Genomic DNA, 334,321 nt, shown 5'->3' on the forward strand with positions numbered 1-334,321 from the left:
GCGCGGTGGACGTGTGCGGCGGGTGGCTGAGTGCCGCGGGCTCCAGGCGGAGGTAGCCGAGCACGAGCGCGCACAGCTCCTCCGGGAACGCTTCGTTCGTGAGGTAGTCGGGGCGGTCCATGCCCGCGGAATGGCAGAGCGCCTCCAGCGTGTGGACGATGATGAAGACGGCCATGTCCAGCTCACGCGGACGGATGTCCTCCAGTCGCGCCGCGAGGAAGGTTCTCACGAGACGGGAGAGCTGTTGCTCGAAGGTGTCCACGTAGCCCAGCGGACGCAGCACCGGCAGCAGGACATGCCGGAGCGGATCAAGCTGGGAGCGCAGCCGCTTGCTGGAGAGGATCTGCTGGATGATGGCGCGGACCGCGATGTTCAGCGGCGCCGAGGCGAAGTCGCGCAGCGCCGTCTCGAGCTCCGCGAGCCACCGCGTGCCGTGGTGCTCCAGCACGGCGAACACCAGCCCCTCCTTGTTCGGGTAGTACTGGTAGAGCGAGCCGATGCTGACGCCGGCCTCCTGCGCGATGTGGTTGGTGGTCGTGGCCTCGTAGCCGTCACGGATGAGGAGGCGGGCGGTGGCGGTGAGGATGGCATCGCACGTGGCCTGGGCCCGCTGCTGGCGAGGGTGCTTCCGACGAGAAGAGGGGGTGCGCGGCATCACGGCTCCTTGAGCTGTCCCCAAGCATTTCAAGGAGCGGTGCTCACGGTCCAATCGGGATTTCCAGCGCCTTGTCAGACTACCGGGGGCACTTTCGTAAGTGTCCAGCGATTTTCGCCCCGTGGGGTTCGCTCCAATGTTCGTCAGGTTTTGGTGGCAGGAACCCACGCTTTCGATAGAGGAAGGGGCGCGCTGATGGCTGGCGCCCTGTTCCCATCCCCGCTCCCGAGGTTTTCATGTGGTCTCGCTCGCGCTCGCTCCGGCTGGCGCTCGTTGGAATGTCGTCCTGCGCCGCGCTGCTGGCCGCCTGTCAGAAGGCAGCCCCGCCGCAGGAGTCCTATGGGCCTTCCCAGGTCACCGTCGTCACCCTGAAGGCGGAGTCCGTACTCCTGACCCGGGAGCTGCCGGGTCGTACCAATGCCTTCCTCGTCGCCGAGGTGCGGCCCCAGGTCAACGGGCTGGTCCAGCGCCGGCTGTTCACCGAAGGGGGCGTGGTCAAGGCAGGCCAGCCGCTCTACGAGCTTGAGGACGCGACCTACCGCGCGGACTACGGCAGCGCCAGGGCCGCGCTCGAGCGTGCCCAGGCGACCTTGACGTCAGCTGCCCTGACCGCCAAGAGGTCGGCCGAGCTGACCCGGCTGGAGGCCGTCACCGCGGCGGACAACGAGAAGGCGATTGCCGCCCTGGGCCAGGCGGAGGCGGACGTGAAGGCCGCCCAGGCCGCGTTGCAGCGAGCGAGCGTGACGCTGAACTACGCCCGCATCACCTCACCCATCGCCGGGCGCATCGGCAAGTCGTCGGTCACCCAGGGCGCGCTCGTCACGGCCAATCAGCCGACGGCGCTCGCGGTGGTGCAGCAGTTGGATCCTCTCTACGTCGATGTGAGCCAGTCCAGCGGCGAACTGCTGCGGCTGCGCAAGGAGCTGAGCGCTGGGACGCTCAAGAGCACCGACAGCACGCCGGTGACCATCCTCCTCGAGGACGGCAGCCGCTACGAACACCCGGGCTCTCTGACGTTCTCCGACGTGACGGTGGACCCGGGCACGGGCAGCTTCGCGCTGCGCGTGACGGTGCCCAACCCCGACCAGTCCCTGTTGCCCGGCATGTACGTCCGCGCCCTCGTGGGCAACGGGCTGCGCCAGCAGGGGCTCCTCGTGCCTCAGCAGGGCATCGCCAGGGACCCGAAGGGAAACGCCACCGCCCTGGTGGTGGGCAAGGACGGCAAGGTCGAGCCGCGCGTCGTCCAGGCCAATCGGACGGTGGGCGACCGGTGGTTGGTCGACAGCGGCCTGGTCGAGGGTGACCGGGTCATCATCGAAGGCCTCCAGAAAATCCAACCGGGGATGCCGGTCCAGGCGACCGAAGCCCCCTCGACTGTCGCGAAGCCAGGGGAAGCCGAACCCCTGGTCCCCGCGAAGTCCCAAGAGTGACCGGACCTTCACATGGCACGATTCTTCATTGATCGACCGATCTTCGCCTGGGTTCTGGCGATCATCATCATGATGGCCGGCGCGCTGTCCATCACCCAGCTTTCCATCGCGCAGTACCCGGCCATCGCGCCCCCCACGGTGACGGTGAACGCCGTCTATCCCGGTGCCTCCGCGAAGGCCATCGAGGACTCCGTCACGCAGGTCATCGAGCAGAGCATGAAGGGGCTCGATGGGTTGCTCTACATGTCGGCGACGAGCGAGTCGAACGGCTCGGCCAACATCATCCTGACGTTCCGCAACGGCACCGACCCGGACATCGCGCAGGTGCAGGTGCAGAACAAGCTGCAGCTGGCGACGCCGTTGTTGCCGCAGACCGTGCAGCAGCAGGGCATCTCCGTGAGCAAGGCGAGCACGGGCTTCCTGCAGGTGATTGGCTTCGTCTCCGAGGACGGCAGCATGTCGGGCGACGACATCCAGGACTTCGTCGCCACGAACATGGTGGACCCCATCTCCCGCGTTCCCGGAGTGGGCGCCACCCAGGTGTTCGGCACGAAGTACGCGATGCGCATCTGGCTGGACCCGAACAAGCTGGACACCTACACGCTGACGCCGACCGACGTCATCGGCGCCATCCGGGCCCAGAACCAGCAAGTGGTGGTGGGGCAGCTGGGTGGAACGCCCGCGGTGCAGGGCCAGCAGCTCAACGCGACGGTGACGGCGCAGGACCGCCTCCAGACGGCGGAGCAGTTCCGGAACATCATCGTGCGCGGCAATTCGGAAGGCTCCCTGCTGCGGCTCGGGGATGTGGCCCGGGTGGAGCTGGGCTCCGAGGACTACAGCGTCATCAGCCGCTACAACGGCAAGCCCGCCACCGGCGTGGCCGTGTCGCTGGCCACGGGCGCCAACGCGCTGGAGACGGCGCAGGGCATCACCGCCGCGCTGGAGGAACTCAAGCCGCTGCTGCCGAAGGGAATGAAGGCGGTGGTGCCGTTCGACACGACTCCGTTCGTGCGAGTGGCCATCATGGGCGTCGTCTCGACGCTGCTCGAGGCCATCCTCCTGGTGTTCCTGGTGATGTACCTGTTCCTCCAGAACTTCCGCGCGACGCTGATTCCGACCATCGCGGTGCCCGTGGTGCTGCTGGGGACGCTGGGGGTGCTCACCGCGTTGGGGTACTCGGCGAACATGCTGACGATGTTCGCGATGGTGCTCGCCATCGGTCTGCTCGTCGATGACGCCATCGTCGTCGTCGAGAACGTCGAGCGACTGATGAGTGAGGAGGGCCTGTCTCCCCTGGAGGCCACCCGCAAGTCGATGGATCAGATCACCAGCGCGCTGGTGGGCATTGGCGTCGTGCTGTCCGCGGTGTTCGTGCCGATGGCGTTCCTCGCGGGCTCCACGGGGGTCATCTACCGGCAGTTCTCGGTGACCATCGTGACGTCCATGGCGCTCTCGGTGCTGGTCGCCATCGTGCTCACGCCGGCGCTCTGCGCGACGCTGCTCAAGCCGATTGCGAAGGGACACCACGCGAAGGAGACGGGGTTCTTCGGGGCGTTCAATCGCGGGTTCGACAAGAGCAATGCGCAGTACCAGCGGGCGGTGCGCGGAATCCTGTCGCGGAGCAAGCGCTTCATGCTCGCCTTCGTCGCGATGGTGGCGGTGATGGTGGTGTTGTTCCTGCGCCTGCCGAGCTCTTTCCTTCCTTCCGAGGACCAGGGCTTCCTGTTCGCGATGGTGCAGACGCCCGTGGGTGCGACGCAGGAGCGCACCATGAAGGTGATTGAGCGGGTGGAGCGGCACTTCCTCGAGAGCGAGAAGGACACCGTCAACGCGATGTTCAGCGTGCAGGGCTTCAGCTTCGGTGGCAGCGGCCAGAACGCTGGCGTCGCCTTCATCAGCCTCAAGGACTGGGCCGAGCGGAAGGCGCCCAATCTCGGCGTCAACGCCGTGGCGGGCCGGGCCATGGGGGAGCTGGCGCAGATTCAAGATGCGCTCGCCTTCGCCTTCCCGCCTCCCGCGGTGGCGGAGTTGAGCACCTCCGCGGGCTTCTCCTTCTTCCTGAAGGACAACGTCGGTCTGGGCCACGAGGCGCTGACCGCCGCGCGCAACCAGTTCCTCGGCGCGGCGTCGCAGAGCAGCCTGCTCGCGAACGTGCGCCCGAACGGACAGGAGGACACGCCCCAGTTCCGCGTCGACGTCGATGTCGCGAAGGCCTCCGCGCTGGGGCTCGCGACCGCGGAGATCAACAACACGCTCTCCGTGGCGTGGGGTGGGCAGTACATCGACGACTTCATCGACCGGGGTCGCGTCAAGCGGGTGTTCATCCAGGCCGATGCGCCTTTCCGGATGGCCCCCGAGGACTTCAACCGCTGGTCGGTGCGCAACATGAAGGGTGAGATGGTTCCGTTCTCGGCCTTCGCGAGTCCGCGCTGGGGTTCGGGTTCGCCTCGGCTCGAGCGCTTCAACGGCGTGTCGGCGATGGAGATGAACGGCGAGGCCGCTCCGGGCGTCAGCTCCGGCGTGGCGATGGCCGAAGTGGAGCGGCTGGTCTCCCAGCTTCCGCCCGGCGTGGGCCTGGAGTGGACGGGGCAGTCGTACCAGGAGCGCGCGGCGGGCGCGCAGACCCCGTTGCTCTACACGCTCTCGCTGCTGCTGGTCTTCCTCTGCCTGGCGGCGATGTACGAGAGCTGGACGATTCCCACCGCCGTGCTGCTCGTGGCGCCGCTGGGAATTCTCGGGACGGTGCTGGGAAGCACGCTGCGGGGCATGGACCGCGACGTCTACTTCCAGGTCGCGATGCTGACGACCGTGGGACTCTCCAGCAAGAACGCCATCCTCATCGTCGAGTTCGCGAAGGAGAACCTCGACAAGGGCATGGAGTTGATTGAGGCGACGTTGAGCGCGGTGCGCTCGCGTCTGCGGCCCATCCTGATGACGTCGCTGGCGTTCGGCTTCGGCGTGACGCCGTTGGCGATTGCGTCCGGCGCGGGCTCGGGTGCGCAGCGGGCCATTGGCACCGGCGTGCTCGGTGGCATGATTGTCGGCACGCTGCTGGGTATCTTCTTCGTGCCGCTGTTCTTCGTCGTCGTGCAGCGGTTGTTCAACCGACGCAAGCCCGTGTTGGACACGCCTCCCGAGGCCTGAGTCGAAAGGCTTCCAGGCTGGAGTCCGCCTTCGTGGCGGGCTCCGGCCGGGGGCGGGTTTTTGTGGAAAGACTCACGTCAGGGCATTCTGGCGATGACGTCGATAACACCCTCAGGGGCCGGACTGAGCACGTAGAGGAGCAGTATGACTCCCTTTCGTTACTCGCCACTCCTGGCCACCGGTTTGTTCCTGCTCTCCACCGCCGCGCCTGCCTCGACGAATGAGGCGGGGAAGGCGACGGTTGGTATTCGCGGGCATCGGCATTTCATTCACCACACGTCCGAAGGCAAGCAGAAGGTCCCCGTGGACCTCTCCTCGGTTCCCATCGAGGCCTGGGCTCAAGGCGCCGATGGGAGCTTCTTCCATTACCCTGGCACGGGCGCTTCTGATGGAACCTTCGTCGTTCCAGGCATCCCTCCAGGCGCCACGTATACCCTTCGTATCGGGGATGAGCTGCCCTGGTTCTCCAGTGTCGAGCGCCGACTCGACCTGAGCGAGCACAAGCTCGGGCGCGTGGGCCAGCGGACTCCTGACTCCTCCACGCACCTGGTGTTCGACGTAGGGGCCATGCGCCCGTGGCTTCCTGGTGACCTGCTCCAGCTCATCTCCGCCAACGCGGGGATGGTCGTCATCGACTTGCATGGGGGGTTCGACGAGGGCGCGCCGACGGCAGGCGACACCGAGTTGGCCCAGGCCTCATTCAACCTCGCCTGGTCTTCGGAGAACCGGCTGGTGGATTCAGCCCAGGGTGATTCCGCGATGCTGACCCACCTGGCGACCTCCGCCACGGGCGACTCCCGGTCGCTGACGGAGGTCTTCATTCCGGCTCCCTTCACCACGCCGGAGGGGCAGAGCACCCTCTTGCAGGGAGGTTTCACGGAGGTTGCCCAGACGGAGCAGCTCTCCTACGAGTTCCACGAGGCGGCCTTCACGCCCGCTATCGCGGATGTGCATCCCCGGGCCGAGAGGACTCCAGGCCGCCAGCCGGAGCTCGGTGTGAGTGTCCTGCCCGCCGGCAAGGGCCCTGGCTTCTTCTCCAGCATCCCAGACCTGCTCGAGGCGGACCTCCACGAGGGCTCGCCCGCGCTCCCGCTCCGTTATGGCAATCCCTTCCCGCGGGAGTGGCCGGCGGTCGTGAGTGTCGTCTATCCCGTCAGTGTCACCTTCGCGCTGGCAGGGACGCAGCCCACCCGGCAGAGCGCGGGCGTGTCGTATACGAACCTCCTGTGGAAGGTCGAGGGCCAGCCCCTGGCTCCGCTCCTCACGCCCGTGCGGAGCCTGAGCATCGATGGTGCCGTGGCCACGGTGGACCAGACGATGACATCACTCACGCCGACGCTGAGCTGGTCCGCTCCCGCTGCCGGAACTCCGTCCGCGCATGAAGTCTCCATCCGGCGGCTCTTCGTGTCGGGTACGCGCACCGTCGCGGCACTCGGCGTCAGGATTCGTACCGCCCAGTCTCACGTCACGCTGCCTCCAGGCGTGCTCGTCCCCGGCGCGTCCTACATCATGAGCGTGCGGGCCTTCCGTCAGGGCGACCTGGACCTCTCGCGCCATCCCCTGCGCACCGCCTTCCCGGTCGCCAACGCCACGGCCTTCACGGGAATCCTCACGACGCCGTAATGAGATGACCGCTCCTGGGGGACGCGTGATTCGGCGCGTCTCCCAGCCCGGTGCCACGGGCCAGTCCGCGGGTTCTCTCATTGAGAATCGAAACAGGACCTCCGCAACTCTCTGGAGTGTCGTGGGTTGAGAGGGAATGCGCTCCCTCCTCCTGCTGCTCCCCGTCGTCCTGACCTGTGCCGCCTGTGGTGGGGCGGAACCTCGCCATGCGCCCCTCTCCGAGGAGGGCACCACGGGCCCAGCGCTCGAAGCCGTGGCGACGGCGTGTGTGCCTGGAACCTCGGTATCCTGCTCCTCGCTTGCGTCCGCCTGGTCCGGGGGAACGGCCACCTGTCGGCCCTCGGGCAATGGCTACAACGTGACCGCGTGTACTCGCGCCGGCAATCCCATGCGCCGGTTGACGGAGACGGTGCGCCCGGCGCTTCGGGACGTCCGCTGGACGGATGCCCGGTGCAACCTGGGCGACGAGTTCGTCCTGGAGGTCACCTTCCCCCCAGTTCCTCCGGGAGGGGCTCTTCCGACGCAGTGGGTGCTGCGCCTCGAAGGCGGTGGCTTCTGCGCGTTCGACAGCGAGAGTCCGCTGGGGGGCTGCGGCAATCGAGCCATCGACCTGGTGTCGTCGGTGAACCTGCCGGCGGACCGGGCGCTGCGTGAGCGCGAGCCCGCGAGCCCCGACGACTTCAGTGGCGCCATCGATGTGCTTGGCCATTACTGCTCGAGTGACTTGTGGACGGGTACGGCACTGGATGCGCCCGACATCACCTACAAGGGGACGCAGCGGGATTGGCGCTTCATGGGGGCCTACAACGTGGAGGCGATGCTCGCCGTGCTCGTCGAGCGGTATGGCCTGGACGACAACAAGCCGCTGCGCGTGTTGTGGCGGGGCGGCTCGGCGGGAGGCTTTGGCGCCTTCAACAACACGCATCGCGTCGTGAAGCGACTCCCCAAGGCCGCGAAGGCGGGACGGCTGCTTGTCTTTCCGGGCGCCGGGTACCTGCCGCTCGACTGGAATCATCCAGACTATCCCGTGCTGGGGATTGGCTCGGGGCTGGAGGCCTTCGAGCAGTTGACGAGCATCTGGAAGTCTTCGCTTACTCCGTCCTGTGTGGCCGCGCGGACGCCGGGGGACCCCGTACATCCTCCGCACGAGTGCATCAGTGGTCCGGTGCTCTACGACATCATCACCGCACCCGTGTCGGAAGGGGGCTTCGACCTGCCCACGCTTGTCTGGCAGAACCGCCAGGACCAGCTCTACATGTCGAACACCGGGCTGCCGTTCCAATCGACGACCAACACCCCGGCGGAGCGCGCGGCCCGTGCCACCTGGGTGGAGTCCATGAACCGGGCCATGGGCATCACCGGAGACAACACATCGTCGCGCATGAAGTGGCTCTTCGCGCCGAGCGACCCCGTCGTGCTCCGTGCCAACGGCACCACCGAGCCGAACGTGCATGCGGCACTGCTCTACAACAGCGACCCGCCGACGGGGCCCGCCAACTCGCTCACCTCGGTACTCTCGCGGTTCTGGAACACGATGCTCGACTCGGCTCCAGGGCGCGGTCGCGCCACTGGCGAGGTGCACACCTTCGATTGCAACTGGGTGCCCTCTCGCGACGCCACGGGCTGCGACTGACGCCGGTGAGCGTCACGGGCTGAGAGGAGAGGCATTGGCACGAGCCAGTGCCAGTGCCTCGCGAATCTCCCACTCGTAGACGCTGAATCCCTCGCGCTGCAGGCCGGGCAGCAGGTCGCCGAAGGCGTTCGCCTCCACCACTCGGTGCCCGGTGAAGTGCTCCTCGAACATCAGGTCGATGCCCACGTGAAGGCAGTCATGGGCCCGCGCCACCACGCGGCAGCTCTCCATCGCGGCCTTCCATTCGTTGCGCGGAACCGCTGCTTCCAGCTCCTCCGGCTCTCCACGCCAGCCGCCCAGGTGCAGGTTGGTGATGGGGCCTCGGCTCTGGCGCACCACCGTGAAGGCGGGCTCCCCACCCACGGTGAGCACCCGACAGTCGAAGGTGTCGCCGCCCAGTCGCGCCTTGGGAATCGAGCGCTCCACCTGTGAGCCCTCGCGCAGCAGGAAGCCCAGCACGTCCTCCACGCGCTCCGGCTCCGTGATTCGACGCACCTTGAGCGAGTTGTACCAACCCGTCGGTGCCTGCTCGATGGTGGTGACCAGCGACTCCCGCTCGCGGTGTCTGCGGAAGATGGCCAGACACGACGCCGACGAGCCGCAGGACACCTTCACGAAGACCTCGCGCCAGTCCTCGTCGTCCATCCGCTCGCGCAGCGAGGCCACGTCCGTCACTCCGTCCAAGGGCTCCGGCACGGGCACACCCAACGCCGCGTACCTCCGCGAGGTGATGCGCTTGTCGAACAGGTCGGCGATGCTCGCGGGCGACTGGAGCACCCTCCAGCGAGGCCGCTCCCGGAACACCGCCTCCAGCTCGGAGAGGACTCGCAGAAAGCCCAGGTGTCCCTGGCGTGGAGCCAGGATGCGCCCGTGGTCCTCGACGAGCGCGTCCACGTCCTCCGGCGCGAGCACCTGACAGCCATGCTCCAGCGCGTCTTCATGGCCGCGCTTGAGCAGCGCCTTCTCCACCTCCCAGCTCTCCCCCGCGGCGTCGATGCGGACGAAGGCGTCCGTGTCGGGCAGCCGCGCGAGGAGGGCGGGGTGCTTCACCAGCTCCCGCCAGGGCACCACCCTCGCGGGAGGAAGGCCCTGGCGGGCCAGCGCGTCCTGGAACAACGTGACGCGCCGGTTCTCGGCGTTGCCGATGAGGATGAAGTCAGGCACCGCCGTCATGGAGTGCTACTCGCCCACCGCCGCGTAACGGTATTCCTCGTCGTAGTCACGCTGGCTGCCCGCCGCCACCGTCGCGGCCAGCTTCGCCACCAGCTTCTCGCCGGCCTTGGTGAGCGTGTTCTCCGTCACGTCCAGGTGCTTGAGGTGCTTGAAGGCCGCGGCGTTGTCCGCGAGCGTCTGCGCGCCCGTGTCCGACAGACAGCCCATGGACAGGTCCAGCTTCTCGAGCTGGGGGAGGATCTTCGCGGTGGGCAGCGCCTTCGCCAGCTCGTCCGTGAACTCCGAGTTGCGCAGGCCCAGCACCTTGACGTTCGACAGGCCCCTGCCGTCGAGGATGGGCTGGATGTCCTCCACGCCGCCCTCCGCGCCGTAGTTCTCCGAGCCGAACCAGACCTCCAGCTTCTCCAGCTTCGGCCAGTTCGCGCTGGCGATGGACTTCACCGCGCCCAAGGGCAGGCCGCCCGTCTCCATCGAGAACTCACGCAGCTCCGGCAGGTCAATCTTGCCCAGGTCCGCGTCCGCGCCGCGCAGCCGCAGCGAGCGCAGGTTGGGCAGCACCTTGTAGAGCCCCGTGACGTCGTTGATGTACGACCAGGAGATCTCCGTCTCGTCCGGGTACTCGAAGTCGCCGAGGAACAGGCTGCGCAGCGTCGGCATGCCCTTCGTCTTGACGATGGCCTCGACGACGCCGGCGTAATAGTTCTCGCCCTCCATATCCACCATGCCGATGGTGAGCGACTGGAGGAACTTCGCCGAAGGGTGCGCGAGCAGCTTCACCAGCGTCTCGGGGACCTCCAGCTCGGAGTCGTAGTCCTTCTTGCCCAGCCGCGCGTCGCGGATGAAGCCCAGGTGCCACTCCACCTTGAGCTCCTCTTCGGACCAGGCCTTGGCCAGTCCACCGAGCAGCAGCGCCTTGTGCTTCTTGATGTGCGCGGTGATCTGCCGCTTGAGGGTGGAGGCCTCCGTGCCCTCGGCCTTCGACACCGCGTGCTGCAGCGCGACCAGCTCGCCGCGCGGGTCGCCCTGGCTCTGGAGCCAGTCGCCGTAGACCAGGTACGCGTCCACGTTGGCCGGGTCCTTCTGGATGGCGGCCTCCAGCTCCGGGTTGGACTTGCCCTCGACGCTCGGCGACTCGTCGTCCCCGTCGTCGCCCCCTTCACCGTCGCCCACCAGCTCGTAGCCCTTCTTCTCCTTCTCGCGGACGAGCTTGTCGTACTCCTTCTGCGCCGCCTCGGGAGAGTCGAAGGACTGCGTCTTCTCCTGGCCGTCGGTATCGATGCGGCCCCATCGCGTCGTGAAGGACTTTCCTTCGAACGTGATCTCCCAGAACTTGTTGGAGCTGCCTTCCTTGAACTCGTACCGCGGCATGGCCCGTCCTCTCCTGCGCCAAGCGTGGCGCTTCCCGGACCGGACGCTAGAGAAGCCCTCGCGCAAGCTCAAGCGTCGTTCCGGTCCAGGCCTCCCATGGCGTCTCGGGAGGGCCTCCCTCGGCGCCAACTTCCGGGATTTCACGCGCGGGTGAAGAAGTTCCCCGGCCCGGCACATGGAGCCTCGGGCTCGGCTCGCTCAAGTCCAGGTGATGCACCCCCACGCGGGCGGGCACCTTCGTCGTGTCGAGCCGCGTTTGACGGGTCGCGTCGAGCAACAGCACGTCCACCCGGGCCCGCTTCGCCTGCACTGCCGCGTTCGCCAGCACCTCGTCGGAGTCTCGTGGGGTGAGAATCTCCGCGGTCCCCCGGGCTCGCCACTCGCGCAGCAGCAGCTCGCACAGGCCGCGCTCCGCCTCCAGCGGGTGGGGCCCGTCGCCACCCCAGGGGAAGGCGACCTGGAAGCGCAGGTCCTGGTCTCCCAGCCACACGGACAGCCGGCGCACCAGGCACAACACCAGTCCCATGGCCACCACTGCGCGCTGCCACCGCACGCCGGTGTCCTTCACCCGCGCGTCCGCGAGGCTCGGCGGGAGGACGAAGGTCACCACGCGGCGACGACGCACGGCGAGGCTTTCGTCGCGGGTGTAGTAGAGCAGCTCGCCCTCGACGTAGCGCACGTCGAACAAGTCCAGCGTGGGCTCATCCTCCATGTAGACGAGCTCGGAGGTGACCAGGTTCTCCAGGCTGCCCACGTTGGAGACGGAGGAGAACCCGCCCTGCGGAAACGCGGCGTCATCCTCCATCGCGGTGGGCGCGGGGCCGGTGGACACGGGGCGTGCGCGGAGGCGGGGCGGAAGGGCGCGCGAGAGGGCCTCGGCGGCTTCCACCGCCTGCTCCAGCGCCAGCCGCTGCGCCTTGCCCTGGAGGTGCTCCAGGTTCTCCAGCGTGAAGGCTTCCGCGTCACCCAGCAGGGCACTCGCGCGCCGGGCCCCGGTGCTGAGGGACTCGTAGCCCTGGGCCAGTTGCTCCAACGCGGGGCCGGGCTCGCGCAGGGAGATGTATCCGGATGACAACAGTTCCCCAGGTGGACGTTCCAGGACGCGCCGCGCGAGGGCGGGGCTCACGGAGGTGCCGGCGGTGAAGCCCATGCGGGAGAGGAGGCGGGCCACGAGGAAGGCCACGCCTCGGGGCCGCAGCGGCTCCGGCAGGCGGGCGAGCGCGGCGGACACGGCCTCCAGGTGAGGCTCGGCGGCGAGCCTCGCGAGGACATGGTCGTCGTAAGCGCGCACCGCGGCGCGAAGGCGGGGCAGGGTGTCGGGGATGGGCAGGGATGGGGCCAGGGGATGGCCGGCGACGAGCCTTCCCAGGTCCGCGACCAGCGCGGGTGGCGGAAGCGTGGGTGTCTCCGCGAGCGTGGCCAGGAGCCAGGGCACGCTCGTGGCGAGGGACTCCGCGTCGAGGCCTTCTTGTCGCGCGAGGGTGAGCCCGGCGCACAACCAGCGTTCCGTGTCCTGGGGGCCTCGCGACTCCACTGCTGCCATGCGTCCTTTCTGTATCACTTCCGAAGGTGCCCGATGGAGGGGCGTGTCGGCGCGCGGAGGTGATTCTGGGGACTTTCGGCAGGGGGCCCAGGGGCCGAGCCCTGTCTTGCGATGGACAGCCTGCTCGGACCGAGGGGCAGTTGCTCCGTGCTTCCCTGGTTCCCACCGTCGCAGCCCGTGCTCCGAGGGGGAGGAGACACCATGCGCGCGAAGTATGGCCTGGCCGTGTTCTGTCTGGGTGGATGGGGGTGTGGGGGTGCTCCGGAACTGGAGCCCTCTCCGCTGGAGTCGCAGCCGTCCCAGGTGGCCACCCTGGCCTGTTCACCCGAGGGGGCGCGGCGAGTGAAGGTGGTCGTGCCGCCCGGGACGCCCCAGTCGCCGACCTTCACTCCCATGCCCACGGGCATCCGGGACGTGCAGGGCACGGCCTACTTCTCCGTGAACCTTCGCGATGGAAGCGCCACGCTGTGGAAGAGCCAGGGGACGGAGGCCAGCACCGCGCCGGTGAAGGCGTTCTCCGCGACGTCGCCTGGGAGGAACATCTCTTCGCTCTCGTCCCTGGACAGTCGCTTCCTGTTCCAGGTCTACACCGAGGAGTACGGTCGGGAGCCGTGGATCACCGACGGGACAGAGGCGGGCACGCAGGTGTTGAAGGACCTGACGCCCGGGTCCGCGGGCTCGGCTCTCTCCCAGTTCGCCTCCTACGGTACGTTCGTCACGTTCTTCCGCACCTGGCAGGTGATGGACCCGCCGAGGCTCCAGGTGGAGCTGTGGCGCACGGATGGCTCGGCCGAGGGGACGACGCAGCTCGTGAACCTCGGCGTCCTGAGCACCCTGTCGCCGAGCTACGTGCGGACCTCCCATGGTCATCTGTTCTTCCTGTCCAGCCCGGAGCACGGCACCGCGCTGTGGCGCACGAATGGGACGTCCGGCGGTACGGTCTTCGTCAAGCGACTGGATGCCAACGTGGTACCCGTGGTCGATGCCGGAATCACCGAGGACGGGAGCACGGGACTCTTCACGCTCCGGGACGGGGTGAACACGGAGGTGTGGAAGTCGGACGGCACGGCCTCGGGCACGGTGCGGCTGGAGTCTTTCGGTCGTGAGATGCGGATGCTCGGCTCGCTGGGCGCGCACGTGTACCTGACGAACGCGGACCCGGTGACGCAGCGGATGGGGCTGTATCGCGTCGCGCTGGCGGGCGGAGGGAAGGCCACCGTCACCGTCCTGGAGAATCCCTACGCGGACCAGGAAGCTGCGTTCCCGTCTCTCCAGTCGTTCACCCGCTCGGGAGGAAAGCTGTACTTCGCCGTGGCCATCAGCACTCCGGGGCCCGCATATCGCGTGGTGAAGCTGTGGGTGACGGACGGCACGGCCGCGCAGACGCGAGCGATGCCTGGCTCGCTGAGCGTCTCCGACGAGTTCTCTTCGTCCGTCCATCCCATCGACGGCGGCGGGGTCATCTTCGCGGGAGCGGATTCGGCGGGCTCCTACACGAACCCCTGGGTGAGCTACGGCACCAACGCCACCACGGCGGAGGTGACGGCGACTCCGTCATTGGTGACGTCGTCGCCAGAGGGCTTCGCTCGCGTCGGCGGCAGCATCTACTTCACCGCGATGGATGACACGGGCTGGTACCAGCTCTGGGCCGCGCCCGCCAACGTGTCCTGTACTCCGTAGCGACTGCTCGTGACACGGGGACCTGGAGGTGTCGCTCCAGGTCCTCGTTGCGTTCAGAGGATGCGCATCACGTCAGGCCGAGAAGTCGAGGCACCTTCTCTTCGAGCAGGTCGATCTCCTCCCGCGTCTCTCCCAGATAGGAGAGGAGCTGGAGGTCCTGACGCTCCACCGCGCCACCGTGGAAGATCCACGCACGAGTGCGCAGCAGCCGGTAGAGCTTCACCAGCTTTCGGTCGCTGATGAACACGCCGTCCTCGCGCGTCAGCGTCTGCACCACGCGGCGGAACTCGCGCAGCAGCTCGTCGCGGAAGAACAAGTCACGGTCCTTCAGCTCGCGCCCGTCCGGCCCCATCTCCTTGCGCCCCATCATCAGCGTCAGGTAGCGGTGCGCCTTCAGGAGGTCTTCCAGCGTCGCGTGTCCTTCCGCCCACGGCTTCTGGTTCAGCTCGCGGTGTGTCTGGGACTCCAGGCCGGAGTCGAGCAGCTCCAGGAAGTAGCGGTCCTGCACCGGGCGACACGCGGCCTTCAGGCAGAAGCGGTCCTTGAGCGCGCCCAGCTCCGCGTGCTCGGGCAGCTCGTTCGTCGCCGCGAAGAGCACCTTGAGCTTCACCGGCTGCGGCGCGCCGTCCTGGTAGAACTTGCGCTCGTTGATGACTGTCAGCAGCGCGTTGAGGATGGCCGAGCTCGCCTTGAACACCTCGTCCAGGAACACCAGCTTCGCGGTGGGCAGCTTGCCTCCCTCGCGCCGGATGTAGCGGCCCTGGCGCAGGAGGTTGATGTCGATGGGGCCCAGGACTTCGGATGGCTCGGTGAAGCGCGTCAGCAGGTATTCGAAGTAGTCCTCGTTGGGGATGCGCAGCGCTTCGCGGAATTTGAGGACCAGGTCCGACTTCGCCGTGCCCGGTGGGCCCACCAGGAGCAGCGGCTCCTGCGCCACCGCCGCCACGGTCATCAGGTCCACCAGCGTCTGCTTGCCCACGAAGTGTCGCCCCAGTCCCTGTCGGAACCGGTTGAGCCGCTCGCGCAGCCCCTGCGCCTCGCGTGACAGCGCGTCGAACGTCAGCGCGGAGATGGGGTCGGCGACGGGCTCCTCCCGTCGGGGAACACTGCTCATGTACGGTCCTCCAACTCCTGATGGATGCGTCGCCGCACCAAGAACTCATCCTCGTCCAACCAGCTTCGTGCCCGCTCGCTCGCGCCCTGCGCCACTTCCACATGACCCAGCACCAGCGCGTCCGCCAGCTCCACCACGGACAGACAGAAGTGGCTGTTGGTATTGAAGCTGTCCGTCACCGTGGCGAGCCCCTCCGACAGTCTCGCCAGTCCCGGCAGCGCGACGTTCGTCGGCGTATGCGCCAGTGCTCCCGCCAGACTTCGCGTCAGGGCCATCCGCTCAGGGGGGGAGCCCTTCGCGGCGGCCAGCGCATCGAATGCCATGTTGAACACCGGCAGCGCTTCGTCCACATGCCCGAGCATCGCCATTCCCGACGCGACACCCAGTCGCGCCGCCACGGGCGCCTTGGCCCGGGTGAGCAGACCTCGCGTCGCCGCCACCATCTCGCCCGTCTCGCGAGACAGGCCGACGCGACGCAGGCCGCGCAGGCTGGCCTCCAGGATGCCCGCGCCCCACGCGGGGGACTCCGGCGCAAGTCCGGCCAACACCAGCCGCAGCCGCCCCGCCAGTGACGTCGCGCGGTCCGCCCGGCCGAACAGCGCCGCCAGGGTAAGCGCGTCACCCAGGAGTTGGGCCTGGGACTCTCCCGGGAGCCCCTCCATCGCTGAGACGAGTTCATCCAGCAGCGGCAGCGCCCGCGCAGGGGCCAGCCGAGGCAACGTCTCCAGCAAGCCGCCGATGAGGCGCAGTCGCTCGGGCGCGGGCAGGCGGGCTCCCGTGGCGCGCCTCACCAACTGGACCACCTCGTGCGTCACCGTGGCCGCGTCGCGGATGTCTCGCAGCGCCGCGAACTCCTCGCCTCGCAGGTCGCGTGTCCCGCGTCCAAAGGCCCGGGCCGGGTCCAACCGCTCGCTGGGCTCCAGCAGCGCGGAGGCCTGACGCAGCCGGTCCACCTTGTAGCGCTGGAAGGTGGCCAGCGCGTTGAGCTCCGCGGAGATGTCCGCGGGCAGCGGAGTCTCCAGCGGCTCGCCCTCCAGCGCTTGCGCCACGCGTGCGCCATAGGCCCGCGACAGGAACCCATGGATGGGCTCCTTCGTGTCGAGCGCCGCCGTGGCCGAGGCCACCAGCGCCCGCGCGCGGTCCGCTTGTCCCAGCCTCGCGAGGCCACAGGCGAAGACGAGGCGGACATAGGCCTGGGTCAATTCGGCGGGCGCCTCCACGGAGGAGCGCCGACGCGCGGTGCGCTCGAAGCGGTCCAGCAGCGCGTCAAGCTGTGCCGCGAGCCGAGGAAGGGCCGACGCATCCGTGCCGCCCCGCAGGAAGCGCGGGACATCGCGCGAGAGGGAGAGCCCGCGCTGGAGCATCTCCAGCAGCCGGTCCCCCGTCCTCGCGAGGCTCAGCGGGTCGCCCCCCGCGAGCGTGTCCAGCGCGGCGCGCGAGAGCCACAGCGTGCGCACGTCGAGCGCGGTGTCGTGGCGATCCAACCAGCGCTGCAGCGCGGGCATATCCCCCGGTGGCGTCCGTGGAGACGTCAGCGCACCCAGGACGAGCCCGCTGGCGAAGCTGCGCACGTCGTCCTCGGAGGGCGTGGCGCGGGTCAGCAGTTCGGCCCGCGAGGCACCCGCGCGGGACTCCGCCTCCGCCCAGCGCACGGCCAGTTCCGTGGCAGCCGGGCCCGAGGCGTTCCAGAGCGCGCGCGTCCAGCACAGCGCCGCATCGCGCCCTCGGCCGAGCTGACCATTCAGCTCCGCCATGTGAACCCAGAGCGCCTGTCGCTCGGGGGCATCGGCGGGAACCTCCAGTTCGAGGAAGGACTTCTCCGCGACCGCGAGGGCTTCCTCGGCGGCACCGAGCTGCGCGGGTGTGAGTGGCTCTAGGAGGGTCCCCGAGCCTCGGGACGACGAGCGCTTCGTCGTCGCTGGCTGCGCCGGCTCAACGGGCTCCGGCACGGGCGCCTGCCCTCGTCGCGTGCGGCGGGTGCTTCGTGTCGACGTGTTCGGGTCCTCGCTCTCCCCGGTGGGAGCGGGGCCCTCCGCACCGGGCATCCACTCGCCGTCCGCGGATTCGATGGCGCCGAAATCGAACGTGGCCCCCTTCACCCACGGCTCCAGGGCCGCGGCGGCGGTGTCCACCACGTAGTCCACCCAGGACTCGAGTGGCTGGAAGGCCTGCTCGGGGATTCGCTCCGCGCGGAAGCCGCCGGCGCCCGTGGGGTGCAACCAGGTGACGGTGTCCGGCACGGGTGCGAGGAGCGCACGCAGACGGTCTCTGCGCACGGGAGGCTCCAGCAGGCCGTCACAGGGCAGGTAGAGGTCCGCGAGCTGGGGCAGCGGCGAATAGGCCATGGCGGACAGGCCCAGCTCCGGTGGCCGCTCACGGCCATGCCGTGCTCGCAGGATGATGCACGGCGCGTCGGCGGGCCCGGTCACCGCGAAGCGAAGCTGCGCGAGCAGGGCTTCCGGCAGCGTGTGGACCAGTGACTCGACCTGCGCCACGGCGTTCTCGCGCAGCACCCAGAGACTCGCGGCCTCCGTGCGCGCGGCCCGGGTGAGCCTCATGTGGACGGAGAGCCGGCCCGGCGCGGCCGAGGGCGTCCAGTCCTCCGCGGGCTCGGGGAGCCGCAGGTCCGTGAGCTGATACAGGTCCGTCCACGGCCCGTCCGGCGCCGTCAGCCACGGGCCTTCGCCGGGAATGAGCAGCACGGTGCCAGGCGCGGGCAGGAGCGTGCGCGCGAGCGGATGCACGTGGCCCAACTCCACCCAGACGGAAGTCTGCCCTGGCACCGCGGGCACGAAGGCTCGCAGGCCCCCCGCGCGGTCCATCGCGCCGGTGAGCGTGAAGTAGGGCGGGGCGGAGGCGCGAAGCAGGGCGCGCTGGCCCTTCTTCTCCTCGGCGAAGCAGACCTCCTGGCGGTCACAGCCCAGGCGCAGCAGCTCGCCCGCGAGCGACAACAGCCCGTTGCCATCCACGGGCAGGAACAACACCGCGCCCAGGGGCGCGCTCTCGACGGGGACCCGACGCGGGGCCAGCAGCTCCGCCCAGCACAGCACGGAGTCCTCCGCGCGAGGTGCCTTCGCGTCGGCCTTGATGCCGAAAGTCGCCAGCTCCGCGAGCACGGCCTTGGACAAGGGCGCCTGGGACGTGACGTGGAGCACACCCTCGGCGGACCGACGGTAGCGGGCCGGCGTGGCCTGGACTTCGGGAGGGACGAGGCGGGAGGTCAGCGCGAGGTGGAGCGCTTCCTCGGTCGGAAACACGAGCGTGGACATCAGGCCTTCTGGCTCACCTTTTCGGCGGTGCTCTCGGACGTGGACTCGGGCTGGGCGGCCTGTCCGGACGGGGTGTCTCGCTGGACGATGATGCGTCCCACCTCAGAGGCCTTGAGCGCGCCCCCGGCGATGAGCTGGTCCACGAGGCGACGGTGCTCCTCCTCGTGCTCCATGGGAAGCGCGTCGGAGTCGCTCTCGTACTGGATGACGATGTCCTTGCGACCCGTCTGGGGATTCACCAGGAGACGGAGGATGAGACTAGCCATGGGCCGGCTCCTTCTGCGACGCCAGCGTGGGCGCCAGGTGGACGAATGCCTCGCGGTCCAGCACCTTGCGCTCGAGCAACAAGTCCCGAAGCGCGACGAGGCGAGTCTTCTCCCGGTGGAGGATGTCGCGGGCCCGGGCGCGCTGCACCTCCAGCACCTCCTGCACCGCGGCCTCCAGCGTGCCGCGCGTCGCATCGGAGAGCGCATGCCGCTCCGCGTCCCGTCCCGGGGCGTCGAACCGGCGCACGGGGATTCCGTCGCCACCCATGCCGAGCATCTCCACCAGCTCGCGGGCAATCTCGGTGGCGCGCTCCAGGTCATGGGCACTGCCGATGGACAGGTCCTCCAGGAGCAACGCCTCCGCCTCGCGTCCGCCAAAGAGCATGCAGATGCTGTCCAGCAACTGGCTGCGCGTGACGACGTAGCGATGCGCGGGGTCCGCGTACTGCACGAAGCCGAGCATGCCGGCCAGGTCTCCGCGAATGCTGATGCGGTCGATGGCGGGAGCGCTGGGACAGAACAGCGCGCACACGGCGTGGCCGGCCTCGTGAGTGGCCACGACCTTCTCCTCGGCGGACGTGAGCTCCGGCCGGTCCAGGAAGTCCGTGAGGGCCTTCTCCACGTCCACAGGCTCGGTGGGGGTCTGCGTTGCATCCCTCAGCCGACGCCGGGCCAGGGCCCGACACAGCGCCTGGATGTGGTCACCGGAGAAGCGCGTGCCCGTGCCCTCGACGCGGTCTCCGGTGCGCTTCACCGCGTAGTCGAGCGCCCGCTCCGTCATGCCCAGGGCCAGCTTCTTGTCGTAGATGGACAGGATGGCCCGGCGGTCCGTGCTGTTGGGGTAGGGGATGCAGAGCTGGAACTCGAAGCGGCCCGGACGCAGCAGCGCGGGGTCCAGCGACTCCACGAAGTTGGTGGTGCCCACCACGAAGACGAGCTCCTCCTTGCGGAAGCCGTCCATCTCCGTGAGGAGCTGGTTCACCATGGAGTGCTCCACGCCGGAGCCCGTGTACGTCCCTCGCGCCGCCGCGAAGGAGTCCAGCTCGTCGAAGATGATGATGCTGGGCGCGGCCTGACGTGCGCGGACGAAGATCTGCCGGAGGTTCTCCTCGCTCTCGCCCACCCAGCGGCTCTTCAGCTCCGGGCCGCTCACCACCAGCACCGCGGCGCCCAGCGACGAGGCCATCGCCTTGGCGAAGAGCGTCTTGCCGGTGCCCGGCGGGCCCCAGAAAATCATCCCCCGGGGCAGCAGGCCCTCCACGCGCTTCACCGCCTCCGGGTCCGACAGCGTCTCCTTGTGCGCGAGCACGTCGAGAATCTCTCGCTGGAGTCGCTCCTTGACCTTCGCGTAGCCGCCAATCTCCGTGTGCAGGTCAATCTCCGGCACGTTGAGCGAGCCGCTCAGCGTGGCCGAGCGGAGCTGCGCGAAGGCAGGCCTCGCGTCGCTGGGATAGTCCTCGCCGGTGATGGCCCCGAGCAGCCGCCGCAGTCGCACGGCATTCACGCCGGACACGTGTTTGTAGAGCGAGTAGGGCTGGAGGCCCCGGCCGAACTTGCGACACTCGCGCTGAGTGACAAGGTAGCGCAGCCGCTCGCGACTCACGCCGAGGATGCTCTCCTTGTGGGGGAACAGGTTCTCGATGACCCGTGGCAGCGGGAACGACGGGTCCTTGAAGCCCACCCAGAGCATCTCCGGGTTTTCATACAGCAGCGGAATCACCTCGCGCGCCTCGGACGTGAGGCCGCCGCTGCTGGTGGTGAGCAGGTCGAGATGGGGCAGCACGACGATGCGCTCGCGCACCGCGCCTCGCACCGCGTCGCGCAGTTGGCCGATGAGCGTGGCCATCATGCTGGGCGCGGGCATTCCGGGCGGTGGCTCCGTGGCGGCGCGGCCATCCAGGTAGAGGAACTGCTTGCCGTCCTTCTTCAACCTGTCCCGCAGGCACTTGTAGAAGTACGGCGTCAGCTCCTTGTCCGCCTCCACCATCACCGGGAGGCCTCGCAGCAGCGCCTCGCACAGGCGGCCCAGCTCGGCGGGATACGCGGCCTCCACCGCGGCGAAGGGTGTCAGCTCCGTGGGGAGGGACTCCTCGGGGATGCGCTGACTCATACGCGAACCTTGATGGTGAGCGAGCCCGTGGCCGCGTCCTCGTGAATCTCCTCCACCGTGCCCAGCTGCGACGCGCGCACCTTGAGGGCCTCGCCCGTCACCTTGTTGGCGATGGAGTCCAGCTCCGACTTGAGGTCCCGGAGCCGTCCTTCGAGCCGCCGGGTGATGTCCTCGCGCAGCGACTCGGTGGCGTCCTGGGTCTGGTCCTCCAGCTTCGCCCGCGCCTTCTCACGCGCGAGCTTCTTCGTCGCCTCGGATCCGTCCGGGGTGTGGGAGAGGACCTCGCCCGTCGCCCTCAGCTCCACCGACGCTTCGTCCGACAACGTGACGCTCACCTCGCCGGTGGTGACGTCCACGGCCACGCGTACGCCGTCGGCCTCGACGCGCACCGCCACGTCGCCCTCTTGCGTGAAGCCCCGGTTCGCCAGCTCCGAGGCAAGCAGGCCCGCCGTCTCCTCGCGAGACAGCAAGGGCAACAGCTCCAGCTTGGAGCACACGCCGTCCTCGGCCTGGACGATGCGGTTGAGGGATTCGGAGACGGAGATTCGATAGGCGCGGCTCATGGGGCGCTCTCGGAGGAAGGGAGGGGAAGGGTATCCGGAATCGTTTCGACGGGAGCCGCCAGGTCCGTGGTCAGCTCACGCTCCCGGTCCGAGGCGAGGCGGAAGCCGGGCTCACCGAAGGACGCCCAGGCGGAGAGCAGCAACTGCGCGCCCTCGTAGCCGTCGTCGAAGAAGCGCACCGCGCGGTGCTCGGCATCCCAGCGCGCCATCCGTCCGAGTGCGCGCAGGCTCGCTCCCGCCGCCCGGCGTGCCTGGGCCTTCACGCTCAGCGATGCGCGAGGAGACAGGTTGGACACCCATCGCGACGCGGGCTGGTCGACCAGGGGCCGCAGCGCCTCCAGCACGAAGCCGGCCAGGTCCCGGCGGCCCGCGCGGTCCACCGCGTCGAGAAACCCGTCCAGCACCTGCTCCTGCACGGTGCCCAGGTCGACCAGTTGCTTGGGCTCGATGAGCCGCGCTTTGCTCTCTTCCAGTCGGCGCCAGCGAAGGGCGAGCTCGTCCTGGAGCGCCTCCAGCAGCCAGCCTCCCTCCGCGAGCAGCGGCGCGAAGCCTTCCGCGTCCACGCGTCCGAGCGAGGCGCCGAACAGGTCCGGAAACCCGAGCCGACAGAGGATGGAGCGCTGGAACTGGGGCTGCAGGGCGATCGACAGAGCGCAGGGGGTGCCCGCCACCAGTCGACAGGACAGGTAGAGGAACAGCTCGTCGGCGAGCGTCGGAGGCGCGTCCACATCCAGGGGCCTGTGGCCGAAAATCGCGAGCGGCTGTTCCACGAGCCAGCGCAGGGTGTGGAAGCAGAGGACGGAGAAGCGCAGCGCGGGAGGACCGTGTCGTTCCCACAGGCGCGAGGGGCCTGACTCGGAGGACAGGTGACGTCGCTGGCGTGCCCCACCGCAGCGGGCCAGCGCGAGGACGGTGCCCTTGGCCAACGTGTCACGCAGCGAGCGCAGGGCGCCGGGACTCAGTCGCGCGGGCGTGGTGTGGCGCGCACGAAGCAGGTCCTCGACGGGCGCGTACTGCCCCAGGCCCATGATGGCGCGCGCGAGCGTGAGCAGCGAATGCTCGGAAGGCGAGACGCGGGTCATGGACGGAGGCGGTCCGCGAGGTCTGGCCAGCCGTTGATGATGAGCCGGCCTTCGACGAGGTGCAGCTCCGCCGTGTTGGGCGCGGTGAACGTCGGGTCTTCCGGCGAGTAGCGCGGGGTGAGGAAGTGCATGACCTGGTTGCTGGAGCCAATCCACCGCCGGCGCGTCTCCGGCTGGTCCTTCTCGTAGCGCCCATCCACCAGCAGGTCCAGGCTGGCGAGCAACCGCTCGACGTCCGGGTTCGTCTGGGCCTTCAGCTCCGCGAGCGTGTAGCCGCTGAAGACCATGGTGCTGAGACCGCCCGCGCGCAGCCGCTCACAGAGGTCCGCGGCGGGGCCGGGCTGCGCGAAGGGCTCGCCCCCGAGCAGCGAGAAGCCCTCGATGCCGGGCGTCGCGAGCACCCGGGCCGCGAGCGACTCCACCGTCACGACGGTGCCACGCTCCATCGCGAACATCTCCGGGTTGCAGCACCCGGGGCAGCGCAGCGGACACCCCTGGATCCAGAGTGCGAAGCGGCGCCCGGGGCCCTCCGCCTCGGTGCGGGGAACCTGCTGTGCGACCCGGAGCACCGGGCCAGGAGAAGACGCGTCCGCGGTCGAAGACATGGGAGCCGTCCGCAGCATGCCAGGAACGGCGGGGACCGCCCATCATCCCAGCCGGGAAGGGGCCTTGCCGCCGTCGCGCTGGATGCCTGGTTCCATGCGCGGAGCGCTGGAGGTCCCGGACCCGAGCGCCCCGCGAAGCGCGTCCCGCATCCGCCCCCCGAGCCGCAGGTCCACGGCCTTGGCCACGGGCACGTCCGCGCGGCACCTGGGGCAGCGCGAGGCCTCCTCGCGAATCTTCGCCCCACACCCGGTGGGACACGCGCGGCGCGAGCGCGCTTCCAGTCGATAGGCGACCAGTCCCGCCGCGCCGCAGGCCAGGGTGAACAGGAGCACGAGCGCCAGCGACAGCGGCGCCCAGAGGATGGCCACCGCCGCCAGCCCCAGGCCGAAGACGTCCTCGGTGCGCAGGAGCCACCGCCGGGGATGCAGAACCTCCGTCTCGAGCTGGTCCACGCGCGTATGCACCCACTGGCGCACCGACAGCGTCGCGACGGCGACGAAGGCGCCCACCGCGCCCACGGCCCAGGGAGGAAGCTGCTCCGTCCCCACGCCCATTGATGCGAGCGCCACCGTGGCGCCGCTGCCCGCGCTCAACGCGAACTGCGCCAGGCCCAGCACCATGCGCAAGTCACTGTCGCGCTGCGTGTACATCTCGAACGCGAGCAGCGCGACGAAGGCCCCGAGCGCTTGCGGCGTCGCGAGCCACCCGAGCTCCGGCGGCAGCGACAGGTATTGGTAGTGCGCGGCGAGCGCGAGCAGCAGCAGGCTGCCGCCCGCGCGCGTTCCCGAGGCTCCACTCAGGCCGATGACCTGGGAGGCGAGGGCGAAGGAGAGCATGGCTCAGCTCCCTCCCATCGGCGCGGCGAGGAAGCCCTGCACGAGCCCCAGTGACTGGAGCACGTACAACACCAGCAGCACCGACGCGGCGGTGAAGGCCAGCAGCATCAACATCCAGCCCACCAGCAGGCCCATCTCCCAGAAGGCGACGGCGACACCGCGTGCCTCGCGCTCGGTCTGCCATGCGAGGTAGCGGCGCGCGAAGAGGCCGGCGAGCGCGACTTCGCCGGCGCTCAGCGCGACCTTGACCAGCGCGCCGAAGCCGGGAATCAGCGTGAGGAGTTCGAGCACGAGGATGGACAGCGCCACGAAGCAGCCGGCCGCGAGGCGCAGCGTCCACCGGGAGACCAGCCGACGCTGGGGCGTGAGCAGTTGGAGCGCGGGAGTCACCAGCGTCACGCGCAGCCACACCAGCGCGGCGACCAGCAGCAGGGACGTGAGCAGGGGCACCCAGCTGGCGACCAGCGCGGCGAGCGCCACCACCGCGACGGCGATGCCCAGCCGCACCGTGGCTCGCTCGGAGGCGAGTCGGTGGAGGACCTCTCGGTCCGTGGCGCTGGGCAGCGTCTGTTCGTCGCACCGGGGACAGGGGCGACCGCGCAGCGCCGTCCCTCCTGGAATCCGCTCGGCACACCTGCGACAGCGTCCGCTCAACAGCAGCGCGAGCTCATGCTCCTCGCTCCGAGCGCTCCGAGCATTCGCGGTCATCGTCAAAGGCATCGTCCCCCTCATCGAAGTGGCCACATCATGCCCCGAGCGTGCGGGCGAGTCAGGTACCGTCAGGCCCTGCGTCACGGGCTCCCCCTCGTCGTTCGCGAAGGACCTTCTCATGCGATTCCAGCCGGTCCAGTTGATGCTACGTGACGGTCGCCCCGGCCTCGTCCGGGAGGCGGTGCGAGAGGATGGGCCGGCGCTGTTCGAGCTGGAGCGCGCGATTGTCCAGGCCCGTCAAGGCATCGTGAAGCACCCGGAGGAGCTGCCCGTGGACGCGGCCACCTTCACGGCCCAACGCGATGGCGCGGGGCTGCACCGGCAGGATGGCACCGCGTTCCCCCTGGTCGTGACGGACTCGCACGGAGCGCTGCTGGGGGAAGCCTCCATCCTGCGCCTCTCCTATCGGATGCTGCGTCACGTGGGCGTGCTGGGCATCGGCGTGCATCCTTCGGCACAGGGGCTGGGCGTCGGCCGGGCCTTGATGGACCACCTGCTCGCCTGGGTCCGCGCCCACCGCGACCCGGACGGTGGCGCCGTCACCCGAGTGGAACTCTGCGCTCGGGCCGACAACCCGAGGGCCCTCGCGCTCTATCTCTCCCAGGGCTTCGTCCTTGAGGGCACCCGTCGCGCCTTCCTCCGCCTCGATGACGGCTCCTACGTCGATGATGTCCTCATGGGCCTGTTGCTCCACGTCCCAGGGCCCTGAGTCGACTCAAACCCGCTGGTTTGCCCGTAGACATATTTCGCCAGGGCCAAGGGGAGTGGACGGTGAAGGATCTTCTGGCGCCGCAATTTCCCAGCAAGGCTTCATTGGTGCAGTAGACTGCGAGGGTCATGACGCGGCCTGTGTCCGCCTACGCCCCTCGAAGCGAACGCAAGCCGTTGTACGTGAAGGTGGTGACGCAGCCCGCCCTTCCGGGGTGCTGGGCCGTCAACATCAGCGAGACGGGCATCGGCCTCATCGCCACGCCGCGAGGGCCCCAGGAGGGGCCGCGCGAGGGCGAGTCCGTGGAGCTGTCATTCTCCCTGCCGGACTCGAACGAGCACATCCGCGCGAGAGGCGACGTGCGCTGGCGGCACGAGTCGGGTGGCGCGGTGACGGCGCTCGGCGTCTTCTTCCACTCCTTCGAGGGCTCCGACGGGGTGAAGCTGGCGCGCTACCTGACGACGGCGCGGCTCCAGGTGGTGGTGGTGTTCGCGAGCGAAGAGGAGGCGCGGGATATCCGCGCGGCGCTGGAGGGGCAGGCCGTGCCGCACTTCGCCGCCAGCGCGGAGGAGGCGCATGCGCTGCTGGCGCGCGGTGACGCGGCGGCGCTGCTCGTCTGTGGCCAGGAGGAGGCGCGGGCCCTGACGCTGGTGGAGGGCCTGGCGACGGTGAGCACGGACGTGGAGCTGTCGGGCGCCGTGCCTCCTTCGGACCTGGCCTCGCGCATCATTTACTGCGCGCCCGCCGCGCCGGAGCGACTGGTGGCGCTGTTCAACGCGGGCCTCGTCTTCCGGGCGCTCGGGGAGTCACCCTCGCGCGAGGCCGTGAGGCAGGCGGTGCTCCAGGCCGGACGCGAGCGCGGCGTGCGCACCGAGCAGTGGCGGATGACGCTGGAGTTGGAGCGCAACCTGCTGCGCGAGCGGGCGCTGTCCCAGGCGCGGCCAGCGGAGCCGGGCGGGCGGGGCGAGGAGGAAGTGGGCCTGCGCAGCGCGGCCATGCAGCGGGTGATGGAGATGGTGCGCCAGGTGGCGCCCCACCGCGTGGCGGTGCTGCTCCAGGGCGAGACGGGCACGGGCAAGGAGGTGCTGGCGCGCATCGTCCACCGCCTCAGTGGCCGGGGAGAGCTGCCGCTGGTGGTGCAGGACTGCGGCGCGCTCACGGAGACGCTGCTGGAGAGCGAGCTGTTCGGCCACGTGAAGGGCGCCTTCACCAACGCGGTGGCGGACCATCCGGGGCTGTTCGTCCTGGCCAACGGCGGCACCATCTTCCTGGACGAAATCGAGAACACGACGCCCAACCTCCAGGCGAAGCTCCTGCGCGTGCTGGAGACGGGCGACGTCCGTCCGGTGGGTGGCACCCAGGTGCGGCACGTGGACGTGCGCGTCCTGGCCGCAAGCAACAAGGACCTGGGAGAGGAGGTTCGCGCCGGACGCTTCCGCTCGGACCTCTTCTATCGCCTCAACAGCTTCACCATCGACATCCCCCCGCTGCGCGAGCGGCCCGAGGACGTGCCGGAGCTGGCGCGCTACTTCCTGCACGTGTTCAACCGGGTCTTGCGCCGCTCGGCCAGCGGCATGTCCCAGGACGTGGAGGACATGCTGCGCTCCTACCCGTGGCCGGGCAACGTGCGCGAACTGCGCAACGTGCTGGAGCGCGCCGTGCTGCTGTCGCGTCCGGGGGAGGTGGTGTCGCGCCGGCTGCTGCCGCCCTCGCTCGTGACGGTGTCCCCGGCGCGCAACGAGCTGACGGGAGATGGCTCGCTGCGCGCGCGGCTTGAGCGGGTGGAGCGCGAGCTCATACGCGAGGCCCTGGAGCGCCACGGAGGGGTGCTGCGGCGCGCGGCCGTGGCGCTGGGCATGGACCCCGTGACGCTGGGCCGCAGGGCCCGGCGCCACGGTCTCTGGAAGTCGGACTGAGTCCGGCTGTCGCTAGTGGGCGCGCACCCACTGGAGGATGGGCTGCCACACGCGCTGCGGAGCGGTGTCCGCGAGGAACAGGTCCGCGTGCCCGAAGTCGAGCGCGCGCGCGGCCGTCGGCAGGTCGCGAACGACGAGTGACGAGACGTCCTGGCTGCCGAGCAGCGTCGTGGAGTGAACGCCGTACTCACCCACGCCGCCGCCCGCGCCCACGTAGAGCACCGGCACCGTCACGCGCTGGAGGTGGTCGTCGTAGGGCACGTCCAGGCCACACGTCCACGCGTCCGACTCCACGACTTCGTTGAGGCTCTGGTAGGGCGCCGCGCGCTGGGCGTACTCGTAGAGGTAGGGCTCGGAGGTGTACGTCATGCTGCCCGGCAGGCCCGTCGCGTCGGGGATGCCCGCCATCAGGTGGTAGCCCGGGGTGAGGGCCGGCAGCGGCGCCAGCAGCGCGCCCGTGGCCGCCGCGGAGACGATGGCCGCACGGCGGTTGGTGGGCCGGCCGGTGCCGGGGCCGAAGACGTCATCCGGCAGCAGCGGGGAGGGCGCGTCCGGGGCCGTGGCCGCCAACAGTCCGATGTACTGGAGGGTGATGCCGGGCGCGGGGCCCAGGAGGCCACCCTCCGTGACGCCCGCGTCGCGCCGGACCTTCAGCGCCGTGTGACGCTCACACGCCCATGCCTGCTGCTGCGCGAACTGGGGCGCGTGGCGCACCGCCATGTCCACGGGGATGAAGCCGTCCACCTGTCGCTGCAGCCGGGGCAGCCGCGCCTCCGAGTTGAGATAGGCGAAGGCGACCATCGCGCCCCGGCTCCACGCGAGCAGGTGCATCGAACCCACGTTGCCGCCCGCGAGCCGCAGCGTCCGCGCCAGCAGCAGGCCCGTGCCCACGTCCTTCGCGTGCGTGCCCAGGTTCCACCCCGCCATGAAGCCGAAGTCCTGCGTCCCCGCGGGCACCCCGACCCAGCGCATGTCGATGCCCCACACGTCCACGTTCTCCTGGGCCAGATAGGCCGCGATGGAGTGGTTCGCCGGCACATGCGCGGACCCCACGCTGGAGAGGAAGGCCGCGTCGAAACCCCACGCATCGCCATGCACCAGGAACACCGCCCGGTTCGCCCTGGCGGGCACCCACGGCGCGCGCTCCTTCACCACACGGTGCACGGTGACGGTGTCATGCGCTCCGGGACCCACCTGGAGCTCGAACCGGTAGTGCGCGACGTCGCCGAACACCGGCTCGCGCGAAGCCCACCGGGTGGAGGCGCTGCTGGCGACACCTTCCAGCGAGGAGACCCCGGAGACCAGCGCCTCCGTCGCGCTGTCGCGTAAGTCTTCTGGGGTTGAGGGCGTCTCGGAAATTCCACAGCCCAACGACAGGAATGTCAGACAAACAGAAAGGCTGAACCACGAACGCATAGAAACCTCGAGTCGAAGAAGAAGGGTTCGGGGGACGCTGCGTGTTGACGGGTCGAAGCTCCCCCGTGCCGTGTCACCCGCAGAGCAGAATTCAAGCCAGGCAATGAACACGCGAAAGCCTTGGAGTGCCTTCTATCTCTGGACTTCACGCTTGTTGTCCACTGTGAAGCAACCGTCTGACATGCCCTGGTGGGTGTGGTTCCGGTGACCCGCTTCACGACTGAAGCAGGTGCATCACGGGTGTGGCTTCCGAGGGGCACGCGGCGGTGCGGGCTTGCCGGACCGAATCACGCGATGGAAGACGTCTGGAGTGCCCTGCGGCGGACAACGTCCTTCGGGGAGGGGGAGTGCTGAACACCTGGGTGTTCGCCACCCTCCCGGGTCCGAAAATCGAGGACCACATCCACATCTCCCGGCGGGGCGGAGGACGGCGCGCGCGACGAGCACCTCGGCGCCTCGTGGGGAGAAAGTGGAGGCGTCATGGTGGAGCCCCGTTTCGAGCGCAACCTGGGCGTCATCGGTCCGGAGGTGATGGAGCGGCTGGCCCGCACGCACGTCCTGGTCGCGGGAGTGGGAGGCGCCGGAGGCCAGTGCGCGGTGGACCTGGCGCGGCTGGGGCTGGGGTGCCTGACGTTGGCGGACTTCGACACCTACGAGCGGCACAACATGAACCGCCAGGCGGGCTGCTTCGAGAGCACACTCGGCCAGTCCAAGGTGGAGGTGGTGGGGCGCATGTGCCTGGACATCCACCCGGAGCTGCGGCTGCGACGCGTGGGGGCGGGCATCACCGAGGCCAACGTGGAGGACGTGCTGTCGGGGGGCGAGGGCCTGCCGCCAGTGGACTACGTGGTGGAGGTCATCGACATCGCGGGCGCGGGGGCGAAGCAGGCGCTGCACCGCGCCTGTCGTGAGCGCGGCGTGCCGGCGATGACGGGGCTGATGCTGGGGTTTGGCGCCGCGTTGCATGTCTTCCAACCGGATGCGCCGCTGTACGAGCAGCTCTACATCCTCCCGGATGGCCGCGTGGACCTGCCGGCCATCATTCCCCACCTGGGGAGCTACCTGTCACAGGACGCGATGGACGCGTGCTTCGAGGGCCGAGGCCCTGCCCCCACGTGTGTCGTCGGAGCGACGACGGCCGCGGGGATGATGGTGAGCGAGCTGATGCGCGGGGTGATGCTCGGCGCGCGCGCGATGGTGTCGTGGCCGGAGTACCTCTACGTGGACCTGTTCGACCACCACTACGTGCGGGCCGCCGTCAGGCCCACGAAGCTGCCGGCGCGTCAGCCCATGTCGTGAGAATGGCGGGCCGACGCGCCCTCGCCCGTCTCACACCACGCCGCGCTTGCGGGCCTCCTCGATGACCTTCGAGCCATCCACGCCCAGACTGTCGGAGAGCAGCGGGGCCACCTGCTCGGCGCGCTGGTGGACGCGCTGGAGCGTCTCGTCGTGGGTGCGCGTGACGATGTTGATGCCGGCGATGATGACGCGCTGAAGGTTGTACTGGAGGTCGTTGCCCTCGACGATGGCGTGAATCTGGGTGAAGAGCGGTCGCGCGTCGGACTGGAAGGCGGAGAGGTTGTTGCGCTGCTCGCTGTTGGGCACCGCGGACCTGGATGACAGGCTCGCCACCAGGACGAGGGGCGGCTTGAGCCGCTCATGCGTTTCGCGCATCTGCTGGAACACCGCTTGGATGTCCTCCCGGTTGGGGGGCGCCTCCCAGCGCAGGAAGAAGACCCTGTCGATGATGGCTGTCTTGTAGACGGGTGTCGTCATGGCGAACCGCCGCTCCTTCGCAGAACCGTTGCCCCCGGGGCCGTTTCACCGCGTGACGCCATGCGGTGCCGGGCGGTCTGCCAGGGCATCCTGGGTTCGCATCGCCGGAGCGGTAGCCTCCCGACAGGGCGGGCATCGCCGGGCGGACAGAGGACTTCCCTTCCGGGGCCCCAAGTGTCCGCGCGAAAGCAAAAAGCCCCCGCCGGAGCAGGGGCTTGGGACTGCTCGGGGCTCCCCTTCGTGAGAAGGGGAGCCCCGGAGGACGTCAGTTGCCGGAGATCTTCTTCTCCTCCACCTTGGTGGCGGCGATGGCCTCCTCGGTGAAGACGATGGGCCGCCACTGCTTGTTGGAGAACAGCTCCGTCTGGTCGGAGAAGTACGGCGAGTTCTTGTCGCTGGACTCGCTGTAGGTCAGCACCGCGCGGCCATTCACGCCCGTGTCGGTGAACTCCATGGCCATGATGAAGCTGCTGCCGTTGTTGATGACGTAGCCGGTGTTCGTGAGGTTGGTGCGGGAGTTGAGCAGCTGCGCGCCGCGCACCGCGCTGAAGTCGGAGTCGGGCGTGGTGGACTTGAGCGTGCCCCACGAGACGACGTTCGCCGTGCCGTCGTAGGAGCCGCCGCCGTGGATGGGGATCTTCTTGCCGTCCACGCGGGTGGTGTACTGCGAGTCACCCAGCGGCGCGTCCACGGGGATGCCGGCGACCTGGAGGCGGTACACCGCCGCGGCCAGGGCGAGCATCGTCGGGTCGGTGCCCGCCGCCGGCTCGGCGGCCAGCGTGTTCGGCGTGGCGATGGGCTGGGCCACGTTGAACGGGTTGGCGAACAGCGTGCCCGTGCCGCCGTTGGACAGGGCGCCCATGCTGAAGTGGCCGCTGAACTCGCGCCACAGGGCCGCGCCCCTGCTGCCCACGTCGTAGCGCAGGTCCCACGCGGCCAACGCCGCGCAGCCCTGGCGGATGTCCACGAGCGTGGTGTTGTACTGCACCGTCGTCTTGCCCGTGCAGCGCGCGACGAGCTGATCCCTCAGCAGCTCCGCCGTCATGCCGCGGTTGCCGAGGATGGCGTTCTCCAGCTCCGCCACGGTGAACTTGTAGTCGGAGCCGGACGCGCCGTTCTCCTCCGTGAGCAGGACGGCGTTCATGCGCGTGCGCGGCGTCTGGCCCACGCCTTCCAGGCCGTGCAGGGGCGAGAAGCCCGTGAGGGGCTGGCTCGGGTTGGCCAGCCAGTAGCTGTCGTTCGCGTTGAAGACGAAGTCGCGGCGGGCCAGCTTCGGAACCCCGCTGAAGGGCACGAGGCCCGGCCCGCGGGCGCCCGCGGCGTCACGCCACTCGTTCTCCGGGTTGCTGCCGTCGAGGAGCACCAGGCCCATGCTCTGCCAGATGGCGGTGGTCGCCGGGTCCAGGCCGCTGGAGGCCGCGCGCCACGTGCCGATGGCCGTGGCCGTGAGGTTGGGGGTGGGCGTCGCGTCCGTGTACCAGACGTTGCCGGCCCGGTCCGCCGCCATGGTGTTGACCCAGGGGATGCCCTGGACGTTGGCGTAGACGTTCTGGAACTCCTCCAGGCTCTTGGCCCGGTTCATTCCGACGAACTGGGTGACGAGCTGGGTGTTGTCCAGGTTGGTGTCGCGGAAGCTGAGCACCGACTGCGTGGTCCACGGGGCGGTGCCGGGGATGACGATGACCGGGCCGTAGTGGCTGCTGTAGAAGCGCTGGGTGATGTTGGTCAGCGAGCCCTCCGGCAGCCGCACCAGGATGGTGATGTCGCGGGCGGTCATGTCCCGCTCCTCGGTGCCGTACTTGTAGCGGGTGGGCTTGCCCGGCACGAGCTGGAGCCCGTAGAGCGTCATGCGCTGGCCCGAGGAGAACGTGTGCGTCCAGGCCACGTTGTCGTTGAAGCCGATGAGCACCGCGGGCACGCCCAGCAGGCCCACGCCGTACACGTTGAGCTGGCCGGGCACGGTGAGCTGGCTCTCCCAGAGCTTCAGCTCGCCTTCCCAGGGGAAGTGCGGGTTGGCCACCACCATGCCGTGGCCGGACGCGGAGCGGTCCGCGCCAATGGCCCAGCCGTTGCTGCCGACCTGGCTGAAGTCCGGACGCTCCACCTTGAAGCTGCCCGGCACCGGACGGCCCTCGGAGCCCGCGCCCGGGATGGGGGGCGAGGCCGCGGCGATGGCGAGGATGAGCTGGTAGGCGCTGCCCGCGAGGCCCACGCTGATGTCATAGGCCAGGAGGTCCACGCCCTGGATGGGCTTGACCCAGGGGGCGTTGGTGCAGGGCGCGGGGAGCTCCGCCGCCGGCGTCTCCGACAGGTACTTGTTGAAGCCCGCCGCGTAGCCGTTGAACATCTCCTGGATGTCCGCCGGCAGGGTGGGGAAGGCCGCCTGGGCCTTCTCCTGGAGCTGGAGGACGCGGTAGCCGAAGTCGCTGCCCGCGTAGGTGTTGCCGGGGCCCGCCCCCAGGTAGCGCGCGCGCTCACCGCGGACCTTGAGGATCTGGTCCGACAGGATGCAGACATGGTCCTTGGCGAACGCGTAGCCCTGTCCGTAGGACAGGCTGCCCATGTCATTGGCGATGATGTGAGGGATTCCGTGCGCCGTGCGCCGGATGGTGGCCTCGTACTTCGGAGGGCCTTCCACGGGTGGCGTCACCGGGCCTCCGTCATCATCCTCACCACATGCGGTGGCGAAGGCGAGACTCAGGCCGGCGAGAAGGGGGAGGTGCCAGCGGGAGCGCCCGGACTTCCAGGTCGCCCCCCGCGAAGAGGACACGGATTGGTTTGGAGGCATGGATGGGCGCGAGCGTAGGAAGGGGCTGATCCACACGTCAAAAGTTTTCTGAGGTTTGACTTTTCCTGGGAGCCTGGAGTCAGACGCACTGCGGCAAGAAACGCGGCAGTGAGGGACGGGCAGTGAGGATTCACTGTGCTAGGAGAACGCGGATATGACGACCGAGCAGCCGCGTGCCCGCCGCCCACGCCGCCACTTCTCGATGATTCGCACCTTCGTGCTCGCCGACTTCGTGACGCTCGGCAACGGCTTCGCGGGCGCGGGGACCATCCTCGCCGCGATGCAGTACCTGGCCACGTGGCGCGTGGGCTTCCTGTGGGTGGCCTTCGCGTTGATGCCGGTGGCGCTGGTGATGGACGTCCTGGATGGGCGCATCGCCCGGTGGCGCTACAAGAAGTCGCCGCTGGGGGCGGACCTGGACTCCCTGGCGGACGTCATCTCCTTCGGCATGGCGCCCGCCGCGCTGGCCTTCGCGGTGGGGATGCGGGGGGCGCTGGACGTGGCGGTGCTCCTGTACTTCGTGGCGTGTGGCATCAGCCGGCTGGCGCGCTTCAACGTCACGTCGGCGGAGCTGGCGGACGCGACGGGGAAGGTGAAGTACTTCGAGGGCACGCCCATCCCCACCAGCCTCGCGCTGGTGATGGTGCTGGCGGCGGCCACGTGGATGGGCCGCATTGGCGACACGCTGCTGGGGGGCGCGTGGGACGTGGGGCCGGTGGTGTTGCATCCGCTGGTGCTGCTGTATGCGGCCAGCGGCAGCGCGATGATCAGCAAGACGCTGCGAATCCCGAAGATTTGAAAGTGAACGGGGCGGGGCCCCCTGACACCGGGATTGTCCTTCGTGGGTGGTTGCCCGCCCATGGGTGGGTGCCTAGTTTCGCCAACTGATCCGCTCCAGCGCCTCGTTTGAGGCTGTGGGCGGACCTGGGCGATGGGCGTGGGGAAGGGGTGGAGGCCATGACGGGGCGCTGGGGCATTTGGGCCCTCGCGGTGTTGGGGCTGGTGGCTGCGGGGTGTGCGGATCGCGAACGGTCGTCCCTCGCGGACGGGCGTCTGACGGCGACCCCGGGTGGGATGGACTTCGAGAAGGTCGCCCTTTTCGATGCACGCGAGACGGAAATCTCGCTGCGCAACGTGGGGCGGGCCCCCGTCGATGTGAACGAGGTCTGGGTGGAGGGTCCTGAAGGGGCCTACCGGGCGGAGTTCACCCATGAGGGGCCCCACAGCCTGGCGCCAGGCAGTGCGTGTGCCCTGCGCGTGCGCTTCGCGCCCATGATGGCGGGCGGCCAGGGGGCGATGCTGGTGGTGCGCTCGGACACACGCATCGAACCGCTGTTGCGCATCCCCCTGACGGGCCTGGGCATCGACGCGTGGGCGCGGGTGTCGCCCCGGGTGCTGGACTTCGGGCGCATCGAAGCGGACTCGACGAAGACGCTGGCGCTGACGTTGGAGAACCCCACGGAGCTGCCCGTGGAGGTGACACCCCGCCTGGTCGGCGCGGACCGCGACGAGTTCGTGGCGGGGCCCATGGTCGTCGCCCCGGGCGGCCGCGCGGAGCTGTCCTTGACGTTCAACCCCGTGCGCGTGGGCCGCAAGCAGGTGGTGCTGGCGGTGACGCCGTGCCGGGGGTGCGCGGACGTGCCGGTGCAACTGATGGCGGAGGCGCTGGAGCAGGCGGTGGTGGCGGAGCCTCCGGTGCTGGACTTCGCGGCGGTGCCGGTGGACCGCGACGCCATCCGCGAGTCGCGCATCCGCAACATCAGCACCGAGCCGATGACCGTGACTTCGCTGACGCTCGACGGGCTGGACGCTTCCTACTCGCAGGCGAACGCGGGCTTCCCGCTGGTGCTCCAGCCGGGCGAGGTGCGCGGCTTCAACATTCGCTACAGCCCCGGCCACATGGGCCCCGCGGAGGATATGGCCCGCTATCACGTGGTGAGCAAGCGGCACCCCACCACGGACGTGAAGCTCAAGGGCTTCGGCGGCGCGGCGGAGCTGTGCGTGTCCCCGGTGACGTACGACTTCGGCAAGCAGCCGCTGGGCTCGAAGACGCGCGTCATCGTCAACGTGAAGAACTGCGGCTCCTCCAACGCGGGCGCGCTCACGCTGGAGACGCTGGCGTGGCAGCCGGACCCTTCCGGCGCGCCCCAGTTCAACCACACCCCGCTGGCCATGCCGTACACGCTGCAGCCGGGGCAGGAGGTCAACATCCCCGTCTTCTACGAGCCCACGCGTCCAGGCTCGTCCGCGGGCGTGCTGGTGATGACGACGAACGCGTACTCGGCGGCGACCGTGGAGCTGGACTTCCAGGGCGAGGCGGAGGAGCACGCGCCCTGCGACCTCACGGTGACGCCGCTCGCGGTGGACTTCGGCACGGTGCCTCCGGGCCGGGGCGCGGTGCTGGGCGTGAAGCTGGAGAACAAGGGCACGGACCTGTGCCCGGTGAAGAACATCCGGCTGCGCGACAATGGCGGCGGCAGCTTCCGCATGCCGGGTGGGGACCTCTTCGGCGTCATCATCTATCCGGGTGACTGGTTCAGCTTCCAGGTGGCCTTCCAGGCACCCCATGCGGGCGGAGACTTCACGGGCATGCTCCAGGTGGAGCAGATGGACCCGGCGAATCCCGTCATCCTCGTGCCGCTGCTGGCCCACTCGCAGGCGACGTGTCTGATGGCGTCGCCCTGGTACGTGGACTGGGGCGTGGCGCGGCGCGACTGTCCTCCCGAGCCGCGCGAGGTGAACTACCTCAACGCGTGCACCATGCCCGTGTCGGTTTCCAACGTGTGGATTGGCCCTGGCACCACGGATGGCGAGTTCACCGTGGGCGGCGTGCCCGCGCCCTTGCCCTTCACGCTGCAGCCGGGCGAGGCCTTCACGGTGGACCTGGACTACGCCGCGCAGGTGTACGGCATGAACCTGTCGCCGCTCTTCGTGAGCTCGTCCGATTTGCCGGCGCCGCTGCTGGTGCCGCTCATCGGCGAGTCCTCCAAGCGCGTGGACAAGACGGACACCTTCACCCAGCAGGACGTGAGCAAGGTGGACGTCCTCTTCGTCGTGGACAACACCGCGTCCATGGTGGAGGAGCACCCGCGTCTGGTGTCCGCCATCCCCTCGTTCGTGGACGCGGCGCTCGCCAAAAAGGTGGACATGCACGTGGCCGTCACCACGACGGGTATCACGGCGGTGTCGGGGACGTGCCCCGGCGGCGCGCAGGGCGGCGAGGCGGGGCGCTTCTTCCCGGTCAACAACGCCCGGCCCCGCATCCTCACCAACGGCATGGCGAACCTGACGGCGCTGCTCCAGCAGAACGTGCAGGTGGGGCAGTGCGCCCAGGTGGAGCAGGGCTTCGAGGCGATGCGCCGCGCGCTGTCTCCGCCGCTGGTGAACACCGCGGATGACCCGCGCACGCCCGTGCCGCAGGACGGCAACCTGGGCTTCCTGCGCGACTCGGCGGCGCTGGTCGTCGTCTTCGTGGGTGACGAGGACGACCACTCGCCGGACGCGGTGGACACCTACGTGCAGTGGGCGCAGCAGCGAAAGGGGCAGAACCAGCCGCAGCGCGCGACGTTCTACGCCATTGCCCCCACGGCGACGGCGTGTGGCACCGCGGGCGGCTCCGGCACGCGCTACGCGGAGGCGACGGCGCGCACCGGCGGCGAGGTGATGAACGTGTGCGCGGCCAACTACGGGCCCCTCCTGGCCGCCGTGGCCAACAAGGCCTTCTCCGCGCAGGACCGCTTCCCGCTCAGCGACGCGCCGGAGCCGGGCAGCGTCACGGTGACGGTGGACGGCGCCCCGGTGACGACGGGCTGGCGCTACGACGCCCCCACCAACAGCGTCATCTTCGCCAACGTGCCGGCGCCGGGCGCCAAGGTGGCCATCTCCTACCGCCGCTCCTGCGACGCGGGCTGAAGCGGGGCAGCAGGCTCGATGTGTGAGCCAGTCGAAGGGCCGGTCATCCGGCCCTCGACGTTCATGTCGGTCCCGGGTGCTACAGGTCTGCTTCCGCCTGTGCGGATGACCAGAAAATTGGAGGGCTCCTCACGGTGTGTACCCTGAGGTCGTACCCGCGCCCGCCGAGGAGGCACCCGGTGATGTCCCCAGACTCCGAAAACACGAAGACGACGAGCGCGGGTCGCGCTTCCCCGGCGCGCGCCCCGGGCCTGCGGGTCATCCAGGGTGAGGGCCGCCGACAGCAAGAGCCGCTCGCTTCCCGGGACGCCGTGGCCCGCGCGCTGATGGAGGCCGGCGCGGACATGCTGCTCCGCCGGATTACTCCGGCTCGAGCCCAGGAAATCGAGCGTAAGGTGGACCGGGTCCTGGACCTGTTCGACCGGGTGGACGCGGCGCCGGTGCTGATGCCGGTGCTCAAGCGGCACCTGGACGAGTTGGAGGCGCTGATGCGGGAGTCGCGCGAGGTCCGTGCCGCTCGGAGGTAATCGCGGCGCCGTCGGTTCCGCCGTGCCTACAAGGGTTTGACCCCCCTGTCCTGTGCGCTTACGCTCCGGGCTTCGCCGCGCCCGGATCCCGGAAGGCCACGGGCCGTGGGTTTTCCCCGTGGGGTGCGGTCAGGTCGCCGTGACCATTGAAACGTATGGCAGGTACCAGCTCCTGAAGCGACTCGCCATGGGCGGGATGGCGCAGCTGTATCTGGCGCGCCAGCCAGGTCCGGAGGGCTTCGAGAAGCTGGTGGTGGTGAAGCGAATTCTTCCGCACCTCGCGGAGAACGACGACTTCGTCAAGATGTTCCTGGACGAGGCGCGAATCGCCGCGCGGCTCAATCACGCCAACGTCGTGCAGATCTTCGACCTGGGCGCGCAGGACGACTCGTTCTTCATCGCCATGGAGTACATCCATGGCGAGGACATGCGGCGGGTGTGGAAGCAGTCGGAGGCCGTGGGGCAGCCGATACCCGTGCCGCTGGTGTGCCGCATCCTCATCGAGGCGTGCTCGGGCCTGGACTACGCGCACAAGCGCACGGACCCGACGTCGGGCCGGCCGCTGGACATCGTCCACCGCGACGTGTCCCCGCAGAACATCCTCGTCACGTTCGAAGGCGGCGTGAAGGTGGTGGACTTCGGCATCGCCAAGGCGGCGGACCAGGCCACCGTCACGCGCTCGGGCGTGCTGAAGGGGAAGTATTCGTACATGTCGCCGGAGCAGGCGGCGGGGCAGCGCGTGGATTGTCGCTCGGACATCTTCGCGCTGGGCGTGGTGCTGTACGAGTTGCTCACGAGCACGCGCCTGTTCAAGCGCCCCAGCGACATCCAGACGCTGGCCGCCGTGGCCGAGTGCAAGGTGGCGCCGCCGTCGCAGGTGACGCCGCGCGTGCCGCAAGATCTGGACGCCATCGTCCTCAAGGCGCTCGCGAAGGACCCGGCGGAGCGCTACCAGGAAGCGGTCCACCTGCAGCTGGCGCTGGAGGACTGGCTGACGGAGCGTCGGTTGCCGTCGTCGACGGCCCATGTCGGCGCGTACATGAAGGAGATCTACGCGGAGCGGCTGGCGTCGGAGGCGCGCTCGGGCGAGCTGTTGATGGAGGACTCGGATCCGGCGTCGGGCTCCGGGCGGCAGGACGCGAGCTCGCGGCGTTCGGGGCTGCGGCCCGCGCTGTCTCGCGCCAGTGTGGCGCCGGAAGGGGAGACGGCGGCGCTGCGCCCTCGTGGCACGGGGAGGACGGGGCGCATCGAGCTGGAGTCGCCCAGCTCCCGGATGACCGGGCAGCGCCGCGCGGTGGAGTCCGCCCCCCCGGACAGGACCTCGCGTTCGGGCCTGGGCGCGGTGCCGGCGGTCCATCGGGTGGAAGAGGACGCGCCGACGATGGATGGCCGTGCCGCCGCGCGCGCGACGCTGACGGATGTGAAGGCCGCCACCGAGCCGAAGCCCGTCGAGGGGCGTGCCGCTTCGCGCGTGTCGAACCCGCAGGCGCGGGAGCAGGAGTCGCACGGGGCGGAGGGGCGCGCCGTCACGCGGCCGATGCCCGCCGTCGTGCATCACGTGGAGGAGGACGCGCCGACGCTGGCCATGCCGGAGATGGCGGGACCGCTGCCCAGGCCGTCACGACTGGCGCTGCCGCTGCCTCGGGGCGCCGCGGCCCTGGACGCGCTGGAGGAGCAGGAGGAGGACGCGCCTACGCTGTCGCTGGGGATGTCTCGGCCCGGGCGCAAGAAGACCGCGGCGGGGCGTCAGGCGGAGACGCCGCCCCCGGCCTCGCGGCTGGGGTGGTGGATTCCCACGGTGGGGTTGGGGCTGGTGGTCCTGGTGCTGCTGTGGGGCTGGCTGAAGCCGGGGCCCGCCGCGCAGGCGCCCGCGCGCGTCGAGTCCGTGCCCACGGGGGCGCGGGTCATGTTCGATGGGCAGGAGCTGGCGGAGCGCACGCCGGTGACGCTGCCCGCGATGCCCGAGGGGCGTTATTCGCTCGTGCTGTCGCGCGAGGGCTACCAGGAGCTGCGGACGGAGCTGGAGGTCCAGGCCACGGGGCCGGTGCCGCTGGGCGTGCTGCGGCTGGTTCCGGTGGTGCAGCAGGCGCATGTGCCGGAGACGCCGCCCGTGGCCGTGGAGAACGCACCGCCGGCCCAGGAGCCCGCGGCCGTGGCGAAGGTGCGGCTGCGGGTGGAGGCGCAGCCCGCGCAGGCCGTCGTCATCGTGGATGGGCGGCCGCAGGGCGCGGCGCCGGTGATGCTGGAGGCCGCGCCGGGGGTGGCGCTGGCAGTCCGGGTCGAGGCCGCGAAGCATCAGCCGAGTGAGCGCACGGTGACGGTGGGCTCGGGGCCGGAGCAGGTGGAGCGCTTCACGTTGCATCCGGAGGCTCGGGTGGCGCCTCCCGTGACGCCGCCGCGTCCTCCGAGGCAGGAGTCGCGGGCGGAGACGCGCACGGCCAAGGTCCGCTTCGCGGTGCGGCCGTGGGCGGAGGTGACGTGCGGAGGGAAGAAGCTGGGGGAGACGCCGTTCGAGGCGGTGGAGCTGCGCGTCGGCACCTATGACTGCAAATTCTTCAACCCCGACCTCAAGAAGACGCTCAGTCGACGTATCGAGGTGAAGGCCATCGACCTCAACGTGGTGAGTGTGAAGTTCGAATAGCGCATGTTCCGGAAGCCCTCTTGACGCTCGTCGCCGGCATGCAGATCGGCAAGTACGTCGTCCGCCGCAAGCTCGCGGAGGGCGGGATGGCGGAGATCTACCTGTGCACCGCGCGGGGCGCGGAGGGTTTCGAGAAGGAAGTCGTCATCAAGCGGGTGCGTGCCTTCCTCGCCAGCGACCCGGAGTTCGTGGGGATGTTCATCGCGGAGGCCCGGCTGGCCTCGCGGCTGAACCACGAGAACGTGGTGCAGATCTTCGACTTCGACAAGCACGAGGACACGTACTACCTGGCCATGGAGTACGTGCGTGGCTGCTCGTTGTGGGAGCTGCGGCGGCGGTCCAAGGAGATGATGGACCCGGTGCCTCCCATGCTGGTGGCACACATTGGCGCGGAGGTGGCCCGGGGGCTGCACTACGCGCATCGGCTGAAGGTGAACGGGCAGCCGCTCGACCTGGTGCACCGGGACGTCACGCCGCACAACGTGCTGCTGTCGTACGACGGCGCGGTGAAGCTGACGGACTTCGGCATCGCGAAGGCCGGCAAGAAGCTGACGCAGCCCGGAGTGCTCAAGGGCAAGTTCGCGTACATGTCCCCGGAGCAGGCGCGAGGGGAGGCGGTGGACTCCCGCACGGACCTCTTCGCGCTGGGCGTGGTGCTGTGGGAGATGCTGACGGGCGGGCGGTTGTTCGACGGGGACTCGGAGCTGGCGGTGCTGCGCGCGGTGCAGCACAGCGCCATTGCTCCGCCGGCCCGGCTCAACCCGGAGGTGCCCCCGGAGCTGGACGCGGTGGTGATGCGCGCGCTGGAGCGCGACCCGTCCGCGCGCTTCCAGACGGCGGGTGAGCTGGAGCGGGCCCTGGCCCAGTGCGTGTTGAAGCACGCGACGTCGGTGGACGACACGGACCTGGGAGCCTTCCTGCGGCGCCTGTTCCCCGGGAGCCTCACGCAGGCGATGCCCACGGTGCAGGAGCGCACGCACGTGGTCCAGGGGACGCCGGTTCCCGACGACGATGATGACGATGTGCCAGCGCCGCGCAGGGAACCCACGGCGGTGATGGCGGCGGGACGCGTGGGGGTGGCGGTGCCGTCCTCGCCCGATGAGGACGTGGATGCGTCCACGTTCGTGCTTCCCCGTCGGAGTGAGGACGTGGAGGCGCTGTCCGTGCCGCTGCCACCCATGGCCACGCCGATGATGCCGCTGCCCGCGGTGGCTTCGTCACCCGTGCCTCGCGCGAACGCGCCGCTGCCGCCGTTGGCCGCGCCCATCGCCACGGTGCGCCCGAGCCGTCCCGAGGGGACGCCCGCCGTGGCTTCGTCGGAGGAGGGGGGCGGTGGAGGTCCGCGCTCCGACGTCACGCCGGTGCCCACGAAGACGCCGAGCCGTTCGGGTGGGCTGTCGCCCGTGGCGAGTGGTTCTCAGGGGGAAGGGCTTCACCCCGACAACACATCGGCACCCACGAAGGCGCCGAGCCGTTCGGGCGAGCCGGCGTCCGTGGCGATGAACTCATCGGGCACTGGCGATGGGCTTCGCGCCGAGAGCACGTCGGTGCCCACGAAGACACCGAGCCGTTCGGGTGGGCTGGCGCCGGTCGCCACGCAGGCACCCGCCGATGCGTCTCCGCGAGGCGCCGAGTCGGAGCGCTCCTCGCTGCGTGGCGACGAGGAGGCGCGCGGCGACGTCGAGCCCTCCGGACAAAACTCCGAGTCGGGGCAGGCCGTGCGGCCCTCACGTGATGCCGACCCGATGAGCCCGGCGAAGCAGGGGAGTATCGGGGCTTCGTGGGAAGACTCCGAGGAAGACGGCGCCTGGGAGGAGGATCTCCCGGTGAATCCTCGCGAGCGGGACTCCTCCGATGCGCTGACGCCCGCCTCGGAGATGGCCCTCCCGTCGAACTCCGGGCGTGCCGATGTCGTGTCTGCGTCCGTGGCTCCTGAGCTGTCGACCGCCTCTCACGAACAGCGTGACTCCAAGGAGCGCGGTGCTGGGGCAACCTCCAGTGGGCACGCGTCGAGCGCACCTTCGACCCGAGCGCCCGCGCTGGATGCGCGAGAGGGGGGGCCTCAGTCCCTCTCCGGCAGCGAGGTCCCCACTGTCACCGATACCTCGCCGGGAAGGCCGAAGCCCTCGGTGTGGCTCCGGCCTCGTCGCATGTTGGGTCTCACCATGAGCCTGGGGTTGCTGCTCATCGTGGGGGCCGGGGTGATGAATGGTCTCCGAGGAGACCCGTCGACGGAGACGGCCACCACTGGCAACGGCCCCTTGGCCGCCGCTCCGAAGGACGGCACGCCCATCGGAGCCACCCCACCCGCGCCCACCGATAGCGCGCCTCCCGGGGGCGAGCCTGGCGGAAGTGTCGTGAAGGAGACGAACGGCCCGGTGCCCGCCGTGACGCCGTCCCAGGCCGAGCCGGGCTCCGTCGCATCAGGCACTACTCCGTCCGCCGCGAGCCCCGAGCCGGTGCCCTCCGAGTCGGATGTGGAAGTGGAAGGCCTGAAGCGAGAGGCCGTTCTTGGTACCGGCTCGAAGGCCGTCGACCCGGAGGTCCGCTCGGAATCCACGCCGCGAGCCGCGCCCAACGCGACGGGCCTGCTCCAACTCCGGGCAACCCCGTACGCGACGGTGTTCCTGGATGGGCGACGCCTGGGCGAAGTCTCGGGACGCGCCTCCTACAAGCTGGCTCCCGGCACGTACACGCTGCTGTTCAAGCACCCCTTGGGCGAGAAGCGCTTCGACGTCACCATCACCGCCGGCGCCACGGTGACGCGCGAGTTCCGCGCGCCGCGCGGCCGCTGAGCCCGCGCCACCTCGGCGCATCCCGCATCCCCCTGTCGACCCCGCGCTGACGCGTGCGTGCCCAACGGGCGCCGTCGTCTCGCCCGCGGTTCGTGCTGTTCGAAGCGCTCCGGGTCTCCATCTACCCCCGTCGTGACTCCGCGCCGTGACGCACGGACGCGTCCTCGCGCGCTCTTTCTCGAAACGTGAACCGGCCGACACTGCAACGGACCTGTAGCGGTCTGCCTTGACACCGAAGGCCTGTTTCTGGCACTCAGTGTCCTCCTCTGAGTAGCTTATATTCAATGGAACCGATGGACCTGCTGGCTCCCGACGAGATTGCTCGGATTGAGCGCGACAACGCGGGAGGACTTCCCGCGAGCGCGATTCTGGAAATCTTTCGTCCGAGGGGCGTGCGTCTGTCGGAAGCGACCTTCCGCAAGTACGTCCAGGCGGGGTTGCTACCGAGGAGCCGTCGGGTGGGGCGGAAGGGCAAGCACCAGGGGAGCCTGGGGCTCTATCCGGTGGAAGCGGTGCGCCGCATCAACGTCATCAAGAAGATGATGGCGGAGGGGCACACCCTCGAGGACATCAAGAAGTCCTTCGTGTTCCACAGCAACCACATCGACCAGGTGGAGCGGGACCTCGGCGGTCTATTGGATGGGCTGCGGGACGAGTTGGGAGAGCGAGCCTTCGGGGGAGAGCACCGACGTTCGCTCGAGGCGGAGTTGGCAACGCTGCGGCAAAGAGCGCAGGATCTGGTCCGGGACGTGGCCCGGCTGGGCAGCGCAGTCACCGCACGCGAAGACGAAACGATGAGTTCGCAATAAGATGCCGGCCCTGGAGCCGGTGGACCCGGTTAGACTGGCCTCACGTGGAGGGGACATGTCGGAAGTGAAGCAAGTGGAGGAGGGCGGAGACCAGGCGCAAGAGGACCTGGCGCAGGAGCGCCGACGGTCCAAGACGATGTCGCGCAAGGAGATGGCGCGTGATTTGCGCCGTCGACGGCTCACGGGTCAGGTGGACCCGGAAGAAGCGGACCTGCTCAAGCAGATGGACGACACGCGTCCGCGCACCCGCGCCGACTGCGTCAACGGTCCGCGCCCGTGCATGTTCGTTTCCTGCAAGCACAACCTCTATCTGGATGTGAATCCGGAGACGGGGTCCATCAAGCTCAACTTCCCGGACAAGGAAATCTGGGAGCTGGAGCACACCTGCGCCCTGGACGTGGCGGAGAAGGGCGGCATCACGCTCGAGGAGGTGGGGGAAATCATGAACCTCACCCGTGAGCGCATCCGCCAGGTGGAGACGCGCGGGCTGATGAAGCTGCGCGAGGCCACCGAGGCCGAGCCTCCTGTCTCGGCCCGCAAGCCTTGAAGTGACCGGCGGCTTGCTGCCGCCGACGTAGCGCCGACGTGTTGCGTTGACACCCCAGGGGGTGGTTGCTACTACCGCCGCTCCCCGCACACCGAGGCGCACACGTGCTGGCTCTCCTCAGCGTTTCCGATAAGCGAGGTCTGGTTCCCTTCGCCCAGGGGCTGGTTGGCCTGGGCTACCGTCTGCTGTCGACGGGTGGCACGTTGGAGGCGCTCAAGGGCGCCGGTATCGCCGCCACGCAGGTGTCCGAGCACACACACAGTCCGGAGATTCTCGGCGGACGAGTGAAGACGCTCCACCCGCGCATCCACGGCGGCATCCTCGGTCGGCTGGAGCTGGAGGCGGACCGCGAGGAGATGAAGGCTCACGGCATCGAGCCCATCTCCCTGGTCGCGGTGAACCTCTATCCGTTCCGCCAGACGGTGGCGTCGGGCGCGGCCGAAGCGGAGGTCATCGAGCAGATTGATATCGGCGGGCCCGCGATGGTGCGCGCCTCCGCGAAGAACTTCCGTCACGTGGCCATCGTCGTGGACCCGGACGACTACCCCGCCGTGCTCGCGGAGCTGGAGCAGCAGAAGTCGGTGGGCGAGGCGACGCGCCGCAAGCTGATGCGCAAGGCGTTCGCGCACACGGCGGCGTACGACGCCTCCATCTCCGCGTGGTTGTCCGCCGAGGCGGGCGAGCCGTTCCCCGGAGAGCTGTCGCTGTCGTTCCGCAAGGCGCAGGACCTGCGCTACGGGGAGAACCCGCACCAGCGCGGCGCCTTCTACCGAGAGCACTCGGCGCCCTCGGAGCCGACGGTGGGCTTCGCCCGGGTGCTGCAGGGCAAGGAGCTTTCGTACAACAACATCCTGGACCTGGATGCCGCGCTGGGACTGGTGCTCGAGTTCCCCGAGCACCCCACCGCCGTCATCATCAAGCACAACACGCCGTGTGGCGTGGCGGTGGATGACTCGCTGGTGAAGGCGTACCGCACGGCGCGGGCGGTGGATGAGATCTCCGCCTTCGGTGGCATCGTCGCGTTCAACCGCGAGGTGGACGAGGCCACGGCCCAGGCCATGGCGGAGACGTTCCTGGAGGCGGTCATCGCGCCCTCCTACTCGCAGGCGGCGCTCCAGGTGCTCGCGGCGAAGAAGAACCTGCGGCTCCTGGAGGCGGGGGCGGCGCTGGCTTCGCCGACCGCCCGGCCGAGGGCTCAGCTCGATGGCCGGAGCGTGTCCGGAGGGCTGCTCCTCATGGACCGGGACGCGGTGGAGCCGGAATTGAGCTGGAAGGTGGTGTCCAAGCGGGCACCCACACCGGACGAGGAGCGGGCCCTTCGGTTCGCCTGGAAGGTGTGCAAGCACGTCAAGAGCAACGCCATCGTCTTCGCCTCTGGCAGCCAGCTGCTGGCCCAGGGCGGCGGACAGACGAATCGAGTGGATTCGGTCCGAATCGCGATGCAGCGCGGCGGACAGGCCCTCCAGGGGGCCGCCGTGGCCTCGGATGCCTTCTTCCCCTTTCGGGACGGCCTGGACGAGGCGGCCAGGGCAGGGGCGACGTGCGTCATCCAGCCAGGCGGCTCTGTTCGGGATGCGGAGGTCATTTCGGCCGCCGACGAACATGGGATGGCCATGGTGGTGACCGGAGTGCGACACTTCCGGCACTGACTCATGCGCATCGTCTGCCAGAAATGCGCGGCTGCCTATGCCATCGATGATCGACTGATCACGGCGAAGGGTGTCCGCGCGCAGTGTCCCCGTTGCCGGAACTTGCAGCTCGTCCGGCGCGATCCTTCGGCCGTGCCCTCAGGGGACGTGCCGGCCGCACCGCCGCGTCCCTCGGCGCCCACCCCTGCGTCGTCCGCGCCACCTCCGGCGGATGACCTGTTTGGCGACTTCGGCAATCCGCCCGCCGCCGTGGAGCCGCCCGCCCCACCGGCCCGGCCCGCGAAAGCCGCGGCGCCGGAAGCGGACCTGTTCGCGGACTTCGGCGCGCTGCCTGCGCCGTCTCCCGCGACGGCGCCCCCCGTGGATCCCTTCGCGGCCTTGGGGCCGGCTCCCGAGTCGTCCAGCGGAGGGGATCCGCTGCTCGACTTCCTCGGGCCCGCACCCACGGCTCCACCCGCGCCCGTCGCGCGCATCTCGTCGGAGCCCGGCGCGGTGCCGGTCTCCGTGGCACCGCCGGCAGCCGCGGCGCCGCAGCGCACGGCGTCGGCTCCGGTCGCGGCCGCCGCGCCCAAGCCCGCGACCATGGGCTGCCGCACGTGCAACAAGCCGCTGCTGGATCCATTCGACCAGGCGCTCGGCATCTGCGACGACTGTCGACAGCGTGAGCCCGCGGGAGGGGCGCCCAAGGCGGCGGCCCCGGTGCCCGTCGCCGCGCCAGGGACGGCGGACTTCCTGCCTCCGCTCACCGCGCCGGAGGAGGGTGGAGCCGATTCGCTGGAGCTGATGCCCCGGGAGGGTTCGCGTGCTGCGTCCGGTGTGCCTTCGCTGGGCTCCGAGCCCCGCAGCAATCCCCGCGCGGCGTCGGGTGCGGCCCGGAGTCAGTCCAACGTTCGCTCCGGCTCCGCGGAAATGCCGGGCTCGCGCGGCTCCTCCGGGGGAGGACGCTGGGCGCTCGTCGGTGGACTGACGCTGCTCGTCGTCGGCACGGGCGTGGGCGGCTACTTCTTCGTGCAGCACCAGGAGCAGGAGCGTCGTCGGACGGAGTCTCCTCCCGTGGCGGTGATTCCCGAGGCCGTGAAGGCGGTGCTGCCCCGGTGGAAGCTGAAGTACCTGATGTTGGAAGGCACGAGCGCGGAGCGGCTCGCGGAGGGGCAGCAGCAACTCGCCCGCGACGAGCGCTCCTCCTACTCGGAGGCCGAGGAGTCCTTCCAGCAGGCCCTGCTCCTGGATCCTCGCAGCGACGCGGCCATCGCGGGCTACGTCCAGGCGCTGGCGCTGGGGCGAGGCGCCGGGCTGGATGAGTCCACCTTCTCGGAGGCGAGCGCGCTCATCGAGGCGTCGGAGTCGCGCGCGGGGCGCACCCCGCTGCTGCTGCTGGCGCACGCCAACCTGCTCCTGACGCGCTCTCGACAGTCCGAGCCGCTCGATAGGGCGAAGGCCCTGGCGAACGAGTTGCTGGTGCAGGCGCAGGCGACGAACGAGCAGAAGGCCGAAGCCAATCTGGTGCTGGGTCGGGCGTACCTGTCGACGTCGGGCGGGCTGGCACGCAAGCACTTCGACTCCGCGCAGCAACTGGCGCCGGAGTTCAAGCGCATCCAGTACTACCGCGCGCTCGCGCACGAGTCGGACGGTGAGTATTCGCTCGCGCTGGAGACGCTGCGCAAGCGCCTGACGGTGGACCCGAGGGACTGGGACAGCCTGGCGGCGACCTCGCGCATCTATCAAGAGGTGGGCGAGGTGGGCGAGGCGCGCCGGCTGTACGAAGCGCGCGTGAAGGCGGACCCCGGTGAGCTGCGCGCCCTGCTGCCGCTCGCGGTGCTGCGCTACCAGATGGAAGGCAATCCCGCGACGGGTGTGCGCGAGTTGCGCGCGCTGCTGAAGAGCCGCGACAGCCATGGTGGCCGCGATGTGGCGGAGGTGCTCGTCCATCTGGCCGCCGCGGAGCGCGCGGCGGGCAACAGCGAGGCGGGAGTGAAGTCCGCCGAGGAGGCGCTCGGGTTGGTGAAGGATCTGCCCGAGGCGCACCTGCAGGTCTTCCTCGTCGCCCTGGAACAGCGCGACGCGGCGAGGGCTCGCAAGCACCTGGACGGCATCAAGGGGCGGCTGGAAGACCGCGCGCTGGAGTTGGTGCTGGAAGGCCGGCTGTTGCTGCTGGAGAAGAAGCCCGCGGAGGCGCTGGAGCGCTTTCAGGATGCACTGACTCGGGATGAGCGTCGGCTGGACGCGCAGCTGCTGGCGGGCGTGGCGGCGGCGGGCGCGAAGCGGCGCGAGGACGCGTTCCGGGCGCTGAACCTGGCGCTGCGCGCGGACCCGCTGCGGCTGGAGCCCAGGCCCGTGGCGACGCGCTTCTGGATGCGGCCCTCGGAGACGGTGAGGGGCGTGGAGGACGTCATCCTCTCGCTGGCGGAGAACGCCGAGGACCCGGGGCCGTATCTCTACGAGGGCCTGCTGCGCTTCCACCAGGGAGACCTGGACGCGGCGGACCGGCACTTCCGCGACGTGCTGGAGTCGGACGCGAACAACGCGGGCGCGCTGTCGTACCGGGCGCTCATCGCGCTGCGGCGGGGGAACCTGGCGGAGGCGCGAGCGCTGTCGACGCGCGCGGTGTCCGCGGGGCGGCAGCTGCCAGTGGCGCATCTGGCGCAGGGGCTGGTGCTGGCGGAGAGCCGTCAGGTGGAACCGGCGAAGCGCTCGTTGCGCGAGGCGTTGGGGCTGTCTCCCACGTTGCTGTCGGCCAAGGCGCGGCTCGCGGAGCTGGAAGCGGCGCAGCGGCGTGACGACGCGCGAACTCAGTTGGTGAAGGTGGTGGGGTTGGACCCCGCGTACCTCCCGGCCAAGCGGATGCTCTACCTGTTGGAACGGTGAGGTGGATGTGAAGGTCCTGTTGCTGGGTTCCGGAGGCCGTGAGCACGCGCTGGCGTGGAAGCTCTCCCAGAGTCCTCGGCTCACGCGGTTGTGGTGTGCCCCCGGCAACCCGGGCACGGCGAAGCTTGCGACCAACGTGCCCGTGAAGGCGGATGCGCCGGACGAGGTGGTCGCGCTCGCCCGCCGGGAGTCGGTGGACCTGGTGGTCGTGGGACCAGAGGCGCCGCTGGTGGCCGGCGTGGCGGACGCGCTGGCGAAGGCGGGCATCCCCTGCTTCGGGCCCGTGGCGGGCGCGGCGCTCATCGAGGGCTCCAAGGCCTTCGCCAAGGAAATCATGGCCGAGGCGGGAGTCCCCACTGCGGCCTTCCGCACCTTCACGGACGCCGTCGAGGCGGAGGCCTACGCGGTGGCGCAAGGCCGCATCGTCGTGAAGGCGGATGGGCTGGCGGCGGGCAAGGGGGTCATCGTCGCGCACGACGTGGACTCCGCGCGAGAGGCGGTGCGCGCGGTGGCGGCCCTGGGCACATCGGGGCAGCGCATGGTGCTGGAGGAACTGCTGGAGGGCGAGGAGGTCTCCGCCATGGCGCTGTGTGACGGCGAGCGCTACGTCATGCTGCCCCTGTCGCAGGACCACAAGCGCGTGGGCGATGGCGACACCGGCCCCAACACCGGCGGCATGGGGGCCTACAGCCCGGCGCCGTTCCTCGACGCGGAGCAACTGGCCGACGTCGGGGAGAGCGTCATCGCTCCGACGCTGGCGGTGCTGCGCGGGCGCGGGCTGCCCTTCAAGGGGGTGCTGTACGCGGGGCTGATGCTGACGCGCAACGGACCCAAGGTGCTGGAGTTCAACGCGCGCTTCGGGGACCCGGAGACGCAGGTGTTGATGATGCAATTGGGTGAAGACCTGCTGCCGCTGGTGGACGCGTGCGCACGTGGACAGTTGCAGGCGCGCCCGCTGGTGGCGGCGCCTGGCGCGTCGGTGGGCGTGGTGCTGGCGGCGGAGGGCTACCCGGAGGCGCCTCGCAAGGGGCAGCGCATCGACGGGCTGGATGCGGTCCCCGAGGACGCCACGGTGTTCGTCGCGAGCGCGGAGATGCGGGACGGGGTGCTGGTGACGAGCGGCGGACGGGTGCTGACGGTGTGCGCGCGGGGCGATGACCTGGCGCGAGCGCGAGAGCGAGCCTACGCGGCGGTGGCGGCGGTGCGCTTCGAGGGCATGCACTTTCGTCATGACATCGGCGTGAAGGGGCTGAAGGCGGCACCGTGACGCGCATCTCCCGCTATCTCCTTCAGGAGCTGTTGGTCCCGCTCGGCGTGTGGGTGGCCTTCATGTTCCTGCTGCTGTTCGTGATGCAGTTCCTGCGGGGCACGGACGTGCTGCTGGGCTCGTCGGTGACGATTACGGACCTGGGCCGGCTGGTGGCCTATCTCACGCCGCACTTCCTGATGATGGCGCTGCCCATCGCCTTCCTGCTGGCCATCCTGCTGGGGCTGGGGCGACTGGGAGAAGACCGCGAGCTGACGGCGCTCCAGGCGCTGGGGGTGGGGCCCACGCGCCTGCTGTTCGCGCCCATGGGCGTGGCGGTGGCGCTCAGCGCGCTGATGCTGCTCATCACCTCCACCGCGCAGCCCTGGGGCCTTACGGGAGTGAAGGAGCTGGTGAGCGAGGTCATCCGGAAGAACGTCGTGGGCGACGTGAAGTCCGGCACCTTCTACGAGGACCTGAGCGACCTGACGCTGTACGCGGAGCAGGTGTCCCCGGATGGGAAGTGGACCAACGTGCTGCTGCACGACGACCGCGAGGCGAGCTCGCCGCTGTTGGTGCTCGCGCACCGGGGGCAGGTGGGGACGTCCAGTGGTGGCGAGGTGCTGCGCTTCGCCCTGGAGGATGGAGAGGTACACCGCTCCGGCCGAGCCTCCGAGGACTACAGCGTCATCCACTTCGACCGGGCGGAGATCAGCGTGGGCGTGGGCGCGTCCATGGGCAAGCGGGGTCGCTTCACCTCCGCGAAGGAAGAGCTGACGCCATCGGAGTTGCTCCAGGCCGCGAGCGAGGCGGAGGCGAGCGGTGGGGATGCGCGCGGCTTCAGGATGGCGCTGCACAGCCGACTCGGTGGCGCGCTGGCTCCCATCGCCTTCGCGCTGCTGGGCACGCCGCTGGCCATCGGCCGGCGACAGGCGGGCCGGGCGTGGGGCTATCTGCTGACACTGGGCGGTTACGTCCTGTACTACCTGCTGAGCCGCGCCTTCGAGCAGTTGGGGCAGCAGGGCAAGCTGCCGGCACCCCTGGCGGGACAGCTGGCCAACGTCGTCTTCATGCTGGTGGGTGCGGTGGCCCTGTATCGGGTGAGCCGCTCTGGGACGGTCCGGTGAGACTGACGCTCTTCGGGTACGTGCTGCGGACCTACGTTCGTTACGCGCTGGGAATCCTCGGTGGGTTGGTGCTCGTCTTCGTGGTGGTGGACTTCGTGGACCGCGCGAAGACGTACACCGGGCCGGGCTGGGTGACGGACGCGGCGAAGCTCTACGGGTACAAGGCGCTGATGGCGGTGCAGCAGCTCGGACCGGCGGCGTTGTTGCTGGCCGCGGGCACGACGGTGTCCGCGTTGCGCAAGCAAGGCGAAGTGACGGCCATCCGGGCGCTGACCTTCGGGCCCACGGCGCTGTACGCGCCGGTGCTGGCCTTCGGGTTGATGGCGTGCACGGGGCTCATCGCCTTCGATGAAGTCGTCGCGACGCATGCCGGGCGCCGCGTCGATGAAATCACCACGCAGCGCTTCAACCGCTGGGGTGACTGGCGCTTCTACTACACGCCGAAGCAGTGGTTCCGACGAGGCGACCACATCTTCTTCCTCCGCGCGGGCAGCGCGCAGGAGGGCTTCCAGGACGTGTCCATCTTCACGCTGTCGCGGGAGTTCAAGCTGCAGCGGCGGCTGGACGCGGCGCGGATGGAGTGGGTGGACGGGACGCGCTGGCGGCTGATGGGCGTGGTGGAGCGCGCCTTCACCGGGGAGAAGCACACCTCCGTGAAGAGCCTGGAGAGCGCCGAATACGAGCTGGGCATCGCCGCCTCTGCCTTTCGCATCCGGCCGGGACGTCCGGAGCAGATGCGGGTGCGGGAGCTGCGCGAGCAGATTGTCGCGCGCCGGGAGGTGGGGCTCGCGACGAAGCAGTTCGAGCTCGCGCTGCACAACCGCTTCGCCTATCCGCTGGCGGCACTTCCCGCGGCGCTGCTGGGGGTGGGGCTGGCGCTGCGCACGAATCGCCGAGGGCACCTCACCGCCGCCATCGTCGAGGGCCTGCTCGTCGCGGTGGCGATGTGGGGCTTGATGATGGTGTGCCGCACGCTGGTGCTCACCGAGCGGTTGACGCCGCTGGTGGCCGCGTGGACCCCCCCCGTCCTGCTCGTGCTGGCGGCCGGGGCGCTGTGGCTGCGACGCGAGGGCTTTCTTCACATGCCCCGCCGTTGGCTCGCGGTGAGGTAGCGTGAGTCCATCCATGGACCTTCTCGCCCAGCCCCGGCTGGACACATTCCTTCGTCGCGCCGTGGCTGGAGTGCTGCTCGCCTGGGCGGTGGGCCTGGTGCTGGCGGAGGTCGTTCTTCAAGTGGCCGCGTCCGCGGCGGTGCTACTGGCGCTGGTGCTGGCCGCGCGGCGCCACCTGAAGCTCGCCCCCGACGTGCGCGCCTATGTGCTGGCCAGCGTGGCGCTGTGCGCGTGGCAGGTGGTGTCTCCCGGGCTGGCGCTGCTGACGGGCGCTGCGAGTGGGTGGCCGCGAAGCTCGCGCTATGGACAGGTGCTGGACTCGGTGGCGGGCGCGGCCGTGGCGTGCGTGGGCACGGTGGGTGTGCCGTGGCTGGCGCTTGCGGGCACGGTGGCGGCGGGGTGGTTGTTCGCCGCGGCGCTGGGCATGTTCCAGAACCGGGTGCGCTGGCCCTGGGAGCCCTTCGCGTTCCTCAAGCTGAACCCGGGCCGGCTTCACGAGAACTTCGGCACGGAGACGTCTCCGCGCTACGCGGCCGGGGGCATCTTCTTCCACCGGCTGCGCTTCGCCCATGGCGCGATTGCCGCGATGGGCCCCGCGCTGGCGATTCTGGGCGGCTCCGAGGTAGCGCGGCGGCGGGTGCTGGCGGGCGCGGTGGTGCTCGGCATGCTGGTGTCCATCTACAACGCCTTCGCTCGCGCGGCGCTGGGCGCGGCGTTGCTGGTCAGCGTGGTGGCGCTGCTGCTGCTGGTCAGTGGAGTCGCACGCAAGGCGGGGCTGGGGCTCATCGCGGTGCTGGTGGTGGTCGTCCTGGCCTCACCCGCCTGGCGCGCCCGCATGGAGAAGGCCGTGGGCAACATCTACGGCGGTGAGCGTGAGCTGGCCATGACGGTGGGCTGGGGCCTCGTGCGCGAGCACCCGCTGGTGGGCGTGGGCTTCGGCAACCACAAGGCCGCGGTGCTCGCGCGGCAGGGGGAGTCGGGAATCACCGACCTGCTGGCCACCGACTCGCACAACCTCTGGCTGACGGTGTGGGCCGAGACGGGGCTGGTGGGCCTCCTGCTGACGCTGGCCATGCATGGCTTGCTGGGGCTGGCGCTCATCCGTCGCTATCGCGCGGGCTCGCTGGCCGCCACCGGCGCGCTCCTGTCCTTCGTGGGTTTCCACATCCTCGCGCTGGTGCACTACCTGCCATTCCACTCCAGCGTGCACCTCTCCTTCGCCCTCATCTGGGGCCTGGGGCTGTGCGAGGGCAGTGACGTGCTGCGCGCGCGTCCGGCGTCCCGCTAGCTGTCGCGGGCTCGGACCCCGCCTCCGTCAACGAGGAGAAGGCGGGTGGCTTTCGAGCACGCGCCGGTACACGGCGACCGTCTTGCGCGCGCACTCGTCCCAGGTGAAGCGCGCGGCGCGCTCGCGGCCCAGGTCCGTCAACTCCGTGCGCAGGGCCTCGTCCCGAAGCACGCGCAGCGTCGCCTCGCGCCAGGCCACCGGGTCCTCGGGGGAGAGCCGCAGCGCGGCGCCGCCCACGACTTCCGGGAGCGCCGTCGCGTCGGAGGCGAGCACCGGACAGCCCGTCGCCATCGCCTCCAGCGCGGGAAGGCCGAAGCCCTCGTACTTCGAAGGCAGCAGCAGCGCCGCCGCCGCCCCGTAGAAGAGCGGCATCTCGGACTCGGGCAGCTCCTCCAGGTCAATCACGTTCTCGTACAGCCCCAGTTCGTGCGCCACCGCGCCCTTGCCCGCGAGCAGGACGATGGGCACCGGCAGGTCCGCCGCGAAGTGCTTCAAGAGCGCCAGGTTCTTGAAGGGCTTCGCGTTGCCCACCGCCGCCACGTAGCGCGCGGGCAGCTCGTTGCGCTCCCTGAACTCGCGGGCCTCCGCCGCGGAGGGCGGCTGGAAGCGCGCGTCCACGCCATTGGGAATCACCTGCAACCGGTAGGGCGACAGCTTGAGGTGCCGCGCCAGCTCCTCGCGCGAGAACTCGGACACCGTCACCAGGGCTGCGGCCCGCTTCGCGCGAGGCCCCACCACCACGCGGTAGTACAGGCTCTGCGCTGGCGAATACTGATGGGCCAGCGCCACGTGATTTGCGTCGTGCAGCGTGGCCACCAGCGGGCCGCTCCAGAACAGGGGCAGGGCGAACGACGTGGCGTGGAAGACGTCGGGCGACAGGCGCGCCAGGTCCGCCGCCAGCGCGGGCTGCTCCACCGGGGACAGGAACCCCGCGAACGAGCGATGCATGGGCACGCGCGGCGCGAGCGCTCCCAGGTCCGAGGGCAGGCCCTCGGGGGGCACCAGCGCGGTGAAGCGCAGGTCCGGGGCAAGCGAGGGGACGCGCCGCGCCAGCTCGAGCGCATAGCGGGCAATCCCGTGCAGCCGGCCGCGCACCATGCGCAGGTCGAGGAGGACATGAGCCACGTGCTTGGCGTACCACACGCGCGGCCCTCATGGGGGGCGGGCAGGCGCCCGCTTCGCGTTGCTGTCGGCACGCGGCACGCCCGGTGCTAGAAGGCCCGCATCGTGAAGGTCGCCCTGGTCCACGACTGGCTCGTCACCCACCGCGGGGGGGAGCGTGTGCTTGATGCGCTCTGCGAAGTGCTGCCCGACGCGGATATCTACACCCTCATCCACCGGCCCGGCAGCCAGTCCCCGGCCATTGAAGGCCGCCGCATCTTCACGTCCTTCCTTCAGCGGATTCCCGGCATCCACGAGCGCTACCGGCACTTCCTGCCCCTGATGCCCCGGGCCATCGAATCGCTGCGCCTCCAGGACGACTACGACGTCGTCCTCTCCTCCAGCCACTGCGTCGCCAAGGGGCTGCGCGTGCCGGCGGGGCTGCCGCACCTGAGCTACGTGCACGCGCCCATGCGGTACATGTGGGACTTGTTCGACGACTACTTTGGCCCGGGGCGCACCCGCCTGCCGGTGCGCGTCGCGGCCCATGCCGTGCGTCCCTGGCTCCAGCGGTGGGACCGGGCCTCGGCCGAGCGCGTGGACCACTTCGTCGCCAACAGCCACCACGTCGCCGGCAAGCTCCAGCGCTTCTGGGGCCGCGGCGCCACCGTGGTCCATCCTCCCGTGGATCTGGAGCGCTTCACCCGGCTTCCCCTGGAGGGGGGCGGCCAGGGTGGCTACTTCCTGTGGCTCGGCGCCTTCGCGCCCTACAAGCGGCTGGACATCGCGCTGGAGGCCTTCCGCGCGCTGGGCGCTCCGCTGTGGGTGGTGGGCACCGGGCAGGAGGCCTCGCGCCTGGGGTCGACGGCGTCGTCGCCGCACATCCGCTTCCTCGGCAACGTCTCCGACGACGCGCTGCCGTCTCTGTACCGGGATGCTCGCGCGCTCATCTTCACGCCCGAGGAGGACTTCGGCATCACCCCGCTGGAGGCCCAGGCCACCGGTCGCCCCGTCATCGCTTTCGGCAAGGGCGGGGCGCTGGAGACGGTAAACAGCCGCACGGGACTCTTCTTCTCCGAGCAGACACCCGCCTCGCTCGCGGACGCCGTGCGGCGCTTCGAGACGTGGGAGGTCGGCTTCCGAGCGGAGGATGCCCGCTCACAGGCCGAGCGCTTTGGGCGCGCTGTCTTCCAGCGCGCCATGTTGTCCGAGGTGGAGTCCGTCCTCAGGGTGTCGAGGAAATCCCCACGTCGCGTGGCGGCGGTGTGACGCCGCTGTCATCCCAGGCTCCGTCTTTCATCAGCGAGTCGTGTCCGCCTCTTGTCACTGTCCACCCGGGGCAGGGGTAACTCGTTGGTTTCACGGGATTTTCCGTGCTACGACGCCAGCCTGTCAGAGGGAGTCGGGCAGGGCACGTGCTCGTTGTACCGGGGTGCGAGTCTTGCAAAGGGGTGGCGCCCCGTTGACCAGGTTACAGGAGTCCAGGCGTGTTCAGTCGTCTCCAGCGCTTCTACACGTCCATCAAGGTTGTCGCGGACATGGTGATGCTCGCGGTGGCGTTCGCCTTGGCGTACGCCACGCGGTTCTCCGGCATCGTCCCCGTCACGGAAGGAATCCCACCCTGGGAGGATTCGCTCGTCTCGCTGCTGATGGTGCTCGTCATCTTCCCGGCGGCCTTCAAGCAGTCGAGGCTCTACGCGACGAACCGCTCCCGGACGAACACGGGTGAGGTGTTCGAGGTCTTCAAGTCCACCATCACCGCGACGCTCATCCTGGTGGCCGCGACGTACTTCGCGCGAGAGCGTTACTCGCGCCTGACGCTGGTCATCTTCGTCGTCTACGCCTTCGTGCTGGTGACGTGCATCCGGCTGGCGTTCCGCTACGTGTTGAGCGAGGTGCGGCGCCGGGGCCACAACCTCAAGTCCATCCTCGTCATCGGCGCGGGGGAGCTGGGCCAGCGTGTCGTGGAGACGGTGGAGGGCCACCGCGAGCTGGGCTTCCGCGTGACGGGCCTTTTGTCGCTGCGGCCGGAGAAGGTGGGCCAATACGTCAACGGGGTGCGCATCATCGGCCACGTGGACGACGTGGAGCGCGTGCTGGATGCGCAGCCGGTGGACCAGGTCATCCTCGCGCTGCCGCTGGAGGACCAGGCGCACGTGAAGCGGCTGATGGAGCAACTGGCGCTGCGCACCGTGGACGTCAGGGTGGTGCCGGACCTCTACCAGTACATCACCCTGTACGGCGGGCTGGAGGAGTTCGGCGGCCTGCCCATCATCCGGCTCCAGGGTGACCCGATGGAGGGCTGGAGCCGCGTCTCCAAGCGCGCTTTCGACATCCTCTTCTCGCTGCTGGCCATCCTCGTCACCGCGCCGCTCATGGCGGCCACCGCGCTGGCGGTGCGGCTGACGAGCCGCGGTCCCATGCTCTACCGACAGGAGCGCATGGGGATGGATGGCCGCACCTTCCACATCCTCAAGTTCCGCACCATGCGCGTGGACGCCGAGCATTCCGGGGCGATGATGGCGGCCAAGGACGACCCGCGCCGCACCGTCATCGGCACCGTCCTGCGCAAGTACTCCCTGGATGAGCTGCCACAGTTCTTCAACGTGCTGACGGGGGACATGAGCCTGGTCGGCCCGCGCCCCGAGCGCCCCGTCTTCATCGAGGAGTTCAAGCGGCAGATTCCGCGCTACCACCTGCGGCACAAGGTGAAGGCGGGCATCACCGGCTGGGCGCAGATCAACGGCCTGCGCGGTCAGACGTGCATCGAGAAGCGCATCGAGTACGACCTGTACTACATCGAGAACTGGTCGCTCTTGATGGACCTGAAGATTCTCGTGCGCACCGCGCTGGGCGGCTTCCTCTCGAAGAACGCCTACTGAGGAGGCAGGCGTGCCCAGGCCACGGAAATCCGTGGCCCGGGCCCCGCGTCGGACACGGATTTCCGTGAGCGCGACGCGCGGTGGACCGCGGTCGCTACTGGATGTTCCAGACCACGGTGCCGCTGCACGTCGTATTGCTGTAGCAGCCGGCGCGAATCTGGAGCGTGCCGGACGTGGTGGCGGTGAAGCTCAAGCTGGAGCCTCGGCCGCCGCACGCGTCGTCATTGGCCGCGGACTGGGTGGCGCCGCTGAAGAGGCGCAGGTACGTGTCCCCGGTGAAGGACGCGCCCGTCGCTCCGCAGGTGGCCACGGTGAGGACCTGGCCGGCGGTGACGGCGAGGTCGCGGTTGGTGGTCGCCTGCTGGGCGCTGTTGGTGTTGCTCCCGCTGAAGGCGAACGAGCCGGACGTGGCCGGCGGGGGATTGCCCCCGGAGATTTCCCAGACGACGGTGCCGCCACAGCTTCCGGTGGAATAGCAGCCGGCGCGCACCTCGTACTCGCCCGCGGTGGTGGCGGTGAAGGTGATGCTGGAGCCCCGGCCGCCGCACGCGTCGTCGTTGGTGGCGACGGAAGTACCCGCGGGGTTGAAGAGCCGCATGTACGTGTCACCCGTGGTCTTCGCGCCCGTCAGCCCACAGGTGGCCACGGTGAGCTGCTGGCCGGCGGTGAGGGCCAGCTTCTTGTTGGTGGTGTTCTGCTGCGCGTTGTTGGTGTTGGTGGCCGTGTACGTGAAGGAGTTGGCCGGCGGAGGCGGCTCCTCCGGGGGCGGCTCGCCGTTGCCGTTGGGGTCCGGGCAGCCGGCGGTGGGCAGCGCGCACTGGGGCAGGTTGGCTCCCAGGTGGCTGACGACGGCCTGGATGGGCACGCCCCGGTTGGGGCAGTTCGCGCAGTGGTGCAGGGAGACGACCAGGTGGTCCGAGTAGCCCACCACGGGCGAGCCGGACGAGCCTCCCTGCGTGTCCGCGAAGTAGCCCACGTCATTGGGGCCGCCGGATTGGCAGGACGCCTCGTTCAGGCTGTAGACCTCCGCGAAGCCAGACTCGTCGGTGGAGTCCGTGGAGGTGACGGCGATCTTCTTGCCGTACCCCGCGGGGTGCTGGGGAATGTAGATGCGCTCGTTCACCACCGCGCCCGCGCCGCGCATCTGGAGGTAGCCGAAGCTGTTGGTGGGATTCACCGCGAGCCGCACCAGCGCGTAGTCGCGAGGCGCGTCCGCCTGCACCAGCGTGCCGCCGGAGATGACGTGGCCCGGACAGCCGAACCAGCTCCCGCAGCTCGTCGCACAGGTGGCGCCCTCGGCCATGAACTCGAAGTCGGTGTTCTGCGCATCGCTGGCGGTGCCGATGCAGTGCTGGTTCGTGAGGATGTGGCCCTGGCTGCCCACGAGCCAGCCGGTGCAGGCGCTGGAGCCACCGATGAGCAGGCGCGCCACGGGACGGGCGCGGCCATAGAGGGTCGGCTCGCTGGTGGCGTAGCAGGGGGCCCAGCCGGAGTCGTCCACGCCGCACAGGGCCTTGTTCAGCTCGGACGTGAAGCCCTGCTCCGCGTTGGTGTAGCCGCGCGCGAAGCGGTCGATGGAGTAGCCGTGCTGGTTGAGGATGCCTCGGCGCCCAGGGGAGTCGGTGCCGTGCAGCTCGACGATGGCGGTGTCGCCGGGGATGTGCATGGCCCAGAAGCCGTCGCGCGCCCCCGGGTGCGAGCCGTCATACCGCCGCGAGCGCGTGCCGTCCGGCGAACGCACCACGACGAAGTCTCCCTCCTCCAGCTCCAGCCGCTCGAAGTGCGCGGCGATGTACGCGGCCCCCGGGTGGGTGATGACGTCGGTGTGCAGCGGACCGCTCTGCCTGCGCAGCTCCGTGGTGGCGTAGGGATGTGCCGACTCGAAGCGTCGGTACACGTCCTCGCCGACCTTCGTGGCGCGCTGGGAAGCGGGGGAGGCCGCCGCCTTGCACACGGGGGCCGAGGCCAGCGCGGCCGGCGCGCTGAGTGTCAGCGCGGCGACGAGACCTGCGAGCTGGATTCGTTTCATCTGCTCTCCTGTGGGGATGGGACTTCGCAGCTTAGGCTGCACAGCCGGTTATAGCGGTTATCACTGACAGAGCCGCCTCGCTGTTGATGATTGAGTTGCAAGAGCAGGAGGATGTGTGGGGCCGGTGGCGTTTGTGCGGGGGAAGGGTTCTGGATGCAGAAAGGACACCGCCTCGCGGGGAGGGCGGTCGGTGGAGCCCCGTCTGATTTCACACGGAGCGCGATTGTTGCGGCCGGGTTGTGTGCGAGGTGCCGGGGTGGCGGGTCGAAATGACGCGGGGAGGGGCGGGGAGCCGGCCCCGAGGGGAGGCGAAGCCGTCTAGACTCCGAAGGGCATGGCGGAAAAGCTCGGAGCGATCCTGGTCCGTAAGGGCCTCCTCACGCAGGCGCAGCTCGACGAGGCCCTGAAGGCCCAGCTCATCTACGGTGGGCGGTTGGGGTCCATCCTCATCGAGCTGGACTTGCTGGACATCGACACGGTGGCGATGGTCCTGGGGGAGCAGACGCGCTACCCGGTGGCCCAGGAGGCCGACTTCGAGGTCGTCACCGACGCGACGCTGAGGTTGCTGCCGGCGGCGCTGGCGGAGAAGCACCTGGCCTTCCCGCTGGCCCAGGAGGGGCGCCGGTTGAAGGTGGCGATGGCGAGCCCCTTTGAAATCCAGCACACGGACGCGCTCGGGTTCATCACGGGCCTGCGCATCCTTCCGCACATCACTCCGGAACTGCGGCTGTTCCACTACCAGGCGCAGCGTTACGGCATCCGTCGCGAGTCGCGCTCCATGAGCATGGCCACGGCGCGGCGCGCGGTGCAGCCTCGGGGCGCGGTGGCACCGGGGCGCGGGGTGATGGTTCCCCTGCCCGAGGTGGCTCCGCCTCCAGCGCCCGTGCGTGCGGAGCCGGGCACGGAGGGGATATTCGGGGGGCTGGCGCCCGGACAGTTCCTGAGCGACGACGCCGAGGACGTGGCGGCGGAGGACGTGGAGTGGAGTGCGTCGAGCGCTTCCGGGGCCGGGATTTCCGGCGACGCGATGGAGCTTCGAGGAAGCGCTCGGGCCGAGGCAGGGCCTCCGATGCTGGCACCCTCGGGTCCACCGCAACTTGCTCCCGTGGCGGTGGCTCAAGGGGGGAACCGGATGGATGGGCCGCCCCGACTCTCGCCCGCTGCGCCGCCGCGGCTGTCTCCGCCCGTGGCTCCGCTGGAGCTGGAGGTGGCGGAGGAAATCGAGCCGGAGGAAGAGTTCGAGGCGGCGGAGGAGATCGACCCCACCGAGGAACTGGAGCTCGTGGACACCGAGGAGGTGCTCGAGGGCGTCATGGAGGAGGTCGTGGAGCCTCCCGCGCCGAGACCGCCGGTGTTCGCGGGGCAGGGCGAGCGAGGTGTCGTGGGGGAGGGGCAGGGAGGGATTGCCGCGCAGCCGCCCGGCATGGTCTCGCGACACTCGGGAGGGCAGTGGTCTCCGCATCAGCCGCCTGGGTTGAACCGGGCGCCGGGTGCTGGCGCCCCAGGAGGCGCGGGGGCGAGGCCGCCCGCGTCCGTGGTGGGACCGCCGGCCGCGCCTGGAGCCGTGGCGGTTCGGCCGGGCGCGAGTGAGGCGTCGACGATGGGGCCGCCGGCTGCGCCTGGAGGCGCGGTGGTTCGGGGCGCGAGTGAAGCGTCGTCGATGGGGCCACAGGCAGTATCGATGCGGCCGAGCGTGAGTGACGCGTCGTCGGTAGGGCCGCAGAGCGGACCTGGAGTTCAGTCTCTGGTGCCGGCGGGTGGAGTGCCTCCTTCGGGTGCTCCCGGGAATGCGGGTGCCGCGCGGCCAGCGGGGCCTGGACCATTCGCCGAACTGGCGGTGCCTCCTGGGATGGTCGCTCCGGGTGGACGGCCCCCTTCGGGGACGGGCCTGCCCTCGATTCCGCAAGGCGCGGGGCAGGTTGTCGCGGGAGCGCCGGGCGCGAGGCCCTCTCCGGGAGCGGGAATGGCTCCGGTTCCCGGAGGACAGGGAATGGGGCCTCTGGGCGTGCGCCCGCCTTCGTCCACGGGGACTCCTGCTGTCGCGGGACCGGTGCCTGCCGGAGTGGCGAGCACGAGGCCCTCGACTGCCGGTGTTCCCTCGGTGCCAGGGCCGCAAGGCGCGGTTCCGCCGGGGATGACGGGGGCACGGCCTCCATCGAGCGCGGGGGTTGTCACTTCGGTGCCTGGCGCGGTTCCGCCGGGGATGATGGGGGCACGGCCTCCGTCGGGCACGGGCCTGCCGTCGGTGCAGGGCCCGCCGGGCGTTGTTGTCGCGAGCAGCCCCATGGGGGCGGGACCTCAAGGCCCTGTTCCCCCTGGGATGACGGGGACACGGCCTCCATCGAATACGGGGATGCCATCAGCGCAGGGACCGCAGGGCGTTGTGGGCCCGAATGCCCCTCTGGCGCCGGGAGCACAAGGAGCGGTTCCGCCAGGGATGGCGGGAGCACGGCCTCCGTCGAGCACGGGCACGCCATCGATACAGGGGCCGCAAGGTCCTGGTGGTTCGAGTGCTGGACCCCAAGGAGCGGTTCCGCCAGGGATGGCGGGAGCACGGCCGCCACCGGGGGCGAATGTTCCCGCGGGCTCGCAAGGCGCGCCGATTCCGCCGGGGATGATGGGGGCACGGCCTCTGTCGAATACGGGCATGCCGTCAGCGCAGGGACCGCAGAGCGCTGGCCCGAATGCCCCCCCGCCGCCAGGATCACAAGGCACCGTCCCTCCTGGGATGATGGGAGCACGACCCCCATCGAGGACGGGAATGTCTACGGTGCCCGGAGCGCAGGGGGCTGTTCCCCCAGGGATGGGTGGCGTGGGTGCGCGGCCCGTCTCAGGGCCGCCGGGCGCGGTGCCGCCGGGCATGGCAGCGGGCGCGGTGCCGCCGGGGGCGGTGCCGCTGGGCATGGCATCAGGAGCAGCGCTGCCGGGTGTGGTGCCGCCGAGCATGGCAGCGGGAGCAGCGCCGCCGGGTGCGGTGCCACTGGGCCAGACAGCGGGATCAGTGCCGCCGAGTGCGGTGTCACCGGGCATGGCAGCAGGAGCCGCGTCGCAGGGCGCGATTCCGCAGGGCCTGGCCGCGGGAGCAGTGCCGCAGGGCATGCCAGCAGGAGCGCAGGGCGCGATTCCGCCGGGCATGTCAGCGAGTTCAGGGCCGTATGGTGCGGTGCTGCCGGGCATGCCAGCGGGAGCAGGAGCGCCGCCGGGCGGTATTCCGCCGGGTATGGCAGCAGGCACACGGCCTTCGAGCGCAGGGATGCCCGCCGTATCGGGTCCTCCGGGCACCGTGCCTCCTGGAATGGCAGGCGCGAGGCCGCCATCAGGGACGGGCCTTCCGTCGGCCCCTGGTCCACAGGGAGTGGTTCCTCCGGGCCTGAATGTGGCCGCTGGAGGACGACCGGCTTCGGTGGCGAGTGGCCCCGTGGGCCCGCCTCCTCCAGGAATGGCGCGTCCGCCGCAGCCTGGAGTTCCACCTCACGCGCACGTCGCGACCCCGTCGGGGGTCGTGCAGCCTTCGTTGGCGGAGTCGCCACAATCGCCCGGGCAACTGCGGTCCGCACCGCCCGGAACCACAGGGCCACAGCCGCCGGGTATGGCACCGAAGGGAATGGCGCCCTTCGTGGGAGGTGGCTCAGCACAGTTGGATCAGCCGAGCGAGACGCCAACATCTCCGCATGGAGTCGACGGCGTCATTCGGGTGTCTCCCGGTGAGCCGGCTCCGCTCGAAGTTGAGTGGGAAGGAACAACGCGTCCGGCGACGGAGTCTGTTCCCTCGATGTCGGACACAGCACCGGGAATCACCCCTCTCGCGAGCGATGGATTGGTCGGGCTGCCAGCACCTGCTTTCGCGAACGCAGGGGGCGCTGACGCGCGCGAAGTGCCTGCATCGGAGTCGCTGTCAGATGTGCCCGAGTCGTGGGGGCAACCGAGCGAGGACCGTGCATTCGCTCTCTCTGCATCGGTAGATAGCGCGCACGAAGGAAGTGATCCTGGTGCGGTGACGGAGCGACCCACGTCGTGGAGCATCGCGAGCGAAGGTTCCGCATTCGAAGTCGCTGCGCCCGTGAATGCCGCGCACGAAGGGAGCGCGTCTGGTGCAGTGACGGACGCGCCCACGTCGTGGAGCATCGCGAGCGAAGGTTCCACATTCGAAGTCGCTGCACCCGTGCATGCCACGCACGAAGGGAGCGCGTCTGGTGCAGTGACGGACGCGCCCGCGTCGTGGAGCATCACGAGGGAAGGTTTCACATTCGATGACACTGCATCGGTGAATGCCGCTCGCGAAGGAAGCGCGTTCGGTGCGGTGACGGAGTTGCCCACGTCGTGGAGCATCACGAGGGAGGGTTTCAAATTCGAAGTTGCTGCACCCGTGAATGCCGCGCGCGAATGGAACGTGTCTGGTGCAGTGCCGGATGCGCCCACGTCAGGGAGCATCGCGAGCGAAGAAGCTGCGGGCGATACCACTGCGCCAGTGTTTGCCGCACGTGAAGGCACTGCTGCCAGGGCCTCGGCTGATGTGCCTGCGTCGGCGAGCGTGCACGATGGCATCGCACCGGAGTCGACGGGGACGCTGCACGGAGGCATTGCGTTCGCGACGGAAGGCTCGACCACATCCGCGCCGACAGGCCTTTCGTCCGAGCCAGGTGCATCGACAGCGGTGGTGCACGGAGCCATTGCATCCGAGCCGACCGGTCCGAACGCAGACCTTCAAGCAGGGCTTGAACTCGAGCCGAGCGCGCTGACGGTGGGGGCGCTCGAAGTCATGGTGCCAGAGTTCGCGCCTGTCCCGGATGCATCCGCGCTTGTCACAAGCGAAGCCCTCGTGCTGGACCGCTCAGTGGCGCTGCACATGCCTGCGGTCTCTCAGGAAGAAGCCCACGGCGTTGAATCATCTGCTGAGGTCGGACAGGGCGAACATGGGCCGTCGAGCGTGCTCGAAGAGGTCCACTCGCTTGCTGTCCCAGCACGGGCCACTCCCGCGACCGAGGAGACCTCAACCGAAGTCGTGACGTCCGAGTCACAGACATCGAGTGGCCTCGATCTGGTCGAGGACGCAAGGTCCTCGTTCGCAACCCGGGATGATGATGTCCCCGAAGTCGGAACGGTTGCCGCCAGCACGTCGACTGGGGGCGCACTCGAAGAGGCTGCGCCCAAGTCGGCGGAGTCCGTGTCCAGCACGCCAGGGGGAGCTTCGAGCAAAGAGACTCCAGTCCATGCCGTGACGACGGTCGAGTTCCGCTCGGCCATGGGGGAGTCCAGCGAGCACGTTTCATTCGAGACGTCGCTGGCCCAAGCGTCCGGCGTCGCCGCATCCGAGGTTCCGTCCTCGAGCACCTCTACCGACCCGACGCCAGTCCACTCAACGCCAGGAAGCGAAGAGGTCGCGGAGGCCACTTCACAAACCTTGGAGGACCCAGGCGATGGGTCGCCCCAAACAGGGCTTCGAATCTCGGCATCCGCCGACCTGCCAAGTGACGCGTCGAGCGAGCCGGCCTCATCCAGCACGGAGCCATCCACGCTGTTCGTGCCGCCCACCGGCGCCTCGGAGTCGACGTCCGTCGCCTATCTGGACGCCAGCGAAGAGGCGGCTCATACCGGAATCGCGTCAACGCAGAGCGCACGTCCCGCCAGTTCAGCGGATTCCACGGCGGAGTCGCAAGGCACAGGGCACACGAGCGAAGGCGAGCCCTGGAAGCTCGTGAGGTCGCGACCGAGTGACGCAGACCCGCGCGGGCCCGCCACCTCGGATGACTCCATTCAGCCGAAAAGCCTCGCAGGTGATGAGGATGCCGGCGAGTCGCTCGAACTGGAGGCCGCCGGTGCCTTGCTCGCGTCGCACGGCGAGCAGTCCACACGCGTCGAGCCCACGACTCAGCGCGATGTCATCGGGACAAGTGATTCCGCGAGCGAACTCCCGGCTGGCAACGTCTCTCCACAGCGTGCGGTCACGGAGCCTGCGGCAGCGGCCTCGAACCTCCCTGATTCCAGCACCGCCACCGAGTCCAAGCAGGCGTCAGGCGAACCCGCCCCGGCTGCGGCTGTCACGTTCGACGCCCCGGAACCACTCTCGTCAGTGGGCGACTTCAAGTCCGCACGAGCCGCCACGGGAGAGTCCCACGATGCGGCCTCGGGAGAGGCCAGTCCGTCCCCCGAGGGCACCGTGGTCTCGCTGGACGCGGTCCGCGCGGCGAACGCGGAGCCCGCAGCCCTGGAGCCCCCCAAGCCCGCGGTGACGCGGCGCGCGCCCATCGAACTCGATGACCTGCCCGCCACGGATGACGCACCCATGCAGCTCGCCTCGACCTGGGAGTTCGTGGGGTGGCAGGGCTCCGAGGGCAACGGCACCATCGGTCATGTCGCGGAGCACACATGGGAGGACCGCGCGGTGGACCTCGACGGCACGGTGCAGCGAGCTGCGCCCGCGAGTGAGCTGCCTCTCGCCTCCGCCTGGGACTTCATTCAGCAGCCCTGGCAGCCCCAGGCGCGTGAACAGTCGGAAGCGTTGAGGGCGCTCCTGGCCGCGACCGATGCCCCCGTGGCTCCTGGGAGCGAGGGGCCCGCGGTGTCGGCGGAGCAGGTGCTCACGGCGCTGGAGGACGTGGGGACGCAGGGAGTGCTCGGCAAGGTGCTGCTCGCGTACTGCGCCGGACGTTTCCAGCGGGCCTTCCTGCTGGGGGAGAGCTTCGGGCTCGTGCGCGTCGGACATGCGTGGGGGCCCGGATGCGACAGTCCTCAAGTCTCCGCGCTCAAGGTGGACCTGGAAGCGCCGTCGCTCCTGATGTCCGCGCTGGAGCAGCTCGGGCCCAGCAGCTTCGACACTCCCACCTGTCCTCAAGACGAGGCCATCTTCTCCGCGCTCGGCGGCCCGTCGTCGCGTCTGCTCGTCGTGCCGATTCGCGCCCGTGGCCGTCCCGTGGCCTTCGTCATCGCGGACTCGGGTGGAACGCCCGTAGCATCCACGACGCTCGATGAGCTGTCGCGCGTGTCCGCCAAGGCGTCGGAGGTCTACGACCGTCTCCCCGCGTCCCGCGCGGACTGAGCCACGCCGCGGTGCAGCGCGAGGTCCGTCGTCCACGGGCCTCGCGCTCCCTCGATGCTCCACACCTGACGAAGCGTTCATCCGTGCGCCGAGGCGTGGTCGCCATGGCCTGTCTGTCCGTCTGTCTGTGGTTGGATGCGCCGGCCGGGTCGGTGGGCTTGTGTTCCCCCGGCACGGATGTCCTGAACGCATCGAGACGAACCAGAGAGGCGGAGACGCACGATGAGTCGCGAGCAGCCCTGGGAGTGGTCGTCGTTGCACCGAGCCGTATGGATCCTTGCCTGGATGTACACGGGCGCCGCCGGAGCCGTGACTCCGACAGGCGTGACGAAGGTCTCCCGGGTGACGGGGGCCACTCCCGCCGGTGAATTCCTCCCCAATCCCAATCAGACCCACGCGAATCACGAGGTGTATGGGACGGACCTCGGCATTGTCTGGGACAAGGGTGGGGGAGAGGTCTTCGTCCTCTTCGGTGACACGTTTGGCGCGGGGTGGTGTGGCAATGGCGGGTGTGGGACGGGCTGGCGGAGCAATGTCCTCGCGCGCTCGTCCGATACGAATCTCGCGGATGGGCTCACCTTCTCCTCGATGGTCCAGGACTACGCCCGGCACGCGAAGGAGGTCCTCTCCTCGAAGAAGATCAACAACGACGAAATCACAGTCATCCCCACGGCGGGCGTCACGGCGGGCTCGCGCCACTTCATCCACTACATGTCCATCCACCACTGGGGCGAAGCGGGCCGGTGGTACACGAACTACTCGGGCCTCGCGTACTCGGACGACAACGGACAGACGTGGGTGAAGCACGCGAACGCGCGCTGGTGGAACAACGCCTCCTGGACGAACAACTTCCAGATGGCCGCGCTCGTCAAGAATGGTGGGTTCGTCTACCTGTACGGAACGCCGAACGGACGCTACGGCAACGTCCACCTCGCCCGAGTGCCCGAGGGCGCGCTCCTGGATATCAACGCCTACCGTTACTGGGACGGCAACGGCTGGGCTGTGTCCCAGGCCGCATCCCAACCCGTGGCCATCGGCATCGCGGGAGAGCTGTCTGTCTCGTACAACGCGGCGCTCGGCCGCTTCCTCATGACGTACCTGAACGAGCACCGTCAGGCAGCCGTCATGCGGGACGCGGGAACGCCGGTGGGGCCGTGGAGCGGTGAGAAGATCCTCGCCCTCGGCAGCCAGTTCCCGGGCCTCTACAACGCGTTCATCCACCCGTGGGGCAGCACGGCGACGAGCCTCTACTTCGTCATGTCCCAGTGGACGCCGTACAACACGTTCCTGATGCGAGCGACGCTCGTGGCGGACGCGGACGGAGACAACCTCCTCTCCGAGCCCGGCTTCGAGTCCCAGTCCGCCACACCCGTGACGGCGCCCTGGTACCCGGTGGGCAATGCCGGCGTGGACCGCAACGTCGGTCAGGCGCGCACCGGGCAGGACAACGGCTTCGTGCGCTACGACTCCGGTTGGAACGCGCTGAAGCAGAGCGTCGTCGTTCAGCCGCACACCGACTACACGCTTCGGGGTTGGGTCCGCACGTCCGCGAACAACACGACGGGCTACTTCGGAGCACGCGGCCCCGGCAATGGCCCCATCCTCGGTGAGCGCGCCTTCGCCTCTCTGCCGGCGTACACGGAGCAGGTCGTCACCTTCAACTCCGGCCCAAACGCCATCGTCGAGGTGTACGGAGGCCTCTGGGCGACCGAAGACACCTGGCTGCAACTCGATGACGTGAGCCTCAAGCGGGGCACCAACCTGGTGGCGCACGCGGGCTTCGAGCAGCAGGCGTCCACGAGCGCGACGTCGCCCTGGTACGCGGACGGCAACGCCGGAATCGACCGGGGCGCGGGCTTCGCGCGGACGGGCGCCAACAACGCCTGGGCCCGGGGCACGCAGGGCTGGCACGCCATCAAGCAGGAAGCCGCCGTGACGCCCCACACGCGCTACACGCTGAAGGGCTGGGTGCGCACATCCGGCGCACACAACGACGGCTATTTCGGTGCCCGCCTGCCGAGGGGCGGCCCCATCCTCTCCGAGGTCCACTACACCCAACCGTTGTCGGGCTACACGCAGCTCTCGGTGAGCTTCGACTCGGGCGCCAACCACTCGGTGGAGCTGTTCGCGGGCCTGTGGGCGTCCGGCACGGACACCTATATCCAGGTGGACGATGTCACGCTGACCCGGGACTGACGCCCGCGCGGTACACCGCACATGGCAAGGGCCCCGGAACGCATGGTCCCGGAGCCCTTGTCGTCCTTCACGGAAGTCCGCGTCCGACGGCTTCAGCTGCAGCCGCTGGTGGCTCCGCAGTTGCCGCACTTATAGCAAGCGCCGCTGCGCACCATGATGGCGCCGCAGGTGTGGCAGGGCGGGGCGTCCGCCTGGTTGAGCCACGTCGCGCGAGTGTTCTGCGCGGGGAGCGACAGCGACGTCACTTGCGCGGGCAGGGCGGGCTGCGTCGCCGGCGCGTCCGCTGGGGCGAGGATGGCGTCCTCGACCGCGTCCTCGTTCGGCAGGAACTTCAGCTCCAGCCACCGGAAGATGTAGTCGGTGATGGACTTGGCGATGGGGATTGCGGGGTTGCCCGTGAAGCCGCTCGGCTCGAAGCGCGTGTGGCTCAGCTTGTCCACCATCACCTTCAGCGGGACGCCGTACTGGAGCGCCAGGGAGATGCTGGTCGCGAAGCTGTCCATCAGCCCGCTGACCACCGAGCCCTCCTTCGCCATGACGATGAACAGCTCACCCGGCGTTCCGTCCTCGTACATGCCCACCGTGAGGTAACCCTCATGGCCGCCGATGGAGAACTTGTGGGTGATGGAGCGCCGCTCGTCCGGCAGCCGGCGCCGCACCGCGCGAGGCTCGGGCTTCACCGCGGGCTCGACGACGGCGGCCACCGGGGCCTTGCGCGTGTCCTTCACCGTCTCCTTCGACGTGTTCAACGGCTGCGTGCGCTTGCACCCGTCGCGGTAGACGGCCACCGCCTTCAGGCCGCGCTTCCACGACTCCATGTAGGCCTTCTCGATGTCCTCCACCGTCGAGTCCGACGGCATGTTCACCGTCTTGGAGATGGCTCCGGAGAGGAACGGCTGGCACGCCTCCATCATCTGGATGTGGCCCATCCAGTGGATGCTGCGTGAGCCCTTCGCCGGCTTGAACGCGCAGTCGAACACCGCCAGGTGCTCGGACTTCAGATGCGGTGCGCCTTCAATCGTGTCCGCCTTGTCCAGGGCGCTGATGATGTCCTGGGCCTGCGTCTGCGGATAACCCAGCTTCTCCAGCGCCTGCGGCACCGTCTGGTTGACGATCTTCAGCATCCCGCCGCCCACCAGCTTCTTGTACTTGATGAGCGCGATGTCGGGCTCGATGCCCGTGGTGTCGCAGTCCATCATGAAGCCGATGGTCCCCGTGGGAGCCAGCACTGTCACCTGGCTGTTGCGGAAGCCGTGCACCTCGCCGAGCGCCAGCGCCACGTCCCACGCGGCCTTCTGCGCCGCGTGCAGCTCCGCCGTCACGCCTTGCGCCGGGACGTTGTACGCCGCCTTGCGGTGCTTGCGGATGACGCCCAGCATCGGCTCCGCGTTCGTCGCGTAGCCGGCGAACGGCCCCTGCTTCTCCGCCATGCGCGCGCTCATCGCGTACGCCTCGCCGCACATCAGCGAGGTGATGGCGGACGCGTAGTTGCGGCCCGCGTCGGAGTCATACGGCAGGCCCGACGCCATCAGCAGCGCGCCCAGGTTCGCGAAGCCCAGCCCCAGCGGCCGGTAGTCGTGGCTGTTCTTGCCGATGCGCTCGGTGGGGTAGCGCGAGAAGCCGACGATGATTTCCTGCGCCAGGAGGAGCACGTCCACCGCGTGCTTGAAGGCCGGCACGTCGAAGTCGCCGGCGATGTCGCGGAAGTGCATCAGGTTCAGCGACGCCAGGTTGCACGCCGAATCGTCCAGGAACATGTACTCCGAGCACGGGTTGGACGCGTTGATTCGCGCCGTGCCCGCGCACGTGTGCCAGTGGTTCACCGTCGTGTCGAACTGCATCCCCGGGTCGCCGCACAGGTGCGCGGCCTCGGCGATTTCGCGGAACAGGTCCCTTGCCCGGAAGGTCTCCAGCGGCTGGCCCTCGCGCACCGTGCGCGTCTGCCACGGCCCGTCCGCCACCACGGCCTTCATGAAGTCGTCGGTGACGCGCACCGAGTTGTTCGAGTTCTGGAAGAACACCGACGCGTACGCCTCGCCGTTGAACGACGGGTCATACCCGGCCTCGATGAGCGCCCAGGCCTTCTTCTCCTCGTTCGACTTGCACCGGATGAACTCGAGCACGTCCGGATGGTCCGCGTTGAGGATGACCATCTTCGCCGCGCGCCGCGTCTTGCCGCCGCTCTTGATGACGCCGGCGAAGGCGTCGAAGCCGCGCATGAACGACACCGGCCCGGACGCGGTGCCGCCGCCCGCCAGGAGCTCCTTGCTGCCCCGGATGGTGGACAGGTTGCTGCCCGTGCCACTGCCGTACTTGAAGAGCATGCCCTCCGTGCGCGCCAGCGTGAGGATGGACTCCATGGAGTCATCCACGCTGTTGATGAAACACGCCGAGCACTGCGGCTGCGCCTCCACGCCCACGTTGAACCAGACCGGCGAGTTGAACGAGGCCTTCTGCCGCAAGAGCAGGTGCGTCAGCTCCGCGTGGAACGTCTCGCGGTCCGTCTCGGCGGAGAAGTAACCCCCCTCCACGCCCCAGCGGGACAGGGTGTCCACCACGCGCGCCACCAGCTTGCGCACGCTCGTCTCACGCTCATCCGTCCCCGGCGTGCCCCGGAAATACTTCGACGCCACCACGTTCGTCGCCAGCATCGACCAGGAGCGGGGGACCTCGATGTTCTTCTGCTCGAAGACCGCCTTGCCGTCCTCCCCGGTGATGCTCGCGCCGCGGTACTCCCACGCCAGCTCGTCCGCCGGGTCCACTCCAGGCGTCGTGAAGTAGCGCTCCACGCTCAGCCCCGTCGCGGCGACCTTCGCCTTGCCGCGACTCGCCCGCCGCTCCTTCCCGCTCACCAGGGGCTTCGCACTCAGCTCCTTCTCCATGTCGCCACCCTCCAAAATACACTCTGGGTTGTGATGCAAAATTTTGCGAAACGCTAAGGGCGCGAGATTCCGAAGGTTCCAGGGACGTCACGCGGACAGCCGTGGACGACTCCGGAGTGGACTCGCGAAGTGTTTCGTGGCGGGGCTCGAGCCCCGGACCGCAGATGGGGAGATTGCCTGGCCGCTGGCCAGGCGGCCGGATCAATACGCGTTTGGGGGCGGCTGATCAAGAACAGCACTGACCCCACTAGTAGTGCTGGGAAGTGTCGCACACACTACTAAATGTGGCTCCGCCGGCGAGCCTCGGTGCGGGGGAAAGGCGTAGCGGCCTGTAGCACGACCAGCCAGGAGGGGCAGATTCGGGGCCTTTTCCGCGCCAAGTCAAGGGGGACTCTACGTTTGCTGATAACACTTGGCGAGGCATGTAGCGTCACTCCGATGCAAACGAGCGTGATCACTGGGGGACGTTTGCTGAAAGTCTGTGCATCATCCCTGTAGCTGGCCAGGGGCGACGTCCCGATTCGTCATCTGCCCGCCTGTTCGGTCCGTTGTCCGGCGGACAGGTGGGGGTCGATTTCGGGGAACCAGCGCGTTAGGAGGCGCTCATGCCTCCTCCGTTCCAGAGCCACGTCTTCGTCTGCACCAACCGCCGCCCGGATGGGAATCCCAAGGGCTGTTGCGCCTCCAAGGGCGCGGAGGAGGTGCGCGCGGCCTTCAAGGCGGAGCTCGACAAGCGCGGGGTGAAGGGACGGATGCGCGCCAACGCGGCCGGGTGCCTCGACACCTGCTCCTTTGGCGTCTCCGTGGTCGTCTACCCGGAGGGCACCTGGTACGGCGGAGTGAAGGTGGAGGACGTGCCCGAAATCGTCGAGGAGCACCTGATGCAGGGCCGCCCCGTGGCGCGGCTGGTGATGCCCTTCGCGCGCAAGGAGAAGGCGGAGAGCTGACGACTGTCGGCTCCCCGCCCTCGGGTGTGTAGCGGCCCGCGTGCGGGCTCACGTCGTGACAGCGGACGTCCGCTTCAGCGCACGAACTCCCACGCGTCGCCCCAGTGGCTGCCGGTGCCCGGGGCGTAGTACGGCGCCGAGCCCTGGCACCAGCCGGAGTAGGGGAAGGGCTTGCAGCGGTAGATGCTCCCGTTCGTGCCCTGGACGAGCGTTCCCGCCACGTAGTTGGAGATGCCATTCGGGTACGTGTACTGCGCGGGGTCTCCGCCACCGCCCGTGGGCTTCTCGATATCGAGCTGGAAGGTGTCGCTCGCCTCGCGCGAGTAGACGCGGTTTCCGGTGGCGCTGTTGACGGGGTTGACGACGCCCGTGGATTGCAGCTCGCCCACCTGCACGCGGCTGGAGCTGGCGTTCACCCGCTGGGCCAGCAGGTACATCCACGTGGCCGCGGGCGTGGCCGAGTCGAGCTGGAGCGGGTGCGTCTCCGCGTCACCCCCGCCGCTGTTGAACAGGCGCAGCGTCACCTTGCTCCGGGCCGGCAGGTCCTCGCGGGCCTGCACCGCGCCCAGCTCCTTCCACGACGTGGGCGGCGGCGGCGTGTTGCTGAACTTCACGTCGCTGCAGGAGTAGAAGGCCTCCGGGCTGTCGGAGCGCTGCCAGATGGCATAGATGACGTGCTGCCCCGTGCGGCCCTGCGGGAAGGGGCACGTGAAGCGGTAGCGGTTGTTCGACTGCAGGGCGTTCCCCGTCAGCGTGCAGAAGGGGGTGGCTTCCAGGTCGGACCACTTCAGCGGCAGCGCCGGGTTGTAACCCTCCTTCGTGACGTAGAGATGGAAGTAGGACGTCGCGTGCAGCGCCGTCGCGTGGAAGACGAACTCGAAGCGGTTGCTGGAGTCCGGGGCGATGAGCGTCGCGGGCCAGTCCGTGCGCGCCAGGTCCAGGCCCTTGTGGCTCTCGTTGGCGGCGCTGCACAGCTTGCCGTCCGCGATGAGCTCGCGGTGCCGGCCGTTGGCCGCGCCCTGTCGCACGCCGTTCCAGTCGTAGAGCGCCTGCGTGCCACCGGCCTGGATGGCGGCCTTGCAGGCCGCGGACTTGGGCGACTCCGGACCTTCCTTGAAGCAGCTGTAGACGCGACTGAGGGGGACCTCCATGGAGCCGTGCGCTGACGCCAGACTGGCGGACAGCAGGGACAGCACGACGAGTGATGACGCGAGGGGCCTGAACATTGCGGGTTTCCTCCTGTGCCCATGGATGGAGGAAAGAAGGCCGGAAATCGGGTCAACGCTCGAAAACGAAAAGCGGCGACGCGACCCGGGTGGGAGCGCGCCGCCGCTTCGTAAGGCCGGAACTGTTGACTGGTCGACTATCGACGGCGACCGAGCAGCCGGAGGATGGCGAGGAACAGGTTGATGAAGTCCAGGTACAGCGTCAGCGCGCCGACGATGCTCACCGTGGCGGCGCTGCTGTAGCCGGTGTTGGCGTGCATCTCCCGCAGCTTCTGGGTGTCGTATGCCGTCAGGCCGGAGAAGACGAGCACGGCCGCGCAGGCGCCGACGAAGGACACCATGTCACTGCGGACGAAGATGTTGACGACGCCGGCCAGCACCACGCCGATGAGGCCCATGAAGAGGAAGGTGCCCCACGCGCTCAGGTCCTTCTTCGTGACGGTGCCGTAGATGGCCATGGCGCCGTAGACGCCCGCTGTCAGGAAGAACGCCTGGGCGATGCTGCCCGCCGTGTAGATGAGGAAGATGACGGAGAGGGTCATCCCCGTGAGCGCGGAGTAGCCGAGGAACAGCGCCGCGGCGACCGGGCCCGACAGGCGCGGCGCGAGGAACGACAGCCCGAGCACCGCGACAAGCTGCACGCCGAACAATCCCAGGCGCCAGTTGATGACCGTGCGCAAAAGCGCCTCGTTGCTCAGCGTCGCCATGGCCATCACGCCGGTGACGAGCAGCCCCGCGAACATCCACCCATGCACGCGCGTCATGAACGCGCGCTTCGACTCCTGCACCAGCACGGAGTTGACCGAGTCGCTCTCGGCCGTCTGCCATCCGGAAGTTTCCCAGGCCATGAACCGTATCCTTTCGCGCCGGAGCTTCAGCCCGGCGGCGCCACTGCTTATAGCGTCTTCACCCGGGGCGTGCGCGGACCCCGTAGGACGCTTCCCTTAAATCGCCTTCCACGCGAGCAAAAGCTTCGAGGCGACCTCGGTGGTGATGAGTGGCAGCACGCCGCCGCCGCCCACGATATTCACGATTTCCGCCAGGGAGCCCCGACACACGCCCCCCCAGGCAGGCTGCTTCTCCAGCCCCACGGAGGCGTACGCCGAGTAGTCCACGAAGAACGATGCGGGGAACACCGTACCGTTCGGCTCGCAGAGCAGGTGGTCCTCCGGGGGAGAGTCCACGATTTCCTGCACCACGAAGCCGCCGCCCGTCGGGTCCGCCGCGGCGCGGGCGCACAGCTCCGGCCAGCCCAGCAGCTCGCCATACGCGGCCGTCACGCGCTCCGTGTAGGGCACCGTGCCCACCGAGCGACCGATGAAGACGGCCTTGCCGCCATAGTCCCAGGCCCGCTTGAGCACGAAGCGAGCGGGCGTCCTCGCCACCTCGGTGACCAGGTCGTCCAGTCGCCCTCCGTCCGGGCCCGAGGCGGGGCCGGCCTTGAAGATGCGCGTCCAGGGAACCGAGGTGCGCACGGCCTCCAGCTCCTCGGCGGTGAGGCCCGCGGCCTCGGCGAGCGCGGGCTCCGCGAGCGCCTGGGACAGCCGCGCGAAGGTGGACTTCACCTCCACCTGCGAGGCGGGAGGGTTGAGGAACACGGCCTTCTTGCCGGGCACCGTGCCCAGGAAGTCCTCCACCCACGGGGACGGCGTCTGCTCCAGCCGCCGCACGAAGAGGTGGCGATAGACGAGGTCGTACTTCTTGCCGCGCACCTCGAAGGCGTCGTCGCCGGAGACCTCGTCCGGATGCACCAGGTCCGCGTCCGCGCCCATCTCGCGGAAGCGCTCACACAGCCAGCGCAGCTCGGAGATCTGCGCGTCGTTGCGGCGACACAGCAGGGCCACCGTGTCCGGGAACTTCCCGGGGCGCTCGGCCGCGTAGCCGTCCAGCAGGGCTCGGTACAGCGCCAGCGCGTTGCTGCCGTTGAGGGCCAGCAGCGAGGCGAGGGCCTTCTCCGGATAGCGGAAGTGCCGGGCCACCACCTCGATGAACGAGCGGGCCGCGATGTCCGAATAGCCCTGCATGGCTGGGATGGTCGCGTTGACCTCCAGCGCCCAGGGTTTCCCGCCCGACACGAAGTAGTCCACGCGGGTGGTGGCCAGGCGCGCGGACTGTCGCCACGTGCGCTCGGCGAGCGTTCGCTCGAGCGGGGACAGGGCGCCCAGCAGCTCCTGGGCGTCGGGCCCCTCGAGCGTGGCGCGTGCCATCTTCACCGTGGCGGAGGACAGGCGCGCGGACAGCTCCGCGCGACGGCGGATCTCCGCGGCGTCGAGGATGACGGGCGTCGCGGTGATGGGGATGGGGCGGGTGGTGCCGTCCAGCTGCGTCACCGCCAGACCCCGCTTGTATGCGAGCTGTGACAGCTCGGGCGCGAAGTGGCGTGCCTGGTGTCGCAGCACGTCGATGAGCTCTTGCACGGGTATTTCTGTCCCTCGGCTTGCCCGGGACGAGCCCGGGAGCTGGCGAACCTATTCTCCGAGGGGCCCACCGTCCATCGGCGCGAGTCTCCTGGACGCGGTGGTGCCCCGACTCAGCGGCCCGCCCGTTCGCCGGCCGGAGGCTCCACGCCCTCGTGTGACGTCGGTGGAGACACGCGCCGCGTGCGGGGGCACGGAGTGATGTGTGTGATTCCGTATGACTTGCACGCGCGCTTCGTCTGGCTTACAACCGCATTGCGTTTACCGCCGGAAATCCCTTCACGTGAGCCGCTCTCTTCGCCCAACGCCGTCGTGTCTCGCCCGGTCGCGCCTGCTGGCGCTGCCGCTCGTGGCCGTGTGTGCGCTGGCGTACATGGGGAACGTGCTGCACTTCGCGCTGGTCCAGCACGCGACGTGTCTGGAGCATGGGGAAGTGGTCCACGTGGAGGAGGGCGGCTCGCACCTGGCGCCTGTCGTCGAGGAGTCCTTCGACGACGTCCGGCTCGCCTCCCGTGAGGATGCTCCTCCGGGCCATGGCGCCGAGGCGCACTGTCTTCACACGTTGATCCGCCGGGAGGCCCCGCCTCCGGTGGAGGGCGGCCCCGTCCTCACCCGGGTGCCCACCCGTTCGGCACCGGCGCTGGCGGTGTTCCGCTTCCATGCGGAGCCTGTCGCCCGGCTGCATCTGGCCCCCAAGGCCTCTCCGCCTCGCGCCTGAGCCATCACCCAGGGTACGCGTCCCTCGCTCCCGGCACAGTCACGCCGTGAGAAGGCCGCGGTCCGTGGCCACTGACTGACGTCCGGTTCCAGGAAATGGAGCCGTGCGTCAGCGGTCGCGCGACGCGCCGCCGGATGGCCCGTTTCCCCTGCGTGCACGCTCTCGCCCCCCGTGTCGCGCGTGTTCCGCGCGATTCCCACCCCGCCTCCGGTGTCCGTTCTGGCTCCGCCTTCACCGGTGGGGTCCGTGGCGGCGTTGGTGGCTGGGGACCTGCTGTCCATCCACGTGGAGCTACACACATGAACAAGAAGCTTCTGGCCGCCCTCCTGATGTCCACCGCGCTCCTGTCCGCCGCCTGCGGCGACGACGAGGAGCCCGAGGAGTCCGTTGACGTCGAGGGGTGCGAGCACCTGCGCGAGGGTCCCGCCGTCCCCATCCTCGCCACCACCACGGGCACGCCTCCGCTGGTGGCCAACGACCACCGCCGCTACGACATCACCCTGGTGGATGGCTCGGGCGGCCGCACGGGCTCCGTCACGTTCGCCGCGTCGGAAGCCACGGACTACGTCCTCTACACCAGCGCGGACGTCCCCGTTTCCATCACCAACGGCAGCGGCGCGGCGGTGGAGATCGAGGAGAGCACCAAGAGCTCCGAGACGTGCACCGAAATCAAGGGACGGCACGTCGTCCCGCTGACGGTCGGCACGCACACCTTCACCTTCGGCCCCACGTCCGCGGCGTCCGTCAACCTCGTCATCGAGGAGGCGTCGCACGAGGGCCACGAGCACTAGCCGCGAGCCCGGGGCGGGTGCCCCGGCGCTTCACCCTGAATCCGGGGCCGGCTTCGTGCCGGCCCCTCCTGGAGACGAAGACCATGGGATCCTTTCAGCAGTTCCTGACCGAGAAGCAGATTGCCTCCGACACGCTGCTGCGCCTGTCGCGCCAGCTGGAGGCCCAGGCCGAAACGGACCGCACGCTCAAGCGCAAGCGCTCCGACAAGCGGCGCAACAAGGACACGCAGGGCAAGAGCTACACGGAGCTGTCGCTCGCCAAGCCGAAGAGTGGCAGGGGCGTGAGCGGGCAGCAGCTCCATGCGGCGCTCGCGGACCAGCCGCTGCCGCGTCGGGTGCGCGGCAAGCTGGTGCGGGCCATCAACGCGGTGCTCTCGAAGAAGGGGAGCGGCGCGGTGGACCCCAAGGCCCTGTTCGGCGAGGTCGCCGTTCGCTCCGGCCCCGCGAAGAAGTCCGCGAGCTGAGTCGAAAGGCCCGCATGTCCATCGCCGAAGCCCTACCGATTCTTCCTCACGACGTCCTTCGGGACGCGGACCGGTTGTTCGACGTCACCTTGTGGTGTCTCGGGCAGGACGTGCTCTGCCCGGAGGGCAACCTCCTCATGCGTCGTGGCCTCGTCCGCCACGCGCGGCCCGAAGGGGTGGAAGGTCAAAGCGCGTACTCCGTCGCGTTGCCGGACGGAGGTCGTCTGTCGCTGTGGGGCTTCGGCGCGTTGTGCGAGTGCGGTCAGGCCGTCTTCGTCCCACGGGACGGCTTCACCCCTCGCTGGCTGGAGCGTGCCCCGTCGGGTCCGACGTACCGGGCCTGTGAGCTGGGCACGTGGCGCGCTCCCGCCACCGTGGAGGAGCGACGCGAGGTCCGTCGGAGTCTGGCGGGGCTCGCCGAGTGGTTCGCCGGGCACGAAGACTGGGTGACCCGGGAAGTGGGACTCGAATGGAGGCGCGTCTGTGTGGCGGCTCGGCGCAAGGCGCCCGCTGTTCCACCGGAGACGCTGGCCGCCGCGTGGTGGCGGCTCGGCACGCGCATCCGCTCACTGGATTTGGGTTTCAACGCCTGTGGCGCCTCGGCTTCCGGGGCACTGGGAGGACATCATGCTGTCGCGACTGCTTCGCAACGATGAGCCATCCGTCTACGTCCAGGCCGCCTGGGAGGACGTCGGGGATGAGGCGCTTCCTCGACCGCCGCTTCGCGAGGGGCTGGGCACATCTCACCTGAAGGTGAGCACGCGCGTGCCGCTGGCGCAGGCCTACTTCGACCAGGGCTTGAGCCTGCTGCACCTGGGCTGGGGCCCGGAGGCGCGTCGCTCCTTCGCGGAGGCGGCCCGGCTGGACCCGGAGCTGGCCATGGCGTGGTGGGGCCTGGCGCTGACGCGGGGGGCTGGAGCGCGCTTCGCCGCTGCTCGGGCCGACGCGATGGCCCGAGCGCTCGCGTTGAGCGAGGGGCTGCCGGATGTCGAACAGCGCTACATCGTCGCGGCCAGCCTGCTCGCGGAGAAGGGACCGTCGAACGGGCGCCACGCCTTCGTGCGGGAGATGGAGAGCCTGGTCGACCGCTATCCGGAGGACTCTGAGGCGCGGCTGTTGCTGGCCGGCTTCCTGGCGGATGGCTACGAGCCGGATGGGCGTCCCGGCCAGGGGCAGCCCTATGCGCAGGTGATGCTGCGCGAGCTGCTGCGCACGAACCCCGACCACTCCGGCGTCCACTTCGCCTGGGTCTGCACCATGCTCCCGAGCGCCCGGCCCGAAGCGGCGCGGGAGAGCGCACTGCGGCTGCCGAAGCTCGCGCCCGGAGCCAGCTTCGCGCTGCTGGCCTCGGGACGACTGCTGGGCCGGCTGGGCGAGACGGATGCCGCCTACCGCGTGCTGGAGGCCGCGGTGGAGGCGGATGACGTGTACCTCGCGAGGGAGTCGCTGCCCGCTGTCTTCGCGCCTTGCGCGGAGCTGGCCATGCGGCTGCTGAGCCAGGGCTGCGCGGAAGCAGGGCAGTACAGTGACGCGCAGACATGGGCGCGGCGGCTGCGTCAGCGCGTGGAGTCGGCCGGAGGCGAGCCGCAGGCGCTGCTGTTCGCGGCGACCACGCTGGTGGCCACGCACCTGCGCTTCGGATTCTGTCGAGCGGCGGCGGATGTGCAGCTGGAGTTCGCCCGCGAGCTCACCACCGCCGAGCGTGTCCTTCGCGACGGTGTCCGACTGTATACGCGGGGCATCAACGCGCTGGATGGGGGACGGCTGTCGGACGTGGAGCGTGCATGCGTGGCGCTCGAGCAGTTGCAGCCATCGCTGTCCGAGGTGCGGCGCTCGGAGGGACGCGCGCTGTGCCCTCGCGATGTCGCGCGGGTGCTGGAGGTGGCGGAGAACGAGCTGCGTGGCTCGCTGGAGGCACGGCGGGGAGATGGAGGCCGCGCGGAGGCCACGTTGATTCGAGCGTGGCGCATGGAGCGCCGGCTTCGCGCGTCGGGACCCGCGCCGTTCTCCCGCCCCGCGCGAGAGACGCTGGCGAGAGCCCGGCTGCGCGGTGAGCGCGAGGAGAAGGCGCTGGAGCTGGCCCGGGCCCTGGTGGTTGAGCGACCGGGTTGCGGTCACTTCCGTCTGCTCCTGGCCGAGGCGCGGGCGGCCCTGGGAGACAGGGTCCTGGCGGTGCAGGACTTCAATTCCTTCCTCGACCGGTGGCGTGACGCGGACGCGCACCTGCCGGAGCTGCGGCGCGCGCGGACGTATGTCGACGGGCGTGGCCGCATCCTGCGACTGGTCCACACGACCGAGGCTCCGCTCCCGGTGCCTCCTGATTTCCGCCCGTTGGAGAAGGTGTCCTGTTGAGCTCTCTGGAACGAAGTCTCGCCGCGCCCTCTCGTTGGGATGGGGTGGGGCAGCTGCTCTCCGCGCTGTGTGTCGTCCACTGCGTGGTGCTCCCCGCCGTGCTCGGGCTCTTGCCCGCGGCGGCGGCGCGGTGGTTGGGCGGGGAGGGGACGCATCGATGGTTGTTCGCGCTGGTGTTGCTGGGCGCGCTCGCGGCCTTCATCCCGGGATGGAGGCTGCATCGGCGTGGGGTGGTGCCCGTGCTCGCCGGAGGTGGGCTGGCCCTGCTGGGCGCGGGGGCGTTCCTGGTCCCCGAGGGCGCGGGCGAGCGGTGGGAGATGGGGCTCACCCTGGGAGGCGGGTTGTTGATGGCCGTGGCGCATGGGCGCAACCGGGCCCTGTGTCGCGAGTGTTGCCCGCCCGAAGCCGGCTGAGCGAAAGCGTCGAGCCAAGGGCGTCCGATGCGCCCGCCGCTTGACGGGCCGGAGTCGTTCGCGCGAGGAGAGGGGGCATGCCCACCTTCCGTCTCACGCAGGACCAGGCCGCGTTGCTCGTCGTGGACATCCAGGAGCGCCTGTGCGCGGCCATGGACCGCGACGCGCTGGACCGGATGCTCGCGCGCACCAGCGCCGCCGTCGAAGGCGCCCGGGCGCTCGGCCTCCCCGTCATCATCACCGAGCAGTATCCCCAGGGCCTGGGGCCCACGCACTCGCTGCTGCGGCTGAAGCTGGGGAGCTTCAAGGCGGTGGAGAAGCTGGAGTTCAGCGCCGCCGTGCCGGACGTGCTCGCGCAGCTGGGGACGCGCAAGCAGGTGCTGGTGGCCGGCATGGAGACGCACATCTGCGTCTTCCAGACGGTGCGCGATTTCGCGGAGCGTGGCTTCACGCCGGTGTTGCTGGCGGACGCGGTGCTGTCGCGCTCGACGGAGGACCGGCGCGTGGGCCTGGACCTGTGCCGCGATGCGGGAGCGACGGTGGCCACGGTGGAGGCCGCGCTGTTCGACTTGCTCGGGCGCGCGGGCACGCCCGAGTTCAAGAAGGTCTCCACCGCGGTCCGTTGACGCCTAGAACATCGGAGGCTTGTCTCCATCCCGCAGCGGCGGCAGCGGGGGGCGAATGGGAAGCGGCGCCTCCTGCTGCTTGGAGATGGCGGGGAGGGACGGCGTCAGCGCTCCGACATAGAGCATGCCGTGGGTACCCTCGGGCGTCGGCGTGGCGAAGGACGTGATGAACGGCGACATGCCGGGGTGTGCCGCAACCCTGCCCGACGGTGTCGAGCCGATGAGCCCGCACTGAAGCTTCCCTTCGCGGTCCAGGTCGCAACCCCAGCGCGTCCCCTGGGCGTAGCTCATCTCCAGAACGACGAGGCGTGGGGACTTCAAGAGATGCGCCATGGGCGTGAAGTCCTGGTCCCAGGGGGTGCCGGTGACGGTGCGCGTATGCGTGTTGCCGGCGAGGATGACCTGGACTTCGAACTGTTGTGTCTCGCGGCGCTGGTTCCAGAAGGCGGCCTGCTGAGCGTCGCGTTTGCTTCCGCCAGCCAGGTCCGTGTCATACGCCAGGAGCGTCACGCTCAAGCCCGTCATGCGCAGAGCGCGGACGCGGTCGATGAGGTCCATGATGGCGCGGCTGCTGCGTCCATCCTGGTAGGGCCGCTGCCAGAAGCGCCCCTCTAGCAGCGCATCCTGGTCCGCGGGAGCGCCCGGGCTCGCGAGGTAGCGGTCCACTCGTTCCTGCTCGGAGCGGGGAATGGACAACCCCAGTGCGACGGGCAGCCCTGCCTCGGCGACCTGACACACCAGCTCTCCCACCACCGAGGGGGCTTCACGAGAGCCGAGCTGTTCTCCCACCAGCAGCGTCAGTCCGAGGTCCAGCACCTCCGGAAGCCCACGCATGGCCTCGCCACAGGGGCCTGCTTCGGCGGCCTCCTGCTTCCACCTCGTGAGGTAGAAGTCCGAGTCGCGCACGGCCTTGGGGCGCGGCTCCTCTCGCACGTTGCCGCTCACCACCTCCAACGACGGGGTCGACTCCAGTCTCAGCGTCAACTCCCGCTCGAGGTCCAGGTCTCGCGTGCCATTCGTCAGCGTGCGCAACTCGATGCGTTCGCTCCGCGCATTTCGGAGCGGTGGCCCCTGGTCGTTGAAGGGGCTCGAGTCGTGGACATAGTAGTTGTACTCGATCCGCCACCAGTTGGCCTTGTGGTTGACGTCGTTGCCCATGGCGTTGAAGTTCATCCGGAAGATGCGGACGACGGATTGTCGCGGGGCCACGGAGAGGCCCGTCACCACGAAGCGCGTGTAGCGGTCATTCCCCGTGTCGCCCCTGTCCTGGGTCTTCCACTTCGTGACGAACTGGGTCGGATCCGTCGTCTCCTCGATGGCGTAGCCTCGGGAGGCGAGCAACTGCCGGGTGGCGGCCAGCGCTTCCTCCAGGGGCTTCTGGAAGACGTGCTCGAACTTCGGCGTCTCGGGCTCCGTGGTGCGTGGGCGATGCACGCAACCCATGCTCGCCATCCAGAGCAGACACAGCCACCAGCCTCGCTGCCTCATGCGCACCCCCTCGGGAAATCCATCGTCGAGATGAAGGGGGAACGGATGTCACTCAGGCACATATCTGCGCGCCGGGGAATGTCGCTCACCCGGCGCGGTTGCTGCTCACTTCGCTCCGCGCTGGGCCAGTTGGATGAGTGCGCGCGCACCCATGGCCAGGCCCACCAGCATCGCCGCGACCACCGTCTGCGAGCCACCCACCGGGAAGTCGAAGAAGTAGGCGAACATGTAGCCGCCCACGCCGGAGACGATGCCCGCGAGCGTGGCCACGAAGAACGTCCAGGGCAGCCGCAAATCCAACATCAGCGCGGCGATGGCGGACAGCGTGGAGAAGGCGAACACCGGCAGCGCGCCGAGGGCTCGGGCACACACGCCGACCATGACGCCGATGGACACCATCAGCACGCCGTCCAACAGGCGGACGGGCAGGCCCTGCACCAGCGCGCCGATGCGGTCGAAGCTCGCGAAGGTGATGCCCCGGTACCACCAGAGGTGGATGACCATGACGAGGATGCTGGCGATGGCCACGGTGCGCAGTTGCTCGGGTGTCACCAGCACGGCGGTGCCGAAGAGGATGCCCTGGATGTCGTGGGACTCCTGGGCGATGCGGTCACCCACCAGCACGGCCGCGCCGCCGGACAGCGCGTAGGCGAGGCCCAGCAGGCTCTCCCGAGTCAGCCGCAGCTTCGTGGGGTCCATCATCAAGAGCAGCGTCGCCAGGAGCGCGAGCGCGGTGGCGCCGATGACGGGCTCCACCTCGAAGCCCAGGTGGATGCCCATGTAGAACGCCAGCGCCACGCCCAGGCCGGCGGACTGGGCCACCGCGGCGCTGACGAACACCATGCGCCGCAGCACCACGTAGACGCTCAGGAAGCCCAGCACGCCGCCGGCGAGGAGGGCGCACAGCAGCGGGTCCCGGAACAGCTCGAACCCCTCGACGAACTGCTGCCACTGGGACGGTTCAGCGAGCATCGGATCCACGGTGGGGTCCCTCGGGGGCGCGGTGGCAGTACTCGTCGCCGTACTGACGACGGAAGGCGGGGTGGCAGAACACGGTGCGCGCGTCGCCCACGACGAAGGCGGAGGTCTCCCGGTCCACGAAGAGCAGCACGTCCGCGTGCTCGGCGGCGACCTCCAGGTCGTGGCACACCACCACCACGCCCAGTCCTCGCTGCCGCGCGAGCATGCACAGCCGCTGCATCGTCTCGCGCTCGGCCACCGCGTCCATCGCGGCGGTCGGCTCGTCGAGCAGCACCATGTCCGCCTCGGTGGCGATGAGTCGGGCCAGGAGCGTGCGTTGCTTCTGTCCCTCGGAGAGTTCGCGATAGGGCCTGTTCGCGATGGCCTTGGCGCCGGCCGTCTCCAGCGCGACCTCCACGGCGGCCCGGTCCGCCTTGCGCGCGAAGGGCCACAGGAAGCTCCAGTTGCGCAGCCGGCCCCAGGCGGTCAGCTCCCAGGCCCGTAGCGGCAGCAGCGAGTCGATGCTGGATGTCTGTGGCACGTAGGCGCTGCGCATCTCCGGATGGCCCCGGGTAATGGCGCCCGACACCGGGTCGATCATCCCCAGCAGCGTCTTGAACCACGTGCTCTTGCCTGAGCCGTTGCGGCCCACCACCGCGACGAACTGGCCCCGGCGGATGACCATGTTGATGGGCGGCAGCATGGCCTTATCGTTGTAGCCGATGACCAGCTCGGTGCAGGTGAGCAGCGGCTCGCCGAGCGTGAAGCTCGGTGGCACCGCGTGGGTTGCGGCCTCGGGACTCACGGGCTCATCGGTCTTCACGTCGCACCTCCGCTTCGGGCTTCAGGGCCGCGAGCTCTTCCAGCAGGGCCTTGCGCGCCGCCTCGTTGGCGACGGTGCCCAGGTCCAGCACGCCATCCGCGCCGGGAGTCAATGTGGCCCAATCCAGTCCGTCGAACACGGTGGGCGGAACCTCGAGCGCCAGCGCCAGCTTCACGCGCGGCTCGTGCTCCCGGTCCGACGGCACGTCCACCTCGCCCGTCAGCGTGAAGAGCGGCGTGGCCTCCTCGCCCTCCGCGACGTCCTCGGACACCACGGTCATCCGGAAGGCCGTTTCCTGAAGCCTCGGCGTGGCGCGCGAGTCGCGCACCGTGCCCGTCAGCGTCACCGACGTCACTTCCCAGACACCTCGGGACACGGTGGTGCGGGGCAGCTCGCAGTCCGGCTCACACTCCACCGGAGTGGCCGCGGGGGTCAGCAGGTTCAGCTCGCCATCCACATGGAGCGCGGCGACGAGCGTGGTGGAGGAGCCGCCTCCACCGAGTTCCGCCTCGATGTCCTCGTAGTCCACGAGCCCGCCGCTGTCGCTGTGGCAGTGCCCGTTGTGGCACAGGCTGTAACCCGGTGGCGGATTGGCGGGGTCGAACGTCGTTGGCCCTCCGCCTCCCGCGCCCCCCACCAGCTCCACGTGGGAGATGCCCAGCGCGGCCGAGCCCAGGCTCACCTGATAGTCCGACGCGAGGCGCTGGAAGCCATTGCCCGCGTCACGCGACGCCACGGGGACGTAGCTCGCGGTGACGGTGGGCTCCAGCACCGCGAAGCCCTCGCCCGAGTCCAGCGCGCAGCCGGACAGGAGCAACACGGGGAGCAGCAGTCGAGTCCTCATGACTCAACCTCCCTTTCCGGGGGTGAGCGCCTTCTCCAGGTTGCCCACCAGCTCGTTGATGTGCTGGACGTAGGTCTCGCCCGAGCGGAAGTCCGTGCCGCCGTGGAGGACGACGACTGGCGCCGGAATCATGCCCGCGACCATCTTCGCCTCCCGGTCGTTGTAGTAGCTCTCGATGAGCACCATGCGGGCCTTGCGCTGCCGAGCCAGCACGAGGACGCCGGCCACGTGGGACGGGTTGGGAGGGATGCCCGGCTTGGGCTCGAGGAACGCGATGGGCTCGAAGCCCAGCCAGTCCGCGAGGTACGGCGTCGTCCGGTGGAACGCGACGATGGGCGCACCGCGAAGGCCCGCGAGGCGCTTCTCCCAGCCGACGCGCGCGGCATCCAGCTCGGCGGTCAGCTTCGCGGCGTTGGCGCGGTACGTCGCCGCGTTCTTCGCGTCGAGCTGCGCGAGTCGCTCGGCGATACCGCGAGCCACCGCCGCGCCCTGTCGCGGGTCATAGAGATAGTGGGGGTTGCCTCCAGGGTGGACGTCGCCCTCGCTGCGGTCCACCTTGGTGGCGGGGACCTCCAGCAACCGGACGAACTGCGAGGCATTGAGGAAGCCGGGGTTGCCCACCTGGATGCGCGGGTTGCGCGAGCCGGTCTGGAGATTGGGCAACCAGCCGATCTCCAGGTCGAGCCCCACGGAGATGAGCAGGTCCGCGTTGCGCAGCGCGAGCGCGAGGCTGGGCTTCGCGTCCACGCGGTGCGGGTCCTGGCTTCCCAGCGCCATGGACTGCACCTGGACCAGGTCTCCGCCCACCGCCTTGGTCAGCGCGGCGAGGTCCGGAAGGGTGGTGACGACATTGACGGCCGCGCGAGCGGGCGCGGCGGCGAAGAGGCAGAGGGCGGCGCACAGGGCCGCGACGAAACGAAAGTGGCGCATGGGGCAGGGCTCCCGTGAAAGAGGTTTAGAACGCATGAGCGCCGTGGGCGCCCGTCACCAGCTCGAGCGCGAGGAAGACGGAGTAGTCCGCCTCGTCGCGCCAACGTGCCCGGTCTCTGGCGGCCTGCACCCGCAGGCGGGAGAACTCGGTGGGCCAGAAGGTGAGGTTGGCGGAGATCCGGTCCCGGTTCTTGGTCCACTCCGGGTCCAGCGGATCCAACGCCACCGCGCCGCCTTCACCCTTCGCCGGTGTGCCGAACTCATAGCGCGCGGCGGCGGCCCAGCGCTGCGAGAAGCGCCATGCGAGCTGGGCGTAGGTGTTGATGTCCGTCAGCACGTCGTCGGGCACCTGGCGTCGGCGGTAGAGGGCCTCCACCTGGAGGGTGACGAGCGTGTTGCTGGCCTCGGTGATGGGGCGGTAGCGCAGGTACACGTCGGTGCCGAAGACATCCGTGCGGTTGCGATAGCCGGTGGGATTGGGGCCCGTGGCGCCGGACAGTCCCCACATCAGGGACAGGTCGTCCGACAGCGCGAAGAACTGCTTCAGGACGCCCGTGGCCTGGAGGTCAAGCGGTGAGAGGACGCGGTCATTCGATGCGCCCAGGAAGCTGCGCGCGGTGGCCTCGCCCGTGGCATCGGTGAGGCTGCCGGTCAGCTCCACGTACCAGGGCAGGGGCGTCAGCCAGGACAGCTCCACGCCCAGGCCCCGGTTGCCCTCCGCGCCGAAGACGCGGCTCATGGCGAACGGTTGATCCACGAAGTCCCACGCGTGCGGGTGCGTGGCATTCAGGCGGCCAAAGCGCGTGAGGAACTGGCCCGCACGCACCTGGAGGCTGCCGGGAAGGGCCAGCGTGGTGCCGTAGGCCTCTTCGATTTCGACGCCGAACTGGCTGTAGACGATGTTCGCGTCGAAGCGGAAGTACGGGTCCACCACCGAGCCGATGGACAGCTCCAACTGCTGGAGGTTGAAGCCGTTGCGCGTGGGGTCATGCGCGCCGCCCTGGAGCGGCTCCTTGGACGTGAAGGCCGCCGCGGCGAGATCCAGGATGAAGCTCATGTCCAGGAAGTTGGTGCCGCTCGTCCCTCCGGGAATCGACAGCGGCAGGCCGCCTCCGGGCGTGGGGTCCGGCGCGGAGGACGTGCCGGCGGGCACACCTTGCTGGGTGTCGCCACCGAAGGCCTTCTCGATTTCGGCCATCTCCTCGGGCGTGAGGCCCGCGGGGACTTCATCGGGCGTTCCCGCGTCGGGCTCGGGCACACCCGCATCGGGCGAGAGAGGGGGTTGGTTTTCCTGGGCCGCGGCGGTGGCCGTGGACAACAGGGCTGCGATGGACACGGCGATGAACGCGCCGTGCGGACGACGTGAGACGGATGACACCGGGAATGCTCCTCGAAACTGGACGCGCGCGTGCGCACACGCCCCACTCCATGACCTGACCACTCCTGCTGGACGCGACTCAGGCGTGCGCGGGTGGTGAGGACTTGGGCGCGGTATCGAGGACGGAGAGCGGGGGAGCGACGTGGGGTGGCGCGGTGGCGGGACGGCTGACCGCGAGCCGGGCCAGGGCCCAGGAGGACGGCGAGGAGAAGAACAGCTCGTCGCGCGAGCCCGACGTCAGGAGCGGGCAGGTCTCATGGGTGAGCCGTGTCGAGTCGGTGTTCGACGAGGGGAGGGCGGACAACTGCGCCAGCTTCTCGGGAGCCAGCCGAGCCTGAATCGAGCCCGTGCCCCGGGCGGTCTCCTCGAAGGTCTGGTGCTCGGGGCAGAAGCGGTGGGCGTGCTCGTCCCGGACGTGGAGCAGGGCCCCCAGCGGCTGCAACGCCCACAGCGCGACGAGCAACGTCGCGATGCCACGGGCGAAGGTATGGGCGCGCTGGATCATCGGAATGAAGGAGGCACAGGTGCTCTACTGACGGCACCAGGGCGAGTCAAGGCAGGCTAGCACGGCGGTGGGACGTACACCTCTGTCACCGCATTCACCGGGATGGACAACGGCTCGCGGGGCGTTGGAGACACCTGTATGGACGAAGGACAACCGGACGGACGATACATTCCGGTGGCTCGGCTCACCGCGTTGGACGCACGGGGTCGCGCGGTGGTCCAGGTGGGAGACACCCGGGTGGCGCTCGTCCGTGTGGACGGGCGGCTCCACGCGCTGGCCGACACCTGTCCTCATCGTGGCGGCTCGCTGGCCGAGGGGGACCTGGACGGCCACCTGCTGCATTGTCCGCTGCATGCCTGGCCCTTCGATGTGCGGACGGGGCGCTGCCCCTGGCGTCCCGACGCGAGCGTCCGCATCTACGAAGTCCGTGTGCGAGGTGACGAGATCCTCATCGCGGCATCGGATAGCGTCGGCTTTCCCTGAACGCCCCTTGTAGGAGCCCCTTCCCCCGTGACTTCGTCCAAAGCTCGCACTCGCAAGGCCCCCGTCCCGAGTCCCCTGGTCAGCCTGCCGGACCCCGCCGCCATGGCTCGCGCGGTGGAGGCCTTCCTGCACGCCGCCGGACTGCCCCTGGGGGATGCGAACCTGGTGGACACTCCGCAGCGCGTGGCTGACGCCTGGAGCCGTGAGTTCCTGGATGGCTACGCCAAGACGCCCGAGGAGGTGCTGGGCAAGACGTTCCCCACGCCGAAGGGTTCGTCGCGCGAGCTCGTGGTCGTGACGAACCTGCGCTTCGTCTCCATGTGTCCGCACCATCTGTTGCCGGTGACGGGCCGCGTGCATGTCGCGTATGTGCCGGGCAAGCGGATGGCCGGCTTCGGCAGGCTGTCCGCGCTGGTGGACTGCTTCGCGCACCGGCTCATCCTCCAGGAAGACCTGGCCCGCGAGGTGTCCAGCGCCCTGGCCCGCGTGCTGGGCAGCCCCGCCACCGCCTGCATCATCGAAGCAGAGCAGGCGTGCTTGCGCATGCGAGGCGCCCAGCAGCACGACGCCATCACCCACGCGGAGGCGTACGAGGGCGAGCTGCGGCGAGATGGCTCGCTTCGTCGTGAGCTGTGGGCCCGGCTGGGGGCTCGGCGATGAGTGGCCCGTCCGCGCGGACAGACCGCGTGGATGCCGAGCGCGTGGAGCGGGTGTGTGCAGCCCTGGCGAGCGTCCTCGCGCAAGGGCAGCTGCGGCGCGACGCGGACACGCTCGCGGCCTACGGGCGGGATGAGTCCGACAGCGGCGTGTTCCCTCCGGATGTCGTGGTGTTTCCGGAGACCACCGCGCAGGTGTCGGCCGTCTTCAAGGCCTGCGTGGCGCACGGCGTGCCCTTCACGCCCTGTGGCGCGCGCAGTGGCAAGAGCGGTGGCTCGCTGCCCCTGAATGGTGGCGTGGCGGTGAGCCTGGAGCGGATGAACCGCATCCACTCCATCTCCGTGGAGGACCTCACGGCCGTGGTGGGGCCCGGCGTGGTGACGGGCGACTTGATGAAGGCCGTGGAAGCGCAGGGCCTCTTCTATCCACCGGATCCGAACTCCTGGGAGTTCTGCACGCTGGGCGGCAACGTCGCGGAGAACGCGGGGGGACCTCGCGCGCTCAAGTACGGCGTCACGCGCGACTACGTCATCGGCCTGGAGTGGGTGCTTCCGGACGGAGAAGTCCTGCGGGTTGGCCGCCGCACCATCAAGGGCGTCGCGGGTTATGACCTCGTGGGCCTCTTCGTGGGTTCCGAAGGCACCTTGGGCGTGGCGACCGAAATCACCCTGCAGCTCATTCCGCTGCCACGAAAAGTCCTGACCGCCCTCGTCGTCTTTCCGTCCGTGCTGGACGCCGCGCGCGGAGTCTCCGCCGTGCTCGCCGCGGGCATCCTCCCGCGCTGCCTGGAGCTCATCGACGACGTGGCCCTGCGCGCCGTGGACGGCCGAGGCTTCCAGTTTCCCGCGGGCGCCGGCTCGGTCGTCATCGCGGAGGTCGACGGCCACGGTGAAGAAGGTCTGTTGGAGGAACTGTCACGGCTCGGCGACATCTGCGCACAGCAGGGCGCCACCCAGACGCTCGTCGCGCGGGATGAGGGGCAGCGAGAGAAGCTGTGGGCCGTGCGGCGGGCCATTTCGCCGGCGCTGCGCGCGCTGAAGCCTCACAAGATTTCGGAGGACATCGTCGTCCCGCGCTCAAAAATTCCCGAAATCATCCAGCGACTGAAAATCATGGGCGCCGAGCTGGGACTCACCGTGGCCACCTATGGCCACGCGGGCGACGGAAACCTCCACGCCAACATCCTCTATGAGGGGCCGCACCAGCGTGGCCTGGTGGACGAAGCCCTGCGCCGCATGTTGGTGATGACGGTGGAACTGGGCGGCACGATCACAGGCGAGCATGGTGTGGGCCTCGCGAAGCGGGAATTTCTCGCGCTCGAACAAGGACCCGCGCTGCTCGACCTCCAGCGGCGGCTCAAGTCCTTCTTTGACCCATCAGGGTTGCTCAATCCGCAGAAAATCTTCCCCGCGCTCAAGCGTTCTACGTGAGTAGCCGGAGCGTGACCATCGCCGAGGGATAACCGCGCTCCTCAACCTTGCAAGTCAGCGGAAGCGCGAGCCTCTCGTCCGCCACGGGACGACGGTCGACAGTCGAAACGACTTTCGGCGATGGAATGAGAAACCCTTTCGCTCGTTGGGCGTCCTAGATGCAGGTGGACGCGAGTCGGCGGGGACAGCGCGTCCGGCATCGAACGGAGGACGGGAAATCATGGCCAACTCGACGAAGTTTGCGGCGGAGGGCCTGTCGCAATACCTGCGTCACCTGGGGGGACATCACCAACTGACGCGCGAGCAGGAGTACGAGCTCGCACGTCGTGCTCGCAAGGGCGACGAGTCCGCGCGACAGACGCTCGCGACCTCCAATCTGGCCTTCGTTGTCGCCGTGGCGAAGAAGTTCGCCAATCGCGGCGCGCGCCTGGATGACCTCATCCAGGAAGGCAACGTGGGCTTGATGAAGGCGATTGAGCACTTCGACCCGAAGAAGAACGTGCGCTTCGCGACGTATGCGGTGTGGTGGATTCGCGCCTACATCACCCGCTACCTGAAGGACAACCGCAGCCAGGTCCGTGGCGGAGAAGCCGAGCGGGGCAGCATGGTGGACTTCTCGCTCGACGCCTCCATCGACGAGGAAGGGGAGACCACCTTCCTGGACCGCCTGGAGGACAACGGGCCGTCGCCCCAGGACGTGTTCCTCTCGAATGAGCAGGACACCGAAATCCACGACGCGCTCACCAAGGTCCGCAAGCGCATTGGCGACCTGGGCTGGGACATCCTCACGGAGCGGCTGACGCAGGACAAGCCGCTGACGCTGGAGGAACTGGGACAGCGGTGGGGCGTATCGCGCGAGCGCGTGCGCCAGGTGGAGCTCAAGACGAAGACGTTCCTGGAGCGCTACCTGTCCGCCTTCAACGAGAACGAGGAGCAGGCCGCGGCCGACGCTGCCTGAGCCGACCTTCTCCCCACCTGGGGAGATACGCGGACTGAGCGGGACTGGCGGGGTCTTCCACCCTTGCCGGCCCCGCTCTTGTTTTTTGCCGGAAAGGCTGCCTGCGTGGTTTGCGTGCGGCCGAGCGTGCGTGCTAAGCCCACCGGCCATGCGCCTGATTTTACTTGCCTTGTGCCTGCTCGTTGCCGGTTCGGCACGGGCGGCCGACGCCGAGGTGTGGGCCCGCCTGGATGCTCTGCACGCCAGTCGCGCGGACGCCGCGGCGGTGAAGGAGCTGGAGGCGGAGCTCAAGAAGGCGTTGACGGCGACGCCGGACGACTTCGAGCTGGTGTGGCGTCAGGCCCGGCTCCTCCAGTGGCAGGCGGACGGGGCGGGCAACGAGAAGCTCAAGAAGGTGCTCGGGCGGCAGACGTGGGACGTCTCCGAGAAGGCCATCAAGCTGGCCCCCGCCCGCGTGGAGGGCCACTACTACGCGGCGACGGGTATCGGCGCCTACTCTCAAGCAGTAGGCGTCATGAAGGCGCTGGGTGAGGGGCTGGAGGGCAAGTTCAACGAGCGCGTGGACACGGCCATCAAGATTGATCCGACCTTCAACTGGAGCGCGCCGCTCCTCGTGAAGGGTCGCTACTTCTACGAGCTGCCCTGGCCGAAGCGGGATCTGAAGAAGTCGGCGGAGTATTACGAGAAGGCCATCAAGAAACACCCGGAGATGCTGCGCGCGCATTACTTCCTCGCCGAGACGCTCCTCAAGGACGACAAGGCCAAGGAGGCGCGTGACGCCATCCAGAAGGTGAAGCAGGGAAGCGTCGCGTATGACCCTCCGGAGGGTCAGCGCATCCAGGAGTGGGCGAAGAAGGTCGAAGCCGACATCGAGGAGGAGCTCAAGTGAGAGCAGAGAATCAGGTAGCACCTTCGGCTTCGGCGGCCGGAGCGCAAGAGGGAAACCTGGTCCAGTTGCTGATCCAGCGTGCGCAGAACGCCTCCAAGGCGGGTGTGACGCACAAGAAGGACGGCCGCTGGCAGGACGTGACGTTCGGACAGGTGCTGGACGACGTGAAGGCGTTGTCCGCGGGCCTGGTGGCCCAGGGCGTGAAGCCCGGAGACCGGGTGGCGCTGTTCGCCAACACCAGCCTCCAGTGGATCGTCGCGGACCTGGCCATCACCGCGGCGCAGGCCATCACCGTGCCCATCTACTCGTCCAACCTTCCGGACGAGTTCCGCTATGTCATCAAGCACTCGGAGACGTCGTTCGTCCTCGTGGACAACGACGAGAAGGATGCGAAGCAGGCGGGGCGGCTGACGCGCGTCCGGCAGAAGCTGGCCGAGTGTCCCACCGTCACCAAGGTCATCGTCTTCGACGGTCCCGTGGCGGGCGGCCAGGAAGTCGCCCTGGCGGAGGTCATGGCGCAGGGCCGCGAGGCGCACCAGGCCAACCCTGGCGCCTTCGAGGAGCGGGTGGCGTCCGTGAAGTCCGAGGACACCAACTGCCTCATCTACACCTCCGGCACCACGGGTGATCCGAAGGGCGCCATCCTCACCCACGGCAACTGGACGTACCAGGCGCACGCGGTGCAGGCCATCGGCATGATGGAGCCGTCGGACGCCGTCATGCTGTTCCTGCCGCTGGCGCACGTCTTCGCCCAGGTGGTGAAGGCGGCGTGGCTGAGCATGGGCTTCCGCCTCATCATCGCGGAGTCGGTGGACAAGCTGATGGCGAACATCGTGGAGACGCGTCCCACGGTGCTGCCGTCGGTGCCCCGCGTCTTCGAGAAGGTCTACAACACGGTGGTGTCCAACGGCACGTCGGCTCCGGGCCTCAAGGGCCGGCTGACGCGCTGGGCCTTCAAGCTCTTCGACGAGTACGTCGATGCGATGCAGCAGGGCCGGCCGTACGACACGCTCGGCTTCACGCTGGCGAAGAAGCTGGTGTTCACCAAGGTGCGGGCCACGCTGGACGAGAAGCTGGGCGGCAACATGCGCCTGTTCGTCTCCGGTGGCGCGCCGCTGTCGCGCAAGATTGGCTACTTCTTCGACCTGCTGGGCTTCAAGGTCGTGGAGGGCTACGGCCTGACGGAGACGGCGGCTCCCACCAACGCCAACCGTCCGAACAAGATCAAGATTGGCACCGTCGGTCCCGCGCTGCCGGGCACCGAGGCGAAGATCGCCGCGGATGGCGAGGTGCTCGTGCGTGGCCCCTGCATCATGAAGGGCTACTACAAGAACGACACGGCCACGGCCGAGGTGCTGGAGAAGGACGGCTGGTTCCACACCGGTGACATCGGTGAGCTGGATGCCGACGGCTACCTGCGCATCACCGACCGCAAGAAGGACATCATCGTCACGGCGGGCGGCAAGAACGTGGCGCCTCAGAACATCGAGAACACGCTGAAGACGTTCCCGCTGCTGAGCCAGGCCATGGTGTACGGCGACAAGCGCCCGTACCTCGTGGCGCTCATCACCGTGGCGGAAGACTCCGCGCGCAAGCTGCTCGAGGAGAAGGGCGCCCCGGTGGGCAGCTACGCGGACAACGCGAAGCGGCCGGAGATCCACGCCGCCGTGAAGGCGGTGCTGGACAAGATGAACGCGGATTCGCCGCCGTACGCCACCATCAAGCGCTTCACGGTGATGCCCGCGGACTTCACCCAGGAGTCCGGCGAGCTGACGCCCACCCTGAAGGTCAAGCGCAAGGTCTGCAGCACGAAGTACAAGGCGCAGATCGACGCCATGTACGACAACGTGGCCGTCATCGACTGAGCATTCGGCCGCTCGCCCCCAGTGCTGTCGACTGGGGGCGTGTCGCCCCGCTGGGACAGGGGGCGGACAGGCCAGGTGGCTGAAACGTCAACGCCCGCTCGGCCCCAAGAAGACGGGGTGGAGCGGGCGTCGTGCTTTCCGGGAGGTGCCCGGAGCGGATTACGCGTGGCTGCTGGGCGTGGTGGACTTCACGTCCTTGTCCACGTTGCCGCCGCCGGCGAGCGTGCCGGTACCCTTCTTGTCGGCGCCCGGCGTACCCGTCTCTTCTTCACCGCCAAAGCCGCGCTTGAAGTTGCGAATCGCGCTGCCCAGGGACGAGCCGAGCTGCGGCAGCCGCGTGGCCCCGAAGAGGAGCAGCAGCACAAACAGGATGAGAAGAAGTTCCATCGGCTTCAGCCCCAGCATCACGGCTCCTTCGCGAAATCGGCCGGAGCATAGCGGGGGGCGCCGTGGACCGCCAGCAAGAGCGGAGGCCTCATGCCTGGAGGGCCGCTGGAGTGCCGAGCATGGCCCCCGGAAGCGCGGTGAGGGTGATGAAGAGGGAGCTACCGGACGCATCCGTCTCCACGCCGACGCTTCCGCCGTGCGCCTCCACCTCCTGGCGGGCCAGGTAGATGCGCAGCGGGTCCTCCAGCTTCTTCTCGCGAAAGGCCCGCTCCTCGCGCCGGAACACGACGGAGGCGTCCTCGTCGGACAGGGGGACACCCTCCCGTCGCACCTCCACCCGCACCCTTGGGGCACCCGGGTGCACCCTCAGGTAGATGACCTCGCCGGGCTGGGAGCGGGAGAGCTGGTACAGGATGAAGGCCTCCACGGCGTGCTGGATTCGGGCTCCGTCCACGGCCACGTCGGGCGGAGCCACGCGGGGATCCAGGTCCAGTACGAGCGCCACATTGGCGGCGGTGGCCGCCGCGCGCTGGCGCTCCACGGCCGCGTCCAGCAGGGGGATGAGCGACTGGCGCTCCGGCTCGCAGGCGAGCGAGCCCAGGTCGGCCCTGCTCGAGTCGAAGAAGTCCTGCGAGAAGGACAGCGAGCGGTCCGCGTTGCGCAGGATGGTCTCCAGCCCGCGTTGCACCTTGGGCTCCAGCGGGACGCGGCCATTGAGCAGCAGCGCGGCATAGGAGCGGATGTTGGCCAGGGAGCCGCGCAGGTCATGCGAGGCCATGCCCAGGTAGCGCACCCTGCGACGCGCATCCGACTCGTTCCAGCCCACGGGGAAGGTCCACAGGAGCCGCCCTCCGTCGCCCAGGGGCTCTTCTCCGGCGAGGACCACCTCATCTCCCCGCTCCCACACGCGCATGTCTCCCGCGCGACGCTGGAAGCCCGCCGCGCCCAGGAGCGCCTCCACGGAGGTGGCGCCCGGGGGCAGCTCCTGGAGGCCCAGATGCTCGAGCAGCAACCCGCCCAGCAGGCGAGGGGGCCCCTGTGTGGGGACGAGGACGAGGCCAGGCGCTTCCGCCGTGCTGCCAGCTCCCATCTCCCCAGGGCTCCTCACGTTTTCCACCTCCTGTCCAGCAGGTCACGGAAAGGGTGGGGCGGCACTGTCGGTTTTGCAACGTGCATCCCCATCGTGTGCGGGGAGCGCACTTTCTTGCGCCGCTGGATGGGAGGATGGTGGAAGAATCCCCAGCGTCGCACCGAGGGAGACTGCCCTGACTCCGCCTAACACACAGCCTGATGGTGCTCCCGTCGTCCTCGTCGTGGATGACGACCCGGATATCCTCGAAGCCCTCTCCGAGATTCTGGAGGCCGAAGGCTTCGTCATTCGTCGTGCCCGCAACGGGAAGGAGGCGCTGGAGCGCCTCGAGCCGGAGCCTCCCCACCTCATCTTGTTGGACTTGATGATGCCGGTGATGGATGGCTGGGAGTTCGCCCAACGCATGCGACAGAAGCCGCCCGCCGTGGCGGGTATCCCGCTCATCGTCCTCAGCGCGGACCGCAACGTGGGCAGCAAGGCACAGGACATTGGCGCCGTGGGTCACCTGGCCAAGCCCTTCGAGCTGAACGACTTGCTGGACATGGTGCGCCGCTCGCTGAACCCGTCCACCGCGAGCAGCACCAGCGCGTGATGAACACCGCGCGTCGCGCTGCTTGACCTGTCAGGGGGGCGCCATTACGGTCCCTCCACCCGTCTTGATTCTTCAATCAACGACCAGGCCAAGGAGCGCGTCATGACCGCGAAGGACATCATCGAGACCCAGATTCCGGAAGTTCTCCAGGCGAAGCCGGAGCTGGCGAAGGACATCAACGCCATCATCCACTTCGACATCTCCGGCGAGGGCGGCGGGAAGTGGACGCTGGACCTGACCAAGGCCGAGGGCTGGGTCTCCCCGGGCATCGAGGGCGCGTCCAAGATGACCATCCTGGTGAGCAACGAGGACTTCGTGAAGATCCGCGAGAAGAAGCTCAACGCCCAGATGGCGGCCATGCAGGGAAAGCTGAAGTTCAAGCCCATGGACATGGGCCTCGCGATGAAGCTCGCGAAGCTGCTGTCGTAGTTCCCTCGGAGCGTGAGGGTGGGCCCTGGTGCCGACCTTCGCTCCGACCCGCGCGGCGCGTTCCCACTCCGGGGGCGCGCCGCACGTCGTTTCAGGCCCCTCTCGTCTCGTTCGACTCCTGGAGAACCGCCATGTCATCGCTGCCACTCACGGGTCTGCGCGTGCTGGACCTGTCGCGCCTGTTGCCCGGCCCCTATGCCACGTTGGTGCTCGCGGACCTGGGCGCCACGGTGGTGAAGGTGGAGGAGCCGGAGGGCGGCGACTATGTCCGGGCGATGCCGCCCTCGCGCGATGATGTGGGGGCGCTGTTCTACGGCCTCAATCGGAACAAGCGGTCGCTCACCCTGAACCTCAAGACGCCCGAGGGGCGTGACGCGCTCAAGCGGCTGGCGCGCACGCATGACGTGCTGGTGGAGAGCTTCCGGCCGGGTGTGATGGACAAGCTGGGCGTGGGCGAGTCGGTGCTGCGGGCGGAGAACCCCCGGCTCATCTACTGCGCCATCTCCGGCTATGGGCAGACGGGGCCGGACCGGCTCAAGGCGGGGCACGATTTGAACTACGTGGCCCGCGCGGGCCTGCTGGGTTACGGCGGTGAGGCGGGTGGGGCACCGGCTTTTCCCGGCGTGCAGATGGGGGACATCGGCGGTGGGAGTCTCTTCGCGCTGGTGGGCATCCTGGCGGCGCTGCACGAACGCGAGCGCACGGGGAAGGGCCGCTTCGTTGACGTGTCCATGACGGATGGGGCCACCGCCTTTCTGCACATGCACCTGGCGGCCAGGCTCTTCATGGGCGAGCAGGGCGCGCCGCTCGAGCGCGGACGCGAGGCGCTCAATGGCGGGTACGCGTGCTACGGCCTGTACCGCACGGCGGATGACCGGTGGCTGGCGGTGGGCGCGCTGGAGCCCAAGTTCTTCGCGGGGGTGTGCCAGCGGCTGGGGCGCCCAGAGCTGCTCGACGACGCGTACACGCCGGGAGAGGACGGGGCGCGGGTGAAGGCGGAGCTGACGCGCTTGTTCGCGGAGCAGCCGTTGTCGTACTGGGCGGAGAAGTTCGCTGGCTCGGACCTGTGCGTGGAGCCGGTGGCGGAAGGGGACGAGGTGCTGGCCGATGCGCAGCTTCGTGCTCGTGGCCTCTTCGTCGAGGCGGAGGATGCTCGACTGGGTCGCAAGGTGACGCATCTGCTGACGCCGCTGCGCATGGGGCCAACGCCGCTGCGCGAGCCTCCCGCGTTGGGCCAGCACTCTCGAGAGGTGCTCGCGGAAGCGGGCTTCACGGAGGAGGAGATGGCGCGCCTGGGCGTGTGACGCGGCGGACGCCTCGCGCGGCCTTGAGGTGCTGGTGCTGCGGGCGCCTCGTGTCCGCTCGAGGAGCAGGCGCGCCTGGGCGTGCGACGCGGCGGACGTCCCGTGCGGCCTTGATGCGCTGGTGCGGCGGGCGCCTCGTGCGGCCTTGAGGTGTTGCGGGCGCCTCGTGTCCGCTCGAGGAGCAGGCGCGCCTGGGCGTGTGACGCGGCGGACGCCTTGTGCCCACTCGAGGAACAGGCGCGCCTGGGCGTGTGACGCGGCGGGCGCCTCGTGCCCGCTCGAGGAACAGGCGCGCCCGGGCGTGTGACGCGGCGGACGCCTCGCGCGGACTACGGAGTTCGTCCGGCGGAAGGGCGGCTCCAGAGCGCTTCGCCCCGCGCCGCGTGGCAGGTGTCGCCCACCAGGTCCAGCGCGAGCTGTCGATTCCGTGTGGCCACGGACGCGGGGGCCGCGAGCAGGCCCGTCTCGTCCATCCTGCGCACCGTGTTCTCCAGATACCTGCGCGCGCGCTCCACGATGTCTTGTTGGCGCGCCGTGGGGCGCCAGCCGGTGTCGTCGCGGAATCGCCCGAGCGTCTCCAGCAAGTGCCCCTGGAACTTCAGCATCTGCGCCAGCACCTGCTCGCGTTGCGAGGGCGCCGAAGCCCAGGCCGTCTCGTACTGCCGAGTCTCCGAGTCGAGCCGGTACAGCAATACGTCCACCTGCGCCGCCAGTCGTGGCCTCCACGCCGCGCGCACGGATGGATGTCGTGCCCAGCCCGCCACGGCCTGGAAGTAATGCAACCCACCGCATGGATGCGCGTAGATGCCCTGACCTCGCTTGGGCACTTCGGGTCGCCCGGCCTTCATGCCCGAGGCGAGCGCGGCCTGCTCCGCTTCCAGCGTGGCGAGCGCGCGCTCCATCACCGCATCCACGCTCACCTTGCGTCCCGTGCCGTCGCGGAACGTGTCGCCAGGACGAGCGCTCAGCGAGAGGATATCGAGCTTCCAGGCGCTCTCGGGCGAGGCCACCTGTTCCATCCGGAAGTCGCGCTTCACGTCCTCCACCAACTCGCGCAGCGTCACCGTGCCCCATGCCATCGTGAAGCGCTGGGACAGCGGCTGGCCAGCGGCCAGCAACGTCTTCACGAGGAGGGCAGGGTGCGGCTCAACGGGAGTTCCGTCGGGAGTGGAGGACTCGAAGAAGAGGTCCGCCTGCTTCGAGGGACTGTCTTCGGACGCGGGAGTCCGGCGTAGGAAGTCGGACACCATCACGTCGGAGGCGAGCCGGCCGTCACTCGCGCGGAAGGCCTGGCCCTCCAGCACGACGCCGTGCGCGAGCGCCCAGGGGTTGCGCGCATCCGCGGCCCAGGCGCGGCACCGTCCGGCCAGCTCCTGGCCCAGCGGGGTGGCACCCGACGCCGGGATAACGAGCACGAGAAAGAAGAGGGAGAACAACTTCGGGAAACAACGGAGCGCGCGCCGGGCGGAGGTCGCCACCGGCGCGCGCTCGTGCATCCTAGAGGGCCTGCTCGGAGGCGGGGCCCCCGAGCCGCTTCAGCACCCGCTCCAGCAGGCCGAAGAGGGCCTCCTGGTCGTCGGCGGGGAGCAGGTCCAGCATGCGTCGCAGGCCCTGGTCCACGCTGCGACTGATGAGGTTGAAGAGCTTGACGCCCTCCGTGGTGAGCTGCGCGACGACGGCGCGCCGGTCCTCGGCGTCCCTCGTGCGCTCCACCAGCTTCATGTCCTCCAGCCGGTCCACCACACCGGTGATGGTCTTCTTGGTGATGCCGACACGCTGGGCCAGGACGCACACGTGCGTGGGGCCGTCATTGCCCAGCCACATCAGCGCGTGGATCTGCGTGGGGGTGAGCTGGTTGCTCTCGCAGATGCCATGCAGCGGGTCCCGCAGGGAGCGGTACCGCCCCAACTGGATGATGAGCTCGTGCAGCCGCCGTGACGCGGGCGTGGGGGAGTCCTGCTCGGCCTCGGGCAGGGCGTCGTCCGTGACGCCGCCCTCCTCGGTGAGCTCGAGCTCCTCCTCGCCTGCGCCGGACGGCTGCACGCGGAGGGCCGGTCTGTTCGCCGGCACTCGCATCAGGCCGTCTCCACTCGCGCGGCCGCGGCCACCGCGGCCTTCTCGCCGTGCGGACCCACCGCGTGCGGCGTGCCATGGTCCGGGGCGGTGCCCGGGCCCTTGCGCCGCTTGAACTTCTCGGTGAGCTGGTCCAGCAGCGAGTACACCACCGGCACCACGCCCAGCGTCAGCACCGTGGAGGTGATGAGGCCGCCGATGATGGTGATGGCCATGGGCGCGCGCGTCTCCGCGCCGTCGCCCCGGGCAATCGCCACCGGAATCATGCCGGCGATCATCGCGATGGTCGTCATGAGAATCGGACGCAGACGGACCGGAGCGGCGCCCAGCAGGGCCTCCGTGGCGCTCTTGCCTTCCTCACGCAGCTGCAGCGTGAAGTCGACCAGGAGGATGCCGTTCTTCACCACCAGACCCATGAGCATGATGACGCCGATGAGGGCGAACATGGACATGGCCTGGCCGGTGATGAGCAGCGCGCCAATGGCGCCGATGAAGGCGAAGGGCAGCGACAACATGATGGTGAACGGGTGGACGAGGCTTTCGAACTGCGCCGCCAGAATCATGTACACGAGGATGATGCCGAGCAGCAGCGCGGCGCCGAACGCGGACACCGCCTTGCCCATCTCCTTCGCGTTGCCCTCGAAGTCGTAGATGATCCCCTTGGGCACTTCCTTCTCCGCGGTCGTGTTCATGAAGGCCACGGCGTCACCCAGCTGGTAGCCGGAGGCCAGGTTGGCGAGCAGGGTGATCTGCCGCTTCTGGGACTCACGGTCGATCTGCACCGGGCCATCCGCCGGAGTGACGGAGGCCAGGTTGCGCAGCTCCACGAGCTGCCCGCTGGGGGCACGCACCGTGAGCTTTCCGAGTGCATCGGCGGACGCCAGGGTCTCCGGCGGCAGCCGCAGCTTCACCTCGTACGTCTCGCCGCCCTCTCGGTAGTCCGCGAACTTGTCGCGGCCGAGGAAGGCGCGCAGCGTGGTGCCCAGCGACGCGGCCGGGACACCGAGGCTGGCGGCGCGCTCGCGGTCCACCACCACGTCGTACTGGGGCTTGCCGGAGCGGTACGTGGAGTCGATGTCCACCAGGCCCTTGTTGGTCCTCATCGCCACCTTCATCTTCTCCGACGTGGCGATGAGCTCCTGCCAGTTGTCGCCGCGCAGGTTGAACTGCACCTGCTGCGAGCGCGAACCACCACCGGCGATGCCAGTGACGTCCTGCACCGTCACCGACACGCCCGGACGGGGCTTGATGGCGCCGCGCAGATACGTCTTCAGCTCGCCCTGCGGATAGCTGCGCTCCTTGATGGGCACCAGGTTGATGAGCAGCTCGCCCTTGTGGACTTCCTCCTGCACGCCGCCACCGACAGTGGCGAAGGTGGAGGCAATGCCCGGCAGCGCACGCACCTGGGCGTCGAGCTGGTCGATCTCCGCCTGCGTCTCGTAGAGCGTCGAGCCGATGGGGAGCTCCACCGCCAGCTTGATGTTCCCGTTGTCCGACTCCGGGATGAACGTGAACTTGAGGAAGCGGGCCAGGCCGAAGGTCGCGAAGAGCACCACCACCGCCACCGCCATCGTCACCAGGCGGCGACGGAGGATGGCGGCCAGCATCTTGCGGTAGCCGTTCTCCATGCCCACCAGCACCTTCTCCACCGCCGCGGACACGCCCGTGGGCTGACCGTGGTGGCGCAGCATGCGCGAGGACAGCATGGGCGTGAGCGTCATGGACACGGCGTAGGAGATGAGCGTCGCCACCGCCACCGTGACACCGAACTGGTAGAAGAACATGCCCATGATGCCGTCCATGAACGCCACGGGGATGAACACCGCGACGATGGCCAGCGTCACCGCGAGCACGGCGAGGGCAATCTGCCCGGCGCCATCCAGCGCGGCCTGCATGGGCGTCTTTCCCTCTTCCATGTGACGGACGATGTTCTCGATGACCACGATGGCGTCGTCGATGAGCAGACCGATGGAGAGCGTCAGCGCCAGCATCGTGATCATGTTGAAGGTGAAGCCCAGCGCCGCCATCACCGCGAACGTGCCAACCACGGACACCGGCAGGGCGACGGCCGCGACGATGGTGGAGTTCAGGTTGCGCAGGAACAGCAGCACGATGACCACGGCGAGGATGCCGCCGAGCACCATGTCGAACTGCACCGAGGCGATCGACGAGCGGATGAAGCGCGCGTTGTCCGACACCATGTCCACGGTGATGCCCTCGGGCAGGCGGCTGTTGATCTCTCCCAGGGACTCCTTGACGAGCGAGGCCACCTGCACCGTGTTGGAGCCGGACTGCTTGCGCACCACCAGCGCCACCGCGCTGCGGTCGCCGTTCTTCGCGGCGCCACGCGCTTCCTCGGGGCCGTCCACCACATCTGCGATGTCTCGCACGCGCACCGGCGCGCCGTTGGGGCTGGCGATGATGATGTTGCGGATCTCATCCACGCTCTTCGCCTCGGACGTGAGGCGCAGCACGCGCTCGCGACCGCCGTCCATGGTGCGGCCACCCGGGACGTCCAGGCTTTGCGCGCGCACCGCCTGGCTCACGTCGCTGATGGCCAGCCCGAAGCCGCGCAGGCGGTCCGGGTCGACGACGAGCTGGATCTCCCGCTCGCGACCGCCGATGACGTCGATGCTGCCCACGCCCTTCTGACGCTGCAGCGCGGGCTTGATGATGTCCTCCGCCGTGCGCGTCAGCTCTTCAATCGGGAGCGCGCCAGACAGCGACAGGGTGATGATGGGGGCGGCGCCGATGTCGAACTTCTCGACGACGGGCGTCTCGATTTCGTCCGGCAGCTTGCTCAGCGTGGCCTGGACGCGATCACGCACGTCCTGCGCGGCCACGTCCACCTTGCTGGCCAGGGTGAAGCGAACGACGATCTGCGACACGCTCTCCATGTTGATGGAGCGAAGCTGCTCCACGCCGTTGAGCGTGTTGAGCGCCTCTTCCAGCGGGTCACTGACGTTCTTCTCGATGGTCTCCGGGTCCGCGCCAGGAAGCACCGTCGTCACGGTGACGACGGGGAAGTCGACGTCGGGGAACTGGTCGACGCCGATGCGCGGGTAAGCGTTGATGCCGAACACGACCACCGCCATCATCAACATGGCGGTGAAGATGGGCCGTGAAATAAATGTCTTGAGCGGGCTCATTCAGGAGCTCCAAAAGGTAAGGGGGAGGGCAGGCGTCACTGCACCACGCGGACGGCCGTGCCCTCCTTCACGTCCAGGGAAGAGTCGGCGAGCACGCGCTCGTCGGCGGCCAGGCCCTGGAGAATGCGCACGTAGCCGGGGAGCACTCGCTCCACGCGCACGTCGCGCTTGCGCACGGTTCCGTCCTGCACCACCCACACGAAGCCGGTCTGCCCCCGCGCGCTGACGGCCTGCGTCGGCAGGAAGAGGCCCTTGTCATCGGACTGGCCCGCCACGTTGGAGAAGTCCAGGTCCACCAGCGCGCCCGGGCGCAGCGGCGACGCCGTCTCACCCACCACGTCCGCCAGCACCTCCACCGTGCGGTTGGTGATGTCGACGGTGGCGCCCACGTTGGCGACCGTCACCTCGAAGCGCATCCCGCTGGGGCTCACCGTGCCCTGCGTCTTGGAGCCGGGCTTGATCTTGTCCACCACGGACTCCGGCACCAGCGCGCGCACTTCCAGGCCGGTGATGTCCACCAGCGTGAAGACGGGCGTGGGCGGCATCATCGCCACCGTGTCGCCGATGTTCTTCATGCGCGCGGTGATGACGCCGTCGAAGGGCGCGATGATGGCCATGTCGCGCAGGTTCTCCTCCGCCATGCGCAGCGTGGCGCCCGCCTGGGCGGCCTGGGCGGCGGCCTGCTTCGTGCCGATCTCCGCCTGATCCAACCCCGCCGCGGCGATGCCACCCGACTCCGCCACCTTGCGGGTGCGCTCCAGGTTGTTCGTCGCCAGCTGCAGCGCCGCGTCCGCGGCCGCCTTCACCGCCCGGGCCTGCTCCACGCCAATGACGACGTTGGAGGTATCCAGCACCGCCAGCGGCTGGCCCTTCTTCACCTTGTCGCCGACCTTCACCAGCATCTTCGCGATGGTGCCGGTGGCCTGCGCGCTCAGCGTCGCCTCCTGCTTGGAGCGGACCTGACCCGTCACGCGGGTCATGCTGGCCTCCAGCTCCGTCGCGGGCGCGATGGCCTTCACACCCATCGCCGCCGGGCCCTGCTGCTCGGGCAGGGCAGGCTTGGCGCCGCCCTTGCCGCAGCCCGTCATCATCACCGCCGCCAGCACCGCGGCCACCCACATGCGTCGAATCACGGTCGTCCTGCTCCTGCCAGCTCGCGGTCCCCGGACCCCTCCAGGACTCCACGCCGGCTCAAACCTTTGGAAATTCTGCGGCCCGGAAACTACAGTTCCTGAACTGTCTGTCAAGGAGATACTCCGCGATGCGGACTATCTCCCACCGGGCCTACCTAACGCCCGCCTGCCGGGCGAGCAGGACTTTCTTCAGGGGTTGCCCCGGAGTACGGGGCTGATGGCCGGTCCTTGTTGCTTCCCCGGGACGCCTGCTATTGATTCGAAAATCAATCTTGTTGTCCCCCCGCCAATGAGGAGTGTGCATGCCGAACCCCTTCACCGAGGAGCACGAGGCCTTCCGCAAGACGGTGCGCGCGTTTGTCGAAAAGGAAATGGCGCCGTACGGGCTGGAGTGGGACCGGGCGGGCATCTTTCCTCGCGAGCTGTTCAAGAAGTGCGCGGACCTGGGCTTCCTCGGCATCAACCATGATCCGAAGTTCGGCGGCAGTGGGCTGGACTACTGGTACGTGACGGCGTTCTGCGAAGAGCTGAGCTACAGCCGCAACGCGGGCGTGAACATGGCGCTGCTGGTGCAGAGCCAGATGGCCACGCCCATCATCAACGAGATTGGCACCGACGAGCAGAAGCGGGAGTTCCTGGAGCCCGCGCTCAAGGGCGAGCGCATCGCCGCGCTGGGCGTGAGCGAGCCGGGGTGCGGCTCGGACGTGGCGAGCATCAAGACGACGGCGCGGCGCGACGGCGACGACTACGTCATCAACGGCTCGAAGATGTGGATCACCAACGGCACGCGCGCGGACTTCATCACCCTGGCGGTGCGCACGGGTGGCGAGGGCTACGGCGGCATCTCCCTGGTGACATTCCCCACGGACGTGAAGGGCTTCGGCGTCTCCAAGAAGCTGGACAAGATTGGCAACCTGTCCTCGGACACGGCCATCCTCTACTTCGAGGACTGTCGCATCCCCGCCCGCTACGTGCTGGGCGAGGAGAACGAGGGCTTCTACCACATCATGACGAACTTCCAGGGCGAGCGCCTGGTCGGCGCCATCACCACCGTGTCCGGCATGGAGCGGATGATGGAGGACGCCATCCAGTACGGCAACGAGCGCGAGGCGTTCGGCCGTCCGCTGATGAAGTTCCAGGTGTGGCGCCACAAGTTCGTGGAGCACCTGACGGCCATCGAAGCGGCGAAGCGGCTGACGTACCACGCGGTGGACCTCTTCGACCGGAAGGAGAACCCGGTGAAGGAGGTCTCCATGGCGAAGTTGTTCGCGGGAGACCTGGCCCAGCGCGTCGCCTACGACACGCAGCAGTTCTTCGGCGGCATGGGCTACATCGAGGAGACGCCCATCGCCCGCATGTGGCGAGACGTGCGCCTCATCACCATCGGCGGTGGAACGTCCGAGGTGATGAAGGAGATCATCTCGAAGCTCTACGGCTTCTGAGCCGTGTGGACGGGGCGGGTCCGTCAGTCAGGGCCCGCCCGTCGCCTTCGAACACCCGCCTGGACCCGCGACGCGCCGGGGCCTACCGGGTGCTCTGATGCTGCTGCGCGTAGGTGCCGCTGTTCTGCTCCTCCTCGATGACCTGGATGGCCGCGCTGCCCGCCGCCGCCGCGCCGGCGCCCGTGGGCGAGCCCTCCGCGGGACGCGGCTGACACACGCACCCGGCCGAGCTGCGGATGACGACCACCGCGCCCAACTCCATGTCCAGGTCGGTGCAGATCTGCTTGCACTCGGTGGCCCGCTCCTTGGGGACGGCGTAGTTGGTGGCGCCGATGGTGGTGCAGCCCGTCAGGCACAGCAGCGTGGACACGGCGAGGAGGTTGCGGATCATGTCCCGCCGTTTAGCACGGGCCGCGCGTCGGTTAGGGTGTCGCCGTGGAGGTGGTGATGGCACCTGTGATTCCGGCGAGCGTGGCGTGGTACGTGACGGGCCGTTTCTATCTGGCGTCGAAGGACTCGATGCTCCAGGACCTGGGCTACTTCATCCACCTGGAGGGGTTGCACGGGCCGCTGTTCGAGGACCCCAGCGGGAAGGTGGCCGAGTCCACCGCGCGCCTCACCTTCCGCTCCACGCCGTTCAAGTCCGTGACGCTCGACAACGGCGGCCTGTCGCTGAGCGTGGACCCGGTGGGGGACTTCACCGTCTACCTCAACGAGCAAGGCGCTAAGCGGCCCCACTTCGACGACCCGGAGTCGTTCTCCGCCGGGCGTCCCATCGCCACGTTCCGCCGGGCAAGTGTCGTGGTGGGCGGCGCCTTCGACGGGCCGGCGAGCTCCGGACGCTCGTTGTCCCTCAACGTCTTCACGGCGCGCATCGTGTGGAGCACCGCGTTCGAGCTGAACGGCGCGCGCTACGACTTGAAGGACCTCCTGCCCCACGGAATCACGCAGTGGGGCGAGTGTGGACCCTCCGCGCTCGCGAACCCACCCCAGGGCTTCTCCAAGGTCGTCCCGTTCGTGGGCTCGGCCGTGGCGGTGGCGCCGGGGCTTTCGCGCTGAGCCGTCGCCCTCGTCAGCGCTTCCTGAACAGGGCCTCCGCGGCGTTCAGCATCGCGTCGCGGCTGGCCTTCGCGTGCAGGCCGCCTTCGCCCACCTGGAACAGCTCGCAGAAGTTGGCGCCGTCCTTGTCGGCGGGCACCTCCGCGAAGGGCTCCTTGCACTCCTTGGCCACGCTCGCGTCGTAGTGTCGACAGTTGCGGCACGAGCGCACGTCTTCGTCACAGTTCGGACACGTGTCGCTGCGTCCCACCTGATTGGCGATGATGTCGAGCGAGTGTCCACAGTGCGCACAGCCGGGCATGGCCACCTCCGCGAGAGCAGGGTCGCCATTGTGCCAGCGCGCCAAGGCGCCTGGGAGTCCTACCGTTGGAGGCTGGACATGAGTGCTCCCGTGGGCTCCGAGGGAGCAACCGACGGGGGCGAGGACGGGCGCAGGTCGCCCATGGCATCCAGGAGCTGGTCATCCAGGCGCTTGAGCAGGAACAGCACATACGCACCCACCAGGGCCATGGCGGCCGCCAGGATGCCGAGCATCATGCCCCGCTCCCACAGGTGGGCCTTCTCCATCACCCCGCGCCGCTCGGCGAAGGTCTTCAGCTGGGCGTCCGCGGCCTTGCCGTCCAGCCGCAGCGCATAATCCTCGGCCTGGGCGGTGCCTCGCTCCATCAGCCACTGGCCCTGGACCTGGAGTGCGTCCGCCCGGGTGTAGCAGTAGACCGCTCCACCCGACGAAAACAGGGTGAGGCACAGCGCTGCCGTCAAGCTCCGGGTGCCCATCTCAACGTCCTCCGGATCCGCCATTGCGCGGGCCTCGACACCCACGACCGCTCCGGCTTCCCGAAGACAGTAGCGGATGGTAGGGAGCCCCTCTGACATGGGCAAGCCCTACCGTCCTAAAGACCACTATTTCCAGAAAGCCAAGCAGGAGGGCCTTCGCGCTCGCTCCGCCTTCAAGGTGGACGAGCTCATCAAGCGCTTCCCCATGGTGAAGAAGGGCCATGTGGTGCTCGACCTGGGGGCCGCGCCTGGAGGGTTCCTCCAGATTCTCGCGGAGGCCGTGGGCGCTTCGGGGCAGGTGATTGGCGTGGATATCGTCGCCATCCGTCCCTTCACGCAGCGGCACGTGCGCACGGCGGTGCTGGACGTGCTCGCGGACGACTTCGACGCGAAGCTGACCGCGATGCATGACGGTCTGTTCGACGCGGTCATCTCCGACATGGCGCCGAAGACGAGCGGCATCAAGGCCACCGACGAGGCGCGCAGCCTGCGGCTGGCGGGCAAGGCGCTGGAGCTCGCGGTGGCGCGGGGCCGGCCGGGCTCGTCCTTCGTGGCGAAGGTGTTCATGGGCGGCGACTTCGAGGACTTCCGCAACCAGGTGCGCGCCCTCTTCGAGGAAGTGAAGGTGGTTCGCCCCGAGGCAACGCGCGGCGCCAGCATGGAGGTCTATCTGGTGGGGCTGCGTCGCAAGGCCCCCTCGGGCGAGGCGACTCCGACTTCCTGAGCCGTAATGTGGAACGCCTGGGCGGCCTCCTGTGTCTAGAGTGCCGACCATGCACCACACCCTCCGGACCTGGACATCCGCTGTCGCGCTGTCGCTGTTGTCCCTGTTGCTGCTCGCCACGCCCGTGGCCCGGGCGGCGCAGGCCAAGGCGCTCTCTTCCTGGAAGGACATCGACGCGCTGGTGTCGAACCAGAAGGTGGAGGCCGCCGCGCAGGCCGCGGAGGCCCGCCTCGCCCAGGCGCGCAACGGCGCGGACGAGTCCGAGTGGGCGCGCGCGCTGATTCGCACCGTACAGCTCCGCTCGGCGTTGCACGGCTATGAGACGGCGGTGCGCTTCCTGCGCGAACAACCCTGGCCCAAGGGTGCGCTGGCTCGCGCGACGCTGAACCTCTACTACGCCAACGCGCTCGTCACCTATGCGCAGGCGTACGGCTGGGAGGTGCGGCAGCGCGAGCAGGTGGCGTCATCGGGGCCGGTGGACCTGAAGGCGTGGACGTACGACCAGATTCTCACCGAGGCCCAGCGCGCCTACGAGGACGTCTGGAAGCAGCGGCAGTCGTTGGGCGCCGAGCCGGTGAAGGTGCTGTCCGAGTACGTCGAGCCCAACACCTATCCCGCGGGCATCCGCTCCACGCTGCGCGACGCCGTCTCGTACCTGCGCGTGGAGCTGCTGGCGGACAGCTCGCACTGGCGGCCCGAGCAGGCCAACGAGGTGTTCCGGTTGGACCTGGGCTCGCTGCTGGAGGGCGCGCCGACGGTGGAGCTGACGGATGCCAACATCCACCCGCTGGTGAAGGTGGCCGCGGTGCTGGGGGACCTGGAGGCGTGGCACCGGACGGGCGGGCGGCGTGAGGCGGCGCTGGAGGCCCGGCTTCGTCGCTACGAGGTGCTGCACCAGCACTTCTCCGAGGCGGAGGACCGCGCGCGCATCCGTCAACACCTGGCCGCGCACCTGAACGCGTTCCGGGACGTGCCCTGGTGGTCCATGGGGCAGGGCCTGCTCGCGGAGCAGGAGAACGCCGCGGGCCACGCGGTGCGCGCGCATGCGCTGGCGAAGGAGGGAATGCAGGCCCACCCGAAGTCGCTGGGGGCCACGCGCTGCCGCACGCTGGTGGAGACGCTGGAGGCGCCTGATTTCCGCGTCGCCTCCATGCAGTCGGACGGCGCGGACCGCCGCTCCATCGAGGTGACCCACCGCAACGTGCCGGTGGTCTACTTCCGGGCGTTCCTGCTCGACGTCGAGGCGCGGCTGAAGAAGGTGGACGACTACAACGTCCTGCCCTCCGGCGACGAGCTGATGCGCTACAACCGGGGACGCAAGCCCACGACGACGTGGTCTACCCAGCTCCCCGCGACGCCCGACTTCCAGTTGCACCGCACCTTCGTCACGCCTCCGCTGAAGGAGACGGGCACGTACCTCATCCTCTCCTCCGCGCGCGAGGACTTCCAGGAGAAGGGCAACCGCATCCAGGCCACCTTCCTGGCCGTGACGCCGTGGGTGGCCCTCACCCGGAACGTGGAGGGCAACTCGATGGAGGCGCGCATCCTGAAGGGCGACTCCGGCAAGCCCGCCTCGGAAGTGTTGGTGCGGCTCATCCAGATGGACTACCGCACCGGCTTCCGCGAGGCGGCCCGCGCTCGGACGAATCCTCAGGGTGACGTGTCCTTCCCCGCGCCGCCGGGACAGGGCTACCGCTCGTACCTGATGGTGGTGGGCGAGGGACGCGGGGCCTTGCTCTTGCCCAATGGCCTGGCCTTCTACAACCGCTCGCCGCCGAGGGAGGCGACGTCGTCCCTGGTCTTCACGGACCGGAGCGTCTACCGGCCCTTGCAGAAGGTGCAGTGGAAGGTGGTGGCCTTCTCAGGACGTGGAGACCAGGCGCGGTACAAGACCTTGGAGCAGCACAGCCTGGTGGTGAGGTTGATCGACCCGAACCACCAGGAGGTGGAGCGACTCAACGTTCGCACCAATGACTTCGGCTCGGTGGCGGGCGAGTTCACCGTTCCCACGGGGCGGCTACTGGGCGTGTGGACGGTGCAGGTGGAGTCCGGGGGCTTGTCCACGATTCGCGTGGAGGAGTACAAGCGGCCCACCTTCGAGGTGACGCTGAAGGACGCGGACGCGCCGCTGCGCCTGAACCGTCCGGCCACCTTCAAGGGCGAGGCGCGCTACTACTTCGGCCTGCCCGTGGCGTCGGGCACGGTGCGCTGGCGTGCCTACCGTGAGCCGGTGCTGCCCTGGTGGTGGTGGTACGACTCCGGCTTCATCTCTCGGCAGCGGCAGCTCGTGGCCGCGGGCTCGTCGTCGGTGGAGGAGGACGGCGGCTTCAAGGTGACCTTCACCCCGGAGGCCGATGAGCGCTCCGCGCGCACGCCGGGCCTCACGTGGCGCTATCGCGTGGAGGCCGATGCCACGGACGAGGGCGGCGAGACGCGCTCGGCCAGTCGGGCCTTCCGCCTGGGCTTCGTCGCGGTGGAGGGGCGCGTGGACACGGACACGGGTTTCCTGCGCGAAGGCTCGCAGGCCGAGGTCCGACTGGTGCGCTCCACCCTGGACGGTGCGCCGCAGCCGGGCGCGGGACGCTGGCGCCTGGTCGCGTTGAAGCAGCCCACGCAGCCGCTGATGCCCGCGGACGAGCCGCAGCCCGCGCTCCCGCTCCTGGAGGTGGACCCGGACGCGGTGAAGAAGCCCACGCCGGGTGATGCGCTCCAGGCGCGGTGGATGCAGACGTACAAGCCGCAGTCCGTGATGGCACGCTGGGAGGACGGCGCGGAGCAGACGAAGGGCACCGTGCAGCACGGCGCGGACGGTGTCGCGCGCGTGAAGCTGCCCTCGCTGAAGGCGGGCGCCTATCGGCTGCACTACGAGACGACGGATGCCTTCGGGCAGAAGTTCACGGTGGCGCGCGAGCTGCTGGTCGCGGGTGCGCGCGCGCCCGTCGCACTGGCGGCGGCGCTGACGGTGGAGAACTCGAGCGTGCGCGTCGGAGAGGTGGCTCGGTTGTTGGCCATCTCCGGCTTCGAGGGCCAGCCGTTGATGTTGGACCTCTACCAGGGCGACCAGCGTGTCCTGCGCAAGTCGCTGGTGGGCGGCCAGACGCCGGCGGTGGTGGAGGTGCCGGTGACGGAGGCGCTGCGTGGAGGCTTCACCGCGGTGCTGACGCTCGTGCGCGACTGGCAGCTCGTCCAGTTCTCCGAGCACGTGTTCGTCCCGTGGGACAACAAGGAGCTGAGCCTGGAGTTCGCCACGTTCCGCGACAAGCTCCGCCCGGGCGCGAAGGAGACCTTCCGCGTGACGGTGAAGGGCCCCAAGGGCGCGAAGGTGGAGGCGGGCGCGGCCGAGCTGCTCGCGTATATGTACGACCAGTCGTTGGACCTGTTCGCGCCGCACTCGCCGCCGAGTGTCTCCTCGCTCTATCCGCCGCGCATGTCGTCGGTGTCCCTGCTGTCGTCCCTGTCGATGGGGCAGTCGCAGTGGCTCGTCTCCCAGGGCTATGGCGAGGCCTTCCAGTGGGAGCCTCCGACCTCGGATCGGCTGAAGTTCGAGGACAACTACGGCCTGGGAGGGCCAGGGCGCAGACGCTACCGGAATGGCAACTCGCGGTCCTTCGAGTCCTTTGGAGGTGTCTCCGCGCCGCGCCCGGCGCCGGTGGCTCGCTCCGAGTCGAAGGAGAAGTCGATGCGGGAAGAGCCCGAGGCTCCACCTCCGCCGCCCGGCATGCCCCCGATGGAGGAGATGAACGCCGCGGCGGACAAGCTGCAAGGCGCTCCCGCCCAGGCCGAGGCGGCCGCACCAGCCGCGCTGCGCTCCAACTTCGCCGAGACGGCGTTCTGGGTGCCGCAGCTCCTCACGGGCGCTGACGGGTCCGCGACGCTGGAGTTCACCGTGCCGGACTCGGTGACGGCGTGGAGCGTGTGGGTCCACGGCCTGACGAGGGACCTGGAGGGCGGCTCGGTGCAGCGCACCACCCGCAGCGTGAAGGAGCTGATGGTGCGGCCCTACGTGCCGCGCTTCCTGCGTGAGGGAGACCGCGCGGTGCTGGAGGTGGTGGTGAACAACGCGTCGGAAGAGGCGCGCCAGGGCACGCTCACGCTGGACATCGTGGACCCGGAGACGCGCAAGAGCCTGCTGTCGGAGTTCGGGGTGAAGGGCGCGTCGCAGAACTTCACGGTGGCGCCGGGGAAGGGGACGAACCTGCGCTTCCCGCTCACCACGCCCGCGCGCGTCGGGACGGTGGCCTTCCGTGTGGAGGCTCGCGCGGGGAACCTGAGCGACGGCGAGCTGCGGCCGTTGCCCGTGCTGCCCGGCCGCGTCCACCTGGCGCAGTCGCGCTTCGTCACGTTGAAGGGGCCGGGCTCCAAGACGATGCGCTTCGACGACTTGAAGAAGGGGGGCGACGCGACGCGGGTGAACGAGCAGCTCGTCGTCACCGTGGACACGCAGTTGTTCTACGCGGCGCTCCAGTCCCTGCCGTACCTGGTGAACTATCCCTATGAGTGCTCGGAGCAGACGCTCAATCGCTTCGTGTCCTCCGGCATCCTCGCCAGCCTCTACGCGAAGTATCCGGCCGTGGCGAAGATGGCGAAGGAGATGAGCCAGCGTCCCACGCGCTTCGAGACCTGGGACTCGGTGGACCCCAATCGGAAGATGACGCTGGAGGAGACGCCCTGGCTGGAGATGGCGAAGGGCGGCCCGGATTCGGACCAGGACCTGGTGAAGGTGCTGGACCCCAAGATTGCGCGCGCCGAGCGCGACGCGGCCATGGGGAAGCTGCGCAAGGCACAGACGTCCAGCGGTGGTTTCCCCTGGTGGCCGGGCGGCCCGCCGTCGCCGTACATGACGCTCTACATCGTCCACGGCCTGTCGCGCGCCATGGAGTACGGCGTCGAGGTGCCGCAGGACATGACGCGCAACGCGTGGGGCTATCTGGCCCGGCACTTCCGTGAGGAGTACGCGGAGAAGCTGACGAAGAAGGGGCAGAGCTGGGAGTTCATCACCTTCCTCAACTACGTGGCCTCCGCGTACCCGGATGCCAGCTACACCGGCGAGGCGCTGACCGCGGATGAGCGCAAGGCGATGCTCGCCTTCAGCTTCACGCACTGGAAGAAGCACTCGCCCTACCTGAAGGGCTACCTGTCGCTGACGTTGAAGCGCGCGGGACGTCAGGCGGACGCGCTGAAGGTCTGGGACAGCGTGATGGACTCGTCGAAGACGACGGAGGACCTGGGCACCTACTGGGCGCCCGAGGACCGAAGCTGGCTCTGGTACAACGACACCACGGAGACGCAGGCCTTCGCCCTGCGCGTGCTGACGGAGCTCAAGCCGAAGGACGAGCGGCGCGAGGGACTGGTGCAGTGGTTGTTGCTCGACAAGAAGCTCAACCACTGGAAGTCCACGCGCGCCACGGCCGAGGCGCTCTATGCCCTGGTGAAGTACCTGGAGGCGGAAGGCGCCCTGGGCATCCGCGAGGACGCGAAGGTGACGGTGGGTCCGCGCGTGGTGCAGATGGAGTTCGCGCCGGACGTGTACACGGGGAAGAAGAACCAGGTGGTGGTGCCGGGGCCGGAGCTTCGGCCGGAGACGATGAGCTCCGTGGTGGTGGAGAAGACGACGAAGGGCTTCGCCTTCGCCTCGGCCACATGGCACTTCTCCACGGAGAAGCTGCCGGACGAGGACCGAGGGGACTTCTTCCAGGTGTCGCGCCGCTACTTCCGCCGCGAGCGTGAGGGCCGCGAGGCCGTGCTCCAGCCGCTCGCCGAGGGGGCGCTGCTCAACCCCGGTGACGAGGTGGAGGTGCAGCTGTCACTGCGCACGAAACACGCCGCGGAGTACGTCCACCTGAGAGATCCGCGTGCCGCGGGCCTGGAGCCGGAGAACGCGCAGTCCCGCCACAAGTGGGACCTGGGCATCGTCTGGTACGAGGAGACGCGCGACTCGGGCACCAACTTCTTCTTCGAGTGGCTGCCCGCGGGTGAATACACCTTCAAGTACCGGCTGCGCGCGAACATGGCGGGCACCTTCCGCGTGGGTCCCGCCACCGTGCAGTCCATGTATGCGCCGGAGTTCACCGCGTACTCGACGGGCGCGGTGCTCACCGTGGGGCCGGCGAAGTAGCGCGGGCTTCACGGCGGTCCTCCTGGTTTCGACTCAGGGCCCGACTCGGAGACACGAGCGGGCCCTGGGTGTTTTCAGGTGACCGGGCTACGGGCCTCGCACGTCCGTCTCGCCGCAGGCGTCATGCGTGGACCTCTCGGGGCTCGCCTTCGCGCCAAGACTGGCGCTTTCGCGGCCGAGGTGGGCCGGGCTCACTCGCCGCAGGTGGCGGCGTCGTCCGTGGGGTAGAGCGTGGCGATGCCGTAGGTGCCGTTGCGTGTGCCGCACCAGATCTGCCAGCGCGTGTCTCCCAGGTCCTTCGCTCCGTAGATGCCGCCTTCCTTCTTCGCGCCGTCGCGGGCGCAGCACCGCGCGAAGGCCCGTGTGCCAATCGACAGGATGCCCACCGCGTCCGGGGCCTCGGAGAAGCCGCCCATCCGCTTCTCCCCACAGGACCAGGGCGCGACGCCCTGGTAGCGGATGAGGTACTTGTCCTTGTTCTTGGCCACGCCCCCGCGCGCCGGGCCGCCGTAGCAGAGCTTTCCCTCGGACTCGAGCTGCGCATAGCGCGGCAGGAAGTGCAGTCCGCCGATGGGGCCCCTATCCCAGTCGTCTCCGCAGAACACGTGTGTGAAGGCGTTGCGCGGACCCGTGCTCACCCACAGGCTGGTCAGCCAGTCGATGTTCGGCTGACGCGTGCCCGGGCGTCCCGCCGCGGACAGGGCCTGCTGGATGCGCGGGTCGTCGTAGTAGCGGGTGACGAAGCGCCGCACGTCGTTCGCGCTCACGCTCACATCCGGGCGCGCGGGGCACAGCGCCAGCACTTCCTTGTCCATCGCCGACAGCGTGGGGCGCTTGTCGAAGAGCGGCTTGCGGGAGCACGTCGTCGCGCAGCCCGTGGCGGCCTTCCACGTCACCGCCACCGTCGAGGGGGGAGCGCTCGCGGCCGGGGCGGCTCCTTCGTAGCGCGGGGCCGCGCCACTGGGCGCCGAGACGACGACGGCCACGGCTTGCTCCTCGTCCGACTCATCCGAGCGGGCCGCGAACAGCTGCTGCCGAGCCTGGGCGCGCTGGGCTGAGTCCGCACGGTCCGCAGCCGCCAGCACCGCGGCGCTCGGAGCCGCTTGCACCGCGGACTCCTGGGCGCCTTCGCACAGCACCCAGCCCTCGGTGGAGACGCCCCGCAGCTTGCACCAGGCCCGCCCGGGTCCGCCCTTCTTGAGCAGGGGGTACGTCGTCCCGGCCTCCACGGTGAAGACGACCTTGGATGACTCCGGCTGCTCCACAGCGTCCACGGAGACGTCGGACACGAACGCGCCGGGGCCCGCCAGGGCGGGGAGGGCGGTCAGCAGCAGGCCGAGGCTCAGGGCGGGAAAACGCATGGTGCGTGACTCTATCCCAATCCCACCCCGCCCCTCGACATGGGGGCGGGTGGGGTGGCTCCTCGGGCACCTGGGACGTCGGGGTGCCCCAGGGAATTCACACCAGCTTGACGCGCGCCGCCTTCAGCCTGCCGACCTGCACCGTGTACTCGCCGGCCCCCAGTTCCGCCTTGGCGTCCATCACCTTCTCGCCGTTCACCCGCGCGCCGCCCTGGGAAATCATCTTCCGCCCCTCGGTCGAGGAGGCCACCAGCTTCGCCTCGACCAGGATCTTCGTCACGGGCATCGTCGCCGCGCCGGCCAGGGAGACCTCCACCTGCGGGAGGTCCTCCGCCGTCAGCTCCTTCTTCGCGAAGCGCTTCTCGAAGTCCTCCTCCGCCTTGCGCCCCGCCTCGGCGCCGTGGAAGCGCGCCGTCATCTCCCGCGCGAAGCCCAGCTTGGCGACCTTCGGATGCACCTCGCCGCTGGCGACCTTGGCCTGCAACTCGCCCAGCTCCTTGAGCGTCAGCGACGACAGGAGCTGGTAGTAGCGCCACATGAGGTCGTCGGTGATGCTCATCAGCTTGCCGAACATGGTGTCCGCCGGCTCGCTGACGCCCACGTAGTTGTCCAGGCTCTTGGACATCTTGTCGCCGACGATCTTCCCCTCGACGAGCTTCGCGCTGAGGCCCTCCAGGATGGGGCCCGTCATGATGACCTGCGGCGCCAGGTTCTCCTCGCGCATGAGCTGCCGGCCCACCAGGAGGTTGAAGAGCTGGTCCGTCGCGCCCAGCTCCACGTCCGACTTCAGCGCCACGGAGTCGAACCCCTGCAAGAGCGGGTAGAGCATCTCGTGGATGGCGATGGAGACGTTCTCCCGGAAGCGCTTCTTGAAGTCGTCCCGCTCCAGCATGCGCTGCAGCGAGTAGCGCGACGCCAGGCGAATCATCCCCTCGGTGCCGAGCTGGTCCAACCACTCGGAGTTGAAGCGCACCGTCGTCTTGGCCGCGTCCAGCACCTTGAAGACCTGCTGCTTGTACGTCTCCGCGTTGGCCTTCACCTCGTCGCGGGTGAGCGCGGGGCGCGTGGCGTTGCGGCCCGTGGGGTCGCCAATCAGCGCGGTGAAGTCACCGATGAGGAACACCACCGTGTGCCCGAAGTCCTGGAAGCGGCGCATGCGCGTGAGCAGCAGCGAGTGCCCCAGGTGCAGGTCCGGCCGGCTCGGGTCGAACCCCGCCTTGATGACCAGGGGCTTGCCCGAGTCATACGCGTACTTGAGCTTCTTCTTCAGGTCCTCGGGCGAGTGGAGATCCACCGTGCCTCGGGTGACTTCTTCGAACTGCTCCTCGGGGGTCGCCTTGCGCAGCGCGTCCGGATTCATGGGCGGCGGACCTTAGCCGAAAGTGGCGCCGCGCGAGCGGCCCTTCCACTGCGACTTTCAGGTGCCCGGAAGGTGGACTCGGACACGCTCGATGCTCTTGCCGCGTCCGGAGGCATCGTCGATGTCCACCACCACACCCTGGAGATAGACGAGCCGCTCGGCCACTTCATAGGGCGCGTTCTTCTGCCCCAGGAAGCGCGCCAGGGACTGCTCCTTCTTCATCCCGATGACCGAATCCAGTGGGCCACACATGCCCACGTCGGTGATGAAGGCCGTGCCGCCGGGGAGGATGCGCTCATCCGCCGTCTGCACATGGGTATGCGTCCCCACCACGACGGACACCCGCCCATCCAGGTGTGCGCCCATGGCGTTCTTCTCGCTGGAGGCCTCGCAGTGCATGTCCACGAGGATGCATGGCGTGCGCGCGCGCAGCTCCTCCACCAACCCCTGCACCACTTCGAAGGGGTTGTCGTGCGCGCGCATGAAGACGCGGCCCTCCAGGTTGATGACGCCCAGCGCGCGCCCGTCCTTGAGCGTCACCACGCCGTGCCCTCGTCCTGGAGTGTCCTTGGGGTAGTTCGCCGGCCGCAGCAGCTTGTCCGGATGGGCCGTCACCCAGGGGATGATGGCCTTCTTGGACCAGAAGTGATTGCCGCTGGTCAGCAGGTCAACGCCAGCGGCGAGCAGGGTGTCGGCCGTCTCCGGAGAGATGCCGGCACCCTGATCGCTGTTCTCCGCGTTGGCGATCGTCACGTCCACGCCATGGGTGGCCTTCAGACGTGGCAGGAGCGCTCGGACGGCTTGAAGCCCCGGACGACCCACCACGTCTCCCATGAAGAGGACTTTCACGTATCCAGGAAGTCCGGCTCGCGGAACAGGCCGCGGCAGGTCTCGGATTCCGTCACCACGAGGTCCATGTCCACGTCGTCCCCTGTCGTGGGCAGGATTTCGACGAGCTGATCAGTGAAGGCAAGTCCCACCCGCCGACTGCGGGCACTGGCCGCGCGCAGGGTGGCGTCGTAGTAGCCGCCTCCGCGTCCCAGTCGCTTGCCATCCCGCGTGAAACCCAGACCCGGAACAACGAACAGGTCGATCTGGTCCACCGCGATCAGGTCCGAGGAGTTCGTCGGCTCCCGGACGCCCAGCCGGCCCGGTTCCAACTCCGCCTCCGACTTGATGGCCCGGAACGAGAGAATCCGCCCGTGCACATGGGACAGCGGGTAGCAGACGATCTTCTCGTCCTGCAACGCCGCGATGAGAATGTCCCGTGTCGGCACCTCGCCCCGGATGGGGGCGTACAACGCCACAGTCCTCGCTTTATGATAGTACTGCGTCGCCAGGAATCGAGACTGCACCTTGAGACCCCGCGTATCGATGAGGTCGGGCGTCATCGCCTTTCGGCGCGCCGTCAACTCATCCCGCAGCGTCTGCTTCCTCGCCGCCGCCGCCTCTTCCACCACCGTCTCGCTCACCGCCGCCGCTCCGCAGAAAAAGTCCCCCGCCGCATGGCCGTGTGCCCAGCGTCCATTGAACCCTAAAAGCCAGGTGGGGACCGAAATCATGCCTCCGCAGGCTTCCCTCATCCCTCGTGAGAGGGGAGGGCTTGCACATGGAAGCCGAAACGGACCCCGGAACGGACGTATCGGTTCGAATTTCCGCTGGGCATCACGCGCCCCGCAGGGGACAGCCCTTGAAACAAAGCTACAGTGCCACCAAGGCCCCGAAATAACTGAGAAATCTCGCGACCACCTTTTGAAATGATAAGGATGGGAAGCGGCGGGGTCAAGGCATCCTCGCGCGTTTACAAGCCAGCCACGGCCCCCCTATGATGGGAGCCCCCCACACCCCGCACATGCCGCCCTCGCTTCTAAACAAGGGACTCGTGACGGCTCTTTCCGTCACCTCCGGCCTCGCCTGGGCGGGCCCGAAGCTCGCAGGCCCCTATATGGGGGATACCTACGGGCAGGTGGACCTGCACATGGTGGGCGAGCGCCTGGTCGGCACGTCCGCCGGGTCCGGGGGCGGCTGCAAGTTCCCCGCGGGCACGGAGGTCCTCACCGGTGAGTTCCAGGGCAACGTCCTGGTGGCCACGGTGCAGGTGTGCCTGTCCGGGGTACCCGAGTGCGTGGGTGCCCGGAGCTTCCCGGTGCTGGCCGTCTACAACCCCCAGTCGTCGGTCATCACCGCGCGTTTCCGGCTGCCCGAGGGGTGCCACTCTCCGGGGCTGAAGGACTCGCAGCTGCTGCTGCGTGGCCTGGGCGGCGCGCCGGTGGAGGAGGGCGAGGAGGAGGGCGCCGCTTCTGGAGCGCAGGGGAGCGCGCCGGATGCCGCCACCGACGAGCCCGAGGAAGCCGTCGCCGCGGCGCCGAAGAGCCCCGAGGCGAAGGTCGCCGAGGCCCGCCCCCCCGTGGTGGCGACAAGTCCCGTGAGCATGGGCCTTCAGTTGCTCGCGGTGGGCAAGTGGGAGGTCGCCCGCTCGCGTTTCGAGGCAGCGCTCCTGGAGGATGCTCGCAACCTGGACGCGCTCGTGGGCATGGCCGGCTGCCATCTGGGGACGGGCAACTCATCCAAGGCGCTGGAGTCGCTGAACCGGATCTCCTCGGTGCCCGCCGGGCGGCCGGATGTCTACGCGTGGCAGGCGTACGCGCACGACATGGCCGGCAACAAGAGCCGGGTTCCGTATCTGCTGCGCCGGGCGCTGGACCTGGGCTGGAAGCCCGAGGAGCCCAAGCCCTGGGAGGCCGCGCTGGTGAAGGCGCTGGCCGGTGACATCGAGCAGGCCAGGCAGGCGAAGAATCGAAAGCGCGCGCCGGGCCGCGAGTCGGCGGGAGCCGGAAGCACCAGCCCGTGAGTCAGACGCCCTCGCCCCCCAGGACCCAGCGGGTCTTCGGCCACTACGAGATTCTCTCCGTGCTGGGCAAGGGCGGCATGGCGGAGGTGTATCGCGCGCGGGTGTTGTCCGGCCCGCGTGAGGGCTGGACGGTGGCCCTCAAGCGGCTCCTGCCGGCGCTGACGGCGGATCCGGAGTCGGTGTCGCTGTTCTCGCGCGAGGCGCAGCTGTCCAAGCAGCTGCACCACCCCAACATCGTCACGGTGCTGGATGCCGGCGAGCTGGAGGGCATCTACTTCATCGTCATGGAGCTGGTGGATGGCCGGGACCTCGGTCAGATCCTCCGCCGCTGCAAGGTGCGCGGCATCCCCCTGCCGCTGGACTTCGCGGTGTACCTGGGCAAGGTGCTGTTGGAGGCGCTCGCGTACGCGCACGGCGCCACCGGGCCGCAGGGCGAGCCGCTGGGCATCGTCCACTGTGACGTGTCCCCGTCCAACCTCTTCATCTCCCGCGTGGGCGAAATCAAGCTGGGCGACTTCGGCGTCTCCCGCGTGCTCGTCGACGGCAAGCTCCAGGAGGGCGAGGTGCTGGGCAAACCCTACTACCTGTCCCCGGAGTCGCTGCTCGGCGAGGTGAGCCCGGAGGCGGACCTGTGGGCGGCGACGGTGGTGTTGTACGAACTGCTGACGCTGGAGCGTCCCTTCACCGGCGCCACGCCGGACGAGGTGTTCCACGCCATCCGCTCGCGGAGCTACCGGCCGCTGCGGGAGCTGCGCCCGGACGTGCCGGAGGCGCTCGAGGACGTGGTGCGGCGCGCCTTCTCCGAGCGTCCCGAGGACCGCTTCCCCTCGGCCGAGTCCTTCGCCCAGGCGCTCGCGCCGCACTACGACGAGCGGGTGGGCACGCCGCTGGCCATCGCCGCCGTGGTGCGTGGCCTGTTCGGCGCCAGTGACGACGCAGCCGCGAGTACGCCGGTGCCCCCTTCCGGCACGTCGCGCGCGGAGTAGGGGAGCAGGCGCGCGCTCGCGCCGAGGCTCGCGGCCCCAGTCCCCTCTGGCCGAGGGGATGGAGATGCTTCCTTCCGAGCGTGCATGTCCGCACCCCGAGGATCGCCATGGCCACCCAGCCCCAGCCTCCGAAGCCCCAGCCCGAAGAGCCCGCCCCCGAGCGCAAGACACGCGAGGACCTTCCCCAGCGGCTTCCGCCCAAGCCCGATGAGCCGCGCGAGGACGGGATGCCGGGCTATGGCCAACCGGACGAAGACGTGCGTGAGAAGTCACTCCCCGAGCAGAACTGGTAGGGCGGTGGGGATGAACATGGGGAGCGGGAGGTCATCGGGGTCTCCCGGTGTGACTCGCACGGAGTGCTGTTCGAGTCCGTAGGGTGTGAGCCTGCCGTGCCAGGCCGCGAAGTCACCTTCGGACAGGAGTCCAAAGGCGCTGAAGATGCCGCTCGCTCCCTCGTAGCGGTTGCGGTCCAACCGCAGGCCGGGGCGGGACGTGTCGCGGCCCAGCTTCACGAAGCTGCGCATGTCCCTCAGGGTGTTGTCGAAGACGGTCAGGTCCGAGACGACGAAGGGCTCGTCCGCGGCCAGTCGCAGGCCCGAGTCCGCCGTGCGTTCGATGAGGTTGCCGAGCACACGCACTCCCTGCGCCCTCACGACGCGGATGCCCTGGCCGTTGTGCCGGTTCGCGAAGTTGTAGATGTCCGTCACCCTGTTGCCCTGCACCAGCACGTTGACGGGGTTGTCCACCGGGGACGTCCCGCCGATGGAGATGCCGCGGCCCGCCTGGAAGACGAGGTTGCCGACAATCTGGATGTTCGTCGCGTCCTCGTGGATCAACACCGCCTCGGCGGCGGAGGTCTTCTCCTGCCACGGGTAGCGCTCCAGGTTGGGGAAGCGGAAGAGGACGTTCTCGTAGATGGCGATGTCGTCGCACGCCTTGACGTCGATGCCATTCTCGCCGCAGTCGTACATCTGGTTGCGCTCGATGAAGAGGGTGGACGGCCTGGCCTCACTGGGCTGGCACTGCACGCCGTCGCCCGACGCGTCGTGGATGGTGTTCTCCAGGATGAAGACCTCGCGCGAGGAGCCCTTCACCGCCACCCCATGGGAGTCAAAGCCCGTCCTGGAGAAGTCGTGGATGGCGTTGCTGTCGACGAGCACGCGAGTCGCATCGCTGACGACGACCCCTCCGCCGGCCCGGCCGCCATGGAGCACGGAGTCGGTCAGCTGCGAGCAGGTGGTGCTGTCCTCGAAGAGCGCGGCGAACGAGGGGCGCTCGAGCACGTCCACCTCCACGGACTGGACGATCCAATAGGGCTGGCTCAGCACCAGCAGGCTGCCCACGTCGGTCGTTGAAGGGACGATGCGAGGTCGGCGCGACGGCTCCCCCCTCAGGACGATGGGCGACGTGGCCGTTCCGGCGCGCGCCTTCAGTGGATTGATGGCGACCTGCTCGGGATACGTCCCTTCGCGAACCTGGATGACGTCGCCCGGCTGCGCCACCTTCACCGCCGCCATGATGGTGGGGAAGGGATTGTCCGAGGAGCCCAGCGGAGCCTCTGCATCCCGGGGCCCCGTGTTCGCGACGTACAGCGTGGGGCCCTGCGCGTCGGCCACCGAGGGGCACTGGCTCCGGAACAACTCCTTCGCGTTGAGCGGTGTCATCTGCTCTTCCCACAGCGACGGGTCGTCGCCAGTGGCGCTCGTGTCACCCCGAAGCGCGGTCACCCGAGTCGCACCCGTCTCCGTTCCAGGGCGCTGTGTGTCACCGGCCCCCAGCTCCGCCGAGCCCGGGCCACATGCGAGCGCGAGCCCGTACACGAGCACCGCGAACCGATTCCTCAGAAACCCCAGCCCCTTCGAACCCTGACCCATGTGCAGCCCCCCTGATTTGTCGGCAGTGGGGATGATGCTTTCCACCGGAGTCGCCTTCATCAAGCGCCCATGCCCCCAAGGGGGACGCGGCATTCACAGGAGGATGCTCGTGGTTCGGCGGGGATGGATATGCGTCAAGTGCGCCTGACGTACGTGGCGGCGTGCAAGGACGCGGGGCCACGCGCGTGCGTCGGGCGCGAAGAGGACCTAGCCCGCGAGGGCGCGAACCTGGGGCACGTGACGACGGAGTGCGTCGACGACTCGGCGCACATCGTCCTCGCGGGTGTCGGGCCCCAGGCTGAAGCGGAGGCTTCCGCGTGCCTGGACCGCTGACAGTCCCATGGCCCGGAGCACGTGCGAGGGCGTCAACGTCCCGGACGCACAGGCCGCGCCCATCGACACGCAGATGCCATCCAGGTCGAGCGCGATGAGCAGCGCCTCGCCCTCCACGCCGTCGAAGCGCAGGTTGCTCGTGTTGGGCACGCGGGTCACACCCGCGCCGTTCACCGTCACGCCCGCCACCGACTCCAGCACCGCGCGCTCGAAGTCGTCGCGCAGCGCGCCGAGCCGTGCCGCCAGCGTCGCCTGCTCACTCGCCGCGAGCTCCAGCGCGAGCGCCAGGGCCTCCGCATACGGGATGTTCTGCGTCCCTCCGCGACGGCCCCCTTCCTGGTGTCCGGGGGTGAGGGCGCGCACGTCCACGCCCTTGCGCACCACCAGCACGCCCACTCCCGAGGGCCCGCCGAACTTGTGCGCAGACAGCGACAGCAGATCCGCGTCCACCTCGCGCAGCGACAGCGGGAGCTTGCCCGCCGCCTGCACCGCGTCCGTGTGGAAGAGCACGCCCTGCTTGCGGCACGCGCGGGCGACTTCCGCCACGGGCTGCACCACGCCCGTCTCGTTGTTGGCCCACATCAGCGAGCACAGCGCGGTGTCAGGCGTCAGCGCCGCGAGCAGGTCCTCCTCGCGCCCGCGCCCATCCGGGCCTGGGGCGACTCGCACCACCTGCGCGCCTTCACGCTCAAGCTGCGCCACCGCGCTCAGCAAGGCGGGGTGCTCCACCGCCGACGTCACCAGCCGACGTCGCTCTGGCGAGGGACGCGCATGCCACGCGCCCACCAGGGCCAGGGCATCCGCCTCGCTTCCCGAGGCCGTGAAGCAGACTTCCTTCGGCTCGCAGCCCAGCACGCGCGCCACCCGGGCTCTCGCGGCGTCCAGCCTGGCGCGGGCCTCGCGGCCGGCGGCGTGCACGCTGGAGGCATTGCCATGGCCACCGTGAACGAGGGCGTGCGCGAGCCCCGTCGCGACTTCCGGCCGGACAGGCGCGGCGGCGTTGTAGTCCCAGTAGATCACGAGTCCTGCGCGGAGAGCAGCGACACGGGACGTTCGTCCGAGACGCCGAAGGCCTCCAGGAAGCGACTCACCAGCTCACGCTTGAGCGCCTTGCGCTGCGCCGCCTTGCCCGACAGCGGCAGTCGCGCGCCGGCCATGCTGCCGTGGCCGCCGGAGGAGCCGCCGTAGTCCTCGAAGATTTCGCGGATGAGCCGGCCCGCGTTCATCCGCCGGTCCTTCACGCGCAGGCTGAAGTAGAGCTGGTTGCGGTACGTGCCGAAGGCCAGCGACCACTTCGTGCCCTCGAGGAACATCAGCCGCTCGGCGACCTCCGCCACCATGTCCGGGGAGTAGACCTCCTCCAGGTCGGTGACGATGGCGGTGCCGTAGACCTTCGCCCGCTCGAAAGCCGTGTGGTACAGCTGGAAGTAGCGCGCCGGCAGCTCGGGGTGTTCGATCTGCGCGAGCATCGACTTGTCCATGCGCGGGAACAGCCACAGGTAGCTGTCGATGTCCGTCTGCGTCGTCTCGCGGCCCAGGTCCCTCGTGTCCGCCTTGATGCCGTAGAACAGCGCGGTGGCCACTTCGACGGAGGGCTCCACGCGCGCGGCGCGCAGGTACTCCACCAGCATGGTGGACGTCGCGCCGAAGTCCCCGCCCACGTCCGCGAAGGGCGACGCCAGGCTCTCCTCGCGCAGCGGGTGATGGTCCACCACGAGGTGGGCCTCCAACCGCACGGGCAGCGAGTGGTTGCCCACCTTGGGCTGCGTGTCCACCAACCCGAAGAGGTCGTACTCGTCGAAGTCGATCTGCGACACGTGGGAGATGGGCAGCCGCAGCACCTTCACGAAGGCGATGTTCTCCGCCCGGCCGATGATACCCCCGTAGCCCACGTGGGCCTCCACGTCCGCTCGGCGCTCCAGCAGGTGGGCGAGCGCCACCGCGGCGGCCAGCGAGTCCGGGTCCGGGTTGTCGTGCGTGAGGATGAGCGCCTTGCGGTGCCCCTTGGCTACCTGGAGCAGCCGGTCCAGCTTGTCCCGGGCCGACAGCATGGCCAGTCGCGGTGGCGGAGGCTCCGTCAGCTCGCCCCCGATGGCTCCCTGGGCACGGCGGCTGTTGAAGGACTGGGTCACGGGCATGGATGGTCTTCTTTACTTCCTCCGGCCTCGGGTTTCGAGATGCCGGATGTTGTCTCCTCGACATTGAGGGCGCGGTGTCACCCGCACATCAATGGTGCAAACGCCCCCTCCGACGTTCACGGAGGGGCGGAAGGCCGTGTGCCCGGACGCCTTCCTGCCCCCTTGAGGAGGTCCAACTAGTTGTTGATGGCCTTGTACTTGCGCCCGAGGTCCCTGAAGTACTTCACCCCGTTGTCGAGCGAGTTCTCCATGGCGTCCATCAGCACCGTGCGGAACTGCGCCACCGGGCCCCGGAAGCACTCGTAATAGCGCTGCCGGTCAATGGAGTGGATGACGGCGGGCATGTAGCCATTGCGCAGCAGGATGAGGTTGCTGCACATGCGCCCCACCTTCCCGCTGTGCTCGGTGAACGGGAAGATCTGCAGGAAGCTGTGCTGCACCGTGGCGGCCTGTTTGATGGGATGGAACTCGCGGAACTCGGCGCTGGCCGTGTAGTCCACGAGCTTCTCCAGCGCCGGTTGGATCTTCGCGGGCTGGTGGATGTCGTGGAAGTACGTGCGGTGCAGCGGCATGTCCTTGCGCAGCCCCGAGCGCTCGCGCTCCTTGGCGAGCTCCTTCTCCGTGCGCTCCCGTCGCTCCATGCGCGCGCGCTCGGCCAATGCCTCCGGGGTGTTCCCGAGGAAGAGGTCGTGCATCCGCTTGATGGTGGTGAGGGTGATTTGCGCCTGCTTCTTGGCGCCCGCGGCTTCCTCGCGAATGAAGTCGCAGACGGCCTTGTGATTGCGAATCTCGAGCACCACCGGAATCATGGAGGCCTCGGCGCTCGCGCGACTTGGGAACAGCGCGGCCTTCAGTTCCTGGTGGGTGTAGACCACGCCTTCCAGTGCGGCGTCGTGGTAGATCCACGACATCTCGAACTGTTCGAGGAAGTCACGCGCTGGCTGCTTGTCCTTGTAGATGTCGAGGTACTCGCGCAGCGCCTCGTTCTTCTCGTCGATGTCCTGGTAGCGTTCCTTCACGGACTGCGGCTCCTTCTTGCGTCGTATCCCCGCGGGGCGGAGACCGAAGCGTGCGGCCGAGCGATACAACGGCATGCGGATTCTAGAAATTCCGCACGGTTGTAACAACGAAATCCACTAGAGATTGACGAGGAAGACCTCGCACGCCTGGTCGAGCAGGTCCTTGGACAGGGCCGGCGGTATCTGCCGGTACCGGGCCGCGTCCTTGATGAGCCCCACCAAATCGCGGGGATGGCACGCGCGAAGCTGCATCGTCCTGGGCTTGTAATAGTGCTCGACGAGGTACGTGACGGCCTGGTCCACATAGGGAATTCCCGCCGCCTCGCACACCCGGCGGAAGATCTCCCGATAGGACTCCTCGTCGGGATTGGTGACCTCGATTTTGTACTTGATGCGGCGCAGGAACGCCTCGTCCACCAACTCCTTGGGGTCCAAATTCGTGGAAAAGACGAGAAGCTGATCAAATGGGATTTCGAACTTCTTGCCGGTATGGAGGGTGAGGAAGTCCACCCGCTTTTCCAGGGGAACGATCCACCGGTTGAGAAGGTCTGTGGGGTGGACTTTCTGGCGGCCGAAGTCGTCGATGAGGAGCATGCCGCCGTTGGCCTTCACCTGGAACGGGGCTTCGTAGAAGCGGGTGCTCTCCGAGTAGATGAGGTCCAGGGTCTCCAGCGTGAGTTCGCCACCGACGACGACGGCGGGCCGGCGGCAGAGCATCCACCGGTTGTCCATCTCGAAGCTCTGACGGCGGCCGGACGCATCGCCGCCCATCTCCAGCGAGACGGGCGTGTGGATGAGGTGGTCATGCACCTGGATGATCTGATTGCCGATCTCCAGGCAGTGCGGCACGTAGACCTCGCCGCCGAACATGTGGGAGACGGCCTCCGCGAGGCTCGTCTTGCCGTTGCCCGGGGGGCCGTAGAGGAAGAGCGAGCGCCCGGAGTTCACCGCGGGGCCCAGCTTGTCCATCAGCTCGGCGGGGACGGTGAGGTGGCTGAGCGCCATCACCAGCTCCTCCTGGCTGACGACGGGCGTCTCCTCCGTCTGGCTGGTGATGAGCGCGTTGTACTGCTCAATGGGCACGGGGGCGGGGCCCACGTACGTGGTGCGGGTGAGCGCGTCGCGGGCGTACTCGCGGCCCTTCTCCGTGAGGATGAACTCCACGGACGCGCGGCCGAAGCCCTTGCCGCCGCGCAGGTCCACCAGCTTCTCCGTGGCGAGGAAGTCCACCACGTGCTCGATGACGCCCGACCATGGAAGGCGCATCTCGGCCGCGATGACCATGCCGGTGCCGGTGCCGGTGTAATAGAGGAACTTCAGCGCGATGTCCGCGAGCAGTCCCATCTTGAGCCCCGTCTCCTCCACCGACTTCGGCTCCGCGGGAGCGATGTCGAGGATGGAAGGGTTCTCAAGCTTGAACGGATTGTCGTCGTAGGCGTGTCCGGCGGGTGCCATCGGGCCCCTTTCTAGCCCAAACCCGCGTTGGGAGGGCAGAAGGGATGATTCCCGGGGTCTGGGGGCAGGGAGGCAGGCTCCCTACCCCGGACGGCGCCGGAGGCCTGGCGCCGGGGGTCAGACGTAGGTGAGCCACTCGGCGTAGCGCGGCTCCATGCCCCGGACCGTGCGGAAGTACATGTCCTGCACGAAGGTACCGATGGGGCCGGGCTTGCCGGTGCCGACGGTGCGGTCGTCCACCTCGCGCACGGGGGTGATTTCCGCGGCGGTGCCGGTGAAGAAGATCTCGTTGCAGATGTAGAGCGCGTCGCGGGTGAAGGTCACCTCATCCACGGTGCGACCGCTGTCGCGGAGAATCTTGAGGACGGTGTCGCGGGTGATGCCGTCGAGGATGGGCGAGGACAAGGGTGGGGTCTTGATGACGCCCTTTTTGTTCACCATGAAGATGTTCTCCCCGGACGCCTCGGCCACGAAGCCGCTGATGTCCAGGAGGATGGCCTCGTCGTAGCCCGCCAGCACCACCTCGCGCTTGGCGAGGATGGAGTTGACGTACTGGCCGGAAATCTTGCCGCGCACCATGTTCACGTTGACGTGCAGGCGAGTGAAGGAGCTGACCTTGGCGCGGATGCCCTCGCGGATGCCCTTGTCGCCCAGGTACGCGCCCCAATCCCACGCCGTCACGGCCACGCGGGTGGGGTTCACCGCGCCCAGGCCCATGGCGCCATCGCCCATGAAGGCCACCGGCCGCAGGTACGCGCCGTTGGCGAACAGGTCCTTCTGCTTGCGCAGCAGGTCCAGGCACGCCTCGACGAGCTCGTCCTCGGTGTACGGCATCTTCAACATGCAGATGTGCGCCGAGTCGAGCAGCCGCTGGATGTGCTCGCGCAGGCGGAACACCGCCAGCCGGCCATCATGCGTCTTGTACGCGCGGATGCCCTCGAAGACGCCGAGCCCGTAGTGCAGCGCATGCGTCATCACATGCACGTGGCCCTCGTCCCATTTCACCAATTTGCCGTCGAGCCATATCTGGTCGGCACGCAAAACACTGGTCGAGGTCGAGCTCATGCGGGGGTTCCTTCGGCCTGTAAGAAGTGGGACTGCCCGGCCCTTCTAGCCACTGGACCCTATGAGGTCAAAGCGTGAAAGCCGTTTCAGGGAAATCAGAGCACGTGTGGCAGTGGGGCCAGCATGCGTCGCAAGAAGGGCAGGTCCTCGGCGAGCGCCTTTCGGCCGTAGTGGAGCGCCTTGGACGCGAGTTCCACGGAGGGCACGACATCCAGCGGTGACAGCGTGCGGGAGAAGCGCTTGATGTGATGGGCGTAGGGCAGGTTGGGGGCCACCGTCATCGCGGCCAGGCGCTGGAGGGGGAGCCAGAAGGGCGTGGCGAGTCGGGGCGCGAAGCCGTCCAGCGCGAGGATGAGGGTGTTGCGCGTGCCGATGCGTCCTCGCGCGACGGCCTTCCACGCGGCCTTCGCGGGGAGGTTGTCGACGAGGCCCCCGTCGATGAGTCTCGCCACGCCGTGGTGCGCGAGCAGGTCATCGAGCAGCGAGTGCATGCGAGGGTCCTCGCGCAGCACGTCGTAGTGGATGACGCCGGGCAGCGCGGAGGAGAAGCCCGCGGCGTCGAGCGCGTCGAATTCGCCGGTGGAGTCGTCCGAGCCCAGGTGCAGGCGCACGGTGATTTCGGGGCGGGTGAACAGCTCCGCCATGGCGCCCATGGCGGCCTGGATGCGGCGCGCCACGCCCGCGGGGTTGAGCAGGCCCAGGGGACTGGTGCCCATCAGGCGCTCGTAATACTCGAGCGGGCGGGGAAGCATGCCTCGGCGGATGCCGCCCACGGAGATGAGCGTGGGCACTGGCAGGTCCTTGAGGCGCAGGCCGCTGCCCTCGGGGCCCGCGCCGAAGAAGCGTCCCAGGCCCGCGCGCAGGAACAGGCGCAGCGCCGCGGGCAGACCGTAGCGGCTCTCCGTGGAGATGAAGCGGAAGAGCTTCCGGAAGGACAGCCCCCGGACGATGTTGATCATCTCCGTGGGGTCGAAGCGCGCCATGCGCGAGCGCATGATGGCGAGGATGGCGCCCATGGACGCGCCCGCGAGCAGCTTCGGCTCCAGGCTGTGCTCGGCCAGCAGGCTCATCACGCCCAGGTACACGAAGGCGGTGCCGCCTCCGCCCCCCGTCACCATCACCAGTTCCTTGTGACGCAGCTCGCGGTCCAACGCCTCCGGAGGGACACGCCCTCGCAGCCGGGCCACCACGCCGTCACGCGCCTTCGCGGCGTGCTCGCGCAAGTCCCTCACGTGGGGCACCAGCCTGTCTCGCGTCGGAGGCCGGAGCCCACCGAGCACGGGCGTGAGCCGGCGCTCCACTTCCTCGCGGAACGGCGTGAGCAGGGCGCCCACGCCCACGTCCAGCCCCCCGTGTTGGACCTTGTAGAGCCGCGCGAGTGACAGCGCGGTGCGCAGCACGGCCTCCTCGCGCTCGTCGAGCAGGCCAGGCGTCGCCAGGGACGCGCGCACGAGGGAGAGCTCCAGCTCCTCGAGCGGCCGGGTGATCTGGAAGCGTTCCTTCAGGAGCACAAGTGAGCCAGGGCCTCGGTGGGCGCGAGCCCCGAGCATACACCGTCTGTCGGACACCCTCCCGCCGCCCCCGGGAGGGCGGGCGTCATGAAGGGCTTCACGCCTGGGCGATCTGCGGCAGGTTGGCGCGGGCCTTCTCGATGTCACCCTCGTACTTGAGGACGAGATTGAGCGTGGAGGCCACGACGTCCGAGGTGAGCTGCTCCGCGTTGAGCAGCACCAGGCTCTGCGCCCAGTCCAGCGTCTCGCTGATGGACGGCGCCTTCTTCAAGTCGAGCGCGCGGATGGCGGCGACCGCTTCCACCACCTGCTCGGCCAGCATCTGCGGCACGTGGGGCAGCCGCGAGCGGACGATGCGCAGCTCCCGCTCCCGGTCCGGGAAGTCGATGTGCAGGTGCAGGCAACGGCGCTTGAGGGCGTCGGACAGCTCGCGCGCGTTGTTGGACGTCAGCAGCACGCGGGGGATGTGCTTGGCGTGGAAGGTGCCCAGCTCGGGGATGGTGACGGCGTTGTCGGAGAGGACCTCCAGCAGGAAGGCCTCGAACTCCGGGTCCGCCTTGTCGATTTCATCCACCAGCAGCAGGGCGGGGCGCTCGGAGAGCTGGGCGCGGAGGATGGGGCGCGGCAGGAGGAAGCGCTCGGAGAAGAAGACGGCGTCGCTCGAGGCCAGCCGGTCCGCCGCCTCCGACAGCGTGGAGGTGCCCTGCACCATCTCCCCAATCTTGTCCTTGAGGAGCTGGGTGTAGAGCAGCTGCTTGGCGTACTCCCACTCATAGAGGGCCTTGGCCTCGTCCAGCCCCTCGTAGCACTGGAGGCGGATGAGCTCGCGGCCCAGCGCCGTGGCCATGGCCCGCGCCAGCTCCGTCTTGCCCACACCCGCGGGGCCTTCGACGAGGATGGGCTTGTCCATCCGGTCCGCCAGGAAGGCCGCCGTGGCGATCTCCGGGGAGGGCAGGTATCCCACCTGCTCCAGGTGTTTCTCCGCGTCCGCCACGCTGGTGAAGGTGCGGATCTCTGCCGTCGAAGGGGTGCTCACCCGGTGGAACTTAACCGACGCCCCCCAGGCGACTGCGGCAAAAATGCCAGGGTCCGTGGCCTTCGTCCCCAACCTTCCTGCCTCGCTGCCCTCCAACCCTGCGGAAAAACGTGGGGAAATTATTTGCGCACCGTGGGCACACGTCGTGCATCTCTAGGGCGCAACTCACGAAGGAAAGCAGCGAGGTCCGTGGTCATGGTGTGGGCGTGGATGAGGATGGTGATGGCGCTGGCAATCATCCTGTTGCCGGGTGGTTTCCCCCTGCTGCTGTCGTACATCGCCGTGCGGACGCTGGTGAGCCGCTGGCGTGAGGCGCAGATGCAGGCGCACAGCGTCGGGCGTGAGGCTTCCCTCCGCGACGTCCTCGCCAGCCTGCACTTCAAGGAACTGGTGCGCGACGCGCGCGCCGCCCTCTGAGTTTTCCGCCTCGGTAGGGCATGGATGTCGCGGCCCGAAGGCTCGTGACACCGCCTGAGGCTCCCCGGCCCCGTGCCGGTTTCCCGGCGGGTGCCGGAACTCCAGACAGCTCGAGGTAGGGATTTCCGGCGAGGGCCGCCACCGTGGCGGCGGCCCTCGGGCCGCGAGCTACTTGTCGAGCTCGTCCACCAGCGCCGTCCAGTCGTCATCCTCTTTCACCCCACCGACGGGGAGCTGCACGAGCATGGTGCGGTCGGTGGGCTCCGACTCCTCGCCACCCAGCGGAGTGGCCGCGGAGGCGGGAGCAGGGGCTGCCTTCTTCGCGGCGGCGGGCTTTGCGGCGGCCTTGGCGGCTTTCGCGGGAGCCGCCGCGGCGGGAGCGGCCGCGGCGGGGATGATCTGATTGAGCTGCGTGCGCAGGGCGAGCTGTTCGTCGTCGTCCGAGGGAGCCGCGGCCTTTGCTGCCTTGCCCGCGACCGGGGCAGGGGTGGCGGGTGACTTGCTCTTGAAGCGGGCCAGCTCCAGCTCCGCGACCTTGAGCGCCTTGCTCTTCTCCTGCACGGACTGCTGCAGGCGCGTCACCTCTTGCGTCTTGATGGCTTCGCGACGCTCCAGCTCGGCCTTCTGCTTGGCGCCCAGCTCCTCGATTTCGCGCAGCTGCCGCGCCTCCAGGTCCTTGCGCTCCTTCTGGGCGGTGGCCAGTCGGGCGGCGGCCTCGTTGGCCTTGCCCTCGGCGGCGGACACCTTCGCGACCAGGTCCTTCTCCGCGCGGGCCTTGGCGCCCTGGGCGTTCTCCAGCGCCAGCTCCAGGTCCTGCACCTTCTTGGTGCGGGTGGCGAGCTGACCCTGCATGTCCTTGGCCTTCGCGTCGGCGTCGGCGGCCTTCGCCTGGGCCTCCTGCGTGAGCTGCGCGACGCGCTGCTCGGCCTTGGCCAGTTTCGCCGCCAGCTCGTCGGAGGCTCGCTTGGCCTCGGCGCGCTCCTGCTGCGCCTGCTGGGCCTGCTGCTGGAGCCGGGCCTCGGACTGCTGGAGCTGACCGGAGACGCCGTCGCGCTCCTGCACCAGCTTCTGGTGCTGGGCACCCGCCGCGCGCAGCTGCTCCTCGCGCTCGCCGAGCGTCTTCTTCGCCAGCTCGAACTGGTTGTTGAGCCCGGCCATCTGCTGGCCGAGTCCGTCCGCGTGGCGCTTGGCGTCGGCGGCCTGCGTCTGGAGCTTGGTCTCCAGCGCCTTGAGCTGCTCGGTGCGGGTGGCGACCTCGCGGTTGAGCACCTCGGCCTGACGCATCTTCTCCTGCGTCACCTGGGTGAGCTTGCGCAGCGTGTCCGAGAGCTCCTTGCCCTTGGTGGCCAGGTCGTTCTGGAGCAGCTCCTCGCGGCGCTGGGACTCCTCGGTGAGCGCGTCCAGCCGCTCCTTGAGGTTGGCCCGCGTGTCCTCGACCTGCGCGAGATGGGACGACAGCTGGGTGACTTCCGCCACCCGAGCGCCCAGCTCGTGCTTGGTGATGGTGAGCTGTTCGCCCAGCTCCTCCACCTGGTTGCGCGCGTCGTTGAGCTCCGCCTCCAGCGCGGACTGGGCGCTGGCCGCCTGCTGACGACTGGTCGTGTGCGCCTGCTGCTCACGAGACAGCGCATCGCTCGTGGCGGCGAGCTGTCCCTGCACCTGCTCGAGCGACTGGCTGGTGGCCTCCAGCTCCGAGCGCAGTCCGTCGCGCTCGCTGGTGAGGTCCTCGATGTTCGCGCTCGTCTCGGCGGCGAGCTTCTCGTGCGCGGCCCGCTCCGCCTCGTAGTTGCCCAGCGTCTCCGCGAGCTCTCCGCGCAGATGGCCAATCTGGCCGGTGAGCAGTTGCTCCAGCGCGTCCTTGGCCTCGCCCAGGGCCTGCAGCTCGGCGATGCGCTGATCCCGCTCGCCGGTGGTCCTCGCCAGCGCGGCTTGCGTCGTCTGCAGCGTCCCGTGGGTCTCGTCCAGCTCGACCTTGAGGGCGTCGCGGTGCGCGGTGGTGGTGCCCAGCTCGTCGCGCGTCTCCTCCAGCGTGTTCTGCGTCTGGGTGAGCGCCTGGGTGGTGGCCTCCAGCTCGCCGCGAGTCTCCGCCAGCGAGCCTTCCGTCTGGGCCAGCGTGCCTAGCGTGTCCGCGAGCTGTTGCTCGGTGCGCGCCAGCGTGTCCTGGGTCTGCGCGAGCGTCTGGCTGGTGGCCTCCAGCTCGCCGCGCGTGGTGGACAGCGCCTCTTCCGTCTGGGCCAGCCGCGTCTGCGTCTCGCTCAGCGTCTGGCTGGTGGCTTCCAGCTCGCCGCGAGTCTCGGAGAGCGTCTGCTCCGTACTCGCCAGGGTGTTCTGCGTGTCCGCGAGCTGCTGCTCGGTGCGAGCCAGCGTGTCCTGAGTCTGCGAGAGCGTCTGGCTGGTGGCCTCCAGGTCTCCCGTCAGCTCGGAGATGCGCTGATCCCTCGCCGCGACGTCACCCTGGAGCCCCTCGATGGCGGACTCGCGCTGGGCGACGGTGTCTTCGAGCGACGCGACGCGCGCCTGGAGCTGCTCTCCAAGGCGCTGCGATTCCTCGAGCTGCGAGGTGAGGGCCTGGATCTGCCCGGTGAGGTCGGCTTCCTGCTCGGCCTTCGCCGCGCGCACGTCCTCGAGCTGCCGGGTGAGGTCTTCCTCCAGCGCGTCCTTGGCGATCCGCAGCGCCTCGAGGCGGCCGGTGAGGTCCTCTTCCAGCGCGTTCTTCGCGTCGGTGAGTGCCTGGAGTTCGCCAGACAGCTCGGCTTCGCGGTCGGCCAGGTGCGCCTTGACGGCCTCGACCTCGCCCTCCAGCTCGCCGATGCGCTCCAGCTGCTGCTGGATGCTGGAGTTGAGGTCCGCCTCGGTGCGCTCGTTGTGAGCGATGGTCTCCGCAAGCTCGCGGTCCAGGGAGGAGATCTTCGCGTCGCGATCCTCGACGCGCTGATTGAGCTCCGTCTCCTGGGCGTCCTTGTCCATCCGGAGCTGCTCGCGCTCGCTCGTGGTGCGCGCGAGGTCGGACTCCAGATCCGCCACCTGCTGGCTGAGCCGCGCCTCGAGCGCGTCGCGCTCCGCGTTCAGCCGGATGATCTCCGCGTCGCCCCGGGCGCCGTGCTCCTCGGCGGAGGCGGCTCGGGTCTCCAGGCCGCGGACGGTGGTGTCGCGCTCCTGCTCCGTCTGCTGCAGCCGCTCCTGGAGGGCCTGAATCTCCCCGTCCAGCTCGGCGTAGCGCTGATCCCTCTCGCTGACGGTGCGGCCCAGCTCCGACTCGAAGTCGTCACCGCGCTTGCCCAGCTGGGCGATCTCCGCCTCGTTCGCGCGGACGGTGTCATGGAGCTTCTGCTCCTTGACCTCGAACTCCAGCGTGACGACGTTGTGGAGCTTCTCCAGCTTGTCGTACTCGGCTCGGAGGTGCTCCAGGTCGGTGCCACGCCGCGCGACTTCGTCCTCGCGGTTGTGGACCTCCTTGCGCAGCAGGTTGATGTCCTTCTCCTTGGAGGCGACGACCTCGATGAGGTCCTTCTCCGAGGAGAACTTCTGGAGCAGCAGATCATCGACGGTGGCGCCGTGCTCGCGTTCCTTCTGGAGCATGGCCTGCTGCGCCTCGTTGAAGCGGCGCAACAGGTCGTCGACCTGCATCTTGAGGCCCTGCAGCTCCACGTCCTTCTCGTGGAGCCGGTCCTCGCCGGACAGGAGTTCGCGCTCGCGCACGCTCCAGATTTCGGAGAGGCGGGCGAGCTGGGCCTCGCGCGTCTTCAGCTCGTCGCGGAGGATCTGGATCTTCCCCTCCGGCGTGCCCATCAGCTCGCGGCGCGGAGGCGGACGCTTGAGCTGGCGCGACTCCGCCAGCAGCTCCGCCTTGCGGTCGGCGATGGATTGGAACGCGCGGTCGAGGAACGCGCGGTCCTCTTCCGTCATCGCGCTGCGGCGCTCGCGCTTGGGAAGCTTGGGCGGCCCGCCCGGACTGGTGCGGATGGCCGGCATCGGAGGCGGGGCCTCGCGAGGGCCGTTGCCTGAGAGCGCCGCGTCAAGGGACGCGTCGGACTCATCCGTCCCCGGTGGGACGATGCCCGTGCTCAGCGACGCCAGCTCCCCCATTTCAAAGGGGATGACGAGGTAGCCGTCCGCGGCGCCCGGCGTCTGCCGGTGCTGCGTGAGACCTTCGACTCCCGTGTCGGAGGACAGGAGCAGGACCTTGAGATTCTGGCCCCACTTGCCCTTCTTGATCTGCCCGCACAGCGTGAACCCGGATTGATCCGGCAGCTCGGCTCGGAGGACGACGAGATCCGGCCGGCGCTTCTCCAGCTCGCGCTGCGCATCCGTGGCAGTCGCCGCCATGGCGGTCTGGTAACCCGCGCTCTTGAGCACGGTCGCCATGCTGAGGGCGAAGTCGTTTTGGCTTTCAACGATGAGGACGCGGCGCTCCATGAAGCCCTTTCACCCGTAAAAAGTGCAGTGAAAACCGCAACATCCTACTGGGCGGGCGTGAAGCTTGGAAAGTTTCCGGAGGGTGCTCGGTTGGCTGCTTCACGAGCCCTTGCCGCGAACGACGCCTTGTGCACGGGGCGTGGGGGGCAATCGGGACGGATCCGTATCGTCATCCCGCCCCGGGAAGGTGGTGGGGGGCGTGTGACGGGCGAACCGAGTGCCTTCGGGTGGACAGTACCCGTGGGCGAGCTGGGCGAACCAGGGATTCAGCGTCGAGGAGAGGGGCTCGGGCGCGGGGCCGTCGTCGTCCGGGTTCGGCTCTGGGAGGGCCTCCTCGGCTTCGGCCTCCTGGAGTTCGTCCTCGTCTTCGATCAGCTGCGCGGCGCTGCTGACGGAGACCTCGGCCTCCTCCACCTCGTCGCTGCTGATTTCGTCCGGTTCATCGAGACGTGGGCGGGAGTGGGATGGAGTAGGCCCCGCGTCATCACCATCCTCGATGGCCTGGGCTTCGTCCTCGGAGATCTCCTCGGGCTCGTCCTCGGGTTCGGCGGCCGAGGTGGCGGCCTTCAGCGCGGGGCGAGCGGCGGCTCCGTCGATGGGCTCCAGCCGAGGCGGTCCGTCCACGGACATCAGCCGGGGAGGGCGCTGACGGGGGACGGGGGGCGGCGGCGCGCTGGCGCGAGGGGGCAGCGCGGGTGGGCGGTCGGGTTCGCTTCGGGCGGAACGGTCCGTGTCCGACGTTGGAGCGCCGGGCCGGAGGATCGGCGGACCGCGATCCGTATCGAGGGAGGGGAGGTCGCCCAGGAGGGGGGCGGGGCGGTCCGTGCTGGTGAGGACGGGGCCCGGGGTGAGGACGGGGGGCGGACGCTCGGGATCGGTGGCGCTTCCACGGAGTGAGGCGGTGCGGCCGGGCTCGGTGGGCGGGGTCGGGCGGACCAGGGGCGGGAGTCGGTCGGCGTCAAAGGCGCCGCGCGGACGCTCGGGTTCGACGATGCCCGAGGGGCGCGGGGTGTGTCGCTCCGGGTCGGTGCTTCGTGGCGGGAGCTCGGGGACGGCTCCTCGGCCCGAGGGACGCTCCGGGTCGGTGGTTCCCGTGCGAGCTGAAGCGCGCTCCAACTCCGACACGGACGTGGTTCGGCCCGAGGGACGCTCCGGATCCGGGGCAGTGGCTCCGCGAACAGAGGGACGCTCCGAGTCGGTGGTTCCCGTGCGCGTTGACGCACGTTCCACGTCGGACACGGATGGGGTTCGACCAGAGGGGCGCTCCGGCTCGGGGACGGGAGTACCGCGAACGGAGGGACGCTCCGAGTCAGTGGACGAACCCGTACGTGTGGAGGGGCGTTCCGGCTCGGGAACCGGTGCACCGCGAGCCGACGGGCGTTCCGATTCGGTGGAGCCGCTCGTGCGTGCCGAGGGACGTTCAGGCTCTGACACGACAGCGCCACGAACCGATGGGCGCTCAGAGTCAGTGGAGGAACTGCCGCGCGCAGAAGGACGTTCTGGCTCGGGAACGGCAGCGCCACGAACCGATGGGCGCTCAGAGTCAGTGGAGGGACTGCCGCGCGCAGAAGGACGTTCTGGCTCGGGAACGGCAGCGCCACGAACCGATGGGCGCTCAGAGTCAGTGGAGGAACTGCCGCGCGCAGAAGGACGTTCTGGCTCGGGAACGGCAGCGCCGCGAACCGACGGGCGGTCCGATTCGGCGGAGGAACCGGCGCGACCTGTGGACCGCTCAGGTTCGGAGACGGAGTTGGTGCGCCCAGACGGACGCTCCGATTCGCGGACCGCATCCGTACGGGCTGCTCCTCGCTCCGAGTCGACGGACTGAGTCCCCTTTGTCGGAGTGGTGAGCTGAGACATCCGACGGGAAGGCGTCTCCACTCGCGACGAAGTGCTCCGACTGGTGAGCACGGAGCGAGCAGGGATGATCGGCGTCGGAGCAGGTGCTTCGTCCTCGTGCCTTGCCGCGATAGGGCTGCGGACGATGGGCGTGGGCGAAGGCGGTTCGTCCCTCTGGAGCGGCGCCGGAGCCCGGACGATGGGCGTCGGCGAGGGCGGCTCGTCGAACGGAAGCGGAGCGGGAGCCCGAACGATGGGCGTGGGCGAGGGCGGCTCATCCCGCTGGAGCGGAGCGGGAGCCCGAACAATGGGTGTCGGGGAGGGCGGCTCGTCCCGATCGAGCGGCGCTGGAGCCCGAACGATGGGCGTGGGCGAGGGCGGCTCATCTCGTTGGAGCGGCGCTGGAGCCCGGACGATGGGCGTAGGCGAAGGGGGCTCGTCCCTCTGGAGCGGCGCTGGAGCCCGAACAATGGGCGTGGGCGAGGGCGGCTCATCCCGCTCGAGCGGCGCTGGAGTCCGAACGATGGGCGTGGGCGAGGGCGGCTCGTCCCTCTGGAGCGGCGCTGGAGCCCGAACGATGGGCGTGGGCGAAGGGGGCTCGTCGAGACTCAGCGGTGCAGGTGCACGGACGACCGGAGTGGGCGAGGGCGCTTCATCCGCGCGGTCGTCCCCATTCGAGGGCTCGCCAGCCTCAGGACGGGCACGTGATTCCTCGTCCGTCCTGGACGACTGTGGCTCCACCGGCGTCGGGCCAGGTGGAGCATCTTCGAGGTGCGGTGTCGCGGACTTGCTGGGCTCCTCGGGCTTTTCGTCCTCCTCGCGAGCCTCCATCTGGCGGTCGGTAGGCTTCTCTTCGGACCCCGTCGCCTCGGTCGACGCTGCGCGAATCGGCGTGACGGGCGTCGGGTCCGCGGATATGGCCGTCGACGTCAGGGGCGTCGGCTCTGACGGCGCGGGACTCGTTGCTCCATTCGAGGTGGAGACCTCGGGACTCGATGTCGCCGCGGGAGGAACGACAGCCCTCTCGCGCAGGGGCAGACCCATCACGACGGGCGGTTCGATGGGGCGTGCGTCCGGCTCCGTCTTGATGAGTCGCGTATCGAACCCGTCGTCCAGCACCATCCCCATCACCACGGGAGGGTCGTCACTGGAGGCGTCGACAGGCGGCTCGGCGGGACTCTCCGCGACAGGCTCTCGCTTCTCGGGCTGGGGAATCTTCACCCGCCCACTGTCCGGAGGCAGCAGCGTCGCGAGCCGGCTGGTGGGGGTCCCCGTCACCATCGTCGCCGCCGGTAGATCGTCCTCGCTCGACCTCGTCACCGGACCCGTTCGCTTCTCCAATAGCGAGTCGTAGAGGTCCAGCAGCTGGCCCCGGATGACGCCAGCATCGAGCGCGGCCTCGGCGTGCTCGCGGGCTCGATTGCCCATCTCGACGCGACGGGGAACGTTCCGCGCCAGCTCGATGATGCGGTCGGCCATGGCCCGGCTGTCCCCGGCCGGGAAGAAGAGCGCCGCGTCCTCTGGAATGAGTTCGCGGCAGACGGGCAGGTCGGCGGCGATGACGGGACGGCCAGCGGCGAAGTACTCGGACACCTTGGCCAGGGGGCCACCCTGCAGCCGGTTGCGCTCCACGTCGTCGAGCGCGAGCACTCCCACGTCCGCCAGCGCGAGCACCTTCGCCACGTCGTCGTGATGCACCGGCGGCTGGAACTCCACCCGGTCCTTCAGGCCGAGGTCCTTCACGAGGTCATCCAGATGAGGCTGCCAGTCCGGGTGCTGCGCTCCCACGAGCGTGAGGCGCACCTCGACCTGTTGCCCCGCCAGCGCGACGGCGCGCAGCAACGTTGGCAGGCCCTGCCAGCCCACGTGGCTGCCCAGGTACATCAACCGCAGGGGCTCGCCATCCGGAGCGCCCAGCACATCGGGCGCGAACGGCGCGAGGTCCACCGGCGCGCGCACGACGCGGATGAGCTCCTCGCTCGCACCGAGCGACTGGATGTACGAGCGCGTCGTCTGGGAGCCGGTGACGATGAGGTCCGCGTTCATCAGGCAGAACAGCTCCTGCCTGCGGACCTTCGATAGGAAGCGCCGGTCGCCCTCCGTCTGCGGATGCGTGTAGCGCAGCTCCTGGGAGGGGAAGGTCTGGGCCTCGTAGATGAGGCGGTAGCCGTAGTCGCCCTTCAGCTCGCACAGGGCATAGCCGCCGAAGGGGTCCGTGAAGTGGGCGAGCGCGTAGTCCTCGCTCTCGAGCTGGCGGCGGACGGCCCGCTCGAACGCCTGGATTCGAGAGGCGAGGTCGCCCGAGCCTACCGGGACGCGCAGCAGTCGAGCACCCTGGTACTTCTCGATGTGGGAGTGGTCAGGCGTCTTCGCCGATAGCACCACCACGGAGAAGCGATCCGGCAACGCCTTGAGGTACTCGGTCAAACGACGTGACGAGCCGGAAGGGCCGGGGATGACGTCGAAGCTGCACAGGAGCAGTCTGGGCAGGTCGCTCAAAGCGGGGGCAGAATACCCAGGTGCATCCTGGGTGTCATCGGGTGAGGTGGTGGGGAGGGGGTCGGGCGACGAACACAAGCAATGCTGGCACGTTGACCCACCACGGCCGGCGACCTAAAGGCGACCTTGCCCATGGACGACCTCAAGAGCGTCACCGTCGGCTCCCTGAGAGAGCTGGCCCGGAAGCATCTGGGGAGCGGATACAGCAAGCTCAATAAGGAAGAGTTGATCGCCGCCCTTGCCGGGTTCGTGCCCGCGCTCGCGAAGCTTGCCCGGTTGGCGGGCATCGAGCTGCCGCGCAAGCGCCCCGCCGCGAAGAAAGTCTCGGCCGAGCCCGCCAAGGCCCCCAAGAGGCCTGAATCCACTCGGGAGGCTGCGGCGAAGGCCAAGGTCATGACGCCCTCCGCCAAGTCGAAGGCGTTGACCCGGACCGCTTCCAAGGCCGCTCCGCCAGTGAAGGCGCTGACCGTGACCTCGAAGGCGAAGGGGCAACCGTCAGTGAAAGCGGGACCTGTGTCGGCCAGGCCGACCGTGAAGGCCGGAGCGGCGTCATCCAGGGCGAAAGCACAGCCCCCCGTGAAAGTTCCGGCCACGCCATCCAAGGCGAAGGTCGCCGCCAGTTCGTCCAAGGCAAAGCCCCAGGTCGAGTCCAAGGCGAAGGTCTCAGCCAGCTCATCCACGGCGAAGCGTCAGGGCGAGCCCAAGGTGACGGTCGCCGCCAGCTCATCCGAGGCGAAGCGTCAGGCCGAGCCCAAGGTGAAGGTCGCCGCATTGTCCAAGGCAAAGCCCCAGGTCGAACCCAAGGTGAAGGTGGCCGCCAGTTCGTCCGAGGCGAAGCGTCAGGACGAGCCCAAGGTGAAGGTCGCCGCCAGTTCGTCCAAGGCGAAGCGTCAGGCCGAGCCCAAGGTGAAGGTTGCCGCCAGTTCGCCCGAGGCGAAGCGTCAGGACGAGGCCAAGGTAAAGGTCGCCGACGCATCGTCCAAGGCAAACAAGGCAAAGCCCCAGGTTGAGCCCAAGGCGAAGGTCGCCGCCGAACCGTCCAAGGCAAAGCCCCAGGTTGAGCCCAAGGCCAAGGTTGCCGCCGCACCGTCCGAGGTGAAGGTCGCCGCCGCATCGTCCGAGGCAAGGCCCCAGTTCGAGCCCACGGCGGAGATGGCCGCATCTGCCAAGGTGAAGGCGCAGCGAGCACCGAAGGTCTCCGCCGCTGCGACCACGACGAGCGAGGCACCCACGGAGGTGAATCGCTCGACGGTATCGGAAACGGAGCAGGCGCCTGCCGTCGCCGCGAAGTCGGTCCCCGCGACGGGGAGCGACTTCCCTGTCGAAACCGCCGTACCCATCATCGAGACGGCGAATCCCGCGGATTCGCTCTCCGCTGATAAACCGCGTGCAAAGACCCCACGGAAGGCGGCCACCGAGATGTCGGAGCAGGGACGTGTCTCCGCACCCAAACGCGTGGCGGCCAAGCGCGCTTCCGAGAAGCCGGACAGTCCACCCTCCGCGCGTCCGGCTCACATCGTGAACTTTCCACCCAAGCCTCGCGGTTCGCGCGACACCGCGACGTTCGCGGAGCCCGAGGTCGAGCCTGGTGCTCGTGCTGAAGCGGCCCCAGCCACCCCGTCCGAGCCAGGCTCGGGGACACCTCCCTCAGCGCCTCCGGTGGAACAGCATCCCGCCGAGCCGCTGATCGAGGGTTTCTTCGTCGCACGCGTCCGAGGTGAGGCAGAGGCCCGCCGGCATCATCTCCAGGAGCAAGCCGCGTCAACCTCGGCTCCCAGCGTTGGTGCGGAGTCCGAAGGACTGGAGCCACTTCCTGTCGAGTATCAGGACGACACCGCGCTGCTCCTCCCGAGGGACCCGCATACCCTCTTCGCCCTGTGGGATTTCAGTCCCGCCACGCGCGCGCGTGCGATGCACGGACTGGAGGATCCTCGGGCCGTCCTGCGTGTCTTCGATGGCGAGTCGCTCGTGCGCGAAGTGGATTGCGGACTCGAGTCGCGCGGCTACTACATCCACGGGCTTTCACCCGGGCGGCCGTACCGGTTCGAGGCGCATTTCGTCGGGCACGACGGGCGGAATCATCGCATCGGTCCTTCCAGCAATCGCGTGGCGCTTCCGCCAGCGGGCGTGTCGACGGATACCTCGGTGCGCTTCCTTCGCCGGCCCATTCCGGTGGAGCCCGAGGCACCCGTGGAGGCTCCCGTCGCCACCCCGACAGAGGAGAACCGCGAGCGCGAGTACGTCACGTGGCACCGCGTGAACCTACCCGGCAGCGCGGGTGTGAAGGACATTCCCGTCGTCCACCGTGAAGGTGTCGGGCCCGGTGTTCCCCCGTCCCCCGAAGGACCGGGCGCCCAGGTGGGCTCCGGGACCTATCTGCAAGGCATCGAGCGCGCACCGGGCGCCTCTGACCAGCGCTACCTCGCCTCGCATCGCTACCTGGATGCACAGGAGCGCGCGGCGGGTGCGTCGGACATGCGGTACGGGGACGGCGTCGTGCAGGCCACGTCGTCACCGCACGCGTTCGAGTATCTCGAACTGGGGCAGGTGCGCGCTCCTGGCGCCTCCGACCAGCGATACCAGGATGGCGCGGTGCGCGGAGAAGCGCAGGGCGCTCGTCCCGCGTATCAGTACCTGGACATCGGTCGTGCGCCAGGTGCCTCCGACATGCGCTACGCCGACCCCTCACAGCGGGCTCCCGCGAACACGGGCCCGGAGGAAGTCGCGTCCGCGCCCCGCGCCTCGGACCTGAACTACTTCGAGTCCCCGCCTCGTGCGTCGGGCGCTTCGGACCTGCGCTACTTCGAGTCACCACCTCGTGCTCACGGGGCCTCGGACCGGCGCTACTCGGACCTGTCGGGCAACACGACCCCTGGTGCGGTGACACACCCGTCAGGAACCTCGGAACAGGACGCGCACCGGAAGCCGCCCTCGGGCGGGGGCCGCTCGTGAACCCGCAAGGACACTTCGACCGACCATGAGCCTGGGCTCTCTCGCACTCGTCCTTCACGCGCATCTTCCGTTCGTCCGACACCCCGAGCACGAGGACTTTCTCGAAGAGGACTGGCTCTACGAGGCCATCTCCGAGACCTATCTCCCGTTGCTCCTCGCCTTCGACTCCCTGGCGGAAGACGGCATCCCGTTCCGGCTGTCGATGACGCTGTCTCCCACGCTCGTCACCATGCTGCGTGACGAGCTGCTGATGACGCGCTACTCGCGCAAGCTGGACCAGCTCTGCGAGTTGGGCGACCGCGAGGTCCACCGCACCCGGAACGACGCGACCTTCGGAAGACTGGCGCGCTTCTATCGCGACCACTTCGAGTCCCTGCGCCGGGCCTTCCACGACCGCTACCGTCGGGACCTCGTCGCCGCGTTCCGGCGCCTCCAGGACGCGGGCCACCTGGACATCCTCACGTGCAACGCGACGCATGGCTTCCTGCCGCTCATGCAGCAGGTGCCGGAGGCCGTGCGCGCCCAGGTCACGGTGGCCGCCAACCACTACCGTCAGAACTTCGGCAGGGACCCCGCGGGCATCTGGCTGGCTGAGTGCGGCTACTACCCGGGCCTGGAGCGCGTCCTGGCCGCCGAGCGCATCCGCTACTTCTTCGTGGACACGCACGGCCTGACGGACGCCACGCCGCGTCCACTGCATGGCCCCTACGCACCCATCTTCACCGAGTCGGGTGTCGCCGCCTTCGCGAGAGACCCGGAGAGCAGTCAGCAGGTCTGGAGCTCCGAGCACGGCTATCCGGGCGACCCGGACTACCGCGAGTTCTACCGGGACATCGGCTGGGACCTGGACCTGGACTACATCCGTCCGTTCATCCAGCCCACGGGGGACCGGAAGAACACCGGCTTCAAGTACTACCGCATCACCGGGAAGACGAACGACAAGCAGCCCTATGACCCGGAGCTGGCGCGCGAGCGCGCCGCGGTGCACGCCGGCAACTTCCTCTTCAACCGTCAGCGACAAATCGAGCACCTCGCCTCGCGCCTCGGAGGTCGCAAGCCCGTGGTCGTCGCGCCCTACGACGCGGAGCTGTTCGGGCACTGGTGGTTCGAGGGCCCGTGGTTCCTGGAAGCCCTCATCCGCAAGGCTGCCCGCGAGCAGTCCACGTTCGAGCTGGTGACGCCGTCGGACGACCTGCGCGAGACGCCGGAGAACCAGGTGGCCACGCCGCCGATGTCCTCCTGGGGCGCGGGCGGCTACGCCCATATGTGGCTGGATGGCACCAACGACTGGGTCTACCGCCACTTGACCCACTGCGCGCGGAAGATGGTGGAACTCGCGCGGGACTTCCCGGACGCCACGGTTCTGCAACGTCGCGCGCTCAACCAGGCGGCGCGGGAACTGCTGCTCGCCCAGAGCTCCGACTGGGCCTTCATCATGAAGACGGGCACCATGGTGGAGTACGCCAGGCGGCGAACCCAGGAGCACGTGCGGCATTTCCTCCGGCTGCACGACGAACTGCGCGCGGGCACCATCGACGAGGGCTGGCTTGCTCAATTGGAGGGCCGCGACAACGTCTTTCCGGAACTCGACTACCGTCTCTATTGCCCGGGGTGACCTTCCGGCACGTGGGCGTCGGGCTCGAATGTTTCGATGGATGACCGTGGGCCGTTTCGCTTGCGGGACAGCATTTCGGCTTTAGCTTGGGGAGCATATGAACCGTTCTTCCGTCGCGTTCCGGAGAGCCCTGGCCACCGCGCTGCTCCTCGCCGTCCCGTCGGCCTCGTGGGCGCAGGCTCCGGCGCCCGCTCCCGCGCAGGGCCAGCCCGGCAACCTCCAGCCGGCGACCCGGGAGGCGCAGGCGCTCCCTTCGCTGGCGCCGCTGGTGGACTCGGTGAAGTCCGCCGTCGTCAACGTGGACGTGCAGGCCCGTGGCGGTGGCGGAGGGCCGAGGGGCATGGAGGACAACCCGCTCTTCGACCGCTTCTTTGGCGGTGGGGGAGGCCGGGGAGGAGGGCGGGAGCAGCTCCGCCAGGGCGCGGGCTCCGGCTTCATCATCGAGCCGACGGGCATCGTGCTCACCAACAACCATGTGGTGGAGGACGCGGTGTCCATCACCGTGCGATTGGATGACGGGCGCTCGTTCTCCGCGGTCGTCGTGGGCAGGGACCCGCTCACCGACGTCGCGGTGGTGAAGATCAAGGACAAGGTGGAGGGGCTGCCCACGGTGAAGCTGGGCAACTCCGACGCGCTGCGCGTGGGCGACTGGGTCGTCGCCATCGGCAATCCCTTCGGACTGGCTTCCAGCGTCAGCCTGGGCATCGTCTCCGCGCGAGCACGCGATATCGGCGCGGGGCCCTACGACGAGTTCCTCCAGACCGACGCGGCCATCAACCCGGGCAACTCGGGCGGCCCGTTGTTCAACATGCGAGGTGAGGTCGTCGGCATCAACACCGCCATCGTCGGCGGCGGCACGGGCATCGGCTTCGCGGTGCCCAGCAACCTCGTCACGGCGCTGGTGCCCCAACTGGAGAAGGAAGGCTCCGTCACGCGCGCGTGGCTGGGCGTGGGCATCCAGGACCTGACGCGGGACTTGTCGAGCGCGCTCAAGCTGCCAGTGACGGAGGGCGCCATCCTCACGCAGGTGAATCCTGCCTCTCCGGCGGCGAAGGCGGGCCTGAAGTCCGACGACGTCGTCACCGCTATCGATGGGCAGCCGGTGACGTCCAGCGGCCAGCTCACTCGCACCGTGGCGCTCAAGCGCCCGGGCAGCACCTCCACGCTGACGGTGTTCCGTGAAGGCAAGAAGCAGGACGTGAAGGTGATTCTTGGCACGCGGCCCGATCTGGAGGGTGTGACTTCGCGCAAGCCGCAGGGCGACGACTCGCAGGAGAGCTCGCGCCGCGTGGGCGTCAGCCTCCAGAACCTGGATGCGCGCACCGCGCAGCAGGCGGGCTTCAATGAGCGCCAGGGCGCCCTCATCACCGACGTGGTGCCGGGCTCTCCGGCGGACCGCGCGCAGCTCGAGCCGGGCATGGTGGTGGTGGAGGCCAACCGCAAGCCGGTGAACAGCGCGGACGACCTGGCCAAGGCGATTCGCGCGGCGCCCGCCGGCAGCACGCTGCTCCTGCGCGTGGCGGCCCCGGGAGGCAGTCGCATGCTCCGCGCCCTGCGCATGCCGTAGTGGAGCGGCGGACATGAGCGTCAACTACGTCGCGCTCGGAGACAGCACCGCGGTGGGCGTGGGCGCGCCGCGCGGCGGGGGCTATCCCGAGCGCCTCGCCTCACGGCTGCGCCGAGAGGGGCTGTCAGTGGGGCTCACCAACCTGGGCGTCAGCGGGGCGCGCGTCCGCGACGTCTTCACCGGGCAGCTCAAGGCCACGGTGGCCGCGCAACCCACGCTGGTGACGCTGGGGGTGGGGACCAATGACCTCTGGCGCGGCACGGCGGTGGAGGACTTCCAGGAGGAGTTGGAGCGCATCGCCCGGCGTCTGAAGCAGACGGGTGCCCCCCTGGTGCTGGTGAACATCGCGGACATGGCGATGGCACCCGTCGCGAAGCTGGTGCCCAGTGCCCTCTACGAAGGGCGCATCGAGCCCTTCAACGCCGCCATCGCCCAGGTGGCGCGCACGGAGGGGCTGCACCTGGTGGACATGTATTCGGCGAGTCGGGAGATGTTTCCCCGCTCGCCGCACTTCTTCTCCGGGGATGGCTTCCACCCCTCCGAGGAAGGCTACGAGGAGTGGGCGGACCTGATGCTGCCCACGGTGCGCACGCTCGTGTCCCGCTGAGGCAGCGGGGCCGCGCGCTACGCCTTGGCCACGCCGCCGGGAGGAGCGCTGGCGGTCGGCTCGGTCGGAGGCGCGTGGGGGCCTCGCTCGCGACCGGGGTGGATCTCCATGCCCATCTCGAACGGCGTCGTGCGGTTGCGGCCCGTGCGCTTGCTGCAATAGAGGGCCGCGTCCGCGCTGTCGACGAGCCCCTCCTGCGTGTTGGCGTCGCTGGGGAAGTGGGACACGCCCACGGACACGGTGACGTGGCCGCCCGGGAGGCCGGGCTGGTTGAGCACGATGGTCTCCGCCACCGCGCGACGCAGCTTCTCCGCCACATCCACCGCGTCCTGCTTGGTGGAATGGGGGAGGAGAATGACGAACTCCTCGCCGCCGTAGCGCGCCAGCGTGTCGACCTTGCGCACGCGCGAGCGGAGGATGTCGCAGACGCGGCGGAGCGTCTCGTCTCCCGCCCGGTGGCCGGCCAGGTCGTTGAGGCGCTTGAAGTGATCCACGTCCACCATGAGCAGCGCCAGCGGCGTGCCGAAGCGCTGCGCTCGCGCCAGCTCCAGCTCCATGCGCTGGAAGAGGTGACGCCGGTTGGGCACCCCCGTCAGCGGGTCCGTCATGGTGAGCTTCACCGTCTCCGCGTGCAGCTGGGCGTTCTTCACGGCGGCCGCCGCGATGTCCGCCACCGCGGTGAGCAGCTCGATTTCCCCCGCCGAGAAGCTGGCGATGAGCGGACGCTGGAAGTTCACCACGCCCATGAGCGTGCCCGCGTGCACCATGGGCACCGCGAGCAGCGCGCCGGTGAGCATGGCGTCCGTCACCAGTCCGCGCCGCGCGAAGATGCTGGAGTGGTCCGCGACGTCCGGCAGGTACACCGCCTTGTGCGTCTGGGCCGCGCGGCCGCAGGCGCCTTCGCCCACGGAGAAGGTGAGCCCCTCCGAGCCACGGCCCTCCGGCCACGCCTGCTTCACCTCCAGCGCGCCCTCCGGACTGACGAGCATGATGGAGAACTCCGGAATCTGGAGGCGCTCCACCACCAGCCGGGTGACGGCCTCCAGCAGCTCGTCCAGCTCCAGCGTGGCGTTGAGGGAGCGCGTCACGTCGAACAGCAGCGACAGCTCGCGAAGCCGGTCTTCCAACTCGTCCTTGAGCGCGAGCTTCTCCTTCACCAGCTCCAGGTCGCGGTGGGTGTCGATCTCCTCCGCCTTCATCGCGGTGAGTCGCGCCAGCATCTGGTTGAAGGCGGCGCCCAGGCGCGCGATTTCATCCGTGCCGCGCACGTCCGCGCGCACCAGCAGATCTCCCGCCTCCGCGCGCCCCATGGCCGCGCTCAGCCGACGCAGCGGACGCGTGAGGTTGAAGTGCAGCGACAACGCGATGACGAGCGCGAGCAGGATGGCGAACACCGCCATGGACCCCAGCGCGCCACCGAACACCTTCGTCAGTTGCTGATGCAGCGCGGGCTCCGTCATCCGCATCTGCAGGACACTGGCGCCCGGAACCTCCCCGCGCGAGTGACAGCTCCCGCACTCCGGACCGCCCAGGGGCCGCACCACCTCCGTGACATCGTCCGCCGAGCGCGCCGTCTCCGGCCCGGGGCGGGTGAGCCGCGAGGCCTCCGGGTGCACCGAGCCGACCTCGGACGGCTCGCGAGACCAGCGCACACGTCCGTCTGGCGTCAGCACACGCACGTCCGCCACCGAGCGGAACAACCGCGTGTCCGAGTGGAGCACCTCCGCCACCGCGCCATGCGCGGGCGCACCGGGCCCCTGCGGCAACATGAACGTCGAGGCGACGAACTCCGCGAGTGCGAGGGACTCCACCTGCGTGGCGTCCTGCACCGCCACCCGCGCCTCGCGCCAGAAGTGGCCCACGCCCAGCAACGCCACCACCAACCCCGGCAGAGCGATGCTCCAGAGGAGCTTCCGGCCTACGGTGTCGGGACCCAAGGGCATGCGCGCGTTCGCGTCACTTCGTTCGAAAGGATTCAACTCGTTTCACGAAGAGTCCGCAGAATTGTCAATGGGCTGACGCGGACTGTCAAACGTACTTGCACGGGAATTTTATCATTCCGTTGGCGCATCCGGTTGGCGCACGTCGACGTCCGCGTGCGTCGGGGCGGGCGTGACGGTTAGAAGGGCCACCTCATGGCGACCGAGTTGCTCACGTCCTCGTTGCTTCCCGTTCCGCACGGCTTCGCGACTCGCGCGGGCGGTGTGTCCGAGGGGCCCTTCGCCTCGCTCAACCTGGGGTTCTCCACGGGAGATGACCGGGCGAAGGTGGAGGAGAACCTGCGCAGGCTGGCCACGGCGGCCGGTGCTCCGCTGGGCGCGCTGTCGCGTGTCTCCCAGGTGCACGGGGACCGGGTGCTGGAGGCCCGGGTGGAGGAGGGGGGCGACACGCTGCGGCCTCCCGAGGGCGAGGCGGACGGGCTTTGGACCGAAGTGCCCGAAACGTGGGTGGCCGTGGGCACGGCGGACTGCGTACCGGTGTTGCTGGTGGACCCGGACGGACGGCGTGTGGCGGCGGTGCACTCGGGGTGGCGTGGGACGGACGCGGACATCAGCGCTCGCGCGGTGGAGGCGCTGGTGGCGCGGGGGGCTCGGCCAGAGCGGCTGCTGGCGGCGGTGGGGCCCGCGATTCAGCGCTGTTGCTACGAAGTCTCGGCGGAGCTGGGGCAGCGCTTCACGACGCGCTTCGGCTCGGAAGTCGTGGCGGAGGAGGGCGGGCGCATCCGGTTGGACCTGTCACGGGCGGTGCGGCTGACGTTGCTGGGTGCGGGGCTGCGGGCGGCCCATGTGGACGTGCTACAGGCCTGTACCGCGTGCGAGCCCTCGCGGTTCTTCTCCCACCGGCGTGACGCGGGGCGTACCGGACGCCACCTCAACCTGGTGGTAAACAGGTTCTAGGCGGGGAGCGCCGGCCGTTTTCTTGACGCTCTCCGACGTGCCTTCCTATCCTCGGAGGGACTTTCATCCGTCGAGGCCCGTGCTCGAGCGCTCCGCCATCTTCCGCTTGCTCGCCGCAGCGCCGCTGTGCGCGCTGTGTGCTTGTGCCACCACCGCCGCCTCCCAGGCGGAGGTCGCGGCGCTGCAGGCGGAGCTGCGCACGCTGCGCGAGTCGCAGACGCGCCTGGTGGACCGGCTGGAGCGCCTGGAGGCGCATGCCGCCGTCGACCGCGCGCGGGACCCTGGTGCCCCCGCAGCGAAGCAGTCCTCCACGGTTCCCGTGCGAGTCACCGCGCTGGAGCAGGGTGGGGCGCTGACGTCGACCCCGGACCTGGCGGTGGTGAAGCTCAAGCCGCGCTTCGAGCCCGCGCCCAAGCTGTCCACGCAGGTGGCGGTGGTGGAGCCCGAGTCCGAGCAGGTGGAGATGTTCATCAGCTCGGTGCCGGACGGCACGCCTGGGTCCGCCTCGGGTGGCACCACCCTGGCGTCGACGGGTGGGGCCACCATGGTGACCACGCGGGAGGATGACCCCGCGGACCAGCCGGACCCGGATGTGCTCGAGGCCGACTACGAGAAGTCGGTGTCGCTCCTGCGCACCGGCAACGTGGAGGGGGGCGTGCAGCGCCTGCGCCGCTTCTCCGAGGAGAACCCCCGCCACCCGCGCGCGGACAACGCGCTGTACTTCAGCGGGCTGGGGCAGATGGGGCTCAACGAGTTCAAGGACGCCGCGAAGTCGTTCGAGCGGCTGATCGCCACCTATCCCGCCGGGGACGCCATGCTGGACGGCATGCTCCGGCTCGCCGAGTGCCGGATGCGGCTCAACCAGGCCGCGGATGCCCGGGCTCTCTACACGCGCGTCGTCACCCAGTTTCCGGGGACGGCCGCCGCCACGCAGGCGGAGCAGCGGCTCGCCGCCCTCCCGCAGTGAAGTCTTCTTCGAAAGGATGTCGTGCGATGCGCACCCGGATCCTCACCTCGCTGATGTTGAGCCTCGCCGTCGCCCCCGCCTGGAGCGCATTCGCGCAGCAGCAGGAGGGCAGCGACCCGGAGGACACCGAGGCCGGCGGTGAGACGGAAGGCGCGGAGGTCATGGACGAGGCGCCCGAGCGCCCCTCCGGCACCAACGTGACGCTGCCGCCCGGCGCGGCCAAGGGCCGTGACAGCGCCCCCGGCGTGGTCCACACCGTCGAGTCCGGTGACACGCTGTGGGACCTGTCCTCGCGCTACCTGGGCAGCCCCTGGTACTGGCCGAAGGTCTGGTCCTACAACCCGGAGATCGCCAACCCGCATTGGATCTACCCGGGCAACCAGGTGAGCTTCTTCGGCGGGGGCGAGGAAGTGCCCCAGCGCGTGGAGACCGGCGACGACACCGTCGACGTGGCCGCCCCCACGGAGCTGTCCGGCGGGGACATGGTCTCGGTGTCGGGCAAGATTGGCTACGACGTGTCCTCGTCGCGGCCGGTGACGACGCAGGGCTTCGTCACCGCCCGTGAGCTGGAGGAGGCGGGCCGCATCGAGGGCTCCCCGAACGGCGCGCTGATGCTGGCCTTCCCGGACAACGTCTACGTGCGCTTCAAGCGCAAGGCCGACGCGAAGGTCGGTGACCGCTACGTCGTCTTCCACACCACGCAGAAAGTGAAGCACCCGCGCTCGGGCAAGGAGCTGGGCTTCCTGACGGACTTCGTGGGCACGCTGCGCGTGGTGCGCGTGGACAAGGGCGTCGTCACCGCGCAGATCGTCGACACCTGGGACGGCATCGAGCGTGGCGACCTGGTGGGCCCCTACGGCGAGAAGCTCAGCGAGCGCGTCGCCCCCCGGCCCAACACGAAGGAGCTCAACGCCACCGTCGTGACGGCGCTGGTGCCGTACCTGTCGCTGCTCGGCGAGCACAACACCGTGGTGCTGGACAAGGGCAGCGCGGATGGCGTCCAGCTGGGCAACACCTTCCTCATCCTCCGCCAGGGCGACCCGTCCCGGCAGGTGCTGGGCAAGCCGGAGCTCCCCCCGCCGCCCGCGTCCGACAAGGCGCTGCCGTGGGAGAACATCGGCACGTGCATGGTCACCGAGGTGAAGGAGCGCACCAACAACTGCCTGATGATGCGCTCCACCGAGGAGATCAACACCGGCGACCGCGCGTACATGCGCGTCAGCCCCGCCCCCACCGCCAGCCGCTGATTCCGGCAGGAAAAGTGCATCCCCTCCCGTCCAGGAGGGGTTGAGTGCTTGACCGGTGGCGGTCCGGTGTTTATGTGTCGCGCCCCTCCCTGCGGACCCATCTTCTATATAGGTGGGAATGGAGGGGGGTTGGGTATGGCGGACGCTGAGACGGACAGCCTCACGGCGGAACAGCAGGCATGCCTGGCGCTCTGGGCCGTTCCCGGCCTGGGGCCGAGGACGCTGGCCGCCTTGCGCGCATTCGCCGACGGTCGTCTCGCTCCCCTGGCCGCGACTCCGGTAGGAGACTGGGTGTCCGAAGCGCCGGTTTCCCCACAAGTTCGTCGTCGGCTGGCGACCCTGGAGCGGCTCCCCGTCGTCGCGGAGCGGTTGCAGGAGGCGTGTCACGCAGGAGGCATGCGGGTGGCGTTCGCCGAACAGCGGACCTATCCGGAGCGTCTCAAGCAGGTGGAGGACGCGCCGCCCCTGCTGTTCCACCGGGGCCAGCCCGGGCCGCCGCGCAGGCGGGTGGCCATGGTGGGCAGCCGACATCCGGATCAGGGTTTCCTGCCTTTTGCCCGTGCCTTCGCCCGTCAGGTGGCCGAGGGTGGGGTGGGGGTGGTGTCGGGTGCGGCGGCGGGCGTGGACCGGGCGTGCCACTGGGGTGCACTGGACGTGGGCGCGGAGACGTGGGCTTTTCTGGGGTCGGCGCTGGATGCGTTGGACCCGGCGCAAGCCCGCCTGCTTCCTCACTTTTTGGAGAGGGGCGGGGTGTTCTTCAGCGAGCTGCCGCCTGGGGTGCGGGCAAGCACCTCCACGTTTCCCCGGCGCAACCGGCTCATCTCCGGCGCATCGGATGCGGTCCTGGTGATGAGGGCGGGGGCGGAGTCGGGCAGTTTGCACACGGCGAAGGCGGGGCGGGCGCAGGGCCGGCCGGTGCTGGCGATGCCGGGGGATGTACGTCAGGCGGATGCGGCAGGCTGCAACGCCCTGCTGCGGGAAGGGCACGCGAGTGCGTGCCTGGATGCGAAGGACGTCTGGCGGGCGGTGGGTGTTGACCCTGGGTGGATGGTGGCGCCGGGAAAGGCTGATTCGTGGGAAGGGCTCTCCGCGGAAGCGCGGGGCGCCTATGCGGTGTTGGACCGGATTCCCCGGACGTTCGATGAGGTGCTGACCGGGAGCACCCTCACACCCGCGGCGCTCGTCAGCGCGCTGGTGGAGCTGGAGATGACGGGGCTGGTCGTCCAGCACCCGGGCAGGCTGTACGAGAAGATCTAGGTAGGAGAGTCATGGCCACGCGGACGAAGAAGAAGGCGGAAGAGACCGAGGCGACCGAGGAAAAGGCGCCCCGCGAGGCGGCCGGTCGCACGGCCGCCAAGAAGAAGACTGCGGCCAAGAAGAAGCCCGCGGCCAAGAAGACCGCGGCCAAGAAGACCGCGGCCCGCCGGCGTACCACCAAGAAGGGTGACGACGACTCGCTGCCCGCCGTGGACGCGGACGCCGAGGAAGAGGCCACGCCGCGCGGCAAGGGGCCGCACTACCTGGTCGTCGTGGAGTCGCCCGCCAAGGCGAAGACCATCAAGAAGTACCTGGGCTCCGGCTACACGGTGAAGGCGTCCGTGGGGCACGTGAAGGACTTGCCCAAGAGCAAGATTGGCGTCGACGTGGAGCACGACTTCCAGCCCGAGTACGAGGTCATCAAGGGCAAGGAGAAGGTGCTCAACGAGCTGAAGAAGATGGCGAAGTCCGCCGACAAGGTCTTCCTGGCCACGGACCCCGACCGCGAGGGCGAGGCCATTGCGTGGCACATCAAGGAAGAGCTGGCGCATCCGGACGCGATGCGGGTGACCTTCAACGAAATCACCAAGAAGGCCATCCAGGAAGCCATCGCCCAGCCGCGTGAGCTGAACCAGGACAACTACGACTCGCAGCAGACGCGTCGCATCCTGGACCGCCTGGTGGGCTATCAAATCTCGCCGCTGCTCTGGCAGAAGATCCGCCGGGGCCTGTCCGCCGGACGCGTGCAGTCCGTCGCGGTGCGCCTCATCGTGGAGCGCGAGGCGGAGATCAAGGCCTTCGTCCCCGAGGAGTACTGGACGCTCGACGCGCTCCTGGAAGGCCCCACCGGCCCGCCGCCGTTCAAGGCCAAGCTGTCCAAGGTGGACGGCAAGAAGGTGGAGCTGAAGGACCGCGCCATCACCGAGGGCCTGGTCAACGAGCTGAAGGACGCCGCGTTCTCCGTGGCCAAGGTGGACCGCCGCGAGCGGCGCCGCAACGCGCCCGCGCCCTTCATCACCTCCAAGCTCCAGCAGGAGGCGGCCAACCGGCTGTCCTTCACCGCGAAGAAGACGATGACGCTGGCGCAGAAGCTCTACGAGGGCGTGCCCCTCGGCGAGGAAGGCCAGACGGCGCTCATCACGTATATGCGCACGGACTCCACGCGTCTGTCGGACGACGCCGTGAAGCAGGTGCGGGAGATGATCGGCTCCAAGTACGGCGCGGAGTACCTGCCGGAAGAGCCGGTGGTCTACAAGTCCAGGAAGAGCGCGCAGGATGCCCACGAGGCCATCCGCCCCACGTCGCTGGAGTACCCGCCGGAGCGCGTGCGGCCCTTCTTCGACGCGATGGACGAGCAGGACATGTTCCGGCTCTACGAGCTCATCTACAACCGCTTCGTGGCGTGCCAGATGAAGCCCGCTGTGTACGACCAGACGAGCGCGGACATCGCCGCGGGCCGGGCCACGTTCCGCGCCTCCGGCAGCACGCTGAAGTTCCCCGGCTACCTCGCGGTGTACGGCGCGGGCCTGACGCCGGAAGAGGAGTCGGAGAAGGAGAAGGCCAAGGCCGCGGGCGAAGAGGGCGCGGATGGCGCCGACGCCGTGGGCGACCTGCCGCTGCTCAACGACAACGACAAGCTGGGCCTGCAGAAGCTCCTGCACGAGCAGCACTTCACCCAGCCGCCCCCGCGCTTCAGCGAGGCCACGCTGGTGAAGGAGCTGGAAGAGAAGGGCATTGGCCGCCCGTCCACCTACGCGGCCATCCTCTCCACCATCCAGGACAAGAAGTACGTGGAGAAGCTCGAGGGCCGCTTCCGGCCCACGGACCTGGGGCAGATGACGAACGAGATGCTCGTCAAACACTTCCCCCACGAACTGGACGTCACCTTCACCGCGACGATGGAGGAGAAGCTCGACCAGATCTCCGAGGGCGAAGCGAAGTGGGTGTCGGTGCTGCGCGACTTCTACGGGCCCTTCAAGGACACGCTCGAGAAGGCGAAGGCGGAGATGCGCGACGTCAAGCGCGAGGAGATCAAGACCGACATCGCCTGTGAGAAGTGCAGCAACCACTTCGTCATCAAGTTCGGAAAGATGGGGCACTTCCTCGCCTGTTCGAACTACCCCGACTGCAAGAACACCAAGGACTTCAAGCGGGATGCCGAGGGGAAGATCGTCATCGTCGAGGAAGAGACGACGGACGAGCTGTGCGAGAAGTGCGGCAAGCCCATGGTCATCAAGCGCGGACGCTTCGGGCGCTTCATGGCGTGCTCGGGCTACCCGGACTGCAAGACGTCCAAGCCCATCTCCATCGGCGTGGGTTGCCCGGAGTGCAAGCAGGGCTACCTGACCGAGCGCCGCAGCGGCCGCGGGAAGATCTTCTTCGGCTGCAACCGCTACCCGGACTGCCGCTTCGCCGCGTGGGACCGGCCCCTGGCGGAGGCGTGCCCGGATTGTGCGTCGCCGTATCTGCTCCAGAAGTTCTCCAAGCGGGACGGCGCGTACGTCGCCTGCCCGAACAAGGAGTGCGGTTACCGGCGGGAGGTCGCTGAGCAGTCGGGCGTCCCCACGGACCCGGGAACGTCGTCGGCGGCCTGAAAACCCAAGTGTTTACAGGGGGCTGGCCCGTCCGTGGCTTGACAGCTTCGGCGGGCCCGCCCTACAACCCGACCAATGATTTCCTCGGTGGTCAGCGAGCTGCTGGTCAACGCGAGCCTCGCGGCCGCGGACGCCGGAAAGCTCGGCGTCACGGACTCCGTCATCAAGTTCTTCAAGGATGGCGGTCCGTTCATGTTCGTGAACCTGTTCTGGCTGGCGTGCGCGCTGGCGGTGGCGTTGGAGCGCATCGTCACGCTGGTGTTCCGCTACAACCTGAACCCGGCGCCCTTCATGGAGCAGATCTCCAAGCTGGTGCGCGGCGGCAACCTGGACCGCGCGGTGAAGGTGTGCGGCATGGCGCCGACCGCGCCCCTGGCCAAGGTCATCCGCGCGGGGCTGGTGCACGCGAACCGGGGTGAAATCGAGGTGGCCAAGGCAGTGGAAGAGGCCCTCATCGAGCACAGCCCGCATGTGTCCAAGCGCATCCCCTGGCTGTGGTCCCTGGCGAACATCGCCACGCTGGTGGGCCTGGTTGGCACCATCTTCGGCCTCATCGGCACCTTCCAGGCGCTGGGCGACGTGCCGGCGGACCAGAAGCAGCGGCTGTTGTCGGACGGCATCTCCAAGGCGATGAACAACACCGCCTTCGCGCTCTCCATCGCGGTGGTCTGCATCATCTTCCACCTGTTCCTCACGTCGTACGCGAAGAGCATGGTGGAGAGCCTGGAGCTCAACGCGCTGAAGCTGGAGAACCTCCTGTCGCGTCGCGGCAGCGTGGACCCGGCGGCCACGGAGCTCGAAGCCCGCGCGTCGTAGGGCGGGGCGAGCGCGCGCCATGGCGTTCCACTACTCCCGCCGCAAGCTGAAGGTCCGCGAGGAAGAAGAGTCGGGCGAGCTGAACGTCGTCCCGTACCTCGACATCCTCATGAACCTCATCATCTTCATGCTGCTGTCGATTACGGGGCTGACCTCGTTCGGCATCCTCAACGTGAGCGCGCCAGGCTACGGCGCGCCGTCCACGGGGATGACGCCAGAGTCGCCGAGCGACGAGCCGAAGCTCACGCTGTCCGTGCTCATCTCCCGCAAGGGCCACTTCGTCAGCAGTGAGAACGCCATCCTCGGAGAAGGCGGCGCGCCCACGGTGCCGACGACCGCCGACGGCGTCTACGACTACGCCGCGCTCAACGCGTGGATGGTGAAGATAAAGACCGAGTTTCCCAAGGAGACGAAGGTCATCGTCGGCGCGGACGCGGATGTGCCCTACGACGTGCTCATCCAGACGATGGATGCGTTGCGCGAGGAGCAGGGTCCCCAGCGCCGGTTGCTGTTCCCCGATGTCACCCTGGCGGGGACCTGAGCCATGTCCTCCGAACCCATGTCGCACGCGCCTGATGCCGTCGACGAGGAGGCCCTGGCGCGGCTGCGCTTCCGCCGGGCGCTGTCTCGCAAGAAGCGCAAGGAGCGCGACGCGGCGGGAGAAATCAAGGAGCTGAACATCACCGCGATGATGGACATGATGACCATCCTCCTGGTGTTCCTGCTCAAGTCCTTCGCGTCGTCCTCCGCGGCGGTGACGGCCTCCGAGGACGTCCGGCCGCCCATCTCCACCACGCGCGCCACGCCGCAGGACACCATCGCCGTCACCATCACCGCCAAGAGCCTGCTGGTGGGGGAGCGGGAGGTGCTGCGGCTGCAGAACGGTCAGCTCCCCGCCGAGGCACTCCAGGGCCGGCTGGTGCTCCCGCTCGACGCCCGGTTCAAGAAGGAAGTGGAGAAGCTGAAGTACATCGCCGAGCGCAACCCTCAGGCGCCCTTCAGCAAGGAGCTGTCGGTCATCGCGGACCGCAAGGTCCCCTACGATTTGCTCCTCAGCGTGCTCTACACGGCGGGACAGAACGAGCTGGAGAACTACCGCTTCGTCGTCCTCAAGAAAGAGGGCGACTGAAGAACGAGCGGCGCTCCCCGGCGGAACCAGGGAGCGCCCGCCTGTCACGTCACCGGCACAGGGCTACAGCGACGGCGTCGCGTAGTGCCCGCCGCGTGTGTCCTGCTCGTGCTGCTCGGCGTCCTCCGCGCAGCGGATGGCGAAGGGCAGGGCTTCCAGGCGGTCCATGGAGATCTCCTGGCCGCAGTCCACGCACTCGCCGAAGACGCCCGTGTCCATGCGCAGCAGCGCGGCGTCGATGAGCATGACCTCGCGGCGCTGGGCCTCCATCAGACTGGACAGGGTGTAGTCCGCCAGCTCCGACTGGGCGTTCTCCTCGTACTCGGGATCCCGCTCCTGCTCCTTGAGCGCGGTCAGCTCGCGGTGCGTGCCGCTGCTGGTGGTGAGGATTTCCCGCCTGCGGCGCTGAAGAATCTCGCGAACCTTCAGCAAATCTTGGGCTCGGCTCATGGTGGCCTCGTTTCCGTGTTGCTGTCTTCGAGTGCGTTGTGCGCTCGCTCGGAAGAACGCTGCCTCGAGCGATGAACGCGAGAAACGTAGGGGTGCAACCCAGGTGGGGAAACCGCGCCTTCCAACCAGGGGCGAAGGTGGCTCGGGGGGCAGGCGGCCGGACGTGGGGCCCTGGACAAGACGCCGGGTTGACGCCCATGGCTTCGCGAGTGGGACAGGGCGTGCCAGTCCTGCTAACTGTTCGCTGACGGGCTGGCGCTCGGCGCTCCCGGGAGGAACAGGATGGCGGACGTGAAGCAGCAGCGGGTGACGGTGATTGGCGGCGGCCTGGCCGGTACGGAGTGCGCATACCAGCTCGCCCGCCGGGGCGTGCCGGTGGTGCTGCGCGAAATGAAGCCCCACAAGCGTTCTCCGGCGCACAAGTCGGATCAGCTCGCGGAGCTGGTGTGCAGCAACTCGCTGCGCTCGGACAACCCGGAGAGTGCCATTGGCCTGCTGCACGCGGAGCTGCGCTCGCTGGGCTCTCTGATTCTGAGCAGCGCGGATGCCCACCGGGTACCCGCCGGAGACGCGCTGGCGGTGGAGCGCGAGGGCTTCTCCAAGGCCATCACCGAGTCGCTGCTGCGCCAGGCGGGCGTGGAGCTGGTGGCCGGCGAGGTGGAGACGCTGCCAGAGGAGGGCCCCGTCGTTGTGGCCACCGGGCCGCTGACCTCGGATGCCCTCACTCGTGAGCTGGAGCGGCACGTGGGGCAGAAGCTCTATTTCTACGACTCCATCGCCCCCATCCTCTCCGGAGACTCCATCGACCTGACGGTGGCCTTCCGACAGAGTCGCTACGGCAAGGGCGGCGGCGACGACTACCTGAACCTGCCGATGAACCGCGAGGAGTACTACCGCTTCATCGCCGAGTTGAAGGCGGGGCAGAAGGTGGTGCCGCACAGTTTCGAGGAACCGAAATACTTCGAAGGCTGTCTGCCCATCGAGGTCATGGCGGAACGCGGCGACGACACCCTGGCCTACGGGCCGATGAAGCCGGTGGGACTCCGGGACCCTCGCACGGGCCAGGAGCCGCACGCGGTGGTGCAGTTGCGCATGGAGGACCGCGCCGGTACGTCCTGGAACATGGTGGGCTTCCAGACGCGCCTGACGTGGGGCGAGCAGAAGCGCATCTTCGTCTCCTGCATCCCCGGCCTCCAGAACGCGGAGTTCCTCCGGATGGGGCAGATTCACCGCAACACCTTCATCGACTCGCCCCGGCTGCTGTCGGCTGACTTGTCCCTGAAGACCGAGCCCCGGGTGTTCTTCGCGGGGCAGGTGTCCGGCGTGGAGGGGTACGTGGAGAGCGCGGCGTGTGGCTACCTGGTGGCGCTGGCGCTGCACGCGCGCTTGAGCGGGAAGGAGTGGGTGCCGCCCCCGGCGACGACGGCGCTGGGCTCGCTGTTCCGTCATGTGACGGGCGAAGCGCACCCGCCGGACTACCCGCATCAGCCCTCCAACATCATCTATGGCCTCTTCCCGCCGCTGACCGGGCGGATGAAGAAGGCGGACAAGCGGGCGGCGTACTCGGCCCGCGCGAAGCAGGACCTGGCGGCGTGGCTGCCGCACGCGGGTGTCCCCTCGTCGGGCACCCCGGAGCTTGAGGAGCAGAGGAGCGCATGATGCGGCCGAGGCTGGGACGACTTCTGGGCGCGGGCCTGATGGCCTCGCTCATGGTGGCGGGCACGGGGTGCAAGAAGGGCGAGGACAGCGGGGCGAAGGGGAATGCCCCCGCCGCGACGGCCTCGGGTGGCTCCGCGCCTCCGAGCCGCGCGTCCGCGCCGAGCAGCTCCGGACGTGGCGCGCCCGCTGGAGCAGGGCAGGGCCTGCTGCTGGCGGCGGGCCGCGCGGCGGACCTGCGGCTGACGTCGGACGGACGCTTCGCCACGTACCTGTTGAACGGGCAGAAGCCCCGGCTGGACGGCGTGCCTCCGCAGATGTTGCTCGGGGAGCTGTTCGTGGTGGCCGTGGAGGGGGGCGAGCCGCGCAAGCTGGGCGACAGCGTGACGAACGTGCCGGGCGGGCTGCTGTTCTCGGCGGACTCGAAGCACGCGCTGTACCTCACCGGCTACAACCCGGCCTCGCAGTCCGGCTCGCTCAACGTGGCGGTGCTGGATGACGCGAAGGCGGAGCCGACGGTGCTGGGCACGGCGGTCAGCTACATGCTGCCGTCGCCGGACGGGACGAAGCTGGCCTTCGTGGACGGCGGCAAGCTGAAGCTGGGCCCGCTGCCCTCGGGGCCGTTCGTCGACGTGGCGGCCGAGGTGAGCACCGCGCAGTTCACCTCCGACAGCAAGACGCTGCTGCTCAAGCGGCGGCTGTCCGCCGCGGGTGGCCTCGCGGCGGTGTCGGTGGAGAAGCCCGAGGAGGCGCCGCGCAAGCTCGCGGACCAGGTGGGTGACTACGCCGTGTCTCCGGATGGTCAGCGCGTGGCCTTCCAGGTGCGCAGTGAGTCCGTGCGCGGGCTCTACGACTTGTACCTGGCGGAGCTGCCGGCGCAGAAGCCGAAGCGGCTGGCCGTGGCGGCGCAGGCCTTCGGGTTCTCTCCGGATGGCAAGTGGCTGGCGCGCTCGGAGAACGGCAAGCCGGACGTGCCGGGTGACTTGTACGTGGGCCCTGCCTCCGGCGGGCCGGGCCGCAAGGTGGGCGAGCGCGTGGAGATCTTCTCCTTCTCCCCGGACTCGCAGGCCGTGGGCTTCCTGGACAGGTACGACGTGACGGCGCGCGCGGGCTTGATGGCCGTGGCCTCGCTGCCGGATGGCGCGCCCAAGCGGGTGGGGGACCGTGTGCCCAACTTCGTCTGGGGCTCGGACGCGCGCTACGTGGCCTTCCTTTCGCGCTTCCTCAAGCCGGAGTACTCCGTGGACCTGATGCTCTATCCCCTGGGCGCGGAGAAGGCGGAGAAGGTGCACCGGGGCGTCTTCGGCTACGGCTTCATGCCGGGCAACGGGCAGGTGGTGTTCCGCGCCAACTGCATCCGCAACGGACGCGCGTGTGACTTCAAGGCGCTCGAGCTGCCCCAGAAGGCGGACCCGCAGACGTGGCTCCAGGGCATCTTCAGCTACAAGCTCTCCGCGGATGGTCAGCGCGTGCTGGCGACGTCGGCGCGGATGGACTCGGACACGTACGACATCGCCGTGTACGACGCGAAGACGCAGGCGCGAAAGCCGTTGGACCAGGGCGTCCAGGTGCCGGTGTACTTCGGCGGCAAGGATGACTCGCGCGCCGTGTACATCATCTCCCAGGGGCCGAAGGCCGGCGTCTACAGCGTGTCGGCCCTCCCGTAGTCGCGCGTCGCGTGGGGTTCACCGGAGCGTGAGTTGGAAGCTCACGCCTCCGGGCCCGACGCTGAAGCCCGCGTGGGGGCCGAAGAGGAGCAGGGAGAACAGGGCCATTCCCAGGCACATGAGGGCGACCTTTCGACCCGTGCGCAGGGAGTGGAAGAACGTCGTCTCGTAGTTGGCTCCCACGAAGCGCAGCGCGAAGAGCAGGCCAACGGGCAGCAGCGGCGTCTCGTTCACCGTGAACCAGAGGGTGGAGAGCGCGAGCAGTTGGTAGTAGCGCTTGCGGCTCAGGTGGAAGCGGTCGTCGTATTCGGCGGCGGCGTGCATGGGCTGCCTTTCTTTCGTGCGAGGCCAGGTGTGCCGCCGCGTCGATTGCAGGGGGCTCGCCACTCGCAGGCGCACGTCGTTCCGGTGGCTTGGAGCGCGCCGTCGTCCGGGTGATGGGACACCCGGTCCGACGTGACAGCCGAGCGGCTGGCCTCATGAAGAGACGCTGCTTCGGAGCCGTGCGAGGTGACGTCGGGTGTGCTTAGGTCCGCCGCCTGTATGACTTCGACTCCGCTCACCTATCGCCGCTATGGCGGCTCGCTCCAGGTCGACATTCCTTCCTTCGATGTGCTCGTGGAGGCCGCGCGCATTCCCGAGACGCAGTGGATCGCCACGGCGTGTCCGCTGGAGGGGCTGAGCTGCGACCCGGCCTTCCTCAAGTTCCTGGACACGGACGGCAATGCGCGCGTCCGCGTGGCGGAGGTGCGCGCCGCGGTGGCCTGGGCCGCGAAGCACTTGAAGGACCGGCGCGGCGCGGACGCGAACAGTGACGTGCTGGACTTGAACGCGCTGTCCTCGGACGCGGCCTCGCTGCGGACCGCGGCGGAGATGATTCTGCGCACGGTGGGCGCGCCAGACATGGGGCGCATCTCGCTTGGCCAGGTGCGAGCGAGCGACCTGGAGCTGCGCAAGTCGGGGCAGAACGGTGATGGCATCATCGCCCCGGAGCGCCTGCCGGAGTCCCTGCGCCCGCTCGCGAAGGACGTCATGGCGTCCTTCCCCGAGTTGAAGAACCGCTCGGGCGAGGCGGGCGTGGATCGGCCGATGCTGCAGCGCTTCCGCGAGGCTCGCGAGGCGCTGCTGGCCCATCTGGGCAAGCGTGGCGACGTCTTCGTGTGGGGCGAAGAGAGCGAGTCGCGCGCGCGACGCATCCGCGAGGTGGCGCCGCTGCTGGACACCTACTTCCTCCAGTGCCGCCTGGTGGCGGTGCAGCCGGAGGCCGCGGCCAACTTGAGGCTGCGCGCGGAGCGGGTGGAGAGCTCGCTGGGTGACTCGGCCGCGCTGGGCAAGGCGGCGGGGGATCTGCCCATCGCGGTGCCGGAAGCCTCGGGCGTGTTGGAGTGGGCGCGGCTCTTGCGCGGTCCCTCCTATGAGCAACTGCAATCGTTCCGTCGCGACGTCGCCGCGCCGGTGACGGGAGACTCGGAGCGCCTGTCGGACACGGCGTGGCGCGAGCTGGTGGCGAAGGCGGACGCCGTGCTCGCATGGTTCACCCAGCGCGAGGCGAACCCGGTGCACAAGCTGGCCGACTCGCTGCCCACCGTGTCGCTCACGGACCTGGACGCCATCGATGCGGCCAGTCAGGCGGACCTCTCGCTGGCGCCCACGCTGGCCGCCATCGTCGAGCTGGAGCGACTGGTGCTCTACCAGCGCTGGCTGCTGGTGTTCGCCAACAACTTCATCAGCATGCCCAACCTCTATCTCCCCAAGGCGCCCGCGCTGATGGAGAAGGGGACGCTCATCCTCGGCGGACGCAAGTACACGCTGTCGGTGCTCGCGAAGAACCGCGCGGAGCACGCGGCGCTCACGAGCCAGGGCACCACGTGCATCCTCTACGTGCTGGTGGCGCCCAAGGACGGCACGCCCGGCTACGAGGTGGCGGTGCCCGTCACACGCGGCCGGAGCACGGACCTGGTCGTGGGCAAGCGCGGCGTCTTCTACGACGTGGATGGCCAGGAGCACGACGCCACGGTGACGCATGTCGTCCGCCAGCCCGTGTCGCTGTGGGAGTCGATGACCATGCCCTTCACTCGCATGGCCTCGTTCATCACCGGCAAGATTGAAGGGCTCGCGTCGGCGGGGGAGAAGACCTTCGACGCCACGCTGGAGCAGGGGTATTCGCAGACCGTGGCTGCGGCGCCCGCTCCCGTCGCGGCTCCGGCGGCGGCTCCGGCCCCATCTCCCGGTGGGCTCGCGGGAGTCATCGCGGCGGGCAGCATCGCGGCGGCGGCGTTGGGCTCGTCCTTCGCGTTCATCGTCACTCAGGTGAAGTCGCTGACGATGGTGGACGTCATCACCGCGGCGTCCCTCATCGCCATCGTCGTCATGGCGCCCGCGGGCCTGCTCGGCTGGCTGAAGCTGCGGCGCCGCAATCTGGCGCTGCTCCTGGAGGGCTCCGGCTGGGCGCTCAATGACCGCCTCATGTTGACGCATGGACTGTCCACGCTCGTGACCCGGCGTCCGAGGCTGCCCCGGGGAGCGCGCGTGGACCGACGGGACATGGTCCGCCCGGCGATGCTCGCCCAGCAGGACGAGGATGGCGAGACGGAGGGGCTGTCCGGCTGGGCTCGGTTCGGGCTCGGGGCGCTCATCTTCTTCGTGCTGCTCTGGCAGGTGCGCAACCCCATCCTCACGTGGATGTGTGAGAAGGCGTGGCTGTCAGACGCCACGTGTGTCGCGCTGCTGCCCGCGCCGACGCCCGTTGCTCCCGCCGTGCCACCCGCCGTGCCGACGAAGTAGGGGTTTCGCGGGGCCCGGAATCTTGCGAGCCTCTCCGGGCCCCCTACGCTGACCTCGCCATGACGACCCTCTCGCCGCTGCTGGAGAAGTTCCGCGTCCACCTGGAGGACGAGAAGGGGTCGTCACCGCACACGGTGCGCAACTACCTGGTCGACCTGGTGGACTACGAGCGCTACCTCGTCGAGCGGATGAAGCTCTCGCTCCTGGCCGGCTCCCACGCCGCCATTCGCGGCTACCTGGGCACGCTGAGCGTGGACCATGCCCCCGCGAGCCGCGCCCGTCGGCTCGCGTCCATCAAGTCCTTCTACAAGTACCTGGTGCGGCAGAAGCTCCTGCCCGCGAGCCCCGCGAAGCTGGTGAAGAGCCCCAAGTTGCCCAAGGCGTTGCCCAAGGTCCTGCCGGTGGAGGAGGTCTTCGCGCTCCTGGACGTGCATGACTTGAAGACGGTGCTCGGGCTGCGCGACAAGGCCATCCTGGAGCTGCTCTACGGCGGCGGGCTTCGCATCAGCGAGCTGTGTGACTTGGACCTGCTCGCCGTGGACCGGAGCGGGCGCATCGTCCGGGTCATGGGCAAGGGCAGCAAGGAGCGCCTCGTCCCCGTCAACGCGCAGGCCATCCGCTCGCTGGAGGCATACCTCGCCCGGCGCGGGGAGCTGCTGGCGGAGCCGAAACCCAGCCAGGCGCCAGAGGCCATCTTCCTCAACTTCCGTGGGGGACGGCTGACGCCTCGGAGCATCCGCCGACACCTGGACGCGCACGTGCTGAAGTGCGCGCTGGCGCGCAAGGTGAGTCCACACGCGCTGCGTCACTCCTTCGCCACGCACCTGCTCGGAGGGGGCGCGGACATCCGCAGCATCCAGGAGCTGCTGGGCCACGCGAGTCTGTCCACCACGCAGCGGTATACCCACGTCAGCTGGGAGCAGCTCCAGCAGGTCTACGACGCGGCCCATCCCCGGGCGTGAGGGTGCGCCTCGCCGCTCCCTGGCGCGAGGAAACGGTGCGGGAGCGGACAGGCAGGCGGTGTTCCTTGGAAACGCGGGGCGCGGCTTGTTAAACCCGCTCCATGTTCCACGGAACCACCATCCTCTGTGTGCGGCGTGACGGGAAGGTCGCCATCGCCAGCGACGGGCAGGTCTCCCTCGACAAGACGGTGATGAAGAACACGGCGAAGAAGGTTCGCAAGCTGGGCGAGGGCCAGGTGCTCGCCGGCTTCGCGGGCAGCACCGCCGATGCCTTCACCCTCTTCGAGCGCTTCGAGGGCAAGCTCAAGGAGCACCAGAAGAACATGGCGCGCGCCTGCGTGGAGCTGGGCAAGGACTGGCGCACCGACAGGTTCCTTCGTCGGCTGGAGGCGCTGCTCGTCGTCGCGGACAAGGACAAGACGTTCATCCTCTCCGGGGCGGGTGACGTGATTGAGCCGGACTACGGCATCGCCGCGGTGGGCAGCGGAGGCCCGTATGCGCTCGCCGCCGCGCGCGCGCTCATGGCGCACACGCAGATGCCCGCGCGGGACGTGGCGCGGGAGTCGCTCTCCATCGCCGGCGAAATCGACATCTACACCAACGCCAACATCTCCCTCGAAGAGCTCTAGGAGCCCCCCGTGGCCGAATCGCGAAAGCCGTCCGCCTTCACGCCTCGCGAGGTGGTGAGCGAGCTGGACCGTTACATCGTCGGGCAGAACGCCGCCAAGCGCGCGGTGGCCATCGCCCTGCGCAACCGGTGGCGCCGTCAGCAGGTCAATGACGACCTGCGCGACGAAATCCATCCGAAGAACATCATCATGATTGGACCCACCGGCGTGGGGAAGACGGAGATTGCCCGCCGGCTGGCGAAGCTCGCGCAGGCGCCCTTCGTGAAGGTGGAGGCCTCCAAGTTCACCGAGGTCGGCTACGTGGGCCGCGACGTGGAGTCGATGATTCGCGACCTCGTCGAGAACGCCATCTCCCTGGTGCGCGAGGAGGAGACGGAGAAGGTCCGCCCCCGCGCCGAGGAGCTGGCCGAGGACCGGCTGATGGAGCTGCTCCACAGTGGCGGCTCCCGTCCTCCTCCGCCCCCGCCGCCGCCCTTCGGCTTCTCGCCGCCTCCGCCGCCTCCTCCCGCGCCACAGCGCCTGGGAGACACCGAGCGGGAGAAGCTCCGCGCCCAGCTGCGCGCGGGAACGCTCGATGACCAGTTCGTGGACGTGGAGACGAGCGACAGCGGGCAGACGTTCATGCGCGGCTTCTCCGGCCAGGGCATGGAGGAGATTGGCGTCAACCTGCAGGACCTCTTCAAGAACATGCCGGGCATGAGCAAGACGCGCCGACGTCGCGTGCGCGTGCCGGAGGCGCTCCAACTGCTGCGTCAGGAAGAGGCCCAGAAGCTGGTGGACCCGGACCGCGTGCAGCGCGAGGCCGTGGTGCGCGCCGAGTCGAGCGGCATCGTCTTCATCGACGAAATCGACAAGATCGCCAGCCGCGAGGGCGCCAAGGGCAGCAGCGGCCCGGACGTCTCGCGCGAGGGTGTGCAGCGAGACATCCTCCCCATCGTCGAGGGCTCCACTGTCAACACCAAGTACGGCATGGTGAAGACGGACCACATGCTCTTCATCGCGGCGGGCGCGTTCCACGTCTCCAAGCCCAGCGACCTGATTCCCGAGCTGCAGGGGCGCTTCCCCATCCGCGTGGAGCTGGAGGCGCTCTCCGGTGACGACCTCATCCGCATCCTCCGCGAGCCGAAGAACTCCCTCCTGCGCCAGTACACCGCGCTCCTCCACACCGAGGGTGTGCGCCTGTCCTTCACCGACGACGCGGTGACGGAGCTGGCGCGCATCGCCCAGCAGGCGAACGAGCGCACGCAGAACATCGGTGCTCGCCGCCTGCACACCGTGCTGGAGCGACTGCTCGACGAGGTGTCCTTCTCCGCCAGTGAGCTGGGGCCCCGCGACTTCCAGGTGGACGGCAATTATGTGCGTGAGCGCCTGAGTTCCATCGTCCAGGACGAGGACCTGTCGCGCTACATCCTCTAGCGCGGTATATGGCGCGCTCGCAGCCGTTCCCCCACCACCAAGGAAGGTAGACACCCTTGCCGCAGCCCGTGCCCTCCGCCGCCGCCTCGACTTCCAACGACACCCTCATCTCCAAGGCCAAGAGCCACCTGCTGCAGAACTACAAGCAGCAGCCCATCGTCCTGGTCAAAGGTCGGGGTACGCGCGTGTGGGACGCGGACGGTCGTGAGTATCTGGACCTCATCGGCGGCGTGGCGACGTGCGCGCTCGGACACTGTCATCCGGACCTGGTGGCGGCGGCGCACGCGCAGCTGGACTCGCTGTGGCACGTGTCGAACGCGTTCTACTCGCAGCCGCAGATCGACCTGGCGGCGCAGCTGTGTGAGTGGAGTGGGTTCGAGCGCGCCTTCTTCTGCAACTCCGGCGCGGAGGCCAACGAGGCGCTGCTGAAGCTGGCCCGCAAGGTGATGAAGGACCGGGGCACCCCGGAGCGCTACGAGGTCATCACCTTCGAGCGCAGCTTCCACGGCCGCACCCTGGCCACCGTCACGGCCACGGGACAGCCGAAGTACCACGCGGGCTTCGAGCCGCTGCCGGCCGGCTTCCACCACGTGCCGTACGGTGACCTGGAGGCGGTCCGCCGCGCCGTGGGTCCGGCCACCGCCGCCATCCTGGTGGAGCCCATCCAGGGGGAGGGAGGGGTGCGTCTGGCCCCCGAGGGCTTCCTCAAGGGGCTGCGCGCGTTGTGCGACGAGAAGGGCCTGTTGCTCCTCGTCGACGAAATCCAGACGGGCATGGGCCGCACCGGCATCCCCTTCGGCTTCATGCGCGAGGGCATCCGGCCGGACGCCATCAGCATGGCGAAGGCGCTGGGCAATGGTCTGCCCATTGGCGCCATGTTGTGCCGCGAGGACGTGGGCGCGAGCCTGTCCCCGGGCAGCCACGGCTCGACGTTCGGCGGCAACCTGGTGGCCGCCGCCGCCGCCAACGCCGCCCTCAAGGTCATCCGCCAGCCGGGCTTCCTGGACGAAGTGACGGCCAAGGGTGCGTACTTCCTGGGCCGGCTGCGGGAAATCCAGGGCAAGTTGCCCCCGGGTCGCGTCGTCGAGGTCCGAGGACAGGGCCTGCTGGTGGGCCTGGAAGTGGACCGGGAGGCGCCCCAGGTGCTCGCCAGGCTGCGCGAGGCCGGGGTGCTGGGCAACGCGGCGGGTGACCGGACGGTCCGTTTCGCCCCTCCGTTCACTGTCACCCGGGAGGAGTTGGATCAGAGCCTCGCCATCATCGAGCGGGTGCTCATGGCCCTCTGAGGCCGATTTTCCGCCGGATGGAGCCTGGGAGGGGGCACTGGGTGTTTGACGCCCCGCGTCCCCCAAACCTAGGCTCGACCTTTCGGCAACCCATTCGTGGACCGTCCTGTGAGCGCGCCAAATACGATTGTCGGCCTGGGGGCCCGGACGGACCACATCGCCACGGTGCCCAATCTGGACTTCGCTCGCCTCCAGCTCTCGTCGGAGGAAGCGTCTGTCCTGTCGCTCGTCGGCAGGGTGGAGCGCATCGACCAGGTGTTGTCACGCTCTACCCTGGGTGAAGCACGCACCATCGCCGTGCTGCTCGCCCTGCGGGCCAAGGGGGCCATCGTCCCCGCGCGCGTGGTGCAGAAGAACCAGCCGGCTCCCGCGGTGGACGCCGCGCTGGCCGAGGAAGTGGACCTGGAGCCGGAGCGGAAGAAGGAGATCATCGACCTGGAGCGGGCGCTGGACGGGTTGGATCACTTCGCCGTCCTCGGATTGCGCCCCGGTGCTCCGGCCGCCGAGGTGAAGCAGGCGTACTACAACGCGTCCCGCCGCTATCACCCGGACCGCTACTTCGGAAAGAACCTGGGCAGCTTCCGCGCGCGCATGGAGCGCATCTTCCGGAGGCTCACGGACGCCCACAACATCCTCACCCAGCAGGACAAGCGGGACGCGTACCTCAAGGCACACCCGGCGCTCGCGACGGCTTCCGTGGCCGCCGCGACCCCCGCGCCCGTGCCCGTGCCGGTGATGGATCCCACCCAGGAGCTGATGCCCTTCGCTCCCACGCCGCGCCCGGCGCGCCTCTCGTCCCCGCTGCAGGCGTCCGCCCCGTCGACGCCACCTCCGGTGCAGGACGCGGAGTCGGAGGCACGCAGGGCGGAGCGGCAGGCGCGGCTCGCTCGGCACCCGTACATGGCGCGCAACGTGCGGCTGTCGGAGCTGGTGGCGCGCGGCAAGGCGGCCATCGCCCGAGGCGACTGGGAGCGGGCCTACCAGGACTTCCACCAGGTCCAGACGTTGGACCCGAAGAACCGCGAGGTGACGACGCTGCTGACGGAGGCGCGCCGCCGCCACGACGAACAGCGTGGGGCCATCGAGTTGGCGCGCGGGCGGGAACTGGAGCAGCACGGCGATACCGTGGGGGCGCTCGCGGCCTATCGGCTGGCGTATTCCCTGGATGGGCAGAACCCGGAGGCCGCCTTCCGTGCGGCCAGACTGGGACTCCAGCAGGGCCAGGACGTGGGCGAGGTTCGCTCCCTGGCACAGCGTGCCGTGGACCTTCAGGGAGGGCGAATCGAGCACCATTTGTTGCTGGGACGGGTGCTCGCCGACGCGGGATCGAAGAAACTGGCCAAGCGGGTCTTCGAAGATGCAGCGAAGTTGGATCCGGACAATGCCGAGGCCAAGGCGGCGCTCAAGAAGCTGCGCTGGACGTTCTAGGATGAGCACGCTCTCTCATGGCTGATCCCGAACCCCTCATAGGCATCGACCTGGGGACGACGAACAGCATCGTCGCCACCGTCCAGGACGGGCAGCCCGTCGTCATCAAGAACCGCACGGGCCAGGCGCTCACGCCGTCGGTCATCGCCGTGTCCAAGAACGGCAAGCGACTGGTGGGTGGCATCGCCAAGCGTCAGGCCATCACCAACCCGCAGGAGACGGTGTACGCGGCCAAGCGGCTCATCGGCCGGAAGTTCTCCTCGCACGAGGTGCAGGACGCGCTGCGCTCGTTGCCCTACGAGGTGGTGCCGGGGCAGCACGATGACCTGCGCATCCGCATGGGCGGCAAGGACATGTCGGTTCCGGAGATCAGCGCCATGATCCTCCAGGAGCTGAAGGCGGACGCGGAAGCGCACTTCGGCAGGCCGGTGAGCAAGGCCGTCGTCACGGTGCCGGCGTACTTCAACGACGCCCAACGGCAGGCCACCAAGGACGCGGGGCGCATCGCCGGGTTGGACGTGCTGCGCATCATCAACGAGCCCACCGCGGCGGCGCTGGCGTATGGCTTCAGCCGCACCGTGAATGGCCGCGTGGCCGTGTTGGACCTGGGCGGCGGCACGTTCGACGTGTCGGTGCTGGAGATCAACCAGGGTGTCTTCGACGTGGTGGGCACCGGCGGCGACACGTACCTGGGGGGCGAGGACTGGGACAACCGCATCATCGAGTGGCTCGTCTTCGGCTTCGCGAAGGAGCACGGCATCGACCTGCGCAAGGACCGCATGGCGTTGCAGCGGCTCAAGGACGCGGCGGAGAAGGCGAAGGTGGAGCTGTCGAGCGTGAAGGAGACGCAGCTCAACCTTCCGTTCATCAGCACGCCTCCCGGTGGCGGCGCCGCGCTGCACCTGCAGGCCGCGTTGTCCCGCGAGAAGCTGGATGACCTGACGGCGGACCTGGCCGAGCGCGTGGTGGGCATCACCACGGAGGTGCTGGGCGAGGCGGGTGTGCGGGCCTCGGAGCTGAAGGAAGTCATCCTCGTCGGTGGCATGTCGCGCATGCCCAAGATTGTCGAGGCGGTGCGCGGCTACTTCCGCCGTGAGCCGTGCAAGGGCGTGCATCCGGACGAGGTGGTGGCGCTGGGCGCCGCGGTGCAGGCGCACGCGCTGGTGGCGCAGGAGGGCGAGCTGCTGCTCCTGGACGTCACGCCGCAGAGCCTGGGGGTGGCCATCGCCGGCGGCTACGTGCGGCGCATCATCCCGAAGAACACGACGGTGCCCACGTCGGCCACGGAGGTCTTCGCGACGTCGAAGGACTTCCAGCGGCTGGTGAAGATCATGGTGCTCCAGGGCGAGCACGAGCTGGCGCACCAGAACGAGCTGCTGGGCGAGTTCGTCCTCACCGGTCTGCGCGAGGCACCTCGGGGGCAGGTGGAAATCGAGGTGACGTTCGACATCAACGCGGAGGGCATCGTCTCCGTCTCCGCGCGCGACAGGGAGACGGGCCTGCGCCAGTCCATCACCGTCACCGCGTCCAGTGGACTCACCGAGGAAGAGCTCAAGCGCATCATGGACGAACAGCGCGGCTACCTCATGGCCGCGCGCATCTCCGAGGAACTCAAGGTCAAGCGCATGGAGCTGGACTCGCTCGCGCGCGACGTCATGGATGCGCTGACGCGAGCGAGGCTGTTGCCCGGGGGTGGTGGGCTTCCCGCCGACGCGGTGCCTCGCGCGGAGCAGGTGCTGGAACATGCGCGGCAGGTCCGCGCGGGTGAGGACGTGGGGGCGCTGGGCCGCGCGTGTGAGCTGCTCACGGGATGTCTGACCCAGCTCAAGGGCCCGTCACGCAGTGGCATGGGGCGATAGATGAGCACCCAGCGCGCCAACCAGCTCGTCGAGGCGGGACTGTGGCTGCGCCTGAGTGGCGACGCCCAGGGTGCGCAGAAGCTGTTCGAGCGGGCGCTCGTGCTGGACCCCGACAATGTCCGGGCGCGCGAATCCCTGGCCGCGCTGGAGACCCCATTCGGACGGAGTAGCCCGTTCGCGGGGGCATCGGCGGATGCGTCCACGCGAGGCACGCCGCTGCCCTCGCTGGATGGCGACTGGGGCGCGTGGGCCGAAGGCGAGGGCCATCCGCTGGACGAAGAGGACGAGGAGCGTTCTCCCAGCGTGCTGATTCCAGAGGGCGACGGACCTCCACCGGGAGGTGACGTGCTGGACCTGCTCTCGCGCGATGAGCCCACCACGCAGGAGTACGGCGTCCCCGAGGGTGACACGGACGAGTTCGGTGTCCCCGTCACGGAGAGCGAGCTGGAGCGGTTGCTGCGCGGCGCGGCCGACCTGCTGGAGCTGGATGACCACTCGGGCGCGGTGGACCTGTTGTTCAAGGCGCAGGAGCTGGCGCCGGGAGACCCGCGCGTGGATGTGCTGCTCATCCGCAGCGAGCGCATGCTGATGGCCATGCTGGAGTCGAAGCTGGGCGACCTGGGCCGTGTGCCCCGCGTGCGTCTCCAGCCGGACGACATCATCTGGCTCAGCCTGGACCACCGCGCGGGCTTCGTGCTCGCGCAGATTGATGGCGCCGTGACGTTCGAGGACCTCTTCTCGCTGTCCGGGATGACGCGGCTGGATACCGCCCGCATCCTCGCCCAGCTCCTCGACGAAGGCGTCATCGCCGCCGCCTGACCTCCCTCGAAGCCGGGTCCACGCAGGCGCGCCTTTTTCAGGTCGATTGACAGGGTCCTGTCATGATGACAGGTTGTTTCTTGTTTGCGCGTGAGTCGAGGCCACTCCTGGGCCCGCGTCGCGCGGGAGGCACACACCCATGAAGCATGACGCCAGCATTCCGGCGCTGCCCTGTGTCGCGCTCGAACCGACGCTCGAGTTCTATGGGCTGCTGGGCTTCGAGGTGACGTACCAGCAGCGCCTGCCGAATCCCTACGCGGCGACGCGGCGTGGAGGGGCCCAGCTCCACTTCTTTGGCGTGAAGGGGTTGGACCCGCTGGCGGCCTATAGCTGCTGTCTCATCATCGTCGACGAAGTCGAGGAGCTGCACGAAGGCTTCGCGGCGGCCCTGCGAAAGACCTACGGCAAGGTGCCCGTGCGAGGCGTGCCGAGAATCACCCGGATGAAGAAGGGGCAGACACGCTTCACCGTCGTCGACCCGTCCGGCAACAGCGTGATGTTCGTCCGTCGCGACGAGCCTGGTGGCTACGGTGACGACGAGGACGACTCCGCCACGCTGTTGGGCAAGGCGCTGAAGACCGCCCGGAGGCTGCGTGACTTCAAGAGTGACGACGCGACGGCCGCGAAGGTCCTCGACGCCGCGCTGAAGAAGCCCGATGCCGGCACGCCGCTGGAGCGAGCGCGGGCGCTGGTGGCTCGTGCCGAGCTGGCCGTGGCGCTGGCGGACCTGCCACGCGCGAATCAATCGCTCCGCGAATTCGACGCCCTGGTGCTCCCGGCTTCGGAGCGGGCGTCGCTCGAGGCGGACAGGGCCGCGGTCGACACCCTCATGCGCACCCAGGAGTAGGGCGGGCCCGGGGGCAATGACCCCGAGCCCACGTGCCACGGCTACGCGCGGACGACGCCCGTCCAGACGCCCTTCACCACGACGTCGCCGCGCTGGTTGCGCGACTCCGTGCTGACGACGACGAACTCCTTGCCGGCCTTCACGTAGATGTTCTCGATGCGGCCCGTGGTCGTCATCACGTCGCCGGGGCGCATGACGTCCAGGAACTCCAGCTCCTGTTCACCGTGCACCAGCATCAGCAGATTCACGCCCAGCTCCGGGTCCGCGACGGCCGCGCCGAACGGGCGGATGGCGAAGACGACGGCGAAGCTGGGGAACGCAATCAGGTCGCCGTACGGGCCCTGCTTCGCGGCGGTGTCGTCGTAGAGGAGGGGACTGACGTGCTCAGGCGGCTCGCCCGGTGTGCCGGCGGCGGGATGCGCGCCTCCCACGGCCAGGGTGAACTCGCGCAGCTTCTCCGCGCCAATCGTGTACGTGTACGGGCCGTATTCCCGGCCGATGAAGCGCTTGTCGATGGCCATGGCGACTATCCGATGGAGGCTTCGACGACGGCGCCCTTGAGGACGGCCTCGCCGCGCTGGTTGGTGGCGGTGACTTCCGTGGTGAGCCGGTCCGCTTCGATGGCGGTGACCTTGCCTTCGAACGTCACGACGTCCTCGGGACGAACAGGGCGAGAGAAGCGCACCTTCACCTTGCGGATGCGGCCCGGGTCTCCCACGAAGACGGCGACGGCTTCCACCGCCCAGCCCAGCGTGCAGAGCCCCTGCAAGATGACGCCGTCGAGGCCGGCCACCTTGCCGACCTCCGGGTCGATGTGGATGGGATTGAAGTCCCCGGATGCGCCCGCGTAGTAGATCGGCCGGTACAGGTCGCACTCGCGGACGTGCGTGAAGGTATCGCCTACCTGGAAGGTGCGTGCCATGAGGCCCCCTGATTTAGCACGGAGGCCCCGCTCGCTCACCCCGTCGCGGAGCCCTGGTCCAACGGGTCATCCACTTCAGAGCCTTCTCGGCGCTTGCGGTACTGCTCGCGCACATACGCCACCAACTGGTCCAGGTACGAGGACAGGGGAGGGCAACGCACGCCCGTGCCGTCCAAGAGCTCCAGCGTGTTGTGACAGTTGTAGATGGCCAGATGGTTCACATAGCTGATGGCCGCGCGCTGCGGCCGGGCCAGCTTCTCCAGCACCGGCAGCCGCAGCATGACGTCCGCCGCGCGCGCCGACAGGTTGAAGCGCGGCAGCTTCTTGTTCGCCTTCTCCGCGATGAGCTCGTACACGCGCCGTGCGCTCATCGGGTTCGGGTCCACCAGGTGGAACGTGCGGCCCGCGGCGCGAGGGTCCTTCGACAAGCGCCACACCGCCTCCACCACGTAGTCCACTGGCACCACGTTGAGCGGCGCCACGCCGTTGCCGGGCAGGGGCAGCGGCACGACCAGCGGCGACGTGACGAGCAGGATGCCCAGGTAGTAGGGCCCCTCGAACTTGTCGATCTCCCCCGTGCGCGAATCGCCCACCACGCTGGAGGGCCGGTACACGGTGACGGGCAGGGTGGAGCTGGCGCGCATCACCAACCGCTCGGCCTGGAACTTCGTCTCCTCGTAGGGATTGCGGAAGCCCTGGCCGCGGTCCAGCTCGTCCTCGGCGATGACGCCCACGCGGTCGCCGGACACGTAGCAGGTGGAGAAGTGGTTGAAGCGCGCCAGGTGCTCGCAGTCGCGCGCGAGCTCCAGCATGTTGCGCGTGCCGTCCACATTCACGCGCCACGCGGTGTCCTTGGCCACGCCCAGCTGCGCCACCGCCGCCAGGTGGAAGATGTCCGTCACCCGCTCGCACAGGCGCTGGTACTCCTCGCCCGACAGGCCCAGGTGCATGTCCACCACGTCACCGGTGAGCAGCTCCACCGTGGCGCCCTTCAGCTTGGACGCGTGCTTCTGCGCTTCCTTGAGCGCCTTGGGCTGCACCAGCGCGTAGACGTGCCCTTTCGGGTCCTCCCGCGCGATGTGCTCCACCAGCCGCTTGCCGATGAACCCCGGATAGCCGGTGATGAAATACGTCCCAGCACCGGTCTTCTTGCGCGTCTCGCTCATTGCGCGCGGAGCATACTCGCCCGTCAGCCGCGCGCGAGCATGGCGCGCCAGACCGACTCCACTTGCTCCCGGGTGGATGACAGGTCCTGGCTGTTGTCGATGACCCACGTCGCGTGGACCCGCTTGCCGTCCAGGGGGAGCTGGGCGGCCAGCCGAGCCTCGGCGGCCGTCGCATCCAGCCCGTCACGCGCCATCAGCCGTGCTTTTTGCAGGTCCCGGGGCACCCACACCAGCGCCACCCCCTCCATCCACTCGTGCATCCCGGCCTCGATCAGCAGCGGGACGTCGTAGATGACACGCTCCACGCCCCGAGCCGTCAGCGCCTCGAGCTTCTCCATGAAGGCCTCGCGAACGCGAGGGTGGGTGATGGCGTTGAGGGCGGCGCGCTCCGTGTCGTTGCCGAACACGTGCGCGCCCAGCTTCGCTCGGTCCAGGCGGCCGTCGGGGCCCACCACGCCAGGGAAGCGCTCCGCGATGGCGGCGAGGCCCGGCGTGCCCGGCTCGACGACTTCGCGGGCGAGCACGTCCGCGTCGAGCACCTCCGCGCCCAGCTCCCGGAGCATCCGGGTGACGGTGCTCTTTCCGGAACCGATGCCGCCCGTCAGTCCGAAGACGTGCATCCGCGGGCCTACTTCGCGGCCTTCTGCGTGGTGAAGGTGAACGACTGCACCGTCTTGCCGTCCTCGTTGAAGAAGATGGCCAGCCCCAGCTTCGGGTAGAGGAAGTAGGTGCGGAAGTCGTCCGTCAGCTTGCGCTGGTAGCACGGCGAGGAGGGCACGGGGCCGGAGGGGCAGGCGGGGCCGTAGCTCGTCTCGATGGTCTCCTTGTCGATGACGGGCCCGGGGAAGACGTCGATGCGCTCGATGAGTCCCGTGCCGGGGTCCACCTTGAACTGCGCCTGGCTGGTGCCCTTGATGGCCTCCTTGCCGAGGTAGGCGATGGTCTCCTTGCCGTCCTGGCTGACGGTGCGCGAGGGCTCGCCGAACTTCTTGACGACCTCGTCCTTCTTGGTGACGCCGGGCTCCACGCCCTGCCACGGCTTGGCGACAGCGGGGAAGGCGACGGCAATCACGGCGAGCGCAATCAAGGTCCTCATCACGACTTCCTCCCTAATGGAAAGGGCGGGCGGGGCTCAAGCGCTGCCCTCTCTTTTCAACGGACGATTCCGACGGGCATTCAACCACGAGACGCCTTGCCCCGTCCGGGGGGGTCTGCTACTTCGCGAGCCATGCGCGCTCCTGGCTCCAGGATTCTTTCCGTCCTCCTGCTGGCCCTCTGTGGCGCGGCCGGGGCGGCTGATTTCGTCGGCGCTGACAGTTGCAAGGGCTGCCACCCGGAGGCCTACGAGGCGTGGATGCAGTCCAAACACGCCCGGGCGGTGAGCTCCCTCTCCGAGCAGCAGCAGAAGGACGGCCGCTGCCTGTCGTGCCACTCACCGGACCAGGTGGCGCAGACGCAGGCCAGTGTGAGCTGCGAGACATGTCACGGCGGCGGCCAGTACTACTCGCCCGAGTACGTGATGAAGGACCCGGAGCTGGCGCGCCTGGTGGGGTTGGTGGACCCGTCCGAGAAGCAGTGCCGCTCCTGCCACGACGCCTCCTCGCCCTCCTTGCGGCCGTTCGACTTCAAGGAGTCGCTCAAGGCCATTGACCACTGGTCGGCCGAACGCGCCCGTCGCGCGGCCCGGACCGAGGCCCCGGCCACTCCCCCCTCCACCGCGAAGAAATAGTCGATTGATCAAGATTCTGGACGCCCGTTTCGTCGTCACCGCGGTGGAGCCCAAGGGCTACCCGCAGGGACATACCGCCGAGGTGGCCTTCGTTGGCCGCTCCAACGTTGGTAAGTCCTCCATGATCAACACCCTCACCGGCCGCAAGAAGCTGGTGCGCGTGTCGAACACCCCGGGCCGTACCCGGACGCTCAACTTCTTCGACGTGGACCTGGAGCGCGGCACCTTCCGCCACCAGGTGCGCCTGTGTGACTTGCCGGGCTACGGCTTCGCCCGCGCGAGCAAGGCGGACAAGGCCCAGTGGGAGCAGATGATCACCACCTACCTCGAGAAGCGGCATCGGCTCGAAGTGGTGGTGAGCATCATCGACGCGGAGGTCGGCCCGACGCCGGACGACCTGGCCACGCTCGATTATCTGCAATCCCACAAGCGCAAGGTGCTGGTGGTGGCCACGAAGATCGACCGGCTCACCAAGGCCAAGACGCTGCCCCGGCTCCAGGAGCTGTCGCGTCAGCTGGACCTGCCCATGGAGGCGATTCTTCCGTTCTCCTCGACGGAGCGGCGGGGCGTGGACGAGGTCTGGGGCGCGCTCCTGGACACCTTCGGCAAGGCCTCGCGCGTTTGAGCCCAGGCTCCGGTACCCCGGGGCTCCATCGTCTAACCCGCTTCAGCATAGTCCGTTAAGGCAGCCCCCTCGGAGAGGTCATTCGCCCCACTCCGAGCGCGGTTAACTGACATACCTGAAGCGGGTTAGTCGCCGCTCTCCGTGGCGTTCCCCTCCCGACGAGGGAGGCGCTGTGGTAGGCACGGCGCCGTGTCCTCCGAGAACGGCAAGGGTAATGGCAGGGATTCGCAGCTCGCCCTGCGCGAGTTGCAGCAGCAGTTGATGAGGCTGTCACCCCGGAGGCGCATGGACGCGCTTCTGGAGGGAGCGGATGCACAGGCGTTGGTGCGCGCCCTGCCTCCGGAGAGCCTCTACGTCACCATCCAGGAAGTGGGGCTCGAGGACGCGACGGAGCTGGTGCAGCTCGCGTCGCCCGGCCAGTTCCGCGCCTTCGTGGACCTGGGCGCGTGGAAGCGCGACAAGCTGGACTCGCACGCCGTGCTGACGTGGCTGCGCGCCGCGCGCGGCGGCTTCGATGACACCCCGGAGTTCCTGCGCAAGCTGCACGCGGTGGACATGGAGGTGCTCGAGTACCTGCTGCACGAACTGGTCGCCGTGCATGACCTGGAGGAGAACCCGGACGTCAACCCGCAGGGGGTGACGCTGGAGACTCCGGAGGGTCGCTACCTGGTCGAAATCAAGGCCGAGGGCGCGGAGATGTCCGCGGTGCGCGCGCTCGTCACCGACCTCATCGCGGAGAACCCCTTCGAGGCCGTGCGCCTGCTGGAGGCCGTGCGCTGGGAGGTTCCCGCCGAGCTGGAGGAGACGGCCTTCCAGTTCCGCAAGGCGCGTCTGCTCGATTTGGGCTTCCCGACGCTGGAGGACGCGATGGCCCTCTTCAGCCGCGTGGACGTTCCGTCGCGTCGGCCCTCGAGTACGTCAACCCCGGCGGCGCTGACGGCGTCCCAGGGCCACGTGGACTACCTGGCGGCGGCGTTCCGGGGACTGACGGAGGTCGAACGTCAGAACGCGGAGGACGAACTGGCGGGCGTGGCCAACGCGGCGTTGGTGGCGGAGCTCGCGGACCCCGGCGACCTGGACGCCGTGCGCCGGGTCGGCGAGATGGTGCGGGACTACCTCTCGCTCGGGCTGGAGCACCTGACGGGGGCGGACCCCTCGCAGGCCACCGAGGTGCTGCGCGACACGCCCCTGCGGCGCATCTTCCAGACGGGCTTCACGCTGACGCTCCAGCTCAAGTTCCGCGCGGACCGGCTGGCGAAGTCGCCGGGAGCGGTGGTGGACGGCGTGCTGCTGGTGCTGCCGGAGGAGGCCGCCGCGCTGGAGGCGCTGCGCCGCAAGCGGCCCCGTCGCGCGCTGAAGGTGGAGGGCGCGGAGCCGGTGCCGTTCCGCTCGCTGCGCGAAGTCGCCGCCAGCGAGGCCGTGCTGGCGCGCGCGGAGGCCCAGGTGGAGGTCTTCCGGGGCGTGCTGGGTGGCACGCCGGAGTCCGCGCTCGAGGCGGTGGCCCGCTTCGGTGTTCCGTTGGAGACACTTGGCGTGGAGCGCCTCTTCGCCGCCGTGGTCGCCATGGCGGTGCTGGAGGCCCGGCCGGACGCCCGCCCGGTGCCGCTGGGCCGCACGGTGGAGCTGGGCCAGCGCCTCTTCGAGGGCACCCCCCAGGCCCCGCGCCTGCTCGACTCCGCCTCCGTGCGCGCCCTGTCGGGCCTGGAGGGCGCGGTGGCCCCGGAGGCTCGCGCGGAGCTGCGCCGCATGGTGGGTGTGACGCTCACGCGGCTGTTGTCGGAGCTGGGCGCGGCGTGGCTGGAGGACGCGAAGTGGAGTCCCGTCGCGTCCGAAGTCCTGCCCATGGAGAGCCACCCGGTGCCGTAGCTTTTTCAGTCCGGGAGGGTCTCCGGGCATCCGGGGGCCTTCCGGCCTGTGGAGATCCGGGCCTTTGCGAGCCCGGACCCTGGCACGCCCTCTGCTACTGCGTGGCGCACGCGAAGGTGTACGCGCGTGAACTGCCAGAGGAGGAGGGACATGGTGCCGGGAGAGCAGGGGCAGCGCCGTGACGTGTGGGCCTTCTATGCGCTGACCGCATTCGCCGCGGTGATGTACGCGGTGCCGGGTGAGTGGATCCCCGTGCTGGCGCCGCTTCGGTTGGCGCTGCTGACGTCAGTGGTGGCCGCGGGGTTGATGGTGATTCGGAGGTTGGGGCGCGCGGAGCCGCTCTACCTGGATGGCGCGCGGGGCTGGGGGCTCATCGGCTTCTCCTGCCTGGCGGTGCTGTCCGTGTCGTGGGCGGTGAACGCGGAGGTGGCCCGCTACACGGGCATGGAGCTGTTGAAGCTGACGGCCATCTACCTCACCGTCGTCAACGTCATCTCCAATGGGCGCAGGCTCGCCGTCGTGTGCGGGTCCATTGTCCTGGCCTCCGTGGTGACGTCCATTGGCGTCATCAACTGGTACGTGGTGGGGGAGAATCTGGTGGAGGGCTTCCGCGCGCGCTGGGTGGGCGTGTACGCGGACCCGAACCACATGGCCATGAACCTGGTGCTGGTGGTGCCGCTCGCGGTGGCCTTCGTGGCCCGCAAGGGCTCGCCCTGGGTGTGGCGGGTGGCGTGTCTGCTGGCGGCGGTGCTGGCGGTGGTGGCCATCGTCCTGTCGCACTCGCGCGGTGGCTTCATCGGCCTGTCCGTCGCCATGGGCCTGTGGGCCTTCCGTGAGAAGCGCCGCATCCAGGCCATCGTCGTGGGCGCGCTCTTCGTGATGGGCCTGCTCGTCTTCGCGCCGGAGAGCTTCTGGGCCCGCAACGAGACGGTGGCGGCCTTCCACGAGGATGCGTCCGCGATGGGCCGCGTCTACGCGTGGCAGGTGGCCAGCCGCATCAGCCTGGACCGGCCGCTGCTGGGGGTGGGCGCGGGCAGCTTCCGCTACGCGTGGGCGGAGTACGCGCCTCCAGAAGCGCGGCGCGCGTACGTGGCGCACAACATCTTCCTGGACGTCGTGGGAGAGCTGGGCTGGGTGGGCCTGGCGCTCTTCATGATGTTCGCGGGAGGCGCATCCGGAGGCGCCTTCACCGCATCACGCAGTCGAGAGGTGGGCTGGATTGCACGGGCGCTGTCCGCGTCCGTGGCGGGCTACCTGACGTGTGACTTGTTCTCCGGATACATCCTCTCCGCTCACTGCTACGTGCTCTTCGGCCTGGCTGCCGCGGCGCACCGCATCGCCCGCGCGGCGGAGGTGACGGAGACGGTGGGCATCCCGGACGGACAGGCGCCTGTCGGGCCCGTGGGGGCGTGGGAGGGGTCGGGACATGCGGCGTGAGGACGTGAAGATGGGGGCCAGGCCACTGCGCCTGGTGCAGTTCACCCGGTCGTTCCACATTGGCGGCACGGAGGTGCAGGTGCTGGAGCTGCTGCGGGGCCTTCCCCCCAGCTACCAGCTCCAGGTCTCCGTACTGGAGGACGCGGGGCCGTTGATGGGCGCGGTGTGGAAGCTGGGCTACGTGGCGGAGACGTTTCCCCTGAAGGGCTCCGTCGCGCAGGCCAACACCGCGTACCAGGTGATGCGCATGGCCCGGTGGCTGAAGACCAATCGCGTGGACCTGGTCCACGTGCATGACTTCTACTCCACGCTCATCGCCGTGCCGGCCGCGAAGCTCGCTGGGACGAAGGTCATCGTCGGACGGTTGGACCTGTCCCACTGGCAGGGCAGCGCGCGGCGCGCGGTGCACTCGCGGCTGACGGCCATGGCGGACCACGTCGTCGCCAACGCGGAGGCCATCCGCCGGATGCTGGTGGAAGAGGAGGGCCTGCCCGCCTCCCGCGTCTCCGTCATCCACAACGGCCTGGACCTGGCCCGCTTCGACGCGCGGATGCGCGAGGGCCTCAAGTCCCCGTTGCCCGACACCGGCGACGCGCCCGTCATCGTCCACGTCGCCAACATGAACCACCCGGTGAAGCGCCAGGAGGACCTGCTGCTGGCGCTCGCCATGCTCCACCACGGAGGCACGCCGCTGCACGCCTTCCTCGTGGGCGACGGGCCCCGCCGCAAGAGCCTGGAGAAGCTGGCCGCGGAGCTGGGGGTGTCGGACACCGTGCACTTCCTGCGGCACCGCACGGACGTCGCCGCCATCTACGCGCGCGCCACCCTGGGCGTGCTGTGCTCCAGCGCGGAGGGCATGTCCAACGCCGTCATGGAGGGCATGGCCGCCGGCCTCCCCATGGTGGTGACGCGGGTGGGGGGGAACACCGACCTCGTCCGCGACGGCGAGCGCGGCCTCGTCGTCCCCGCCGAGCGCCCGGCGCAGCTCGCGCAGGCCTTCAACCAGCTGCTCTCGAGCCCGGAGAAGGCCAAGCGCATGGGCCGCGCGGCCCGGGACTTCGTCGCCCGCGAGCTGTCCCTGGAGCGGCTGATCCGCCTCCATGACGCGCTGTATCAACGCGTGGTCCACGGCCCCTGAGGGCATGTCAGACCGGCGTGGATACTTCGCGTCGTTGGCCGGCAATGGGGCGCCGGCTCGTCCGTAGGTGGGGTGTTCACACCCTACCTCGGAGCACCCTTCATGCTGCTGCCCCTCCTGGCCGTGCTGGCCTCCGCCGCCCCGACGACGCAGACCTGGAAGTTCGACACGGATGGAACTCCCCAGGTCCATCTTTCCAATGTTAATGGCGCGGTCCGCGTAGATGCGGTAGACGGGAATACTGTGGTAATCGAGGCGGTTCCGGAAAACCCCGACAATTCCCGGAAGCCGTTGGAGGTCGAAGTCACCCAGGAAGGTGACGAGGTGCGGGCGAGGGTGTGCTGTGGGCCGTGTGCGGAACGGCAGCAGTCATGCCGTGCGGACCAGGGCACGGTGCGGTTGACGGTGAAGGTGCCGCGCGCGTCGGAGCTGGAAGTGTCGGTGGTGAACGGGGCGGTGGTGGTGAAGGGCGTGACGGGGCCGCAGAAGCACGCCACCGTCAACGGCCGTGTGGAAGTGAACGGCTCGGAGCGACGTTTGTCGGTGAGTAGCGTTGAGGGAGAGGTGGTACTGGCTCCCCGGAAGCTCGAGGACACCGAAATCACGACGGTGTCGGGCAACGTCCGGCTGAAGCTGCCGGAGCGAGCGGACGCGCAGGTGGAATTCAGCTCTGTAGGGGGGAGTTTCAACGGGAGCAGCGTCGCCCTGGGTTCGCGGAAGAAGACCTATGGCGCGGGCACCCACGAGGTGGAAGTGAGCACCGTCGGTGGCTCGCTGACCGTCCAGGAATAGCTTTCGAGGCCCGTCTCCCAGTCAGACGGCCCGGGGCGCTCGCCGGTGAAACTCCAAGGCGCCGGCGAGCGCTCACTTTTTTGTCGGGCCCCTTTCGTCCCCACCACCGTGGCGCGAGACGAGGGGCCCCCGGCCGACGGGCCGCCCCCAGGGCGAGCCCCCAGGGCGAGCCCCGGCCTTCAGGAAGCGGGCGTGCCGGCGCTCCGGTGCTCCGCGCCAATGGCCTGCGTGACGCTCGTGAAGCCATCTCTCGCGAGCAGGGCGGACAGGGCGGGGAGGATGCGGCGCACCATGCCCGGCCCCTCGTAGATGAAGCCCGTGTACACCTGCACCACGGATGCTCCCGCACGCAGCTTCTCGTAGACGTCCTCGGCGGTGAAGACGCCGCCCACGCCGATGATGGGCAGCGCTCCGCCCGAGCGCTGGTACGCGCGGCGGATGACGGCGTTGGCGGCCTCCCGCACGGGAGCGCCGGACAGGCCGCCGGCCTCCTTCGCGAGCGGATGTTCGAAGGGCCGCGCCACCGTGGTGTTGGTGGCGATGAGGCCCGCGAGCTTCTGGGCGCGCACCACGTCCACCACTTCGTCCACGGCTTCGGGCGTCAGGTCCGGGGCAATCTTGAGGAACAGCGGCTTGCCCGGAGCCACGGAGGCCAGACGCTCCTGCACCGCGCCCAGGAGCGCGGAGAGCTGCTCGGGCTCCTGGAGCTTGCGAAGGCCCGGCGTGTTGGGTGACGAGGCGTTGACCACCACGTAGTCGCCCAGGGGCGCGAGCGCGTCCACGCACGCCACGTAGTCGTCCACCGCCCGCTCCAGCGGCGTGTCCTTGTTCTTGCCCACGTTGATGCCCAGCGGGCCAGGGCGCCAGTCGCGTTGGCGCAGGTGCGCCGCGGCCACGGCGGCGCCGTGGTTGTTGAAGCCCATGCGGTTGATGACGGCCTGGTGCTCCGGCAGACGGAACAAGCGGGGCGTCGGGTTGCCCGGCTGGGGACGGGGGGTGAGGGTGCCAATCTCCACGGCGGAGAAGCCGCAGGCGAACAGGCCGTCCACCGCCTCCGCGTCCTTGTCCAGGCCCGCGGCCAGGGCCACGGGGTGGGCGAAGCGCAGGCCCGCCACCTCCACGGCCAGCGCGTCGGTGCCGCCCCTCAGGGCCCGTCCCCGCAGGGACTGGCACAGCTCCTGGGAGTGCCCCAGCTCCCTCAACCCGAAGAGGCCCAGCCGGTGCGCGGGCTCCGCCGGGAGTCGGAAGAGCAGCGAGCGAGTCAGTCCGTACATGCGCGGGCTCAGGCGGGGATGAACGACGCCTGGCGGGCCCAGGCGAGCGTCTGGTCCACCTGCTCCGGCGTGAGGATGCCGTTGTTCTCCACCAGCTCGATTTCCCGGCGCATGTCCGTCTCGAGCAGGTAGGGGCCGTCGGTGTTGATGGTGAACTTCACCTTGCGGTCCCAGAAGGTGCGGATGATGTGGCGCAGCTCCTCCACGCCCTCCACCGCCTTGGTGTGCAGGTTCGACGTCGGGCACAGCTCCAGCACGATGTCGTTCTCGCGCAGCACCTTCATCGCGTTCTCGTCATAGGCCGCGCGGATGCCGTGGCCGATGCGGTGCGGCTTGAGCTTCTCCACCACGGACATGACGCCCTCGGCGCCCGTGCCCCGCGTCTCGCCGGTGTGCACCGTGCACTTGAGCCCCGCGCGCCGCGCCCGGGCGAAGAGGTCCTCGTACTGCGCGACGACCTCCGGCTTGAGCTCCATGGCGTTGGTCTCCGTGCCGGCCAGGTCGATGCCGTACACGCCGCGCGTGCGGTACTTGATGGCCTTGTCCACCAGGATGCTGTTGAGCCGGTGGTCGAACTCGCGGGCCAGACAGAAGATGAAGCCCACCTTCACGCCGTACTCGAGCACCGCCCGGTCCATGCCGCGCAGCGCCGCGTGGATGATGTGGTCCAGGTCCAGCTCGGATTGGAGGTTGCGCTTCATGGGATTGAAGCGCAGCTCAATCTGCGTCACCCGGCTGCCCCGGTATTCCTTGCCGATGATTTCGTAGACGGAGCGCTCAATCGCGCTGGGCGACGACTGAATCTTCTCCGTCCAGGTGTGGAGGATCTTCAGGTAGTCGTCCAGGCTCCCCACCTTGCCCGGACGGGAGGTGATGAGCTCCACGAAGTCGAAGTACGTCTTGACTGGGAGCTTGAAGCCTTGCTGATGGGCGATGGACCAGAGGATGTGGGGGGCCACCGAGCCGCCCACGTGGATGTGCAGGTCGATCAGTTCACGTGCCATGGCGGTATGTATGCACAGTGCCGGGCGCGCGTAAAGGATACGGCTGTCACCGTCTCAGCAGGACGTAGACAGCCCCCGTTCCTCCGTCTTGTGGACGTGCGGTGGCGAACGCCAGCACCAGTCCGCCAATACGTTTCTGTGACAGCCACGACTTCATCAGCTCCTTCAAGACGGGCATCTGGTCCTTGGAGTGCAAACCGCGTCCGTGGACGATGAGCACGCACCGGTGGCGGGCGCGGCGGCTGTCGGAGAGGAAACGCTCCAGTGCCGCCTTCGCCTCGGGCTGCGTCTTGCCGTGCAGGTCCAACTGACCCTGGATGGAGAAGTCTCCGCGGCGCAGGGCGCGCAGCAGGTTGCGGTCCACGCCGGGGCTGGTGCCCTCCAGGAACTCGTCCGCGCCGGAGGAGATGTCGAAGTCTCCCTGGCCGGCGACCAGCTCGGAGAGCTGCGCGAGCGCCTCCGCGTTCTCGTCGATGAGCTCCGGCAGGCGCGGGTTGGACTTGGGCGCCTCGCCCCGATTCGTGATTTGCGCCACGCCGTCCATGGCGGAATAGAAGAGGGCGGCGTCGTCCTCGGCGCTCTCTCGGGTCGGCTTCGCCTTGGCGCGCACGGGGGCGGCCGCGGGCTTGCGCTTCTCCGCCTCGGAGGCGGCGCGGGCCTGGGCCTCCTTCTTCTCCTGGTCCTGGATGGACTTGATGGCGCCCTTGAAGGGGTTGTTGTGGAACGCCTCGTCCTTCTTCTTCGGAGGGGATTTTTTCTGCGAGCTCATGGCGGGAGAAGACCTCGTCGTGGGCGATGGCGGGATGTAACCGGGGGCTACATCCCGCGCAGGCGCCGGATTTCCTCGTAGGCGTCGCGGACTTCCTGGAAGTGGCGGGCGACCTCTTCGGCGTCCTCGCCCTTCAGGTGGGCATGTTTGTCCGGGTGGAGCTCCGCGGCGAGCCGCCGGAAGGCGCTCTTTACCTCGGAGTCCGTGGCGTCGGGCGTCAGCCCGAGCACCTCGTAGTGGGCCGAGCTGTCACCCAGGTGCAGCGCGGCGATGGCGTGCTGCTCCTCGGCGGAGAGCTTCAGGCCGTCGCCCACCCGGCTGAGCACCTCGCGCTCGGAGCGCTGCAGGGAGCCGTCCACGAGCGACAGCTCGAAGAGCGCGTCCAGGAGCCGGCGCCGCTCGCTGGAAGGGAGCGCCTCCTGGCAGGCCGCCACGGCGTCATCGAGGTCGGGCGGGACGGAGATGAAGTCCTTGAGGCGCCCTCGGACGAACTCGAGCGAGTCCGGGCCGTACTTGAGGACCTCCTCGAAGTAGCGGCGAATCTCCCGGACCTCCTCGCGGCGGACTTCACCGTCGGCGCGAGCGACCTCCACGAAGAGGGCACAGAGGCTGCGCGTGAGGTGCGCGTCGGCCTCCTCCTGCACGGACGCGGCGTCGCGGGGCCCGCCCCGTCCCGCGAACGCGGAGGGCACGACGGGGGGGAAGTCGGCGAGGGCGTCGGGGGACTCGGCGGGCAGGGCGTTCATCTCGTCGAACCGGTGTCCGACGAAGCCACCCACTGCCCCAAGCAGGACAATGGCCCACGGACTGCCGATGAGCAGCCCGACACAGAGACCTATCATCACCCCGAGCACTTTTCCTGAGCCCATGGCCGCGGTTTCCCTCCCTACCGGGAAGGGAGTCTCTCATAGAGTGGGCCGCGCTATGGCCCAGTTGATCGACGGCAAGGCAGTGGCGGCGCGGGTGCGAGCCGAGGTGAAGGCGGAGGTGGATCGGCTCAAGGTGGAGCGGGGCCTCGTCCCCGGACTCGCCGTGGTGCGGGTGGGGGAAGACCCCGCGTCCAAGACGTATGTCACCGGAAAGAAGAAGGCCGCCGAGGAAGTGGGCTTCCACTCCTGGGAGCACCACCGGGATTCCACGGTGTCGCAGGACGAGCTCCTGGCGCTGGTGCACCGGCTCAACGAGGACCCCGCGGTGCACGGCATCCTGGTGCAGCTGCCCCTGCCCCGGCACATCGACGCGGACGTCATCATCTCCGCGGTGCGGCCGGAGAAGGACGCGGACGGCTTCCACCCGATGAACGCGGGCAGCCTGCTGCTGGGCCGCGCGGCGACCCGGCCCTGCACGCCCCTGGGCGTCATGCGGCTGTTGGAGGAGATTGGCTGCGAGCCGTCCGGCAAGCGGGCCGTCGTCGTGGGCCGCAGCAACATCGTGGGCAAGCCGATGGCGCTGATGCTCCTGCAGCGCAACGCCACCGTCACACTCTGCCACAGCAAGAGCGACCTGCCGAGCGAGGTGTCGCGGGCGGATATCCTCGTCGTGGCGGTGGGCGTGCGGGAGCTGGTGAAGGGCGCGTGGATAAAGCCTGGCGCGGTGGTCATCGACGTGGGGATGAACCGCAAGGAGGAGGACAACAAGCTGGTGGGTGACGTGGAGTTCGCCGCCGCCTCCGAGCGCGCGTCCTTCATCACCCCCGTGCCCGGCGGCGTCGGGCCCATGACCATCGCCATGCTCATCCGCAACACGCTTGAGGCGGCCATCCGGAGTCTTGTCCCTTCCTCCCATTGACAGTCTTTGGGGAGATGGCGTGTGTGTTTCACGACGCTCCTGGAATTGGCCACACTGGGGAGCCGGGTCTTCGCTAGTAAAGGCAGACGCTCTCCGGCGAGTCCTCCGCCGGGCCTGATTGCCCGGTTGTCTCGCGTCGCACGTTGTTCGTCGGTGGGCGCTGGCCAGGGGGAACGGGCCGGACACGAGCCGTGCGGGTGGCGGGTCTGCCCGCAGAGGCGCTGAGGGCCCACGCGAGCAGGCGTGGGCGAGGAGTGAGTGATATGAGAGGGATTCAGACAGGGTTGGCGCTCGTCTGCGCCTGGTGGATGGGAGGGGAGGGCGTCGTCTGGGCACAGCAGGCGCGGCGCACGCTTCATCCGGTGGTCTTCGCGCATGGCCTGTCCGGCTATGACGACCTGCTGGGCTTTGATTACTTCGGGGACGAGCTGGGCAACTTCGTGGGGGATGCGTGTGACGAATTGCTGGAGTTGAGCTGCAACCCCTACCTGGACTCGGGACAGCGGGCGTTCGGCGCGCAGGTGCAGGCCTTCCAGTCCTCGGAGGTGCGTGGGCTGGACCTGGCGTCCGATATCGAGGGCGTGCTGGCGACCACGGGCGCGACGCGGGTGAACATCGTCGGCCACTCTCAGGGCGGCATCGACGCGCGCAAGGCCGCAAAGGTGCTCTTCGAGCGGCAGGGCCGCGCCGTGGTGGACGTCATCGTGAGTGTGTCCTCGCCGCACCGGGGCTCGCCGGTGGCGAAGTATGTGTTGGACCTGGGGCCCGGGGTGACGTCCGTGGCCTCCGCGCTGGCGAACATTTTCGGCGACATCATCTACAAGCCGGGCAACGACGGCATCGCCGCCGTCAAGCAGCTCATCTACAACGACGCGGACGCCGCGGACGGCATCGTCACGGGCATGAAGGCCTTCAACGCGGCCAACCCCATGGACTCGCGTTATGCCTCCCACTATGCGTCGCTGCTCACCGCGCAGGCCGGGCTGGAGGTCAATCCCGCGTTCTTCCTGGTGCGCCTGGCGTTCTATGACATCGACGGGGACGGGTTCTGCGTCGACGACTGTGACAACGACGGCGCGGCGGGGCAGGGCGACGGCGTGCGCAACGAGCGCGATGACGACGGCGTGGTTGGCATCAACTCCCAGCAGATGGGACCTCGGCTGCGCTACACGGACGCGCCGCTCGGGCTGGACACCATCACCGTGGACGGCTCGCTGGGGCCCGTCACGGACCTCAACGCGCCCGGCAGCGCGCAGATGACGTCGCTGTCCAGCGTCCTGGACCAGGACCACCTGGACGTCGTCGGCTTCGGCCCGGACCTGTTCGACGAGCTGGGGTTCTACGCCGCCATCATCCACTACATCAGCCAGCACGAGTGACGCGGACGGCGTGACTCATTCCCAGGCCAGGGCGTAGTCGCAGTCCAGCAGCCGTGGCTCATGACCCTCGACGCGCACGTCCCTGGCGCCGAGGGTCTGCAATACGGCGAGCAATACCCCCTGGTGATACGGAGGAGGCATGAAGTCGCGCCGCATGTGGAGACAGCCCTTGCGCTCGCTCTCCCACGACACGTGCCGCTCACCGTAGCTGACGGACGCGGAGTATCCCCACGGCAGGTGTTCGACGAGCCGGCGGGGTGAGCCATTGGCCGCGGTCAGCAGCGTCCTTCCCAGCGCCGACGCGAGGAAGTCCCGCGTGGCCTGCTCTCCCATCGTCTCCAGGGCCCTGTCGAAGCCGCCGAGCCTGGGCGCGAGCAGCCCGGCGGCGCAGTACGACAACCGGAGGAAGTCATTGATGGGGTAGAGGAAGAAGGGGACGAAGCGGCGCTCCTTGGAGGTGGTGAGGCACCGGGCCCGGGCCGCCTCTCCGGCCACGCGGCGCACCACGTCCAGGACGCCCAGGAAGAACATGCCTCGCGCCTTGTCGCGCGACGTGGTCAACGCCAGTCTTCTCGCGAGCTCCGTGAGGGGGTCGACCCCGCCGCGCTCCTCGCCCATCTCCAGACCCTCGTCCCTGTGCGTGCTCGCGTCCATGTCATGGTCGTACGCCGCTTGTCTGGGAAACCCACGCCCTCCTCGGGAGGAGTTGAGCGACACTTCACATCCGCCGCCCCTGATGACGGCACGGCGGCGTTTCCTACGCCCAGGACATGACGTATTCGCAGTCCAGCAGGCTCAGGGGCCGTCCGCGGACCCTGGCGACGCGCGTCCCCACGGCCTGCAACACCGCCAGCAATACCCCCTCATGGTAGGTGTGCGGCATGAAGTCCCTGAACACGTTGAAGCAGCCCTCGTGCGCGCCCGTCCAGGTGACATGCCGTTCGCCATAGGTGACGGCGGTGCGATAGCCAGACGGAAGATTGTTGATGAGTCGACGCGGATCTCCCGCGGCGAGCATCAGGAAGCTGCGGCCCACCACCGAGTCGAGGAAGTCATGGGTCGCCTGGGCGCCGATGATGCGCATCGCCGTCTCGAAGCCGCCGAGTCTGGGCGCGAGGACTTCCGCCGCCGCGAAAGACATCCGGAGGAAGGCGCTGACCGGGTAGAGGAAGAAGGGGACGAAGCGCCGCTCCCCAGAGGCCGCCAGACAGCGGGCCGCCGCCGTCTCTCCTGATTCGCGGCGCACCACGTCCAGCACGCCCAGGAAGAACATGCCCCGGGCCCTGTCTTCGCTCGCCGTCAGTCCCAGTCGCCGTTCCAGCTCGCACCCAGGGTCGATGACTTCTCTTTCCCTGCTCCGGAACGCAATCACTGTCATGGGCTCCCCCCCGACATGGAAGTTGAGTCAGGAGGCGCGCGGCCCCCGGACTTGCTCCTGAAAGTGAGGCAATCCGAGTACTCTGAAAAGCCCGGCCGGGTGCGACGCGGGTCGGTGTGTGCTGTCTCAGTGGGGACAGTTGCAGGCACCTTCCAGACGAGGGGCCGGGACAAGAGGCTCATCCCCACCGCGCCGGGAGGTGATGGCCAAGTCACAGCGCGGACCGCCAGGCATGCGGGATGTGGCGGCTTCTGGTCGTTGCGTCCCACTCATGGAATGAACGCACGGTGTGTTCACACGTCGCAGGCAGAGCCCCCTGCGGGCCACGGCGCGATGTGCCGTGGGATGACGCGGGAGGGCGAGCTCGTTGTCTGTCGTCGACGACATGACGCGTCGGGCCCCCACGTGTTCTTCCACGCGGAGGCCCGACCCGTGCTCGTGTCTGACGACGCGCCCGGCGGACCGGGGACGTCCGAGGACTCAGCGGCTCAGCACCTGGACCTCGATGCGGCGGTTCATGTCGCGACCCTCCGTGGTGGTGTTGGGCGCCAGGGGCTGCGCGGCACCCACGGCGGCGACGTCCACGCGATTGGCGGAGATGCCATCATCGACGAGCGCGGAGCGCACCGCCTCCGCCCGACGCTTCGCCAGCTGGCTGTTGACGGTCGCATCACCCGTGGCATCCGTGTGGCCGGTGATGCGCACGCGTGAGTTGGGCTTCTCACGCAGCACCGAGGCCAGCTGCCCCACGCTCGCGTCGCTCTGCGGCGTCAGCGTCGCGGAGCCTTCCTCGAAGGCCACGCCCGCAAGGATGAAGCTGCGCGCGCCGCTGTCGATGGCCTGCCGCATGCCCTGCGCATCCCGGGCCACCGGCGGCGTGGTGCCCGCCGTGCCGCCGCCACCCACGCCGGTGTCCGTCGGGCGCTGCTGTGGCTGCGGCTGCGCCTGGGGCCGCGCGGGCTCCGTGACGGCCGCCTGCTCGCGCCGGGGTTCACTGCGGCGTCCGCGCGTGAGGAACCAGCCCGCCAGCAGCGCGAGCAGCGCCACGGGGATGACCCAGGAGAGGTTCTTCTTCTTGGGCTCCGCGTGGTGCACCGGCGCCCGTTCGATGGGCTGCTGCCGCCGCACCGTCTCCACGGTGGGGATGGCGCGCGTCTCGTGGACCTCCTCGACGACGCGAGGCCCCACCGCCGCGGCGGCGCCACCGATGCCCAGGATGCTGCCCAGCCCCGCGGGCAGCGCGGACGACAGCAGCGACTTCTGGCTGCCCAGGAGCTGTCCCAGCCCCGCGGCGCCCATGCGGTTGTCACGCACGTGCTTGCCGATGACGCCCATGATGACGGGAGCCACCAGCGCCATCATCCCGCCCGCGGACTTGCTGTTGCTGAACCCGCTGGAGCGACCGAGCGCACTGGTGATGCTGCCCAGCTTGTCTCCAAACAGGCCACTGAGCATGCCCTGTCCCTTCTCCTCGGTGTCCGCGGAGAGGATGTCTTCCTTGCCCGCGTTGGGCCCCGTGAAGCCGCCTTCGTTGAGCTGGGACATCAGCCGCTGGGCGCCTGCTTCCGTGGAGCCTCGCTCCGCCACGCTCCCGCCCACCGCGGCGATGGCACCGGGCAAGGCCTTGCCCAGGGTGCTGGGGTCCTCGCCCATCGCGGAACCCATCTGCTGCATCACGTTGCCCGTGAAACGCTCACGCACCATGTCGATGAGGTTGAAAGCCATGCGAATGCCTCCTCCGTGGTTCGGCACCAGTTGGCCCGGTGCGGGGAGTCGCTCATCGCCTGCATGGCGCCGGGGGCTCCGGAGCGAACGACTCTTCAGGGGACGAAAGTGCGGACCGCCTTGCTGGGGAACATCACCCTGGCGGCGTGCTCGGGCAGGGGGGCCGTTGCACGCCTGCTCCCGGAAGACCCCTTGCCGCCTCCGCGCCGTGCCGGCTTGACGGCGGGCGGGCGTGGGCGCCAGCGTCCAGTCCCGGACGCTGGGCGAAGGACTGGAGGGGTTCGTGGTGACGCGCGAGGAGCGAATCGAGGGAGGGCTGCTGGGGCTGTTGGTGGGAGACGCCCTGGGCGTGCCTTACGAATTCCACCCGTCGGAGAGGATTCCCTCGGCGGACGCGATTGAGTTCGAGCCCCCCGCGGGCTTTGGTCGCTCCCACCCCGACGTTCCCCCTGGGACATGGTCCGACGATGGCGCCCACGCGCTGTGCCTGTTGGCCTCGTTGCTCTATCAGGGGCGGCTGGACCTGGAGGACCTGGGCCGGCGCCTGGTGAACTGGCGGGAATGGGGTTACCTCGCGGTGGATGGCCAGGTCTTCGACGTGGGCATCCAGACGGACCGGGCCCTGTCCATGTTCCGCGCCGGAGTGCCTGGGACGAGCTCCGGACCTTCGGGTCAGCAGGACAACGGCAATGGCTCGCTCATGCGCGTGCTTCCGCTCGCGCTGTGGCATCGCGGGACTGACGCGGAGCTCGCCTCCGATGCCATGCTCCAGTCCCTGGTGACGCATGGCCACCTTCGCTCGCGGGTGTGTTGCGCGCTGTACTGCCTCTGGGCCCGCCGCGCGCTGGAGGGCTCGGACCGTCCCTGGGACGCCGCGTTGGAGGCCTTCCGGTCGCTGCATCCCGAGGGCACCGAGGCCCGCACGGAGCTGGACGATGCCGTCCTTCCGCGCGGCGCCGAGGACACGCCCGGTCGCGGCTCCGGGTATGTGGTGGACTGTCTGCGTTCAGCGCGCGACTGCGTGGCGGCCGGCGGCGGCTACGAGCAGGTGGTCCGCGCCGCGGTGCGACTGGGCAATGACACCGACACCACGGCGGCGGTGGCGGGCGGCGTCGCGGGAGTGATGCTGGGCGCGCGGGCCATTCCGGAGCGGTGGCGTTCGGCGCTGCGGGGGCGCGAGCTGCTGGAGCCGCTCTTGCGCAAGCTGCTGGTGCACGCCGCACGCTGAGCTGAAGGGATACCGCGGGCCTCGCTCCGCCCACCCCCCCGGGGGCGGAGCGAGGCCTTCAATCCAACGCCAGCCGTCGGGGAGTCCACCGGCCCGGGCCAGAGCAGGCTCCGGCCTGCGTGGGCCGCGTCCTCCGCCATCACCACGCCGCGATGATATGTCCAGGGCGGCTTCCTGCAACTCGATTTAAAGCCGGATTGACCGGATGTCGTCGCGTCTGGCTTTGGAATTGTACCCAGGTACAACGCCTGCCATTGGAGCCCGCAGCGTCCCGCCGCCCACGAGGCCGGGACGGGTGTTGGCGACGCCACAACCGGTTAAAGCGGAAATAACTGCATTGCTGGATATGCGCGGCGCGTTAGTATGGGGCGGATCCTGAGGGGCCAGCACGGCCGGGGTGAGCCTGAGGATGTCGAAGAACCAAGAAGCGGATGCGCTCGCGGGACGGGCGTTGGCGAGTCATCTGGGCACGCTGGAGGTCCTGCGTCCCACGCCGCTGGCGGCGGAGCCCGGGCGACAGGATTCCAAGCTGCTGGACGCGGCGCTGGAGTCGCGCGTGCGGTGGCAGTTGTCGGAGTACTTGAGCGCGGTGCGAAGGCGGGCGGATGGGCTGTGCATCTGGCTGATGGGGGGGCAGTGGCTCTTCGCGCTCGCCCTGGCAGTGGTGACGTCCGCGCACCCGTGGGACTGGAGGCTGCGCCCCAGTCCGGAGCCGCTGTGGGTGGCGCTGCTCCTGGGCGGGCCGCTGTGCATCATCCCGGTGACGCTGGCACTGGTGCGGCCGGGCGCGGTGGTGACGCGGCAGGTGATGGCGGTGACGCAGGTGTTGTGGTCCGTGCTGCTCGTGCATCTGTCGGGCGCGCGGCTGGAGACACACTTCCACGTCTTCGGCTCGCTGGCGCTCCTGAGCTTCTATCGGGACCCGAGGGTGCTGCTGACCGCGGGCGTGACGGCGGTGGTGGCCCACGTGCTGCGAGGGATTGGCTGGCCGGAGCCGGGGGCGACGTTCTCCGGCGCGCCGGGGTGGAGCGTGCTGGAGTTGGCGTTCTGGGTGGGGCTGGTGGACGGGGTGCTGGTGCTCGCGTGTCGGGGCGTGGCGCGGGAGATGCGGCGCGTCGCGGAGCGGCAGGTGTTGCTGGAGCGCGCGTATGAGCGCGAGAAGCAGGAGCGCGAGCGGGTGACGGAGCGCAGTGGCCGGGAGCTGGAGGACTCGCGTGAGCGGATGGCTCGCCTGGAGAAGCTCGCGGCGGTGGGGCAGTTGACGGCGACGGTGAGCCACGAGCTGCGCAATCCGCTGGCGGCCGCCCGCACGGCGAACGCGGCGGTGGCGCGGAGGCTGCGCAACGTGGAGGGGGCGCTGGAGGACCCCCGGCTGCAGCGCTTCCTCGCCATCGTCGACCGGGAGCTGGGCGTCTGCGCCAGCCTCACGTCGGAGATGCTGGAGTTCGTGCGGGAGCGTCCGCTGGTGCTCCAGCCGTGCTCGTTGCACGGGCTGATGGAAGAGGTCATCGACGTGGTGCCCTCCCGCGAGGGCGTGGCGGTGATGAACCGCGTGCCCACGGCGCTCGAGCCCCCCTGGGTGGACCGGGAGATGCTGCGCAAGGTCCTCATCAACCTGGTGCAGAACGCGGTGGAGGCGATGCCCCTGGGCCGCCAGGGAGTCGTGGAGGTCTCCGCGGAGCTGGGCGTCGGACGGGCCTTCCACATCCGGGTCTCCGACAACGGCGGAGGGATTCCGGCGGGTGTGCTGGACCACATCTTCGACCCGCTCTTCACCACCAAGGAGCACGGCACCGGCCTGGGGCTGACGGTGGTGTCCAGCACGGTGCGGCAGCACGGTGGGACGTTGCGGGTGGAGAGCCGCGAGGGGGAGGGCAGTGTCTTCACCATCTGCCTGCCCCGAGCGCGCTCAGTGACTGGGGTCGCCTGCTCGTCGTGAGGCGCGAAGGCCCGCGCCTCAGAACAGGCGCGTAAGGCGGAGGGTGCTCGGGCCCGACAGCGCCGTCAGGCCGGAGGGATACAGGCACGGCGTGAGGTCCAGGGGACTCATGGCCTGGGTCATCATCACGGCGTCTCCCTGGAAGCGGCCTCCCGTCACCAGCCCGACGGAGACGAAGACGCGGGCGCCGTTGATGACATCCACTCCGGCGCCCTTGAGGGCGAAGGTCGAGACGGAGCCGTCATCCCAGGTGACGGTCGTCTCGCTGGGGCCCAGGTTGCCGCCGCAGCTGGTGGACAGCTCCGTCGTGGCCACGAGCACGCCCGAGGTGACGAGCGTGTCGTTCGAGGTGCACGTGTCGTAGCTCGTGTAGTTCGTGGCGGTGACGCGTCGGTTGGACAGCCGGAGTCCGGGCTCCCAGGTCTGATAGGCGCCGCCGGAGCACGTCAGGTCCGTCGTGCCCACCTGCGCCGACGCGGGCGTGGCTTGGAGGAGGAGTGCGCCGAGCAGCGCGGGCAGGGCGGACAGGAGGACTCTCGACGTCATGAAGGGCTCCGTGGGCGGCTGGGATGTGAGTCGCTGGAAGGCTCGGAGCGCCCGAGCCGTCCACCCCGCACCCATGAAAGCCAGTTGCGCGGGGCCGGATGAGTGAGGCCCGTGAAGCGACCTCACCAGTCCGACCGTCAGTCGCACGGCCCTGTCGGGAACCAGCGGCCCACGTCCGCCGCGCGGCGCTTCAGAGCAGCCGGGTGATGACGAGGGTGCTCGTCCCCTCCAGCGACATGAGAACTCCGTGGACGAAGACTCCCAGACGCCTTGGGACTCCAGGGCAGCCACTCGCACACGGACTCGACAGTCTTTGTGCGGAAGGCTGGAATGAATGCCTCCCGACGGGACGAGACACCCGTTGGCTTCTCGTCCAACACGTCTGTCTGAAACATCGCCTCCGACTGCGGGCCCGTCCTGCGGGCCCGTCAGCTTCGGAAGGCCTCGCGCACGCCGTCGCGGCGCAAGGTGAAGAGCATCCAGACGGCCACCGGCACTCCCACGACGCAGCCGGGGGACAGGATGTACAGCGCGGTGATGCCGCCGACCGTGGCCAGGCCGTAGCCCTTGAGGTTGAGCGCGCTCAGCGCGCCCCACGTGGACAGCACGCCGCAGAGGATGCCCACCAGCAGCATCAGCGCCAGCGAGCCCGACAGCTCCAGCGGAGCCCCGCCCGGGCCCGCGAACGGCGACGTCACATTCAACGCGGCGAGCACGAAGCCCAGGATGTTGAAGATGACGTTCAGCACGCCCGTGCACAGCAGGAAGAAGGCCGGGGCGCGGACAATCTCGATGACCTTCGCGCGCGGGTCCTCCGGAGGAAGTTGGATACCAGGACCGCTCATGTACGGGCTCTCAGTGCGCTCACGATCATCCGCGTCGCCGGGGACTTGTTGAGCGTGTAGAAGTGGATGCCGGGCACGCCGCGTGACAGCAGCTCCATGCACTGCACCGTGGCGTGCGCCACGCCCAGCTGCACCACCGCGTCCGGCTGGTCCTTCACCCGCTCCAACTGCAGGCCCAGCCGCATGGGCACCGTCGCTCCGCACATCCGCGTGAAGCGCTGCACCTGCTCGAAGTTGGTGATGGGCATGATGCCGGGGACGATGGGGACGTTGATGCCCGCGCGACGGGCCCGCTCCACGAAGTCGAAGTAGAACGCGTTGTCGAAGAAGAGCTGCGTCACCACGAAGTCCAGCCCCGCATCGACCTTGGCCTTGAGATGACGCAGGTCGTCGTCACGGGAGGCCGTCTCCACGTGGCCCTCCGGATAGCACGCGCCTCCCAGGCAGAAGTTGAAATCCTCTTCTCGGATGAATCGCACCAGCTCCGTGGCGTAGGTGAAGCCGCCCTCGGCGGTGACGAAGGACTTTTGTCCCTGCGGCGGATCTCCACGGAGGATGAGGACGTTGTCCATCTTCGCGTCCGCCAGGCGCTGGAGCAGCTCCCGCAGCTCCTGCTGCGTGTGGCCCACACACGTCAGGTGGGCCATGGCCTCGATTCCCGTCTCCGCCTTGATGCGCGTGACGAGCTCCAGCGTCCTGTCCCGTGTGCTGCCGCCGGCCCCGTACGTCACGGAGACGAACCCGGGCTCCAGCGGCGCGAGGTCCTCCAGCGTCTTGAGCAGGTTGGCGACCCCTTCATCGGTCTTCGGGGGGAAGAACTCGAAGGAGAAGCAGGGGTTTGACGGATTCAATCGATTACGAATCTTCATGTTGGTCCCAGTGTAGACGGTCCCCGTCGGCCTTGATCGGCGAAGGTGCGCGGCTATAGTCCGCGCCGTTTTCACTCCCCCTTCATCAGGAGAAGCCGATGGCCCGGCGTACGCCGCTCAACGACGCCCACCGCGCGCTGGGCGCTCGGATGGTCGACTTCGCGGGTTGGGACATGCCCGTTCAGTACACCTCCGTCATCGCCGAGCACGAGGCGGTGCGCAACCACGTTGGACTCTTCGACGTGTCGCACATGGGCGAGGTGGAGTTCGCGGGTCCCGGCGCGCTGGAGACGGTCAACGCCCTCATCTCCAATGACCTCGCTCGCATCGCGGACGGGCAGGCCGTCTATGCGGGCTTGCTCAACGAGCAGGGAGGCTTCGTCGACGACGTCGTCGCCTACCGCTTCAGCCCCGAGCGCATCCTCATCTGCGTCAACGCGAGCAACCGCGACAAGGACTTCGCGTGGATGAAGGAGCATGCGCGCGGTGTCACGCCCGTGGACCGGGGTGAGGACTACGCGCAGATCGCCGTGCAGGGCCCCAAGGCCGCCGGCCTGGTGCAGCGGCTGACGAAGACGGACACGTCCAAGGTGGGCACCTACCGCTTCGCGGAGGGCGAGGTGGCGGGCGTGCGCGCCATCATCTCGCGCACCGGCTACACGGGTGAGGATGGCTTCGAGCTGTACTGCGCCCCGGGTGACGCGGTGGCGCTCTGGAACGCGCTGCTCACCGAGGGCGAGCAGGACGGCGTGAAGCCGTGCGGCCTGGCGTCGCGCGACAGCCTGCGCACGGAGATGAAGTACGCGCTCTACGGCAATGACATCGACGACTCGCACACCGCGCTGGAGGCGGGGCTGGGGTGGATCGTCAAGCTGGACAAGGCGGGCTTCATCGGCAAGGACGCGCTGGTGGCGCAGAAGGCCGCGGGCGTGAAGCGCAAGCTGGTGGGCTTCGAGCTGACCGGCGCGGGCATCCCCCGTCACGGCTATCCCATCCACAAGGACGGCAAGCCGGTGGGCGAGGTGACGAGCGGCACCATGGGCCCGACGGTGAAGAAGCCCATCGGTATCGGCTACGTGCCCGCGGAGCTGGCCGCGGAGGGCTCCACCTTCGACGTCGAGATTCGCGGTCGCGCCGTTCCCGCCGTGGTGGTGAAGACGCCGTTCCACAAGAAGCCCTGAGTTCCTTCTAGCCCTGTCGAGGAGCACCCCATGTCCGATCCGAACATCCCCGAAAACCTCAAGTACACCAACGAGCACGAGTGGGCCCGCGTCGAGGGCAACAAGGTGACGGTGGGCATCACCCACCACGCCCAGAACACGCTCGGCGACGTCGTCTACGTGGAGCTGCCCAAGGTGGGCACGACGATCGAAAAGGACGAGCCGTTCGGCACCGTCGAGTCCGTGAAGGCCGTCTCCGAGCTCTTCTCGCCCGTTTCCGGGAAGATCACGAAGGTGAACGCTGCACTCTCCGACGCCCCCGAGACGCTGAACACCGACCCCTATGGCGACGGGTGGATTGTCGAAATCGAGCTCTCGGACACCAAGCAGTTGAGCGAGCTCCTGGATGCCGCCGCCTACGGCAACCTGCTCAAAGAAGCCTGAGAGTGAAGCGCCGCAGGGCCGTTGTTAGTGACGGTCCTCGAATTTTCCGACTCCGCCGTCGTGAGTCGCACGCGAGCCACCACCGCCATGTCCCTGAACTGGAAGTACCAGGAGTCGTTCGCCGGCCGGCACATCGGTCCGGATGAGCAGGAGCTGAAGCAGATGTTGTCCGCGCTGGGCGTGGACTCGCTCGATGCTTTCATCGACCAGACCGTGCCTCCGGCCATCCGCTCCAAGGAGCCGCTGCGGCTGGGGCCGGCGCGTGGGGAGCATGACCTGCTCGCTCAGCTGGAGGCCATCGCCGCGAAGAACCAGGTGTTCCGGTCCTTCATCGGCATGGGCTACCACGACACGCACACGCCCAACGTCATCCTCCGCAACATCTTCCAGAACCCGGGCTGGTACACGCAGTACACGCCCTATCAGGCGGAGATTGCCCAGGGCCGGCTGGAGGCGCTGCTCAACTTCCAGACGCTGGTGATGGACCTGACGGGCCTGGAGGTCGCCAACGCGTCCCTGCTCGACGAGGGCACGGCCGCCGCCGAGGCGATGGCGCTGGCGCTGCACGTGAAGGGCGACGACGCCAATGCCGCCTTCTTCGTCTCCGAGGGCTGCCACCCGCAGACGGTGGATGTGGTGCGCACGCGCGCCGAGCCGCTGGGCGTGGAGGTCGTCGTGGGTGACCACCGCACGGTGGACCTGGGCGCGAAGAAGTACGTGGGCGCGCTGGTGCAGTACCCGGCCACGGATGGGGCGGTGCTGGACTACCGCGCGTTCGGCGAGAAGGTTCATGCGGCGGGGGGCCTGTTCATCGTCGCCGCGGACCTCTTGAGCCTCACGCTGCTGACGCCTCCGGGCGAGTTCGGCGCGGACGTGGCGGTGGGCAGCGCGCAGCGCTTCGGCGTGCCCATGGGGTACGGCGGTCCGCACGCGGGCTACTTCGCGACGAAGAACGCGTACACCCGCGTGATGCCGGGCCGCCTCATCGGCGTCTCCGAGGACGCGCAGGGCCGGCGCGCGCTGCGCATGGCGCTGCAGACGCGCGAGCAGCACATCCGCCGCGAGAAGGCGACGAGCAACATCTGCACCGCGCAGGTGCTGCTGGCCGTCATCGCCAGCATGTACGCCGTCTACCATGGCCCCCAGGGCCTGAAGGCCATCGCCGAGCGCGTGCACGGGCTCACCGTGTTGCTGGCGCGGGGGCTGGCGAAGCTGGGCCTGAAGGTCCGGCACGAGCAGTACTTCGACACGCTGCGCGTGGAGCTGACGACGCCGCAGGTGCGCGCGGTGCTCGGGGCGGCGGAGTCGGCGCGGATGAACTTCCGCCGCATCGACGAGAAGACGCTGGGTGTGTCGCTGGACGAGACGTCCCGCGTGTCCGACGTGGAGGCCATCCTCACCGCGTTCGCCACGGGCGCGGGCAAGGCGGCGGCGCCGTCGTTGGAGGACGTGGGCGCCAACGTGGAGACGCCGGTGGTGCCGGAGCTGCGCCGCACGAGCGCGTTCCTCACGCACGCCGTCTTCAACAGCTACCACTCCGAGACGGAGATGCTGCGCTACATCCGGCGGCTCGAGGCGAAGGACCTGTCGCTGACGCACTCGATGATTCCGCTCGGCAGCTGCACGATGAAGCTCAACGCCACCGCGGAGATGATTCCGGTGACGTGGCCGCAGTTCGGCCGGCTGCATCCCTTCGCGCCCACCTCGCAGGCGGCCGGCTACAAGGTCATCTTCGAGCAGCTCGAGCAGATGCTCTCGCAAATCACGGGCTTCGCGGGCTGCTCGCTGCAGCCGAACGCCGGCAGCCAGGGCGAGTACGCGGGCCTGCTCGTCATCCGCGCGTACCACCAGGGGCGAGGGCAGGGGCACCGCGACGTGTGCCTCATCCCGTCCTCCGCGCACGGCACCAACCCGGCCTCCGCCGTCATGGCGGGCTACAAGGTCGTCGTCACCAAGTGCGATGAGAACGGCAACATCGACCTGACCGACTTGCGCGCCCGCGCGGAGGAGCACAAGGACAAGCTCGCCGCGCTGATGGTGACGTACCCGTCCACGCACGGCGTGTTCGAGGAGGAGATCAAGGAGATCTGCTCCATCATCCACGAGCGTGGTGGGCAGGTGTACATGGATGGCGCGAACCTGAACGCGCAGGTGGGCCTCACGGCGCCCGGGCTGGTCGGCGCGGATGTCTGCCACATCAACCTGCACAAGACGTTCTGCATCCCGCACGGCGGTGGTGGCCCGGGCATGGGTCCCATCTGCGTGGCGAGCCACCTGGTGAAGTACCTGCCGGGACACCCGGTCATCCAGACGGGCGGGGCGGACGCCATCGGCGCCATCTCCGCGGCCCCGTGGGGCAGCGCGAGCATCCTGCTCATCTCCTGGATGTACATCGCGATGATGGGCGGCGAGGGCCTGACGAAGGCGACGAAGCTGGCCATCCTCAACGCCAACTACATCGCCGAGCGGCTCCAGCCCCACTACCCGGTGTTGTACCGGGGCAAGCGGGGCAGGGTGGCGCACGAGTGCATCGTCGACCTGCGCCCGCTGAAGAAGACGTCGGGTGTCGAGGTCGAGGACGTGGCCAAGCGGCTGATGGACTACGGGTTCCATGCGCCGACGGTGTCGTTCCCCGTCGCGGGCACGCTGATGATCGAGCCGACGGAGAGCGAGTCCCGCGCGGAGCTGGACCGTTTCTGCGACGCGATGATCGCGATTCGTCAGGAGATTCGTGAGGTCGAGGAGGGGCGCATGCCGAAGGACAACAACGTCCTGAAGAACGCGCCCCACACGGTCCGCACGATTACGAATCCGGAGTGGAACCGCCCGTACTCGCGAGAGCTGGCTGTGTTCCCGGCGCCGTGGGTGCGCGACAACAAGTTCTGGCCGTCCGTGGGCCGCCTGAACAACGTGCTCGGGGACCGCAAGCTCGTGTGCTCGTGCCCGCCCATCGAGGACTACATGACGCCGGAGCCGAAGCCCGCCGTCGCCTGACGGGCCGTATAGGCCGGGTGCTTCCTGGGGCCGTCTCCCTTACGTGGGGAGGCGGCCCTTGTCGTTTCGCGGGCCTTTGCCTCGGCCCACGAGAGCATGCGGCTCTTGTCTCTCGCGGGGCCTTCGCGCTCCCGCGCGTCATGAGGGACGCCGACTCAGCTCACGTGCGGCGTGGCACCTTGCGCGCGGTCCGCGCCGTCGTGCTCCGGCTCCACGTGGACGACGACGTCCACCACCTGCGGATAGGCGGCGTGGAGTGTGCGCTCCACCCGGTCCGCCACCTCGTGGGCCTGCGCGGTGGTGAGGTTCGGGTCCACCTCTATTTTCAGGTCCACGTAGACGCTCTCCTCCATGCCCCGGCTGCGCACGTCGCGGCAGCTGCGCACGCCGGCCACGCCCACGGTGTGCTGCGCCACCTGCGCGGGGTCCAACCTCGCCGTGTCGGAGAGGATGCCCACCGCCTGCCGGACAATGCCGTAGGCCACCCAGGCCACGAAGACCATGACGCCCAGCGCGATGATGCCGTCCGCCTTGGGGTAGCCCATCGCCACCAGGCCCAACGACGCGAGCACCGCCAGCGTGACGAAGACGTCCGACATCGTGTGGCTCGCGTCCGCCAGCAGCAGGCTGCTCTTGTACTTGCGCCCGTAGTGCCCCTCCACCCGCGTCACCACCAGATTGACGCAGAGGGTGAGCACCATCACCACCGCCATGGCCGGCGTCACCTGCGCGTGACGGTCATGCATCAGCGAGTCGAGCGCCATGCGCCCCAACTCCAACATGCCGATGCCAATCATCGCGCCGATGCCCAGCGACGCGAGCGCCTCGAACTTGCCGTGTCCGTAGGGGTGGTCGTCGTCAGCGGGCCGCGAGGCCACGCCCATGGCCACCAGGCCCAGCACGTTGGAGCCACCGTCGATGAACGAGTGGAGTCCATCCGCCGTCACGGCGGCGGACTGGCTGATGAGTCCGAAGATGAGCTTCGCGCCGGCCACCACCCAGTTGGCCAGGAGGATGGCGAGCAACACGAAGCGGATGCGTTTGCTGCGCTGCTGGAGCGCGACGCTTCTCTCGGCGGGGGAGGTGTCCACGGCGCGGCACCGTAGTGGGAACCGCGTCCGGCCGCGAGGACCTCGCACGCCACGCGTGGTGAAGCGAACGTCAGTTGGGCTGGCGGAACAGCCGCATGCGCGGGCCGCCGCCCATCTCCAGGAAGAAGCCGAACGAGAAGCGCACCTTCGAGTCGTCGTTCAACAACCCCGGCGGTGGGTTGGGGAAGGGCTGTGCGCGCTGGAACGAGGACACGGCCTCCATGTCCAGGAAGTCCAGGCCGCTGCTCTTCTCCACCTCGATGTTCGTCACGCGGCCCTTCTCGTCCAGCGTGATCTCCAGCATCGTGTGCCGGTCCTTCCCAGTGAACATGTTGCCGGTAGGGTCTCTGCGGCGCAGCGTCTCGTTGGGCTTCCAGTGCATGCCCACGCTCTGCTTCACGCGGTTGAAGAAGCTGGCGTACTTCCACTCACGAGAGTTGAGCAGCGTGCCGTCGCCTTCGTCCACGTCGCGCAGGTGGTCATTGGGCGCCGCGCCCACCACCTTGTCCATCACCGCGCGCGACGGCATCAACGCGGCGATGCCCGGCGAGCCCACGCGTCCGGCGGAGCCTTCTTCCTCGCCTCCGGTGTCGCCCGGCTGGATTCGCAGCCGCTTCGCGTTGCCCGACAGCTCGTCGCTCTCGTTCTGGTTGTTCACCGCCACGCCCCCGGGCGTGTTCGGGTCCGTCTTCACCTTCACTTCGTTCTTGCGGTGGATGTCGGGGATCTCGAAGGCGAACTTCTGGCCACCCTCGGCGAGCGGCCTGTCATCGTTGCCCATGCCGTTGTTGCCGGCGATGCGCGGCGCCTGCGGCTCCACGTCCGCGCCCTTCTGCTCCTGGGGCGCGGTGCGCTGCGGCATGGCGTTCCGGTAGAAGGGCGTCTGCTCCCGGGCCCGCGTCTCCTTGTCCACGCGGTTGTTGTGCTCCGCGAGGTACTTCGCGTCGGGGGCTTCCTGCTCGTTGCCGGGCGCCAGGTCCACCACCTGCCCATTGGGCCGGGTCTCCGGCTTCTTCTCTTCGGGCTTCTTGTCCTGGACGCGGGGCTTCTGGGTCGTCTGCGTCTTCGAGTCCGTCTTGCCCCGGTTCCGGGACCACTGGTCCTCCGTCAGGGGCCGCACGGCCACGGACGTGGGAGGACGCGTGACGGGCTTGCGCTCACGCCCCGTGGGGGGAAGCGTTCCCGTGAAGAGCACGACCGACAGGTAGGCGACATGGACCGCCAGGGCAAGCAGCACCGCGGCGACCACTCGCCACGGGGATTGCCGCCGCCTCTTGCGGCGCCAGTCTGTCTTCGGAGAGGAACCCGTGCTCACGGCGCGATGATAAACCTCCGGGCCCGCTGCCTAGTCCCGTCCCGTTCGCGGCAGAACAGGTGGGCAGGGGAGGACATTCACGAGACGTGCACTGTTCCGCAGGCGCGCCCCCTCTTCACGTCAGTAAATGGGGGCGACTTCAGCACCATTGAAGTAGTGACGGAGGATATCCTGGTAGCGCTGCCCGGCCTCCGCTCGGCCGATGGCGCCCGTCTGACACATCCCTACTCCGTGGCCCCAGCCTCCGCCACGGAAAAGCCAGTGGGTGGGCCGGCCCTCGGCGTTCCGCTCGGCTTCCACCACCGCCATGCTGCTGTTCAACATCCCGAAGAGCCGCCGGATGTTCAGTTCGCCACGCACCTGGGTGGCCCCCAGGTCCCCGGATAACGCGAGCACCCGGGCCCGGCCGGACACGCCCCGCTCCTGGAAGCTCATGGCCTGGACTCGGCCCACGCCCAGCCGGGCGACGAGCGCGTCCACCTGCGCCGCCGTGAAGCGCTTCTCCCAGCGGAACTTGCTGGGCTGGGCGAAGCTGGACAGCCGGCAGGCGGCCCCCACGTCGGGCGTGGCCAGCCAGGCCTCCAGCCGCGAAGGGGAAGGGGAGGCCTCCGAGGGCTCCAGGATGTCCGGGCGTCCGCGCAGGCTCGGGTCCGGTGGGCCGCCCCAGACGATGTCGTTGTCCTCGGTGTGGCCACCACACACCGCGCTGTAGACGGAGTCCACCAGCCGACCGTCCGCGCTGAACAGCGCCTCGCCCCGGGTCGCCTCCACCGCCGCGGAGGTGCTGGCCGCCTCGCCCGTTCGGCCGCGGTACACCGCGCAGTGCTGCTCCGAGCACAGCAGATACGGGTCCGCCAGGTGCTTGATGCCCACCTTCGCGAGCACCTCGCCGCGCGCGGTGACGGCCTGGGCCTTGAGCGCCTCCGAGTGGGCCCGCGCGAAGATCTCCGCCGGCACCAGCCCCTTGAGCAGGTCCTCGAGCGGCACCACGTTCACCACGGCCAGCAGGCCCGCGCGGTCCACGGAGAACTGGAGCGCGCCCCGGAAGGTCCGGTCCTCGAAGCCGTGGAAGTCGTAGCCGACGCCGAACTCCACCTGGCGCACGTCGAAGCCCGCGCCGTCCGGTGAGTCCGCGTCCAGTCGGTCCTGCGCCAGGCCCACCACCGCGCCGGACTCGTCGCGCACCTCGAGGATGGCGCGCGCCGGGGTGCGGACCTCCTCGAAGAGCGTCGTCCTGGCGCCGAACTGGTGCAGCAGCTCCGCCTGTCGTGTCGCCGCGTCCTCGGGGGTGAGAACTTCATCGACGAGGAGCAGCGAGCGCCGGTTGTCGATGACCTTGCCGGCGATGCCGTACACCGCGCCCAGCACCTGCGCGCGCACCGCGAGGCCCCGCGCCTTCCACTCTTCCTGCGCGGCGGCGAGTCCCTCCCGGTCCGCGAACCGGTGCTCGCCCAGCTGCACGCGCGCGGCGAGCACCGCCGGCTCGCCCTGTGTCACGCGCACCGTCCACCGCGTTCCCGCCGCGGCGTCCAGCACCTTGTCCACCGCCCCACCGAAGCGCATCCGCATCCGGCCTCGGGGGGAGAACGTCGCCTCGCGCCGTCCTTCCATGAGCTTGATGGGGAGCCGGGGCTCTCCGCCTCGGAAGTCCAGGCGCTTGAGCTCGCCGGGCCCCGGAATGCCCTGGGCGAGCGGGTCTTCTCCGGGCGTGCTCACGGCCGTGGAGGGCTCCACGCCCGCGTCGGTCGTCCCGGCGTCCTCGACGGGTAGCGGCTCCACGGAGCCCCCATCCGTCCCGGCGTCCTGGCGCTCGCTGGCCGGGCTGTCCATCGAGGCGCCGGCCAGGTTCGGTGGTGGCTTGGGGCTCGCGCAGGAGGCGAACAGCACGACGGAGAGCAGGAGCAGGACGGCGGTGCGCACGGGGGGCGACACCGTACCCGCCGGGGCGGGGCCTGTCACGGACCGGACGCCCGTTGGCTCGTTCGGGTGGGCTTGGCACGTGGCGAATAGAACGCGGCGCGTCTCGCGTTGGTCCTGCTCATGCGAATTTTCAAAGGCAACTACCTGAAGCTGAAGACTCCCGTGGCCACCCTGGCCGCCAGCCTGCTCATGCTCGGTTCGACCGCTCACGCAGCGGGCCTGGGTGCCTTCCTTCCCACGCCGAACATCCCCGGTGCTCCGGTGACTCGGACGCCCTCCAATCCTTCGACGCCCGGCGCCCCGAGCGCGACCGGCAGCCTGCCTCCCATCGGTGTCCAGGCCGTCCCCAACACGCCCGTGGCCGCGCTGCCGTCGCATCCGGACCACTCCAACATCGCCACGCCTTCGCCCCAGCCGGGCATCCAGGCGAATGCGCTGTCGCCCGCGTCAGCCAAGTCCTTTACCCGCGAGTGGGTGGTGAGCCCCTCTGGAAATGACGCCGGTGACGGCAGCGCCGCGCAGCCCTTGCGCACCATCAACAAGGCCATCAGCCAGGCGGGCCCTGGCGAGGTCATCCGTGTGCAGGCCGGGACGTACGCCGAGCGCGTCATCATCGGCGCCAACGCGAAGCCGGGCACCGAGGGCGGGAAGATCACGCTCCAGGGCGAGGGCAGCCCGCGCATCATCCCCGGTGCTGGCAGTGGCGCGATGGTGCAGGTGCGTCAGCCGCACTGGGTCATCGACGGCTTCGAGCTGGACGTGCAGCGTCAGCCCATCTTCGGCGTCACCTTCGAGGGCAACGTCACCGGCTCCACGCTGGTGAACTCGGAGCTGCACCACGGTGGTGGTGGCGCGGGCGTGACGACCTACAACAAGGCCAGCGGCGCCATCATCGAGAACAACCACATCCACGACTTCCTGAAGACGACGGGCAACCAGGACTCGCACGGCGTCGTCGTGCAGCCCACGTCCAAGGACATCACCGTCCGCAACAACGACATCCACGACAACTCGGGTGACTCCGTGCAGTGCCTGGGGCCCGAGGGCTTCAGCTCGTTGCCGCCCGCGGACGGGGTGCTGGTGGAGAACAACCACTTCTACAACAACCGTGAGAACGCGGTGGACATCAAGACCTGCTACGGCGTGGTCATCCGCAACAACCGCATGCACCAGTTCCGCCCGTCGAGCACCGCCAAGGGCGACGTGGTGGTGGTGCACTACTCCGCCAACAACGTGATGGTGGAGGACAATGAAATCTACGACGGCGCCAAGGGCATCTCCGTGGGTGGGAATCACGAGGGACCCGTGCCCTCCGGCATCGTCGTGCGCCGCAACCGCGTGCACGACATCACCGCGGCGGGCGGCGGGGAGGGCACGGGCATCCGCCTGGAGAACTCCAAGGGCACCGTGGTGGTGAACAACACCGTCACCAACGTGTCCACCGGCCTCGTCATCGGCCACGGCACGGGCGGCCCCACCCAGTCTCCGGTGGTGCGCAACAACATCCTGGACGGTGCCATCTCCGTGGACATGGGCGGACAGGCGCCGGGCATGAAGCTGGGCAACAACCTCTTCGCCGCCAGCGGTCAGTTCAAGAGCAACGGCGCGGTGGTGAGCGTGGACCAGTTCAAGTCCACGACGGGTGACGCGTCGTCCGCCAGCGGCTCCGCGGACCTGGGCGAGGGCTTTGGCCCGGGCGCCCTGGCCGTGGACAAGGGCACCGACGTGGGGCTGCCTTTCTGCGGCGGTGCCCCCGACATCGGCGCCGTCGAACTGGGCTGCTGATCCGCTGAACCGAACCGTCTCCAGGGGGAGTGCCGGGCCTCCGTGCGACCGGCCTGCCACTGGGCCCGCGGAAAATGAAAAGGCCCGATGCGGAGTGACTTCCGCATCGGGCCTTTTTTCATTGAGGCGCCACCCGGATTCGAACCGGGGAATGAAGGTTTTGCAGACCTTTGCCTTACCACTTGGCTATGGCGCCAACGGCTGGGGCCGGGTTTATACGCAGCCCTCCGCCGCCCGGTCAAGATTCAACGGAAGCCGTGGGCGGCTCCGGCCGGTACGATTCGCGTCAGAAGCGGTGCCCGTCGCTGGGCTTCGCGCGCTCGAATGGGCCGAGGGGTTTCCAGATGCTGCATGGTCATGGGGTGTACGAGGAAGAGCACGACGCCTTTCGCCGCACGGTGAGGGCGGTGGTGGAGAAGGAGATCCTCCCCCACGTCGCGGGTTGGGAGGAGGCGGAGGAGTTCCCCCGGGAGCTCTTCGCGCGTTTCGGTGAGCTGGGCTTCCTGGGGCTGAAGTACCCCGTCGAGTACGGCGGCACGGACGCCGGCCCCCTCTACGAGGCGGTGCTGCTGGAGGAACTGGGGCGGTGTGGCTCGGGAGGAGTGTCCGCGGGCCTGGGGGCGCAGTTCACCATCGCCACCGGCCCCCTCCACCTGTTCGGCACGGACGAGCAGAAGCGCCGCTGGCTGGCCCCGGCGATTCGGGGCGAGAAGATTGGCGCGCTGGGAATCACCGAGCCGGATGCCGGCTCGGACGTGGCGGGCCTGCGCACCACGGCGCGGCGCGATGGCGCCCACTACGTCGTCAACGGCTCCAAGACGTACATCACCAACGGCGTGCGCGCGGACTTCGTCGTCATGGCGGTGAAGACGGACACCTCCGCGGGGCACAAGGGGCTGTCCATGCTGGTGGTGGAGAGGGACACGCCCGGCTTCACGGTGAGCCGCAAGCTGAAGAAGCTGGGGTGGCGGGCCTCGGACACCGCCGAGTTGTTCCTGGAGGACTGCCGCATCCCCGTGGAGAACCTGCTGGGGGGGGAGAACCAGGGCTTCTCGCAGATCATGGGCAACTTCCAGTGGGAGCGCCTGTCGCTCGCGCTGGGGGCCGTGGGCGCCATGGAGGACATGCTGGAGCGCGTCGTCGAGCACGTGAAGTCGCGCCGCGCCTTTGGCCAGTCGCTCAGTCAGCTCCAGGTGGTGCGCCACAAGCTCGCGGACCTGTTCACCGCCCGCGAGTGCGCCCGTCAGCTGACCTACCACGCCCTGCGCCTTCACGCGGCGGGGGAGTGGGCCGTGGCGCAGACCTCCATGGCGAAGAAGGTCGCCACGGAGACCGCGTGCCGCGTCGCCGACGAGTGCCTCCAGCTCCACGGGGGCGCGGGCTACATGATGGAGTACGACATCCAGCGTCATTGGCGGGATGCCCGCCTGGGTCCCATCGGTGGCGGGGCCAGCGAGGTGATGAACGAGATCATCGCCAAGCAGCTCGGCCTGTAGGCCCGCCGGCCCCGGTGCAACCGGGGAGGGGCAGGCGACCAGGCGGGATGGAAGAGGTCCGCGGGGTCCCGGGTTGAGCCCCGAGAGCCCCCCGCGGAGGTCCTCGTGGAGCCCAGCATCCTGTGTACCGAGCTGTATCTGCGCCTGGGAGATGACGAGGTCCTCGTCATCGACTGTCGCGCTTCGTCCGAATGGGAGCATCATGATCTGCACATCCCCGGCGCCTTGAGGATGACCCCCATGGAGGTGGCCCGGGACCACCGCATGCTTCCCGACGACGAGCTCATCGTCCTGTGCGGTGGCACGCACGACGGGTCCGAGGTGCGCCGGGTCTGCCGCCTGCTGCGCATGCATGGGCGCGAGGCGGTGTGTCTCGACGGAGGCCTCTCGGGCTGGATTCGGGGGGGCTACCCCACCGAGCGCCATGTCCGTGCCCAGGTGGCGCTGCCCCGCTGAGGTTCGGTGGATGCGGTGCGTCGTCAAAGGGTGTATGGAGCGGCGGACATCCTCCTTTGGAGAACCGTCCCCATGGCCAAGCTTCGTGCCGCCCTCGTTGGCGCCACCGGACTCGCGGGGCAGCAGTTCATCGCTGCCCTCAGGAATCACCCGTTCATCGAGCTGACCGGCCTGGCCGCGTCGCCTCGCTCGGCGGGTAAATCCTACGGGGACGCCCTGCGCACGGCCAACGGCATGACGGCGTGGTTCGTCTCGGAGCCGCTGTCGCCCGAGACGGCCCGCATGCAGGTCATCAGCGGCGATGCGCTCCAGGCCAGGGACTACGACCTCGTCTTCTCCGCCGTGGAGGCGGACGTGGCGCGTGAGCTGGAGCCGCGGCTGGCCAGGGACATCCCCGTCTTCTCCGCCGCCAGCGCCTTCCGTTACGACGACGACGTCCCGCTGCTCATCCCTCCCGTCAACGCCGCGCACGCGCCGCTCGTGCGCGAGCAGCAGCGCAAGAGGGGCTGGAAGGGCTTCATCGTCCCCAGCCCCAACTGCACGACGACGGGCCTCGCCGTCACGCTGGCCCCGCTCGTCGAGCGCTTCGGGGTGAAGGCCGTGCTGATGACCAGCCTGCAGGCCATGTCCGGCGCTGGACGTTCTCCGGGCGTCATCGGCATGGACATCATCGACAACGTCATCCCCTACATCCCGAAGGAGGAGCACAAGGTCGAGGTGGAGACGAAGAAGATCCTCGGTGCCCTGAACGCGGGGGGCGCGGCCCTCACTCCCCACGACATTCGGGTGTCCTGCACCTGCACCCGCGTGGCGGTGATGGAGGGGCATACCGAGTCCGTCTTCGTCTCGCTCGGCACCAAGGCCACGGTGGCGGAGGTCACCCAGGCGATGCGCGAGTGGCGCGGCGCCGAGGTGGCCCGGGACCTGCCTTCCTCGCCTGTTCGCTGGATTGAGGTGATGGACGACCCATTCCGTCCTCAGCCGAGGCTGGACCGGGAGACGCATGGCGGCATGGCCACCACGGTGGGCCGCGTGCGCGAGGATGGTGTGCTGGAGAACGGCTTCAAGTACGTGCTCGTCTCCCACAACACCAAGATGGGGGCCGCGCGCGGGTCCATCCTCGTGGCCGAACAGCTGCGGGCCCAGGGGTTGCTCGGCTGACAGCGACACGCGTCGGACAGGTGTCACAAATTCAGGGTGCCATCCCTGGAACGAACCATTAGTCTGCGCGCCCACGGACGCGCTGAAGATATTTAGAGGAGAGCTTTCATGGCCTACGTCGTCGCGGACCCTTGCATCAAGTGCAAGTACACTGACTGTGTCGAGGTCTGCCCGGTCAATTGTTTCTACGAGGGTGCGAACTTCCTGGTCATCCACCCGGACGAGTGCATCGACTGTGGCGCCTGTGAGCCCGTGTGCCCCACCAAGGCCATCTTCCCGGAGACCGAGCTCCCCGCGAAGTGGGCGGAGTACAAGGCGCTGAACGCCGACTTCTCCAACAATAAGTGGCCGAACATCGCGGAGAAGAAGGCGCCGCTCGCCGAGGCCGAGGAGTACAAGGAGAAGGACGGCAAGCGCGCGATGCTGGAGACCGCGCCCGGCAAGTAGGCAGCTGGCGCCGTTCGCGCCCGTGAGTCTCGTGGAGGCCCTCCCGCCCGTCGCTGGCGAGAGGGCCTTCGCCGTTCCGGGCCCGCTCATCCAGCACGCAGCGAGCGGAGCTTCAGCCCGCGTGCCTCCAGGGCATCCCGCAGCCGAGCGACATCCTGGGTGGGCACAGGCCCGTGGTGTCCCTGGATGCGCAGCACCACTTCGCGAGGGCCCGTCCGATCCACCTCCACCGTCGCGTCGAGGGTTCCCCGGACGCTGATGCTCAGCGCCGGACGTTGCGACTTCACGAAGACCTCGATGCGCTCGATGAGCTCCAGCGCCGAATCGACGCGGGAGGTGGGGGACGCCTCGCTCCGTGCCGCGCTGCCCGCGCCTGTCGCTGGCATGCGTCCTTCTGTCCCCGTGCTCTCGGGCGAAGCGGCGAGCCGAGGGGCCTCGGGTGGCGCGAGCACCGACTCCGTCTTGAGGGGGGCGCTCGTGGGCACCCGGGGCTCGCGCGAAAGCTCTCGGGCGAGGAGGTCCGTGAGTCGGTGCTCGGTGCGCTCCTGGTTTGAGGCCTGGGCTTCACCGCGGACGCTGCCCAGGCGGGAGGACTCGGCATGCATCGCCTGGCGTGTCACCGCGAGGCGCTCTGGACTGGCCAGTGCTCCCCGAGTGGTCGCGAGGACGGGCGACGTGGCGCGCGCGGCGATGAGTGCCTCCGCGCGGGGCGGGGCGCGAAGCGCGGGGGCCGGTGCGCGGAGGGGAGCGAGCGCGGCCGGCGGCCTGGACGCGGGCAGCGCGGCGCTTCGCTGAGGTGCTTCCTGGAGTGCCCGTTGGAACCGCTCCGCGTCGGGGCGTTGCTTCGTCGGAGTGCTGTCGGCTGGGGCCTCGGCGTCGACCTTCATGTCATCCCTCGCTGGCGTTGGCGCGAGGGACGAAGCAGCCGTCATGCCAGGGATGCGACTCCAGGGAACGACGTGTCGAAGGCCGACGTCACCATCCCACCTCGCGGAGGTGGGGCTCCCGCGAGGGACAGGGGCTCAGCGCGGTCTGCTGTTGAAGGCGCCGGGCTGGACAGGAGCGATGCCGGACAGGTCGTTGACGGCCAGGGGACAGGTGGCCAGCGCCATCGGCTCGACGAGGGCTCCCACGCGTGCCCAGTCCCGCTCCTGGAAGAGCAGGGCGTCGCGCAGTTCGACGGACGACAGGCCCTTCTTGTATTCCCAGAAGCGCCCCCGCACGAGCACGCGGTTGCCCTTGAGCAGCTTGTTGAGGTCGACGTACTGCTTGTCCTGGAGGATGGCGACGATGTCCACGCGCTCGCGCTTGCGCGGCTTGCCGAACTGGAACTCGTAGGTCGCCGTCGCGGGAGGCTCGGGCTCCACCCAGACGAGGCGGGCCACCATGCGCTCCGGCTCGGGCTCCTCGCCCTTCTTGAGCTTCTTCTTCTTGGGCTTCTCCAGCTTGACGTCCACCAGCTCCATGCCGCTGAAGGCCACGTCGTGGTCCAGGTAGTTGTCGCGGAACAGGGCCTCGGCGGTGGAGACGGCCACCGAGTTGACGCGGCTGACTTCCTCCGCATAGCGCTCACGCAACACGGGCAGGGTGAGCAGGAAGCTGTCCACCGGCTTCACGCCATCGGCGAGGAAGCGCATCCGCGCCATGTCGATGGCGGGATAGAAGGGGACGAGCGACTCGGCCGTCTGGAGCCAGTCGGTGCGCAGCTGCTTGTCGATGAGCACCCGGCGCACCATGGCCACGAAGAAGCTGTTGCCCGGGAAGCGGTCCGTTACCAACTGCGTGCTCAGCGCCTGCACCAGCGCGGGGTCCAGCATGAAGTTCTCGTCGCGCTTGTGGAACTGGGTGCCCACCTCGCCGAGCAACGTCAGGTACGCGCCCAACACCTGAGCGCAGGCGGCATCCGCGGTGCCCTGGTTCAGGGCCTGGAACAGGCGCGTGCGGAGGAAGCGCTTGTCCACGGCTTCCTCGCGGAAGGTGGGGGCTTCACCCGTGCCGAAGAAGAACTCCGGCTGAGCGGTGGCGGGGCCGGCCAGCAGGCCCAGGGCGAGTGCGAGCAGTCGGGCGATACGCATGAGGCCCCCAGCCTATCACCCCGAGGCCCCCGCGGAGAGGGGCCCCGACGCCGGCTCCGCGGGCAGGATGGAGGCCCTCAGGACCAGGCCGGCCGCGACGAGCTCCAGCACCCCGGCGACGGCGAAGAGTCGGTGTCCTCCCAGCCAGTCGTAGCCGGCCCCCGCGGACAGGTAGCCCACCAGGCCGCCCAGGCCGAACGTGAAGGCGGCGAACAGGGCTTGTCCTGAGGCCCGCAGCTCCGGGGGCACGCGTCGCGACAGGAAGGCCACGCTGCCCACGTAGAAGGCGCCGAACGTCAGGCCGTGCAGGGGCGCGAGCAGCACCATCCCAGTGGGAGACGACACCAGGGCCATGCCGCCCCAGCGCAGCGCGCTCGCGGCGAAGGCGACCGCGAGGACGAGGCGCGGCGCCAGCCCCCCGGCCACGCGAGGGTAGAGCGCCATCACGCCCACTTCCGCGAGGACACCGAGGCCCGCCACGACTCCCACCACCGCGGGGGACAAGCCCAGCGCCATGACGTGGATGGAGAAGGTCCCATGAAAGGGCGCGCACGCCATCCAGTGCAGACTCGTGGCGGCGAGCAGCCAGCGTACGTCGCGGTGACGCAGCAGCTTCAGTCCGGCGAAGGGGCTCAGTCCCCGGCTCGGAGCCGCGGTGTCGCGCAGGGCGAGGCTCCAGGGGACGAGCATGGCCAGCAGCGCGAGCGGAACGAGGACCACGGTCCGGTCCACATCCGTGGCGAGCAGTCCGAAGAGAACGGACGACACGATGAAGCCCACGGAGCCGAAGAGCCGCACGTGCGCGAAGCTGTCACCGGTGCGCGCGACGTGGTGGAGGGCGAGGCTGTCCACGAGCGGCGTGAACGCGGAGGCGAAGCAGGCGTACAGCGCCATTGCGGGGACGAGTGTCTCGAAGGTGCGAGCGCTGGCCACCAGTCCGAAGGCGAGCGTCGCGCCGAGCGCCAGCACGGTGAGGACGCGGGACGTACGGCCGGTGCGGTCGGCGAGGTGCCCCCACAACGAGGGGACGATGAGCGAGATGCACGGGCTGAGACACAGCAGGAGCCCCACCTGCGTCGCGGAGAGGGAGAGGGACTTGAACCAGGCGGGCAGGAACGGAAGGACGATGCCCACGGTGGCGAAGTACAAGAAGTAGAAGCCCGCCAGCGGCAGACGGCTGGCGACGGGGCGGGGGTTCATGGACGGTTGGCACCTTGACATGTCCGGGTGCTTTTCCGCCTGTTGACCTCGCGTCCTTTTGTGTACCTTGCCCGCGACATGGCCAGTCCCACGGATACTTCCGCGCCCGTCTCCATCACTCAGATCAAGAGTGAGGCGGAGCTCATGCAGGCGCTCGCCATCCGCGAGGTGGTGTTCATCGAGGAGCAGCACGTCCCCGAGGGCATCGAGCGGGATGCAGAAGACGCGCACGCCTACCACATCATCGCCAACCAGGGAGGCCACGCCATTGGCACGGGGCGGCTGGTGATGTTGCCTCAGCCTCCCGTGGGTGAGCAGGGCCTGTGGGGCCAGGTAGGGCGTATGGCGGTGCTCCAGGCGCATCGCAAGGCACGCGTGGGCTCGCTGCTGTTGACGTCGCTGGAGGAGGAAGCCCGGCGACGAGGCGTCAAGGGCATCATGCTGCACGCGCAGCTCTACGCCCTCGAGTTCTACAAGAAGCACGGCTACACCGAGATGGGCACCGTCTTCCTCGAAGGCGGTATCGACCACCTGGAGATGCGCAAGCGTTTCTAGTCAGCGGCGCGGAGGGCGGGGCGCGGGCGGTTGCGCGTGCCTCGGGTCCTCGGGCCACGAGTGACGCGGGTACTTGCGTCCCAGCTCCTTGCGGAGCGCCGGGTAGTGCCGCTCCCAGAAACCCGCCAGGTCGGTCGTCACCTGCACCGCGCGCATGTTGGGCGCGAGCAGGTGGAGCACGAGCGACACGCGGCCGGCGCACACGCTGGGGCCCTGGGCCATCCCGAAGAAATCCTGCAGGCGTGACTCGACCCAGGGCGGCTTGCCCGGCTCGTAGTTCACCTTGACGCCGCGGCCTCCGGGCAGCGTGACGCGCTCGGGGGCGTGGGTGGCGAGCAGGCGTTGTTGCTCGGAGGTGAGTCGCGCGTAGAGCGCGTCGATGAGGGACACGCCTTCCAGGTCCTTGAAGCTGCGCGCGTCCGAGCACAGGGATGCGAGCGCATCGCGCAGGAAGGCGTCATCCACGGTGGGGAACTTCGCCTCGGGGAAGGCCTGCGTGAGCAGGGCCACGCGCGTGCGCCACTGCTGCAGGGCCTCGGGGTCCGCGAACCGTCCGGGGCCCGCCGCGAGCGCCGCTTCGACGAGCACCCGCGCGGTCTGTTCCGAGGCGGGCGCGGGAGCGCGGGTCTCCTCGAGCATGAGGTTGCCGTAGGAAAGGCGCGTGAGGCGTTCCACGCGTCGTGCCTCGGCGTTCCACTGGAGGGTGTCCACCTCTTCGAGTGTCTCGGGGTAGAGGTCCAGCAGCCACTCGGGTTCGACGGAGCTGGCCAGTCGCACCACGGCGCCTTTGCCGGGGCGCTCCTCGGCGTCCACGGCCACCATCAAGTCCGCGTCCTGCACGACGCTCAGCTCGGAGAGGGACGCGGTGCCGCCGCCGAAGAGCAGCAGTTCGGGAGAGCGAGGTCTGCGCCTGCGCGCGACGCGGTCCGGGTAGCCGGCGAGGACGCTGAGCATGAGAGCCTGCTCGATGTCCTCCGCGCGGTGGGGTTTCTCGCCCTGGCTGCGCACCGTGCGCCGGAGCTGCTTCTGGACGCGGTCCACGGACTGCACCGCGCCCTGTTCGAGGGAGAGCGAATGCAGTCGACCGGACGCGAAGCCCGTGCGTTCGGCCTCGCGGAAGCGCTCCAGCAATTCGAGCAGGTCCGAGGGTCCACTGACGACGGCGGCGGCGCGGCCTCCTCCGCCCAGATTGGCGCGGGCCTCTCGACGGATGTCCCGCTCGCCCATGAGCGCGGCGAGCGTGGCTGCTTCGGCGCCGACGCCCCGGCGCTCACCTTCGACGATGACCCGGCCCTGGCGGGGGTGGACGGGGAAGCGCAGCAGGCGCTGTCCGACGTCCGTGACGATGCCCTTCGGGTCGACGGCGCCCAAACGGCGAAGCAGCGTCTCGGCCGCGTCGAGTGACGCCGCGGGAGGAGGCTCGAAGAAAGGGAAGGCACCGAGGTCGACGACGCCGGAGGCGCGCAGGGAGAGCACGGTCTCCGCCAGGTCCATGCGGCGGATTTCGGGGGCCTCCTGTTCGGGACGGCCATCGAAGTCGTGCTGCGTGTAGAGGCGGATGCAGTGGCCGGCACGGGTGCGTCCGGCGCGTCCGGCGCGCTGGATGGCGGAGGCACGGCTCACCTTGGACAGCTTGAGGGTGGGCAGCCCGGACCACGGCGAATGGCTGGCGACACGTGCGAGGCCGGTGTCGATGACCACGGCGACACCGTCGATGGTGACGGAGGTCTCCGCCACGTTGGTGGAGAGGATGATCTTCCGGCGCGAGCTCCTGCGCACGGCGCGGTCCTGTTCCGCGGGGGACAGGTCTCCGTGGAGCGGGAGGACGTCGGCGTCATGGCGCTCGGCGAACTCCGCGCAGGCGTCGCGGGTGCGGCGAATCTCGCCGGCGCCGGGAAGGAAGACGAGCACGTCGCCGTCCACGCCGTGGGTGAACAGGCGTTTGATGGCGGAGAGGACCTGCAGGTCCAGGTGCCGGTCATCTGGAGCGGGGAGATACTCCACGCTGACGTCGAAGCGTCGGCCCTGGGAGCGCAGGGAGGGACAACCTCCAAGGTACGCCCGGACAGGTTCGGCCTCCAGGGTCGCGGACATGACGACGAGCTTGAGGTCGGGGCGACGAGTCTCTTGCAGGCGGCGCAGCAGCGCGAGCGAGATGTCGGCGGACAGGTGTCGCTCGTGGAACTCGTCGAGCACGACGATGCCCACGTCGCGAAGGGTCGGGTCGGACAGGAGGCGGCGTCCGAGCACGCCCTCGGTGACGAAGGACAGGCGGGTCTTGGCGCTGCGCACGTCCTCGAAGCGGACCTGATAGCCGACGGTGTCGCCCACGCGCTCGCCGATTTCCTCGGACACGCGCTGGGCGGCGAGTCGGGTGGGGAGGCGTCGCGGCTGGAGGACGACGATCTCCTTGCCCCCGCCGAGCCCGGCTTCCAGCAGTGCGCGAGGCACGCGCGTCGTCTTTCCGGCGCCGGGAGGAGCCTCGAGCACGAGCGAGCGCGCACCGCGCAAGGTGGAGACGATTTCCGGAAGGAGCGGGTCGATGGGAAGGGCGGCGTCCGCCATGTCCGGGTTCCTTGAACGCGCGAGCCGAGGCTCGCTCAGGGGGTCTCGGTGCCTGCCGCGCCAGGGGTCGACGTCACGCCCTTCTTCTTGCGCACGGCGGGAGCCTGGGCACGCGAGCCTTCCGGGGTCGCGGTATCGGTGGATGCCGAGGGTTCGCTCGAATCGCGAGCACGTCCGCGGGAGCTCTGGGTACGCGAGTCCGCCGATGAGTCAGCAGTGTCACCACCAGCGGTGGGGAGCGGACTCGAATCACGCGCACGGCCACGAGTCACCTGTCCGCGCGCACCTTCTGGCGCACTGGCTGCGTCGGCAGAGGTCGAACCCGGTTCTGTGCCGCGCTTTCGCCCGCGGCCCGCGGCGGGACGTGAAGACCCTGCGATGTCCGCGCCTTCAGCGACTGAAGTGGGGGCACCTTCGGCGTCACGCTTGCGTCCACGAGGGCCCGAGGCACGCGGCTCCTCCGTCGTGTCAGCGCGCGCATCCACGGGGGCGTGGCCGCCATCGAGTTCGAGAGGCGAATCCCGGCCCGACGGAGCGGGGACGCCCGTTGCGTCGGACCCGGACTCGACGACGGGCGCGGAGGCGTTCGCATCGCGCTTGCGGCCACGAGCTCCGCCTTGGACCGGTCCGCCTTCGGAAGCAGGGCTCTCGACAACGGAAGGCGTCGGCTCGCTGGTCCCCAGGTCCTCGGACACGGACGCGTCCTCGACACCCTCGAGAGCGGGGGCAGACTGTGCCTCGTTCTTGCCGCGAGTCGAGTGCACGTCGACGTCCACGGGCTCATCCGTATCGAGCGGTTCGGTCGCCGCCGGGTTGCTCCCAGCCCTGTGCCGTAGGGCGGAAGGCTCCGCGTCGTCGGACGACGAATCCAGGGCAGCGACCTCCGCGAGTTCGGCCTCGGTGGGCTCCATGGAGTCCGAAGGCTCGAGGTCCAGTGCCCCCAAACCATCGTCGGAGGGAGCCAGTCCGCGACCCGCTTTACGCTTGGGCTTGAGGCCGAGCGCGGCGGCTTCATGGACACTGGGCACGGGGACGAGCGCGGCCTCGGAGAGCAGGCGCGCCTGTCGCAGCGCCACTTCGAGCTTGCGCCCCAGGTTCACCAACTCCTCGCGGAGCACGGCCTCCTGTTCGAGCGAGAGTGGCGCGGGCTCATGACTGGCGCGCCACGCGGCATGCGCGGCGGCGACCTGGTCCATCACGGGACGGACGAGCGCGAAGTCCTCGCGAGCGAAGATGCGGGAGACGTAGGAGCTGCGGGTGCGCCGCTCGTAGGACGTGGCGTACTCGAAGATGACTTCGCGAGGCGCGCGTCGGAGCTGGGCGAACTTGAGGTGGGGGAAGAGCGCTTCGATGACGGGAGCGCGGCTGCTGGCGGTGAAGGTGATGCCCGCGTGCAGTTTCTCCAGGGCATCGACCCACAGGCCCTGTTGATGGAAGGCATATTCCTCGCGAGCTTCATCCAGCTCGGGCAGGTCCTTGACGCGGTCGACCACGCCAGCGGCGGGTGCGCGAGTGGTGCGCACCAGCTCAAAGGCGGTGGTCAGCCAGCTCTTCTCGGCTTCCAGACCGGGGCGGCCGGCGAGCATCTCGCCCGCGGTCGCGATCCGACCTTCGAAGGCCTCGGCGAAGCGGATGAGCTCATAGGACTCGAGCGTGGATGACATGCGACGGGCTCCTCGGAAGGGCGGCGGGAGATACCACAGGCCGGGCTCGGCTCCGAGCGCGGGTGGGAGGCGTCAGCTTCCGCCGAGCAGCGTCGGAAGGGCCTCGCGGTGCGAGAAGTCAGGGAAGGCGGCGTGTGCGCCGGCCTGGAGAAGGGCCTCGGCGGTGAAGGTCCCGGTGCCCACGCCGATGCACTCGGCGCCGATGCCGATGGCCGCGTCGACGTCCTTGGGCGTATCTCCGATGACGACCACCCGGCACTGCTCGCGCGGGACACCGAGTGTCGCCGCGCCCGCCTCGGCACCTCGACGGATCAGCTCCACGCGGTTCTCGTGGTCGCAGCCAAAGCCGCCGAAGGCGAACTGATCATGGATGGCCACGCGCTCCAGCTTCAGGCGAGCGCCGTCGCGGACGTTGCCGGTGCCGAGTCCCACGGCGAATCCGGGGCGGCTTCGCGCCTCGAGTACGGCCTCTCGCATGCCGGGGAACACACGGTAGCGAGGAGCCTCCACCTTCTGGATTTCATCCGCGAGGTGCGCGAGGTAGGCGGCGATGCCGGCATCGATGGCGGCCTCGGTGTCCTCGACACCGATGATGCGCAGAGCGGTGCGGACGATGGCTCGGTCCGTCATGCCGGACATGTGGAAGGAGTCGCAGGCATCGCGGCGACCATGAAGCTGCTCGAAGGCTCGGTCCATGGCACGGCGTCCCGCTCCACCGGTGGTGACGAGGGTGCCATCGATATCGAACAGGAGGACCGTGGGGCGCATGGCCCCCATCTAACGGAAGCCTAGGGCCGACGCGAGTCCGGAAGTCACGTCACGGCCGCTCAGGGCTCCGCGAGGCTGAGTCCTCGCTGGAGGGCTTCACGCACGAGAGGGCGTTCCTCGATGGGGAGTCGCTCCTCGAGAGCCTGACGGGCCTGCTGTCCACCCAGCCGCCCGAGCGCCAGGGCCACGGCCTCCCGAACGGGGTCCTCACGGTCCATGAGTCGAGCCGCGAGGGGGCGAATGGCTTCGGTCCCCAGGCATCGTGCCAGGGCGCCCGCTGCACTGGCGCGCACGTCCGCGGGAGCTCTCGGGTCCTCCAGCACTTCCTGGATGGAAGGGGCTCCCTGAGGCGGGTCGATGAGGGCGAGCGATGCCATGGCACGAGCGCGTCGAGTCGAGGGAACCGACGGGTCCACCACGAGCGAGCGAAGAACTGGCACGGCCTGGGGCCCGAGCTGACGCCACTGCTCCTCTCGAAAGGGTCCCTGGGAGGGGTCGAGCAACAGCAGCACCTGCTCCCTCAAACCACCTGACGGGACCGGAGTTGGGGCGGGTGCGGTGGGCACGGCCGGGGAGGCTTCTCCCGAGGCGTGTGAGTACGCGAGCGCGGTGCCCCCGGAGCTCGCGATCAGCCCCGCTCCGAGCAGGAGGTGCCACCACCGTCGTCCGCGAGAGGGGAGGAGCGCGATGGTGCGAGAAGGTGGCGGCGAGGTCGGTGTTGGCATGGGGGCGCCTCGGGCAGGGGAACGTCCCGGGTTATATGCCGGTTGCCCGCTCGGACTCGAACCCCGTTATGGTGCTGCGTTGATGGCTGGACGCGTCTTCTTCTTTCTGCAGCACGCCACGTATGAGCCGGCGTTCCAGGCGAGTTCCATGGGCATCACCGCCGTGGCCATGGGTGACGAGGTCTACTTCGTCTTCGCCTTCGACGCGCTCCGGTCCTGGGTGGGCGGAACCTTTGGTCAGCCAGAGGGTGAGAGGGAGCGAGAGGAGCACGCCCGAGGCGAGACCCTGGGCGTACCGGCTCCCAGCAAGATGATGGAGGAGGCGAGGGCCTTGGGTGCGAAGTTGATCGCCTGCGACACGACGGTGCGCCTGTGTGGCTTCGAGCCCGAGGCGCTTCAGGGCCCCCTGGACGAGGTGATGGGGCTGGCCTCCCTATGGCGGCTGACGCAGGGGGCGCGCACGCTGACGCTCTAGGTGAGCCGTAGCGAAGAGGGATCAGGCAGGCGCCAATGTCGTCCACGCCACACCAGGTGTGTGCCTGTCGAGGGGAACCCATCGGTTCCTGCTGTAACCTCGCAGTATCAGTTGAACCGGATGCAGCCCTCCATTTGAGGCTGTAGCCTCCGAGGGGAGTCACGCGATACTCTTCACCCAAGCCGTCCCCTGAAGAGCCCGGCCGCGCGGAGCTCCGCGTCCCCCCATGAGAAGCAGAAGGAATTCATTACCTATGCGCGCCAAGTTGCCCCTCCTGAGCGCTCTCGTCCTCGGCGCCCTCTCGGGTGTCGTCGTCGCGGGTTGTCAGTCCTACGACTTCGAGCCGGTGGAGCCGCTCGCCATCGCACAGACGACGGTCGAGGAGACCATCTCCGCCCTGGCGAGCAAGCCCAACATCATGATGCTGGTGGACATCTCCGGCTCGATGACGCTCCCGGTGGACACGTCGCGGCCGTCCTGCCAGGTGCGGGACGAGGACGGCTTGACGGTGCTGTGTGGCAATGAGAACGCGTGCCCCACGGCCACGTGCCCCACTCGGTGGACGGAGCTGCAGGCCGCCGTGCCTCGGTTCCTCGCGAACAGTGGTCCCTACGTGCGCTTCGCGCTCACGACCTATCCCGAGGCCTCGACGGGCTCGAGCATCGAGGCCTGCACCGGTCCCACCGCGACGTCGGTCCGCAAGGACCTGCCGGTCGTCGAGGACGATGCGTCGCTGCTGGCCCACGCCAACTCCATCAACGATTTGATCCAGGGCATTCCGAACCACGGCACCGGGCAGCCGGTGGGCGGAACTCCGACGAGCGGAAGCCTGAACTTCATCGGGTCCATGGCCGGCTTGCAGGACAAGGACCGCAAGAACTTCGTCATCCTGCTGACGGACGGTCTGCCCAACTGCAACCCGGAGAATGAGTACTCCGGCCGAGATCAACCGGAACTGTGCAAGTGCACCATTGCTGGCAATCTCTGCGGTTCGCAGATCTCCACCGCCTTCGAGAAGCGTGGCTGCCTCGACACCAACGCCTCCGTGAAGGCCGTGCAGGCGCTGAAGGCCCAGGAGATTACGACCATCGTCATCGGCTTTGGCGCCGAGACGGCTTCGGGTGATGGTCCGGCGGTGCTCCAGGCGATGGCGTCGGCGGGCGGTTTCGCCCGTTCCTGCACCACTGATCCGACGGCCTGTGGCGCGAACGACACGTGCATCGCGGCGACGGGCCTGTGTGGCCGGGCCTTCTATCAGGCAGGCAACCAGGTGGAATTGGCAGATGCGCTGGAGCGAATCAGCAAGGAGGTCTTGAACCTGGAGCCTTGCCTGATTCCCCTGAATGGTCCTGAGCGTCCTTCGGACCCGAAGCTCATCGTTGTCTACATCGAGGGTGAGCGCACCCTGGCGGGTGACGGAACTTGGACGCTGACGTCGGACGGCGTTCTCTTCAACGGCGCGGCGTGCGAGCGCATCAAGAACTCCCGACCGGAAGCGCCCATCAAAGTCGAGGTTCGCGCAATCCGTCAGCGCTAGGCAGGCGGCCGGGGGCGGCTTTACCCGGGACGGTGCGGGGATTATAGGTCCCCTCGCCTCCGGCCCGGTTGCCGTCCCCTGCCCATGAAAGTCACCCTCCTCTCGCGGTCCGCTTCCATTCCCTCCACTCGGCGTCTTGTCGAGGCGGGCCGCGCGCGGGGGCACAAGATGCGCGTGCTCAACCCGCTCCGGGTGCAGATGCACCTGGACGGGGGCAGCGCCACGCTCTACTACGACCGCAAGAAGCTCTCGCCCACGGACGTGGTCCTTCCGCGCATCGCCCAATCCATCAACACGTACGGGCTCGCGGTGGTGAATCAGTTCGCACTGGGCGGGGTGCCGCTCGTCAATCACGCCCAGGCCATCGCGCAGTCGCGCAGCAAGATGCGCTCACTGCAGTTGCTGTCCGCGCATGGCATCGACATTCCCGCCACGGTGATGGCGCGGGACGCCGCCCACTTGAAGGAGATGGTGGGGCTGGTGGGTGGGGTGCCCGTGCTCGTGAAGCTGCTCCAGGGGCAGGAGAATCACGGGGTGATGGTGTGCGAGAGCCTCCAGTCGCTGGAGGCCGCGCTCGAGGCGGTGCTTGGCCTCGGCCACAACCTGGTGATGCAGGAGTACGTGAAGAGCACGAGCCAGGATGTACGTGTGCTCGTCGTGGGTGGCAAGGCGGTGGCCGCGGTGCGCCGCCGCGCGCGTCCGGGTCGGTTCGCTCACACGCTCATCAAGGGAGCTCGACTGGAAGCGATGGAGCTGTCGCCTGGGCAGCGTGCCACGGCGGAGAAGGCCACACGGCTGGTGGGGCTGGAGGTGGCTGCGGTGGACCTGCTGGACGTCCAGGGCCAATCGAAGGTCTTCGAGGTGAACAGCTCGCCCGCCTTGCCTGAGATGGAGGCTGTCACGGGCATGGACCTGGCGACGCCCATCATCATCCGCGCCGAGGAACTGGTCGCGGGCGCGGACCCCGTGTCCGTGCCAGACCTCCTGCCACCTCGAAGTCTTCCCTCGCCGGGGCTGCCAACATCTCCGGCACCGCGCAGGAAGCGCACGAGTCGTACGCCCACGAGCGGAGCAGGGGGCGCGTGAAGAGAATGCCGGCGCCCCACGTCGCAGGCATGATAGGCAGCACCCGTTTTCAGGAGACCCGCCATGTCGCACATCCGAAGCTTCACCTCCGTTGCCGCGTTGCTGGTGGCCTGCGTCTGGACGGCCCCGGCGTCCGCCGACGAAGTGGACCCCGCCAGCCTCTATGACGTGTCCACGGACGGCTCCTCCAGCCAGGTCAAGACGGGGGAGAAGGGCGTCTTCGTGGTCTCGGTCAAGACGAAGCCCGGCGCCCATGTCTCCGAGGAGGCCCCGCTGAAGCTCGAGGTGAAGGGCACGCAGGTCTCCGTCGCGAAGGAGAAGCTGGGACGAGAGGACTCGGTCGCGAAGAAGGCCGCGGGCCAGGAGTTCGCGGACCCCCGCTTCGAGATTCCCTTCTCCGCCACGGCCGCGGGCAAGGGCTCGGTGGACGCGAAGCTCGTCTTCTTCATCTGCACGGAGAAGATCTGCGCGCGCCAGCAGAAGACCCTCTCCGTTCCCGTCGAGGTCCTCTAGTTCCCATGCGTGAGCGTCCCCCCAAGGGTGGTCGAGGTGAGCGTGAGGGCGGGGACTCCCCGGCGCGTCACGTCTATGGCGTCAATCCGGTCCTCGAGGCCCTGAGGGCCCGACCGGACGAAGTGGAGCGGCTGTTCATCGTGGAGGGGCAGCTGGCCGCCAAGGCGGCGGGGGAGCTGCTCAGCCGCGCCCGGGACGCGGGTGTCCGGGTGGAGAAGGTGTCGCGCGAGCGCCTCGCCGCCATGGCCGACGGCGGGGTCCACCAGGGCGTCGTGCTCGAGCTTCGAGGCTTCACGTACTCGGCGCTGGAGGACATCATCGACGCGGCCAAGGCCAGCAAGCGGCCTCCCCTCGTCGTAGTGCTCGACGGTATCCAGGATCCGCACAACCTGGGCGCCATCATCCGCTCGGCCCACGCGCTGGGTGCGCATGGGGTCGTCATCGCCAAGGACCGCGCCGTGCAGGTGACGGGCACGGTGGCCAAGGCGTCAGCGGGCGCGGTGGAGCACTGCCTCATCGCCCGGGTCGTGAACATCTCTCGCGCCCTGGAAGAACTGAAGGAAGCAGGGCTCTGGGTGGCCGCGGCGGACGTGGACGCGACCGAGCCCATGTGGAGCGCCCGACTGGACGGGCCCCTGGCCCTGGTGGTGGGGGCCGAGGGGGCAGGGGTGAGGGAGGGAGTGCTCAAGCACTGCGACCATCGCCTGCGGATTCCGATGGCGGGTCAGGTCGGTTCACTCAATGCGTCCGTTTCTGCCGGCATTCTGCTATACGAGGTCGCCCGGCAGCGGGGGAGCGCCTCCCGTTAGTCGGCCATCATCTGGGATCAATCCCCTTGACTTGGATGATGGGGACTTCTAAAAGGGCGCGCCTCGCACATCGGAGCCGGGTTGTTGACGGGTTCGGTGGAGGTGGGGTAGGGCGGTGGGCAGGAGCCGGATGAGTGCCGGTGTAGCTCAGTCGGTAGAGCAACTGATTTGTAATCAGTAGGTCGCGGGTTCAAGTCCCGCCGCCGGCCAAGCAGGACGGGGGCCGCGGATGAGGGCCCGAGACGAGCAGTATGGGGTGCAGTACGCAGTCTGAAGTAAAAGTGCGGAGGGATACCCAAGCGGCCAAAGGGAGCAGACTGTAAATCTGCCGGCTCTACGCCTTCGATGGTTCGAATCCATCTCCCTCCACTCGGCAACGCGGGAATAGCTCAGTTGGTAGAGCGTCAGCCTTCCAAGCTGAATGTCGTGGGTTCGAATCCCATTTCCCGCTCCAAACGTTGTAGTTCATAGCATCGCCAAGCCCTGATAGCTCAGTTGGCAGAGCGCATCCTTGGTAAGGATGAGGTCACCAGTTCAATCCTGGTTCAGGGCTCCATTTTTTAGAGGAGTGTCATGGCCAAGGAGAAGTTCGAGCGTAACAAGCCCCACGTGAACATCGGCACGATCGGACACGTGGACCACGGCAAGACGTCGCTGACGGCGGCCATCACGAAGGTGCTGGCCAAGACCGGCGGCGCCACGTTCCTGGCGTACGACCAGATCGACAAGGCGCCGGAAGAGCGTGAGCGCGGCATCACCATCTCCACGGCGCACGTGGAGTACCAGACGAAGAACCGGCACTACGCGCACGTGGATTGCCCGGGTCACGCCGACTACGTGAAGAACATGATCACGGGCGCGGCGCAGATGGACGGCGCGATTCTCGTGGTCTCGGCCGCGGACGGCCCGATGCCCCAGACGCGTGAGCACATCCTGCTGGCGCGCCAGGTCGGTGTTCCGTACATCGTGGTCTTCCTGAACAAGGTCGACCTGCTGGACGACCCCGAGCTGCGCGAGCTCGTGGAGATGGAAGTTCGCGACCTGCTGAAGAAGTACGACTTCCCGGGCGACTCGATTCCCATCGTCCCTGGCTCCGCCATGAAGGCGCTCGAGGGTGACACGAGCGACGTCGGCGAGGGCGCCATCCTGAAGCTGATGGAGGCGGTGGACAGCTACATCCCGACGCCGCAGCGCGCGACGGACAAGCCCTTCCTGATGCCGGTGGAAGACGTGTTCTCCATCGCCGGCCGTGGAACGGTGGCGACGGGTCGCGTCGAGCGCGGCATCATCAAGGTCGGCGAGGAAGTTGAAGTCGTCGGTCTGCGCGACACGCAGAAGACCGTCGTCACGGGCGTTGAGATGTTCCGCAAGCTGCTGGACGAGGGCCGGGCGGGAGACAACATCGGCGCGCTGGTGCGTGGTCTGAAGCGCGAGGACATGGAGCGCGGGCAGGTGCTGGCCAAGCCGGGCAGCATCAAGCCGCACACCAAGTTCAAGGCGCAGATCTACGTGCTGTCGAAGGAAGAGGGTGGTCGCCACACCCCGTTCTTCAAGGGATACCGTCCCCAGTTCTACTTCCGCACGACGGACGTGACGGGAACGGTGAAGCTGCCTGAGAACGTGGAAATGGTGATGCCGGGCGACAACATCGCAATCGAGGTGGAACTCATCACCCCGGTGGCGATGGACAAGGAGCTGCGCTTCGCTGTTCGCGAGGGTGGCCGCACGGTGGGCGCCGGCGTCGTGGCCGAGGTCATCGAGTAATACGCCTGGGAGGCCGCAGGGTCTCCTGGCTCCACTTTCCGGATTTAGAGGGGAGGGCACCTTCTGGTAGCCTTCCCCTCTCGTGTCTGATGAGGTAGGTCATGCCGAAGGGCAATCGTTCCATTATTTCGCTCGAGTGCACGGTGTGCAAAGAGCGGAACTACACGACCACGAAGAACAAGCGGAAGAGCCAGGACAAGCTCGAATTGAGCAAGTTCTGCTCGAAGTGCCGCAAGCATACGGACCACAAGGAAGGTAAGGTCTAGGTCGGTAGTTCCTGAGAGTTTCTAGGCCAGTAGCTCCAACGGTAGAGCAGCGGTCTCCAAATCCGCGTGTTGGGGGTTCGAATCCCTCCTGGCCTGCCAAGTCTCAGTGGGAGCGGGGCCCCCGGTACCTGGAGGTACCGGGGGTTCCTGTGTTTCCGCAGTTCGTAAAATTTCGCATTCGCAGTACCTCGTGAGGCACCATGGCGACGGCATCAGAGGCCAGCCAGCAGGCTAACCGCTCGGCGATGGATCCGAAGCGGCTCGTGGTCATCTTCTACCTCCTCGCCGGCATCATCCTGGCGCTGTTCCTGGAGCGCCTCTTTGGGGCGTTGTGGGCCAGCTTCGGATGGCCCGACTCGGTTCTCATCGAGGGGTTGGATTGGAAGGTGTCCACCCTCGTGGGCTACCTGGTGGCCGTGGGGCTTGCGCTGGTCGGATTCTTCCATCCAAAGACGCACACGCTCTCCATGGAGGTCGCGTCCGAGTTGATGAAGGTCTCCTGGCCTACCTGGCCGGAGACCCGGACGTCGACCATGGCCGTGGTCGTCGCCTCGCTTGTCGCCGCGGTGCTGCTCTTCTGCATCGACACCGTCGCGTACAACTTGATGGTGGAGTGGCTGCCGGCCCTGTGGGGGAAGCTGTAATGGCCATGAAATGGTACGTGGTCCACACCTACTCGAACTTCGAGAACCAGGCGAAGAAGAGCCTGGAGGAGAAGGTTCGGCTCGAGGGGTTGCAGGACCAGTTCGGTGAAATCCTCATCCCCATGGAGCAGGTCGTGGAGATGGTGAAGGGCGAGAAGAAGACGTCTCGCCGCAAGTTCTTCCCGGGCTACATCTTCGTGCAGATGGAGCTGAACGACCGGACGCTCCACCTGGTGAAGAACACGCCGAAGATCACCGGCTTCCCCGGGACGGTGCAGAACCAGAACCCCCTGCCCATCTCGGACCAGGAGGTCGCGCGGCTCACGTCGCAGATCTCCGAGGGCACGCTCAAGCCTAAGCCCAAGGTGCAGTTCGACGATGGTGACACGGTGCGCGTCATTGACGGGCCCTTCGCCAACTTCAACGGCACGGTGGAAGAGGTCAACGCGGAGAAGGGTCGCGTGAAGGTGCTCGTGAGCATCTTTGGTCGCGCCACCCCCGTGGAGCTGGACTTCATGCAGGTGGAGAAGACCACCGGCTAGTTTTCGCGGGCGGCTCGGGTAGAGCGCGCCTCGCACACCTTCCGCGCCCTCCGGGGCGCGGTTCCATGGGTGGGAGGGCCTCCCCGTCTGGAGGCCCGTCAGGACCACCCCCTCGAAAGGCAGTAGTCAGCCGATGAAGAAGGTCACAGGTCAGGTCAAGCTGCAGATTCCCGCCGGCAAGGCGAACCCCGCTCCGCCGATCGGCCCCGCGCTCGGTCAGCAGGGCGTGAACATCATGGAGTTCTGCAAGCAGTTCAACGCGAAGACGCAGGCGGAGGCCAAGGAGGGACTGATCATCCCGGTGATCATCACCGTCTATCAGGACCGCTCCTTTACCTTCATCCTCAAGACGCCTCCGGCGGCCGTCCTCATCAAGAAGGCGGCGGGCCTGCACACCGACAAGAAGAAGGGTTCGGGCGCGAAGAAGCCTGGCAAGGAGAAGGTGGGGCAGATCACCCGGAAGCAGCTCGAGGAGATCGCCACGAAGAAGATTCAGGACACCACCGCCGCGTCGCTTGAGGCCTGCATGAACACCATTGCTGGCACCGCGCGCTCCATGGGCATCGAAGTCGTCGGCTAAGCCGCCGCCCCACTCACGGACGAGGATTTCTGTCATGGCTCAGAATGGGAAGAAGTTCCGCGCGGCCGCCACGCTGGTGGATCGCGAGAAGCGCTACAGCATCGCCGAGGGCTTTCAGCTCCTGAAGAAGACGGTGGATGCGCGGGCGTCGAAGTACGACCAGACGGTCGATGTCGCCATCAACCTGGGTGTGGACCCCAAGCACGCGGACCAGATGGTCCGTGGCGCCGTGGTTCTGCCCAACGGCACGGGTGCCACCGTGCGCGTGGCCGTGTTCGCGAAGGGCGAGCGCGCCACCGAGGCTGGCAACGCGGGTGCGGACATCGTCGGCGCGGAGGATCTCCAGAAGCGCATCGAGGAGGGCTTCCTCGATTTCGATACCGTCATCGCGACGCCCGACATGATGGGTATCGTCGGTCGCCTCGGTAAGGTGCTCGGTCCCCGTGGCCTCATGCCGAACCCGAAGGTCGGCACGGTGACCATGGACGTGGCCAAGGCCATCCGCGACGCGAAGGGCGGTAAGGTCGACTTCCGCGCGGAGAAGGCCGGCATCGTCCACGCGAAGATGGGCAAGGCCTCCTTCGCGGTGGACAAGCTCGAGGGCAACTTCAACGCGCTGGTGGACCTGGTGATGAAGCTCAAGCCGGCCACCGCCAAGGGCGTGTATCTGAAGGGTATCGCCATCTCGACGACGATGGGCCCGGGCATCAAGATCGATACCCAGGAGATTCTGGCCCGCCACCGCTAGGCGGACAGCAGGCAGGGCGGCGCTCCCATCCCCGCACAGGGGGTGTCAGAGGCGCCGCTTGCCTGACGTCTCAGGTTCGAAAGTTCTGGATCTTTGCTGAAGCCGGGGGTATAGGCCCCCGGCTTTTGCAATTGGAGCGCCACGTCGTGAGACGGGTGTTCCGACCTGGTTCATGACAGCAGGGACCCGGTCAGAGGAGAAGTGCCCCGTTGGGAACCGGACAACCGGTCGGGGCATGGCTTCCCCTGTCGGGTTCAAACGGCCGCAAGGCCAGCCCTGCCGAGACTGGAGGTGCGTTGTGGTGTCTCTCGGAGACTCCTCTCGCTCTGCCACTTTGGCCCAGGCATCACGCCCGTCGGAAGACGGGCCAGTAAGGAGGTGAGTCAAAGTGCTGAAGAGCGAGAAGGAGGAGATGATCAAGGAACTCCACGAGAAGTTCTCGCGGACCAAGTCGGCCGTCGTTGCCGAGTTCTCCAAGGTGGATGTGGAGACGGTGACGAAGCTGCGCCGGAAGTTCCGTGAGGGCAACGTCGAGTACAAGGTCATCAAGAACACGCTGGCGCGTCGTGCGGCGCAGGGCACGGACGTGGCTGTCATCGCTGATGACTTCACGGGTCCCGTGGCGCTGTGCATCAGCTACGGCGATGTGGTGGCCCCGGCGAAGATCCTGACCGAGTTCACGAAGGACCTCGAGGACAAGATCAAGATCCGCAGCGCCGTGGTCGACGGCCGCAAGGTCGACGCCGCCGGTGTCAAGCAGCTGGCGAAGCTGCCGGGTCTCAACGAACTCCGAGCGCAGTTGCTCGGGATGATCACCCAGCCGGCTACCAAGCTGGTTCGGACGATTGCCGCCCCGGGTACGCAGCTCGCGCGGGTCATTCAGGCCCACGCGGACAAGTTGCAGGGGTAGTTTTCCTCATCTGTCCGAGAAGTTTTTCTACACCCACCTTTTCGGCCGTTCCTCCCTTTGGGAGTAAGGCCGTTAGTCAATCCAAGAAGGACACAGTTCCATGGCTGACCTGAACGCAATCGTTGATTCGCTTTCCTCCCTGACCATCATCGAGGCCGCCAACCTGGTGAAGGCCCTCGAGGAGAAGTGGGGCGTCTCCGCCGCCGCCGCCGCCGTTGTCGCCGGTCCCGCGGCCGCCACCGCCGCTCCTGTTGAGGAGAAGACGGAGTTCACGGTGGTGCTGGCGAACGCCGGCGCCAACAAGATCAACGTCATCAAGGAGATCCGCGCCATCACCGGCCTGGGCCTGAAGGAGGCCAAGGACCTGGTCGAGGGCGCGCCCAAGACGGTCAAGGAAGGCGTCAACAAGGACGACGCCAAGAAGATCAAGGACCAGCTCGTTGCCGCTGGCGCCACCGTCGACGTCAAGTAAGTCGAACAGGAGCTGCTTGGTTTCCGGGAATTCCCAAGCAGCTTCCTGACCGAATGAGCAGGCCGGCGCTCCCAGTGAGGGGGGCTGCCGGCTTTGCCCATTTGACAGTTGCAAATTTCCCGGCGCCGCCGCGCGTTATCGATGTTTGCCCCGCCCGAGCAGCCGTCCCCGGAGCCAGAATGCCGACGCAGATCCAGAACAATTTCCGCGTGCGGAAGACCTTCGCCAAGATCGCGAAGATCATCGACATTCCCAATCTTATCAACATCCAGAAGCAGTCCTACGAGAAGTTCCTCCAGGCCGATATCGCCCCGGAGAAGCGTGAGGACGTCGGACTTCAGGGTGTCTTCAACTCGGTATTCCCGATTCGGGACTTCAACGAGACGTCGTCCCTGGAGTTTGTCAGCTACCACCTGGAGAAGCCGAAGTACGACGTCGACGAGTGCCACCAGCGCGGGATGACCTATTCCGCCCCCATCAAGGTCGTGGTCCGCCTGGTGGTGTGGGACAAGGATGAGGAGACTGGCGCCCAGTCCATCCGTGACGTGAAGGAGCAGGAGGTCTACTTCGGGGAAATCCCGCTGATGACCCAGAACGGCACCTTCATCATCAACGGAACCGAGCGCGTGGTGGTCAGCCAGCTGCACCGCAGCCCGGGTGCCTTCTTCGACCACGACAAGGGCAAGAGCCACTCGTCTGGCAAGCTGCTCTACAACGCCCGCATCATCCCCTACCGCGGTTCGTGGATCGACTTCGAGTTCGACCACAAGGACCTGCTGTACGTGCGCATCGACCGCCGGCGCAAGCTGCCCGCGACGGTGCTCATTCGCGCCCTGGGCGCCGTCAGCGACACCGCGAAGAAGAACCCGCTGGAGTTCAAGGGCTCCACCGAGGAGATCCTCAACTACTACTACGCCACGGAGACCATCTACCTCCAGAGCGCGACGGACTTCGAGAAGAGCGTCGAGCTGGAGCTGCTCCCGGGCCAGCGAGCCACCCGCGACATCAAGACGAAGACGGGCGAGCTCATCGTCAAGAAGAACCGCAAGTTCACCCGCGCCGCCATCAAGAAGCTCGAAGCGGCGAAGATGAAGACGCTCCCCATCGACGCGGATGAGCTCTTCACGAAGGTGTCCGCCTACGACGTGGTGGACGAGAACACCGGCGAGGTCATCCTCGAGTGCAACGAGGAAGTCTCGCAGGACAAGGTCGACGAGCTCCTGAAGCGCAACATCAAGGAGTTCAAGGTCCTCTTCATCGACAACCTCAACGTGGGTCCGTACCTGCGTGAGACGTTGATGCTGGACAAGCTCGAGACGCCCGAGCAGTCCATCATGGAGATCTACCGCCGCCTGCGTCCTGGCGATCCCCCGACGCCGGAGACGGCGATCAACCTGTTCACCAACCTGTTCTTCAACCCTGAGCGCTACGACCTGTCCAAGGTTGGTCGCCTCAAGTTGAACTTCAAGTTCGGCCTCGAGGAGCCTCTCGACGGGCAGATCCTCACCAAGCGGGACATCCTCGAGGTGATCCGCTACCTGATCGATCTGAAGAACGGCAAGGGCACCATCGACGACATCGACCACCTCGGCAACCGCCGGGTGCGCGCGGTGGGTGAGCTGCTGGAGAACCAGTACCGCATCGGTCTGGTTCGCATGGAGCGGGCGATCAAGGAGCGCATGAGCCTCCAGGAGATCGAGACGCTCATGCCGCACGATCTCATCAACGCGAAGCCCGTCACGGCGGTCATCAAGGAGTTCTTCGGGTCCAGCCAGCTGTCGCAGTTCATGGACCAGACGAACCCCCTGTCCGAGGTGACGCACAAGCGTCGTCTGTCCGCGCTCGGGCCCGGTGGTCTCACCCGCGAGCGCGCCGGCTTCGAGGTGCGCGACGTGCACCCGACGCACTACGGCCGCATCTGCCCCATCGAGACGCCGGAAGGTCCGAACATCGGCCTCATCGCGTCGCTGTCGACCTATGCGCGCGTCAACGAGTTCGGCTTCGTCGAGACCCCGTACCGGAAGGTCGAAGCGGGCATCGTGACGACGGACGTGGCCTTCTACTCGGCGCTCGAGGAGGAGAAGCACACCATCGGTCAGGCGAACGCCGAGACGGACAAGAAGGGCAAGTTCGTCAACGCGCTCGTGTCCAGCCGCCGCGGCGGTGAGTTCGTCCAGGCTCGCGCCGAGGACGTGGACCTGATGGACGTGTCTCCGAACCAGCTGGTGTCGGTGGCCGCGTCGCTCATCCCGTTCCTGGAGAACGACGACGCCAACCGCGCCCTCATGGGCTCCAACATGCAGCGCCAGGCGGTGCCCCTGCTGCGCACCAGCGCTCCGCTGGTGGGTACGGGCATCGAGGCCATCGTCGCGCGCGACTCCGGCGTGACGTGCGTGGCCAAGCGCGACGGCACGGTGGAGAGCGTGGATGCCGGCCGCATCGTGGTGAAGGCGGACGTGCCCGCTTCGCTCAGCGACGTCTCGAGCGAGGTCGACATCTACAACCTGCTCAAGTACCAGCGCTCCAACCAGAACACCTGCCTCAACCAGAAGCCCATCATCAGCAAGGGCGACAAGGTCCGGAAGGGTGACGTCATCGCCGACGGCCCGGCCACCGAGACGGGTGAGCTGGCGCTGGGCCAGAACGTGGTCGTCGCGTTCATGCCGTGGCAGGGCTACAACTTCGAGGACTCCATCCTCATCAGCGAGCGCATCCAGAAGGATGACGTCTTCACGTCGATCCACATCGAAGAGTTCGAGTGCATCGCGCGAGACACCAAGCTGGGCAAGGAAGAGATCACCCGCGACATCCCGAACGTGGGTGAGGAAGCCCTCAAGGACCTCGACGAGAGCGGCATCATCCGCATCGGCGCCGAGGTGAAGCCCGGCGATGTGCTGGTGGGCAAGATCACCCCGAAGGGCGAGACGCAGCTGTCTCCCGAAGAGAAGCTGCTGCGCGCCATCTTCGGCGAGAAGGCCGGCGACGTTCGTGACAGCTCCCTGCGCGTGCCTCCGGGCGTGGTGGGCACCGTCATCAACGCCAAGGTGTTCAGCCGCAAGGGCGTGGAGAAGGACGAGCGCGCCAAGCAGATCGAGTCCATGGAGGAGGCGAAGCTCCTCAAGGACCAGAACGACGAGATCAAGGTCCTCCAGGACAGCGCCATCGGCCGCATCCGCGCGCTGGTGCGTGGCAAGGAGGTCCAGGGCAAGCTCGTGGACGACAAGGGGAAGATCCTCCTGAAGAAGGGGGACATCCTCGACGACGCGCTGCTGGCCACCGTGCCCTACAAGTACTGGGGCGAGATCTCCGTCGGCGACCCGCTCGACTCTCGCGTGCGCGACATCCTCCGCAACCTGGAGGAGACGAAGGAGGCCGTGAAGCTGGCCTTCGGCGAGAAGATCGCCCGCATCAAGAAGGGCGACGAGCTGCCCCCTGGCGTCATCAAGATGGTGAAGGTGTACGTCGCCATCAAGCGCAAGCTGGCCGTGGGCGACAAGATGGCCGGCCGCCACGGAAACAAGGGCGTCGTGTCCCGCATCCTCCCCGAGGAGGACATGCCGTACCTGGAGGATGGCCGTCCGGTGGACATCGTCCTCAACCCGCTCGGCGTTCCCAGCCGCATGAACATCGGGCAGATCCTCGAGACGCACCTGGGCTGGGCCGCCAAGGGCACCGGTGAGGCGCTGCAGCGCTACGTGGAGGACAACTGGAGCGCTGACGCCATCAAGGTCCGCCTCAAGGCCATCTACGGTGAGGAGACCGCGTTCGGCGAGTTCCTCGACAAGCTGGACGAGGAGGAGATCAAGCAGCTCTGCCGTCGCTCCAAGCGGGGTATCCACGTGGCCACGCCGGTGTTCGACGGCGCGCACGAGCTGGAGATCCACCAGCTGCTGGACGAGGGGAAGCTGCCCCGCACGGGCCAGATGGTGCTCTTCGACGGGCGCACGGGTGAGCCGTTCGACCAGAACGTCACCGTCGGCGTCATGTACATGCTGAAGCTGCACCACCTGGTGGACGAGAAGATCCACGCCCGTTCCATTGGTCCCTACTCCCTCGTCACGCAGCAGCCCCTGGGCGGCAAGGCCCAGTTCGGCGGTCAGCGACTGGGAGAGATGGAAGTCTGGGCGATGGAGGCCTACGGCGCGGCGTACACGCTGCAGGAGTTCCTCACCGTCAAGTCGGACGACGTGGTGGGCCGCACGCGCATGTACGAGGCCATCGTCAAGGGCGACAACGTCCTGGAGAGTGGCCTGCCCGAGTCGTTCAACGTGCTTCTCAAGGAGCTCCAGTCACTCGCGCTCGACGTCGAGCTGCTGGAGCACGCCCCCCCGGAGCGGCAGCGCAGCTTCGGCGGTGACTTCCTGGGTGGTGGTGGTGACGGCGAAGACCGGAAGACCGGTACCGACGCCTGAGAGAGCCGGAGCGCCCGCCTGACCGGCCGCCCGCCACCCTGAAAAGGGTGGGCGCGGCCGGGTCCGGGGCGGGGGCCCGAATCAGCTGGCGTTCCCCACGGGGGACGCCTCACGAGATTTCGGAGGCAACGTGAAGGACATTTTCAACTTCTTCGAGAAGCCGAAGGACCCGCTGTCGTTCAACGCCATCCGCATCGCGCTGGCGTCGCCCGACAAGATCCGCCAGTGGTCCCATGGCGAGGTGAAGAAGCCGGAGACCATCAACTACCGCACGTTCAAGCCGGAGCGTGACGGCCTGTTCTGCGCCCGCATCTTCGGGCCGGTGAAGGACTACGAGTGCAACTGCGGCAAGTACAAGCGCATGAAGCACCGTGGCGTGGTGTGTGAGAAGTGCGGCGTGGAGGTCATCCAGTCGAAGGTCCGCCGCGAGCGCCTGGGTCACATCACCCTGGCCACGCCGGTGGCCCACATCTGGTTCCTCAAGTCGCTGCCGAGCCGCATCGGCAACCTGCTCGACATCACGCTCAAGGAGCTGGAGAAGGTCCTCTACTGCGAGAGCTACATCGTCCTCGACCCCAAGTCGACGCCGCTGACCAAGGGCGAGCTCATCAGCGAAGAGAAGATGCACCGGCTCTACCAGGAGCACGGTGAGGACTCCTTCACCACGGGCATGGGCGGCGAGGCCGTCCGCGAGATGCTCAAGGCGCTGGACGTGGAGCGGCTGTCCGAGGACCTGCGCAAGGACATGCGCGAGACCACCAGCGAGGCGAAGCGGAAGAAGTACGCCAAGCGCCTGAAGGTGGCCGAGGCGTTCCGCGTCTCCGGAAACAAGCCCGAGTGGATGATGCTGGACGTGATTCCGGTGATTCCGCCGGACCTGCGCCCGCTCGTTCCCCTCGACGGTGGCCGCTTCGCGACCTCCGACCTGAACGACCTGTACCGTCGCGTCATCAACCGCAACAACCGCCTCAAGCGCCTCCAGGAGCTCAACGCCCCTGACATCATCATCCGCAACGAGAAGCGGATGCTGCAGGAGGCGGTGGACGCGCTGTTCGACAACGGTCGCCGTGGCAAGACCATCACCGGCCCGAACAAGCGGCCGCTCAAGTCGCTGTCCGACATGCTCAAGGGCAAGCAGGGCCGGTTCCGTCAGAACCTGCTCGGCAAGCGCGTGGACTACTCGGGCCGCTCCGTCATCGTCGTCGGTCCCGAGCTGCGCCTGCACCAGTGCGGCCTGCCGAAGATCATGGCGCTCGAGCTGTTCAAGCCGTTCATCTACAACAAGCTCGAAGAGAAGGGTTACGTCACCACCATCAAGTCGGCGAAGAAGATGGTGGAGAAGGAGCGTCCCGAGGTCTGGGACATCCTCGAGGACGTCATCCGCGAGCACCCGGTGCTCCTCAACCGCGCGCCCACGCTGCACCGCCTGGGCATGCAGGCCTTCGAGCCCGTGCTCATCGAAGGCAAGGCCATCCAGCTGCACCCGCTCGTCTGCGCGGCGTTCAACGCCGACTTCGACGGTGACCAGATGGCCGTGCACGTGCCGCTCTCCATCGAAGCCCAGATGGAAGCCCGCGTGCTGATGATGTCGACGAACAACATCCTCAGCCCCGCGAACGGCAAGCCCATCATCGTCCCGACGCAGGACATGGTGCTCGGCATCTACTACATGACCCGCGCCCGCGAGTTCGCCAACGGCGAGGGTCGCGTGTTCAGCTCGCCCGACGAGGTGCGCGCCGCGCACGACCACGGCGAGGTGCACCTGCAGGCGAAGGTGGTCTGCCGCATCGATGGTGTCCGCAAGGAGACCACCGTCGGCCGCGTCCTCCTGTGGGAAGTGGTGCCGCGCCGCGTGGGCTTCGACGCCATCAACAAGGTGCTCGACAAGAAGTCGCTCGGCGGCCTCATCGACCTCTGCTACCGCCTCACCGGCGAGAAGGAGACGGTGCTGCTCGCGGACCGCATCCGTAGCCTCGGCTACTACAACGCGACCCGCGCCGGCATCTCCATCGCGCTCAAGGACATGATCATCCCTGCGAAGAAGCAGGAGTTCCTGGACTACGCGCGCAAGGAAGTGGCGGAGATCGAGAACCAGTACCTCGAGGGCCTCATTACCGACGGTGAGCGCTACAACAAGGTCATCGATATCTGGGCCGAGGTCACCGAGAAGGTCGCCCAGGAGATGATGCAGCAGATCTCCCAGGAGGAGACCTCCGGGGACAAGGACGGCAAGCGCGAGTCGCGCAAGCAGCCCTCGTTCAACCCCATCTACATCATGGCTGACTCTGGCGCGCGTGGTAGCGCCCAGCAGATTCGCCAGCTGGCCGGTATGCGCGGCCTGATGGCGAAGCCCTCCGGCGAAATCATCGAGACGCCCATCACCGCGAACTTCCGCGAGGGCCTCTCCGTGCTGCAGTACTTCATCTCCACGCACGGCGCTCGCAAGGGTCTGGCGGACACGGCGCTCAAGACGGCCAACTCCGGTTACCTCACCCGCCGTCTCGTCGACGTGGCGCAGGACGCCATCATCAACGAGTACGACTGCGGCACCATGGACGGTCTGTTCATCGGCGCCCTGGTCGAAGGCGGAGAGATCATCGAGCCCCTCGGCGAGCGCATCCTGGGCCGCGTGGCCCTCGATGACATCCTCGACCCCGTCACGGGCGAGGTGCTGGTGCGCGCCAACGAGGAGATCGACGAGGAGCGCGTCCGCCGCATCGAGAACAGCGGTCTGGACAAGGTGAAGATCCGCTCGGTGCTCACGTGCCAGGCCAAGCGCGGCATCTGCGTGGAGTGCTACGGACGTGATCTGGCCCGCGGCCGGAAGGTGTCCGTGGGCGAGGCCGTCGGCGTCATCGCGGCGCAGTCCATCGGTGAGCCGGGTACGCAGCTGACGATGCGCACCTTCCACATCGGTGGCGCGGCGACTCGGCGCGCGGAGCAGTCCAGCCTGGAGAACCGCTACGCCGGTAAGGTGAAGTTCGCGGGTCTCACCACGGTGCAGAAGGTGGATGGCACCCTGGTCGCGATGAACCGCAACGGCGAGCTCGTCGTGGTCGACGACTCCGGCCGTGAGCGCGAGCGCTACCAGATCATCTACGGCGCCCGCATCCTCATCAAGGAAGGGCAGCGCATCGAGCCGGGTACGCTCGTGGCCGAGTGGGATCCGTTCGCGATTCCGCTGCTCACCGAGGTCGGCGGCACGGTCCGGTACGAGGACATCATCGAAGGCGTGACGATGTCCGAGACGCTCGACGAGGTCACCGGTCTGTCCCGGAAGACCATCATCGAGTCCAAGGATCCGGAAGCGCGTCCGCGCGTCTCCATCCGCGACGCCCAGGGCAACACGAAGGACCTGCCCTCGTCCCGCAACCCGGCGAGCTACTTCCTGCCGCAGGGCTCCATCATCACCGTCAACGACGGCGATGAGATCCACCCGGGCGAAGTGCTCGCCAAGGTGCCCCGCGAGACGACGAAGACCAAGGACATCACGGGCGGTCTGCCCCGCGTGGCCGAGCTCTTCGAGGCGCGCAAGCCGAAGGACGCCGCGGCCATCGCGGAGATCGACGGCGTGGTGTCGTTCGGCAAGGACACCAAGGGCAAGCGCAAGCTCATCATCACCCCCGAGGTGAATGGCGAGCAGCGCACGGACCTGGCCAAGGAGTATTTGATCTCCAAGGGCAAGAACATCAGCGTCCACTCCGGCGACCGCGTGAAGGCCGGCGAGGCGATGATGGACGGCGCGGCCAACCCGCACGACATCCTCAAGGTGCTCGGCGAGAAGGAACTCGCTCGCTACCTGGTGGACGAAGTGCAGGAGGTCTACCGACTCCAGGGTGTGAAGATCAACGACAAGCACATCGAGACGATCGTCCGGCAGATGCTCCGCCGCGTGCGCGTCACCGACGTGGGCGACACCAACTTCCTCGTCGACGAGCAGGTCGAGAAGTGGGTGTTCGAGGAGGAGAACGAGAAGATCATGGCCGAGGGCAAGCGCCCGGCCGTGGGTGAGCCGCTGCTGCTCGGCATCACCAAGGCTTCGCTCTCCACCGAGTCGTTCATCTCGGCGTCTTCCTTCCAGGAGACCACCAAGGTGCTCACCGAGGCCGCCATCAACGGCAAGGTGGACTACCTGCGCGGCCTCAAGGAGAACGTCATCATGGGCCGGCTCATCCCCGCCGGCACGGGCCTGCCGAACTACAAGCACCTCGACATCGAGGTGGAGAGCCCGACCGACGAGGTCAACGAGATGGAGGCCGCTCTGGCTGGCGCCCATGGCGACGGAGGCCCCCTGGCCCCGCCGTCCCAGCGCTCGGAAGGCACCCAGACGACCGGCGCCGCCTAGCGCCCACCGGCCGCCCCCCTGGGCGTGCCGACCTGCTTCCCTCCGCCGCCCCGGTGTTCGCACCGGGGCGGCGGTTTCATTTTATGCCCCCAGTAAATCCGGACTTCCCGGACGTTGGTCTTGACGGTGATGGCGCGCTGCGTTAAGTTTTGCGCGAAGACTTTTGACACGCCGGGTGAGCCCCCGGCGACGCCAGGACTGAAAAGGGGAAGACGACATGGCCACGACGAAGCAGGCGGCGACGAAGAACGAGACGACCACGACCGAGGCGAGCGCCGAGGCGGTGAAGAGCGGTCTTTCGAACGTGGAAGTATTCCTGAAGGCCCAGCTCGCTCATGCGCAAAAGCGCATCGAGGAGCTGGAGGGCGAGGCCGGCAAGGTGGTGAAGGCGCTGGACGCCCGCCGCGTGGAGGCCACCAAGGAGGCGCAGTCGCTGTGGACGAAGTTCCAGGCGGGTGAGCTGCTGACGGACCCCCGCGTGAAGGAGCTGGGCACGAAGGTGAACGCGGCCGGCACGGAGCTGCGCAAGCGTCTGGATGGGCTGCAGGCCAGGGTGGTGGAGACGGTGGGCGTGGCCAGCCAGTCCCAGCTTCAGGAAATCAACAAGGAGCTGTCCAAGCTGTCGCGCAAGGTGGACGCGCTGCTCAAGCCCATCCGCCGCAACGGCGCCGCGAAGGGTTCCGAGACCACGCCGCGCGCCTGAGAGCGCCGCGTGGTTGACGGTTGGTGCCCCCTACCTACTCCACGAGTGGACACGGAGCAGGGCAGGGGGCTCGTTCTCGTTTCCTTCACCCCGGGGGTGTGATTACGTGGCAGGTCCGTTCGACTGTTCCAGGCTTGCTTGCCTGGTGCACCCCCTCCCGGAGAGACCCATTGGACAACAAGCCCGAGGCCCCCCGAGAGAAGAACCCTGTCGCGGAAACTTTTGAGCGCATCTGGAGTCAGGCGCTCCTGGCCGTGAACACCGCCGAAGAGGAAGCCTCCCGGGCCGTACAGCGGGTGGCGGCCGTGGCGGGCTGGAGCCAGGACGAGGTGAAGCGTCAGGCCCAGGCGTTCTCGGACCGGCTGGCGGGTCACCGCAAGGACCTGGAGCACAACGTGGAAGACAAGGTCCGTACCGCGCTGACCCGGATGAAGCTGCCCCGCCGCGAGGAACTTCAGGCGTTTGGTTCCCGATTGGACCGCCTGGCCGAGCGCATCCAGGCCCTGGAGCAACGTAAGTGAAGGCCCCCGCCCACACGGGCGGGAGGTCTTTCGGTACGCGGTTCTTCGAATCTCTCCACGCCCTGAGTTCCGGCTGCTCCCGACTCCCCTTGCTGGCAGGGGTGGCGCTCGTCATGTCCGCGCGGCTGGTGCCGCTGCTGGAAGAGCGTCCGGTGCAGCCCGTCGTCCCCGAGCGCGTGGGGGCCGAGAGTGCTTCTCCGGAAGCCTCCCTCATCGACATCGTGCTGTCCCGCCGCGCGCCGGACCTGGGGCTCACCCTGCGGCGGCAGCTGGGACAGGCCATCGCGGAGGAGGCTCGGACGGCGGGGTATGATCCGCTGCTCGTGCTGGCCCTCATCGACGTGGAGTCCGACTTCGCCGAAGAAGCCGTCTCCGAGAAGGGTGCGCGCGGGCTGATGCAGATCAAGCCCAGCACGCTCCACTTCCTGGCGGAGAAGGAAGGGCTGCGCCTGTCCCGGGAAGAGGTGACGGCGGACACCGCGCTCTGTGTCCGGTTGGGCATCCGCTACCTGCGCTCACTTCAGGACCGCTTCGGTGGCGACCTGGAGCTGGCGCTGATGGCCTACAACGCCGGTCCCACCCGCATCCGCAACGCCATCAAGCAGGGCGAGCTGGAGCGCTTCCGGCGCTACCCGCGGGCCGTGCGACGCGACTTCCGCCGCTTCCGCGAGGGCCATGGCCTGGGTGGAGACTGGGCCCTGGCGCAGCGCGAGGTCCCCATCGCCGAGCCGACGCCCTGACGCGTCAGTGAATCTCCGAGCCGCATGCCCGCTCCAAGCGGGTACATGTGCGCCTTGTCCCGTTCCCCAGGGTGCGCTAAGCGTTGCAAGTGCCCGGGACTGTTGGAGATTCCGAGGAGTGACTACATGAATCGCCCGTTTTCGAGCGCGGCACTCGCCGCCGCCATGGTGGCGTTGTCCCCGCTGGGGGCCCTTGCGGGCTCCGTCTACCTCAACGGTGTGTTGATCGACGGCGTCACCAACCAGAAGTTCGAGAAGGCCACCGTCCGCATCGACGAGGCCGGCAACATCCACATCGACGCACCGGGCTACCGCGCATCGACGTCGAGCGCGACGCCTCCTCCGACGGCTCCCGCGCAGGCCGCCGCGCCGCCCGCGACTCCCGGGGCGACTCCCGCCGCCGCGCAACCCTCCACGCCGCAGGCCATGGCCGTGCCCGCCGCCGCGCAGGGGACTCCTCCCGCTGCCGCCACCCCCGCCGTGGCCACGACGCCAGGGCGCATCACCCAGCGCTACTGGCTGGTGACGGAGCAGACGGTGCCGGGGATGACGGAGTACGACATTGATGTGTACGTCAACTCGCGCTGGCTCCGGAAGCTGCGTGGCAATGAGGACCAGGTGGTCGTCGACGTCACCAAGCACCTGCAGCCGGGGAGCAACCAGGTGATGTTGATGGCGCGGAAGGTCAGCACGGGCTCGAGGCGCAGCGATTCGCCCAAGCACGTGTTCCGGGTCATCATCGGCGAGGGCAACGAGGGGGGCGGGAACGTGATGATCGACAACCCCCTCATCCGCTTCCAGACGACGGCGGCGGAGTCGAAGGACGTCACACAGGAATTCACCCTCACCACGCGCTGACGGGGGAGGGGCCACGGAGAGACACGTCGTGTTCAACCTGGATGAGCGCTACCGCGGCCTTCCCGCGACGCGCGAACAGATCCTCGCGCTGCACACCTCGCTCAACACGCCGCATGTGGCCATCCCCGGCAAGCAGGCCGGACCGTCACAGGCGTTCGTCGTGGGCCTCCGCGGAGGGCAGGGGGCAGCCGTCTTCGTCTACCTCTACCTCTCCGAGGCCGAGGACTGCGCAGTGTACCTGTCCGGCCGCCGCAACATGACGGCGGACGAGTACCGCGACGACGAGGGCGAGGCGCTCGCCTTCGTCGAGTCGCTTGGCTTCATGATGGATGACGCCAACTGGCGCGCGCAGCCTGCGGAGCAGCAAGACGAAATGCTCAAGGCGCTGCCGGTCTTCTTCAAGGACCCCAAGCTCGTGCCTGCGGTGAAGGCGCGCGCGGAGGAGAAGAAGAACGTCACCACCACCCTGGGCCGGTTCCTCGCGGCCTTCTGAATCCCGTCTCCCACTTCCTTCCCGCCGTCGAGAACCGCTCCCATGCTCCGCCTCGCCTCAGCCTCCTGCTCCCTCGCGCTCGTGCTGGCGCTCTCCGGTTGTGTCCATACCCCCACGGAGAAGGAGCGCCGCAGCGCGGAGATTCACTACGACCTGGCGCTCCAGGCCCAGCAGCAGGGGCACCTCCAGGACGCGCTGCGCGAGCTGCAGGTGTCCCTGGACAATGACCCGGACTACCCCGAGGCCCACAACGCCATGGGCATCCTCCTGCACATGGCCTTCGGCCGGCCGGCCGAGGCGGTGGGGCACTACGAGCACGCGCTGAAGGTGCGGCCCGGCTTCTCCGAGGCCCGGACCAACCTGGCCAACGTCCACCTGGACCAGGCGCGCTACGACGAGGCCATCAAGCTCTACGAGCAGGTCCTCAACGACATGCTCTACGTGACGCCCTACATCGCCCAGGCCAACCTGGGCTGGGCGCTCTACAAGAAGGGCGACACGGCGCGCGGGGTGGGGAGCCTCAAGGCGTCGGTGACGACCAACCCCGGATTCTGCCTGGGCTACCGCAACCTGGGCATCATCTACGACGAGACGGGCAAGCTGGATGAGTCGTGCCGGCAGTTCTCCCGCTTCCGTGAGAACTGTCCAGAAGCGGCCGAAGCGCACATGCGCGAAGGCGTCTGTCTGGCGAAGCAGGGGCAGGCGGATGCCGCCAAGCAGGCCTTCGAGTTCTGCGAGGCCAAGGCGAAGTCCAGCGAGCAGGAGATGAAGGACGACTGCCGAAGGCTGCTCGAAAAGCTCTAGTCTGCTATCTGGACGTACCGTGGACCACGTCGACTTCGGCAAGTACCTGAGCCAGCAGCGCGACCTCCGGGGCATGTCCCTGGAGGACGTCGCGCGGGAGACCAAGATTCCCCCGACGCTCATCGCCGCCCTGGAAGCGGGGCAGGTGGAGCGGCTGCCTTCACGCATCTTCGTGGTGAACTACATCAAGGCCTACGCCCAGGTCATCGGCCTGTCCCCCGAGGAGGCGGTGCTGCGCTACGAAGAGGTGGACCGCTCGGTGCCCTCTCCGTCGCCCGCGCAGCTCGAGCAGGAGCGCCGCAAGCGGGCCTACGTGGGGCTGTCCGTCCTCCTGGTGGCCCTGGCCCTCGGTGTCTATCTGTTCCTCGTGTTGAGCGGGAAGCTTCCTTCTCCGCTCGCGCGTTGAAGGACGCCATGGAGCGCTACGACGACGATGCGCTCGTGCTGTCCACCGTGGACTACGGCGAGGCTGACCGACTCGTCACGCTGCTGACGCGCGAGCATGGGAAGCTGACGGCCTTCGCCGCGGGGGCTCGCAAGAGCAAGCGGCGCTTCGCGGGTGCGCTGGAGCCGTTCATGCGGCTGAGGGTGCACATCGTCGAGACGCGCGGCTCCACCGTTCGGCTGGACACCACGGACATCGTCGCCGGCTACTACGCCGCGCGAGAGGACCTGTCGCTCATCGCCCGCGCCCTGTACGCCGTGGAGCTGTGCCGGGAGCTGACTCGCGACCACGAGCCGCAGCCGGAGCTCTTCTTCCTGCTCGAGAACTACCTGCGCCGCCTGGATGCGAAGGAAGCGGGCCCCACGTCGCTCCTGGCCTTCGAGCTTTCGGCGCTGGCCCACGCGGGCCTGATGCCGCGCTTCGATGCGTGCTCGCTGTGCGGTGGCGAACCCGGAGAGCGTCCCCGGTTCGACCAGGCTCATGGTGGCGCTGTCTGCGAGCCGTGCAGCGTGCGCGCACGCGAAGCCGTCCTCATCCCCGCGGCCCTGCTCTCCGGACTGCGCGCGCTTCAGGAAGGCGAGCGCACGCCGCTCCCGGCTGACCTGCGCGCCCGAGCCCGTGGCTTGCTCAACGTCTTCATCGCCCACCACCTGGGGCGCCGCCTCAAGAGCGTGGACTTCATGGCCCAGGTGGGCCTGGACTGACGACGGGGCGCGGTGCGCGCCACTCGGGAGAAACCATGAGCGAAGGGCAGGAGTCGCCGCTGGACGTGGTGTGCTTCGGTGAGACGCTGGTGGACTTCCTTCCCTCCGAACAGGGCAAGCGCGTGCGCGAGGTCGCCGCGTGGCATCCCTGTCCGGGTGGCTCGCCCGCCAACGTCGCGGTGGGGCTGGCTCGGCTGGGGCTTCGGTCCGCCATGCTGGGCGTGGTGGGTGCGGACGAGTTCGGCCACTTCCTGCGCGAGCGACTCGCTCACGAGGGCGTGAATGTGAGCCACCTGCGCCAGACACCGGACGCTCGCACGGGGCTGGTGTTCATCTCCCTGGATGCGAAAGGTGAACGCAGCTTCACCTTCTTCCGGACGCGCTCCGCGGAGTTCCTCCTGGGCGACACCGACGTGGACGCGGACTTCCTGCTCCAGGCTCGGGCCGTGCACTGTGGCTCCAACTCCTTGCAGCGCGATGAGGCCCGCTCGGCCACGGTGCGGATGCTCACCCTGGCTCGTGACGCGGACCGTATCGTGAGCTGCGACCCCAACCTGCGCCTGCACGCGTGGGAGGACCCGGAGCAGCTCAAGGGGCTGCTCGTGCGGATGTTGCCCCTGTGCACCGTGGTGAAGCTGTCCGAGGAAGAGATTGGCTTCGTCACGGGCACGGAGTCTCCCGAGGAGGCCTTGACGCGACTGTCGTCCCTCGGCGTGCGGCTGCCGGTGGTGACGCTGGGCGAGCGCGGCGCACTCTTCCTGTGGCGAGGTGAGCGGGTTCATGTCCCCGCGCCACGGGCCCGGGTGGTGGACACCACCGGAGCAGGGGACGGCTTCGTCGCGGCGCTGCTCCACGGTCTGGTGCGGTGGTACGGCGGCGCCCGCGCGCTGGAGTCCGCCACGCGCGAGGAACTCGTGGCACTGACAACGTTCGCCTGCGAAGTCGCCGCCCGTGTCGTCGAGAAGCCGGGTGCGGTGGAGGGACTGCCTCGCGCGGAAGAACTCACGGCGGTGTGGCCTTCGCGCCCCGTCGCTCGTTGAGGCGCGACAGGGCATGGGGCTCGCCTACGGTGGGGTGATTCTCGTCACGAAGCTGTCCGACGAGGACCTCCCCGTCACCGGGCCCGAGCCGAAGTCGAGGGTGCCGACGAGCCGCCCCCACAGGACGACATCTCGCAGCCCCACGCTTCCCACGCGCATCGCGGATTGATTGCCGACGTCGCCGAAGGCGCGACCCCAGCGCGTCTCTCCATCGCGGCCCAGCTTCGCCACGAAGATGTCCTCGCCGCCCGCGCTCGTCAGAAGCCCTTCGCCGAAGTCGATGGATGTGCTGAACGAGCCCGTCACGACCACGTTCCCCGCGAAGTCGACGTCCACGTCATAGCCCCAGTCGAAGCCCGGGCCGCCGAAGCTCCGGCTCCAGCGATGGTGGCCCTCGCCATCCAGCGAGACGACGAACACATCGCCGTCGCCGCTCGAGAGGGGACCTCCTCCGTGGTCCACCGTGCCGATGAACGCGCCCGTCGCCACGACGTTGCCCGACGGGTCCGCGGCCAGCCGCCAGAAGGTCTGGTTTCTCAGCGGGCCGAAGCTCTTTGCCCAGAGGGGCTCGCCATGGGCGTCCAGCTTCAGCACGTAGACGTTGAAGCCCGGTACGGAGAGCCAGGGCACGCCATGGATCGACAGCGTGTCCACATAGCCGCTGCTGATGAAGAGGTTGCCCTCCGCGTCCACCGCCAGCGAGGCGAGGGTGCTCACGGGACCCGCCTCGTAGAGGTTGTTCCACACGGGCGCTCCGCTGCTTCCCGCGAGCCGCACGACGAACTGGTTCAAGAGCCCCTTCGCCGGAATCGGCCCGTCGCCGTAGTCGACGGAGCCCGCGAAGTAGCCGCTCACGTACACGTCTCCGTCGGATGCCACAGCGAGCGTGCCCGTCTGCTGTTGCCCACCATCTCCGAAGCACCGGCTCCAGACATGCTCGCCGGAGGCCGCGAACTTCGCCACGAAGGCGCGGGGGTAGCCGGGCTCGCCACGGCAGGGCAGCGGGCCTCCTCCAAAGTCCAGCAAGCCCCAGTAGTCACCCGTGATGACCAGGTTGCCCTCCGAGTCGACGGTGATGCCCGTGGCCTGTTGGTAGTTCTCGTCGCCAAATCGCCGGCTCCATAAGCGTTGCCCCTGTGGGTCGAACCGCGCGACGAGAATGTCCGAGTTCGCCGTGCCCACGAGCGCGGTGTGGCCATCCGGTTGAACCGCCAGGTCTCCAAACCCGTCGACCCCGCCATGGGTCGCGGTCCATTCGCGGCGATTGAGCTCGAGAGGCTGCATCCGTGCGAGAGGCTCCGCCGGCGTGGCCACTTCCGCCCCAGTGCCGCCATCGCATGCCGCCACCAGGGCCACGAGCCACAGGGCGGATGAAAGCCTGAATATCGAGTTCATGCGGACAGGCTAGAAAGGCCCATCCGTCGGATACAAGGCGCACGGGCCGCTCATGTCGGAGTGGTGGCGCCTGCTCTCGCGGCTGTCGTGTACGAGGACTTCTCGTGACCTGATCGGGACGCCGGAGCGGAACCCGCGCACGAGCGCCGTTCATGGTCGCCGACGCACTGGCGCGCGGTGGACTCCTGAAACGGGCCGGTGACGGGGAGGGGCTCGTCCTGGAGGGGGTCGGGATGAAAAGATGGGGCAGCCCATGGCCTTGCCCTCACCGCATGCCTCGCCCGAGGAAGAGGCGTCTCCCCTGGCGCCGTCTCCCGAGTCCCTGACGCTGCTGAGCATCCCGGGGGACTCACCCGAGGCCACGGACTCCTACTGGCTGACCCACGTCTACCAGGGGGACCGACTGCCGCAGTTCACCGCGCGCTCCGTACTGCTGGGCGCGGGCATCGGCGTCATCACCTGTGCCACCAACCTCTACGTCGGACTCAAGACCGGACTCGCCTTCGGTGTCGCCATCACCGCAGCGTTGCTCGCACATGCATCGCATGGGCTCCTGCGCCGCCTCACCCCGGGCCTCGCTGGCGCGCCCCTGTCTCCGCTGGAGACGTGCAATGCGCAGACGGTGGCCTCCGCGGCCGGCTATGCCACGGGCGGCGCGCTCGTCTCCGTGCAGGGCGCCTGGCTCATCGTCACCGGCCAGCATCCCTCCGGTCCGACACTCCTCGCGTGGACCTTCTTCCTGTCCGCGCTCGGGGTCCTCTTCGCCGTGCCCTTCAAGCGGCAGCTCGTCGACCATGAGCAGCTTCCCTTCGCCTCCGGCACCGCCGCCGCCACCACCATTCGCGCGCTGCATTCGACGGGGGCTGAAGCGACGCCTCGATTGCGTCTGCTCGGACTGGGAGGCCTGCTCTCAGGGCTCGTCACCGTGGTCCGTGATGGACTGGGACGGCTTCCTCTCTCGATTCCATTTCCGGGCTCGTGGGGTGGCTTGCCCCTGGAGCGGCTTGGCTTCGGGCTGGAGGTGAGCTTGTTGCCCATTGGCGCGGGCGCGCTGCTCGGGCCTCGCACCACGGCGTCGCTCCTGTTGGGCGCGCTGCTGATTCACGGAGTCGTGGCGCCGCGCGTGTTCGCCTCCGGGCTCGTGTCCGTGGAGAAAGGGAACTTCCTCGAGTGGAGCCTGTGGCCTGGCGCCGCCATGCTCGCCACCGCGTCCTTGCTCCATTTCCTGCTCGAAGGCCGTGTCCTCCGGCGGGCCTTCCGCGGATTGTTCTCCCGCCGCACCTCTCCACCGCATCCCGTGGACGCGCTCCAGGTGCCGCACAGGTGGCTCCTCGCGGGCCTCTGCGTGGTGACGCCCGCGACCCTGCTCGTGGCACATCGAGGCTTCGGTGTTCCGCTCGCGCACGCGGCGCTCGCCATCGCGCTGTCGTTCGTCTTGTGCCTCATCTCCTGTCGTGTCACCGGCGAGACGGATGCCACTCCGGTGGGCGCGCTCAGCCAGGTGACCCAGCTCACCTACGGCGTCCTGCTGCCGCACAACATCCACGCCAACCTCGCGACCGCGGGCATCACCGTCAACTCGGCGTCCTCGGCCGCGGACCTCCTCACGGACCTGAAGACAGGGCACCTGCTGGGTGCGCATCCCCGACGCCTGTTCCTCGCGCAGCTGCTTGGCTCGGTGGTGGGAGCGCTCGCGGTGGTGCCGCTGTTCTTCCTGCTCGTGCCAGACCGTGAGGCACTCGGAGGCGAGCGCTTCCCCGCACCCGCTGCGTTCATCACGGCGAGCGTCGCGCGGGTCCTGTCCTCGGGGTTGGGAAACCTGGAGCCCGCGACCCGCGCGGCCGTGGGCTGGGCCGCGCTCGCCGCCGTCGTGCTCGTCCTCGCGGAGAGGCTGCTCCCCCAGCGTGCCCGGCGCTGGGTGCCCTCGCCCCTGGGCATGGGGCTCGCGTGTCTGTTGGCACCCTCGTACTCGCTGAGTCTCTTCCTTGGCGGGCTTGTTTCCGCCTTGGTGGGATACGTGAAATCCACGACAGCGGAGGGACGCGTGGCGACGCTGGCTGCGGGGACCATCGCGGGCGAGGGACTGGTCGGCGTTGCCATCGTCCTGCTGCAAACGCTCTGGTAGCGTCACGTTCCACCGATGCGCTGCCCGAACTGCTACCGCCGCCTTTTGCCGGGCGCGGCCTGCCCCGTGCACGGCTCGCGAGATGCTGGCGGCCCTGCCAACGAAGGACTGCCGCTCGCGGACGTTCCTGGCGTGCGCGTCGCCGCGCCCCTGGGCAGCGGTGGCTTCTCGCAGGTCTTCACCGCGTATCGGGACTCGGATGGTCGCGAGGTGGCCCTGAAGCTGGGCCATGGACCTCACCACGAGCGCTTTGCTCGCGAGGCCACCGCCCTGCGCCGCGTGGGGCCTCCCACCGTGCCGGAGTTGCTCGAGCACGGCGTGGCTCGCGGGCGTCCCTTCCTGGTGATGGAACACCTGCATGGCCAGACGCTCGCCGCGTGGATGGCCGCGCTGCCCGGCACCGGTACAGCGTCGCTTGCGCATGTCCGGGAGATGCTCCGTGGGTTGTGCTCGGCGCTGGAGCGAACGCATGCCGCGGGCGTCGCGCACCGGGACCTCAAGCCGGAGAACGTCTTCCTGCGCGAAGGTGGCGCGCTCAGCCTGCTCGACCTGGGCCTGGCGCGTTTCTATGACGTCGAGGGCGACGACCTGGCGGACGAGCTTCCTCCGGGCGTGACCCCCGCGGGACAGCGGCTGGGCACGCCGCTCTACATGGCTCCAGAGCAGTGTCTCGATGCCCGGCTCGCCAGCACGTCGGCCGACATCTACTCGCTGGGAGTCCTCCTCTTCGAGTTGCTCACGGGCGCGCCCCCCTTCGTCGGCAGCCCAGAGCAGATCCGCCACGGCCACGTCAGCTTGAGACCGCCCCGTGTCTCGGAGCGTTGCGCGCTTCCTCCCGCGCTCGATGAGGTGCTGCGCACGTGTCTGGCCAAGTCCCCGACGGAGCGCTTCGCCCGGGCGCCCGACGTGCTCGCCGCCTTCGATGCGGCCTGTCACGTCGCGGTCTCACCGAGCGTCGTCCAGCCCGGCGAAGTCCCCTCCGCCTCGGCGCTCCAGGTCGTCGGCTCGGGAGTCCGGCACGTGGCGCTGCTGGGCCTGCATGCCTCGCTGTCCGTGGATGCGGTGCTGGCCGCCATCGAACCGCAAGGAGGCGTCATCGCGCGTGTGAAGCGCGGTGGCTATGTCATCGCCTTCGCCGAGTCGCTCACCGCCGAAGCGAACGTCCGCGCCGGCGCGCTCACCGCGCGGCGACTGGTGGAAGAGGGCGAGTCCTCGGCGGTCCTCCACCTCGCGGAGCTGCATGTCCTCGTGGGGACCTCCACGCTGCGGATGGCGGGGCCCGCCCTCGACGCGACGGGCGACTGGTGGCCCACGGACTGGGTGCCGGGCGAGACACGTGTCACCGCCGCCGCGGCCGCGCGACTGGAGCCAGGGGCCACCGAGGCGGTGGCTTCCTCGGAGGCGAGCGTCGTCGAGTCCACGCCCATCGGCGGACGACTGCGGTTGCTCGACAGCGGTGCCTCCAGCTCCGTGTCGGAGCCGCCTCCGCTCGTGGGGCGCGAGCCGTTGGTCGACCTGCTCGTCCAGGAGGCCACGCGCAGCCTCACCCTCGGCGTACCCGGTTTCTCGGTCCTCACCGGTGACGTGGGGCAAGGCAAGTCGCGGGTCATCGAGGCGCTCGCGACACGGTTGGAGGCCGAGGGCCGTGCCCAGGTCTTCCGCCTGCGCGCGGCGGCTCCGGACGTCTCGGCTCCGGAGGCATTGCTGGACGTGCTGCGAGCCTCTGTCGGCGAGGGTGCATCGCCGCTCCCCGAGACTCCTCGCTCCGGACCCATTCCACTCGCCGATGCGCGCCACGCCGCCGCGCGCTGGCTCGCCGAGGCGCTCCGACACCGCGCGCGCGAGACGCCTCGCGTGTTGTTGCTGGATGACGCCCACCTGGCAGACCCCACCAGCCTGGATGCGCTGGAAGTGGCCACGCTGGCTGGCGCGTCCGCCCCCCTTTGGGTCTGCGTGGTGGCTCGACCCGCGCTGCTCGGGCTGCGTCCTCACCTGGGTGAGCGCAGCGCGCACGCGTCGCGGCATGTCCTGCCGCCCCTACCGCCCGAGGCCAGTCGCGCCTTGCTCCTGCACCTGCTTCGTCCGGCGGAGCATGTCCCCGAGCCCGTGCTGGCGCGCCTGGAGCAACTGGCCCAGGGCGTGCCCCTGTCCCTGGTGGAGCTGGCGGTCGCACTGAGGACCGCCGGGGCGCTGCGTGCCGCGCCGGGCGGGGGTTGGTACATCGCCCCGGACGCGCTGCTGGACGTGTCGGTGACGCCGTTGTTTCAGCGCCTTGCTACCCGCGTGCTCGCGGGACTGCCCGAGGCCCATGGCGTGCTGGCGCGTCTGTGCGCGGTGCTGGGCTCCGAGCTGGATGTCACGCGCGTGGACGCGGCCCTGCGGTACCTGGAACCGCGCGACGAACAGGTGGGTGTGGCCACGTCGCTGGACGCGGGCGCGGGCTTGCAGCGACTCGCTCGCGCTGGACTGCTGCGACCCATGGGCCTGGGGCGCTTCGCCTTCCGTCATCCGCTTCTGCGCGAGGCGCTCGAAGCGCTCCTTCCTCCCGCGACGCGCCGTGCGCTGCATGCCGCCGCGCGCCAGGCCACCTCGGGCAACTCGCCCGCGGAGCGCCGTCGTCGCGCGCACCATGCCGCGGCCTGTGGCGCGCACGAGGAAGCCGCCATCGCCTTCCTGGTGCTGGCCGAAGAGGCGCGTCGCGCGCACCAGTCGGTGGAGGCGGAGCAGCACTTCACGCGCGCCCTCTCCCTGCTGCTGGAGGAAGACACGGGGCGCCGGGCACTCGCGCTGGCCGGACGCGGCCGTGTGCGGCATCGCCTGCAGCGCTTCCATGAAGGGCTTGGAGACCTGGCTGCGGCGCGAGTCCTCGCGGAGGGCCGCGGCGACATGGCCCTGTCGTTGGACCTGCTGCTGGAGGAGGCCACCGCGCGCGACTGGATGGAGGACGTGGATGGCTCGACGGCGTGCGCGCGCGAGGCGCTGGAGCGAATCGAACACCTCGATGACCCGCGCCTGTCCCTGCGCTGCTCGCTGGCCCGGGGCCGTCTGCACGTGCGTCAGGGAGAGTGGGGCCCGGCGGCGCGCATCCTCTCGTCCGTCGTCGAGGGCGCCGAGGGCGCGCGCGAGCATGAGACGCTCGTCGTCGCCCTGGCCATGCTGGGCTCCGCGCTGACCTTCCTCCAGCGCACGGAGGAAGCCGCCGCTCGTTTCGAGGAGGCCGTGTCGCGCTGCGAGGCCGCCGGCGATGCGCTGCACCTGGCCGCCACCCTCATCAACCGCGTGTTGTTGTGGCTGGGGCAGGGCGATGTGACGCGAATGGAAGGAGACCTGCGCCGCGCCATGGGCCTGGGCCGCGAGCTGGGCCACGCCCAGGTGGAGCGCTGGTCCACCTTCAACCTCGCGGAGGTGCTCTACATGCAAGGGCGATTGGCGGAGGCCCTGCCGCTGGCGCGACGCTCGCACGAGTTGGGGGTTCGCTTCTTCCTCGAGCACCCGGTGCCCCTGGATGCGTTGCTGCTCGCGCGCATCGGCGCCGCGCTGGGCGACCTGGGAGAGGCGTCCCGACAACTGCGCTGGATTGAGTCCCATTGTCCGCCGGCGTCCCTGCCTCCCACCGCGGTCATGCGTCGGTTGGTGGAGCTCCAGGTGCGCGAGGCCGAGGCCGGTGCGGGCTCACATGAGTCCCGGGCCTGGCATGCCCTGGAGGAAGAGGCGCGAGAGCTGGCCTCCCCCGACGAGAAGGCGGAGCTGCTCCTCCAGGCCGCGCACTCCGCCTTCGCCGCCCGCAAGCTGGCGGAGGGCCTCATCTGGTTGGCCCAGGCCGAGAGCGCCGTGTCAGCCGCGCCCCTGTGGCGCCCCCGGCTCGTCGCCCTCCAGGACGTAGCGAGGCGGGTGTAGCGCGAGCCGCTACAAAGCCGCGCGGACGTGACCTTCCGCGCTACAGCGGACGACCTGCCAGGGCGGCTTCGAGACGGCAAGGTGACCGGCGGCGCGCTGGCCTGGAGCGTGCTTCTGTAGGGGGTATTTCGCCAATTCCGTGTTTTTCACTGGAGGAGCGTCCATGGGTGTCACTGTCCGTCGCCCCCCGTCGGGAATCGTGTCCGTGCTGTGCCTGGTCCTGGCCGGCTGTGGTGGAGGAGGAAGTGGGCCCACCACCCCTCCAGCACCCGAGGTCGGAGAGAGCCAGGCGGAGATTCGCATCGCCAACTCCCTGTCCACCGACGCGCTCGTCCTCAATGCCATCGGCACCAACCCCGAAGCCAACGGGCTGCTGGCGACGACGAGGCTGGTGGACCTCTTCAGCCCGCTGGGTGGAGACCCGCGCATCCTCAAGCAGCTGCATGACCCGGACGCGCAGAAGTTCATGGAGTACCTGGTGAGCTGCGCGCTGGGGCCCAACCAGACGCTCTGGTACTACAACCCCCGAGGTTCGAACCCGGGCCCCCGCGTGTGGGGTGGCAAGGCGGGCCTGTGCACGCAGTGGCTCACGTCGGCTCCCTCGCAGGCGTGTCTCAACCGGGTCTCCGCGTGCCTCCTGTCGCGCAACAACGCGCTGGGCCGCCGAGTGGAGTTGTCCATCCGGGGCGAGGTGCCGGGAGACCCGAGCATCTTCTACCTGGAGGCCGTGACGAAGCCCGCCGAGTACGAGCCGACCACGGCCGTGAAGCTCGACAGCTTCGCCCTGTGTACCGGGAGCGAGACGGGCGCCCAGCGCGACTGTGGCTGGACGGCCGACGGCATCGGCGCATGTATCCCGGGGTCGACGGTGTCGTTGGGCGCGGGGGGAGTTGTCTCGTGCCCCGGTCCGGCGGTGGGGTCCAGCTCGGGTGCCCAGATGGTGTTGCGCGTCTGCTCGGGAGTCGTCGGCTGCGATTCGGCCCGCACCACCAATCTGGGCGAAGGGGACTCGAGCTGCGCTGGCTCGGAACCCATTGTCACCTTCACCTGCCCCGCGGAGGGCTACTACAGCGTGATGACGGCGCCGTGGGACAGCGACGACGCGGGCACCGCGAGCGTGGACGTGTCAGCTGACTCGCCCGCGCGCTATGCGCTGTCCGAGTCGCAAGTGTTCGCGGTGCGCGAGGGCGCCTTCTACGGCAACGTCTTCGACCCGAAGGCCCTGGCCACCAAGGTGTCCGTGGAGGAGGTGCAGGTCGGTGGCGAGCGACCGCGTTTCGTCGTGGTCGGCGACGACGCCATCATCGAAGGTGCCATCTACAGGAAGATGTACTCCTGCTACGACCCTTCCTGGGGCGACGGCGCGGCGTACTCCTCGCATCGCGTCTGCGCGCTCCCCAACGCTGGCGCCAACTGCGCGGCCACCGTCGCGGGGCCGTGCTGGGGCTCCGCCGTGAAGCCGTCCCTGCCAGGCAGGTGCGAGGTGAATGACGGCCCGCAGGTGCCCGGAGACGGCGACTACGAGCGGTGCAAGGACCCCTACGGGAACATCTGGAAGGAGCCGGTGACCACGTTCCTCCATGACCCGTGTGGGCCCGTGAGCGATGACCAAACGGGCAAGCTGTGCGGCCGCACGGTGCGACCGCGCAAGGAGCGCTAGTCGATGACGACGGGAGGCGTGGAGTCGCTCTATGGCGAGGAGCTGCGGCCAGGAGCCCTGGTGGGTCGTTGGGTGGTGGAGCGCGTCCACTACCGAGGCCCGGTCTCCACCCTCTATCGTGCTCGGGACGTGGGAGGCGGAGGCGCCTCGGCGCTGAAGGTCCTCCAGTCGTCGGCGCTGACGACGGACACCGCGCTGCGCCGCTTCCGTCGCGAGGCGGCCACGCTCCAGCGGCTGAGTCATCCGCACATCGTCGGTGTGCACGACTATGGCGAGCTCCCGGATGGCAGGCCCTTCATCGCCATGGAGTGGCTGGAGGGCAGGGACCTGGCCGCGGAGCTGGCGGCGCGGGGTCCTCTGTCCTCACGTGAGGCGCTGGAGGTGCTGGAGCAGGTGGGCGCCGCGCTGCGGGTGGCCCATTCCGCGGGCGTGGTGCACCGGGACCTCAAGGCGCAGAACGTGATGAAGCTGTCCGGGAGCGGCGAGTCTCTCGTGGTGAAGCTGGTGGACTTCGGCGTGGCGAAGGGGCTGACGGCGGACTCGCCCGGTGCTTCTTCGCTCACCCATACCGGCGTGGCCCTGGGCACGCCGCTGTCCATGGCGCCGGAGCAGATTCGCGGTGAGGCGCCCGATGCCCGCACGGACCTGTACGCGCTGGGCGTGCTGCTGTTCCAGCTCGTCACCGGACAGCCTCCCTTCCAGGGCGCCACCCGGCATGAAGTCGAGGAGCAGCACCTGCACGCGCCCCCTCCGAGGCCCGGCGAGCGAGCCCCGGTGCCCGAGGCGCTGGACGACGTGGTGCTGCGCTGTCTGGCCAAGAATCGCGAGGACCGCTACCCGGACGTCGTCGTGCTGCTGGAGGACCTGCGGCGCGCGGTGGGAGGAGAGAAGCCGCGCGAGGCCCAGGGCCACGCGGTGGCGCTCTACGCGGAAGCGCGACTGTCGCGGGCCCCCGACTCCGCGCTGCTGGAGCGGATGGACTCCCTGCTGGAGCGGACCGGCGCGGTGGCTCGGGAGGCGGGGCTCGAGGTGCGACTGGAGGGGAGCGGCTGCCTCATGGCGCTGGCGGCTCTGCCCGATGACGCCATCTCCGAGCGCGCCGTGCGTGAGCGTGTGCTCGCGGCGGCCCTGTCGCTGCTGGAGGGCGCGCGCGACTCCCGCGATGCGGACGGCGTGCCCGTGGAGCTGGCCATCACCGTCCACGTGGACCGCCTTCCCAGTTCAGAGGGACGCGGGAGCGCGGACGGCAGCCTGCTGCACCTTCCCGGCTGGGTCGCGGACTTCCAGGACGCGGGGCTGGTGGCCACCGGGGCGGCGCTGCGGGACTTGGAGTCGGGCTTCCTCGCCGCGCCGTTGCCGGGCGGCGGAGCCATCTGGTCCCGCGTCACCGGCCGACGCTGACGCTCACGGCTTGATGCCGTGGCGGCGCAGCAGTCGGTAGAGATGCACCCGGTCCATGCCCGCGGTGACGGCGGCCTGGGCCACCTTGCCCTGGTGCTTCTCCAGCAGCGCACGCAGATAGCGCCGCTCGAAGTCGTCCACCGCGCGGCGGCGCTGGTCCGCGTAGGGCAGGCTGGGGTCCACCTCCATGGGGTTGCCCGAGCGCGACTCGTCCTCGGTCAGCTCCACGGCTTCCTCGAAGACGAGGCAGCGCTCCAGGTAGTTGCGCAGCTCGCGCACGTTGCCGGGCCACGCCGCGTAGCGCAGGCGCGCCAGGAAGTCCGGCGTGCGCAGCGAGGCCGTGCGCTCCCGGTCCGCGCCCAGCGAGCCGAGGATGCCCTCCACCAGCAGGGGCAGGTCCTCCGGACGCTGACGCAGCGGGGGCAGGGGGATGCGCAGCACCGCGAGCCGGAAGAAGAGGTCCGAGCGGAAGCGTCCCGCGTTGACCTCCGCGCGCAAGTCACGGTGCGTGGCCGCCATCAACCGCACGTCCACCGGCTGGTACGTGTTGCTGCCGACGCGGCGAATCTCCCGGTTCTCCAGCACGCGCAGCAGCTTGGGCTGCAGCTCCGCGGGCAGCTCGCCAATCTCGTCGAGGAAGACGGTGCCGCCAATGGCCTCCTCGAAGACGCCCGCGCGGCGATGGACGGCGCCGGTGAAGGCGCCCTTCTCGTGGCCGAACAGCTCGCTCTCCAGGAGGTGCGCGGGGATGGCGCCGCAGTCCACCACGAGGAAGGGCCCGTCCTTGCGGCGGCCCGCGTCGTGGATGGCCTGCGCGGCCTGGCTCTTGCCCGTGCCCGTCTCGCCCTCCAGCAGCACCGTGACGTCGCGAGACGCGGCGCGCTCCATCATCGCGAAGCACACGCGCATGGCCACTGAGGCGCCCACGAGCGTCCCGAAGCGCGTGCTCTCCGACACCGGCAGCCGGTTGTTCTCCGCGCTGAAGTCGAACCGCAGCACCACGCGGCCCAACCTCAAGAGGGAGCCGCTGCGCAGCACGCCCTCCATCACCTGGACGCCATCCAGGATGACGCCGTTGAGGCTGTCCAGGTCCCTCACCTGGGGGCCCTTGGGGCCGATGCGAATCTCGCAGTGGAAGCGCGACACGGTGGAGTCATCCACCGCGAAGTCGTTGAGCGGGTGCGAGCCCACCGAGCAGGTGTCCGCCGTGGACTCCCACGTGCTGCCGGAGTTGGTGCCTTCCACCACCGTCAGGCGGAAGCGGCGCACCGTCGACGCGTCATAGGCACGGCGCCCTTGCTCATAGGGCAGCGTCACGTGCAGCGCTTCGTCTCCTGAGTCCCGGGCCTCCAGCTTCCAGAGCGAATCGTTCTGCACGTCTGGAGTTAAGGGGGTTGTGCGGGCCCGGTCGGAAGCAGACATGAGCTTCAGGATAACATGGCCGCGTGACGCCGAGTCTTCGCTCATCCATCTCCGCCTGCCTGGCAGGACTCCGGGGAACGCCCTCGCGGAGACCCGGCGCGGCGAGACACCGGCCGGGCTCCGCGCCCCCCACTCCGCCCCCCGGCCCCCCTGCGACACAGAGCTCACGGCCGTGGTGGGTTGCTCCCGACCGTGTGGCGAGCCTGGGCACTGCAGCGGGTGTGCCGCCATACCCGCTCCCTGGGTTGTCCGGCGCCCACCGACGGACGGAGTGACTTGTAGCGCTACAAATCCCGGTCGCCTGTAGCGCGGAGGGTTACAGCCAGGCCCGGTCCGCGCGTCGATGACCGTCATCGATGGGCTCGATTGGGCTCATCCGTCCCCCGTCGCTAGGTACGTGATGCCGCCACCCCGCACCGCGAGGAGGGCGAGATCGCATCCCCGCACCCGGGGATGCCCAGCAAAGGAGAGCACCATGTTCAAGAAACTCATCCAGGTCCTTGTCCTCGCGAGCGCGGGGTGGAGCGCGGCAGTGGTCGCCGCGCCGCCCCAGGGCACTCCCGTCGCGCGGGGGCTGTCGAGCCGCGAGGCCATCCAGGACTGGAAGAAGCAGCACGGCAACTGGGGGCGCTGGGGCCAGGAGGATCAGCTCGGCACCGCGAACCTCATCACTCCAGCCAAGCGCAAGGAGGCCGCGAAGCTCGTTCGCGACGGTGTGTCCGTCTCGCTGGCGCACACCCTGGAGACCCGGCAGGCCGCGGACGTCCCCTCACCGCTGGAGCGCCAGATGCTCTTCCACGGCGAGGCCCCCGAGTCCACGTACAGCGCGGACCACCTGGGCATCGGTTTCCATGGTTGGTCCCACACGCACCTCGACGCGCTCTGCCACGTCTTTGACGAGGGCCGGACGTACAACGGCTACCCGCAGTCGAAGGTCGATTCGAAGGGCTGCTCGGTGCTCTCGGTGAACGAGGTGCGCGACGGGCTGCTCACGCGCGGAGTCCTCATCGACATGGCCGCGTTCAAGGGCGTGCCGTACCTGGAGCCCGGGACGCCCATCCACGCGGCGGACCTGGAGGCGTGGGAGCGCAAGACGAAGGTGAAGGTGTCGAGCGGTGACGCCATCATCGTCCGCACGGGGCGCTGGGCCCGCCGCGCGGCGGTCGGGCCTTGGGACGTGTCCTCGAAGTCACCGGGACTTCATGCGTCCAGCGTGGAGTGGCTCGCGGCGCGCGGGGTCTCCATCGTGGCGACAGACGTCGGCCTGGACGTGCTGCCCTCCGGGGTGGAGGGCGTCGTGATGCCCGTGCACGTGCTGCTCATCAACACGCTGGGCGTCCACGTCATCGACAACGCGGACCCGGAGGCCCTGGCGAAGGCGGCGGCGGCTCGCGGACGCTACGACTTCCTCCTCAGCGTCGCGCCCCTGGCCATCGAGGGCGGGACGGGCTCGCCCGTCAATCCCATCGCGACCTTCTGACGGGAGCGCTTCGGGGGCGGGGGCGTCCGCGCCGCCACCCGGGTGGCGGTGTTGTCCTCGCCGCTCGACGTGGCGGCGAGGAACATCGCCTCGCGCAGCCAGCGGTGGCCCGGGTCGGAGTCGCGCGAGGCATGCCAGCGCATCACGATGCTGTCCGCGGTCAATGCCAGGGGTGGCGGGCTCACGCTCAGGCCAAAGGCCTTCGCGCTCGCCAGCGCCGAGCGCCGGGGCAACAGGCCGAGCAGCCGCGCACCGCGCAAGAGGTGGGGCACGCTGAGCGCGTGGGTCGTCTGAACGGCCACGCGGCGGCGCAGGCGGAGCTTGGCGAGCGCGTCATCCACCGCGTCGCTGGAGTCCGCCCGTCGCGACACGCGGACATGCGGAATGGCGAGGAAGTCTTCCATGGACAGCTGCGTGTCCACGCGCACGACGCTCGGGTCGAACACGACCAGATAGCCCCCGGCGCAGAACAGCCGCAGCTTGTGATGGGGGGCCTGCTCCATGGGTGGACCCACGAGCAGGTCCAACGAGCCGTCATCCAGCATCGCCAGCCCCCGCGCTTCCTGGAGCGGAGAGAGGGAGAGGGTGACGCCCGGGGCCTGCTCCGCGACGAGCGCGAGGAACGGCGGCACCAGCGAGGACTCGAGTCCGTCGGACAGGCTCACGCGGAAGTGGCGCTCCTGCGTGGCGGGGTCGAAGGGGCGCTGGGTGAGCACGGCCTGGAGGCACGCGAGCGCATTGCGCACGGGCTCCGCGAGCGCCTGCGCATGGGGCGTGGGGACGACGCCCGTGGGCGCGCGGGTGAAGAGCTCGTCGCCGAGCAGCTCGCGCAGACGGGCCAGGTGGTGGCTCATCGCGGGCTGGCCCAGTCCGACGCGGTGGGCGGCCCGGGTGACGTGGCGCTCGCGCATGAGGGCGTCGAACGCCACCAGGAGATTCAGGTCCAGTCGGGAGAGATGCGCGTGGTCGATGGGCTGCATGGCTTCGCGTCTCCTTGCCAGCCGCAGGGATAACGCAAAGCCGGCGCGGATGCCCGGGAGACGTGGCGCTAGAACGCCAGGTTGAGCTGCAGGGTGATGAGCTGGGAGGTGCCCGCGTCCTTGGGGATGACGACGGAGGCGGCTTCCGCTCCGGCGGCGGCCTCCTGGTGGGCCAGCTGGTAGCGCAGCTTGAAGGCGAGGTGGGGGGCGTTGACGAACCAGCCCAGCTGCGCTTCCGCGATGTAGAGCAGGTCGTCGTCCAGATCGAAGCTCGGGTTGAGGAAGCTCAGCCGCACGGCCGCGTCGAGCACCTTCTTGTAGAAGACATAGTCGGCCTGAACCCATGCGCCAAAGCTGGAGAAGTTTTGCGAAGCGTCCTGCGGGTCCGTCCGGCTGTAGTACAACTCGCCGAAGAAGCTGAACCTGCGCGCCTGGATGAAGAGGTCCACGCCGCCGGTGATGAAGCGCCGGTCGCCTTCACGGAGGATCTGGAAGACACCGGACTCCGGGTTGAAGTTCTCCTTCACCTGCGTCACCTCGCCGCCCGCGCCCTGCAGGGTGAAGGACACGTTGAGCGGAGGCGGCTCCTTGTCTCCCGACATGATGTACGGCAGCTCGCCGTAGCCCGGCTTGCCCATGGGCGAGAACGTCGCGCGTGCGTTGAACTGGTACTTGCCGGGCTCGGAGCGGATGGAGCGCAGCGGCGAGCCGCCGAAGATGCCCACGTAGTACTCCAGGTGCTCCATCGTCCCGAAGATGGTCACGCCCTTGTCGCGGCCCGTCCAGTAGTAGTTGGCGATGGTGGAGAACTCGGGGAAGAGGATCTGCTGCGGTCCCCAGGACTCGTGCCGGCTGAGGGGCGTGTACTGCTGCCCCGCGCGGACGCCCACCTCGTCGATGGGCTGGATCTCCACCAGCGAGTCGAGCAGGTAGATGGGCGGATCCGCCAGCTCCAGCGACGTCCAGAAGCGAATCCACGGCCGGTAGATGTTGCCGCGAAGGATGGGGCGGAGGAACGAGAAGGCCGTGCGTGACTCCGCCTTGCCATCCAGGAAGACGGGCTCGAGCTTGTAGCCCGCCTGCAGGCCGATGCCGAGCAGGTAGTTCCCATCCTCCGACTGGATGTGGAAGCCGTTCTTCTCGTCGTAGCCCCCGGTGAGCGACGGCTTCTTGTCGTCGTCCTTCTCTTCATCCTCCGCGTGGCCCACGGCCGGTACGAGGAGTCCAGTGCCCATCGCGACGACGGCCGTCGCCACTCGCATCCAACGCATACCCTGTTCCCCCGAATGAGCGCTGCCCGCGCCTGTGCTCTCACGCGAACCCGAGCGGCACTCTGAGCACGCGACGGGGGGAAGGAAGCGTCACGGCGCGCGCGCTATCGCGGAGCGAACGACCGGGCCGCTTCCGCGATGGCTGACGGACAGCGGCCTCGTTCTCGAGGGTGGGGACTCGTGAACAGGCATCGGGAGGCGACGCGTGAAGCGGGCGCTGAAGTCCCGCCGCGGAACGAGGGGGGCATGTTCACTGAGGCGTGCCCGCCCCGGACGCGAAGGGCCCCTCCCATCCGGCGGGAGAGGCCCTTGCGTGTGGACCTGGGAGCGTGGCTACGGCGAGGGACGCGTCTTCTTGGGCTCGTCGCGCCCGGCACCGCCGGTGCCCTGCTGGCTGGCCGCTCCGGGCGTGGCGGCGTAGAGATTGTCCCCCAGCGAGTTGACGACCTGGCTGATGGCCCGCTGCGAGCGCACGCTGTTGCCCGCCTTGTCGAGCGGCGGCGAGAAGGCGGCGATGGCATAGCGACCGGGAACGACGGCGACGATGCCCCCGCCCACGCCGCTCTTGGCGGGGACGCCCGCCTGATAGAGCCACTCGCCGGTGCTCTCATACAGGCCGTTGGTCGCCATCAGCGCCAGCGTGCGGCGCGCCGTGTCCGGGCTGACGACCTTCTTGCCAGTGACGGGATTGGTGCCACCGTTGGCCAGCGTGGCGCCCATGGTGGCGAGCTGCGTGGCCGTGACGTTGACGGAGCACTGCCGCGTGTAGAGGTCGAGTGCCTGCTCCCGGGGGGAGCCAAGCACCTTGTATGAGTCCAGCAGCGCGGAGATGGACTGGTTGCGGGTGTTGGTCTCCGTCTCCGACTTGTAGACCTCCTGGTTCACCGGGAGGTCCGCGCCCGCGAAGTCGTTGAAGTTGTCGCTGAGCTTCTTCCAGCGGGCTTCGGGCGTTGCCGCCGGAATCATGCTCACGGAGGTGATGGCGCCCGCGTTGACCAGCGGATTGCCGGCGCGGTGGTCCTCGTTCATCTCGATGGCGACGATGGAGTTGAAGGGCTGCCCCGTGGCATCCACGCCAATCTTGTCCTCGACCTTCTTGGCGCCCACCTCGTCCATCAGCCGCGCCAGGGTGAAGGGTTTGGAGAGGGATTCGATGGGGAAGGGCGAGGTGGCATCGCCCACCGTGTAGACCTTGCCCTCCACGGTGACGAGCGCGAGGCCGAAGAGGTTGGGGTTCACCGTGGCGAGGTACGGGATGTAGTCCGCGTTCTTGCCTTCCTTGGTGCCGCGGAACTGCTGGTGGGCTTTCTGGAGCGCCTGCTGAATCTCCGTCTCCGTGGGCATCGCCTCGTCGCCCTGGGAGGGGCGTGCGGCCGTGGAGGCGGTGTCCGACGGCTTCGTGGCCGCCTTGGGACTCTCGGCGAGCGCGATGCCTGGCCCCGCGAGGGCCATGAGGCACATGCAGAACAACCAGCTACTTCGACAACGGAGTGCGAGCTTCATGTCATCTCCTTCCAAGGACAAGGGCGCTTACGAGCGGACACATGACGCCCGGCTTTGGTGGTTGAGGAGTGAGGCCTCGGGGGACGCGCGGCAACTTCGAGAGCACCCGAGCAGGAGAGCCCCCGCGCCCATGCGTCCACGCGTGAGGCCAACGCCCCTCCCCGCCGTCCGGGCTTTGCCGTGGACGTGTGACGGCTACCTTGTCCGACGTCGTGCCGCACGGCGCTCCGCCGGTGCCCGTCGACAAAAAGGAAGGAGCGCCATGGCGGAGCCCATGACCTCGCTGGAGTCCGGAGTCCAATCCCACCTGCTGTCCGCGGTCTTGAATCCCGAGCAGGTCCGACTGGACGTATGGAACCGCTTGCGGGAGGAGATGTCCCGGCTGGAGGCGCGGTATTCGGAGGGACAGGTGTCCTCCGACGAGCGCGTGGCGCAACTGCTGTCGCTCTTCGCGGAGGTCCACCCCATCGAGCGGCTCTTCGTGTTTCCGGGCGAGGCGCGCCTGCTGCGCCTGGCGGAGATGGCGCGCCGACATGACGTGGAGGAGCTGGCCGAAGAAGTTCGGCGGCTGGTGGGGTTGTTGAGCCGTCACAGGGACCGCGCCTGCCTGGTGTCGGAAGTGGATGGCGAACGGTCCGGGGCGGTGGGGGAGCTGGGGCCGGAGGGCTCGCACTACTTCACCACGCTGGTGGTGGATGACATGGAGGCCGAGGACTTCGCGCGAGTCCATCGCGGCATGGTGGATGCGCAGCGCGGGGAGCGGCAGTTCATCTACGAGCTGCTCCAGGTCCGCTCGGTGGAGGACGCGCTGGTGGCGGTGCTCGTCAATGACGACGTGCAGGCCTGCGTCGTCCGGCAGGACCTGCCCCTGCGCTCACGCTCGCCGGTGAAGCAGCTGCGCTCCACGCTGGAGCCCATCCTGGCGGAGGCGGAGCGGAGGGGTGAAGCGGCGAGCCTCGTGGTGGCGCGCTGGGTGCGCCAGCTGCGCCCGCATCTCAACATCTACCTGATCACCGACGAGTCGCTGGTGAGCCGGGAGCTGCACACCGAGCGCCTCTTCGACCGCGTCTTCTACCGGTACGAGTCCGCGCATGAGCTGAACGTCACCGTGGTGGATGGCGTGCGCGAGCGCTACCGGACGCCGTTCTTCGATGCGCTCAAGCACTATGCCTCGCGGCCCATCGGCAACTTCCACGCGCTGCCGATTGCCCGGGGACACTCCGTCTACAACTCGCGCTGGCTGCGGGACATGGGGGAGTTCTACGGCCCCAACCTGTTCATGGCGGAGTCGTCCTCCACGGCGGGCGGCCTGGATTCGCTGCTGGATCCCACCGGCTCCATCAAGGAAGCGCAGGAGAAGGCGGCGCAGACGTTCGGCGCGCAGCACACCTTCTTCGTCACCAACGGCACGTCGACGGCGAACAAGATCGTCCACCAGACGTTGCTCCAGCCGGGTGACGTGGTGCTCATCGACCGCAACTGTCACAAGTCCCATCACTACGGACTGGTGCTGGCGGGGGCGCAGCCTTTGTACCTGGATGCGTATCCGGTGCGTGAGTACGCCATGTACGGCGGCGTGGCGTTGAGCACGCTGAAGGCGAAGCTGCTGGAGCTGAAGTCGGCGGGGCGGTTGGACAAGGTGAAGCTGGTGGTGCTCACCAACTGCACGTTCGACGGGCTCGTGTATCACCCGGAGCGGGTGATGGAGGAACTGCTCGCCATCAAGCCGGACCTGTCCTTCCTCTGGGACGAGGCGTGGTTCGCCTACGCCACCTTCATGCCGTTGGCGCGCCAGCGTACGGCGATGGCCGCGGCGAAGCGCCTGGCGGAGAAGCTGCGCAGCCGCTCCTATCGCGAGGAGTATCGGGCGTGGCGCGCGCGCCGGGGGGATGGGGACCCCGCGGCGGGGGCTCGGGCGATGGAGGAGCGCCTGATGGCGGATCCGGACAAGGTGCGGGTGCGCGTGTACGCCACCCAGTCCACGCACAAGTCGCTGTCCGCCTTCCGGCAGGGCTCCATGCTCCATGTCTGGGATGAGGACTTCGAGCGGCGCGCGTCGGCGGCGCTCACGGAGGCGTACTACACGCACATCACCACGTCTCCGAACCATCAAATCGTGGCGTCGTTGGATTTGTCGCGGCGGCAGGTGAACCTGGAGGGCTTCGCGATGGTGAAGGAGGCGTTCCAGCTCGCGATGCGGACGCGGGAGCGCCTGCGGGAGGACCCGTTGCTACATCGCTACCTGCGGCTGTTGGACGCGGAGCAGGTGGTGCCGGAGGTGTTCCGCAAGTCGGGGTTGAATCGCTACGTGGGCCCGGGCTCGGCGGGAGTGGATGACATGAGGCGGGCGTGGAGCCAGGACGAGTTCGTGCTGGACCCCACGCGCATGACGCTCTTCACCGCGCTCACGGGGCGCAATGGCTTCGAGTTCCGGAGCAAGGTGTTGATGGACCGGCTGGGCATCCAGGTGAACCACACGTCCATCAACACGGTGTTGCTGAACGCGACGATTGGCGTCACGTGGGGTTCGCTGTCCTTCCTGTTGGATGGGCTGCGGCACGAGGTGGAGCGACTGGAGTTGGCGTTGTCCCAGTCGACAGGGGTGGAGCGCCGGTTGTTCGACGCGAAGGTGCGGTCCATCACCGACGAGCTGCCGCCACTGCCGGACTTCAGTGGCTTCCATCCTGCCTTCCAGCCGTCAGGGGGCGTGGGGGAGGGAGACCTCCGCGCCGCGTTCTTCCTGGCGTACGGCGAGGAGAACTGCGAGTTCGTGCCCTTGACGGAGGCGGGCGCGGCGCTGGAGTCGGGGCGTCCGTTGGTGTCCACGCGCTTCGTGGTGCCGTATCCGCCGGGCTTCCCCATTCTGGTGCCGGGGCAGGAGGTGAGCCCGGGCATCGTGGAGTTCATGCGGAAGCTCGACGTGAAGGAGGTCCACGGCTACCAGCCGGAGCTGGGCCTGAGCGTCTTCACGGAGTCGGCACTGGAGCGCGTGGCGAGCGGCGGCGCGCGAGAGCTTCCAGCGCCACGGGCCCGAGGCACGCGTCATGCGCCAGGGAAAGGCCCGGTGCCCGCGCCGCACTGAGCAGCCGACACCGACGTCGCGCGACCCCATGAGGGGCTCCATTCCTGCCAGAGGTGGGTGCTGGAGCCTCATCTCGTGCGTCGGACACGCGTGTTGGTTCCTCCCGGGGTCCTCTTGGTTTCAGAAGAGAGGGCCATCTCGGAGGAAGCGATGAGGCCAGGTCTGGGAGGAAGCCTGCTGGTGGGGCTTTTGATGGTGGGCTGTGCGACGTCGCGGGTCGTTCACCTGGATACGGGGCAGGGGAGCCCCATCGCGTACACCCCACGGCAGCGTGTCGGCCCCGTCGAGGTTGACAGCGGCGAATTCAAGAGGGCGATGGCTCAGCTCATCCTGGACCTGCGCTTCTCGTTGCGGTCCACGGAGGCGACACGTTCGAGACTTCAACTCGTGTCGTGGGACGAGAGGACATGGGGCGCAGAGCGTGGTGGAGGGTGCACCAGCCAGTCCGTGCCAGACGAGTGCCTGACGCTTCTGGGAGATGGCTTCAGCCTCCTTGATGCAGCTTCGCGACGGAATCTGGCGTTGTCCTTTGCTTGGGATGGTGTGTGGTCGGGCGTCCAGGATGCGGTGAGGAACGTCGTCAACCCGCTGGCACTCAAGGCGATGATTTCGTCGGCCATGGCTGCCTATATGTTCCTGGTCTTGGCACCCGAGCCGCTGACCAAGTTCGTCGCGATCGCCCTGACAGCCTATGTCATCGCGTACATGGGCCTGGAGTCCTTCGAGAACCTCGTGGATGGATGGATGCGGCTCTCCTCGGAGGCGGAGCGAGCTGTGTCCCTTCAAGAGCTGGAGACGGCGGGAAGTCGTTTCGGAGCGGTGATGGGAACGAATGGCGCGCGAGTCCTCATCCTCGCGCTGACAATGGCGTTGGGTGGCGGGGCCGCGAACATCGCGACGAAGGGGCCCCTGCTGCCGGGATTCGCTCGTGCGACGTTGGCGATCGAAGCCAACGCGGGAGTGCAACTCTCCGCCGCGTTGGGAGGTGGGGTTCGTTCTATCTCGTGGGCGCCAGGAGTCCTCACGGTGGGCCTCGCCCCGACCGCGGTGGCCGCCACAGCGATGGGGGCCACCACTGGCGAAAGCGCCGGTGCATCCGTCACGGAGAGTCGACCGGAGTTGAAGCACGTCTTCAACGGAGTGAGGAACGCACCGGGCTTTCCGGCCAACTTCAAGGCTGTCCAGAATGGCACCACGCGAAACCGCGTCGACAACAAGGACCTGCTTGAGAAGTTGCGAGAAATCGAGCCCGGTGATTGGGTCAAAGTCTATAAGGACGGCTGGGTCGGTACGGACAAGGTGTCACTCCACTACTTTGAAAGCGCGTCGGGGAAGGTGTTCAACTTCAAGATGAAGCCTGGTTGGAGCAATCAATGAGTGAGTCCTCGTCAACTCGCGGGGCTTCGCTGGAGGACGTGTCGCTGCGCGCGGAAGGCGGCGATGAGGCACAGCGACTGGTGGCGATTGCCGCCCTGGGCATGTGTCACGCGCTGGCCTCGGGTGTGGTCACCGCTGCCTATGCATGTCAGCAGCTCTTGGGTCCTGCGCTCCTGGCCCGGCTGGAGACTCCCGGTGTCCATCCGGAGCTTCGTCGTGCCATCCACCTGGCGACCGAACTCGAGGACGTCGCCGACCTTGTGCCCGACAAACTGCACGTCTCCATCACGGAGATTGAGAACAAACTGCTGGCCGTGCTGTCCAGCCTCGCTTCCGCCGAAGTCACTGGCGCGAAGTGGCTGGTGAAACGGCCCGTGCCCGCGCCGCACTGAGGCGCGTACTCAGGCATGCCACGTGAGTGAGGAGTCCACCCTCGTCACGGCGGGGAGTGAGAAGAAGAACGTGGTGCCGAGGCCCGGCTGGCTTTCCACCCAGACGCGGCCACCATGGGCCTCGGTGATTCCCCTGACAATGGTGAGCCCCAGTCCGGCACCTTCCTTGTGCCGGCTCTTCGCCTGCCAGAAGGGCTCGAAGAGGTGGGTCAGGTCGTCGACCGGAATCCCGGAACCTGTATCGCTCACCGAGCAGCGAACCATGTCCCCCCACGGCTCCGCGCGCAGCGTGACGAACCCTCCCATCGGCGTGAACTTGAGGGCGTTGCCAATCAGGTTGGAGAAGAGCTGCAGCACCCGGTCCTTGTCGACGAACACCTCCGATACCTGGGGCGCGACATCGAGCTGGAGGTGGACGGAGCGGGCGTCGGCGAGCGCGCGGTGTTGATCCAGCGCCTCCTGGAGCAACGCCGCCGTCGACTCCGGCCGTCGGTCCACCGTGAGCTGTCCTCCTTGCATCCGCGCTACGTCCAGCAGGTCCTCGATGAGCGTGGTGGCGCGGATGACCGCCTTCTGGATGGAGTTCAGCGGCCGAGCGTCCGCGAGCCGCTCCTCCGGCGAGCGCTTCATCAACGTCCCCGCGCTCAGCGCGATGACATTCAGCGGAGAGCGCAGGTCGTGCGCCACGATTCGCAGCACCTCGTCGCGAAGGAGCGTGGCCTCCTCGGACTGGGCATGCAGGCTGGCGTTGTCGATGGCGAGCGCGGCGCGGCGGGCCACCTCCTCGACCAGCGCCAGGTCTCTTGCGCCATAACGCCGCCCGGACTCGGACGTGCCCAGGGCGACCACCCCGAGCGTGTGTCCTCGCGCGCTCAAGGGCACGACGATGCAGGACTGGGGCGCGAGTCTCCGCAACATGTCCAGGTGCTGGGGCTCCTCCGACGACGCCTCCAGCAACGCCAGGGGCACTTCCTCGAGCAGCAGGGCCTTGCCTGACTTGAAGACCTCCGCCAGGAGGTGGCCTCGCCGGAAGGGCGTCTGTGGATACAGGTCGAACATCGCTTCCAGGAGCCCGGCCTTCTCCGGCGAAGCGGCAAGGGATTGCCTGCGCAATACCCTTCCACCCTCGTCGAGCAACGCGACGAGGCAGAAGTCCGCGAGCGTCGGGACGACCAGCCGCGACACCGTGGAGAGCGTCGTCTGGGGGTCCAGGGAACTGGCGAGCCGAGGCCCGGCCTCCGCGAGCAGGAGCCAGTCGCTCTCCAGTCGCTTTCGCTCGGAGATGTCCAGGACCTGCGAGATGAAGTGCAGCGGCCTGCCCCGGGAGTCCTGAACGAGGGAGGCCGTCAGCAGCGCGTCGACCAGGTGCCCCTGCTTGTGGAGATAGCGCTTCTCCAACTGGTACGACCCCTGTTCCCCGTCGAGCAACCGCTTCACCACGAGCAGGTCCTGCTCCAGGTCTTCGGGAAAGGTGAGGTCGTGGAACGTCATCTGGAGCAGCTCCTCGCGCGAATATCCAAGGATCTGGCACAGCGCCTCGTTCACGTTCAGCAATCGTCCCTCCAGACTGACCAGGCACATGCCGATGGGCGCGTGCTCGAACGCGGCGCGAAAGAGCTCCTCTCGATTCCGACGGGCCTCCTCGGCCCGCTCGCGAGCACTGATGTCCCGGAGGATGACGACGCGCTGCTTCGTTCCATCCACCCACACGTCTGCCAGGGTGGCTTCCGCCGGGAACACCTCGCCCCCCTTGCGAAGTCCGAGGAGTCGACGGCGCTCCTCGCGCGGACTCACGCTGTCTCCCAGCGGCTCTTGCAACAGCAACCCCAGGGGCTGTCCCAGCGCGTCGCTCACGCTGTAGCCGAAGATTCGCTCCGCGCCGGTATTGAAGAGGGTGATTCGCTGGTGCGCGTCGATGGTGATGATGGCGTCGGCCGCGTTGTTGACGATGCCGGAGAAGCGCGACTCCGAGTCGCGCAGCGACTTCTCCACCCCGCGCTGGCTCGCGTCCAACAGGGACAGGGCCTTCGCGTTGCGCGCCAGGATGGCCAGGAACGCGGCCACCGTGACGAGCGCGAACACGGAGGTTCCGAAAGGGGCGGAGTGAAGCCCCAGCCGCTCGCTGAACAGCCGCAGCCCCCAGACGATCAGCGGAATGAGGATGGTTGCTGGCAGCAACCTGCGCGCCATGAGACCGCCGGCGTCATCCCGGAGCAGCACGCCCATCAGCCCCTGCCGGGGATGCACGGAGAGCACGCCGAGCGCCAGCATCAGGAACAGGAGCGCCGTGTGCAACGCCATGGGTGAATAGCTCCCGAGCCTGTCGAGCCCGGGCAGGAGCGTGAGCGGAGCGTCCTCCAGGTACACGTAGCTGATGAGCGCCTGCGCGGCGATGAGCGCGACGAGCAGCGCCAGGGGCCGGGCGGGATGCCAGCCCTCCCGTGTCCTGACGTGAAGCAGCAGCAGGGCACCGCCCATCAAACAGAGGCTCAGCGCCGTCAGGGGAGAGGGGCGACCCGGCGGGCTCGGTGACAACCTGCGCAGCGTGTTCGCGAAGAGGAGGCGGTCGATGCCCAGGTCCGTTCGTGCCACGTACTGGAAGAGCACGAGCCCTCCGAGCAGGAGGACGAACAGGGCCATGGCCTGTCCGGTCGTCCGTCTGAGGCGGTTCGTCGGCTTGTCGCGCAGCAGCCAGAGCGCCATGCCCACGAGGAGCAGGCCCAGGGCCGTGTTCGGCATCATCATCCCGGCACCCGGCAGGGTCACCGCGCGGGTAAGCCGCTCGCTGGCGAGGGCCCAGCCGACCAGCGCCGTGGTCGTCACCAGGACGGCCATCAGGCACACGGCGGGGACCAGCCAGTCGAGCACCCTTTCGATTGGGTGCGGAGAGTCACTGGGGCGCGCTGCCGTCATGGGGCCGCGGTGGGTTCCGTCGCGAGGTCCGTTCAAAGGGTGCGAGCGTGGAGTTCACTCACCGCGCCCGGGATGAAACTTCCATCCAGAAACCTGGAGATGCCCCGGCGTGAGGACCAGGGCGGGTCCCCGGTCAATCCACCGCCCGCCTCATCGAGTGCCCGCCTCGGGTGGATCCTCCTGGGAGTGGGCCTCCCAGCGAATCCAGCGCAGGTCCCTCACGAAGAGGGTGTAGAGGACGGGAACGAGCAGCAACGTCAGCACCGTGGCCACGGTGAGTCCGCCAATCTGTGCGTAGCACAGCGGTTGCCACAGCGGGCCGCCATGCAAGGCGAGTGGGATGAGGCCCAGCACGGTGGCGGCCACCGTCACCAGCACGGGCCGCAGGCGGTGCACTCCCGCGTCGAGCAGTGACTCGCGCAGGGACTCGCCGCGCTCGTGAGCCTCTTCGATGTAGTCGAAGAGGACGATGATGTGACTGACGATGACGCCCATCAGGCTGATGATGCCCAGGAAGGCCATGAAGCTGAACGGCGCGCCCATGATGACCAGGGACACCAGCGCCGCCGCCGCGCCGAAGGGAAGGGCCGCGAAGACGACCAGCGGTTTGACGGCGTTCTTGAACTGGATGACGAGCATCACGTAGATGGCGACGATGAGCATGCCCAGCACGACGACCATGCTGGAGAAGCTCTTCTTCTGTTCCTCCGCCTCGCCGCCAATCTCCATCGTGTAGCCGATGGGCAGGCTCTTCTGGAGTGCATCGAGCCCGGGGCGCGCTTCCTTCAGGATTTCCGACGCGAGGACGCCCTGTTGGGGAAAGGTGGAGACGGTGATGGTGCGGAACTGGTTGCGGCGGCGGATCTTCTCCGTCTGGAGCGAGTAGGTGACGACGGAGACCTGCCGCAGCGGGACTTTTTGAGGCCCCGTGCGGGAGCTGACGTAGAGGTTCTCGATATCGCCCAACTGGGCGCGCTCCTCCGCGCGGAGCCGGGCGACGATGTCGATTTGATGAATCCCCTCGCGAAGCTGACCCACCGTCATGCCGTTCATGGCGACGGCGGAAGACGTGGCCACGTCCAGGTTGGTGACGCCCGCGAGGTTGGCCCTGTCCGGGTCCACCTCCAGCTTCACGGAGAACGTGTCACTGCCCCAGTCATCCCGGGTGCGAGCCGTCCCGGGGACGGAGCGGAAGAGGGCCTTGGCGCGCTCGGCGATATCTCGGAGCAGGGAGATGTCCTCGCCGGAGATGCGGATGGACACGGGGATGCCCACGGGCTTGCCGGTCTCCAGCTCCCGCACGTCGATGCGCGCGCCGGCGATTCGCCGTGACAGCGCCTCCTGGAACAGTGGCACCAACACGCGGGTGTCTTCCTTGTCTCGGACCTGGACCACGAGCTGTGCGTAGTTGAACTGTTGCAGCTCGGGCGCCACGGAGAACCAGAAGCGCGGCCCGCCGCCGCCGATGAACTCCGTCACCGACTCGAGGATTTCGTGGGGCGGGTCGTCGCCCTTCGCGTGGGCCTTGCCATAGTCCTCGGCCACCTCCTGGAGGATGCGCGTGGCTTCGCGGGCCGTGTCTCGCGTGGCGGTGAGCGTGGCGTCCTCGGGCAGCCAGACGTCCACGTAGGACAGATAGGACAGGTCCTTGGGGAAGAAGGCGGACCTGACGCGGGTGCCCACCAGCGCGCCCGCGATGAGGATGACCAGCGCCACGCCGACGACGAGGAGGCGGTGGTCGATGGCCCAGCCGACGACCTGCTGGTAGCGCATCGTGAAGCCCCGCGTGCTCCGCTGCCCGGGCGCCAGCTCCGCGTGGGTGGGCGCGCGCAGGATGGTGGAGCCCAGCAGCGGGATGAACGTCATGGAGACGATGCGCGAGGCGACCAGGGACAGGGTGAGGACGATGGGCAGCGTGCGGATGAAGCGGCCCGTGTCCCCGGGCAGCGCGAGGAAGGGCAGGTAGGCGGCGATGTTGGTGAGGGTGGCGAAGAGGATGGCGGTGGCCAGCTTCGTGGGCCCGAGCCATGCGGCGATGCGCGGCTTCCAGCCCATGGACAGGGAGCGTTTGATGGCGTCGCTGGCGACCACGGGGTCATCCACCAGCAGGCCCAGGGCGATGATGAGCGACGCGATGGAGATCTGCTGGAGGTCCACGCCGAACACGTGCATCAGCCCGAAGGTCATCGCCAGGGTGATGGGGATGGACAGGGCCAGCAAGAGCGCGGTGCGCCACTCCCAGAAGCCGATGAGCGCCACGAGGACGACGAGGATGATGGCCTCGTAGAGCGACGACATGAACAGGTCGACGTTCTCCTTCACCTGGAGCGGCTGGTCCGACGTGCGACGGATGACGAGGTCCTCGGGCAGGAGTCGCTGGACGTGTGCCAGTTCCTCGCTCACCACCTTCCCAAAGTGGTCGATCTGCTCGCCGGGCCGCATGTTGACGGCGAGGGTGATGGCGCGGTTGCGGACGAAGTGTCCCTGGGCGTCTCGCGCGTCCAGGTAGTTCAGGAAGCGGGGCGGGCTCTGGTAGTCGCGGCGCACGTCCACCAGGTCGCGCAGGTACACCGGGGAGCCGCCGCTGGGGGTGGTGAGGATGTCACCCAGTTGCGTCTCGCTGGTGAGCTCGCCGGACGGGTCGATGGTGATGCTCTTCCCGCCAATCTCCAGGATGCCGCCGGGCGCGGTGATGTTGCGCGCGGAGATGATGTTGGCGAGCCCGGACTGGTTGACGCCATAGGAGGCGAGCCGCTCCTGGGAGTACTCGAGATAGATTTTCTCCGGCAGCACGCCGCTGCGGGTGACCTTGGAGACGACGGGCAGGCGCTGGAGGTGACGCTGGAGGGTGTCCGTGAAGTCGTCGAGCTGCCGGTGGGTGTAGCGGTCCCCCGCGTTCTCCGTGAGTCGCGCCCGTGCGTCCTTGGGTGAGCGCACGACGATGGGGCGCCACACGTCGGGGTGGAGCTCGGAGAGGCTCAAGTGGTCCTGAGCGAACGCGCGCAGGTGTTCCAGCAGCGCCGGGTCCTCCAGCGACGTGGCCATGTCCACGCCGATGAAGCCGGGGCTCTGGATGAGTCGGGCGTCGTCCGTCTCTGGCAGGGTGTCGAAGAACCTGCGCGCCTGGTCTCCCAGCCGCTGCATGGACGTCGCGTTGATGGCGGGTGGGAAGCTCACCACCACCGTCGCACGGGGAGCGTCGGAGGCCGCGGCGGAGCGCACTTCCTCGATGGCCCGGGCGATGGCGCGTGAGCGCAGCTCCAGCTCCACGTCGTTCGCCTTCGGGCTGGCCACCGTGAGCATCAGCGTGGCGGTGTCGCCGAAGTCCTTCAGGAACTGCACGGGGCCGGCGCCGCCAGGCAGGTCCCGTATCGTGTCGAGCCGTCCCTGGATGTCGTCGAACTCCTTGGCCCGGTCCGTCACGTCCTCCTTCAGCGTGACGTAGACGACGGAAAGGCTGGTGCGGCTGATGGACTCGATCTTCTCGACGCTGGCGTTCTCGGAGATCTTCTGTTCGATGCGGTGGGTGACGAGCTGCTCGATCTTCTCCGCCTCGGCGCCGGGCCACAGGCAGGTGGCCACCGCGACGCGCACGGCGATGACGGGGTCCTTCGCCTTGGGCATCTTGAAGTAGCCGTAGACACCCCACGCCAGGGTGAAGGCGAGAAACACCCAGGCCACCTGGCGTTTCTCCGTGAAGTAGCGCGCGGTGTTGTGCTTGTGGCGCACCAGCGCTTCGTCGCGAGCCCGCTCCGCCTGCTCCGGAGTCGGAGGTGTCCCGGGCCCGTCGGTGGGGGCGCTCAAGGAATCACCTCGACCGCTTCACCGTCCGACAGGAGGCTGGCGCCGGTGACGACGATGCGCTCACCGGCCTGGAGCCCTTGCTTCACGGGGATGACGTTGCCCAGGTACTCGCCGAGCGTCACCTCGCGGGCTCGCACCAGGGCCTTGCCGTCCTGCTCCTGGAGGATGAACACGGCGAAGCCGTCCGGCTTGCCGGGCGCGCGGACGATGGAGGACAGCGGCACGAGCAGCTCGGGCTGGAGTCGGGCGGAGCCTCCATCGCGCAGCGACAGCGCGGCCACCATGCCGGGCTTGAGTCGCTGGTCGGCGTTGGGGATGGAGACCTCCACGGCGAAGACGCGACTCTTCGGGTCGGCGGAGGGGGCGATGCGGGAGATGCGTCCCTCGAACTGCTGGCCGGGGAAGGCCTGGGTGATGACGGCCTGGGGCGCACCGAGTCGGACATTGGGCAGCAGGGTGTCCGGGACGCCGAACACGACGCGGACGGTCTGCGTCTCCGCGACGGAGAAGGCGACGGTGCCGGGCGCGGCCAGCGCGCCGACCTCCACGGCGCGCTTGAGCACCACGCCCGTCAACGGCGAGCGCAGCTGGGTGTCGTCGAGCGCCGTGCGGGCTTCGTCCACGCGAGCCTGGGCGACGGCGGCGGCCGCGGCGGCGCTGTCTCGCTGGGTGCGTGCGGCGTCGAGCTGCGCGGGTGTCTGCACTTCGGCGTCGACGAGCTTCGTCGTGCGGTCGAAGTTGATCTGCGCCTGTTCCTGGGCGGCACGGGCCTGGGCGAACGCCGCGCGGGCTTCGGTGAGCTTCTGCGAGTAGTCCGTCTTGCGCAGCGCCGCCAGCTCCGTGCCCTCGCGGACGTTGTCGCCTTCCTGGAGGATGCGGGGGCGGCCGTCGACATCGCGCACCTTGGCGATGGACTCCACGTAGCCACCGACCTTGAAGGCCAGGTCCACTCGGGTGGCCGGCTGAATCTCCGCGGAGAAGCGCGCGTTCGCCGTCGTCCCGGCGCGGCCCACGGTGGCGATGCGCACCGCGGTGGGAGGTGCGGGAGGAAGCTGACTTCGTCCGCAGGCGAGCCCGAGCAAGGCCCACCCGAGGAGAGTGAAGGCCTGGAACGACATCCTCATGGTGCGGGCTCCTGCGATGCGGCAAGCGTGTTGCGTGAAGGACAGCCCCGGAGGACCGGGGCCATCTCGTGCGAAAGCTCACCACGCTGAAGCGGCGTCTCGGGTGTGGGTACGGGGTGGTGGGCGTTGCGTGTCACGCGCTCGACAGGGATGAGCGCGGGGATGCTCAGAGGACGACGAGCAGCCCGAGTGAAGCTGTCGGGTAGACCTGCCGCAGCTTCAACTCACCGGCGGTGACGCGAAGGGCGCGAGTGTCCGTGAAGGTGAACCCAGGCCCGCCGCGCGCCGTCAGTCCGAGCCGCCCGGCCCCCGGCCGCCACATGACGCCCACCGCCGGCTCCAGGAACGCCGTGGTGCTGGCGCCCTGCGAGGGGCCCTTGCCGGAGCGGGCCACGAACTCCTCGAAGCCCGCGGTCACGCCCACGAACGGACGCAGCGCCCCATTCGCGAGCGTCAACACCGTGTAGCGCGCGTCCGCGCCCACCGCGTAGTTGAGCTTCACCTCGCCCAGCTCCGCCCCGTCGAAGCGCGTCCTCACGCCCACCGTGTTGCCCCACTGGCCCGCGCGCGTCATCAGGCCGAAGGAGAAGGGCCCGTCGAACGACGGCGAGATGTCCAGCCGGATGCCGTACATGGACGCGTCCAGGGCGGGGGGCTGGAACTCCAGCAGCACCGCGCCTCGCCGCTCCCGCTCCTGCGGCGGAATCCGCTCCCCGGCGTCATCGGCCAGGGCCGGCGCCCCCAGCAATGCCACCGACGCCAGGACCGCCTTCAGGGCTCCTCGTGACTGGATTCGCATCGTGCTCTCCCCTTAGTCGTTCGACTAAATTAGTTACACGACTAACTAAAACCGGGCTCAAGGGATGTCAAGGCGACCGGGCAGCCGGGGTGGGGCACCCTTGCGGGTAGGTGTGTGGCGTCCTATGGGGGACAGATGGCCCGTCCACGCAGCGGAAAGACACCGTCCAGTCCTCCCCCGGAGCCGGCGGCCCCGGGCGTGCCGGATGCGCGGGAGCGCCTCATCGCCGCGAGCTCACGCGTGCTCGCGGAGCGTGGCTACGACGCGACGACGGTGAAGGAGGTGGCGCGCGTGGCGGGGGTGAACCAGGGCCTGGTGCACTACTACTTCGGCAGCAAGGACGCGCTGCTGCTGGCCGTCACACGCGAGCACAGTCAGCAGTACGCGGAGGAGCTGCGCCAGTTGCGGGAGGAGACGCCGCTGGAGCAACTGGCGGACACGAGCTTCGCATGGGGAGAGAGTCACCTGCGCGAGTCACCCGCGCAGTTCCGCCTGCGCTATGAGCTGTTCGCGCTGGGGCTGCGCAATCCGGAGCTGACCTCCGCCGTCGCCGAGCTCCAGGCCCAGGGCGACATGGAGGTGGCGCGGACGGTGGCCCTGTACCGGGGTGGGGACGCGGCGAAGCCGGAGCCCACCGACCTGCACTACGCGGTCATCATCAAGGCCTGCTTTGACGCGCTCGCGCTCCAGGCGCTGTTGGATCCGAAGTTCGACGCGGCCCCCATCTACGCGCTCTTGAAGCGCATGGTGCTGTCGAGCGTGGATGGACCCGGGAGCGCGAAGCCCGCGCGGCGAGGGACCAAGGGGCAGGCACGGCGAGGGAAGACTCCGGCTCGCCGTCGTCGGGTGCCTCGGTCGCCTCGCTAGAGGGCGGTGCGTTGTCCTGGCCTGAGGAACCTCACGCGTCGGTCTCCGCGAAACGCGGCGCGTACGTCGGCCTCGGTGGAGAGGGGCTCGAAGGTGCCGTAGTGCATGGGGATGATGAGGGATGGGCGGAAGTACTTCCGGATGGCGAGCGCCGCGGTGCTCGGCCCCAGTGCCCAGCGTCCACCACCGGCGGCGAGCAGCACGATGTCCGGATGGAAGAGCTCCTGGATGAGCGACATGTCGCCGAAGAGCCAGGTGTCTCCCGTGTGGTAGAGCGAGCGCCCGTCCGCGAAGGTGAGCACGTAGCCCAGTGGCCTGCCCCCGGGCTCTGTCGAGTGCATGGCGGGCACGGCATGGACCTGGACGTCGCCGATTGTGAAGCCACCGCCCACGTTGACGCTGTGCTGCTGCGCCTCGGGAATCTTCATGGCTCGCAGGTGCTCACCGGTGGTGACCACGAGGGCGCCCGTCACGCGGGCCAGCTCGTGGACATCACCGGCGTGGTCGCCATGTGCGTGCGTCACGAGAATGGCCGCGGGTTTCTCCTCGGCGTAGCGGGTGAGTGACTTCCACTCGGTGGGGGTGCTCGGGTTGTCCGTCAACCAGGGGTCGATGAGCAGGCGCGTGCCTCCGGGCGAGATGACCTCGAACGCGGCGTGGCCGAGCCACGTCACGCGAAGTCCGCTGGAGGGTTCGAGGGTGGCACTCGCGGTGGACGTGGGCCGGGGCGCCGACGCGGCGAAGGCGGGCATTGCCAGCGTCAGCGAGAGCAGCAAGCACGGCATGAAGGGGTGGGGGCGGCGCATCGACACTCCTCGGTCGAACGGGCTCGCGACCGTGGAGGCGCGAGCCGTCATGGGGTGCACCGAGGAATAGAAGGGGGGCGGCGTGCGGGGCTTGGGCGTTATTGACGTTGAATCGCCCGCGCGTACTGGCCCGGAGTCATCCCGACGATGCGTCCGAAGTGGCGGTTGAGCTGGCTCTGGTCATAGAGCCCGACCTCCGCGGCGACGGTGCCCGCGGCGAGTCCTTGTGCGAGCAGTGTCCTCGCCCGGGCCACGCGCAGATGCGTGACGTACTCGTGCGGTGGAAGTCCCAGCTCTGAGCGGAACACACGCAGCAGATGGAACTTGTTGAGTCCCACCGCGGACGCGAGCGTCTCCAACTCCACGTTCAGGGTGAAGCTTGCGTGCAGGTACTCGCGGGCGCGTGACACCGCGGCGCGGTGTGGGGCAGGGGAGGCCGGGGGCTTCGTCTCGCCGTACTCGGTGAGCAGGGCTTCGAGTGTCTCCGCCACCAACGATTCGCACTCCAGTGTGTCCTGCGTCCTCCGGGCCAGTGCGTCATGGAGCGCGAGGGCCGTGAGTTCCGTGCGGCCCTCGCCCTGGGACAGCGCGGTGCGCAGATGGGGCGTCGCCGCGAAACCCAATTGGAGCGAGGCCTGTCGCACCAGCGCCGGCGAGAAGGCGACGGACTGCGCGGTGACAGGCGCGTGGACTCGCTCGTCCCGGTGAACCTCGCCCGGCTCCTTGAGCTTGATCCGACGTCCGGGGCCATGCGTCCAGGTGCGCTTGCGGTACCAGAAGTCGAAGGCACCCGCGTACGTCACGGTGAGGCCGTAGGCCGTGGAATGTCCCGTCCACAGGCGGGTGTCATTCTCCACTCGGACGACTTGCACCTCGGGAACCGAGAGAGGGCGCCAGGTGATGACGGTGGCGGGGCGCGCGTGTGGCATGGTGTTTCGTCCTTGATGCTTTCTATCTCACGTTTAGGGTGCTTCACGAGGTAAGGGGCGTCGTGACAGTCGGGGGGGCGCGCTAAAAGCGCTGAACCGGGCCTTTTCTGGCGGCCTACCGGGCCGGAGGATGGAGACATGCCAGGAGCCACAGGCGGTCAGAGCGTGGGGGGCGCACGCATGGGGACGGATGCGGAGGGCGCGTTGCGCGCGGTGCGGTCGCTCGTGGAGCTGGACGAGACGGAAGAGGCGGCACAGCTCTACGAGGAGCTGGGGGCCTCGCAGCGCGAGCGACTCCGAAAGCAGGCGGCGCAAGGGCCGGTCAAGGAGCGGCGAGGCCTGGTGGAGGTGCTGCGCCGCGCGCGCGACTTCCTGGGTGCCGCGCGATTGATGGATGGCAGCGGCGACGACGCCGCGGCCGCGGACCTCTACGTCCAGAGTGGTCAGTACATGGAAGCGGCGGAGGCGTGGCTGCGCGCGGGAGACTCCGAGCGCGCCGCAGCGGCCTTCGAGCGGGGCGGCGCCCTGGAGCGCGCGCTGGAGGTCTATCGCGGCCTGGGGGCGCGGGAGTCCATGGCGCAGTGCCTGGTCCGGCTCAAGCGGCTCTTCGACGCGGCGGACCTCTACCGTGAGCTGGGCCAGCCGCACGCGGAGGTGGAGGCCCTGGGCGGCGTGACGCCCGAGGACCCCCGCTACATCGAAGCGGTGCTGCGCATGTGCCGGCTGCTGGACGTGGAGGGCTTCACGCACCAGGCGCTCGCCGTGCTGGTGGACGCGTTGGCCAGCTCCGAAGTGGCGCGCTCGGAGCCCGCCATGGTGACCGAGCGGGCACGGCTGCTGCGGCGCATGGGGATGAACGCGGAGGCGGAAGCCGTGCTCGGCCGGCGCAACGCGACCAGCGCCACGCCGGTGGCCAACGGCTATCGTTTCCTCAAGGCCATTCCCATCTTCAGTGAGCTGACCCTGGAGGACATGAAGGACCTCTACCGTCAGGCGCGGCAGGTCGTGCTCGCGCAGGACTCGGTGGTGCTGGAGAAGGGCGAGCCGGGGGTCGGGTTGATCGTGCTCCTGGAGGGGACGGTGGACGTCTTCAGCGGTCCGGAGGCGGACGCCCGTCAGCTCAACTCGCTGGGGCCGGGCGCGTACCTGGGAGAGATTTCGCTGGTGCAGGACGCACCGGTGTCCGCCCACGTGCGGGCACGCACGGCTGTGCGCGCGCTGCGCATCAGCCGTGTCGCCTTCGAGCACTACCTGGACACGCACGAGGCCGCCGCGCTGCGCATCTACCGCCTCTTCACCCAGAACCTCGCGGAGCGGGTGCGTGCCCTGAGCACCTGACGTCGCGACGGCACGGCGTCACTTCCAGGCGCAGCCCTTGATCTTCTTGCAGAAGGCCGAGTTCGTGGCCTTCTTGCAGTCCATGGCGATGCCCATGCACATCTTCGAGGCGTACGAGTAGGAACAGCCGGGCTGGCTGTTGCAGAAGACGCTCGAATACACACCGCAGAAGGTCGCCTTCCCGGTGCACTGGCCGCCGCCTTCGTTCGCCGCCGTGTCCTCCGCGGCCTTCTGCGTCCCGTCCTTCGGGGGCGACTCCTTCGCCTTCCCGTCTTCCGAGTTCTGGGGCGCGGGGGTGGCGGGTTTCGCCTGGGTATTCTTGTTTTTTGTGTCGGAGGAGGGCCCCTCCGCGCTGGCGGGAGCACAGGCGAGCAGCACCGCGGTCGCCAATCCCATGACGAGTCCCAGCCGCTCTGCGTGGCGAAGCATATGCCGTCCTTTCGGCGCGGAGCCCGGTGGCCCCGCCGTGGTTTGAACAGGCCAGTGTAGAGGACTCCTTCCGGGCGTGGGGGTGGTGGCGTGCTCGGCGGCCTGCCTCACCCAAGGGGTGGGTCCTTTTCGCGCGACTGTCATCGACGGGGATGGCTCGCGCGGATAACATGCCGGGCTTCATGGCCAGGCAGGATGGCGCCAGCGAAGATCCCGACCGGGGGCGGCGCATCGGAAAGTACGAAATCCTCACCCGCCTCTCGATGGGCGGAATGGCGGAGCTTTTTCTCGCCTTCACCTCGGGACCGGGCGGCTTTCGAAAGTTCGTCGCCGTCAAACAGATCCTCCCGGACATCAAGAAGGACGAGCAATTCGTCCAGATGTTCCTGGATGAGGCGCGAATCACGGCGGCGTTCTCGCACGCGAACATCGGGCAGGTGTTCGACCTGGGCGAGGACGGCGGCGAGCTGTACCTGGCCATGGAGTTCCTGCCCGGGCAGAACCTGGAGCAGGTGGCCAAGGCCTCCACGCGGCAGCAGTACGGGTTGCCGCTCGGCTTCATCGGGCGGGTGATTCGCGATACCTGCCTGGGGCTGCACTACGCGCACCACTTCACGGACCCCTCCGGGCGTCCGGTGTCGGTGGTGCATCGCGACGTGTCTCCGAAGAACGTGATGCTCACCTATGACGGGGTCGTCAAGGTGATCGACTTCGGCATCGCCAAGGCGCGCGGCCGGCTGGGCCGCACGCAGGTGGGCACGGTGAAGGGGACCAGCGGGTACATGTCCCCGGAGCAGGTGCGTGGCCATGGGATGGACGGCCGCAGCGACTTGTTCTCCGTGGGAGTGATGCTGCACGAGATGCTCACCGGCCAGCGGCTGTTCAACGGTCCGCACGAGGCCGCTGTGATGCTGCAGATCGTGGAGGCGAACGTCGTCTCGCCCCGCGCGGGCAACCCGGATATCCCGGAGGCGCTGGACGCGGTGGTGATGCGCGCGTTGTCGCGCGACGTGGCGCAGCGCTTCGCGAGCGGCCGGGAAATGGCGCGCGCCATCGAGGCGGCGTTGGGGCCGGAGCTGTTCGACGAGGACGGCATCACCGAGGTGATGGGCGCGCTGTTCCAGGAGAAGCGCCAGAAGACGCGCACGCTCCTGGAGCTGGCCAGCAGCGCCGAGGACGCCCGGGTGAGCGAGGCTGCCGGCGCGCTGCAACAGGATGAAGTGGCCGAGCCCGGAGCCGCCACGCGGGTTCCCACCCCGCGAGCGAAGCTCCCGCCAGCAGGGCCCTCTTCGACGGCGGTGCAGAGCCGCACGGACGTGAGCAGCGCGCCCAAGCCGGTGCCGCAGCGACGTCCAGCGGCGCCGACGGACTCGGAGGTCTCCACCCGAGTGGGTGTGGGCAGCGCGCCCAAGCCGACGCCGCAGCGCCGGCCCGCCACGCCGACGGACCCGGAGATACCGACGCGCGCGGGTGCCGGCAGCGGGCCCAAGGCCGTGCCGCAGCGAAGGGCCGCGTCCGAGCCCACCTCGGCGACGCCGCGCAAGCCTCGGCTCGCCCTGGAATCGGGGCTCTCTCGTACGCCCCGGCCCCGACCCGAGGAGTCCGCGGAAGATGCGGAGTCTCTCGACGAGCCGAGCGACCTCTCGACGCAGCAGTTCCGCACCCGTCCGCCGCGTCCCGGAGCGAATCAGGCGGGCGCGCGGGCGGGGCGTGGCGCCACGCGAGGTGACGCGGAGCGCTCGGATACGCCTCGGCAGACGCCCGTCGCCAAGGCGCCGTCGCGCTGGATGGGGCGGCTGGTGATGCTGGTGGTCCTGGGCGGGTTGGGCTGGGCGGCGACGCTGCCCTCCGTCCGCGCGCAGTTCCTTCCCGCCGTCGACTCCGCGAAGGCCTGGGTGAAGGCGGAGTTGGATTCGCAGCCCTCGAAGGACCCCGCGGCGGAAGCGCCGTGGCCTCCTCAACAGAAGCCGGGCCCGCCGCCGGGCTTTCCTGGCACGACAGCCCCGGTGGACCCACGTCCGGGGGCCCAGGCCGCCGCGCAAGAGCCCGCACCGGAGCCCGTCGAGAAGCAACCCGCCGCACCGGAGCCGTCTGGCACGCCCTCGGTCCGCACCGCGTCCGTCACGTCCCCGCGCAAGGGGAAGGATGCCGCGACGTCACCGACCGGGAAGGGTGTGGCGGAGGCCTCCGGCAAGCCCACCCCGCGCCGCGCCGAGAGCAAGGCCAAGGATGTGCCCGAGCCGGTCACCACCGTGACGCAGGACCCGGACATGTTGGCGGAGGTGATGGACACCAGCACGCCCAAGGGCGCGGCGAAGGCGGGCCTGGGGTGGATCACCCTCTACACGGTGCCTCGGGCCGCGGTGTTCGACGGGGCCACCCAGTTGGGGACCACGCCGCTGCTGAAGTTCCCCCTGCCGGTGGGAACCTACAGCCTGAGGTTGGTCGACCCCACGGATGCGGAGGCGGCGAGCCGTCGTTTGTCGGCGCCCGTGCGTCCCGGCGAAGTGACCAAATTGCAGATTCGACTGGCGGACCTCCCCCTGTACAAGGAGTGAGCGCCGTCCTTGACGCCCCCGGACCCCCTCACTAGGGTCCGCGGGCTCTTCCTTCGACGCAATGCGAGAAGGACACCCAAAGCTATGTATTTCCAGGATCTGATCTTCACGCTCCAGAAGCACTGGGCCGACCAGGGCTGCATCAACACGCAGCCGTACGACCTCGAAGTCGGCGCCGGCACCATGGCTCCGTACACGTTTCTTCGCGCGCTCGGTCCGGAGCCCTGGAACGTGGCGTACGTGCAGCCCTCGCGGCGCCCCGCGGACGGCCGGTTCGGAGAGAACCCGAACCGCCTGTTCCAGCACCACCAGTTCCAGGTCATCCTCAAGCCCGCGCCGAAGAACGTGCAGGAGCTGTATCTGGAGTCGTTGCGGAAGATTCGCATCGACCCGCTCGAGCACGACATCCGGTTCGTCGAGGACGACTGGGAGTCCCCCACGCTCGGCGCCTGGGGCCTGGGCTGGGAGGTGTGGTGCGACGGGATGGAGGTGACGCAGTTCACCTACTTCCAGCAGTGCGGCGGCTTCGACTGCAAGCCCGTCTCCGCGGAGCTCACCTACGGGTTGGAGCGCATCTGCATGTACCTGCAGAACGTGGAGAACGTCTTCGACATCGAGTGGGTCAAGGGCGTGAAGTACCGCGAGGTGTTCCACCCCAACGAGGTGGAGATGAGCAGGTACGCGCTCCAGGAGTCGGACGCGGGCATGCTCTTCGCGCTGTTCGACGCGTACGAGAAGGAGTGCAAGCGCCTCATCGAGCGTCAGCTGCCGCTGCCGGCGTATGACTTCGCGCTGAAGTGCTCGCACACGTTCAACCTGTTGGATGCGCGCGGCGCCATCTCCGTCACGGAGCGCGCGGCGTTCATCAAGCGCGTGCGCGACAACGCGCGGCTGTGCGCGGAGGGCTACCTCCAGATGCGCGAGCGGCTGGGCTACCCGCTGTTGAAGACGCCGTGGACGGTGGGAGAGCAGCCGGCCCTCCTCGAGGGCAAGCCCGCCAGCGAGTACTGGAAGACGGTGCAGCTCAACAAGCCGGTGGAGAAGAAGGAGAAGGCGGAGGTGGCTCGTGGCGCGTGACCTGCTGCTGGAAATTGGCGCGGAGGAGATTCCCGCGTCGTTCATCGGCCCCGCGCTGGAGGACCTGCGTCGCGTGTTGACGGAGCGCATGGCGGAGGCGCGCCTGAAGCACGGTGAGGTGAGCGTCTACGGCACGCCCCGGCGGCTGGCGGTGCTGGTGCGGGACGTGGCGGACTCGGGCGAGGACGTGGTGAAGGAGGTGCTGGGGCCCAGCGCCAAGGCCGCGTTCGACGCCGAGGGCAAGCCCACCAAGGCGGCGGAGAAGTTCGCCGAGAGCCTCAAGCTGTCGGTGGACAAGCTGGGCCGCTCGCAGACGGCGAAGGGCGAGTACCTGTCCGCGCGCGTCGAGGAGAAGGGGCGTCCGGCGGCGGACACGCTGAAGGACGCGCTGCATGTCGCGGTGCACTCCATCAACTTCCGCAAGTCCATGCGCTGGGGTGACGTGGAGGCGTCCTTCGCGCGGCCGGTGCAGTGGCTGGTGGCGCTGCTGGGCGGCGACGTGATTCCCGTCGTCTTCGGCGACGTGAAGAGCGGCCGCACCACCCACGGTCATCGGTTCCTGGCGCCGGGCGCCATCGAGCTGAAGGCGCCCGCGGACTACGAGGCCGCGCTGGCGAAGGCGAACGTCGTCGCGGACATCGCGAAGCGTCGCGCGCAGTTGGTGGAGAAGTTGGCGGCGGCCGCGAAGGCGGCCGGCGGCAAGCTGCTGGAGGACGAGGGATTGGTGGACCAGGTGACGAACCTGGTGGAGCTGCCGAGCCCCGTCGTCGGGACGTTCGAGGAGCGGCACCTGGACCTGCCCCCGGAGGTGCTGGTGCAGGAGATGAAGAGCCACCAGCGCTACTTCTCGCTGGTGGACGGGGCGGGGAAGCTGCTGCCCAAGTTCATCGCCGTGTCCAACACGCCCGTGCGCGACGAGCAGCTGAGCCTCCGCGGCTACCAGCGCGTGCTGCGCGCGCGTCTGGCGGACGGCCGGTTCTTCTTCGACGAGGACCGCAAGACGCCGCTGATGGACCGCGTGGAGAAGCTGGGCCGCGTGGTGTGGCAGGGGCAGCTGGGTACGTATCTGGAGAAGGTGGAGCGCTTCCGCACGTTGGGCGTGTGGTTGGCGGTCCAGACGAAGCGGGCAGGGGAGAGCGCGACCATCGAGCGCGCCGCCACGCTGGCCAAGGCGGACCTCGTCACCGGCATGGTGGGCGAGTTCCCGGAGCTCCAGGGCGTCATGGGCCGCGAGTACGCGCGCGCCAGTGGCGAGCCGGAGGCGGTGGCCCAGGCCATCTTCGAGCACTACCTGCCTCGAGGCGCCGAGGACGCGCTGCCCACGCAGGACGCGGGCGCGCTCATCGGCATCGCGGACCGGCTGGACTCGCTCTGTGGCATCTTCGCCATTGGCAAGGCGCCCAGCGGCGCGGCGGACCCGTTCGGGCTGCGCCGGGCGTGCATCGCCATCATCCGGCTGGTGCTGGGCCGGGGCTATCGCTTCAGCCTGGCGGGAGCGGTGGACGAGGCGCTGCGGCTGCTTGCGCCCAAGCTGACCAACGTCAAGCGCAAGGCGGGTGATGCCGCTCCGCGCGAGCAGGTGCTGGAGTTCTTCCGGGGCCGGCTCAAGTCGCTGTGGGGCGAGCAGCACCGCACGGACGTGGTGGAGGCGGTGCTGGCGGCGGGGTTCGACGACCTCGTGGCCGCGCACAAGCGCCTGGAGGCGTTGAGCCTCATCGTCGGGCGCGCGGACTTCCAGCCCCTGGCCGTGGCCTTCAAGCGCGTGGTCAACATCGTGGAGAAGCAGGGCCGCGACGTGGCGGGCGGGCAGACGCAGTCCCAGAAGCTGGTGGACGACGCCGAGCGTCAGCTCCACTCCGCCTTCACCCAGGCCCGCAACTCCGTGGCGGGGTTCGTCCAGTCGGACGACTTCTCTGGCGCCCTGAAGGAAATCACCGGTCTGAAGCCCGCCGTGGACACCTTCTTCGACAAGGTGATGGTCATGGCCGAGGACAAGGAGCTCCGGGAAAACCGTATCCGGCTCCTCACGGAGATTGGCGCCCTGTTCAACCAGGTGGCCGACTTCTCGAAGATCCAGGCCGAAGCGGCCGCCTGACCGCCGTCTGGCGGTTGCCTGCCCCCCGGGGGATGAAGCACGTCCCCGGGGGTCCCAGTTCGTCTGCTGGAGGGCTCCCGGGAATGGATGCCATCCTTTCCGGTTGCCCGGGGGGAGGCCCCTTCCTACACTCCGCCCCCCTCTGATGCGCGCCTACCTCGTCACCTCCGCGCTGCTGCTCGTGTCGTGTTCCGTCGACTCCGAGCCGCAGCCTCCGCCGTCCACTCGCCTCGTCTATCCGAGCGGTGTCGCCTTCTGGCGCCCCGAGGTTTCTACATCCACGAACGGATTCTTGTACGTGGCGGGAGCGAACTTCGACAAGTGTTACGCCTCCGGCGCGGTGACGGCGCTGGACCTGGACGCCTTGGGGCTGCGGCCCTTCGGCAAGGACTTCTCCGACGCCACGGAGGTCGCCAGCTTTCCCGCGCTCATCACCGAGCTGCACGTCACGGCGCCGGCCTTCGTGCTCATCGACAGCTTCGCGGGGGAGATGGCCCTGTGGAGCCCGCCTGGCCGCCCGCCTCGCCTGTTCGTCCCGACGCGCGCGGAGGGAAGCTACCTGCAGGTCATCGACGTGTCGGATGACGGCGCGAACGTGAACTGCGCGCAGGGCGGTAACGGGCGCGACTGCCGGGTGAACGCGCTGTCCCTGGTGGGTGTCCCGGGAGCGTCGAAGGACGGCCTTCCTGGTGCCCCGTCTCCGATGGGCGTCGCCGTGGAGCGCACCAACCCCGACTCCCGGGTGTGGGTAACGCACACGGAGCTGGTGGGCCCGCCCGCGGCGGAGTCCCAGTCCGAGCTTCAGTCGTACCTGGTGGACCTGCCGGCCTCGGCTCCCACGCGTGAGGAGCTGAGCACGTCCAGCTTCGTCCCACTGGGCGTCAATGGCCTGCTGGCGGGCGCGGCGCACTCGGTGGCCATCGGTGGTCGCTACCTCTATGCGTCCGGGCGGAACTCCGCGACGGATCAGCTGGGTGCGCTCGCCGCCAGCTTCGTGCTGCGGCTGGTGGACCGGACGAACACGGGGCGCGTCCTCGAGTCCGACCTGAAGGCCATCTACTCCATCCGCGAGGCGCGCGGCATCGCGGTGGTGCAGTTGATGATGCGCGACAACCCGACGCAGGTGGACCCCAACCGCGAGCGTGTCTACCTGCTGGCGCGCGGCCCGGACACGCTGCTTGTGCTCGACATCGAGAACGCGCTGGCGGACCTGCCCACGCTGCGCGTGGTGTCGGCGCAGTCGCTGCCGGAGAGCGCCAGTGAGCTGGAGGTCATCTCGCGTGGCCCTGGCCGGGGCAACCTGGTGGCGGTGACGGGCAGCGGCGACGAGGCCGTCTCCATCTACGACGAAGAGGTGGGGCAGCTCGTCGCGCAGGTGCTCGTGGGCAACCAGGACCCGGCCCAGCCCAGCCAGCCCTTCGGATTGACGGCGGACGTGCGCAACAACTCGGCGCGCCTGTTCGCCACCACCTTTGGCGACGGACGCGTCGCTGTCATCGACATTCCCAACCTCGACCGGCCGCAGGATGCGCGGCGGGTCGCCCTGCTCGGCGTGCAGCAACTGCGCGACACGCGTCAGGGCACCAGTGTGTGCCAGGAGTCCTCCCCGTGAAGCGCGGAACCCTCACCCTCCTCCTCGCGTGCGCCGGGCTGACCGTCGGTTGCTCCGACACCCAGGCCACGACGGGCATCGCCGGTCTGTCCGGTACCTATGACCTGACGCTCGTCGGGAACCTGGTTTTCGTGACGTCGTCGGACCGGGACGAACTCCAGGTGTTGGACCTGGCGGCCAATCCCAGGCAGTTCATCCCCGCGCCCAACCCGCTCCAGACGCTGGCCATCCCGGTTCTGGACCGGCCGGACTCGCTCACGCATGACGTGGGCTACAAGGCCGATGGCTCGGAGCTTCCAGGGCCGTACGTGTACGCGCGCAGCGCCGGAGCCTCGCAGATCTCCGTGGTGGCAGCGGACCCCGCGCGACTGGTGCAGGTGCATCCGCTGTTCGCGCGCAGCCTGGTGACGGCCTTCGCGGCCCGCTCGCCGGACGTGCGCCCCGAGGGCGAGCCGGCGGCGCCGAGCGTGCTCTACTACGCCATGCAGGACCCCGACGCGCCCTTCGAGGACGACAGCGGTGGCTCTCGCATCGAGCGTCAGGCGCTGCCCGGGCCCGAGGCGCTCGAGGCGGGCGAGCTGGTGCCGGCCCCGGTGACGCTGTTCTGCCTCCAGCCAGGCGAGTCAGTCCAGGCGATGGCGGTGCTGCCGGACAACCAGCTCGTGGTGGCCACGCGGCAGGCGTCCGGGCGCTCCGGGCGCACGCTGCTGGTGACGGATGCGAATCCGACCACGAGCGAGAACTGCACCATTCCGTCCACGGCGACGCGCGACCTGTCCGCGGGCTTCGACAACACGCCCGTGCGGATCGTGGTCTCCCATCCCCGCGTCGTCACCCGACAGGATGACACCTCGACTCCCGACGTGAACGAGTTCTCCGAGATGCCAGCGGGTCGGTTCGTCTATGGCGTCAAGGACGAGGTCTCCTGCGGCGGGGCACCGGAGTGCTCTGGTGTGCTCGCGGTGGACTCGACAACAGGGCTGAAGGCCACGGACCTGAGTGGCGCGCCCATGCTCCCCATCCTTCCCCAGGATGGTCTCCCGACGGGGCTGGCGCTCATCCCGGATGCGTCGCTGCTCCTGACCCTCATCGGAGACGATGGAGGGGTGTCGGTGAACGATACCGCCACCGTGCCGCTGCTCGGCTTGATGCCCTCGTCCAACGGCTCCATCACCGTGTTCTCCGCGAGCGATCGACGCGACTTCGACCTGGATACGCGCAGGGCGTTCGTGAACGTGGTGGCCCGCAACCAGGCGGAAGAAACAATCGACATTGCAGGGGTGTCCACGCGCGTCGACGTGTCTCAAACCCTTGAGTATCCCTGCGACCCGGCGAATCCCACGGGGCCGAGCGTCACCCGCAAGGGCCTCTTCGAGGGCTCGGTGGCGAATGGCCTCTTCCGCTTCATCTACCAGGGGGCATTCCCGGGTGCGTTCGACCTGGCGCGGGACCTGTCGACGCCGACGAGCTTCGAGATTCCCCAGCCCGCCGAGGCCAGCAAGCAGGTGAGGGTGGGGGATGTGATCGTGCTGGCCAGCCTGGATATCATCTGCACGACGGACCTGGTCGTGTCGTCGATTCAGCCCGCGGCGGAAGCAGGGAAGGTGCGGCTGGAGACGCTCACCCCCATCCCGACGGACTGCGCGGAGCTCCCTCTTTTCACGGTGCTGGCGTCGGGAGAGCAGCCCTTCCTGCTGGTGGATGAGAACGGCAGTCTGCTGTCGCGAGACGTGGAGGGTGTCGGGTCTGGCTATGAGATCCCGACGGGCTCCTACACTTTCCATCCGACCGACTTCCTGGCGACGACGACGCTCACGGGCTGTGGCTCCGGGGGCCTGACAGTGCCCCTCTATCCGCCCACCCCGCCGCCCCTGCGGCTCCGCGTGGACGTCAGCGAGGGTCTGGTCCGAGGAGACCGCTACGTGGTGGCGGTGGGCTCGGGCGTGCTCACCCACGTCTTCGGGGTGAATACGTCGAGCAGTTCGGGCGCGGGTCTGCAGTTCTACACCCTGCCAGGCCCCGTCGTGGGCTCCCAGGCGGGTGGCACCGCGCTGGCCTACATCGCCTATCCTTCCGCGGACGGAATTCTACAGGTGAACCTGAACGAGGTGCGGACCAACACCCTCAACGACGTCGCGCTGTCCTACTTCGAGTAATTGGGCGTGGGGAGAGGTGTCTGTTAGAGTCCGGGTCATCCTGTACCGTCCGAGTCAAGACCGATGATCGATCAGAACTCACGCCCCGCCCGCAAGGTCGGAATCGCCGACCACCTGTGGGACACGTACGAAGAGATGGCCCAGCAGATGGGCTCGGACCGCGATGCGCTGATCAACCAGGCGCTCTTCATGTTCGCGCGTCTGAACGGCTTCATCGAGGCAAGGTCCCGAGCGGAGGCGCACGCCGCGCCCTCCGCCGCGCCCGCGCCCGCGCGTCCGGCCCCCATCTCCGCGGCTCCCGCTCCTCGTGCTTCTTCGCCCCCGGTGCTGGCGCCCGCGCCCGCCCCGAAGGCGGAGCCGCCTCCTCCGCCTCGTCCCGGTGGCCGTTCGGCCGCCGCTGAAGAGCGCGCTTCCGCCAACGGCCTGGACAATGACCCGGTGCGCCGCGAGGTGGCCGAGCGCGTCCTGGAGACGGCCGCGGAGCTGGAGCGCCTCATCAAGGGCAAGAACGAGCCGCCTCCTCCCAACGACGACATGGTCGAGGAGGATGAGGAGCCCCTGCCCGAGGATCAGGACGACCCGGGCCTCGAGGACGAGCAGGCCGAGCCCGAGGAGGAGCCCGCCGACGAGCTCGCCGAGGAGGAGGACGAAGGCAACGCCCTGTACCTCGTCACCGAGTCCGGAGATCAGGAGCGCATCATCAAGGAGCGCTTCGTCATCGGCCGCGGCAAGCACTGCGACTTCGTCATCAACTCCGGGAAGGTCTCCCGCGAGCACGCTGTCATCGCCCAGGAAGGCCACGATTGGATCATCGAGGACCTGGGTTCTTCCAACGGCACATGGTTCAACAAGCAGCGAATCAAGCGCCGGAAGGTCGAAGACGGGGACGAGTACTTCATCTGCAGCGAGAAGATCCGGCTCGTCCTCCGGTGAGTGAGCCCCGTCTTCCGGGGCAACTCGCTGTTCGCCAATTGACGGCCTCCAGGCGTCCCTGGTTTGATACCGGACGCCTGGACGCGAATGGGACAGGCGACGGATGACGCCTGGACACATCGCGCTGTGGACGGTCCTTGGAGTGGCCCTGGTGATCTCGGTGGTAACCGATGTCTTGCGCCGAGAGATCCTCGACGTGGTCACCTACCCGCTGATGGCGGTGGGGCTGGGAGTGCGCCTCGCCACCGAAGGGGTGGGAGGGCTGGAGCAGGGGCTGGTCAGCGGGCTGCTGTCGGGCGTGGGCCTGGCACTGCTGCTGGTGCCGGCGGCGGCGCGGGGGCGGATGGGGTGGGGTGACGTGAAGTTGATGGGAGGGGTGGGCGCCGTGCTGGGGTTCCCGGCGTCGATGGCGGCCGCCGCGTTCATCTCCCTGGTGGGTGCGGCCCAGGCGGTGGTTTCGCTCCTGTGGCAAGGGGCGGTCTGGGACACGGTGGCGGCGGCGCTGCGGCGCTGGGCGGTGCGACTGCACCTGGCGCGCTCGGACGCGCAACCCACCGAGCGGCGTCATATCCCCTACGGGGTGGCCATCGCGCTCGGAACACTCTGGGCGCTGTGGTGGCAGCACGAAAGCTTGGGTTAGCGCAGAGACTTGGAAGAGGGGACACGCACGATGTTCACACGCTTCACGCATGCCGCCGCGCTTGGCGCACTCGTTGCCCTGGTGGCCAGTGGCTCCGCCCTGGCTCAGGATGGCACCAGCGTCAGCCTCGGGGTAGGCGCCCAGAAGGTTCTCACGATTCCAGGCCTCAGCAAGGTGGCCCTCGGTGACCCGTCCATCGCCGAGGTGAAGACGCTCGGCTCCGGTCAGCTCCTCATCACCGGTCAGGCGGAGGGCAAGACGACGCTGCTCATCTGGAAGACCACGGGGCAGCGCGTCAGCTACCTCGTGAACGTCCGCAAGCAGGACCCCAACGAGGTCATCTCCGAGATCAAGCGCCTCCTGGGCGAAATCGAAGGTGTCTCCGTCCGCATGGTGGGTGACCGCATCTACCTGGACGGTCAGGCGTACACCACGCAGGACGCGGACCGCATCGACCAGGTGGTGAGCCTCTATCCGAACGTGAAGTCGTTCGTGAAGATCGCCCCCAACGCCAAGAAGCTGGTGGCGCAGAACCTGAACGCGGCGTTCCAGAAGGCGGGCCTGAAGAACGTTCAGGCCAACGTCGTGGGCGCGACCATCTTCCTGGAGGGCTCCGTGGAGAGCCAGCAGGACCTCCAGAAGGCGGAGCTCATCACCAAGGCCATTGGCGAGAAGGTGGAGAACCTGCTCGTCGTCGGCATCAAGCGGATGATCCTCTCCGAGGTCCAGTTCGTCGAAATCCGCCGCAACAGCCGCGACCGCTACGGCATCCGCTACCCGTTGGATATCACGGGCTCGGCGACGGCCGCGGCCACGGTGACGCAGGAGCTGTTCCCGGGCACCTTCGGGCAGGGCGGCTCCAACCTGGGCCTGACGGCGGGCGCGGACTTCTCCATCGGCTTCCAGGGCAACGACGGCTACGGCCGCCTGCTCGCGCAGCCCAAGCTGGTGTGCGCCAGCGGTGAGAAGGCGGAGTTCCTGGCCGGTGGCGAGGTCCCCATCCCCCTCATCACCAACAACCAGTTCTCCATCGAGTACAAGAAGTACGGCGTCATCCTGAACCTGCGCCCCACCGCGGACCGCAACGGCAACATCCAGACGGAGATCGAGGCCGAGGCCTCTGAAATCGACACCTCCGTCGCCGTGTCCATCGGCGGTTCGTCCACGGTGCCCGGCTTCCGCACCCGCAAGGTGAAGACGAACGTCACCGTGCGCCACGGAGAGACCATCGTCCTGTCCGGCGTGTTCAGCCACGACGAGCAGAAGTCCATCTCGAAGATCCCCGGTCTGGGTCACATCCCCATCATCGGTGAGCTCTTCAAGAGCCGCGGGTTCGACTCCACCAAGCGCGAGCTGGTCATCTTCGTGACCCCACGCATCGTGAACCCGGACTCGGACAAGGTCCGCACCATCATCGAGGACGTGAAGAGCCGCTACAAGCAGGCTCGGTCCGAGGTGAACTTCAACATCTTCGACTGATGCTCGGGCGCCTCGGGGCGCCTTGGGTCGGGGCCCCTGGGGCCCCTGGACGGGCCGGTTTCCTCCCTTTTTCGGGGCGGATGCCGGCCCGTCGCCTTGCGGGCGGGCAGGTCGACTGCGGCTGGCGCTTTGAGGTGGAAGGGGTGCTTGCTAGCATCCGTCCCATGTTTTTGATCACCCTCGCGGAAAAGGGCGGCGGGACCGAGCAGCGTGAGTACCACAAGCCGGAAATCACCATCGGTCGGCTGCCCGGCAATGACATCATGCTCGCGAAGGGCAATGTCTCGAAGTACCACTCCCGCATCGTCGCCAAGGATGGCAAGTGCATCATCGTGGACATGAAGTCCACGAACGGCACCTTCGTGAACGGCAAGAAGATCGCCGCGCCACAGGTGCTGAAGCCGACGGACCAGATCTACATCGGCGACTACATCATCAACGTGGAGCCGCTCGTGGAAGAGGCGGGCCCGGCGATGACGCGCGCCGGTCAGGCCGAGGAGGCCTACGACGACGGGGGTGAGGAAGAGCCGTACGAGGAGGAGGAGCAGTACGAGGACGAGGAGCCGTACGAGGAGGAACCGCCTCCGGCTCCCGCGGCCAAGGCTCCTGTCGCCGGACGCATGCCCGCGTCCATGGCGTCCGCCCTGGCGAAGAACAAGAAGAAGGTGGACCCCCGGATGGAGCGCTACACGCGACTCCAGAAGGAAATCCACGACCGGCTCATCGAGTACCTCGACCTGCGTCGCATGGACATGGACCGGCTCGGCGACGACGAGCTGTGGCGCCGGACCGAGAAGGCCATCCGCGACATCATCGACCAGATGGAAGCGGACGGAGAGCTTCCGGAGGACGTGGACCGCGAGGAGCTGCTCACCGACGTCATCAACGAGGCGCTGGGCCTGGGGCCCCTCGAGGCGTTCCTCGCGTCGGATGAAATCAGCGAGATCATGGTGAACCACGCCAACCAGATCTACATCGAGCGCAAGGGCCAGCTGACGCTGTCGGAGAAGACCTTCTCCTCGAATCAGGCCGTGCTCGGCGTCATCGAGCGAATCGTGGCGCCCATCGGCCGCCGCATCGACGAGTCCAGCCCGCTGGTGGACGCGCGCTTGAAGGACGGCAGTCGCGTCAACGCCATCATCCCTCCGCTGGCGCTGAAGGGTCCTTGCATCACCATCCGCAAGTTCAAGAAGGACTCGCTGAAGATCTCGGACCTGGTGAAGTACAAGACGCTCACCGCGCAGATGGCCGAGTTCCTGGAGATGTGCGTCAAGGCGCGGCGCAACATCGTCATCTCCGGCGGCACGGGCTCCGGGAAGACGACGACGCTCAACATCATCAGCTCGTTCATCCCCGACAGTGAGCGCATCGTCACCGTCGAGGACGCCGCGGAGCTGCAGCTTCCCCAGGACCACTGGGTGCAGTTGGAGAGCCGCCCGCCCAACCTCGAAGGCAAGGGCGCCATCACCATCCGAGACCTGGTGAAGAACTGCCTGCGCATGCGGCCGGACCGCATCGTCGTGGGCGAGTGCCGCTCGGGCGAGACGCTGGACATGCTCCAGGCCATGAACACGGGCCACGACGGCTCGCTCACCACGCTGCACGCCAACACGCCGCGCGACGCCATCGCCCGGTTGGAGACGATGGTGCTGATGTCCGGCATGGAGCTGCCGGTGAAGGCCATCCGAGAGCAGATTGCCAGCGCGGTGCACATGATCGTGCAGCAGACGCGCTTCTCGGACGGTACGCGGAAGATCTGCTACGTCACGGAGGTGTCCGGCATGGAGGTCGACATCGTCACGCTCCAGGACATCTTCTATTACAAGCAGGACGGCTTCACGGAGGACCACAAGGTGCGTGGCCGCTTCGTGGCGTCCGGCTTCGTGCCGAAGTTCTATGACGAGCTTCAGCGCAAGGGCATCCCCGTCAACATGAGCATCTTCCGCGAGGACTGACGCGCCATGTCCACACTGGTCGTCCGTCTGCCCGATGGCACGGAAAACGAGTACGAAGTCGCCGGCGAGCTGAAGCTGGGCCGCCAGCAGGGCTGTGAGGTCCTTCTCACCGAGGGAGGGGTTTCGCGCACGCACGCGCGCGTCTTCTCCGAGGCGGGGACGGTCTTCATCGAGGACCTGGGCAGTGCCAACGGCACCTTCGTGGACGGCGAGCGCATCGCCGAGCCCACCGCGCTCACGCCTCAGTCCGAAGTCATTCTTGGCGACTACACGCTGAGCCTCAAGGCGGCGCCTGGTAGGGCCACCGGCGCGCGGCGCGCCTCCAAGCCCGCGGGCGCGGAGGCCATGCCCGTGGGCGCGGAGGGCGGCGGTGCTCGCGCCACCCGGGCCCTGCCCAGCATCAAGGCGAAGCCCGCTGGTGCCACGGGTGCGGGACCGGCGAAGCGGCCTCCCAGGCCCGTGGGCGGTCCTCCCGGTGGCGGTGGGCCCCTGCTGCGGGGCACCGTGGGGCCGTGGGCGGGGAAGACCTTCCCGCTCAAGGGCAAGGTGCTCGTGGGGCGCCTTCCTCCCGCGGGCATCATCCTGGAAGACGACTCGGTCAGCCGGAAGCACGCGGAGCTGGAGTCGGTCGGCGGCGGGGTGCGGGTGCGCGACCTGGGCAGTGCCAACGGCACGCTGCTCAACGGCGACCCGCTGGGCCCGGAGCCGGTGGACCTGGAGCCCGGGGACCAGCTCCAGTTCGGCGTGGTGGAGATGACGTTCGAGACGCCCCAGGCCGACGCTCCGGCCCGCCGAGGCGCGGGCTCGGCGCCCCCGTCGCGGCGGCGTGACAACGCGCAGGGTGGCGGCGCGGACCCGGAGGCCCGGCGCAAGAAGCTGTTCATCGCCGGAGGCGGCCTGGTGGGCGTGCTGCTGCTGGCGGCGCTTGGCAAGGCGCTGATGCCCGAGACGGCCGTGGACCCCGGAGGCCCCATGGGCACCGGGGCCGTCGTCGACCCCGCGCAGCAGGTGTCGGAGCTGCTCAGCGAGTGCCGCTCCTATGCCTCCAGCGAACTGGGGCCCCCCAACTGGGTCAAGGCCGAGCAGATCTGCTCGCAGGTGCTGGACCTGGACCCCATCAACACCGACGCCAACACCCTCATCCGGCGCATCAAGCTGGAGAAGGACGCGTTCGAGCACTTCTCCATGGGAGAGAAGCTGCAGCAGCGCCTCAAGCCCGAGGAGGCGCTGGACTCCTTCCGCAAGATTCCGAAGGAGAGCGAGTACTTCCGCCGCGCCCGCGCCAAGGCCGCCGAGGCCGCCGAGCAGGTGACGAAGCGCGCGCTGGACGACTGCAAGCGCTACCTGCGCGACTCGCAGTGGAGCGCGGCGGTGCCTCGCTGCCAGACGTACATGGCGGTGTGGTGCCAGAACCAGCCGCGTGACGACCTGCAGCCGCCGCTCGGCTACGAGGTGAGGCTGGAAGGGCGCCTGAAGAAGAACGAGTGGCGGCCCAAGGATCCGCTCTTCGTGAAGTTCCTCATCTCGCGCATCAAGCTGGACCCCAACTCGATTCCCTGGACGTGTCCGGTGGCGGAGGTGCTCAACCGCGACAACCTGCCCACGGACCCGAAGACGGTGGTGCTCGAGGCGGTGAAGGGCCGCTACCCGAACAAGCTGATGCAGGCGGCGATGATGGACTACTGGGCCGGCCGTGGCAGCGAGGCGCTGGCCACCCTGCAGAAGCTGCGCGCCAGCTCCGAGTCCGCGCAGTTCCACGCCCAGGCGGACGAGATGCTCAAGACGATGTCCACGGTGGATCAGCTCTTCAAGGGTGGCCAGAGCTACCTGGCCGCGGATGACCCGGAGAAGGCCGCCGAGCCGCTGCGCGAGGCGCTGGAGGTGGACAAGTCGCTGATGCTGGACCTGGCGGAGCCCAAGCCGTCGTTCTACCGGCGCAGCATCCTCGCGGACATGGCGGACAAGTCGTACCAGCGCGGCAAGCACTGGGCGGACCGCGACGACAAGCGCCGTGCGTGCCGGATGTGGAAGCTGGGCTTCGGCTTCTACGCGGGCAACCCGGACCTGAACAAGGCGGCGGGGTTCTGCTCCGCCACGGCGCTCTCCGCGTTCCGTCAGGCGGGCGGCTGCCCGGACATGGCGGCGGTGCTGGACTTCGCCGTCAAGGGTGACGGCGTGGAGGAGCTGGTCGTCGCGAAGAAGAAGGAGTGGAGCTGCCCCTAGCGAGCGAGTTGGACAGGGCGGGACGGGCGCGCTAGGCACGGGGGCATGGCCGACACCAGCCCCCCGCGCACCGCGCCCACCCTGGTCCTCATCGACGCGTCCGGCTTCATCTTCCGCGCCTACCACGCGATTCCGCCGCTCACGTCGAGCAAGGGCGTGCCCACCAACGCCGTGCTCGGCTTCACGCGCATGGTGCTCAAGTCCCTGCGGGACTTGAAGCCCACGCACGTGGCGCTCGCCTTCGACAAGGAGAGCCGCACCGAGCGCCAGAAGATAGACCCCAACTACAAGGCCCACCGCGAAGGGCCGCCCGAAGACCTGGTCCCTCAGTTCGCGCTCATCCGCCGCGTGGTGGAGGCGCTCAACCTGCCCATCCTGGAGTTCGCGGGCTGGGAAGCGGACGACGTCATCGGCACCCTGGCCCACAAGGCGAAGGCCGAGGGCTTCTGCGTCCAGGTCGTCACCGGGGACAAGGACTTCATCCAGATTGTCGACGAGGACGTGCGCCTCTTCGACCCGATGAAGGACGTGCACACCCGGCCCGAGGACGTGAAGGAGCGGCTGGGAATCGAGCCCCGGCAGATGCGCGACTACCTGGCGCTCATCGGCGACGCGGTGGACAACGTGGCCAAGGTGCCGGGCATCGGCCCCAAGACGGCCACGGAGCTCATCCAGCAGTTCGGTGACGTGGACACCCTCCTGTCCCGGCTGGACGAGGTGAAGAAGCCGAAGGTTCGGGAGAACCTCGCCTCTCACAGGGAGAGCCTCCTGCTCGCCCGGCGGCTGGTGACCTTCAAGACGGACCTGCCGCTCGATGTGCGCGTGGCGGAGCTGACCCGCAAGGAGGTGGACTCCGCGCGCGCGCGGGAACTCTTCACGGAGTTGGAGTTCTACGCGCTGCTCAAGGACCTGCCCCAGCAGGGCCTGCCCGAGTCCTCCGAACCCGCGAAGGAGAAGCCCGCGCCCCTGGCCGTCACCACGACGCTGGTGGGCACCGACGCGGAGCTCCAGGCCCTGGCGGAGGCCGTGCGCGCCGCGGGCTCGGTCAGCCTGATTCCGGCCTACGAGGGCATGCCCTTCGCCTCGAAGCTGGTGGGCCTGGGTGTCGCGCTGCCGGATGCGAGCACGCGCTACGTGCCGCTGCGCCACGCGGTGCTGGGCGCCACGCAGGTGCGGCCCGAGTCCTTCACCGCCGCGTTCCGAGGCGTGTTGGAGGATCCGGCGGTGAAGAAGGGAGGGCATGACCTCAAGGCCCTCACGCTGGTGCTGGCCAACGAGGGCCTCACGCTGGCTGGCGCGCACGACGACGTGGAACTCTTGAGCTACCTGCTCAATCCCTCACGACGCGAGCACGCGCTGGCGGACCTGGCGCGCGAGCGGCTGGCCACGGAGCTGCCCGCGCTTCCCGCGGCGGCGGAAGGCAAGCGGGGCAAGAAGGACAGGGCGCTGGCGGACCATTCGCCGGAGGAGGTCGCCTCGGGCTTCGCGGTGCGCGCGGAGGCGGCGCGCAGGCTGGCCCCTGAGCTTTGGAAGGAGCTGGAGGAGGCGAAGCTCGCGCAGCTGGCGCGGGAGCTGGAGCTGCCGCTCTTGCCCATCCTCGCGCGGATGGAGCAGCGGGGCGTGAGCCTGGACACGGTGGAGCTGGCGCGCATCTCCGTGAAGGTGGACGCGGCCGTCGAGGCGCAGGTGAAGGAGGTCTACAAGCACGCGGGCCACGAGTTCAACATCGGCTCCAACCCGCAGCTGGTCCAGGTGCTCTTCACCGAGCTGAACCTGCCCATCATCAAGCGCGGCAAGACGGGCCCCTCCGCGGACCAGGAGGTGCTGGAGAAGCTGGCCGAGGACCACCCGCTGCCTGGCGCCATCATCGAGTACCGCAGCCTGTCCAAGCTCAAGAGCACGTACCTGGACACGCTGCCCACGCTGGTGGCCCCCGACGGGCGCATCCACACGACGTACCACCAGGCGGCCACCGCCACCGGCCGCCTGTCGTCCACCGACCCCAACCTCCAGAACATCCCCGTGCGCACGGAGCTGGGCCGGGAGATTCGCCGCGCCTTCGTGGCCGCCCCGGGCCACCAACTGGTCAGCGCGGACTACAGCCAGGTGGAGCTGCGCCTGTTGGCCCATATCGCGGATGACGCCGTGCTCGTGGAGGCGTTCCGCAACGACGAGGACGTCCACAGCCGCACCGCCGCCGAGGTGTTTGGCGTCGCGCCCGACCAGGTGGACCGCGAGCAGCGCCGGGTGGCGAAGATGGTGAACTTCGGCATCGCCTATGGCCTGTCACCCCACGGCTTGGCCACCCGGCTGGGCATCCCCCAGGAGACGGCGCGCGACATCATCGAGCGCTACTTCATCCGCTACGCGGGCATCCGCCGCTACCTGGAGGAGACCGTCAACACGGCGCGCAAGACGGGCTACGTGGAGACGCTCTACGGCCGCCGGCGCTACATGGCGGACCTGAACTCGAAGAACCGGGGCGTGGCCCAGGCCGCCGAGCGCGCCGCCATCAACATGCCGATTCAAGGCACTGCCGCGGACCTCATCAAGAAGGCCATGCTGGTGGTGGACGCGGAGCTGCGTGCCCAGGGCCTGCGCACGCTGATGCTCCTTCAGGTCCACGACGAACTCCTGCTGGAGGCGCCCGACGCGGAAGTGGAGCAGGTGAAGGCGCTGGTGACGCGCGGCATGGCGGGCGTGGCCACGCTGAAGGTGCCGCTCAAGGTGGATGTCGGCGCGGGGCGGAGCTGGTCGGACGCCCACTGAAAAACAACACGGGAGGAGCGCCCACCCCCGTAGGCGCTCCCCCCGCGGACCCACTCGTTTTTTCGCTACCACCCCCACAAACAATGCCGACCCGTCCGACCGGCGAGTCGCGCGGACCCCCATCCACGCGTCTTGCCAGCGGCTCGCGATGCGCGCTCACCACTCCCCAGTGGGAGCACGCGACCCCACAAGGCGTGCCATGAGGTCCCCACCCCTGGCACGCTCCCTCCCGCCGGCCTCGGACCCTCCCAAGATTGGAGCGTCAAGCCGGACGGGTCGGCAAAACCGACCACCCTCAATGCATCGCGGTACGCCCATCCCTCGAGCCCGGCGGCACGTGTCTGACGCGTGAAGCCCGCTCGAAGTACTCCACCACCAGACCGCCGAAGGGCACCCGAGGCCCCTCGACTCTCGAATCCCTCAGTCGCTGAAGCAGCGCCACCGCCGAGTCCACCGCCTCATCCACGGCGCGGTTGATGCGCTCCTTCTCCCAATCCCCGCCGCCGAGCACCTCCGCGGCGTCCACCAGGCAGCGCCGCAGCGCCGAGAATTCTTCGTGCAGGGCGCGCGCGCCACGCTCCGGCGACAGGCGCAGCACCGCTTTCGTACGGCTCCAGGGGCTCGTGTCGTCCCCCTCCAGCGTCAGCCCCAGCTCCCGGACGAAGGGCTCCACCAATCCGTCGAGCTGACTCAGCGGAGTCTGGTTGCCGTCCGTCGCTTCGTGAGCCGACATCCGCATCCGGCGCCACAGCGCCGCGATCCGGTCTGGCTGCTGGCGGAAGAACCGCGCCAGCCCGGCTGCCTTACGTCCCCGCTCAGTCATGTCCGGTGCCTTCCGCATCGCACCGGGAGCTATAGCAAGTCGGTTGCCAGCGCCTGGGACGTGGCCTCTCCAGGAAAATCAGCAACTTGGAAAGGGCACTGCCGCGCGTGGGGAGGCGACGAAGTAAAAACTTCGGGGTTCGGCTTGTAGACCTGTCCGAAGGTCCAGACAGGGCCCGGGTGGAGGGCGCGACTCAGTGCAGCGTGGGCTTGGCGGTGCGGGCTTTCAGCTCGTCATCGCTCCCGGCCGCCTGCTCGCTCTCGTGCTCGGGTCCGACGGAGTACTCGCCTGAGGTCGACTCGGCGTGAGGCGGCGACTCGGGGTGCTCCGGCTCCGGTTCCGACGCGGGGGGGCCGGGCCAGTACAGCTCCTGAAGCGGCGCGGAGGGACCCGACAGGGGCGTGCCGGCCTCGGCCGCCTGCTGCTGGGCCACCATCATCAGCCGCAGGGCGGCCTCGTCCGCGGCCTCCTGCGCCGTCATCTCCGCCAGTCGCGCGGCCTTCTGCTGGCGTCGGCGCGCGTACGCGGCCACGCACAGGATGGAGGCCGTCAACCACAGCAAGGCGGAGCTGGTGGTGAGCGGCAGCCACCCGTAGCGGGCCGCCAGCCCGTCGCGCCACCCGGACTCCTCCACGTCCAGCGAGGTGTGGAACGCCTTGCCGAACGCCGTCTCGAAGGGCTCCCCGTCGCGCACGCCGTCGATGAGCAGTCCCATCGCCTGGGGGCCGTAGCGCGTGGAGAGGTGCGCGACGAAGGCGGCGCTCTGGGCGTAGGCGATCTCCACGTCGGCGGGCAGGTCCGGCCAGTCGGAGGACAGGTCCTCGAAGTGGAAGACGCGCTCCTGCGTCACAGCGCGAAACAGGGCCGAGTAGTGGGTGAGCGAGAAGCGCTCTCCAGTGACGTTCTGCGCGACGCCCTCCTGGAACCAGCGGGGCCAGCCCCGGGCGAGCTGTCCCAAGGCCACGTGCGCCAGCTCATGTCTCAGCGTCTGCTGGCCGTCCGGCGCGTGGAGGCTGAGCGCGTCCAGCAGGATGATTTGATGCGTGGGGTAGGCCAGCGCCACGGCCCAGCCCGGAGGCCGGCCGCCGGGGAGCGCCAGCGCCTCGAACTCCTCGCGGCCCACGCCCAGGCGAATCTCCGTCACCCCAGGCCAGTCGCGCCCCAGGATGTTGCCGAAGCCGTCGCGCACCGATTCAATCTTCTCCGCCAGCTCCCTCGCCGCCACGGTGGCCGCCGCCGTGTGGAGGATGCGGAAGCGCTTCGTCGACAGCTCTCCGGCGACGATTTTGGGCCGGGAGTGGGGGACGAGCACCACGTCGTCCACCAGGGCTTCGCCCCCGTGGGGATGGGAACCGGAGCCTTCACCCAGGCCCTGGGCCCACGCCCGAGGCATGGCCAGCAGCAACAGGAGCAGGACGAGCAGGTGGCGCATGCGGGGGCCTCGCTATCCCCCAGACATAACAGCCTCGACCCGCGCCGCATCAACCCCCACCACCTGAACGCGTTTTCGGCGCGACGCGTCACCCGCGACGAGCGTGACTTGCCGCCGGGGCACACCGAGCTGCTTGCCCAGGAACTCGAGGAGGGCGGCGTTGGCTTCCCCATCCACGGGCGGAGCGGCGAGCTGGATTTTCAACAACCCGTCATGTTCCCCGACGACGCGGGTGCGCGAGGCGCGGGGCTGGATGAGCAGGGCCAGCTCCACGCCGTCCGGCACGGACTTCAGCCAGGGCGCGGCCATGGGCTACTCGTTGCCGTTGGCCTTCTTCTGGGACAGGTAGGCCACGTTGTCCTCGACGCGGGCGTAGTCGCGGTCCGCGAAGGTGGGGGCCTTGAAGGTCTCCAGCAGCTTCTGGTGCGCGTCCAGCACCGAGCGCACCTGGGACTCGAACTGGGTGCGCTGGCGCTTGAGCTCGTTGATGTCCTCCACCACCTGCACCAGCCGCTGATGCGCGCCGTGGACGATCTTCTCCGCCTGGTGCTCGGCGTCCGCGATGATGATCTCCGCCTCCTTCTTGGCGGCGGACTGCAGGTCCTCGCTGATGCGCTGGGCGGTGACCATCGTCTCCTGGAGGGTGCGCTCGCGCTCCTGGTGCTGCTCGAGCTTGAGCTGCGTGCGCTTCAGCTCCTCCTTGAGCGCGATGTTCTCCTTCACCACTTCCTCGAACTCGCCGGCGATCAGCTCGAGGTAGGCCTCGACTTCGCGGCGGGAGAAACCTCGCAGCGCCGTTTCGAACCGCTTCTGCCGGATGTCGAGCGGGGTGATCTTCATGCGCGCGAGTCTAACGCAGGCCGATGACTTCTCCAGGATTCGGCCCCCGCGGGCGACGCCGCGCCCCCCAAAGCGCTCCTCGCCTGCTCGCCTGGTGGGGCGGCGAGCGACGTGCTCAGCGCGAAGCGGGCGGCGCGTTCCACTGCTCGGCGACGGCGCGCGCGGCGTTCTGCACCACCGAGGTGAGGCGGGAGTCGGTGGCCGCGTCCTGCACGGTGCGCCGGGCGGACGCGGTCCGCTGGAAGACGAGGCCGTTGAGGGCCTGAATCTTCAGTGCGTCCGGCATGCGGGGGTGGCGCACCACGTTGCCCAGGATTTCCTCGGCGCGGGGGTGCTGGAAGAGGGCCACCGCGCGCAGCACGGCCTGCTGGGTGCGGGGATTGGGGTCCCACAGGTGCGTGGCCAGCGAGTCCAGCGCGCGAGGGTCTCCCAGCAGGGCCAGGTCCTCCACGGCGATGGCGCGGACCTCCTCGGGCGCGGGGCGGGCGGCCCACAAGAGGGCGCGCAGCAGGGCGGTGTCGTCCGCCGAGGCCACGGGGGCGGGGGGCTCGGGCGGCGCCGGGGCGGGCCGGGACGAGGTGGGGGCGGGGCGGCTGGCGGCGGGCGCGGGCGTCCGGGCCGGAGCGGCGGCGACGAGCAGCAGTCCGGCGACGAGCAGGGGGCTCATGGGCCCCTATCTAACCCGAAAGCCGGGTGCCTGGAGCAGCCGCGCCCGTGGAGATTTTCTTGACGCGATCTCCCGACATGGGAGTTTGGCGGTGCTACAGGCGTGTTGCTGACGGGAGCAAGTGCTGATGAACACTGCGGTTTCGAGCTGGCGGACCCTGGAGAACGTGGAGGTGGAGTGCACCCACTGCGGCATCCGGATGACCCTTCAGATGGGGAACCGGGTTCGCTACTACCGGTGTTCCGGCTGCCACCGCTGGGTCAGCAGTACCTACACGGACGTGCTCCGCGCGGACGCGAAGGTGCGCACCCACCCGGTGAAGGACACCGGCGCCCAGGATGAGCGCTTCATCGAGGTGAAGGACCGGCTGGAGCGCTGGCTGTCCGCCATCGAGGACCAGGACCCGTACCAGCTCCTGGGCGTCTCGCCCCTGGACTCGGCGGAGAAGGTCCGTGCGCGCTACCACGCGCTGGCGCTGGAGCGGCACCCGGACCGGGGCGGCTCCGTGGAGAAGATGCGCGAGCTGAACGTGGCCTATGAGCGCATCCTCCGCCACCAGCAGCACAAGCGTCAGGACGCCCTGACCTCTGGCACCGTCTCCGCCTCCGCGCTGCCCGCGCGCAGCAGGTAGCCCCAGAACAATCCCCCCAGGGCCAGGCCGAGCGCCGCCTTCGCCCAGGTGGGGAACAAGTCGCCCGGGGACACGTAGCCCTCCACCACGCCGATGAGGGCGAGGAAGGGCGCGCACCCCAGCACCAGCTTCACCGCTTCCCGCCCGCGCAGGGCCAGTGCCTGTCCCCGGGGCAGCTCCCCCGGGTCGATGAGTGACTGGCCCACCATCAGCCCCGCTCCGCCCGCGATGACGATGACGGACAGCTCCACCGGGCCGTGTGCGGAGATGAAGTCCATCAGCCTCCCCAGCATCCCCTCGCGGGCGCACAGCGCGGCGATGGCGCCAATCTGCACGCCGTTGTTCACCAGGATGAACACCGTCCCCAGCCCGTAGAACAGGCCCATGGCGAAGGTGAGGATGGTGACGGTGAGGTTGTTGGTGGCGATGCCCGACGACACCGAGTTGGGCGGCGCCACGGACAGGATGTCGTCCGTCCACATGCGGCCCTGGGCCACGTACTGACGGACGCCCGCGGGCACGAGCAGCTCCGCGCCCCGAGGCTCCCACAGCACCACCAGCGCGCCCAGCAGCAGGCCCAGGATGAACAGCGCGGCGCTGGCGCCCACGTAGCGCAGCTCCCGGCGCAGCGTCTGAGGGAACTCGCGGCGGAAGAAGGCTCGCACCGAGGCCCAGCGCTCGCGCGGGGGTTGGTAGATGGCGGCGTAGGCGCGCGCGCAGAGCTGGTTGAGGAAGCGGTGCGCGTCGGTGCCCGGGTAGAACGTCTGCGCATGCGCCAGGTCCGAGGCGGCGCGGCGATACAGCGTGTCCAGCGTGCGCAGCTCCTCCAGCGTCAGGGTGCCCTCGCGCTGGCGCGTGAGCAGTGCCTCCAGGGAGTCCCAGCTTCCGCGGTGGCTGGCGACGAAGGCCGGCAGGGCGACGGCCATCTCTAGCGCTCCACCTGAACGTGGGCCCGCAGGAACGCCTCGGTGGCCTCGGCCGACGCGAGCACCGTGACCTGCTCCTCGGACGTCAGCCCGCCCAGCTTCTCCACCAGCTTCGTCCCCATCCTCCTCCGGACGTCGGCCTGCAAACCGGGCGCGCGCGTGAGGAAGGCCAGCACCAGCTCCACCTCGTCCGGCGTCAGCGCCCGTGTGGCTTTCGGACCCGGGGCGCCGGCTTCGGGCGCCCTCGTCGCGGTGTACTTGTCCAGGTCGATGCGCTCCTCGCGCACCAGCACCGTTCCGGCCAGCAGGTCACCCAGGCGTCGGTGCTGCGGCGTCAGCAGCATGCTGATGCAGCCGGCGGCATAGACACCCGGCAGGAAGTCCACCGCGCGGCACAGGTTGCGCACCGCGCTCTCGTAGAGGCCCACTGGCGAGCCATCCAGCCGCACCACGCGGATGCGCAGCGCCCGCTTGCCCGGTGTCTGCCCATGGAAGAAGACTTCGCCCAGCGTCCAGTACAGCCACTGTGTGGCGAAGATGCCCACCACGAGCAACGTCTGGCCCACGCCCGACAGCCCCTGGAAGACGCCGAGCACGTCCGACACCAGCAGCGTGAAGACGAAGTACGCCACCACCCAGAAGAAGAAGAGCAGGCTGGCGTCCACCAGCCACGCGAGGCACCGGTAGCCGATGCCGGCCACGGGCAGGGAGAGCGCCACGCGTTCCGGCGTGGCCACGGCGAGGTGCGGAGTCGAAGCGGTACTCATGTCCGCTACCCAGCATACACGCCGCCCGCCGTACCATCTCCCACCTGTTGCGACCCGGCTGTCTGGCTAATCCAGGCTCAGAGGGGTGTTGCGTGGTGGACATCCGGACCCACGACGGGGGACGGCGGGTATCGGCTGTTGGACGGAAAAGGCTGTCATGGACGTGACAGCGATGACGAACCAACGGACGCGGTGCCCGAATCCAATCCGATTCGCGCACACTTGACACTCGCGCCAGGGGCGCCTTCGCCTCTGCGCTTTCCCGGTGTTAGGGTATTCGTGGCGTTGAACCTGGAGCTGGCTCCAGCGGAGGTGGAGCCCGGAAGGACGTCGCGAGTCGTGGGTAGTTGAAAGCAGTCAGGGAGTCGGGTCTTACATCGATGGGCCGATCCCGGAGTGGTTCAGCGGACGTGCACGCACGACCTGGAAGCCTCTTCCCGCTGGCCTGAGCTGTCCGGAGGTCGGAAGCAGTCAACACTGCAGTCCAAGTTGTTTCGCCATGGCGGCTGGGGGGCCTTCGCATGGCAACTAATCAAGCAGCGATCCGTGTATCCATTCTCGAAGGACCGTGGGCGGCGTGGGAAAGCCTCGCCGACGGTCTTCGCGGCGAGGGTGTTGCCGTGACCTCGGTGACGAGGGACGTGCGACTCTTTCTCGATGGGCTGGGAACCGATCCGCCACAAGTGGCGGTGATGGATGTGGAAGGAGATAGCGAAGCGGCCGTGGGCTGCTCGGTGACCGAAGGCATCAACCTGCTGCGCGAGGCACGCAAGCGTCGGCTGGAGGTGCGCATGTTGCTCCTCTCGGCCGTGAGTGCTCCGGAGATCATCTCCCAGTGCTTCGACGAGGGTGCCTCCGGCTACCTCTTCCGGAAGGGGCTCGGCACGTCCGCCGTGTCCTCGGCCATCAACTCGCTGGTGCGAGGTGAGCGGCTCTTCCCGGTGCAGCTGTTGCGCAACGACTTCGAGCATCCGCCCGTCACGTCACCCACCGCGAGTGTCCTGCTGGCGCTCACTCAGCGCGAGCGCGAGGTCCTGGCGTATGTGGCCGGGGGCGCGGACAACTTGAAGATCGCCGCACATCTTCAAATCGCCGAGCGCACCGTCAAGTCGCACGTCACCCAGCTCTACCGAAAGCTTGGGGCCGAGAACCGCACCCAGCTGGCGTTGCGCGCCTGCCATCTGGGGGTTCGTCCGCCGCCGGACCTCTGAGACGTTGAACCCCGCCCTCGGACCCCAGTGAGTTCACCGGGGTCCGTCAGGCGGGGCGCTCGTCACTTCAGTTCTTCAGCGCCTGCTCTTCCATCTTCTTGCGCAGGCTCAGCGGACGCATGTCCGTCCACACCTGCTTGATGTGCTCGAGGCACTCGGCCTTCAGGCCCTGCTTGCCCGCGTCCTTCCAGCCCGGCGCGTTCTCCCGGTCCGCCGGCCAGATGGAATACTGCTCCTCGTGGTTGACGACGACCTTGTAGATCGTCGTGTCCTCGCGCTCGTCCGCCATGTGAGTGACTCCTGAAAGTGGCTGCATCTTGTTCACATCCCAGGAAAAGGGGTCAAGACCGCCAGGAGTAGGCGGATGCCTACCGACCCCTCTGCTGGAACACTGCTCCGACAGGCTGTCCTTCCCGCGACCATGCGTCCTGGTGCGAGAGAGAGCCACCCCCTGTCGTGAAGGTGGCCCGTCATGACTCCCGACCTTCCAGGTCGAACAATTTCTTCAACCACCGCGTGACGTGCGGTGCGCGCAGCACGGAGACGGCGTCTCCGGGGGACTCGTGGAGCTCGAGGCCGCCCTCGGCCAACTCGCCCCAGCCCCCGTCGAGCGCGTCCTCATCCCGCTCCGGAGCCTCCGTCGCGCGCAGCAGCCTCACGGCGCCCTCGGTGGGCTCGGGGAGGTAGCGCCGCGCGGCGCGCAGGTGGCTGGCGAAGACCTTGAAGTGCACGTGCAGCTCCGCGAGCGAGAGCGCTTCCGGCAGCAGGCCCGTCTTCGCGCCTTCGGCATGCAGGTGCGCGAGCAGCGGCTCCGCGTCCTTGCTGGTGGTGAGCGCCGAGGGCAGCGCCGGGGCGTCGATGCCCGCCTGGGCGGCGAGCAGCTTCGCGAACAGTGCCCCCTGCGCGCCGGCCGTGGTGGCCGCCGTGCTGGCATCCGGCTCCGCGGGGAGCGGCTCGATGAGCAACAGCTCCACGGCATGGCCTTCGCGCTGGAGTTGCTGTGCCATCTCCCACGCCACCAGCGCGCCCATTCCCGGGCCGGCCAGCCGGTACGACCCCTGGGGCGCGGAGGCACGCAGGGCTTCCACGTAGAGCGTGGCCATCGCCTCCACCGACTCGAGCGGGGCGCGGCCCTCCTCCAGACCGCGGGCCTGGATTCCGACGACGCTCCAGCCCTCGGGGGCGTGGTTCGCGAGCTCCGCGTAGCCGTCCACCCGGCCATCCATTCCGTGGATGACGTGGAGCACGCGTCGCGCATCGGTGCCCGGGCGCAGCGTGACGAGCGGCGACCAGGTGGGCGTGGCAGGACGGGCCGTCGCCTTGGGGCGTGTGTCCTGGGCCTTCAGCGCCTCCTGGGCGCGCTCGAGCAGCAGGGCGAGCGACTCGACGGTGGGGGCCTCGAAGAGGGCGCGCAGCGGCAGCTCCACGCCCAGCACGGCGCGCACGCGGGAGACGACCTGCGTGGCCAGCAGCGAGTGCCCACCGAGCGAGAAGAAGTTGTCGGTGATGCTCACGCGAGGCGTGCGCAGCACCTCCGCGAAGGCCCCGGCCAGCAGCTCCTCCAGTGGCGTGCGAGGCGCGGAGAACGGCGTGGTGCCACGCAGGCTCTCCTCGTCCGGAGGAGGCAGCGCGCCGCGCGCCACCTTGCCGGTGGGCATCAGCGGCAGCGCCTCCAGACGCACGAAGATGGACGGCACCATGTACTCGGGCACCTTCTCGCGAAGGACCTGACGGGCCTCCTCGGTGCTCCACGGCGCGTCGGCCGGCAGCACCACGTAGCCGACGAGGCGGCGATCTCCCGCGACATCCTCGCGGACGATGGCCACCGCGTCGCGCACCTGGGGCAGCGCGCGCAGGGCCACTTCCACCTCGCCCAGCTCGATGCGGAAGCCTCGCAGCTTCACCTGGCTGTCCAGGCGGCCGAGGAACTCCAGGTTGCCATCCGCCAGCCACCGGGCCTTGTCGCCCGTGCGGTACAGCCGCGAGCCGGAAGCGCCGCCCATGAAGTTCGGCGGGAACCGGTCCGACGTCAGGTCCGGGCGGCCGTGGTAGCCGTGGGCCACGTTGGCGCCACCGACGTAGACCTCGCCCGCGACGCCGATGGGGCAGGGCGCGCCGTGCGGGTCCAACACGTAGAGCTGCACGTTGGTGACCGGCGAGCCCACCGGGGGCAGCGCCGGCCAGCGCTTGCGGTCCGCGGGTGCGCGCCACGCGGTGACGACGTGCGCTTCCGACGGGCCGTACTGGTTCTCCAGCGTGCACTCCGGCAGCCGGTCGAAGAACGCGAGCAGCGCGGGCGTCACCTGGAGCTGCTCGCCGGCGGTGATGATTTCACCCAGCGGTGGAAGCTCCTTCTCCGTGAGCGCCGCGTCGCACATGGCCTGGAGGGCGACGAAGGGCAGGAACAGCCGCTCCACGCGGTGCTCGCGCATGTAGCGCAGCATGGCGGGCGGGTCCTGGCGCAAGGAGCCGTTGATGAGCAGCACCTTGCCACCCAGGAACCAGGTGCCGAACAGCTCCTGGAACGACACGTCGAAGTTGAGCGACGCGAACTGGAGCGTCGTCGCGTCCGGCTTCACCGCGCGCTTCATCAACCACCACAGCATGTTGCCCACCGCGCGGTGGGACATGACGATGCCCTTGGGCCGGCCCGTGCTGCCGGAGGTGTAGACGAAGTAGCAGTTCGTCTCCGGCGACATGTCCACGTCGGGCGAGTGCGTCGGCCGCGAGGCGACGGACGTCTCCTCCTCGAGTCGGATCACTCGCGCCGTCAATCCCGGAGGCAGCGCGGAGACGAGCGCCGAGTGCGCGAGGACAACGGGCGCGCCGGTGTCCTCCAGCATCAGGGCCAGTCGGTCCGCCGGGTAGCTCGGGTCCAACGGGAGGAAGGCGGCGCCCGCCTTGAGCGTGGCCAGCACCGCGACGGGCATGTCCAGGCTCGCGCGCTCCAGGCACAGGCCCACCGTGCCATTGACGGGCACGCCGAGCGCGATGAGGTGATGGGCGAGCTGGTTGGCCCGCGCGTCGAGCTGCGCGTAGGTGAGTGAGCGGGTTCCATCCGTCACGGCCACGCGGTCCGGTGTGCGCGACACCTGGGCCTCCACCCAGCGGTGCATCAGGCCCGGCACGTAGGTCGGGTCCACCGCGGCGTTGAAGCCCTCGACGACCTGCTGACGCTCGGTGTCCGAGAGCAGGGGCAGCCGGCCCAGCGTCAGGTCCGGCTGGGAGACGGCGCCTTCGAGCAGGTGCTGGAGCGCCCCCACCATCCGCTCCGCCGTCTCTCGCGTAAAGAGGTCGGAGGCGTATTCCAGGTAGCCGGTGAAGCCCTGCGGCGACTCGAACACGGAGAGCGTTAGGTCGAACTTGGCCGTGCCGCTGGTGGCCTCCATCGCCGACATGCGGAGGCCCGCGGAGTCGTAGGTCTCCTTGTGGACGTTCTGGAGGACGAACAGCACCTGGAACAGCGGCGTGCGGTTGAGGCTGCGCTCGGGCTGGAGCTCCTCGACCAGCTTCTCGAACGGAACGTCCTGGTGCGCGTACGCATCCAGCGTCGCCTCACGTACGCGGCCGAGCAGCTCGCGGAACGTCTGGTGTTCGGAGAGCTGCGTGCGCAGCACGAGCGTGTTGGCGAAGAAGCCGATGAGCTTCTCGAGGTCGGAGTGGCGCCGGCCGGCGATGGGAGAGCCGATGCTGATGTCGTCCTGACCGGAGTAGCGCCACAGCAGGGTCTGGAAGGCGGCGAGCAGCACCATGAACGTCGTGGCGCCCTCGCGGCGCGCCAGGGTCTGGACCGCATCCTGGAGGCCGCGCGGCATGGTGACGCCCACCATGTCACCCTTGAAGCTGCTGACCGCCGGACGGGCGAAGTCCGTGGGCAGCTCCAGCGCCGGGGGCGCGTTCAGCAGATGTTTGCGCCACCAGGCCACCTGCCTGTCGAGCACGTCGCCCTTCAGCCAACTGCGCTGCCAAGCGGAGTAGTCCGCATACTGGAGCGGCAGGTCCGGCAGCGTGAGCGGCAGTCCCCGGGCGAAGGACGTGTACGCGGAGGCCAGCTCGTTGATGAGCAGACCCATGGACCAACCATCCGAGACGATGTGGTGCATGGACATCAGCAGCACGTGGTCCTCGGCGCCGAGCTTCAGCAGCCGGACGCGCAGGAGCGAGCGGTCCGTCAGGTTGAACGGACGCTGCGTCTCCTCGGTGACCGCGCGACGCGCCTCGGCCTCGCGGGCCTCGGGCTCCAGCGCACTCAGGTCCAGCACGATCAGCGCGGCGGGCTCGTGCGGATGGATGACCTGGATGGGCTGACCGTTGTTGCTCAGGATGGACGTGCGCAGGGACTCGTGCCGACGGAGCAACTCGTTGACGGCCCGGCTCATCGCGTCCACGTTCAGCGCGCCCTCCAGCCGCACGGTGGCGGGGATGTTGTAGAAGGCGCTGTTCGGCTCGAGCTGGTCGAGGAACCACAGGCGCTGCTGGGCGAACGACGCCGGCAGATCGCCCGTGCGCGCCACGGGGACCAGCGGCGGAATCTCCAGACCCTGGCCCTGCTGCACCGCGAGGTCCACGCGCTGCGCCAGTGCCGCCAGGTCGGGCGTGTCGAACAAGTCCCTCAGCGGCAGCTCCACCTTGAACACCGCGCGCATGCGACTGATGGCCTGGGTCGCCATCAGCGAGTGCCCGCCCAGCTCGAAGAAGTTGTCGTGGATGCCCACGCGCTCCACTTCGAGCACCGCGCACCAGATGGTGCCCAGCCGCGCCTCCGTGGGTGTGCGAGGCCCCACGAAGTCGGGCCGCCCGCTGACGTTGCTCATGTCCGGCGCGGGCAGGGCCTTGCGGTCCACCTTGCCGTTCGAGGTCAACGGCAGCGCGTCCAGCACCATCACCACCGTGGGCACCATGTACTCGGGCAGCGCGTCCTTCAGCGCCGAGCGCAGCGTCGCTCCGTCGGTGGGCACGCCTTCGCGCGCCACGGCGTAGGCGATGAGGCGCTTGCCGCCAGGTCCATCCTCGCGAGCCACCACGACGGCCTCGCGCACCGCCGGGTGCCGGGCCAGCGCGGCCTCGACTTCACCCAGCTCGATGCGGAAGCCACGCACCTTCACCTGCGCGTCCACGCGGCCGACGAACTCCAGCGTGCCGTTGTCGCGCCAGCGCACCACGTCGCCGGTGCGGTACAGCCGAGCGCCGGGCACCTCGGAGTACGCATCCGGGATGAAGCGCTCGGCGGTGAGCGCGGGCCTGCCCGCGTAGCCTCGGGCCACGCCGACTCCGCCCAGGTACAGCTCACCCTTGACGCCCACCGGCACCGGCTCGCCGCGTGCGTCGAGCACGTAGACGCGCACGTTGGCCAGGGGCCTGCCGATGGAGGGCACGTGGCTGTCATCCGCGACGACCTGTCCGAGCGTGGCCACGACGGTGGCCTCCGTGGGGCCGTAGGTGTTGAGGAACCGGCGACCCGGGGCCCACCGTGCGACGACGTCCGAGGGCAGGGCCTCGCCGCCGGAGATGACCGTCCGCAGCGCGGGCAGCGCGTCGGCGGGCGTGGCGGCCAGCGCCGCGGGCGTGAGGCTGATGACCGTGAGCGCCTGCTCTCGCAGCAGGGCGTGCAGCGGCGCGCCCGGCATCACCTTCTCCAGCGGCGCGAGCACCAGCGTGGCGCCCGAGGTCAGCGTGGTGAAGATCTCCTCCACGGACAGGTCGAAGGAGAGGTTGGCGAACTGGAGCACGCGCTCGCCCGGACCGATGCCGTAGGCCGTGGCCTCGTGCGTGACGAGGTTGGCCACGCTCCGGTGCTCCACCGCCGTGCCCTTGGGCTGGCCCGTGCTGCCGGAGGTGTAGAGCACGTACGCGAGGTTGCCGGGAGTGACGCCGGTGACAGGCGCCTCGATGCTCTCTCGCGCCAGGGCCTCGTGCGCGGTGTCCAGGCACAGGGCACGGGCGCGGTGCGGCTCGGGGAAGCGGTCCACGAGCGGGGACTGCGTCAGCAGCAGCGCGGCACCGCTGTCGTCGAGCAGGAAGGACAGGCGCTCGCGCGGCAGCAGCGGATCCACGGGCACCCAGGCGCCGCCCGCCTTGAGGATGCCGAGCAGGCCCACCACGACATCCAGCGAGCGTTCCACGCCGAGCGCGACGCGGACCTCGGGGCCGACGCCGTGACGGCGCAGCACATGGGCGAGCTGGTTGGCCCGCTCGTTCAACTGGGCATAGGTGAGCTGGGTGCCCTCGAAGGAGGCCGCCAGCGCGTCGGGAGCGCGGTGGACCTGGGCCTCGAAGAGCACGTGTACGCAGGCCTCGGGGAAGTCCGCGCGCGTGTCGTTCCACGTCACGAGCTGCCGCAGACGCTCCTCGCCGGAGAGCAGCGTGAGCGAGGAGAGGCGACGCTCGGGGGCGGAGACGAGCAGCTCCACGAGCGCCCGGAAGTGCCGGATCATCCGCTCGATGGTGGACGCGTCGTAGAGGTCCGCCTGGTAGTTGAATTCGCCCGTGAAGCCCGCTGCGCTTCGTCCCATGGAAAGCGTGATGTCGAACTTGGCGACATGGTCCTCGTCGGGGCCCGGACGCAGCGTCAGGCCCGGCAGTGAGGCCGTCGCGTCCGGTGTGTTCTGGAGGATGAACATCACGCGGAACAGCGGCGACTGCTGGAGGTCACGCAGGGGCTGGAGCTGCTCGAAGGGCAGGTGCTGGTGTGCGTAGGCGCCGAGCGCCGTCTCGCGCACGCGGCCCAGCAGCTCGCGCACCGTCGGGTCCCCATCCAGGCGCGTGCGGAGGACCAGCGTGTTGAGGAAGTAGCCGACCAGGCCCTCCAGCTCCGCGCGGTTGCGTCCCGCCACCGGCGAGCCCACGGAGATGTCGTCCTGACCGGAGTAGCGCGACAGGACGAGCTGGAACGCCGCCAGGAAGAACATGAAGGGGGTGATGCCTTCACGGTGGCAGAAGGTCTCGATAGCCACCGCCAGCGCGGGAGGCACCACGAGGGGCAACAGGCCGCCGCGAGGCCGCGACAGGTGCGCGCGCGGCCGGTCGGTGGGCAGCTCCAGATCCTGGGGAGCCCCATCGAGCTGTCGCTGCCACCAGGTGAGCTGACGGTCCAGCTCAGCGCCGTCCAGCCAGCGGCGCTGCCACGCGGCGAAGTCCGCGTACTGGAGTGGCAGATCGGGGAGGTTCGGCACGCGGCCGGCCTGGAAGTCACCGTACAGGAGCGCCATCTCACGGACGACGACGCTGATGGACCAGCCGTCGGAGACGATGTGGTGGACGTTGAGCAGCAGCAGGTGCTCCTGGTCCTCCAGCACCAGCACGGCGGCGCGCAGCAGCGGCCCGGTGCTCAGGTCGAACGAATACATCGAGTGTTCGCCCGCGTGACGTCGGGCCTCGAGGTCTCGCTGCTCGGCGGAGAGGTGGCGCAGGTCGATGACGGGCAGCTCGAACGGCGAGGGGGCGTGGATGACCTGCACGGGGCCCTCCGACTCCGTGTGGAACGTGGTGCGCAGGGCCTCGTGACGGTGCACGACGGCTTCCAGCGTCCGACGCAGCACTTCCACGTCCAGCTCACCGGAGAGCACCAGCGCCGTCGGGATGTTGAACGCGGGGCTGCCTGGCTCGAGCTGGTCCAGGAACCACACGCGCTGCTGCGAGAACGACAGGGGCAGCTTGCCCTCGCGCGGCGTGCGCTCGATGGGCGGCGCCGTCGTCGTCGCGCCGGTGCGCAGGGCGGTGTCGACCCGCTGGGCCAGCGCGGCGACGGTGGGGGCCTCGAAGAGGTCTCTCACCGGCAGCTCCACCGCGAAGGCGGAGCGGATGCGCGACGTCACCTGGGTGGCGAGCAGCGAGTGGCCGCCCATCTCGAAGAAGTTGTCCGTGACGCTGACGCGAGCCAGCTTCAGCACCGTCGCGAACAGCTCCGCCAGCTTCTCCTCCACGGGCGTGCGAGGCGCGGTGAACGCCGTGTCGCCGCGCAGGCTCTCCACGTCGGGCGAGGGCAGCGCGTTGCGGTCCACCTTGCCATTGGGCGTGAGGGGGAGCGCGGCGAGCACGGCGATGGCGGAAGGCACCATGTGCTCGGGCAGGCGTCGCTTGAGCGACTCGCGCAGGGCCGCGACGTCGATGGTGTCGCTGGAGTCGGCGACGACGTAGGCGATGAGGCGCTTGTCGCCAGCGGCTTCGGTACGGACGGTGGCGACGGCCTGGTGGACGGAGGGGTGGAAGAGGAGAGCGGCCTCGACTTCACCGAGCTCGATGCGGAAGCCGCGCAGCTTCACCTGGTCGTCGATACGGCCGAGGAATTCGAGGGTGCCGTCGGGCAGCCAGCGAGCCTTGTCACCGGTGAGGTAGAGGCGAGCGCCGGGGGAGGGGCTGAAGGGGTTGGGGACGAAGCGCTCGGCGGTGAGGGCGGGCTGGGAGAGGTAGCCACGAGCGAGGCCGACGCTGTCGACGCAGAGCTGTCCCGGGACACCGACGGGCAGTGGGCGCAGAGAGGCGTCGAGGACGTAGACGCGGACGTTGTCCCAGGGCTTGCCGATGGAAGGAGTCTGGCCGGGGAGAAGAGGTGCGGAGATGGAGGCGCAGACGGTGACTTCGGTGGGGCCGTAGGCGTTGAGGAGACGGAGGCGAGAGCCCCAGCGCTGGACGAGCTCGGGAGGGCAGGCCTCGCCTGCGGAGATGAGGGTTTGGAGAGAGGGGAGGTCCTCGGGGCTCATCTGCGCGAGGACGGAGGGAGTGAGGGTGACGGCGGAGATGGACTCGTCGCGGAGCAAGTCGCGCAGAGGAGCGCCGGGGAGGAGGCGCTCGCGAGGAGCGAGGACGAGGGTGGAGCCGGCGAGGAGGGCGCCGAAGATTTCTGCGACGGAGGCGTCGAAGCCGAAGGCGGCGTACTGGAGGACGCGAGAGGAGGGAGAGAAGCCGTGGGCACGGCCAGCGGTGAGAGCGGTGTTGGCGAGGCCGCGGTGCTGGAGAAGGGTGCCCTTGGGAGTGCCGGTGGAGCCGGAGGTGTAGATGACGTAGGCGAGGTTGTCGGCACTGGTGCTGGAGGCCGGAGCGGACTCGGGCTGCGCGGAGATGAGGCTCGCGTCGGAATCCAGCCGGACGACGCTTTCCACATTCAGACCCAGCGACTGCACCAGAGTCGCCGTGGTGACGAGCACGGGGGCTGCGCAGTCGCGGAGCATGAAGGAGAGGCGCTCGACGGGGTACGAGGCATCGAGAGGAACCCAGGCGCCGCCGGCCTTGAGGATGGCGAGGATGGAGACGACGAGGTCGAGAGAGCGCTCGACGCAGAGAGCGACGGGGACTTCGGCCGTGACGCCGAGGGAGCGCAGGTGGTGCGCGAGGCGATTGGCGCGAGAGTCGAGCTGAGCGTAGGTGAGGGAGTTGCCCTCGAAGCGAAGCGCGATGGCGTCAGGAGTGCGAGCGGCCTGGGCCTCGAAGAGGGCGTGCGCGGTGGCGTTGCGCGGGAAGTCTCGTGCCGTGTCGTTCCACTCGACGAGGAGCTGGTGCTGCTCGGCCTCGGAGAGCAGGGAGAGAGAGGAGAGAGGAGCCTCGGGCTGAGCCGCGGCCTTCTCGAGAAGGGCACCGAGGTGGATGAGCAGCCTGTCGACGGTTTGAGCCGTGAAGAGGTCGGTGCGGTACTCGATGCTGCACCCCAGGCCCTGGGCCGTCTCTTGGAGGGCGAGGGTGAGGTCGAGGCGCGAGGTGCCGGTGTTGGAGGGCTGGACGTGGAAGGTGAGGCCCGGGAGCTTCAGCTCGGCCTCGGGCTGATTCTGGAGCACCACGGCGACCTGGAAGAGAGGCGCGTGAGCGAGGCTGCGCTCGGGGTTGACGGCCTTGACCAGCTCCTCGAAGGGCAGGTCCTGGTGCGCGTAGGCGCCCAGCGTGTCCTTCCTCACGCGTCCGAGCAGTTCGCGGAAGGAGGGATTGCCACCCAACCGCGCGCGCAGGGCGAGCTGGTTGATGAAGAAGCCGATGAGGCCCTCGGTCTCCGCCTGGTTCCGGTTGGCGATACCGGTGCCGATGACGAAGTCCTCCTGGCCAGAGTAGCGGGACAGGACGGCCTGGAGGCCCGCCACCAGGGCCATGAACAGCGTGGAGCCCTCACGACGGCACAGCGCGTGGAGTGAGTCGACGAGCTGACGCGGCAGCACTCGCGAGACACTCGCGCCTCGGAAGCCCTGCACGGCGGGACGCGGGAAGTCCGTGGGCAGCTCCAGCAGCGGAGGAACCCCCGCGAGGAGCTCCTTCCACCAGGAGAGCTGGGTTTCGAGCGCCTCGCCCTGGAGCCAGGACTGCTGCCATGCGGCGTAGTCGGCGTACTGGATGGGCAGCTCCGGCAGCGGCGAAGGCTGACCCGAAGAGAAGGCCGCGTAGAGCGCCGCCGTCTCACGCACGAGCACATCCATGGACCAACCGTCCGAGATGATGTGGTGCATCGTCAGCAGCAGCACGTGCCGCTGTTCACCCAGCCGAAGCAGGGTGACGCGCAGCAGGGGGCCGTGCGTGAGATTGAAGGGACGACGAGCCTCTTCATCGACACGGAGCTGGAGCTCGGCATCGTCGAGTCCGGACAGCTCCACCACGGGCACCGACACAGGCATCGGCGCATGCACGAGCTGCTCGGGGCCCGCGCGGAACGTCGTGCGCAGCACCTCATGGCGCCGGACGACTTCCGTGAAGGCTCGCTCCAGCGCGTCCGTGTCCACCACGCCTTCGAGCCGCAGCGCGATGGGCATGTTGTACGACGGGCTGCCCGGCTCCAACTGGTCCAGGAACCACAGTCGCTGCTGCGCGAAGGACGGCACGAAGGCCCGGGGCGCTTCGCCATCACGCGGAAGGGCGGTGAGAGGCGGCCTCTGGAGCTTCGCGCCCGCGCTCAGGGCGGCGTCGATGCGCGTGGCCAGCGTGTGGACCGTCGGCGCCTCGAACAGCTCGCGCAGGGGCAACTCGACCTGGAACGCGGACCGCACGCGCGAGACGAGCTGCGTGGCGAGCAGCGAGTGTCCGCCCAGCTCGAAGAAGCTGACGGTGGTGCTGACACCCAGCACTCCGAGCACCTGGGCGAACAGCCCCGCGAGCAGCTCCTCGGTGGGCGTACCCGGCGTGGCCTGGGACGCATCCTCGGTGAGCCACGACTGCTCGGGCACGGGCAGCGCCTTGCGGTCCACCTTGCCGTTCGCGGTGAGGGGCAGCGCGTCCATCATCCGCAGCGCGGACGGAACCATGTACTCGGGCAGGCGCTGGGCGATGAACGCTCGCAGCGCGGGGGCCTCCAGCGAGGACGCACCCACGACGTAGCCCACCAGTCGCTTGTCTCCGGGTCGGTCCTCGCGAGCGAGCACCACGGCCTCACGCACCTCGGGATGCGCGAGCAGGGCGGACTCGATTTCGGCCAGCTCGATGCGGTAGCCGCGCACCTTCACCTGGGCGTCGGCGCGACCGAGGAACTCCAACACACCGTCATGGCGCCAGCGGGCCTGGTCGCCCGTGCGGTAGAGCCGGGCGCCGGGCACGGAAGAGAACGCATCCGGGACGAACCGCTCGGCCGTCATCGCCGGCTGGCCGACGTAGCCGCGTGCCACGCCCTCGCCTCCGATGAACAGCTCACCCGTGACACCCACGGGCACCACCTGCCCATGTGCATCCAGCACGTACACCTGCGTGTCACCAATCGGGCCGCCAATGGGCGCGGTGGCTCCGTGGATGGGGCCATTCACCGTCCAGGACGTGGCGTCGACCGCCGTCTCGGTGGGGCCGTAGCAGTTGGCCAGACGGGTCTCCGGCCACTGCGCGCGGATGCGCCGCGCGAGCTCCGCCGGGAGTGCTTCACCACCGGACACCAGCACTCGCAGGCCCGTGGCGCGATCGAGTCGCTCGGCCTCCACGAACAGGCTGAGCTGCGAGGGGACGAGCTGGAGCACCGTCACCTGCCGATGCGCGAGCACCGTCAGCAGTGCGTCCATGTCCAGGTCCGCCGCCGCCGGAGGCAACACGAGCCGCGCACCGCTGACCAGCGTGGAGATCAGCTCCGGCACCACGGCGTCGAAGCCAGGGGCCGTCTTCTGCAGCACGCGGTCGCTGGGCCCCAGGCCCAGATTCGCGCTGAACCAGGCTGTGTGTCGGGCCAGGGCGCGGTGCGGCACCAGTACGCCCTTGGGGCGTCCCGTCGAGCCGGACGTGAAGAGGATGTACGCCGCGCTCTCCGAAGACAGGACAGGGGCGCGGAAGGTGTTGCTCGCCACCGGTTCGGACGCCAGCACGTCTTCGAGTACCAGGACGCCAGCCGTCCCCGCTGGCAGCGCGTCACGAAGCGCGCGCTGGGTCAGCACGACCGTGGGCGCGGTGTCGTCCAGCATCATCGCCAGTCGCTCGGACGGCGAGGAAGGATCGAGCGGGACCCAGACGCCGCCCGCGGCGAGAATGCCCAGGACTCCGGCGACCAGTTCGGGTGAGCGACGCGCGAACAGACCGACGCGCACTTCGGGCCCGATGCCTCGCTGACGCAGCACTTCCGCCAGCGCGAGCGCCTGCCGCTCCAGCTCGCGATACGTGAGCTGCCCGTCGTTCCACTCCAGGGCGACAGTCTCGGGGGCCAGGGCGGCGCGCGACTGGAACCACGCGAACACGGAGGTGTCGCGCGGGAAGTCCGAGCGCGTGTCGTTCCACTCCACCACCAGCCGGTGCCGCTCCTCGGTGGAGAGCACGGGCAGCTCGGCGAGCGTGAGGTCCGGGTGGTTCATCGCCGCTTCGAGCAGGCGTGTGAAGTGCCCCGTCATGGCCTGGATGGTCTCCAGGTCGAAGAGGTCCGTGTTGTATTCGAACCCGCCCGTGAGCCCGTCCTGCGTCTCTTGGAGGACGAGGGACAGGGCGTACTTCGCGATGCCCGGGTCAACGTCCGCGGAAGTGAGAGTGAGCTCTGACAGGGTCAGCGAGGGGGCAGGCATGTTCTGCAGCGCGAACATCACCTGGAACAGCGGCGAGTGACTCAGGCTGCGCGCGGGCTGCAACTCCTCCACCAACTGCTCGAACGGGACGTCCTGGTTCGTCAGCGCGCCGAGCGCCGTCTCTCGGGCCTGCTCGACGAGTGCGCGGAACGTCATGTCACCGGACATGCGTCCACGGAGGACGAGCGTGTTGATGAACACGCCGATGAGGCCCTCGGTCTCCGGACGATTGCGCCCGGCCACCGGTGAGCCCACGAGCACGTCGTCCTGACCCGTGGCGCGGTACAGCAGCGCCTCGAACGCGGCGAGCAGCACCATGAACGGCGTGGCGCCCATGTGCTGGCTGAAGGTCGTCACGGCGGAGGAGACCGCAGGAGACAGTCGCACGGGGTAGGTCGAGCCGGCCTGGGTCTGCATCGCCGGAACGGGACGGTCTGTCGGCAGCGTGAGCACGTGGTTCGCGCCCGCGAGCTGGGTCCTCCAGTACGTGAGCTGTCGCTCCAGCTCACCGGCCTCCAGCCACTGGTGCTGCCAGGTGGCGTGGTCGGCGTACTGCACGCGCAGCTCCGGCAGGGACGCGGGACGTCCCTCGCGAGCGGCGATGTACAGCTCCCCGGCCTCGCGCACGAGCACGCCCGTGGACCAGCCGTCGGAGATGATGTGGTGCATCGTCAGCAGGAGCACGTGCAGGCGCTCATCCATGCGGAGCAGCGTCACGCGCAGCAGGGGGCCTCGGGCCAGGTCGAAGGGCCGCTGCGCCTCCTGGAGCGACAACCTCTTCGCTTCGTCCTCGCGTTGCGCGGAGGGGTGCTCGGACAGGTCCACGAGCGCGAACGTGAGCTCCGCCGTCTCGGCGATGGCCTGCACCGGGCTGCCGTGGGCGTTCGCGGGGAACGTGGTGCGCAGTGACTCATGGCGCCGCACCAGCGCGCCGAAGGCCTGCTCCAGGGCCGCGACATCGACCGGGCCATCCAAGCGGATGGCGGCGGGCAGGTTGTAGAGGGCGGTGCCCGGCTCGAGCTGATCCAGGAACCACAGCCGCCGCTGCGCGAAGGACAGCGGGAGCTCACCCGTGCGAGGCACCGGCACCAGCTCTGGCGCCCGTGACGCACCCGCACCCGCATGCGCGACCGCTTCGAGCCGTGCGGCCAGCTTCGCCACCGTGGGGGCCTCGAACAGCTCCCTCAGTGGCACTTCCATGCCGAAGGTGGCCTGGATGCGAGACATCGACTGCGTGGCGAGCAGGGAGTGGCCGCCCAGTTCGAAGAAGTCGTCGTGGATACCCACGCGCTCGATGTGCAGCAGCTCGGCCCAGAGTGCGGCGAGCTGGGTTTCGACGTGGGTCCGGGGCGCGACGTATTCGCGGACCGGAGCGGAGAGGGACGCGTCGGGCGAGGGCAGCGCGTTGCGGTCCACCTTGCCATTGGGCGTGAGGGGGAGCGCGTCGAGCACGGCGATGGCGGAAGGCACCATGTGCTCGGGCAGGCGTCGCTTGAGCGACTCGCGCAGGGCCGCGACGTCGATGGTGTCGCTGGAGTCGGCGACGACGTAGGCGACGAGGCGCTTATCGCCGGCGGCTTCGGTACGGACGACGGCGACGGCCTGATGGACGGAGGGGTGGAAGAGGAGAGCCGCCTCGACTTCACCGAGCTCGATGCGGAAGCCGCGCAGCTTCACCTGGTCGTCGATGCGGCCGAGGAATTCGAGAGTGCCGTCGGGCAGCCAGCGAGCCTTGTCACCGGTGAGGTAGAGGCGCGCGCCGGGGGAGGGGCTGAAGGGGTTGGGGACGAAGCGCTCGGCGGTGAGGGCGGGCTGAGAGAGGTAGCCACGAGCGAGGCCGACGCTGTCGACGCAGAGCTGGCCGGGGACACCGACGGGCAGTGGGCGCAGCGAGGAGTCGAGGACGTAGACGCGGACGTTGTCCCAGGGCTTGCCGATGGAAGGAGTCTGGCCGGGGAGGAGAGGAGCGGAGATGGAGGCGCAGACGGTGACTTCGGTGGGGCCGTAGGCGTTGAGGAGACGGAGGCGAGAGCCCCAGCGCTGGACGAGCTCGGGAGGGCAGGCCTCACCGGCGGAGATGAGGGTTTGGAGAGAGGGAAGGTCCTCGGGGCGCATCTGCGCGAGGACGGAGGGAGTGAGGGTGACGGCGGAGATGGACTCGTCGCGGAGCAAGTCGCGCAGAGGAGCGCCAGGGAGGAGGCGCTCGCGAGGAGCGAGGACGAGGGTGGAGCCGGCGAGGAGGGCGCCGAAGATTTCCGCGACGGAGGCGTCGAAGCCGAAGGCGGCGTACTGGAGGACGCGAGAGGAGGGAGAGAAGCCGTGGGCACGGCCAGCGGTGAGCGCGGTGTTGGCGAGGCCGCGGTGCTGGAGAAGGGTGCCCTTGGGAGTGCCGGTGGAGCCGGAGGTGTAGATGACGTAGGCGAGGTTGTCGGCGCTGGTGCTGGAGGCCGGAGGGGATTCGGGCTGCGCGGAGATGAGGCTCGCGTCGGAATCCAGGCGGACGATGCTCGGGACTTTCAGGCCCAGCGACTCGACGAGCGACGCCGTGGTGACGAGCACGGGGGCGGCGCAGTCGCGGAGCATGAAGGAGAGGCGCTCGACGGGGTACGAAGCATCGAGAGGGACCCAGGCGCCGCCAGCCTTGAGGATGGCGAGGATGGAGACGACGAGGTCGAGAGAGCGCTCGACGCAGAGAGCGACGGGGACTTCGGCCGTGACGCCGAGGCCACGCAGGTGGTGCGCGAGGCGATTGGCGCGAGAGTCGAGCTGAGCGTAGGTGAGGGAGTTGCCCTCGAAGCGAAGCGCGGTGGCGTCAGGAGTGCGAGCGGCCTGGGCCTCGAAGAGGGCGTGCGCGGTGGAGTCGCGCGGGAAGTCTCGTGCCGTGTCGTTCCACTCGACGAGGAGCTGGTGCTGCTCGGCCTCGGAGAGAAGAGAGAGGGAGGAGAGAGGAGCCTCGGGCTGGGCCGCGGCCTTCTCGAGAAGGGCACCGAGGTGGATGAGCAGCCTGTCCACGGTGTGAGCCGTGAAGAGGTCGGTGCGGTACTCGATGCTGCAACCCAGGCCCTGGGCCGTCTCCTGGAGGGCGAGGGTGAGGTCGAGGCGCGAGGTGCCGGTGTTGGAGGGCTGCAGGTGGAAGGTGAGGCCCGGAACCTTCAGCTCGGTCTCGGGCTGATTCTGGAGCACCACGGCGACCTGGAAGAGAGGCGCGTGAGCGAGGCTGCGCTCGGGGTTGACGGCCTTGACCAGCTCTTCGAAAGGAAGGTCCTGATGCGCGTAGGCGCCCAACGTGTCGTGGCGGACACGTGCGAGCAGCTCGCGGAAGGACGGGTTGCCACCCAGCCGTGCGCGCAGGGCGAGCTGGTTGACGAAGAAGCCGATGAGGCCTTCGGTCTCCGAGTGGTTCCGATTGGCGATACCGGTGCCGATGACGAAGTCCTCCTGTCCGGAGTAGCGGGACAGGACGGCCTGGATGCCGGCCATCAGGGCCATGAACAGCGTGGAGCCCTCACGACGGCACAGCGCGTGGAGTGAGTCGACGAGCTGACGCGGCAGCACTCGCGAGACACTCGCGCCTCGGAAGCCCTGCATGGCGGGACGCGGGAAGTCCGTGGGCATGTCCAGGTGCAACGCCGCTCCGGACAGATACGCACTCCACCAGTCGAGCTGGGTTTCGAGCGCCTCGCCCTTGAGCCAGGACCGCTGCCATGCGGCGTAGTCGGCGTACTGGATGGGCAGCTCGGGCAGCGGTGAAGGGCGCCGCGCCGCGAAGGACTCGTAGAGCGCGGTGGACTCACGCACGATCAGGCCCATGGACCAGCCGTCCGAGATGATGTGGTGCATCGTCATCATCAACAGGTGCTGGGTCGCACTCAGCCGCAGCAACGCGGTCCGCAGCAGGGGGCCACGCGCGAGGTCGAAAGGACGCTCGGCCTCCGCGAGGACTCGACGCTGGACTTCCTCGTCGCGCGCCTCTTCGGTGAGCGCGGACAGGTCTTCCAGCGGCATTGGCACGGCCGCGGGAGGATGGATGATTTGAACCGGGCCCTCGCGGAACGTGGTGCGCAGCACCTCGTGGCGGCGCACCAGCTCCGTGAAGGACTGCTGCAGTGCGTCCATGTCCAGCGTGCCCTCGAGATGAATCGCGAGGGGCATGTTGAAGGTCGCGCTACCTGGCTGAAGCTTGTCGAGGAACCACAAGCGCTGCTGTGCGAACGACAGCGGTGGCGGCTGCGAGCGGTCCGTGCGGACCAGCGGCGGCGTTTGCGACCCGGCCGTCTGTTGATTCACTCGCTCGGCGAGCTGTGAAACGGAGGGGGCCTCGAAGAGTTCGCGGAGTGGGAGCTCGACGTTGAAGGTGGAGCGGATGCGAGAGACGACCTGGGTGGCGAGAAGGGAGTGCCCACCCAGGGCGAAGAAGCTCTCGGTGACGCTGACGCGAGGCAGGTTGAGGACGGCGCCGAAGAGCTCGGCGAGCTTCTCTTCCGTGGGGTTACGAGGTGCGACGAAGGACGACTCGTCCGTCAGGCTCGCCGCGTCGGGTGCCGGCAGCAGCCTCCTGGCGAGCTTCCCGCTGGGAGTCAGCGGCAGGGCCTCCAGGGCGACGAAGACGGAGGGCACCATGTACTCGGGCAGGCGCTTGAGCAGGGCGGAGCGGAGCGCTTCGGGGGTGACTGCGTCCGTCCCAGAGACAGGGACGACATAGCCGACGAGGCGCCTGGCGCCGGGGACGTCCTCTCGGACGATGGCCGCGGCGTCGCGGATGCCGGGCAGGGAGCGCAGCGCGGCCTCGACTTCGCCAAGCTCGACGCGGAAGCCGCGCAGCTTCACCTGTCCGTCGAGACGGCCGAGGAACTCGACGGTGCCCGAGGCGGTCCATCGAGCGGAGTCGCCGGTGCGATAGAGGCGTGCACCCGGCGTCGACGAGAACGGGTGGGGAACGAACTTCTCGGCCGTCAGCGCGGGCCTGTCGGTGTAGCCGAGTGCCAGGTGCGCGCCGCCGATGAAGAGTTCACCGGGCACGCCCACGGGCGTCGGCTGGCCAAGCGAGTCGAGGACGAAGAGCTGCGTGTGAGGCAGCGGCGAGCCGATGGAGGGCAGCCGGGGCCAGGAGGCGGGCGCTCCCTGCATGCGGAACGCGGAGACGACGTGCGTCTCGGAGGGACCGTACTGGTTCTCCAGGACGCAGCCCGGGAGCTTCTCGAAGAGGGCGACGAGGGCGGGAGTGATCTGGAGTTGCTCACCGGCCGTCACCACCTCGCGCAACGTCGTGGGAACGGTGGCGCCGTGAGAGACGGCGTCCGCGAGGGCCTGGAGCGCGACGAAGGGCAGGAAGAGCCGCCCGACGCGCTGCTGGTGCATGAAGTCGAGCAGCGCGGGGATGTCCTGGCGCAGACCGCCAGTGGGCAGCACGAGCGTTCCGCCGGCCCACCAGGTGGAGAAGATCTCCTGGCACGACACATCGAAGCTGAGCGAGGCGAACTGGAGGGTGGTGGCCGAAGGCACCACGGACTGGCGCAGCTGCCAGGACAGCAAATGGCTCAGCGCGCGGTGAGGAAGGGCGACACCCTTGGGTCTGCCGGTGGAGCCGGAGGTGTAGATGACGTAGGCGGGGGACTCGGGAGAGAACGCGACGTCGGGCGAGTGAGGCGGTTGGGCGGAGATGGCGTCCGCTTCCGCGTCGACGAGGATGAGTCGCGCACTCGATGACGCGGGCAGCGAGGCCCGGAGGCTGGAGTGGGAAACGACGACCGGCGCCGCGGAGTCCTCGAGCATGAACGCGAGGCGCTCGGAGGGGTAGTTGGGGTCGAGCGGCAGATACGATGCGCCGGCCTTGAGCGTCGCGAGGACCGCGACGGCCATGTCGAGCGACTTGTCGAGGCAGAGGCCGACGGAGCTGCCCGGTGAGACGCCGTGTTCGCGCAGCAAGTGCGCGAGTCGATTGGCCCGCGTGTCGAGCTGGGCGTAGGTGAGCGAGGCGACACCATCCGAGACGGCAATGGCGTGGGGCTTCCGCGCCACCTGCGCTTCCACGGGACGGTGGATGGGCGAGGTGACGTGATGGACGCTCGCGGTGTCGTTCCACTCGGTGAGGAGCTGGTGCTTCTCCTGCGTGCTCAGCAGCGGCAGGTGGGCGAGGGACTGGCTCGGGTCGGCGATGGCGGCCTGGAGCAGCCGCGACAGGTGCTCGCCCATGCGCTGGGCGGTGCTCCGGTCGAAGAGGTCGGTGTTGAATTCGAGCAGGCCGTGGATGTCGGCGCCGGAGTCGACGAGGAGAATCGAGAGGTCGAACTTGGCGGTGCCACTGTCCACGTCGATGGCGCGCAGGGCGCCGGACGCGTCACTCCGGGACGAGACGGGGGGCGCCGTCTGCAGCGCGAGCATGGCCTGGAAGAGGGGTGAGCGGCTGAGGTCGCGCTGAGGCTGGAGTTCCTCGACGAGCTTCTCGAAGGGAACGTCCTGGTGCGAGTAGGCGCCGAGGGTTGACTCGCGCACCTGGGCGAGCAGCTCGCGGAAGGACATGTCCAGGCGAAGCTGGGTGCGCAGCGCGAGCGTGTTGACGAAGAAGCCGATGATGCCTTCGAGCTCGGCCTGCCGGCGGTTGGCGATGGGCGAGCCGACGACGATGTCGTCCTGGCCGGAGTAGCGGGCGAGGAGGACGTTGAAGGCGGACAGCAGCACCATGAAGGGCGTGACGCCCTCGCGGTTGCAGAGGGTGCGAAGCGCGGTGGTGAGGTCCGTGCCGAGGCGCACGGGGAGATTGGCGCCGTGGGCGGACTGGACGGGAGGACGCGGCCTGTCGGTGGGCAGCTCCAGGGCATGCGGCGCCCCCGCGAGGTGGTTGCGCCACCAGGAGACCTGCTGAGCCAGCGCCTCATCCCGCAGCCAGCCTCGCTGCCATGCGGCGTAGTCGGCGTACTGGAGTGCCAGCGGCGCCAGCGGTGAGGGCAGGCCCTGGCTGAAGGCGGAGTACAGCTCGAGGACCTCGCGGCCGAAGACTCCCGCGGACCAACCGTCCGAGACGATGTGGTGGACGGTGATGAGCAGCACATGGCGCTGCTCGTCGAGGCGCACGAGGGTGGCGCGCAGCAGCGGGGCGCGCGTCAGGTTGAAGGGAGTCTGGGCCTCGACGGTGGCGAGGCGCTGGGCTTCGGCGTCGCGGGTGGATTCCGGAAGGTGTCCGAGGTCGACGTGCGAGAGGTCGAACGGGACGTCGGTGTGGATGCGCTGCGCGGGCTGGCCGTCGTCACGGGAGAGGAACGTGGTGCGAAGCGACTCGTGGCGACGGACGAGTTCCTGGAGTGCGCGAGAGAGCGCTTCGGTGTGCAACTCACCGTTCACCTGGAGCGCGGTGGGGATGTTGTAGAAGGGACTGTCGGGCTGGAGCTTGTCGAGGAACCAGAGGCGCTGCTGCGCGAAGGAGAGCGGCAGGTCGCCGGAGCGCGGAACGGGCGCCAAGGGCGGAAGCTGGAGGCCGTCCTGAGTCTGGCGGGTGGCTTCGATGCGCGGCGCGAGCTGGGCGACGCTGGCGGCCTCGAAGAGAGCACGAACGGGCAGCTCGACGCCGAAGGACTGGCGAATGCGAGAGATGAGCTGGGTGGCGAGGAGGGAGTGGCCACCGAGTTCGAAGAAGTTGTCAGTGACACCGACGCGCTCGACGCGGAGGACTGAGGCGAAGAGGGAGGCGAGCAGCTCCTCGGAAGGAGTGCGAGGCGCGATGTGCTCACGCGAGGTGGGAGTGAAGTCCGGAGCCGGGAGCGCCTTGCGTTCCACCTTGCCGCTGGGGCTCAGGGGGAGTGCGTCGAGGAAGACGAAGGCGGAGGGCACCATGTACTCGGGGAGGCGCTGAGAGAGCGCGGCCCGGAGTGAAGCGGAGTCGGTGTCGCCAGAGGAGACGACGTAGGCGACGAGACGGGACTCGTCACGGACGACGACGACGGTGTCGGAGACGGAGGGAAGCGAGCGAAGCGCGGCCTCGACTTCGCCCAACTCAATGCGGAAGCCACGCAGCTTGACCTGGAAGTCGGAGCGGCCGAGGTACTCGAGGGAGCCGTCTGGGAGCCAGCGAGCGACGTCGCCGGTGCGGTAGAGGCGGGCACCAGGAGAGGCGCTGAAGGCGTCGGGGATGAAGCGCTCAGCGGTGAGGTGGGGCTTGCGCCAGTAGCCGAGGCCGACCTGGACACCGCCGATGAAGAGCTCACCGGGGACACCGACGGGAGAAGGCTGGTTGTCGGAGTCAAGGACGTAGAGGCGGGTGTTGGCGACGGGCCTGCCGATGGGGATGGAGGACTGGGAGGAGCCGCGAGCGCAGTGGAAGAAGGAGACGTCGACGGCGGCCTCGGTGGGGCCGTAGAGGTTGTGGACCTCGGCGGAAGCGGGCAGGCGCGCATGGGCGCGAGTCACCAAGTCCGAAGTGAGAGCCTCACCACTGCAGACGACGCGACGAAGCGAGGAGAGCTTCTCGACACCCGGCTCCTCCAAGAAGGCGCGGAGCATGGAGGGGACGAAGTGGAGCGTGGAGACACGCTGCTCGGAGATGAGGCGGACGAGGTAGGCGGGGTCCTGGTGTCCACCGGGTTTCGCGAGGACGAGCCGCGCGCCGGTCATGAGGGGCCAGAAGAACTCCCAGACGGAGACGTCGAAGGAGAAGGGAGTCTTCTGGAGGACGGTGTCCATCGCCGTCAGCGCGTACTGCTGCTGCATCCACAGCAGGCGGTTGACGACGCCCGAGTGGGCATTCATGGCGCCCTTGGGGCGGCCCGTGGAGCCCGAGGTGAAGATGACGTAGGCGAGGGCGTCAGGGCCGGCGAGCGACTCCAGCGAGGAGGAGGGCTGTCGCGAGACAGCGTCCCACTGGGAGTCGAGGCAGAGGACGCGAGAGGCGTGCTGGGGGAGGACGGACGTCAGGTGCTCATGGGTGAGGAGCACGGGAGCGTCAGCGTCCTCGAGCATTCCGGCGAGGCGCTCGCGGGGATACGCGGGGTCCAGGGGGACGTAGGCAGCGCCGGACTTGAGGACTGCGAGCAGGGCGACGACGAGGTCGAGCGAGCGCTCCAGGCAGACACCGACGAGAGAGCCGGGGCGCGCGCCGAGAGTACGCAGGTGGTGAGCGAGCTGGTTGGAGCGTGAATCGAGCTGCGCGTAGGTGAGGAGACTGTCTTCGAAGCGAACGGCCTCGGCATGGGGAGAACGAAGCGCCTGCGCTTGGATGATCGAGTGAAGGGTGGCCTCACTCGGGTACTTCACGTGAGCGCCCTGGAAGTCGGAGAAGAGTTGAGTCTTCTCGTCGTCGGCGAGCAGGCCGAGATGACGCAGGGGTGCGTCGACGCGAGAGGTGGCGTCGGTGAGGAGGCTGACGAAGTGGCGAGCCATGCGACGCGGAGTGGCTGCGTCGAAGAGGTCGGAGTTGAAGTCGAGGGAGCCGAGCAGACGACCCTGGCTCTCGCTCATGCCGAGGGAGAGGTCGAACTTGGCGGAGTGAAGCTCGGAGGTGAGGACGTCGAGGGAGAGGCCCGGGAGGCGGAGGGCATCGTCAGGAGCGTTCTGGAAGGTGAAGGAGACCTGGAACAGCGGGCTGCGACTGAGGTCGCGCTGAGGCTGGAGTTCCTCGACGAGCTTCTCGAAGGGGACGTCCTGGTGCTCGTAGGCCGCGAGGGTGGACAGGCGCACCTGCTCCAACAACTGGCGGAAGGACTGGCCGCCATTGATGTGAGCACGCAGGACGAGCGTGTTGACGAAGAAGCCGATGAGGCCCTCGGTCTCCGCGCGATTGCGGTTGGCGATGGGAGAGCCAACGCAGATGTCGTCCTGACGAGAGTAGCGAGACAGCAGCAGTTGCCACGCGGCGAGCAGCACCATGAAGGGCGTGGCGCCCTCGCGCTGGGCGAGTGCCTTCACGGCGAAGGTCAGCTCAGCAGACAGCTCGAAAGGAATCAGCGAGCCGCGGAAGGACTGGACGGCGGGACGGGGCCTGTCGGTAGGCAGCTCAATAGCAGGAGAAGCGCCCGCGAGCTGGTTGCGCCACCAGGCGATTTCTGAGGCGAGGACATCACCCTGGAGCCACTGGCGCTGCCAGACGGAGAAGTCGGCGTACTGGATGGGCAGAGGGGCAAGCTGAGCGGGCTCGCCCCCGGAGAACTGGCGGTAGAAGGCGGCCAGCTCGCGGACCATGACGGCGATGGACCAACCGTCGGAGGCGATGTGGTGGACGGTGACGAGCAACTGGTGCTCGGACGCATCCAGGCGGAGGAGTGACGCGCGGACGACGGGGCCCCGGGCGAGGTCGAACGGACGCACGGCTTCGGCTGCCGCCAACCGCTGTGCCTCGGCGTCACACTCCTGCTGGGGCAGGGCGGAGAGGTCAATGAGAGGCATCTCCAGCCGGAAGTCGAGCTGGACGTGCTGAACGGGCTGGCCCTCATGAATGGCGAAGTGGGTGCGCAGGGTCTCGTGACGCTGAATCAGCGCGTTGAGGGACTGGAGCAGCGCATGCGAGTCAAGCGAGCCAGAGAGCTTGAGCGCCCAGGGGATGTTGTAGGTGGAAGCGCCGGGCTGGAGCTGGTCGAGGAACCAGAGGCGCTGCTGGGCGAAGGAGAGAGGCAGCGGCTGGGCCCGGTCGACAGGGAGGAGGGCCGGCTGGCGAGACGAGGAGCCGTGGAGCAAGTCGAGCCGCTCGGAGAGGAGAGCGACGGTGGGAGAAGAGAAGAGCTCACCGAGGGGCAGCTCGACGTCGAAGGTGGAGCGGATGCGAGAGACGACTTGAGTGGCGAGGAGGGAGTGGCCGCCCAACTCGAAGAAGTCGCCGTGGATGCTGACGCGCTCCAGGCCGAGGACGTCGGAGAAGATGGAG

The 334,321-nt window shown here is 68.9% G+C and carries 240 protein-coding genes, 6 tRNA genes and 1 other RNA gene (1 of these 247 running past the window's edge); 144 read left to right on the top strand and 103 right to left on the bottom strand.

Annotated features, from left to right (window positions below; genetic code table 11):
• Positions 1-655 carry the 5' portion of a TetR/AcrR family transcriptional regulator gene (locus HUA76_RS25180; RefSeq protein WP_141645172.1) on the bottom strand. The gene continues 23 nt to the left of window position 1, outside the view, so 655 of the gene's 678 nt are visible here — the first part of the coding sequence; the start codon lies at positions 653-655; its stop codon lies off the left edge, out of view.
• Between the two features lie 236 nt (positions 656-891).
• Between HUA76_RS25180 and HUA76_RS25185 the strand changes: the two genes are divergently transcribed.
• The 4 genes from HUA76_RS25185 to HUA76_RS25200 all read left to right on the top strand — a co-directional run bounded on the left by HUA76_RS25185 (position 892) and on the right by HUA76_RS25200 (position 8,485).
• Positions 892-2,085 carry an efflux RND transporter periplasmic adaptor subunit gene (locus tag HUA76_RS25185; RefSeq protein WP_174462303.1) on the top strand — a complete coding sequence of 398 codons (1,194 nt, stop codon included), beginning with the start codon at positions 892-894 and terminating at the stop codon, positions 2,083-2,085.
• Positions 2,086-2,097: 12 nt separating this feature from the next.
• The gene (locus tag HUA76_RS25190; RefSeq protein ID WP_141645171.1) at positions 2,098-5,229 is read left to right on the top strand and encodes an efflux RND transporter permease subunit; all 3,132 of its coding nucleotides are present in this window, start codon (positions 2,098-2,100) and stop codon (positions 5,227-5,229) included.
• 144 nt (positions 5,230-5,373) lie between these two features.
• A complete protein-coding gene (locus HUA76_RS25195; RefSeq protein ID WP_174462304.1) occupies positions 5,374-6,852 on the top strand; it encodes a hypothetical protein in 1,479 nt (492 codons plus the stop codon).
• A 136-nt stretch (positions 6,853-6,988) separates the two neighbouring features.
• Entirely contained in the window at positions 6,989-8,485 is a 1,497-nt protein-coding gene (locus tag HUA76_RS25200; protein WP_174462305.1) for a pectin acetylesterase-family hydrolase, read from the top strand.
• Between the two features lie 12 nt (positions 8,486-8,497).
• Here HUA76_RS25200 and HUA76_RS25205 read toward each other — a convergent pair whose 3' ends face one another.
• From HUA76_RS25205 to HUA76_RS25215, 3 genes are read right to left on the bottom strand one after another with little or no spacing between them, the layout of a single operon-like run.
• Positions 8,498-9,658, bottom strand: a complete 1,161-nt coding sequence (locus HUA76_RS25205) for an STM4014 family protein (protein ID WP_174462306.1) — start codon at positions 9,656-9,658, stop codon at positions 8,498-8,500.
• Positions 9,659-9,664: 6 nt separating this feature from the next.
• Complete coding sequence (locus HUA76_RS25210; RefSeq protein WP_174462307.1) at positions 9,665-11,026, bottom strand: WGR domain-containing protein; 1,362 nt, start codon at positions 11,024-11,026, stop codon at positions 9,665-9,667.
• A 46-nt stretch (positions 11,027-11,072) separates the two neighbouring features.
• Entirely contained in the window at positions 11,073-12,569 is a 1,497-nt protein-coding gene (locus HUA76_RS25215) for a hypothetical protein (protein WP_174462308.1), read from the bottom strand.
• 201 nt (positions 12,570-12,770) lie between these two features.
• On the opposite strand from HUA76_RS25215, the gene HUA76_RS25220 reads away from it, so the two are divergent.
• Positions 12,771-14,249 (top strand): hypothetical protein, encoded by a 1,479-nt coding sequence (locus HUA76_RS25220; RefSeq protein ID WP_174462309.1) that lies wholly within the window; start codon positions 12,771-12,773, stop codon positions 14,247-14,249.
• Positions 14,250-14,316: 67 nt separating this feature from the next.
• Here HUA76_RS25220 and HUA76_RS25225 read toward each other — a convergent pair whose 3' ends face one another.
• Genes HUA76_RS25225 through HUA76_RS25265 form a run of 9 tightly spaced genes read right to left on the bottom strand, consistent with a single transcriptional unit; the run spans position 14,317 to position 24,815 of the window.
• Positions 14,317-15,363, bottom strand: coding sequence for an AAA family ATPase (locus HUA76_RS25225; RefSeq protein ID WP_141643774.1), 1,047 nt, complete (start codon positions 15,361-15,363; stop codon positions 14,317-14,319).
• Positions 15,360-18,632 (bottom strand): hypothetical protein, encoded by a 3,273-nt coding sequence (locus HUA76_RS25230; RefSeq protein WP_174462310.1) that lies wholly within the window; start codon positions 18,630-18,632, stop codon positions 15,360-15,362. Before HUA76_RS25230 ends, HUA76_RS25225 begins: the two co-directional genes overlap by 4 nt.
• Positions 18,632-18,898, bottom strand: a complete 267-nt coding sequence (locus HUA76_RS25235) for a hypothetical protein (RefSeq protein WP_174455152.1) — start codon at positions 18,896-18,898, stop codon at positions 18,632-18,634. Before HUA76_RS25235 ends, HUA76_RS25230 begins: the two co-directional genes overlap by 1 nt.
• A complete protein-coding gene (locus HUA76_RS25240) occupies positions 18,891-21,008 on the bottom strand; it encodes an AAA family ATPase (RefSeq protein ID WP_174462311.1) in 2,118 nt (705 codons plus the stop codon). The genes HUA76_RS25235 and HUA76_RS25240 overlap by 8 nt, the downstream gene beginning before the upstream one ends.
• On the bottom strand, positions 21,005-21,571 hold the full coding sequence (locus HUA76_RS25245; protein WP_141643778.1) for a hypothetical protein: 567 nt from the start codon (positions 21,569-21,571) through the stop codon (positions 21,005-21,007). The genes HUA76_RS25240 and HUA76_RS25245 overlap by 4 nt, the downstream gene beginning before the upstream one ends.
• Positions 21,568-22,653 carry a hypothetical protein gene (locus HUA76_RS25250; protein ID WP_174462312.1) on the bottom strand — a complete coding sequence of 362 codons (1,086 nt, stop codon included), beginning with the start codon at positions 22,651-22,653 and terminating at the stop codon, positions 21,568-21,570. The genes HUA76_RS25245 and HUA76_RS25250 overlap by 4 nt, the downstream gene beginning before the upstream one ends.
• Entirely contained in the window at positions 22,650-23,258 is a 609-nt protein-coding gene (locus HUA76_RS25255) for a 4Fe-4S single cluster domain-containing protein (protein ID WP_174455155.1), read from the bottom strand. Before HUA76_RS25255 ends, HUA76_RS25250 begins: the two co-directional genes overlap by 4 nt.
• A gap of 42 nt (positions 23,259-23,300) precedes the next feature.
• Positions 23,301-24,095, bottom strand: a complete 795-nt coding sequence (locus HUA76_RS25260; protein ID WP_174462313.1) for a DUF4126 domain-containing protein — start codon at positions 24,093-24,095, stop codon at positions 23,301-23,303.
• Positions 24,096-24,098: 3 nt separating this feature from the next.
• Positions 24,099-24,815, bottom strand: coding sequence for a hypothetical protein (locus HUA76_RS25265; RefSeq protein ID WP_174455157.1), 717 nt, complete (start codon positions 24,813-24,815; stop codon positions 24,099-24,101).
• Between the two features lie 109 nt (positions 24,816-24,924).
• Here HUA76_RS25265 and HUA76_RS25270 point away from each other — a divergent pair, with 109 nt between their 5' ends.
• Together HUA76_RS25270 and HUA76_RS25275 are read left to right on the top strand one after the other, a co-directional pair.
• The gene (locus HUA76_RS25270) at positions 24,925-25,515 is read left to right on the top strand and encodes a GNAT family N-acetyltransferase (RefSeq protein WP_174462314.1); all 591 of its coding nucleotides are present in this window, start codon (positions 24,925-24,927) and stop codon (positions 25,513-25,515) included.
• Positions 25,516-25,643: 128 nt separating this feature from the next.
• Complete coding sequence (locus HUA76_RS25275) at positions 25,644-27,431, top strand: sigma 54-interacting transcriptional regulator (RefSeq protein ID WP_174455159.1); 1,788 nt, start codon at positions 25,644-25,646, stop codon at positions 27,429-27,431.
• Positions 27,432-27,443: 12 nt separating this feature from the next.
• Here the strand turns inward: HUA76_RS25275 and HUA76_RS25280 are convergent, their stop codons facing one another.
• Entirely contained in the window at positions 27,444-28,802 is a 1,359-nt protein-coding gene (locus tag HUA76_RS25280; RefSeq protein ID WP_254614469.1) for a hypothetical protein, read from the bottom strand.
• A gap of 525 nt (positions 28,803-29,327) precedes the next feature.
• Between HUA76_RS25280 and HUA76_RS25285 the strand changes: the two genes are divergently transcribed.
• A complete protein-coding gene (locus HUA76_RS25285) occupies positions 29,328-30,146 on the top strand; it encodes a ThiF family adenylyltransferase (protein ID WP_174462316.1) in 819 nt (272 codons plus the stop codon).
• Positions 30,147-30,176: 30 nt separating this feature from the next.
• On the opposite strand, the gene HUA76_RS25290 is transcribed toward HUA76_RS25285, so the two are convergent.
• Both HUA76_RS25290 and HUA76_RS25295 read right to left on the bottom strand, forming a co-directional pair.
• Positions 30,177-30,623 (bottom strand): DofA protein, encoded by a 447-nt coding sequence (locus HUA76_RS25290; protein ID WP_141643786.1) that lies wholly within the window; start codon positions 30,621-30,623, stop codon positions 30,177-30,179.
• A gap of 265 nt (positions 30,624-30,888) precedes the next feature.
• A complete protein-coding gene (locus HUA76_RS25295) occupies positions 30,889-33,273 on the bottom strand; it encodes a penicillin acylase family protein (protein ID WP_371745570.1) in 2,385 nt (794 codons plus the stop codon).
• 292 nt (positions 33,274-33,565) lie between these two features.
• On the opposite strand from HUA76_RS25295, the gene pssA reads away from it, so the two are divergent.
• The 13 genes from pssA (at position 33,566) to HUA76_RS25360 (ending at position 53,929) form a co-directional block, all read left to right on the top strand.
• On the top strand, positions 33,566-34,210 hold the full coding sequence (pssA, locus tag HUA76_RS25300) for a CDP-diacylglycerol--serine O-phosphatidyltransferase (protein ID WP_141643788.1): 645 nt from the start codon (positions 33,566-33,568) through the stop codon (positions 34,208-34,210).
• A 158-nt stretch (positions 34,211-34,368) separates the two neighbouring features.
• The gene (locus tag HUA76_RS25305) at positions 34,369-37,323 is read left to right on the top strand and encodes a choice-of-anchor D domain-containing protein (protein ID WP_141643789.1); all 2,955 of its coding nucleotides are present in this window, start codon (positions 34,369-34,371) and stop codon (positions 37,321-37,323) included.
• Positions 37,324-37,505: 182 nt separating this feature from the next.
• Complete coding sequence (locus tag HUA76_RS25310) at positions 37,506-37,850, top strand: hypothetical protein (protein WP_217440163.1); 345 nt, start codon at positions 37,506-37,508, stop codon at positions 37,848-37,850.
• A gap of 139 nt (positions 37,851-37,989) precedes the next feature.
• Positions 37,990-40,491, top strand: a complete 2,502-nt coding sequence (locus tag HUA76_RS25315) for a serine/threonine-protein kinase (protein WP_174462317.1) — start codon at positions 37,990-37,992, stop codon at positions 40,489-40,491.
• A 20-nt stretch (positions 40,492-40,511) separates the two neighbouring features.
• Positions 40,512-43,286: a serine/threonine protein kinase gene (locus tag HUA76_RS45560; protein ID WP_254614470.1), complete on the top strand. Its 2,775-nt coding sequence runs from the start codon at positions 40,512-40,514 to the stop codon at positions 43,284-43,286.
• Between the two features lie 284 nt (positions 43,287-43,570).
• On the top strand, positions 43,571-44,095 hold the full coding sequence (locus tag HUA76_RS25325) for a MerR family transcriptional regulator (protein WP_141643792.1): 525 nt from the start codon (positions 43,571-43,573) through the stop codon (positions 44,093-44,095).
• Positions 44,096-44,150: 55 nt separating this feature from the next.
• Positions 44,151-44,642: a sigma factor-like helix-turn-helix DNA-binding protein gene (locus tag HUA76_RS25330; protein WP_141322767.1), complete on the top strand. Its 492-nt coding sequence runs from the start codon at positions 44,151-44,153 to the stop codon at positions 44,640-44,642.
• 104 nt (positions 44,643-44,746) lie between these two features.
• Complete coding sequence (purH, locus tag HUA76_RS25335) at positions 44,747-46,291, top strand: bifunctional phosphoribosylaminoimidazolecarboxamide formyltransferase/IMP cyclohydrolase (protein ID WP_174462318.1); 1,545 nt, start codon at positions 44,747-44,749, stop codon at positions 46,289-46,291.
• Between the two features lie 3 nt (positions 46,292-46,294).
• On the top strand, positions 46,295-49,156 hold the full coding sequence (locus HUA76_RS25340) for a tetratricopeptide repeat protein (protein ID WP_174462319.1): 2,862 nt from the start codon (positions 46,295-46,297) through the stop codon (positions 49,154-49,156).
• A gap of 1 nt (position 49,157) precedes the next feature.
• Positions 49,158-50,423, top strand: a complete 1,266-nt coding sequence (gene purD, locus HUA76_RS25345) for a phosphoribosylamine--glycine ligase (RefSeq protein WP_174462320.1) — start codon at positions 49,158-49,160, stop codon at positions 50,421-50,423.
• Positions 50,420-51,529, top strand: coding sequence for an LptF/LptG family permease (locus tag HUA76_RS25350; RefSeq protein ID WP_174455168.1), 1,110 nt, complete (start codon positions 50,420-50,422; stop codon positions 51,527-51,529). Before purD ends, HUA76_RS25350 begins: the two co-directional genes overlap by 4 nt.
• Positions 51,526-52,641 carry an LptF/LptG family permease gene (locus HUA76_RS25355; protein WP_174462321.1) on the top strand — a complete coding sequence of 372 codons (1,116 nt, stop codon included), beginning with the start codon at positions 51,526-51,528 and terminating at the stop codon, positions 52,639-52,641. The genes HUA76_RS25350 and HUA76_RS25355 overlap by 4 nt, the downstream gene beginning before the upstream one ends.
• Positions 52,642-52,654: 13 nt before the next feature.
• Positions 52,655-53,929, top strand: coding sequence for an O-antigen ligase family protein (locus HUA76_RS25360; protein WP_174462322.1), 1,275 nt, complete (start codon positions 52,655-52,657; stop codon positions 53,927-53,929).
• A gap of 27 nt (positions 53,930-53,956) precedes the next feature.
• On the opposite strand, the gene HUA76_RS25365 is transcribed toward HUA76_RS25360, so the two are convergent.
• Positions 53,957-55,072, bottom strand: a complete 1,116-nt coding sequence (locus tag HUA76_RS25365; RefSeq protein WP_174455171.1) for a glycosyltransferase family 1 protein — start codon at positions 55,070-55,072, stop codon at positions 53,957-53,959.
• Between the two features lie 84 nt (positions 55,073-55,156).
• Here HUA76_RS25365 and HUA76_RS25370 point away from each other — a divergent pair, with 84 nt between their 5' ends.
• Positions 55,157-56,299: a glycosyltransferase gene (locus tag HUA76_RS25370; RefSeq protein WP_141643801.1), complete on the top strand. Its 1,143-nt coding sequence runs from the start codon at positions 55,157-55,159 to the stop codon at positions 56,297-56,299.
• A 218-nt stretch (positions 56,300-56,517) separates the two neighbouring features.
• Positions 56,518-57,912 carry an undecaprenyl-phosphate glucose phosphotransferase gene (locus HUA76_RS25375; RefSeq protein WP_141643802.1) on the top strand — a complete coding sequence of 465 codons (1,395 nt, stop codon included), beginning with the start codon at positions 56,518-56,520 and terminating at the stop codon, positions 57,910-57,912.
• Positions 57,913-58,006: 94 nt separating this feature from the next.
• Here the strand turns inward: HUA76_RS25375 and HUA76_RS25380 are convergent, their stop codons facing one another.
• Entirely contained in the window at positions 58,007-59,941 is a 1,935-nt protein-coding gene (locus HUA76_RS25380) for a serine protease (protein ID WP_174462323.1), read from the bottom strand.
• A gap of 334 nt (positions 59,942-60,275) precedes the next feature.
• Here HUA76_RS25380 and HUA76_RS46510 point away from each other — a divergent pair, with 334 nt between their 5' ends.
• Both HUA76_RS46510 and HUA76_RS25390 read left to right on the top strand, forming a co-directional pair.
• On the top strand, positions 60,276-66,977 hold the full coding sequence (locus HUA76_RS46510) for a hypothetical protein (protein WP_174462324.1): 6,702 nt from the start codon (positions 60,276-60,278) through the stop codon (positions 66,975-66,977).
• Positions 66,978-67,301: 324 nt separating this feature from the next.
• Positions 67,302-69,173, top strand: a complete 1,872-nt coding sequence (locus tag HUA76_RS25390; RefSeq protein ID WP_371823521.1) for a DUF4185 domain-containing protein — start codon at positions 67,302-67,304, stop codon at positions 69,171-69,173.
• A gap of 92 nt (positions 69,174-69,265) precedes the next feature.
• Here the strand turns inward: HUA76_RS25390 and HUA76_RS25395 are convergent, their stop codons facing one another.
• Positions 69,266-72,055, bottom strand: coding sequence for a vitamin B12-dependent ribonucleotide reductase (locus HUA76_RS25395; protein ID WP_174462326.1), 2,790 nt, complete (start codon positions 72,053-72,055; stop codon positions 69,266-69,268).
• 605 nt (positions 72,056-72,660) lie between these two features.
• Between HUA76_RS25395 and HUA76_RS25400 the strand changes: the two genes are divergently transcribed.
• Positions 72,661-73,002 (top strand): ferredoxin, encoded by a 342-nt coding sequence (locus HUA76_RS25400; RefSeq protein WP_141647047.1) that lies wholly within the window; start codon positions 72,661-72,663, stop codon positions 73,000-73,002.
• 74 nt (positions 73,003-73,076) lie between these two features.
• Here HUA76_RS25400 and HUA76_RS25405 read toward each other — a convergent pair whose 3' ends face one another.
• From HUA76_RS25405 to HUA76_RS25415, 3 genes are all read right to left on the bottom strand, one after another.
• Complete coding sequence (locus HUA76_RS25405) at positions 73,077-74,228, bottom strand: lytic polysaccharide monooxygenase (RefSeq protein WP_174462327.1); 1,152 nt, start codon at positions 74,226-74,228, stop codon at positions 73,077-73,079.
• Positions 74,229-74,365: 137 nt separating this feature from the next.
• Positions 74,366-75,076, bottom strand: a complete 711-nt coding sequence (locus HUA76_RS25410) for a Bax inhibitor-1/YccA family protein (RefSeq protein WP_141647049.1) — start codon at positions 75,074-75,076, stop codon at positions 74,366-74,368.
• 96 nt (positions 75,077-75,172) lie between these two features.
• Positions 75,173-76,645 (bottom strand): hypothetical protein, encoded by a 1,473-nt coding sequence (locus tag HUA76_RS25415; RefSeq protein WP_174462328.1) that lies wholly within the window; start codon positions 76,643-76,645, stop codon positions 75,173-75,175.
• 283 nt (positions 76,646-76,928) lie between these two features.
• Here HUA76_RS25415 and HUA76_RS25420 point away from each other — a divergent pair, with 283 nt between their 5' ends.
• From HUA76_RS25420 to HUA76_RS25450, 7 genes are all read left to right on the top strand, one after another.
• The gene (locus HUA76_RS25420; protein ID WP_371817243.1) at positions 76,929-77,363 is read left to right on the top strand and encodes a hypothetical protein; all 435 of its coding nucleotides are present in this window, start codon (positions 76,929-76,931) and stop codon (positions 77,361-77,363) included.
• A gap of 299 nt (positions 77,364-77,662) precedes the next feature.
• Complete coding sequence (locus HUA76_RS25425; protein ID WP_174462329.1) at positions 77,663-78,154, top strand: hypothetical protein; 492 nt, start codon at positions 77,663-77,665, stop codon at positions 78,152-78,154.
• 83 nt (positions 78,155-78,237) lie between these two features.
• Positions 78,238-78,618 (top strand): hypothetical protein, encoded by a 381-nt coding sequence (locus HUA76_RS25430; protein WP_174462330.1) that lies wholly within the window; start codon positions 78,238-78,240, stop codon positions 78,616-78,618.
• Positions 78,619-78,632: 14 nt separating this feature from the next.
• Positions 78,633-79,274, top strand: a complete 642-nt coding sequence (locus tag HUA76_RS25435) for a hypothetical protein (protein WP_141647054.1) — start codon at positions 78,633-78,635, stop codon at positions 79,272-79,274.
• Positions 79,246-80,970, top strand: a complete 1,725-nt coding sequence (locus HUA76_RS25440) for a hypothetical protein (RefSeq protein ID WP_174462331.1) — start codon at positions 79,246-79,248, stop codon at positions 80,968-80,970. Before HUA76_RS25435 ends, HUA76_RS25440 begins: the two co-directional genes overlap by 29 nt.
• Positions 80,967-81,383, top strand: coding sequence for a MerC domain-containing protein (locus tag HUA76_RS25445; RefSeq protein ID WP_174462332.1), 417 nt, complete (start codon positions 80,967-80,969; stop codon positions 81,381-81,383). The genes HUA76_RS25440 and HUA76_RS25445 overlap by 4 nt, the downstream gene beginning before the upstream one ends.
• A gap of 77 nt (positions 81,384-81,460) precedes the next feature.
• The gene (locus tag HUA76_RS25450) at positions 81,461-82,009 is read left to right on the top strand and encodes an isochorismatase family protein (protein ID WP_141644948.1); all 549 of its coding nucleotides are present in this window, start codon (positions 81,461-81,463) and stop codon (positions 82,007-82,009) included.
• Between the two features lie 3 nt (positions 82,010-82,012).
• Here HUA76_RS25450 and HUA76_RS25455 read toward each other — a convergent pair whose 3' ends face one another.
• The 7 genes from HUA76_RS25455 to HUA76_RS25485 all read right to left on the bottom strand — a co-directional run bounded on the left by HUA76_RS25455 (position 82,013) and on the right by HUA76_RS25485 (position 88,937).
• A complete protein-coding gene (locus HUA76_RS25455) occupies positions 82,013-83,497 on the bottom strand; it encodes a hypothetical protein (protein ID WP_174455183.1) in 1,485 nt (494 codons plus the stop codon).
• Between the two features lie 105 nt (positions 83,498-83,602).
• A complete protein-coding gene (locus tag HUA76_RS25460) occupies positions 83,603-84,478 on the bottom strand; it encodes a metal ABC transporter permease (protein ID WP_141644946.1) in 876 nt (291 codons plus the stop codon).
• Positions 84,459-85,280 carry a metal ABC transporter ATP-binding protein gene (locus HUA76_RS25465; protein ID WP_174462333.1) on the bottom strand — a complete coding sequence of 274 codons (822 nt, stop codon included), beginning with the start codon at positions 85,278-85,280 and terminating at the stop codon, positions 84,459-84,461. The genes HUA76_RS25460 and HUA76_RS25465 overlap by 20 nt, the downstream gene beginning before the upstream one ends.
• The gene (locus HUA76_RS25470; RefSeq protein ID WP_174462334.1) at positions 85,267-86,124 is read right to left on the bottom strand and encodes a hypothetical protein; all 858 of its coding nucleotides are present in this window, start codon (positions 86,122-86,124) and stop codon (positions 85,267-85,269) included. The genes HUA76_RS25465 and HUA76_RS25470 overlap by 14 nt, the downstream gene beginning before the upstream one ends.
• 3 nt (positions 86,125-86,127) lie before the next feature.
• Entirely contained in the window at positions 86,128-87,054 is a 927-nt protein-coding gene (locus tag HUA76_RS25475) for a metal ABC transporter substrate-binding protein (RefSeq protein WP_141644944.1), read from the bottom strand.
• 25 nt (positions 87,055-87,079) lie between these two features.
• A complete protein-coding gene (locus HUA76_RS25480) occupies positions 87,080-88,432 on the bottom strand; it encodes a zinc-regulated TonB-dependent outer membrane receptor (RefSeq protein WP_174455186.1) in 1,353 nt (450 codons plus the stop codon).
• Positions 88,433-88,511: 79 nt separating this feature from the next.
• Positions 88,512-88,937: a hypothetical protein gene (locus tag HUA76_RS25485; protein WP_141644942.1), complete on the bottom strand. Its 426-nt coding sequence runs from the start codon at positions 88,935-88,937 to the stop codon at positions 88,512-88,514.
• Positions 88,938-89,075: 138 nt separating this feature from the next.
• Here HUA76_RS25485 and HUA76_RS25490 point away from each other — a divergent pair, with 138 nt between their 5' ends.
• The 6 genes from HUA76_RS25490 to HUA76_RS25515 all read left to right on the top strand — a co-directional run bounded on the left by HUA76_RS25490 (position 89,076) and on the right by HUA76_RS25515 (position 95,219).
• A complete protein-coding gene (locus HUA76_RS25490) occupies positions 89,076-89,420 on the top strand; it encodes a Rieske 2Fe-2S domain-containing protein (RefSeq protein WP_174455187.1) in 345 nt (114 codons plus the stop codon).
• A 102-nt stretch (positions 89,421-89,522) separates the two neighbouring features.
• On the top strand, positions 89,523-90,080 hold the full coding sequence (folE, locus tag HUA76_RS25495; protein ID WP_217440203.1) for a GTP cyclohydrolase I: 558 nt from the start codon (positions 89,523-89,525) through the stop codon (positions 90,078-90,080).
• Entirely contained in the window at positions 90,077-91,507 is a 1,431-nt protein-coding gene (locus HUA76_RS25500) for an FAD-binding oxidoreductase (protein ID WP_174462335.1), read from the top strand. Before folE ends, HUA76_RS25500 begins: the two co-directional genes overlap by 4 nt.
• Positions 91,508-91,727: 220 nt before the next feature.
• A complete protein-coding gene (locus HUA76_RS25505; protein WP_141644938.1) occupies positions 91,728-92,465 on the top strand; it encodes an RNA polymerase sigma factor RpoD/SigA in 738 nt (245 codons plus the stop codon).
• 148 nt (positions 92,466-92,613) lie between these two features.
• Positions 92,614-93,354, top strand: a complete 741-nt coding sequence (locus HUA76_RS25510; protein ID WP_141644937.1) for a tetratricopeptide repeat protein — start codon at positions 92,614-92,616, stop codon at positions 93,352-93,354.
• Positions 93,351-95,219 (top strand): long-chain fatty acid--CoA ligase, encoded by a 1,869-nt coding sequence (locus HUA76_RS25515; protein ID WP_174455189.1) that lies wholly within the window; start codon positions 93,351-93,353, stop codon positions 95,217-95,219. The genes HUA76_RS25510 and HUA76_RS25515 overlap by 4 nt, the downstream gene beginning before the upstream one ends.
• Before the next feature lie 159 nt (positions 95,220-95,378).
• Here HUA76_RS25515 and tatA read toward each other — a convergent pair whose 3' ends face one another.
• Positions 95,379-95,624 (bottom strand): twin-arginine translocase TatA/TatE family subunit, encoded by a 246-nt coding sequence (gene tatA / locus HUA76_RS25520; protein ID WP_174455190.1) that lies wholly within the window; start codon positions 95,622-95,624, stop codon positions 95,379-95,381.
• Between the two features lie 70 nt (positions 95,625-95,694).
• Positions 95,695-96,696, bottom strand: coding sequence for a sensor histidine kinase KdpD (locus tag HUA76_RS25525; RefSeq protein WP_217440166.1), 1,002 nt, complete (start codon positions 96,694-96,696; stop codon positions 95,695-95,697).
• A 223-nt stretch (positions 96,697-96,919) separates the two neighbouring features.
• Between HUA76_RS25525 and HUA76_RS25530 the strand changes: the two genes are divergently transcribed.
• The 3 genes from HUA76_RS25530 to HUA76_RS25540 all read left to right on the top strand — a co-directional run bounded on the left by HUA76_RS25530 (position 96,920) and on the right by HUA76_RS25540 (position 99,021).
• Positions 96,920-97,288 carry a response regulator gene (locus tag HUA76_RS25530; protein ID WP_174455191.1) on the top strand — a complete coding sequence of 123 codons (369 nt, stop codon included), beginning with the start codon at positions 96,920-96,922 and terminating at the stop codon, positions 97,286-97,288.
• 102 nt (positions 97,289-97,390) lie between these two features.
• Positions 97,391-97,717: an SCP2 sterol-binding domain-containing protein gene (locus HUA76_RS25535; protein WP_141644934.1), complete on the top strand. Its 327-nt coding sequence runs from the start codon at positions 97,391-97,393 to the stop codon at positions 97,715-97,717.
• A gap of 131 nt (positions 97,718-97,848) precedes the next feature.
• A complete protein-coding gene (locus tag HUA76_RS25540; protein ID WP_174455192.1) occupies positions 97,849-99,021 on the top strand; it encodes a CaiB/BaiF CoA-transferase family protein in 1,173 nt (390 codons plus the stop codon).
• 329 nt (positions 99,022-99,350) lie between these two features.
• Here HUA76_RS25540 and HUA76_RS25545 read toward each other — a convergent pair whose 3' ends face one another.
• From HUA76_RS25545 to HUA76_RS25560, 4 genes are all read right to left on the bottom strand, one after another.
• A complete protein-coding gene (locus HUA76_RS25545; RefSeq protein ID WP_371823522.1) occupies positions 99,351-100,436 on the bottom strand; it encodes a hypothetical protein in 1,086 nt (361 codons plus the stop codon).
• A gap of 82 nt (positions 100,437-100,518) precedes the next feature.
• A complete protein-coding gene (locus HUA76_RS25550) occupies positions 100,519-101,097 on the bottom strand; it encodes a MarR family winged helix-turn-helix transcriptional regulator (RefSeq protein WP_174462338.1) in 579 nt (192 codons plus the stop codon).
• The gene (locus HUA76_RS25555; RefSeq protein WP_174462339.1) at positions 101,097-104,243 is read right to left on the bottom strand and encodes an efflux RND transporter permease subunit; all 3,147 of its coding nucleotides are present in this window, start codon (positions 104,241-104,243) and stop codon (positions 101,097-101,099) included. Before HUA76_RS25555 ends, HUA76_RS25550 begins: the two co-directional genes overlap by 1 nt.
• Before the next feature lie 35 nt (positions 104,244-104,278).
• A complete protein-coding gene (locus HUA76_RS25560) occupies positions 104,279-105,376 on the bottom strand; it encodes an efflux RND transporter periplasmic adaptor subunit (protein WP_246137383.1) in 1,098 nt (365 codons plus the stop codon).
• A gap of 302 nt (positions 105,377-105,678) precedes the next feature.
• Between HUA76_RS25560 and HUA76_RS25565 the strand changes: the two genes are divergently transcribed.
• Positions 105,679-106,818: an acyl-CoA dehydrogenase family protein gene (locus HUA76_RS25565; RefSeq protein ID WP_141644930.1), complete on the top strand. Its 1,140-nt coding sequence runs from the start codon at positions 105,679-105,681 to the stop codon at positions 106,816-106,818.
• 82 nt (positions 106,819-106,900) lie between these two features.
• Here the strand turns inward: HUA76_RS25565 and HUA76_RS25570 are convergent, their stop codons facing one another.
• On the bottom strand, positions 106,901-107,209 hold the full coding sequence (locus tag HUA76_RS25570; protein ID WP_141644929.1) for a hypothetical protein: 309 nt from the start codon (positions 107,207-107,209) through the stop codon (positions 106,901-106,903).
• Between the two features lie 56 nt (positions 107,210-107,265).
• On the opposite strand from HUA76_RS25570, the gene HUA76_RS25575 reads away from it, so the two are divergent.
• On the top strand, positions 107,266-107,877 hold the full coding sequence (locus tag HUA76_RS25575; protein WP_174462340.1) for a hypothetical protein: 612 nt from the start codon (positions 107,266-107,268) through the stop codon (positions 107,875-107,877).
• 13 nt (positions 107,878-107,890) lie between these two features.
• Here HUA76_RS25575 and HUA76_RS25580 read toward each other — a convergent pair whose 3' ends face one another.
• The gene (locus HUA76_RS25580) at positions 107,891-108,178 is read right to left on the bottom strand and encodes a hypothetical protein (RefSeq protein ID WP_174455197.1); all 288 of its coding nucleotides are present in this window, start codon (positions 108,176-108,178) and stop codon (positions 107,891-107,893) included.
• 59 nt (positions 108,179-108,237) lie between these two features.
• Positions 108,238-108,654: a hypothetical protein gene (locus HUA76_RS25585; RefSeq protein WP_141644926.1), complete on the bottom strand. Its 417-nt coding sequence runs from the start codon at positions 108,652-108,654 to the stop codon at positions 108,238-108,240.
• Positions 108,655-108,730: 76 nt separating this feature from the next.
• Here HUA76_RS25585 and HUA76_RS25590 point away from each other — a divergent pair, with 76 nt between their 5' ends.
• Both HUA76_RS25590 and HUA76_RS25595 read left to right on the top strand, forming a co-directional pair.
• On the top strand, positions 108,731-109,378 hold the full coding sequence (locus HUA76_RS25590) for an RlmE family RNA methyltransferase (protein WP_141644925.1): 648 nt from the start codon (positions 108,731-108,733) through the stop codon (positions 109,376-109,378).
• 49 nt (positions 109,379-109,427) lie between these two features.
• Positions 109,428-115,493 (top strand): alpha-2-macroglobulin, encoded by a 6,066-nt coding sequence (locus HUA76_RS25595; RefSeq protein WP_174462341.1) that lies wholly within the window; start codon positions 109,428-109,430, stop codon positions 115,491-115,493.
• A gap of 191 nt (positions 115,494-115,684) precedes the next feature.
• On the opposite strand, the gene HUA76_RS25600 is transcribed toward HUA76_RS25595, so the two are convergent.
• The 5 genes from HUA76_RS25600 to ssrS all read right to left on the bottom strand — a co-directional run bounded on the left by HUA76_RS25600 (position 115,685) and on the right by ssrS (position 119,900).
• A complete protein-coding gene (locus HUA76_RS25600) occupies positions 115,685-116,854 on the bottom strand; it encodes an EndoU domain-containing protein (RefSeq protein WP_174462342.1) in 1,170 nt (389 codons plus the stop codon).
• Positions 116,855-116,951: 97 nt separating this feature from the next.
• Positions 116,952-118,214 (bottom strand): tyrosine--tRNA ligase, encoded by a 1,263-nt coding sequence (gene tyrS / locus HUA76_RS25605; protein ID WP_174462343.1) that lies wholly within the window; start codon positions 118,212-118,214, stop codon positions 116,952-116,954.
• 57 nt (positions 118,215-118,271) lie between these two features.
• The gene (locus HUA76_RS25610) at positions 118,272-119,063 is read right to left on the bottom strand and encodes a TIGR00282 family metallophosphoesterase (protein WP_141647041.1); all 792 of its coding nucleotides are present in this window, start codon (positions 119,061-119,063) and stop codon (positions 118,272-118,274) included.
• Positions 119,060-119,686: a 5-formyltetrahydrofolate cyclo-ligase gene (locus HUA76_RS25615; RefSeq protein WP_174462344.1), complete on the bottom strand. Its 627-nt coding sequence runs from the start codon at positions 119,684-119,686 to the stop codon at positions 119,060-119,062. The genes HUA76_RS25610 and HUA76_RS25615 overlap by 4 nt, the downstream gene beginning before the upstream one ends.
• A gap of 19 nt (positions 119,687-119,705) precedes the next feature.
• Positions 119,706-119,900: non-coding RNA, 6S RNA (gene ssrS / locus HUA76_RS25620), on the bottom strand.
• A gap of 196 nt (positions 119,901-120,096) precedes the next feature.
• Here ssrS and HUA76_RS46515 point away from each other — a divergent pair.
• From HUA76_RS46515 to HUA76_RS25635, 3 genes are all read left to right on the top strand, one after another.
• Entirely contained in the window at positions 120,097-121,065 is a 969-nt protein-coding gene (locus HUA76_RS46515; RefSeq protein WP_174462345.1) for a tetratricopeptide repeat protein, read from the top strand.
• Positions 121,062-122,051: a serine/threonine-protein kinase gene (locus tag HUA76_RS25630; protein ID WP_174462346.1), complete on the top strand. Its 990-nt coding sequence runs from the start codon at positions 121,062-121,064 to the stop codon at positions 122,049-122,051. Before HUA76_RS46515 ends, HUA76_RS25630 begins: the two co-directional genes overlap by 4 nt.
• Before the next feature lie 107 nt (positions 122,052-122,158).
• Complete coding sequence (locus HUA76_RS25635; RefSeq protein ID WP_141647037.1) at positions 122,159-122,344, top strand: hypothetical protein; 186 nt, start codon at positions 122,159-122,161, stop codon at positions 122,342-122,344.
• Here HUA76_RS25635 and HUA76_RS25640 read toward each other — a convergent pair.
• The 8 genes from HUA76_RS25640 to HUA76_RS25675 all read right to left on the bottom strand — a co-directional run bounded on the left by HUA76_RS25640 (position 122,321) and on the right by HUA76_RS25675 (position 132,482).
• Positions 122,321-123,925, bottom strand: coding sequence for a right-handed parallel beta-helix repeat-containing protein (locus tag HUA76_RS25640; protein WP_174462347.1), 1,605 nt, complete (start codon positions 123,923-123,925; stop codon positions 122,321-122,323). The genes HUA76_RS25635 and HUA76_RS25640 overlap by 24 nt on opposite strands.
• Before the next feature lie 207 nt (positions 123,926-124,132).
• Positions 124,133-125,278 carry a cysteine desulfurase family protein gene (locus HUA76_RS25645; RefSeq protein WP_174462348.1) on the bottom strand — a complete coding sequence of 382 codons (1,146 nt, stop codon included), beginning with the start codon at positions 125,276-125,278 and terminating at the stop codon, positions 124,133-124,135.
• Positions 125,275-126,396, bottom strand: a complete 1,122-nt coding sequence (locus HUA76_RS25650; RefSeq protein WP_174462349.1) for a bifunctional oligoribonuclease/PAP phosphatase NrnA — start codon at positions 126,394-126,396, stop codon at positions 125,275-125,277. The genes HUA76_RS25645 and HUA76_RS25650 overlap by 4 nt, the downstream gene beginning before the upstream one ends.
• A 176-nt stretch (positions 126,397-126,572) precedes the next feature.
• Entirely contained in the window at positions 126,573-127,415 is an 843-nt protein-coding gene (locus HUA76_RS25655) for a Fic family protein (RefSeq protein WP_141647033.1), read from the bottom strand.
• A 117-nt stretch (positions 127,416-127,532) separates the two neighbouring features.
• A complete protein-coding gene (locus HUA76_RS25660; RefSeq protein ID WP_141647032.1) occupies positions 127,533-128,870 on the bottom strand; it encodes an AAA family ATPase in 1,338 nt (445 codons plus the stop codon).
• A gap of 117 nt (positions 128,871-128,987) precedes the next feature.
• On the bottom strand, positions 128,988-129,935 hold the full coding sequence (locus tag HUA76_RS25665; RefSeq protein ID WP_141647031.1) for a branched-chain amino acid transaminase: 948 nt from the start codon (positions 129,933-129,935) through the stop codon (positions 128,988-128,990).
• Between the two features lie 95 nt (positions 129,936-130,030).
• Complete coding sequence (locus HUA76_RS25670; protein WP_371823523.1) at positions 130,031-131,446, bottom strand: patatin-like phospholipase family protein; 1,416 nt, start codon at positions 131,444-131,446, stop codon at positions 130,031-130,033.
• A 97-nt stretch (positions 131,447-131,543) separates the two neighbouring features.
• The gene (locus HUA76_RS25675) at positions 131,544-132,482 is read right to left on the bottom strand and encodes a MoxR family ATPase (RefSeq protein WP_174455206.1); all 939 of its coding nucleotides are present in this window, start codon (positions 132,480-132,482) and stop codon (positions 131,544-131,546) included.
• 222 nt (positions 132,483-132,704) lie between these two features.
• Between HUA76_RS25675 and HUA76_RS25680 the strand changes: the two genes are divergently transcribed.
• Positions 132,705-132,899, top strand: a complete 195-nt coding sequence (locus tag HUA76_RS25680; RefSeq protein WP_246137619.1) for a hypothetical protein — start codon at positions 132,705-132,707, stop codon at positions 132,897-132,899.
• A 168-nt stretch (positions 132,900-133,067) separates the two neighbouring features.
• Here the strand turns inward: HUA76_RS25680 and HUA76_RS25685 are convergent, their stop codons facing one another.
• On the bottom strand, positions 133,068-137,315 hold the full coding sequence (locus HUA76_RS25685; RefSeq protein ID WP_174462351.1) for a response regulator: 4,248 nt from the start codon (positions 137,313-137,315) through the stop codon (positions 133,068-133,070).
• A 99-nt stretch (positions 137,316-137,414) separates the two neighbouring features.
• Positions 137,415-141,653: a glycosyltransferase gene (locus tag HUA76_RS44920; RefSeq protein WP_217440168.1), complete on the bottom strand. Its 4,239-nt coding sequence runs from the start codon at positions 141,651-141,653 to the stop codon at positions 137,415-137,417.
• A 132-nt stretch (positions 141,654-141,785) separates the two neighbouring features.
• Here HUA76_RS44920 and HUA76_RS25695 point away from each other — a divergent pair, with 132 nt between their 5' ends.
• The 4 genes from HUA76_RS25695 to HUA76_RS25710 all read left to right on the top strand — a co-directional run bounded on the left by HUA76_RS25695 (position 141,786) and on the right by HUA76_RS25710 (position 148,394).
• Positions 141,786-144,605, top strand: coding sequence for a DUF4912 domain-containing protein (locus HUA76_RS25695; protein WP_174462352.1), 2,820 nt, complete (start codon positions 141,786-141,788; stop codon positions 144,603-144,605).
• Between the two features lie 25 nt (positions 144,606-144,630).
• The gene (locus HUA76_RS25700; RefSeq protein ID WP_174455209.1) at positions 144,631-146,220 is read left to right on the top strand and encodes a glycoside hydrolase family 57 protein; all 1,590 of its coding nucleotides are present in this window, start codon (positions 144,631-144,633) and stop codon (positions 146,218-146,220) included.
• A gap of 97 nt (positions 146,221-146,317) precedes the next feature.
• Entirely contained in the window at positions 146,318-147,787 is a 1,470-nt protein-coding gene (locus tag HUA76_RS25705; protein WP_174462353.1) for a trypsin-like peptidase domain-containing protein, read from the top strand.
• Positions 147,788-147,800: 13 nt separating this feature from the next.
• Complete coding sequence (locus HUA76_RS25710; RefSeq protein ID WP_174455211.1) at positions 147,801-148,394, top strand: SGNH/GDSL hydrolase family protein; 594 nt, start codon at positions 147,801-147,803, stop codon at positions 148,392-148,394.
• A gap of 17 nt (positions 148,395-148,411) precedes the next feature.
• Here the strand turns inward: HUA76_RS25710 and HUA76_RS25715 are convergent, their stop codons facing one another.
• The gene (locus tag HUA76_RS25715) at positions 148,412-150,337 is read right to left on the bottom strand and encodes a diguanylate cyclase (protein ID WP_174455212.1); all 1,926 of its coding nucleotides are present in this window, start codon (positions 150,335-150,337) and stop codon (positions 148,412-148,414) included.
• Between the two features lie 192 nt (positions 150,338-150,529).
• Here HUA76_RS25715 and pgeF point away from each other — a divergent pair, with 192 nt between their 5' ends.
• The 8 genes from pgeF to HUA76_RS25755 all read left to right on the top strand — a co-directional run bounded on the left by pgeF (position 150,530) and on the right by HUA76_RS25755 (position 159,301).
• The gene (pgeF, locus tag HUA76_RS25720) at positions 150,530-151,291 is read left to right on the top strand and encodes a peptidoglycan editing factor PgeF (RefSeq protein WP_174455213.1); all 762 of its coding nucleotides are present in this window, start codon (positions 150,530-150,532) and stop codon (positions 151,289-151,291) included.
• A 79-nt stretch (positions 151,292-151,370) separates the two neighbouring features.
• Positions 151,371-152,258 carry a tetratricopeptide repeat protein gene (locus tag HUA76_RS25725; RefSeq protein WP_174462354.1) on the top strand — a complete coding sequence of 296 codons (888 nt, stop codon included), beginning with the start codon at positions 151,371-151,373 and terminating at the stop codon, positions 152,256-152,258.
• Positions 152,259-152,284: 26 nt separating this feature from the next.
• On the top strand, positions 152,285-153,505 hold the full coding sequence (locus HUA76_RS25730; protein ID WP_174455214.1) for a LysM peptidoglycan-binding domain-containing protein: 1,221 nt from the start codon (positions 152,285-152,287) through the stop codon (positions 153,503-153,505).
• A gap of 135 nt (positions 153,506-153,640) precedes the next feature.
• A complete protein-coding gene (locus tag HUA76_RS25735; RefSeq protein ID WP_174455215.1) occupies positions 153,641-154,762 on the top strand; it encodes a DNA-processing protein DprA in 1,122 nt (373 codons plus the stop codon).
• Between the two features lie 11 nt (positions 154,763-154,773).
• Positions 154,774-157,356, top strand: coding sequence for a type I DNA topoisomerase (topA, locus tag HUA76_RS25740; protein WP_174462355.1), 2,583 nt, complete (start codon positions 154,774-154,776; stop codon positions 157,354-157,356).
• Positions 157,357-157,431: 75 nt separating this feature from the next.
• Positions 157,432-158,172: a MotA/TolQ/ExbB proton channel family protein gene (locus HUA76_RS25745; protein ID WP_141648809.1), complete on the top strand. Its 741-nt coding sequence runs from the start codon at positions 157,432-157,434 to the stop codon at positions 158,170-158,172.
• 19 nt (positions 158,173-158,191) lie between these two features.
• A complete protein-coding gene (locus HUA76_RS25750; protein ID WP_174462356.1) occupies positions 158,192-158,713 on the top strand; it encodes a biopolymer transporter ExbD in 522 nt (173 codons plus the stop codon).
• 18 nt (positions 158,714-158,731) lie between these two features.
• Positions 158,732-159,301 carry a biopolymer transporter ExbD gene (locus HUA76_RS25755; RefSeq protein WP_174455276.1) on the top strand — a complete coding sequence of 190 codons (570 nt, stop codon included), beginning with the start codon at positions 158,732-158,734 and terminating at the stop codon, positions 159,299-159,301.
• 63 nt (positions 159,302-159,364) lie between these two features.
• On the opposite strand, the gene HUA76_RS25760 is transcribed toward HUA76_RS25755, so the two are convergent.
• Positions 159,365-159,751: a TraR/DksA C4-type zinc finger protein gene (locus tag HUA76_RS25760; RefSeq protein WP_141648807.1), complete on the bottom strand. Its 387-nt coding sequence runs from the start codon at positions 159,749-159,751 to the stop codon at positions 159,365-159,367.
• A gap of 282 nt (positions 159,752-160,033) precedes the next feature.
• On the opposite strand from HUA76_RS25760, the gene trmFO reads away from it, so the two are divergent.
• Together trmFO and HUA76_RS25770 are read left to right on the top strand one after the other, a co-directional pair.
• A complete protein-coding gene (trmFO, locus tag HUA76_RS25765; RefSeq protein WP_174462357.1) occupies positions 160,034-161,410 on the top strand; it encodes a methylenetetrahydrofolate--tRNA-(uracil(54)-C(5))-methyltransferase (FADH(2)-oxidizing) TrmFO in 1,377 nt (458 codons plus the stop codon).
• On the top strand, positions 161,407-163,074 hold the full coding sequence (locus HUA76_RS25770) for a PD40 domain-containing protein (protein ID WP_174455218.1): 1,668 nt from the start codon (positions 161,407-161,409) through the stop codon (positions 163,072-163,074). The genes trmFO and HUA76_RS25770 overlap by 4 nt, the downstream gene beginning before the upstream one ends.
• 18 nt (positions 163,075-163,092) lie before the next feature.
• Here the strand turns inward: HUA76_RS25770 and HUA76_RS25775 are convergent, their stop codons facing one another.
• A complete protein-coding gene (locus tag HUA76_RS25775; RefSeq protein ID WP_174455219.1) occupies positions 163,093-163,398 on the bottom strand; it encodes a hypothetical protein in 306 nt (101 codons plus the stop codon).
• 219 nt (positions 163,399-163,617) lie between these two features.
• Here HUA76_RS25775 and HUA76_RS25780 point away from each other — a divergent pair, with 219 nt between their 5' ends.
• The 9 genes from HUA76_RS25780 (at position 163,618) to HUA76_RS25820 (ending at position 175,104) form a co-directional block, all read left to right on the top strand.
• Positions 163,618-165,858, top strand: a complete 2,241-nt coding sequence (locus HUA76_RS25780) for a kinesin (protein WP_174462358.1) — start codon at positions 163,618-163,620, stop codon at positions 165,856-165,858.
• Between the two features lie 59 nt (positions 165,859-165,917).
• Complete coding sequence (locus HUA76_RS25785; RefSeq protein ID WP_141646351.1) at positions 165,918-166,820, top strand: tyrosine recombinase XerC; 903 nt, start codon at positions 165,918-165,920, stop codon at positions 166,818-166,820.
• A 101-nt stretch (positions 166,821-166,921) separates the two neighbouring features.
• Positions 166,922-167,449: an ATP-dependent protease subunit HslV gene (gene hslV / locus HUA76_RS25790; RefSeq protein ID WP_141646352.1), complete on the top strand. Its 528-nt coding sequence runs from the start codon at positions 166,922-166,924 to the stop codon at positions 167,447-167,449.
• Between the two features lie 9 nt (positions 167,450-167,458).
• The gene (gene hslU / locus HUA76_RS25795; RefSeq protein WP_174462359.1) at positions 167,459-168,865 is read left to right on the top strand and encodes an ATP-dependent protease ATPase subunit HslU; all 1,407 of its coding nucleotides are present in this window, start codon (positions 167,459-167,461) and stop codon (positions 168,863-168,865) included.
• A 56-nt stretch (positions 168,866-168,921) separates the two neighbouring features.
• Entirely contained in the window at positions 168,922-170,151 is a 1,230-nt protein-coding gene (locus HUA76_RS25800; protein ID WP_174462360.1) for an aspartate aminotransferase family protein, read from the top strand.
• Positions 170,152-170,259: 108 nt separating this feature from the next.
• On the top strand, positions 170,260-171,579 hold the full coding sequence (locus tag HUA76_RS25805) for a J domain-containing protein (protein ID WP_141646354.1): 1,320 nt from the start codon (positions 170,260-170,262) through the stop codon (positions 171,577-171,579).
• A 17-nt stretch (positions 171,580-171,596) separates the two neighbouring features.
• Positions 171,597-173,438 carry a molecular chaperone DnaK gene (dnaK, locus tag HUA76_RS25810; protein WP_141646355.1) on the top strand — a complete coding sequence of 614 codons (1,842 nt, stop codon included), beginning with the start codon at positions 171,597-171,599 and terminating at the stop codon, positions 173,436-173,438.
• Entirely contained in the window at positions 173,439-174,257 is an 819-nt protein-coding gene (locus HUA76_RS25815; protein ID WP_141646356.1) for a hypothetical protein, read from the top strand.
• A gap of 139 nt (positions 174,258-174,396) precedes the next feature.
• Positions 174,397-175,104 carry a hypothetical protein gene (locus tag HUA76_RS25820; protein ID WP_174462361.1) on the top strand — a complete coding sequence of 236 codons (708 nt, stop codon included), beginning with the start codon at positions 174,397-174,399 and terminating at the stop codon, positions 175,102-175,104.
• Between the two features lie 41 nt (positions 175,105-175,145).
• Here HUA76_RS25820 and HUA76_RS25825 read toward each other — a convergent pair whose 3' ends face one another.
• Genes HUA76_RS25825 through HUA76_RS25845 form a run of 5 tightly spaced genes read right to left on the bottom strand, consistent with a single transcriptional unit; the run spans position 175,146 to position 178,288 of the window.
• On the bottom strand, positions 175,146-175,625 hold the full coding sequence (locus HUA76_RS25825; RefSeq protein ID WP_174455224.1) for a MaoC family dehydratase N-terminal domain-containing protein: 480 nt from the start codon (positions 175,623-175,625) through the stop codon (positions 175,146-175,148).
• Positions 175,626-175,630: 5 nt separating this feature from the next.
• Complete coding sequence (locus HUA76_RS25830; RefSeq protein ID WP_174455225.1) at positions 175,631-176,026, bottom strand: MaoC/PaaZ C-terminal domain-containing protein; 396 nt, start codon at positions 176,024-176,026, stop codon at positions 175,631-175,633.
• Between the two features lie 35 nt (positions 176,027-176,061).
• Entirely contained in the window at positions 176,062-177,192 is a 1,131-nt protein-coding gene (locus HUA76_RS25835) for an SDR family oxidoreductase (RefSeq protein ID WP_174455226.1), read from the bottom strand.
• A 23-nt stretch (positions 177,193-177,215) separates the two neighbouring features.
• Positions 177,216-177,812: a dephospho-CoA kinase gene (coaE, locus tag HUA76_RS25840; protein ID WP_174455227.1), complete on the bottom strand. Its 597-nt coding sequence runs from the start codon at positions 177,810-177,812 to the stop codon at positions 177,216-177,218.
• Positions 177,813-177,820: 8 nt separating this feature from the next.
• A complete protein-coding gene (locus HUA76_RS25845) occupies positions 177,821-178,288 on the bottom strand; it encodes a hypothetical protein (protein ID WP_174455228.1) in 468 nt (155 codons plus the stop codon).
• A gap of 132 nt (positions 178,289-178,420) precedes the next feature.
• Here HUA76_RS25845 and HUA76_RS25850 point away from each other — a divergent pair, with 132 nt between their 5' ends.
• From HUA76_RS25850 to HUA76_RS44925, 6 genes are all read left to right on the top strand, one after another.
• Positions 178,421-178,921 carry a cytochrome c3 family protein gene (locus HUA76_RS25850; protein WP_141646362.1) on the top strand — a complete coding sequence of 167 codons (501 nt, stop codon included), beginning with the start codon at positions 178,421-178,423 and terminating at the stop codon, positions 178,919-178,921.
• A gap of 4 nt (positions 178,922-178,925) precedes the next feature.
• The gene (yihA, locus tag HUA76_RS25855; protein ID WP_141646363.1) at positions 178,926-179,546 is read left to right on the top strand and encodes a ribosome biogenesis GTP-binding protein YihA/YsxC; all 621 of its coding nucleotides are present in this window, start codon (positions 178,926-178,928) and stop codon (positions 179,544-179,546) included.
• A gap of 141 nt (positions 179,547-179,687) precedes the next feature.
• Positions 179,688-181,412, top strand: coding sequence for a DUF6178 family protein (locus tag HUA76_RS25860; protein ID WP_141646364.1), 1,725 nt, complete (start codon positions 179,688-179,690; stop codon positions 181,410-181,412).
• 150 nt (positions 181,413-181,562) lie between these two features.
• Positions 181,563-182,849, top strand: coding sequence for a spore coat polysaccharide polymerase ExoJ (gene exoJ, locus HUA76_RS25865; RefSeq protein WP_141646365.1), 1,287 nt, complete (start codon positions 181,563-181,565; stop codon positions 182,847-182,849).
• Complete coding sequence (exoK, locus tag HUA76_RS25870; RefSeq protein ID WP_174455229.1) at positions 182,839-183,987, top strand: spore coat polysaccharide biosynthesis glycosyltransferase ExoK; 1,149 nt, start codon at positions 182,839-182,841, stop codon at positions 183,985-183,987. The genes exoJ and exoK overlap by 11 nt, the downstream gene beginning before the upstream one ends.
• Positions 183,988-184,089: 102 nt before the next feature.
• Positions 184,090-184,779 carry a DUF4097 family beta strand repeat-containing protein gene (locus tag HUA76_RS44925; RefSeq protein ID WP_217440170.1) on the top strand — a complete coding sequence of 230 codons (690 nt, stop codon included), beginning with the start codon at positions 184,090-184,092 and terminating at the stop codon, positions 184,777-184,779.
• Between the two features lie 179 nt (positions 184,780-184,958).
• Here HUA76_RS44925 and HUA76_RS25880 read toward each other — a convergent pair whose 3' ends face one another.
• The 4 genes from HUA76_RS25880 to HUA76_RS25895 are packed head-to-tail and all read right to left on the bottom strand — an operon-like array spanning position 184,959 to position 188,695.
• On the bottom strand, positions 184,959-186,053 hold the full coding sequence (locus HUA76_RS25880; protein WP_174455230.1) for a quinone-dependent dihydroorotate dehydrogenase: 1,095 nt from the start codon (positions 186,051-186,053) through the stop codon (positions 184,959-184,961).
• Between the two features lie 8 nt (positions 186,054-186,061).
• Positions 186,062-187,057 (bottom strand): adenosine deaminase, encoded by a 996-nt coding sequence (locus HUA76_RS25885; RefSeq protein WP_174455231.1) that lies wholly within the window; start codon positions 187,055-187,057, stop codon positions 186,062-186,064.
• Between the two features lie 46 nt (positions 187,058-187,103).
• Entirely contained in the window at positions 187,104-187,826 is a 723-nt protein-coding gene (locus HUA76_RS25890; RefSeq protein WP_141648752.1) for a Smr/MutS family protein, read from the bottom strand.
• Between the two features lie 47 nt (positions 187,827-187,873).
• Positions 187,874-188,695: a TerB family tellurite resistance protein gene (locus HUA76_RS25895; RefSeq protein WP_141648751.1), complete on the bottom strand. Its 822-nt coding sequence runs from the start codon at positions 188,693-188,695 to the stop codon at positions 187,874-187,876.
• Positions 188,696-188,750: 55 nt separating this feature from the next.
• Here HUA76_RS25895 and folD point away from each other — a divergent pair, with 55 nt between their 5' ends.
• Together folD and HUA76_RS25905 are read left to right on the top strand one after the other, a co-directional pair.
• Positions 188,751-189,614, top strand: coding sequence for a bifunctional methylenetetrahydrofolate dehydrogenase/methenyltetrahydrofolate cyclohydrolase FolD (gene folD / locus HUA76_RS25900; RefSeq protein ID WP_174462362.1), 864 nt, complete (start codon positions 188,751-188,753; stop codon positions 189,612-189,614).
• Between the two features lie 263 nt (positions 189,615-189,877).
• On the top strand, positions 189,878-190,993 hold the full coding sequence (locus HUA76_RS25905; protein ID WP_174462363.1) for a triacylglycerol lipase: 1,116 nt from the start codon (positions 189,878-189,880) through the stop codon (positions 190,991-190,993).
• Positions 190,994-191,008: 15 nt separating this feature from the next.
• Here HUA76_RS25905 and HUA76_RS25910 read toward each other — a convergent pair whose 3' ends face one another.
• The 3 genes from HUA76_RS25910 to HUA76_RS25920 form a co-directional block, all read right to left on the bottom strand.
• Positions 191,009-191,647: a TIGR02265 family protein gene (locus HUA76_RS25910; RefSeq protein WP_254614474.1), complete on the bottom strand. Its 639-nt coding sequence runs from the start codon at positions 191,645-191,647 to the stop codon at positions 191,009-191,011.
• Positions 191,648-191,750: 103 nt separating this feature from the next.
• Entirely contained in the window at positions 191,751-192,371 is a 621-nt protein-coding gene (locus HUA76_RS25915) for a TIGR02265 family protein (RefSeq protein WP_141648747.1), read from the bottom strand.
• A gap of 480 nt (positions 192,372-192,851) precedes the next feature.
• Entirely contained in the window at positions 192,852-194,096 is a 1,245-nt protein-coding gene (locus HUA76_RS25920; RefSeq protein WP_174455234.1) for an OmpA family protein, read from the bottom strand.
• 283 nt (positions 194,097-194,379) lie between these two features.
• Between HUA76_RS25920 and HUA76_RS25925 the strand changes: the two genes are divergently transcribed.
• Together HUA76_RS25925 and HUA76_RS25930 are read left to right on the top strand one after the other, a co-directional pair.
• Entirely contained in the window at positions 194,380-195,324 is a 945-nt protein-coding gene (locus HUA76_RS25925) for an ADP-ribosylglycohydrolase family protein (protein ID WP_174462406.1), read from the top strand.
• A 409-nt stretch (positions 195,325-195,733) separates the two neighbouring features.
• Entirely contained in the window at positions 195,734-197,263 is a 1,530-nt protein-coding gene (locus tag HUA76_RS25930) for a sensor histidine kinase (RefSeq protein WP_174462364.1), read from the top strand.
• An 18-nt stretch (positions 197,264-197,281) separates the two neighbouring features.
• Here the strand turns inward: HUA76_RS25930 and HUA76_RS25935 are convergent, their stop codons facing one another.
• The 3 genes from HUA76_RS25935 to metF form a co-directional block, all read right to left on the bottom strand.
• Positions 197,282-197,809: a hypothetical protein gene (locus HUA76_RS25935; RefSeq protein ID WP_174462365.1), complete on the bottom strand. Its 528-nt coding sequence runs from the start codon at positions 197,807-197,809 to the stop codon at positions 197,282-197,284.
• A 428-nt stretch (positions 197,810-198,237) separates the two neighbouring features.
• A complete protein-coding gene (locus HUA76_RS25940; RefSeq protein ID WP_174462366.1) occupies positions 198,238-198,654 on the bottom strand; it encodes a hypothetical protein in 417 nt (138 codons plus the stop codon).
• Positions 198,651-199,523 (bottom strand): methylenetetrahydrofolate reductase [NAD(P)H], encoded by an 873-nt coding sequence (gene metF / locus HUA76_RS25945; RefSeq protein ID WP_174462367.1) that lies wholly within the window; start codon positions 199,521-199,523, stop codon positions 198,651-198,653. The genes HUA76_RS25940 and metF overlap by 4 nt, the downstream gene beginning before the upstream one ends.
• A gap of 98 nt (positions 199,524-199,621) precedes the next feature.
• Here metF and gcvT point away from each other — a divergent pair, with 98 nt between their 5' ends.
• The 3 genes from gcvT to gcvP all read left to right on the top strand — a co-directional run bounded on the left by gcvT (position 199,622) and on the right by gcvP (position 204,121).
• Positions 199,622-200,704, top strand: a complete 1,083-nt coding sequence (gene gcvT / locus HUA76_RS25950; protein WP_174455237.1) for a glycine cleavage system aminomethyltransferase GcvT — start codon at positions 199,622-199,624, stop codon at positions 200,702-200,704.
• Between the two features lie 30 nt (positions 200,705-200,734).
• Positions 200,735-201,127, top strand: a complete 393-nt coding sequence (gene gcvH / locus HUA76_RS25955) for a glycine cleavage system protein GcvH (RefSeq protein WP_174455238.1) — start codon at positions 200,735-200,737, stop codon at positions 201,125-201,127.
• An 87-nt stretch (positions 201,128-201,214) separates the two neighbouring features.
• Positions 201,215-204,121 carry an aminomethyl-transferring glycine dehydrogenase gene (gcvP, locus tag HUA76_RS25960; protein WP_141642681.1) on the top strand — a complete coding sequence of 969 codons (2,907 nt, stop codon included), beginning with the start codon at positions 201,215-201,217 and terminating at the stop codon, positions 204,119-204,121.
• Positions 204,122-204,276: 155 nt separating this feature from the next.
• Here the strand turns inward: gcvP and HUA76_RS25965 are convergent, their stop codons facing one another.
• The 3 genes from HUA76_RS25965 to HUA76_RS25975 all read right to left on the bottom strand — a co-directional run bounded on the left by HUA76_RS25965 (position 204,277) and on the right by HUA76_RS25975 (position 208,447).
• Positions 204,277-205,212, bottom strand: a complete 936-nt coding sequence (locus HUA76_RS25965; protein ID WP_174462368.1) for a cation diffusion facilitator family transporter — start codon at positions 205,210-205,212, stop codon at positions 204,277-204,279.
• Between the two features lie 70 nt (positions 205,213-205,282).
• Positions 205,283-206,527 (bottom strand): energy transducer TonB, encoded by a 1,245-nt coding sequence (locus HUA76_RS25970; protein ID WP_141642674.1) that lies wholly within the window; start codon positions 206,525-206,527, stop codon positions 205,283-205,285.
• 120 nt (positions 206,528-206,647) lie between these two features.
• Positions 206,648-208,447, bottom strand: coding sequence for a SpoIID/LytB domain-containing protein (locus tag HUA76_RS25975; RefSeq protein ID WP_371817245.1), 1,800 nt, complete (start codon positions 208,445-208,447; stop codon positions 206,648-206,650).
• 120 nt (positions 208,448-208,567) lie between these two features.
• Here HUA76_RS25975 and HUA76_RS25980 point away from each other — a divergent pair, with 120 nt between their 5' ends.
• Positions 208,568-210,232 carry a nitrous oxide reductase family maturation protein NosD gene (locus HUA76_RS25980; protein ID WP_254614475.1) on the top strand — a complete coding sequence of 555 codons (1,665 nt, stop codon included), beginning with the start codon at positions 208,568-208,570 and terminating at the stop codon, positions 210,230-210,232.
• Positions 210,233-210,356: 124 nt separating this feature from the next.
• Here HUA76_RS25980 and HUA76_RS25985 read toward each other — a convergent pair.
• Positions 210,357-210,428, bottom strand: a tRNA-Cys gene (locus HUA76_RS25985).
• 148 nt (positions 210,429-210,576) lie between these two features.
• On the opposite strand from HUA76_RS25985, the gene HUA76_RS25990 reads away from it, so the two are divergent.
• From HUA76_RS25990 to fdxA, 4 genes are all read left to right on the top strand, one after another.
• Positions 210,577-211,728 (top strand): acyl-CoA dehydrogenase family protein, encoded by a 1,152-nt coding sequence (locus HUA76_RS25990; RefSeq protein WP_174462370.1) that lies wholly within the window; start codon positions 210,577-210,579, stop codon positions 211,726-211,728.
• Positions 211,729-211,833: 105 nt separating this feature from the next.
• Complete coding sequence (locus HUA76_RS25995) at positions 211,834-212,184, top strand: rhodanese-like domain-containing protein (protein WP_141642670.1); 351 nt, start codon at positions 211,834-211,836, stop codon at positions 212,182-212,184.
• A gap of 72 nt (positions 212,185-212,256) precedes the next feature.
• Positions 212,257-213,345, top strand: a complete 1,089-nt coding sequence (gene asd, locus HUA76_RS26000) for an aspartate-semialdehyde dehydrogenase (protein WP_174455243.1) — start codon at positions 212,257-212,259, stop codon at positions 213,343-213,345.
• 108 nt (positions 213,346-213,453) lie between these two features.
• Entirely contained in the window at positions 213,454-213,792 is a 339-nt protein-coding gene (fdxA, locus tag HUA76_RS26005; RefSeq protein WP_141642668.1) for a ferredoxin FdxA, read from the top strand.
• Between the two features lie 86 nt (positions 213,793-213,878).
• Here the strand turns inward: fdxA and HUA76_RS26010 are convergent, their stop codons facing one another.
• From HUA76_RS26010 to HUA76_RS26020, 3 genes are all read right to left on the bottom strand, one after another.
• On the bottom strand, positions 213,879-214,679 hold the full coding sequence (locus HUA76_RS26010; RefSeq protein WP_174462371.1) for a hypothetical protein: 801 nt from the start codon (positions 214,677-214,679) through the stop codon (positions 213,879-213,881).
• Positions 214,680-214,814: 135 nt separating this feature from the next.
• A complete protein-coding gene (locus tag HUA76_RS26015) occupies positions 214,815-215,867 on the bottom strand; it encodes a hypothetical protein (protein WP_141642666.1) in 1,053 nt (350 codons plus the stop codon).
• A 15-nt stretch (positions 215,868-215,882) separates the two neighbouring features.
• Positions 215,883-217,067: an MFS transporter gene (locus HUA76_RS26020; RefSeq protein ID WP_174462372.1), complete on the bottom strand. Its 1,185-nt coding sequence runs from the start codon at positions 217,065-217,067 to the stop codon at positions 215,883-215,885.
• A 78-nt stretch (positions 217,068-217,145) separates the two neighbouring features.
• On the opposite strand from HUA76_RS26020, the gene HUA76_RS26025 reads away from it, so the two are divergent.
• Complete coding sequence (locus HUA76_RS26025; RefSeq protein ID WP_141642664.1) at positions 217,146-217,622, top strand: GNAT family N-acetyltransferase; 477 nt, start codon at positions 217,146-217,148, stop codon at positions 217,620-217,622.
• Here HUA76_RS26025 and hrpB read toward each other — a convergent pair whose 3' ends face one another.
• The 4 genes from hrpB to HUA76_RS45580 all read right to left on the bottom strand — a co-directional run bounded on the left by hrpB (position 217,623) and on the right by HUA76_RS45580 (position 222,996).
• Entirely contained in the window at positions 217,623-220,187 is a 2,565-nt protein-coding gene (gene hrpB, locus HUA76_RS26030) for an ATP-dependent helicase HrpB (protein ID WP_174462373.1), read from the bottom strand.
• Between the two features lie 35 nt (positions 220,188-220,222).
• Positions 220,223-221,851, bottom strand: coding sequence for a hypothetical protein (locus HUA76_RS26035; RefSeq protein ID WP_174462374.1), 1,629 nt, complete (start codon positions 221,849-221,851; stop codon positions 220,223-220,225).
• Between the two features lie 72 nt (positions 221,852-221,923).
• Positions 221,924-222,628 (bottom strand): HAD family hydrolase, encoded by a 705-nt coding sequence (locus HUA76_RS26040; RefSeq protein WP_174462375.1) that lies wholly within the window; start codon positions 222,626-222,628, stop codon positions 221,924-221,926.
• Between the two features lie 50 nt (positions 222,629-222,678).
• Positions 222,679-222,996 (bottom strand): HEAT repeat domain-containing protein, encoded by a 318-nt coding sequence (locus tag HUA76_RS45580; RefSeq protein ID WP_254614476.1) that lies wholly within the window; start codon positions 222,994-222,996, stop codon positions 222,679-222,681.
• Between the two features lie 430 nt (positions 222,997-223,426).
• Here HUA76_RS45580 and HUA76_RS26050 point away from each other — a divergent pair, with 430 nt between their 5' ends.
• The 29 genes from HUA76_RS26050 (at position 223,427) to HUA76_RS26190 (ending at position 248,755) form a co-directional block, all read left to right on the top strand.
• Positions 223,427-223,819, top strand: a complete 393-nt coding sequence (locus HUA76_RS26050; RefSeq protein WP_141642659.1) for a hypothetical protein — start codon at positions 223,427-223,429, stop codon at positions 223,817-223,819.
• 253 nt (positions 223,820-224,072) lie between these two features.
• Complete coding sequence (cglB, locus tag HUA76_RS26055) at positions 224,073-225,356, top strand: adventurous gliding motility lipoprotein CglB (protein WP_174462377.1); 1,284 nt, start codon at positions 224,073-224,075, stop codon at positions 225,354-225,356.
• 84 nt (positions 225,357-225,440) lie between these two features.
• A complete protein-coding gene (locus HUA76_RS26060) occupies positions 225,441-226,442 on the top strand; it encodes a RimK family alpha-L-glutamate ligase (protein ID WP_174455252.1) in 1,002 nt (333 codons plus the stop codon).
• A 63-nt stretch (positions 226,443-226,505) separates the two neighbouring features.
• Positions 226,506-226,955, top strand: a complete 450-nt coding sequence (locus HUA76_RS26065) for a hypothetical protein (RefSeq protein ID WP_141642656.1) — start codon at positions 226,506-226,508, stop codon at positions 226,953-226,955.
• Between the two features lie 5 nt (positions 226,956-226,960).
• Positions 226,961-227,764: a 23S rRNA (guanosine(2251)-2'-O)-methyltransferase RlmB gene (gene rlmB, locus HUA76_RS26070; RefSeq protein WP_141642655.1), complete on the top strand. Its 804-nt coding sequence runs from the start codon at positions 226,961-226,963 to the stop codon at positions 227,762-227,764.
• Between the two features lie 136 nt (positions 227,765-227,900).
• Positions 227,901-227,973, top strand: a tRNA-Thr gene (locus HUA76_RS26075).
• Positions 227,974-228,049: 76 nt separating this feature from the next.
• Positions 228,050-228,133: transfer RNA gene (locus tag HUA76_RS26080), tRNA-Tyr, on the top strand.
• Positions 228,134-228,142: 9 nt separating this feature from the next.
• Positions 228,143-228,218, top strand: a tRNA-Gly gene (locus HUA76_RS26085).
• 26 nt (positions 228,219-228,244) lie between these two features.
• Positions 228,245-228,320 (top strand) — tRNA-Thr (locus HUA76_RS26090).
• Positions 228,321-228,337: 17 nt separating this feature from the next.
• Complete coding sequence (gene tuf, locus HUA76_RS26095) at positions 228,338-229,528, top strand: elongation factor Tu (protein WP_141642654.1); 1,191 nt, start codon at positions 228,338-228,340, stop codon at positions 229,526-229,528.
• Positions 229,529-229,629: 101 nt separating this feature from the next.
• Positions 229,630-229,794, top strand: coding sequence for a 50S ribosomal protein L33 (gene rpmG, locus HUA76_RS26100; protein WP_046713307.1), 165 nt, complete (start codon positions 229,630-229,632; stop codon positions 229,792-229,794).
• Positions 229,795-229,817: 23 nt separating this feature from the next.
• Positions 229,818-229,893 (top strand) — tRNA-Trp (locus tag HUA76_RS26105).
• Positions 229,894-229,994: 101 nt separating this feature from the next.
• Positions 229,995-230,438: a preprotein translocase subunit SecE gene (secE, locus tag HUA76_RS26110; RefSeq protein WP_141642653.1), complete on the top strand. Its 444-nt coding sequence runs from the start codon at positions 229,995-229,997 to the stop codon at positions 230,436-230,438.
• Positions 230,438-230,980: a transcription termination/antitermination protein NusG gene (gene nusG / locus HUA76_RS26115; protein WP_011553122.1), complete on the top strand. Its 543-nt coding sequence runs from the start codon at positions 230,438-230,440 to the stop codon at positions 230,978-230,980. The genes secE and nusG overlap by 1 nt, the downstream gene beginning before the upstream one ends.
• A gap of 133 nt (positions 230,981-231,113) precedes the next feature.
• On the top strand, positions 231,114-231,560 hold the full coding sequence (gene rplK, locus HUA76_RS26120; protein ID WP_141642652.1) for a 50S ribosomal protein L11: 447 nt from the start codon (positions 231,114-231,116) through the stop codon (positions 231,558-231,560).
• 34 nt (positions 231,561-231,594) lie between these two features.
• On the top strand, positions 231,595-232,308 hold the full coding sequence (rplA, locus tag HUA76_RS26125) for a 50S ribosomal protein L1 (RefSeq protein WP_141642651.1): 714 nt from the start codon (positions 231,595-231,597) through the stop codon (positions 232,306-232,308).
• Between the two features lie 388 nt (positions 232,309-232,696).
• The gene (gene rplJ, locus HUA76_RS26130; RefSeq protein WP_174462378.1) at positions 232,697-233,218 is read left to right on the top strand and encodes a 50S ribosomal protein L10; all 522 of its coding nucleotides are present in this window, start codon (positions 232,697-232,699) and stop codon (positions 233,216-233,218) included.
• A gap of 100 nt (positions 233,219-233,318) precedes the next feature.
• Entirely contained in the window at positions 233,319-233,690 is a 372-nt protein-coding gene (gene rplL / locus HUA76_RS26135) for a 50S ribosomal protein L7/L12 (protein ID WP_174462379.1), read from the top strand.
• Positions 233,691-233,869: 179 nt separating this feature from the next.
• The gene (gene rpoB, locus HUA76_RS26140; protein WP_174462380.1) at positions 233,870-238,102 is read left to right on the top strand and encodes a DNA-directed RNA polymerase subunit beta; all 4,233 of its coding nucleotides are present in this window, start codon (positions 233,870-233,872) and stop codon (positions 238,100-238,102) included.
• 130 nt (positions 238,103-238,232) lie between these two features.
• A complete protein-coding gene (gene rpoC, locus HUA76_RS26145; protein WP_141642647.1) occupies positions 238,233-242,447 on the top strand; it encodes a DNA-directed RNA polymerase subunit beta' in 4,215 nt (1,404 codons plus the stop codon).
• A gap of 217 nt (positions 242,448-242,664) precedes the next feature.
• On the top strand, positions 242,665-243,150 hold the full coding sequence (locus tag HUA76_RS26150) for a hypothetical protein (RefSeq protein WP_141642646.1): 486 nt from the start codon (positions 242,665-242,667) through the stop codon (positions 243,148-243,150).
• Positions 243,151-243,320: 170 nt separating this feature from the next.
• On the top strand, positions 243,321-243,671 hold the full coding sequence (locus tag HUA76_RS26155; RefSeq protein WP_141642645.1) for a phasin family protein: 351 nt from the start codon (positions 243,321-243,323) through the stop codon (positions 243,669-243,671).
• Positions 243,668-244,411, top strand: coding sequence for a lytic transglycosylase domain-containing protein (locus tag HUA76_RS26160; RefSeq protein WP_174458972.1), 744 nt, complete (start codon positions 243,668-243,670; stop codon positions 244,409-244,411). The genes HUA76_RS26155 and HUA76_RS26160 overlap by 4 nt, the downstream gene beginning before the upstream one ends.
• A gap of 126 nt (positions 244,412-244,537) precedes the next feature.
• Positions 244,538-245,269, top strand: a complete 732-nt coding sequence (locus HUA76_RS26165) for a hypothetical protein (RefSeq protein WP_174462381.1) — start codon at positions 244,538-244,540, stop codon at positions 245,267-245,269.
• Between the two features lie 28 nt (positions 245,270-245,297).
• On the top strand, positions 245,298-245,762 hold the full coding sequence (locus HUA76_RS26170) for a social motility and stimulation tgl protein (RefSeq protein ID WP_141642642.1): 465 nt from the start codon (positions 245,298-245,300) through the stop codon (positions 245,760-245,762).
• Between the two features lie 42 nt (positions 245,763-245,804).
• The gene (gene tgl, locus HUA76_RS26175) at positions 245,805-246,566 is read left to right on the top strand and encodes a social motility TPR repeat lipoprotein Tgl (protein WP_174458974.1); all 762 of its coding nucleotides are present in this window, start codon (positions 245,805-245,807) and stop codon (positions 246,564-246,566) included.
• Between the two features lie 19 nt (positions 246,567-246,585).
• A complete protein-coding gene (locus tag HUA76_RS26180) occupies positions 246,586-246,972 on the top strand; it encodes a helix-turn-helix transcriptional regulator (RefSeq protein ID WP_174458975.1) in 387 nt (128 codons plus the stop codon).
• 8 nt (positions 246,973-246,980) lie between these two features.
• Positions 246,981-247,715 (top strand): DNA repair protein RecO, encoded by a 735-nt coding sequence (gene recO / locus HUA76_RS26185; RefSeq protein ID WP_141642639.1) that lies wholly within the window; start codon positions 246,981-246,983, stop codon positions 247,713-247,715.
• 35 nt (positions 247,716-247,750) lie between these two features.
• On the top strand, positions 247,751-248,755 hold the full coding sequence (locus HUA76_RS26190; protein ID WP_174458977.1) for a carbohydrate kinase: 1,005 nt from the start codon (positions 247,751-247,753) through the stop codon (positions 248,753-248,755).
• A gap of 24 nt (positions 248,756-248,779) precedes the next feature.
• Here the strand turns inward: HUA76_RS26190 and HUA76_RS26195 are convergent, their stop codons facing one another.
• Positions 248,780-250,150: a hypothetical protein gene (locus tag HUA76_RS26195; protein ID WP_174462382.1), complete on the bottom strand. Its 1,371-nt coding sequence runs from the start codon at positions 250,148-250,150 to the stop codon at positions 248,780-248,782.
• 253 nt (positions 250,151-250,403) lie between these two features.
• On the opposite strand from HUA76_RS26195, the gene HUA76_RS26200 reads away from it, so the two are divergent.
• From HUA76_RS26200 to HUA76_RS26215, 4 genes are all read left to right on the top strand, one after another.
• Complete coding sequence (locus tag HUA76_RS26200) at positions 250,404-252,275, top strand: OPT family oligopeptide transporter (RefSeq protein WP_141642636.1); 1,872 nt, start codon at positions 250,404-250,406, stop codon at positions 252,273-252,275.
• Positions 252,276-252,290: 15 nt separating this feature from the next.
• Positions 252,291-256,172: a serine/threonine-protein kinase PknK gene (locus HUA76_RS26205; RefSeq protein ID WP_174462383.1), complete on the top strand. Its 3,882-nt coding sequence runs from the start codon at positions 252,291-252,293 to the stop codon at positions 256,170-256,172.
• A gap of 163 nt (positions 256,173-256,335) precedes the next feature.
• On the top strand, positions 256,336-257,832 hold the full coding sequence (locus HUA76_RS26210; protein ID WP_174462384.1) for a hypothetical protein: 1,497 nt from the start codon (positions 256,336-256,338) through the stop codon (positions 257,830-257,832).
• A 3-nt stretch (positions 257,833-257,835) separates the two neighbouring features.
• Positions 257,836-259,233 carry a serine/threonine-protein kinase gene (locus HUA76_RS26215; protein ID WP_174458982.1) on the top strand — a complete coding sequence of 466 codons (1,398 nt, stop codon included), beginning with the start codon at positions 257,836-257,838 and terminating at the stop codon, positions 259,231-259,233.
• A gap of 3 nt (positions 259,234-259,236) precedes the next feature.
• Here the strand turns inward: HUA76_RS26215 and HUA76_RS26220 are convergent, their stop codons facing one another.
• The gene (locus tag HUA76_RS26220) at positions 259,237-260,655 is read right to left on the bottom strand and encodes a sigma 54-interacting transcriptional regulator (protein ID WP_174459008.1); all 1,419 of its coding nucleotides are present in this window, start codon (positions 260,653-260,655) and stop codon (positions 259,237-259,239) included.
• Between the two features lie 475 nt (positions 260,656-261,130).
• On the opposite strand from HUA76_RS26220, the gene HUA76_RS26225 reads away from it, so the two are divergent.
• Positions 261,131-262,135, top strand: a complete 1,005-nt coding sequence (locus HUA76_RS26225; RefSeq protein WP_174462385.1) for a cyclase family protein — start codon at positions 261,131-261,133, stop codon at positions 262,133-262,135.
• Here HUA76_RS26225 and HUA76_RS26230 read toward each other — a convergent pair.
• The 3 genes from HUA76_RS26230 to glsA form a co-directional block, all read right to left on the bottom strand.
• On the bottom strand, positions 262,054-263,115 hold the full coding sequence (locus tag HUA76_RS26230; protein ID WP_174462386.1) for a LysR family transcriptional regulator: 1,062 nt from the start codon (positions 263,113-263,115) through the stop codon (positions 262,054-262,056). The two genes, HUA76_RS26225 and HUA76_RS26230, sit on opposite strands and share 82 nt — an antisense overlap.
• Before the next feature lie 68 nt (positions 263,116-263,183).
• A complete protein-coding gene (locus HUA76_RS26235) occupies positions 263,184-264,386 on the bottom strand; it encodes a porin (RefSeq protein ID WP_174458985.1) in 1,203 nt (400 codons plus the stop codon).
• Between the two features lie 333 nt (positions 264,387-264,719).
• Positions 264,720-265,847, bottom strand: coding sequence for a glutaminase A (gene glsA / locus HUA76_RS26240; protein ID WP_254614478.1), 1,128 nt, complete (start codon positions 265,845-265,847; stop codon positions 264,720-264,722).
• Positions 265,848-266,151: 304 nt separating this feature from the next.
• On the opposite strand from glsA, the gene HUA76_RS26245 reads away from it, so the two are divergent.
• The 3 genes from HUA76_RS26245 to HUA76_RS26255 all read left to right on the top strand — a co-directional run bounded on the left by HUA76_RS26245 (position 266,152) and on the right by HUA76_RS26255 (position 270,740).
• Positions 266,152-268,971, top strand: coding sequence for an aminotransferase class I/II-fold pyridoxal phosphate-dependent enzyme (locus HUA76_RS26245; protein WP_217440171.1), 2,820 nt, complete (start codon positions 266,152-266,154; stop codon positions 268,969-268,971).
• Positions 268,972-269,046: 75 nt separating this feature from the next.
• The gene (locus HUA76_RS26250; RefSeq protein ID WP_174458987.1) at positions 269,047-270,348 is read left to right on the top strand and encodes a hypothetical protein; all 1,302 of its coding nucleotides are present in this window, start codon (positions 269,047-269,049) and stop codon (positions 270,346-270,348) included.
• Positions 270,345-270,740: a DUF3969 family protein gene (locus tag HUA76_RS26255; RefSeq protein WP_174458988.1), complete on the top strand. Its 396-nt coding sequence runs from the start codon at positions 270,345-270,347 to the stop codon at positions 270,738-270,740. Before HUA76_RS26250 ends, HUA76_RS26255 begins: the two co-directional genes overlap by 4 nt.
• Positions 270,741-270,749: 9 nt before the next feature.
• On the opposite strand, the gene HUA76_RS26260 is transcribed toward HUA76_RS26255, so the two are convergent.
• From HUA76_RS26260 to HUA76_RS26275, 4 genes are all read right to left on the bottom strand, one after another.
• Positions 270,750-273,608 (bottom strand): PAS domain S-box protein, encoded by a 2,859-nt coding sequence (locus tag HUA76_RS26260; protein ID WP_371823524.1) that lies wholly within the window; start codon positions 273,606-273,608, stop codon positions 270,750-270,752.
• A 195-nt stretch (positions 273,609-273,803) separates the two neighbouring features.
• Positions 273,804-277,457, bottom strand: a complete 3,654-nt coding sequence (locus HUA76_RS26265) for an efflux RND transporter permease subunit (RefSeq protein ID WP_174462389.1) — start codon at positions 277,455-277,457, stop codon at positions 273,804-273,806.
• Positions 277,454-278,581, bottom strand: a complete 1,128-nt coding sequence (locus tag HUA76_RS26270; protein ID WP_174462390.1) for an efflux RND transporter periplasmic adaptor subunit — start codon at positions 278,579-278,581, stop codon at positions 277,454-277,456. Before HUA76_RS26270 ends, HUA76_RS26265 begins: the two co-directional genes overlap by 4 nt.
• Before the next feature lie 166 nt (positions 278,582-278,747).
• The gene (locus HUA76_RS26275; protein WP_141646781.1) at positions 278,748-279,380 is read right to left on the bottom strand and encodes a hypothetical protein; all 633 of its coding nucleotides are present in this window, start codon (positions 279,378-279,380) and stop codon (positions 278,748-278,750) included.
• A 135-nt stretch (positions 279,381-279,515) separates the two neighbouring features.
• Here HUA76_RS26275 and HUA76_RS26280 point away from each other — a divergent pair, with 135 nt between their 5' ends.
• Positions 279,516-280,247, top strand: a complete 732-nt coding sequence (locus HUA76_RS26280; RefSeq protein ID WP_174458992.1) for a TetR/AcrR family transcriptional regulator — start codon at positions 279,516-279,518, stop codon at positions 280,245-280,247.
• Here the strand turns inward: HUA76_RS26280 and HUA76_RS26285 are convergent.
• Together HUA76_RS26285 and HUA76_RS26290 are read right to left on the bottom strand one after the other, a co-directional pair.
• Positions 280,244-281,053: a metal-dependent hydrolase gene (locus HUA76_RS26285; RefSeq protein WP_174462391.1), complete on the bottom strand. Its 810-nt coding sequence runs from the start codon at positions 281,051-281,053 to the stop codon at positions 280,244-280,246. The two genes, HUA76_RS26280 and HUA76_RS26285, sit on opposite strands and share 4 nt — an antisense overlap.
• Positions 281,054-281,151: 98 nt before the next feature.
• A complete protein-coding gene (locus HUA76_RS26290; RefSeq protein WP_141646778.1) occupies positions 281,152-281,982 on the bottom strand; it encodes a helix-turn-helix domain-containing protein in 831 nt (276 codons plus the stop codon).
• A 138-nt stretch (positions 281,983-282,120) separates the two neighbouring features.
• Here HUA76_RS26290 and HUA76_RS26295 point away from each other — a divergent pair, with 138 nt between their 5' ends.
• Positions 282,121-283,320, top strand: coding sequence for a cyclic nucleotide-binding domain-containing protein (locus HUA76_RS26295; RefSeq protein ID WP_174462392.1), 1,200 nt, complete (start codon positions 282,121-282,123; stop codon positions 283,318-283,320).
• Positions 283,321-283,338: 18 nt separating this feature from the next.
• Here HUA76_RS26295 and HUA76_RS26300 read toward each other — a convergent pair whose 3' ends face one another.
• Complete coding sequence (locus tag HUA76_RS26300; protein WP_174462393.1) at positions 283,339-283,749, bottom strand: hypothetical protein; 411 nt, start codon at positions 283,747-283,749, stop codon at positions 283,339-283,341.
• 182 nt (positions 283,750-283,931) lie between these two features.
• Here HUA76_RS26300 and HUA76_RS26305 point away from each other — a divergent pair, with 182 nt between their 5' ends.
• The 11 genes from HUA76_RS26305 (at position 283,932) to polA (ending at position 303,246) form a co-directional block, all read left to right on the top strand.
• The gene (locus HUA76_RS26305; protein ID WP_174462408.1) at positions 283,932-286,307 is read left to right on the top strand and encodes a serine/threonine-protein kinase; all 2,376 of its coding nucleotides are present in this window, start codon (positions 283,932-283,934) and stop codon (positions 286,305-286,307) included.
• Positions 286,308-286,391: 84 nt separating this feature from the next.
• Positions 286,392-287,384: a glycine--tRNA ligase subunit alpha gene (gene glyQ / locus HUA76_RS26310; RefSeq protein WP_141648943.1), complete on the top strand. Its 993-nt coding sequence runs from the start codon at positions 286,392-286,394 to the stop codon at positions 287,382-287,384.
• Positions 287,374-289,479 carry a glycine--tRNA ligase subunit beta gene (glyS, locus tag HUA76_RS26315; protein WP_174458997.1) on the top strand — a complete coding sequence of 702 codons (2,106 nt, stop codon included), beginning with the start codon at positions 287,374-287,376 and terminating at the stop codon, positions 289,477-289,479. Before glyQ ends, glyS begins: the two co-directional genes overlap by 11 nt.
• Positions 289,480-289,624: 145 nt before the next feature.
• Positions 289,625-291,091 carry a YncE family protein gene (locus HUA76_RS26320; RefSeq protein ID WP_174458998.1) on the top strand — a complete coding sequence of 489 codons (1,467 nt, stop codon included), beginning with the start codon at positions 289,625-289,627 and terminating at the stop codon, positions 291,089-291,091.
• The gene (locus HUA76_RS26325) at positions 291,088-293,247 is read left to right on the top strand and encodes a hypothetical protein (protein WP_371823525.1); all 2,160 of its coding nucleotides are present in this window, start codon (positions 291,088-291,090) and stop codon (positions 293,245-293,247) included. The genes HUA76_RS26320 and HUA76_RS26325 overlap by 4 nt, the downstream gene beginning before the upstream one ends.
• A gap of 63 nt (positions 293,248-293,310) precedes the next feature.
• Positions 293,311-294,180: an FHA domain-containing protein gene (locus HUA76_RS26330; protein WP_141648946.1), complete on the top strand. Its 870-nt coding sequence runs from the start codon at positions 293,311-293,313 to the stop codon at positions 294,178-294,180.
• A gap of 103 nt (positions 294,181-294,283) precedes the next feature.
• Positions 294,284-294,820 carry a prepilin peptidase gene (locus tag HUA76_RS26335; protein ID WP_174459000.1) on the top strand — a complete coding sequence of 179 codons (537 nt, stop codon included), beginning with the start codon at positions 294,284-294,286 and terminating at the stop codon, positions 294,818-294,820.
• Positions 294,821-294,850: 30 nt separating this feature from the next.
• Positions 294,851-296,299, top strand: a complete 1,449-nt coding sequence (locus tag HUA76_RS26340; protein WP_141648448.1) for a type II and III secretion system protein family protein — start codon at positions 294,851-294,853, stop codon at positions 296,297-296,299.
• Between the two features lie 164 nt (positions 296,300-296,463).
• Complete coding sequence (locus tag HUA76_RS26345) at positions 296,464-298,254, top strand: ATPase, T2SS/T4P/T4SS family (RefSeq protein WP_174459001.1); 1,791 nt, start codon at positions 296,464-296,466, stop codon at positions 298,252-298,254.
• A gap of 6 nt (positions 298,255-298,260) precedes the next feature.
• Positions 298,261-300,477 carry an FHA domain-containing protein gene (locus HUA76_RS26350; protein ID WP_174459002.1) on the top strand — a complete coding sequence of 739 codons (2,217 nt, stop codon included), beginning with the start codon at positions 298,261-298,263 and terminating at the stop codon, positions 300,475-300,477.
• Positions 300,478-300,522: 45 nt separating this feature from the next.
• On the top strand, positions 300,523-303,246 hold the full coding sequence (polA, locus tag HUA76_RS26355; protein ID WP_141648451.1) for a DNA polymerase I: 2,724 nt from the start codon (positions 300,523-300,525) through the stop codon (positions 303,244-303,246).
• Between the two features lie 295 nt (positions 303,247-303,541).
• On the opposite strand, the gene HUA76_RS26360 is transcribed toward polA, so the two are convergent.
• From HUA76_RS26360 to HUA76_RS26380, 5 genes are all read right to left on the bottom strand, one after another.
• A complete protein-coding gene (locus HUA76_RS26360) occupies positions 303,542-304,087 on the bottom strand; it encodes a hypothetical protein (protein WP_141648452.1) in 546 nt (181 codons plus the stop codon).
• 175 nt (positions 304,088-304,262) lie between these two features.
• On the bottom strand, positions 304,263-305,501 hold the full coding sequence (locus tag HUA76_RS26365) for a peptidase MA family metallohydrolase (RefSeq protein ID WP_141648453.1): 1,239 nt from the start codon (positions 305,499-305,501) through the stop codon (positions 304,263-304,265).
• A 12-nt stretch (positions 305,502-305,513) separates the two neighbouring features.
• On the bottom strand, positions 305,514-305,810 hold the full coding sequence (locus tag HUA76_RS26370; protein WP_174462395.1) for a DUF167 domain-containing protein: 297 nt from the start codon (positions 305,808-305,810) through the stop codon (positions 305,514-305,516).
• Between the two features lie 3 nt (positions 305,811-305,813).
• Positions 305,814-306,341, bottom strand: a complete 528-nt coding sequence (locus HUA76_RS26375) for a DivIVA domain-containing protein (RefSeq protein ID WP_141648455.1) — start codon at positions 306,339-306,341, stop codon at positions 305,814-305,816.
• Positions 306,342-306,456: 115 nt separating this feature from the next.
• Positions 306,457-307,008, bottom strand: coding sequence for a HEAT repeat domain-containing protein (locus HUA76_RS26380; protein ID WP_174459004.1), 552 nt, complete (start codon positions 307,006-307,008; stop codon positions 306,457-306,459).
• Between the two features lie 127 nt (positions 307,009-307,135).
• On the opposite strand from HUA76_RS26380, the gene HUA76_RS26385 reads away from it, so the two are divergent.
• Positions 307,136-307,639, top strand: coding sequence for a J domain-containing protein (locus HUA76_RS26385; RefSeq protein WP_141648537.1), 504 nt, complete (start codon positions 307,136-307,138; stop codon positions 307,637-307,639).
• Here HUA76_RS26385 and HUA76_RS26390 read toward each other — a convergent pair.
• Both HUA76_RS26390 and HUA76_RS26395 read right to left on the bottom strand, forming a co-directional pair.
• Positions 307,579-308,565 (bottom strand): stage II sporulation protein M, encoded by a 987-nt coding sequence (locus HUA76_RS26390; RefSeq protein WP_141648538.1) that lies wholly within the window; start codon positions 308,563-308,565, stop codon positions 307,579-307,581. The two genes, HUA76_RS26385 and HUA76_RS26390, sit on opposite strands and share 61 nt — an antisense overlap.
• 2 nt (positions 308,566-308,567) lie before the next feature.
• Positions 308,568-309,332 carry an RDD family protein gene (locus tag HUA76_RS26395; protein WP_174459005.1) on the bottom strand — a complete coding sequence of 255 codons (765 nt, stop codon included), beginning with the start codon at positions 309,330-309,332 and terminating at the stop codon, positions 308,568-308,570.
• A gap of 521 nt (positions 309,333-309,853) precedes the next feature.
• On the opposite strand from HUA76_RS26395, the gene fruA reads away from it, so the two are divergent.
• Complete coding sequence (gene fruA, locus HUA76_RS26400) at positions 309,854-310,543, top strand: response regulator transcription factor FruA (protein WP_141648540.1); 690 nt, start codon at positions 309,854-309,856, stop codon at positions 310,541-310,543.
• Between the two features lie 67 nt (positions 310,544-310,610).
• Here fruA and HUA76_RS26405 read toward each other — a convergent pair whose 3' ends face one another.
• Both HUA76_RS26405 and HUA76_RS26410 read right to left on the bottom strand, forming a co-directional pair.
• A complete protein-coding gene (locus HUA76_RS26405; protein WP_141648541.1) occupies positions 310,611-310,832 on the bottom strand; it encodes an MbtH family protein in 222 nt (73 codons plus the stop codon).
• Between the two features lie 181 nt (positions 310,833-311,013).
• Positions 311,014-334,260 carry a non-ribosomal peptide synthase/polyketide synthase gene (locus HUA76_RS26410; RefSeq protein WP_254614479.1) on the bottom strand — a complete coding sequence of 7,749 codons (23,247 nt, stop codon included), beginning with the start codon at positions 334,258-334,260 and terminating at the stop codon, positions 311,014-311,016.
• Positions 334,261-334,321: the final 61 nt, after the last annotated feature.

This window comes from Myxococcus sp. CA056, from assembly GCF_013336715.1.
GTDB classification, from domain to species: Bacteria; Myxococcota; Myxococcia; order Myxococcales; family Myxococcaceae; genus Myxococcus; species Myxococcus llanfairpwllgwyngyllgogerychwyrndrobwllllantysiliogogogochensis.

Bases quoted from the DNA above. Each gene is read 5' to 3' on its own strand.
- glsA (WP_254614478.1), bottom strand. From the start codon at position 265,847: ATGTGCCTCATGGCCCTCGCGGGGCCAGGCATCGCGCTCGCCGAGAGT.
- nusG (WP_011553122.1), top strand. From the start codon at position 230,438: ATGGCCATGAAATGGTACGTGGTCCACACCTACTCGAACTTCGAGAAC.
- HUA76_RS25230 (WP_174462310.1), bottom strand. From the start codon at position 18,632: ATGTCCACGCTCGTGTTTCCGACCGAGGAAGCGCTCCACCTCGCGCTG.
- HUA76_RS26275 (WP_141646781.1), bottom strand. From the start codon at position 279,380: ATGCGAATCCAGTCACGAGGAGCCCTGAAGGCGGTCCTGGCGTCGGTG.
- HUA76_RS25475 (WP_141644944.1), bottom strand. From the start codon at position 87,054: ATGCGCCACTTTCGTTTCGTCGCGGCCCTGTGCGCCGCCCTCTGCCTC.
- HUA76_RS25905 (WP_174462363.1), top strand. From the start codon at position 189,878: ATGAGAGGGATTCAGACAGGGTTGGCGCTCGTCTGCGCCTGGTGGATG.
- HUA76_RS26370 (WP_174462395.1), bottom strand. From the start codon at position 305,810: ATGGCCGCGCCCTGGCTGAAGTCCGTGCCGGACGGCGTGGAGCTGGCC.
- HUA76_RS25755 (WP_174455276.1), top strand. From the start codon at position 158,732: ATGTCGCACGCGCCTGATGCCGTCGACGAGGAGGCCCTGGCGCGGCTG.
- HUA76_RS25430 (WP_174462330.1), top strand. From the start codon at position 78,238: ATGGGATCCTTTCAGCAGTTCCTGACCGAGAAGCAGATTGCCTCCGAC.
- HUA76_RS26305 (WP_174462408.1), top strand. From the start codon at position 283,932: ATGGCCAGGCAGGATGGCGCCAGCGAAGATCCCGACCGGGGGCGGCGC.
- HUA76_RS26390 (WP_141648538.1), bottom strand. From the start codon at position 308,565: ATGGCCGTCGCCCTGCCGGCCTTCGTCGCCAGCCACCGCGGAAGCTGG.
- HUA76_RS25785 (WP_141646351.1), top strand. From the start codon at position 165,918: ATGACGACCCTCTCGCCGCTGCTGGAGAAGTTCCGCGTCCACCTGGAG.
- HUA76_RS25240 (WP_174462311.1), bottom strand. From the start codon at position 21,008: ATGAGTCAGCGCATCCCCGAGGAGTCCCTCCCCACGGAGCTGACACCC.
- HUA76_RS26320 (WP_174458998.1), top strand. From the start codon at position 289,625: ATGCGCGCCTACCTCGTCACCTCCGCGCTGCTGCTCGTGTCGTGTTCC.
- HUA76_RS25745 (WP_141648809.1), top strand. From the start codon at position 157,432: ATGATTTCCTCGGTGGTCAGCGAGCTGCTGGTCAACGCGAGCCTCGCG.
- HUA76_RS26010 (WP_174462371.1), bottom strand. From the start codon at position 214,679: ATGAAGGTCGACGCCGAGGCCCCAGCCGACAGCACTCCGACGAAGCAA.
- HUA76_RS46510 (WP_174462324.1), top strand. From the start codon at position 60,276: ATGGCGGAAAAGCTCGGAGCGATCCTGGTCCGTAAGGGCCTCCTCACG.
- HUA76_RS26205 (WP_174462383.1), top strand. From the start codon at position 252,291: ATGCGCTGCCCGAACTGCTACCGCCGCCTTTTGCCGGGCGCGGCCTGC.
- HUA76_RS26395 (WP_174459005.1), bottom strand. From the start codon at position 309,332: ATGAGTACCGCTTCGACTCCGCACCTCGCCGTGGCCACGCCGGAACGC.
- HUA76_RS25260 (WP_174462313.1), bottom strand. From the start codon at position 24,095: ATGCTCTCCTTCGCCCTCGCCTCCCAGGTCATCGGCCTGAGTGGAGCC.
- HUA76_RS25770 (WP_174455218.1), top strand. From the start codon at position 161,407: ATGATGCGGCCGAGGCTGGGACGACTTCTGGGCGCGGGCCTGATGGCC.
- HUA76_RS25760 (WP_141648807.1), bottom strand. From the start codon at position 159,751: ATGAGCCGAGCCCAAGATTTGCTGAAGGTTCGCGAGATTCTTCAGCGC.
- dnaK (WP_141646355.1), top strand. From the start codon at position 171,597: ATGGCTGATCCCGAACCCCTCATAGGCATCGACCTGGGGACGACGAAC.
- HUA76_RS45580 (WP_254614476.1), bottom strand. From the start codon at position 222,996: ATGGCATCGCTCGCCCTCATCGACCCGCCTCAGGGAGCCCCTTCCATC.
- HUA76_RS26200 (WP_141642636.1), top strand. From the start codon at position 250,404: ATGGCCTTGCCCTCACCGCATGCCTCGCCCGAGGAAGAGGCGTCTCCC.
- HUA76_RS25775 (WP_174455219.1), bottom strand. From the start codon at position 163,398: ATGCACGCCGCCGCCGAATACGACGACCGCTTCCACCTGAGCCGCAAG.
- HUA76_RS25680 (WP_246137619.1), top strand. From the start codon at position 132,705: ATGGCGCTGGCAATCATCCTGTTGCCGGGTGGTTTCCCCCTGCTGCTG.
- HUA76_RS25380 (WP_174462323.1), bottom strand. From the start codon at position 59,941: ATGAAACGAATCCAGCTCGCAGGTCTCGTCGCCGCGCTGACACTCAGC.
- HUA76_RS25540 (WP_174455192.1), top strand. From the start codon at position 97,849: ATGTCATCGCTGCCACTCACGGGTCTGCGCGTGCTGGACCTGTCGCGC.
- HUA76_RS25455 (WP_174455183.1), bottom strand. From the start codon at position 83,497: ATGAGGCAGCGAGGCTGGTGGCTGTGTCTGCTCTGGATGGCGAGCATG.
- coaE (WP_174455227.1), bottom strand. From the start codon at position 177,812: ATGCACGTCTTCGGACTGACGGGCGGCATCGGTTCCGGAAAGAGCACC.
- HUA76_RS25890 (WP_141648752.1), bottom strand. From the start codon at position 187,826: ATGAGCTCGCAGAAAAAATCCCCTCCGAAGAAGAAGGACGAGGCGTTC.
- HUA76_RS25735 (WP_174455215.1), top strand. From the start codon at position 153,641: ATGGCGGACGCTGAGACGGACAGCCTCACGGCGGAACAGCAGGCATGC.
- HUA76_RS25200 (WP_174462305.1), top strand. From the start codon at position 6,989: ATGCGCTCCCTCCTCCTGCTGCTCCCCGTCGTCCTGACCTGTGCCGCC.
- HUA76_RS25450 (WP_141644948.1), top strand. From the start codon at position 81,461: ATGCCCACCTTCCGTCTCACGCAGGACCAGGCCGCGTTGCTCGTCGTG.
- folD (WP_174462362.1), top strand. From the start codon at position 188,751: ATGGCCCAGTTGATCGACGGCAAGGCAGTGGCGGCGCGGGTGCGAGCC.
- HUA76_RS26360 (WP_141648452.1), bottom strand. From the start codon at position 304,087: ATGCGGAAGGCACCGGACATGACTGAGCGGGGACGTAAGGCAGCCGGG.
- HUA76_RS26225 (WP_174462385.1), top strand. From the start codon at position 261,131: ATGTTCAAGAAACTCATCCAGGTCCTTGTCCTCGCGAGCGCGGGGTGG.
- HUA76_RS26280 (WP_174458992.1), top strand. From the start codon at position 279,516: ATGGCCCGTCCACGCAGCGGAAAGACACCGTCCAGTCCTCCCCCGGAG.
- trmFO (WP_174462357.1), top strand. From the start codon at position 160,034: ATGGCGGACGTGAAGCAGCAGCGGGTGACGGTGATTGGCGGCGGCCTG.
- HUA76_RS25715 (WP_174455212.1), bottom strand. From the start codon at position 150,337: ATGCCCTTGGGTCCCGACACCGTAGGCCGGAAGCTCCTCTGGAGCATC.
- HUA76_RS26365 (WP_141648453.1), bottom strand. From the start codon at position 305,501: ATGCGCCACCTGCTCGTCCTGCTCCTGTTGCTGCTGGCCATGCCTCGG.
- HUA76_RS25235 (WP_174455152.1), bottom strand. From the start codon at position 18,898: ATGGCTAGTCTCATCCTCCGTCTCCTGGTGAATCCCCAGACGGGTCGC.
- HUA76_RS26350 (WP_174459002.1), top strand. From the start codon at position 298,261: ATGTCCACACTGGTCGTCCGTCTGCCCGATGGCACGGAAAACGAGTAC.
- HUA76_RS25285 (WP_174462316.1), top strand. From the start codon at position 29,328: ATGGTGGAGCCCCGTTTCGAGCGCAACCTGGGCGTCATCGGTCCGGAG.
- pssA (WP_141643788.1), top strand. From the start codon at position 33,566: ATGACGACCGAGCAGCCGCGTGCCCGCCGCCCACGCCGCCACTTCTCG.
- HUA76_RS26345 (WP_174459001.1), top strand. From the start codon at position 296,464: ATGTTTTTGATCACCCTCGCGGAAAAGGGCGGCGGGACCGAGCAGCGT.
- rplL (WP_174462379.1), top strand. From the start codon at position 233,319: ATGGCTGACCTGAACGCAATCGTTGATTCGCTTTCCTCCCTGACCATC.
- HUA76_RS25360 (WP_174462322.1), top strand. From the start codon at position 52,655: ATGGACCTTCTCGCCCAGCCCCGGCTGGACACATTCCTTCGTCGCGCC.
- HUA76_RS25910 (WP_254614474.1), bottom strand. From the start codon at position 191,647: ATGGACGCGAGCACGCACAGGGACGAGGGTCTGGAGATGGGCGAGGAG.
- hslV (WP_141646352.1), top strand. From the start codon at position 166,922: ATGTTCCACGGAACCACCATCCTCTGTGTGCGGCGTGACGGGAAGGTC.
- HUA76_RS25940 (WP_174462366.1), bottom strand. From the start codon at position 198,654: ATGAGCGGTCCTGGTATCCAACTTCCTCCGGAGGACCCGCGCGCGAAG.
- exoK (WP_174455229.1), top strand. From the start codon at position 182,839: ATGCGGCGTGAGGACGTGAAGATGGGGGCCAGGCCACTGCGCCTGGTG.
- HUA76_RS25580 (WP_174455197.1), bottom strand. From the start codon at position 108,178: ATGCCCGGCTGTGCGCACTGTGGACACTCGCTCGACATCATCGCCAAT.
- cglB (WP_174462377.1), top strand. From the start codon at position 224,073: ATGCGCGCCAAGTTGCCCCTCCTGAGCGCTCTCGTCCTCGGCGCCCTC.
- HUA76_RS26405 (WP_141648541.1), bottom strand. From the start codon at position 310,832: ATGGCGGACGAGCGCGAGGACACGACGATCTACAAGGTCGTCGTCAAC.
- HUA76_RS26015 (WP_141642666.1), bottom strand. From the start codon at position 215,867: ATGCGTATCGCCCGACTGCTCGCACTCGCCCTGGGCCTGCTGGCCGGC.
- HUA76_RS26330 (WP_141648946.1), top strand. From the start codon at position 293,311: ATGATCGATCAGAACTCACGCCCCGCCCGCAAGGTCGGAATCGCCGAC.
- HUA76_RS26195 (WP_174462382.1), bottom strand. From the start codon at position 250,150: ATGAACTCGATATTCAGGCTTTCATCCGCCCTGTGGCTCGTGGCCCTG.
- HUA76_RS25550 (WP_174462338.1), bottom strand. From the start codon at position 101,097: ATGCGAGTGCCGGCGAACAGACCGGCCCTCCGCGTGCAGCCGTCCGGC.
- gcvT (WP_174455237.1), top strand. From the start codon at position 199,622: ATGGCCCGGCGTACGCCGCTCAACGACGCCCACCGCGCGCTGGGCGCT.
- HUA76_RS25210 (WP_174462307.1), bottom strand. From the start codon at position 11,026: ATGCCGCGGTACGAGTTCAAGGAAGGCAGCTCCAACAAGTTCTGGGAG.
- HUA76_RS25650 (WP_174462349.1), bottom strand. From the start codon at position 126,396: ATGCCCGTGACCCAGTCCTTCAACAGCCGCCGTGCCCAGGGAGCCATC.
- HUA76_RS26285 (WP_174462391.1), bottom strand. From the start codon at position 281,053: ATGCGCCGCCCCCACCCCTTCATGCCGTGCTTGCTGCTCTCGCTGACG.
- HUA76_RS25845 (WP_174455228.1), bottom strand. From the start codon at position 178,288: ATGAGGACCTTGATTGCGCTCGCCGTGATTGCCGTCGCCTTCCCCGCT.
- HUA76_RS44925 (WP_217440170.1), top strand. From the start codon at position 184,090: ATGCTGCTGCCCCTCCTGGCCGTGCTGGCCTCCGCCGCCCCGACGACG.
- HUA76_RS26150 (WP_141642646.1), top strand. From the start codon at position 242,665: ATGGCCACGACGAAGCAGGCGGCGACGAAGAACGAGACGACCACGACC.
- HUA76_RS25325 (WP_141643792.1), top strand. From the start codon at position 43,571: ATGGAACCGATGGACCTGCTGGCTCCCGACGAGATTGCTCGGATTGAG.
- polA (WP_141648451.1), top strand. From the start codon at position 300,523: ATGGCCGACACCAGCCCCCCGCGCACCGCGCCCACCCTGGTCCTCATC.
- HUA76_RS25255 (WP_174455155.1), bottom strand. From the start codon at position 23,258: ATGTCTTCGACCGCGGACGCGTCTTCTCCTGGCCCGGTGCTCCGGGTC.
- HUA76_RS25340 (WP_174462319.1), top strand. From the start codon at position 46,295: ATGCGCATCGTCTGCCAGAAATGCGCGGCTGCCTATGCCATCGATGAT.
- HUA76_RS25435 (WP_141647054.1), top strand. From the start codon at position 78,633: ATGTCCATCGCCGAAGCCCTACCGATTCTTCCTCACGACGTCCTTCGG.
- HUA76_RS25220 (WP_174462309.1), top strand. From the start codon at position 12,771: ATGCGCGCGAAGTATGGCCTGGCCGTGTTCTGTCTGGGTGGATGGGGG.
- HUA76_RS26020 (WP_174462372.1), bottom strand. From the start codon at position 217,067: ATGAACCCCCGCCCCGTCGCCAGCCGTCTGCCGCTGGCGGGCTTCTAC.
- HUA76_RS25990 (WP_174462370.1), top strand. From the start codon at position 210,577: ATGCTGCATGGTCATGGGGTGTACGAGGAAGAGCACGACGCCTTTCGC.
- asd (WP_174455243.1), top strand. From the start codon at position 212,257: ATGGCCAAGCTTCGTGCCGCCCTCGTTGGCGCCACCGGACTCGCGGGG.
- HUA76_RS26385 (WP_141648537.1), top strand. From the start codon at position 307,136: ATGAACACTGCGGTTTCGAGCTGGCGGACCCTGGAGAACGTGGAGGTG.
- HUA76_RS25700 (WP_174455209.1), top strand. From the start codon at position 144,631: ATGAGCCTGGGCTCTCTCGCACTCGTCCTTCACGCGCATCTTCCGTTC.
- rpoB (WP_174462380.1), top strand. From the start codon at position 233,870: ATGCCGACGCAGATCCAGAACAATTTCCGCGTGCGGAAGACCTTCGCC.
- HUA76_RS26065 (WP_141642656.1), top strand. From the start codon at position 226,506: ATGTCGCACATCCGAAGCTTCACCTCCGTTGCCGCGTTGCTGGTGGCC.
- HUA76_RS25470 (WP_174462334.1), bottom strand. From the start codon at position 86,124: ATGAGGACTCGACTGCTGCTCCCCGTGTTGCTCCTGTCCGGCTGCGCG.
- HUA76_RS25835 (WP_174455226.1), bottom strand. From the start codon at position 177,192: ATGAGCGAGACGCGCAAGAAGACCGGTGCTGGGACGTATTTCATCACC.
- HUA76_RS26060 (WP_174455252.1), top strand. From the start codon at position 225,441: ATGAAAGTCACCCTCCTCTCGCGGTCCGCTTCCATTCCCTCCACTCGG.
- HUA76_RS26235 (WP_174458985.1), bottom strand. From the start codon at position 264,386: ATGCGTTGGATGCGAGTGGCGACGGCCGTCGTCGCGATGGGCACTGGA.
- HUA76_RS25915 (WP_141648747.1), bottom strand. From the start codon at position 192,371: ATGACAGTGATTGCGTTCCGGAGCAGGGAAAGAGAAGTCATCGACCCT.
- HUA76_RS25250 (WP_174462312.1), bottom strand. From the start codon at position 22,653: ATGACCCGCGTCTCGCCTTCCGAGCATTCGCTGCTCACGCTCGCGCGC.
- HUA76_RS25895 (WP_141648751.1), bottom strand. From the start codon at position 188,695: ATGGGCTCAGGAAAAGTGCTCGGGGTGATGATAGGTCTCTGTGTCGGG.
- rplK (WP_141642652.1), top strand. From the start codon at position 231,114: ATGAAGAAGGTCACAGGTCAGGTCAAGCTGCAGATTCCCGCCGGCAAG.
- HUA76_RS25225 (WP_141643774.1), bottom strand. From the start codon at position 15,363: ATGAGCAGTGTTCCCCGACGGGAGGAGCCCGTCGCCGACCCCATCTCC.
- metF (WP_174462367.1), bottom strand. From the start codon at position 199,523: ATGAAGATTCGTAATCGATTGAATCCGTCAAACCCCTGCTTCTCCTTC.
- fruA (WP_141648540.1), top strand. From the start codon at position 309,854: ATGGCAACTAATCAAGCAGCGATCCGTGTATCCATTCTCGAAGGACCG.
- HUA76_RS25190 (WP_141645171.1), top strand. From the start codon at position 2,098: ATGGCACGATTCTTCATTGATCGACCGATCTTCGCCTGGGTTCTGGCG.
- HUA76_RS25570 (WP_141644929.1), bottom strand. From the start codon at position 107,209: ATGATCCGCAACCTCCTCGCCGTGTCCACGCTGCTGTGCCTGACGGGC.
- HUA76_RS25215 (WP_174462308.1), bottom strand. From the start codon at position 12,569: ATGGCAGCAGTGGAGTCGCGAGGCCCCCAGGACACGGAACGCTGGTTG.
- HUA76_RS26340 (WP_141648448.1), top strand. From the start codon at position 294,851: ATGTTCACACGCTTCACGCATGCCGCCGCGCTTGGCGCACTCGTTGCC.
- HUA76_RS25815 (WP_141646356.1), top strand. From the start codon at position 173,439: ATGAGCACCCAGCGCGCCAACCAGCTCGTCGAGGCGGGACTGTGGCTG.
- HUA76_RS25290 (WP_141643786.1), bottom strand. From the start codon at position 30,623: ATGACGACACCCGTCTACAAGACAGCCATCATCGACAGGGTCTTCTTC.
- glyQ (WP_141648943.1), top strand. From the start codon at position 286,392: ATGTATTTCCAGGATCTGATCTTCACGCTCCAGAAGCACTGGGCCGAC.
- HUA76_RS25850 (WP_141646362.1), top strand. From the start codon at position 178,421: ATGCGCGCTCCTGGCTCCAGGATTCTTTCCGTCCTCCTGCTGGCCCTC.
- HUA76_RS26335 (WP_174459000.1), top strand. From the start codon at position 294,284: ATGACGCCTGGACACATCGCGCTGTGGACGGTCCTTGGAGTGGCCCTG.
- HUA76_RS25565 (WP_141644930.1), top strand. From the start codon at position 105,679: ATGCCGAACCCCTTCACCGAGGAGCACGAGGCCTTCCGCAAGACGGTG.
- fdxA (WP_141642668.1), top strand. From the start codon at position 213,454: ATGGCCTACGTCGTCGCGGACCCTTGCATCAAGTGCAAGTACACTGAC.
- HUA76_RS25410 (WP_141647049.1), bottom strand. From the start codon at position 75,076: ATGGCCTGGGAAACTTCCGGATGGCAGACGGCCGAGAGCGACTCGGTC.
- HUA76_RS25490 (WP_174455187.1), top strand. From the start codon at position 89,076: ATGGACGAAGGACAACCGGACGGACGATACATTCCGGTGGCTCGGCTC.
- HUA76_RS26295 (WP_174462392.1), top strand. From the start codon at position 282,121: ATGCCAGGAGCCACAGGCGGTCAGAGCGTGGGGGGCGCACGCATGGGG.
- HUA76_RS25935 (WP_174462365.1), bottom strand. From the start codon at position 197,809: ATGACGTCGAGAGTCCTCCTGTCCGCCCTGCCCGCGCTGCTCGGCGCA.
- HUA76_RS26050 (WP_141642659.1), top strand. From the start codon at position 223,427: ATGGCTGGACGCGTCTTCTTCTTTCTGCAGCACGCCACGTATGAGCCG.
- HUA76_RS26165 (WP_174462381.1), top strand. From the start codon at position 244,538: ATGAATCGCCCGTTTTCGAGCGCGGCACTCGCCGCCGCCATGGTGGCG.
- HUA76_RS25525 (WP_217440166.1), bottom strand. From the start codon at position 96,696: ATGGGAGCTGGCAGCACGGCGGAAGCGCCTGGCCTCGTCCTCGTCCCC.
- HUA76_RS25275 (WP_174455159.1), top strand. From the start codon at position 25,644: ATGACGCGGCCTGTGTCCGCCTACGCCCCTCGAAGCGAACGCAAGCCG.
- HUA76_RS25920 (WP_174455234.1), bottom strand. From the start codon at position 194,096: ATGGCTTTCAACCTCATCGACATGGTGCGTGAGCGTTTCACGGGCAAC.
- HUA76_RS25305 (WP_141643789.1), top strand. From the start codon at position 34,369: ATGACGGGGCGCTGGGGCATTTGGGCCCTCGCGGTGTTGGGGCTGGTG.
- tyrS (WP_174462343.1), bottom strand. From the start codon at position 118,214: ATGAATCCGGACGCGCTGCGCAAGGCGACCCCCGAGGAGCAGTTCGAA.
- HUA76_RS25820 (WP_174462361.1), top strand. From the start codon at position 174,397: ATGAAGCATGACGCCAGCATTCCGGCGCTGCCCTGTGTCGCGCTCGAA.
- HUA76_RS26290 (WP_141646778.1), bottom strand. From the start codon at position 281,982: ATGCCACACGCGCGCCCCGCCACCGTCATCACCTGGCGCCCTCTCTCG.
- HUA76_RS25980 (WP_254614475.1), top strand. From the start codon at position 208,568: ATGCGAATTTTCAAAGGCAACTACCTGAAGCTGAAGACTCCCGTGGCC.
- tgl (WP_174458974.1), top strand. From the start codon at position 245,805: ATGCTCCGCCTCGCCTCAGCCTCCTGCTCCCTCGCGCTCGTGCTGGCG.
- HUA76_RS26040 (WP_174462375.1), bottom strand. From the start codon at position 222,628: ATGGGGGCCATGCGCCCCACGGTCCTCCTGTTCGATATCGATGGCACC.
- HUA76_RS25660 (WP_141647032.1), bottom strand. From the start codon at position 128,870: ATGGCACCCGCCGGACACGCCTACGACGACAATCCGTTCAAGCTTGAG.
- HUA76_RS25510 (WP_141644937.1), top strand. From the start codon at position 92,614: ATGCGCCTGATTTTACTTGCCTTGTGCCTGCTCGTTGCCGGTTCGGCA.
- HUA76_RS26245 (WP_217440171.1), top strand. From the start codon at position 266,152: ATGGCGGAGCCCATGACCTCGCTGGAGTCCGGAGTCCAATCCCACCTG.
- HUA76_RS25885 (WP_174455231.1), bottom strand. From the start codon at position 187,057: ATGGCACGTGAACTGATCGACCTGCACATCCACGTGGGCGGCTCGGTG.
- HUA76_RS26375 (WP_141648455.1), bottom strand. From the start codon at position 306,341: ATGAAGATCACCCCGCTCGACATCCGGCAGAAGCGGTTCGAAACGGCG.
- HUA76_RS25555 (WP_174462339.1), bottom strand. From the start codon at position 104,243: ATGAGCCCGCTCAAGACATTTATTTCACGGCCCATCTTCACCGCCATG.
- HUA76_RS26025 (WP_141642664.1), top strand. From the start codon at position 217,146: ATGGCCAGTCCCACGGATACTTCCGCGCCCGTCTCCATCACTCAGATC.
- HUA76_RS25395 (WP_174462326.1), bottom strand. From the start codon at position 72,055: ATGGAGAAGGAGCTGAGTGCGAAGCCCCTGGTGAGCGGGAAGGAGCGG.
- HUA76_RS25330 (WP_141322767.1), top strand. From the start codon at position 44,151: ATGTCGGAAGTGAAGCAAGTGGAGGAGGGCGGAGACCAGGCGCAAGAG.
- HUA76_RS25205 (WP_174462306.1), bottom strand. From the start codon at position 9,658: ATGACGGCGGTGCCTGACTTCATCCTCATCGGCAACGCCGAGAACCGG.
- gcvP (WP_141642681.1), top strand. From the start codon at position 201,215: ATGTCCCTGAACTGGAAGTACCAGGAGTCGTTCGCCGGCCGGCACATC.
- HUA76_RS25195 (WP_174462304.1), top strand. From the start codon at position 5,374: ATGACTCCCTTTCGTTACTCGCCACTCCTGGCCACCGGTTTGTTCCTG.
- HUA76_RS25405 (WP_174462327.1), bottom strand. From the start codon at position 74,228: ATGTTCAGGCCCCTCGCGTCATCACTCGTCGTGCTGTCCCTGCTGTCC.
- HUA76_RS25505 (WP_141644938.1), top strand. From the start codon at position 91,728: ATGGCCAACTCGACGAAGTTTGCGGCGGAGGGCCTGTCGCAATACCTG.
- HUA76_RS25640 (WP_174462347.1), bottom strand. From the start codon at position 123,925: ATGGGTCAGGGTTCGAAGGGGCTGGGGTTTCTGAGGAATCGGTTCGCG.
- rpmG (WP_046713307.1), top strand. From the start codon at position 229,630: ATGCCGAAGGGCAATCGTTCCATTATTTCGCTCGAGTGCACGGTGTGC.
- recO (WP_141642639.1), top strand. From the start codon at position 246,981: ATGGAGCGCTACGACGACGATGCGCTCGTGCTGTCCACCGTGGACTAC.
- HUA76_RS25310 (WP_217440163.1), top strand. From the start codon at position 37,506: ATGTCCCCAGACTCCGAAAACACGAAGACGACGAGCGCGGGTCGCGCT.
- HUA76_RS26220 (WP_174459008.1), bottom strand. From the start codon at position 260,655: ATGTCTGCTTCCGACCGGGCCCGCACAACCCCCTTAACTCCAGACGTG.
- gcvH (WP_174455238.1), top strand. From the start codon at position 200,735: ATGTCCGATCCGAACATCCCCGAAAACCTCAAGTACACCAACGAGCAC.
- tuf (WP_141642654.1), top strand. From the start codon at position 228,338: ATGGCCAAGGAGAAGTTCGAGCGTAACAAGCCCCACGTGAACATCGGC.
- secE (WP_141642653.1), top strand. From the start codon at position 229,995: ATGGCGACGGCATCAGAGGCCAGCCAGCAGGCTAACCGCTCGGCGATG.
- rlmB (WP_141642655.1), top strand. From the start codon at position 226,961: ATGCGTGAGCGTCCCCCCAAGGGTGGTCGAGGTGAGCGTGAGGGCGGG.
- HUA76_RS25485 (WP_141644942.1), bottom strand. From the start codon at position 88,937: ATGATCCAGCGCGCCCATACCTTCGCCCGTGGCATCGCGACGTTGCTC.
- HUA76_RS26230 (WP_174462386.1), bottom strand. From the start codon at position 263,115: ATGCAGCCCATCGACCACGCGCATCTCTCCCGACTGGACCTGAATCTC.
- folE (WP_217440203.1), top strand. From the start codon at position 89,523: ATGGCTCGCGCGGTGGAGGCCTTCCTGCACGCCGCCGGACTGCCCCTG.
- HUA76_RS26270 (WP_174462390.1), bottom strand. From the start codon at position 278,581: ATGAGGATGTCGTTCCAGGCCTTCACTCTCCTCGGGTGGGCCTTGCTC.
- HUA76_RS25600 (WP_174462342.1), bottom strand. From the start codon at position 116,854: ATGCGTTTTCCCGCCCTGAGCCTCGGCCTGCTGCTGACCGCCCTCCCC.
- HUA76_RS25265 (WP_174455157.1), bottom strand. From the start codon at position 24,815: ATGCCTTTGACGATGACCGCGAATGCTCGGAGCGCTCGGAGCGAGGAG.
- HUA76_RS26035 (WP_174462374.1), bottom strand. From the start codon at position 221,851: ATGTCATCCACGCTCGAGTCCTATGAGCTCATCCGCTTCGCCGAGGCC.
- HUA76_RS25695 (WP_174462352.1), top strand. From the start codon at position 141,786: ATGGACGACCTCAAGAGCGTCACCGTCGGCTCCCTGAGAGAGCTGGCC.
- rplA (WP_141642651.1), top strand. From the start codon at position 231,595: ATGGCTCAGAATGGGAAGAAGTTCCGCGCGGCCGCCACGCTGGTGGAT.
- HUA76_RS25825 (WP_174455224.1), bottom strand. From the start codon at position 175,625: ATGGCCATCGACAAGCGCTTCATCGGCCGGGAATACGGCCCGTACACG.
- HUA76_RS25590 (WP_141644925.1), top strand. From the start codon at position 108,731: ATGGTAGGGAGCCCCTCTGACATGGGCAAGCCCTACCGTCCTAAAGAC.
- HUA76_RS25710 (WP_174455211.1), top strand. From the start codon at position 147,801: ATGAGCGTCAACTACGTCGCGCTCGGAGACAGCACCGCGGTGGGCGTG.
- HUA76_RS25245 (WP_141643778.1), bottom strand. From the start codon at position 21,571: ATGAGCCGCGCCTATCGAATCTCCGTCTCCGAATCCCTCAACCGCATC.
- HUA76_RS25705 (WP_174462353.1), top strand. From the start codon at position 146,318: ATGAACCGTTCTTCCGTCGCGTTCCGGAGAGCCCTGGCCACCGCGCTG.
- topA (WP_174462355.1), top strand. From the start codon at position 154,774: ATGGCCACGCGGACGAAGAAGAAGGCGGAAGAGACCGAGGCGACCGAG.
- HUA76_RS25595 (WP_174462341.1), top strand. From the start codon at position 109,428: ATGCACCACACCCTCCGGACCTGGACATCCGCTGTCGCGCTGTCGCTG.
- HUA76_RS25535 (WP_141644934.1), top strand. From the start codon at position 97,391: ATGACCGCGAAGGACATCATCGAGACCCAGATTCCGGAAGTTCTCCAG.
- HUA76_RS25685 (WP_174462351.1), bottom strand. From the start codon at position 137,315: ATGGAGCGCCGCGTCCTCATCGTTGAAAGCCAAAACGACTTCGCCCTC.
- tatA (WP_174455190.1), bottom strand. From the start codon at position 95,624: ATGCTGGGGCTGAAGCCGATGGAACTTCTTCTCATCCTGTTTGTGCTG.
- HUA76_RS25665 (WP_141647031.1), bottom strand. From the start codon at position 129,935: ATGAGCTCGACCTCGACCAGTGTTTTGCGTGCCGACCAGATATGGCTC.
- HUA76_RS26210 (WP_174462384.1), top strand. From the start codon at position 256,336: ATGGGTGTCACTGTCCGTCGCCCCCCGTCGGGAATCGTGTCCGTGCTG.
- HUA76_RS25270 (WP_174462314.1), top strand. From the start codon at position 24,925: ATGCGATTCCAGCCGGTCCAGTTGATGCTACGTGACGGTCGCCCCGGC.
- hrpB (WP_174462373.1), bottom strand. From the start codon at position 220,187: ATGGCGGACGCCGCCCTTCCCATCGACCCGCTCCTTCCGGAAATCGTC.
- HUA76_RS25880 (WP_174455230.1), bottom strand. From the start codon at position 186,053: ATGTACGGACTGACTCGCTCGCTGCTCTTCCGACTCCCGGCGGAGCCC.
- exoJ (WP_141646365.1), top strand. From the start codon at position 181,563: ATGGTGCCGGGAGAGCAGGGGCAGCGCCGTGACGTGTGGGCCTTCTAT.
- HUA76_RS25830 (WP_174455225.1), bottom strand. From the start codon at position 176,026: ATGGCACGCACCTTCCAGGTAGGCGATACCTTCACGCACGTCCGCGAG.
- HUA76_RS26190 (WP_174458977.1), top strand. From the start codon at position 247,751: ATGAGCGAAGGGCAGGAGTCGCCGCTGGACGTGGTGTGCTTCGGTGAG.
- HUA76_RS25730 (WP_174455214.1), top strand. From the start codon at position 152,285: ATGCGCACCCGGATCCTCACCTCGCTGATGTTGAGCCTCGCCGTCGCC.
- HUA76_RS26300 (WP_174462393.1), bottom strand. From the start codon at position 283,749: ATGCTTCGCCACGCAGAGCGGCTGGGACTCGTCATGGGATTGGCGACC.
- HUA76_RS25930 (WP_174462364.1), top strand. From the start codon at position 195,734: ATGTCGAAGAACCAAGAAGCGGATGCGCTCGCGGGACGGGCGTTGGCG.
- HUA76_RS26255 (WP_174458988.1), top strand. From the start codon at position 270,345: ATGAGTGAGTCCTCGTCAACTCGCGGGGCTTCGCTGGAGGACGTGTCG.
- HUA76_RS25425 (WP_174462329.1), top strand. From the start codon at position 77,663: ATGAACAAGAAGCTTCTGGCCGCCCTCCTGATGTCCACCGCGCTCCTG.
- HUA76_RS25635 (WP_141647037.1), top strand. From the start codon at position 122,159: ATGGCCACCCAGCCCCAGCCTCCGAAGCCCCAGCCCGAAGAGCCCGCC.
- HUA76_RS25780 (WP_174462358.1), top strand. From the start codon at position 163,618: ATGACTTCGACTCCGCTCACCTATCGCCGCTATGGCGGCTCGCTCCAG.
- pgeF (WP_174455213.1), top strand. From the start codon at position 150,530: ATGGCGACCGAGTTGCTCACGTCCTCGTTGCTTCCCGTTCCGCACGGC.
- HUA76_RS26215 (WP_174458982.1), top strand. From the start codon at position 257,836: ATGACGACGGGAGGCGTGGAGTCGCTCTATGGCGAGGAGCTGCGGCCA.
- HUA76_RS26380 (WP_174459004.1), bottom strand. From the start codon at position 307,008: ATGAGCCCCCTGCTCGTCGCCGGACTGCTGCTCGTCGCCGCCGCTCCG.
- HUA76_RS25440 (WP_174462331.1), top strand. From the start codon at position 79,246: ATGCTGTCGCGACTGCTTCGCAACGATGAGCCATCCGTCTACGTCCAG.
- HUA76_RS25500 (WP_174462335.1), top strand. From the start codon at position 90,077: ATGAGTGGCCCGTCCGCGCGGACAGACCGCGTGGATGCCGAGCGCGTG.
- HUA76_RS25400 (WP_141647047.1), top strand. From the start codon at position 72,661: ATGCCTCCTCCGTTCCAGAGCCACGTCTTCGTCTGCACCAACCGCCGC.
- HUA76_RS25585 (WP_141644926.1), bottom strand. From the start codon at position 108,654: ATGGGCACCCGGAGCTTGACGGCAGCGCTGTGCCTCACCCTGTTTTCG.
- HUA76_RS25185 (WP_174462303.1), top strand. From the start codon at position 892: ATGTGGTCTCGCTCGCGCTCGCTCCGGCTGGCGCTCGTTGGAATGTCG.
- HUA76_RS25575 (WP_174462340.1), top strand. From the start codon at position 107,266: ATGGCACCTGTGATTCCGGCGAGCGTGGCGTGGTACGTGACGGGCCGT.
- HUA76_RS25750 (WP_174462356.1), top strand. From the start codon at position 158,192: ATGGCGTTCCACTACTCCCGCCGCAAGCTGAAGGTCCGCGAGGAAGAA.